395 protein-coding genes, 1 tRNA gene, 6 pseudogenes and 3 riboswitches (1 of these 405 running past the window's edge) are annotated in these 461,373 nt (G+C 49.8%); of the genes and pseudogenes, 97 read left to right on the forward strand and 305 right to left on the reverse strand.

What is annotated here, in order from left to right; genetic code table 11:
- From acnA to BN1247_RS10800, 3 genes are all read right to left on the reverse strand, one after another.
- On the reverse strand, positions 1 to 2,696 hold the 5' portion of the coding sequence (acnA, locus tag BN1247_RS10790; RefSeq protein WP_054951614.1) for an aconitate hydratase AcnA. The gene continues 16 nt to the left of window position 1, outside the view; only the first 2,696 of its 2,712 coding nucleotides appear in the window; its start codon is at positions 2,694 to 2,696; its stop codon lies off the left edge, out of view.
- Positions 2,697 to 2,743: 47 nt separating this feature from the next.
- Positions 2,744 to 4,384 carry an amino acid adenylation domain-containing protein gene (locus tag BN1247_RS10795; RefSeq protein WP_054950390.1) on the reverse strand — a complete coding sequence of 547 codons (1,641 nt, stop codon included), beginning with the start codon at positions 4,382 to 4,384 and terminating at the stop codon, positions 2,744 to 2,746.
- An 81-nt stretch (positions 4,385 to 4,465) separates the two neighbouring features.
- Positions 4,466 to 6,031: a citrate/2-methylcitrate synthase gene (locus tag BN1247_RS10800; protein ID WP_074011128.1), complete on the reverse strand. Its 1,566-nt coding sequence runs from the start codon at positions 6,029 to 6,031 to the stop codon at positions 4,466 to 4,468.
- A 633-nt stretch (positions 6,032 to 6,664) separates the two neighbouring features.
- On the opposite strand from BN1247_RS10800, the gene BN1247_RS10805 reads away from it, so the two are divergent.
- From BN1247_RS10805 to BN1247_RS10825, 5 genes are all read left to right on the forward strand, one after another.
- Entirely contained in the window at positions 6,665 to 8,641 is a 1,977-nt protein-coding gene (locus tag BN1247_RS10805; RefSeq protein ID WP_054950391.1) for a BglG family transcription antiterminator, read from the forward strand.
- Complete coding sequence (locus tag BN1247_RS10810) at positions 8,634 to 9,104, forward strand: PTS sugar transporter subunit IIA (protein WP_054950392.1); 471 nt, start codon at positions 8,634 to 8,636, stop codon at positions 9,102 to 9,104. The genes BN1247_RS10805 and BN1247_RS10810 overlap by 8 nt, the downstream gene beginning before the upstream one ends.
- Entirely contained in the window at positions 9,101 to 9,379 is a 279-nt protein-coding gene (locus BN1247_RS10815) for a PTS sugar transporter subunit IIB (RefSeq protein ID WP_054950393.1), read from the forward strand. The genes BN1247_RS10810 and BN1247_RS10815 overlap by 4 nt, the downstream gene beginning before the upstream one ends.
- A gap of 104 nt (positions 9,380 to 9,483) precedes the next feature.
- Complete coding sequence (locus BN1247_RS10820) at positions 9,484 to 10,728, forward strand: PTS ascorbate transporter subunit IIC (protein WP_054950394.1); 1,245 nt, start codon at positions 9,484 to 9,486, stop codon at positions 10,726 to 10,728.
- A gap of 44 nt (positions 10,729 to 10,772) precedes the next feature.
- Entirely contained in the window at positions 10,773 to 11,513 is a 741-nt protein-coding gene (locus BN1247_RS10825) for a sugar isomerase domain-containing protein (protein WP_054950395.1), read from the forward strand.
- Between the two features lie 229 nt (positions 11,514 to 11,742).
- On the opposite strand, the gene BN1247_RS10830 is transcribed toward BN1247_RS10825, so the two are convergent.
- The 15 genes from BN1247_RS10830 to BN1247_RS10900 all read right to left on the reverse strand — a co-directional run bounded on the left by BN1247_RS10830 (position 11,743) and on the right by BN1247_RS10900 (position 24,488).
- Positions 11,743 to 12,201: a DUF5085 family protein gene (locus BN1247_RS10830; RefSeq protein WP_054950396.1), complete on the reverse strand. Its 459-nt coding sequence runs from the start codon at positions 12,199 to 12,201 to the stop codon at positions 11,743 to 11,745.
- Positions 12,198 to 12,656: a DUF5085 family protein gene (locus BN1247_RS10835; protein WP_054950397.1), complete on the reverse strand. Its 459-nt coding sequence runs from the start codon at positions 12,654 to 12,656 to the stop codon at positions 12,198 to 12,200. Before BN1247_RS10835 ends, BN1247_RS10830 begins: the two co-directional genes overlap by 4 nt.
- 91 nt (positions 12,657 to 12,747) lie before the next feature.
- Complete coding sequence (locus tag BN1247_RS10840) at positions 12,748 to 13,047, reverse strand: TIGR04197 family type VII secretion effector (RefSeq protein ID WP_054950398.1); 300 nt, start codon at positions 13,045 to 13,047, stop codon at positions 12,748 to 12,750.
- A gap of 6 nt (positions 13,048 to 13,053) precedes the next feature.
- The gene (locus BN1247_RS10845; protein ID WP_054950399.1) at positions 13,054 to 13,473 is read right to left on the reverse strand and encodes a YwqH-like family protein; all 420 of its coding nucleotides are present in this window, start codon (positions 13,471 to 13,473) and stop codon (positions 13,054 to 13,056) included.
- Positions 13,474 to 13,669: 196 nt separating this feature from the next.
- Complete coding sequence (locus BN1247_RS10850) at positions 13,670 to 14,470, reverse strand: hypothetical protein (RefSeq protein ID WP_054950400.1); 801 nt, start codon at positions 14,468 to 14,470, stop codon at positions 13,670 to 13,672.
- Positions 14,471 to 14,494: 24 nt separating this feature from the next.
- Positions 14,495 to 15,973: a T7SS effector LXG polymorphic toxin gene (locus BN1247_RS17460; RefSeq protein WP_082415900.1), complete on the reverse strand. Its 1,479-nt coding sequence runs from the start codon at positions 15,971 to 15,973 to the stop codon at positions 14,495 to 14,497.
- A gap of 372 nt (positions 15,974 to 16,345) precedes the next feature.
- On the reverse strand, positions 16,346 to 16,621 hold the full coding sequence (locus BN1247_RS18000; RefSeq protein WP_054950401.1) for a hypothetical protein: 276 nt from the start codon (positions 16,619 to 16,621) through the stop codon (positions 16,346 to 16,348).
- 390 nt (positions 16,622 to 17,011) lie between these two features.
- The gene (locus BN1247_RS10865; RefSeq protein ID WP_054950402.1) at positions 17,012 to 17,278 is read right to left on the reverse strand and encodes a YwqH-like family protein; all 267 of its coding nucleotides are present in this window, start codon (positions 17,276 to 17,278) and stop codon (positions 17,012 to 17,014) included.
- Between the two features lie 115 nt (positions 17,279 to 17,393).
- Positions 17,394 to 17,654, reverse strand: coding sequence for a hypothetical protein (locus BN1247_RS18205; RefSeq protein ID WP_231633256.1), 261 nt, complete (start codon positions 17,652 to 17,654; stop codon positions 17,394 to 17,396).
- A gap of 1,069 nt (positions 17,655 to 18,723) precedes the next feature.
- Positions 18,724 to 21,288, reverse strand: a complete 2,565-nt coding sequence (gene pglZ, locus BN1247_RS10875) for a BREX-1 system phosphatase PglZ type A (protein WP_054950404.1) — start codon at positions 21,286 to 21,288, stop codon at positions 18,724 to 18,726.
- 91 nt (positions 21,289 to 21,379) lie between these two features.
- Positions 21,380 to 21,694 (reverse strand): hypothetical protein, encoded by a 315-nt coding sequence (locus tag BN1247_RS10880; protein ID WP_054950405.1) that lies wholly within the window; start codon positions 21,692 to 21,694, stop codon positions 21,380 to 21,382.
- A gap of 17 nt (positions 21,695 to 21,711) precedes the next feature.
- Entirely contained in the window at positions 21,712 to 22,569 is an 858-nt protein-coding gene (locus BN1247_RS10885; protein WP_054950406.1) for an alpha/beta fold hydrolase, read from the reverse strand.
- Positions 22,570 to 22,734: 165 nt separating this feature from the next.
- Positions 22,735 to 23,661 carry an IS3 family transposase gene (locus BN1247_RS10890; protein WP_054948914.1) on the reverse strand — a complete coding sequence of 309 codons (927 nt, stop codon included), beginning with the start codon at positions 23,659 to 23,661 and terminating at the stop codon, positions 22,735 to 22,737.
- The gene (locus tag BN1247_RS10895; RefSeq protein WP_054948915.1) at positions 23,652 to 23,963 is read right to left on the reverse strand and encodes a transposase; all 312 of its coding nucleotides are present in this window, start codon (positions 23,961 to 23,963) and stop codon (positions 23,652 to 23,654) included. The genes BN1247_RS10890 and BN1247_RS10895 overlap by 10 nt, the downstream gene beginning before the upstream one ends.
- A 21-nt stretch (positions 23,964 to 23,984) precedes the next feature.
- Positions 23,985 to 24,488, reverse strand: a complete 504-nt coding sequence (locus BN1247_RS10900) for a hypothetical protein (RefSeq protein WP_054950407.1) — start codon at positions 24,486 to 24,488, stop codon at positions 23,985 to 23,987.
- Positions 24,489 to 24,538: 50 nt separating this feature from the next.
- On the opposite strand from BN1247_RS10900, the gene BN1247_RS10905 reads away from it, so the two are divergent.
- On the forward strand, positions 24,539 to 24,877 hold the full coding sequence (locus tag BN1247_RS10905) for a DUF1433 domain-containing protein (RefSeq protein WP_054950408.1): 339 nt from the start codon (positions 24,539 to 24,541) through the stop codon (positions 24,875 to 24,877).
- Between the two features lie 38 nt (positions 24,878 to 24,915).
- Here the strand turns inward: BN1247_RS10905 and BN1247_RS10910 are convergent, their stop codons facing one another.
- From BN1247_RS10910 to BN1247_RS10960, 10 genes are all read right to left on the reverse strand, one after another.
- Positions 24,916 to 25,125 carry a hypothetical protein gene (locus tag BN1247_RS10910; RefSeq protein ID WP_054950409.1) on the reverse strand — a complete coding sequence of 70 codons (210 nt, stop codon included), beginning with the start codon at positions 25,123 to 25,125 and terminating at the stop codon, positions 24,916 to 24,918.
- A 253-nt stretch (positions 25,126 to 25,378) separates the two neighbouring features.
- On the reverse strand, positions 25,379 to 25,891 hold the full coding sequence (locus BN1247_RS10920) for a hypothetical protein (protein ID WP_231633257.1): 513 nt from the start codon (positions 25,889 to 25,891) through the stop codon (positions 25,379 to 25,381).
- A 1,585-nt stretch (positions 25,892 to 27,476) separates the two neighbouring features.
- Positions 27,477 to 28,757: a tetratricopeptide repeat protein gene (locus BN1247_RS10925; protein ID WP_054950412.1), complete on the reverse strand. Its 1,281-nt coding sequence runs from the start codon at positions 28,755 to 28,757 to the stop codon at positions 27,477 to 27,479.
- 334 nt (positions 28,758 to 29,091) lie between these two features.
- The gene (locus BN1247_RS10930) at positions 29,092 to 30,417 is read right to left on the reverse strand and encodes a helix-turn-helix domain-containing protein (RefSeq protein ID WP_054950413.1); all 1,326 of its coding nucleotides are present in this window, start codon (positions 30,415 to 30,417) and stop codon (positions 29,092 to 29,094) included.
- A 283-nt stretch (positions 30,418 to 30,700) separates the two neighbouring features.
- Complete coding sequence (gene pglX, locus BN1247_RS10935; protein WP_054950414.1) at positions 30,701 to 34,192, reverse strand: BREX-1 system adenine-specific DNA-methyltransferase PglX; 3,492 nt, start codon at positions 34,190 to 34,192, stop codon at positions 30,701 to 30,703.
- Between the two features lie 42 nt (positions 34,193 to 34,234).
- Positions 34,235 to 38,017 carry a BREX system P-loop protein BrxC gene (gene brxC / locus BN1247_RS10940; protein ID WP_147675231.1) on the reverse strand — a complete coding sequence of 1,261 codons (3,783 nt, stop codon included), beginning with the start codon at positions 38,015 to 38,017 and terminating at the stop codon, positions 34,235 to 34,237.
- A 22-nt stretch (positions 38,018 to 38,039) separates the two neighbouring features.
- A complete protein-coding gene (locus BN1247_RS10945) occupies positions 38,040 to 38,612 on the reverse strand; it encodes a DUF1788 domain-containing protein (RefSeq protein WP_054950415.1) in 573 nt (190 codons plus the stop codon).
- 9 nt (positions 38,613 to 38,621) lie between these two features.
- Positions 38,622 to 39,218 carry a DUF1819 family protein gene (locus tag BN1247_RS10950; RefSeq protein ID WP_054950416.1) on the reverse strand — a complete coding sequence of 199 codons (597 nt, stop codon included), beginning with the start codon at positions 39,216 to 39,218 and terminating at the stop codon, positions 38,622 to 38,624.
- 686 nt (positions 39,219 to 39,904) lie between these two features.
- Complete coding sequence (locus BN1247_RS10955) at positions 39,905 to 40,765, reverse strand: Rpn family recombination-promoting nuclease/putative transposase (protein WP_054950417.1); 861 nt, start codon at positions 40,763 to 40,765, stop codon at positions 39,905 to 39,907.
- A gap of 508 nt (positions 40,766 to 41,273) precedes the next feature.
- Positions 41,274 to 42,677 carry a YfcC family protein gene (locus tag BN1247_RS10960; protein WP_054950418.1) on the reverse strand — a complete coding sequence of 468 codons (1,404 nt, stop codon included), beginning with the start codon at positions 42,675 to 42,677 and terminating at the stop codon, positions 41,274 to 41,276.
- Between the two features lie 99 nt (positions 42,678 to 42,776).
- On the opposite strand from BN1247_RS10960, the gene BN1247_RS10965 reads away from it, so the two are divergent.
- From BN1247_RS10965 to menC, 3 genes are read left to right on the forward strand one after another with little or no spacing between them, the layout of a single operon-like run.
- Positions 42,777 to 43,592, forward strand: a complete 816-nt coding sequence (locus tag BN1247_RS10965; protein ID WP_054950419.1) for a MurR/RpiR family transcriptional regulator — start codon at positions 42,777 to 42,779, stop codon at positions 43,590 to 43,592.
- Positions 43,593 to 43,606: 14 nt separating this feature from the next.
- Complete coding sequence (locus tag BN1247_RS10970; RefSeq protein WP_054950420.1) at positions 43,607 to 44,887, forward strand: M20 peptidase aminoacylase family protein; 1,281 nt, start codon at positions 43,607 to 43,609, stop codon at positions 44,885 to 44,887.
- A 6-nt stretch (positions 44,888 to 44,893) separates the two neighbouring features.
- The gene (gene menC, locus BN1247_RS10975; RefSeq protein WP_074011130.1) at positions 44,894 to 46,060 is read left to right on the forward strand and encodes an o-succinylbenzoate synthase; all 1,167 of its coding nucleotides are present in this window, start codon (positions 44,894 to 44,896) and stop codon (positions 46,058 to 46,060) included.
- 127 nt (positions 46,061 to 46,187) lie between these two features.
- Here menC and BN1247_RS10980 read toward each other — a convergent pair whose 3' ends face one another.
- The 8 genes from BN1247_RS10980 to BN1247_RS11015 form a co-directional block, all read right to left on the reverse strand.
- Positions 46,188 to 47,357, reverse strand: a complete 1,170-nt coding sequence (locus BN1247_RS10980; protein ID WP_054950421.1) for a TraB/GumN family protein — start codon at positions 47,355 to 47,357, stop codon at positions 46,188 to 46,190.
- A 310-nt stretch (positions 47,358 to 47,667) separates the two neighbouring features.
- Positions 47,668 to 48,861, reverse strand: a complete 1,194-nt coding sequence (locus tag BN1247_RS10985; RefSeq protein WP_054950422.1) for a thiolase family protein — start codon at positions 48,859 to 48,861, stop codon at positions 47,668 to 47,670.
- Positions 48,858 to 49,985 carry a muconate cycloisomerase family protein gene (locus BN1247_RS10990; protein ID WP_054950423.1) on the reverse strand — a complete coding sequence of 376 codons (1,128 nt, stop codon included), beginning with the start codon at positions 49,983 to 49,985 and terminating at the stop codon, positions 48,858 to 48,860. The genes BN1247_RS10985 and BN1247_RS10990 overlap by 4 nt, the downstream gene beginning before the upstream one ends.
- Positions 49,986 to 50,010: 25 nt before the next feature.
- Positions 50,011 to 50,655, reverse strand: a complete 645-nt coding sequence (locus tag BN1247_RS10995) for a 3-oxoacid CoA-transferase subunit B (RefSeq protein ID WP_054950424.1) — start codon at positions 50,653 to 50,655, stop codon at positions 50,011 to 50,013.
- A complete protein-coding gene (locus tag BN1247_RS11000) occupies positions 50,652 to 51,335 on the reverse strand; it encodes a CoA transferase subunit A (protein WP_054950425.1) in 684 nt (227 codons plus the stop codon). Before BN1247_RS11000 ends, BN1247_RS10995 begins: the two co-directional genes overlap by 4 nt.
- 7 nt (positions 51,336 to 51,342) lie before the next feature.
- Positions 51,343 to 52,080: a carboxymuconolactone decarboxylase family protein gene (locus BN1247_RS11005; protein WP_054950426.1), complete on the reverse strand. Its 738-nt coding sequence runs from the start codon at positions 52,078 to 52,080 to the stop codon at positions 51,343 to 51,345.
- Positions 52,081 to 52,101: 21 nt separating this feature from the next.
- Positions 52,102 to 53,787 (reverse strand): SLC13 family permease, encoded by a 1,686-nt coding sequence (locus tag BN1247_RS11010; RefSeq protein WP_074011131.1) that lies wholly within the window; start codon positions 53,785 to 53,787, stop codon positions 52,102 to 52,104.
- A gap of 30 nt (positions 53,788 to 53,817) precedes the next feature.
- Positions 53,818 to 54,657, reverse strand: a complete 840-nt coding sequence (locus BN1247_RS11015) for an alpha/beta fold hydrolase (RefSeq protein WP_054950427.1) — start codon at positions 54,655 to 54,657, stop codon at positions 53,818 to 53,820.
- A gap of 348 nt (positions 54,658 to 55,005) precedes the next feature.
- Here BN1247_RS11015 and BN1247_RS11020 point away from each other — a divergent pair, with 348 nt between their 5' ends.
- The 3 genes and pseudogenes from BN1247_RS11020 (at position 55,006) to BN1247_RS11025 (ending at position 56,518) form a co-directional block, all read left to right on the forward strand.
- Positions 55,006 to 55,797, forward strand: a complete 792-nt coding sequence (locus BN1247_RS11020; protein ID WP_082415902.1) for an IclR family transcriptional regulator domain-containing protein — start codon at positions 55,006 to 55,008, stop codon at positions 55,795 to 55,797.
- Between the two features lie 24 nt (positions 55,798 to 55,821).
- Positions 55,822 to 55,956, forward strand: a pseudogene (locus BN1247_RS18215) (PadR family transcriptional regulator); the annotation flags it as partial.
- Positions 55,946 to 56,518, forward strand: a complete 573-nt coding sequence (locus tag BN1247_RS11025) for a hypothetical protein (RefSeq protein WP_054950428.1) — start codon at positions 55,946 to 55,948, stop codon at positions 56,516 to 56,518. The pseudogene BN1247_RS18215 and the gene BN1247_RS11025, both read left to right, overlap by 11 nt.
- 233 nt (positions 56,519 to 56,751) lie before the next feature.
- Here BN1247_RS11025 and BN1247_RS11030 read toward each other — a convergent pair whose 3' ends face one another.
- From BN1247_RS11030 to BN1247_RS11040, 3 genes are all read right to left on the reverse strand, one after another.
- Positions 56,752 to 57,015 carry a hypothetical protein gene (locus BN1247_RS11030; protein WP_054950429.1) on the reverse strand — a complete coding sequence of 88 codons (264 nt, stop codon included), beginning with the start codon at positions 57,013 to 57,015 and terminating at the stop codon, positions 56,752 to 56,754.
- Positions 57,016 to 57,092: 77 nt separating this feature from the next.
- Complete coding sequence (locus BN1247_RS11035; RefSeq protein WP_054950430.1) at positions 57,093 to 58,499, reverse strand: radical SAM protein; 1,407 nt, start codon at positions 58,497 to 58,499, stop codon at positions 57,093 to 57,095.
- Positions 58,492 to 59,277 carry a prolipoprotein diacylglyceryl transferase gene (locus tag BN1247_RS11040; RefSeq protein ID WP_054950431.1) on the reverse strand — a complete coding sequence of 262 codons (786 nt, stop codon included), beginning with the start codon at positions 59,275 to 59,277 and terminating at the stop codon, positions 58,492 to 58,494. Before BN1247_RS11040 ends, BN1247_RS11035 begins: the two co-directional genes overlap by 8 nt.
- A gap of 257 nt (positions 59,278 to 59,534) precedes the next feature.
- Here BN1247_RS11040 and BN1247_RS11045 point away from each other — a divergent pair, with 257 nt between their 5' ends.
- Together BN1247_RS11045 and BN1247_RS11050 are read left to right on the forward strand one after the other, a co-directional pair.
- Positions 59,535 to 60,362, forward strand: a complete 828-nt coding sequence (locus BN1247_RS11045) for a helix-turn-helix transcriptional regulator (RefSeq protein ID WP_147675232.1) — start codon at positions 59,535 to 59,537, stop codon at positions 60,360 to 60,362.
- Positions 60,363 to 60,387: 25 nt separating this feature from the next.
- Positions 60,388 to 61,509, forward strand: a complete 1,122-nt coding sequence (locus BN1247_RS11050) for an alpha/beta fold hydrolase (protein WP_054950433.1) — start codon at positions 60,388 to 60,390, stop codon at positions 61,507 to 61,509.
- A 254-nt stretch (positions 61,510 to 61,763) separates the two neighbouring features.
- Here the strand turns inward: BN1247_RS11050 and BN1247_RS11055 are convergent, their stop codons facing one another.
- Together BN1247_RS11055 and BN1247_RS11060 are read right to left on the reverse strand one after the other, a co-directional pair.
- A complete protein-coding gene (locus tag BN1247_RS11055; RefSeq protein ID WP_054950434.1) occupies positions 61,764 to 62,747 on the reverse strand; it encodes a Gfo/Idh/MocA family protein in 984 nt (327 codons plus the stop codon).
- A gap of 1 nt (position 62,748) precedes the next feature.
- Positions 62,749 to 63,771, reverse strand: coding sequence for a Gfo/Idh/MocA family protein (locus BN1247_RS11060; protein ID WP_054950435.1), 1,023 nt, complete (start codon positions 63,769 to 63,771; stop codon positions 62,749 to 62,751).
- A 512-nt stretch (positions 63,772 to 64,283) separates the two neighbouring features.
- Here BN1247_RS11060 and BN1247_RS11065 point away from each other — a divergent pair.
- Genes BN1247_RS11065 through BN1247_RS11075 form a run of 3 tightly spaced genes read left to right on the forward strand, consistent with a single transcriptional unit; the run spans position 64,284 to position 68,061 of the window.
- Entirely contained in the window at positions 64,284 to 65,378 is a 1,095-nt protein-coding gene (locus BN1247_RS11065; protein ID WP_054950436.1) for an endospore germination permease, read from the forward strand.
- The gene (locus BN1247_RS11070) at positions 65,369 to 66,916 is read left to right on the forward strand and encodes a spore germination protein (RefSeq protein ID WP_231633259.1); all 1,548 of its coding nucleotides are present in this window, start codon (positions 65,369 to 65,371) and stop codon (positions 66,914 to 66,916) included. The genes BN1247_RS11065 and BN1247_RS11070 overlap by 10 nt, the downstream gene beginning before the upstream one ends.
- A gap of 2 nt (positions 66,917 to 66,918) precedes the next feature.
- Positions 66,919 to 68,061 (forward strand): Ger(x)C family spore germination protein, encoded by a 1,143-nt coding sequence (locus BN1247_RS11075; RefSeq protein ID WP_054950437.1) that lies wholly within the window; start codon positions 66,919 to 66,921, stop codon positions 68,059 to 68,061.
- A gap of 144 nt (positions 68,062 to 68,205) precedes the next feature.
- Here the strand turns inward: BN1247_RS11075 and BN1247_RS11080 are convergent, their stop codons facing one another.
- From BN1247_RS11080 to BN1247_RS11095, 5 genes and pseudogenes are all read right to left on the reverse strand, one after another.
- The gene (locus tag BN1247_RS11080) at positions 68,206 to 69,663 is read right to left on the reverse strand and encodes a CoA-acylating methylmalonate-semialdehyde dehydrogenase (RefSeq protein WP_054950438.1); all 1,458 of its coding nucleotides are present in this window, start codon (positions 69,661 to 69,663) and stop codon (positions 68,206 to 68,208) included.
- Between the two features lie 78 nt (positions 69,664 to 69,741).
- Positions 69,742 to 71,202: a GntP family permease gene (locus BN1247_RS18220; protein WP_054950439.1), complete on the reverse strand. Its 1,461-nt coding sequence runs from the start codon at positions 71,200 to 71,202 to the stop codon at positions 69,742 to 69,744.
- A gap of 99 nt (positions 71,203 to 71,301) precedes the next feature.
- Positions 71,302 to 72,585: an iron-containing alcohol dehydrogenase gene (locus tag BN1247_RS11090; protein ID WP_054950440.1), complete on the reverse strand. Its 1,284-nt coding sequence runs from the start codon at positions 72,583 to 72,585 to the stop codon at positions 71,302 to 71,304.
- A 396-nt stretch (positions 72,586 to 72,981) separates the two neighbouring features.
- The gene (locus tag BN1247_RS18415; RefSeq protein WP_261796067.1) at positions 72,982 to 73,491 is read right to left on the reverse strand and encodes a helix-turn-helix domain-containing protein; all 510 of its coding nucleotides are present in this window, start codon (positions 73,489 to 73,491) and stop codon (positions 72,982 to 72,984) included.
- A pseudogene (locus tag BN1247_RS11095) lies at positions 73,471 to 74,585 on the reverse strand (sigma-54 interaction domain-containing protein); the annotation flags it as partial. The pseudogene BN1247_RS11095 and the gene BN1247_RS18415, both read right to left, overlap by 21 nt.
- Positions 74,586 to 74,620: 35 nt before the next feature.
- Here BN1247_RS11095 and BN1247_RS17765 point away from each other — a divergent pair.
- Complete coding sequence (locus BN1247_RS17765) at positions 74,621 to 74,893, forward strand: nitronate monooxygenase (protein WP_231633432.1); 273 nt, start codon at positions 74,621 to 74,623, stop codon at positions 74,891 to 74,893.
- A 156-nt stretch (positions 74,894 to 75,049) separates the two neighbouring features.
- On the opposite strand, the gene BN1247_RS11100 is transcribed toward BN1247_RS17765, so the two are convergent.
- The 7 genes from BN1247_RS11100 to BN1247_RS11130 all read right to left on the reverse strand — a co-directional run bounded on the left by BN1247_RS11100 (position 75,050) and on the right by BN1247_RS11130 (position 86,619).
- Positions 75,050 to 76,201, reverse strand: a complete 1,152-nt coding sequence (locus BN1247_RS11100; RefSeq protein ID WP_054950441.1) for an SAM-dependent methyltransferase — start codon at positions 76,199 to 76,201, stop codon at positions 75,050 to 75,052.
- A 232-nt stretch (positions 76,202 to 76,433) separates the two neighbouring features.
- On the reverse strand, positions 76,434 to 77,948 hold the full coding sequence (locus tag BN1247_RS11105) for a tryptophanase (RefSeq protein ID WP_054950442.1): 1,515 nt from the start codon (positions 77,946 to 77,948) through the stop codon (positions 76,434 to 76,436).
- A gap of 406 nt (positions 77,949 to 78,354) precedes the next feature.
- On the reverse strand, positions 78,355 to 79,938 hold the full coding sequence (locus tag BN1247_RS11110; RefSeq protein ID WP_054950443.1) for a type 2 periplasmic-binding domain-containing protein: 1,584 nt from the start codon (positions 79,936 to 79,938) through the stop codon (positions 78,355 to 78,357).
- 113 nt (positions 79,939 to 80,051) lie between these two features.
- Positions 80,052 to 80,963, reverse strand: a complete 912-nt coding sequence (locus BN1247_RS11115) for a carbohydrate ABC transporter permease (protein WP_082415906.1) — start codon at positions 80,961 to 80,963, stop codon at positions 80,052 to 80,054.
- A 238-nt stretch (positions 80,964 to 81,201) separates the two neighbouring features.
- Positions 81,202 to 82,122, reverse strand: coding sequence for an ABC transporter permease (locus tag BN1247_RS11120; protein WP_390622071.1), 921 nt, complete (start codon positions 82,120 to 82,122; stop codon positions 81,202 to 81,204).
- A 201-nt stretch (positions 82,123 to 82,323) separates the two neighbouring features.
- On the reverse strand, positions 82,324 to 84,612 hold the full coding sequence (locus BN1247_RS11125) for a helix-turn-helix domain-containing protein (protein ID WP_054950445.1): 2,289 nt from the start codon (positions 84,610 to 84,612) through the stop codon (positions 82,324 to 82,326).
- A gap of 501 nt (positions 84,613 to 85,113) precedes the next feature.
- Positions 85,114 to 86,619: a hypothetical protein gene (locus BN1247_RS11130; protein WP_187119771.1), complete on the reverse strand. Its 1,506-nt coding sequence runs from the start codon at positions 86,617 to 86,619 to the stop codon at positions 85,114 to 85,116.
- 82 nt (positions 86,620 to 86,701) lie between these two features.
- Here BN1247_RS11130 and BN1247_RS11135 point away from each other — a divergent pair, with 82 nt between their 5' ends.
- Together BN1247_RS11135 and BN1247_RS11140 are read left to right on the forward strand one after the other, a co-directional pair.
- Positions 86,702 to 87,100, forward strand: coding sequence for a PepSY domain-containing protein (locus BN1247_RS11135; protein ID WP_187119772.1), 399 nt, complete (start codon positions 86,702 to 86,704; stop codon positions 87,098 to 87,100).
- A 237-nt stretch (positions 87,101 to 87,337) separates the two neighbouring features.
- The gene (locus tag BN1247_RS11140) at positions 87,338 to 88,444 is read left to right on the forward strand and encodes an NAD(P)H-dependent flavin oxidoreductase (protein WP_074011133.1); all 1,107 of its coding nucleotides are present in this window, start codon (positions 87,338 to 87,340) and stop codon (positions 88,442 to 88,444) included.
- Between the two features lie 332 nt (positions 88,445 to 88,776).
- On the opposite strand, the gene BN1247_RS11145 is transcribed toward BN1247_RS11140, so the two are convergent.
- The 6 genes from BN1247_RS11145 to treP form a co-directional block, all read right to left on the reverse strand.
- Positions 88,777 to 92,592: an AAA family ATPase gene (locus BN1247_RS11145; RefSeq protein ID WP_054950448.1), complete on the reverse strand. Its 3,816-nt coding sequence runs from the start codon at positions 92,590 to 92,592 to the stop codon at positions 88,777 to 88,779.
- A gap of 25 nt (positions 92,593 to 92,617) precedes the next feature.
- On the reverse strand, positions 92,618 to 93,880 hold the full coding sequence (locus BN1247_RS11150; RefSeq protein WP_054950449.1) for a metallophosphoesterase family protein: 1,263 nt from the start codon (positions 93,878 to 93,880) through the stop codon (positions 92,618 to 92,620).
- A gap of 850 nt (positions 93,881 to 94,730) precedes the next feature.
- Complete coding sequence (locus BN1247_RS11155; RefSeq protein ID WP_054950450.1) at positions 94,731 to 98,336, reverse strand: phosphodiester glycosidase family protein; 3,606 nt, start codon at positions 98,334 to 98,336, stop codon at positions 94,731 to 94,733.
- A 131-nt stretch (positions 98,337 to 98,467) separates the two neighbouring features.
- Complete coding sequence (gene treR / locus BN1247_RS11160) at positions 98,468 to 99,196, reverse strand: trehalose operon repressor (RefSeq protein WP_054950451.1); 729 nt, start codon at positions 99,194 to 99,196, stop codon at positions 98,468 to 98,470.
- 23 nt (positions 99,197 to 99,219) lie between these two features.
- Positions 99,220 to 101,064 (reverse strand): alpha,alpha-phosphotrehalase, encoded by a 1,845-nt coding sequence (gene treC / locus BN1247_RS11165; protein ID WP_082416050.1) that lies wholly within the window; start codon positions 101,062 to 101,064, stop codon positions 99,220 to 99,222.
- 116 nt (positions 101,065 to 101,180) lie between these two features.
- A complete protein-coding gene (gene treP, locus BN1247_RS11170) occupies positions 101,181 to 102,578 on the reverse strand; it encodes a PTS system trehalose-specific EIIBC component (protein ID WP_054950452.1) in 1,398 nt (465 codons plus the stop codon).
- Positions 102,579 to 102,928: 350 nt separating this feature from the next.
- Here treP and BN1247_RS11175 point away from each other — a divergent pair, with 350 nt between their 5' ends.
- Complete coding sequence (locus BN1247_RS11175) at positions 102,929 to 103,342, forward strand: DUF309 domain-containing protein (protein WP_054950453.1); 414 nt, start codon at positions 102,929 to 102,931, stop codon at positions 103,340 to 103,342.
- A 92-nt stretch (positions 103,343 to 103,434) separates the two neighbouring features.
- Here BN1247_RS11175 and trpB read toward each other — a convergent pair whose 3' ends face one another.
- Positions 103,435 to 104,622: a tryptophan synthase subunit beta gene (trpB, locus tag BN1247_RS11180; protein WP_054950454.1), complete on the reverse strand. Its 1,188-nt coding sequence runs from the start codon at positions 104,620 to 104,622 to the stop codon at positions 103,435 to 103,437.
- 471 nt (positions 104,623 to 105,093) lie between these two features.
- Here trpB and BN1247_RS11185 point away from each other — a divergent pair, with 471 nt between their 5' ends.
- Positions 105,094 to 105,441 carry a helix-turn-helix domain-containing protein gene (locus tag BN1247_RS11185; protein WP_261796038.1) on the forward strand — a complete coding sequence of 116 codons (348 nt, stop codon included), beginning with the start codon at positions 105,094 to 105,096 and terminating at the stop codon, positions 105,439 to 105,441.
- A gap of 155 nt (positions 105,442 to 105,596) precedes the next feature.
- Here BN1247_RS11185 and BN1247_RS11190 read toward each other — a convergent pair whose 3' ends face one another.
- The 12 genes from BN1247_RS11190 to BN1247_RS11245 all read right to left on the reverse strand — a co-directional run bounded on the left by BN1247_RS11190 (position 105,597) and on the right by BN1247_RS11245 (position 120,508).
- Entirely contained in the window at positions 105,597 to 105,851 is a 255-nt protein-coding gene (locus BN1247_RS11190) for an SH3 domain-containing protein (RefSeq protein ID WP_187119773.1), read from the reverse strand.
- A gap of 440 nt (positions 105,852 to 106,291) precedes the next feature.
- Positions 106,292 to 106,834 (reverse strand): LytR/AlgR family response regulator transcription factor, encoded by a 543-nt coding sequence (locus BN1247_RS11195; protein ID WP_054950456.1) that lies wholly within the window; start codon positions 106,832 to 106,834, stop codon positions 106,292 to 106,294.
- Between the two features lie 728 nt (positions 106,835 to 107,562).
- Positions 107,563 to 107,724, reverse strand: coding sequence for a hypothetical protein (locus tag BN1247_RS18225; protein ID WP_222705240.1), 162 nt, complete (start codon positions 107,722 to 107,724; stop codon positions 107,563 to 107,565).
- A gap of 425 nt (positions 107,725 to 108,149) precedes the next feature.
- Positions 108,150 to 110,444, reverse strand: coding sequence for a glycoside hydrolase family 65 protein (locus BN1247_RS11205; protein ID WP_054950458.1), 2,295 nt, complete (start codon positions 110,442 to 110,444; stop codon positions 108,150 to 108,152).
- A 41-nt stretch (positions 110,445 to 110,485) separates the two neighbouring features.
- Complete coding sequence (locus BN1247_RS11210; protein WP_054950459.1) at positions 110,486 to 111,319, reverse strand: carbohydrate ABC transporter permease; 834 nt, start codon at positions 111,317 to 111,319, stop codon at positions 110,486 to 110,488.
- Between the two features lie 11 nt (positions 111,320 to 111,330).
- Entirely contained in the window at positions 111,331 to 112,236 is a 906-nt protein-coding gene (locus tag BN1247_RS11215) for a carbohydrate ABC transporter permease (protein ID WP_054950460.1), read from the reverse strand.
- Positions 112,237 to 112,408: 172 nt separating this feature from the next.
- Positions 112,409 to 113,683: an ABC transporter substrate-binding protein gene (locus BN1247_RS11220; protein ID WP_054950461.1), complete on the reverse strand. Its 1,275-nt coding sequence runs from the start codon at positions 113,681 to 113,683 to the stop codon at positions 112,409 to 112,411.
- A 121-nt stretch (positions 113,684 to 113,804) separates the two neighbouring features.
- Entirely contained in the window at positions 113,805 to 114,491 is a 687-nt protein-coding gene (gene pgmB, locus BN1247_RS11225; protein WP_054950462.1) for a beta-phosphoglucomutase, read from the reverse strand.
- Between the two features lie 114 nt (positions 114,492 to 114,605).
- The gene (locus BN1247_RS11230) at positions 114,606 to 116,969 is read right to left on the reverse strand and encodes a glycoside hydrolase family 65 protein (RefSeq protein ID WP_054950463.1); all 2,364 of its coding nucleotides are present in this window, start codon (positions 116,967 to 116,969) and stop codon (positions 114,606 to 114,608) included.
- A gap of 86 nt (positions 116,970 to 117,055) precedes the next feature.
- Complete coding sequence (locus BN1247_RS11235; RefSeq protein ID WP_054950464.1) at positions 117,056 to 118,081, reverse strand: LacI family DNA-binding transcriptional regulator; 1,026 nt, start codon at positions 118,079 to 118,081, stop codon at positions 117,056 to 117,058.
- 119 nt (positions 118,082 to 118,200) lie between these two features.
- Positions 118,201 to 119,313 (reverse strand): TIGR03943 family putative permease subunit, encoded by a 1,113-nt coding sequence (locus BN1247_RS11240; protein ID WP_054950465.1) that lies wholly within the window; start codon positions 119,311 to 119,313, stop codon positions 118,201 to 118,203.
- A gap of 238 nt (positions 119,314 to 119,551) precedes the next feature.
- On the reverse strand, positions 119,552 to 120,508 hold the full coding sequence (locus tag BN1247_RS11245) for a permease (RefSeq protein ID WP_082416052.1): 957 nt from the start codon (positions 120,506 to 120,508) through the stop codon (positions 119,552 to 119,554).
- Between the two features lie 511 nt (positions 120,509 to 121,019).
- On the opposite strand from BN1247_RS11245, the gene rpsD reads away from it, so the two are divergent.
- Positions 121,020 to 121,619: a 30S ribosomal protein S4 gene (gene rpsD / locus BN1247_RS11250; protein ID WP_054950467.1), complete on the forward strand. Its 600-nt coding sequence runs from the start codon at positions 121,020 to 121,022 to the stop codon at positions 121,617 to 121,619.
- A gap of 51 nt (positions 121,620 to 121,670) precedes the next feature.
- Here rpsD and tyrS read toward each other — a convergent pair whose 3' ends face one another.
- On the reverse strand, positions 121,671 to 122,870 hold the full coding sequence (gene tyrS, locus BN1247_RS11255) for a tyrosine--tRNA ligase (protein ID WP_231633434.1): 1,200 nt from the start codon (positions 122,868 to 122,870) through the stop codon (positions 121,671 to 121,673).
- A gap of 808 nt (positions 122,871 to 123,678) precedes the next feature.
- Here tyrS and BN1247_RS11260 point away from each other — a divergent pair.
- On the forward strand, positions 123,679 to 126,804 hold the full coding sequence (locus BN1247_RS11260) for a transglycosylase domain-containing protein (protein WP_054950469.1): 3,126 nt from the start codon (positions 123,679 to 123,681) through the stop codon (positions 126,802 to 126,804).
- A 157-nt stretch (positions 126,805 to 126,961) separates the two neighbouring features.
- On the opposite strand, the gene acsA is transcribed toward BN1247_RS11260, so the two are convergent.
- The gene (gene acsA, locus BN1247_RS11265) at positions 126,962 to 128,680 is read right to left on the reverse strand and encodes an acetate--CoA ligase (protein ID WP_082415911.1); all 1,719 of its coding nucleotides are present in this window, start codon (positions 128,678 to 128,680) and stop codon (positions 126,962 to 126,964) included.
- A 231-nt stretch (positions 128,681 to 128,911) separates the two neighbouring features.
- Here acsA and BN1247_RS11270 point away from each other — a divergent pair, with 231 nt between their 5' ends.
- The 3 genes from BN1247_RS11270 (at position 128,912) to BN1247_RS11280 (ending at position 131,524) form a co-directional block, all read left to right on the forward strand.
- Positions 128,912 to 129,553: a GNAT family N-acetyltransferase gene (locus BN1247_RS11270; RefSeq protein WP_054950470.1), complete on the forward strand. Its 642-nt coding sequence runs from the start codon at positions 128,912 to 128,914 to the stop codon at positions 129,551 to 129,553.
- Positions 129,554 to 129,728: 175 nt separating this feature from the next.
- Positions 129,729 to 130,373: a CBS and ACT domain-containing protein gene (locus BN1247_RS11275; protein ID WP_054950471.1), complete on the forward strand. Its 645-nt coding sequence runs from the start codon at positions 129,729 to 129,731 to the stop codon at positions 130,371 to 130,373.
- A complete protein-coding gene (locus tag BN1247_RS11280) occupies positions 130,370 to 131,524 on the forward strand; it encodes an acetoin utilization protein AcuC (protein WP_054950472.1) in 1,155 nt (384 codons plus the stop codon). Before BN1247_RS11275 ends, BN1247_RS11280 begins: the two co-directional genes overlap by 4 nt.
- 189 nt (positions 131,525 to 131,713) lie before the next feature.
- Here the strand turns inward: BN1247_RS11280 and cimA are convergent, their stop codons facing one another.
- Positions 131,714 to 133,339, reverse strand: a complete 1,626-nt coding sequence (gene cimA / locus BN1247_RS11285) for a citramalate synthase (RefSeq protein WP_054950473.1) — start codon at positions 133,337 to 133,339, stop codon at positions 131,714 to 131,716.
- A gap of 263 nt (positions 133,340 to 133,602) precedes the next feature.
- Here cimA and BN1247_RS11290 point away from each other — a divergent pair, with 263 nt between their 5' ends.
- Positions 133,603 to 134,706, forward strand: coding sequence for an NADH:flavin oxidoreductase/NADH oxidase (locus BN1247_RS11290; protein WP_231633265.1), 1,104 nt, complete (start codon positions 133,603 to 133,605; stop codon positions 134,704 to 134,706).
- Positions 134,707 to 134,800: 94 nt separating this feature from the next.
- On the forward strand, positions 134,801 to 135,010 hold the full coding sequence (locus tag BN1247_RS11295) for an alpha/beta-type small acid-soluble spore protein (protein ID WP_054950475.1): 210 nt from the start codon (positions 134,801 to 134,803) through the stop codon (positions 135,008 to 135,010).
- 224 nt (positions 135,011 to 135,234) lie between these two features.
- Here BN1247_RS11295 and BN1247_RS11300 read toward each other — a convergent pair whose 3' ends face one another.
- From BN1247_RS11300 to BN1247_RS11320, 5 genes are all read right to left on the reverse strand, one after another.
- Positions 135,235 to 135,753, reverse strand: coding sequence for a ribonuclease FAU-1 family protein (locus BN1247_RS11300; protein WP_054950476.1), 519 nt, complete (start codon positions 135,751 to 135,753; stop codon positions 135,235 to 135,237).
- 39 nt (positions 135,754 to 135,792) lie between these two features.
- Positions 135,793 to 136,749 carry a COX15/CtaA family protein gene (locus BN1247_RS11305; protein WP_054950477.1) on the reverse strand — a complete coding sequence of 319 codons (957 nt, stop codon included), beginning with the start codon at positions 136,747 to 136,749 and terminating at the stop codon, positions 135,793 to 135,795.
- Between the two features lie 92 nt (positions 136,750 to 136,841).
- Positions 136,842 to 138,761 carry a hypothetical protein gene (locus BN1247_RS11310; RefSeq protein ID WP_054950478.1) on the reverse strand — a complete coding sequence of 640 codons (1,920 nt, stop codon included), beginning with the start codon at positions 138,759 to 138,761 and terminating at the stop codon, positions 136,842 to 136,844.
- A complete protein-coding gene (locus BN1247_RS11315) occupies positions 138,745 to 140,925 on the reverse strand; it encodes an AAA family ATPase (protein ID WP_054950479.1) in 2,181 nt (726 codons plus the stop codon). The genes BN1247_RS11310 and BN1247_RS11315 overlap by 17 nt, the downstream gene beginning before the upstream one ends.
- 1 nt (position 140,926) lies before the next feature.
- The gene (locus BN1247_RS11320; RefSeq protein ID WP_054950480.1) at positions 140,927 to 142,381 is read right to left on the reverse strand and encodes a hypothetical protein; all 1,455 of its coding nucleotides are present in this window, start codon (positions 142,379 to 142,381) and stop codon (positions 140,927 to 140,929) included.
- A 314-nt stretch (positions 142,382 to 142,695) separates the two neighbouring features.
- Here BN1247_RS11320 and BN1247_RS11325 point away from each other — a divergent pair, with 314 nt between their 5' ends.
- Positions 142,696 to 143,118 carry a cell wall hydrolase gene (locus BN1247_RS11325; protein WP_054950481.1) on the forward strand — a complete coding sequence of 141 codons (423 nt, stop codon included), beginning with the start codon at positions 142,696 to 142,698 and terminating at the stop codon, positions 143,116 to 143,118.
- Between the two features lie 34 nt (positions 143,119 to 143,152).
- Positions 143,153 to 143,491 (forward strand): spore coat protein GerQ, encoded by a 339-nt coding sequence (gerQ, locus tag BN1247_RS11330; RefSeq protein WP_054950482.1) that lies wholly within the window; start codon positions 143,153 to 143,155, stop codon positions 143,489 to 143,491.
- Between the two features lie 297 nt (positions 143,492 to 143,788).
- Here gerQ and BN1247_RS11335 read toward each other — a convergent pair whose 3' ends face one another.
- The gene (locus BN1247_RS11335; RefSeq protein ID WP_054950483.1) at positions 143,789 to 145,288 is read right to left on the reverse strand and encodes an aldehyde dehydrogenase family protein; all 1,500 of its coding nucleotides are present in this window, start codon (positions 145,286 to 145,288) and stop codon (positions 143,789 to 143,791) included.
- Between the two features lie 283 nt (positions 145,289 to 145,571).
- Positions 145,572 to 146,852, reverse strand: a complete 1,281-nt coding sequence (locus tag BN1247_RS11340) for a M48 family metallopeptidase (protein WP_054950484.1) — start codon at positions 146,850 to 146,852, stop codon at positions 145,572 to 145,574.
- Between the two features lie 298 nt (positions 146,853 to 147,150).
- Between BN1247_RS11340 and BN1247_RS11345 the strand changes: the two genes are divergently transcribed.
- Positions 147,151 to 147,915, forward strand: a complete 765-nt coding sequence (locus BN1247_RS11345; protein ID WP_054950485.1) for an endonuclease/exonuclease/phosphatase family protein — start codon at positions 147,151 to 147,153, stop codon at positions 147,913 to 147,915.
- Positions 147,916 to 148,144: 229 nt separating this feature from the next.
- Here the strand turns inward: BN1247_RS11345 and BN1247_RS11350 are convergent, their stop codons facing one another.
- From BN1247_RS11350 to BN1247_RS11365, 4 genes are all read right to left on the reverse strand, one after another.
- Entirely contained in the window at positions 148,145 to 148,324 is a 180-nt protein-coding gene (locus tag BN1247_RS11350; protein WP_054950486.1) for a hypothetical protein, read from the reverse strand.
- Between the two features lie 150 nt (positions 148,325 to 148,474).
- Positions 148,475 to 149,083, reverse strand: a complete 609-nt coding sequence (gene leuD, locus BN1247_RS11355; RefSeq protein ID WP_054950487.1) for a 3-isopropylmalate dehydratase small subunit — start codon at positions 149,081 to 149,083, stop codon at positions 148,475 to 148,477.
- Entirely contained in the window at positions 149,070 to 150,509 is a 1,440-nt protein-coding gene (leuC, locus tag BN1247_RS11360; RefSeq protein ID WP_054950488.1) for a 3-isopropylmalate dehydratase large subunit, read from the reverse strand. The genes leuD and leuC overlap by 14 nt, the downstream gene beginning before the upstream one ends.
- Before the next feature lie 264 nt (positions 150,510 to 150,773).
- Positions 150,774 to 152,543, reverse strand: coding sequence for a M3 family oligoendopeptidase (locus tag BN1247_RS11365; protein ID WP_054950489.1), 1,770 nt, complete (start codon positions 152,541 to 152,543; stop codon positions 150,774 to 150,776).
- Positions 152,544 to 152,802: 259 nt separating this feature from the next.
- On the opposite strand from BN1247_RS11365, the gene BN1247_RS11370 reads away from it, so the two are divergent.
- On the forward strand, positions 152,803 to 153,384 hold the full coding sequence (locus BN1247_RS11370; protein WP_054950490.1) for a Uma2 family endonuclease: 582 nt from the start codon (positions 152,803 to 152,805) through the stop codon (positions 153,382 to 153,384).
- Here BN1247_RS11370 and BN1247_RS11375 read toward each other — a convergent pair.
- The 4 genes from BN1247_RS11375 to BN1247_RS11390 form a co-directional block, all read right to left on the reverse strand.
- The gene (locus BN1247_RS11375; RefSeq protein ID WP_054950491.1) at positions 153,381 to 153,914 is read right to left on the reverse strand and encodes a mismatch-specific DNA-glycosylase; all 534 of its coding nucleotides are present in this window, start codon (positions 153,912 to 153,914) and stop codon (positions 153,381 to 153,383) included. The genes BN1247_RS11370 and BN1247_RS11375 overlap by 4 nt on opposite strands.
- Positions 153,915 to 153,993: 79 nt before the next feature.
- Positions 153,994 to 154,788, reverse strand: a complete 795-nt coding sequence (locus BN1247_RS11380; protein ID WP_054950492.1) for an ABC transporter ATP-binding protein — start codon at positions 154,786 to 154,788, stop codon at positions 153,994 to 153,996.
- The gene (locus tag BN1247_RS11385; protein ID WP_054950493.1) at positions 154,788 to 155,693 is read right to left on the reverse strand and encodes an ABC transporter permease; all 906 of its coding nucleotides are present in this window, start codon (positions 155,691 to 155,693) and stop codon (positions 154,788 to 154,790) included. Before BN1247_RS11385 ends, BN1247_RS11380 begins: the two co-directional genes overlap by 1 nt.
- A gap of 59 nt (positions 155,694 to 155,752) precedes the next feature.
- Positions 155,753 to 156,802: an ABC transporter substrate-binding protein gene (locus BN1247_RS11390; protein WP_054950494.1), complete on the reverse strand. Its 1,050-nt coding sequence runs from the start codon at positions 156,800 to 156,802 to the stop codon at positions 155,753 to 155,755.
- Between the two features lie 485 nt (positions 156,803 to 157,287).
- Between BN1247_RS11390 and map the strand changes: the two genes are divergently transcribed.
- From map to BN1247_RS11405, 3 genes are all read left to right on the forward strand, one after another.
- Complete coding sequence (map, locus tag BN1247_RS11395; protein WP_054950495.1) at positions 157,288 to 158,037, forward strand: type I methionyl aminopeptidase; 750 nt, start codon at positions 157,288 to 157,290, stop codon at positions 158,035 to 158,037.
- A gap of 370 nt (positions 158,038 to 158,407) precedes the next feature.
- Positions 158,408 to 159,463 carry a M42 family metallopeptidase gene (locus BN1247_RS11400; protein ID WP_231633267.1) on the forward strand — a complete coding sequence of 352 codons (1,056 nt, stop codon included), beginning with the start codon at positions 158,408 to 158,410 and terminating at the stop codon, positions 159,461 to 159,463.
- Between the two features lie 111 nt (positions 159,464 to 159,574).
- The gene (locus BN1247_RS11405; RefSeq protein WP_054950496.1) at positions 159,575 to 159,757 is read left to right on the forward strand and encodes an FmdB family zinc ribbon protein; all 183 of its coding nucleotides are present in this window, start codon (positions 159,575 to 159,577) and stop codon (positions 159,755 to 159,757) included.
- A 149-nt stretch (positions 159,758 to 159,906) separates the two neighbouring features.
- Here the strand turns inward: BN1247_RS11405 and BN1247_RS11410 are convergent, their stop codons facing one another.
- A complete protein-coding gene (locus tag BN1247_RS11410) occupies positions 159,907 to 161,475 on the reverse strand; it encodes a glycine betaine uptake BCCT transporter (protein ID WP_054950497.1) in 1,569 nt (522 codons plus the stop codon).
- A gap of 491 nt (positions 161,476 to 161,966) precedes the next feature.
- Here BN1247_RS11410 and BN1247_RS17775 point away from each other — a divergent pair, with 491 nt between their 5' ends.
- The 3 genes from BN1247_RS17775 to BN1247_RS11420 all read left to right on the forward strand — a co-directional run bounded on the left by BN1247_RS17775 (position 161,967) and on the right by BN1247_RS11420 (position 164,606).
- Positions 161,967 to 162,137 (forward strand): hypothetical protein, encoded by a 171-nt coding sequence (locus BN1247_RS17775; protein ID WP_187119774.1) that lies wholly within the window; start codon positions 161,967 to 161,969, stop codon positions 162,135 to 162,137.
- A gap of 646 nt (positions 162,138 to 162,783) precedes the next feature.
- On the forward strand, positions 162,784 to 163,698 hold the full coding sequence (locus BN1247_RS11415; protein WP_054950498.1) for an ABC transporter ATP-binding protein: 915 nt from the start codon (positions 162,784 to 162,786) through the stop codon (positions 163,696 to 163,698).
- Positions 163,699 to 163,826: 128 nt separating this feature from the next.
- The gene (locus tag BN1247_RS11420) at positions 163,827 to 164,606 is read left to right on the forward strand and encodes a hypothetical protein (protein ID WP_187119775.1); all 780 of its coding nucleotides are present in this window, start codon (positions 163,827 to 163,829) and stop codon (positions 164,604 to 164,606) included.
- Between the two features lie 23 nt (positions 164,607 to 164,629).
- Here BN1247_RS11420 and BN1247_RS18010 read toward each other — a convergent pair whose 3' ends face one another.
- The 12 genes from BN1247_RS18010 to BN1247_RS11480 all read right to left on the reverse strand — a co-directional run bounded on the left by BN1247_RS18010 (position 164,630) and on the right by BN1247_RS11480 (position 178,218).
- Positions 164,630 to 164,971 carry a hypothetical protein gene (locus BN1247_RS18010; protein ID WP_187119776.1) on the reverse strand — a complete coding sequence of 114 codons (342 nt, stop codon included), beginning with the start codon at positions 164,969 to 164,971 and terminating at the stop codon, positions 164,630 to 164,632.
- Between the two features lie 237 nt (positions 164,972 to 165,208).
- On the reverse strand, positions 165,209 to 166,147 hold the full coding sequence (locus BN1247_RS11430) for an SDR family NAD(P)-dependent oxidoreductase (RefSeq protein WP_054950501.1): 939 nt from the start codon (positions 166,145 to 166,147) through the stop codon (positions 165,209 to 165,211).
- Between the two features lie 367 nt (positions 166,148 to 166,514).
- Positions 166,515 to 167,066, reverse strand: coding sequence for a biotin transporter BioY (locus BN1247_RS11435; protein ID WP_054950502.1), 552 nt, complete (start codon positions 167,064 to 167,066; stop codon positions 166,515 to 166,517).
- Between the two features lie 208 nt (positions 167,067 to 167,274).
- Positions 167,275 to 168,009: a Uma2 family endonuclease gene (locus BN1247_RS11440; RefSeq protein ID WP_082416054.1), complete on the reverse strand. Its 735-nt coding sequence runs from the start codon at positions 168,007 to 168,009 to the stop codon at positions 167,275 to 167,277.
- 85 nt (positions 168,010 to 168,094) lie between these two features.
- A complete protein-coding gene (locus BN1247_RS11445; protein WP_054950503.1) occupies positions 168,095 to 169,117 on the reverse strand; it encodes a C40 family peptidase in 1,023 nt (340 codons plus the stop codon).
- A gap of 363 nt (positions 169,118 to 169,480) precedes the next feature.
- On the reverse strand, positions 169,481 to 171,163 hold the full coding sequence (locus tag BN1247_RS11450; protein ID WP_054950504.1) for a peptide ABC transporter substrate-binding protein: 1,683 nt from the start codon (positions 171,161 to 171,163) through the stop codon (positions 169,481 to 169,483).
- A gap of 262 nt (positions 171,164 to 171,425) precedes the next feature.
- Positions 171,426 to 172,445: an ABC transporter ATP-binding protein gene (locus BN1247_RS11455; RefSeq protein WP_054950505.1), complete on the reverse strand. Its 1,020-nt coding sequence runs from the start codon at positions 172,443 to 172,445 to the stop codon at positions 171,426 to 171,428.
- 7 nt (positions 172,446 to 172,452) lie between these two features.
- Positions 172,453 to 173,424: an ABC transporter permease gene (locus BN1247_RS11460; RefSeq protein WP_054950506.1), complete on the reverse strand. Its 972-nt coding sequence runs from the start codon at positions 173,422 to 173,424 to the stop codon at positions 172,453 to 172,455.
- Position 173,425: 1 nt separating this feature from the next.
- Positions 173,426 to 174,352, reverse strand: a complete 927-nt coding sequence (locus tag BN1247_RS11465; protein ID WP_054950507.1) for an ABC transporter permease — start codon at positions 174,350 to 174,352, stop codon at positions 173,426 to 173,428.
- Positions 174,353 to 174,591: 239 nt separating this feature from the next.
- Entirely contained in the window at positions 174,592 to 175,947 is a 1,356-nt protein-coding gene (locus BN1247_RS11470; protein ID WP_054950508.1) for a glucose-6-phosphate isomerase, read from the reverse strand.
- 72 nt (positions 175,948 to 176,019) lie between these two features.
- Positions 176,020 to 177,108 carry a flavodoxin-dependent (E)-4-hydroxy-3-methylbut-2-enyl-diphosphate synthase gene (ispG, locus tag BN1247_RS11475; protein WP_054950509.1) on the reverse strand — a complete coding sequence of 363 codons (1,089 nt, stop codon included), beginning with the start codon at positions 177,106 to 177,108 and terminating at the stop codon, positions 176,020 to 176,022.
- 153 nt (positions 177,109 to 177,261) lie between these two features.
- Positions 177,262 to 178,218: a VOC family protein gene (locus tag BN1247_RS11480; RefSeq protein WP_054950510.1), complete on the reverse strand. Its 957-nt coding sequence runs from the start codon at positions 178,216 to 178,218 to the stop codon at positions 177,262 to 177,264.
- Between the two features lie 228 nt (positions 178,219 to 178,446).
- On the opposite strand from BN1247_RS11480, the gene BN1247_RS11485 reads away from it, so the two are divergent.
- Positions 178,447 to 179,673: a DUF819 family protein gene (locus tag BN1247_RS11485; RefSeq protein WP_054950511.1), complete on the forward strand. Its 1,227-nt coding sequence runs from the start codon at positions 178,447 to 178,449 to the stop codon at positions 179,671 to 179,673.
- Positions 179,674 to 179,693: 20 nt separating this feature from the next.
- On the opposite strand, the gene BN1247_RS11490 is transcribed toward BN1247_RS11485, so the two are convergent.
- From BN1247_RS11490 to BN1247_RS11510, 5 genes are all read right to left on the reverse strand, one after another.
- Positions 179,694 to 180,251 carry a GNAT family N-acetyltransferase gene (locus BN1247_RS11490; RefSeq protein WP_054950512.1) on the reverse strand — a complete coding sequence of 186 codons (558 nt, stop codon included), beginning with the start codon at positions 180,249 to 180,251 and terminating at the stop codon, positions 179,694 to 179,696.
- Positions 180,252 to 180,451: 200 nt separating this feature from the next.
- Positions 180,452 to 181,162 carry a tryptophan synthase subunit alpha gene (locus BN1247_RS11495; protein WP_187119777.1) on the reverse strand — a complete coding sequence of 237 codons (711 nt, stop codon included), beginning with the start codon at positions 181,160 to 181,162 and terminating at the stop codon, positions 180,452 to 180,454.
- 5 nt (positions 181,163 to 181,167) lie between these two features.
- Positions 181,168 to 182,427, reverse strand: a complete 1,260-nt coding sequence (locus BN1247_RS11500) for a PTS ascorbate transporter subunit IIC (RefSeq protein ID WP_082416055.1) — start codon at positions 182,425 to 182,427, stop codon at positions 181,168 to 181,170.
- 33 nt (positions 182,428 to 182,460) lie between these two features.
- Entirely contained in the window at positions 182,461 to 182,739 is a 279-nt protein-coding gene (locus BN1247_RS11505; protein WP_054950515.1) for a PTS sugar transporter subunit IIB, read from the reverse strand.
- An 85-nt stretch (positions 182,740 to 182,824) separates the two neighbouring features.
- Positions 182,825 to 184,834, reverse strand: coding sequence for a BglG family transcription antiterminator (locus tag BN1247_RS11510; protein ID WP_054950516.1), 2,010 nt, complete (start codon positions 184,832 to 184,834; stop codon positions 182,825 to 182,827).
- A 362-nt stretch (positions 184,835 to 185,196) separates the two neighbouring features.
- Between BN1247_RS11510 and BN1247_RS11515 the strand changes: the two genes are divergently transcribed.
- Positions 185,197 to 185,910 (forward strand): hypothetical protein, encoded by a 714-nt coding sequence (locus BN1247_RS11515; protein WP_054950517.1) that lies wholly within the window; start codon positions 185,197 to 185,199, stop codon positions 185,908 to 185,910.
- Here the strand turns inward: BN1247_RS11515 and BN1247_RS17215 are convergent.
- Complete coding sequence (locus BN1247_RS17215; RefSeq protein ID WP_082415913.1) at positions 185,821 to 186,132, reverse strand: SPOR domain-containing protein; 312 nt, start codon at positions 186,130 to 186,132, stop codon at positions 185,821 to 185,823. The genes BN1247_RS11515 and BN1247_RS17215 overlap by 90 nt on opposite strands.
- A 62-nt stretch (positions 186,133 to 186,194) precedes the next feature.
- Here BN1247_RS17215 and BN1247_RS18590 point away from each other — a divergent pair, with 62 nt between their 5' ends.
- The gene (locus BN1247_RS18590) at positions 186,195 to 186,335 is read left to right on the forward strand and encodes a putative holin-like toxin (protein ID WP_222705241.1); all 141 of its coding nucleotides are present in this window, start codon (positions 186,195 to 186,197) and stop codon (positions 186,333 to 186,335) included.
- 522 nt (positions 186,336 to 186,857) lie between these two features.
- Here the strand turns inward: BN1247_RS18590 and BN1247_RS11520 are convergent.
- Positions 186,858 to 187,058 carry a hypothetical protein gene (locus tag BN1247_RS11520; protein ID WP_187119778.1) on the reverse strand — a complete coding sequence of 67 codons (201 nt, stop codon included), beginning with the start codon at positions 187,056 to 187,058 and terminating at the stop codon, positions 186,858 to 186,860.
- A gap of 286 nt (positions 187,059 to 187,344) precedes the next feature.
- On the opposite strand from BN1247_RS11520, the gene BN1247_RS11525 reads away from it, so the two are divergent.
- Positions 187,345 to 187,539 (forward strand): hypothetical protein, encoded by a 195-nt coding sequence (locus BN1247_RS11525; protein WP_054950519.1) that lies wholly within the window; start codon positions 187,345 to 187,347, stop codon positions 187,537 to 187,539.
- On the opposite strand, the gene BN1247_RS11530 is transcribed toward BN1247_RS11525, so the two are convergent.
- From BN1247_RS11530 to BN1247_RS11580, 11 genes and pseudogenes are all read right to left on the reverse strand, one after another.
- Positions 187,528 to 187,740 carry a hypothetical protein gene (locus BN1247_RS11530; RefSeq protein WP_054950520.1) on the reverse strand — a complete coding sequence of 71 codons (213 nt, stop codon included), beginning with the start codon at positions 187,738 to 187,740 and terminating at the stop codon, positions 187,528 to 187,530. The genes BN1247_RS11525 and BN1247_RS11530 overlap by 12 nt on opposite strands.
- A gap of 308 nt (positions 187,741 to 188,048) precedes the next feature.
- On the reverse strand, positions 188,049 to 188,597 hold the full coding sequence (locus tag BN1247_RS11535; protein ID WP_054950521.1) for a hypothetical protein: 549 nt from the start codon (positions 188,595 to 188,597) through the stop codon (positions 188,049 to 188,051).
- A gap of 119 nt (positions 188,598 to 188,716) precedes the next feature.
- Entirely contained in the window at positions 188,717 to 189,085 is a 369-nt protein-coding gene (locus BN1247_RS11540) for a hypothetical protein (protein ID WP_054950522.1), read from the reverse strand.
- 357 nt (positions 189,086 to 189,442) lie between these two features.
- Positions 189,443 to 189,577: a hypothetical protein gene (locus BN1247_RS18420; RefSeq protein ID WP_261796039.1), complete on the reverse strand. Its 135-nt coding sequence runs from the start codon at positions 189,575 to 189,577 to the stop codon at positions 189,443 to 189,445.
- Positions 189,578 to 189,684: 107 nt separating this feature from the next.
- Positions 189,685 to 189,894, reverse strand: a complete 210-nt coding sequence (locus BN1247_RS11550; protein ID WP_054950524.1) for a hypothetical protein — start codon at positions 189,892 to 189,894, stop codon at positions 189,685 to 189,687.
- Between the two features lie 197 nt (positions 189,895 to 190,091).
- Positions 190,092 to 190,220, reverse strand: coding sequence for a hypothetical protein (locus BN1247_RS18425; protein WP_261796040.1), 129 nt, complete (start codon positions 190,218 to 190,220; stop codon positions 190,092 to 190,094).
- A 596-nt stretch (positions 190,221 to 190,816) separates the two neighbouring features.
- Positions 190,817 to 191,275: pseudogene (gene istB / locus BN1247_RS11560) on the reverse strand (IS21-like element helper ATPase IstB); the annotation flags it as partial.
- 412 nt (positions 191,276 to 191,687) lie between these two features.
- The gene (locus BN1247_RS11565; RefSeq protein WP_187119678.1) at positions 191,688 to 192,971 is read right to left on the reverse strand and encodes an IS110 family RNA-guided transposase; all 1,284 of its coding nucleotides are present in this window, start codon (positions 192,969 to 192,971) and stop codon (positions 191,688 to 191,690) included.
- Positions 192,972 to 193,083: 112 nt separating this feature from the next.
- On the reverse strand, positions 193,084 to 193,353 hold the full coding sequence (locus BN1247_RS11570) for a P-loop NTPase family protein (protein ID WP_054950525.1): 270 nt from the start codon (positions 193,351 to 193,353) through the stop codon (positions 193,084 to 193,086).
- Positions 193,350 to 194,843, reverse strand: a complete 1,494-nt coding sequence (gene istA / locus BN1247_RS11575) for an IS21 family transposase (RefSeq protein WP_231633401.1) — start codon at positions 194,841 to 194,843, stop codon at positions 193,350 to 193,352. Before istA ends, BN1247_RS11570 begins: the two co-directional genes overlap by 4 nt.
- Before the next feature lie 133 nt (positions 194,844 to 194,976).
- Entirely contained in the window at positions 194,977 to 195,264 is a 288-nt protein-coding gene (locus BN1247_RS11580; protein WP_054950526.1) for a pentapeptide repeat-containing protein, read from the reverse strand.
- Positions 195,265 to 195,587: 323 nt separating this feature from the next.
- Here BN1247_RS11580 and BN1247_RS11585 point away from each other — a divergent pair, with 323 nt between their 5' ends.
- A complete protein-coding gene (locus tag BN1247_RS11585; RefSeq protein ID WP_054950527.1) occupies positions 195,588 to 196,403 on the forward strand; it encodes an undecaprenyl-diphosphate phosphatase in 816 nt (271 codons plus the stop codon).
- On the opposite strand, the gene BN1247_RS11590 is transcribed toward BN1247_RS11585, so the two are convergent.
- The 22 genes from BN1247_RS11590 to BN1247_RS11690 form a co-directional block, all read right to left on the reverse strand.
- Entirely contained in the window at positions 196,389 to 197,444 is a 1,056-nt protein-coding gene (locus tag BN1247_RS11590) for an ABC transporter ATP-binding protein (protein ID WP_054950528.1), read from the reverse strand. The two genes, BN1247_RS11585 and BN1247_RS11590, sit on opposite strands and share 15 nt — an antisense overlap.
- The gene (locus BN1247_RS11595) at positions 197,416 to 199,044 is read right to left on the reverse strand and encodes an ABC transporter permease (protein ID WP_074011139.1); all 1,629 of its coding nucleotides are present in this window, start codon (positions 199,042 to 199,044) and stop codon (positions 197,416 to 197,418) included. Before BN1247_RS11595 ends, BN1247_RS11590 begins: the two co-directional genes overlap by 29 nt.
- Positions 199,044 to 200,135, reverse strand: a complete 1,092-nt coding sequence (locus BN1247_RS11600; RefSeq protein WP_054950529.1) for an iron ABC transporter substrate-binding protein — start codon at positions 200,133 to 200,135, stop codon at positions 199,044 to 199,046. Before BN1247_RS11600 ends, BN1247_RS11595 begins: the two co-directional genes overlap by 1 nt.
- A gap of 321 nt (positions 200,136 to 200,456) precedes the next feature.
- Positions 200,457 to 200,891: a peptidylprolyl isomerase gene (locus tag BN1247_RS11605; RefSeq protein WP_054950530.1), complete on the reverse strand. Its 435-nt coding sequence runs from the start codon at positions 200,889 to 200,891 to the stop codon at positions 200,457 to 200,459.
- A gap of 628 nt (positions 200,892 to 201,519) precedes the next feature.
- A complete protein-coding gene (locus tag BN1247_RS11610) occupies positions 201,520 to 201,852 on the reverse strand; it encodes a hypothetical protein (protein ID WP_054950531.1) in 333 nt (110 codons plus the stop codon).
- Positions 201,849 to 202,013 (reverse strand): hypothetical protein, encoded by a 165-nt coding sequence (locus BN1247_RS17780; RefSeq protein ID WP_157360864.1) that lies wholly within the window; start codon positions 202,011 to 202,013, stop codon positions 201,849 to 201,851. The genes BN1247_RS11610 and BN1247_RS17780 overlap by 4 nt, the downstream gene beginning before the upstream one ends.
- Complete coding sequence (locus BN1247_RS11615) at positions 202,010 to 203,494, reverse strand: DUF6792 domain-containing protein (RefSeq protein WP_315969689.1); 1,485 nt, start codon at positions 203,492 to 203,494, stop codon at positions 202,010 to 202,012. Before BN1247_RS11615 ends, BN1247_RS17780 begins: the two co-directional genes overlap by 4 nt.
- Before the next feature lie 21 nt (positions 203,495 to 203,515).
- Positions 203,516 to 204,127 carry a hypothetical protein gene (locus tag BN1247_RS11620; protein WP_147675238.1) on the reverse strand — a complete coding sequence of 204 codons (612 nt, stop codon included), beginning with the start codon at positions 204,125 to 204,127 and terminating at the stop codon, positions 203,516 to 203,518.
- Positions 204,128 to 204,366: 239 nt separating this feature from the next.
- Positions 204,367 to 205,548 carry a KamA family radical SAM protein gene (locus BN1247_RS11625; RefSeq protein WP_054950534.1) on the reverse strand — a complete coding sequence of 394 codons (1,182 nt, stop codon included), beginning with the start codon at positions 205,546 to 205,548 and terminating at the stop codon, positions 204,367 to 204,369.
- Between the two features lie 298 nt (positions 205,549 to 205,846).
- On the reverse strand, positions 205,847 to 206,077 hold the full coding sequence (locus BN1247_RS11630) for a hypothetical protein (protein WP_054950535.1): 231 nt from the start codon (positions 206,075 to 206,077) through the stop codon (positions 205,847 to 205,849).
- 255 nt (positions 206,078 to 206,332) lie between these two features.
- Positions 206,333 to 206,983, reverse strand: a complete 651-nt coding sequence (locus tag BN1247_RS11635) for a class II aldolase/adducin family protein (RefSeq protein WP_054950536.1) — start codon at positions 206,981 to 206,983, stop codon at positions 206,333 to 206,335.
- A gap of 172 nt (positions 206,984 to 207,155) precedes the next feature.
- The gene (locus BN1247_RS11640; RefSeq protein WP_054950537.1) at positions 207,156 to 208,511 is read right to left on the reverse strand and encodes a PTS galactitol transporter subunit IIC; all 1,356 of its coding nucleotides are present in this window, start codon (positions 208,509 to 208,511) and stop codon (positions 207,156 to 207,158) included.
- 66 nt (positions 208,512 to 208,577) lie between these two features.
- Positions 208,578 to 208,853 (reverse strand): PTS sugar transporter subunit IIB, encoded by a 276-nt coding sequence (locus tag BN1247_RS11645; protein ID WP_054950538.1) that lies wholly within the window; start codon positions 208,851 to 208,853, stop codon positions 208,578 to 208,580.
- A 22-nt stretch (positions 208,854 to 208,875) separates the two neighbouring features.
- The gene (locus tag BN1247_RS11650; RefSeq protein ID WP_054950539.1) at positions 208,876 to 209,343 is read right to left on the reverse strand and encodes a PTS sugar transporter subunit IIA; all 468 of its coding nucleotides are present in this window, start codon (positions 209,341 to 209,343) and stop codon (positions 208,876 to 208,878) included.
- Positions 209,344 to 209,356: 13 nt separating this feature from the next.
- Positions 209,357 to 210,007, reverse strand: a complete 651-nt coding sequence (locus BN1247_RS11655; RefSeq protein ID WP_054950540.1) for an L-fuculose-phosphate aldolase — start codon at positions 210,005 to 210,007, stop codon at positions 209,357 to 209,359.
- A 15-nt stretch (positions 210,008 to 210,022) separates the two neighbouring features.
- Positions 210,023 to 212,095 (reverse strand): BglG family transcription antiterminator, encoded by a 2,073-nt coding sequence (locus tag BN1247_RS11660; RefSeq protein WP_054950541.1) that lies wholly within the window; start codon positions 212,093 to 212,095, stop codon positions 210,023 to 210,025.
- Positions 212,096 to 212,646: 551 nt separating this feature from the next.
- A complete protein-coding gene (locus BN1247_RS11665) occupies positions 212,647 to 215,058 on the reverse strand; it encodes a heavy metal translocating P-type ATPase (RefSeq protein WP_261796041.1) in 2,412 nt (803 codons plus the stop codon).
- Between the two features lie 224 nt (positions 215,059 to 215,282).
- Positions 215,283 to 215,483 carry a copper chaperone CopZ gene (gene copZ / locus BN1247_RS11670; protein ID WP_054950542.1) on the reverse strand — a complete coding sequence of 67 codons (201 nt, stop codon included), beginning with the start codon at positions 215,481 to 215,483 and terminating at the stop codon, positions 215,283 to 215,285.
- A gap of 331 nt (positions 215,484 to 215,814) precedes the next feature.
- On the reverse strand, positions 215,815 to 217,164 hold the full coding sequence (locus tag BN1247_RS11675) for a HAMP domain-containing sensor histidine kinase (protein WP_054950543.1): 1,350 nt from the start codon (positions 217,162 to 217,164) through the stop codon (positions 215,815 to 215,817).
- Entirely contained in the window at positions 217,161 to 217,832 is a 672-nt protein-coding gene (locus BN1247_RS11680) for a response regulator transcription factor (protein ID WP_054950544.1), read from the reverse strand. Before BN1247_RS11680 ends, BN1247_RS11675 begins: the two co-directional genes overlap by 4 nt.
- A 248-nt stretch (positions 217,833 to 218,080) precedes the next feature.
- Positions 218,081 to 220,033, reverse strand: a complete 1,953-nt coding sequence (locus tag BN1247_RS11685; RefSeq protein ID WP_054950545.1) for an ABC transporter permease — start codon at positions 220,031 to 220,033, stop codon at positions 218,081 to 218,083.
- On the reverse strand, positions 220,008 to 220,730 hold the full coding sequence (locus BN1247_RS11690; protein ID WP_390622072.1) for an ABC transporter ATP-binding protein: 723 nt from the start codon (positions 220,728 to 220,730) through the stop codon (positions 220,008 to 220,010). The genes BN1247_RS11685 and BN1247_RS11690 overlap by 26 nt, the downstream gene beginning before the upstream one ends.
- Before the next feature lie 373 nt (positions 220,731 to 221,103).
- Here BN1247_RS11690 and BN1247_RS11695 point away from each other — a divergent pair, with 373 nt between their 5' ends.
- Together BN1247_RS11695 and BN1247_RS11700 are read left to right on the forward strand one after the other, a co-directional pair.
- Complete coding sequence (locus BN1247_RS11695; RefSeq protein ID WP_054950547.1) at positions 221,104 to 221,538, forward strand: MarR family winged helix-turn-helix transcriptional regulator; 435 nt, start codon at positions 221,104 to 221,106, stop codon at positions 221,536 to 221,538.
- Between the two features lie 42 nt (positions 221,539 to 221,580).
- Positions 221,581 to 223,248: an MDR family MFS transporter gene (locus BN1247_RS11700; protein ID WP_054950548.1), complete on the forward strand. Its 1,668-nt coding sequence runs from the start codon at positions 221,581 to 221,583 to the stop codon at positions 223,246 to 223,248.
- A gap of 136 nt (positions 223,249 to 223,384) precedes the next feature.
- On the opposite strand, the gene BN1247_RS11705 is transcribed toward BN1247_RS11700, so the two are convergent.
- The 6 genes from BN1247_RS11705 to BN1247_RS11725 form a co-directional block, all read right to left on the reverse strand.
- On the reverse strand, positions 223,385 to 224,941 hold the full coding sequence (locus tag BN1247_RS11705) for an acetate--CoA ligase (protein WP_054951629.1): 1,557 nt from the start codon (positions 224,939 to 224,941) through the stop codon (positions 223,385 to 223,387).
- Between the two features lie 147 nt (positions 224,942 to 225,088).
- On the reverse strand, positions 225,089 to 225,658 hold the full coding sequence (locus tag BN1247_RS11710; protein WP_054950549.1) for a YueI family protein: 570 nt from the start codon (positions 225,656 to 225,658) through the stop codon (positions 225,089 to 225,091).
- Positions 225,659 to 225,846: 188 nt separating this feature from the next.
- Positions 225,847 to 227,166, reverse strand: coding sequence for a TrkH family potassium uptake protein (locus tag BN1247_RS11715; RefSeq protein ID WP_054950550.1), 1,320 nt, complete (start codon positions 227,164 to 227,166; stop codon positions 225,847 to 225,849).
- 197 nt (positions 227,167 to 227,363) lie between these two features.
- Positions 227,364 to 228,452: an AI-2E family transporter gene (locus BN1247_RS11720; protein WP_054950551.1), complete on the reverse strand. Its 1,089-nt coding sequence runs from the start codon at positions 228,450 to 228,452 to the stop codon at positions 227,364 to 227,366.
- Positions 228,453 to 228,489: 37 nt separating this feature from the next.
- Positions 228,490 to 228,645, reverse strand: coding sequence for a hypothetical protein (locus BN1247_RS18015; protein WP_187119779.1), 156 nt, complete (start codon positions 228,643 to 228,645; stop codon positions 228,490 to 228,492).
- 32 nt (positions 228,646 to 228,677) lie between these two features.
- Positions 228,678 to 230,534: a type 2 periplasmic-binding domain-containing protein gene (locus tag BN1247_RS11725; protein WP_147675240.1), complete on the reverse strand. Its 1,857-nt coding sequence runs from the start codon at positions 230,532 to 230,534 to the stop codon at positions 228,678 to 228,680.
- A 212-nt stretch (positions 230,535 to 230,746) separates the two neighbouring features.
- Between BN1247_RS11725 and BN1247_RS17220 the strand changes: the two genes are divergently transcribed.
- Positions 230,747 to 231,916, forward strand: coding sequence for a superoxide dismutase (locus tag BN1247_RS17220; protein ID WP_074011141.1), 1,170 nt, complete (start codon positions 230,747 to 230,749; stop codon positions 231,914 to 231,916).
- A gap of 342 nt (positions 231,917 to 232,258) precedes the next feature.
- Here the strand turns inward: BN1247_RS17220 and BN1247_RS11735 are convergent, their stop codons facing one another.
- From BN1247_RS11735 to BN1247_RS11765, 7 genes are all read right to left on the reverse strand, one after another.
- The gene (locus BN1247_RS11735; RefSeq protein WP_054950553.1) at positions 232,259 to 233,968 is read right to left on the reverse strand and encodes a bifunctional metallophosphatase/5'-nucleotidase; all 1,710 of its coding nucleotides are present in this window, start codon (positions 233,966 to 233,968) and stop codon (positions 232,259 to 232,261) included.
- 159 nt (positions 233,969 to 234,127) lie between these two features.
- Positions 234,128 to 236,170, reverse strand: a complete 2,043-nt coding sequence (locus tag BN1247_RS11740; protein WP_082415918.1) for an ATP-dependent DNA helicase — start codon at positions 236,168 to 236,170, stop codon at positions 234,128 to 234,130.
- Between the two features lie 479 nt (positions 236,171 to 236,649).
- Positions 236,650 to 238,326: a PH domain-containing protein gene (locus tag BN1247_RS11745; RefSeq protein ID WP_054950555.1), complete on the reverse strand. Its 1,677-nt coding sequence runs from the start codon at positions 238,324 to 238,326 to the stop codon at positions 236,650 to 236,652.
- Positions 238,319 to 238,795: a PH domain-containing protein gene (locus BN1247_RS11750; RefSeq protein WP_054950556.1), complete on the reverse strand. Its 477-nt coding sequence runs from the start codon at positions 238,793 to 238,795 to the stop codon at positions 238,319 to 238,321. The genes BN1247_RS11745 and BN1247_RS11750 overlap by 8 nt, the downstream gene beginning before the upstream one ends.
- 269 nt (positions 238,796 to 239,064) lie before the next feature.
- Positions 239,065 to 239,619 (reverse strand): ECF transporter S component, encoded by a 555-nt coding sequence (locus BN1247_RS11755; RefSeq protein WP_331458302.1) that lies wholly within the window; start codon positions 239,617 to 239,619, stop codon positions 239,065 to 239,067.
- Between the two features lie 462 nt (positions 239,620 to 240,081).
- Positions 240,082 to 240,237, reverse strand: a riboswitch (FMN riboswitch).
- Between the two features lie 71 nt (positions 240,238 to 240,308).
- Positions 240,309 to 241,397, reverse strand: coding sequence for a M42 family metallopeptidase (locus BN1247_RS11760; protein WP_147675242.1), 1,089 nt, complete (start codon positions 241,395 to 241,397; stop codon positions 240,309 to 240,311).
- A 242-nt stretch (positions 241,398 to 241,639) separates the two neighbouring features.
- Complete coding sequence (locus BN1247_RS11765) at positions 241,640 to 242,356, reverse strand: SDR family oxidoreductase (RefSeq protein ID WP_054950559.1); 717 nt, start codon at positions 242,354 to 242,356, stop codon at positions 241,640 to 241,642.
- A gap of 247 nt (positions 242,357 to 242,603) precedes the next feature.
- Between BN1247_RS11765 and BN1247_RS11770 the strand changes: the two genes are divergently transcribed.
- The 3 genes from BN1247_RS11770 (at position 242,604) to BN1247_RS11780 (ending at position 246,428) form a co-directional block, all read left to right on the forward strand.
- The gene (locus BN1247_RS11770; protein ID WP_054950560.1) at positions 242,604 to 243,650 is read left to right on the forward strand and encodes an FUSC family protein; all 1,047 of its coding nucleotides are present in this window, start codon (positions 242,604 to 242,606) and stop codon (positions 243,648 to 243,650) included.
- 117 nt (positions 243,651 to 243,767) lie between these two features.
- Positions 243,768 to 243,871, forward strand: a riboswitch (TPP riboswitch).
- A gap of 102 nt (positions 243,872 to 243,973) precedes the next feature.
- Positions 243,974 to 245,599, forward strand: a complete 1,626-nt coding sequence (locus BN1247_RS11775) for an ABC transporter ATP-binding protein (RefSeq protein WP_054950561.1) — start codon at positions 243,974 to 243,976, stop codon at positions 245,597 to 245,599.
- Positions 245,600 to 245,648: 49 nt separating this feature from the next.
- Positions 245,649 to 246,428, forward strand: a complete 780-nt coding sequence (locus tag BN1247_RS11780; protein ID WP_054950562.1) for an energy-coupling factor transporter transmembrane component T family protein — start codon at positions 245,649 to 245,651, stop codon at positions 246,426 to 246,428.
- Between the two features lie 7 nt (positions 246,429 to 246,435).
- On the opposite strand, the gene BN1247_RS11785 is transcribed toward BN1247_RS11780, so the two are convergent.
- The 7 genes from BN1247_RS11785 to BN1247_RS11815 all read right to left on the reverse strand — a co-directional run bounded on the left by BN1247_RS11785 (position 246,436) and on the right by BN1247_RS11815 (position 254,377).
- A complete protein-coding gene (locus BN1247_RS11785) occupies positions 246,436 to 248,031 on the reverse strand; it encodes an anti sigma factor C-terminal domain-containing protein (RefSeq protein WP_082415920.1) in 1,596 nt (531 codons plus the stop codon).
- A gap of 256 nt (positions 248,032 to 248,287) precedes the next feature.
- The gene (codY, locus tag BN1247_RS11790; RefSeq protein WP_054950564.1) at positions 248,288 to 249,064 is read right to left on the reverse strand and encodes a GTP-sensing pleiotropic transcriptional regulator CodY; all 777 of its coding nucleotides are present in this window, start codon (positions 249,062 to 249,064) and stop codon (positions 248,288 to 248,290) included.
- Between the two features lie 317 nt (positions 249,065 to 249,381).
- Positions 249,382 to 249,993 (reverse strand): signal peptidase I, encoded by a 612-nt coding sequence (gene lepB, locus BN1247_RS11795; protein WP_054950565.1) that lies wholly within the window; start codon positions 249,991 to 249,993, stop codon positions 249,382 to 249,384.
- A 215-nt stretch (positions 249,994 to 250,208) separates the two neighbouring features.
- The gene (gene proC, locus BN1247_RS11800; protein WP_315969609.1) at positions 250,209 to 251,063 is read right to left on the reverse strand and encodes a pyrroline-5-carboxylate reductase; all 855 of its coding nucleotides are present in this window, start codon (positions 251,061 to 251,063) and stop codon (positions 250,209 to 250,211) included.
- Positions 251,057 to 252,328, reverse strand: a complete 1,272-nt coding sequence (locus BN1247_RS11805; protein ID WP_054950566.1) for a glutamate-5-semialdehyde dehydrogenase — start codon at positions 252,326 to 252,328, stop codon at positions 251,057 to 251,059. The genes proC and BN1247_RS11805 overlap by 7 nt, the downstream gene beginning before the upstream one ends.
- Positions 252,329 to 253,486, reverse strand: coding sequence for a glutamate 5-kinase (proB, locus tag BN1247_RS11810; RefSeq protein WP_054950567.1), 1,158 nt, complete (start codon positions 253,484 to 253,486; stop codon positions 252,329 to 252,331).
- Between the two features lie 441 nt (positions 253,487 to 253,927).
- Positions 253,928 to 254,377: a GNAT family N-acetyltransferase gene (locus BN1247_RS11815; protein ID WP_054950568.1), complete on the reverse strand. Its 450-nt coding sequence runs from the start codon at positions 254,375 to 254,377 to the stop codon at positions 253,928 to 253,930.
- Positions 254,378 to 254,532: 155 nt separating this feature from the next.
- Here BN1247_RS11815 and BN1247_RS11820 point away from each other — a divergent pair, with 155 nt between their 5' ends.
- Positions 254,533 to 255,897, forward strand: coding sequence for an MATE family efflux transporter (locus tag BN1247_RS11820; protein ID WP_054950569.1), 1,365 nt, complete (start codon positions 254,533 to 254,535; stop codon positions 255,895 to 255,897).
- A gap of 83 nt (positions 255,898 to 255,980) precedes the next feature.
- Here the strand turns inward: BN1247_RS11820 and BN1247_RS11825 are convergent, their stop codons facing one another.
- The 7 genes from BN1247_RS11825 to BN1247_RS11855 all read right to left on the reverse strand — a co-directional run bounded on the left by BN1247_RS11825 (position 255,981) and on the right by BN1247_RS11855 (position 266,410).
- Positions 255,981 to 257,426 (reverse strand): degradosome RNA helicase CshA, encoded by a 1,446-nt coding sequence (locus tag BN1247_RS11825; RefSeq protein ID WP_054950570.1) that lies wholly within the window; start codon positions 257,424 to 257,426, stop codon positions 255,981 to 255,983.
- A 242-nt stretch (positions 257,427 to 257,668) separates the two neighbouring features.
- Positions 257,669 to 258,775: a M24 family metallopeptidase gene (locus BN1247_RS11830; RefSeq protein WP_054950571.1), complete on the reverse strand. Its 1,107-nt coding sequence runs from the start codon at positions 258,773 to 258,775 to the stop codon at positions 257,669 to 257,671.
- A 152-nt stretch (positions 258,776 to 258,927) separates the two neighbouring features.
- Entirely contained in the window at positions 258,928 to 261,306 is a 2,379-nt protein-coding gene (locus BN1247_RS11835; protein WP_054950572.1) for an immune inhibitor A domain-containing protein, read from the reverse strand.
- A 389-nt stretch (positions 261,307 to 261,695) separates the two neighbouring features.
- On the reverse strand, positions 261,696 to 262,241 hold the full coding sequence (locus BN1247_RS11840; protein ID WP_054950573.1) for a phosphoribosyltransferase family protein: 546 nt from the start codon (positions 262,239 to 262,241) through the stop codon (positions 261,696 to 261,698).
- Between the two features lie 95 nt (positions 262,242 to 262,336).
- Positions 262,337 to 263,392 carry a hypothetical protein gene (locus BN1247_RS11845; RefSeq protein WP_054950574.1) on the reverse strand — a complete coding sequence of 352 codons (1,056 nt, stop codon included), beginning with the start codon at positions 263,390 to 263,392 and terminating at the stop codon, positions 262,337 to 262,339.
- A gap of 110 nt (positions 263,393 to 263,502) precedes the next feature.
- Positions 263,503 to 263,604: riboswitch (purine riboswitch) on the reverse strand.
- A 116-nt stretch (positions 263,605 to 263,720) separates the two neighbouring features.
- Positions 263,721 to 264,989, reverse strand: a complete 1,269-nt coding sequence (gene mutY, locus BN1247_RS11850; RefSeq protein ID WP_054950575.1) for an A/G-specific adenine glycosylase — start codon at positions 264,987 to 264,989, stop codon at positions 263,721 to 263,723.
- Positions 264,990 to 265,048: 59 nt separating this feature from the next.
- A complete protein-coding gene (locus BN1247_RS11855) occupies positions 265,049 to 266,410 on the reverse strand; it encodes a WD40 repeat domain-containing protein (RefSeq protein ID WP_054950576.1) in 1,362 nt (453 codons plus the stop codon).
- Positions 266,411 to 266,584: 174 nt separating this feature from the next.
- Between BN1247_RS11855 and BN1247_RS11860 the strand changes: the two genes are divergently transcribed.
- Positions 266,585 to 267,493 carry a mechanosensitive ion channel family protein gene (locus BN1247_RS11860; protein WP_054950577.1) on the forward strand — a complete coding sequence of 303 codons (909 nt, stop codon included), beginning with the start codon at positions 266,585 to 266,587 and terminating at the stop codon, positions 267,491 to 267,493.
- 213 nt (positions 267,494 to 267,706) lie between these two features.
- Here BN1247_RS11860 and BN1247_RS17785 read toward each other — a convergent pair whose 3' ends face one another.
- Positions 267,707 to 267,850 carry a hypothetical protein gene (locus BN1247_RS17785; protein WP_157360865.1) on the reverse strand — a complete coding sequence of 48 codons (144 nt, stop codon included), beginning with the start codon at positions 267,848 to 267,850 and terminating at the stop codon, positions 267,707 to 267,709.
- Positions 267,851 to 268,216: 366 nt separating this feature from the next.
- On the opposite strand from BN1247_RS17785, the gene BN1247_RS11865 reads away from it, so the two are divergent.
- From BN1247_RS11865 to hemG, 4 genes are all read left to right on the forward strand, one after another.
- Positions 268,217 to 268,438 (forward strand): hypothetical protein, encoded by a 222-nt coding sequence (locus BN1247_RS11865; RefSeq protein WP_054950578.1) that lies wholly within the window; start codon positions 268,217 to 268,219, stop codon positions 268,436 to 268,438.
- Positions 268,439 to 268,611: 173 nt separating this feature from the next.
- The gene (hemE, locus tag BN1247_RS11870) at positions 268,612 to 269,649 is read left to right on the forward strand and encodes a uroporphyrinogen decarboxylase (RefSeq protein WP_054950579.1); all 1,038 of its coding nucleotides are present in this window, start codon (positions 268,612 to 268,614) and stop codon (positions 269,647 to 269,649) included.
- A gap of 20 nt (positions 269,650 to 269,669) precedes the next feature.
- Positions 269,670 to 270,608, forward strand: coding sequence for a ferrochelatase (hemH, locus tag BN1247_RS11875; protein ID WP_054950580.1), 939 nt, complete (start codon positions 269,670 to 269,672; stop codon positions 270,606 to 270,608).
- Entirely contained in the window at positions 270,563 to 272,236 is a 1,674-nt protein-coding gene (gene hemG, locus BN1247_RS11880) for a protoporphyrinogen oxidase (protein ID WP_231633453.1), read from the forward strand. The genes hemH and hemG overlap by 46 nt, the downstream gene beginning before the upstream one ends.
- A gap of 244 nt (positions 272,237 to 272,480) precedes the next feature.
- Here the strand turns inward: hemG and BN1247_RS11885 are convergent, their stop codons facing one another.
- Positions 272,481 to 273,647 (reverse strand): sensor histidine kinase, encoded by a 1,167-nt coding sequence (locus BN1247_RS11885; RefSeq protein WP_054950582.1) that lies wholly within the window; start codon positions 273,645 to 273,647, stop codon positions 272,481 to 272,483.
- Complete coding sequence (locus BN1247_RS11890) at positions 273,637 to 274,335, reverse strand: response regulator transcription factor (RefSeq protein WP_054950583.1); 699 nt, start codon at positions 274,333 to 274,335, stop codon at positions 273,637 to 273,639. Before BN1247_RS11890 ends, BN1247_RS11885 begins: the two co-directional genes overlap by 11 nt.
- Positions 274,336 to 274,543: 208 nt before the next feature.
- Between BN1247_RS11890 and BN1247_RS11895 the strand changes: the two genes are divergently transcribed.
- Positions 274,544 to 275,740 (forward strand): DUF2515 family protein, encoded by a 1,197-nt coding sequence (locus tag BN1247_RS11895; protein ID WP_054950584.1) that lies wholly within the window; start codon positions 274,544 to 274,546, stop codon positions 275,738 to 275,740.
- Between the two features lie 18 nt (positions 275,741 to 275,758).
- Here the strand turns inward: BN1247_RS11895 and BN1247_RS18595 are convergent, their stop codons facing one another.
- From BN1247_RS18595 to BN1247_RS11925, 7 genes are all read right to left on the reverse strand, one after another.
- Positions 275,759 to 275,866, reverse strand: a complete 108-nt coding sequence (locus BN1247_RS18595) for a DUF1731 domain-containing protein (RefSeq protein WP_074011145.1) — start codon at positions 275,864 to 275,866, stop codon at positions 275,759 to 275,761.
- 5 nt (positions 275,867 to 275,871) lie between these two features.
- Complete coding sequence (gene fosB / locus BN1247_RS11900) at positions 275,872 to 276,303, reverse strand: metallothiol transferase FosB (protein WP_054950585.1); 432 nt, start codon at positions 276,301 to 276,303, stop codon at positions 275,872 to 275,874.
- A 96-nt stretch (positions 276,304 to 276,399) separates the two neighbouring features.
- The gene (locus BN1247_RS11905; protein WP_054950586.1) at positions 276,400 to 277,257 is read right to left on the reverse strand and encodes an amidohydrolase family protein; all 858 of its coding nucleotides are present in this window, start codon (positions 277,255 to 277,257) and stop codon (positions 276,400 to 276,402) included.
- A 108-nt stretch (positions 277,258 to 277,365) separates the two neighbouring features.
- Complete coding sequence (locus BN1247_RS11910) at positions 277,366 to 280,668, reverse strand: GNAT family N-acetyltransferase (RefSeq protein ID WP_054950587.1); 3,303 nt, start codon at positions 280,666 to 280,668, stop codon at positions 277,366 to 277,368.
- Positions 280,669 to 281,159: 491 nt separating this feature from the next.
- A complete protein-coding gene (locus BN1247_RS11915; RefSeq protein ID WP_054950588.1) occupies positions 281,160 to 281,645 on the reverse strand; it encodes a hypothetical protein in 486 nt (161 codons plus the stop codon).
- Complete coding sequence (locus BN1247_RS11920) at positions 281,639 to 281,845, reverse strand: helix-turn-helix transcriptional regulator (protein ID WP_054951631.1); 207 nt, start codon at positions 281,843 to 281,845, stop codon at positions 281,639 to 281,641. The genes BN1247_RS11915 and BN1247_RS11920 overlap by 7 nt, the downstream gene beginning before the upstream one ends.
- A 141-nt stretch (positions 281,846 to 281,986) precedes the next feature.
- A complete protein-coding gene (locus BN1247_RS11925) occupies positions 281,987 to 282,190 on the reverse strand; it encodes a hypothetical protein (protein ID WP_054950589.1) in 204 nt (67 codons plus the stop codon).
- Between the two features lie 206 nt (positions 282,191 to 282,396).
- Between BN1247_RS11925 and BN1247_RS11930 the strand changes: the two genes are divergently transcribed.
- Positions 282,397 to 284,580, forward strand: coding sequence for a HelD family protein (locus BN1247_RS11930; protein ID WP_054950590.1), 2,184 nt, complete (start codon positions 282,397 to 282,399; stop codon positions 284,578 to 284,580).
- A 9-nt stretch (positions 284,581 to 284,589) separates the two neighbouring features.
- Here the strand turns inward: BN1247_RS11930 and BN1247_RS11935 are convergent, their stop codons facing one another.
- From BN1247_RS11935 to BN1247_RS11970, 8 genes are all read right to left on the reverse strand, one after another.
- Positions 284,590 to 285,216 carry a Maf family protein gene (locus tag BN1247_RS11935; RefSeq protein ID WP_054950591.1) on the reverse strand — a complete coding sequence of 209 codons (627 nt, stop codon included), beginning with the start codon at positions 285,214 to 285,216 and terminating at the stop codon, positions 284,590 to 284,592.
- A gap of 132 nt (positions 285,217 to 285,348) precedes the next feature.
- Positions 285,349 to 286,671 (reverse strand): magnesium transporter, encoded by a 1,323-nt coding sequence (gene mgtE / locus BN1247_RS11940; RefSeq protein ID WP_054951632.1) that lies wholly within the window; start codon positions 286,669 to 286,671, stop codon positions 285,349 to 285,351.
- 410 nt (positions 286,672 to 287,081) lie between these two features.
- The gene (locus BN1247_RS11945) at positions 287,082 to 287,240 is read right to left on the reverse strand and encodes a hypothetical protein (RefSeq protein ID WP_157360866.1); all 159 of its coding nucleotides are present in this window, start codon (positions 287,238 to 287,240) and stop codon (positions 287,082 to 287,084) included.
- A gap of 395 nt (positions 287,241 to 287,635) precedes the next feature.
- On the reverse strand, positions 287,636 to 289,495 hold the full coding sequence (locus BN1247_RS11950) for a bifunctional chorismate-binding protein/class IV aminotransferase (RefSeq protein ID WP_074011146.1): 1,860 nt from the start codon (positions 289,493 to 289,495) through the stop codon (positions 287,636 to 287,638).
- Between the two features lie 191 nt (positions 289,496 to 289,686).
- Positions 289,687 to 290,283 (reverse strand): YidC/Oxa1 family membrane protein insertase, encoded by a 597-nt coding sequence (locus BN1247_RS11955; protein ID WP_082415923.1) that lies wholly within the window; start codon positions 290,281 to 290,283, stop codon positions 289,687 to 289,689.
- Between the two features lie 623 nt (positions 290,284 to 290,906).
- Positions 290,907 to 291,917 carry a FecCD family ABC transporter permease gene (locus tag BN1247_RS11960; RefSeq protein ID WP_054950594.1) on the reverse strand — a complete coding sequence of 337 codons (1,011 nt, stop codon included), beginning with the start codon at positions 291,915 to 291,917 and terminating at the stop codon, positions 290,907 to 290,909.
- Positions 291,914 to 292,927 (reverse strand): FecCD family ABC transporter permease, encoded by a 1,014-nt coding sequence (locus BN1247_RS11965; RefSeq protein WP_054950595.1) that lies wholly within the window; start codon positions 292,925 to 292,927, stop codon positions 291,914 to 291,916. The genes BN1247_RS11960 and BN1247_RS11965 overlap by 4 nt, the downstream gene beginning before the upstream one ends.
- Positions 292,928 to 292,930: 3 nt before the next feature.
- Complete coding sequence (locus BN1247_RS11970) at positions 292,931 to 293,857, reverse strand: iron-hydroxamate ABC transporter substrate-binding protein (protein WP_054950596.1); 927 nt, start codon at positions 293,855 to 293,857, stop codon at positions 292,931 to 292,933.
- Between the two features lie 278 nt (positions 293,858 to 294,135).
- Here BN1247_RS11970 and BN1247_RS11975 point away from each other — a divergent pair, with 278 nt between their 5' ends.
- Positions 294,136 to 295,185 (forward strand): NAD(P)/FAD-dependent oxidoreductase, encoded by a 1,050-nt coding sequence (locus tag BN1247_RS11975; protein WP_054950597.1) that lies wholly within the window; start codon positions 294,136 to 294,138, stop codon positions 295,183 to 295,185.
- A gap of 110 nt (positions 295,186 to 295,295) precedes the next feature.
- Here BN1247_RS11975 and BN1247_RS11980 read toward each other — a convergent pair whose 3' ends face one another.
- The 6 genes and pseudogenes from BN1247_RS11980 to BN1247_RS12005 all read right to left on the reverse strand — a co-directional run bounded on the left by BN1247_RS11980 (position 295,296) and on the right by BN1247_RS12005 (position 301,113).
- Positions 295,296 to 296,099, reverse strand: a complete 804-nt coding sequence (locus tag BN1247_RS11980; RefSeq protein ID WP_054950598.1) for an ABC transporter ATP-binding protein — start codon at positions 296,097 to 296,099, stop codon at positions 295,296 to 295,298.
- A gap of 847 nt (positions 296,100 to 296,946) precedes the next feature.
- The gene (locus tag BN1247_RS11985; protein ID WP_054950599.1) at positions 296,947 to 297,795 is read right to left on the reverse strand and encodes an ArsR/SmtB family transcription factor; all 849 of its coding nucleotides are present in this window, start codon (positions 297,793 to 297,795) and stop codon (positions 296,947 to 296,949) included.
- Positions 297,796 to 297,847: 52 nt separating this feature from the next.
- Complete coding sequence (locus tag BN1247_RS11990; protein ID WP_054950600.1) at positions 297,848 to 299,068, reverse strand: MFS transporter; 1,221 nt, start codon at positions 299,066 to 299,068, stop codon at positions 297,848 to 297,850.
- 171 nt (positions 299,069 to 299,239) lie between these two features.
- A complete protein-coding gene (locus BN1247_RS11995) occupies positions 299,240 to 300,448 on the reverse strand; it encodes an NAD(P)/FAD-dependent oxidoreductase (protein WP_054950601.1) in 1,209 nt (402 codons plus the stop codon).
- A 91-nt stretch (positions 300,449 to 300,539) separates the two neighbouring features.
- A pseudogene (locus BN1247_RS12000) lies at positions 300,540 to 300,848 on the reverse strand ((2Fe-2S)-binding protein); the annotation flags it as partial.
- Positions 300,838 to 301,113, reverse strand: a complete 276-nt coding sequence (locus BN1247_RS12005; RefSeq protein ID WP_054950602.1) for a (2Fe-2S)-binding protein — start codon at positions 301,111 to 301,113, stop codon at positions 300,838 to 300,840. The gene BN1247_RS12005 and the pseudogene BN1247_RS12000, both read right to left, overlap by 11 nt.
- Positions 301,114 to 301,389: 276 nt before the next feature.
- Here BN1247_RS12005 and BN1247_RS12010 point away from each other — a divergent pair, with 276 nt between their 5' ends.
- Positions 301,390 to 302,574, forward strand: coding sequence for an NAD(P)/FAD-dependent oxidoreductase (locus tag BN1247_RS12010; RefSeq protein WP_054950603.1), 1,185 nt, complete (start codon positions 301,390 to 301,392; stop codon positions 302,572 to 302,574).
- A 325-nt stretch (positions 302,575 to 302,899) separates the two neighbouring features.
- Here BN1247_RS12010 and BN1247_RS17230 read toward each other — a convergent pair whose 3' ends face one another.
- From BN1247_RS17230 to BN1247_RS12075, 14 genes are all read right to left on the reverse strand, one after another.
- Positions 302,900 to 303,067, reverse strand: a complete 168-nt coding sequence (locus BN1247_RS17230; RefSeq protein ID WP_074011149.1) for an SPW repeat protein — start codon at positions 303,065 to 303,067, stop codon at positions 302,900 to 302,902.
- Between the two features lie 276 nt (positions 303,068 to 303,343).
- Positions 303,344 to 304,927, reverse strand: coding sequence for an ABC-F family ATP-binding cassette domain-containing protein (locus BN1247_RS12015; RefSeq protein ID WP_054950604.1), 1,584 nt, complete (start codon positions 304,925 to 304,927; stop codon positions 303,344 to 303,346).
- Positions 304,928 to 305,562: 635 nt separating this feature from the next.
- Positions 305,563 to 306,666 (reverse strand): tRNA 2-thiouridine(34) synthase MnmA, encoded by a 1,104-nt coding sequence (mnmA, locus tag BN1247_RS12020; protein WP_054950605.1) that lies wholly within the window; start codon positions 306,664 to 306,666, stop codon positions 305,563 to 305,565.
- Between the two features lie 225 nt (positions 306,667 to 306,891).
- Positions 306,892 to 307,434, reverse strand: a complete 543-nt coding sequence (locus BN1247_RS12025) for a cysteine hydrolase family protein (RefSeq protein WP_054950606.1) — start codon at positions 307,432 to 307,434, stop codon at positions 306,892 to 306,894.
- Between the two features lie 38 nt (positions 307,435 to 307,472).
- On the reverse strand, positions 307,473 to 308,360 hold the full coding sequence (locus BN1247_RS12030; RefSeq protein ID WP_054950607.1) for a DNA-3-methyladenine glycosylase family protein: 888 nt from the start codon (positions 308,358 to 308,360) through the stop codon (positions 307,473 to 307,475).
- 277 nt (positions 308,361 to 308,637) lie between these two features.
- Entirely contained in the window at positions 308,638 to 309,543 is a 906-nt protein-coding gene (locus BN1247_RS12035) for a LysM peptidoglycan-binding domain-containing protein (RefSeq protein WP_082415925.1), read from the reverse strand.
- 49 nt (positions 309,544 to 309,592) lie between these two features.
- Positions 309,593 to 310,570, reverse strand: a complete 978-nt coding sequence (locus BN1247_RS12040) for an NAD(P)H-dependent flavin oxidoreductase (RefSeq protein WP_054950609.1) — start codon at positions 310,568 to 310,570, stop codon at positions 309,593 to 309,595.
- Positions 310,571 to 310,640: 70 nt separating this feature from the next.
- Entirely contained in the window at positions 310,641 to 311,759 is a 1,119-nt protein-coding gene (locus tag BN1247_RS12045; RefSeq protein WP_054950610.1) for a glycosyltransferase family 4 protein, read from the reverse strand.
- Positions 311,760 to 311,795: 36 nt separating this feature from the next.
- Positions 311,796 to 312,467, reverse strand: a complete 672-nt coding sequence (locus BN1247_RS12050; protein ID WP_054950611.1) for a YveK family protein — start codon at positions 312,465 to 312,467, stop codon at positions 311,796 to 311,798.
- A 180-nt stretch (positions 312,468 to 312,647) separates the two neighbouring features.
- The gene (locus BN1247_RS12055; protein ID WP_147675245.1) at positions 312,648 to 313,085 is read right to left on the reverse strand and encodes an LbetaH domain-containing protein; all 438 of its coding nucleotides are present in this window, start codon (positions 313,083 to 313,085) and stop codon (positions 312,648 to 312,650) included.
- A complete protein-coding gene (locus BN1247_RS12060) occupies positions 313,063 to 314,718 on the reverse strand; it encodes a right-handed parallel beta-helix repeat-containing protein (protein WP_054950613.1) in 1,656 nt (551 codons plus the stop codon). Before BN1247_RS12060 ends, BN1247_RS12055 begins: the two co-directional genes overlap by 23 nt.
- 18 nt (positions 314,719 to 314,736) lie before the next feature.
- A complete protein-coding gene (locus tag BN1247_RS12065) occupies positions 314,737 to 316,146 on the reverse strand; it encodes an O-antigen ligase family protein (protein ID WP_054950614.1) in 1,410 nt (469 codons plus the stop codon).
- 242 nt (positions 316,147 to 316,388) lie between these two features.
- Positions 316,389 to 318,194: an oligoendopeptidase F gene (pepF, locus tag BN1247_RS12070; protein WP_231633274.1), complete on the reverse strand. Its 1,806-nt coding sequence runs from the start codon at positions 318,192 to 318,194 to the stop codon at positions 316,389 to 316,391.
- 221 nt (positions 318,195 to 318,415) lie between these two features.
- A complete protein-coding gene (locus BN1247_RS12075; RefSeq protein WP_054950616.1) occupies positions 318,416 to 319,318 on the reverse strand; it encodes a glutamate biosynthesis transcriptional regulator GltC in 903 nt (300 codons plus the stop codon).
- A gap of 142 nt (positions 319,319 to 319,460) precedes the next feature.
- Here BN1247_RS12075 and BN1247_RS12080 point away from each other — a divergent pair, with 142 nt between their 5' ends.
- The 4 genes from BN1247_RS12080 to BN1247_RS12095 all read left to right on the forward strand — a co-directional run bounded on the left by BN1247_RS12080 (position 319,461) and on the right by BN1247_RS12095 (position 324,353).
- Positions 319,461 to 321,236 carry a 2-oxoacid:acceptor oxidoreductase subunit alpha gene (locus BN1247_RS12080; protein WP_054950617.1) on the forward strand — a complete coding sequence of 592 codons (1,776 nt, stop codon included), beginning with the start codon at positions 319,461 to 319,463 and terminating at the stop codon, positions 321,234 to 321,236.
- Entirely contained in the window at positions 321,196 to 322,059 is an 864-nt protein-coding gene (locus tag BN1247_RS12085) for a 2-oxoacid:ferredoxin oxidoreductase subunit beta (protein WP_054950618.1), read from the forward strand. The genes BN1247_RS12080 and BN1247_RS12085 overlap by 41 nt, the downstream gene beginning before the upstream one ends.
- A 219-nt stretch (positions 322,060 to 322,278) precedes the next feature.
- Complete coding sequence (locus BN1247_RS12090; protein ID WP_054950619.1) at positions 322,279 to 322,659, forward strand: globin domain-containing protein; 381 nt, start codon at positions 322,279 to 322,281, stop codon at positions 322,657 to 322,659.
- 143 nt (positions 322,660 to 322,802) lie between these two features.
- Entirely contained in the window at positions 322,803 to 324,353 is a 1,551-nt protein-coding gene (locus BN1247_RS12095) for a type II CAAX endopeptidase family protein (protein WP_054950620.1), read from the forward strand.
- A gap of 28 nt (positions 324,354 to 324,381) precedes the next feature.
- On the opposite strand, the gene BN1247_RS12100 is transcribed toward BN1247_RS12095, so the two are convergent.
- Entirely contained in the window at positions 324,382 to 325,155 is a 774-nt protein-coding gene (locus BN1247_RS12100; RefSeq protein ID WP_054950621.1) for an MBL fold metallo-hydrolase, read from the reverse strand.
- A gap of 242 nt (positions 325,156 to 325,397) precedes the next feature.
- Here BN1247_RS12100 and BN1247_RS12105 point away from each other — a divergent pair, with 242 nt between their 5' ends.
- Entirely contained in the window at positions 325,398 to 325,751 is a 354-nt protein-coding gene (locus BN1247_RS12105; protein WP_054950622.1) for a DUF5665 domain-containing protein, read from the forward strand.
- Between the two features lie 293 nt (positions 325,752 to 326,044).
- On the opposite strand, the gene pflA is transcribed toward BN1247_RS12105, so the two are convergent.
- Both pflA and pflB read right to left on the reverse strand, forming a co-directional pair.
- On the reverse strand, positions 326,045 to 326,779 hold the full coding sequence (pflA, locus tag BN1247_RS12110) for a pyruvate formate-lyase-activating protein (protein ID WP_054950623.1): 735 nt from the start codon (positions 326,777 to 326,779) through the stop codon (positions 326,045 to 326,047).
- A gap of 148 nt (positions 326,780 to 326,927) precedes the next feature.
- Positions 326,928 to 329,186, reverse strand: coding sequence for a formate C-acetyltransferase (gene pflB, locus BN1247_RS12115; protein ID WP_054950624.1), 2,259 nt, complete (start codon positions 329,184 to 329,186; stop codon positions 326,928 to 326,930).
- A gap of 585 nt (positions 329,187 to 329,771) precedes the next feature.
- Between pflB and BN1247_RS12120 the strand changes: the two genes are divergently transcribed.
- From BN1247_RS12120 to BN1247_RS12130, 3 genes are all read left to right on the forward strand, one after another.
- Positions 329,772 to 330,044: an acylphosphatase gene (locus tag BN1247_RS12120; RefSeq protein ID WP_054950625.1), complete on the forward strand. Its 273-nt coding sequence runs from the start codon at positions 329,772 to 329,774 to the stop codon at positions 330,042 to 330,044.
- Positions 330,045 to 330,685: 641 nt separating this feature from the next.
- Positions 330,686 to 332,053, forward strand: a complete 1,368-nt coding sequence (locus tag BN1247_RS12125) for a c-type cytochrome (protein WP_054950626.1) — start codon at positions 330,686 to 330,688, stop codon at positions 332,051 to 332,053.
- Between the two features lie 2 nt (positions 332,054 to 332,055).
- A complete protein-coding gene (locus BN1247_RS12130; protein ID WP_054950627.1) occupies positions 332,056 to 333,126 on the forward strand; it encodes a hypothetical protein in 1,071 nt (356 codons plus the stop codon).
- Here the strand turns inward: BN1247_RS12130 and BN1247_RS18430 are convergent.
- From BN1247_RS18430 to BN1247_RS12175, 11 genes are all read right to left on the reverse strand, one after another.
- The gene (locus tag BN1247_RS18430) at positions 333,123 to 333,245 is read right to left on the reverse strand and encodes a hypothetical protein (RefSeq protein ID WP_261796042.1); all 123 of its coding nucleotides are present in this window, start codon (positions 333,243 to 333,245) and stop codon (positions 333,123 to 333,125) included. The genes BN1247_RS12130 and BN1247_RS18430 overlap by 4 nt on opposite strands.
- Positions 333,246 to 333,443: 198 nt before the next feature.
- The gene (locus tag BN1247_RS12135) at positions 333,444 to 336,785 is read right to left on the reverse strand and encodes an alpha-mannosidase (RefSeq protein ID WP_054950628.1); all 3,342 of its coding nucleotides are present in this window, start codon (positions 336,783 to 336,785) and stop codon (positions 333,444 to 333,446) included.
- A gap of 121 nt (positions 336,786 to 336,906) precedes the next feature.
- Complete coding sequence (locus tag BN1247_RS12140) at positions 336,907 to 339,801, reverse strand: alpha-mannosidase (RefSeq protein WP_054950629.1); 2,895 nt, start codon at positions 339,799 to 339,801, stop codon at positions 336,907 to 336,909.
- Positions 339,802 to 339,848: 47 nt separating this feature from the next.
- Positions 339,849 to 341,225 (reverse strand): 23S rRNA (uracil(1939)-C(5))-methyltransferase RlmD, encoded by a 1,377-nt coding sequence (rlmD, locus tag BN1247_RS12145; protein WP_054950630.1) that lies wholly within the window; start codon positions 341,223 to 341,225, stop codon positions 339,849 to 339,851.
- Entirely contained in the window at positions 341,137 to 342,015 is an 879-nt protein-coding gene (locus tag BN1247_RS12150; RefSeq protein WP_315969615.1) for a diacylglycerol kinase, read from the reverse strand. The genes rlmD and BN1247_RS12150 overlap by 89 nt, the downstream gene beginning before the upstream one ends.
- On the reverse strand, positions 341,898 to 342,185 hold the full coding sequence (locus BN1247_RS18515; protein WP_315969617.1) for a diacylglycerol kinase family protein: 288 nt from the start codon (positions 342,183 to 342,185) through the stop codon (positions 341,898 to 341,900). Before BN1247_RS18515 ends, BN1247_RS12150 begins: the two co-directional genes overlap by 118 nt.
- Before the next feature lie 259 nt (positions 342,186 to 342,444).
- Positions 342,445 to 343,755, reverse strand: coding sequence for a glycoside hydrolase family 125 protein (locus BN1247_RS12155; RefSeq protein ID WP_147675246.1), 1,311 nt, complete (start codon positions 343,753 to 343,755; stop codon positions 342,445 to 342,447).
- Between the two features lie 93 nt (positions 343,756 to 343,848).
- Positions 343,849 to 345,075, reverse strand: coding sequence for a LacI family DNA-binding transcriptional regulator (locus BN1247_RS12160; RefSeq protein WP_054950631.1), 1,227 nt, complete (start codon positions 345,073 to 345,075; stop codon positions 343,849 to 343,851).
- A gap of 36 nt (positions 345,076 to 345,111) precedes the next feature.
- On the reverse strand, positions 345,112 to 348,207 hold the full coding sequence (locus tag BN1247_RS12165; protein WP_054951634.1) for a beta-galactosidase: 3,096 nt from the start codon (positions 348,205 to 348,207) through the stop codon (positions 345,112 to 345,114).
- Positions 348,208 to 348,508: 301 nt separating this feature from the next.
- A complete protein-coding gene (manA, locus tag BN1247_RS12170) occupies positions 348,509 to 349,489 on the reverse strand; it encodes a mannose-6-phosphate isomerase, class I (protein WP_054950632.1) in 981 nt (326 codons plus the stop codon).
- Between the two features lie 125 nt (positions 349,490 to 349,614).
- On the reverse strand, positions 349,615 to 350,583 hold the full coding sequence (locus BN1247_RS12175; protein ID WP_054950633.1) for an ROK family protein: 969 nt from the start codon (positions 350,581 to 350,583) through the stop codon (positions 349,615 to 349,617).
- A gap of 321 nt (positions 350,584 to 350,904) precedes the next feature.
- Between BN1247_RS12175 and BN1247_RS12180 the strand changes: the two genes are divergently transcribed.
- A complete protein-coding gene (locus BN1247_RS12180; protein ID WP_054950634.1) occupies positions 350,905 to 351,981 on the forward strand; it encodes a tartrate dehydrogenase in 1,077 nt (358 codons plus the stop codon).
- A 225-nt stretch (positions 351,982 to 352,206) separates the two neighbouring features.
- Here BN1247_RS12180 and BN1247_RS12190 read toward each other — a convergent pair whose 3' ends face one another.
- From BN1247_RS12190 to gatC, 5 genes are all read right to left on the reverse strand, one after another.
- Positions 352,207 to 352,500, reverse strand: a complete 294-nt coding sequence (locus BN1247_RS12190; protein WP_054950636.1) for a hypothetical protein — start codon at positions 352,498 to 352,500, stop codon at positions 352,207 to 352,209.
- Positions 352,501 to 352,682: 182 nt separating this feature from the next.
- Positions 352,683 to 356,741 (reverse strand): dynamin family protein, encoded by a 4,059-nt coding sequence (locus BN1247_RS12195; protein WP_187119781.1) that lies wholly within the window; start codon positions 356,739 to 356,741, stop codon positions 352,683 to 352,685.
- 238 nt (positions 356,742 to 356,979) lie between these two features.
- A complete protein-coding gene (gene gatB, locus BN1247_RS12200; RefSeq protein ID WP_054950638.1) occupies positions 356,980 to 358,413 on the reverse strand; it encodes an Asp-tRNA(Asn)/Glu-tRNA(Gln) amidotransferase subunit GatB in 1,434 nt (477 codons plus the stop codon).
- 14 nt (positions 358,414 to 358,427) lie between these two features.
- Complete coding sequence (gene gatA, locus BN1247_RS12205) at positions 358,428 to 359,894, reverse strand: Asp-tRNA(Asn)/Glu-tRNA(Gln) amidotransferase subunit GatA (RefSeq protein ID WP_054950639.1); 1,467 nt, start codon at positions 359,892 to 359,894, stop codon at positions 358,428 to 358,430.
- Positions 359,895 to 359,912: 18 nt separating this feature from the next.
- Positions 359,913 to 360,203 carry an Asp-tRNA(Asn)/Glu-tRNA(Gln) amidotransferase subunit GatC gene (gene gatC, locus BN1247_RS12210; RefSeq protein WP_390622048.1) on the reverse strand — a complete coding sequence of 97 codons (291 nt, stop codon included), beginning with the start codon at positions 360,201 to 360,203 and terminating at the stop codon, positions 359,913 to 359,915.
- Between the two features lie 287 nt (positions 360,204 to 360,490).
- Between gatC and BN1247_RS12215 the strand changes: the two genes are divergently transcribed.
- The 5 genes from BN1247_RS12215 (at position 360,491) to BN1247_RS12235 (ending at position 364,083) form a co-directional block, all read left to right on the forward strand.
- A complete protein-coding gene (locus BN1247_RS12215) occupies positions 360,491 to 360,925 on the forward strand; it encodes a YjdF family protein (protein WP_054950640.1) in 435 nt (144 codons plus the stop codon).
- A gap of 161 nt (positions 360,926 to 361,086) precedes the next feature.
- The gene (locus BN1247_RS12220) at positions 361,087 to 361,521 is read left to right on the forward strand and encodes a ferritin-like domain-containing protein (RefSeq protein WP_054950641.1); all 435 of its coding nucleotides are present in this window, start codon (positions 361,087 to 361,089) and stop codon (positions 361,519 to 361,521) included.
- Between the two features lie 494 nt (positions 361,522 to 362,015).
- Entirely contained in the window at positions 362,016 to 363,065 is a 1,050-nt protein-coding gene (locus BN1247_RS12225; RefSeq protein ID WP_187119782.1) for an amidase domain-containing protein, read from the forward strand.
- Positions 363,066 to 363,164: 99 nt separating this feature from the next.
- On the forward strand, positions 363,165 to 363,596 hold the full coding sequence (locus BN1247_RS12230) for a hypothetical protein (RefSeq protein ID WP_054950643.1): 432 nt from the start codon (positions 363,165 to 363,167) through the stop codon (positions 363,594 to 363,596).
- A 130-nt stretch (positions 363,597 to 363,726) separates the two neighbouring features.
- On the forward strand, positions 363,727 to 364,083 hold the full coding sequence (locus BN1247_RS12235) for a hypothetical protein (protein ID WP_054950644.1): 357 nt from the start codon (positions 363,727 to 363,729) through the stop codon (positions 364,081 to 364,083).
- Positions 364,084 to 364,314: 231 nt separating this feature from the next.
- On the opposite strand, the gene BN1247_RS12240 is transcribed toward BN1247_RS12235, so the two are convergent.
- Entirely contained in the window at positions 364,315 to 365,517 is a 1,203-nt protein-coding gene (locus BN1247_RS12240; RefSeq protein WP_054950645.1) for an MFS transporter, read from the reverse strand.
- Between the two features lie 139 nt (positions 365,518 to 365,656).
- Here BN1247_RS12240 and BN1247_RS12245 point away from each other — a divergent pair, with 139 nt between their 5' ends.
- Both BN1247_RS12245 and BN1247_RS12250 read left to right on the forward strand, forming a co-directional pair.
- Positions 365,657 to 366,574, forward strand: a complete 918-nt coding sequence (locus BN1247_RS12245; protein ID WP_054950646.1) for a LysR family transcriptional regulator — start codon at positions 365,657 to 365,659, stop codon at positions 366,572 to 366,574.
- 3 nt (positions 366,575 to 366,577) lie between these two features.
- Positions 366,578 to 367,018, forward strand: coding sequence for a YtoQ family protein (locus tag BN1247_RS12250; RefSeq protein WP_054950647.1), 441 nt, complete (start codon positions 366,578 to 366,580; stop codon positions 367,016 to 367,018).
- Positions 367,019 to 367,218: 200 nt separating this feature from the next.
- On the opposite strand, the gene BN1247_RS12255 is transcribed toward BN1247_RS12250, so the two are convergent.
- The 5 genes from BN1247_RS12255 to BN1247_RS12275 all read right to left on the reverse strand — a co-directional run bounded on the left by BN1247_RS12255 (position 367,219) and on the right by BN1247_RS12275 (position 373,205).
- Positions 367,219 to 367,848 carry a hypothetical protein gene (locus BN1247_RS12255; protein ID WP_054950648.1) on the reverse strand — a complete coding sequence of 210 codons (630 nt, stop codon included), beginning with the start codon at positions 367,846 to 367,848 and terminating at the stop codon, positions 367,219 to 367,221.
- Positions 367,829 to 368,197 carry a hypothetical protein gene (locus BN1247_RS12260; RefSeq protein WP_054950649.1) on the reverse strand — a complete coding sequence of 123 codons (369 nt, stop codon included), beginning with the start codon at positions 368,195 to 368,197 and terminating at the stop codon, positions 367,829 to 367,831. The genes BN1247_RS12255 and BN1247_RS12260 overlap by 20 nt, the downstream gene beginning before the upstream one ends.
- A 26-nt stretch (positions 368,198 to 368,223) precedes the next feature.
- The gene (locus BN1247_RS12265; protein ID WP_054950650.1) at positions 368,224 to 369,318 is read right to left on the reverse strand and encodes a hypothetical protein; all 1,095 of its coding nucleotides are present in this window, start codon (positions 369,316 to 369,318) and stop codon (positions 368,224 to 368,226) included.
- A gap of 117 nt (positions 369,319 to 369,435) precedes the next feature.
- A complete protein-coding gene (locus BN1247_RS12270) occupies positions 369,436 to 370,920 on the reverse strand; it encodes a ribonuclease H-like domain-containing protein (protein ID WP_054950651.1) in 1,485 nt (494 codons plus the stop codon).
- A complete protein-coding gene (locus BN1247_RS12275; protein ID WP_054951636.1) occupies positions 370,899 to 373,205 on the reverse strand; it encodes a DEAD/DEAH box helicase in 2,307 nt (768 codons plus the stop codon). Before BN1247_RS12275 ends, BN1247_RS12270 begins: the two co-directional genes overlap by 22 nt.
- A 203-nt stretch (positions 373,206 to 373,408) precedes the next feature.
- Here BN1247_RS12275 and BN1247_RS12280 point away from each other — a divergent pair, with 203 nt between their 5' ends.
- A complete protein-coding gene (locus tag BN1247_RS12280; RefSeq protein WP_054950652.1) occupies positions 373,409 to 373,855 on the forward strand; it encodes a DnaJ family domain-containing protein in 447 nt (148 codons plus the stop codon).
- A gap of 60 nt (positions 373,856 to 373,915) precedes the next feature.
- Here the strand turns inward: BN1247_RS12280 and BN1247_RS12285 are convergent, their stop codons facing one another.
- Positions 373,916 to 374,758 (reverse strand): DUF2935 domain-containing protein, encoded by an 843-nt coding sequence (locus tag BN1247_RS12285; protein WP_054950653.1) that lies wholly within the window; start codon positions 374,756 to 374,758, stop codon positions 373,916 to 373,918.
- Positions 374,759 to 374,960: 202 nt separating this feature from the next.
- On the opposite strand from BN1247_RS12285, the gene BN1247_RS17795 reads away from it, so the two are divergent.
- From BN1247_RS17795 to BN1247_RS12305, 6 genes are all read left to right on the forward strand, one after another.
- Positions 374,961 to 375,197 carry a hypothetical protein gene (locus BN1247_RS17795; RefSeq protein ID WP_147675247.1) on the forward strand — a complete coding sequence of 79 codons (237 nt, stop codon included), beginning with the start codon at positions 374,961 to 374,963 and terminating at the stop codon, positions 375,195 to 375,197.
- Positions 375,198 to 375,395: 198 nt separating this feature from the next.
- A complete protein-coding gene (locus tag BN1247_RS12290; RefSeq protein WP_054950654.1) occupies positions 375,396 to 375,992 on the forward strand; it encodes a TetR/AcrR family transcriptional regulator in 597 nt (198 codons plus the stop codon).
- Between the two features lie 45 nt (positions 375,993 to 376,037).
- On the forward strand, positions 376,038 to 377,186 hold the full coding sequence (gene ytvI / locus BN1247_RS12295) for a sporulation integral membrane protein YtvI (RefSeq protein ID WP_054950655.1): 1,149 nt from the start codon (positions 376,038 to 376,040) through the stop codon (positions 377,184 to 377,186).
- A gap of 249 nt (positions 377,187 to 377,435) precedes the next feature.
- Positions 377,436 to 377,609, forward strand: coding sequence for a hypothetical protein (locus BN1247_RS17800; RefSeq protein WP_157360867.1), 174 nt, complete (start codon positions 377,436 to 377,438; stop codon positions 377,607 to 377,609).
- A gap of 300 nt (positions 377,610 to 377,909) precedes the next feature.
- Complete coding sequence (locus tag BN1247_RS12300) at positions 377,910 to 378,647, forward strand: cyclase family protein (protein ID WP_054950656.1); 738 nt, start codon at positions 377,910 to 377,912, stop codon at positions 378,645 to 378,647.
- A gap of 137 nt (positions 378,648 to 378,784) precedes the next feature.
- Positions 378,785 to 380,173, forward strand: coding sequence for an alkaline phosphatase (locus tag BN1247_RS12305; RefSeq protein WP_147675248.1), 1,389 nt, complete (start codon positions 378,785 to 378,787; stop codon positions 380,171 to 380,173).
- Positions 380,174 to 380,478: 305 nt separating this feature from the next.
- Here BN1247_RS12305 and BN1247_RS12310 read toward each other — a convergent pair whose 3' ends face one another.
- Together BN1247_RS12310 and BN1247_RS12315 are read right to left on the reverse strand one after the other, a co-directional pair.
- Positions 380,479 to 380,808 (reverse strand): hypothetical protein, encoded by a 330-nt coding sequence (locus BN1247_RS12310; RefSeq protein WP_054950658.1) that lies wholly within the window; start codon positions 380,806 to 380,808, stop codon positions 380,479 to 380,481.
- 126 nt (positions 380,809 to 380,934) lie between these two features.
- Entirely contained in the window at positions 380,935 to 381,204 is a 270-nt protein-coding gene (locus BN1247_RS12315) for a hypothetical protein (RefSeq protein WP_054950659.1), read from the reverse strand.
- Positions 381,205 to 381,313: 109 nt separating this feature from the next.
- Here BN1247_RS12315 and BN1247_RS12320 point away from each other — a divergent pair, with 109 nt between their 5' ends.
- Together BN1247_RS12320 and BN1247_RS12325 are read left to right on the forward strand one after the other, a co-directional pair.
- Entirely contained in the window at positions 381,314 to 382,597 is a 1,284-nt protein-coding gene (locus BN1247_RS12320) for an alpha/beta fold hydrolase (protein WP_054950660.1), read from the forward strand.
- Positions 382,598 to 382,610: 13 nt separating this feature from the next.
- Positions 382,611 to 382,934, forward strand: coding sequence for a hypothetical protein (locus BN1247_RS12325; RefSeq protein ID WP_054950661.1), 324 nt, complete (start codon positions 382,611 to 382,613; stop codon positions 382,932 to 382,934).
- Between the two features lie 242 nt (positions 382,935 to 383,176).
- Here BN1247_RS12325 and pfkB read toward each other — a convergent pair whose 3' ends face one another.
- The 11 genes from pfkB to murB form a co-directional block, all read right to left on the reverse strand.
- A complete protein-coding gene (gene pfkB / locus BN1247_RS12330) occupies positions 383,177 to 384,118 on the reverse strand; it encodes a 1-phosphofructokinase (protein ID WP_054950662.1) in 942 nt (313 codons plus the stop codon).
- A 152-nt stretch (positions 384,119 to 384,270) separates the two neighbouring features.
- Positions 384,271 to 385,116 carry a class II fructose-bisphosphate aldolase gene (locus tag BN1247_RS12335; RefSeq protein ID WP_054950663.1) on the reverse strand — a complete coding sequence of 282 codons (846 nt, stop codon included), beginning with the start codon at positions 385,114 to 385,116 and terminating at the stop codon, positions 384,271 to 384,273.
- A gap of 2 nt (positions 385,117 to 385,118) precedes the next feature.
- Complete coding sequence (locus BN1247_RS12340) at positions 385,119 to 386,177, reverse strand: SIS domain-containing protein (RefSeq protein WP_054950664.1); 1,059 nt, start codon at positions 386,175 to 386,177, stop codon at positions 385,119 to 385,121.
- Positions 386,178 to 386,578: 401 nt separating this feature from the next.
- Positions 386,579 to 387,310: a GntR family transcriptional regulator gene (locus BN1247_RS12345; protein WP_054950665.1), complete on the reverse strand. Its 732-nt coding sequence runs from the start codon at positions 387,308 to 387,310 to the stop codon at positions 386,579 to 386,581.
- Between the two features lie 199 nt (positions 387,311 to 387,509).
- Entirely contained in the window at positions 387,510 to 388,661 is a 1,152-nt protein-coding gene (locus BN1247_RS12350; protein WP_054950666.1) for a thiolase family protein, read from the reverse strand.
- A 261-nt stretch (positions 388,662 to 388,922) separates the two neighbouring features.
- Entirely contained in the window at positions 388,923 to 389,906 is a 984-nt protein-coding gene (locus tag BN1247_RS12355) for an ROK family protein (protein ID WP_054950667.1), read from the reverse strand.
- Between the two features lie 298 nt (positions 389,907 to 390,204).
- The gene (locus BN1247_RS12360) at positions 390,205 to 391,191 is read right to left on the reverse strand and encodes a hypothetical protein (RefSeq protein WP_054950668.1); all 987 of its coding nucleotides are present in this window, start codon (positions 391,189 to 391,191) and stop codon (positions 390,205 to 390,207) included.
- 67 nt (positions 391,192 to 391,258) lie between these two features.
- Positions 391,259 to 391,963 (reverse strand): YiiX/YebB-like N1pC/P60 family cysteine hydrolase, encoded by a 705-nt coding sequence (locus tag BN1247_RS12365; protein WP_054950669.1) that lies wholly within the window; start codon positions 391,961 to 391,963, stop codon positions 391,259 to 391,261.
- A 536-nt stretch (positions 391,964 to 392,499) separates the two neighbouring features.
- The gene (locus BN1247_RS12370; protein ID WP_054950670.1) at positions 392,500 to 393,594 is read right to left on the reverse strand and encodes an aromatic acid exporter family protein; all 1,095 of its coding nucleotides are present in this window, start codon (positions 393,592 to 393,594) and stop codon (positions 392,500 to 392,502) included.
- 303 nt (positions 393,595 to 393,897) lie between these two features.
- On the reverse strand, positions 393,898 to 394,278 hold the full coding sequence (locus BN1247_RS12375; RefSeq protein WP_054950671.1) for an ABC transporter permease subunit: 381 nt from the start codon (positions 394,276 to 394,278) through the stop codon (positions 393,898 to 393,900).
- 184 nt (positions 394,279 to 394,462) lie between these two features.
- The gene (murB, locus tag BN1247_RS12380; RefSeq protein ID WP_054950672.1) at positions 394,463 to 395,395 is read right to left on the reverse strand and encodes a UDP-N-acetylmuramate dehydrogenase; all 933 of its coding nucleotides are present in this window, start codon (positions 395,393 to 395,395) and stop codon (positions 394,463 to 394,465) included.
- Positions 395,396 to 395,915: 520 nt separating this feature from the next.
- Here murB and BN1247_RS12385 point away from each other — a divergent pair.
- The gene (locus tag BN1247_RS12385) at positions 395,916 to 396,929 is read left to right on the forward strand and encodes a thermonuclease family protein (protein ID WP_054950673.1); all 1,014 of its coding nucleotides are present in this window, start codon (positions 395,916 to 395,918) and stop codon (positions 396,927 to 396,929) included.
- A gap of 3 nt (positions 396,930 to 396,932) precedes the next feature.
- Here BN1247_RS12385 and BN1247_RS17805 read toward each other — a convergent pair whose 3' ends face one another.
- The 4 genes from BN1247_RS17805 to BN1247_RS12400 all read right to left on the reverse strand — a co-directional run bounded on the left by BN1247_RS17805 (position 396,933) and on the right by BN1247_RS12400 (position 400,441).
- Positions 396,933 to 397,103 (reverse strand): hypothetical protein, encoded by a 171-nt coding sequence (locus BN1247_RS17805; protein ID WP_157360868.1) that lies wholly within the window; start codon positions 397,101 to 397,103, stop codon positions 396,933 to 396,935.
- 12 nt (positions 397,104 to 397,115) lie between these two features.
- Positions 397,116 to 397,898, reverse strand: a complete 783-nt coding sequence (locus BN1247_RS12390; RefSeq protein ID WP_054950674.1) for an ABC transporter ATP-binding protein — start codon at positions 397,896 to 397,898, stop codon at positions 397,116 to 397,118.
- A gap of 187 nt (positions 397,899 to 398,085) precedes the next feature.
- Positions 398,086 to 399,135: a FecCD family ABC transporter permease gene (locus BN1247_RS12395; protein ID WP_231633276.1), complete on the reverse strand. Its 1,050-nt coding sequence runs from the start codon at positions 399,133 to 399,135 to the stop codon at positions 398,086 to 398,088.
- 178 nt (positions 399,136 to 399,313) lie between these two features.
- Positions 399,314 to 400,441 (reverse strand): ABC transporter substrate-binding protein, encoded by a 1,128-nt coding sequence (locus tag BN1247_RS12400; RefSeq protein ID WP_054950675.1) that lies wholly within the window; start codon positions 400,439 to 400,441, stop codon positions 399,314 to 399,316.
- Positions 400,442 to 400,836: 395 nt separating this feature from the next.
- Here BN1247_RS12400 and bioB point away from each other — a divergent pair, with 395 nt between their 5' ends.
- On the forward strand, positions 400,837 to 401,835 hold the full coding sequence (gene bioB / locus BN1247_RS12405) for a biotin synthase BioB (protein ID WP_054950676.1): 999 nt from the start codon (positions 400,837 to 400,839) through the stop codon (positions 401,833 to 401,835).
- Positions 401,836 to 402,338: 503 nt separating this feature from the next.
- Here the strand turns inward: bioB and BN1247_RS12410 are convergent.
- The 3 genes from BN1247_RS12410 to BN1247_RS12420 form a co-directional block, all read right to left on the reverse strand.
- Positions 402,339 to 402,551, reverse strand: coding sequence for a hypothetical protein (locus BN1247_RS12410; protein ID WP_054950677.1), 213 nt, complete (start codon positions 402,549 to 402,551; stop codon positions 402,339 to 402,341).
- Positions 402,552 to 402,741: 190 nt separating this feature from the next.
- Positions 402,742 to 404,091: an ISLre2 family transposase gene (locus BN1247_RS12415; protein WP_187119684.1), complete on the reverse strand. Its 1,350-nt coding sequence runs from the start codon at positions 404,089 to 404,091 to the stop codon at positions 402,742 to 402,744.
- A gap of 197 nt (positions 404,092 to 404,288) precedes the next feature.
- Complete coding sequence (locus BN1247_RS12420; RefSeq protein WP_054950678.1) at positions 404,289 to 404,960, reverse strand: SOS response-associated peptidase; 672 nt, start codon at positions 404,958 to 404,960, stop codon at positions 404,289 to 404,291.
- 275 nt (positions 404,961 to 405,235) lie between these two features.
- On the opposite strand from BN1247_RS12420, the gene BN1247_RS12425 reads away from it, so the two are divergent.
- Together BN1247_RS12425 and BN1247_RS12430 are read left to right on the forward strand one after the other, a co-directional pair.
- Positions 405,236 to 405,457: a DUF3006 domain-containing protein gene (locus tag BN1247_RS12425; RefSeq protein ID WP_054950679.1), complete on the forward strand. Its 222-nt coding sequence runs from the start codon at positions 405,236 to 405,238 to the stop codon at positions 405,455 to 405,457.
- The gene (locus tag BN1247_RS12430) at positions 405,454 to 406,338 is read left to right on the forward strand and encodes a ComEC/Rec2 family competence protein (protein ID WP_054950680.1); all 885 of its coding nucleotides are present in this window, start codon (positions 405,454 to 405,456) and stop codon (positions 406,336 to 406,338) included. The genes BN1247_RS12425 and BN1247_RS12430 overlap by 4 nt, the downstream gene beginning before the upstream one ends.
- A 121-nt stretch (positions 406,339 to 406,459) precedes the next feature.
- Here BN1247_RS12430 and BN1247_RS12435 read toward each other — a convergent pair whose 3' ends face one another.
- The 6 genes from BN1247_RS12435 to BN1247_RS12455 form a co-directional block, all read right to left on the reverse strand.
- Positions 406,460 to 408,199, reverse strand: coding sequence for a serine hydrolase (locus BN1247_RS12435; RefSeq protein ID WP_054950681.1), 1,740 nt, complete (start codon positions 408,197 to 408,199; stop codon positions 406,460 to 406,462).
- Between the two features lie 385 nt (positions 408,200 to 408,584).
- Entirely contained in the window at positions 408,585 to 409,562 is a 978-nt protein-coding gene (locus BN1247_RS12440; RefSeq protein ID WP_054950682.1) for a type II TA system antitoxin MqsA family protein, read from the reverse strand.
- A 31-nt stretch (positions 409,563 to 409,593) separates the two neighbouring features.
- Positions 409,594 to 409,977: a type II toxin-antitoxin system MqsR family toxin gene (locus BN1247_RS12445; protein WP_054950683.1), complete on the reverse strand. Its 384-nt coding sequence runs from the start codon at positions 409,975 to 409,977 to the stop codon at positions 409,594 to 409,596.
- Positions 409,978 to 410,380: 403 nt separating this feature from the next.
- On the reverse strand, positions 410,381 to 410,545 hold the full coding sequence (locus BN1247_RS17810; protein ID WP_157360869.1) for a hypothetical protein: 165 nt from the start codon (positions 410,543 to 410,545) through the stop codon (positions 410,381 to 410,383).
- 221 nt (positions 410,546 to 410,766) lie between these two features.
- A complete protein-coding gene (locus BN1247_RS12450; protein ID WP_054948914.1) occupies positions 410,767 to 411,693 on the reverse strand; it encodes an IS3 family transposase in 927 nt (308 codons plus the stop codon).
- Complete coding sequence (locus BN1247_RS12455) at positions 411,684 to 411,995, reverse strand: transposase (protein WP_054948915.1); 312 nt, start codon at positions 411,993 to 411,995, stop codon at positions 411,684 to 411,686. The genes BN1247_RS12450 and BN1247_RS12455 overlap by 10 nt, the downstream gene beginning before the upstream one ends.
- A gap of 263 nt (positions 411,996 to 412,258) precedes the next feature.
- Here BN1247_RS12455 and BN1247_RS12460 point away from each other — a divergent pair.
- Positions 412,259 to 412,461 (forward strand): annotated as a pseudogene (locus tag BN1247_RS12460) (Arm DNA-binding domain-containing protein); the annotation flags it as partial.
- Positions 412,462 to 412,659: 198 nt separating this feature from the next.
- Here BN1247_RS12460 and BN1247_RS12465 read toward each other — a convergent pair.
- From BN1247_RS12465 to BN1247_RS12485, 5 genes are all read right to left on the reverse strand, one after another.
- A tRNA-Arg gene (locus BN1247_RS12465) sits at positions 412,660 to 412,735 on the reverse strand.
- A gap of 52 nt (positions 412,736 to 412,787) precedes the next feature.
- Positions 412,788 to 413,585: a TetR/AcrR family transcriptional regulator gene (locus BN1247_RS12470; protein WP_054950685.1), complete on the reverse strand. Its 798-nt coding sequence runs from the start codon at positions 413,583 to 413,585 to the stop codon at positions 412,788 to 412,790.
- The gene (locus BN1247_RS12475; RefSeq protein ID WP_231633278.1) at positions 413,585 to 414,328 is read right to left on the reverse strand and encodes an ABC transporter ATP-binding protein; all 744 of its coding nucleotides are present in this window, start codon (positions 414,326 to 414,328) and stop codon (positions 413,585 to 413,587) included. The genes BN1247_RS12470 and BN1247_RS12475 overlap by 1 nt, the downstream gene beginning before the upstream one ends.
- Positions 414,325 to 415,383 carry an ABC transporter ATP-binding protein gene (locus tag BN1247_RS12480; protein WP_147675249.1) on the reverse strand — a complete coding sequence of 353 codons (1,059 nt, stop codon included), beginning with the start codon at positions 415,381 to 415,383 and terminating at the stop codon, positions 414,325 to 414,327. Before BN1247_RS12480 ends, BN1247_RS12475 begins: the two co-directional genes overlap by 4 nt.
- Positions 415,384 to 415,460: 77 nt before the next feature.
- Positions 415,461 to 416,777 carry an ABC transporter permease gene (locus tag BN1247_RS12485; protein WP_187119783.1) on the reverse strand — a complete coding sequence of 439 codons (1,317 nt, stop codon included), beginning with the start codon at positions 416,775 to 416,777 and terminating at the stop codon, positions 415,461 to 415,463.
- A 415-nt stretch (positions 416,778 to 417,192) separates the two neighbouring features.
- Here BN1247_RS12485 and BN1247_RS12490 point away from each other — a divergent pair, with 415 nt between their 5' ends.
- On the forward strand, positions 417,193 to 417,696 hold the full coding sequence (locus BN1247_RS12490) for a DUF1648 domain-containing protein (protein ID WP_054950689.1): 504 nt from the start codon (positions 417,193 to 417,195) through the stop codon (positions 417,694 to 417,696).
- A gap of 128 nt (positions 417,697 to 417,824) precedes the next feature.
- Here BN1247_RS12490 and BN1247_RS12495 read toward each other — a convergent pair whose 3' ends face one another.
- The 8 genes from BN1247_RS12495 to BN1247_RS17815 all read right to left on the reverse strand — a co-directional run bounded on the left by BN1247_RS12495 (position 417,825) and on the right by BN1247_RS17815 (position 425,459).
- Entirely contained in the window at positions 417,825 to 419,549 is a 1,725-nt protein-coding gene (locus BN1247_RS12495; RefSeq protein WP_054950690.1) for a long-chain fatty acid--CoA ligase, read from the reverse strand.
- A gap of 39 nt (positions 419,550 to 419,588) precedes the next feature.
- Positions 419,589 to 419,717, reverse strand: a complete 129-nt coding sequence (locus tag BN1247_RS18435; protein WP_261796043.1) for a hypothetical protein — start codon at positions 419,715 to 419,717, stop codon at positions 419,589 to 419,591.
- A gap of 74 nt (positions 419,718 to 419,791) precedes the next feature.
- On the reverse strand, positions 419,792 to 420,847 hold the full coding sequence (locus tag BN1247_RS12500) for a phosphotransferase family protein (RefSeq protein ID WP_054951638.1): 1,056 nt from the start codon (positions 420,845 to 420,847) through the stop codon (positions 419,792 to 419,794).
- Positions 420,848 to 421,057: 210 nt separating this feature from the next.
- Entirely contained in the window at positions 421,058 to 421,663 is a 606-nt protein-coding gene (locus BN1247_RS12505) for a TetR/AcrR family transcriptional regulator (protein WP_054950691.1), read from the reverse strand.
- Positions 421,664 to 421,865: 202 nt separating this feature from the next.
- Positions 421,866 to 422,639 (reverse strand): SDR family oxidoreductase, encoded by a 774-nt coding sequence (locus tag BN1247_RS12510; protein ID WP_054950692.1) that lies wholly within the window; start codon positions 422,637 to 422,639, stop codon positions 421,866 to 421,868.
- A 270-nt stretch (positions 422,640 to 422,909) separates the two neighbouring features.
- Positions 422,910 to 424,118: an acyl-CoA dehydrogenase gene (locus tag BN1247_RS12515; RefSeq protein ID WP_054951639.1), complete on the reverse strand. Its 1,209-nt coding sequence runs from the start codon at positions 424,116 to 424,118 to the stop codon at positions 422,910 to 422,912.
- 588 nt (positions 424,119 to 424,706) lie between these two features.
- Positions 424,707 to 425,009 (reverse strand): hypothetical protein, encoded by a 303-nt coding sequence (locus tag BN1247_RS12520; RefSeq protein WP_054950693.1) that lies wholly within the window; start codon positions 425,007 to 425,009, stop codon positions 424,707 to 424,709.
- A gap of 264 nt (positions 425,010 to 425,273) precedes the next feature.
- Positions 425,274 to 425,459 carry a hypothetical protein gene (locus BN1247_RS17815; RefSeq protein ID WP_147675250.1) on the reverse strand — a complete coding sequence of 62 codons (186 nt, stop codon included), beginning with the start codon at positions 425,457 to 425,459 and terminating at the stop codon, positions 425,274 to 425,276.
- A 418-nt stretch (positions 425,460 to 425,877) separates the two neighbouring features.
- Here BN1247_RS17815 and BN1247_RS12530 point away from each other — a divergent pair, with 418 nt between their 5' ends.
- Positions 425,878 to 427,203, forward strand: a complete 1,326-nt coding sequence (locus BN1247_RS12530) for a tetratricopeptide repeat protein (protein ID WP_054950695.1) — start codon at positions 425,878 to 425,880, stop codon at positions 427,201 to 427,203.
- Positions 427,204 to 427,328: 125 nt separating this feature from the next.
- Here the strand turns inward: BN1247_RS12530 and BN1247_RS12535 are convergent, their stop codons facing one another.
- From BN1247_RS12535 to BN1247_RS12560, 6 genes are all read right to left on the reverse strand, one after another.
- Entirely contained in the window at positions 427,329 to 428,654 is a 1,326-nt protein-coding gene (locus BN1247_RS12535) for a 6-phospho-beta-glucosidase (RefSeq protein WP_054950696.1), read from the reverse strand.
- 42 nt (positions 428,655 to 428,696) lie between these two features.
- Positions 428,697 to 429,038, reverse strand: a complete 342-nt coding sequence (locus BN1247_RS12540) for a PTS sugar transporter subunit IIA (RefSeq protein WP_054950697.1) — start codon at positions 429,036 to 429,038, stop codon at positions 428,697 to 428,699.
- 34 nt (positions 429,039 to 429,072) lie between these two features.
- Positions 429,073 to 430,398 (reverse strand): PTS sugar transporter subunit IIC, encoded by a 1,326-nt coding sequence (locus tag BN1247_RS12545; RefSeq protein ID WP_054950698.1) that lies wholly within the window; start codon positions 430,396 to 430,398, stop codon positions 429,073 to 429,075.
- A 177-nt stretch (positions 430,399 to 430,575) separates the two neighbouring features.
- Entirely contained in the window at positions 430,576 to 430,881 is a 306-nt protein-coding gene (locus BN1247_RS12550; RefSeq protein ID WP_054950699.1) for a PTS sugar transporter subunit IIB, read from the reverse strand.
- Positions 430,882 to 431,138: 257 nt separating this feature from the next.
- A complete protein-coding gene (locus BN1247_RS12555) occupies positions 431,139 to 432,575 on the reverse strand; it encodes a glycoside hydrolase family 1 protein (protein WP_054950700.1) in 1,437 nt (478 codons plus the stop codon).
- A gap of 265 nt (positions 432,576 to 432,840) precedes the next feature.
- On the reverse strand, positions 432,841 to 433,569 hold the full coding sequence (locus BN1247_RS12560; protein ID WP_054950701.1) for a MurR/RpiR family transcriptional regulator: 729 nt from the start codon (positions 433,567 to 433,569) through the stop codon (positions 432,841 to 432,843).
- Positions 433,570 to 433,770: 201 nt separating this feature from the next.
- Here BN1247_RS12560 and BN1247_RS12565 point away from each other — a divergent pair, with 201 nt between their 5' ends.
- Complete coding sequence (locus BN1247_RS12565) at positions 433,771 to 434,613, forward strand: TIGR01457 family HAD-type hydrolase (protein WP_054950702.1); 843 nt, start codon at positions 433,771 to 433,773, stop codon at positions 434,611 to 434,613.
- A gap of 76 nt (positions 434,614 to 434,689) precedes the next feature.
- Here the strand turns inward: BN1247_RS12565 and BN1247_RS12570 are convergent, their stop codons facing one another.
- From BN1247_RS12570 to BN1247_RS12610, 9 genes are all read right to left on the reverse strand, one after another.
- Positions 434,690 to 435,400: a FadR/GntR family transcriptional regulator gene (locus BN1247_RS12570; protein ID WP_054950703.1), complete on the reverse strand. Its 711-nt coding sequence runs from the start codon at positions 435,398 to 435,400 to the stop codon at positions 434,690 to 434,692.
- A 235-nt stretch (positions 435,401 to 435,635) separates the two neighbouring features.
- Positions 435,636 to 435,815, reverse strand: a complete 180-nt coding sequence (locus BN1247_RS18230; RefSeq protein ID WP_054950704.1) for a hypothetical protein — start codon at positions 435,813 to 435,815, stop codon at positions 435,636 to 435,638.
- 14 nt (positions 435,816 to 435,829) lie between these two features.
- Positions 435,830 to 437,410, reverse strand: coding sequence for a DUF4127 family protein (locus BN1247_RS12580; protein WP_054950705.1), 1,581 nt, complete (start codon positions 437,408 to 437,410; stop codon positions 435,830 to 435,832).
- Between the two features lie 21 nt (positions 437,411 to 437,431).
- Positions 437,432 to 438,340, reverse strand: a complete 909-nt coding sequence (locus BN1247_RS12585) for a carbohydrate ABC transporter permease (protein ID WP_074011151.1) — start codon at positions 438,338 to 438,340, stop codon at positions 437,432 to 437,434.
- Positions 438,341 to 438,351: 11 nt separating this feature from the next.
- Positions 438,352 to 438,990, reverse strand: a complete 639-nt coding sequence (locus BN1247_RS12590; protein WP_187119784.1) for a carbohydrate ABC transporter permease — start codon at positions 438,988 to 438,990, stop codon at positions 438,352 to 438,354.
- Positions 438,991 to 439,393: 403 nt separating this feature from the next.
- The gene (locus tag BN1247_RS12595) at positions 439,394 to 440,695 is read right to left on the reverse strand and encodes an ABC transporter substrate-binding protein (protein ID WP_054950707.1); all 1,302 of its coding nucleotides are present in this window, start codon (positions 440,693 to 440,695) and stop codon (positions 439,394 to 439,396) included.
- Positions 440,696 to 440,728: 33 nt separating this feature from the next.
- The gene (locus tag BN1247_RS12600) at positions 440,729 to 441,901 is read right to left on the reverse strand and encodes an ROK family transcriptional regulator (RefSeq protein WP_054950708.1); all 1,173 of its coding nucleotides are present in this window, start codon (positions 441,899 to 441,901) and stop codon (positions 440,729 to 440,731) included.
- Between the two features lie 11 nt (positions 441,902 to 441,912).
- On the reverse strand, positions 441,913 to 443,277 hold the full coding sequence (locus tag BN1247_RS12605) for an FAD-dependent oxidoreductase (protein ID WP_054950709.1): 1,365 nt from the start codon (positions 443,275 to 443,277) through the stop codon (positions 441,913 to 441,915).
- Positions 443,271 to 443,987 (reverse strand): hypothetical protein, encoded by a 717-nt coding sequence (locus BN1247_RS12610; protein ID WP_054950710.1) that lies wholly within the window; start codon positions 443,985 to 443,987, stop codon positions 443,271 to 443,273. Before BN1247_RS12610 ends, BN1247_RS12605 begins: the two co-directional genes overlap by 7 nt.
- A gap of 253 nt (positions 443,988 to 444,240) precedes the next feature.
- Here BN1247_RS12610 and BN1247_RS12615 point away from each other — a divergent pair, with 253 nt between their 5' ends.
- The 3 genes from BN1247_RS12615 to BN1247_RS17235 all read left to right on the forward strand — a co-directional run bounded on the left by BN1247_RS12615 (position 444,241) and on the right by BN1247_RS17235 (position 446,658).
- Positions 444,241 to 445,545, forward strand: coding sequence for a hypothetical protein (locus tag BN1247_RS12615; RefSeq protein WP_054950711.1), 1,305 nt, complete (start codon positions 444,241 to 444,243; stop codon positions 445,543 to 445,545).
- A gap of 220 nt (positions 445,546 to 445,765) precedes the next feature.
- Entirely contained in the window at positions 445,766 to 446,284 is a 519-nt protein-coding gene (locus tag BN1247_RS12620) for a CocE/NonD family hydrolase (RefSeq protein WP_054950712.1), read from the forward strand.
- 23 nt (positions 446,285 to 446,307) lie between these two features.
- The gene (locus tag BN1247_RS17235; RefSeq protein ID WP_187119785.1) at positions 446,308 to 446,658 is read left to right on the forward strand and encodes a CocE/NonD family hydrolase C-terminal non-catalytic domain-containing protein; all 351 of its coding nucleotides are present in this window, start codon (positions 446,308 to 446,310) and stop codon (positions 446,656 to 446,658) included.
- Between the two features lie 207 nt (positions 446,659 to 446,865).
- Here the strand turns inward: BN1247_RS17235 and BN1247_RS18440 are convergent, their stop codons facing one another.
- From BN1247_RS18440 to BN1247_RS18020, 4 genes are all read right to left on the reverse strand, one after another.
- Positions 446,866 to 447,000 (reverse strand): hypothetical protein, encoded by a 135-nt coding sequence (locus BN1247_RS18440; protein WP_261796044.1) that lies wholly within the window; start codon positions 446,998 to 447,000, stop codon positions 446,866 to 446,868.
- A 47-nt stretch (positions 447,001 to 447,047) separates the two neighbouring features.
- Positions 447,048 to 447,482, reverse strand: coding sequence for a CDI toxin immunity protein (locus BN1247_RS12625; protein ID WP_054950713.1), 435 nt, complete (start codon positions 447,480 to 447,482; stop codon positions 447,048 to 447,050).
- 1,226 nt (positions 447,483 to 448,708) lie between these two features.
- On the reverse strand, positions 448,709 to 449,182 hold the full coding sequence (locus tag BN1247_RS12635; protein WP_054950715.1) for an SMI1/KNR4 family protein: 474 nt from the start codon (positions 449,180 to 449,182) through the stop codon (positions 448,709 to 448,711).
- Positions 449,183 to 449,353: 171 nt separating this feature from the next.
- Entirely contained in the window at positions 449,354 to 449,527 is a 174-nt protein-coding gene (locus BN1247_RS18020) for a pre-toxin TG domain-containing protein (RefSeq protein WP_187119786.1), read from the reverse strand.
- Between the two features lie 168 nt (positions 449,528 to 449,695).
- On the opposite strand from BN1247_RS18020, the pseudogene BN1247_RS12640 reads away from it, so the two are divergent.
- A pseudogene (locus tag BN1247_RS12640) lies at positions 449,696 to 450,911 on the forward strand (IS256 family transposase).
- A 351-nt stretch (positions 450,912 to 451,262) separates the two neighbouring features.
- Here the strand turns inward: BN1247_RS12640 and BN1247_RS12645 are convergent.
- The 13 genes from BN1247_RS12645 to BN1247_RS12710 all read right to left on the reverse strand — a co-directional run bounded on the left by BN1247_RS12645 (position 451,263) and on the right by BN1247_RS12710 (position 461,158).
- On the reverse strand, positions 451,263 to 451,607 hold the full coding sequence (locus BN1247_RS12645; protein WP_054950716.1) for a hypothetical protein: 345 nt from the start codon (positions 451,605 to 451,607) through the stop codon (positions 451,263 to 451,265).
- Positions 451,608 to 451,618: 11 nt separating this feature from the next.
- Positions 451,619 to 452,719 carry a pre-toxin TG domain-containing protein gene (locus BN1247_RS12650; RefSeq protein ID WP_054950717.1) on the reverse strand — a complete coding sequence of 367 codons (1,101 nt, stop codon included), beginning with the start codon at positions 452,717 to 452,719 and terminating at the stop codon, positions 451,619 to 451,621.
- A gap of 100 nt (positions 452,720 to 452,819) precedes the next feature.
- A complete protein-coding gene (locus BN1247_RS12655; RefSeq protein WP_074011155.1) occupies positions 452,820 to 453,287 on the reverse strand; it encodes an SMI1/KNR4 family protein in 468 nt (155 codons plus the stop codon).
- Positions 453,284 to 453,931 (reverse strand): hypothetical protein, encoded by a 648-nt coding sequence (locus tag BN1247_RS12660; RefSeq protein ID WP_054950718.1) that lies wholly within the window; start codon positions 453,929 to 453,931, stop codon positions 453,284 to 453,286. Before BN1247_RS12660 ends, BN1247_RS12655 begins: the two co-directional genes overlap by 4 nt.
- 86 nt (positions 453,932 to 454,017) lie before the next feature.
- Positions 454,018 to 454,443: a hypothetical protein gene (locus BN1247_RS12665; RefSeq protein ID WP_054950719.1), complete on the reverse strand. Its 426-nt coding sequence runs from the start codon at positions 454,441 to 454,443 to the stop codon at positions 454,018 to 454,020.
- Between the two features lie 4 nt (positions 454,444 to 454,447).
- Positions 454,448 to 455,611, reverse strand: coding sequence for a pre-toxin TG domain-containing protein (locus BN1247_RS12670; RefSeq protein WP_054950720.1), 1,164 nt, complete (start codon positions 455,609 to 455,611; stop codon positions 454,448 to 454,450).
- 29 nt (positions 455,612 to 455,640) lie between these two features.
- Positions 455,641 to 455,991, reverse strand: a complete 351-nt coding sequence (locus tag BN1247_RS12675) for a hypothetical protein (RefSeq protein WP_054950721.1) — start codon at positions 455,989 to 455,991, stop codon at positions 455,641 to 455,643.
- Positions 455,992 to 456,087: 96 nt separating this feature from the next.
- The gene (locus tag BN1247_RS12680) at positions 456,088 to 456,420 is read right to left on the reverse strand and encodes a WXG100 family type VII secretion target (RefSeq protein WP_054950722.1); all 333 of its coding nucleotides are present in this window, start codon (positions 456,418 to 456,420) and stop codon (positions 456,088 to 456,090) included.
- 116 nt (positions 456,421 to 456,536) lie between these two features.
- The gene (locus BN1247_RS12685) at positions 456,537 to 456,902 is read right to left on the reverse strand and encodes a hypothetical protein (protein WP_054950723.1); all 366 of its coding nucleotides are present in this window, start codon (positions 456,900 to 456,902) and stop codon (positions 456,537 to 456,539) included.
- Positions 456,892 to 457,245: a DUF4176 domain-containing protein gene (locus BN1247_RS12690; protein ID WP_054950724.1), complete on the reverse strand. Its 354-nt coding sequence runs from the start codon at positions 457,243 to 457,245 to the stop codon at positions 456,892 to 456,894. Before BN1247_RS12690 ends, BN1247_RS12685 begins: the two co-directional genes overlap by 11 nt.
- 454 nt (positions 457,246 to 457,699) lie before the next feature.
- Positions 457,700 to 458,674, reverse strand: a complete 975-nt coding sequence (locus tag BN1247_RS12695; protein ID WP_187119787.1) for an ornithine cyclodeaminase — start codon at positions 458,672 to 458,674, stop codon at positions 457,700 to 457,702.
- Between the two features lie 370 nt (positions 458,675 to 459,044).
- Positions 459,045 to 460,079 carry an ornithine cyclodeaminase gene (locus BN1247_RS12705; protein ID WP_054950727.1) on the reverse strand — a complete coding sequence of 345 codons (1,035 nt, stop codon included), beginning with the start codon at positions 460,077 to 460,079 and terminating at the stop codon, positions 459,045 to 459,047.
- Positions 460,080 to 460,384: 305 nt separating this feature from the next.
- The gene (locus BN1247_RS12710; protein ID WP_054950728.1) at positions 460,385 to 461,158 is read right to left on the reverse strand and encodes a sodium/glutamate symporter family protein; all 774 of its coding nucleotides are present in this window, start codon (positions 461,156 to 461,158) and stop codon (positions 460,385 to 460,387) included.
- Positions 461,159 to 461,373: the final 215 nt, after the last annotated feature.

Here is a 461,373-nt window from a genome sequence, read left to right on the forward strand (position 1 = left end):
CCCTGATCCAAAGTTTCGTCCCGATTTTTCTTTGCGGTCAACAATTTTCGAACAACGAGATGGAGCAACCCGCCATGCTGGTAATATGTCAGTTCGCTTTCTGTGTCAATGCGCGCACGAACAGCAAAACGAACGATCTCCCCGTGAGTCTTCCGCGCCTCCACAATCACTTCTTCCCCTGGCTTAAGTGTTTCAACACCATTTATTTCATATATTTCCGTTCCGTCCAACCCGAGTGAGCGCCAACTTTCTCCCGAACGAAACTGCAGAGGGAGAACACCCATACAAATCAAGTTAGAACGATGAATACGCTCGAAGCTATTGGCTATGACAACGCGAACGCCAAGTAGACGTGGGCCTTTAGCGGCCCAATCTCGCGATGAACCCGCGCCGTACTCTTTACCCGCAAGAATAATTAGTGGGATATCGTCAGTAGCATATTGCATAGCAGCTTCGTATATGGTCATCATCCGGCCGGAAGGATGATGAATCGTCATTCCTCCCTCGACTCCCGGTAACAGCATGTTTTTCAAACGTATATTAGCCAGTGTACCTCGCATCATCACCTCGTGATTTCCCCGTCTGGCTCCATACGTATTAAATGCAGTCGGTTTTACTCCGTACGCCGCCAGATAGTGACCAGCAGGACTAGTGGGGTCAATTGTTCCCCCTGGGGAAAGGTGATCAGTCGTTATACTATCGCCTAATAAAGCGAGTACGCGTCCCCCTGAAATTGACTTCGGCGACGAAGCCGAATGAGTCATCGAGTCAAAATAGGGAGGCCTCTTAATATACGTGCAGTCTTTCTCCCAACTGAACAAATCGCTCTCCGGCGCGGAAATAGTCTCCCACTGCTCGGTCGCCCGAGAATCTTGTCGGTAGCGGTCGCGAAACATACGTGGAGAAATGGATTTGTTCATCACAGAGGAAACCTCTTCGTCCGAAGGCCAGATATCGGAAAGGTATACCGGAACACCGTGCGTATCAGTGCCTAGCGGTTCGCGCGTGAGGTCGATCTTGACTGTACCCGCGATGGCGTATGCAATGACTAACGGCGGAGAGGCTAAATAATTCGCCCTAACTAGAGGGTGAATCCGCCCTTCGAAATTGCGGTTACCACTAAGGATAGACGTCGCCACCAGATTATTCTCTTTTATTGCGGTAGCCAGTCGTGGATCCAGCGGCCCACTACTACCGGAACAGGTCATACACCCGTAACCCGTCACATGGAATCCAAGTGTTTCCAGTGGCGAAATCAACCCTGCAGCCTTCAAATAATCGGTAACAACTTGTGATCCCGGAGAAAGACTAGTCTTTACATACGGCGGGACAGTCAGTCCCCGAGTCACAGCGCGACGCGCCAGCAGACCTGCCGCAATCATAACAGACGGGTTCGATGTATTCGTGCACGAAGTAATAGATGCAATTAAGATGGAGCCGTGGGTAAGAGTCACCGTACGGTCATCGAACGCCACATTCACCTTAATCGCACCGTCTCTATTCTCAGATGCTATTAAAGGTGCATAAGTTGTCGTAAGTGTGCGAGAAAATGACGTTTTCAGCTCTTGAACCGATACGCGTTGTTGAGGCTTGGCGGGACCGGAAACGCTCGGTACAACCTTAGTTAAATCGAACGTCACGAGCTTGTTGAAAATAGGGAGCGGTTCTTCGTTATGACAAAACAAGCCTTGAAACTTGTAGTAGCGGTCCACGAGCTGAACTAGCGACTCAGGGCGTCCAGTGGCGCGCAAGTAGCGCAACGTCTCTTCGTCTACTGGAAAATAAGCCGAAGTAGCTCCATATTCCGGAGCCATATTGGCAATTGTCGCTCGCTCAGCAAGACTTAATGCGCGTACTCCTTCGCCGCAGAACTCCACAAACTGATCGACAACGCCTTCCTGGCGGAGTCGTTCCGCTACGGACAACACCAGATCAGTAGTCGTAACCCCCGGCCTCAAGCGGCCAACTAGCTTTACACCGACCACAGGGGGACGCAGGAGCATGAACGGATGGCCCAGCATGGCGGCCTCTGCTTCAATACCGCCAACTCCCCACCCTAATACACCGAGACCGTTAATCATCGTTGTATGACTATCTGTGCCACAGACGCTGTCAGGAAATGCGGTCAATATACCGTCACGCTCTTGTACCCGTACGACCGTAGCGAGGTTCTCTAAATTTACCTGATGGACAATTCCTGTGCCAGGAGGAAAAACTCTCAGGCCTTGAAACGCTCGTTCCCCCCAACGCAATAACTTAAAGCGTTCTCGATTCTGTACAAATTCTTGCTCTGTGTTATACTGCAATGCTTTTGTACACGCGGCTACGTCCACCTGAATTGAATGGTCGACAACCACATCAGTTGGTAACACAGGGCTGACTAGTGCTGGGTCGCCCCCAAGCTTCTTCACCGCTTCACGCATTGCCGCTAAATCTACAATGACCGGAACGCCAGTATAGTCTTGTAAGAGCACACGGGCGGGCAAGTACGGCATAACGACTTGTTCTTCCCCTCCGGCAAGTGCACGAAGCGTCGCATCTGCCGTATCCACACTTGCAAATCTAGCCGTAACAGAACGCAAAAACGCCTCCATTAGCAGTCTGATCGAATAAGGCACTCGCGAGAGTTGCAGACCGAGTCGATTCTCTAAACGTTTGAGAGACCAAATGTTATACTGCTTTCCCGCAAATTCCATTGGAACACATACCCCGAGTGGATCTTTTACAATGTTTTTCAACGGTCTCACCCCTGAATCTCACCTGCTTCAAGGCGACGTAGTAGTTCTTTACGGTCCACTTTTCCGTTAGCATTCAACGGCATATCTTCAACAATATAGATACTCCGCGGTACCATATAGTTCGGCACCTTTTCCCGTGCTGCTTCAATAAGTGTTGTAGCGTTCACTTCGGGGCTAGCAATGACAAAAGCAACGATTCCTTTCGCTGTTCCATTTTCAACCGGCCAACTTAAAGCCACCGCCGAAAACACTCCGTGTTGTTGCGATAGCACACCTTCAATTTCACTCAACTCTATCCGATAACCTTGTATCTGTACTTGATGATCGATCCGCCCCATATACGCAAGATTACCGCTAGATAGATAGCGAACGCGATCGCCCGTTCGATAATACTCTTTTACCTCCCCGGACGCCTGTTTAATCCGGACGGTACGCTGTTTGGTTTGTTCCGGGTTGCGCCAGTAACCGGGGAAGGTCTGTGGTCCAGCCACACATAATTCCCCTTCGGAACCACGAGGCACAGGTTCAAGATTTTCATCGAGTAAGCACGCATCGAGTCCGGGATAAAGTTGACCGATAGGAACGATATCGTTGACACACTCTTTTGGGGACTCTATTGGATGCCAGCGGTACGCTGTGCAGGCAATCGTCAGCTCGGTAGGGCCGTAAAGGTTTTCAATGACTGAATGTGGTGCCGCTACTTGCCAGGCTTCCGCAGTCGCTCTCGGGAGTGCCTCTCCACAGAAAAGGCTCAAACGCAAACTCGAAAGACTATTCGGTTTTAAGAGGTTTTGCTTACGGAGCAATGCGGCAACAGACGGTACGGAAAACCACACAGTAATACCTTTGTCTCGTACGTAGCGAAACGGTGACAACAGTTCAATCGGTTGTATCACGCAAACGGCAGCCCCTCCTCCCCAGGCCATGAAAAGGTCAAACACGGAGAGATCGAACGTCTGGTCAAACGTTTGTGTCAAACGATCTTCAGGTGTGATCTGGTAACGCTGCTGATTGATCGAGATAAAGTGACTGACATTGGAATGGGTGATTGGCACACCTTTTGGCACGCCTGTACTACCCGAAGTGAATAACAGATAAGCCATTGCCTCTGAAGAAATAACGGGTAGCCCCTCGACGGGGACAGCATACTCTACATCTAGTCGATCCCGAATTTCAACTGCAACGTGGGGAAAATCCTCTTTGTGCGAATCTGGCAAGAGGATGCAATAAGGAAGCCGTCGCAAATCTTTGACGATCTCGTAAAACTGTGGCAGAGAAGCTTTATCTACAATTAACGCGTCGAGCTCTGCCTGCTCGATCATCGCACGCGTCCGCTGTGTAGGAAAAGTGCGATTTAGCGGAACGAATGCAGCACCGGAAAACAAGCTTGCCAATACCCCTATGTAAGACACCTCACTTCGATAAGCAAATATACCGATCCTTCTAGGTGCAGCATGCATACTATTGCGAATGACGAACGCCCAACGTCGAGCGATGTCATCGATTTCGGCGTATGTCCATTCACGGTTAGCGATCGTTAATGCCAAGGCATCGGGGTAACGTTCAACGCTAGAAAGAAAACCAGCATGAAGTAAGGTACTTGAAGTACGTATTGCTAAAGGACGACTGGATCGAATATGTGCCATAACAGCCCCTCCTTAATTGAAAACACCCATAAGAAAAATATTTAAGCGCTGTCAATGATAGTGAAACACGTCACCCAACCGTTAGCTGGACTTGCGGCCTCTAGTGTCCCGTTGATCAATCGGCAGATAAGGGGAATCTGTCTCCCCTACATACTGAAGAAGCGGTCTAATGAGAATGTTATTCTCGAACTGTTCTTTTACCTGAGAGATCCAGCCAGGCATCCGACCAATCGCGAATGCTGCGACAAAAAGATCTTGTGGAATCCCAAGTAGATGGTAGATAATACTTGCATAAAAATCGACATTGACGTCGACACCTTTTTTTACGTACGATCGCATCGCATTAACTACCGCTTCTAATATGTCGTACCACTTCTTTTCTCCCAACTGTACACTTAACTCGTAAGCCGCCTGCCGCAAATGCCGAGCCCGTGGATCCTCCGTCTGATATACCCGGTGACCAAAGCCCATGATCGGCTCGTTCTTAGATTGAAGACGTGCGACATACTCAGCGGCACGATCTGGTTCGCCAATTTCCTGAACCATGGTGAGAACATTCTCGATGGCTCCCCCGTGAAGCGAACCGGCAAAAGCAGCAATAGCAGCTGTTAGCGTGGCGTACAGATCGGAGCGTGTACCCGCTACGACCCGAGCAGCGAATGCCGAAGCATTCGATCCGTGATCAGCATGTAGGATAAGGATTTTGTCTATGGTTTGGACCGCTCGCTCGTTAGGAATCTCACCGTGAATCATATACAAGAAGTTGGCTGCATGGGAAAGTGTAGGGCTAGGTAGTAGAGGCTGTTTACCACGGCGAATGGCTTGGTGAGCAGCCACCAATGTCGGTATTTGGGCAATGAGGCGAATAGCCTTTTGCTGTAGCGATTTGGCCGAGTTATCACCCCGATGGACATCAAAGGTTGCTAAGGCAGAAACTGCCGTTCGAAGGACTTCCATTGGATGAGCATGTTGCACCATACGGATAACTTCAAGGATTGGGGCCGGTACCGACCGGGCTGCCTTTAATTCGCTATCGAAGCCGTTAAGCTCCTCGCGATTAGGTAACGCGCCATAAAGAAGAAGGTATGCTGTTTCTTCAAAAGTTGAATGGGCTACTAAGTCGTGGATGGAGTACCCTCTGTAAAGGAGTTTACCCTGCCGATCGACTAATGTCGTACGCGTTCGATCAAAAATGACTCCAGCAAGCCCACGACAAATAGTCGTTGCATCATGGGTTCCCGTGAATACCTCTTTCACTGCAATACGATTCCCCGTCGACTCAAGCTGAGGGGAGGACTCCGCCTCGCTATTCATTGATGCAACGTTCGCTATCCCCACATATTCACGCCCTTCATTGCCCCGATCATAACTTTCTTCCCGATGAGAGACATGTTGTTGCACAAAGGCGCGAATAGCTGCTACACTATTAAGTTCAACGATTGTGTCAGCGTCTAGTGGAACACCGTATTCCTTCTCGAGGGCTATCATAAGATTGACATGCGCCAAGGAATCCCATGCCATAATTGATCGATACGCCAAGTCATCGGTAATTTGATCCTCCGGAACTTGGAGTACGTGTGCAATTAACGTCTCAACCCCCCTTATTTTTCTACTTTGCCCCTCTTTACAAATTTCCCCTCTTTTCATATAACCACGTCACTCCCACGTTTTTTTATTAAGTGCCATTTTCTGTCCGATTTCTTCAAAAAAGCTGACCCACCGTTCGCAAGATAAGGAAGACATTTCTTCCAAATAGTAAAACAATAATGCACAAGCTATAGCTATTTTGACAACCCCTGCAGCATGTCGAAGTAAGAACCTTGTATTAATCGTCTCCGGCTGCATCGTTTGTCTCATAAGCTAATTCGACAACAAATCGCAAATTCCTGCCCATTTCATGAATTTTTTTATCTCGTTTGAGTTTGTAACCTTGATGACGATAGTAGTATTGTAGAATGACTAAATATAGCTCTTTTAAAAGAATTACCTCATTAGGAAAATACCCTCTATGTTTGGGCTAATTCCTTTTACAATAAATTTGCAGTGGTTCGAACCGGACAATCAACGCATCGATCACCCTTAATCACCCTTTTGCTTCTCTTGGGTTGTTCTGGACCAATTTGGATGGTTGCCTTTTTGAAGTGATGACTGTTGAGTCATTATTGGGATGTGTTCAGCCTTCTTTCCTTTATTTTGGAAGGGCTTTGTTCTAGGCAAATATATCACCCCCTTCTATAATTAATTATAGGGTAGAAAATTTACAAATAGGAGGTGAACACTTTGAAAAACAGACGAATCAACCAAATTATTAACGAATTAATCACGTGCGGCAAACTGAACGACAACGATTATTGCGCCGAGTATTTCCGCGTCTCTACACGGACCATTCAAAATGACTTAAATGCCATTTCCGAAATGCTGGCGGATCATTATCAACTTTGCTTAACTAAGGATGCTAATCAAAATTGGACTCTTCAAGGTAGCGAGGAGCAAATACAGCTTTTCCACGACGATTACAGGACGGAAGAAAAGCAATTTTTATCTCCAACTGAACAGCGTCAACTTGCTATTATGAATAAATTGCTCATCAATGGGGAGACTGTCTCCTATCAAGCGCTATCGGAGGAATTCTTTGTCAGTCGGAGTTCAATTGCCGCTGATATGAAAACGATCAAAAAATTTTTCTTATTAGATCGAAATTATTTGGAAACGAACAATAGTGGCACTTTCTTCGTCGGAGATGAGTATCAACGACAAAACATATTGCTACAATTTATTCTCTCTATGGATCAGCACCATACAGGGGATGCAAACAGTCTTAAGCCACTGTACAGGAGCTTATTCGGTGACGCGATGGTAAGCACACTCTCTCTCATTCTCGATGAATTTTTCGGTAAACTGAAGCACCGTGTAAACAATCAGTCGATGAAGGTTATCCAAACATCGCTTGTCATTATGGTGGGGCGAATTTTACAAGGGCATCGTATTGAGCTGGTCGAAGAGGATCCTTTTAATTTCGAGCAACTTCACGATATGACCACATATTTTTTGACCCTTGAATTAAGTGATCTTATGGAAAGTGCCTTTGAAATCAAACTGACAGATGCCGAGCTGCGGTCAATTAATAAACTGTTTATTGCTAGTGGTATTGAACCGATAAAAAACGACGTAGAAGTAACCGAGAAATACATCGATTTAATTGATGCAGCCATTAAAAAGATGGCCTATTCAACGGAAGTGCCTTTAGAAAACGACCGATTACTGCGGGAAGGTTTAATTACCCATATCATTCCCATGATATACCGCCTACAGAACGATATTAACATTACGAATCCCTTGTTAGACGTTATTAAGGAAAAATATAGCGTGATGTACGGGTTGACTTGGTTTGTCATGATGGATATTGAAAAAGAGTTAAATCTTAACTTAACCGAAGATGAAGTCGCCTTTATCATGGTCCATTTCCAAGCTGCCATCGAACGACATCGCCAATCGATCCGCGTGCTCTTTGTCTGTCCCAACGGCTATGGCACTTCTTCCTTAATTGCCAGCCAAGTAAAACAACTGTTGCCGAATATCGATAGTTATGAAACGTTGTCGCTCTCCAAGATTGGTTCAAAAGACTTGTCCCAATTTGACTTTATTATTTCGACCGTTCCTTTGGAGGCGCAAGAACAGACAGAAGAACAGACCATAATCAAAATATCACCGATTCTCACACGCCAAGATGTAAAAATAATTTTGGAGCACTACGGCGAGTGGTTTATACAGCGTAGCGCCATAACAAATAGGAACATGGCCACAAATTCGCTCCTTTCGGAAGTTTTACGTCCGAAAGATATTTATCTGAATCATTCACTGAATGAAAAGGAGGAGGTTATCGGTTTTCTCTGTGACGAACTAGTGGCAGAAGGATGTGTCACTAATGAATTTAAGGAATCTGTCTACGGCCGAGAATCGTTGGCACCGACTCATATGAGTAACGGCGTGGCAATGCCTCACGGTAATCCACACTTCGTCACAAAATCAAAAATTAAAATTTTTGTCAATCCTCAGCAAACGATCTGGGATGACGAAAAGATTGATGTCGTCATTTTATTAGCTATTCACAAAGAAGATGTGGAACATGTAGAGCCGATCCTACAGACCCTCTTCAACATTATTTTCGATCGGCAAATGATTGAGGCCATTTTCTTCCAAGAGGAAGGGCAATATATTTATGACAACATTGTTAAAGGAGTCGTCAATTATGGCTGAAACTGAAAATAAATTGAAGCAATTACTGACGAAGGAACGTATGCTACATCTTCAAGCGGTGTCCTCATGGGAGCAGGCGGTCGACCTTGCGTGTGAACCGCTTTTAAATGAAGGATCGATTAGTGACCTATATGTAACGAACATCAAAAAAAACGTAAAAGAAAATGGCCCCTATATGGTTCTCGCCGATTACTTCGCCTTGATGCATGCTAAAGCTGGTGAAGGCGTCAACGAACTGTCCATGTCACTGTTAATTGTGGACGAAGAGGTAGATCTCGTAGGGGTTCCTGTGAAGCTCTTTCTCATCTTGGCCGCCGAGGACAGCCGCACTCATATCGATGCATTAGCAGATATTACTACCTTATTAATGGATCAGGCATCATTTAATACATTTCTAAACGGAGACATTGAACAAATTTCGCGATTAATTGAAACCAATGTGAAGGGAGGTGATCAATCGTGAAGTTTTTAGCAGTGTGTGGTTTTGGGGTCGGTTCCTCCATGGTCTTAAAAATGACGTTAGAGCGTGTGGCACGGGAGTTAGGGATTGAAGCTGACGTAGAAAACACCGATCTCAGTAGTGCAAAGGGCACAGCTTGCGATGCCATCTTTACTAGCCACGAGCTCCTCGGGGAATTAGAGAGTTCTGTCAATTGTCCGATCTATCCGATTAAAAAGTACATGGACACGAACGAAGTAAAAGGGGCGCTGCAATCATTTTTAGAAACGAAGGCTTAGCGTGCAAGTAGCAGGATGATGTCAAGCCCTTCTTTTAACGTATCGTCGCTTTTGATGGATGTGTTAAAAAGGGCTTGAACACAATATACAAGGAGGCGTTTGAATTGGATTTTATAGCCAACCAAATTCTTAAAAATCCCCCTGTTCTACTTGGTCTAATAGCGGCCATCGGATTAATTGTGCAGAGGAAAAGCTTTTCTGATATTGTCAAGGGTTCTCTTGCAGCAGCCTTCGGGATGGTGCTCCTAAGTAAAGGCGTGGAAATGTTAGTCGGGACGATCGCTCCGATCAATACCGCTTTCCAAGGTGCCTTAGCTGGAGGTGAAGTTGCCGACGGATTGAACGATGCCACCTTCACCGCTTCATACGGTGGCGATGTAGGGATGGCTATGTTTTTGGGCTTAATCATTCACTTATTGATTGCCCGATTGACGCCTGTTAAGACGATTTTCTTAACTGGTCACATGTTGTGGTGGTTCCCCTTCGTCTTTATCGCTGCTGGCGTGGAAGCCGGTATGAAAGGTACGACGCTCATTGTCTTCGGGGCCATCTGTTCTGCACTCTATTGGTCCTTCATGCCTTGGATTATGCGTAAATACGTTTGGGATGCAACGGGTGACAATTCTTTCCTAATCGGGCACCCCACAGGATTCCTCAGCTTGATCTCAGGTTTTGTCGCCAAACGAGTCGGCAACAAAGAAAAATCAACGGAAGACATAAAGGTGCCAAAGAGCTTGTCCTTCTTCCGCGAAATTTCCGTCACAGGCGGCATTGTCATTGCCATTATGTACGTAGTCGTCGGCTTATTGATCCCATCTTTAATTGAAGATGGCGAGTATTTATCAATGACTGCCGTCAACAACGGTCTTAGCTTTGGTGCTGGTTTACTCCTCATGCTATTCGGTGTAAGAATGTTGATTAACCAAATCATTCCCGCTTTCCAAGGTATTTCGGAAAAGCTCATTCCAAATGCAGTTCCGGCTTTTGATGCACCCATTATTTTTAACTATCGACCGAACGCCGTCATTATCGGCTTCGTTGTCGCCATGATCACGTCTACCGTAATGATTGTAATTGCCAATACGACGAATATGTTCGGTGTGTTGCTCGTACCGTTGGTCATCACCAGCTTCTTCGAATGCGGTGCCGCGGCCGTGATTGGCGAAGGTCAAGGGGGCTTACGGGGAAGTATTATCGGGAGTGCCGTCGCTGGTGTTGTGATGGTCTTGGTGATGGGTGTCTCGGTGACGATGTTCGACAGCACCATTCAAAACTGGCTCTTAATCTTCGGCGGTAACGACTTCTCTATTTTCGGACCAATTGCGAAGTTAATTGCAAGCATCTTTTAATGTCAGCATCTTATAATGTCAGCATCTTTTAATGGGGTGTGATCATGACCTTTCAATATTTCAACAAAATGGCGGAACTACTTGCTACGGTAGAAAAAGAGGAAAAGGACGCTATGCTAAAGGCCCGAGATATCTTAGTGGAGGCTACAGAGAAGAAGCGTTCGATCTATATTTTTGGTGCGAGCCACGCCGGTATTTTGGCGCAAGAGATGTACTATCGCGCCGGCGGTTTAATGACCATCAATCCGATCTTCGGCAGAGAGCTGATGTTAGACAATGAACCAATCACGCTCACTAGCCAGATGGAACGCTTAGTCGGCTACGGGACAGTGTTAGCTAAAAAAGTAAATTTTAAAGCAGACGATGTCTTAATCTTACACTCGGTCTCCGGCCGCAACCCTGTGACGATTGAGATGGGAATGGTCGCCCAAGAAAAAGGAGTTAACGTCATTTCCTTAACGAATATGACTTACTCTAAAGGCACCACTTCCCGCCATCCGTCTGGCAAAAAATTGTACGATGTGAGCGATGTCGTCATCGATAACCACGGTGCCATTGGCGACGCTACCTGTACCATCGAAGGCATCGATCAAAAAGTCGCCCCTTCTTCTACGGTTGTAGGGGCAACGATCTTGAATGCCATCGTCGTTGAAGTGTGTCAAAAGTTAGTGGATCGCGGGATGAAGTACCCGCCGATTTTTTACAGTGCCAACTTAGACGGTGGCGATGCATTGAATCAAGCACTGTACGAGAAATACAAGGATAGTATTCACTATCGTTTCTAAACGATTGCCTAGCTGCCAGTGAAAAAGGAATTGGCAACAGTATGGGTTAACACCTCCCCCCTCACTGCGCCAATTCCTTTGCGTGCTTTTCAATGTGCCGACCGCGACTGTATGCCGATCGCGACTGCATGCCGGCCACGACTGCATGCCGGCCACGACTGCATGCCGGCCATGACTGTATACCGATCGCGACTATATGTCGGCCACGACTCTCGGGCACACGTGTACGTTATGCAACCTCGACCCCGACTCCGACACTCATCTCCACATAAGGTTCCCCGGCGTTGCTTCTTTTGTAGACCACGAAAATCGGCGTCCTCTGACTCATGTCGTGCTTGTTTATATAATCGATCAGCGCCCAGTACTGCACTTGTGATTGTTCGTTAAAATCGGCGGTGATCCGCGTCATGAGCATTTGGTCGACGAAGAAATAGCTGTGGAATTGAATCTCTTCTTCCGGATCCACGTCAAAATCGTCTTCCTCGATCGCGAGAAATAGTTCCGCAGTCATAATTTCCGCGGTCGGATCACTCATGATGGTAAAGAATAAAGTGCCGTTCGTATGATAGCCATGTTCACGCAAGATCGTGTCAAAATCAGTCATGGCCAGATCGATCTCCTCCGGCACAAACCGGTACAGCTTGGACGCGACGTTCCGGTGGGCGATGACATGGTTCTCCACAATCATGACTGATCACCTCGCTCCCGGATGGGGACGTATAAGTCAATAATGATGTCGTCGAACACTTTCAACAACACACAGTAATACGTGTCCTCCAGCTCGATCTGTTGTTCACTGGCATACTGCTTCACTCGATCGTAAGCATCATAAAAGTCAACGGCTTCGTCCGCCTGTCGCAAGACGAGGGCGTCATCGATGCGGAACTGCTCTTCAAAGCGAAAATGCGTCTCGTCACTTAAGCTTATAGGGACATTGATCGGTAAGTAGTACGTAAAGTGGACAAATTCGGCTTTACCGTCCTCCGGTGACACAGAGAAAAACACGGGACCGTTTTGATAAATATCCCGCGTTAACGGAAAATCTTCCAGAATAAAAATACCTTCCTGCCAGTCTTTCTTTAACTGCCGTGTTTCATAAACAATGACGTTGTCAAAAATGAGGGGGCGCTGCTCGATCTTCATCGTTAACAATCCTCTCCTGTATGTTCGCTCTTCTCGATGACATCTGTGACTCTTACGACTTGACATAGACTCTGACTGCGTGACATTGCAATTATATAGCAGCTTGTGGACCGGAAACTTTGTTGCTAGCTCGGGCTAACGCTTCATCCTGCTTTTGGATGGATTCACCAACCTTCACCAGTGTCTGAATGTCGGCCTCGAGGATCTCCTTGTACCTTGCAAACAGTTTGGTCGCCTCGATAAACATTTCCAAGTCGTCCGTGAACGGCTTAATATTCGTTCGATTAAATGAGGCATAGCAACCAAAGGTCGTTAAGCCAGACTGGGAGTTTTTAATTTGCCCGACTTTGTCACGGTATTCTCCGATATTAATGCTTACTTGCTTCGACACTGTACATCACTTCCTTCGCTCTCGTTCAATTTGGTTGCTAATACTCGTTATTTGTGAAGAGATGGTAGACAACTCGGACTGATACATACCTTGCAGGCTTTCTGCCCGCGCAATTTCCTCGTCCACCTGTTCTTTGATTCCCTCTGTTTTGGCCACGAAGTTTTTGACGCTCTCTTTGTACGCATTGTACCGATCGTCAAATTTCTGCTTATGCTCACCTTTCCACTGGCCTTCGTCAACTGTTAAACTGTCTACTCGTTGTTGATGGCCTTTCAAAGTAGTGATCTGAGTAGACAATTCCGTTGCAGCTGTCCGCAAACGGCTGATTTTTTCGTTCACTGTCGTAAGTTGGCCTTGAAGATTGTCTTTTGCGCCAATGAGTCTCGCTTGCTGTCCATATAACATCTCGATGGCAGCCCGGTTCATAGGATCACGTCCTTTCGGTTCACTTGAGATGGAATGTCACTAACGGCCTAGATGTCCAGTTTTAGTAGGTGCTCGATTTAGAATAACTTGTCGGTGAGTCATAGGTACCGTCCCTCGTGTTCATTCGTAGCTGCTTTTCTATAACTTTAGGGACACACACGACCACACTTAACCTGCTACGGACACTTAACGCACGTCATAGGCTAGCACCTTCCCCCGTCTCTTCGTCTTCCATATGGTCTTCCGTCAGCAAGTTACCGTCCATGTCAAAATTGAAGCTTTTAAAGCGGAACTTGCAATATAGAATGACGAGTTGCTCTGGGAGAACGAATAACATCGCATAAAAGAGTAAAATACCAAGAACCAAAATTAATATTATTTCTACATCCGAAAAACCAATCGTTCGAAATAAATACTGCAGTACAAATACTAAACCAGTGCTGGCAATGATAATCATCGGTAAATAGGATTTAATATTTCCTTCAATGCTTCCCCTAAGTTGATCCTTTTTGGAGCCCTTCCGGTAATGACCTTTGTGCAACAAGATAAAAAAGCGAATGCATGTTGCAATAAAGATCAATGCGCCAAAGGATAACGTGACATAAGTAAAGGTGAGGGACGATGCTTCATCCATTCCCGTCCGCGAAGAAAAAATAAAAAACAAAGCCATGATATAGAATGAAACACCCGCATTTTGCGTTACGATAGTCACTAGTAAATATTGTACTTTCTGGCTTCGTTTATAGACAGCAGGAATGGCATAGAACAAGGAAGCAACAGCAACAATTAATGTGATCCAAAAATGAACTGAAAACATTTTTTCCTTATTCGGGTAATAAGTGCTATCTGCCGCAACGACATAGGACAAGAAAAACAGAAGCGCTTGTAAAAATATAAATAAAAATAGAGCGCGCCCTAAAATCTCCGGACTTTGCCTTCCTGACTCAAAGGGTCCTCTTAATACCGCAAAATCTTCTTCAGATAATTTCTTTAACACTTGTAAATACACCTCCGTTTTAACTTAATGAAACCAGCCTTTAATCCGATCCATCACCGACTTTTTGCTCTTACCGAACTTTATATTCAAAGCTGAATTGATGAGTATTCCTGCACCAACCCCTATCGCCGTACCAACACCCGGTATTGGTATTGTCGCTGTAAAAGTAGCTACAGTTGCCGCCTGCACTGCTCCGCCAACCGCGGTATCAATCGCCGTATCGACAGTCGCTCTGGCTGTGGCGTCAATCCCCCTTAGTCCAGCATCTTTTGCCTCTTGATAGTTGCTGTAAAAGCTTAATCCCGCTCCTACCGGCGCGAGCGCTTTACCGGTCCCTTTGACAAACCCGCTTTTGGCGATTCCCTTAAAATCGCCAATGTCTTTAAAGGATGTCACGGTTCCTTTCCAGGCCGCCTTTCCGATAACTTTCGTTCTTTCACTAAGGCTAGCCCCATCCGTCATGTAACCGATTTCCGGATATTTCTTAAGCGCCTCTTTACCCGTGGCGGACCAATTTGCATCCCCCTTATTGTTGACGTACCTCAACTTCAACCTGCTTGCTTTGTATGTTTCCCAATGTTTTCTTTCCCATTGACTTTTATCCTTTGGAAGTCTATTATACCTTTTTGGATCACTTATACTTTTATCCAAGTCTACTTTATTCGGTTTAATGCCTAGACGATTAAGTGCTTCCTCAGAGGCAACAACTTCATAATACTTTTTCCCATCTTTACCGTTTATCACCCTTGTTTCTAATCCGGCATCTTTAGCTGCTTGATACATCTTATAGCCCGTAATAACCCCCTTTACTGCCGTTCTTCCCTTCCTAGCATAGCCGACGATATCCTTCATCGTCTTAATCGCAGCAATACCAGAACCGTCCTTAAGCTCCTTAAATCGCGCTTCGCCACTTATATTGCCGGTTTTCGCCATCACCGTGTGAACGGCCTGCAAGATCGTTTCTAGACTCGAGCTGTGGTCTAAGGGATCGTCTATAGGAACCGCCGTAAATTTATGTAGGTTCCGATCAAGGCGTTCGATATATTTCGTCACCTCTGACTGATCGCGATGGAGGGAATAAGTTCCCGGTTTTACGAGATGACTAATGTCAGCGATATTACGAATCGTTTGTTTGACCTCATTTACTGTATCGTTCAAGGCATCGTATTCGCTCGTAATCGTGTCCTGATGATCTCGCAAGTAATCACTGACAATTATTGCGGAATCGTCCTTATCAACATCCGCTCGAAATTTGGCGATATGATATTTAAATTGCTGCCCCAGTACAGAAAACAATTCATCAAACGCCAAGATTAACGTCCGATGGATCGTGTCTAAGTACCCCTTCGCTGCATCAGCCGATGCCCCTCTAAAGGTGTCCATCTTCTCGAAATCGTAAATAGAGGTTAAGAGAGAATCCAGACCAGTGCGTACATCCTCGACCTTTGAAGTTACTTCTTTTGACAAACTAAGCACTTCGCTCATATCCACTTGGTGACCCATGTGCCTCGTCCTCCTTCACTAAATTATCGCTTGACTGACCATTGCATATCCGTTACTTCATGACGATTCTTACTTTTCGTCCCCTGACTTTGCTTCAGTTACTACCTTCCTTTTGATCCGATTTTCGTTCGTGTTATCGTTTTCTTTTTTCGCTCTTCCCGATGCTGTATTTTCCTGTTGTGAAGTTTCAGTAGGCATGTTTTCTAGCCATTCCGCTACCACTACCAGTGGCGATTGTTCGTTTAAAGAGCCGATATGTTAGATCAGCCCCTGTGGTTACCCACCATTTTTTTGTATTGCGTTCAAAAGAGGTGTTACAACGCTAAAAAATACTATGGTAAACATGTTATTAAGCATTATAATATTTTGGAGTTATTGTGTAAAGAGAAATTCAAAGATTGACTCCAACAGTCTAACAGACACTTCAACCGATATCGGTATAATTTCTTTGTAGCGTTTACAATTATTGACGTTGTCCCGATAGGAAACGCTTTCGCACGCTACGTTACGTTCGTATGATGACGCCAATTTCGCAATCGTGTCCCCGACGGTCATGTTGCCGATGGCGACAGTGCTTCCTTGTACCGGTTTGTCCTGAGCGTCGGAACAGAACCCGATTAGCTCAGCGATCGCCAACTGTTCCGTCAAGTGATCCTTGCAAATCGCTAATGTGCATCAAGTAGTACGGGACTATTTTGATAAATATCCCGCGTTATCAGAAAATCTACCAGAATAAAAATGCCTTCCTGCCAGTCTTTCTTTAACTGCCGTGTGTCATAAACAATGACGTTGTCGCTTGACAAGGGATCGAGAATAGTAGTACGAGCCCTAAATGACTTGGACTTTGCCTCCCGGACTCCAAAGGGCCCTCAATACTGCAAAATCTTCTTCAGAACACTTTTAAATACACCTCCGTTTTAACTTAATGAAACCAGCCTTTAATCCGATCCATCACCGACTTTTTGCTCTTACCGAACTTTTGATTGATTACCCAGTTCACCCCTATACAAATGCGCCTACCGCTGTATCAATGCCGTATCAACAGTCGCTCTCTTTATACGCATTGTACCGATCGTCAAATTTCTGCTTATGCTCACCTTTCCACTGGCCTTCGTCAACTGTTAAACTGTCTACTCGTTGTTGATGGCCTTTCAAAGTAGTGATCTGAGTAGACAATTCCGTTGCAGCTGTCCGCAAACGGCTGATTTTTTCGTTCAATGTCGTAAGTTGGCCTTGAAGATTGTCTTTTGCGCCAATGAGTCTCGCTTGCTGTCCATATAACATATCGATGGCAGCCCGGTTCATAGGATCACGTCCTTTCGGTTCATTTGAGATGGAATGTCACTATTTGTAGCTGCTTTTCTATAACTTTAGGGACACACACGACCACACTTAACCTGCTACGGACACTTAACGCACGTCATAGGCTAGCACCTTCTCCCGTCTCTTCGTCTTCCATATGGTCTTCCGTCAGCAAGTTACCGTCCATGTCAAAATTGAAGCTTTTAAAGCGGAACTTGCAATATAGAATGACGAGTTGCTCGGGAAGAACGAATAACATCGTAAAAAAAATCAACATAAACATACCCATCATAATTATCGTATCTAGTTCAGCAAAACCGCTCGATCGAATTAAATATTGCAGTACAAATACTAAACCGGTGCTGGCAACAATAATCATCGGTAAATAGGATTTAATATTTCCTTCAATGCTTCCCCTAAGTTGATCCTTTTTGCAACCCTTCCGGTAATGACCTTTGTGCAATAAGATGTAAAAACGAATGCACGTCACGATAAAGATCAATGCGCCAAAGGATAACGTGACATAGGTGAAAGTTAATGCCGATGCCCCATCCATCCCTATTCTCGGGGAAAATATAAAAAACAAGGCCATTATATAAAAGCTCACACCAAATAAATTTTGTGATAACAAAATAGTAACTAAGTATTGCATCTTTTGACCCCTGTTGTAAACAGCTGGGATGGCATAGATCAAGGAAAAAACAACTATAATTAACGTGATCCAAAAATGAACTGAAAACATTTCTTCCCTATTCGGGTAATAAGTGCTATCTGCCGCAACGACATACGTCAAGAAAAATACAAGTGCATGAAAAGGGATCGATAATAGTAGTATGGACCCTAAATGACTTGGACTTTGCCTCTCGGACTCCAGAGGGCCCCTCAATACCGCAAAATCCCTTTCGGATAATTTCCCTAACACTTACGCTTGCACCTCCGTTCAATAATTAATGAAACCAGCCTTTGATCCGATCCATCAACGATTTTTTTACTTTTACCTATCTTTTTATTTGTAATGGTATTTGCAACTGTTCCGACGCCGACGCCTACACCTACCGCTTTACCAACACCCGGAATTGGTATAGCCGCCGTAAAAGCTGCTACGGCCCCCGCCTGCACTGCTCCGCCAACCGCAGTATCGACTGCTGTATCGACAGTCGCTCTTACTGTAGCGCGCCCCCGCTCAGTCCCGCATCTTTCGCCTCTTGATAATTGCTGTAAAAGCTCAGTCCCGCTCCGATGGGATCCAGCGCCCTGATGACCCCTTTGCCGACTCCGCTTTTTGCGATACCATTGAAGTCGACAGCGGCGTTAAAAGGCGCCTTCTACCCCTTTTAACGCCGCTTTACCCGTGATAAGGGACGCACATTGGCGATTTTTTTCACCCGCGCAACGCCATCCTCGATACTGTCTTCGTCATCCGTCGCTGCAAACATGCCGCGTACACACTAAAAATCAAAGTCGCTCACGATCCCCAAGTTAATCGTAAACGGGATTTTTTCTACAATGACGCCCGTTTCCGTATCTTTCACGATGAAGTAGTACGCCTTCTGCTTATCGTAAGCGAGTTGCTTCAACACGAACTGCCGCTTAAAGGTGCGATCGCTTGGGTCGTCAGAATGACGATCGCCGATGATCGTCTCTTCGTTCGACAGCACCGTTCCCGCTTCGTCGACGAAATAACAGACGACCGTACGCGGCAACACTTTGTCCCCGGCATTTTCCGTTTGGAAAAAATCTAAGTGGAACAACCGATTCGTGATTTTTCGCGTCACACTCGTCAAGCGGATGTCCACCTTCTCTACCGCCCGCACCCCTTTTTGTCCGACGCGCTTGTTTTTGAAAGAGAGGAGCGGGACGACGATCTCTTGCAAACTCGCGCCGCCGTGTACAAAATTAGCACCCGCCCCTTGCCGTTTAAAGCGAATCGCCGCCTTCGGCACGTACGCCTTAAGCCCTTGCTCATTGGCGACAACGGCCGACAAATCGATCTTTAGTAGCCCCGGCACCTCTCTCTGTTCGGGCGAGAGCACATAGCGCCGCTTCGCCTCGATCGCCGCCATCTGTTCATTCCCGATCTTGTCACTTTCCGCGAGAGCCCCGCGCTCGTATAAAAAACCGTGGTCGGCCGTGATGTACACATTCGTGCCGCCCAAATCGTCGCCGATCATTTTTACGAGTGCGTACAGTTCGTCCACCGCTTTTTCTACCGCGTCAAACGTATATATTTCCGTCGCCGCTTTGTCCCCCATCGCATCAATCGTGTCGTGGTAAAGATAGATCAGTTTCTTGCCTTTAAATGTTTCGCGGCGCGCTGCTTTGTTCATCGTCAGCATATCGCTCGCGTGCCTCACGATGCTGTCTTTCGCCTTCGTCTCCACGATCTGTTTGCGGTTTTCCAGTCCCGCTGTATCCTTCCCGTCCACGAGGACGCGTCCGTCGGCGGCAAAATCGAGCGTGCGGTGCGGCAGTAAGGCGGCCATGCCAAGCTTCGTTACCGACGGCACGACCCCGAGCAACGGTGTCACTTCACATTCACCGACCGTCTCCGCGTTTAACCGATTGCTTAATTCCACCCCCGCCTCATAACGAAAGGCATCGGACACGATCACGAACACGCGCGCCCCTTCTTGCAGCTTCGGAGACACACACTCACGGTAAAAGTTCTGCTGCTTCTCAGCGCCGGGCAGTGCCCACTCGTCCTGCATGTCCGCTGCAACCGCCTGCGACCAGTGCGTGCTCAATTCGCCCATGTACCAGTCGGTGTACAAATGCTCCACCATTTTTTGCAGCTTTTTCATGAGCTCGTGCGTACTTTCCCGGTCATAGGCGACGTAAAACTTGCGGTAATACGTATCCATCACATAGTAATCGTCCACATACGAACGGTATAAATCACCCGCTCGCCCTTGCGGAATGCGGCCGCCTAGGCGTTTATGGAAAGCGTGCATCTCGACCGTGTAGTAAAGCGCGTCGTACAGTGCCGCATACTGCGGGTAGTAATGTTTCGTGCGCCGCAGGCGAATGAGTGCTTTGTAAGCCTCGTAGTCTTCTAACCGCGCGTGCAAACCGTTAACGATGTACATAAGAATTGCCCGATCGACGTAAGGAAAAATATCTGCTTCTTGAAAAGCTTCCAGCGGCATTTGCTTTATGAGGCGTGCCAACTGCAGCTCTTGTTCCGCCATTGCAGCATATGTGTTAAAGACGGCGTCGTCCACCTTATGATGCATCCAGTGGTCAATAAACACGAGCGCATTCGCCCGGTTACGCGTCGCGATAAAATCCTCGACATCTTGCAAATATTTCTCGTCGACGGCATGACTGAAGGCGGTCACCGTTAAATGCATAAACAGTGTCTTTAGCGATCGTTGTTCGCGCTCGCGCTCATAGCCGTAAGTGTTCGCCACGTACGTCCAAAACACATCCACATCAAAAAACTTGGCAAACTGCGTTAAATATTTGTTTTCCGCATCGTCGAGCGTGTCCATTAACACAGTTTTCAACACCGCTTCAACGTTCGGTGTCTTCACGTTGCACAACACACTCATAATAGCGGTCTCGATCAGTGGCTCCGTATACGCCTCGATCTCGAACGCTTGAAACTTACGAAAGCGCTGCTTATTGTTGAAAAACCGCTCGTACTTTTTCACGACCGCGCGCAGCGACGGATCCATACCCAATTCGCTCAAAATGAGCGACACGCGATCGGCGTAAAACGTCTGCGCATACAACACCGTATCCATCAGCCAATTGTCTTCCGTCGCCAGTTCCAACTGTGTGTATATGAGAAAAGCGGAGGTCGGGTCGTCTTCCTCCAGTAAGTATTTCGTGTAAAACTGATTGTGCGTCGTTAACGTATGTACCTTGACGTCTTCCAGCGACAGCCGTGCGACGTCTTCTGCAAACTCGCCGTCCCGGTCGACCCAGAACACAATTTTGCGCTGCTCCCCGTCTGTTAGCGGCTGCGCAAAAATGTCCGCGAGTGCTGATTCGATTTGCCCGATATTCACCGCATTCACCTCTCTATCCTTTATTATAAAGCAAGGATACACCAGCCGAAACCGGTGTATCCTTTTTGGGGTGGGTGAAGCCACTGAATGACTAACGCGTTCTTATTTTGGAGTGGAATGATGTGTAACACATGTCTAGGGTGCTAAGTTTCGCACGGTTTTCATCCATACGGCCGAAAAGCGCTTCTATTGCTTCTCCATCAAACGTATGGTAAATCCGACTGAATAGCTCGTTTTGCTTTTCTACAACGTAAGGTACAACGTTGCTGTGGGTAATATATGCTTGGAGGAAGTTTATTTCCGCCTCCATATCGTCCTTTATATTTTTCCTCAAATTGCTCCTCTGCTCTACTTCTTTCATTAAATCCTTGTTCTCGTAATACTTCGGATTAAAGTCGTGGGGCACAGCATATCCCTCCTTCGCTATTTCTGCTTAATCGTTTGTGCCAGTCGTTGATCGGTCTCTGCAAACTTTTCCGCTATTTGCTCTATGTGATAAGCGATTTCAGCAGTGCCGTTTACCGTCTCGCCTAGCAGTTGAAAGGTGTAGTCAAATAGCGATGCGTCGTAAAATAGGGGAACCGTTTTGTCAAATGACTGCGCGATTCGTTTGAAGGCTTCGTCCACGTCAGCAGCCGTCATTTTGTCGTATGCACCAGTACCAACTAGACGGTAATATTTACTTTTTACAGCATTAACTGCATCATCGTTGCGACTGGGGAACTCTCTAAATTGTTTTAAGCTATTAGAAAGTAGTTCTTGGGTCGCTCGCAACTCTTCCCCATATGCCCGCATGATTTCGGTCTGTAGAAAAATAGCAACGTTTCCTTGTCCGCTGTACTTCAGCGCTAACGGCGATTGCGGAACGCGACCGTATGTGAGTTCATCGTATAACACGTCGGCACGGAGGTAACCGTCTTCATCGTACAACTTAGCATTTGTAAAGTTAGCAATACCGTGTTTAAAAAACCAAGCACCATCCGTCAGCGGATCACCGACGTAGTAGACAGAGCCGATTGACTGGGAATGCATCGTTCCCGCAAAGTCGAGTGGGTATGTATAAGAAATGATCTTGTCCCGATAGGCGCCTTCCCGCACTTTCTTCTTCTCCGCATCTGTTAGCAACTTGTAGGCGTCGGCTGCAGCGAAAGTAATGGCATGTGCGTTATGTTTGACCGCATAATATAATGCGAGTGCTCCACCCAGTGAGTGCCCGACAAAAGTGACGTTATCGGCGCCGTACTTTTTGATGTACCGGATAAACCCCTTAAAACTGGACATACATAACTACAAGCTCACGTTATCTCTGGTTCTCGCTTCCTTTCGTCAATAGAAGTGTAGTCGCTTCAGACCTTCCGTCAAGGGTAAAGGCTACGCCCTCGCTTTCGCTCGCCCTTGACGTCACGTCTTACAGCGGCTGTTGGCTTGGAAGACGAAAGGGAAGGATCAGAGTCGAACGGCTTTCGTGCGCAACGAAGATGTTTGATGCGCATGGAAAAACTGCGCGGGGCTCATGTCCCCAATACTACCGTGTATGCGGCGGTTGTTATAAAAGTCCATAAAGCCTATGACGGTACGATATGCTTCCTCGTACGTCTCAAAGGAATACTTGTTGAAGCATTCGTCCTCAACGATCCGATGAAACGCCTCAATATGGGCATTTTTATTCGGTGTGTTCGGCGGAATACGTTCGTGCTCACAACCGTAGTGTTCACAAGCTTCTTCGAATACTTTAGATACGAACTGTGGACCATTGTCCGTCCGGATGATCGGCTTTTCTTGTGCCTCCTGAAGCCCGCGTGTCGAAAGCGCTCGTTGTAGCACCTGAACAGCGTCTTGACCTTCGCAAGCTAATCCAACATGATAGTCAATAATCGAACGGTCATAAACGTCAATGTAGGAAAGCAGGAAGAAAAAGCGGTTTTCTCCGGCAATGTACCCATACTTGATGTCTGTTTCCCACAGCTCATTCGATCGCTCAACGAGGCGGTTACGTGCAAGGCGCCTAGGGTGGCGGATTCGCTTCCGTCGCTGCGGCAGTAAGATGCCTAACCGTTTGCAGAGACGGTACACTTTTTTCTTATTAATGACTAAATCGTACGTCGAACGGAGCGCCACCGTTAATTTTCGGTACCCATACGCGTAGCCATCACCCGAGACGAGCTCCATAAGCCATTCTTTAATTTGTTCGTCGGACACTTTTTGCCCGCTGTTTGTGAAGGAGTAACCTGGTGCCGGTCTCCCCCCACTTACTTTCTTCTCCTTCACCCGATAGTGTTTCTGATAGTAATAGGTGGAACGCGGTACGTGGACAATCCGTAAAACGGTTTGGATCGGGTATCCCTTAGAAATCCACTTGTCCGCTACTTCAATCTTTTCAGCAAGTGAGGGTGCTGCTTTTTTACAAGATCACGCAAAATGGCAATTTCTAAATCCTTTTCGCCCAACAACCGTTTTAGCTGATCATTTTCCTGAGCAAGATCACTGAATTCGCGTGGTTGGGCGGATTCGATCGGGACGTCCCCGTAGTGCCCGTCCTTATATTCGCGAACCCATCGGTTAAGCAAGTTAGAACCGAGATCATAGCGGCGAGCAACTAGCGCTTGGTTACCAACCTCCATGGCTTCCTTTGCGACTTGGATTTTAAATTCCTTGGTGAACTGACGGCGTTTCATTTGATTCTGCCCCTTTCATCACTAGTATAACTTAAAGTGTTTAGTGATGTCCAAGTTACTATAGGGGCTTAATAGGTACTTATTGACAATGTCTTCCGACGCCGTGAATTGGTTTTTGTTCTTAATGTAAAAATCGCCGTCTTTGACATAAGCCCTGTCACTTGCGAGTAGAGCATCTTGTGAAGGTGAACCCCGATATTTTCCACTACGGTATTCCTTTTTAACGTGATTCGGAGTCCCAGTAACGGTGCCGTTTATATCCTCTTCTATGTCTTTAACTGTTTGTTCCACCGCAGAGAGTTTATCGGGTGGTCTTGTTCCTTCAAAACTAATGACGACTTCCTTCGTTTTAGGGTTCTGGATGACGTACATATGTAGGCCTGTTTCTTTGTCCCTAATTTCGTCGATGACTTTCCAGATGGTCTTAGTACCGTTTTTCATTTTTACTTTAATAGTAGTTTTCGAGTACTTATACGACTCCTTAGCGATTTCGGCCGCTGCCTGATCTCTAATCGTTATACCCATAGTCATCCATCCCTTTTTTTAGTATGATGAATATAAGGAGTGTTGTAACCTTGAAAAAATTAACTGTGGTGGTCATCTTGATAGCCATTATAATATTGGGGGGATATTTTGTGAAGAGCAATGTGATGATTGACAAAAAAGTTGCCAACAAGGCGAAGATAAAGGTAGAAGATTACATTCGTAAAAACTATGAAGGAATAGAAACAGTCGAATTTACGGATGTATCTAGAAGCCCACTAGGGGGACTTATGGTTGACGGGATCGTAAATGGAAAGGCTGGTTTTTCGGCAAGCGTCGACGATTCAAGTGATTATTACATTGGAAGCATTGGTGAGGAAGAAGGCTTTCCACCAGAAAAGGAAGAGTGTGTTGAAAAAGTTTGTGAATGAACTGCTACCTATACCCAGCAGGGGCGGTAGGTAACGGATCAATGCCCAATTCGCTCAAAATGATCGAACACGCGATCGGCGTGAAACGTCTGCGCATACAACACCGTATCCATCAGCCAATTGCCTGCCGTCACCAATTCCAACTGTGTGTCGTCCAGCGACAGCCGTGCGACGTCTTCCGCGAACTCGCCGTCCCGGTCGACCCAGAAACAATTTTGTGCTGCTCCCCGTCTGTTAGCGGCGCGCAAAAATGTCCGCGAGCGCCGATTAGATTTGCCCGATATTCACCGCACTCACCTCTCTATCCTTTATTATAATGTGAAAGGGAACGATTTGTGCGTGCTGCCTTGCACTTGCATGATGATCCGAGGGAGAGGGAAGCTTTTTGTCTGGGTAAAACAGCCAATATACCCACTTAACGACGAAGTTTATGCCGTAATAGACAGAAGCAGCAACGACTAGTGCCGAGTAAAAGGAAGCCCGCCCGGCGCTCAACACTTGTCACAGGCTAGCATTTTCTCCTGTCTGGTCGTCATCCTCCGTCAGCAGGTTCTCATCCATGTCGAAATTGAAGCTTTGAAAGCGGAACTTGCAATATAGAATGACGAGTTGCTCGGGAAGAACGAATAACATCGTATAGAAAACAATAAAAGCGATGACCACAAAAATGATCGTATCTGGTTCAGCAAAACCGCTCGATCGAATTAAAAATTGCAGTACAAATACTAAACCGGTGCTGGCAACAATGATCATCGGTAAATAGGAATTTATATTTCCTTCAACGCTTCCCCTGAGTTGATCCTTTTTGGAACCTTTCCGGTAGTGCAATAAGATGTAAAAACGAATGCACGTCACGATAAAGATTAATGCGCCAAAAGATAACGTAACATAAGTGAAAGTTAGAGCCGATTCCCCATCGATCCCCGTCTCCGGGGAAAATATTAAAAACAAAGCCGCTATATAAAAGCTCACAACAAATATTTGGGATACTAAGATGACTAGTAAATATTGCATCTTTTGACTTCTATTGTAAATAGCTGGGATGGCATAGATCAAGGAAAAAACAACTATAATTAAAGTGATCCAAAAATGAACTGAAAACATTTCTTCCCTATTCGGGTAATAAGTGTTATCAGCCGCAACGACATACGTCAAGAAAAATAGAAGTGCATGAAAAGGGATCCATAATAGTAGTATGAACCCTAAATGACTTGGACTTTGCCTCCCGGACTCCAAAGGGCCCCTCAATACCGCAAAATCTTCTTCAGATAATTTCTTTAACACTTGTAGATACACCTCCGTAACTTAATGAAACCAACCTTTAATCCGATCCATCACCGACTTATTGCTTTTTACCGAACTTATAATTCAAAGCCATATTCGCAAGTATTCCTGCACCGGCTCCTATCGCCGTACCAACACAGGAATCGGAATAAATGCCGTCCCTGCCGTAGTTAATGCTGTCTGCACTAATGCTTCGTAGCCCTTTTATCTGGTTTAATACCAAGCCGATCGAGCGCTTCGCGGGAAGCTAAAACTGCATAATATATTTCCCATCCGTCCCATTTATCACTTTTGTATCCAAACCAGCATTCTTCCCAGCCTGATACATCTTATAGTGTGATGAACACTTCTCCTTCCGCCGCAAAACAAAGGATATCATTTATCGTTTCGGTAGTTACTACCTTATTTTTGATCCGATTTTCGTTCGTGTTATCGTTTTCTTTTTTCGCTCTTCCAGATGGCTGTATTTTCCTGTTGTGAAGTTTTAGTAGGCGAGTTTTCTAGCCATTCCGCTACCACTACCAGTGGTGATTATTCGTTTAAAGAGCCAATATGTTAGATCAACCTCTATTGACCCACCATTTTTTTTGTATTGCGTTCAAAAGAGGTGTTACAACGCTAAAAAAAACTATAGCGAACATGTTATTAACCATTATAATATTTTGGAGTTGTTGTGTAAAGGGAAATTCAAAAATTTACTCCAACAGTCTAACGGACACTTCAACAGCCAATTTATTCGCATGACGACGAAGGTGATGACGGAAATTGATGGCGTATAAATAGATGCAACGACCGCTGGTGCGGACAATCAGAGGAAGTCCGCACCGTCGCTTCAAAAAGCACCGTCGTTGTCCATCCTGCGATCGACCAAAGGTCTAAGGAGATAGGCTAAATTGCCGCTTCTATTTTAACATGGCTGTTTATCGGTTGGAGTGTAATACCCCTTGCTTATTAACGCTTCTAAATCTCGATCGACCGAACTTGTCGGGAAAAGCGTAATAAAATCCTTAAAGGCGAGGCGATAAAGGATAGGACGACGACACAGAAAAATAACGAAAAGGACAGCTGTCCGGCTGTCCTCATCATTTGAAGTGCAACAGAAGCATGATTTTATTTGCCCTGTGAATTCTCTACATGTATTTTCCCAACAGGCCCTTTATCACCTTGTGTTTTATAAGGACCTGGGCAACTACCACCCGCAAACACGGTAATAGGCATGACCAATAGTGCAACGACGATGGCTGAAGTGACAAATTTTTTCAGCGATACCTACCTTTTACGTATTAAGTGCCTCTGCATATAACATATTTTTCGCTTATTGCAGAGATACCTCGCTATTGACATTCTGTTCGTAATAATTCGCCAACACACAGTAGAAGTCCTTCTTTTTGTTGTGCAAATTACTCTGTTCGGCTAGGCGCAGCCCCTCATCACAGATTGCCTTCACTTCGTCGGCGTTTTTACCTAAGCTAATTCTGGCTTTCAGCAGCAATAACTGTAAATACTCCGAGGAAAGGTCAAATTTCTGCGCTAGTTCGGCGGCCTTGTTTACATATTCAGTAGCTTTCGCAAACTGATTGGTCTCGTAGTAAACTTCTCCGTACGAAAAGTAAAGCGTAGCGAGTATGTCCTGATCATTTGCTTTGTTGCACAGCTTATACGAAATGTCGTAATAACGGAGTGCCTGATCGTACATTTTTTTGTGATAGTGAGCATCACCTAAATTGAGATACAACACGCTACCTATCCACGGGTCAACGTAATTCTTGCGCGTGAGGTCAATCGCCTGTTGAAACACTGCAATTGCCTGGTCGTACAGATATTGACGCTTCAACGCGGTCGCTTCTAAATTGTAGGTCAATAAGAGATGCTTGATGTCGTAGCCCTTCTCACAAGCCCCCCGTGCCTCCATCGCATACCTAAACGCCTCCCCGTATTGCTCAAGATGGAAGTGGCAATTAGCCTTATTATACAAAATACGACCTTTGAGCTCCGTTTCCTCTCCATCGTCGCGGAATGCTTCAAGGGCTTTATCCGTGTAGGCGATCCCTTGCACGTAATCTTGATCGCCGAGGACGAAAGCGATCGACAAGTTGAAATAAGCCTCGGCAGCTAGGTTGGTCGCATCGTCCAGATCCTCTTCTTGCAATAACCGCAGCACTTGGTTCAGTGCCTTCTTAGCCCGCTCCCACTGGCCTTGTTTCCGTAACACAATCCCTTTAAGGAGCTGAGCCGTCGTCGCATAAAGCGGAAAATCGTTCAGTCTCTCATCCTTCTCAAGTGCGCTCACTTCTTTGCGTGCCTCATCGTACAGCTCTAATTCGGTCAAGTGGCGGATGAATGAAAGCTGACGGGCGAAACGCTCCTGCTCGACTTCCGTCTTTTGCATCATTTGTTCCACCATCTCGTCCGTTAAACCCAGTTTCTCGCGAATGTAAGCGACCTTATCGCTAACGACGTTACCAGTGATGCCGCGTTCGATGTTGCTAATCGTCGGCACCGAAATGTTTTCGTTAGCCAAGTCGTTCAAGGTCAGACCGAGCGCCTTGCGGCGTTGCCGAATGAGTGACCCGAGTGAAATAGGATCGAGTGTCATGACTTTTCCCCTCCCTCTTTTTGGTTTGTTGTTTCTGCCGTCGTCTAAGATGTTATGGGTATTATTCTACGGGACTAGCCGAATTCCTGCTTAGTGGGCGAAATTTTTTGTTATTTATTTGGGATGGTGCCGAAACAAAATGACCCGATACATAAAAAAGTAAAAGGACAGCTATGTGGCTGTCCTTAATAATGATGTGCTACAAAAAATATTATTTATCCTGCGAATTATAGGCATTCATATCAACAGGATTCTTATCAGCGGCAAACGCGGTAATGGGCATGATCAAAAGTACACCGACGATGACTGAAGCGATGAGTTTTTTCAACGATACCTACCTCCTACGTATTTGAGCCTCTGCAAAATACATATTTTCCGCTTCTTGCCGAAATACTTCACGATTGCCGGTTTGTTCGTAATAACTCGCTAACACGAAGTGGAAATCCCTCTTTTTATTGTACAACTTACTCTGTTCAGCTAGACGTAACCCTTCCTCACAGATTGCCTTCACTTCGTTGGAGTTTTGGTCTGAGCAAATTTTCGCTTTTAGCAGCAAAAACCGTAAATAGTCCGGAGTCAGGTTGAACTTTTGTGCTAGCTCGGCAGCTTTGTTGACATATTCAGTTGCCTTCGCGAACTGTTTGGTCTCGTAGTAAATTTCTGCATATGAAAAATACAGAATGGCAAGCGTGTCCTGATCAGTCGTTTTCCGACACAAATTATACGATATGTCGTAATAGCGCAATGCCTGATCGTACATTTTTTTGTGATAGTGGGCATCCCCTAAGTTGAGATACAACACACTACCCATCCGCACTTCGGGGTGCCACTTGCTCGCAAGGTCAATCGCTTGTTGAAACACTGTAATCGCCCGATCATACAAGTGTTGGCGCTTCAACACATTTGCCTCTAAGTTGTACGTCAACAGGAGATTTTTGATGTCGTGGCTCGACTCGCAAACATCTCGTGCCTCCATCACATACCGAAACGCTTCGCCGTATCGCTCCAGATGGAGGTAGTAAGCTCCCTTTTGATACAAAATACGACCTTTGAGCTCTATTCCCTCCCCATCCTCGCAGAATGCTTCAAGGGCTTTATCCGTATAGGCGATCCCTTGCTCGTAGTCTTGATCACCAAGGACTACAGCGATCGACAAGTTGAAATAAGCCTCGGCAGCAAGGTTGGTCGCATCGTCCAGATCCTCTTCTTGCAATAACCGCAGCACTTGGTTCAATGCCTTCTTAGCCCGCTCCCACTGGCCTTGTTTCCGTAACACAATCCCTTTAAGGAGCTGAGCCGTCGTCGCATAAAGCGGAAAATCGTTCAGTCTCTCATCCTTCTCAAGTGCGCTCACTTCTTTGCGTGCCTCATCGTACAGCTCTAATTCGGTCAAGTGGCGGATGAATGAAAGCTGACGGGCGAAACGCTCCTGCTCGACTTCCGTCTTTTGCATCATTTGTTCCACCATCTCGTCCGTTAAACCCAGTTTCTCGCGAATGTAAGCGACCTTATCGCTAACGACGTTACCAGTGATGCCGCGTTCGATGTTGCTAATCGTCGGCACCGAAATGTTTTCGTTAGCCAAGTCGTTCAAGGTCAGACCGAGCGCCTTGCGGCGTTGCCGAATGAGTGACCCGAGTGAAATAGGATCGAGTGTCATGACTTTTCCCCTCCCTCTTTTTGGTTTATTGTTTCTGCCGTCGTCTAAGATGTTATAGGGATTATTCTACGGAACTAGCCGAATTCCTGCTTAGTGGGCGAAATTTTTTTATGATTTATTTACGGCGATGTCCTCGTAATCCCGTGCTTGTGATGACGCTATTCGCGTTGATTTACAATAAGGGTAAAAAAAGACATAACAATTGTTCAGGTGTGTTCGTTTACTCGTAAAATAAAGAACGAAAGGGTACACAACTGATGCCGTGTACCCTTTTGTCCTTTGACTATATTTTGGCGACTAAGCCTTTAAACTTGGCGTAATTCACCTTCACCCCGTCGTCGAGGTCAATCTCGATCTGCTGGTCGGCCATGTTGTGTAATAACTCATCATATGCCTTCAGCTCATCGATTTTCTTCTCGAGCGACTTTAACTCTTTCTTGGCCTTGCTGATTTCGCGCGCTGTCGACTCTCCTTCGATCGTGTCCAGCAAGTCCTGTTTCTCCGCATCGAGGCGCACTTGGTATTCGTGCAAGTAATCGGTACGGATGCGGGAGAGGGTCGACTTGTCGTAACGGTGCATGTAAATAAGGCAGTTGAACGCCTTCTCCTTGCCTGACGTAAACAGCCAGTAAATCGGGCGCTTCTTGTACGTCTGCGCGTGGTCTTTGAAGAAATCGTTCATGAAATAGCGCCGAATCGTCTCCCGCGCCGTCTCCCCTTTCCGTCGCTTCAACGCATCGGCAATGAAGTCAAGATTCTCCTCCAACGTCTCCTCGCCAAAGGTCACTTGCACGAATTCAACGAACCTAGACACGATGTCGTCCTCGAAGTACGCCCCCGGTAAAATCGGCAGGATGTTGTCTTCGTCGGCGCGGAAGGTTTTGTAGCGAGACGGATCGAATTCACCGCCCGCGTAGATGAGACCTTCTTCGTCGAGTGAGTACCTGCCGAAGGCACAGCCAATGGCGTAGGAGAGGAAGGATTTTATTTGTTCTAATTGAGTAGGTATAGTAACAGGTACATCACTCTCCTTAATTTTAGGATTGAGTACATCCTCAAACTGATATAATTCAATGAAGAATTCATTTATTGTTTCTTCATTATTCTTTAACCTCATGAATTGGTTATTCACATTTTTTATCCATTCCTCGCTCATATCTTTTATTGTACGACTAGAGTCACTATAAATCATAAATGGATGTGTCAAAAAATCTATTGAGGTCTCAACGCTATCCCAATCCTGTTTTGCGATTCTAATATTCTCATCTGCATATTTTTCTAACTCAGATACACATACTTCATCCTCAGGAAAAATAACCGGGATGTTCTTGACGTCTTGTACGTTCGCATGATACGTTGGATTGAATATATTTAGAAATTCATTGGCAACTTTAGAGTTTAGAAATGCAATAAAATAATGTAGTTTACTAACCCTTGTTATTCCGGGACCTGCAATTGAGAAAATACACCCCTCTGGCATATATCTACAATTAAACCCTCGCATGGTTAATTCTGTATAAGTAATACCTTCGAGATACCAATATTTGCGATCAAGAAGGTTAGAAGTAGGATTTTCTGAATAGAAGTTCCTTGCCGCCTCAGACCAATCTACTACGTATTGTAAATTCCCATACCACTTCCGGAATTCCCCACCCTTTACAAATAAAACCCATCTTTTTCCCCTTCCAACTTCTCTATTATTTATCTCCCAATGATATCTCAAATATTTTTCATTATTGGCCGTTTTATGTTGGGCTCCTGTATAGTCACTATAATCATCTATACTCTTAGACTGATCAAATTTTTCTATAATCTTCTCATTTACCCAATAAGCGATACGGAATCCAGGAATATTAACCGATTTGTTTTGATCAAAAGAAAAACGATGAGAAACTGATGAATATTGTACAGCTTCTAATGTTTTCTCTTTCTTTTCTCTTGGTGATTTTACATCAGTCAACCGCACATAAGAACCTTTCATTTCTGTAATGTGATAATTCCTTAATACAAACGCTGTAGTTTGTACTACTTCACCACTAATTTCATCAAACGCCCTAGGTCCTAAGTGCAACATAGAATCAATTAATTTATCTCTTACTACACTCTCTCTTAACTTCGCGAAGCTCGACAAAAACATCCATGAATGCTGATTGATGATTGAAAAGAGAGAACCATTCCCCAAATAATGATCCAGCTCCATAAACGAAGCAAACAAATCACTTTTTGAGTCAGGATAATTCTTCTTTAGAAAACCCGACAAAACGGCGTTCATACTTCTCGAACCCATATACGGCGGGTTCGTCACAAGCACATCGTATCGACCACTCATGATAGAAGCCTGCTTCATTAATTGCGAAAGTAACGGTAACGTTCTTTCTCTCCTCGCCGTCGCAAACAAGTCTGTTACTTGATCCGTTTTAATGCTATCCATTCGCTCTTTCAAAAACTCACGCGGAAAGTGTTCTACTTTAATCAACGAACCGATCGTTTTTCCATCGCGGAATTGATCAATAAACGCTTTTGTTTGCTCGAAGTTTGTTCCCTGGTCTTCCCCAGCGATGTAGGCAATGTCTTCGTCTGTCAATACATTCGTTTCCTGTATAGAAGCTAAATTCAAAGTCAGACCGTGTCTGGCAATGCTACGCAAGAAGCGCTTATTGTATGCCATCGCCTTCATGACGACGGAAAAACACGCCAGTTGATAGGCACGATCATCAATATCGAGCCCGTACAGGTTATTTTCAATAATCAGCCTCGGGATTTCCCGCTCCATGTAGCCACATTTGCTGTATATTTCATACAGTACGTCAAACATGTACACTAAAATATGCCCGCTCCCCATTGCCGGATCGAAGCATTTAATGTCTTCCACGTTTAACTGTTTATTAATGTAAGGCGCTAGTTTCTCCTCGAGCTCGGCATCCCGTTCCGGATGTTGCATGTAGAACTCCCAGTTTTCCAGCAAGTCTCGATGTTCGGGATGCGCTTCGACCCAGTAGCGCCCTAACGAATTTTGTACCATGTAACGGACGATCCAGTCAGGGGTAAAAAGCTGTGTCGCATAAGGAATTTCTTCCGCTTTATACTTTTTCTTCGCTTTAAACACCCGGTCCTTTTCTTCGGCAATATAAAATTGGTACAGCCAGCCGATCACTTCGATTTTCCGCCAATCGTCCTCCGGAATGACATCCGTATCCGTCATCTCACGGACAAAAGAATCCGTTGCTAGCAAGCCATCCGGAAAGAGAATCTCCGTATAGTCGTCGATCGTTTCAAACATAAACGGCATATAACGGTTTAAATCGTTACAATGTTTAATGACGAGGTACTTGAATAGCTCCTCTGTGTCGTTGTCCATCTTCAACTTGTACACGTGTTCCTTATCCAAGTCCAAGTCGAGCGATAACGCTTCTTTAATCATTTCCGGCTCAGCACTGTCTACATCTGCGGCAGACAAGACGCGTACACGCGTCGGAAGGTAGTCGTTTACTTCCATGAAACGTAACGCGGTTAAGCGGTTGAACCAGGTGTAAGCGACTTCTTCCTTTACACGGTCGAAGCCAATTTCTTTTATGCGATCGATAAGCTTGTCCCGTTGCACTTTTTGGGCGTGATCAAGCGGTTCGCCATCTAGGATGATGGCGTCCGAGCTTTCGATTTCCGCTTTTTTGATCGCATCGGCAGTAATGCCGAGTTTAAAGGCACGCGTTTCTACTTTTTCCAGCAACTCTTTCCGTGCGCTCGTGGCGAAGTTTTTCAACGCTGTTTTGTTCATTCGTCACTCACCTGCTTAGTCGTTAATGTTAGTTGCGATGTCTCAGTCGATAAATTCGATCCGTTTATTCGTGCGAATGATTTGCTTTAATTTATGGGACAAGGTGTGGATGTACTGATCGACAGCCTCTTCACTGTCCAACCTTTTTACCCCGACGAGTTTGGTCACATTGACCGACTCGACAGGTTTTGCAGCGGCGATGCGTGTCCGTGTCGTTGTGCTCCCAGTCGAGTCTTGCTCCACGCGGTCATTGGCCGCAAGATCTATGTTTACAGCCTCGGCCTTAGCTCTCGCGTTTTCACCTGCTGCATCGCCAGTAGCTGTGGTTGCAACAACAGATCCAGTTCCCGAACTGTTAGCAGTCGTTTCATCCGTTGCACCCGTCGCACCCGTTCCCGTTCTACTCTCATTCGGATCGGCAATCGCCGCATCTTGCCGTTTTTTTTGCTCTTCCGCTTGCCGCTCTTCCCACGCCGCAATTTCCCGTTGAATGCGAGGCACCATTTTCTCGACGTAATTCGCACTTTGCGTAATGAACGCATCGATTTTAAAAAGGTCGGTAGACGTATCGATGCTCGCGGACAACGCGTCGTAGAAATCGTCGACCTCTTTCTTTGTCGCGTCAGAAACGCCGTATTGCGTGACCAATAATGACAGGTGCTCGTAATTAGGTGTTACCTTCTCGCGGGCGTGGGCACGTTTTTCCGTCAACACCGCTTCGATCTGTTTGTCCAGCGCGTCTAACAGTTCCGGGATGTGTTTAATCTTGCGGTACGGTATCGGGTCTTCCAAGATCGCCCGCAGCGATTGCACGACTTCCTCGATCTCCCCGCCACTCAAATACATCCGGTCTTCTTCGTACCGCTCGATCGCCGCTAAGCCGCGGTCAAAAATTTTCTGCTGGTCAGTATGAAAGAAGCCTTCGATGTACGTCATATCTTCGATCCAGTCGAACAAGTTGTCTTCTAACTCTTTCAGTTTCGTGAAGAAGGAGACGTTGTCTAGCCCTTTATGAAATGCCCCGAAGTATTCCAGCCCTTTATCGAGCAGGCTCATCCCCGGATACTTGCGATTGACATAACGGGCTTTATACGCCTCTATTTCCGCGACTTTCTCTGCAATGAGCGCGTTGATGTCTTCCACTAAGCCGTCTTCGTCGTCCTTTAAGTCCGTCTTGTTGAAGACATCCCGACAGATGCTGCGCGCCGTGCGCAACAACTTCTCGTCCACTTTTTCCCGCTTGGACACGATCGCGATGTCTGCCTCTGCCGTCTTCGTGAAGACAGTGACGAGGGTGTCGGCATCTGTAGCGGGCTCCAAATATTCGCCCTTATAGCGCATGCGAATGTCTTGCGCTTTTAATAGCTGGGCGATGATCGCTGCTGTATCGAGCATTTTCCAGCCATACGGTTTATCGTGAAAGCGGTCGAGTAACATTTTTACCCGTACTTGTTTGTTTAGTTCATCTTGCAAATTAATAAAACTTCTAATCTCGCCTTTGGCCAGTTTGTTTGCCTCAACTGCCAACTGTCCGTCGAAGGAGACTTGGTTGTCATTCAAGAGTAACAATGCCCGTAATTCGCGCGCGTCGCCAATGTGTTCCTTCATATAGCCTAACTTCGTGTACACGTTGTCGACGAGTAAGGCGAAGGCAGCGTTAATTTTATCTTTTACCGTGGCACCTTTAATGTCCGGTTTGCTGCCGTTGACGAAGAAGGCGCCGTCCTTAATCGCTTCTTCCATTAACTCGCGCACGCGGCGACGTCTTTCGCGCGCTTCGACCCGCTTGTTGTTCAAGATGTTTTGAATGTTTTCCGGTAGTTGCGAGACGTTCTTTTTCTTCAAGTACTCTTCGATCTTGAGCGCTTCTTCCATTTCCTCCACATACGACTCGTTGCCGCCGAGTTTTAGTAGTAACTCGCCACTGTCCGACGTCATGATCATTAGTTCGTTGTCGATTTTTTGATAGTGGTCGGACAGCGGGGAAATGACAGTGAGCCCGATCGTCGCCGTTTGGTTGCCGTAGTTCTTCTCGTCCATCTTCTGGTTGTACGGGAAATCGTATGCCTTCGAGTACCGATACTTGTTCACGTCGTACAAGTCGTGAAACACGTAGTCCGCCAGCTCCCGCTTCAAGATGTCTTCGTCGACGGTCACGGCCTTAATCTCGCGGTTAACGTCTTGCTCGTCATCGGTGAGGAAGATGAAGTGCTCCCCGTTTTTTTGCACGAGCGTCTGGGCGATTAGCTTGCGCAAGGACACTTTAATTTTCTCTTTTAGCTTCAATTTATCTTCATCGATGTGCGTCACCATTAAGGTGGCGATGTTGTCGATGTTAGCCGGCAGTTCTTTAATGTACTTAATCATGAACAGCACTTTCAGCAAGTCCATGTTGAAGGCGTCGTCTTGCAGTGCCGGGTTTTCATACGCCCCGTCAATTACCCGGGAAATAGACGGGTTCAAAAACTCTTTGATCGTGTCGTAAAAGGCGTAAAACGGCACGAGTGAGCCTTCTTCCGCGTCTTTGTAGCGGAGTCCGGCTTCCTTAAACGCCGACAGCATGGAACGTTCCCCTTCGGACAAGTGTTTGCCCGAGGAACCGTGCTTGCGCACTTCTTCAAACACGTTTTGCAACAGCTTGAATTGGTACGGGATAAACGGGTACACGTCGGCAAATTCTTGCGCATGGTCGTAGCCGCGTAAGTCGGCCGTGCTCTCGCGGAAGCTGATCAAGTTTTTTAAGACCGCGCGCTTCTCCGGAAACAATAACTTCAGCTTGTCGCTCGCGACATCTGTCTTTAGCAAAATGCGCTTCTTGATCACTTCGTCGACAGAAATGGACGACAGTGAGAGGCGCGTGTCGAAACGCCCTTGAATGCGCGAGAAGTCATCGCCTTTCACTTTAACGATGCTGTCGATGCTTTCTTGGGACGTGACCATAATCCACACGTTCCCCTGACAGTAGGTGCCGAGGTCTTCGGCGACGGTCTGCAAGTTCAACATTAAGCTGCGGCTGTCGCCGATGTATTGCCCGATCTCGTCGACCAAAAACACGAGGTGGAAGTTGTCCCCTTTTTTCGCCACGTACTCTTGCACGTCTTTGGCGAATTTTTCAATGCTTATTTCAAAATTATTGACACCGTTATCGAACCAGTTGCGCGCCGTTTCTTCTGTCATGTCCGTCACTTTGGTCAAGGCGCCGATGACGTAGTCCGCGTCAAAGTAAAACGTGTGGCGTCGTTCGCGCCACTCTTCTCCGGCCAGCGCCTTGAATTCGCGTTGAAACGCGTCGTAAAGGCCTTGCTCGTCCAAATACTTCTCCATCTCTGCCACGCCGGGAATGTCGCCGTAATAGCCGCGGTGTTCGTAAAACACTTTCATAAACACACGCAAAATCGCGTCTTCTTTCGACTTGTTGTCGAGGGCGCTTTTGGAGTCGATGTTGAACAAGATCACTTCTGTATCGACATCTGCTGTGCGCTGCATGTTGGCGTACAACGACGGGTCGGCGATTTTATCGGCAAAAAAGTCGACGGCGCGCTTCCCTTTCACTTGCTTGTTCTCGAGTAAATAGGCTAATATTTTTAAAAAGTGCGATTTCCCCGAGCCGAAAAAACCGGAAATCCAGACGCCCATTTTGTCGGTGGCGCTGTCGATCCCTTTTTGGTAGTTGTCGTAAAACTTGGAGAGGTGCTTGTTTAATTCTCGGGTGACGACGTACTCGTCCAGTTCTTGGTAAATATTATCTTCATCTGTTTGTGCGACCTTAATGACGCCGCGAATGTCGCGGGTAATATCTTTTTGGAACATATCTTTAATGATCATCGGAATCCCCCGCTTCCTTTGTTTAATCGACTAAGCGAAACGCGCGGTAGTAGTTGTCGTCTTTGAACTTGCCGAACAGCTGCAGCGACTGGCCGTCATACGTGCCCGGGAAGAACATGATGACCGGCGTTTTGTCTAGCACTTCCTGCAAATTGTTCAATATGTTGTGCGAGCGCACGAACGGGTACACTTTCCCCACCCCGGTCAGGAACACGACATCGTATTGGACGCGATCCATCTGCTCGTTAATTTTTTGTAAAAAGATGTCTGGTTTGGCGAAAGTCGTCATCGCGCGAAACAGCGCCGCCTGCCCTTGCCGCTTTTCCATTTGAAAAATGCGGTCGAAAATGTGGCGTTCCTGGGCGATCTCCAGCATCATTTTGTAAAGGTCAAACTCGATAATGCGCCGATTCGAGCCTTCGTAGTTGAACGTCCTTTTGATGTGGGCGATGTAGTCCCGCACGAGGAGCTCGTGCTCCGGTTCATAATCGAACACGTAGAAGCTGATTTCGTTGCCGAGCCCGCGGCCGTCGACAAATTTTGCTTCTTTAATTTTAGGGATAATCTGATCGAGTCTCCCGTTTAAGCTGGCCATGATGTGTCCTCATTCCCCCATTGCTTGCACGTAGCGCTGATCGCCGATCCGCCGCAGATGGTCTTTAACGTCCGCATCGAGCAGGAGGCGATTCAACTCACCCGATGCCTTGTCCTTTAAAATGCCGGTTTCGAGTAAAATTTTTAGATATACTTCTTTTAGCTTGTTGACTGTTTGCGCGCTCCACGCGGCGACTTTCTCCTCTTGCTCGGCTTTTGTGGTAAAATATGTATTCAGTTCCTTCTTTTCCAAGTTGTAGTCGTCGGTCGCCCATTTCTCTTGAATCACTTCGTCCATAAACTCGCGGAATAGGCGATCGGTCTTCATGATGGCGTACAGGTTGAGCCCTTTGACCGTTTCGTGCGAGCCTTCTAAGGCGTATCGCCTAAGGGTGTCGTCTAGCGCGTTCACTCGCCTAAGTAAGGAAGTGATTGCGCGCTTCGCACTGGAAATTTTCTCATATTGAAACACGTTGTCGCTGACGACTTTTTCGCGGATCTCGCGATCGGACAGCCCTTGTGCCTTCAATTGAACCACTTGCTTGAATTCGTATAGTAAAAATGCTGCACCTGTGAGCACAGCGGCGTATGTCTGTTCCGTATGCATTCCATCAGCCGGCCTTTCGCATTGGACGGTGTGTAATTATCGCGCGACGATGTGACAATCGGACGCGTTTGCACGTTTGTGCGTTTGCACGTTTGCGCTCCTTATCTGCCTAACGATCTGTTCACGTGATGATTTCGCTCGCCCGATGCTTCTTTCCTTTAATTTTACCCTTCTTATGCGGTTCGGACAAGGGAACGGCAGAATAAGGGAGTGCCTGGGACGGATGGTGTTGTTATGAGTACGCCTATGAGTACGCCCCTGTACCTGCCACGGAACGGTGTGCTGTGCGTTATGTGTCGTGACATGAGGCAATGGGCCTCATGTTTAATGTGCCACAATGGGGCAATGAGCCTCATGTTTAATGTGCAAGACACGGGACGGAATACGCTAGTTGTCGCGCACGAAACAAAATTTGCTATTCTCTGCGCTGCTAAACTGTATACGCCACGGGTGATGCTCTATGTTAGTTATACCATAGGGATGGTGTCAAATTCGGTCAGCGAACAGGCGTTTTGTATCGCGGGGAGAGCACAGGGAGATCGTAGGGAGGAGGGGGAAGAGAGGACGTTGGATGTTAGCGAAATGCAAAAAAACCACTCTTGGAGTGGTAGGCGGTTAATTCGAGTGGATCGAAGAAATGGGCTGGACCTCGTTGGTTGTGGAGACAGTCCGTTAATCCATGAAAATTACATTTCGTCCCCCAGACCTTCTTGTAATCTCTTGACTTCGTCTTCGGTTAATCCGGTCACTTCGGATACAAGACTTACGGAAGAGCCCTTTAGCAGAAGTTTTTTTGCAACTTCCTTTCTTTCTTTCTCCCTTCCTTGTTCCCACCCCTTTTCTTCAGCAGAAGCTATAGCGGATCGTTGGTCGAGAAGGGCTTTCTTCCGCATGTCATACATTAAGCGCGCTTCTTTATCCTGACTCAGAAAATCGAGTGTCGTCATCGCTTTTTCCAATTCCGGTTCACCCCTTGCGAGTTTTTCCCAATTTGATTTGTCTACTCCTTTTAAGAAAAGCAGCCACTTTACTAACCCGTCCTGAAGACTGTGCCCACCTTCCTGTAGTTTTTGCAGTTCCATGATGTGAATTTCGATGTCGTCGGTAAGGACTATGCGCGATGTATTTTCCCGTAAGTGAAAAATGCTGTGGTATTGATTGTTGTTTAGAAATTTGAAGTCCAATATGTTGATGGTGATCGTTTTCTTCAGTTCGTGGTAACGTTGACCTTCCTGCAATTGTTCCGTATACAGTTTCGCCCAATAGTACAACGTGCGTTTGTTCATATCGTACTGATTGGCCAGTTGGATTTCAATGTTAACTTGCTTCCCGTCCTCCGTGACCGCACGAATGTCCAGAACGGACTGTTTGTCATTAAGCATATTCTTATCGAGAAACGGATTTACAATCGTTAGATCGGTGATCGGTTCGGGTTCCGTCGTCTTCAGCGCTTCGTTCAGAAAGGCACGTAGCACATCTTTGTTTTCTTCGCTGCCGAAGATGCGTTTAAAAACAAAGTCGATTTTCGGATCGAGTAGGTCGTCCATATGCCGTCACCACCTTAAGCCTTATCACGAAACTTTCTTTATATTTATTATACCACACAACAGTGGTCTGTACACGGCCAACTTCATATAACCGCATTTGTTGGGAAAACGCCAATAATAGTTCCTCACGGTCATACATTTTGTATTTTTCCTTGTTATACTGTTTGATTAAAAAAACACCTGAATCCGTCGTATTTTTCCACTTAAGATTTAACCATCCACGTTTTATCGGGGGTAGCTTCACGTACGTTAAATCCTAATGGCCACTGTAAAGCCGATAGACTCCCTCAATCTATCGGCCTACACGAACCTCTTCTTTTGGACGTATCCTCTTACGCATTCCTTTACAGAGAATGCACTTGATTATACTCGATTTCTCTCCTGCTGAACAACACTCTACTATACTTGATTTCTCTCCTGCTAGAACAGCACTCGACTACTCGATTTCTCTCCTGCTAGAACAACTCTTTAAAAATCTCCTACCACTCCTCTTAATACTCCCCGTCCCTTAAAACGGCCCCCAATTCATCAACACGCCGCCCACGAGGAACGCAATTCCCAACGCGGTCCAAATGAGGAGCAGCGGAAACACGAACCGCACCCACTTTGTCCACGGTACACCGGCAATGGCGAGGGTCGCCATCAAGATCCCCGACGTCGGCGTAATGACGTTCGTAAAGCCGTCGCCTAGTTTGTACGCCTGCACCGCCACTTGGCGCGGGATTTCCATCAAGTCGGCCAGCGGGGTCATAATCGGCATGACGATGACGGCTTGTCCACTGCCTGACGACACTAAAATGTTGAACAGCTCGTTCGCAATGAACATGACGACCGCACCACTGACACTCGTAAACGGCGTCATCACGGTAGCCATTCCTTGCACGATCGTATCCAAGATTTTTCCATTTTCCAAAATGACGACGACCGACCGCGCCATCCCGATAATCATTGCACCGTAGACGAGACCTTTAGCGCCGTTGAAAAACTCATTCACGAGGCGGTTGGGCGATATTTTAGCAATAATCGCTGTACCTACCGCAATGATTAAGAACATCGCAGCCATTTGATTCAACGACCATTCGAAGCGGAACACGCCAAACACATAAATGCCAATACCGACCGCTAACCAGAGCAGGACAATTTTGTGCAAACCGGTGAACGGCACTTCCTTACTTAGCTCTTCTTTTTCCTCCATTTTCGGGAAGGGCGTGTCGCCTAACACACTTTTAGTCGAATCCTTCTTAATTTTTTTCACATAATACGCAACGTACAAAATAGTCGCTAACAGTACCGCCAAGTAAATAACGATCCGATAACCAATCCCCGAGAACAGAGGGAGCTGCGCGATTTGTTGTGCCGTCCCCGTCGTGAGGGGATCGAGGAACGCCGTGTTAAAACCGGCATAGGCACCGAGATAAATCATCGCCACCCCGACGACGGCGTCAAGTTTCATCGAGCGCGCTAAAATGATGCCAATCGGTATAAAGGCAATGACGGCATTGACGATAATGCCGAGCGCACCAAAGATGGAGAACAAAATAGCGACGACGGTCATCAAGAGTATTTCTTTGTTCTTCGTCTTTTCGATCGTTTTTAAAATGAGCGCGTCGATCGCCCCTGTCGATTCAATGACGGCAAAGGAGCCACCGATGACGAGGACGAGGAAAATGAGTGGCGCCGAGTCGATCATCCCTTGTTGAATGGCGAGGAATACGTCCATTAAACTCGCAGGCGACGATTCGATTTGCTTGTAACTGTCGGGCACAACCATGGAAATACCTTTGACTTCTTCGCGGGCAAATTCCCCAGCCGGTATGATGTACGTCAAGAGGGCAATTAACACGAGGATGCCGAATAGTATGACATATGCGTCTGGGATACTCCACTTCTTTTTGTCTTTCGCTTTATTCATTTGGCTACCTCCAGTAAATTCTTAGTTGACTAACGCTATAATAAATCATACAATTTATTTTAACAACTATAAAGCAAAAACTTTTTTTGGGAGCTGACGATGACGTACCGCAAAAAGACGCAACAGCATTACGACAATTTGACGAAAGGGTTGAAAAAAGTTGGCGAGGCGCTCCTTGCTGATCCGGCGCTCTTCGCGACCCACCCGGCCAAAACGGTAGCACGGGCTATCGATGTGAGTGAAACGATGGTGATCCGCTTTTGTCAGGCGATCGGCTTTAACGGTTACAGCGACTTGCAGAAAGACGTGCAGCGCGCCCTGCTCACCGTCAACCCGCCCGATCCCGATGCCGATGCCAATCGTGCAAACGAAACGCAAGCCACGAATCCATTCGCAGCAGTGATGGCAACCGATGAACAAACGATTGAGCTAGCGGCCCGAACGATCGAGTGGTCGGTGGCGGAGGACATCGTGGAACAGCTCGTCGCTGCCAGCGCGGTCAGTGTCGTCGGCTACTACCATTCATTCGCGTTTGCACACTGGTTTTCTTTCCTGCTCGGGCACTTGTTGGACAATGTCACGTTATACCGACCGGAAACAGACATCGGCATCACGAAAAAAGGCACGAACGACTGTGTCGCCTTGTTTTCGTATTACCGCTACGCTTTAGCGACGATTCGGCTTGCAGAGGAGGCAAAAGCGAACGGCCTTCAAGTCATCGTCATTACCGACACGCGGTTGTCGCCGATTGCCGACTACGCGGACTACATCTTGACGATCCAAACGTCCAAAAAATCCGTGCTAGAAAAAGGACCTGTCACATTTTCCGTGCTGAATGCGCTGCTGCTACACATTGCGCAAAAAGTGGGCAAACTCGAGTTCGTCAATCCGACGAACAAATATTTTATTCAGTGAGAGGTGCTACTGAAGTGGCGTTAACGAACGAGAAAAGAATTTATGACACATTCGACTACTTACACACCCACGCGGAGTTGAGCTGGGAAGAGAAACATACGACTGTTTATATTAAAAATTTGTTGGAGCAAGCAGGATGTCGCGTGCGCACCTTCGACGATTGCACCGGGGTAATCGGTGACATCGGTAACATCGGCAACATGGCAAAGGGTGGAGGCGCCAGCACCAACAGCAGCACCACCTATAGCAGCACCGCCAATAGCAGCGCCACCAATAACAGCACCAGCGGCAGCGCCAGTAATGGTGGTGCTAGCCCCGAGAGCGTAGGCACTGCGGCGAACGCCACGTCTCAAGCGCCGCTGATCGCTATTCGCGCCGACATAGACGCGCTGTGGCAAGAAGTGGACGGCAACATGCAAGCGAACCACTCGTGCGGCCACGACGCCCATATGACGATGGTGCTCGGCACGCTGTGGAAGTTACAACAAGAACCCGAAGTGCTAAACAAAGTCGGCGTGCGCTTCATTTTTCAACCGGCGGAAGAAGTCGGCACCGGCGCCTTAAAGCTCGCAGAAAAAGGTGTCGTCGACGATGTCGATTTTTTGTACGGCATTCACTTGCGGCCAGTGCAAGAAACGGCTAACGGTTTTGCTTCTCCGGCAATCGTCCACGGCGCCACCCATTCGCTCGAGTTTGAGATTCGCGGCGACGATGCGCACGGTGCCCGTCCACACTTGACGCACAATGCGATCGAAGTCGGGCATCACATTCTTAACGCGCTACAGACGATTCACTTAGACCCGCGCGTCCCGCACTCGATCAAAGTGACACGGTTCATAGCCGGTGGAAAAAACACGAACATCATCCCCGGAAAAGCGTCGCTCGCCATTGATATGCGCGCGCAGACGAACGAGCTAATGACGCAGTTGAAACAGCGCGCCAAGGACATTTTACGGCAGACGGAAGCACTGTTTGACACGGAAATCGTCGTTACCGAGGATTATGGCATTGCCGCCGCAGAAGTGCACGAAGAGGCGCAAGCGATGGCGCAGCAAGCAATCGCCAATGCGCTCGGCGAGGAAAAGGTGATCGCCCCGATCATTACCCCGGGCGGCGACGATTTCCACTTTTACACCTTGAAAAAGCCACATTTAAAAGCGACGATGGTCGGTCTAGGCTGTGATCTCAAACCGGGCTTGCACCATCCGTACATGCACTTTGACCGCAAAGCGCTCTTCAACGGTATCGACGTTTTAACAGAAATCGTGAAATTACACGCACAGGAGGAGAAATAAGCTAAGATGCAACCGACCGAGCAAGCAAGCCAGCAACCGATCCACATTAGGGAAGTGATTTTGCACACCGTAAACGTTTCGTTGCAGACCCCGTTCACGACAAGCTTTGGCACGATGCGGACGAAAGATGTCTGTCTCGTAGAGGTCGTCGACTCATCCGGCATCTCCGGCTGGGGTGAAACGGTGACGAGTGACGAACCTTACTACAACGAGGAGACGACGTACACCGCCACCTACATCTTAAAAGACTTCCTCATTCCGAAAGTGATCGGACGCGACATCGCCCACCCGCGCGACGTGCACAACATGCTTACCTTCGTCAGGCGCAACAACATTGCGAAGGCGGCGTTGGAGACAGCGATCTGGGACGTTTTTGCCAAAAAAAATGGGCAACCGCTGCACGCGCTCCTCGGCGGGGAAAAAGAGAAAATTGCCGTTGGTAAGAGCATTGGCATTCAAGCCTCGCCGGAAAAGTTAGTGGAAAAAGTGGGGCAGTACGTCGCGGAAGGCTTTAAAAAGATCAAAGTAAAGATCGCCCCGGGAACCGACATCGCGTTTATTGACGCTGTCAGAAAACAATACCCGGACATCCCGCTCATGGCGGATGCGAACTCGGCGTACACGTTAGACGACATTGCCCATCTGAAGCGATTGGATGAGTACAACTTAATGATGATCGAACAGCCGCTCGCCCACGACGACATTATCGACCACGCCACCTTGCAAAAAGAACTGCAAACGCCGATCTGCTTAGACGAAAGTATTCACAGCTACGAAGATGCGCGCAAAGCGATCGAACTGGGCAGTTGCCGCATCATTAACATTAAGATCGGCCGTGTCGGCGGACTCGGGGAATCAGTCCGCATCCACGACTTGTGTAAAGCACACGACATCGCGGTGTGGTGTGGCGGTATGCTGGAGACAGGCGTCGGGCGTGCCCACAACATCCACATGACGGCTTTGTCCAACTTTACGTTGCCGGGCGATACCGCTCCGTCCTCTCATTACTGGGAAGAAGACATCGTCACGCCGGAAATTACGATGAAGGATGGTTACATCGACGTACCGAACGGTCCGGGAATAAGCTATGAAGTGGACAGAGCAAAGCTAGAAAAAGTGCTCCTCCATTCTGAACGCATCGATTCGGCGCACTCGCCGCACCCGATTCCTTAATAACGAACAAGGCCGGTCAAGCATGTCAAAAGGACGTGCTTGACCACCGTTTATTAGTATCGTAAAAAAGGTTGCCGCCTCGCTGTTTGCTATTGCTAGTTACACTGGAAACACTAGGGATCCATTTTCATCCCATATTTTCCAAAAAAAGCCGAATCACGTCCGCTCCGCCAACAAACGTACCGATGGAACTTCCCAGGTTGGCCAGCACAACGACAAGCAAAACTCGTGTTACCTTATTATGCCAGAATCCTTTTAAGCTGAAAACGTCCACTGACAGATTCTCAAAATCCCTCACGTGAGGCCTCCTCATATATGCTTGGACGGCGCCAGCAAACCATCCCGCCGCAAGCAGCGGATTCAGTGAGGTGATAGGTGCTGCGATGAATGCCGTGAAAATGGCCAATGGATGACCAAAAGCAATTGCAGTTCCGATGGCTGATAAAGAACCGTTCCATAAGATCCAACTGATGGCCTGCTGCAAGCCTGCGGAAGGATTGGCATAAAGAGTATAGGCTATGATCGCTAAAATCAATGCGGGAATCGACCAGCCAATAATTTTTGGAACATTTGACTTCGGCGGGCGTTCAGAGAGACGCTTTAAGTCGTGTTCCTTGCTGATTTCCTCCGTAATTCCCGGTACGTGAGCGGCACCCAAAACCGCCACAACTTTTTTCCCAGGGGCTTCTTTGATTTTTTGCGCCAAATACTGATCACGCTCATCAATCAACGGAACCTTCAGTCTTGGGAAGCCTTCAGTGAATTCCTTTAAAATGGCGTTGATCGTATCCTGATTTTTCATTTTTTCCAGTTCATCTTCTGAAATTTGCTTATTGTTGAAAATACTGAAGAACACCTGTGAAAGCAGCTGTGCCTTCCCCCAAAAGCCGACGTTGTTCCAAATGCGAGCAAATGTGATTTGAATATTCCGGTCAGCCAAAACAAGGTCGGCACCTATTTCCTTCGCGGATTCGATTCCTTGGATCATTTCCTGTCCGGCCTTTATCCCAAACTGATCGGCCATTCGTTTCTGGAAGGATGAAATCGCTAGGTTCATCAAAAGCAAAGTGGCTTTCTTTTCCTTGATCACCTTAAAGATATCCATGTCTTTCCATTTACTTTTATTCTGGATCGATTCATACCTTTGTTCATCGAGCTCCACACACACAGAGTCCGGCCGTTCGGCTTCGATGACCTCTTTTACCTGCTCCGCACTTTGCTTGGAAACATGAGCTGTTCCAATCAATATGAATTCCTTGCCATTTAATTCAATTCTCGTAGTATTATCTTCTGCCATAAGTACCTCCCTCTGAAAAAACGGCATTTTCAACTCTTAAAAGCTTTCCAGATACAGATCTAACTTATCATTCAAGATCTAGCTTATCATTCAATTCGTCTATGACCAATCGAAAGCTTCCGCGTTTTTATTTCTGTTCCTTATTATTGTAGTGGAATGACATTCCTTATTATTGTAATGGAATGACAAAGGGGACTCAACGCTAAAAAACTGTACAACTTACAAAAACCGCCGCTCACGCTGAGCAGCGGTTCCTCTATCCGCATCACATCACACCACATTACGTCACATCACGTCGCATCACACTACATCACACCCTCAAATTTTCCACAATGGTCGCAATGCCCATGCCGCCGGCGATGCAGAGCGTCACTAATCCGTACCGGCTGCCCGTTCGCTCGAGCTGATGGAGTAGCTTCGTCATGAGGATGGCGCCGGTTGCGCCGATTGGATGCCCCAACGCGATGGCGCCGCCGTTCGGGTTGACCTTCTCAATGTCGAGACCTAGCTCCCGGATGCAGGCGATGGCCTGCGAGGCGAATGCCTCATTCAATTCAATGACGTCGAGATCGTTCACTGTCAAACCAACTTGTCGCAACGCCTTTTGTGTCGCGCCGACCGGGCCCATGCCCATCGTTTCTGGGTCGCAACCAGATGCGGCCTGTGCAATGATTCGTGCCTTTGGCGACAAACCGTAGCGGTCGGCCGCTTGTTCGTTCATGACTAACAGTGCCGCGGCGCCATCGTTCCGGCCGCTCGCGTTGCCAGCGGTCACCGTACCGCCGGACTTGAAGACGGGCTTCAGATTCGCCAACTTCTCTAGGCTTGTCTCCCGCGGATGCTCGTCGACCTTGAAGTCGACCGTCTGTTTCCGATCCTGCACAGCGTACGGGGTGATCTCGTCCCCGAAGCGGCCTTCTCGAATGGCCGCGTGTGCCCGCTCCTGACTAAGCAAGGCAAATTCATCTTGCTCCTCGCGGGAAATCCCGTATTTCTCCGCGACATTTTCTGCGGTGATCCCCATCTGTAGGTGACCGTACTGTTCGACGGGCTGAGAGCCTGGCTGGCTTTCAGTGTTAGGGTCCTTTAGTATCGCGTTACCCGCTTTCACGCCAAACCGGACGCCACTTACATAGTACGGGGCTGTGCTCATCGATTCTGCGCCTCCCGCGATGATGACCTCACTTAGACCGATACCAATCTGCTGAGCGGCGTTGTTAACTGCCTGTACGCCGGAGCCACACTGACGGTGGACGGTATACGCCGGAATGCCGACGGGGAGACCTGCCCGCAACTGCGCGACGCGGGCGAGGTTTGACTCATCTGCACTCTGTTTCGCCTGGCCGAAGATGACTTCCTCAACGATGTTTTTCTCAATTCCTGTGCGGGCGATTAGTGCCTCAATGACGTGAGCCGCGAGGTAGTTCGCCTCGACGTTCGCTAACGCGCCGCCGAGCTTGCCGATCGCCGTTCGGACCGAGTCAACAATCACGGCGTTGTTCATGTGAGATCCCCTTTCTCCCTCGAGTAATGCTTCACTTTTTCACGGTCGATCTCCAAGCCGAAACCGGATCCATCCGGGATGACGACTTCAAAGTTCTCAAACCGAATGCCATCCACCGCGATCGAATCCTTGAATAGTAACGGTCCGAATAGTTCCGTGCCGAACTTGAATTCCGGAATAGTCGCGTACACAGAAGCGCACACGGCCGTGCCGAGGTCTGATTCGATCATCGTGCCTCCGTACAGGCCGAGCCCTGCGCCTTCTGCGATGGCGGCAGTCTGTTTCGTCGCCGTTAGGCCGCCCGCCTTGCATACTTTCAGTGCGATCGAATTGCCGGCTCGGTGCTTCGCAATGTGAAACACTTCCTGGATGGATGTCGCCCCTTCATCCGCCAAGATCGGTACGCGGTATCGTGCAGCAAGCCGAGCCATCCCTTCGTGGTTCCAAGCTGGGAGCGGCTGCTCGATCATCGAAATACCGCCTTCCTCAAGAGCCGGGATGCACGCATTCGCCGTATCTTCGTCCCACGCCTGGTTGATGTCGACCGTCAGCCGAGCCTTGTCGCCAACCGCTTGCTTGATCGCAAGCACATGCGCGACATTTTTCTTCGGATCCCCTATTCCGATCTTCAGTTTGAAGATGTTGTGCCGCTTCTGACGGAGGAATTCTTTCGCTTCTTCGATATCCTTGCCGGTATCACCGCTGGCGAGGGTCCACGCGACGGGAAGCGAATCGTGGATCTTCCCGCCGAACAGTTCGTATGCCGGAATCGAGCGCTGCCTTGCGGCGAGGTCGACAACCGCTGACTCCACCAGCGCTTTAGCGAAGTGGTTGCCGCGCACTTGCTTCGCCACGTCGTTCATGATTTTGCCGAACCGGATCGGGTTCCGCCCGATGACGAGAGGTGCGATGTACCGGTCGATGTTCACCTTAATTGCTTCCGGCGTCGATTCCCCGTACGACGCCCCGCCAATTGTGGCGACTTCCGCCCATCCTTCGACGCCGTCCTCATCGCGGACGCAGGCGACTACGATCGTCTGCTCAGTGATTGTATGCATCGCGAGCTGGTGCGGCCGAACGGTCGGAAGATCCAATATATAAACGTCAACCGAATGGATGTTCAATTCATCTATCCCCTTTTGTCCCTTTTTATTCAATGAATGCCGCTGCCGTCTTCTTGCGGATTTCCTCGATCGTCGCGCCCGGCATGGGCTCGACGAGACGGAGCTGCCTATCTTCCGTCACTTCAAACACAGCGAGCTCCGTAAAGATCAGGTCGACACTGCGGGTGGAGGTGATCGGATACGTACATTCTTTAAGAAGCTTCGGCAATCCGTCCTTCGAAGTGTGGCTCATCGTCACAAATACCTTTTTCGCCCCGACGAGCAAATCCATCGCACCGCCGACGCCCATAATATTCTTCCCAGGAACTGCCCAGTTCGCGATGACGCCGCGCGCGTCGACCTGTAGCGCTCCGAGAATGGCGACATCGACGTGGCCGCCGCGGATGATGGCAAACGACTCAGAACTGTTGAAGTAGGCGGCACCGACTGCCTCGCCGACCGGGAGCTTGCCCGCATTCACCAAGTTCGGGTCGATGTCCTCCTCTTTGACGTCGGTTACACCGAGCAGGCCATTTTCCGTATGCAAGTAGATGCTGTCATCATCTAAATACTGCGCAACGAGAGTCGGAATGCCAATTCCAAGGTTGACGGTAAGCGGGCCTTTCAGTTCTTTCGCCACCCGCTTCGCAATCATATGCTGCCCATCGCTTTTCGACAGGGACGCCTTCATACGCTTACCACTCCTTCCTTCGTTAGCACCTGCTTCGCCTCAATGATCGTATCGACGAATAAATGCGGTGTGACGATTTCTTCCGGATCTAGTTCACCGGGATCGACGATCTCATCGACTTCGACGATGACCGTCTTTCCGGCCGTCGCCATGAGTGGATTGAAGTTCCGTGCCGTTTTGTAATAGACGAGGTTGCCGAGTGTATCCGCCTTATGTGCTCGGATGAGTGCCACATCACCTCTTATGGCCTTCTCGAAGACGTACCGGACACCGTCAATCTCCCGCTCTTCCTTTCCTTCCGCTAGATCCGTTCCCACACCAGTCGTCGTGTAGTAACCGCCTAAGCCAGCACCGCCCGCTCGAATCGATTCTGCAAGCGTTCCCTGTGGCAGAAGCTCTAGCTCAATCTCGCCGCGCTGGTACTTGTCACCGACATCCCGGTTGCTCGTGAAATACGAGCCGATACCTTTTTTGATTTTGTTCTGGTTCAATAAAATTCCAAGCCCCTTGCCCGATTCACCGAGGTTGTTGCTAACGATCGTCAGCCCGTCGACGTCCATCCTAGTTAGTTCATCAATCAAGGTGAGCGGCGCGCCGATCAGCCCAAAGCCGCCGACTAAAATTGTATCTCCAGATTTTACACAGGCAAGCGCTTCTGCTGCACTCTCTTTTCGTTTCATCTTCCGATCAGCCCCCGTTCTTCTGATCCACGGCAGCTAGTAGCGAATCACTTAGTTCAAACCATGTCGGGATGCCGGCAGTTAAGATGCAGATATAGCCGACATCCGCGAGGTCAGCTTCACTTGCTCCGGCTTCCCGGGCACGCTCGATCCACGGGATAGCCCCTTTCCCGTCTAGCTCGACAACATGGTTCCCGACCATGTTTAGGAGCTTTAGGCGAGTCGGGACGAGACCATCCGATAACACTTTCTCTTCGATGGCCTGTGAATCGCCGTTCTCCATAAGGTGAAGGACCTCTTTTAAATAGGAGGTGTCCTCGCCGTCGAGCCAAGTGATGACCTGGCGAAATAGTTCCACCGCGTTAGCTCCGCTATCAGCCAGTTCCGGAACAGTCTTCCCATTTAACTCAAGCGCATAGCGGATGGCTTCCGTAGCCGTCTGCAGCGCACGGTTCCCTTTATAGAGGAAGGCTGTCAGGAAGAACTCCACGATTTCCGGCGCGGAGTAGCCGAAGTCGATCGCGCCTTTCGTATGGTACACCATACTACGGGCATATAGCCGCGCAGCGTTCATGCTCGCGATGAGGACATCCTTCTCCTTTCGAGACAGTGCCCCATCCTGCATAATCTCCCCACGGATTCCGGTGTACGTGTCTAGCACCGCCGGACTGTAGTCGTGCATCTTTTGCACCCAGCCCGGAACCACATCGTAGACTTTCCTAAAATATGTCAATGCGTCGCTCATCATTTCCACTCCTCACCAGTTTTATTTAAGTGCATCCGGGTATTCGTACTGATTGATGCCGAATACGAACGGAAGAATGAAGTAAACGAAGGCCAAAATTAGGACGAACGAAAGGATCGTTAGCCATGTTCCTTTTTTTAGCATGTCGATCATCGTGATCTTTCCAGTTGCGAAGACAATGGCGTTGGACGGCGTTCCGATCGGCAACATGAATGCAAACCCCGCGCTCATTGCAATAGCCGTCATAACTGGCAGCGGGTGAACGTCGATAGCAAGCGCAAGAGACGCTCCAATCGGAAGTAAAATCGTGACGGTCGCCGTGTTCGGTGCTAGTTGGGTCATGGCGATGGCCAGCAATGCCGGAATCGCGAGAATCATTACATACGAAGCACCGTCAAGCAGCAGAAGCTGATTGCCAATCCAGCTCGCAAGGTCTGTTCCGTTGAAACCCGCAGCAAGCGCCAAGCCGCCGCCGACGAGAAGCAGGACACCCCACGGCATATTCTTCAGTGAATCTGCTCCGAGGATACGGCCGCTGTTTTCCTTCGAAGCCGGAATAGCATGCAGTAGGACGATACTCACCATCGCGATCATCGTATCGCTAAGCCCCGGGATGAGATCAGTCCAGATAAATGTCCGCGTCAGCCACATGAAAGCTGTAAATAGAAAGACTGAGAGAACCACTTTCTCTTCATACGACATTTTGCCGAGCTCTTTCTTGCGCTCAATCACGAACTCGCGGCCATTGGCAATCTTCTTGACCTTCATCGGATAAGCGATTTTGGTAATATAGACCACTCCAAACAGCATGAGCAGCACTATAAGGGGAAAGGCGAATGCAAAAAAGGTGGCAAACGAGATGTCGATGCCGAGCAACTCTTTCGACAGCCCAGCGAGCACTAGGTTCGTCGGCGTCCCGATCAACGTGGCACTGCCACCGATCGTTGCACCAAATCCAATGGCGAAGATGATCGCTTTTGTGAACTTCGTCTCTTCCTCTTCGGAATGAACGCCATCTTCCTTCATTAATGTAACGACCTTCGCAATGATGGCCGTCCCAATCGGTAGTATGAGCATGACCGTCGCCATATTTGAGACCCACATTGAGATAAAGCCTGTCGCAAGCATGAATCCCAGCACTAGACCAGATGTACTCGTTCCGACCGCTCCAATGATGGAGAGGGCGATCCGTTCATGCAGATTCCACTTTTCCAGTGCAAGGGCGATTGCAAATCCTCCGATAAATAGGAAGATGAGCGAGTCCCCGTAGGCGGATGCTGCCGTTCCGCCGTCAACTGCTCCCATCATCGGCAGCAGGATTAGCGGCATCAGCGATGTAATACCGAGCGGAATCGCTTCCGTGATCCACCAGACTGCAATCCAGGCAGTAATCGCTAGGACGGCCCGTCCCTCATCACTGAGTCCGGGGAGCGTCAAGAAGGACAAGATGCCGAAGAACAGCAGCGGACCTAAGATAAGGCCCACGATCTGGGTTAGACTGTACGCATCTCGCTGATCATTATCCCGGCTGTTCCCCGTCTTTTCTTCCCCCATTTTCCCATAAAATGCCTTGTCCTTCGGTAGCTCTGCTGTCGCTTGTCCTGCAGCGTTAAATTCACTACGAAGGGTGGCAAATGTTACGACATCTTTCGTATGTTGGTGCGAGTTCCACATTTTCCGGCTAAGTGCGCGTAACGGATTTCCCATAAGATATTTCCCCCCGTTCTCTTCATTCGTTTAATTTTCGATTTCCCCCAAAAACTCCTCGATCGCCTCTGCCACTTCTGTCCGCTCTTCAAAAACAAGCGTGTAGTGATTAGCGTCCGTTTCGATCACCTTAAGGTTGCGGATGACGGCTTTCGTCTTGTCGTAGTGCGCCATGAGGAACAGTGGTGGCATTGGTCCGATCGCACCGGACGCGTAAACGAGGAGCACCGGACAATCAATCTTCGTGCCCACCTCTTCTGGCTGGAATGAACGGAAGCTGTCGAAATCAGCACGGATCCCGGCTTCGTCGGATTTATGCACCCAAAGCCCGTTCTTTTCTTCGACTTCGTAGGCCGCCGTTTCAGCCAGCTCATCGGACCAGGTGATGCCCAAGTTCTCATAGATTTTCTGGATTTCCGATACGTACTTTTCCTTGGATTCGTAAGTACGGCTGATCCGCCCTAGTGAAGGTTCTACAATGGCACGCTGGTGGTCGGACGTTTCGGCAGCCCCGTCGAGAAGCACTACCCCCTTTACGAAATTCAGGCGGCTTGCCACAATCGCTGAGATAAATGCCCCCATCGAATAGCCGACGAGAATCGGGCTATCGATCTTCAGTTCCTTAATCAGACCGATGATGTCATCTGCATGCTTGAAGATTGATGGCTCGGGATCGAGCGCACTGCTGTTGCCGCGCCCGCGGAGGTCGACGGCAATGATGCGGTAATCGCCCTTGAACCGCTCGATTAGGTAGTGCAAATTCCGGTAATTGCCCGTCAGTCCGTGGATGACAATGATCGCTTCCTTCACACCTGGATAATCCGCTACTTGAATGTCGTTTCCGTCCACAGTCACTTTATAAAATTCCATCTTTTTACCCTCCTCTACGGTACATAAATCGTACAATCATACGCTATGCGTACAACAAGATCATAAGAAAAAAGTGGACATCCGATTTAATGTCCTTTCTGGACTTAAATGTCCTCTCATAAAGAAGAAGTCAAACGAAACGGCCTCATAGTCACCGACTTGTTCCGATTCGGTTTCGTCAGAAGCTCAATTTTGAACTGTTCATACCACCCCTTTCGTGAAACGTTATGTCTGCAGCGACTGGATACAATAAAAGCGTTGACAGAAACCGCTTTAATATTGTACGATATACGTACAAAACATCTTATAGCGTACACCTTGTTTTAAGTATAGGAAGGAGCATCTAGATTGTCAATAAATAAATTCAGGAAATCGGGTGACTTTATCCAATCCCTTGAACGCGGCCTCATCGTCATTCAAGCCTTTTCGCAGGAAACCCCTCAGCTAACGGTCAGCCAGGCCGCCGCGAAGACAGGACTGTCGCGTCCGGCCGTCCGCCGCATTTTGCTTACACTTGAGGCGTTGGGTTTCGCTGAATCGTCAAACGGCATCTATTCACTTACCGCGCGGACACTTACACTGGGATACGCCTATCTTTCCTCGAAGAGCATCTGGAACCTCGCCGTCCCGATTATGCGGAAGTTCGCAGAGAAGACTGGTGAATCGTGCTCGATTTCAATCTTGGACGGAACCCATATCATCTACGTCGCTCGTGTTCCCGCTAACCGGATCATGAGCATTAACCTCGACGTCGGCTCTCGTCTCCCGGCCTATGCCACTTCAATGGGTCACATCCTCCTTGCCCACCTGTCGGAGGATAGACAAGATGCCACCCTCAATGAAATTCCGTTCAAGTCGTTCACGGCGAACACGATCACCGACAAAGCAACGATGAAGGCGGAACTCCGGGAAGTTCGGGAACGCGGCTGGGCATGCGTCGACCAACAGCTCGAGGAAGGCCTTCGTTCCATCGCTGTCCCGATCGCAGCAAACGGCCGCGTTATCGCGGCGATTAACTGTTCAGCGCATGCCGGTCGGGTATCCAAAAAGATTTTATTGGAGGAATTTCTACCACTTCTTCGGCAGACGGCGGATTCAATCAATACGGCGATTGCAGCTTCAGGGGCGGTGTTCGTATGAGCTAATTTAAAAACCTTCAGAAATGGGCCCCCTAGGAAGTTTTACACGCTCAACGAAAAGGGGATTGAAGAATTGGCGTCTTTTTGGGAAAGATGGGATTTTCTAAGTGGGCGTATTCAAATGTTGAGAAATCATGGAGGTGAAGACAATGAGCTTTAGTCCTAAAATTAAGGAGAAAATGAACCAATTTGCCAAAGAGCAGTCACGGCACTATTTAGAAGAAGCCGAGATGACCTACTTGGAGAAGCTCAGGCGGAAAACTGGTCAGGCCAAGAACAAGTTTATGGCGAAACTCGCAAAGTTTAAGAGCCGCTCTGAGACCTCACTCGAAGCGCAAAACGATATGGTGCTTTACATGAGCGACTACATGAACGATTTGATCGCAGAAGGACTTTCCGAGCAAGAAGCGTTTGCACGCGCCCAAGAGGAGCTCACGTTTCGCAGTGAATCCGCAAAGTCTGCCGACTTGCAGGAGCGGTTTGCCGAGTACTATAAAAACCGCGACCCTGCAGATTACGAAGCGATCGGTCTGTTTTACGCAGGATTCATGTTCTTTGGGCTCTCAACCGGCGCACTCATTGGATTTCTCGGTAGCGGTGGGCGGGAGATGTTCCTCGCTGGCGGGTGGATCGATACGCTAATTGGCGCTATCGTTGGCGTAACTACCGGAATGGGATTAGGGCTGATTAGCAACGCCATGATCGTATTGAAAAATAAATAATTCAGAGGACAAACGAATGTTTATAGAAAAGCCCCCTCGCAAATGCAGTAGTCATTGGGCCTACATCGTTTAGCTTAAGTAGGCCCAATTTTACATTCAATTTGAAGTAGTCATCTGTTGCTCATCGCCTTCTCCATGGCATACAATAACTGCACACAGTCCATCGAAGAGAAGTCAATTTTCCGGTTAAAGCGTTCACCTAGACAGCCTATGCACTTGACACTTTTTCCGGTCTAAAGCATACCGTAGCAAAGTGATTGTAGGAGAAAGACCACACCTGCCCCAATCGCCATACCCTTAACGAGATCGGTCTTTCCCTTAAGTTTAGCCACGATTATGAGCGGGATGATATAAATTAATTGGATCACCCCTATAAGCAGGATGAATTGTATAAAATATCCCAAACCTATAGATAGAGTAAGAGCCAAAAAATTGCACCCAAATACAATGGCACAACCAGACCAACCGTCACCTGTTTCACGGTTTTCTTCCTCCATAACACCACTCCCCACATAATCTATTTTGCGCCACGCTCATTTCGCTAACATTCATAGCGCTAATGTTGTATCGCTACCTACGTCATCGGCACCATTTCTTCGCGCAACTGCTGAAGCAACGTCTCGCGCCCGTCGCGGTAAAACATGTTGTACGTATCGAACGGGATAATGCGTCCGTCGGGATGCACGATATGCACACACGATTTTTTCACCGAGCGGACGTCAAAATTGTACGGATCGAGAAACTGCATAATGATAACGCGAAACACATTGTCATACGCAATCGACTCCGGTACTTGCACCGGCGGCAAACAACACAACAGATTTTTTAGAGACAGCGCGGACGATTCCGGCGAATGACTCGTGGAAAAGAGTGAAAAAATGTGTTCCTTTAACGTCTCGTCCTGCTCGTACACGATTGTATTTCCCGAGCCCGCTAATAACACATCGGGATCGATCAGCCCAGTTAACGGCACCACTTGTTCTCCTACCTTAAGCGCATACCCCATGGCCAAACAGTCGGGATGACACGGCACGGGAATGATATCTTCTTGGCGGAATACACCCGATTGCGCAATAATGTGTTCCCTTACTTCACTCAACGTGAGGCGATCAACTGCCGGGTCAAACTGTTCCAGCCTCCCCGCCGCTTGAATCGGCTGAAAGGTAACGCCACGTACCGCGCGCTGCTTTAACCCATACTGAATCATACGCCCAATCTCATTGTCGTTTAACCCTTTTTTCAAAGTGACAACTAATGTTGTGGAAATATTAAACTCGTTCAAGTGTTGCATTGCTTGCTCGCGTATGTTGCGGAGGTCGGCACCGCGAAGCTCTTTGAGCGCTTCCGCTTCGAAGCTGTCAAACTGCAAATAAATTTCAAACCCCGGCATGTACGAAGCTAGCCTGCGCACAAAATCCCGATCCTTAGCGATACGCAATCCGTTCGTGTTTACCATGATGTGCTTAATCGGTCGCGCTTTCGCCGCGTCGAGAATAGCAAAAAAGTCCGGGTGGATGGTCGGTTCGCCACCGGAAATTTGGACGATGTCCGGCTCGCCTTCGTTGCGGACGACCGCGTCGAGCATCGCCTCAATGTGCGCCAAGCTGCGAAACGTCTGCCGCTGAGGAGAGGATTCCGCATAGCAAATCGGACACTTCAAATTGCACGCTTCCGTCACTTCGACGAGCGCAAGACAACTATGCTGCTCGTGATCCGGACACAAGCCGCAGTCGTACGGACACCCGTAGCGGATCGGTATATTGAAGTGGCGGGGCATCGAGGACGGTTTTAAGTAGGCGCGGCACATTTTGTAATATGCGGCATCACTCGCGATTAGCACCCGTTCCGCCCCGTGCTGCGGACAACGCTTGATCATGTACATTTTACCGTCCTGTTCGACAATTTTCCCTTCGACCTTACGGTAGCAAGTGGAGCAAATGCTGTTCGTTAATTCATAAAAAATGTATGGCCGTTCAGACATGTCCAGTCAATCTCCTCTCGCTTGTCATTTTTTTAAGTAACCGGATGAGGCGCGGCAAGTGGCGGGTGTAATATAGGATCCCTAGCACACAAGCGACTTGAATCGCCCCCAACCCGATATACGGACGCGGGTACGGTTTAATAAAGTCAACGCCTAACCGGAAGGCGAAATACGTAACCATAAACAGCTTAAAAATGTCCCCTTCTCGATGCAGGACTCGTTTGATAAACGAGAGCATAATTCCTAACGCGAGTAAAAACAGTAGCTCATACAACTGTGTCGGATGCCGCAATACACCGTCCCCGAAGTCGATCCCCCAAGGCAAAGCGGTAGCAATGCCGTACGTGTTGTCCTCCAACCCGGTCAAAAAACAACCGATCCTCCCCACAGCCATCCCGAATATAAGCGGTAACGTTAAATCGTCGCCTGTTGAAGCGGTGTGCCCGACCATTTTCTTCGCCAGCTCCACCCCGATTAAACCGCCGAGTAATCCTCCGACAATACTCTTCCCTTCCATCCAAAATATCGGCTCGTCAAGTGGCTTAGCAATATGTGCCCATAAGACAGACGGGTCGTACAGCCATGCGAGTATTTTTGACCCAAACGCCGCCCCCACGATTGCGCCGGCGATGACCGACCATTGAACGGTGCGCGACAACCTCTCTGGTCGACGGAACCATAGGTACAAACGAAAACCGAGAAAATAAGCAAGCGCCTCCATCACAAAATGAGGATGGAGCCTTACCGGACCGAGCTCGATCCATACCGGAAACTGCATCACTAACCTCCTTCCAATCGTCGTCACGTGTCGTTTCACGTGTCGTTTTACGTGTCGTTTCTTATTGCGAAGCTATTCACACCACACACAGATCACCCGTGATCAATAAGTATTCGCCACGATTTAAGTATTCGACAATATTTTACCAAGTCCTTCTTTATCTATGTAGAAGGACCTTCCCAACTTTGAGTCAACATTTATAAAGGCAAAATTTATTGACGATCCCGCGCAGTTATCATACACTCGATGCAAATCTATTGATCCGGAACTACTTGCAAACGAAAGGGAAGGAAATGAAGGTTATCGGTATTGCAGAACAATTTTTCGTCTTGTTCGGTAACGAGCAAAACGAACGTCCACACCGTCATTACGGGATTCAACTACTTATACCGACGAATACGTTGGCGATTAATCGGTATCAAACAGATGCATCCGCCATAATAGACAGCCATGTTGAACACGTCGTCTATGGCGACGGGAACATTTTATCCCTACTGTTCAATCCAGAAACGACGATCGGACGACGGATTAGTAACCACCATTTTCAAAATAAAAAAAGTGCTTATGAAGGTATCGTTTATTTCCACAACCCTCACCTAACCACAAACGCCAAAGCGATGACGCGGACGATTGACGGCAGCGCGCCGAATAACGCAGCCATCAATGAGTTAATCTACTCGACCGTCGAACAGTTGTTGCGAGGAGTCCCCCCATTGCGACAGCTAGACGACAGAGTCTCTGACGTTATTCAATATATTGAGTCAAGCGATTTCACTCACTTACGTTATGAAGATGCCGTAAATAGTGTTTTTTTGTCTAAATCGCGAGTGACTCATTTGTTCACTGAAGAAATGGGCATCTCGCTTATGAAGTATATGACGTGGAAAAGACTGCTTCACGCCTCTAAGGAAATAGCCCTCTCCGGAAAATCGATCACAGAGGCGGCCCATCTATACGGGTTTGCCGATGCGGCACACTTTTCACGCGTGTTTAAGGAAAACTTCGGCGTTAGTCCGAGTGGCGTCTTCCAGAAGCAACAAAAAAATGACCGTCTCATTCATGTGTTTACACGCGATTTTTCGTAAACTGACCGTGAAGGAGATGATCGATGTGGCATTCGAAGCAATTTTCGACGATGTTAATTTCAATTTTCAAGTAAACCGGGTACTGTCCTTCGGCGATGTGGCCTGCAACCGCGAAGAAGTGTATGCTGCCGCGGCCAACATACATAATTTCGAGACATGGTATGTGGAATGGCGACGTATGGCGGAAATCGCTGAAGGGGAAGGTAGATACGTCCACAGCATGTATTACTACCGCATGGCAGAATTCATGCTAATGGACGACGATCCCGCAAAAAATGTTATGTATCACAAAATGGCGGAAATGTTTCAGAAAGCAGTCCCTTCCGCCGTGAGGTATCAGGTGCCGTTTAAGGGTGGTCACTTGCCTTGCCTATTCATCGAAGCGGACGCACCTGCCGACACATCTCAGACGGTCCTCGTACACGGAGGATACGACTCTTTCATTGAAGAATTTTACCTCATCTGCGAGCGGTTCGCGCGCGCCGGATACAACGTTCTCTTATTTGAAGGGGAAGGACAAGGCGCCACACTGCGGCAAGGCATGACGTTCAACGAGAAATGGGAACAGTCGGTAGGCGCCATTTTGGATTATTTCCAGCTCGACCAAGTGGCCTTAGTCGGAATCTCTTGGGGCGGGTATTTTGCTCTAAGGGCGGCGGCGATGGAGAAGCGGATCGCCCACGTCGTCTGTTACGATGTGTGCTATGACGGGCTCGATGTGCTGTTTCACTTATTGCCGCAGCCTGCGAGAACGTTACTGCAACAACTGTATAAGTTCAGCTGCAAGCGAATCATCAATGCCCTCGTACGCAAAAAAATGCAGCAGGACACGCTCGCCAATTGGGGCATCACCCACGGCATGTATATTACTGGCACGCGTTCGCCGTTCGATTTTTATCGCGCGATTGAAAAACATACGTTGAAAGGGCTGCTGAACCGCATCGAGCAACGTGTGCTGCTGCTCGCAGGCGAAAAGGACCACTATATTCCGCAGTGGCACTTCGATTATTTACGGAATCATTTGCCCCGTGCCCGGGTCACGAGCAGGCTTTTCACTACAGCGGAGGGTGGGGAGCAGCACTGTCGGGTCGGGAATTACGACTTAGCGATCGGTTACATTTTGTCGTGGTTGCACGATAAAAACTAACATACCTCGCTTTTCCACGATGACAATTCCGCTCGCGACACACCGCTGTGCAGGAGAACAACCGGCTTTCTGCTATAAGTGGTCGCTATGCGTGTGGGATACATGCCGAGAATATCCGATAGACATTTCTTAAAAGCGAGTGGCTCGATCGAGTTCGCAAACGATGCGTAAACACGTCGAGGCGTTCCGCCCTTCTCCGTTTGCGAAACGCCTCTTAATACGTCCAAGTAAATCTCTAATAGTCGACTTCCATTTTAACTGCGGTTAAGCGTCACAACTTGCTTCGTCCGGCTCGATTCGTACGCCGCCTTCACGACTTCGAGCGTCCTAAGCCCGTCTTCACCCGTAATTGAAGGCTCGCCCTCCTGCTTTACACACTGTACGAAGTCGCCGATTAAGCGTTTGTCCATATCTTCTGCCCACGGAAGCGACTGCGTCTTTCCTTCGCGGTCGTTGTAATAATGCAGCGCCTGCTTAAACGCATCGACTGACAGTGTCCCCTTCGTACCGACAATTTCCATCGTCACATCGCCCCACGTCGGGAACGTTTTTGGCCGTGACCAGCTCGGGTCGATCGTCACGATGACGCCCGATTCGAGTTCTAAACTGACCATGCCGCAGTCTTCGACAGCGATGTCGTAAAAGCGCGTGTCTAATTCCGCGTACACGTTTTTCACTTCATCTTGCAGCATCCAGCGGATCAAGTCCATCACGTGTACGATATGGTCTGTCGCCGAGCCGCCCCCAGACAGCTCTTCTTCAATAAACCAGCCACCCGGCATCTGACCGTGGTTCGTGCCTTTAATCGCCAAAATCTCCCCTAACTGCCCCGACTGGACGATGTCGCGCACGCGCTGGACTACCGGCGCAAAACGTACAGGGTAGGCGATTTGTAAAATGACTCCCGCGTCCTTACACGCGGCAAGCATCGCTTCGGCGTCAGCGACTGTCGTTGCAATCGGCTTTTCACACAAAATGTGCTTACCCGCTTGCGCGGCTTGGACGACGTGTGCGCGGTGCTTGTTATTTTCAGAACATACGACGACCGCATCGAGATCTGTAGCGAGTAAGTCTGCCAAATCTTCGTAGAACGTCCCGCCGAACTGCTCGGCCGCCGCTGTACCGCGCGCGGGATCATCGTCCCAAATCGCGGCTAACTCGACGTCCGGATGGGCGTGTAAATGGGCGGCATAACTGTAGGCGTGCATGTGCGCAAAACTTATCATTCCGATCTTCACGTCAGTTCACCTCTTCCGCTTCCGCTTTCAGTGTAACCACTTCGCCTGTTTCCGCTGACTTTAGCGCCGCTTGCGCGATTTCGACCGCCTTTAACGCGTCGTACGCAGTGACGATCGGTTCACTGCCGGTTAACAGACACTGGGTGAAGTGCCTCAGTTCACGCTCGTACGGTCCTTCTGCCAGCGGACTTTCCGGGACAGCTACCCCTTGCGCTGCCGCTACTTTTGTCCCGCGCTGACTCACTGTAAGCGGCGTACTCGTGCGGCTGTCGTGTTCGAGCATACCGTCCGCACCCGCAATTTCAAACGTGGTGCGGAACGTCGCGTGTGCCCACGAGCCTTCGACGTGTGCGATCGTACCGTCCGCCATCCGCAACGTGACGAGCGCATACTCGAGCGGATCGTCGCCAGTGAGGCGCGACTGACAGCGAGCCATTACGCGGCAGACGTCGCCGAACGTCCACCGCAACCAATCAAAGTCGTGGATAATCATATCGAGAATTAGGCCACCGCTCTTTTCCTTATCCGCGTACCAATTTTTCCAGCCGCGCGGAAAGTGACCGCCGCGCGTCATATTGACGACACCGGACTTGCCGACGGCACCGTTTTTCACCTGTTCGTGCGCTTGAACGTATTCCGGGAAAAAGCGGACGACGTGCGCCACGTACAGTTGGACGCCGTGCTGCTTACATGTATCGATAATTTCAGTAGCTTCTTGGACGTTCAATCCTAACGGCTTTTCACTAATGACGTGCTTGCCTGCCCGAGCCGCTTGCTCGATCAACGGCTTATGCAAATATGTCGGGAGACAGACGTCGACAACGTCGACATCGGGCGCCGCGAGTATGTCGTCAACCGAATCGTACGCTTGTGCGCCGTACCGATCCGCTAACCGCTGCGTCTCCTCGCGGTCGAGTGACGTCATGCCAACTAACTGCGCTCCGGCGATGCGCGACCATGCATCCGCGTGTACTTTTCCCATCGTGCCTGTCCCAAGCACGGCGACTTTTAACGGTTTGTTCATTCCTCTCACCCCACCAAATCGTTCGCCTTTGCTCATTCTAGCTGCCTGTTTTCATTCCACGTCCTACAGTTACTCTCTCCACTAACCGGATACATGTTTATCCGTTCTACTGAGACGTTCGTTTGAGACGTTCGTTTTTTTACCGATTCCTACACGCTTACATTTCTCCTTCGGACTATACAAAGCCTGCTTGATTTGCGATTTTCACGTTACCGCTTTCAACAGCAGTGAATAGTTAACCCTATGACCCATTGACTACAATCATGATAAGCATACCACGCGCCGGATATTTCCGCCACTATTTAGTGAGAAATGAATAAACCCTTAACAAATATGTAACACGGGGCAACGATACATAAAAATAGTGCAAAATGGAAAAACCAACAACTGTGTGTCCTAAAGTTAGTCGTGTTAATTTTTCCCGGTATGGCGAGATGGCTAGGTGCGCTGATTCGTTTATATTGTGCACATAAATATACAGCTTGTAACATACATCGAAAGAAGTGATTTACATGACACCTAGCTCGCATAAAATTAGCGTTTTTCTTTCCTTTATGGTCATCGTCTTAGCGACCGGGTTGATGAATCACGTAACCATCTTACCCCCTTTAATCGGTACAGCGAAACGGGACGCCTGGTTGAGCGTCGTCCTTACGATTGTCCCTATGCTGTTATGGATCGGGCTGCTTAGTTACATCATAAAGAATATCCATCCAGAACCGCTTTTCTCTTGGTTAAAAGCCCACTTTGGAATAGGCGTGACGTTAGCCGTCAAGATGTTCATGTTTATTTATTTAACGAGCATCGTACTTCTTACGTTAAAAGATACGACAGGATGGACGAAAGTATTTTACCTACCGCAAACACCGGTCATCGTGATCGCTGCGTCCTTTACAGCTGTCTGTCTGTTCGCCGCCATCTCCGGTATGCGTACGATCGGCATAACTGCAGGGATTTTATTACCTGTTGTCATCATTTTCGGTGATTTTGTCATGTCAGCCAACCTCCCGGAAAAAAACTACACATTGCTTTTACCCCTCTTCGAGCACGGTTGGAATCCGGTGCTAAGTGGTCTCGTCTACGTCGGAGGAGGCATCGCAGAACTGATTATCATTCTTCAGCTACAGCAATACGTGCGGAGGAGGATTCGTTTTATCCCCTTACTGTTACTCGGTCTTTTTTTACTACTACTCATTTTCGGTACGTTGACTGGAGCGATCGCTGCCTTCGGACCCGATGAAGTTGCCAAGCAACGATACCCCGCGTATGAACAATGGCGCTTGGTGACGATCGGGAAATACATCCGCCACGTTGACTTTTTGTCTATCTATCAATGGCTCTCCGGGGCGCTTATTCGCATTGCAGCAGCCATGTTTTTACTCGCTGACTGCCTGAGTCTCACGAAGCGCTACCGGACCATCTTTCTTTTGTCTTTCAGTATCGCGATCGTTTTCTTCGTCCAATTGCCGATCGGCGATGCCAGTATGCTCAATTTTCTTAACCGCTTTTACTTCCCGCTTTCCCTCGCTTCCGTCGCTGTACTCACGCTTGCATTATTTTTGCTTGTGCTTATGGCTAAAAGGAGGAAAAAAGGATCGTGCGCATAACCCCCTTTCGTTACTTACAAAATTTTTTCCGTCAACTAACAGCGACCGAACAACCTGATCAGACGATTGAGGAAGGGGCGGGAACAGAAAAAATTACCGAGCAACATTTACGGGAGACATTTGCCGATAGCGCAGATGTACACGTACAAAAATATCGGTTCGGGAGTGAAAAAAATGAACAGCCTATTTTACTTTTGTTCTGCGAAGGTATGACTGATACGAAACAAATTAACGAGATCGTCCTCCCGCGACTGGAACAAATGATCGCACGTGGTTTTCTCCCAAGTGGTGACAAACCGCCGGAGGAAAAAACGTTGGCACTAGAAAAGATGGAAGACAAACCGCTATTAACTAAAGTGATTACAACGGTGTATGCAGGAGAGCTCGTTATTTTCTTCCCGAATGATAGTGATCTGTACTCTGTCGATATCGCCGATCCACCGCGCCGCACGCCGAGTGAATCGAATACGGAATTATCCATCAAAGGTCCCCGCGACGCCTTTACAGAAGAACTGACGACGAATGTCGCCTTAATCCGCAAACGCCTGGCGACAAATTCTCTTTGCCACGAGCAATTCACGGTCGGGAGGAGAAGTCAAACAAAAGTATCCCTTCTGTATATACGCGACATCATTAACCCGGAAATTGTCGAGGAAGCACGTACAAGAATAAACAAAGTTGACATTGACGCCTTACACGGAAGCCCACAGCTAGAAGAAATAATCGCCGACTCGACATACTCCCTATTCCCGTTGTTAGATTACATTGGACGGCCTGATTTCGTCGTCCACTCTTTAGTGAGCGGTCGTTTTGCCATTTTAGTCAACGGTTCACCGATGGCTGTCATTGCACCTGCAAATTTTACGTTACTGCTCAAGTCGCCCGAAGACTTGTATAAGCCTTTTTACTTCGTTTCACTTGAGCGGTTCCTTCGCTTGATCGGTTTTTTAGTAGCAATATTTTTACCCGGATTTTGGGTCGCTTTGACGACCTTCAATGTAGATCAACTTCCTTTTCCCTTACTAGCTACAGTTACTTTGTCGCGAATCGGCATACCGGTATCTGTTCCCCTCGAGGCCTTTTTGCTACTTGGACTGTTCGAATTGTTCCGTGAAGCAGGGGAACGGTTACCCAAAGCAGTCGGAGGAATCGTCGCTGTTGTCGGTGGTTTAATTGTAGGCGAAATGCTCGTTCGCGCTGGCCTCGCCTCTTCGACTCACCTCGTCATGGCTGCGCAGACAGCTGTCGCTACGTTTGCGTTAGTCAACCACTCGTTAAGTGGGACGGTAAGTGTCTTGCGCATCTTCGTCTTAATCTGCGCAACCTTTCTAGGTATGTTCGGCTTTTTTATCGCCTCCTTTGCGATCGTCATTCATATGGCCCGGCTCGAGTCGTTTAAAGTCCCTTATTTAGCAACGCTCGCCCCCCTTCAGTTCAAAGAGCTGTTTGCCTCCTTGTTTAAATTGCCTTGGAAAGACATGACACATCGCCCTAAAAGCTTATCGATTCAAGATAACACACGACGGAAGGACGAATGACCATGAGAAAGTGGGTAAAAACGACATTGTTGTTCTTACCGACCCTCCTGTTGTTATCCGCTTGCTGGGATGCCACGAATATTCAAGATGTGAACTACTTAGCCGCTCTCGGCGTCGATTACGACAATGGGAAGTACACCGTCTACGTGCAGTTGTTGGATCACTCGAGCGTCGCTAAGGAGGAGGCCGACAAACCGACGCAACCTGTGCCGGTATGGGTGGGCAAAGCAAGTGGCGACACACCGAGCACAGCAGTCAACAACTTGTATAATACAGCCCAGCAAAAAATTTCCTTTAGCCATATATCGAGCTTACTCGTCTCGGTGAGAGCGCTGCAACACGATCTTGAGCCCATTCTCGATTCCCTCGGTCGCTTTCGGGAGATTCGTTACACACCTTGGCTATTTGCTACGAAGGAAAAAATCGAAGACGTTTTTGCGAAGCTTCCTTTTTTCTATTTGTCGCCACTCATCTCCGTTATGCACCAACCGCAAGAAACGTATGGCCAGCTTTCGATTACGCCGCCTCTTAGATATCACCGCTTTATTTCAGAATACCGGGAGCCGGGTTCAACGGTTTTACTTCCGTTGCTGTCGCTAAACCGTTCCCAATGGCGAGAGAGTATGGAGCGCAAAGCACTCATCGGTGTTGGCGGTGTCGCCGCCTTACACGATCGAAAATATAAAGGCACGTTCTCTGAAAAACAATTGCGTGGCACACGCTGGATAACGGGCAAAACGGTACGGAGCCCGCTTACTTTTCGTGCGGATGGAAAAGGGCAGGCGACGGTCTCTTTGGGAGATCCATCGGTGACAGTTAAGTCGCACATTAAAGATGGCATTCCTCGCTTCCACGTAACGATTACCCTTGACGGAAATCTCGTCGAGTCTTTTGATAGCACGCCTGTTCATTTGATCCGGCGACACGCAGAACAAGAAGTCGCGCGACAGGTAAGACAAACGTACTTGCACGGTTTAAAAAGGGAAACAGACTTGTTACAGTTAGAGGAATACTTGTACCGGTATCACAACAAACAATGGAAACAACTCGACGCAAAAAAGTTCCCGCTCACCCCAGAATCTTTAGCCTCGGTTCACGTGAAGGTCAACCTCATACACACAGGGAAATATAAGGAGAAGAATTAAATAATGACACACTATATACAGTCAAATAAATGATATTTTATATATTTCCAAATTGTCAGCAACATATTCTAACACAGCTAATAACAACCCCCCCAACGCCGATGCGCTGGGGATTTGAAGTCAGCCTTTCTGTGTATGCTTTCACTAATAGCGTGCCGTTAACATCTTCCGCCGCGTGTAAAACTCGACGCCGTCCGGCCCGTTAGCGTGTAAGTCACCGTAAAACGAGTTTTTCCATCCCGAGAAGGGGAAGAACGCCATCGGTGCCGGTACACCGATGTTGACGCCTAACATGCCCACCTCGATACTTTCCCGGAAATACCGAATGTTTGAGGCGTTGCTCGTAAAAAGGCAAGCGCCGTTGCCGAAGTCGGAGGCGTTCGTTATCTCGATCGCCGTTTGCAAGCTGTCGGCCCGCACGATCGATAGCACCGGAGCAAAAATTTCTTCTTGCCAAATACGCATCGTCGGTCGCACGTTGTCAAAAATCGTCGGCCCCATAAAGTACCCTTGTTCCTCGTAGCACGCGTCGTTGCGTCCGTCGCGCACGAGTGTGGCCCCTTCTTGTTCGCCGAGGGCGATGTAACTGGCGGTCCGCTCTTTATGGTCTTGGCGAATGACTGGACCTAAAAACACGTCTGCTTCAAGGCCGTTGCCGATTTTAATCTCGTCGGCGCGCTGCTGTAACTTGGCGAGAAATGGTTCTGCCACATCGCCAACCGATACGACGACGGAACAAGCCATACACCGCTCACCGGCCGAACCGAATGCGGCGTTAATAATTTCTTTCGCCGCTATGTCTAAGTCAGCATCCGGCATAACGATCGAGTGGTTTTTCGCACCGGCTAGCGCCTGTACACGTTTCCCGTTGGCAGCTGCCGTCGTGTAGACGTATTTAGCTACTGGTTCCGAACCGACGAAGGAAATCGCCGGGACGTCCTTGTGCGCGAGCAAGCCGTTGACGACGTCGCGAGCCCCGTGCACGACGTTTAACACGCCATCCGGAAGTCCAGCTTCTTGCATCAATTCGGCAAGGCGGTTGGCGAGGAGAGGTGTCCGTTCCGACGGTTTAAGCACGAATGTGTTCCCGAGAGCGATCGCCAAAGGAAACATCCAACACGGCACCATCATCGGGAAGTTAAAGGGGGTAATTCCGCCGACGACACCTACCGGATAGCGGTACATACCCGATTCGATGTTAGTCGCAATATCGGGCAACTGTTTCCCCATCATTAAAGTAGGTGCCCCTGCAGCAAATTCGACACACTCGATGCCGCGCTGTACTTCCCCGTACGCTTCTTTATAGCTTTTTCCGTTTTCTAATGTGATGAGCTCTGCTAGCTCGCCCCAATGGTCTACTAACAGTTGCTGATATTTAAACATGAGGCGAGCCCGTCTCGGAACGGGTGTAGCACGCCACGAGACAAATGCTTCCTTCGCTACCGCTACCGCGCGGTCGACATCTTCTTGCGTCGATAACGGCACTTCGGCCAACGTTTCACCCGTGGCTGGATTGGGTACAGTGGCGTATATCTCCGTGTGGGCGTCCACCCACTCGCCGCCGATGAAGTTTTTCAACACTTGTCCATTTGTTGTCGTCATTTCAATAATCCCCTCCCAAAAATGAATGTCGAAATTACTAGACTAGACTTGCGAGTGCGCTAGAATAACAGCTACGGCCTAGAAAAGCGAGTATAGGATGACAGCGATGCCCAAAGCAACGGTTGGGAGTAGCACACTGAGCATAAAGATCGGTTTATACGCCCGCTGGTGCGTCTCCCCGCAAATGGAGCGAATCGTCGTGACGACGTACCCGTTGTGCGGTAGCGAGTCCAAACCGCCCGACGCGAGCGCCGAAATACGGTGCATCGCCCCCGGATCTAATCCTTGCGCCATATAGAGCGGCGCCAAAATCGGCAAGGCGATGCCGAGCCCTCCCGAAGCAGAACCGGTAATGCCGCAAATGAGTGTCACCGCGATCGCCAGTCCTAACATTGGTGGACCGGGGATGTTAACTAGCGTGTCGACGACTCGATCAAACGCTGGCACGTGCGCAGCGACACTGCCAAAGCCGACGACGGCACACGTATTTGCTGCAGCTACGAGCGCGTCTTGCGCCCCTTTAGCTAACGAACCCCAATATTCGCTAACTTGCTTATGCATGAGTAGCCAGGCAAGGGTGATACCACTCGTTAACGAGATGAGCGCCGCACCGGTCGACGACATATAGTTGGCCAAAATGTTCAAAATTGCTATGACCGCCACTAACGGAAGCACCGCGCACACGATGTTGGGAAGCGTGTTTTCAGCCACCCCGCCTGCCGCGTGTACAGTCGCTCCTGTCTCCGCTGCCGCAGCACTTTCTTCTTCACGATCTGGCGCCGTACGTTTGCTTGCTACTATTCCCATTGTCGCGTTCCCCGCTACGGCGTGTTTCGTTGCTGGATTGTCTGTTGTCCCACTTTCCGCCCCCTCGTGCGTAAGGCGGCGGTTCCCGTGCGGTAAGGCAAACTCTTCTCCGTTTTGTACCGCTTTCTTTACGACCCGACCGAGGTATAAGCCGCCGATCACCATAATTAGAACGCCGATGACGACGCCGATGAAACCGCCAGCTGTCGGAGTCGTGCCGAAATACTTCGTCGGTATTAAGTTTTGAATCTCAGGCGATCCCGGTGAGGTCATCGTGAACGAAATCGACCCGAACACGAGAGCCGCTGGAATAAAGCGGTGCGGGTAATTTGCTACTTTGAATAACGAGACTGCGATTGGGTAAACGGAAAAACCTACGACGAACAAACTGACTCCGCCGTATGTCATCAGTGCTGCCGCGGCGACGACGGCAAACACGGCGCGCGATGGTCCGACTGTGTTTTTTACCCAGTTAGCGATACTGTCTGCCGCTCGCGTATCTTGCATCACCTTGCCAAAAATCGCTCCGAGTAAAAAAATCAAAAACCACGTCGCAAAGTAACCGGTGAAGCCTTCCATGTAATGTTTCGTTAAAGCCGTCTCTAAATTTAAGCCACCCGTCACTGCTACGAGGACGGAACTGATTAACGCAGCGATAATGATGTTTATGCCCCGCATCGTCAAATACATCAACAGCGCCAATGAAGCCAGTAATCCTATAAGCCCGAACATCGTCTTCACCCCTCTCGCTAACGATTTGCCGTTAGCTGTCGTCTGTTTTGATTGCGCATTTGCGCGTTTGCTTTTTTGTACCGTTTACATTGCTACTGCTTACTCGGCTACTCCAACGCTCGCGCACGAATAGTCGTAGTCGTAACAGACGCGGTAAAGAGCCACAATCTCATCTTTCGTCGGCACCCTCGGATTGTTGGCCGGACTGCCGCTCGCCAGTGCATCTTCCGCCATTTTTTCAATGGCGTCGTTAAACGTTTGTTCATCGATGCCCCACTCCCGCACGTTCAGAATCTGCAAGTCGATGCAGAGCTGATTCACCTCGCGCACGGCAACGTCTGCTGCCTCTCGGTCTGACAACCGAGTGGCTTCTTTAGAAAATTTAGTAGCTTGCTTGGGTTGATCTGCCGCCGCTTCAGTTGGTTGCGAGCCACGATCACACGATTCCGCCCCCTGGGATAAAAATATGCGTCCCAAATCGGCGAGTCGCTCAATGCAAGCGTCCTTACTAAATTGTAAAACCGCGGGCAAAAGCATCGCATTGGAGACGCCGTGAGGGACGTGGAATAACGCGCCGATCGGGCGAGACATGCCGTGTACTAAACATACGGAGGCATTCGTAAAGGCCATCCCCGCTTGTAGCGATCCGAGTGACATCGCTTCCCGCGCGGCGACATCGTCGCCCTCCCGATACGCTTGCCGAATGTTGCGCGTAATTAAACGCATCGCCGACAACGCTAGCGTATCGGTCATCGGCTGAGCCCGCTTCGATAAATACGCTTCAATCGCGTGACTGAGTGCGTCGATACCAGTCGCCGCTGTCACGCGACCCGGCGACGACTGGGTTAACACGGGATCGACGAGAGCGACAGACGGCATGAAAGCTGGTTGTTTGATCATCATCTTTACGTCGTCGGCCGTGTTCGTAATAACGGTCACATCCGTTGCCTCAGACCCGGTTCCCGCTGTCGTCGGGATCGCCATGTGGGGCATTGGCTGACGGGTAACCTTTTTTTGGTCGTCCATGTAGTCGCCGATATACCCGCCATTTGTCGCTAAAACGGCAACCGCCTTCACCGTATCGATGCAACTCCCGCCGCCAATCGAGATGACGAGGTCGCACCGTTCCTTTTTTTGCAAGGCTAACGCCTCCGCGACATATTCGTCGGTCGGTTCACTATTTACTCCTGTGTACACGACACTTTGGATACCTTCGCTTCGCAAATAACGCTGACACTCGCGCACGTACCCCAGCTTTTCGATGATGTTGTCACTGACGATTAGCGCTTTCTTCCCATAGGCCGACGCTTCCGCCCCAACTTGTTGAAAACTGTCATTGCCGTAAACGATTGTTTGCGGCGTGCGGAATACGAAAAACGACACACAGCACTCCTCCTTAACTGTTTTGACACATTTGTATCGCTAAAATATAACAATATGCGTATAAAGTAAAAGCAATAAGTGTGCCAAGTGGCGTCGCAAAAAAGGTGAATATATATAAAAAAAGCGACCGAGATGTGTACATCGACAGTCACTTAACGGCTCATCCATACCGTTTATTAACTTTTTATCTATAACAGTCGCTCGCTAGTTGAGAACGTGTGCGGCCGACGGACTCAAAATATGTAACGCGTTTCCCATACTGGAAGAACAGTTGTGTAGTTATAATGTAGTGTTTTCACTATAACTGTAGTTATTTCACTACATACTATCTACACTGTGCGATAATAAAATATTTCGCGGACACGGCACCATTTTTTTTGCCTGTATCGCTTTCAATCAACTGATGCCGTGCTTTTTCAGTTTTTGATACAACGTCGTGCGGTGAATGCCTAACATTTTCGCCGCTGCTGTTTTATTGCCCCGCACCATCCGCAAAATGTGTGTCAGCATCTTTCGCTCCTGCTCCCGACCTTGCACTTTTATTTGCGCAATAAAGTTGTGAGGGGAAGCGCTCTCGCCACCAACCGCCTGCTGCTCTGTAGCTGTGCCGTTCGTTGTGCCGTTTGATATATCGCCAGCTGTGCCGTTCGTTGTGCCGTTTGGTGTATCGCCAGCTGTGCCGTTAGATAGGACGCCAGCCGTGCCGTCCGCGCGGTACGCACTGTCAGCGGAGTAAACGTCGTCCTTGCCGTACGTATCTCCCTTTCGGAGCGTGTAATCTCCGTAGTACGTATAATTTCCACAGTTATCGTCATCGGCGAGTTTCCCTTTAGCGGAAAGCCGGTTCACCTGAAGGTGCTCGAGGCCGATCCACTCTTTTTCGACTAAAGTGACCAATCTTTCCACAATATTGACCATCTCTCTAATGTTGCCCGGCCAGTGATAACGAATGAGTGCGGCTACCGCCTCAGAGGTCAATCGCTTTTCCGGGATGCGGTAGTTTTTGCAAATTTCCGTTAAATAGTGGGACAACAAAATCGGAATATCGCTCTTTCGTTCGCGCAGTGACGGGACGTGTAGGCGAATAATGTTTAACCGATAATATAAATCTTCGCGACCATTTCTTCGAGATTCCGGTTCGTGGCAGCAACGATGCGCGCGTTAAAGTCGTATTTGGTAATGCCGCCGACTCGCTCGGCCTCTTTTTCCTGTAGGGCTCGCAAAAGTTTCGTTTGCATTGGGAGTGGCATTTCCCCAATCTCGTCCAAAAAAAGCGTCCCGTTGTTGGCTAGTTCAACTTTGCCCGGCTTACCGCCTTTGCGTGCCCCGGTGAAGGCGCCTTCTTCGTACCCGAACAACTCGGATTCAATGAGGTTTTCCGGAATCGCACCGCAATTGACGGTAATGAGCGGACCGTCGGCGAACGGACTTAAATAGTGAATACTTTTCGCAAAAAGCTCTTTGCCCGTGCCGCTTTCACCTGTTATGAGAACCGTCGCAGACGTGCGCGCCGCCCGCCGCGCCAACCTTTTTACTTCGGACATGCGTGCGCTCTCGCCAATTATTTGCGCAATCGTGACGCGCTTCTCGCCGTTGTTGGTGCTGGTGCGTTTTGCACTCGAACGCGCCCACTCCGCCTGCTGGTGAAGCGCATGGTTTTGTAGTTTCTCGTATATGTGATACAGTTCGGAAACGCCTTCAAAAATAAGCATGCCGATTGCCCCCGCGACTTTTCCGTCCTTCCAAATCGGGATGCGGTGGACGACCATCGGGTTGCCTTGGATCGTCTGCAGTACACCGCGCTCGGGAATCCCCGTCTTTACTGTGTTGTGCAAATTCGTATTGTCGATTACTTCGGTAACGTGGCGCCCGAGAGCGTCCTCTTTTTTAATCCCGGTAAAACGACTGTACGCATCGCTAAATTGTACGACGATGCCTTGGGCGTCGACGACGGCAATTCCTTCATACGCGCTTTCCAAAATGACGTTCAAGGTGTCGGCGTCAGTCGTATTATTCCCAGTGTAAAAATCGGTTGTTGCTGTTTCCATCGTTCACCCTCCCATCATTTTGCCTATGGGGTATTCGCAACGCATTCATCGAAGCAGCTAAATCGTCTGGCGTTGCACCGCTTCCCTTTCCTTCGCAAAATACGATAACCTTGGATATTCGTCGTGCCGCTGCCGCCCAAAACGTGGTGCAATATATGTCGCTTTGGGCTGGACAGGCGACACAACTGTTCAATGACGGCTTAAGTGCCGAGGAAGTGATCCACCGCATCGTCGACGAAGCGACGCCAATGCTTCGTTAGCGCTATGCGACTTCTCAGGCGATATGCTGTTGTTTACTAGGATCACATTGACCCGTGCCCATCGGTGCTTCGACTATTTAAACGCAAACCTCCGAGTATGATCCAGGTGTAATTCCGGGTTTAATTCCGGGTTTAATTCCGAATGTTCTGTTGGCATTACTTTTTTTGCATATAGACAGTCACTTCGGAGCGATTGTGGAACAATTGCCTGACACCGCAAATATTGTACCAGCGCTCGAGCTTCGCCACCGCTTGCGTGACTGTTTTTTGCGAGTGCCTTTTTGGCAACTTTAAGGTCACGACGGCGAAGCCGCCCTCTTTTAACCGTTCGGCGGCCTCGCCCATTAACGCGACCGACTCTTTCGTATCAAGGCGCATATCATTGACGATCAGGGCAAACGTCCGGGCGTTGTCGCGCTTAAAGTAGAGCTGTGCCGTCTCTCTGAAGTGGTGGACGCTACCATCTCGTACAAGGGAGCGGTCGAGTTTCGCCGGGTCGACCGCGACGACATTTATATTGTGCTTTCGCAACACGCGCGTCCAACCACCTGGCGCAGCCCCTAAGTCGAGTGCCCATCCCCCACTCGGCATCGAGATGCCAAAAACTTCTATTGCTTCGAGCAACTTAAATTCGGCACGTGAGATTTGCCCTTTTTCTTGCGCAAAGCGGCGTTTGCCTCCCGCCCAATCGCTCAAGTTACAAGCCGCTAGCGACACGCCGACAAACGCACACCCTTCCGTCACCACGACAGAAACGATCTGCTCTGGCTTCTTTACGTCTAGTTTGAGGCCGGTTTTCTGGGCGACATTTGTGGCGATGGCCTCGTTCACCGTAAACCTTTTGTACGGTGGTTTAAATCGTTCGCTCATCCGTGTTTGTACGGAAAACGACAGGCGATCCTGTAACAAATTGTGCATATGTTGGACGTGCTGCACGATATTCGGCACATCGTCTACGCGGTTTGCTAAGCTTACTGTTAGATGCACCGGACACATGTGCTGTACGAAAATCGGCGGATGCTCCCGCCATTCGCTCGCGAGATTATCGAACCCTTTTGGCAGCTGGATCACTGCGAGCCCGTCGTCGAGCCACTGTTCTAGTTTTGCATCTGGTGCCACTTGGTGCAGCTCGTTTAACCCCGCTTCCGTCTCGTCCGGTTTAATCGTCACAATTGCTTTTGTTGCATCAGTGCGGCAAGGATCAAAGTGATTGTCGGTACAACATACATTCGATTGATCGCCGTTGCGCGATTCCGCTGGATTCATGTCGGTGTGATCGATCTTCTGATGGTCGTTGTTACTTTCCATGTATCCCCCTACTTCATATCGCCAAGCTCATTGCCTTTTTACAAACTCCTTCGGCCGGCTCGGTGTCGCTTTTTATCACTCTCTCCACAATAACACGAATGCCATCCCGCGACAAAACGATCGATCCCATACGTTTAACACACGCGTACCCCACATACTACATGCGTGCCACACGCGTAACGCTACCCTCACACATACTTTGACCTGCGCACCCAACTCATCGCTTCACCCGCTAATCGACCAGTTTAAAGCGAGCGGTAAAGTGGCGCAACAGCGAAGGCTCATAAGTAAAGGCCACGCCTTGAATCTCCTCTCGCTTTGCAAGCAAGCGAGTGAGCGCGTCGGCAATATAGCGCATATGGTTGTCCGTGTACGTGCGACGCGGAATCGTGAGCCTGAGCAGTTCAAGGGGCGCTACTCCGTCGGCGCCACTCGCCACATCGCGCCCGTACAATAACGAGCCGACCTCAACAGCGCGCACGCCGCTTTCCCGATACAATGCGACGGCGAGGGCATGCGCCGGAAATTGCGCTTTCGGTATGTGGGGCAAAAACTTCCCTGCATCGACAAACACAGCGTGACCACCAACCGGCTGCTGAATCGGCACCCCGCCACGCTGCAGGAGCTCACCGAGTAATTCCACTTGACCGATGCGGTGCTGTAAATACGCCTGGTCGACGACTTCGCGCAGTCCGATTGCGAGCGCTTCCATATCGCGCCCAGCAAGCCCGCCATACGTCGGGAACCCCTCGAACGGAACGATCATCGCCCGGCAGCGTTCGTACAAGTCGCGGCAGCTATCGCGGCTAGCACCGTCTTCAGCACCGTGGCCTTCATCGCTGTCAGCACCGTGACCTTCATCGCAGTTAGCACCGTGACCTTCATCGCGGTTAGCACCGTGGTCGGTTCCGCCGTCGACACCGCGATCACCTCGCAGAGCGATCATCCCGCCGATGTTGACGAGCCCGTCTTTTTTCGCACTCATCGTCAACCCGTCACCGTAAGAAAACATTTCTCGTACGATGTGGGCGATCGGCTTCTCCGCGTACCCTTCCTCGCGCTGTTGTATAAAATACGCATTTTCCGCGAAGCGTGCCGCATCGAAAAAGACGGGGATGTTATGCTGCCGAGCAATGCGCGACACTTCTCGAATGTTTTCCATCGACACCGGTTGTCCGCCGGCACTGTTACACGTCACGGTAATGAGAATGAAAGCGACAGCCTCCGCCCCGTGTGTGGCGATGTACGTCCGCAGTTGCTCGAGGTCAACGTTTCCTTTGAACGGATGTTGCACCGACGTGTCGTGCGCCTCCTCGATCACGAGGTTCACCGCTTCTGCCTTGTTAAGTTCAATGTGTGCTTTTGTCGTATCGAAGTGCATGTTACCCAGAACGGCCTGTCTTTCGCGCCGAATAAGTTGCGGGAACAGCACTTGCTCCGCCCCGCGCCCTTGGTGCGTCGGCAGCACATACTCGTAACCAGTCAGCTGTTGCACCGTTCCCTGTAGCCGATAAAAACTACGGCTCCCTGCATACGATTCGTCCCCATGCATCATCCCGGCCCACTGGGCATCACTCATCGCACCCGTCCCACTGTCAGTTAGTAGATCGATGTATACATCCTCACTCCGCAGCAGGAAAGGGTTATACCCTGCCGCCGCGATGCGCGCTTCTCGTACCTCCCGCGGCTGTAAGGTAATCGGTTCGACCATCTTGATCTTGTAAGGTTCTGGAATGAAACGCGTCATTTCTTCCCCTCCAATTTGTCATGTGTTTTTTTCAGTGATAGATCGCTAGTTCTATATTGTGTAGTGAAAATAATTCCCCATATTCATTATAATAGCGTATAAAAGTACATAATGTAAGCGGCTGACCTAGCGGCGTTTCCCTTTGTTCTTACAAGATTAAGGACACTATCAACTCCGGCACGGTAGCCCCGGTTGCCGTTTAATGTGAGACAAGCTTCCCACGGCAACGGCTTACCGTCTGCAGGTTCGGGACAATATTGGTTCTAGTGTGCAAAAAAAACACCATACACTTCCGGATGGTGTGATCGAATATTGTTATGTCCTTGGGCGTTTAGATCACCTGCACACGAATAGCTTCTGACCCCCTTAAGCGTACAGGGGGTCAGATGTCGGCTATTTCGAACCGTTATTTTTTCTCGTAACGTTTGTAGGCATCACTATAAATTTTGACTAACTGATTGGCGTCCATCTTCTCGATCGTCTTCACGTAGTCGTCCCATTTGCTCAGTGGTTGTTGCCCCGTAATGAACTTAGCCTCCATTTGTTGCACGTACGTATCCAAATCGGAGCGGATCCGACTGACTTCATTCGACTCCTCTTTTGTCAAGTAGACGTGCGGCATGGGGACGTGCCCGACGGGAAGTAACTTTTTCTCCGTTTCCTCTACTGTAAAGTCATTAAAGTGGTCATCTTCCCATACAATCGCATCTTTACGTTCCCATTTCGGCACAGGAATACCGTAGTCCGGAGTCAACGTGCCGCGGTAATCTTCCATACTTTTAAACCCTTCGGGCTGATCGACGTGTGCGCGAATGTTTTTCGCTTTGTCTTTCCACTTCCACGTCTTTCCTTCCGCTCCGAGGTTTAAGTAAACAGCGCCTTCTTCAGAATAAGAATCGTCAATCCAACGCATCGTCGCTTCCGGGTGTTTGTTTTCACTCGTAATCGCGAATTGGCCCACACTGAGACCGTCGGTAATCGGCAGGACCGGTTTGTCCACATCCGGGCCTTTCACCGGCCGCATCATCGGATTGTCCGTACTGTCATCTGGCCCGCCGAGCGTAAAATGCGGGAACCAATCGGCAAATAATCCGACGCGATTGTCGTGCCCTTTCGCTTTTTTCTGGTCATCTGTTTGCGAGAACGTCTCATGGTCTAATAACTTTTCGTCCCACAATTTGTTCATGTAGGTCAAGTATTGTTTGTACCCCGGTTGGATGGCTCCATACTTTACTTCGCCGTCGAGCACGTACACACCCGGATCGAGTACGCCAAATGCACCGAGGAACCATTGGCGGATGTCCTCGATTTTAAACCCAGTTAATGGAATTTCATCGGCTTTGCCGTTGCCGTTCGGATCGTCCGTTTTAAAGCGCTTGAGTAACTCGTACAGCTCGTCCGTCGTTTCCGGCAATTTTTTTACACCAAGCTTTTTTAGCCACTCCCCGTTGTACCACATCGGTCCGCGCGCCCACGCCAGCCCTTCGTTAAAGTTCGGCAAGGCGTAAATGTGACCGTCATCAGTCGTAATCGATTTTTTCACGTGCGGGTTATCGTCCAACATTTTTTGCACATTAGGTGCATACTGTTTGATCAAGTCTTCTAGTGGGATGAGCAACCCTTGATTGCCGTATTTCACTTGTTCCTCTTTCGTCAACGATGACGCGTAAAATATGTCCGGTAAATCGCCGCTCGCAAACGTCAAGTTCTTTTTCGTATCTAAACTGTCCACTGGCGGTGTGTTAAATTTAAACTTAATGTTCGTCTTTTTCTCCATTTCCTTAAAGTAATCCATATCTTCCCACTCGTTCGAACCGACGTTAGGTGCGAACATGGTCAGCGTAATCGATTCATCGACGATCGGGTACCCCGTTTTATTCACCTTCCCCGCACTTTCCGGCTTGTCCGCTTTCTCCTCACTACCAGAGCAAGCGACGAGTAAGCCGACTAGTAACACAACCGACAATAAAACTGCTGTAAATTTCTTCATTGACTGACGACCTCCTCCATAATTGTTCGTGTAAATAACGGGCTCTCGTCCATGCCCATGCCGCACAACATGTGATTCTTAGACTCTTCGTTCAGTTGAAACGCCCTTTTTCATCACCCTTTGATCGAGCCAATCATCACTCCTTTGACAAAATAACGTTGCAAGAACGGATAGACGATAATGACCGGCAAGGTGGAGACAATCATCACTGCATATTTAATAATCGCGGCGATTTCCGCTTTGTTTGCCATCGCCGTGGCGACGGCTCCCACTGCCCCACCTGTCGTCTCCGCGTCCATTTGCTGCAAGACGAGAATTTGCCGTAGCACTAATTGCAGTGGGTACAAGTTTTGATCCGACAAATAAATTAACGCGTTAAAATAACTGTTCCAATGGCCGACACCGTAAAACAGTGCCATGACGACGATGATCGGCTTGGACAGCGGTAAGATGATTTTTAGAAACATCTTCACCGTCGAACAGCCGTCAATGGTCGCCGCTTCCTCTAATTCGCGGGGGATGGTCGATTGGAAAAATGTGCGACAAATAATGATATTCCATACCGCCGCCGCGTTAGGTAATACCATCGCCCAAATCGTGTTCACCATCCCCATGTTTTTCACGAGCAAGTACGTCGGAATGAGCCCGCCACTGAAAAACATCGTGAAGACGAACATCCCCATAATCCAGTTCCGGCCGACGAGATCCCGTCGCGATAAGGCGTACGCGGCAGGAATGGTCACTAGTAAGTTGATCGTCGTACCGAGCAGCGTGTAAAAAATCGTGTTGCGGTACCCAATCCATATTTGTTTGTTTTCAAACACGCGTACGTAACCTTCCCACATAATATCTTTCGGGAAGAGCCACATTTGTCCCGAGTTGACGAACGCCGGATTGCTAATCGACGCACTGACAACGTAAATCAACGGGTACAGCACGATGGCGAGCACGACCGTCAGAAACGTGTAGTTGGCAATTTTAAACAGTCGGTCAGACCTACTCTCCCGAACCGCTTCCATGCTCATCCTCCTCTCTTACAGTTGTTCAAACCCCTTTTTCCCTTTAACGCCAGATACTGTTTCCACTGACTACAAATTCGCTAACTAAGGATTCACTTGCTAGACTCGCATACTAGATTCACTTGCTAGACTCGCTAACTAACGATTCACTTACTAGATTCACGTACTAGAGTCATTCTAGATTCACATTCTAGAGTCACATACTAGATTTCTCATTCTGAAGGTCGGATTTCTAAAGATCCGCTTACCAAAGGCTTGTCTCACTCTTTTTCCGCGCGATGTAGTTGACCATGACGAGCAAGATGGCGTTAATGACGGCGTTGAACAACCCGACAGCAGCAGCGAAGCTGTACTGTGCTTCTAATAACCCGCTGCGGTAGACGAACGTCGAAATGACGTCAGACGACTCCATGTTTAACGGGTTTTGTAAGAGTAAGATTTTCTCAAAACCGACCGCCAACAAGCTGCCCGTGTTCAAAATGAGTAAAATGACCATCGTCGGAATGAGTGTCGGAATGTTGATATACCATATCCTTTGCCACCGAGTCGCCCCGTCGACGATCGCCGCCTCGTGCTGTTGCGGATCGACGCCGGCCAGTGCGGCCAAATAAATAATCGTCCCCCACCCGGTGTTTTGCCACACATCCGACAGCACGTAAACGGTCTTAAACCACTTCGGATCGCTCATAAACGGAATCGGTTCAATCCCGAGTGCACCGAGTGCCAAGTTAATAATTCCCGTCGTCGGAGACAAGAAGGCGATGATCATCCCAGCCATGACGACGACTGAAATAAAGTGTGGCGCATAAGTAATCGTCTGTACGCCCCGTTTAAATAAGCCGTCTTTCACTTCGTTAATGGCGAGTGCCAAAATAATCGGGAGCGGGAAACCGACGAGTAGCGCGTACACACTGATGCCGAGTGTGTTTTTAATGAGATCCCAAAAATAGTACGACTCGAAAAACCGCTGAAAATGTTCGAAACCAACCCACGGGCTACCCCAAATGCCGAGTGACGGGTTGAATTCTTTGAACGCAATTTGTACGCCGTACATCGGAATGTAGTGGAAGACAAAGAAATACACGACGGCCGGTAACAAAAATAAGTAGAGTTGCCAATTTTGTAGAACTTTACGCCACTTCGTACGGCGCCTTTTTTGTTTTATTCCTTCTCGAGTTCCAATGGCTAACGCATCCGCTTGCCTTTCTGTTGCCGTTTCCAAAATGAGTTCGCCTCCCCTCTATGCTAGCTTCCGTTTCCGCTTTCAGCATAATGCAACTGGAGAAGGCGTGACAATATGTGAGATTTTTGTACGCCGCCCAAGGGATAGGACAAATTCGACATACCCTATTTAAAGGACTACCCATTAAGGCATGTCTAGGGACAACTTTTCTTCACTCTCATTTTGCTGCAGATCCCTGTGGTGTGCTTTACGGTATTGCCCCGGAGTTATTCCCTCCTCTTTCTTAAACTTGCGCGTAAAGTTTGGCACATCGACGTAGCCGACGGCTTGTACAATCGTTTTAATCGGCTGATCGGTCGTCACTAAGAGCACTTTTACTTTTTCGGAGCGCAAGCGCCATAAGTGCTTCGTAAACGTCTCGCCGGTTACTTCTTTAATAAAGCGACTTAAATATGATGTCGATAAGTTAAAATGATCGGCCATGCGCTCTAAACTGAATTGGTCACTTGTAAAGTGCGCATTCATGTAGCGAATCATTTCATTGTGTAATCGTTTGTGGTCTAGCTCTTTATTTTTGTTTGCGATCGCACACAGTTGACGAATGACTGCCGTTATTTTTTGTTCAAGATCACCGACTGACGTAAAATCGACCAAGTCTTTAATCGTCCTGTTATCTCCGTACTGTAACTCGCGGGCCGTTCGCAACACCGCGTTAATTAAATCGAAACTGTAACATTTTAAAAGATGGATCGGTAAGTGCTGTTCGCTCAATCGGTGAAACACGTCTTTCGTCGCGGCGAGGGCAACTTTCTCGTTCCCTTGTTTCAACGCTTGGACGAGTTTTATTTGCGCATCGCTCGCAGTCCAATCTAGGACTTCAGGGCGTGTCGCTAACTCGTGAAAGTAGATGACACTTATGCGATCACTGGCCATCCAATAGGCCACCGCACCGGATGCCTCAATGAACGACTGGTGAATGTGCTGTAACCCGCGGTAGACGTTGCCGACGCCGAGTGCAACGTGAACGTCTGTCGCTAGCTGCACTTGCTCGCGCAACTGTTGATTAATCGCGTCAATGTCAGCGATTGTTTCGCCGTTTGTGTTGACAATAACGGCGATCGCATTATCGTGAATAAGTTCCACTTCGTAAGTGACGGCTCGCGCCAATGTCGATGATTTCAATGCACTGAGGACGGCGCCTTTTGATTTCGCATTACTGGCTTTATCATCGAATGTAACGAAAGTCACGAAATTATTGCGATAAGGAAAGGTCACGCCAATCGTGACTAACAGTTGCTGTAAATGAGCGATGTCGTGCCAATCGCCTTTGAGCAAGCGCAGTAAACACTGATCGCGTACAAACGGCTCCTGTGCACTCACTCGTTCTTGCAAGGAATCGTGATCCTCCATTAAAGACGTCACGATATGTTGCACGGAGTGCTCACCGCTTGTTCCTGCACGCTGTTTTGTTGTACCGCTTCGGTTTTGAGTAAAGTCGATCAGTGTACGGATCGGCTTGAACTGCTGTACGGCAAAAATGAGCGCGAGTAGCACGCCACCGAGTACGACGGAACCGAAAAACACGGCCAGCACGAGCTGAATTTGACTGACGCTCCCGAAAAATTGCGCTGTCGGCATCGCTGTCACGAACGTCCAACCGGACACGTCCGATTGCACCGATACGAGTGAGTAATTGTTGCCCCTTATTTTTGCCGTGTGGATTCCTAAAGGTGTCGTCTCCGTCGGGCGCAAGTCGTCCACTGTTAAATCGCCGCCGTTACTCGCTGTCGCTATCAACCGATTTTTACTGTCAAATATACCGACGTCTCCTTTAAAATCGCCTAACGTATGTTCGATTAAATGGCGAAACACACTTTCCTTCACATAAAACATAACTACCCCGTTTTTATACGCCCACCCTTGCGGAATCGGATACAAAAAGCTTATAATGCTCGACGTCTTCTGGTTGTTCTTCACGACGATATCTGCCGGGAGAATCGTCGGTTGGTCGATCGTTTGCAGTGTATTGATAAAGGCGTCTTTTGGTCGCGATTTAATAATGTACGCCTTGTTGAGCAGTGTATCGAGAGAATATAGCCCTTGGTCCGAGTAAATCTCATCGGAGTTCCGGAAGTACAAAAACAGTTGATCGACGATCGAACTGCTAGCCTTGTACAACGCGAGCTGGTTGATCGCTTCCATTTGGGTGATCGGGTTGTTCACCATGTACCGTGTAAGATGAGGGTCATAAGCAATGCGGATCGCAATATTTTGCATTTCTTGCATCCGGTTTTCCGTTTCCTTACGCACCTGCTTCAACTTATTAATGTTTGAGTGCTCGATTTCTGTTTTTAAATTCGTGACCGAATGGTGGTAAATAAACACGCTCATAATCGCAAACGGAATAAAGAAAACGACTAAATAAGACAAAATGTACTTGCGAAACACTCTCGATTTAAGTAATCGCCACACGATGAACACCCCTTATTCACTTGATTGACCAGCTTCCTTTTGGCAAAGAGGAACATCAGTCAACAATCGTCGCCGCGCGTTAACATATACAAGACACGATGAGCTTTATGTATGTGCTTTAATTGCTGCTGCATTCGCTTTCAACAGGAACGACATAGTTACTTCTGTATGTTTCCTTTTTTATCCATTTTATTTTTATCTCATACAGTGTATATTTTACTATGTATGTACGATCGATTTCTTGTCAATATGTCGTTTTTGCGCTTTGTGTCGTTTTTGTTCCTTTAATTGTTACTACCACTACATAACGTCCAGCAATTGACGGTGTCTGCTGTCCAGAATTAGACAGTAGACGTGTCCCCAAATGGTAAAGAGAAAGGGAGAATCAATACAATTCTCCCTGAATGATCTCATCAAATGCGTTCTTGATTTGACTCGTTTTAAAAAAATATAGCGCAGCCAACAATACAAGCAAGATAAGTGCAACCTTCCACCGCATGCTCATCGGTAATCACCCATTTCATTTTTCCCGTCCTTTAGACTCCGGTAAAAGTTATACGTGTCGGGTGCTATTTTACGGACCTCTTCCATCGTATCAACCTTCAACTTTGTCAAAATAGCCTTCTTAACTTCTTCCAAGCTCTTGATCTTTCGAAACATTTCAGCCCGCGTATATTTCGCATCGAGGTCACGGTAATATTGATTACTGGCCTCGATGTAAGATATTTTTTTCGTTTTCATCACGTGGTGAATGTTCACCGCGTCTAAATCCGCTTTGTAATCGTCCGGCCCCATGCTGAGTGGGCCATCTTTATCATTAGTGGCATCGCCTAACCAACCAGCATTATCATCGGTTTCTCCTAGGGTAACAATATCTGCCAAGAAAGGTAGGGGATTTTCATGTGTTAATGTCGCAACGATGATCATTTGGTGAGCAAAATCGCCGCAGTGTTTCATTGCGTCATACTGCTCCTTCCATTTTTTCTCGAACTCTTCCATATTTAACTTGCGACCCGTCGCCTTCTCGAAGTTTTCCTTTATTAAATTGAATTTCTTACTTTCTTTGATTTGATCCCAACTATAATCGATTGGTCTACCGACTATGAAGTTCTGAATCCGCACCTTATACCTCAACAATTTATACTCTTCTTCCGGTATACCTAATACCTTAGTAAAGTAGAATTCTTCCGTTAAGGGAACAAGTTGCCCATCCAGTGTGAGGTATTCTACATCGACATATGGGTTTCCTGCCGTCGACTCCCAAGCAATATTATTCCCTAAGTCTTTCAAGAAGTTACTTCCTTCGGGATTGCCATAAACAAACCCTCCCAACAGTCGCGAGAAATACCAGTCAAGCTTTTCTGGCGGGAGCTTCGGGTATCTTTCTTGTATTTTCTTCCGTAGTTTCTCCATAATCTCTATTTCGTCGTCGGAAAAACCGTATTGTTCCTTCATCTGGTCAATAAATCGTTCTCGTTCTGTTTTCCGAGAGAAATCCCAGTCCTTCTGCAATATACGGCTCCACGATAGGTCCTTTAGCTGATGGGTATAACGATTCGTTTTCGCATCCCAAGTGCTGTAATAATTGACCGCCCTTAAACCCGCTTGAATCTGTTCCATTAAAAATTTTGCTGAGTCGTATATATCTGCGCTACTGCAGTTAAATTGGCGCAGAGCGGCAATCGTTTGTGCCAACTGTTCAATGTTAAGCTTATCGTTGATGAGATTCTCAAAGTTACCGTTCAATTTATCCATTAATTTTCTCTTCCAATTATTTAGCTCGTCAATTTGTCGTCTTAATTGGTCTTCGTCGATGATGGCACTTGTTAATAAAGTTGTCCAAAATGGGTAAGGTATACAAATATCCCATTTAGAAAGGAATGTGCACATGAAGCGTAACCGAAGCAGGATTTTAATAAACTTGGCAGTTGTCGCGACAACGATCTTCTCCTTAGTTGGGTGCTCAACCGCAACGACACCACAACCGCAAAGTACGCAAAACAACAATGCAATCGAATCAGCCGAAAGGAGCCAAGGCGCTACTCGAGAAAAGGATCGTCGTGGCAACTTGCAGAAGCCGGAAATTTCAATGGAACAAGCCATTGAAACTGCAGTAAAAAAACAACCCGGTCGCGTGACGGCGATTGAACTGGAACAAAACCACGCGTTACAATACGAGGTCGAAGTGCTTGCGGAGCAGACTACTTACGATCTGCGCATTGACGCCACGACTGGCGAGGTGACAAAAGTTACAGATGACGGTGACGACCCAGAGGACCGCAAAAAATCACAAGCAGCGAAAACAAATATCGTCGATGCGATTACAACAGCACGTAAAGAAAAAGACGGCCTGCCCGTCTCCGCCGAACTCGATTACAAAAAAGGCCAGCTCGTATATGAAGTTGAAATCCGAATGGGCAAAAACGACAAATATGAAGTACTAGTTGATGCGGGCAGTGGCAAAGTACTTCATGTTGTAGCCGACTAACTACTCAGTATACGAAATGAAGTAAGTGATTGTGTATACAAAAAAGCAGCGTATCGCTACTCATGTCGCGGAGCTGCTTTTTTTACTGCGAAAAAACGTGTGGACACACGACAAGTCTATGAGACACAATGTCAAAAGCTAAATGTGTGTTATATTATAATAAGCGTGATTACGCGCACACTATTTCACAATTTCACGCCTAAATTGCAAAAATGGCTGGGGAAAGGAGCCCTTTCGTTGACACTACGTATACATACACCACTATGTGAGAGATTACAAATTCACTATCCGATCGTGCAAGCGGGAATGGCGGGCGGCGTTACGTCGGTCGACATGGTCGCCGGTGTCGCCGAGGCTGGCGGCTTAGGGACGCTCGGCGCGGCCTACATGGCGCCAGAAGCGATTCGACAAGCGATTCGCAACATTCGCGCGAAAACGGAGCGACCATTTGCGGTCAATTTATTTGCTACTTCGCTGCAGGACGACTTTTCTCGCGTAGAGGAAGTGGCGACCGTCCTACAACCGATTCGAGAGAAGCTCGGAATTATTTCTGCCGAAGCAGACAGGACGGCAGAGGTGGCGGCTAAGGTATCTTCCCTGCAAACCCCGGATCGGTTTACCGAACAATTCGAAGTGCTGCTTAGCGAACAAGTCCCGGTAATCAGTACAGCCTTCGGCGTCTTACCGGAAGATGCGATGCGGGAGGCACACGCTGCGGGATGTACGGTTATTGCGATGGTAACGACCGTACAGGAAGCGCAGCTCGCCGAGGAAAAGGGTGCGCACGTCATCGTCGCCCAAGGAAGTGATGCGGGCGGGCACCGCGGTACTTTCGACGTCGCGAAACATCCGCATGGCGCGAATGTCGGTACGTTTTCCCTCGTACCGCAAATCGTCGACAGCGTACGCATACCCGTCATTGCTGCAGGCGGTATTATGGACGGACGCGGGCTCGTCGCGGCACTGGCACTCGGCGCACAAGGGGTGCAAATGGGGACGCAGTTCCTAACGACTCGCGAGTCGAGTGCCCACCCTGCTTACAAACAGGCACTATGGGAAAGTACCGAGGAGAGCACGACGATTACGAATGCGTTTTCGGGACGTCCGGCACGCGGCCTTCGCAACGCATTCATCGAAGCAGTCGAATCGTCTGGCGTGGCGCCGCTTCCCTTTCCTTCGCAAAATACGATAACCTCGGATATTCGTCGTGCCGCTGCCGCCCAAAACGAGGCGCAATATATGTCGCTTTGGGCTGGACAGGCGACGCGACTGCTCAATGACGGCGTAAGTGCCGAGGAAGTGATCCACCGTATCGTCGACGAAGCGACGCGAATCCTTCGTTAGCGCTATGCGACTTCCCAGGCGATATCCTGTTGTTTACTAGGACCACATTGACCCGTTCCCATTGGCGAAAAAGGAAATGGCAGTCGCCGAAAGGTAAAAACGACAACCAGATCGCACGAGAAAACACCCGATAAGATCGCCCGAGTACCCCTAACGACAGTCAAGCCATGCATACGTCTTGCTCCGCTGTAAAAAGAGGGGGATCTTGCAGCCGCGGTTTGCATTACGTGTACGTCCTGCGGCTGTAGATTAGTCGGTCACGTCGTCGATTGGCCATTCTCCCTTCAATCGCCAAGGGGACTTAAATGTTCGTGAACGAATTTCCACTCGCCTTAGCGCGCCACCGTGCGAAGCGTTTCCCCGCGAATGGGATTGTCCAAGTGCAGCTGTTCGTACGAAACAGCCTCTTGTTTAAACATCTCACTGACGTGCCGATGACAAGTGAAAAAGAGAATTTGTCGCTTCTCCGCAAGGTCAGCCAACGTCCGAATGGCCGCCCGTGTCCGCGGCGGATCAAAATTGACAAAAATGTCGTCCAAAACCATCGGTAGACACGCTTGTTCCCGGTAAGCCTCAACTAAAGCGAAACGAATCGCTAAGTAAAGCTGTTCGACAGTGCCACGGCTCAAAAAGGCAGGTTCGCGGCGCTGTCCGTCATAAGTTTCTACCTCAATTGTCTTCTTACCGAAGGGTGCTAACACTTTCACATACCGCCCTTCAGTTAACGTGTGAAAATAGTGTGAGGCATACTTTAGTACCTCTGGTTGTTTCTCGCGTTCGTACACGTTGATCGCCTGCTCGATAAAGTACCTACTCAACGCGACCGCAGCCCACTGCTGTGCGTCGCGCTCTAATTCAGTTACGAGTTGAAAATAGCGGTGTTGTTGCTCAGAAAGGTCAGTTCCCGCAGTCAAGTGCTCAATCGTCGCCCGCACGTCGGCCCACTCGTCCCGCAACTGTTTTGTACGCTCGCGTACCGCCGCTAACTCCTCTTGTGCAGCGTGCAACTTGTCTTCGAGTTCCAACACACTCACCTGTGACCACGCATGTAGCAAGTTCGCGACTGCCTCTTCTTGCGGATGGCGACCGACAGTCGCGGATTCGGAAGCCGCAGCCACTTCGGACACGTCAACCGTTTCATCCGCTATATCACATTGGCCGTCTTCAACCACTGTAGCGACCTCATCTTTGGCGACAATTTTATCCGTTTCATCTGCTGCAACCACTTCCGTAACCTTAGCCGCAGCGGTCAAAATCTGTTGTCCCCCAGTAAGCTCGGCGAGTCTAACAAATGATCGGTACAGCGTGTCACGCTCTTTCTGCAACTCTTCCCTTTCTCGATACTGAGCCGCACGTTCGCGGAATGTCTCCTGATCCGTTGCACCGCCCCGCTGCAGTAGGGCTGCCACTTCCGCACGTTCACCCCTTAACCGCTCGGTGACGCGTTCACGTTCTTCCGTCACCTCTTTCAGACGGGTAGACAACTCCTGTTGTAGCTGCCGTTCCCGCTTCGCTTTTTCCAGTAAAAAGGTTAATTCCCGCACTTGCGTATCCGGACTCCCCGCCGTTAAGGAAACATTACAGCGGGCGATGACCGTTTGAACCCGTTGGATAAACGTGTTGACGGCGTCTTCGCGTTGATCTCGCTCGGCTTGTAAATCTTCCATGCGACGGATCGTTTCTTTTGCTTGCTCCACGTCGCGCGTCATTTCTAACGCAAGTTCCGGAGACAAAAGCTGCTGCACCTCCTCTTGCACTTGCCGCCTCCATTCTGGAGGATTCGCTTCTGTTCCCCGCCTTGACTCCGACGTTAACCGGTTGCCGTCAGTCGTTACGATAAAGCCTTGTTCCTTCAACCAATTGCGCCATTCGTTCCACTTCTGCCGATACGCCTCAACGTGTTGCCTTAACGTGTGCGCTTTAAAAGCGAGCTCACTCTGCACCTGCTCAACTTGTCGTTCCAGTTCTCCCCATTTTTCTTGCCATCCATCTGCCACACGCAAGTGTTCCCGCTTTTCCGCTAGCTGCTCTTCCCATGTAAAAAGGTCGCTCATCCGCTGCCCGAACTGGCGACAGACGTCATGTGCCGTCCGCTCCATCCGTTCATACTCTGCCTGGATCGCCTGACACTGCTTGTCCGCCTCTTCCTTTTTTTGTGTTACATCGTGCAACATGTGGTCATAAAAATCATCTTCGGTTTGCGCCGGTTGTTGCTTTCTAAACTCATTCGCCGTCACAATCGCCAAGACGGCAAATACCGCCACGGCAGTCAGCGGCTCGGACATCGCAAAAAAAACCGTCGGCAATACTGCCGTGAGTACTGCGAAGAGCCACTTCAAAGTAAGCCGCTGTTTTTTTGCGTTTTTCACGTTTTTCGCGGTCGACTGCATCCGTTGCCGCAGTGACGCCTCGGAGTCGCTGTAATCGCGCAACCGCTCCTCCGCGGTCAATAGACGCTCCTCTAAAGCTAACAGCTGTAGTTTGAGTTGCTTTACTTGCTCTAACGCACGCTGCTCGCGTTCAAGCCCTCGCTTCACTTTCCCTTGCCGCAGCGCACGCTGCCCAGCGTCTAAACCTACACCTAGCTTAGCCCTTCGACTAGAACCCACATCCGGATTAGCACCCAGACTCGGACCCGCATCTGGATTAAGACCCAAACCCTGCTCCACATCTGGATTAAGCTCCGCGTTCGTACCCATCATCGCGCCCTGGTCGCGGACATCCTCATCGGTACCCACCGTCGCACCCCGATCGTAGGTACCATCATCCGTAACTGCCATCGTTCCTCTATCGCGGACACCCTCATCCCCGCTCACAGTCGCACCTTTGTCACGAACACCCTCATCCGCTTTCCGAAGCAGATCTCCCCAAGCAACCCGTGGTTTGCGGGCGAGCCACGCGGTTCGTTGTTGTTCACACACCTCTACCGCCCGCTTGGCCGTTTCCTGTTCTTTCTGTGCGAGCGCCGTATCCGTCTTTAACTCGTTCAGCGAAAATGCAAAGTCACGCACCGCTTGTTTAACGGCAAGTGACGTGTCGAACGCGGCGACTCGCTCGGCCGTCCAGCCGTCCCCGAGCCGCTGCAAAATTTCCGTCAACCGCTCCTGTTCGCGGTAGCTTTTTTGCATAATGAGCGTTATTTGCTCTTTATTTTCTTGAAAAGTCGGTACGTGATCGCGTAGCGCTTCAATTTGAGCCTGCTCCTTGAGCAGCGGTAAGTGTACATCGAGATGCGCTAACTGCTGCTCGATATCGAGGCACTTATCCTCTAGCTCCGCTTGCTGTGCTTCGCTGTCTCTAATTTGCCGTTCCAACGCTTCTAGTCGCGGCACTCCGTCTGTAGGGAACCGTTCAATGGCAGGCAACACCGCTAACCGATCAACGACCGTTACGTAGCGGTTGTAATCGTCGAAATGAGCCAACATCTGCTCTAACTGCCCCATGTCGCGACGGAGCACTTCTGCCCGTTCCTCTTCACGCTCAATCTCGCGTGCGAGATTGTCCCTCTGCCCGGTGAGCTGCCCGTACTGGCGGTTGTTTTGTTTTAGTTGGGCAAGGGTACGCTGCACGTCGCGAATGGCCCGCAAGTTGGCGTTAATGCGCGCTTTGCTACTGCTCGGGCGGTACAGCGCTTGCTCCCGCTCTTGCAACTCTTTTTGCACGCGCAAAATCGCATTGCCGTCCCCTGTCCCGACTGTATAAATAAAGCGGTTAATCTCATCCTCGCGAATCGTATCCATTTCTTGTAATTCACGTAGCCCAAAGGCAAAAATGTTTTTGAACACTTTTTCGTTCATTTGTTTTACGAGTTGGCTTAACACCGCTTCACCGGCTTGCCCTCCGTCGGGAAGGTGCACGGTGACGTCACCCGCGACGCGTTGGCGGTAAATGCGTTCCACGCGAAAAGTCCTACCGTCTTCGTCTACGACGGTGAGCGCTCCGCCAAAGGTACCCCCCTCCCGCGGTTCATAGCGAAGCTCCGGGTTACGCCGGCTTTCAAATCCAAACAACACCGCACGAACGAACGCCATCAGCGTCGATTTCCCTGCTTCGTTTAAACCGAGGGCGACGTTTAGCCCGTCACCGAGCTGCCACGACACGTCGCGCAACCCGCCAAACCCGTAAACGTGAATCTCTTTAATCCACACAGTACACGCTCCTTTCTAGAAGACGTCACTTTAAAAACAACTGCAGCGTCAAATCTTTCGCTTCTTGCAATAGCCGTTTCGTCTCATCTTCCGTTAGTTGCTCTAAATGTTTGCGCGCCTCTCGATGCATAAACACGTCATTTAGCACGTCTTTTTTTAACGACTCTAGCTGTTCCGCGCTACTTTCCGCCTGCTCGACGAGCCTCAGAAAGTCCCCTAAAAAACTGTCTTCACTAAGCAATGTTTCCCGGGAAATTACCGGCTGTGTGCGGACGACGACGGACTCCACGCAAAGCCAGTCTTCCTGTAACATGAAGTCTTCTAAGTACGGGTCGAGTAACTCTAATAAGGAGTCCGCCGGCTTTAACGCGCTATGTAAATCGGTTCTACCCGTCAAATACAGTCGGACGACGGCTGCACGCCCTTCGGCGCAGCGCGCACTTTTTTGCAAGGACTCTAAGATGAGGTCAATCCCTTGCTGCATGTCGTTAACGTCCGTTAAGTCGACTTCCGGCGAAAACATGCGCACGTCGTCCGTTGCGCAAAACGCGACGCGGTCAATGTGGCCGTCGCTTACGTCGACGAGCGTACACCCTTTCGCCCCGCTTTCTTTCACGCTCCGTCCCTGCGTATTGCCCGCGTACACGATGTAGGGATCGCCGGCGTGCACAACGGCCCGCTTGTGAATATGTCCGAGCGCCCAATAGTCGAAACCTTGGGCGAACAGTTCATGTCTCGTACTCGGTGCATAATTGTCGTGCGCTTGATCACCGTCCAAGTTCGTGTGCAGGACCCCGATCGCAAAAGGGACATCCGGCTCACGAACGTAGTCTTGTACGATCCGTTCCGTAAACTTGGCTGTCGGATAGCTACGGCCATACACCCGTGCCACCTCGCGCCCACCTTTAATGAAGGGCACCGCCTCGACTTCCTCCGTTGAAAAAAAGTGCACATTGTCCGGCCAAGTGAGCGGAATTTGCCCTCCGTCAGCCGGGTCGTGATTGCCGTGACAGACGTACACGTGAATACCGTGCGCCGCTAACTCACGCATCTTTTTCTGAAAAAAGGTTTGTGCCCGCAAGCTGCGGTCAGCGAGATCGTACACGTCCCCCGCGATACACAAAAAGTCGACCCGCTCTTCGATGCAAAGCTGCACCAACCGTTCGCAAGCAGTAAACGTCGCCTCTTGCAACCGCCGCCGCGCCATCTCCGGCAGTCGCTGACCGATCCCTTTGCACGGGCTGTCTAAATGCAAGTCGGCCGCATGTATAAAGCGAAAAGATGTCACTCGTACGCTCCTCCCGAACAGTTTTATTGTCCACCATTATACCAAACATTCGTTCGCTTTTGCAAGCTAAGTTAGATGAAGAAAGGAATTCATTAAGCGTAGTTGAAAGTTGTTGAAAGGTATTTAATCGTGCTCACCCTTGGGCATTTTGTTCACAATGATATAATTATATAATATTATTTGATAAACCTATGCTTCATCAAGATATATTTTGTCCTCCTTTCTTAATAACCCACAAACTACCTTATATACACACTTTTTTAAGACGCTGTAGCGCAAGTCTATACGATTGTAAGAGATTTGAATATACTATTTAGCAAACATAGTCTTCTGATGGAAGATTGTGTTTAACTACCACTCTCAGAGGTGATCTTATTTGGCTAAACGAGGAAAAACGTACACCGTCCAGGTTATTACCTTACGACCTGGAGAAGTATTCCAGTACAGTCCCCCTCTCGCTGCAAACGAAACGATCACAAGCGCTAATGTTACTGGGTCAGTCGGTGTGTTTGAAATCGTACAGGTTACGACGACAACTGTCACTCTTCGGGGAACAATGGCCGGCACTTCTTCGATGCGGGTAAGGACGAACTTGCGTACCATCGATGTCGCTGTTTCAGTAACGGCACCGACGACACCGCCAACACCACCTAGAGAGCCCAGAAGACGCAGAAGACGCCGCCGTCGTTAATAAATATTTACTAAAAAGAAAGGGCCATTCAAAATAATCGCCGCTAATCGCGTGCAAAACCCCAGAAGATGGGATATAAACAAGTCCATTTCCTGGGGTTTTTCTTCAGAAGAACGCTAATCGGTACTAAAAGACCCTACGAGACACGCTTATTTCCCGCTACTTTTTCCCTTTCAACACGAACGTCTTCGCAAAGTCACCCGTTTTCACCGTTAACTTCACCGTTCCTGCCCGGTAAAAAATAATCGTTTGCTTCTCGGGATCAAAGGTCGCGATCGCCTTTTTCTTGGCGGTTTGGTTGGGCGTTGTCGGTTGTCCTTTGATCAGTAATTTGTCGGAGGCTACATACTGCAGTGTCGCCGGATACTTCAGTGGGAAATGCCATCCTTCCGCTTGAATCCCGGTCATCGCTACCTGTTCTTTGGCTTTCACTTTGAACGTTCGTTTGCTCAGCGTGACGTCTAGCAAAACAGGGCGGACATCGACGAGCATCCACGGTTTCCAGTTACCCTCTAGATTTCCTTGCACTGTAGCTCGTCCAACGTGTGAACTTCCTGTAGTTTGTTGTTTAGTTTGTTGCAAAGAACCTTTTTCGCCATCTGAACGTACCTCTGATTGCTGCACCGAACCGTGTGCGCCGTACGCGTTCACGTCTTGTGGCGACTCCGCATCAGTCTCCGACGCAACCGATGCCGCTGGGTCCTCCGCCGATGCAAGTGGTTTCGCTTTCGCTCGCGGATCGATGCCATAAATGCCGTAACTGTAAAACCCGCCATCGTCCCGCGAACCGTATGTCCCTTTGCCGAGGGGCCCGTTCACCAAGTAAGGGATGCCGTCCCGCTGATCAATATTAACGACGTGCGCGTGCCCGGAAACCATCATCGCCGGTTTACCGCTCGTCTCTCGAAACTGCGTTAACAGCGATTCGAGCAAGTCCGCTTCTTTCTGGTCGTCCACCGTGTGGCCCCCATCCGGCAGTGGGTCTTTTAACGGGTGGTGCGCCATGACGATGACATTTTTCACACGACGGTTTCGCGCCGCGTCTTTTAAGCCGTTCCGGAGCATCGACCATTGAGCCGCATTGCTAACGCGAAACCCGGCAAACGTCGAGTTCAACAAAATAAAGCGCGTCCCTTTATGGTCAAACGTTTGGTAGTCCGGGCCGAAGTACTTCTTGAAGTTGTCTAAGTTTCCTGAACCGTACGCTTCGTGGTTGCCGGGGATGACGTAGTAAGGTCGTTTAAGGTTGTCGTCGATTAGCTTTTTGGCAAATTCGTATTGCTCTGTCGTGTCGAAGTCGACGATGTCGCCGTTTAAGATGACAAAGTCGACATCCGTTTCATTCACCGCTTGCATGGCAGCGATCGAGTTACTCACTTCTTTACTGTCCGGATTACTATGGACGAGTTGCAAATCGTTGAGGACCGCGAACTTCCACATGCGGTCTGGTAACTCGCCGTGTTTTAGCACAATCGGCGCCTCTAGTTTTTTTACTTGAGGCAGCTCCAATTGTTGCGCTGTTTTGATCGTAACGTCGTCGAGCAGAATGTATCCGGTGTCTTGCTTGTTCATATCGGGTTCCACCAGATAGATGCGATCCAACGTAATCGGGTACTGCACCCCGGGCGGGATGTCCGCTTCGACGTATTTCCAGCCTCGCCAGTCGACGGTCAAGGCGAGATCGAGCGTGTGGTACACGTCGGCTCCGTCCAAAATGCGCGCCCGCAGCCAGTGGTCGTTCCCTTCGTCACCGTACACGCGTACGCCGATTTTTTTCACATCTCCCGGTAAATCGAGTAATCCACCCGGAGGAAACGCATACACTGCCCGCGTCCGCGTCGACGTCGTAAAGTCGTAACTCAACTTAATCGCTTGTCCGTCACCTTCTGGTGTGTCGACATATTCCAAACTACCTTCAACCTCGTCCGGCACTTTAAAAAACGTCCACGGATCGGACGCATCCTCAAAACCTTCGACGCGCGCCGTCTCTAACCCGACAGTAATTCCGAGAGGCGTACTCAGTTTTCCGACCGTTGCCGTCACGACTGTCGCGCCCCGTTCAACGCGCGGGGTAACTGTAAAAGAACCATCCGCGTTCGCCTGAATGTCGACGATATCGCGGTCGTACGTCAAGTCGATGTCCCGCGGTTCGATAAACGTGCTGTACCCTTCCTCGTCTTTTCCCGTTACGAGAAACGTCTCCGTTTCACCTTTTTCGAGTCCGATCTGCTTCGGCTTTATTTCTAGCGCAATCGGTTTTCCTAACACTCGAACCTGTTGTTTTGTCGAAACGTTGCCGTAACGCGCCCGCACGTTCCCGACCCCGGCGCGCTTTGCCCGAAACGCGTTCTCCTTAAATTTCCCTAACGCCCCCGGCTTGGCATCCCACTTAATCTTTTTCGCATCGAGCTCTAGCGGTGCGTACGCCGTATCGTACGGGTGTGCGCGGAACGTCCGACTAAGCCCTGCAAACACGCGCTCTGCCGGTGCCTCAATGCGAAACCCTTTTAACTTCCCTGTTTTAGCTTCGCTCCAAAGGCCGATGCCGTTTGGAACCGGACGTTCCGTTCCATCGGATGGGCTGTTCACGACGGCGATCCTCTCCTCACCGAGCGGTCGCGACACCATCGTCGTCGATCCCCCGCCGTCGAGGTTGATAGCGGTCCAAGCCCCTTCGTCCCGTAGCAAGGTGGCTAACTCTAAATACGTCATACCGCGGCTGTCTTGTTGCCGACCGTCAACAGTGACGAGGAACATCTTTTTCCCGTCACGGCTAAAACCGACGGCCGTCCGCGGGTGGGCTGCCCCGTCGTCGGTCGTATCGATTTTCCCCTCTTTCACCAGCTGCACATTACCGGCAACCGAAAAAAGCATCTCCGTATACTGTGGGTCCGTCGCATAATCGATTTGTACCGCATCGCTGACCGTAAGCCCTTCCAAGAAAGCAGCCGCTTTACCTTTACCGCTGAGAAGCGATTGCTCCTCTGTGAGCGGCTTGTCGTACACATCGCCCCGGATCACCTTGGCGACCTTCCCTTTTTGTAAAAGCACCTCTACATACGCCCCTGTTCCCGCTTTCATATGCTTGCGGGAAGCATCGCCCCACTGCGGGGTAAACATCACAAGTTCGTCGGCAGCGACATTCGCGTGGTTAATACCGCTCAGTGGATGACTCGCCTCTCCCGCGCGCACGGTGCCTTGCAGCACCATGCGGCCGATCGCCCCGAGCTTGTCCTTCGTCACGGCGGCTTGTAACCACTGCTTCGAGCCGCTCTTCAACAGTTCTCCCGACTGCACCTCGCCCCCGAGCGCGGCATTCGTATTGCCAATGTCAAAAAAATCGCCGTTCACGCCGACGATCGCCCCGGATTTTTTCACCTGTTCTCTCGTCGGCGTCGCCTTGGCCACTTTTCCTGCCGTTAGTAGATCCGTTTTCACCGTCCCGTCTTGCAAGTCGACCGTCATAATGCCGCCGCGCAACCATCCGCGCGTGTCAAAGCGGACAAATTGCGTCAGTGCAATCCCTTGGGCAACGGCTTCTTCTGTGCGTTCTTCGTGAATAATCGCAACGTCAGATGTAATTTCTGTACTCCCGTTCGCGGTCGGTCCATTCGCGTGACGATCGTGTTGACCTTGTTCCCTACCCGTCTCTCCTATGAGCCATTCGTCCGACGTCTGTGACGGCGGTTCTTGCGCAAAAGCGTAAACCGGTAACAACAGGGCGACAATAAGTAACCAGCAGAAACCTTTTTTAAAATAGCTCATCCTCTTAACCCTCCTGTATTTTTAGAATGTTACTCCTATATTATTATAGCAAATGTGGGACAAGCCCGGGAAGGTTTTATGTAAATATCCTAATGCTTACTTCTATGATCCTAATATCTCCGACTCGTAACTTACGCTTGATGAAAGTGCCCACGGCGCGCAAAGTCGACGAAGCGGAATTTGTCGGGGCGGTGCCGCGACTCGTTGTATTGAAACATACTCGCATCGTTTAAATAGACGTGACTCTTTACGACGACGATGCTCGAAAACCGTTCCAAGTCAAGTAGGTGCTCGTCTTGGGTCGTCGCCTCCTCCACCACGATTTCCTTTTTGGCAAAACTTATCTGCAAGCCACAGTCTCGCTCCAAATGTTCGTAAATCGAGTCTTCACATACGTCTTTCGTCAACGTAGGTACGAAGCTGCGGTTAAAGTAGTCCTTATCTAAAATGACGCGCTCCCCACCTACTTCCCGTACGCGAACGACTTTCCACACCTCATCCCGTTTTGCCAATTTTAACTGCTTTTGTAAAAAGGGATCAGCCTTAACAAGTGTCAGCTCATGCACTAACGTCCGCACCGACAGTCCAGTTTGCGCCGTAAGTTCTTTAAAGCTGACCAACCCGGAAACGGGCAAATTCCATTTTTTTATATCTAACACGACCGATCCTTTGCCCCGTACTTTTTGAATGTACCCTTCTTGCGCCAACAAGTTGAGCGCTTTGCGAATCGTCTCTCGCGAGGCGCCATACGTTTCGGCGAGTTGATTTTCCGAAGGTAGGGTCGTATGCGGTTGAAAGTGGCCGATCTCAATCTGATCGGCCAATTCTGCGAAAATTGCTAAATACTTATTACGTTTCATTGCAAATCACCACGAACTTTTTTCTAGCTAAGGTAATACACAATCGACTCGTACGGCCGGAGCGCGATTTTTCGAAAGTCTCCCACGGAATTAGGGTAGTTAGCGATCAACACGCGACTCCCATTCGCGCGACGCGCCACGTCGCCTGGCATGCCATCACTTTCACTATTAGTGCCACCACCAACCGTCCCACTGTCTTCGCAACCTACGCCGTCTACCCCAACCGCTCGCGCAAACGCTGGAATCCCCAGCAACTCGTCGGGTAACACAAACGTCGCCGGCTGTTCATAAAAGTTACTCACTACGAGTAGCGCCTCGTCTAGGTACGTGCGCACATAAGCAAAGATGTGTGGATCGTCTGGTAGCAGCAAACGATAGTCTCCATATGTGATAATATCATATTTTTTCCTTAAGCGGATCAGCTGCTGGTAATGGTAAAACGGTGAATCGTGGTCTTCCAACGCCTCCTCCGCGTTGATTTCCCGGTAGTTCGGCGCGACGGGGATCCACGGCACACCCGTCGTAAAACCAGCGGCAGGACTCGCATCCCATTGCATCGGCGTACGCGCATTGTCCCGCGACCGCTGCTGGATCACAGTGAGGGTGTCCTTCTCGGACATGCCACCGTCTCGCAGTGCACCGTACGCATTTAACGATTCCACGTCGCGGTAGTCGTCAATGCGGGCAAAGTTCGGGTTCGTCATGCCCAGCTCTTCCCCTTGGTAAATGTACGGCGTCCCTTGCATCATGTGCAGTGTCGTCGCCAACATTTTTGCCGATTCCTTCCGGTAGCGCCCCTCGTCGCCAAAGCGAGAGACGATGCGTGGCTGATCGTGGTTACACCAGAAAAGCGCATTCCAGCCACCGCCTTCGTGCAACTTCACTTGCCACATCGACAAAATCTGCTTGAGTTGATGGAAGTCGGCGTCCGCTAAGGCCCATTTTTCTCCGTCCGGGTAATCCACTTTCAAATGGTGGAATTGGAATACCATGTCCAGTTCGTGGCGTGCCGGTTGCGTGTAGCGCAAGCCGTGCTCAACCGTCGTCGAAGACATCTCGCCGACAGTCATCATGTCGTACTTACGAAACACTTCGCGGTTCATTTCTTGTAAATACTGATGAATCTTCGGGCCATCGGTATAAAATTTCCGACCGTCCCCTGGCGGTACTGAACCGTCGTCATCGGGGAAGCGCGCGTCTTTCGACAGCAAATTGATCACATCAAGGCGGAAACCGTCGATCCCTTTTTGCAGCCAAAAGTGCATAATTTCATAGACACTTTGGCGCAGTTGTTCGTTTTCCCAGTTTAAATCGGCCTGAGTCACATCGTACAAGTGCAGATAGTACTGATCGGTCTGTTCATCGTATGCCCAGGCCGGGCCACCGAACTTCGACTGCCAGTTGTTTGGCAAGTCGCTGTTCTTGCCATCTTTCCAAATATAGTAAGATCGAAACGGGTTCGTGCGCGATTGTTTTGCCTCCTGAAACCATTCGTGATCCGTCGACGTATGGTTGACGACCATGTCCATAATCACTTTAATGTCGCGGCGATGCGCCTTTTCGAGTAACTGCTCAAAATCAGCCATCGTTCCGTAGGCGGGGTCAATGCGATAATAGTCGCTAATATCGTAGCCGTTGTCGTGTTGCGGCGATTCATAAATCGGCGTCAACCAGATGACGTCTACCCCTAACGTCTGTAAATAATCGAGCTTAGCGATAATGCCTTGTAAGTCCCCCGTACCACTCCCGGTCGTATCGTAAAAGCTTTTCGGGTAAATCTGGTAGACGACAGCCTTCCGCCACCATTGGTCGTCGTGCCCAGTCCCGTTATGCCTGTTTACGGTACGCTTTTCCCCAATGTCCAACATTTTCCCGATTTCTTTTTTAAAGTTGCTCATCTGTAATCACCATTTCTACTTTTCAACAATCGCGGGTTATCGTGAATGACTGATGGTATCCGATCTATTGCGAGTAGCGTCCCCTGTTATTGCTTCCGCGCTTTTCCGATGACAAACGTAAGAACAAACGGTACGACGATGGCAACGGCCATACCGATGAAGAACGGTAGCCACTTTTCTGGAACGATCGACAAGAAGGCGGGCAAACCACCGACGCCGATCGACGGTGCCAGTACTTTGTTGAGCGTAATCCATACGGCTGCTGTCGCCGAACCGATCATCGCCGAAATGAACGGATAGCGGAAGCGCAAGTTAACTCCAAACATCGCCGGTTCCGTGATGCCGAGATAGGCGGAAATCGCTGAAGTGAGCGACAGTCCTTTTACTTTCTCATCTCTCGATACGAGCATCATCGCCAGTGCGGCTGACCCTTGCGAAATGTTGGACAAGGCAACAATCGGCCACAAAAAAGTGCCACCCATATCCCCGATGAGCTGCAAGTCGACAGCCAAAAAGGTGTGATGCATCCCAGTGATAACGAGCGGCGCATATAGCGCACCGTAAACTAAACCACCTAAGATCGCAAATTTATCGAAAATCGTTGTAAAAAATAACGTAATCGCGTTCCCTAAGCCGAACGTCACCGGTCCAATGACGATAAAGGACAAAAAGCCTGTCACGAGTAGGGCGATCGGCGCGACGAGTAACAACTGAAACGCGTCGGGAATGCGCTTCTTAAGGAAGATCTCCAGTTTAGCCAGTGCATATGAGGCGAACAATACCGGTAACACTTGCCCTTGGTAACCGACTTTTTCGATCGTTAGTCCGAATAAGTTCCAGACGGGAACTTCCTTTGCTTCCCCGTATCCCCACGCATTTAATAAGTCGGGGTGAACGAGCATGAGTCCGAGCACGATCCCAAGTAGTGGGTTACCGCCAAAGCGCTTCACCGCTGACCATCCGATTAGGGCAGGCAAAAACGTAAACGCCGTATTGGCGATTAGGTTAATAATATCAGCAAAATCTTTCCATGCCGTGTGTACGTCGACGACCGACTTACCGGCGTAAAAAATACCTTTACCCGCTAAAATGTTATTAATCCCCATCAACAACCCAGCGGTGACGATCGCCGGCAGGATCGGAATAAAGATGTCTGCGAGCATCTTTACCCCGCGCTGCAACCAATTGAGTTTCTTTTCCGCTTCATCTTTTACGTCTTGCTTCGATGACTCCTCGATTCCAGCCAAATCCGTCAATTCGACATACACTTTGTCGACGAGCCCTTGTCCAATGACGACTTGGAACTGCCCGTTCGCGGAAAACGATCCCTTCACCGCGTCAATTTGTTCGAGCGCTTTTTGGTCGACCTTCCCCTCGTCGACGAGTGCAAACCGCAACCGCGTCACACAGTGACTCGCCTTGGCAATGTTGTCTTTACCGCCGATAGATGCAATGATGTCTGCCGCCGTCTGCCGAATATCCATTGTATCCTCCCCCGTGAACGTTTTCAAAACGTCTCCAAAAAGAATTTGTCTCACACAAAAAGATTGCTTTTGCCCGAGCATTTGATAGAGAATGCATGCAGGACATGTATATACATGTTACAGTTTAATCTTAACTTGTATATACATGTATGTCAACGAACAAAAAAGTAGAACTAAGTCTAAACGGTGAATTCGTTTCTGCAAACCGCATCAGACGCGCTCATCTCCGGTATTCATTTTTTGCATTCAGCTTCGATGTAAGAACATGTTCACCGTTTTTTCAGACATTGTTTGCTAAAATAGGGGAAGGTTGCACTTATGCCTGACATATTAGGAGGAAGCTAAGCATAATGAACGTGCAGGAAACGATCTCACACGACTACCCTCGCCGATACATCGAATTTTTATACCATTTCAGTACGACGCGGGATTTTTTGCAATGCCACGAATTGCTGGAGGAGTTGTGGGTAGCAGAAGGACGGCAGCATCTGTTTTATCAAGGGTTACTACAAATCGCGACCGCGCTGCATCATTTTAAGAAAGGGAATCTTAAAGGCGCGCGAAAATTGTTTCGCGTTGGGGCGGAAAAAACAGGGCAGTTCCCCGACGAACATCTCGGCATTGATGTCCAGCAATTAACGAAGGATGCGAAAGAATACTACGCAAAAATAACGGTGTACGAGAAGGAGCCGTTTGACTTTTACGTCTTTGACATCGTGATCCGCGACCGCGAACTCGAGGCGCTAGTAGCAGCGGTCAAATAAGGACAAATAAGTATACAGATGAAAAAACCCCCTCCAATCAACTGAGGGGGCAAAACGAACCTTTCATTTATCGTATATTCTCACCCATGTAATTACCGCTGCACAAGATCAAACACTTGTTGCACATCTTTATCGCCACGGCCGGACAAGTTGACGATGACAATTTGCTCGCGATCCATTTGCGGCGCCACTTTCATCGCGTAAGCGACGGCGTGTGCGCTTTCCAACGCGGGAATAATGCCTTCCGCTTTCGAAAGTACTTGGAACGCGTTTAGCGCCTCTTCGTCTGTCACGGTCACATAGTCCGCGCGGCCGCTCGCTTTGTAGTAACTGTGTTCCGGGCCTACACCGGGATAGTCGAGCCCGGCGGCAATGGAGTGGGTCGGTTGAATTGCCCCGTCATCGTCTTTCATCACGTAACATTTGAAACCGTGGATTTCACCCGGACCACCGTACGTGATTGGCGCGGCGTGTTCACCGCGTGCACTGCCTCTTCCACCTGGTTCTACACCGACGATTTTGACTGTTTCGTCCTGCACAAACGGGGAAAATAACCCGATGGCGTTACTGCCGCCGCCGACGCACGCGGTGATGAGGTCCGGTAAACGCCCTTCCTGCTCCAACAGTTGTGTCCGCGCTTCCCGCCCAATTATCGATTGGAAGTGGCGGACAATCGTCGGGTAAGGGTGGGGCCCGACGGCCGAACCGAGCAGGTAGAACGTGTTCTCGTAATTCGCCATCAAGTCACCGAGCGCCGCGTCGACAGCGTCCTTCAATGTGCGTGTCCCTGTAGTAACCGGGACGACTTTCGCGCCGAGAAGTTCCATGCGGAACACGTTCAACGCCTGCCGCTTTGTGTCCTCTTCACCCATGTAAATGACACAGTCAATGCCGAACATGGCGCATCCCGTCGCCGTCGCGACGCCGTGCTGTCCCGCACCTGTCTCAGCGATGATCCGCTTGGCGCCCATCCGTTTGGCCAACAACACTTGCCCCATCACATTGTTTATTTTGTGTGAGCCAGTATGATTTAACTCTTCCCGTTTCAAATAAATTTTTGCGCCGCCCAACGCATCTGTTAGGCGCTCGGCGAAATATAACGGGCTCGGTCTCCCGACGAACTCGCGCAAATAGTGGTCTAACTCCTGCCGAAAGTCAGGATCGTCCTTGTACGTTTGAAACGCCTCGTCTAACCGATCGAGGACTCCCTGCAGTTGTTCCGGGACAAAACTTCCACCAAAATCACCAAAAAAACCTACTTTAGTCTGTGCCAAGCTCATCTCAGCTCACTCTCCTCAGCTCGTATAAATTGTACGCTTGCTAGTATATCCTATATATTAGTACAACCGCGTGACGATTGCTACCTTATTTTTTCGTGTGAATATGCTTCACACTAATTCGTAAAAACATAATACGTAAAACCGGAATACGTACAATGACGAATTACTTTTTCTTCCATGTTGCAAACAAGCAAGCAATGTAAAACATCGCCACGGGTACGGGTACATAACTGGCAGGAACTTTGACAACAACTATAAATGGATATCACCTTAAACCCTCGATGTTTAGAAAATGTATAGTTACACATTGTAAAATGGATTTAAGTAACCTCTTGGTAGTAAATATATAGTTTGTAATAACACTTTTAAGTTCACTATAGTGTACAACTTCATATGAAAAGATCGACATGATGCGTGGTGAAGAGCAGATACCGTCACATATCACAAAATACTAATAGGTGGGATCATATTGTGACACAATCTGTCGGTCAACAAGTAAGAAAACTCCGCGAGCAAAAAAGAATGTCCCTAACCGAGCTATCCGAACGCGCAAATGTCGCCAAATCGTATATCAGTTCTTTGGAGCGGGATTTGCAGTCAAACCCATCCATTCAGCTTCTCAAAAAAATTGCGGACGTCCTAAACGTATCGGTCGAGACATTGGTCTATGGAGATGACGATGGTGGACACTCGCATAGCTCCAGTGAAATTCCAGACGAGTGGAAATATCTTGTCAAGCCCGCAGTCGACTTACAAGTAAGTCCTACTCAATTTCTAAGGTTTTTAGAAAAGGAACAGCGGGACGAAGAGCATGAGTAGACGGCCTAAGACTTGAACAAGAGAACGGCTCGAACGTATGAACAACGATTGATCGGAAAAAGAAACAAGGGAAAGAAATGATCTAGGTAGAGGTCGTATTAAAAGGTCGACGAGCAGCACCGCTCATCGACTTTTTTAGATGAAACGCTTTCTTTTCACTCTTTTGTTACAGGCTTAATGAAGGCACAGTTTGCATAAGCTGTTTTCCCATTAAACTTAAAACGATACCAGCCGTTGCTCGTCTTCCCTGTCACTTTAATCTTCTTCCCGTAGGTTAGCGTGCCTAGTTCTTCATAAGTTGTGTCAGCACCTGATCGCACCTTAAGAACACCTACCGCCACCGTATACTCGCCACTCACTTTCCTTGTAGTAACGTTGTTTTCCTCAGATGCTACTTGTACCGACTGCATCGGTAAAGGAATAGTTGCGAGCGACCCTAGTTCGCCACCAATAAGGAAAAGGGACGATAGCAATACGACCATACCTTTCGGTTTCACAGTAACACCCCTATAATTTCGGTTTCATGTTTAAATGGGTACGACTACTATGTAAACTATTTCATACACTATTATCTACTAATCACCCCTACAGTTCTACATAAAACGGAAAAAGTTGAAATTCTGCCACGAAAACGATCTACCTTTGCTACTTGCAGTATTCTTCCTTAATGGATGACCATATAAAAAGGCCGTCCCCTAGAATATCATACATCTTGGAAACTGGCCTCACTCGTAATCATTCGTTTACTTTTTCTCTGCACATGAATAATCTGGCAAAAGGGCTAGCAGACCTGCAATCTGGAATTGGTGACTTACTCGCGAAAACAGCCTTGCCTTGGAATGTCTATGTTTTACCTCTTCTTCCATTGCTTATACCATTTAGTTATACAATCACTTGGCGGAAACAGCTCCTGTGCCCTTGCCGTTCGCCAACGGATCATTTCTGCGAGTTCATTTTCCGCTTGTACCGTTAACTGTCTACATACGTTGACGCGAATCGGTTCATCTTGCGGACGTTGTCTGTTCTTTTTTGTGCGCAGATGTTCTTCAATACGTGCAATTGTTTTTCGCAAACGGTCACTGCGGACTGGTTTTACTAAGTAGTCTAACGCGTTGACTTCAAAAGCGTGTACCGCATACTCATCGCACGCCGTAACAAAGACGACCGTGACATCTGGCTTTCTTGCCAAAATCTGCTCTGCTAGTTGAAGACCATTCATTTTCGGTAAATTAATATCTAAAAAAACAACATCTACCGCTTTCTCGATAGTTTTTTCTTTCCCGACAAACGGGTCAATATATTTCCCGACAACTTCTATGTTACTGATCTTTGCGAGATGACGTTCTAGGTAATCCAAGGCGTGTGGTTCATCGTCTACCAGGATCGCATTCATTGCCATCGCCCCTAAATAGAAATTTCTCTCTTCTCTGATACTAATTCTGAAACATGTGTGTCCATTAGTTCACACTCAAGGTGTTATAAAAAAGTTCAAGCCAAAGGAAAGACTCACTACCTTCAGCCGGGATGGACGTTTAGCTCAGGAGAATAAACGACATCAACATTTTTTACTATTCGAAACCCGAATGGGGCGATAATTGTGTTTATGTTATTGATCCACAAGGTACGCATAAGCGTTACGGATAATACCAAGTAGCTACACGGGTAACACGTCGACAACGTTAACACTTCTCCCCCACCGACGATCTCCGCCTCACGCATTTCGTATTTAAATTTTGGCTCATTGCCCCTGGGATACACGGTCGAAGAATAATGTTCCACACCTTTCTCCAACATTTTCTCTTCCGTTCCTTCGACAATCGGTAACGTTGACGTCCTGTTCGCCCGGCTTTTTTTGCCCCGAGTTGTTCTGCTTGTGCCAAATATGTTTGATATAGCCTTCTGTCGTATTTTCAATCCGAAAGTGGTCATGAAATTGCCGCAACGTTTTTCTTATGTGATAAATCGTCTGCGACGCCCATGCTGGGCGTTACCACAAAAAGGAGCTACGACAGAAAGTTAATAAAAGCTGACGTTCTGCCGCAGCCCCTGTTCGAATTCTGTATAGGGGTTTAATTCGCCGTTTTTCGTAAGTGCATAAACAAACGTTGTGCTATTCGTCTATTATTCACCAAGTAATGTCAGTAAGTAGTCCTTCATGTCGACGAGGCGATTGTGCCGCGGTTTAACCGTTGTACCGCCGACGATGAGCGGAACGACCATCTCTTGCTCCCCCGCGGCTACCGCCCCCGACGTGCGTCGGCGCTGATTGGTATTTAAATACAAACCCCGGTTTAGCCGTGATGGCGAGGACGGGAATTTGCTGTGCATGGACAGCACCGTAAAGTTGCCGAAACACATCGACATATTCCCCGAATACCCACTGCCCGCCTTGTTGCTTCAGATCGAGCAAGTCGGGGTCACCCGTCAGCTCCCAGAATGCAAGATTAAATGCAACAAGCCTGCAGAAAAGAAGACTTCTTTTTTCCTGCAGGCTTGAGATAGGTCTTGTATCTCGTCCCATATTAAAAGAGTACGTACGGTATACTTGCCGCGTACGTTGCATTAATTTAACTTCGGGTTACTGTATGCTACCTATCTTAGAAGTACCCCTCAATTCATCGAGTGAAGAGCATCTCCGTACCAAACAGTTTAGGTACGCCTCCTCCTCCCACTAATTAGTCTAAGAGCGTCTACTAACCTATTTGCTACTATTGCCTAATGAGTGGCACCTTGACCCCTGCAGCCCGGTTCACCTTATACACGCGACCGTCGATCGCTACGTTAAGCCGCTCCCCCTCCACGAGTTGAATGGACATCTCTTTCTCCGTCACGGTTACGCGCAACAAATTCCCTTCGTACATCAGATTAAAGGCATACGACTGCCATTCGCGCGGTAGCATTGGTGCAAAAGAAATTCCCGTCTCTTTCAGGCGGAGACCAGCGAAACCGAAGACGATCGCCAACCACGTCCCGCCCATGTTCGCCATGTGCAGGCCGTCTTTCGTATTGCCGTGCAAATTATCCAAATCGAGGCGTGCCGTTTCCGTAAAGTAACGATACGCTTTCTCCTCGTAACCGACTTTCGCCGCCATCATGCTGTACACGCACGAGGAGAGGGAGGAATCGTGCGTCGTAATTTGCTCGTAGTAATCGTACGAGTTTTTGATGACAGCAAAGGGTTGTTCATCTTCCAACAGGAAGTGAGCGAGCACTGTGTCCGCTTGCTTACATACTTGATGGCGGTAAAGCGTCAACGGATGGTAGTGTAGGAGTAGCGGATAGTTCTCCTTAGGCGTATTGGCAAAATCCCATACCGCCTTTTGCAAAAAGGTATCGTCTTGCGGATTGATGCCTCGCTCGGGGTCGTACGGTAAATACATCCGTTCTGCCGCCTGCTGCCAGGTGGACACTTCGGCGGGCGTAAGCTTGATCCGCCGAGCCAAGGCGCGTAACGGCTCCTCCGCCTTTTCTTGCAAAAGGGCATACACTTTCGCCGCCCACGTCAAATTGTACTTCGCCATTGCATTCGTGTAGTAGTTGTTGTTCACGATACACGTGTATTCGTCCGGTCCGGTTACAGCATCAATTTTGAACGCGCCGTCCTGCTCGTGGCCGACGTCGAGCCAGAGGCGCGCCGTCTCAAACAGTACTTCCGCCCCGTATTTTACTAAAAAATCGACGTCTTTCGTCGCCAAATAATATTGCACATAACTGTAGGCGACATCTCCACTAATGTGGTACTGCGCGCTGCCAGCCGGATAGTAGGCGGAACATTCGCTGCCGGCGATCGTGCGCCACGGGTAAAGGGCGCCTTGCTTATGCCCCATTTCTCGTGCTCGCGCCCGCGCTGCCTTGAGAATCGTATGTCGGTATAGGAGCAAATGCTTCGCTAATTCGGGGTTCGTGAGCGAAAAAACGGGTAACATATATATTTCCGTGTCCCAAAAATAATGTCCTTCGTACCCTTCGCCGGAGAGGCCTTTAGCCGCGATGTTCGCGTGTCGGTCGCGTCCGACCGCCTGCAGCAAGTGATACAAATTAAAGCGAATTGCTTCCTGCAACTTGGCCTCGCCGTTAATTTGTACGTCAGTCGTCTGCCAGAAGCGACGCAAGTAAGCTGCCTGCGCCTCAGCCGCCTCTTTAAACGTGTACGCCTTCAGCCCGTCCACAAGTTCGCCTGCTCTGGCTAGCGGCTGCTCCCCGTGTCGCAACGTATCAGTGAACACATTTTTTTTCGTAAAAATGACGGTTTGCGTAAGGTCACACGTAAACACCGCTTGCACGGCAGTGTCCGTCACGGCATCCTCTCGCTCAAAAGGAACACTCAGGTCGCAAGCGACGGCACACGCCGTCTGCAGTTTCGACCGCTCTGTCACTGCTTCCGCGAACATCGTTCCATTCCTATGTCCCGCGCGCGTCACAGTCAGCCGCTTCGCGTCGCCAGTCGCGACACGCGGGTCGTTTTTTGCTGTATAATTTTCTACATCGCCGTTAACTTCTACGGTCAATTGCAAGGTGCCGTAAAAATTGACCGGTTCAACTGTCACTTCTTGCAGGAACAGCTCCCGCTTCGTAAACGAAACGAGCCGTTTAAACGTTAGCTTCACTTCTTTACCGCGCGGCGAACGCCAATGCAGGCGTCGTTCGCTCACCCCTTGGTCCAAGCGCAGCACCCGTTCATACGCGAGCACCTCTCCCGCGAACAGTGACACTTCCTCTGCGCTCTCTTCTTCAACGAGGGCAATCGTAATCGTTTGCGCATCGATGACGTTGAGTAGTTTTTGCTGTGTCACGGGGTAACCGACAAACTTTTCCCCGTAGGCAATGTCGACGGTGTCGTAAAAGGCGTTAATGTATGTGCCGCGAATCGACGCCATGCCGTCGCCGTAACCTTCTTCAAAATTTCCGCGCACCCCGAGGTAGCCGTTCGCGAGGGAAAACAAACTTTCTTCGTTCAGCAGCGCTTGTGGGGATAAGTCGCGCGAATTAACGGTCCAAGACATTCAAGCCACTCCTTCGATCCAGAGCCACTCCCAGTTGGCTCTTATTTTCCGCCCGTAAAGGAAATCCCTTTTACAAAGTACTTGTTAAAGAAGGTGTACAGGAGCAGGACGGGCAACGTAAACACCATCGATGCGGCCATAATGTAGTTCCAATAACTGACGAACTGCCCTTTAAACGTGTTGAGTCCGAGTGGCAACGTGAACATAGACGGATCGGACATGACGATTAGCGGGCGCATAAAATCGTTCCAAAAACCCATAAACACGAAGATCGTTTGCGCTGCTAACGCCGAGCGAGCCAGGGGCAAGACGACGCGGAAAAACGTGCCGATTCTGCTGAGTCCGTCAATCTCCGCCGCTTCTTCTAGTTCTTTCGGAAAATTAATAAAGAACTGCCGCATCATAAAAATAAAGGTGGCGTTAATCATTCCCGGTACGATAATCCCTTGGTACGTGTTCAGCCACCCGAACAGTTTTAAAATTAAGTAGTTCGGGATCATCGTCACTTGCATCGGAATCATTAGCACCGCTAAAATGACGATAAAAAGCGATTTCTTCCCAGGAAAACTGAGCCGAGCCAAGGCATAACCCGCCATCGAATTGAACAGTAAATTGAGCCCTGTCCCCACGACGGCAATAATCGTACTGTTCAACAACCAGCGGGGGAACATCCCCTCTTGCAGGAAGATCTGCATATAGTTCTCAAATGTAAATTGCTTCGGGATAAAGGAGATGGAGCCACTCACAATTTCCTCTAACGTTTTAAAGGAGGACGACAAGGCCCACAAAAACGGTACGCAAGTGACGACTGCATATAAACCGAGGATCACGTATAAAATTATTTTTCCAATGGAAATTTTTTTCTTCTTCTTCACGACGATCCCCCCTAGTAAAGCGATTCCTCTTTAGATAGTTTCCGCTGAAGCAATGTCGCGATTAAAATGACGATCGCCAGCAGCAGTGCAAGTGCAGCCGCGTACCCCATCGTGCCAAGCGATTTAAACGCATATTGGTAAATTAAAAGGACGACGGTTAACGTGGCGTTGTTCGGACCCCCCGACCCGCCGGAAAAAATATACGACTGGTCAAACAATTGGAACGTGCCGATCAACCCCATAATGACGACAAACGACGTAATCGGCCGCAAATTTGGGACAGTAATGTGCCAAAACTTTTGGATGACATTCGCTCCGTCCAAGTCAGCTGCTTCATAGATCGAATCGGGTATTTCTTGCAACGCCGCTAAATAAATGACCATAAAGTAAGGGGCGGTCGACCAAATGTTCATGATCATAATCGACGTTAGCGCGACGTTCGGATCGCCAATCCAGTTGTACGTCGGTAAACCGACGAGGTCTAGCACGTGGTTGATCAAACCGTTTTTGTTATACATCCACATGAAAATTAACGCTAAAACCGCAGAGGAAGTAAGTGTCGGTAAAAAGTAAACGATGCGGAAAAATTTTTGTGCCTTTAAACCGGCATTTAAGATCGCTGCCAACACGAGAGCCAATAACGTCTGTATCGGGACGACGATGACGACGTATTTGAACGTGTTCCAAAGGGCGATAAGTGCGCGCTGATCGTCGGCAATACGCAAAAAGTTGTCCAACCCGACGAACTTGTAACTCGTCGTCCCTAACAATTGTACTTTGTGAAACGATAGAAAGACAGCGTATAGCAACGGGCCGATAATGAACATCGCGAGGACAAAAACCGTCGGACTCATAAAGACGTAGCCTTGTGTCGCCTCCCGCAACGCCTTCCGCGAATATTTCTTCTTGCGCTTCATTACTTTCATCTCCTATGGCAAGAGAAAATCAGAATTCGTGTCAATCAACTAAGGCAGAAAGTAACAACACAATGAAGGGCGGAGGACGAATATAGAAACCCTATTCATTCGTCCTCACTGCCTCGTGCGAATCGATCGCATTAGTCGGTATGCTGACCGGTTGCGTTAGTCGTTAATTCGATTCGATTTCACTGTTCGCTTGTTTTTGTGCTTCTTTTAGCGCCTTTTCCAAAGATTGCTTGCCGAGGAAGGCGTTAACAAACTGGTTGTTAAAGTTATTCGTGATGGTCGGCAAGTTTGTCCCTTCCGCCCAAACGGTCGCATAGGGCGCGCCAGCAACGAGAGCACCGCGCAATTCATCTTTGTCGTAGCCGAGCTTTTCTGCTACACTTTTGCGCGTCGGTAAAGCATAACCTTTGCTCGTCCACGTTTCCATGCCTTCTTTACCCGTTAAATACTCAATCAGTTTCCAAGACGCTTCTTTTTTCTCCGAAGAGGCGTTCATGACATAAGCGACAGTGTAAGCCATCGTCCCTTTTTTTCCGTCGATCGTCGGCACTTCAGCTGTTCCGTAGTCGACATCGGGGAACGTATCTTCCAGAAACGGGATGACCCAGTTCCCTTCGATGACCATTGCCGCCTTTTGTTGTCCGAACATCTCGCCGCCCCAATCAGCTCCGACTTCGGAAGGTTGGATCGACGTTTTGTCGATGTTGTGTTGGTCAATGATCGGTTGAAGCGATTCTACGACTTCTTTTGCAGCAAAGTTTGCCTTGTTGTCTTTGACGACTTTTCCACCTTTCGCTTCAGCGATGTAGTACATGCGCGCCAGTTCCGGAGCGACGCCAAAGCCGTACACATCGTCTTTCGTCAATTTTTTCGACGCTTCGCGTAGCTCGTCCCACGTTTTCGGCACGTCGACACCAGCGTCTTTTAACATGTTCTTGTTATAAAACAACGCTAACGTGGAATAGTCTTTCGGGAACCCGTACGTGGTACCATCTACCTGAAAAGCTTCTAAAAGCGGTTTTTCAAAATCGGCGACATCAAATGCGTCCGTCACATACTCGTCCAGCGGCTCGAGTACGCCTGTTTCGATGAGGGCAGGCGCCTCAAACGCATCGAGATAAAAGACGTCTGGACCTTCTCCTCCGATGAGCCGCGTTTTAATGACATCCATGTACTGGTCAGCAATCACTTCGTGTTTCACTTTAATGTTCGGGTTTTTCTTTTCAAAGTCGGCGATTGTCTGCTTCAACAGCTTCGTCTCACTCGGATTGCCGCCCCACCCCGCTAACTTCACCGTTACTTTCTCCGCCTGCTTTTTCTCTGCTTTATCCTCCGCGGGCGAACCGTTATCGTTCCCGCTGCAACCTGTCATTACAACGCCCATTAACAAAGAGAAAATAGTGAGCATGATAAGCCATTTTTTTGCCTTCGTTTTCATGGACCTCAATCCTTTGTGTTAGTTTGTTTTTATAGTAAGGGGCTAACCCCTATAAAAACCACAGTTATTAAATGCGAAGCGGTTTAACTTGCCGGCTGTTTCTATGCCAGGCAGCTATTCCTTAGCTAGCACCGCTAAGCCACGTGCTTTTTTTATCCACTAAAGCCTTCAGCGTCAGTTCATCCGTGCTTTCGACGACGTAATGGGCGTGAGCGAGTGTCTCCCGGTCGCCGACGCCGACAGCAAACATACCTGCCGCGCGGATCGCGGTCACCCCGGCTGCCGCGTCTTCAATGCCGATACAGCGGTCGTAAGGAACGCCTAGTGCATCAGCAGCGGCCACGAATATTTCCGGATCGGGTTTACCTTTAGCAATCGTACGCACATCGACGATGTGATCGAAATGATGGTCGAGCTCCAGCCTTTCGACAATGGCGCGGGCATTTTTACTGGCAGAGGCCAAGGCGGCTTTAATTTTGTTGTCGGCGAGCTCTTGCAACAACGCACGGATGCCAGGCAACACGCCCTGTGGCGTTATTTTTTGAATGAGTTGTGTGTAATGGGCGTTTTTTTGCTCTGCCAGCGCCGTTTTTTCCGCGGCGGTATAGGCGGACGCCTGCCCGCCGCGTGCCAATATTTTTTCCAGCGAATCCATGCGACTAATCCCTTTTAGCTGTTCGTTAAACGGCCGATCAATCGCAATACCTAATTGTTCCGCGAGTGTCCGCCATGCAACGTAGTGGTATTCCGCCGTATCGGTAACGACACCGTCGAGGTCGAAAATAACTGCTGCCAGTCTTTCATTCATAAGCAATTAGTCCTTTCGCAATTGATGTTGTCAGGAGCGATTTCGGCGGTATTGGATCGAGCCGCGGTCAGCGTACAGACTGACTCCATATTGAAAACTTGCTACCTTAATCGGTCAATCTCCTTTAAGGTCAATCCTCAACTGACGCTCGAGTTCGTATGTGTTGCCTGCGACCTCGAGCGATATAACTTCTCGACTGCTCGCCGCTTCACCGTTCGTCACTCTTTCGATCTGCAGTGTCGTTTTATCGATCGCGACGACGAGACGTTCACCTTGCCAATAGAGCGGGAACGTTAAGCGCGACCACTGTCGCGGCAGTTTCGGATTGAGCCGCAGTTTTCCGTCGAACAGTCGGACACCGCCGAATCCGTTCACGACGCATTGCCACATGCCGCCGATTGACGCGGCGTGGATCCCGTGATCGGAGGAATGCATATTTGGCCCCAAGTCGATCCGCGCCGCTCGCGAGAACAAGCTGTACGCCAATTCCGGGTCGTCCATATCGGATGCGAGCACCGAGTGGGTCGATAAGCTGAGTGAGGAATCGTGCAACGTTTTTGGCTCGTAATATTCCCAGTTTGCGCGCTTTACGTCTGGAGAAAATTTGTGCTCCAGCAAGTAGAACAAGATCATAATGTCCGCCTGTTTCGACACTTGCATCTCGTTCACTTGTTCGAGATTGTAATCTTTAAACAAGCTCCCCACTTGCTCCTGGTTTTTGTACTTACTGAGGTCAATCACTTTTTTCGTTAAGTACGTGTCGTCTTGCGGAATGACCAAATCCGCTTCTCGCGGCTGCGGCAAATAAATGAGTGTGAGCTTCTCGCTCCATTCGCGCTCAGCCTCTGTTAAATCCAGTTTGTCGTTCAGCGATGCCCACAGTTCGGGACGGGCTTCTTTCAACTCGCGGCTACAGCGGAGTGCCGTGTCAATATTCCAATGCGCCATGTAGTTCGTAAAGGCATTGTTATTCACGTGTTCTTTGTATTCGTCCGGTCCGATGACGTCGTTAATGTGGTACTGCTGCTGCGCCTCGTTCCACTCCAAGCGGCTCGCCCAAAAAGTTGCCGTATCAAACAAAATTTCATACCCATAAGCGTCCATGAACGATTGGTCGCCGGTAATGGAGTAGTACTGCCACACGGCGTACGCCACGTCACTCGTTATGTGTTGCTCGATAAAGCCGGACCAAATTTTCGTCGCTTTGCCGGTCACGATGTCGACCGCCCCCCACACTGGGGTCGTTTCATCCCCAGTAAAGGCCGATTCCCAAGCGTACATCGCCCCGCGATAGCCGTTCCCCCGCGCTTTGCGCCGTGCGCCGGGCAGCGTGTTGTAGCGGTATTCGAGTAGTTGGCGCGCCACTTCCGGGAACGTGTAAATGAAGAACGGGAGAATGAAAATTTCGGTATCCCAAAAGGCATGTCCTTTATACCCTTCGCCGGAAAGACCTTTCGCCCCGATGTTAAAGCGATTGTCGTGGCTAGGGGTCATCGCGAGCAAGTGGTATTGGGCAAAGCGCAGCGCTAATTGGTCATACGATTGCTCACTGTCGATCGTAATCGCCATCTCGTCCCACTTTGCTTGCCACGCAGCGACACTCTCGGCAAACAAACGCGCATACCCTTTTGCTGCTTCTTCTTTTAAGTTGGCGAGCGCCGCGTCGCGCAACGTTTGCAAGTTATATTGCTCGTTGTCATACGCTTTGTCCCTACTCGTAAACACGTTCGAAATTTTTTCGATGGACAATGTCTGCCCTTTTTCTAGCGTAACGTCGTACGCGACAGATACTTGGCGGCGACCGATCGCCATTTCCGGCTGTATGGCGACGGGTGTACCGTCAATCGCTAAGCGATGCGTCGTATTTAAGACAAAATCGATGTTTGACTCAGTCGTCTGTTGCAGTAATTGGATAAACGTTTTATCAAAAATGCGCTTCTCGCCTTCCCTAAAGTGTTGCGTCCCCGAATTCGTCATTTGGGCGTTAATCCCAGAACTTAACTTAAGGTGGACCGTTGAATTTAACGGTTCGATGTCAACTTTCGCAGCGAGTAAGTGCAAATTGTGCATCGACACAAAGCGGCGAAAGACGAAGCGATACTGCTCGCCAGCCTCGTTTTCCCACTCGACGCGCCGCACGAGTTCCCCCGTACGCACGTTTAAGTCGCGGCGGTAAGCGATAATCTTACCTTTTTCCAATGAAAAGTAGTCATCGTTCAACAGGATATTCATTTCGATTAAGTCAGCGGCGTTCGGTAGTTCTGTCACTTCGTTGTCGGCAAACTGGTTGAACGTCCCGGCGACGAACATGTTTCTCGTCTGCCGGTAGTACGGCTCCTCCATCGTGGCACGGATTCCCATATAACCGTTACCGAGCGACATAATCGCTTCGCATTTCCCTAACTGCTGTGGATGAAAGGCCGTTTCCGAGACGAGCCAGTTTTTGTTTTCACCGGTTCCTAAATCGTAGCGCAACAATGCGATCGCTCCTTGCATCACATGAATTAAATCATCATCCAAAACGTTTTGGATAGTGAAGAAAAAAATAAGCGGTTTAAACCAGCTTATTTTCCTCTTTTTCGCGGTTCACTCGTCGATTCGCGTACAATCAGTTCTGTGTCGATTGAAATGACGTGGGACTCGTCGGTCCCTTCTAACATGCGGATCAACAAGTTAGCCGCTTGGTAACCCATCTCAACCTTGTTTTGCGCAATCGTCGTCAGCTTCGGAGTCGCATATGAAGCGAGTAAAATATCGTCATAACCGACGACTGACAAATCATCGGGAATGTGGCGCCCGAGCTTTTTCGCTGCTGCTATTACCCCTAAGGCCATTAAGTCACTCGCGCAAAAAATCGCAGTAATGTCGGGGGTTGCCGTTAACAGCGCCGTTGCGACCGTTTCCGCCTGTTTCTCTTCAAACGCACCGTTCACGATCCAGTCCCAGTTGACTGACAGGTTCGCCTCTTTCAGCGCTTCCATGTAGCCTTGCAAGCGCTTCTGACTGACGAACGCTAAGTTGTGGCCGTTCATCATAGCGATGTTCGTATGCCCTTGTTCGACTAAGTGCGCCACCGCTTTTTTCGCGCCGAGTACGTTGTCTGTCGTCACGTAGCCGACAGTCGACGACTCGATGGGAATGTCGATCAGGACGCACGGAATGTCACTTTCGACAACTTCCCTGAGGTACGGATCGTCCGTTTTGATGCCTTGAAGGATGACCCCGTCTACCTTGCGCTCGCGACACAACTGCGAATACGTCTTCTCGCGCTGCTTTGTCGAATCGGCGTTGAATAAAATGAGGTCATAGTCCGTTTGCGCGACGTATTTGTTTATACCTGCCAGCACTTCGACCATAAAGTTATCTTTAACCATTCCAGTGCTGAAATCGGATACGAGCAAGCCGATCGTCTGTGAGCGGTTCATCACTAAACTGCGCGCGAGTGTATTCGGACTGTAATCGAGCTCCGCGGCGATCTTCTCTACCTTTCTTCGCGTCTTTTCACTAACGTCCGCGTAACCGTTTAATGCTCTGGAAACAGTCGTCACGGAAACACCAGCGACTTTCGCGATGTCTTTAATCGTCGTCATTTACTTCCTCCAAAACGTTTTGGATCGTTTATACTTTTACTGTATCTTTGAACGATACACCTGTCAAGAAGCTACGGACAAAAAAAAGGCGAACTTATGAAAACGCCTCGTCCGCCGTCTCAAAACGGATATACATAAGGTGTTTCGGGCGCTTCGACCTCCCGCCACTCGGTAACATGTACATATGGAAGTTCCACGTCGTCCACAAACGTCGTCTCAAGGCTGCCTTCGATCTCGAGCCACGTATCGGCAGCAATCTCTTGGGCTTCAGGAATTTGAGATAAGAAACCGAGGACACTGGAGTCGGCGATACAGCACGTAACGGCAAAGCGACCGACGACTAGTTCGTCTGCTGCCATCCCCTCTTCTTTGTAGACGAAGCCAGTCAGTTTGATCTTTTTCCCCACGAATTCATCCGGGTAGATCGACATTACGCTGTAATGTTGCACGAAATCTTCTTCAGTGAATACGATGACGTCTTGTTTTTTCAATTCGTCTCGCATCTTTCCGTAATACTCGTCCGGTCCGTCGTCAACGATGATCTCGTCTCCGGGCGCTTCCTCGTCGTCGTATGCATCGATGGCGTTATTTGTGTACAAATCGTCAGTTGCTTCCGCTGCGGTTGTCCCACCTGCTTCCTCGCTCGCTGCTCCGCCGCCTTCCTCGGTTGTGCCGTTTTCGCCAGGGCGATCACCTTCCTCTTGTGTACCTACTCCATTACCCTGGTCAGCGCTTTGCCCTTGTGCCGCGAATGGCATCATCCCTTTTTTCGTAGCGATTTCCGCGTTAAGCGTTTGGATCGGCAGCAAAAAACCAGTCAGTAGCGGAATGGCGATAATCACATACGATAGAAACTGTTTCAGCGACCACTTGCCGCTAAACCCGTGATCAGCGTCGCAACAGGCCTCTTGTTCCATCGCATTATTTACCGCCTGATGAGGATCACAGCGCACGTGATGGCTGCAGTCTTCGCTACGCACGGCACCGTGATCGGTCACACCGCACGCACCCGTCGTTTGGCGCTGCCTACCTTCCTCCCGTTGCCCGCTAAAGAGACGTTGCAGTTGAATGACGAACAAAAACACTAACAGAAGTGCTGCGAGTTGACTAAGCGTCACGAACTGTGAATTAATGTACTTACTAATCTCACCTGTATAAGACAGCTTGAACAAAAACCCGGCAAAAGACAGCAAAATGAGCGCTTTTAACAACTGCTGAAAGAAATTTCCCACCTTATCTTTCCCCCTAACACTCAATCGACACTCATCGACCTTCATGCCCTCTACATCCCATCCATACAAAAACACTCAACCTGGATTTAGCCTCCACACCATCTATATCCAATCTAGGTTCACCCTTCAACGCCATCCACATCCAATCTAGGTTCACCTTCAATGCTATCCACATCCCACCTTGGTTCATCATGCCACCTGCACCCCACCTCCATGACTTTTCTCATCCAACTTCCGTTCACCCGATCCAAACTTGTGCGAGCATGATGCCGCCAAAGACAGTCACTGTCGTCACGATGGCAAATACGAGCACAAATTTCGTCCGGAACACGCCTAACATCATGATCGTATTTTTCAAATCGAGCATCGGTCCGTAAATTAAAAAGGCGAGTAGTGCACTTGTTGGAAACACATGTTGGAACGAAGCAGCGACAAACGCATCCGCTTCGGAACATAGCGACAGTAGGTAGGCCAGTCCCATCATGACGAGCGACGAACTCGCTGAACCTGAAGCGAGCGACGTCAACGTACTAGAAGCGACGTACGTTTGCACGATTGCCGCTAAAAAAGCGCCCATAATCAAAAATTTACTGACGTAAAAAAACTCGTCAATCGCGTGTACTAACATGTGTTCCACGCGTTCACGCAACGGGGGGCGGGTAGGAGTAGTTATAACGGTCCCTAGTGACGGGTCACGTTTTAATTGCGAGCCTTTAAATAGGAGGCTGATGACGCACGCGATCGCAACTGCAACAAAGAAGCCGACGACAGCGCGCAACGTCGTCATGCGCCAATCGTGTCCGAAGGCCATGTACGTCGAAAAGACAACAATCGGGTTGATGAGCGGTCCAGTCAACAAAAAAGCAATGGCGGCGTAAATCGGCACACCTTTCGCCACTAGGCGACGCGTGATCGGGACAATCCCGCATTCACACGCCGGAAACAGCGCGCCTAACAGGGCACTCATGCCGACCGCCAGTATTTTGTTGTTTGGAATCAAGCGACGCATGTGATCTTCGGTGACGAACACTTGAATCCCTCCTGCAATCAGCACGCCGAGTAGTACAAACGGTAACGCCTCGATTAAAATACTGAGGAAGATCGTATTCAGTGTAAGGAATGACGAAGGTACGGTCACCCACTGACTCGTCCAAGTTGTCAGATCGGTAAAAACGAGAAATGTTACGAATAACATGATCGCAATACCGACAATGTTAACAGTGGAAGACTGAATCCATTTGGCCGTTCTCACAGCTATTATCAACTCCATTTGATAACTTTACGTATGTAAAACCGACGTGTTTAAGCGGCAATCCATATGACGATAAACGTAATTATTACGTTTTATTAGCCCATTTTACACGAACGTTTTCTCCAGCGCAACATTTTTTTGTGTTTTGTTTAAAGTTGCTTGCAAGCGTACCGTGCAGACGTAAGGCTAAAACACGCAGCAAAACGCGGCAATCGTTGACATGACTACAGCAGTAAGATATAATTCGTTTGTGCAACACGGGTTGTACGAGTTGGATCGAGGATAGCAAACGTATGGTGATGTGATCACCCTCACTGATTAGGTTCGTTACCGCGGCATTTATGGGCGAGCCGCTTCACAGACCTGTGCTATCCAGGCTGTGTGAGAAATCAGGCACATCCCATCATTTGTTGCTCCTAATCAAACAAATGATGTGAAGGAGATTGATGACCAAATGGCACGTTACACTGGACCAAAGTGGAAATTAAGCCGCCGTTTAGGCATTTCGTTAAGCGGCACGGGTAAAGAACTGAAGCGGCCGTACCCGCCGGGACAACACGGCGCGAACCAACGCCGCAAAATGAGTGACTACGGCGTACAGCTACAAGAAAAACAAAAACTGCGCCACATGTACGGCATGAACGAAAAGCAATTCCGCAGCTTGTTTGACAAAGCGGGCAAAATGCAAGGGATTCACGGGGAAACCTTCATGATCCTGTTGGAATCGCGGTTGGATAACCTCGTCTATCGCCTCGGCTTAGGCCGTACGCGGGCACAAGCTCGGCAACTCGTCACGCACGGTCACATTACCGTTAACGGTAAAAAAGTTGACCGCCCGTCTTACCAAGTAAAACCTGGCGATACGATCAGCTTGAAAGAAAAAAGCCTCAACTTGAACATCGTCAAAGATGCGCTCGAGACGAGAAACTTCTTGCCGGAATACTTGACGTTCGACGATAACACAAAAGTTGGCACGTACACGCGGTTACCGGAACGGGCCGAGCTTCCGTCGGAAATTGACGAAACACTCATCGTTGAATTTTACTCCCGTTAATAGTGAAAAAACGGCAAAAACAAAGCACCCCTTCAGCGGGGTGCTTTTTTGTTACTTTTCTAATTTGACGCGGGCAAATTTGCGTTTGCCGACTTGGGCGACGAGTCCGTCTGTCACCGCGACATCGACGTCGGCCGCAGGCATTTTTTGCTCATTCAGTTTGACCGCCCCTTGTTGGATCATCCGCCGCGCCTCTCCGTTCGAGGCAACGAGCCCGAGATGGGTGAGCAGTTTCACGATCCACATTTTCCCATCATCTAAGTCCACTGCGCGCACAGATACTTCCGCAATGTCTTCCGGGAGTGCCTGCTGCTGGAACACTGTCTTAAAGCGTTCTTCTGCCTCGGCGGCCGCTTCCTCTCCGTGGTACATGCGGACGAAGGTGTGCGCGAGTAACATTTTTGCATCGCGCGGGTGCATCGTGCCTTCCGTTAATTGCTGCTTTAACGTCTCGAACTGTTCCAGCGACAAGTCGGTTGCCAGTTCGAAGTACTTTAGCATCAACGCGTCAGGGACGGACATCGCTTTACCGTACATGTCGCCCGGCTCGTCGTCGATGCCGATGTAGTTACCGAGACTCTTGCTCATTTTCTTTTCCCCGTCTAGGCCTTCGAGGAGCGGTAGTGTCATTGCCACTTGCTCTTTTTTCCCGAATTCGCGCTGTAACTGCCGGCCCATAAGGACGTTGAACGTTTGGTCCGTCCCGCCTAGCTCGACATCACTTTCGAGCGCGACCGAGTCGTACCCTTGCATGAGCGGATAAAAAAATTCGTGCACGCCGATGGGGTGATTCGCTTTGTACCGCTTCTCAAAATCGTCGCGCTCCAACATGCGAGCGACGGTCATTTGCGACGCTAACGACAATACTTCGGAAAACGAAAGCTTGGCCAACCATTCACTGTTAAAGTGGATTTCCGTCAGTTTCGGATCCAAAATTTTAAACACTTGCTCCTGGTACGTCCGTGCATTAGCTAGCACTTGTTCTTCGGAGAGCGGTTTACGCGTTTCCGACCGCCCGCTCGGGTCGCCGATCCGTCCCGTAAAGTCGCCGATTAACAGTTGCACTTTGTGCCCCAGCTGTTGAAACTGCCGCAGCTTGTGGATGACGACCGTATGTCCGATATGAATGTCAGGTGCGGACGGGTCTATGCCTAATTTTACGTTAAGCGGTCGTTTCTCCTTGATCGATTCCCGCACTTTTTCCGCCAATGCGGCTTCCGGGACGACGTCCACGACACCGCGGCGCAAAATTTTTAGCTGCCGCGCAACTTCTCGTTCTAATTGTTCATTTACCTGATCGGTCTGTTCCTCGTTTACCTGATCTGTTTGTTCCTCATTTAATGGTTTGTGCTCTAATTTTTGCTGCTGTACACCTTTTTGTCCGTTTGCGTCTGTCACTTTCTTTAGATCTCCTTTCAGCTAGTTCAGCCTGTGTATCTCATACGGCTGTATACACATTTGTTTTGACAAATAAAAAAACTGTTCCAGCAAGGGGCGGATGTTTCACATCCACGGTACCACCCTTGTGAAGAACAGTTGTCACTTCGCTTCGTTACGGTTAACGGCGTCACCCGGTGTCAAGCACAAGCTCCTAAGTTGTAATTCGTCTCCAGCGAATTCATCGGTTTGCACCAACCACCGACTCTCTGGCGAGACTTGCGCCTCTCGAAGGGTCGCTTGGACTACTAGCACTTATTCAACGCTATGGCGTATGGTTTTTTAGTTACCCTCATATATACCATGCTGCTACGACCATTGTCAATGCAATGCCACTCCAATTTGCTATACATCGCGCTCCAGACGCAACCTATTAGGACCGTTCTGCCCATTTTTACGCCATACAGATCCCGCCCGCATAATTGCCACAAAAAAAAACGGCATAGCGCCTCGCTCTCTTCATATGAATATAAACGAAAAAGATCTCGCTTGCCGCAACTTTTTATGCACATTATACGTCTATATCAATGTAGGATCATACCTCGCAGCGTGACCGGAAAAATTTGTATGGTAGACTTGCTTTACTATGGTATAATGTTAGCTGAAATAAGGAGGGGCGAATATGGCAGAAACACCGGACAAAGCACCTGAAACACCGCATACGCCTAAACCGCGTTACCGGAAAAAGCCTTTATGGTTTCGTTTATGTAAATATTTCATGGTGTTCGTCTTAACAATTGTTATAGTAGGGCTTTTGGCTGGTTTTATTGGCTTCGGGACGGTTGCCGGACTGGTCGCATCTCTCGTGAAAGACCAGCCCATTCCGAGTAAAGAAGAAATGGCTGCCGACATAATGGAATCGTGGCAAACGAGTTACATATACGATCGCAACGGAAAACCAATCGGCTCTGGGGAGCTCCGCACCGCGAACGATCGCGTACTCGTCGAACTTAAAAACGTATCGCCATACATTATTGACGCATTTATATCCACCGAAGACAAAGAGTTTTACGAACACGATGGCATTGTGCCACGCTCGCTCATGCGCGCTGCCGCCCAAGACCTCGCGGGAAGCGCGGTGTCGACCGGCGGAAGTACGATTACACAGCAACTCGTGAAACTCGCTGTTTTGAAAGACACCGATCAAACATACTCGCGTAAAGCAAAAGAAATTTTCCTCGCCTTGCGACTAGACCGCCTGTTCGAGAAAGAGGACATTCTTAAATCGTATTTAAACCAGATTTATTTCGGGCAAGGAGCGAGCAAGGAACATATGTACGGCATCGAAGCAGCCGCAAAAGGAATTTTTGGCGTCAGTGCGAAAGACGTCAACATTGCGCAAGCGGCTTACTTAGCCGGGATGCCGCAGCAGCCGAACGGTTACAACCCGTTTAAAGAAGATACGTTAAAAGAAGGCCTGAAGCGGCAACGAACCGTGCTCGACCGCATGCTCGCCAACGGCAAACTTACGGCAAAACAATACGAAGAAGCGAAAGCGTTCAATATTAAGAAGTCGCTTACGAAAGCTAAACCGTACGTTTACGAGCAGTACCCTTACCTTTATGAGGCAATTCAACTGCGCGTAGCGGAGAAGCTGATGGAGCTGGACGGTTACAAGCTTAAAGAGCTGGAACCGGAGAAGTACAATGAGCTGCTGGAGCAATACAAAACGCGTGCTGCCGAAGGCGGGTACCGCGTGCATACGACGGTCGATCTGAAGCTGCACGACGCGATCAATAAGTCTGTGGAAACGTACGAACACTACAAACCCGAAATGAAGGTATCTGTGCCAGGAATTAAAGGAAAACTATCGGCAAAAGAGCAAATCGGCTCTGTCGTCGTCGAGAATAAATCGGGTGCCATTCTCGCCTTCGTCGGCGGCCGGGACAAGAAAAACATTCAAAACCGCGCCCTCGACTCGCGCAAGCAACCCGGTTCGACGATGAAGCCGCTGCTTGCCTATGCACCGGCACTCGACGCTGGTGTGCTGCAGCCGGGCTCGGTCTTAGAAGACAACGCGAAAGCCGCTCAAGTAACATCGGGGTATAGGGTGAACAACTTCGATTACAGTTTTTCCGCAGGGGGACGCACGACAGTCCGGAGAGCTTTAGAGTGGTCGCTTAACATACCAGCTGTCGACGCGTTTTACCGCAAACTCGGGGTGGAGAACGGCTATAAGTTTCTGGCCAAGCTGAACATGCCCGTGCCACCAGAAGAACAAGTCATCTCCGGCGTACTAGGTTCAAACGTCTTTACACCAGAGCAAATGGCTGGGGCGTACGCCACGTTCGGCAACAACGGCAAATTTCATAAGACGTTCCTCATCTCGCGCATCGAAAATGCGGAAGGAAAAGTGATTTACGAGCATACAGTTAAAGGGGAGCAAGTGATGTCTCCGTCGGCTTCTTATATGCTCACCGACATGTTGCGCGGTGTCGTACGCAAAGGTACAGCTTCTGGCACGGTCGGTCCAAACGTTAGTGGCTCTTTCGACGTCGCCGGGAAAACGGGGACAGCCGAATATGAAAAAGATGTGTATTTCGTCGGTTACACGCCCGAAATCACGATTAGCGTCTGGGCTGGTTATGATTATGAGAAGTCAGATCCTTTCTTAAAACCTGACCAAAATTTAGCGATGATTATGTGGACGCGGTTCTTCCACGCGATTCAAAAAACGCAGCCAAAATTGTCTCCACCCGGTTCGCGTTTTGTGCACCCGCGCGATCTCGTCAGTGTCGAGATTTGTAAAATTTCCGGTAAACGGGCCACCGCCGCTTGCCGCTCGCACAAAGCAACAATGACTGAACTGTTCCAGGTGGGGCAAGTGCCTAAGGAAGAATGTGACTACCACAATAAGAAGGAAAAGGGGCGCACCGTTAAATTCAAGGGCAGTACGTACATTGCCAACGACAAAACACCGGATGACATGGTCATTCGCGGCGACGTGAGCGATCCCGACATAAAAGAAGATCCGCGCACGAGTGAAGGTACGCCACGAGCGCCGCGCATAAGTGGAAGTGGCGGCTCGGTCAGCTGGGGACACACAGGGCAAGAGAGCGTCGTCGGCTACCGCGTATACCGTTCGACCGACGGACAAAAATTTTCCAAAGTGGCCAGCATCCGCCTCGATCAATCGACCGGTTATTCTGGTGATGCTAATGCGAAATACCTCGTTAAAGCGGTCGACGTCGTGGGGATCGAATCGGCACCTTCTAACGTCGTCGGGAATATCTCACAAAAGCCACCTAAAGAAGAGAAGCCGGACAAGCCAGACAAGCCGGGAAAACCGGATAAGCCGAATAAACCCGCCAAACCGTCGGCACCTATTGGGCTGAGCGGCCAATTTACTGGCAACAGTGTCAACTTGCGGTGGCAACCATCGGGTAGCGGTAGCGTCAACCAATACCTTATCTTTATGAACGACGGCAGCGGCTTTAAGCAAATTGCCGCCGTCGGCGGTACGGGTTATACGCACGCCGGCAGCTTTACCGGAACACGCTCCTATTATGTCGTCGCAGCCAATGATACGGGGCGATCCGGGCAGTCGAATACGATCCAAGTGACGGGCAAGCAACAACAAGCACCGCCACCGCCAGACAAAGACAATAAAGACAAGAAGGACGGTGCACCGCCTAAAAAGGATAAGGACGGTGCATCCAGCGATAAAGATAAACAGGCTAGCAGTAACACTGCGTACTTGAATTTTCCGCGGGAATTGTTCCTGATCGCGTTACTGCTACAGCTTTAAGTCACATTAAAAGCCTTGCAATGGGGGATTTCCCTTGCAAGGCTTTTTTTACGGTGCATGCACGATATGCGAATAACGTTCTGCGCGACAAACTAACGAGGGGCTAGCTAGGCCCGCTAATTTCCCCACACTAGTTACGTGACACTAGTTCTGTGGCCTAGTCTTCTAACGTGGACAAGTCGCCCGCCGGCAAATCCAGCTCCCACGCCTTCAGCACGCGGCGCATAATTTTCCCGCTGCGCGTCTTCGGCAGCTTGTCTTTAAACTCGATTTCACGCGGCGCAGCGTGAGCAGCCAAGCCTTTTTTCACGAACGTGCGGATTTCTTCCTTCAGTTCATCTGTCTGCTCGTAGTCGCTGCGCAAAGCGATAAACGCCTTAATGATTTCCCCACGTACCGGGTCAGGTTTCCCGATGACCCCGGCTTCGGCTACTGCCGGATGTTCGACGAGTTTACTTTCCACTTCGAAGGGCCCGACGCGCTCGCCAGACGTAATAATGACATCGTCCACGCGGCCTTGGAACCAGAAATACCCGTCCTCGTCCATGTGTGCCGTATCACCGGAAATATACCAGCCATCCGCTTGGAAGTAACTTTTAAACTTTGGCTCGTTGTTCCAAACGGCGCGCATCATCGCTGGCCATCCCGCCTTAATCGCTAAGTTGCCCATCCTGTTCGGAGGGAGAACATTGCCCGCGTCGTCGACAATCGCCGCTTCAATCCCGGGAAACGGCTTGCCCATCGAACCAGGCTTAATGTCCATACACGGATAGTTAGAAATAATGATTGCCCCCGTCTCCGTCATCCACCAGTTATCGTGAATGCGCTTCCCATAAGCTTTTTCACCCCAGCGGACGACTTCGGGGTTTAGCGGCTCCCCGACACTGAGAATGTGACGCACTGAGGAAAGGTCGTATTTTCGCACCACTTCTTCGCCCGCCCCCATTAACATACGGAAGGCGGTCGGCGCGCTGTACCAAACGGTGACGCGGTACTTCTCTAACGTCGCATACCAATCGTCGGGACTAAAACGGCCGCCGCGGACGACGCTCGTCACGCCATTCAACCACGGCCCCCAAATACCGTACGACGTTCCCGTCACCCAGCCCGGGTCAGCCGTACACCAATAAACATCGTCTTCCTGAAAATCGAGAATCCACTTCGCCGTCTGGTACTGCTGGATCATCGCGTTGTGGACGTGGTACACGCCCTTCGGCTTCCCCGTCGAACCTGACGTATAGTGGAGAATCATCCCGTCTTCGCGATCGACCCATTCGATGTCTAACTCCTTGGAAGCGTTCTCCATCACGTCCGCATAACGGTAATACCCTTCCGGCAAGTCACCCTCCCCACCGACGAGAATGACGTGTTTGAGCGCTGGCAAATCGTCCGTCGGTACCCGGTCAAGTAGCTCTGGCGTCGTTACGATAGCGCACGCTTCACTATTTTCTAAACGGTCGCGGACAGCTCCTTCCATAAACGCTTCAAAAAGCGGGCCGGCGATTGCCCCTATTTTTACAATGCCCAATAAACTAAAATATAACTCCGGCGAACGGGGCATGAAAATAAAGACGCGATCTCCTTTCCCGATCCCGATGTTGCGGAGCGCGTTGCCAAACTGGTTCGAGCGTTCCTTAAGATCGGTGAACGTATATTGTTCCTCGCGTTTGGCATCGCTAAAGTAAAGGGCGATTTTGTCGCGGCGCTCGCCTTCGGCGTGTCGGTCGATGGCCTCGTAGGCAATGTTCACCTTACCCGTCTCATACCAGGAAAATGCTTTTTCAACCTCTTTCCAATCAAAATTGCGGTAGGCTTCTTCGTAATTGGTCAAGTTATGCTTCTCCGGATCTACTGTACGGATGACTTCCGTTTGCACAAGCAAACCTCCTCTTAATAAATGTGTAAGCGGTTAAACAAACCTCTACTCTTTGGATACTTTATATACTTTCTTGTTCTTTATTATAGCATAGTGTTAATAATGCGCAATGTCGATTTAGGAGATGGCAACCATTAACAACTCAACAATTTCGCCATACAATTAATTCAAAAAAGGAGTGAAACTCGTGTATAATAGGGGAAAACGCCTTAAGACAATAAGGGGACAGCGATGGAACACATTAAAACGGTGTACGAACAAAAAGTTGATGCAGGAGCGCAGGGGGGGCGGGTGCTCACTGTTAGGGGACCCGTAACTGGAGAAGAAGTATTGCAACTACCGTTTCACCCCGGGTTAGTCGCCTTCCGGCCGCCCGCCGAACAACAGCGCGCCATTGCCGAAATTGCCGATTTACCAGAAGGACGCATTATTCAAGCGACCGATGGCAAAAACGTCGTCGCCTACGTGACGTTTTTGTATCCCGATCCACTCGAACGCTGGTCGGAAGGAAAGCAGGTCGATTTGCTAGAATTAGGGGCAATTGAAGTCGCACCGCCTTTCCGTGCCCTCGGTCTCGGAAAAAGGCTGCTGCAAACCGCCTACATGGACGATTACATGGAAAACTACATCGTCTTGACGACCGAGTACTACTGGCACTGGGATCTTAAAGGCACGGGACTCTCCGTCTGGGAGTACCGCAAAGTGATGGAAAAAGTGATGGGCAGCATCGGCATGGAAGTTTACGCGACGGACGATCCGGAAATAACTGCTCATCCGGCCAACTGTTTAATGGTGCGCATCGGAAAAAACGTACCACAGGAGTCGATCGAGCAGTTCAACGAAATCCGCTTTCAGCGTCGCTACATGTACTAAGGAGGCGCTCGTCTATTAGGGGATGCGTTGGATGCGTTGCTATTGGAAGGCACGCTGCGCCGCGCCTTCTCCTTCGTCGCTGCATCTAAATGGCACTTGTTATTGACGTTCACAACGCTGCTATTCGCACTCATGCATCGTATAAACTACTCTGTAATGTTAGAAGGGATGCGTAATGTTAGTAGAGAGAATCATGAAGACAGACGTCAAAACGGTCCATCCGACTGACGCGATCCGTACGGCGGTACAAATCATTGAAAAATACAACATTCGCCATTTGCCTGTCGTCGAACAAGACAGTCTCGTCGGCGTCGTCACTGATCGCGATTTGCGCGCGGCGCTCCCGTCCACTCTGGAACGCCAGGACGATACGCGCATTTTGGCGCAGCCGGTCTCATCGATCATGACTAAGGAAGTCATTACGGCGCACCCACGCGATTTTATTGAAGACGCCGCACTGCTTTTGTACGAAAACAGAGTCGGTTGTCTACCGGTCGTGCGGCTTAACAAAGTCGTCGGTATGATTACAAAAAAAGATATTCTCCGCACGTTAATCGAACTGATGGGCGTCAATATTCCGAGCCAGCGGGTTGAAATCGCCCTACCCGATCGTCCGGGATTACTAGCAGATGTGGCGGTCGTTTTAAAGGCGTTTAAAATTAACGTGACGAGTGTGCTCATCTTTCCAAGACAAACGGAAGGCGTCAAGCATTTGGTGATGCGCGTGCAGACGATCGATACGCGCAAACTCGTCGACCGTTTGCAAGAGAAAGGATTCAATGTCTTGTGGCCGTCGAAGGAGCCGGACGATTGGTTATGAAAAAACGCGAGTCGCGCTTCGTCTACTCCGACGCCTTTACCCGCTACCACTTTCACGACGACCACCCGTTCAATCAACAGCGAGTCCAGCTTACGTACAGCTTAATGCGGGCATTGGATATTATCGCAGACGAGCAATTGCTCGCACCTCGGCGCGCAACCGACGACGAATTGGCGCTCGTACATAACCGCTCGTACATCGACCTCATCAAAAAATGCTCTGGCAACGATTATGCGGAAGATGATCTAGCTGAAGCGGGGTTAGATACGGAAGATACGCCTGTCTTCCCCGGCGTTCACGAAGCGACAGCGCGAATCGTCGGCGGCACGTTAGCCGCGATCGACGAAGTTGTAAGCGGTGACAGCTCCCATGCACTCAATTTGGCGGGTGGCCTGCACCACGCGATGAGCGGCAAGGCGTCGGGCTTTTGCATTTACAACGACGCTTCCGTCGGCATTGCCTATTTGCAGCAGCGCTTTCCGGACATGCGCGTTTTGTACATCGATACAGACGCCCATCACGGCGATGGGGTGCAGTGGTCGTTTTACGACGATCCCTTAGTGTGTACGTTCTCGATCCACGAAACGGGGCGCTACTTGTTTCCTGGCACGGGAGATGTGACCGAGCGGGGCGCTGGCAAAGGGTATGGCTTAAAAATTAACGTGCCGCTAGATGCGTTTACCGAGGACGATTCTTACTTAGTAACGCTCGAGGCCGTATTGCCCAAACTCGTCGCTGGATTCCGGCCCGACTTCATTATCTCCCAACACGGCTGCGACGCCCACCGCTATGACCCGCTCACCCACCTCGCGGCGAGTATGCGCATTTACCGGGAAATCCCGCGTCTCGTCCACGAGCTGGCCCATGCGTACTGTGACGGACGTTGGGTCGCCTTAGGCGGTGGCGGTTACGACCGCTGGCGCGTCGTGCCACGTGCGTGGACACTGTTGTGGGCGGAAATGAATGACCGCCATGTAGGCAACGTCGCCTTGCCAGAAGCGTGGGTAAACGAGTGGCAGCCGAAGAGCCCCGTTAAGCTCCCACCGTCAATGTTTGACCCCGTAGAATTGTGGCAACCGATTCCGCGCCGTGCTGAAATAACGGAGAAAAACGAGCGCACCGTGGCGCGCGTGCTCTCTTTCCTACCGTAAGCGAGGACATCCACGGGTGTCCCCGTCCTCGGATGGGTCGTGCGACGCCCCACTTGAACGGGTTTCGATTGGTTTCTATCGCAGTTGCCGCAGTTACGGCAGTTACCCTTAATCGACAAGCAGCCATTCCTGCCGGATCGCGGCGGAATGGCTGCTGTATCGTTGGGCGAATGAAAGACAATAGGCCCCTTAGTGGTTAAGCACGCCGATCCGCTCTTCTCGCGCCTGGCGAGAGACGAGTTCGATCTCGTCTTCGCGCTTCGATAAAAAGTAGCGGAAGCTGTCGAACAGCGCGTACCAGCTCGCCTCAATGACGTTTGCGGACACACCGATCGTGCTCCACTGCTCTTTTCCGTCGGACGAGACGATCAACACGCGGACGGTGGACGCCGTCGCATCCGTCTCGTCCAACACGCGCACTTTGTAGTCGGCGAGATACATCTCTTTAATGAGCGGAAAGTACGATTCGAGCGCTTTGCGCAGCGCATTGTCAAGCGCGTTAACCGGCCCGTTCCCCTCGGCGACCGTGTGCACGACTTCCCCGTTAATGCGCAACTTCACGACCGCCTCTGTGAGCAACCGTTCCGCATCGTCCCGTTCCATAAAAATTTTGAACTGCTCCAGCTGGAAAAAGTGTTTGACTGTACCAAGCCCTTCGCGCACCATTAACTCGAACGACGCTTCGGCTGCTTCATACTGGTATCCAGCGTGCTCTTTTTCCTTTATTTTTTCAATAATTTTTCGCGACTGCGGATTTTTCTTGTTTAAGTCGATGTCCCACTCTTGCGCCTTAAACAGTAAATTGCTCTGCCCCGACAGTTCAGACACTAACACGCGACGCGCGTTGCCGATCGACTCCGGCGCGATATGTTCATACGTTTCCGGATGCTTTAATATCGCACTTACGTGCATGCCACCTTTGTGGGCGAAAGCGCTACGCCCGACGAAGGGCTGATTGTTCGGCGGAACTTGATTCGCCACTTCGTGAACGTATTTTGCCACCGAGGCGAGCGACGGTAAGGCACTGTCAGCGACGCACTTTAGGCCAAGCTTCATCTGTAAATTAGGGATGACAGAGACGAGGTTTGCATTGCCACACCGCTCACCGTAACCGTTAATCGTCCCCTGCACGTGCTGTGCACCGGCCTGCACGGCAGCGAGCGAATTGGCAACGGCTAACTCACAATCGTTGTGACAGTGAATCCCGACTGGGATCGACAACTCGCGCACGACATCCTTAACGATGGCCGATACTTCGTGCGGCAGCGTCCCCCCGTTCGTATCGCACAAGACGACGCAGTCCGCACCTGCTGCTTCCGCTTTTTTTACCGCTGCAAACGCATAGTCCCGATTGCTTTTAAAACCGTCAAAAAAATGCTCGGCATCAAATATAACTTCCAATCCGGCCTGTTTTAAAAACTTTACGGAGTCAAAAATCATGTGTAAGTTTTCTTCCAGCGTCGTCTTTAATGCTTCCGTGGCGTGAAAGTCCCATGTCTTCCCAAAAATCGCGACCGCCTTCACGCCACTTTCTAAAATTCGCTGCAAATTCTCATCGGCAGCCGCTGGAGTTCCGGCGCGCCGCGTACTGCCGAACGCCGTAATCGTCGCCTGTTTCAATGACAATTGTTGGGCTTGCAGGAAAAATTCCATGTCTTTCGGGTTACTGCCTGGCCATCCACCCTCAATGTAATGGATCCCAAGTTCATCCAGCTTCTTCGCGATTTTTAATTTGTCATCGACGGACAAACTGATCCCCTCACCTTGTGTCCCGTCTCTAAGAGTTGTGTCGTACAGTAACACCTGTTGTTTCAACGTAACATACCTCCCACTAAAGAAAAAACAATAATTTCGATAATTATTACGAGTATAGCACACATCCGTTAACGAATTAAAGCGTTAATTTGTGACAAGGTCGCCGTTGGCCTCGCCTCTGTCACATATTCGTCATATTTACATAAACCTGTGTCACTTCATATGACAATCATTAGTTATTTTTGCTACTGTATATGTAAGGGCGTCAACTGTCAAGTACCATTTATTTAAATTAAGAAAGAACAATGGAGGGAGCAGTTACTGTGACCAAAACGAATACTTCAACTCAAACGCGCTTACTCTTTGAACCGACGAAAATAAAAGACGTGACCTTTAAAAATCGCATTGCCGTTTCACCGATGTGTCAATATTCGTCCGTCGACGGGTTGGCGAACGACTGGCACCTCGTGCACCTCGGCAACCGTGCAGTCGGCGGTGCGGGTCTCATCATTGCAGAGGCGACCGCTGTCGAAGCGCGCGGCCGCATTTCCCCCGCCGATGTCGGACTATGGCGTGATGACCAAGTCACACCGTGGAAAAAAATTACCCGCTTTCTCAAAGAACAAGGGACTGTACCAGGTATTCAGCTCGCGCACGCCGGACGCAAAGCGAGCACGTACGCACCGCACGAAGGCCGCGGCTTCCTTAGTGAAGCAGACGGGGGATGGCAAGTCGTCTCCGCGAGTGCCCAGCCGTACAACGACAGTGCCCCAGTGCCACAAGCACTTACCCAAGAACAAATAGCTGATGTCGTCCGCCACTTTCGCGACGCCGCAGCGCGGGCTCTAGCGGCCGGATTTGAACTCATTGAAATCCACGCAGCACACGGTTACTTGCTGCACCAGTTTTTGTCCCCACACAGTAACCGCCGCGACGACGCATACGGTGGGACGTTGAATAACCGTAGCCGCATGCTCATGCAAGTCATCGCCGCTGTAAAATCGGTTTGGCCTGAAAAATACCCGCTCTGGGTTCGCATTTCGGCTACCGATTGGTTGGAACACACTAATGAACCTTCGTGGACGTTGGCACAATCGGTTGCCTTAGCCAAGGCGCTTAGGACGGCTGGCGTCGACGTGATCGACGTTTCTTCCGGTGGCCTTTCTCCCGCCCAAGAAATCACCGTCAGTCCCGGTTACCAAGTACCCGCTGCGGCGACAATTAAAAATGAAGCCAACATCCAAACGGCTGCTGTCGGTTTAATTACTGAACCGGAACAAGCGGAAGAAATATTGCAGAAAGGCCGCGCTGATTTCATCGCGTTAGGTCGGGAGCTTCTTCGCAACCCTTACTGGCCGCTGCATGCAGCAAAAGCGCTCGGTGTCACAACGCCTTGGCCAGTACAGTACGCGCGCGCGGTAAAATAATGGTCGCTTTTTCCAGTATTTACACGTGAGCATGAATACATGATTGCCACCAATTGGTACACATTATAGGGTACAAAGTGGAGGTGAGCATAACATGCCAGATAGTCGTACTACGAATCAACTTCTAGCACCTCAAGCACGTCAAGCGCTTGATCAAATGAAATTCGAAATCGCCCAGGAATTTGGCGTGCACCTCGGCCCGGACACGACCTCGCGCGCAAACGGTTCTGTCGGAGGAGAAATAACGAAACGCCTAGTGGCGATGGCAGAACAACAACTGAGCGGTGGTTTTCCGCAAGTGTAAGCGCGTATACTTAAGTTAAGAAAAGCCTGCTGGTACACTTTGCAAGCCAAGGGGCACCTGCTTTCATGCGCAGTGTGCCCCTTTTGTTATACTATGCAAATATACTATGCGTTCAACTGCACAATGCAGTTTTGTGCTATGTTATGCGGATGTGCTATGGTATGCAGATGTGTATGCGATGCAGTTGTGCTATGTTATGCAGATGTGCTATGCGATGCACATATTCAACGAGCAGGCGTGTCGACCCCGGTGATTTTCCCCTCGCCAATTAATCGGTTCGTCTCCACTGTTACGTAAGAAATGACATCCGCCAACTGCAGAAGTAACTGCTGTAAGTCGCGATTCACACGTCCGTCTTCAAATGTATCTAGCGGCAGCGGCAGCTCATCCAAGTCGAGCACGTGAGACGTACCGTCTGGAAATACGAGCACGTCGACTATGAGGTCCGTGTAAGAGACACATTCTTCCGCAATGACCGTATCCCGCACGATATTGACGTACGATCCTAAATACTCTCCTTGCGGGGAACGCCAGTGGTAGACGTTGTACGGGCGGTCTTCCCAATAAAATGCAATCGTATATGTCAAAGCTGGAATGTGCATCGTCCGATCGTCCACACAGACGTCGAACGGTTCCGGAATCTCGTATTGTAGGACAAGTTCGTCGCCTTGTCTCCGTACAAACAAACAGTCGTAAGACACGACCGTCCGGTCGTAACGCGTTTTCTTCTCTGTTATTTTCATACTGCCCACCTTTTACACCCTGTTTATTATCACCCGCTGCTATACAGATGCTTTGTTCACTTTTACTGGCGGGATCGTTTGTCCACGAAGCTCATGCGACGGTTGCCACACTTGCACTGACAAATAACTGAGGGCGCCGAACACGAACGTCGCAAACGTCGTGTGCGTTAAGGAGGTCATTAACGTAATTTTCATCCAGACGGACAGTGCGCCACTAACTATTTGTAAGATGATGAGCGCGAACGAAAGGATACTCGCCCAGTAGACGTCTTTCCGTTCCTTGTAATCGCGCACCGCAATATAAGCGATAACGGCAATCAATAGAAACGCGAGCGTCGCAGCCGCGCGGTGCATAAACTGTACCCCAGCCGCGCCGGTCAGCGGCGGAATGAGCTGCCCATTGCAGAGCGGGAAATCTGCGCAACCCAAGCCCGACTTCGTATGGCGCACATAGGCGCCAGTGTAGACGACTGCGTACGTGTAAATCGTCGTCCCCCACACTAAATTGCGGAATCCGGACGACACTTGTCGCGTCCGTTTATAAGCGAGAGGCGCGCGACCCGCTTTAAACACTTGCGCGGTCAATAGCAACACCGAACTGAAACAGAGCATGGCAAAACCGAAGTGAAGCGCTAACACGGCGTCCGATTGTCCCCACACGACTGCCATCGCCCCGAGCGCTCCTTGTAAAACGATAAAAAACACGCTGAGGGAAGCAAACGAGCGAACAGCCCGCGTGCGCAGAGCGACAACTGCCCAAACCGCAAAAGCGACGACAATAACGCCGACAATTCCGGAGACGATGCGGTGACTGTATTCGATAAACGTTTCGATACTTACTGAATCCGGCAAAAGCACGCCGTGACACAACGGCCACGATTTCCCACAACCTTCACCCGAACCGGTCACAGTTACGAGTGCCCCCATGATTAAAATGACATAAGCGCCGAATGTCGCAAGAAGACCTAATGCCTTAAGCTTTCCTAATTTGCGCATATAATAACACCTACACTTATTCATATTCAATGTGTGTCTATTTTAATATACCACACGGAGGCACAGCAATTATTGCGAAATGGTGACAAACCTTAAGCATCGAGCCACGCCTCCAGCTCGGCAATCAACTCCTTGCGACCGACAATGTCGCCTTCCGCGCCGCGGTCTGTCGCGGGATAGAGCTGTAACATAAACCCGTAAGAAAACGGGAATACGATGTCCTTCTGCTCGGCCCCCGGGTAAACACAGATGATCTTTTTGATCGGATGGTGGTTATAGTTGCCAGCCCTACTAATGTAATTAATAGAAGTATAACCAGCCAGTTGCTCCATCGCCGCCGTTTCCCCTTTTCCCGGGGGATTCCAAATGTTATACAGCGGACTATATTTAACTTCAAAAATGATGGAGGAGCTGTACACCCATTCCGCCCCCACCTGGCAATACTGATCGACTCGAATGTCAGGCTCCCGGTGCTCACTCATGCTGTAAAAGTATGAATCCTTTTCTAGCGCGAGCTTTTCGTTCGGCTGAATATACTCGTTGTATACGACGTCAATGCGTTTATTTTCTTTTATCAATGTCACCTTGGTACCTTCTTCTAACCGTCCGCGACTGTAGAAGCTACTCAGCTGCTCTGACAAGTTGCCCCCAGGCGGTGTAAACCCAACCTCACTGAACGCTTCGATTAGTACAAAAAAGACGTAGTACTCATACAACAAATACGTCGGTTTAAACACTGGAAAGGGCATCGCTTGCATGTCGTTCACTTCGTTAAAAAGCCGCTCAGATTGCTCCCACAACCGGTTGAACAACTCGTATCCGGATCCGGCGCTCGCTCTAGTCCAACCGACACTTGCGCTCGTATCGTTTTTTGCGGGAACAGCGGCGACCGCACCCCAAAAAGGGGTGCTGATCGTCGCCACTAAACTCTTTTTATACGTACTAATTTGTTCCGCCAGCTGCTTCAAGCTGTCAATCGTTTCCTCGACCTTCTCTAATTTCTTTTCTTTGCCGAGCAATGCGTGTCGCAACCGCATCAATGAGCTTTCCGTCGTGTTCTTTTGATTTCGAATCACTGTCATGTCGTTCTGTAGATCATCGTGGTCGGCTAGTAAATGATCGCGTTCCTCTTGGTGGTTTGTCATAACTTCCCTTAAAAAAACTGTTGCCGATGTCATGTACCGCACTATTTTGTTGACGCGATATTTAACTAGGCGGTTCGCCGCCGTATCCCAGTCTTCGTCTAGGCGCCGATTTATAAACCTTACATCCTGGTAAATACCCCCTTTAAACGAATGCTGCAGCCGCACACTGTGACGGTCGATCCGGCGCGGCTCTTTTTGCACGACATACGTCCTTTTCCGTTGTATCCTGCTGTGCTGTTCGATAAGGTTAAGTGCTTGGAGTATGAGCCGCTCCTGCTGCGCGTACCATTGAAAGTAACGCCAATAGCTGTACCGATCGGCGTCGCCAAGTGTCGCAACTGTTTTTTTGTAACTAAGGTCATCTTCTGTCAGGCCCAATACGTACGAATTAATGTACTCGCGAATGTGCTCTAGCTGCGCCGTAGTGACGTTTTTCGGAACGATGGTAAACCCGCCAAAGTAACTCCTCCCGTCGTAAACGACTTCGAAGTGATACGAGCCGCAGCGCCAGGGATAACTGTTATCGTCCTGATTTGCACCATTTTCATACAACGTTACCAACGACTTGTCGCTACTTAGGTGATAGACTTGATTTCCCTCGCTGCGCCCGTAAACATACACCTTATTCCAAATGAGCGCGACGTCGACGCGTACACCTTCTTTCCCGACCAGCTCGATTTTTAAGTCTTTTAATTCCGTGATCGTGTACATATATTGTTTTAGCTTATAGGTGAACTCTGTCAGGCGATCGATCGTCACGCTATCGATTTGTCTCCCTTTGCCGACGATTAAACGCAGACAGAAGGGTAATTCGTATGTATCGTCGACGCGGATCCCCTCTGTCGCAAGGCTAGCGAACAAAGCCATTAGCGATCAACTCTTTTCTCTTCCGCTCCAGAAGCGCTAGCGATTTATGAAATGGGGACACTTGCTGCACCTCGGAGCTTTGTAAATACGTTACGAGAGATCCTTCGTCGTGTGCATTGCCGACGAGTGGCGCTAAAACAGTTTCTGTACCTTGTATTTTCGTTATAATTCTTTGAGCGACTTGCAAGTCGAACGCTACAGCGCGCGATAGTAGCGGTTCTCCCATGTCACACAGCGGAATGTTCGCCATAAACTTGGCCATCGCTCGTGCCACGCGAAAGGAGACCCCTTTTTTTTGGTCTGCCTCGTGCAAGTATTCGTGCAATCTGTCGAGGATGGCAATTTCCTCCGGACTAAAGAACGTTAGCCCATCTTGTCCCGTCGCCCAGTCACAGCGATACGTTTCAGTCGTTATGTCGCTCCAGGCACCGGCAACTAGCTTGTCCTCTCTCTCTTCACCCTCTAGATCGCCGAACTGTTTACCGCTTTGGATACTTAGTTGCAGTGCCTCTGCAAACGACATCTTACCTGGGATAATCACGTTCGTACGGTCGAGTAAGCGATCGGAAAATCGCGTCGACGTCTCATCAAAATTGACGGTTCCAACAAAAATAATGTTACTGCCTATTTTGATCGTCGCTTTGTACGGTTGATTCAAGCAGTGGTTGTTTTTGCTAAATAACGTTAAGTACCGTTCGTCTTCATCCACTTCGAGTAAAGAAATAAACGGACTAAACCAGTGTTCCACTTGCGATAAATTCATTTCGTCAAACAGACACATATACATTTTTTCCGGATTGCTTTCCGCTGCGAGCAGTAAACTGACTAACTCGGTCTCGCTTTCGTAATAAATGCCTGTCGTCGGATTTAAGTACCCTAGTAAATCGTGCGGCTCTTGGTAGGACGGCGACATCGGGACCATGAGGAAATCCTTGCCTTTCGTAAGCCCCATCGTTTCGGCGTACAGTTGCACCAAATGCGATTTACCCGTTCCGGACATGCCTCCGACAATCGTAATTAAGTTCGTCTTCGCACTGACGTGGAACGATACGAGATCTTCTTCAGCGTAATAAAGGCCTCTTCGGGCCGCTTGTACCTTAAGTCGCTCGATAAACTGCCACTCGCTCGCGTGAACGTGTGGAAGCTCGCCAGGCGACGGCGACGTTTGAGTGGACATCGTCGATCGTACGGCCAGCGTACCGGTAGCTGCAGTTCCCGACGAGGCATCGCACCCTGCTGTGTTTGTCGTCGAGGCGGTCGATGCAACGGCTGTTGAAGACGATGCAGCGGACACTCTGCTTGGAGCTGAGGCTGGCGCTGGTGCGTGGGGTGCCGCCTCGCTCGTGTACGCCGCCGCAGCCTCACTTTCCGCCTGCACGCACTCGTTGTGCGCATGTAAGCTAACACCTTTTTTTTGCATGTCGTCCCTAATCATTTCTAATTTGTCGTTCGGGATGAAATACAAGTGATCGTCGATCCGCGCATCGACCCATTCACTAAACCGATCGGCAACGTCCCGCGCGACGATTTCCCCCCGGTCTTCTTGGACATACTGTGTATGTCCTCCGGCAGAAGTTAAAGAAACGCTATATAACTTCCCGTCGTAATGGACAAATTCGGGCGGAGCGAAAAGGTTCGGATATTTTGGCAAGGTAAACCGCCTCGTGGAGCTAATAAGTTTCTTTTCAAAGTCATCCCGTTTTTCATGCAGCCCTAACTGTGGGCTCGGTATAATGCCGTAACCTCCCGAAAAAGGGTAAACGTTTTCAACTTTATGAATTTCCACATACACATACGATGGGGTCGGATTGAGAGAAAAAACGATAAGTTTATTCGCTAGCAGCTGTTCAATCTGTTCTTTTTTTTCGTGGTGTGCGAGACGCTCGTAATTTATGAGTTCGTTGAATTTCCTTACGTTGTTGTAACTCCTTGTTCCCCCAATTAAGATTTGATTCGAATAGGCGAAGTTATCCGCGATCGCTGGCGGAATGGGGGATAAACATCTAATCATAAAACGAATATCCACACTGAATTCGTCGTGGAAATATACCGGCTCTTGAAAGGGCGTTTCTCGTAAATCTTCCTCTGTCACTAACCGGCCGACGAAGACGGTATCCTCCAGTTTACGCCGCGTGATCGGATCAAAGCCTTCTTTTAATCTCATATTATGCATCTCCTTCCAAACAATAATTGATCGTGTTAACGATGCGCGCCGCACCACCACTCACAAATTGATACGACCTGTTCAGCCCCTCCTCTAACGCGAACATATCTTTCGTCGATAGGCTGTCGGTGTCAATAAATAAAAACCTGCTATCACCTTTTTCTTCTAGTGTATTGATAAAGTTCTGCATCCCTACTAAATCTTCTAACGAAATATACTGCTCTTCGGTAAATAACAACCGATACAAAGGGTCGTCACGACAGCTGAGAAAGTAAAATTGCCTGTCTGCAAACAGTGCCATTTGCTGCAGCTGTTTGGGGTCCACCTGCATACGGTCCCTTTCCCCGAGCTGTTTGTCGCGTTCACGCTGTAGCTGTTCTTCCTGCTGTGCAACGACTTGCTCTAGCGCCGCTAGTTTCTGCTCCAATTGTTCATTCGTTCGCACAACGCCGTCATTCGCCAATTGCAGCTCCTCTTTTTTACACTTTAGCATGTCGTTCGCTCGTTGTAACTCCTCGTTTGCTTCCGTTAGTTCCCTATTTGCACGCGTTAGCTGTTCATTCGCCAGCTCCTGTTTTTTTACTAGCTCGTTCGCTTTCGTCTCTTGTTGCCTCACCCGCTTCTGTCGTTGTAAGTAGTTGTCCTTTTCCTTCTGTAGGGCGCGGTTGAGCGTTTCGGTCTCTCGCTTAAGGTCGTCTTGCAACTTGCTCATCCGTTCTAAGTGATCGCAGGCCGCTTTATACAGCGCGAGTGCATCCAGCAATGCCAATTTCACGAGGGGCAGTTGATCCCCCGCCTCCCACTCCGTCCAGTCATCTCTGTACATACAGACGAGGTGAATGTACGCGCCTGTCAGTGGATCCGGCAATTGGTCGGCAAGTCGATCCGTTAAAGCGCGCTGTGCATCCGCTTGTTGAACCGTGTCCGTTACAGGTGGTAGCGGATATTTGTTGGCGATTCCCGCCATTAGCTCGTCGGCAATTTCTTCGTGTAGGTCTAATAATGTCGTTAGTTTCACAGCGAGCGGCGGTGTCTCGGACAACAGTCCAGTAAACGGATCCATCTCTTCCGCGATGTTTTTAGTAATGGCCTCCCTGTGCTGCTCATAAAAGTCGGGGTATTTCAAGACTAACATACTTAGCCGACGCGCTGGTGAAAGTGCGGAGTCGAGCCCGGCCTGAAGCAAAAACTGCTCAACTGTTAAACGGTCATACTGATCTAAATGACCCGCTGTAGCCAACTGCTCGATGATGAACGTCGGCGGCTTGCGCTTAAGTTTTTGCTTCATAAATTTCTTTAGTAGACTTGGCGGCGCTTTGCTAATGTTTTTGGCGGAAAAACCGTGTACGTTCACTTGCAACAGTTTGACGAATAAGATGCACTCCCTTTTGTCTAGCAACTCGATGACATCGTTTACAGCTTCTAGTTGCGTGTCATAATCTAAGTTAATTGCCAATGGCGCATCCCCCCTTCATCACGACGCGTCCCAGCCGTGTACAGCAGGATAGTTTAAAACCGTTTATATATTCCTATTGTACATTAGACCGTGTTTTTTTTCACCGTTTGCATAGTTGTACGAATGTTTAGGTTGTATCCTGCCCCTTATGCATGAACTGTTTGACAACATCTTGTCGGCGAACGTAAATTGTTACGACATGTTTCCCCTCATTTTCGACGGATTTTTTTCGACGTTCTTTTCGTCTTACTGTCACACCCGCGCCATTCGCCCATATATTATGAAGAGAACGCCACGGATCGCGAGGTGATGCTATGGCACGAATTAGTGCTAGACAGCAAGACGTACGCTTGTTAGCACAGTTAATGCGGGCCGAAGCCGAAGGCGATTTAGATCAAGGCATGCTTATGGTCGGTAACGTCGGTGTGAATCGCGTCGTCGCAGACTGTCTCGACTTCGTTGACATTCGCACAATCGAACAGATGATTTACCAGACGCCTGGCGGTTTTGAGGCGGTGCAAAAATCGTACTTTTACCAGTCCCCGCGTAGCCAAGATATCAGGCTGGCAGAGCGTGTCATTCGCGGTGAGCGCTTGTATCCCGCGACGAACGCATTGTGGTTTTACCGACCTGTCGGCGCGTGTCCAGCTACTTGGTACGGACAGCAAAACAGCGGGCGCTTTAAAAGCCACTGTTTTTTCGTTCCGACGACACAAGAGTGCCCCGAAGTATATTAACAGCGACCAATCCCATCAAAAAGGAGGCGACAGCATGTACGATTATTACGGTGCGTATCCAACCCCGTACTTTGGATACTTAGCGGCTAATACGAATGCAAAACTTAATCAACGGCAGGAAGAATCGTATATCGAAAACATTTTGCGCATGAACATCGGAAAAGTAATGACCATTTACTTGACGTATGAAAACAATCGCGAGTGGAATGCGAAAGTCGTTACTGGCACACTTCGAGCAGTTGGGCGCGACTACTTGCTCTTACGCGATCGCGAGTCGGGTAAAGACTACTTATTCCGTATGATTAACGTCGACTACTTCGTGTTCGAAGAAATCGCCTTCTCTCCGCCCAATCAGCGGGAGACGCGACGGTAACAGAGACAGATAACCGCCCCACTATTTCGCCTTCAATGTTCCCCATCTGATACACTTGCGAATACGCTTTGGTGGTGAAGGCAATGTCGGTGCTCAGCGCGGCGCGCGCCGTCGATACACATACGCTACGCCGATCTCCTTTCGTAGATCGACTGTAGAAATTCATCGACGGCGTGCTCTAGTTTAAAATTTTTTCGATAATGGCGACAAAAAAACCCCGCAAGATGCGAGGGGCGTTCCACTGTGGGAAATTCCCAAGTGGAAGCTAGTGGAAGCAGGTTGTATTTTCTCTTTTGGTCACTTCATATTTATCCACACACTCTTCACTTCCGTGTACATGTCGAGCGCATAGCTACCCATTTCCCGCCCGATGCCGCTTTCCTTGTAACCGCCGAACGGGGAAGCGGCGTCGAATACGTTGTAGCAGTTCACCCACACAGTACCTGCCTTTAAGCCGTGTGCGACGCGGTGAGCGATGCCGATGTCGCGCGTCCACACGCCAGCGGCTAATCCGTAATTCGTATCGTTGGCCCGCGCAATAATGTCGTCGATGTCGTCAAAGGGCATGGCGGAGACGACCGGCCCAAAAATTTCTTCACGCGCAATCGTCATTTCGTCTTGCACATCGGCGAAGACGGTCGGTTGCACGAAATAGCCGTTAGCTAGTTCCCCTTCGCCCCTTTTGCCGCCGACAGCGACTTTCGCCCCTTCGTCGATCCCTTTTTCAATATAGGAAGTGACACGGCCGAACTGTTCGTCGGAGACGAGCGGGCCGATTTCCGTATCGGGCGCCAATCCGGGACCTTGCTTCAGCTCCGAAGCGTAAGACACCATGTCGCTAAGGACGTTATCGTACGATTTTTTATGGATGTACAGCCGCGAGCCGGCGCAGCACACTTGCCCTTGGTTGAAGAAAATACCGCTCACTGCCCCCGGAATGGCACGGGAAAAGTCGGCGTCCGGGAAGATGATATTCGGTGACTTGCCGCCGAGTTCGAGCGACACTTTCTTAATGTTACTCGCCGCACCGCGCATAATCGCCCGCCCGACTTCCGTAGACCCCGTAAAGGCGATTTTGTCGACGCCGGGGTGGTTGACGAGCGGCGCACCGGCGGTTTCCCCGAATCCAGGGAGGATGTTCACGACGCCTTCCGGAAAGCCAGCTTCCATAATGAGTTCACCGAGGCGGAGCGCACTGAGTGGCGTCTGTTCCGCCGGTTTCAGCACGACTGTGTTGCCGGTGGCGAGCGCGGCCCCTAACTTCCACGCCGCCATCAACAGCGGGAAGTTCCACGGAATAATTTGCCCGACGACCCCGATCGGCTCGTGCCGCGTGTAGTTAAAGTGTCCGGGTACGGAAACGGGGATGGTCTGCCCGTAAATTTTCGTCGCCCAGCCCGCGTAATAGCGAAAATGCTCGGCCGTTAGCGGTACGTCGCCGCGACTCGTTTCACGGATCGGCTTCCCGTTGTCTAACGTTTCTAGCTCGGCGAGTTCCTCCGCGTTCGCTTCAATGAGATCCGCCAGCTTGTTCAGTAGCTTGCCACGGTTCGCGGGTGTGATTTTGCTCCACGGACCTTCGAACGCTTTGCGGGCCGCTTGCACAGCTTTATCTACATCTGGTTCGGTTGCTTCGGCAACTTCGCACAACACTTCGCCATTCGCCGGGTTGACGGTGGCAAACGTCTTTCCTTCCGTCGCCTCAACCCACTCACCTTTAATTAACAATTGCTTCGGCTTGGCGAGAAAATCTCTTACCTTATCCGAGATTTGATATTCCTGTACAGAATGCGACATGAACAGACCCTCCTCAAGTAGTGTCAGTTATTAATAAGCGACATAAGTAACAATTATGACTCTGAGTTACTTTTCCAAGACAAACCGCCTATTAAACGTATAATAAACTATATTCCCCTCAATTGCAACCGCTTGCAATTAGTAGATGATATAATTTATTGGATATGGTGCCATATTTATACTACATTCTCTTGCGTTTTATCCATACCTGTACGTCTCGATCTATATCCCAATCTTTACTTCCTATGCCCGTACCCCGCACCGTTTGCTAGTTAACACTTCCCTACGGTTTATGCGGCGAGAGCGCACTCGCTTCGACAAAACGGTGCAACCGTTCCGCGAGCGGCGGGTGCGTGTAGCGCCACCATTTTATAAATGCCGGTGGATACGTTTCTGAGCGCCCCGTACGAGCGAGCTCTTGAAAACCGCTCACCCCGGCCTGTGGCTGCTCGACGATATGTAGCGCATACTCGTCAGCCGCGCTTTCCATGATGCGCGAAATGCCCGAAACGAATGGTGTGCTCACAAAACTCGTTACCGATAGAATCGCGATGAGGAGTGGCAAAGCCAACAACCGTGCGGGCGATTCAAACCCCCACATCCACCCAAAGTAGCGAATCGCCCACTTGGAGACAACAAACATAATAAACAGCGTGACAAACGCCCCCGCGATCGCAAGCCAGGTCCCCCACCAGACGTGTTTCATTTTGTAATGACCCATTTCGTGCGCCATCGTAAACAGTATTTCGTCTTTTGACATTTGGTTTAACATCGTATCCCACAACACGATGCGCGTGTTTGTACCGATCCCGGTCACATAAGCGTTCAGTGCATTCGTGCGCCGCGACATGTTCACCTCGTACACCCGGTCCGCGGGAATGTCCGCCTTTGCCGCTAAGGCGAGAATATCGCGTTTCAGTTCGGATTCCTTAAGCAGCTCGTAGTCGTTAAACAGCGGGTCCAACAAGACTGGCTGAATGAACGTCGAAAACAAAATGAGCGGGACGACTAATAGGCCTGCCCACAGCCACCACCGTTTGGCACTGTTGCGAATGAGTAAAAAAAGTACAAGCAAAACCGGTAACGTAATCGCCGTCGACACGAAAAATGACTTCAAATGGTCGGTGAGCCAAAACGACACGTTCATGTTTGAAATCCCGTAAGCCCGTGATAACGCATAACTAGCGACTGAAAAAGGGAGTTCGACGAGTTCCAAAAACGCGAGCAGCAGCGCGACAAACGCTACGCCGGACAACAAGCGCCACTTCAAACGGCGGTCGAGCCACCTTTTCCAATAAAAAAACCAACCGCGAAACAAGCCGATAAACAGGAGCAACCACTCGAAGGGCGCTTCCAAAAAGTAAAGAAAATCGCGTAAGCGAGCGTAAAATGCATTGTCCTGGAGCTCAGCCGCAGACATAAACGTCGCTGGATCAGCAGGTGTACCAATCCAGGACCCCGGAACGGGGATTGGGCGCGGAAGATTAAACAAGTAAAGCGCGACGACGATTGTATACAAAACGAATATTAGCGACAACAGGCGGACTGGTTTATTGAACGGCACGGCATTTCCTCTCCTTAATGAGACGATGTGACGACTAGGCAAGGTGGTTGAACGAAGGATCTATCCATCCTTATCGTATGCTTGGCTTCGCTTATCATACACGCGATGTGTTTGTTGTACCTATAGAAGACAACTCACATATACTCGCGCAAAGCGTATACCATATTAGGGATTAGTCGCTTAGAAGAGCCATGCAGATCGGGAAAAAGTCGGGAACAATATCACAATAGTGGAGCTAGATCAGCGGTCCTAAGCCTTAGACGACACATGCGTGAGGACCGCGAGGAGGAGATGTCGTTTGCAATTAAAAACAATGACGTTCAACATTCACCACGGCCGCGGCACCGACGGTGTACTCGATTTAAATCGCATCGCCGCAGTCATCGAAGCGAGCGGAGCCGATCTCGTCGCCCTCAACGAAGTCGATCGCCATTACGCGCGACGCAGTCAATACGTCGATCAAGCGTCTTGGCTAGCGGAAACGTTGCACATGCACGTCGCTTACGGTGCCGCCATCTCCCTCGCTTCGCCCGCGTCTCCGCAACAGCGGCAGTACGGTAATGCGCTATTATCCCGCTATCCAATTGTCGCCAAAGAAAACTACTGTTTTCGCTTTAGTTACGTGGAAAACCGCTCCTTGTTGGAAGTGATGCTGGCTCATAAGGACACGCCATTTAAAACGTACGTCACCCACCTTAGTTTAGAACCTTTTACGCATAAAAAGCAGACAAATTTTATTATCGATAAAATACAACAGGAGCAATACCCTGTCCTCCTGTTAGGGGACTGGAATATGAAGCCGGGCGCGTCTGCGTGGAAAAAGCTTGGACGGTATATGCAGGACGCTTGGGCCGTCTGTGGGGAGGGACGTGGTTGTACATATCCGTCACACGTACCAAAATCCCGTATCGACTACATCTTTGCGAGCCACCACTTCCGCATCCTCAGCACAGAAGTGTACAGCGACGTCCCAGCTGCCTCCGACCACTTGCCGTTAGTGGCAACCGTGGAACTCGAAGGGGAAGAGGGGACAGATTCAAGGCATGATTCGCCGGAAAAATAGTAACAAAGACGTACCGTGTGACGCCAAAAGCACACAAAAGTGAAAAAGTGCTGCATGTTTTGCAAAAATGTGCGCAGTGGAACCAAAAGAAGGGGACACGTACTGCATCTGCATACGCGTCCCCCTTTCCATCGCCGCTAATCTTCCTCCTCCTTCGAAACAGCCGTCGTCGTTGCTGTCTTTGGTGCAGACCGTTGTTCTTCCGAGGGATCCTCATTGCTTCTGTACGTCACGATGCGTACAGCAGCGCCCACGTCACAGCGGCTATCCCTAAGGTAAGGTTGCCCCACAAGTAACTGCCTCCTCCCGAGCCGAGCCCGATGACGATGACGACCCCGAACGTCGCCGCAAGGACGGAAAGCACTTTTTTCAGCGTGAGACTCTCGTGTAACAACCAGAAGGCAAACACTAGCGTCAGCGCCGGAGAGGCGGACGTTTATAAGGGCGCCATATGCGCGTTGGACAGCGCCCCCCCTGAACTGTGCCCCGACGGACACGAAATAGCCAGCAGGCTACATTACCAGGCTACGTTACTTTGTGGCTATGCGGTCCGGCAACGTTACTTTGCTGCGATACGATAATAACTCGGGTACTTCGCCTCGTACGCCTTAATTCTATCTTCGTGAGCGAGCGTGACGCCGATGTCGTCCAACCCGCGCAACAAACATTCGCGGCGGTATGGATCGACATTGAATGCGACGCGGAACTCGTCACCGTCGGACAACATACACGCTTCGAGGTCGACGACTAATTCATAGACTGCCTCTTCCGCCTTTTGGAACAACTCGTCAACCGTCTCCTCCGGTAACTTCAACGGCAAAATGCCGTTTTTAAAGCAGTTGTTATAAAAAATATCGGCAAAGGACGGGGCGATAATCACTTTGAACCCGTAATCTAACAGTGCCCACGGTGCGTGTTCGCGCGAAGAGCCGCAACCGAAGTTGCTGCGGGCGAGTAAAATGCTCGCCCCTTTATATTGAGGCTCATTCAACTTAAACGACGCGTTTTCCTTTCCCGCTTCGTCAAAGCGCCAATCGTAAAACAAAAACTGTCCAAAGCCAGTACGCTCAATGCGCTTCAAAAACTGTTTCGGAATGATCGCATCTGTGTCGACATTGGCCCGATCTAACGGAGCGACTATGCCGGTGTGTCGTTTAAACGGCTCCATGTCCCGCCACCTCTTCCTCTGTGAATTCCCACTCCCGCACATCGACGAATCTACCGGCAATCGCTGCCGCGGCAGCCATCATCGGACTGACGAGATGCGTGCGCCCGCCGCGCCCTTGCCGTCCCTCGAAGTTGCGGTTCGACGTCGACGCACACCGTTCGCCCGGGTCAAGGATGTCCGGGTTCATCCCGAGACACATACTACAACCCGATTCGCGCCACTCAAATCCGGCCGCCTTAAACACTTCATCTAGTCCTTCTCTTTCAGCCTGTAATTTCACTTGCTGTGACCCTGGAACGACCATCGCGCGCACAGTCGGCGCTACTTGCCGACCCCGCACCACTTTCGCCGCGTTGCGCAAATCTTCGATGCGTCCGTTCGTGCACGAACCGATAAACACGCGGTCGACAGCGATGTCAGTCAGCGGCGTCCCCGGGTTAAGTCCCATGTACTCAAGCGCCAATTCAGTCGTGCGGCGCTCCGTTTCATCTCTGGCGTCTTTAGGATTGGGAACGACGCCGTTAATGTCAGTCCCCATCCCCGGACTCGTCCCCCACGTCACTTGCGGCGCAACTTCTGCCGCATCGATTTCCACGCGGGCGTCGAACACGGCCCCTTCGTCGGTACAGAGCTTCTGCCACTCAGCGACTGCGTGCTCAAACGCCTCGCCTTGTGGGGCGTGTTCACGTCCTTTTATATAGGCGAATGTCGTTTCGTCTGGGGCGATCATGCCAGCGCGGGCGCCCGCCTCGATCGACATATTACAAATCGTCATCCGCTCTTCCATAGACATTTTTTTCAGCGCATCACCGGTATACTCGATCACGTAACCGGTGGCAAAGTCGGTCCCATACTTCGCGATTATCGCTAAAATTAAGTCTTTTGCTTGGACGCCTGGTTTTAAATCCCCTTTAATGTGCACTTCTAACGTCTTCGGCTTCGACTGCTGCAAACATTGTGTCGCCAGCACGTGCTCCACTTCACTCGTGCCAATCCCAAAGGCGAGAGCGCCGAAGGCACCGTGCGTCGACGTGTGACTGTCGCCGCAGACGATCGTCTTTCCGGGCAGTGTCAACCCGAGTTCCGGCCCGATCACATGTACAATTCCTCGCCGCGCACTTTGAAAGTCTGCGAGCGGTACGCCAAACTCCGCGCAGTTCTCCGATAGAGTCTCCATCTGCTTAGCAGAAATTTTGTCGGCGACGCCTAAGCTCGGGTCTGTCGTCGGTACATTGTGATCCATCGTTGCGAATGTCAAATCTGGCCGCCGCACCTTGCGTCCCGCGAGGCGCAGTCCTTCGAACGCCTGCGGTGACGTTACCTCGTGCACAAGATGCAAATCGATGTACAGGACACTCGGTTTGTCTGTCTCCTCGTAAATGACGTGATTGTCCCAAATTTTTTCAAACATTGTCCTCGGTTTCATCTGTTCTCATCCCACCTATCTATTCTCAGCAATGTTCCCTTAAAATAATTAACATCCATCTTATCAATTTTCCGGCAAAAATAAAAGTACTTTTTTTGTAGGGATTTTTATCCACCGCACGATATACGGCTGTAGGGGCAAACGATTAACGTATGCCCCGACAAGTCTTCGCTAGAAAAGGCAGGCGCCGGACAGCGCCTGTTGCCAGTAAGCTGCCAGTCTTTATGCTAGCGGCGCTCAACTGCTGATGAATCTACTAGCCCTTTACTCCGTCAGCTGCAAAAACTGCTCTGCATCGCGCACGGACAAATCGACTGCCTGCTGCCAGAAGTCCGGCTTCGTCAAGTCGACGCCGAGGTGGCGCTGCGCTAGGTTTTCCACGGTCATGCTCCCCGTATCGCGCAACAAATGCACGTATTTCTGCGCAAACCCTTTACCTTCCGCTTGTGCCCGCGCGTACACGCCGGAGCTGAAGAGGAAGCCAAACGTGTACGGGAAGTTGTAGAAAGGCTGTCCCGTAATGTAAAAGTGCAATTTCGAGGCCCAAAAATGCGGGTGGTATGACCCGAGACTGTCGGCAAAGGCCTCTTTTTGCGCTTCAACCATCAATTCGTTTAACGCCTCGACACTAACCGGACCTTGTTTGCGCACGTCGTAAAACCGCGTTTCAAACAAAAAGCGCGCGTGAATGTTCATGAAAAAGGCGATCGCCCGTTTCGCTTTATCGTCGAGCAACGCTAAGCGTTCGTCTTTTGTCTCCGCTTGTGTGAGCGAAGCGTCGGCGACGATCATTTCCGCGAAAGTAGATGCCGTCTCGGCTACGTTCATCGCATAATCCCGCGCAAACATCGGCAAGTCGTTCATCACGTGGGAATGGTAGGCGTGCCCGAGTTCGTGTGCCAACGTGGCGACGTTGTCGAGCGACCCTTCAAACGTCATAAAAATACGCGATTCGTTGTGAGCAGCAAAGGAGGTACAAAAGCCACCCGGGCGCTTCCCGGGCCGATCTTCTGCTTCAATCCAACGGTTTTCAAAAGCGTGCTGTGCAAAGTCGGCCATATCCGGGCTAAAGCTGCGGAAATGTTCGACGATAAACTGTGCCGCCTCGTCGTACGTCATCGTTTTCGTTACGTTGCCGAGCGGGGCGTCGACGTCGTGCCAAGCGAGTGCGTCGACACCGAGCACTTTTGCTTTTCGCTGCAAATAGCGTTTGAAAATGTCCTTATTGCGCGATACAGCGTCCCACATCGCTTCTAACGTCTCCCGCTGCATGCGGTTCTCCGCCAGCGGTTCTTTGAGTATGTCATCCCAGCCGCGCTGCCGGTACAAGTTAATCCGGTACCCCGCCAGGTGGTTGAGCGCCGTCGCACACAAATCTGCTTCTCCTTGCCACGCCTGTTCCCATTTGCCCATCATTTCTTCGCGCACCGCACGGTCCTCACTGTACAACTTGTTGTGCGCTTGCCCGACGGACAAGTCAGCCGTCTCGCCTTTCTCGGTAAACGGGATTTTCATCCGCCCGACAACTGTGTCGTACAACTCTTCCCAGGCGTGGTAACCGTCGACAGACAAGTCGTTGACGAGGACTTCTTGCTCCGGAGGTAACATCTCTTTTGCCTGCTGGCGCCGTTCTTCTAAGTAAAAGGAAACTGCTTGTAACTCGTCGTTTTGTAACAGCCGCTGCCATTCATCGTCAGCAATGCTCGAGAGCAACGCGTTAAAGCGCGTCAACGCTGATTGGGTTGTAGCGATCAACTGCAACATTTGCCCGTTGAGTAACTTCGCCTTTTCATCGGTCACATCTTGTGCGGTCAAACAGCCGATAAAAGCGTAAGCACTTATTAACCGCTGTTCAAATTGCTGGATACCGTTAACGATCGCTGGCAACTCGCCGCTGTCGCCACGGACGATCGCCTCGTTTAGCTCCTCGAGAAGACCTTTAAGCGCCTCAATTTCTTTACGGTGCGTGTCCGAGCTACTCCCCCCCGGAAAAAACACGTCTAAATCCCACGTCGGGTTTAATTTTTGGGACATGCTGTCAACTCCTTAAGAAGATTATGTAATTGCTATAAAAAAGATTCTATTCCTCACGCATATCCTCGCGTTTGAACGGCCGTAAGTAAAGTATGACATACCGGCAAAAAAAGAAAAAGACCCACCGCAATGATACAGGGTACATGCCGGAATTCCCCAGCGCAAAAACTGTGTATTCACTGCCGCCATAGTTGGAACGGCACCAGATTTATCGTATAATTGAAATATATCGCGATAACCCCGTGAGGAGAGGAGTCCTTTGTCGTCCCATAAAGCAAACAAAAAGGAACCGTCACGCATAAAGGAACAGCAGCAACCGTACGAGTCCGAGCCGTACGAACGGTACGAAATTATTAACAACGTGCGCTTTGACTTAAAACCGGCACCGACGGTTAACCACCAACACCTCGTGGTCAACTTAGCATTTTTTATGAAATTGAGTTGCCGTGAAAATGGTATCATCCTCGTCTCGCCGCTCGATGTGTACCTCGACGAAGCGAACCAGTTCCAACCAGACCTCGTGTTCATTTTGCACGAGCACCAGGAGATTGTTAAACCTGCTCGCATAGAAGGGGCGCCCGACCTCGTGGCAGAAGTCCTTTCACCGAGCACGGGCAAAAACGACAAAATTTCCAAAAAGGTGCAGTACGAACGATTCGGCGTACAAGAGTATTGGCTCGTCGACCCGGTGCATTGGATTGTTGAACAATTTATCTTACGGCAAGAGAAATTTGACCTATACGCCACGTATGCCGCGGAAGGCACGCTAACATCACCGCTTTTTTCGTGTATCGCGATCGATCTACAAAAACTGTTTGCACCGCTCCAGCCTCACGCCTAACGATCGGTTGCACCACTTTTCGTCTGTTCTGTCAAAAACCGGGCCAACTCCGCATAAATGGCCACTTGTTCGGCTAGCTTCATTCGCACGAGGCCGCTACTCGACGGTCCGACGAAATCGCGTACACCTGCAACGACACCTTCACGTTGAAACCCCCACAGTACATCGCTGCCCCTTTTGCGCGCAAACTGCGTATACACCCCTTTTCCGACGAAACAGGCGACAGTCGGCTGAAACTGTTCTAGCTTTTCGCACAACAACCGCCGCCCAACGTCGTATTCTTCCGGCCTAATGTCTGCTGCTCGCTTCGTCGGACGGGAAACGATGTTCGTAAACCCGTAACCGACATCAATCAAATGCGGACTTTCTTCCGGACGGTACAAGCGATCTGTTAACCCCGTCTCATACAAAATGCGATAAAAGCGGTTGTTACGCCCAGCGTAATTGTAGCCGCGCGCATACGACGTGAGCGACGGATTGAACCCGATAAAAATAACTTTAAGCCCTGGCTGTAACCTTTCTGTAATCACAACGGCACCTCATAGATAACAATTACTTTGACGACAATTATTTCATAAGCAATCGAGGACCAAGTAGCGGACCTTATCCCTACTGCAACACGTACCGATCCTCGGCAAACGCTTCTCCCCGTACATCTTCAAACGCATGTAGCAAATCGGCGACATCCATCTTGCACTTCTTTTCCTCCGACAGATCGAGCACGATCCGTCCTTCGTGCATCATGATGAGACGGTTCCCTAACTGTAGCGCCTGTTCCATGTTATGTGTCACCATAAGTGTCGTTAACTGGGCGTTTTTCACAATTTCTTCGGTCAGCTTCGTAATTGAAGCGACGCGTTTCGGGTCAAGAGCTGCGGTGTGCTCATCTAAGAGCAAAATGTTCGGCTCAGTAAATGTCGCCATGAGCAGGGATAACGCTTGGCGTTGCCCCCCTGAGAGCAAACCGACCTTCATTTTCAGCCGATCCTCAAGTCCGAGGTCGAGCACAGCGAGCTGTTCGCGGAAAAAACGGCGCCGCTCTCCTGTGACCCCGATGGATAAGCCGCGGCGTTTCCCCCGTCTGTAGGCGAGAGCTAAATTTTCTTCAATCGTCATACTCGGCGACGTGCCGGCGAGCGGGTCTTGAAAAACGCGTCCGACATAACGCGCCCGCTGATGCTCGCGTAACCGCGTCACGTCGTCGCCGGCAATCGATACCGAACCGACATCCGGCTTTAATCGTCCAGCCACAATGTTGAGCAGTGTCGATTTGCCGGCCCCGTTGCTGCCAATCACCGTGACGAAGTCGCCCGGCTTAAGACGTAAGTCGATACCCGTGAGCGCAACTTTTTCATTCACTGTACCAGCAAAAAACGTTTTGTGTACCCCTTGCACGCGTAACATTACTGCTCACCTCCTCCTGACCGCACCGCGGCGCCGCCATTTACGCGTGGCTGGCGGCGAAAGACGGACCACTGCGGCACAATTAATGCAATAATGACGAGAACAGCTGAGACGAGCTTCATATCCGACGGGTCAAACCATTCGATGTCGAGGGCAAACTTAATGACGATGCGGTAAAGAACTGCACCGACGATGACGGCAAAAGTGGCAATAACGATCTTGTTGCTGCGGAAAATCGCTTGCCCAATAATGACCGACGCGAGCCCGACGAGAATGAGACCGATCCCCATACCGATATCGGCGTACCCTTGGTATTGGGCAATCATCGCTCCGCTCAAACCGACGAGCCCGTTTGAAATGCTTAAGCCCCAAATTTTCGTATGGTCCGTATTGACCCCGAGGCTTCTGATCATCTCTTGGTTGTCTCCTGTCGCTTGAATACTCAAGCCAATTTCCGTATGCAAAAACCAATCGATAACGAGTTTGACGACAATCGCGACCGCGGCCAACAGTAAGATCGACTGCGTCGTGCCCAACAGTCCGGACGATTGCATCGTAGAAAAAAGCGTCTCTTCCCGCAGCAACGGCAAATTCGCTTTTTCCATGATGCGCAAGTTAATCGAGTACAGGGCGATCATCGTTAAAATCCCAGCCAACAACCCGTTAATATTACCTTTCGTGTGCAACAGGCCGGTAATAAAACCGGCCAGCGCACCGGCGACGATTGCCGCACCCGTCGCCAAAAGCGGGGAGTAGCCGCTAACGATTAGTTTCGTAGCGACCGCTGCCCCTGTCGTAAAACTCCCGTCGACCGTCAAGTCGGGCAGATCGAGTATCCTGAAGGTTAAGAATACACCAAGTGCGGTAATGGCATAGATTAAGCCTAAATCAATGGCCGTACCCATAGTTATCCACCTCAAATGTTGTCACGACTAATGCTGTAATTAGTTTCCGCTCCCTCCATTTAATCAAAGACTTGATCGGCTTTCTTTAACAGCTCTTCGGGTAATTTGACTCCCATGCGCTCAGCAGCGCCTTTGTTAATTTTCAGCTCAATCGCCTCTAGCGTTTCGACTGGCATTTTCGCCGGGTCTTCGCCTTTCAGAATTTTAAGCGCCATTTCACCCGTTTGGTATCCGAGCTTCTCATAATCGATCCCCCACGTCGCGAGGCCACCCCTTTTCACACTGTCGCCTTCGCCGACGATGAGCGGCAGTTTCTCCTTCTCGGCAATTTGAATCATCGATTCTAGCGCATCGACGACAGCATTGTCTGTCGGTACGTATAACGCGTCCACTTTTCCGACGAGGGACTGCGCCGCTTGCAACACTTCGTTTTTATTCGTCACTGTTTTCAACTCGAGTTTAAGTCCAAGCTCTTCCGCAGCTTCCTTCGCGATCTTTACTTGCGCTTCCGAATTAATCTCCCCTGAATTGTACACAATGCCGACCGTTTTTGCTTTTGGTGCAACTTCCGGGACGAGACCGAGTTGTTCCTTCACCGGGTTTAAGTCGCTCGTTCCCGTCACATTACTGCCCGGTGCTTCCCAGCTGTCGACGAGTCCAGCCTCAGCCGGTTCGGTCACCGCCGTAAACAGCACGGGAATATCCGTTAAAGCTTGCGCCGTCGCCTGCGCCGACGGTGTGGCAATCGCCAGCACTAAATCGACTTTACTCGCAAACTTACTGGCGATCGATGTCGCTGTCGCTTGTTCGCCTTGCGCATTTTGAATATCGAACGTGACGTTTTCGCCTTCTTTATAGCCGTTGTCAGCGAACGCCTGCAAAAACCCTTCGCGTGCGGCGTCGAGTGACGGGTGTTCCACAAGCTGGTTAATGCCGATCGTCACTTTCTTTTGATCGCCGTCCTTAGCCTTGTCCCCGCCTTTCGACTCGTTTTTCGCCCCTGAGTTGCTACTATCTCCCTGTTTGGCTCCGTCTTGCTGTCCACAAGCGGCGATAATGAGAACACACGCTAACAAAACAAGTGAAAAATAAGACCACTTTTTCTGCATCTGTCAATAACACCCTTTCCATTTCGCATTAACGCGAATGCGCTGTAATGCGTTAAAGTGTACTAGCTTTATCCTTATCCTAACACAACATAGAACCGTTCGTCACTAAAGTACTACGAGACTTTGACGCCAAAATCACTCGCTTCTACGGCAACATCCCTCTACCATTCGCATGCACATAACGACTGACGCCCGGCGATGCGCTCTGCTCCAACCGGCTTGCAGCACATCCTTTATTAAGCCCCATTTTTGCTGTGCGACGCATGCCTTAGACAGCGTTCAATACCCCTTGATATAAAAAGTTTCCTACGGGCAAAATATCTATAGACAGAGATAGCCGTTAATGTGCTAAACTTTAGGAAGGACCTTTTTTAGTACGACGTCTTATACTGTAGCGACGGCGATTAGTTAAACGGTATGTGCAAAATAGAACTGCCATTCCTCGCACATACTTACGTGAAGATAAGAAAGGGAGATATGTCCGCATGATTATCTTAAAGACAAAAAAAGACATCGAACATATGGCTAAGGCCGGCAAGCTATTAGCGTCCTGCCACCGCGAAATTGCTAAACGCATTCGCCCTGGGGTCACGACGTGGGAGATCGACCAATTCGTGGAACGATACTTAGAAAAACACGGTGCCACACCAGAACAAAAAGGGTACCATGGCTTTCCGTTTGCCACGTGTGCTTCCGTCAACGACGTCATCTGCCACGGTTTTCCAAACAAACAGCCTTTAAAATCAGGCGACATCGTCACGATCGACATGGTCGTCAATTTGAACGGTGGTTTAGCCGATTCCGCGTGGTCGTACGCCGTCGGCAATGTCTCCCCTACCGCCGAGCGCCTCCTCAAGGTGACGAAGGAATCGCTTTATAAAGGGATTGAACAGGCCGTCGTCGGCAATCGTATCGGCGATATTTCCCACGCCGTGCAAACACATGCCGAAGCACACGGCTTCTCCGTCGTAAGACAATTTATCGGGCACGGCATTGGTAAAAATATGCACGAGGCGCCCGATGTCCCGCACTTCGGCCCTCCCGGACGCGGACCGCGCCTGCGAGAAGGAATGGTCATTACGATTGAACCGATGCTCAACGTCGGCTCATTCCACGCCAAAGTCGACGACGACAACTGGACGGCGCGCACCGTAGACGGCAGTTTGTCCGCCCAGTACGAGCACACGCTCGCGATCACGAAAGACGGTCCGCGCATTCTTACGGAACAATCGTAACCGCACCGACGAATATAATCGAAACGGTACAACCGAGTAATGATCGTCACCTGCCTCCCCTTTTGCTGGTGGGGGCTTTTTTTAAAACTCCGTTTTCTCTTTCATTTAATCATATATTAACAAATGACCGTCTATTTAGGCAAGGGAAAGATCGCATGAAGGAGTCATTGGCATCGTGAGCGCGACACGGTGAGCGCGACTCCGTGATGGCAGCCCCGCGTAGCGGCTCACTGGCTCGCCGATGATGTTCACGTCTTGTTGCGCAACCCTAGAGGTCATACCTTATAATAGAAAAGATAATCGCTACTACTTAACAGGCGTTTCTTAATAGCGGTTCTTAATAGCAGTTCCAAATAGGAGAGGATTTACCGTGAAAACGACACCTACCGACGCCATCGTCGACACGCTACTCGCACTCGTGAACATACCGAGCCCGACGGGAAGGACTCACCGTGCCATCCAATACATCGTGGCGCGCATGAACGATTTGGGTGGCGAAAACATGACGGTACAACGGACGAACAAAGGTGGCCTTAACGTCACCGTTCCCGGGCGCGACAGGGCGACACAGCGCGTGTTGACAGCTCACGTCGATACGTTAGGCGCCATGGTAAAAGAAATAAAAGAAGACGGACGCTTGAAACTGTCGCAGCTCGGCGGTTACTCTTGGCATTCGGTCGACGGCGAATACTGCACCGTCGAGACGGGGAACGGACAAACGATTAGTGGGACGATTTTGGCAACCCATACGTCCGTTCACGTATACGCCGATGCGCGCGAACAAGCACGCACAGAAGAAAATATGGAAGTACGCCTCGACGCACCCGTAAAAAGTGAGGCCGACGTGCACGCCCTGGGCATTAACGTCGGTGACTTTGTCTCGTTCGATGCCCGCGCAGAAAAGACGGCGCACGGTTTTGTAAAAAGCCGTCACTTGGACGACAAAGCGAGTACTGCCATCTTAGTGGAACTCATTCGATACCTAGTGAAAACGAACACTGAACTGCCGTATACGACTCACTTTATGTTCAGCACGTTCGAAGAAGTCGGCTTCGGCGCTAATTCCGGCATCCCGGAGGGCGTCCGCGAATATTTGGCCGTCGATATGGGCGCCATAGGCGAAGGTCAAGCGACCGACGAGTACTGCGTCTCGATTTGTGCGAAAGATAGCAGCGGTCCGTACAACTATGACTTGCGGCAAAAACTGGTCGCCTTAGCGGAGCAGCACGACATTTATTATCAAGTGGACATTTACCCGTTTTACGGTTCTGACGCCAGCGCAGCGGTAGAGGCGGGAGCCGATCTCATACACGGATTAGTCGGTCCGGGCATCGATGCCTCCCACGCGTACGAGCGCACGCACGAGGACGCACTGTCTAACACGTTCCGCTTGTTATACCACTACGTGCTGTCCCCTTCGCTGTAAAAAAGCGGCAACATCCATTCACTGACCTCCGTATACCCCTTACCGTATTTTGCGGTTTGTAGTACAATGGTGTTGAACGCCGTATAGGAAATATAAAGGAGGGAGCCTTCCATGCCACTGTACGACTTCCGCTGCTTATCGTGCGGGAAAGAATACGAAGAGATCACTTCATACGACAGTATCGATCGCGTGCAATGCCCGGCGTGTAACGACACGAAAAAAGAACGTATTTTTAAAGTGACGGTGAAAGGTCCAGTCGCCGGATGCGGCCCGGCGAACTCCGGCTTTACCTGAGGATAATGTTTATACGATGCGGAAACCGGGCGTTTCCGCCACACAAATCGGGCTGACGCAAACGTAACGCGTCAGCCATCCTTTTCTATCGCCATTTCGCACCGTCCGGTTTTCCGGTTTTATCGAAAAACTTACACGTCTTAGTGTCCTTAATTGTTGTCTTCTAAACTTTTCTCCACTAACTCCTCTAACTTTTTTAGTCGCAACTTTTCCCGTCGCCGCTCCTTAATGAGTTCACCTTTTAACGTCCGGTTGAGCCCGATCATCATCAGTAACATAACAAAGGCAAACGGGAGAGCCGCCATAAAGGAAGCCGTTTGTAGTCCCTTTAAGCCACCGCTCAACAGTAACACGGCCGCGATGCCCGAAATGAGTACGCCCCAAATGACTTTGATGTACGTTTTCGGGTTTAATGAACCACCTTTGGACGTTAACGTGCCGAGGACAAACGTCGCCGAATCAGCAGACGTGACAAAAAAAGTGACAATTAACAACGTCGCCAGTACGGTTAGCACGGAACTGAACGGAAACTGCTTAAGGAGCATAAAAAGTGCCGATTCGACATTCTCATCCACTACTTTCGTCAGTTGCATACCATATTCCGTTTCAAAAAAGAGTCCTGATCCGCCGAAGGCTGCAAACCAGAGACATCCGAGCAGCGTCGGCAAAACTAACACGGTCAACACGAACTCGCGAATCGTCCGCCCTTTCGACACACGGGCAATAAACGTGCCGACAAACGGAGCCCAAGCGATCCACCACGCCCAATACAGTAACGTCCAATTGCCGATCCACTCTCCTGTCCCAAACGGGGTGAGGCGGAAGCTCATCGGAATGATTTTCCCGACGTAATTGCCGAAAGTCGTCGTAAACGTTTCGAGGAGAAAAATGGTTGGGCCCGCGAACAGGACGAAAGCGAGCAACAACGTAGCCAAACCGAGGTTGACGTTGCTCAATATTTTAATCCCTTTATCTAAGCCGGAGATCGCCGACATCATAAAGAGCACCGTGACGACAGCAATAATCGTCAACTGTGACCACGCGTTGTTCGGCATGTTTAACATGTCTGACAAGCCACCGTTAATTTGCATCGCACCGAGTCCGAGCGACGTCGCAACGCCGGCCGCAGTCGCAATCGCCGCTAAAACGTCAATCGTTTTCCCGATCGGTCCGCGCACGCGGTCTCCTAATAGTGGGCGAAAGGTGGAACTAATGAGTCCAGGTTCGTCTTTGCGATATTGGAAATAAGCGAGTGACATGCCGACAACGGCGTAAATCGCCCACGGATGGAGCCCCCAGTGGAAAAAAGAGTAGCGCAGCGACGCCTCTGCTGCCGCTACCGTCTCCGGCTTAATCCCTTCCGGCGGGTCGACATAATGCATGAGCGGTTCGGCGACTCCCCAAAACATCAACCCGATCCCCATCCCGGCAGAAAACAGCATGGCTAGCCACGAAACGAAAGAATACTCCGGTTCATCGTCCGGTTTCCCCAATTTAATTCTGCCGTACGGGCCAAATGCGGCATACAGTGAAAAGGCCAAAAACATAAACGTCACAATTAAATAAACCCAGCCAAACGATTGCGTAATATAATTAAATGCATGATTAGTGAAGCTCTCTAAATGGTACGGAAAAAATACCCCCCAGAGGACGAATAAAGCGACAATGGCGACAGATATGTAGAAGACGACACCGACTTTACCTGAGCGTTTTCGCAAAAACAACTTCCTTTCTCATATATGATAAAACGTCTATGAAAACCGTACAAACGCACAATTTAGAATGGTAACATTACCGCATGACTAATTTCAAGATAACCGATGAAGATTGACATAAATTCGTGAAGCGGTTAAGAAAAAACAGTGACAATTCCTCACGATGTAGTTTGCGCTTATTGCATTTATTTAAACCTGATCGCACGGGTAACGTTTCGCTAATTGTAACAGTGTTAACGGTAATTCGTCATGTAAGGGATTAACATAAATAAAAAAACGGCGTTAGCACAGTCAACGTCTGTCTAGCACCGTCGTTTTAATGGCAGCGTATCATATAACAATTTCAAAATTTGTCCGTGTATCCTGCTACGCATGCGAACCGTACGGACTGGAACCATAAGGACCGGAAGCGTAAGGACTGGAAGCGTAAGGACTGGAAGCGTAAGGACTGTGCGTACGCTGGGCATCCGTGGAGTTTTTGATTCAACCGCTCAATGGGGGGTGGGAATATGTGGTTGTACGGCTTTTTACTGCCTTTTTTAATTGGGCCAGCCATTACGATCTGCGTCTTCGTCATTATTATTTTGTTCTTTTTATTTTTCGGCTTCTTTTTCTTCCGTTGGGTTGCTGTTCCACTGGGCCGTTTTAAAAAGGGGAAACATTAATGATCCGCCTCTTCTCGGAGTATTCGGCCTCGGGAAAACAGGCGTATTTGTGATGGTATACTTCAGACAATGCGTCTTCGCCCATCTGCGCGTAAATTTCCTTTAACAGTCGATAAAAACTGCCTCTGTAATAGAAAATGTCGTGTTTCTTTAGTTCCCAATACGAAAAATGAAGTTGCAAATTAACCGCCATTTTTTCGCCAGCGCTTGTTACTCACTATTCATATATATCTTTACAAAAATTATATTATAGCAACATATGCATAAATAATTGTTTACGTTTACAATTTGTTGTTATAGTATTAAGTTACCAAAAGTTGATTTGCGACAACAAGGAGCATAAAGGTATTGTACCAAGAAAGGGGTCTTATATGGAAGGATATTAAATATTGATGTTATCTCGCATAATCGTATCGGTGGACATGGCCTCCTAACTTTAAAAGCGGCGCAAGCGCTAAATGGGATTGGTATACTTCGGGTAAAGGAGGAACAGGCCGATCCAACCTGATGGTGAAATTCACCTTTGGCGTTCCTACTCCTTGGGGGCCTATCGGATCTAACTATTCTAGTCGTGTACTTACCGTTGTTAAGTCTAACGGCTCTCACTACGCTAACTGACCTTTGTTCATAAAAGGGGATTAGATAAATGGAACAGAAAAATGTTATCGAGTGCCGTCACCTCGTGCAAACATACGGCACGAATGAAATCCTCAAAGGGCTTAGTTTCAAAGCTCAGCCCTTTGAGATCACTTTTTTAGCCGGTAAAAACGGGGCCGGTAAGACGACCTTCTTTCGCATTGCGACAGGGCTACAAAAGCCGACAAGCGGTTCGGTCACTTTTGCGGGGAAAAGCAGTGGCGAGATTAGAGATCAACTGGCTGTCGTCTTCGATCATGCACCTTTCTACCCGTCGCTCAACGGATATAGTAATATAAAAATCTTGTCAGGGATACATAAAGTAGATAAAGAGTGGCAATCCTTCGTTTTCCACACGTTACATTTGAACGACACGTTACTCAAACAGAAGACCAAAAAATTGTCATTCGGACAGCGACACCGCCTAGCTGTAGCCATTGCTCTGTTGAGGAAGCCAAACTTTTTACTGTTGGACGAGCCTTCAATCGGACTCGATCCCTCTTCGTGGCAAGCTGTTAAAAATAGCCTCCACCACTGTACGAAACTAGGTGCAGCAATTATTATCACCGGACAAAATTTTTCTGACGTTGAAGGATTTGCTAATCGAATGGTCGTGATTAATGACGGTACTGCCGTTTTTTCCGGTTCACCCCGGGAACTGATCAAACGTCAACCGCATACTGTCGTCATAAAATCGCAAGAAACAAAAAAAATCACAGCTCTGTATCCTCAAGCTGTAAGAGATGACAGTGGTCAATGGATAGAAATCGCCTGTGCCACTCTTGAAGAGGCAGAAACAGTCATCCATCGTATACAGTCCAGTCGCATTCGTTTTCGTGAAATATTTATTCGTAAAGCTAGTCTCGAACAAGCCTTTCAAACGATGATGCATCATCGGACGTTACCAAATCGTAAAATAGGGTGATTATTATGAGGATTATTCACTGCCTGTTCCGAGAAAATCATGTCATGTTACGAAGTCGGTTAGTGCAATGTACGTTGATCCTGCTACTTGCAGTTCTTCTGCTTGGCTTTGTCGCTTCTTTCTCGCAAGTGCAGACAGCGGAACAACACCTAAACCGTGTCAGCAAAGATCTATCTGCTACAACAAGTGATGAATACAGCGAAACGGTAACAATTGATATGAAAGAGAGTATAGAATTAGTGCAATCACTATATGAAAGCTTGCATCCAGACGTTGCGCCAAATTATACGTTGCTCATCATCGCTTATCTTGGAGTTATATTAGTAACGATTATTGGTGCGCATCTTACCGGTCAAGAGTTTTCTCATCGGACGGCAGCGATTCGTGCCGCGCACGACGGATGGAGCAAAATATTGGCCACGAAGCTCGTTCTTCTCGTCGCAATATGTGTATTCCTGAGCGTTGTTGGATTTGTGATTGGACGGCTAGGTGGTTATATCTCTTGGCCGATTGCCCAAGAACAATCACCACTCGCACAGGCGCTTAAAGGTTTTCCTACAACCATTTCTTATTGGCAACAAATTTTGTTCGTCAGTTTAGGTCTGTCATTTTACGGATTACTAGGGATGCTCATTGCGTTAATTACACGTAGCCGCCTAGCCGGTATGCTAATCGGCATCGCAATACCGTATGTCGAGATGTTTATACCAACGTGGTGGATCCCCTACACGTCGTATGCCAATCTACTCACTCAGTTATTTAGGTATAATGGCGCTAGCATTGTTGGCGAACCGAATCAAGTCGTCGTTACGATTTCTGCTAATTTGGCTTGGCTCATGTTAAGTATGTGGTTTGCCGTCCTAGCCGCAACTTTACTTTTAGTTGCGAAACGACAAACTGTTAGGTAGTCGTACAGTTTTATAAAGCAGGCTCAATCGGATTTGTTAATGGCTACGGCTCCGTCGGTCTCAAGGCATCCCCTCGGGACGTCTAAATGAGAGAGAACGCTACGTTCGATGCCACCACCACCAGCGTCAATAGTGTCTCCCTCCAGGATAATTCCATACCCCGGAACATTAACGCCACGCCGATTCTTGTCCATGACAGGCGTCGTGCCCTTAGGCCAGATCGGTGTGGAAAAACCGGGGGCATCCGCATGGGTGCTTTTGAGGTGAAGGCACTTACTATCCTTGTCGTATTCTACTGTGCCGAGGATCTGCATATCCATGCCACCCTCGAGATCGTGAATGAGGATAACTGGGTCTTCCCCCATAAAATAGTATGGCCTATGTTGTATCGATGTACTTTGACAGCCGATCAGTACCGATACGCATAACATAACGACGAGCCAGCTCACTTTCCTCCGCATGCCGCTTCCCCCAAGATCAATTCCCTTCCTATGCGTTCAACCTAGCAAATTAATATGTGACATTCAATAGGCATTGACGATCGTTCACACGTGGTTTCCTACAACTTTTACCTAATCGCCATTCCTCCCTCTTAATTAACCCTAGCTGCCTGTTAGTTCAACACTCAGCTTCCATATGCGGTCTACATTCTCGGGATTGGCGGCATAACTAGGATAAGTTCCCGAACCGAAAATATTTTTAAATTGTGCAAAGCCTTCTTCATTAGCCGCTATCTGTACAACCTCTCTCTTATGATTGATTAACTGTCCAGTAACATGCTTGAATTCATGCGAGGTGCATATATGAAAATAGTTTTCTGCCATGCCTGAAGGCGGGGGATTGATCACATTTTGAGCCCGTGCTAATATTCTCCAGTAGGAACGCATTTTTTGAATGGTCTCTTTCGACAACTTTACTCGGTTAACTTGCAAAGCATTAATCTTGATTCCCCGTTCTTTATATTCTTCTGCCATTTTGAAGCTCAGCATCAACAATGCCATTTTTGAGTCGCCATACATTTTGTAGACACTGTAAGGCCGTGAATCACGGAATTCACCGCGCAAATTGTCAAATTCGATTGTCCTTCTCGGATCGAAAAAATGTTTGATATTTGTCGTGCACACATTTAGGATTCTCGGATCCGGCGATTTTTCGAGATGGTCTGCTAATAGACGTGTCAATAAAAATGGACCGAAAGTATTCGTCGCAAACGTCAATTCGATATGATCGGGGCTGAGTTTATATTCGTCTTCCCCGTGATTCAAGTAGGCGGCATTATGAATCAAAATGTCCAGCCGCGGATACTTGGTTTTTAATGACGCGCAAAATGTACGGATCGACCCGAAAGAAGAGACATCCAGTTTCATTAAATCGACGTTGTCATTGTTGGCTGTTGCCGCAATTTCGCGCTGTACGCGTTGGCTGATCTCCATATTACGGCAAGCCATGATCACATGATACCCTTCTATCGCAAACTTGAGTGCCGCCGCTTTGCCAATTCCAGAATTTGCTCCCGTAATGACCACGAATTTATCCTTCATTAGCTCCTTCCCCTTTCCGGTACGAACTATTTATGACCCTAATAATTAGAAATTATATGTGTTTCACTCGGCAACTATAAGAGTCCAGAGGATGATTTTATATAGGACGAAAGGCGGAGAACAAACAATCGCTTCCATCAACGGTTATCCAGTCTTTCACCTAACAGCCTTCGACCTATGGAATATAATAGAAAAGAAAAAAAGCCCTTAGTGCAAGGGCTTATGTGTACCAAGGACACTTGGCGTGTCCATCAGGCCTCCCCAGGTAAGAACGCAGTCTTCCCCTCCACCTATCCGCCTCATTTACTTGGTATGGCCTTTGGCAGAAAGGACTTTGTATGGAGTCAGCGAACAGCGAGCACTTCCTTCACTTCGTCAGCCCCAACCGCGACAAGCGACGATGCAAGACGACCCCGATCGATGCGGCGAGGAACGATTTAACAACGGCACCGAGAATAAACGGCACAAACCCGCCAAAAAATGCCTGCTGCCACGAAAACCCGGAAACGAACTTTAACTGTACAGTTCCCGCTATCAAAATAATGACCGTACCGAGGACGTTAGCGACAAACGCCCACAGGATTCCCGGTTGCTCGCGCCGTTCCATTAACCACCCGATCAAAAATGCGGCGAATGCAAAGGCTATAATATAGCCACCTGTCGGACCGACGATGACGTGCATCCCGCCACTAAGTCCGGCAAAGACGCGCATCCCGACGGCCCCGAGTAACACGTAAATCGCCGCAGACAGGGCACCGTACCTCGAACCGAGAAGGATTGCCGCTAGTCCGAGACCGACCGTTTGCCCCGTCTCCGGCACAGGAGTAAACGGAAGAGGAATATGTATTTGCGCACATATCGCGGTAAAACCAGCGAACAGTGCGGCCATTAGCTGCATGCGTAAACGTTCAGAGCGCATCCGATGACCTTCTTTCATTTCATGATCGTTACTATACTTCTCATACCATTACTCATTGTAATGATAACTTAAGAAAAAAGTCCAGTATGATCGCAAAAAAAAATACACACCCACGCAGCGGGGTGGCAAAAGTGGTGAGAATGGTGGTATCACGTCGTAATGGTATCACGTCGTAGTGCGCTCATTTACGCTCAGTTATTCCTCACACTTACGCATTAGGTAGTTCCGGAATAGCTCCCATAATATGTTGCACGGAGAATTGAACACACGGGATGTGCGTCGAACGGACAGGTTGTTCGCCGGTGTAAATATCGTGTAAGGTGTATCCCTGTTCATTATCTTGCGCCATATCTTCTTTGGCATCTTGCTCGGCATTTTGCACGGCATCTTGCTCGGGTAGCACGTATTGTTCGAGCAGTTCGTTCTGCGGATCGATAATCCAGTATTCGGGAATAGCAAAAGAAGCGTAGGACTTCAATTTATCGTGCTTATCCCGTTTGGCTGTCGCTGGAGATAAAATCTCGACCACTAGATCAGGGGACCCTTCGATTCCGCGCTTCGTCACGATATGGAGCCTGTCGCGCCGAATCATTACTAAGTCCGGTTGCCGCACCTCGTGAGGGGAAAGGATCACATCCAAAGGCGCGTGAAGCACCACATAGTTTGCTTCGCACGTTTGCAACATTTTATGTAACAAATGGACACTAACAAACTGATGTTTCGGTGAGGGGGAAGGTCCTAGCTCCTCCAGCGTCCCCGCGACAAGTTCATATCGCATAGCGTCGTCTGGTAACGTTGCGTAATCGTCGTAAGTTAACTGCCCCTCTTTAACGGTCAGCCGATCGTCTTTCACATCGTATCCTTTCGCGCTACTCGTACGATCTTTTTTGTTCCTAAAGTCATCGGGCTCCCTAGTCCAATTGGAACGATTTTTCTTATACACCTTGCTCACCTCTAAACTCACGCTGTTTTCTCGTAAAGCTACCTCGCTTCTTAGCCCGTACGCTTTAGCCACACACAATCAATTCTTACCCTTCCTCCCAATAACGGCGTGCACCGCAAAATTCGTGAATGTTTTTATACGTAGAAAAAGGAATGAGCTCCACACAGTTACCCGTGTCTGGCGAATGAATCATGTGATCGTCCCCTGCATACATCCCGACGTGGTGAACGGCCCCTTTACCACTCTCATACGCAAAAAAGACGAGGTCACCCGGCTGTAGTGCCTCCCGCGCGATTGCTGTTCCGCCCGTGCTCTGATCGTCTGCATCACGGGGGATCGTCACTCCGATCGCGCGGTGCATCGCGTAGACGAAACCGGAGCAGTCGTAGCCAAAGGCAGACATACCGCCCCACAAATACGGCAACCCAAGAAACGCCTTCCCCGCGTTTAGCACGTCGGCACCGGTTGTACCCGGTAGCTGTCTGACACCAGAGGCGATGAAAACGTCATGCTGCCGTAAAAACTGTACCCCATGCGGCGTGGCGACCTGCACCCACTCCTCGCCAGCCTCAATGAGCGGCAACCGCGTTTGGAAGCTAATTTCTAATGATTCACCTATCTTGTGCTCTCCTGCGGCCACTTCCTCCGACTTCGTTGCAACGCCCCGCTCAGGGTCTCCGTCGTCACCTCGCTTTTCCTTGTATAAAAACGCCGTCGGCTCGGTAACGACGACTGTCTCCCGTTCTACACGCCCGCTGTCCACCGGAAACAGTTCCGCGCGCAACGCTTCCGTCAGTGGCCGCAGTTGGCGTTGCGGGATCCAACCCGGGTAACCGCGCCCGTCTTTTTTCGACGCTTGTTCCGGGATGACGACTTCGAGCCACTCGCCCTGCTCACCGATTGCCGTCACCTGCTGGCCATATAGCACTTGCGTCTGCACCCGATTGCTGTTACACAAGTCGAGTCGTTCCTCAACAGTCATCCGTTCGAGCCAACCTTTTATGTCTACCGGATTCGTCAACGCCTGTTCATCGATCGCCCGCGGCGATGTCGGTGCCGTCCACACAGTTGCCACCGCGACGTCGACAACCCAATCTATCTGTTTCATCGTGTTCGCTCCCCATCAAAGTATTGCTTGCCATAGCGATTATCAAAGTAGCCATTTTCAAAGTAGTGTTCGTCACGGCGATTTTTAAAACAAGGTGTTCGACCATCTAAGGCCGAACACCCACTCTACATTTGCATAGCTATAAATTGACGCAGTCACGCGGTAAAACCTATCTTCCTTGCTTCCAAGATTGCTCACTGCAGCTCTGCCAGTCGCTTCCCTCGAGTCGCTCCCTTGAGTCGCTCCCTTGAGTCGCTTCCCTTGGGTCACTGCCCTTGGGTGGCTTCCCTTAGGGGACTTTTGGAAGATACTATCGGATTCACCGCTACATGGCCCCTAGGTCGTTTACCGCTACAGTACCCATTACTGCTCGATGTCGGCCCACTTCAGTTCCATGTAACCGACTGGGTGTCTAACGATGTCCTTCACTTTCTCGTTTTGTAAGTAAACGCGGCTGTAGAAGTATAACGGCGTAATAACCGCATCGTCGAACAAAATTTGTTCCGCCTCGTGCATAAGCTCAAACCGTTTCTTCTCGTCCGCTTCCTGCTTCGCCTTTTTGATCAGTTCGTCAAACGTTTTGTTGCTCCAACCCGTCCGGTTCATCGTGCTACCTGTGACGAAGCTTTCCAAGTAGTTAATCGGGTCAGCGAAGTCAGCGAGGAACGACGAACGGGAAAACTGCAACTTGAGGGCGGATTGGTCGTCCGACAACACTTGCCACTCTACATTGACGAGCTTCACATCGACGCCGAGCGTCTCCTTAAACATTTGCTGCAACGCTTCGGCGTTCTTTTTATGTTTATCGTGTGTGTTGTACGTCAGCGTAATTTCGGGCAGTTTGTCGTATCCTTCTTCTTTCATCCCTTTTTCCAGTAGCTTTTTCGCTTCATCGGGGTCAAACTTGACGTAATCGCCGCCAACTTCGCGGAAGTCACCGCCCGCTGCATCTTGGAAGCCGTAAGAGACGAACGCAGCGGCTGGCTTCTCGCCCGTTTTCAACACGTAGTCGGTCAAGTTTTGCCGGTCGATCGCTAGGCTAAACGCTTTGCGGATGTTTTTGTTGTCGAAGGGCTTCATCGTCGTATTGAAGCGGTAAAATTCCGTTCCCGCTTCGGGCTCAACGTTTACTTTTCCTTCTGCATACAGTTGTTCACTCATGTCTGGCGGGAGTTCCGACGTGTGCAGCTCACCCGTGTTGTACAGTTCGTATTCTGTCGCCACTTCATCGATCATTTTCCAGACGACGCGATCCAGCTTCACCGTATCCGCATCCCAGTAATTTTCGTTCTTCTCCATCACAAGCTCGCTGTCGTGTTTCCACTCCGTCAGCTTGAAGGGACCGTTACCGACAAACGTCTTCGCCTCGCGGTGCCACTTTGCATTTTCTTCCGCGACCTTTTGGTTGATCGGGAAGAACGGCGGGTTCGTTATGACGTGCAAAAAGTACCCTTGCGGCGCTGCCAACGTCACTTCCAACGTTTTGTCGTCTTTCGCCGTCACCTTCATGTCGTCGGCTTTGCCTTTTCCGGAGTTAAACGCCTCGGCACCTTCGATGTAGTAGCTCAAGAAAGCAGCCTCAGAGGCAGTTTTCGGGTCGGCGAGTCGCTTCCACGCATATTCAAAGTCGTGTGCCGTCACCGGGTCGCCGTTCGACCATTTGGCGTTGTCGCGGAGCGTAAATGTGTACACTTTGCCGTCGTCAGACACGTCGATCTTCTCAGCCATCGCCTCCTTCGGTTCGTTGTCTTTGTCCAAGCGGACGAGCCCTTCCATAATGTTGTTCAACGCGTTGTACGAAACGGCGTCAAAGGCGACCGGCGGGTCAAACGATTTAGGCTCTTGCCCGTTGTTCAAAAGCAGTACTTTTTCCTTACCGGCGCCTTTTTCCTCCGCTTTTTCCCCTGTTTTCTGCCCTTCGCCTGCTTTTTCCGCGTTCTTTCCCCCATCTGGCGCATCCGTGCCAGTCGTCGTACAACCTGCTAACAGTGCTAAGACAAGGACACTAATGAGTAAATACGACAACAGTTGCTTTCTTTTTCTCAACGTTCATTCACCCTTTTCTATCATTTTTTTACTGCGAAATGACTTAGTACAATATATGGTTATGACGCCCTCATTTACTACCATGAACAGAATCGCTTCATGACAAGATCGCATGAATGGGAAAATCGTCTGTACAACCCGTTGCACGCAATCTGCAGACGATCCCGCGATAGTATGCTAGGAACGTCAAAAACACCGATAGTAGCTTTTGCGAAACGTTTTTACGCCGCCTGTTTTACGCCGCCTATTGTTCGCATCGACCTTAACGCATCGCTGGTTGCCCCTCTCGAACTGCCTCGCGCACCGCTTTGGCGCGATCGTCTTGCAGCCAACAATTGACTGCGTGACCGTTACTGATGGGCGTCGCCGGGGGTGCAAAACGGTCGCACACTTCCATTGCGTACTTGCACCGCGCCACGAACGGGCACCCTTGTGGCGGGGCGAACAGATCGGGTGGCGTGCCGGCAATCGGGATCAGCGGTCGGTTGCGGTCGCCGTCTAAGCGGGGAACCGACTGTAGCAGCCCTTTCGTGTACGGGTGCTGCGCCCGATAAAAGATGTCGCTAAGCGTCCCTGTCTCAACAACTTGTCCAGCGTACATAATGTTAATGCGATCGGCGATTTGCGCCACGACTCCGAGGTCGTGCGTGATCATAATAATCGAGACACCGGTTTTCCGCTGTATTTCTTTAAACAAATCGATAATTTGCGCTTGGATGGTCGGGTCTAAAGCGGTCGTCGGTTCATCGGCGATGAGGACGGACGGCCCGCAGACGAGAGCGACCGCAATCATGATCCGTTGCCGCATCCCGCCGCTAAACTGGTGCGGGTACTGTTTCAACCGTTCCGCCGGATTCGGAATGCCCACTTGGGCGAGCACCTCAAGCGCCTGCTCGCGCGCCTCTGCTCGGGAAACTTGTTTATGTTCGCGCACAGCTTCCATGATCAGTTCACCGATCGTAATCGTCGGGTTGAGTGAGGTCATCGGATCCTGGAAGATCATCGCTATTTCTGCACCGCGCAGCTTGCGAATGTCCCGCTCCGTCATCCGCGTGATTTCTTTTCCTTTAAACAAAATGCTACCCGCGGTGATTTTTCCAGGCGGATCGGGAATGAGACGCATCAAGCTTTGCGCCGTCACACTTTTTCCACAGCCGGACTCGCCGACGATCGCCAGCGTCTCCCCTTCGCGCAAAGAAAAGTTAACCCCGCGCACCGCTTTCACTTCGCCGCCGTACGTCTTAAACGACACGTGAAGGTCTTTCACTTCTAATAATGACATCCGCTTTTCACTTCCTTAATTTAGGATCGAGTGCATCTTGTAAACCGTCTCCCAACACGTTAAACGCAAACATTGTCAAGGAGATGAAGAACGCGGGGAAAAACAGCCGCCACCAATAACCAGACGTAATCGTCGGCAAAGCGTCGTTCGCCATCGTCCCCCAACTCGCAAACGGCGATTGCACGCCTAATCCTAAAAAGCTTAAAAACGCTTCCGCAAAAATAGCAGACGGAACGGTCAACGTCATCTGCACGATAATCGGTCCCATCGCGTTCGGAATCAAATGTTTGCGGATGATGCGGGCAGAACTCGCGCCGAGCGAGCGGGCGGCCAACACGTATTCATAGTTTTTGAGTTGCAGCACTTGTCCGCGCACGATGCGCGCCATCCCAACCCAACCGGTGACCGTCAACGCGACGATAATCGTCACCAAGCCCGGCCCCATCACGACCATAATCAAGATGACAGTCAACAAATACGGTAACCCGTAAAGAATTTCCACGATGCGCATCATCATGTGATCGGTGCGTCCACCTTTGTAGCCGGAAACGCCACCGTAGATAACCCCGATGAGCACGTCGATGACTGCGGCGGCAAAGCCGACGAACAAAGACACGCGGGCACCGTACCACGTGCGCACGAAGACGTCTCGGCCTAACTCGTCCGTGCCAAACCAGTGCTTCGCCGAAGGCTTCTTGTTTTGGTCTTGCAATACTTGGTCCCCTGGGCCGTACGGCGTCAGCATCGGACCGACAGCAGCCATCGCCATTAATAGTATGAGTACAATGAGGCCAAATACGGCTAGTTTGTTTTTAAATAGGCGCCGCCTCACATCGGCCCAATACGAAAGTTGCGGCCTGAGAACTGCTTCTCGCTCGCGTGCATCCGTCTCTTTTAATACGAATAAGTCTTTATGCACCTCGTTTTTCCCGCTGCGATTAGATACTTGGTGGCGACTCCTTGCTTGTGAAGATTCCATACTACCGCTCCTTCTCGTAGAGCTTAATCCGCGGGTCTACTAATCCGTATGCTAAATCGACGAGAAACAGCATTAAGATGAGAAAGCCGCCGTAGAACACCGTCGTCCCCATAATGACGGGATAATCGCGGTTGCCGATGCTATCGACGAAATACTTTCCCATACCCGGGATGGCAAATATTTTTTCAATGACGAAACTACCTGTTAGTACCGATGCAACTAATCCGCCGAGTAACGTAATGACTGGTAGTAGCGCGTTGCGCAGCGCGTGCTTTAGGACGACCTTCGTCCGGGACAACCCTTTGGCGACAGCGGCGCGCATGTAGTCTTGCGTCAGTACGTCTAACATACTCGAACGCGTCAAGCGAGCGATGATCGCCATCGGGCTGAGCGCTAGCGCAATCGACGGCAAAATCATATGTTTCCAACTCGCCCACGTCGCGACTGGCAGTAAGCCCCAATTGACGGCCACCCACCGGATTAAAAGCGTTGCCATAACGAAGCTCGGAACGGAAATGCCGATGACGGCGAAAGCCATCGCAAAGTAATCCATGAACCCGTTATGTCTAATAGCAGCGATAACGCCGAGGGCAATTCCGAACACGACGGCAATCGTTAACGCGACGACACCAAGTTCAAACGACACGGGAAAACCGCGTGCCAACAACTCATTGACAGATGCGTCTTTTTTAATCGACGGGCCAAAGTCAAATTTGAGCAATGACTGCAAGTAGAGGACGTACTGCACAGCGAGCGGCTTGTCCAAATTGTAGTGTGCCTCTAAATTTTTTTGTACCGCTTCACTCGTCATATGGTCGCTGTTAAACGGCGAACCAGGTACCGCGTGCATGAGAAAAAATGTTAACGTAATGATGACCCACAGCGTAATGACGGCTGCGACGAGTCTTTTTCCGATGTACTTCAGCATCGCAACTCCTACTTTCCGAATAGTAAGATAACGTCTGTTCTTAAGAGTCAATTATAGTAGACGCCAGTTGTCACCCATAAGTTATTAGGTTTATTTTAGTCTGTATTTACAATTTAATCAAGCGGTAGAATGCGCTTGCAAAAAGGTTGAACAGGGAGCGGTTCCCATGCCGTTTACGGCACTTAGGCACCTACGGCACGGGGAACCGGATCAGTTTCACGCCGCACTATTTTTGCAGCCTATTTTTGCAGACGCTTTTCCAACTCCGCTTTTTCTCGCTCAAAGCCCGGTTTACCGAGAAGGGCGAACATGTTCTTTTTGTACGCTTCGACTCCCGGCTGATCAAACGGGTTGACGCCGAGGAGATAACCGCTAATCGCACACGCTTTTTCAAAGAAGTAGACGAGCTGTCCAAACACGTGCGGCGTAATGGCCGACACTTCGAGGACGAGGTTCGGCACGCCGCCGTCCGTATGGGCGAGTAGCGTCCCTTCAAACGCTTTGCGGTTGACGAATTCGACCGTTTGCCCGGCTAAATAGTTTAACTTGTCCAAGTCGTCTTCGTCCGTTTCAATGGTGCGCGATGCAGGGACGTCGTTCACGACGAGAACTGTCTCAAACAAGTGGCGCATCCCCTCTTGTATGTACTGTCCCATCGAGTGCAAATCGGTGGAAAACTCGACAGCCGCCGGAAAGATTCCTTTGCCGTCTTTCCCTTCGCTCTCGCCGTACAGCTGCTTCCACCATTCGGAAAAGTAGTGCAGCGCCGGTTCGTAGTGGACGAACAATTCTGTCGTCTTCCCTTTGCGGTATAACGCGTTACGCACCGCCGCATACGCGTAACAATCGTTGTCCACGATCGTCGGCGTCCGGTAGCGCTCTGCTGCCGCCGCGGCACCGGCCATAATCGCATCGATATCAATGCCGGCAACGGCAATCGGCAACAGCCCGACCGCAGTGAGGACGGAATAGCGTCCACCGACGTCGTCGGGAATCGTAAACGTCGCATATCCTTCTTCGTCAGCTAACTGCTTCAGTGCCCCTTTTGCTCGATCCGTCGTGGCAAAAATGCGCCGCCGCGCTTCTTCGACGCCGTATTTGTCTTCCATATATTTACGCAAAATGCGGAAGGCGATCGCCGGCTCAGTCGTCGTCCCCGATTTGGAAATAATGTTAAGCGAGACATCTTTTCCTTCTAGCACTTCAAGCAAGTGCGTCAAATAGGTGGAGCTAATGTTGTGCCCGGCAAATAACACTTGCGGCGTACCCCGCTTTTCCCGCGGCAACTCATTGTAAAAAGAATGGTTCAACATTTGAATGGCGGCGCGCGCCCCGAGGTAAGAGCCGCCGATCCCGATGACGACAAGGACGTCGGAATGCTGCTGAATTTGCGCCGCTGCCTCTTTAATGCGGGCGAATTCTTCGCGGTCGTATTGCGTCGGCAAGTCAACCCAGCCGAGGAAGTCGGCACCTGCCCCCCGCTTGTCATGTAACTGCTCGTGGGCTAAGCGAATCGCCGGTTCAAGGTTCGTCATCTCGTGTTCGGCAACAAATGGTGCCGCTGTTTTGTAATTAAAGCGTAGCGAATCGGTCACTTGTACATTCCTCCAATGGTAGTAAAACATGATGATGTCAAAGATGCGTTCGTAGCGACCCTGTCCAAGCACCTATGCCTTTTGCTGCTGCTTTGCCATGTATTCTGCTGCGAGTTTGTCAATTTCTTTTTTCAACTCTTCGACCATCGTCGCTTCCGGTACTTTGCGAATAATTTCCCCGTGGCGGAACAATAGCCCTTCGCCGCGACCGCCGGCAATGCCGATGTCCGCCTCGCGCGCTTCGCCCGGACCGTTCACCGCACAGCCCAACACGGACACTTTCAACGGGACTTGTAAGTTGGCGATGTATGCTTCGACCTCGTTAGCGACTTTAATGAGGTCGATCTCGATTCGCCCACACGTCGGACACGACACGAGTGTAGCCGCGTTCGCGATGAGTCCGAAGCTCTTCAGCAATTCGCGCGCAACTTTTACTTCTTCGACCGGGTCAGCGCTCAAGGAAATGCGAATCGTCGAGCCGATCCCGCGCGACAAAATCGCTCCCAAACCGGCTGCGCTCTTCACAGTTCCGGCGAACAGCGTACCCGATTCGGTAATCCCGAGGTGCAGCGGGTAGTTGAACTTCTCTGCTGCCTTTTCATACGCCTCGATCGCCAGTGGCACGTGGGACGCCTTAAGCGAGACGATAATGTCGTGAAAGTCCAGCTCCTCTAAAATCCCAATGTGGTACAACGCGCTCTCCACCATGCCGTCCGCCGTCGGATACCCGTATTTTTCCAAAATACGTTTTTCCAGTGATCCGGCGTTGACACCGATGCGAATCGGGATGCCGCGCTCTTTCGCCGCTTTGACGACGGCCTCTACCCGTTCGCGCTTCCCGATATTGCCCGGGTTGATGCGAATTTTATCTATCCCGCCTTCAATCGCCTTCAGCGCTAAGCGGTAGTCAAAATGTATATCCGCCACAAGCGGAATGTTAATTTGTTTCTTAATATCGGCAATCGCTTCAGCCGCCCGCATATTTGGGCAAGCGACGCGCACAATTTGACAGCCGGCTTCTTCTAAGCGGTGAATTTCTTTAACCGTAGCTGCGACGTCCTCCGTTTTCGTCGTCGTCATACTTTGGATAATCACTTGGTCAGTACCGCCGATCGTCAAATCGCCAACTTTAACTGGACGAGTATCTTTGCGATGAAACATCGTTAACGCCCCTTTTTGTTAGTCCGTATCTCTATACTATCGTATGCAGTCACCTTGTGTCTGAACGATGTTGGTAAAAAACTTACGTCTCCCCCATTATATCACTTATTCGAGGCGTGCCAACACGTCTGATGATAGGCCGGAGGCGGCTTTCTACGGCTCTAGGTGGTACACACTCCCGCGAAACTGCACCTCCGCGCGGCGCTTGGCACCGGTAAGCGTCAGGGTAAACGGGCGCTCTCCCCGCTCGAGCAACGTTTGGCCGACGATGTCGCCCGCTTCTGACCGGTCTAAATGTCCCGAACGGCTTGATCGATTCGACTGACTCCGCCGATCCATGTGATGTGCGCGATCCTGATGAAGCACGTGATCCGACTGCTGCGCTCGTTCCGAATGATGTGGGCGCTGTAAGCGTTCCGGCCGACAAAACACGATGTCGACATCACCTAGCCGCAGGCGATGGCAGTGCGCACCGAGCTCGGCATTAAACGCTTCGCCACCGCTAGGAAGTCCGAAGAGTCGTTGCCAGTGAGCAGCCGTCTGCCCCGGATCGTGTGCAGCGTAAAACACTTCTTTTAAACGCAAGTTTCCAGCGCTATGTGGGGCAATGGTGCCATTCATTTGTAAATCAGTCCGCCGTTCCTCATCACTCTGTCCCCATTGGATAAAGAAAGGCAGCGGGAGCGCCTCAAACGGACCGTCGACGAACAGCATGCGCCAAGCGAGTGTTTTTCCGTCAGCACGGGTGCGGCTGCCGTCAGTGAGTGTCACGCGGGTCCCGGTACGTTCTATGTGAGCGGCTAACCTTTCGATATCGCCCGTGCGGATCGCGAGTTGTCCCAAGCCTTCCCCGCGCGGCAAATCGTGCAACAGTTGCCCGACGAGCGGGTTGTCTATGACGCGCCCAGCGATCTCTATACGCTCGACTGCTAACCATTCGATATACGATAAATCAAAGTAGCTGAGTACATTGTAAGTGCCCCAGTTAACGTGTTGGCCCCCCGCAACCGCGTGAAACCCGTTTTGCGCGAGTTCCGCTAACAGTTCTGTCGATCTTGTGGGATTAATAAAATGTACCACGTGATCGAGGACGAGCGTCCCCTTTTCCATCAGTACCAGTCCTTTCTTTTACTTTGATTGGCTAATGTCTATTATTCCATACAGCGCAACCGCAACCTATTGATTGTGTCCAGTTTTTTGTCTAGAATCTATTATGGGTACAAGTGAGAGTCAACTTGCAATCTAAAGAGACACTCTTAGAGGCGCTGTTTACATAATATTCAAAACTGGGACACCTACCATTTACCTTTACAAACAGAAACAGGAGGCCAACTAAGTATGGAGACGTTGATTAAACCGGACGACACGTGGTTATTGTGGGCTTTTTTAGCCGTATGGGCGGGGGTAAGCATTTATTTAGAACAGACGTTTCAATGGGCAGCAAAAGTATCGGGGGCGATTATCGCACTCATCGGGGCGATGGTGCTCGCCAACCTTCACGTCATTCCAACGGATTCACCCGTGTATGACGCCGTATGGGCATACATCGTACCCCTCGCGATCCCGCTATTGTTGTTTCAAACCGACTTGCGCAAAATATGGCACGAAAGCGGTCGTATGCTCGCGATGTTTTTATTGAGTGCGATCGGTACCGTCGCTGGAGCGATCGTTGCCTTTATGACGCTAAAAGACGTCATTCCCGGAGCAGAAAAAGTTGCCGCGATGATGAGTGGCTCATACATCGGCGGTACGGTTAACTTTGCGGCGATGGCCAGTAAATTTGAGGCGCCAAGTGAACTTATCTCCTCGACTGTTGTCGCCGATAACCTCATGATGGCTCTCTACTTTTTCGTGCTCATCGCCATTCCGGCGCTCGCTTTCTTCCGTAAACGGTACAACGCGCCCCACGTTGCTGCGGTCGAAGCGCAGACGGCTGATGGGGAGGCAAAAACAACGGCCGCCGCTTACTGGGGCCGCAAAGAAATCTCTCTAAAAGACATTGCGCTCACTGTCGGTGCTGCTTTTGCGCTAGTCGCGCTCTCGTTCACGTTAGCCAGTACATTTGCTGAAAAGATTCCTTTCGGGGAAGACGTGCACATACTACTTAACGTTGCCCACAGCATTTTCGGAGACAAATATTTAATGTTGACGACGATCACGCTAATTGCCGTCACTTGTTTTCCGCGCTTCTTCGCCAACATTCGCGGCGCACAAGAAATTGGGACGTATTTGATTTACTTTTTCTTTGTCGTCGTCGGGGTACCGGCGTCCATCAGCGTCATCGTGCAAAATGCACCGCTCTTGTTCGTTTTCGTCTTCATTATGGTGGCCTTGAACATGTTGTTCTCGTTCGTTTTCGGGAAGTTGTTCAAATTTGACCTCGAAGAAATCATTTTAGCGAGTAACGCCAACATCGGCGGACCGACGACGGCAGCGGCGATGGCGATCGCCAAAGGGTGGACGAAACTGATCGTCCCGACACTGCTCGTCGGTACGCTCGGCTACGTCATCGGTAACTATATCGGCTCGGCTGTCGGCTTTTGGGTACAAAGCATGATGCCGTAAGGAGGCTCTTGTCATTGAGATCAACTGCTTATCTCCCGATTGCGCCACGCTTCGCGCAACATCGCGTACACGTGGTGGTCGACAAAGCGGTCGTACAGCCACTCTGTTTCTTTGAGTACCCCTTCGTGGGTAAACCCTAGTCTTAGCGGGACTTTGCAGCTGCGTTCGTTACCTGTCGCACAGCGAATTTCGACTCGATTCAGTTGCAGCTCACCAAGCGCGTAATCCGTCAGCGCCCGCACCGCCGCCGTCATTAGTCCGCGCCCGCGAAAATCGGCTCCTAACCAGTACCCGATACTTGTGCGGCGGTTGCGCCAATCCCAAAAATGATAACTGACGACCCCTGCGATCTCCCCGCGAAACCAAATACCGCAGTGAAACCCATCGTTATTCGCGAACTGCTTTAATCCCGCGCGAATAAATTGCAGCGTGTCGATGGCGTCGAGCGTTTGGTCTATCCATGGCAACCATTCGCGCAGCGACGCTCTGTTGGCGTCCGTAAGCGCAAATAACGCCTTAGCGTGTCGCTCTTCTAACAGGCGCAGCTCTGCCCCTTCAGTAAGTGGATAGTAAAACATCGTCTCACCTCAACATGTTTTATCTCATAAGTTTCTTAGTATCTATTGTACATATTATCGGGCGTTTGTAGAATACATGCCGTGTCAAACGATAACTAAAACGGTTCCTAAGTTAAATACGTACGAGCCCACCCTCCCACTATAAATTCCAAAAAAAAAGACCATCAGTCTACCTGATGATCCTTAACTGTTCAGTATTCCTATACTATAGTCCCTTTAAGTGCACGCGCATTTTCTCGTAGCCAGCTTATGCGCGACGCTGTATCTTCCGTGACCCGTTTAATCAGCTCGGTGCCGATCACGACGCCATCTGCACCGGTTTGTAACACCCGTTGAATGTGCTGTGCATTTTTTATGCCGAAACCGACGTACAATGGGAGGCCGGTCACGCGGCGCAACGCCTGTAAGGTCGAGGCGAAGCCGGAACCGATCCCCTTGCCCGTGCCTTCCTTGCTCGAGCCGATGTACACGAACCCTGACGGCTGTCGCACTGTCTGCCAATCGTCTGCCGCAGTCACAAAAGGAATGTGCGCTGTGCCTTCCATCAACAGTGGCCGTTCCGGGCATAAAATCGCGTCGAACAACGCCGTGTGCTGGCGCAAAAACGGTTGATTAAAACTTTCGTCATAACCCATTAACACGATCGGCAGTTGCGGATGGCGAGCGCGTACTTTCGCAAGTAGTGGGATTAAGTCGTCATCCGTATAACCGTTCCGCATCACTTGTGCGTGCGCGCCTGCAATGATTTCCCCGTCCATAAACGGATCTACCGCAGGCAGTCCGAGTTCCAGCGCAGCCATCCCGTGAGCCACCAACTCGTCAATCGTACGCAAACACGCCTCGTGGGACGGATAATTGGCCAGTAAATAATAGGTAATTCCCTTCTGGCCACTCTGCTTGAGTTGTTGCAAACGACTTAAAACCATGACAAGATCGCCCCAATGATCGGTCCGTAAAACGTGTAGTCCGTCTCACTCAACACGCGCATGACCGCCTCGTACTCACCGACGTAAGGTAGCAACAACGCTTGTCCAAAGATCAAGATGAGCCCATTTATAAAGGAACCGATGACCGCTCCGCGCCTTCCCCCGGTCGCGTTACCGAAAATGGCCGTCACCGCACCAGTGAAAAACGTCGGGATTAATGCCGGAAAGACGATGACCGGGTATTTGATCCAACCGAGGATGACCATGCCGATCAAGCCTGCGGTTAAACTGGACAAGAAGCCGACAATAACCGACGTCGGATGGTTCGGGAACAACAGCGGCACGTCGAGACCAGGCGTCGAATTCGGCACCAGTTTTTCCGAAATGCCGTGGAAAGCTGGGATGATTTCTGCCAACATCATCCGCACCCCGGTTATAATAACCGTAATCCACACCCCGAACTGAATCCCTTGTAAGATGGCAAAGGCAATAAAGTCTTTGCCGCCACTCACATTTTGTTCGACGAACCCTTTGCCTGCCGCCAGTGTGACGACTAAGAAAAACAACACCATAATGACACTGAGGGCAATCGTCGTTTCGCGCAAGAAGTTCAGTTTTGCCGGCAGTTTAATGTCTTCCAAATTACGTTTTTTGTTGCCGACGACTTTTCCGAGATGACCAGAAATAAAGCAGCCGACGGAACTAGAGTGACCGATCGTAAACCCTTCGCCGCCGGGAACGTACTTCATGAGCGGCGCCACCATCGCCGGTGTTAGCGTCAAATAGATTCCTAACATGAGCGAACCGATCCACACGATATTAATTGTACTCAAGTTCGTACCGACCGTCAGTAAAGCGGCAATTAAACCGGCGTAAAAGAATGACACGTGAGCCGATAAGTGGATATACTTAAAGCGAGTAAACCTCGCCAAAAGCACGTTGATCAAAAAACCGAGTGTAAAAATTAACGTTGCCGATGCGCCGTACGCAGCCATGCCGGCGCCCATCGCTTTGTCGATCGACACAATTTCCGCTTCCATGCCGAACAAGTGTTGCAGCATCGGTTGTAACGGCAACAGTGTCATACCCATACTTTGCGCACCAGTTAAGATCAATAGAAACCCGACGATACTTTTGACCGTCCCGGATACAACTTGGTCAAACGACTTCTTTTGCAACAATAACCCGACTAAGACGACAAGGCCTACTAGAAAAGACGGTTCACTCAGAAAATTACTGCTAAAATACACGATGAATGAGCTGAGCGTGTCCAACGTTTACACCTACTCTGCGTGGATTATTTGTAAGAGCTCTTTTTTCAGCGTTTCTCGGTCCATCAAGTTAGGTAGTGCGATCACTTTCGCCTGCACGTTTTGCAGCAATTGTGCGAGTTCCGGTGTCGTGATGATCACGTCGGCATCTTGCCCGCCGCTAACTGATCCGATATCAACGGCGTTGACGGTACCTTCAACACCTTCCTCTTTTAAAATCTTCTCTGTAAATACTTTGAGCATCATACTGCTCCCGACCCCTGCACCGCAAACCGTTAACACTTTCAACATAATCGTTCATCCTTTCACAATTGGTATGTTCCTACTACGAAGCGAATTTTAATAGCCGAGTTTACAAACTAACTTTCCGACACTGTTATTTTTGTGAATACTTAGCGATAACCCGCAAAATTTCTTCAAGGTCTGTCGCTTCCTGCAGCACTTGTAATGCCTCGGGATTATCTAACAGTGTGACGAGCTGTGACAACACTTGGAGGTGGGATTCGTGGTCCACCCCTCCCAAAGCAAACACTAATTTAACCGGATCATTCGTCGGGTTACCGAAATTCACAGGCTTGTCTAGCCTTACCATGCTTAAGCAGACGCGCTTGACCCCTTCTTCCGGGCGAGCGTGTGGCATGGCTACCCCGGGTGTAATGACGATATAGGGGCCTAAGTTTTCTACATTGCGTATCATTCCTTGGATGTACCGCGGCTCCACGGCATCCGTTTCCACTAACAGATTGCCCGCGATCGTAATCGCTTCTTTCCAATCTTCAGCGTGTTGATCCAAGCGGATCGTCGATGTATCGAGCACATCTTGTAACACGGGCAGTTCTCCTCTCCGCTTAAACATTTCGGCCGTCTCGGTCACGATCTCCATACTGTTCACTTGCTTTTCAATCGCTTTGAGCTCATCCGGCGTTAAAATTGGCGATACTTTCAACGTCGGAATATTCATTCCGGATAATGGAATCGTCGTAATGATTAAATCTACCTGCTCTTTTTGTATAATGTGTACTTGCGACGACGTATATACACCGGAAATGTTCAGGCCGGGAATATTCGTTTTTAACGTTTCTACTAACAATTGCGCTGTACCGATGCCGCTGCCGCAAACGATCGCCACTTTTTTCGGCAGCGCTTGTTGCTGTTTCTTTCGCTCTAATGCCGCTCCGATATGCATCGCCAAAAAGCCAACTTCTTCTTCCGGGATGCGTTTTTTAATTAGGTGCTCGACGTACTCACTCGCTTTTTTCGTCATGTTGTAAATGTGTGCGTACCGTTGTCTCACTTGAGCTAGCAGCGGATTACGCAAAATCATGTCGTACTGAATGCGATAAATCGCCGACTTCAAATGGAGCACGAGTGCCGACAGTAGTTCTTCGTCGTCGAGATCGGTGCCGAGCCAAACTTCGATATAGCGAATGAACTCGGTGGCAATCTGTACTGCGTATTGCCAATCTTCACCTTTGCCGATGCTGTACGGGCCAGATTCGCGGCTAAACTTAGCCCCGAGGACGTGAATCGTCAGCACCGTCATTTCCGCCTCCGTTAGCTCGACAGCAAACGTCGCCTCTAAATAGTCCTTCAGTTGCCCGAGCGCGCGATACAGCGCATGATTTTTAATCGGCTTCAATTCGTCAGGCGTCACGGTCAACATGTGCCCGTCGCGGTGCCGTTTGAGCATGATGGCAATGTGGATGAGCACATTATTGAGCGCACTGTCGTACAAATGGAAGCCTTGTTTTTGGCCAATTTCCGCCATAAGCATAGATATAGACGCAATACTCTGTATAAAACGCGCGTCAAACTCATCGTAAATCATATGGTACTGTCCGTAATGACCCGGCTGTAACAACTGCAGTAAAGCCCCGGCGGCGTGAGCTAGCTGTGACCAGATGTCAGCCGCTGCGCGGCGCCGCTTCAGCTCCTCGCCTTCGATCCAGTACCCTAAACCGCGCTTCGAACACAACCGCAAGCCGTAGCGCGCAATGTCTGTATCCAAGGAACGCATATCTTCGAACAGCGCTGACGGACTGATACTTAGTTTTTCTGCTAACTGTTTAATGGTGATTGCTTCATCTTTAATCAATAGCAACAAGACGAGGATTTTTTTTCGCTCTTCCGGTGAGAACACGTATTCACCGTTGAAAAGACAGACGTTCTCTCTGTGGGGTGCTACGGTTTCCAGCCAAATCCCCACACTCGGTTTTTTCACGAGTCGATAGCCTTCCCTCATGAACTCGTCTTCGAGGCAATCGAGGTCGTAGCGGACGACTCGTTCGTTAACACCTAATCGGGACGCCAATTGCAAGGCAGTGATCGGTTGCACTTGGTTAAGCAATAGTTCCTTCAGCTGAATTCTTCGCTGGGTGATGGCCATCGAGATCCCCCTTTGCTGCCCTCCTCGCTTGTCCTACTTATATCGTAATCGCTTCATCACGGTCCTACAATAACAATTAATGTCACATTGTCGTTGTTAGATTGGGGTTAGTGCGCCTCTAACGTTTAAAAATGCTGATATATCAATGATTTTATTTTTTTTACATTTAAAGTCAGTTACGTTTAAAAAACGATACGTCGTGAAACTTTTTTACACATATTTTACACAGGGCAGCCCTCCTGCAATGCGTTGATAGGGCTGTTTTTCACTTGGCACTCCCCCAATATTGAAAGGTTTGAGTTTCTGAACGAGAACGTGATAAAATTTAAGATGTGTTAACTTGAAAGAAAGAGGGATTATTAATGGCTGGTTTCCTAGTGTTCGTCAGTCTAATTTTCTTTTTCGTATTTGTCGCGTCCCTTATTGGTCTAATAAAAGGGAGCCTAAAGATGCTTAGAATTAACAATCGCCGAACAGCTGCTGTCGTGATGGTTGTAGCCCTCGTGCTGAGTTTTGCAAGCTGCTCCACCGGCAAAGCGATTGACGATGAGTATGTAGAGAACGATGAATACGACGACGATGATGAATTTGAAACTGACAATGATACTGACGCGTATGAGGACGCAACAGATGATGTTGACGATGATGAAGACGAGTCATCAGACGATGATGATGAAGATGAGTCATCAAAAGAAGATACTACTGAAAAAGCCAAAAGTGAGCCTAAGAGCACGTCCGGATCCCAGGGAGCAAAAAAACATTACGACCGCTTAAACGAACTATACAGCGATCTGCAACAAGAATATGAAGTACATAAAAACGGTATGGATGAGGTTGCTTGGGGAGAGTTTGCGAGAAGCTGGAAAGATAGTGTCGAGGAAGTTAGCGAGGAAATAGAAGCTGCTGATTATGACAGAGGATTAAAATTTTCCCTAGGCGCGGCAGCCGGCTACCTACAGCAAACGTTCAACGGTTACGTTCAGGATTTACAAGGACGGGGTGACGCAAGCATCACCAAAGACATGGAAACAATGTTCCAAGACAACATGAAGGATGCTGAAAATGATTTGAACTAGTAAACCCCTCCCGTTATTTCGGGAGGGAACTTTTTTTATATGTATTTTTGTGAGCGGCAAAAAACGGCCTTCTATTTTCGATTCTAAGCGGAACTTGGCCTTCTTTGCCTTTGTCGCTAGCGCTTCGGCGTTTTTTCGCTCCTCGAACGCACCAAGTTGCACGCGGTACAGCTTACCGGACGGCTGTGGTATCGGCTTTGGGAACGGCAATCTGCCTTCCACTTGTTCGCTTCATTCGTTATTGTGGTGAGCGGCACAGTTTTGTCCGTGGTACGAGACATTTTATGACAGTATTCGAAGCGTTATCGTTAATGATCGCTTTTGGCGTTTTAGTTGCCATACTGTCTGGAGATAATTTAATAAAAAGTACCGCCCTCGAGCAAAGGACGCGGTCTATCCGTGGTACCTTGGGCCACCACCCTTGAAGGGTAAGCCTATTGTACGTGACCGTAGGTGTGACAGCACCTGCGGTCTTTCTTATCATACACCAAATATGGAAAAGATATTCGCGATTCTTCGCGTCTCTCTTCGTCGAAATCGCGTCGGATTGCGTCATACCTTCGTCTACCTCGATAATACCATAAACATAAAATATAATAAACACTTGGACTCACATCACTCTGTTGCTATCTTACGGTATTGTAAACCGTTGACCAAGATAGATCCAAGTTGAGTCCGTATAATTGTGTAAAAAGGGTTTTCAAAAAATAAAAGGAGCCAGTTTCAAAAATCCTCGGTTAGAATGAACATTGAGAGACCACATTCTAGAGAGGAGAAATTTGAAATGGCTCAATACCAGATTACCGCCGTAGCAAGCGGGATTTCGTCGACCCGCATTTCACCGGCAACATTGCCGAATAGTTGCATAAGCTTTTTTTCACGGTCTCACCTCTTTTCGAGACATACGAAAAGGGCACTCAGTTGAGTACCCGGTTTTACTTATCTTTTTATGCTATTGTTCCGTCTGGGACATCTGGCGCAATCGGAACATTACCTGTAGCCTCAAGTATTTCATCAAACACATAATTTTTCATCAAAAAAAGGGAGGACAGCGGGTCGTTAAGATAATCATTATCTTTATAAGGACCGCAAACCGGTCCAATTGGTTCACGTGCTTTGCTTAGGTGGCTAGCATGAATACGGATCATGTTTATGATCGTAGCGGGACCAGACAAATTACCGCTATCCCAAGTTACAACTACTGTTTTACCTCCTATGTTCCCTCGTATCGTAAAACTCATAGCCCAGCCAGCACCCCCAATACAAACTCCTCATAGTCAGTATCACGTACCAAATCATAAGACAGAGCAAACATCCAAGTTGAGTCCGTATAATTGTATAAAAAGGGTTTTCAGAAAATAAAGGGAGCCAGTTTCAAAATCCTCGGTTAGAATGAAAGTTGAGAGACCACATTCTAGGGAGGAGAAATTTGAAATGGCTCAATACCAGATTACCGTAGATCAGGAATTATTGCACCAACTTTTTTCAGGGAATTCTCGAGATGCCGGTGTCGCTAAGTTGCTCGAATCGGTGGTTAACGATATCCCGCAGCGATTCGCCGGTGTAGTTCCAGCCGCGTTTGCTTCTACTGGCAGGGATCTCGATGACGGGTGCCCTTTACTCTTCTAACTCTTTTTTAGCAATGTTTATCGCTTTTTTTGCTTCTGCTATTTCCATATCCGAGAGTTCATCACGATACTCACTCAACAACAACTTCATTTTATTAATACTTTCTTCTTTCATCAAAATCTGATAGTCTTCAAAAGCCATTCCTGTCTTTATCATTTCTGGCCACTCAGGCAGTTTCTTATGGCCTTCTTCCCTTAGCATTACTTCACCTTCTTATAAATCAAATTGTAATGCTTGGCAATTTCCTTTGTTACCTCATCTAAAAACTGATCCCATACAACGAAAATACCCTTTCCGTCGTCTAGTCGGGGATATTTTTTTCTATTTTTCTGTGTACTTTAGTGTACTTACGAAAGAAATCCAATTCCTTCAAATAAGATGCTTTGTAACTTGTTGAGTCTATTACATATCTAGACCCATCTAGACACTCTAACGTGAGTAAGGCGATGGATTCGTATCCAATAATCTTATGGATGTCAGCCTCTGAAAAAGTTGATGTCGATGGATGATTATGTGGGAATCAGGCTTTTCAGATCGCTTGTCTTTAAAAAACGTTTCAGCTCTTTACCAAGCCATACTTTATCGACGACACCATCCAATTCATATTCTATTTTACCCGTTTTCTTGTTAAGTATCACTAACTTTTCCCTTTTGTGTTCAAACATAAACTCATTTAATTGCGCATGAATTTCATTCAGTTTCCCTGCGACGGTTTCGGAAACATCTATATGCTTTTTCCAATCGATCGGTTCCTTGTTTATCTTAAAATTATGATCGTCACTAATATCGATGTGGTTTGATCTGAATGAATCTGCGGCGAATCCCCTTCGGTACCACCCCTCCAAGTCCGGCTGCGCCGATGGATCGCGATTCCATTCAATGAAAAGCTCTACAAAATCGCTGCTATCCTCGTTAAATGGAGCCAGTATCGCGTTGTGCTGCCTTTTCATCCCATACATAAGAAAAACGCTCGCGTAATAAATTCTCACAACCGCGATGCGTAAAATTCCGTTTTTCCGATATGAAGCGCTGAACGGTTCGAATCCCGTCCAGAACACTGTTATTTGCCTCTGTAGCCGTTAACACGCCCTTTTCTCGTATTAAAGTAATAAAGGACGCCGCAACCGAGTAAATAATAACTTTATCCGTAAACCCCTTGCAGAACGTCTCCAGATCGTCAGTATTGATTATCTGTTTTCTGTCCGTCGTAGTAGTACTCCTTCAAGTTGTAATACGTTGCTTCCCCGTTCCGATCGTATTTAATGCCTTGCAGGATAAACGCCGTTGGGTTCTTTATCCTATAGTCCACGGCCACTTGATAAATCTCCTCATAGTTACGCAGCTCGGCGATTGCTCGGGACTGGGCCTGAAGGAATGTTGCTTGCTTGTCCCAGGCGTGCTGTAACTCCCATTTCTTCTCATAGTCAGATTCCATGTCACTGTGACGTTTAAGGACTTTGGTCATATCTTCTCGATCCTGCACGAACATGATCCTCTGTGCACGAGCAATATCGATGGACTGTATGACGATGTTTTCCCAGAGCATGACATGGGTGCTACAAATCTCTATCCGCCATTGTTTGCAACTCTTTCCCACTGATTACCTTCTGCAACTCCAAATATTTTACATTGAACCACCACGTACATTCAACAAACCACAAATAAAAATGTGATTTGTATTGGAGGTCTCTGCTCTTTGAGAGATGCTTTAAATATTCCTCGTTTAGATGGAGCGCGTGAAAGTCCTCAGCCACTTTGTTGTAATCCAACATGTAATATTTTTTAAAATGCTCTTCATCCTTAAGGCTAGATATTTCAAAAACTTTCACACCTGGTTTAACCGAAAACAAATACCCTTTATGAGCATTAGCCCATGGAACTTTTTTTGGAGCCAGTGACATCCTTACCATCGGTTATACGTTGAAGTCCAAAAACCACCATTCCTATCTCCACTTACATCCGGCTCTTCATAATGATGGACTATTTTACTAAAATCAAGATAGTCATCACCGTTTCTTATATGTAATTGATCTTTCATTTAATAACCTCCCTTTGTCTACATTGTTCGACAAGGGGTGGTTTTTTCCTGCATCTCCGCACCAAACACTTAGTGTGACCGGCGGTTTAGAAGATCGTTGGCCTATATTAGGTGCTTTGTTTTAACTTTTTTATTCCATTGTATATCGCTGTGAATTGATCCCGACCACTAGCAAATGCTTTTTTACCCGGTTCTGATTGAAGTTGTTCGACAATAGCTCGATACTCTTTTTTTGTTTCATAAACATCAGCTATATATTGCCCGTCATCTTCATTGTAAATAAGTCTTTCTACATGAGCCAAATCGATTTTCCTCACTTCACTCACCTCCCCCTGTATATTACTATCTATACAGAGATAGGACGAGAATTTCTCATTTTTTATCTTTCCCAATATAATAGACGTCCATTAAGTATTAGGGGCGGTAGGAATCAAACCTACTGCCTGCTGTTTACAAGACAGCAGTCGTACCATTAGACCATGCCAGCATAATAAAAACACCCTGCTAAGGGTGCTTACTTATCTTCCTCTTTCTCCGCCTTTTTCCGTCTCTCTAGTTCCCTTTCTAAATCCTCCGTAGTAAACTTTTCAAGCTCTTTTTTCTTATAGTGCTCAAGAATCGCACTCGTAAAATTTTTGGCCATCTCACATTACCTCTTTCTAAGTATTAGGTGGCAGTCGTAAGACGAATTCCGTCGTCCTCACTTTGCCAGGACAGACAAAACAAACCTTCCCCCGCCCGACGGGCTATTTTTCTTTCGGCACGTTCTATCGTCGTTTGAACCGTACCCTTACTTACTACCACTAAGATACTAGCAATCTCCCCGAATAACAACAAAGATTAATAATTAATTATTTTAATCCCATTCGAATTATCGCTAGATCAATTAGTGTATTAGAAGTCTCCCTCTCATTTGCGAACATTTTTGATGCCAGTGAGAATACTTTTGAGGAGCGGGGTATTTCACCCCCCTCTATCAACCTCTTTCTCTTCCTAACTGGTTGCTCCGAGCTTGCCAACACCTTCCAATGCCGTCACCTGATAGATCGAGTATATTTTACTAATTTTGGTAAATAATGTCGCGATTTGATGGTCGTAGATGAACTGCTAGACCGTTCGCTTCGATATTCCATTTAAACCAAAACGTTTCAATCCGTAATATGGATCCCGAACGTGTATTATGCAAGTAGAAAATCCAGCAAAGTGCAATTAAAATTTCCAGCACCCCGGTTTCCAAATCTACCAATTCATGTAAGAATGCTTCAGTCGGTAACTCGTGCCACTAAATGTGATCAAGTAACTGTAATGCACAAGGCGATCGATGATCGCGTTCGTGAGTCGTTCATCGTGAAAGACACTGTTCCACTTACTAAATTCCAAGTTAGTCGTGAGGATGACGCTTCGCTTCTCATAGCATCCGGCAATGACTTGAAACAATAACTGCGCGCCTTCCCCGTTAAGGGGGATGTACCCCCATTCGTCGCAGATGAGCAAGTCCACCTTCTCCAACTGCTGTATAAATCGTTGCAATTGCCCCTTTTGGTTAGCGTCAATCAATGCATTCACGAGCGCCGCTGTGCGGTAAAACTTTACGCGCTGCCCTTGGTTGCAGGCTGCCACACCGATGGCTGTGGCAAGATGCGTCTTCCCTGTGCCGACTGGGCCGTAAAGAATTAGGTTTTCTTTACGCGCAACAAAAGATACCTCCCACTATAAATTAGTTTTATCTCGTGTTTCCTCACTCATTCACCGTATTTCAGCCCTTGACATTTGAGTGTGATGGATAATAAGTGCATAACTGTGTTTTTATGGGATCGGGGTTTGGTGCGGGAACAGAGAAATAACACTAAATTCCATATTCCCCCAGTCATTATGCGATGATCGCACCCTGGATCTCCACTTTCACCCTTGCGGTTTACCCTCCCATGTCACACGGGGTCTATTGCCCTTACATTCCTTCGTTCTACCTCTCAAGGGGTGGAGGCCGCTTCTTGCTCCCTTACTGGGTCGTTGCCCTTATGGAAATTGTACTGCGGCTACTCCGTGCTTCAGTTGTCTTTGCCTTCCCTACGGAAAAACTTAAGGTCACACGACGATTGGCTAATTCGTTTTAAGCAGCCATCTGTAACTGTTGCTGGCGCACTGGACCCAGAACATCCTTCGCATCATACGCAATCTGCCTCGTACCGAGCGTATGCAGAACTTTGATCAGTTTGCAGCATAGGGCAATAAGCGATTGCTTCTTTTTCAGGGGATTGTGACGACGTGTCGTGTAGTAACGATGCATCGCTTTAAACTCGGCATTTTTAGCGACCATCGGGAGGACACATCGGAATAGCAGGGCACGTAACCTTGCACGTCCTCGTTTACTAATACTCGCTTTCCCCTTCTTCTTGCCTGAGCTATTCTCTTTGAGATTCAACCCCGCCAAGCGGATGATTTGTTGCCCGTGGTCGTAGTCATTTAAATCACCCACTTCTGCTAGAAAACCAGCGAGTGTGACAATGCCCACACCGGGAATGGTCATCATTGCTTCGGTACCGGGGATTTTCTCAAGCAGTTGCTCCACTTGCCGCATGATCTCTTCTAGTTGGTCAGCTAACAAGGTGTACTGATCTAGCAGCATCGAACATTCAATCTTCGCGGCATACATGCCTTCTGTAAGCCCGATAGAAGTTGTCGCTACTTTCACCAACTTCTCGGCGCGCTTTATCCCGACAGCCCGCTTCACTTCCGATTTCCAATGCTTGAGAATGGCTTCGGCGCCTAAAGCGACAATCTCATTGGGCATTGGAAATTCACGCAAGGTCATTAGCGATGCTTTGCCTTCCCAGTCTTTAAACACTTGATGGTACTCAGGGAAGAAGCGGTCTAGCCAGTTCTGAATACGCAGTTTTGCTTGATTAAAGTTCACCATTACTTTTTCTCGCAGGTTCATGATGATCCGTAAATCGGCATAAACCTGTGTCGGGAACTTCGGTTCAGCGTAGTGACCGTTGCGGATAAGATCCGCGATCACTTTGGCATCTTTGTAGTCGTTTTTCGTCGGTGAGTTGTCTTCCAACTCTTTACTTCGGTTGACATGATGTGGGTTAACCACAACGACTTTGATGCCTTCTTCTTTTAAAAATGCCGCTAAAGGAAACCAATAGTGTCCAGTTGGTTCAACGCCAAACAGCACATCTGTTTTGTTGTGAACCTGTTTTAAGTCCTTCATCCACTTCACCAGTTTGGTTAGCCCTTGGTGCGTATTCTCGAACACGCAGTCTTTTCCGAGTTCGATCCCCCGAAAGTCGATCGCACGAGCGACGTGTGTCTGCTTGGCAATGTCTGCCCCAACGATTAAGGTTTTTTCGGTCATGCGTAAAATGCGTTGATTTTTCTTCTGTTTCATCTTATACTTCATGTGAGTGTCTCCTTTTGCCTTGGGATGAATGAGTGTAGCGCTACATTCTAACCCAAGCTTACTGGAGGCACTTTTTTTGTGCAAACCTCAAATTAATTCATTACAGGAATGGCTCCTTTAATGTATCGATACTGAGGGGGCGGGGGAGCTCGATCCCTTCGAACACATACCCCTCAAACGTTTTGATCCTATCAAAATTCGCTTGCTTGAGTAACCGGTTTTTACGGTTCACCTCCCGCTGTGCCACTTCACTAGCGAGTAATTGTGCAAGGAACTGTTCATGTGTCTCTGCCTGAATAGTCGGATAAACATCGACGATGTGACTGCCGAGTTTTAGCGCCTTGCAGTGGGCGGCAATCATGTCTTTCATCGCCCATCACCTTTTCTTATTCTTAGCAAGTGATCGTAAGATCCAAGATCCGTCTTGTAAATAGCATGTGACGGCACGTCGTGTGAGACAGCAAGTGTAGAGCACTCATTCGCACGCCCGGTGAGACGGTACCAAGTGGCAAGTAAGCTATCCGCGTCATCCACGCCTTGGGCGAGTGTTTCTTCCAATGCCGTCGTCGCAAGTTGCATGTCTCCTTGGCTTAGAAATTCCGCAAGTAATCGCAACCCCTTCGGTCGTCGCTCCTTGACCGTTAGGTACTCGCGCCACGGGTCGGGCAGTTGTCTGTAAAACGCCGTATACTTCATCGCATTGGGCCGTTTCGCCATGAGTGACAAATACGGTGTCCATTTCATCGCTTCTTTCCCTTCTCCGTAGATACGGGAGTGCGTGACGATGGTGCGATAGGACTCATCTTGTACAATGACGCGATCGCAGGTCACTTTGAGCCATACTTCCTGACGTGCTAACCCCGGTGATGTCGAGTAACGGTTTTTCTGAAAGCATACTTTTCCGTACTTATCAGTTTTCGCTTTGACCATGCGGTGGACGTCAAAGGCTGTGCGCGGCAGTGGCTTGAACTGTGCAGCATCTGCTTGAAACCGTTCGGCGATCTGCTCCTGATGCTTATAGTGCGTACGCTGCATATCCCGTTCGCATCGCTGTAGTAGATCAGCGTTATAAGCATCCAGATCCTCAAATTTAGGGATCGGGACGAAGAAGTTTCGCCGGTGGTAGCCGACCTTATTTTCGACATGCCCTTTTTCGTTCCCGCTATTCGGGTTGCAAAAGGTAGGCTCGAAGCCGTGGTGATAGGCAAACCGGGCAAACGAATCGACGAGTTGGCGCTCACCGTTTTTACAAATCGTCGCTACAGCCGCAGATAAGTTGTCAAACCATAGACGCGTAGGGACGCCACCGACATGCGCAAAGATTCGTTTGAGTCCTTCCAGTAAACACTCGGTATTTTGTGCGCGGAAGACTTGGACGTAGGCCGCATTGCTGTATGGGAACGACACGTTTAAATAATAGCCTTTAAAGGCTTGTCCCTTTTCTTCAAACGTAGCCTCTCCGAAGTCGACCTGTGCCTCCCCCGGCGTATGTTCGAGCGGGATGTAACCGCGCGTCTTCTCCTTAAGTGCTGTCTTCTTCTTGGCAACGTAGTACTGAACGGTCCTTAGCGATACATTGAAGGCCTCACCGTGCATTTCCTTAAGGCGTTCATAGACGCGTCGCGCAGTATGCTTCTGTTTACGCGGAGCTTTTAAGTCGCCCTCTAGCCAATCGTCGATCGTCTCCTTGTAGGGATCCAGTTTGGATCGACGCGGTTTCCGCTTCGGAGTTTCATTCCAATCCTCCATGTCGATGTACTTTTTAATCGTTTTGAAGTCGTGTGTTGTTCGCCGCTGAATTTCTCGTAAAGATAGCCCTTCCCTTTCGTATAAAGACTTGATATAGTGAACGTGAACCATTGTCAACACCTCGTGTTTTCCTCCTCTAACTGATTGCCGTCAATTAGAGGGTAGTAATTAATTGGGGTGCTGGCAATGGTCTTTTCGTTTTCCAGCTCAATGCGGGATTTTTAAGTTGCGTTTTGCTCCATTTCTATTTTGCACTAAACACGAACGGCTCAAGTAACGTCAGCGCTTGTCTCTTACTCATAACCGCCCCTTTCAAATTGACGTGCCGCAGATCCATTCCCGCTAGCGTGGCACCGCGCAAATCAGCGTTTAAGAGGTCCGCGCCTTCCCACTGGACGTGGCCGAGATTCGCCCCTTCAAATGTCGTTTCTTGCGCATTAGCAAAGCGCAAATCCGCTTCCGTAAAATCTTCACCTTCGAGCACGACGCGCTGATCCTCGTCTTCACGGGGGATATGGGGTTGTCCCAGCATGCCGTTCTCCTCCTACCTGTTGCTTCTCTTGGCTGATCCTTTCCTTACCGGCTAATACTGCAAACTAATCCTTACCATCCTCTACTCAAAATCGCACAGAAACAGAACATCCGTGCGCCCTTTTATTATATAAATCCGATGTCATCATGTCCACAACGCACTTTTCAAGCAATGTGCGCTTTTTTTCATGAACCGACACCTTCGTACATATACGTTAGAGACAGGATGTCCACATTTAAAAAAACGTTAGCTAGCTAATGACTTCATTAGCTGGCAGTTAACATCCGTTGGTAGGGGATACGAAAGACGTCAGGGGGATTGGTATGGAGGAAAATATCATTGTTCTTCTAAAATATTTGCTGCTGGGCTTGCTGCAAGGAGTGACCGAGCCGATTCCGGTTTCTTCGAGCGGTCACCTCGTCGTCTTGCAGGCACTCATAGGGGTAGAAATTGAAGGCTTAAGCTTCGAAGTGTTCGTCCATTTTGCGTCGCTGTTAGCGATCCTCTACGTGTACCGCGAGGACCTGCGCCGTATCGTCACAAACTGCGCCACTTACGTCGCTAAGCGCGAACCACGCGCGAAAACGGAGTACTTATTTACACTATATATCCTCATCGGCACGATTCCAGCGGCTCTGCTCGGCTTTCTCTTCGACGACGTCATCTCCGAGACGTTGACGGGAGTGTCGATCGTCGGTGTCACCTTGCTCCTCACGGGTGTCGCCCTGTGGCTTATCCGCAAACTGCGCGGCCACAAAGGAGAAAAAAACATGTCCGTGAAAGACGCACTCCTCGTCGGCGGTGCACAGGCGGTAGCACTCATCCCTGGCATTAGCCGCTCCGGGGCGACGCTCGTCAGTGCAATGGCCCTCGGGATCGACCGCCCGACGGCTTTGCGCTACTCCTTCATGCTCTATATCCCGATTAGCTTGGGCGGGACGATACTGAAAGTGCCGGACATGTGGCGCGATCCGCTCATCCAACAGCTGACAATTCCGTACATCGTCGCCTTTTTAGCCGCTTTCCTCGCCACGTACGTCTCGCTAAAAATTTTTATCGACGTGATGCGGCGCGGTAAATTGGTCTACTTCGCTTTTTACTGTTGGATTGCTGGGACGTTAATTTTAACTTTTTTGTAGCTGCTTTTCCGGGTAGGCCATGACAGCACCGTTAATTTTAAGCCCGACGCGCTCCCCCGGCTGGTAACTTTCCATACCTGACGTGCGCACGTTCACGGCGAAGCCGCCAAAGTGTTCGTCCAGCCGCAAGCGAACGAGAGCATCGTGACCGTAAAATGTCGTCTCGACGACACGCGCGCTAATCCCGTCAGCAAGTTCGCCAATCGTAAACTGTTCGGGCCGGATCATTACCGTCGCCCGTTCACACTGCTGGGGGCAGCACGGGGCGACGTCTAAACGGCCGAGGGGGCAATCGATCGCACCGTCACACACTTTGGCCCGTAGCATCGTCGCTTCCCCGATAAAGGTCGCGACAGCGGGGTCGGCGGGAAATTTGTACAGTGAAACGGGATCCGTCGTTTGCACAACATGCCCTTGCCGCATGACGGCGATGACGTCGGCCATCGACAGCGCCTCCTCTTGGTCGTGCGTCACCATCACCGCCGTTGCGCCAGCTTCTTTGAGTGCGTGACGTACATCTTCGCGCAGCGACGCGCGAAGGCCAGCATCGAGTGCACTGAACGGCTCGTCGAGCAAAACGAGTTTAGGAGATGGGGCGAGCGCCCGCGCGAGTGCGATCCGTTGCTGCTGCCCGCCGGATAATTCGTGCGGCATTCGCTTCGCAAAACCAGCCATACCGACGAGTGCCAGCATTTCCATTACCCGTCCCGAGCGTTTCAGTTGCCGCGACAACCCGAAAGCGACATTTTTTTCTACCGTCAAGTGCGGGAACAAGGCGCCTTCCTGTGGCACGTAACCGATGCGGCGCACTTCCGGTTTAAGGTACACGCCTTCCCCGTAAACGCGTTTTCCCCCGACTTCAATTTCGCCACGCTCCGGAAGTTCGAAGCCGGCGATACACCGCAGTAACGTCGTTTTTCCACAACCGGACGGCCCGAGGACGGCGAGCATCTGTCCCGCCTCTACTTCTAAAGAGACATCCTTTAAAACTTTTACACTGTCAAAAGACTTATTAAGCCCGACGATCCGCAGTGCTTTCATGTGTGAATCCCTCTTTTCCACCTTTTCCACTCGCTTTTCCACTTGTAAAAGAACGCATCGTCAATACATACACCGGCAACCCGGAAACGAGGATGAGGATGGCCGCATAAGGTGCCGCCGCAGCAAATTCGGCGTTCGTCGTATGTTCCCATATTTGCACAGCCAACGTCTCCACCCCTGTCGGCCGCAGCAACAGTGTCGCAGTAAGTTCCTTCATCACTTGCAAAAACACGAGCGCCGCTCCAGCGCCGATGCCGGGAAAGACAAGCGGCAACGTCACGGTAAAAAAAGCGCCTAACGGGCGTTTACCTAACGTGCGCGCCATTTCTTCTAACCGCTCTGGAGCCTGTTCAGCCGCGCCGCGAATCGACGATTGGGCGAGCGGTAAAAACAGCATCGCATAGCCGATAAGTAACAGCGGAGTCGTTTGGTACAGTGGATTGACATAGTTGACGGCAAAAAAGACGAGCGTCAACCCGACGACGAGCCCCGGCAAACAGTGAATAAAATACGGTAAGCGATCAGCTAACGTTGCGAATGGCCCCCGGTAGCGAATGGACAACATAACGAGTGGCAACGCTAACACGATCGTGAGCAACGCCCCGCCAAGGCCGAGGGAAAGCGTCGTCGTTAGCGCCGTGAGTACTTCCCGCGCCGAAAAGGCAGCTGATGTGCCTGTCATTAGCCAGTATATGAGCCTTCCAAGCGGCACTGCGACAGCGAGCAAGGCCAGTACACAAAAGCCGAGAAAGACGAAGGGCCCGCGCCAAGCGAGCTGAAACCGCCTTTGACTTCTCGCGACTCCCGTCCCCACTCGCGCATAGCGCGTGCGTCCGCGTAGGAGCAGTTCCAATCCTAAAATCGCCACGCACAACGCAAGGAGCACCGTTGTGAGCATCGCCGCCGACGTACTGTCGAATACGACCGTATACTGGTCGAAAATTGCCGTCGTAAACGTATCAAAGCGCAATAGTGACAGCGCACCGAACTCCGCTAACATGTGTAACGCGATCAGTAGTGCCCCGCCGAACAGCGCAGGGCGAAGCTGCGGTAACGTGACACGCCAAAACGTCTGCCACGCACTGTATCCGAGTGAACGCGCCGATTCCTCTAAAGCAGGATCCATGCCCCGTAAAGCAGCAGCAACAGGCAAGTGGATGAGCGGGTAATTCGATAACGTTAAGATGAGCACCGCCCCAACAAACCCTTCAAAAGAAGGACTAATCGACACCCAGCTGTAACTACTGACGAATGCGGGTACAGCAAAGGGCAACGTCACGACGACGTTCCACAGTTTGCGGCCCCACAAATTGGTTCGTTCGATAAACCACGCCGTCGCCACGCCGATCGCCATGCTGGCAGCCGTCACCGAGGCAGAAAGCATTAGCGTATTTTGCAGCAACTCGTACACGCGCGGCCGGAAAATTAACTTTAGCGCCGTCTCCCAGCCCGCTTCGTAGGCCCGTAGGGCGACGTACAAAACCGGTAGCGCGGCGAGGACAATTAAAATAAATACAGGCAAAAGGAGCCACGCCGGAGGACGTTGCCGCCGCGGCCCCTTCATACGTCTGATTCGATTGGTCGGTGAGGCGAGTAGCATTAAAGCAAGCCCACCTCTTGCAATAGTTCGAGTGCTTTTTGCCCATCACTCAGGTCGCCGAGGTCGAGCGTTTCTTCTGGCGGCGAAAGCTCGGAGAACGGTTTAATACCTTCTGTCGTCACCTTCGCATTTAACGGGTATTCGGCACTCACGTCCGTTAAAATTTTCTGACCTTCCTCGCTCGTGGCGAATTCGAGAAATTGTTGCGCCGCTTCCTTATTTTTACTCGACTTTAATACAGCGGCTCCGGAAACGGTAATCATGTCGCCGATGTCCTTATTGCCAAAGAAGTACAGTTTCGACTTCATCTTGTCGGCACCTTTTTCTTTCGCTTCAAGGTCCCAATAGTAGTTGTTAATGAGCGCGACTTCGATTTCCCCGCGTTCGACCGCTTCGAGTGCCATCTTATTGTTTTTATAAACTTTCCCGTTCGCTTTCAAGCCTTCCAGCCACGCTTTTGCTTTGTCTTCGCCGTGCAACTTAATCATTGCCGACACTTGCTTTTGAAAAGCGCCACTCGTCGGAACGTAAGCCACTTTATCTTTCCACTCGTCTTTCGCAAAATCGCGCACTGTTTTCGGCAGGTCACTTTCTTTAATAAGCTCCGGGTGGTAACAGACGACGCGCGACCGGGCTGTAATCCCTACCCACTGGTCGTCGGGATCGGTATACTGCTCTTGAATGTGTTCCCTTGCTTTCGCATCAACTTTTTCTAAAAGCCCTTTATCCGCCAGCATAATGAGCGGTGTCGTCTCTTCTGTGTAGATGAGATCGGCGGGCGATTTATCCCCTTCTTCGGCTATTTGGTGCGCCAATTCGTTACTCGATCCTTTGCGCGCTTCTACTTTAATACCGGTTTTTTCCTCGAATGCTTTAATGAGTGCGAGTGTCGCATCTTTATGCTGACCGTTGTACAGCGTCAGCGTCGGTTGTTTGGAGTCGGAGGAGTTGGAAGACTTGTCGGCCGCTTTCTCCTGATCCCCCCCTGTCGACTGGCTCTCCCCGGCGCCACAGGCCGTGAGGGAGACTACTAGCAACAGGGAAAAAAAACCTATTAAAAGCCGTGATTGAAAATGTCTATTCCGAATCATGCGAGTATCTCCTTTATACAACTTATTGATTATCATTATCACTTAAGTTCAGTATAAGCAATTTATTCGGTAGGTGTCAATCATTGTATGTGTATCATCGTTGAACGTCTACACTCGCGCGATGCGGTTTTCCATTGGTTCTTTTGTTAAAATAGTTTGTTAAAGGATGCGAGAAAAGGGCACATTAAAACAATTCGTGTAACCACACGGTTTCCCGCGAATGAAAACAAGCCTGGAAACCGAGCGATCGGTTCCAGGCCTGACACATTAAGCATTTCCTATCTTATTCGTCTCTTATTCGTCCCGCTTCGCCACACCGTTTTATTCGTCCCACACCGTCACTTCTTTCATCACGTCGCCTTGACGGATGTTTAGCACAGCCTCCATCCCTTCGATCACTTGGCCAAATACGGTATGCACCCCGTCCAAATGTGGCTGTGGCTCATGGACGATGAAAAACTGGCAACTTCCCGTGTCTTTACCTGCGTGAGCCATCGAAAGGGATCCGGCGACGTGTTTGTGCGGGTTGCCCGCCGTTTCACACTTAATCGTATAGCCCGCGCCACCCGTACCGGTGCCGTGTGGACAACCTCCCTGAGCGACAAACCCGGGAATGACGCGGTGAAACGTCAAGCCGTCATAAAACTTGTCCTTAGCCAATTTTTCAAAGTTAGCGACCGTATTCGGCGCCGCCTCCGGATAAAACTCAATCGTAATCTTCTCGCCGTTCTCCAATAAAATAGAACCTTTTTTCATTTGTAAGCCCCCTGTTCGTTTCCGTATCATTTGATCGATCGTGTCGCCTGCTCACAGCACCGTTGCAAAGGAGCTATTGGCTCATACATCGCGAGCCACGAGTCATGCAAAGGATGCGTTGTTGGAAATCACTACTTGTTCATTGTACAGACACAACAACCTCCATACTACACGATCCGCAAGGACAGTTCCACACCTTATGCCTCGAACGGTGCAGGCAGTGCTACACGTCGTTGCGCGCCCACGGAAACAGCCTTCTCGTTAGATACAGTTAGGGCGTTTACATACGGTAGTGCGATGAGTTTCTCTTACGATTACTCAGCTGCAAAAAAACGGTCAATTAACCTAGCGATGCAGTGTGTTTTCGGAAGTACTTAGTTCGCAGGCAACTTGTGCAAGTAAACAATTGACGGTTTCTACTAAACGTAGGGCGTGTCTCATGACATAATTGGGTGAGCGGCCTAATCGTACGACCCGATCGCGTAAAGGGGAATCGGCACCAATCGTACGCGCCTTCGATACGTCGTGGATCGCAGCGTTAGCCTTTGGCCGCGTAATGACTAGAATCCATCCTATCGAACTTACGGTAGTCGACGTATTCCCTGCTGTTAAGGGAAGTGCTTCTTCATCATGAACCGGTAGATACGAGTTCCGTTTCGTACTCATAATCGACGAAGGAAATGCTAGACAACAACTGCTCGTATTGATTACCCACCTTGGTTATCTCCTCTTTATTGTGAGCATCTAATTGACGGACCTTTTCCTTCTCTTTGTCCACTCGATCGTTAAAAGCATCAGAGAAGGCGCCTTTAAACCAATACTCATTGTTTTTTAGCTTGCTAATAAGTTCACTATTGATTCCATTAATTTCGGATAGCGCCTTCCGCAACGTGTTCCTCGCATTCTCTACTGATGCTTCAATGTTTTCTCCCGTAATCACCTGGGTGGCACCTTTCGTCACTTCCCATTACTCCTTTCAAGGTATGTATCAAACAATAGGGCAATCCGCTGATCCTCCGCAGCTAACGTCTTAATCCCTTCCTTATACCGATCAATTAAGTCTTCTTGACGCTGACACTCGTCGCGCAAATTGCCGAGCATTCCGTCGACGATTTCCTTCATACCGTCGGGGACTGTCGTCGGAATGTCCTCGGTAAAGCGGAAATACTTATATTTGATATGGTACTTCGCGTCAGGCGTATACCGATCCCCTTCCGATAGAAACGCATGCGTAGAAACGCATGCGGATCTGCTTCTATCTCATCCATCTTGCTCTGTACGCTGTGAAGGTGGTCATCGTAGTCATCGAGGACGTATTGTTGAAACGCCTTCTCAACGTCCGGTAATTTATCCTTTTTCTTGGACAGTAAACTCTGTCCATCCTTATACATCGTGTAGGCGGTTTCAATATTGAGCCAAATAGTCCTCCCGCCGTGCGGGCTCTTCACCGTAATAATTTCCTCGTTATCGATGATGGTCCGCCCGAAGTTTTTTGCCAAGGCTCCTACGAGAACATCTTGCATATGACCTTCAAAATCTAGTTCTTCCATTTCTTTGAGAAGATCAGCTAGTTCTCGTTCAAGCGAAATCTGCATAAATCGCGGCAAATACTGCGCGTTTAATCCTATACTCAAAAATATGAACATCTCAGCGTAAGATAGCCCTTTTCCCTTATCTGCCTGATGGAGAATACCCATAAGCGTCCGCGTAGTCAGCGGATATTTACTCACTAAGTCGTCTGGGCGCCCTTTCTCCGGATTCGAATCGAGCATGACGACGTTCTTGTCGTTCGTCAACCGATAAGCGAAAGGTAAATTTAAACTTGTTAACAAATCCTGCACGTTCCAGTAGTACGTGATTTTGTCACTGTATTTGCCCAGTTCTTCGTCGATGATAGGGATTAGGTCCTCTGGGGGGATTTTTTTAAGCTCTTTAGGATCATTGACATCAACATTAAATTTACGTTTGACTCTTTTCTTAATCCCGTCGTGAATAACAACGATGTTGTAAACATTCATTGGCGCATCGTTGTAGACGTGGGCATTTTTTATTTTCCCCCCCATCGTCGCGAGGATCATTTGCACTTCTGCTCCAGCCAGTGAGTGACCGTCAAGGTAGTAATCCGCATTACTCGGTGCATTCTTTTCGTTCACTTTTTGTATGACACGATCAATAAAGTCTTGTGCATCTTCAGTCTGTGATTGGTCTTCTCCCATCAATACACTATACGCATCGTAGTGCATGTCTTCATTCCCCGGAAAAACGATTTCCTTCAGTTTTTCCGGGTTTTTCTTATACTTTATTAAGGTGCTAAGCCATTCCTTCCACGACTTAGAAAATTGTTCAGGATCGGCTTCAGTCCCCCGCTCAAAGATGTACACTTCGTTCACATCTTTGTCGTAGAAGTGAATGGCCGTTGCATGAAAACCTGATAGATTGCCGATGCCTAGGTTACTCGAATCGATAATTTCAAATTTCGGCGGTAATTCTCCGTACTCGAGGATGTACAGCTTTTCCACATCGTCTTTCGTTATGCCGTCGTATTCGACACTCGTTAAACGCGCCCGAATGAGGTCATTTAACAGGTCTTGCTTCTTCTCCATATCGATCACCTCGCTTGCTCCTTATTGAAACTCCACGCTTTTCATCATTTGCAACGCCATCTTTTTTTCTTTTTCAAAATCGATCGGACACCTATTATGGCTGTCAAAACATGTATGTTCAAGGTTAAAATACAGCGCCTGTTTCGAAACATTATGTACAATAAACCCATAGAAGTAAAACGTTTTATCAGTACTGGCATCCCCCTCCTTATACTCGTCGACGTTTTCCGCGCAATATACCGTCTTGTTGTTGTCTTTGAACGTTTTTACTTCGGTATCAGCTGGAGCGTTGATCTTTCTGAGCATCGATCTTATTCGAGTATCGACGATGACATTCCCATCCGGTTTTAAAAACAGCTTTATCCCCTTGATTAATTTATTCTCTTTCGGTGACACGCCGTCTTGGTGCATGTAGACATTCTCTGTATCGGGATGTTCCGTGGAACTTACTCCTCGTTTCCGATAATACGATTCTTCAACTAGCACATAGTTTTCCGGAAAAAGGATTGTGTAGTACCCCGTCCCAGACCGAAATAAATGGAAGCCTTCCGGCGTCTCTGCATCTTTATCCAAAAACTCGCGCGTAAACGCATCATTAAACGCTGGTGTATCCGGTGTTTGCCACTGTTTCATTAGAAAAACTCCTCCCGTTAATAGCGCGAAAGCGATTACGATAACAAACGCGAGCTTCGTTTTCGTCCATCGAAGGCGCATACCCTCACTCCCGTAGCTTAGATTACTACTTACTCTGTCATATTACTCTCTCATATTACTCTCTCATAAAATAATCCCCCTTCCGCTGCTGTATTAAACGGGTGGGGGATTATCTCTCTCATTCAACCGTCACCTGTTGAATGAAGCTGTTATATAAATTAAGCCCTTTGTAGAGTTTTCCTCTTCTTCTCTGGCATGTCACTCATCTCGTTAACGGATACGACGTCGTCAACTTTTTTCTCCGGCTCGTGCCAGTATGCTTCGTTACCCGGTAAGTCGTCGAACCAAGAGGCGTCTGACGGGCAGTCAAGTACCATAAACTTCCCGTACTCGCCATCACGCGACTGGTGGTATTTCAAGTAAGCTTTTCCATCTTCGATTGCCAAAATTTCAATTTTCCCAGACGTATGACTCATGGAGAGGCGCACGCGCTTCCCAAGTCCGGAGGTTTTTGCTTTCGCTTGTTCGACGATATTGTACACTTCTTCCAACGTGAGAACGAAATCGTTATTGCCGCGCACGGGGCGGTTGACGAAGAAGTAATACGGCGTGACCCCCGCCCAAGACAGCTTGTCCAGCAATTCGCCCAACACGTTCGGATCGTCGTTGATCCCTTTCAACACCGGCGTCTGGTTGACGACGATCGCTCCGGCATCGTGTAACGCTTGGAAGCCTTTTCGCGCTTGTTCTGTGATTTCTCGCGGATGGTTCACGTGTGCCATAATGTAAATGCGCTTTTCCGGCGTCGAGTGTTTGCTAATGACGTCAAGCAACTCTTCGTCCTCGTAAATGCGCATCGGGTTAAACACAGGTAGCTTTGAGCCGATTCGGATAATTTTAACGTGGTCGATTGCGCGCAGCCGCTCAAGAATCATGTTAATTTTTTTCGTCGCCAAAATGAGTGGATCCCCACCAGTTAGCAACACGTTGTTAATCTCCGGATGTTCGCTAATGTACTGCAAGCCCGGCTCGACGTCGGACATCGCTTCTTTAACGTCGTGGCGGAACAAGCGCTTGCGAAAACAGTAGCGACAATACGCCCCACACACTTCGGAGCAAACTAACAGTGCCGTCGTCTTATATTTGTGCTGACAACCGGGCACGACGTAGTTCGTATCTTCGTCGGAAGCGTCCCAGCGTCCGTACTCCGACAATTCACCAGTGTTCGGAATGACGAGTTTGCGGATCGGGTCTTGCGGGTCGTCCCAATCGATTAAACTTAAATAGTAGTCGTTGACCCGAAAAACAAACTTATCCGTGATTGGTTTGAGCTTCTCCCGCTCCTCTTCCGGAATCTGCGTAATCCTATCAATGTTAGTAATGTACTTTGGTTGCGCCATAGGTAGGATCCCTTCTTTCCTTTTTATGTTATCGCACGAATATTCTTCCTCTATACCATAACATAAAAACACCCACAACGTCTAATTTAGCATCGTTTTGCGGGATTTCGCCGGTTTTTATCGAAGATATATATATTTCGTAATTTATTATATTAAAATAAAGTTAAATAAGGTTTTTATCTAAATCGAGCAATAGAATAGAATGGATGTTTAATAATAAAATATTTACGGAGGCTACAGGAGGAAAAAAAGCCACATTGGCTCGCAGATGCCAATGCATGCAGGCATTTACAGTAAATCACTCCTCCTCTTTCTCCGCTTCGCGAATTACTTTGTTCTGCTGCGCCGAATACACGTTATTAGTCCGAACATACTTTGGTAGCGGAATGCGGTGGTAATCTTTTTTTAACAATAGCGCTAAGGCGAACGCGGCGATTGCCAGCCACGGATTTTTATAAGCAAAACTAAACAGCAGGAAATTCAAGGCCACTAACACTAACCCGTACCAGATCCACTTGTTCCGTATCACGTAAGATCTCCCTCCGCTTTTCGATATTGGCCACAACCTACAGTCAGACACTTTTGCCAGTGACTTTATGACCAGTTTCACTGGTCGGCCACCTATCTTCTCCTATTTTCTTCTGCTACCGACCGATTTTCGCCGCTTACTCATTTTCGCCGTTGGGCGGCGCAATAAGCACTCGATTACTTAATCTCACAGGCTCGTAACACTTATCGCACCACCTCAACAGCTATTGGGTTAAATGCAATCTTGCGTACCGCCCTACTCTTCCAAGTTGTAGTTAAACGCCTCTTCCTTCTTGCCCGGTTGATAGTCCCCCGTCAGTTGGAACAATTTCGCTTGCATGTTTACGTAGGCGTTGTACTCGATCCGTTCCAGCATGTCATACCCTTTGCGCAACGTTTTGTCGACGACGAGAATGCCGTGCTCGCGAAGCAGTGTAGCGATCGGCAAGTCGTCTTTGCGCGTTTGTAAATATTGTTTCACGTTGTGCGCCAACTCTTTACTCGTCGCCGGCGCAAATGGCAAGGTGATAATCTCACCTAATTTTCGCGTCGCTTCACATAGGTGTGGCATCTCTAAGCCGAGCGAGGCAAACACCATCGATTCTTTCGCGTGAGCGTGGAGAACGGAGCCCGCCTCAGGCAACGCATCATATGCGGCGACGTGCATATTAAACTCGCGCGTCACTTTACCGTTTCCTTCGATTACGCGACCTTCCCGATCGATGACGATAATCTCTTCCGGTTCTAAGCGGCCAAACTTCATTTGTGACATAAGCGTCGGGGTCATAATAAAGTGTTCGTCGTTCATTTTGACGCTAATGTTACCGCCGGCGGCATTCGTAATAAACCTGTCGAACATCATCTTGGTGACTTTACATAAATCTGCGCGTTCTTCAAGGTACATCATTGGCAGTAGCTCCCCCGTTACTTCGATTGTCACATCGTGCACCGATTGTTATATCGCGCGCCAATCGGTGCACGAAGTCTAAACGAAAAACTTAACTGGCTGTTGCATTGCCTTTCAGGTACCGACCGATGTCGCAAAGGTAAACATGTGCGGCACCGATCAGCGAACTGTATCAGGCGGCGTCCATTTCTTTCGCGATTTGTTCTGAGCGCTTCTTCATCCAACGGTAGTACCAGACGAACATCGCTACCCAAGCGATTGCCAGTATGGCGCCGATCGCTTCAAAGTTAGACGCGTGTGCAAAACTGTAGCGGAACACAGGCGATTCAACTGAGAACCACGAGAGCATTTGCCCTTTCGGCACATCGACGACACCGGTCGTTTTCGCCAGATCAGTAATCGTCGGCGCGAAGAACGTTGAAGCGTACAAGAAGACTGGCGTCGTCAGTAAGCTTAAAATAATCATGCGGAGCAAGTTGCCCCCAGTGACGACTAGCGCCGGGACGACGACAGACAAGTTAATGATCCCGGCGAACGGCAACATGTTGTTACCGGGTAAAACGATGGCTAATAGCAAGATCACCGGTACGACGATGATCGCCGACACCCATACTTCGTTCCGCCCCGCCATGAATGGCCAGTCTAACCCGATGTAAAACTCCCGGCCTTCAAAGCGCTTCTTCATAAACTCGGACACGGCGTCGGACAGCGGCGCCAAAGCTTGCATAAACAGTTTTGCCACCATCGGGAACAACGTGAGCGCAGCGGCCGCCTGTACACCGAGTGTCAGCGTGTCGGAGAATGAATAGCGGGCGGCGACGGCGATCAAAATCCCGATAATGAAGCCCATCACGTGGTTTTCAGCGAAGATTCCGATCTTATCTTTCAAGTAGTCAGCGTCGACTTTTTTATTCATGCCCGGAATGAAATCGAGCATGCGGTTGAGCGGGTGTAGCACCGCCGAAAACATCATCATCCCGTGCGTACACGTAACCCCAGGAATTTGCGTCAACTGTTCAATTTGTTTTTGGTTGACGTCGGCCAGCTTCAATTCGAGAATGACTTGGATCGAAGCGACTAAAAACGCGAGGGTCACGTTACCGGAAACGCCAATCACTAATACGGCGGTGAAAATTTTCCCCCATACGTTCCACAAGTCGACGTTCAGCGTATCTGTTTGCTTGAACGCTAACATGATTAAGTTAAGCACAATTTGAATCGGAAACATGAAAAATGCGTACGGCCAAGCCCAAGCGAGGGTGGACATCGGCGGCCAACCGCCGTCGATTGCGGTCAGTTGTACGCCTGTGTTTTCCACGAGTTTTTGCGCTGCCGGACCGACGGCGTCCATCATAAACCCGACGACGACGTTCATCCCGACAAAGGCGAGACCGAGCGTTAAACCGGCAGAAAACGCATCTCTAAATTTCATTCCGGCGATGAGACCGACGATGATCATAATGAGCGGCACAAACACGGGTGCCCCCATCCCTAATATAAAGTTAACAACCGACTCTAGAGCAGCCATTTTTTCGTTACTCCCTTCTCGATTGTGATGCTATGGTGTGAAGCGATTGGGTGGTTAACGCACCGCTTAGCGCAGCGCGTTAATCACTTTTTCTAATTCTTGTTCCATACCCATGCCGGTCAAAAAGGCGATCCCGTTAATAACTGGTACCGGGTACTCTTTTTTCGGCTTCGTAATCGCGATGTAACACGCACAGCTTTTAATGTGCGTATCGAGCGACTTGATGTCGACCGCTTCGACATCAGCGTTAATGCCGCGATCTTTCAATAAACTCTTTACCTTAGACGCGACCGTTTGCGACGTTGCGACTCCAGAACCACAGGCGACAATAACTCGTTTCATCTTTCATTCCTCCATTACGGAATTATTTTATATTCTTCTTTAAAAAAGCAAGGATATTCACCGGATCGTTTTCGTTCATCAAGAAGTTCATCGCCTCTTCTTGCATGAACATGTCAATGAGCTTTTGCAGTAGAGCCGTTTGTTTCTCGGACCGTTGCAAGCCGAGCATAAAGACGAGTTCTGCTTGCACATATTGGTCGTCCGTTCCCATCTCCATGAACTGTATCTGTTGCAAAGGCCGAATGAACACGATAAAAGGCTTGTTAATGTGTTCTGGATCAGTGTGTGGGATCGCTACGTGGAACGGCGCTGTCCTGAGGCCCGTCGGATAGTTCCCTTCCCGCGTCTTGATCGCTTCCTTAAACGTCTCTTTCACGTAACCTTTTTCCTGTAAAAAAGTGACAACTTTATCGAATAACTCTTCTCGATCGCCGTAATTGCCGTCTAAGATGATTAAATCTCGTTGAAACATTTCACTGAAGGTATCCATTTTATTTCGCCTCTTACTTTCTAATTTGCCCGTATCCCTCAAAGCGCTTCACCATCATTTTCATTTCTTCGTCTGGTAAAATGACAGGTTCGCCAATCGCTTTCGCTTGCCAGTACAAGCGCGCACAAAACTCGATCTGTTCGGCAACAGCAAACGCTTCGTGTAAATCTTTGCCGACGACGTTGAAGCCGTGGTTAGCGAGGAGCACAGCCTGCGACGAGCCTAGCGCCTTTAACGCGTTTTCTGCTAACTGTTTCGTGCCGTACGTCGCATATTCCGCACAGCGCACTTCTTTGTCTCCGGAATGGGCGACGAGGTAATCGATCGCCGGTAGCGGCTGGCGAAGACAGGAAATCGTCGTGCTGTAGAATGGATGCGCGTGAACCATGCCCGTCACATCGTCGCGGTTGCGGTACACGATCGCATGCATCTCGAACTCACTCGACGGTTTCAACTTCCCGTCGACAATGTTCCCTTGCAAGTCGGCGACGACGACATCTTCCGGTACCATTTCTAAATAATCGATGCCGGAAGGCGTAATTGCCATGAAACCTTGCGCCGGATCATAGTAACTCAAGTTGCCACCAGTCCCTACCGTCAAGCCACTCGAAAGCAATTTTTTACCGTAGTGAACGATCGTCTCTCGTTGTTCTTGCATTAACACGTTGTCCTCACCTCGTTAAAGTAGTTGGGCAAATTGTTCTGTTGAGTAATGTTCGATCATAGAAGCAATTTCACTGTCGTCCTTCGCGCGAATCAGTCGTTCCACGTTACGCGGTTCGGCGATCATGTTGTTGAACTGCATGAGCGCCTTTAAATGGGACTGTCGATCAGGTGACGCGAGACAGACGATCAGTTGGACGGAGTATGCGCCGAGCTTCACGCTTTGTGCCAAGCGGAGCATACTCATCGCCAGCCTATTTACACCGTCTTCCGGCCCAGCGTGCGGGATCGCTACCAACGGCGCAATGACGATGTACGGTTCCGCTTCGTCAACCATGGCAATCGACTTCTCCACGTAGCTCGGTTCAATATCGCCTCGCTTTAGTAACGGCTTCGCTGCGAGGCGCACACCGTCTTGCCAGGAAGCGACGCGGTCGCGACGCACGATGTTGTTAATCGGCAGTACTTCTGACAACGGCGGTTTGCGGCTGTGTTCCCCAACCGTATACGCATTGGCGTCCAATTGGGAAAAATAGTCGTCTAACGCCCGAACTAGCGGCCCCCGCTGAACGTCGCGCGCATGGGCGGCGACGATGTCGACGATTCGCGCAATGTCAATCCGAGTTTTACTAAAGCCGAATAGCTCTTTTTCCACCATATTTTTAAACGCTTGTTGTTCCTTTTCCGTAAAGAACGGCTTGACGAGAAATAGCTTTTTGTCAGTTTCCAACAACGTTGTCGAAAAAACGACGTCGAAGTCTAACGGACAATCGTAAAATTCCCGCACCGAAACGTTGTCGAGAAACAGCAAATCGGGAAACAAACTTTTTAATCGCGAATAAAGCAGTTTGGAGACAGACACTCCGTTCGGACAGACGACGATGGCCCTTTTCCTCTTTTGCAACTGATCGCCTTGCCGTGACAGCCAACCGCCAATTAACATCGTCAAGTACGCCAATTCCCCGTTCGGGATGCGCTGTCCGACTAACTCGGCGAGTGGCTCGGAGGCACGTGTCACCAAGTGGTGCAACTCACCGTATTCGTTTTCAATCATTTCAGTTAGCGGGTTGTCCAATTGTAAGTTGTACTTCATCCGGTAATACGCCGGCTTGACGTGCAACAGTAACTTATCGATCAACTGCTCTTTGTCTTTTAGCTGCACGCAAGCCATGCTTTCAAACGCGTACAACATGCGATGCAGTGCATTCACCAAGTTCGGAATGTCGTCGTCGGTCAGCAACACTGACGACGACACATTCGTCGCAAGTAGTTGTAGCGTTATAAATAAGCGCTCCTGCTCCGGCAAACTTTCTTCGTCGGAAAACAACTCCTCGGCGATTTGATACTCTCTAGTATTGGAGAGATCGCGATAATTTATGTGGAAGTCCTCCACAATTTTCCCCATCTTAATACGGCGAAAAGTCGCACTGAGCAAATACGGTAATTCATTCAGCCGTTCATCGGTGAAGCGTCGTTGCAAGTACGCTTCCACTTTTTCAAACTTGTCGCGTAAGGCGAAAAGGCTTTCTCTAGAGATGTCCGCGACTCGCTCGACCCACTCCCCGCCACCCGGCATGGCGAGGGTAGCTCTTACGCTGTCAATGAGTAAGCGGCGCTTGTCAAACTCGCATCCATCGATGAAGTAACCTTTACTCCGCATATAAAGAAGCGTTGTCCCGTAAGTTTCCGCCGTCTTCTCGGCGATCTTAATATCTTGCAACACAGTGTTTTTACTGACGTCTAATGCAGACGTAAAGTGAATAAGCGCCACTTCTTCTTGCCGCGTAAGCAAGATGAGGGTAATGAGGTTCGCCCGCTCCTCCTTAGATGGCACATACGTCTGCATCGATGTTGTATCGCGGTAGTCGGGAAATTTCTCATACAAGTACGGATCGATGACGAAATGCCCACTTCGCGTCCTCTCAATATTCGGCAGACCGTTAAACTGTAACCAGTTGTTAATTTTTTGAAGACTATATGCAACTTGGCGCCGCGTCAAGTTAAACTTCTTTTCAAGCTCAGAGCTTTTCATAGTTGGTGTGAGTAAAATCTGTTTTAACAAGGTGTCACAGCGATTGTCTAGATGCATCTTAATCACTTCCTTGTACTTCTATGTTAAACCACCGTAATTGTAATTTCTATACTAATTGGTTTTAATTAATGTAATTACAATTGTACATCACAGTGATGGACAAACGAACAGCAGTATTGTTGTCCATCATTGGGATGAGTTAGTTTGTGGCCGATCCGTTTAACATATACGTTTGGAATATGATTGGAATGTGATTGGAATACATTGAGTATCCTTATAAAATATGAGGTGTAAAGAAAATGCGGCTGCCGGGAGCAGGACATTCGGAAAGGCAGTAAACGCGGAAAGTGGATGATACACTCGGTTAGCCGCGGTATAAGATACACGAAATGTATTACATATAATTTATATTTATATGTATATTATTTTATCGTTGGTTAGGGGAAGACATCGCCTATTATACACCAAAAAAAATGATGGAGGCAAACCTGGAAATCAATAATAATAAAAAACACTTACTACGGGATGTCGCTCGAAGTAAGTGTTATGCCGTCAGCCACGCCGACAGCAATTAATTCCGCCTTTCATCTACGTCTCTTATATTTGTCTTAAAGCTTCACCTTTTGCAATCGCAACGCGTTGAGCACGACCGATACCGAGCTTAACGCCATCGCTGCCCCTGCGACCCACGGTGCGAGCAAGCCGATTGCGGCGATCGGAATACCGACACTGTTGTAGCCGAACGCCCAAAATAAGTTTTGCTTGATGTTGCGCATCGTCTTATGACTCATTTCGATCGCGTCAGCAATGCTGTGTAAATCGCCGCGCATGAGCGTAATGTCAGCTGCTTCCATCGCTACATCGGTGCCGGTACCGATCGCCATTCCAATATCGGCAGTAGCGAGTGCCGGCGCGTCGTTAATGCCGTCTCCGACCATAGCCACTTTCTTCCCGCTGTGCTGCAGGTTTTGCACTTCTTGCGCCTTGCCCTCCGGCAACACTTCCGCCAATACGTGCGCGATGCCGACTTCGGCCGCAATCGCTTCTGCGGTACGCACATTGTCGCCCGTAATCATGACGACCTCTAAGCCGAGCTGTTTTAACCTGGCGATTGCCGCGCGCGATGTGTCTTTCACCGTGTCAGCGACAGCGATGAGACCGGCGTACGTACCGTCAACCGCGACTAACATGGCCGTCTTCCCTTTTTCTTCAAGGTCGTGCATCGACTCTTGTACGTGTGCCACTTTGACACCGTGTTTCTCCATCAATCGGCGCGTGCCGATGAGCACGTCTTTCCCGCCAACTGTCGCCCATACACCGTACCCAGGTATTGCTTCGAACTGTTCCGTGTCCGGAATGGCAATATCCCGCGCGCGAATGCCAGTCACGATCGCTTGGGCGAGCGGGTGCTCGGAACCTTCCTCAGCTCCACCGACCAACTGGAGCAACTCTTTCTCCGCAAAACCGTCAGCTGGGTACACATCAGTCAGTTGTGGTTTACCTTCGGTAATCGTGCCCGTTTTGTCGAGGACGACCGTCTCAATATGTCCCGTCGTTTCCAAGTGCTCGCCGCCTTTGAACAATACACCCATTTCCGCCGCGCGACCTGACCCGGCCATAATCGACGTCGGTGTAGCCAACCCTAACGCACACGGACAGGCGATGACGAGGACGGCAATCCCCTTCTCCAGCGCCTCCGCAAACTGCCCCGGGGCGACGGCCAAGTACCAAATGAAAAAGGTGACGACCGCGATGCCGACGACAATCGGTACGAAAATACCGGAAATGCGGTCGGCGATACGTTGAATCGGTGCCTTTGAACCTTGTGCTTCTTCCACAACTTTAATAATTTGTGCGAGCGCCGTCTCTTTTCCTACTTTCGTCGCCTGAATCGTCAAGCGACCGTGTTTGTTGATCGTCGCGCCGACGACGGCGTCCCCGACACCTTTCTCCACAGGGATACTTTCCCCGGTCAGCATCGATTCGTCAATAGCGGAACTGCCAGCGATAACCTCTCCGTCGACTGGAACTTTCTCTCCCGGCTTGACGATGACCGTATCACCAGTGACGACTTCGGCGACTGGAACGTTCTTCTCTTCCCCGTTGCGGACGACGAGCGCCGTCTTCGCGCCGAGACTCATTAACGTTTTAATCGCTTCCGAGGAACGCCCTTTCGCCCGCGCTTCGAACAGTTTTCCCAGTAAGATGAGCGTAATGAGGATGGCACTCGTCTCGTAATATAAGTCAATATGTGCTGTCGTTCCCTCGGCGAGTGCGACAAGCGTCAAATACAAACTGTAAAAATATGCCGCAGACGTGCCTAGGGCCACGAGGACGTCCATGTTGGCACTTTTGTTGCGCAACGCTTTATACGCACCGACATAAAACTGCCTGCCGACAATAAACTGCACCGGCGTCGCGAGGGCGAGCTGGAACCACGGATTCATAAACAGATCTGGTAACCAAATAAAGGAGGTCCACGAGAAGTGGCCGACCATCGTCCACAAGAGCGGGAACGACAAAATGGCAGCGACGATAAATTTGCGCTGCTGTCTTTGGATGTCCAGCTCCCGGTGGTCTGTCGCTTCCCCGGCATCGCCTTTCACTTCCGCCTCATAACCGAGCGCAGCTACTTTCTTCGTCAGCTCACCGACAGTCACTTCGGCGGGGTTATATTCAACGCGGGCCGTCTCCAGGGCAAAATTGACCGTGGCATGGGCAACGCCAGGCAGTCGGTTGAGCCCTTTTTCAATGCGGTTTGCACAGGCCGCACACGTCATCCCGTGCAATTGCAACTCCGCGGCGTCTTTGACCGTCCCGTAACCGAGGTTGGAAATTTTGTCTTCCAGTTGCTGCACACTCATTTTATCGCTATCGAAGGACACGGACGCGCGCTCCAACGCCAAATTCACCGTCGCCTCGTTTACACCTTCGAGTTTGTTCAACCCTTTTTCGATGCGATTGGCGCAAGCGGCACACGTCATGCCCGTAATTTGAATCGTCGTCTGTTTGGCTGCCACTAGAAACGCCCCCCTTCGCTATACGTACGTTGCAAGCCTGCACATCCCCACTTGGCCGCTCGCGGGGCTTTTACTTCCCAAGCTCAAGCTCACTCCAGCAAGCTCACTCCAGCGCCCGCTCTTTACTGTGTGCACGTTACAAACAGTCGGACGTCGTTTCCAGGGCGTACAGGCTCAGCGCGTACACGTACGACGTCATGATAAGCGCATGGCACTGTTACGCGTTAAACGACATCGTACCCTTGTTCTTCAATCGCTTCTTTAATTTGCGCCAGTGTCACACTGTTTTCATCGTACGACACGGCGACTGTCTTTTGCGCCAGATCGACCTTTGCTCGTACGTCGATTGCCTTGAGTGCGCCTTCCACCGCTTTCACACAGTGGTTACAAGACATCCCTTCGACACGTAATGTATCGTTCGTCATCGTCACGTCCCACCTCACATTTTTTGTCCATCAATTATAAAAAAAATGTCCTTAACAGCAACTCCAACTCAATAATACAATACCCCCCTATAGTATGTAAAGGGGTATACACATTTATTTTAATACGTTCTGGGACGGGATCGCAATATTCCCCGCACCACTGGCACCAGATTGTCACTACCTATATTGCTACTGACCTTTCGCACCAGTTTTACAGGCGCGATCCCACCTCTTGATAGCCTTCGATCATCGCGACCTGTACTATGAGGGCGTCGCGAGTCCCCTTATGTGGTACCGCCGCATCGTGACGAGCTCACCGTGCATGTTACTGTTACTGTACCCTTTTGCACAAAAGACATCGCGTACCTGTTTCGCTGCTTTCGATGTGCCAATCAATGGCCATCTCCTGCGTCATTAACGTCACGATCGAGAGACCGATGCCCGCCCCTTTCGACGCACTGCCTCGCTTGATCCCCGGTCCGCGATCTTCGAGCAACAGACACGTTTCTCGCTCGTTCGCATGCAAGGAAATTCCGACGTATTTCCCTTTTTGTGCATAGCGAACGACGTTTTGCAACAAGTTGTTCCAAATGCGCTCGAACCATTGCGGGTCAACTTCCCACGTAAGTGACTCGTCCGGGAGCTGCACGTCGACTTCGAAACCGTCCTCTTCGAGGACCGGATACCACGAGGCGACAATTTTCCGTAGTAAAGCAATGACGTCGGTCGGCTGCGGGTGATACGGAAATTTTCCTGCCGTCAGTAGCGACAACGACAGCAAGTTGTCGATCAGTTGTCCGAGGTAGTCGATCTTATCGTCGATCACGACGAGCGAATGCTTTCCCTCCTCCGACAGCTGTTCCTGTTTAAGTGCATAGGCGTGACCGCGCAGCACGGTGAGCGGTGTACGTAAATCGTGGGACAAATTGGCAATCAATTCACGGCGCAACTGTTCTTCCTGCTGTTCCCGCACTTTACTCTCCTCTAATTCGACCGCCATGCGGTTGAACGAATACTCCAACTCGGCAATTTCGTCTTTCCCCGACACCGCGACGGTCATAAAAGCGCCTGTCTGCTCCGCGGTGTGCATCGCCGCTTGCAACTTGAGCAACCGCCTCCGTAAGCGAAAGAAAAAGAGCCACGACAAAAATAAGAACAAACCGATGACGACGCCGAAATTAAGAAAAAAGAGCCAAGCGAACGAAAAGGTGGTATTACCGTCATACTTCACCTCGGTATACGTGCGCGGCATTTGGATCGCAATAAAGCCGTCCGCTCCTGTTTCACCGAGCAAGGCGACAACCGTGAAAGGGTCAGCGTCATAACTTTTTTTCATAAATTCAACTGTTGCCGATGTATTCCACGTTTTGCGCACGGAAGCATCTTCCGGCAACTGGAAGCGCGTCTTTCCTCGGGCGTCGACCCAAAAAAGAGTCGCCTCAGGGTACTGGCGCTTCAGCTTAGTTAACAACTGTATTTTTTGTTTAGAGGATAAAGGGGCCATTTTTTTCGCAGTCGCGTGCCACTGTTCCTCGATCTCATCGGTCGTATATTTGGCTGCCTGCCATTCGTCCTGCGGGTAATAGGCGATGTTAACGAGTAAGAGCGCGATTGGGACGAGAACGAAGTAAAGACCCACAATTCCTAAATACTTGACCAGTAGCGAGTAGCGAAACTTCATCGTTTGATCCGGTAACCGAGGCCGCGAATCGTCTGGATTACTGTCGGCTGACTCGGATTGCGCTCAATTTTTTTGCGCAAGTGGCGGATGTGCACCATGATCGTATTGTCCCCACCAACGAACGGTTCGTCCCACACCGCTTCATACAGCTGTTCTTTCGTCAATATTTGGTTGATGTGACGGAGAAAATAGCTGAGTAACTTGTATTCTTTTCCCGTCAGCGTCACTTCTTCTCCTGTTTCGCGGTCGACGACGCGGTTTTCGCGCAAATAAATGTCCAAATGCTGTAACTGTACCGGCTGGTCACCCGCCTCCCCGAAGCGGCGCAACAGCACGTCGACTCGTGCCGCCAGTTCGTCCGGATGAAACGGCTTCGTCAAATAGTCGTCCGCAAACGACAGCCCTTCTAATTTATCTTCTACCGCCGTGCGCGCAGACAGCATTAAAATCGGCACGTCGGCAACTTGCTGCTTCAGTCGTTGTCCGACGGTAAAGCCGTCCAACCCCGGCAACATGACGTCTAAAATGACGAGGTCTACCCCGTCCATGTAGCGGTGTGCCTCATCGCCCCGCGTCAACCACTTCACGTCGTAACCGCGTTGGCTTAAATCGCGATGCACCCACTCGCCAATCTCCAGTTCGTCTTCGATATATAAAATGCGCTTCATGTCACTTCCCTCGCGATCCTTGTGTATTGTAACCGCCATTCGCTCTACAATCGACAGCGTATACCACAAAAAAAGGCAGGCGGCACCGTGTCGCGAATGTTGATCCGGTTTCCCGCCTGCCGTCATTTTTTATTGTATGGTATGTGTCCGGTAGAGGCAAACCGCCTGTATAACCACTTGGCATGCTATGGCAGTCGCTTTTGTCTAGCTCGCTACCGGCGGCGACTCGTTGCCACGTTGCCAACATGTTAATAACCTTTCGTCATCTGTCGCAAATAGCCGCTGCGGCTCAACAAGAAGTAAAAGCACTGTAACACGAAATAAACACCGACGACGACCGCTGCATACCCCCACACCATGTCACCTAATAAGTCACGCAATATTTTCATGGCGAAGCCGGCGTGCACGACCCCGACGAGAAACGGGAGGAAGAAGATGAGCCCGACTTGTGTCGTCGCAATTTTACGCACTTCTCGCTTCGTGAGGCCAATCCGCCGGAGCGCCTTAAACTGCGCTTGGTCCTCCTGTAATTCGGTAAACAGTTTAAAGTACAACATACTGCCTGCAGCAATGAAAAAGAGCACACTGACAAAGGCACCGATGAAGAAAGTCAGCGAAAAGATTTGTTTCGCCATCACATAAGGTTCAATGCGCGATTGAAAAAACTCCTGTTGTTTCTCCGGAATGCGCTGCTCGATTTTTTCCACGGCTACTCCTGCCTGTTGCCAATTTTGCAACTCGTAACCGTAAAACGCGATGTGTCGTTTCTGCGGCGCGCCTTGCGCAAGCTGATCGTAGTCGGCATCGCTCACGACGAGCATATTTGTGGTGCGCCCATCGACGTTGAGAACCGCCTTGTCTCGCACGTCGTCCACCTTAAGCTGCAACGGTCGCCTGCCTACTTGCACCTCATAAGCACCTAGCAAATCGTCCTGACTTACACCCATTTGCCCTTGCCCTACATACGGATTAATCCATACCGCATGTCCGGATGCAATTTGTAGCTTGTCTTCCTTAATGTGCGCCACCAATTTATTGTACGTGCGGTTCGGGATGACCATCGCGAAGGACGGCTCCACGTCCCCTTCACTTTTAGCACTCTGTTCTACGACGTCCCCCGCGAGACCGGTGACTTGCACGTGTTCTGTCACGGTCACCTCGTGGTCGCGCAATATTTTTTCGACTTCTTGCGGTGCGATGACTTTATGTTTCGCCCCATCTTTCGTCACGCCGCGTTCCGTAAAACCGATCGTGTACGGCGTATTTTGTTTAATGCCCGCCATACTCCCTTCGTAAAACGAGTAGAGGACACCCGTCGCCGTCAACACGACTGCTGACAAAATCGCCACCGTAAATAACACGCGGGCGTTATCTTTCAATTTAAACACGAGTTGCGACACGCTAAGCATATGTGTACCTCTGTAATAGTAGCGGCGACTTTTTTGGATAGCACGCAAAATCGCCACGCTGCCTTGGGTAAACAAAAAGTACGTCCCGATCACGGTCAAGATGAGGATGGGGAACATCGTGAACACGATCATCGATCCCGACACCCATGCCAAGCCGTAGCCAGCAGCGAGGCAAAGGACGGCGACGACAACGAGCCATTTCGATGTCAGCGGCGGCTTCTTCGGACGCCGTGCCGCTTTGATCATATCGATAATTTGACTGCGACCGACGTGAAGTAAGGCGAACGCTGTAAGTAACGTAAACAGCACGAGAAAGCCGACAACGGTAATCCAGATCGCTTTTGACGCGATGACGAACGGCAGCGGATCGACTAAATCAAGCGATGACTCGATTAGTTCAAAAAAGCCTTTCGTCACTAACAACCCCGCCCCGATGCCTGATCCGATCGCCAGCAGGGAAATAATGGCCGTCTCGTAAAAAACGAGTTTGTACAGCTGTCCTTGCGTCATGCCCATTAACGTGAACAGGCCGAAGGACTTTTGCCGCGTCTTTAGAAAGGCCGAAACGGAGTAAAGCGTAAAGAAGAAAGCGAAAATGACGATAATGACTTCACACACGATCAGCCCGTTGCGCAACGCGGGGTGATATTTTCCGTCTACGACGTCTGGGTGAAAAATAAAGGCGGCATACACGAAAAAAATTAAGACGGTAAAGGCACTACTTAAATAGTAGGCGGCATACTTGTGCCAGTCACCGCGTACGTTTTTAAAGGCGAGCTGCGGAAACGTCATCGCTAGTCCCCCCTAATCGCGACAAGGCGTCTAATATATGTTGTAAAAAGACGTTTCGGTCTGAACGTCTCCGCAACTCTTCGGTGTACTGGCCGTCTTTAATAAAGACGATCCGCTCGCAAAAGCTCGCGGCAAACGGGTCGTGTGTCACCATCATAATCGTCGACCCTTTTTGTTCGTTTAACTGCGCGAGCGACTGCATTAAGTTGTTCGCCGCTTTCGAATCGAGGTTACCGGTCGGCTCGTCAGCGAGCAAAATAGCCGGGTCGTGAATGAGGGCGCGCGCCGCCGCGGCCCGCTGTTGCTGCCCACCCGATACTTCGTACGTACGCTTGTCGAGTAAGTGTTCAATATTGAGGAGCGAAGCAATGTCGTGCACGCGCGCCTCAATCGCCTTCGCGCCCGCTTTGTCGAGCACGAGGGGCAAAATGATGTTTTCTTTTAACGTCAACGTGTCGAGTAAGTTAAAGTCTTGGAAAATAAACCCTAGCTGTCGCCGCCGGAACAAGGCGAGGTCGCGGTTTTTCAAATCGTTCGGATTGACACCGTTTATGTGTAGTTCTCCCGACGTCGGTTGGTCGATCGTCGCTAATATGTTGAGAAGCGTCGTTTTCCCGCTGCCGGAAGGCCCCATCACCCCGACGAATTCCCCTTCGTCAATCGCCAGCGAAAACTTGTCTAATGCTTTGTAAGTCATACCGCCCTCTTTAAGGCCGTAAATTTTGGTAATATCTTTCGCTCGTAACACTGTCTTCATCGTCTCTACTCCCCTGTTTTGTTCTTCCCTTCCGCCGCCTACGACCGATGATGACATTCGTCAGACCGCGGTTCAGCTGTGCGTTTTCCTTCCTGTAGAATTACTTTCATTCTAAGCGCCTATCCTTAATACGCCTTAAATCACACCTTAAGTTAACCTTAAGTTGTTTGGCACGCTTTTGACGCACCATTCGCGTGTTCAGAAGTTTCTCCTTGACATATTCCCTTCACGAAATATATACTACTTAAAGGTTTAGTGCTAAAGTACTTTGGCAAGCGAATGTAACGGTACATTATTTAAGAGGAGGAGCACCTTGAATCGCAACGACGATTTATTACAGTTGGAAGATGTGTTCAAACAGGTCAGTAAGAAATTATCGATGCTGTGGCACAGAACGGGTATTAAAATATCGGGGTCACACGCGCGCATTTTGGCGCAACTCGACCGAGAAGGACCTCAAAAAACGTCAGACCTAGCAAAAATGCTCGGGATGACGGCGGGCGGTGTCACCGGTCTCGCCGATAAATTAATAGCGGAAGGTTTGGCCACGAGGCGACGCGCCGAAAACGATCGACGCATCGTCTACTTAGAGATTACAGACAAAGGGAAAGATATGTTGACCCACGTTCGCGAGCAGCGGGAAAAGATGAAAGCAGCAATTATCGACGGGCTGACAGATAAAGAGTTACATCACATGTTGCTCGTGTACAAAAAAATCCTCCAAAACATTGAGGATGCACTAAAATAAGCCTCATTGAAAACATGGATTAAAGGAAGCAGAGGTGTATGTATGGGAGAATTAGACCAAAGAAAAAAAGTAACCGTCATGATCGCCATTATGGCGACGATGTTGTTCGCTTCGATTAACCAGACGATCGTCGGCACGGCGTTGCCGCGCATTATTTCCAAACTCGGCGGGATGGATTATTACACGTGGGTGTTTACGATTTACATGCTCACCTCGAGCATTACCGCGATTTTGGTCGGGAAACTGTCGGATATGTTTGGGCGCAAACCGTTTATCATCGCGGGTATCCTCATTTTTAGTTTGGGCTCCTTTTTATCAGGATTATCTAGCACAATTGTACATTTGATCGTTTTCCGCGGCATTCAAGGGTTTGGTGGCGGAATGATTATGTCGACCGCTTTTACGGCGATCGGCGACTTGTACGCCCCGCGCGAACGGGCGCGTTGGCAAGGGTATATGACCGCTTTGTTCGGGCTGTCCAGTGCGTTCGGACCGACGCTCGGCGGGTACATTGTCGACCATCTCGAATGGCATTGGGTGTTTTGGATCTTCCTACCTTTCGGTCTCGTCGCTCTTGCACTGATTTGGCTGTTGTTTCCATCAGTCGAACAAGAAAATCGCAACCCGATCGATTACTTCGGCTCGCTGTTCTTAACACTAACGGTCGTGCCGCTTTTACTCGCCTTTTCGTGGGCGGGAAAAGAATACGCGTGGACATCGCCACAAATTAGCGGATTGTTTGCCAGTGCTGTTCTTGCACTCACCGCGTTCATCCTCATTGAAAGCAAAGTAAAAAACCCTGTCATTCCGCTCACCCTGTTTAAAAACAGTGTGTTTGTCATTTCCAACCTCGCCAGCTTAACGATGGGAGCGGGCATGTTTGGCGCGATTATGTTCATGCCTTTCTTCGTGCAAGGCGTACTCGGAACGTCGGCGACGAGTTCCGGCCTCGTGACGATGCCGATGACGTTTAGCTTAATGATCGGCAGTGCACTGAGTGGTCAACTGATCGCGCGCACTGGCAAGTACAAAAAACTTGCCCTCGGCGGACTGTTCGTCATCGTCGTCGGCATGGTGGCGATGTCGTTCATGAGTGCGAATGCGTCGATCCCGTTTGCTATTGTCACAATCGTCGTCGTCGGGTTCGGCATCGGGATCGGGATGCCCGTGTTTACCCTCACGATTCAAAACGCCGTCGACCACAGCGTCTTAGGGACAGCGACCGCCTCGTCACAACTGTTCCGCTCGTTAGGCGGCACGATCGGCGTTTCCGTCATGGGAACGGTGCTCACGCAGCGGATGGCGACAGAAATGAGTGCTGTCGCTGGCAAGGTGGGCGAAGCAATCCCTACCGGCGGCACGGTACCGCCAGCCGGTGATGCCGGTAACGCCGGTGGCACCGCACCGCTGGATTCAGAACCGCAAGTGATGGACCAGTTGCAGGCATTGCAAGATCCGCAAACACTGTTGGATCCCGATAAATTGACAGAAATTGAACACGCGCTGCCGCCACCGTTACAAGACGCGTTCGCGAGCATTGTTACCGTCGTCCGCGAGGCGCTCGGGTCCGCTCTGTCCAGCGTATTTTTAACTGGGGCGCTCATCGTCGCCGTCGCCTTCGTCGTCACGCTGTTTCTAAAAGAAATCCCGCTCAAGTCTGCGCAAAAAAGAAACACCGCACAGACGTCAAAAGTCAATCAACCGTCTTAACATGCGACACAGCATGCTGATCGCATCCACGGGAAGGGATTCGATCGTACACATTAAGTGTCGGCAGAATCCCTCTTTTTATCGATTAAGTACTTTTGAACCCGTATGACGATAGACACTTTGTGAGCTTGGATGGCTACTTAGCTGTCTTTTGTTCCCGCTCCTGCATCCGTAAGGCGATGCGGCGAATTTTGCCACTCGTCGTTTTCGGCAAATCGGCGACGAACTCGATTTCCCGCGGGTATTTGTACGGAGCAGTCACCCGTTTGACGTGATCTTGTAACTCGCGCACTAACTCGTCACTAGCGGTTTCCGGCTGCTTCAACACGACGAACGCCTTCACAATTGTACCGCGCACTTCGTCCGGACTAGCGACGACGGCGCACTCTCGCACGGCCGAGTGGCGCACGAGGGCGTCTTCGACTTCAAACGGCCCAATCGTATAACCGGAACTAATAATGATGTCGTCCGCGCGCCCTTCAAACCAATAGTACCCTTCCTCGTCGGCGCGCGCCTGATCACCTGTTATATACCAATCGCCGCGAAACGCGTATTCCGTGCGTTTGGCGTCATCGTAGTAACCTTTAAATAAAGTCGGCGCCTCGCGGTGCACCGCAATGTCGCCGACCACGCCTTGCGGCACGACTCGTCCGTCTTCGTCGACGATTGCCACGCGGTTGCCAGGCGTCGGCTTGCCCATCGACCCAGGCTTAATCGTCATGCCGACAAGCGTACCGACGAGCAGCGAATTTTCCGTCTGCCCGTAGCCGTCGCGCACGTCGACGTCAAAATAGCGCCGAAACGTGTCGATCACTTCGCGGTTGAGTGGCTCGCCCGCACTGACCGCTTGTTTAAGCGCTTGCAAATCGTATCGTTCGAGTCCTTCTACTTTCGCCATCATCCGATACTCGGTCGGTGTACAGCAGAGTACGTTAACGGCATGCTTTTGCATCAGTGACAAATACGTTTCCGCAGCGAACTTACCACTGTATACGAACGCTGTCGCTCCGAGACTGAGCGTGGCGATAAACGGACTCCACACCCACTTCGCCCACCCCGGTCCCGCCGTCGCCCACACGACGTCGCCGTCCGCTATGCCGAGCCACTTTTCACCGACGACTTGCCGATGCGGAATCGCCCACTGGTGGTGATGAATAACTCCTTTCGGGCCACCCGTCGTACCCGATGTATATGAAATGAAGGCGATGTCATCACAGTTCGTCTGTGGCAACGGTTGTCCAGACTGCTCTTTGCCCAACTGTTGCACCGATGCAAGGTCGACCCAACCGTGGGCGTTGCCGCCAAAGGAGATAAAGCGCTTTAAGTGCGGGCATTGCTCGCGCACTGCATCGACGCGGGGGGCGAGTGGTGCGTACACGATCGCCCCGCTCGCTTGCGCGTGCTGCACCCGGTAGGCGATATCACCGCTCTGCAACATTTCCGAACCGGGCATGACGATGCATCCCGCCTTCAACGCGGCTAAATAGACGACATATGTATCCACGCTGCGCGGTAATATAATAAGTATCTTACTACCTTGTCCTAGGCCGGTCGCCCGCAACCCGCGCGCCAATTCGTCCGATTGCCGTTTTAGGTCGGCATACGTCAATGTAGCGACGTTTCCTTGTGCGTCTTCACAGACGACCGCCACTTTTTGTGGATCAGCTGCGTGGCGGTCAATATCGTCCGCCATGTTGTACTTTTCTGGAATATTTAAATAAAATGCCACAACTTTCCCTCCTATCTTTTTGCATACGGTGACTCATTCTCGATCGGAGGGAAAAGTTCCTGCAAGAAAACGCATGTTTCACTGTGGAAAATTTTTCGCCAAAATCATCGCTTACATCCGCCGCCCCGTCGCGTCGCACGCCGCACACCGCTTGCCAACGATGCGCTCTAAAACGTTTAGATCGCCGTACCGCCGTAAAATTTCCGGCGCCTTTTCACTAACTATGGCACGACAGTCGTCGCACAAGTCTTCGCCTGCCGCGTCGATAATCGCTTCCGGCACGCCGCGGGCGAGTAACTGTTCTCGCTCCGTTTTTAAAACAATATCTGCCTTGTCGACTGCGTGATCGCTCGCCAAAACGATTGCGTACTCGCGCTTATACTCCGCGTCGTTGACCGTCGTGTAAGCAACCTTGTACCGTTCCGCCAGCGTCACGTAATCTTTCATCTGTTCATACAGCACGTCGTGATGAAATTTCATCACTTTCACACCGTACATTTGCAACTGCTCTTCCACTTGCTCTTTTATAAAATTGTCACTCAACTGTTTAAAGCGAATGGCGGCGATGACGCGTTCCCGAAATTCACCTAAATAAAGGCGTTTCTCTTCCGGTTTTAGTTCCGGCGTCCCGTATATACCTTCCTGTAACGTACGTTGCAACTCATCTTCGCGGCGGGTCATCGCACACACTCCTAAATAGAAATGTTCAGCTACCTCGTTCATAACTTTTCGATTCACATTTGCAACTAACCCCGACCCCCATCCTTACTACGCATGTTCTTTGACACTCTCTCTTAAAGTATAGCACGACGACTATGTCACAATCTGTGGCTAAAACAGCACTTTCTACGTCTCTCCTCGCTCCGGTATCAACCGATAATAATCCGCTCTTTCGGGTAGTGGAACAACACTTTTTTATTGTTCCCGCTCATGACGAGTAATATCGTACCGAAGCCGATCCGCCCCGTGAGCATCAACACGATTAACACCGTTTTTCCGAGATGAGTCAGTTGCTCAGACAACCCGACGGAAAGTCCACACGTGCCGAACGCCGAAGATATTTCAAACAACAGCAGTTCCAAAGAGAACGGCTCAGTAATCGACAATATGAGCGTTGCAAAAATGACGAGGGAAACGCCGAAGACCATGACGACAAACGCTTTGCGCACATCGAACGGATCGAGCTCGCGCCCGAACACGGACACTTCCTTCGTCCCTTTGGCATAACTTTTTACAGCGAGATACACTGTCGCCAGCGTCGTCGTCCGCACGCCGCCCCCGCAACTCGAAGGCGAAGCGCCGATAAACATATTGAACGACATGAACAGTAACGTCGGTAACTGCAACGTGGTCACGTCGAGCGTAGATAGGCCGGTACTGCGCGTCGTGATCGATTGGAACAAGGAAATGAGTATTTTTTCGTGCCACGCATCACTTTGCAAACTGTAATTGTATTCCACCGCGAAAAAAAATAGCGTCCCAATCGCCCACAGCAACAAGTAGATCGTGAGGGACACTTTACTGTGCAGCGAAAGTTTTCGCTCGCGCGGGTAATTGATGAGCTCGATCAGCACCGGAAAGCCGACCGCTCCGCAAAAGATGAGCGCGATCACGGTCAAATTCACCACGTAGTCGTAGCGAAACGACAATAAACTGTTCCCGAACAAGTCAAATCCTGCATGCGTAAAAGCGGTCACTGCGTGGAACAACCCCATATAGAGCGCTTCGTACCACACATACTCGCGCAAGAAATAGACGCCGAGAATGACGGCGCCAATCGCTTCGATGACGAGAACAATCGCAAAAATGTTGCGGATCAACTTGACGAGTCCGGCCAAAGTCGTCTGGTTTTGGTCCAATTGGATCAACAGCCGGCCGCGGAGGCCAACTTTTTTTCCGAGAAACACCCAGATCATCGTGCCTAAGGTCATCACCCCGACACCGCCGAGCTGGATCGTCACTAACAAAATGATTTGCCCTGCTAAATTTAATGTTTCCGATACGTTTACCGTCGTCAATCCCGTCACGCTAATCGCACTTGCGGAGACGAACAAGGCGTCGATAAAGGCCAGGGATTGCCCAGGTTGGTGAGAAAAAGGCATGAATAACAATAAGGCCGAAACGACGGTAAGCAAGGCATAACCGCCAGCAATTGCTTGAATAGGCCGCAACCTTCGCGCAAAATTCATCGCGTCTACCTCCATGACCTATATCATACCAAATCTCACTTTATCACAAAACGACAAAATAAAAAAAACGCCCATACGTGCTGTTACAGACGTAAGGGCGTTGAGCGTTTCTTCCGGATGAAACTCCGACTGAACGCATTGATGTCCCAACTGCTGGCGATATGCCCAACCTCCTTGGGGAATTTTTCCCGTGCGCCTTACACTTCTCCATTCGCCTTCTCCGCGCGGCGAATGGCTAGTAAGCGGGAACTGTGCTTGGCAATTACTTTCAAAACCGCGTAGGAGGGGACAATTAAAATCATCCCTAAAATGCCAGCGATTTTTCCCCCGACGAGGATGAGCAAAATAATCATCAACGGATGGATGTTCAACTTGTGCCCGATCACTTGTGGCGAGATCAAGTTGCTTTCCGTTTGCTGGGCGACCGTCATCGCGATGAGCGCCCACACGACCATCATCGGGTCTTGGAAAAAAGCGACGATGACAGCCGGTACGCCCGCGAGAAACGGTCCCAAAAACGGAATGACGTTAAGCACCATCCCGATTAAAGCTAACAACAAGGCGTAATCCAGACCGATGATCATATAGCCGATGAACAACAGCACGCCGACACACATCGAAACGAACAGTTGACCTTGAATGTAACTGCCCAAAGCGTTGTCCATGTCACTAAGTACGTCGCGAATTTCTTTTTCCTTGCTCGAGGGAAACAACCGCACGACTTGTGGCACGAACTTTTCGCTGTCTTTTAACAAATAAAAAAGAATAAAGGGTACGACGATTATCGCGAACATTAATTCAAACAAACCACTTAAAAAGTTCCCCACGAAGGCTCCGGTCTGCTTGAAAATCGATTCTAGTTGTCCCCCGATATAGTTTACCGTCTCCTGTACATACGGCGGCACGGTGTCCATTTTTTCCTCCAATAACGTGAGCCCGCCTTGGATCGCCTTAATCATGCCGGGAATATTGTCGTACAAGTTGACGAATTGTTGCTGCACGATTGGGCCGATCTTTAGTACGATGAAGGTCAACAGCGAAATAATGAGCAAGAAGATAAGCAAAATCGCAGCCGTACGCGGCACACGCCACGATTCTAGTACTTGTATTAACGGGCGACACAAGTAAAAGAGAATGCCCGAAATTAAAAACGGCAAAAACAACGTTTGAATAAACAAGACGATCGGCGTAAAAATAAATTGTACTTGTGCAAGCAGCCACACGATGACGAGAAATAAGATGACGCCAACGGAGGCTCGAAACCAGCGCTCTTTAGTTAGTTCCATCCACACCCTACCTTTCACCGACGATTAGCTAGTCTTACTACTGGTAGATGACGACGAAGCGTCTCGCGACCGCGTCACACACCATGCTGTAGGTGGCGTGCCGCGCCTTAGTTTCTGCAACCGTGCGGCACGCCGCAAAACCGTCGTTGATACTTTCCCCATTATACCTATATTGGAATAAAAAATCATACATGCAGCGGAAAGAAGACATCTTTCTACTACAACCTATTTTATCCGTTTTTGCGCCTCCCGGTACAATTCGTTGTATGCGTCGGCGAGGCGCTCTCGCTCGTGTTCAGCAGACTCATCGAGCAGTTCTTGCCATCTCTTTTCGAACTGTTTCTCACTTTCGGCGGTAATTAACTGCTCCGCATAAGTGATATGTAATTGTACCATTTTTTCCTCTAGCTTGCCTAGTTTACTACTAGGATCGACGGCGATCGCCATTGCGATGTCCACGGGTGCGGTCACGCCGTTTTTGTCCCACCAATCGCGTGCGTGCTTCCACCGCAACGCTTTAAAAACTTCCTTTTCCCTCTTACTGGAAAGAAGCAGGGTGCTATCCTTTCCCTCGTGTATGAACGTATACGGCTCTTTTTCTTGCAGTGAAACCGAGTTGTCGATCCCTAAAAAATTGAACAAACCGAACCCTTGTGTCTCCAGATAATGCGGATTGCTTGCTACACTCTTGACGAACGCCTTCGTCGGTACCCTCTTCGCGGCGCTTTCGCGGGCCTTTTTATTCTTTTTACCTGTTACTCCATCTTTTGCTGCATAATGTGTTCCTTCAATTCCAGCCTGTAAGAGCAATTGTCCCTCTTCCGAAGCGGCCCAATCGAGCAATTGCGCAAGACGCACCACGTTGCGCGCTTTATTCGTCACGATGACCGAGCGGTCTGGCTGTGTCGCCTGTACTTTGACAAGCTGTTTTTCGCCGCGTTTAACTTGTGTTTTCGTCTGAATCGGCAGTCGCACGTACGTGAACTGCGTACGTTCGTCTTGCATCAACTGCCTGTTAGCACGGCTAATTGTCTCACTGTCAGCAAGAAGACTGAGCGCTTGCCCATTCGCTACTTTTTTGTACACGTCTTGCGCCGTATCGTGCCAACTGCTTCCGTCCAAAATACCTGCGCGGTTTAAGCGGTTAAAGAACTGGAACGACTCTTTGGTGTACGCGTGCGGTAACGCGTCTTCGAAACGATCAGCCTGGACATTAAACATCACAGCACCGTTGCCAACTAACGTATACGCCTCCCCGCGTTCCAACAGACTTAAGCTGAGGTGCGTGCCCGCGAAAGGTGTGGCAAAGGGCACGGCCATGCCGATCGTCGGTTTGCCGTTCGTCTCTGGGTGCCTGCTTAATGCTTTTTCAAGAAAGTTAATATAGTCATCACTACTGAGTAATTTGGGCCACCCCTGCTCTTGCAAAATGTCGCTCCGCACCGCTAGTTCGGGACAACTGCACCCGCGCCGTCCGTCTTGTGGCACGCCGAACTCCCATTTATACAGGTTGTCGTCGTCCGCGGCAAGGCGCCACAGCGGTATGGCATCTCTGTACCGCTCTCGAAAATGCGGCATTCTTTTCAGCAAGTCGTCTAACGGTAGTGCCGCTTCGGCAGCGATGTACTCTTTCACCAAATCTTGTCCAGTGACGATTAGTATTTCCGGATAATCACCTGTGCGGAGCATTTCCTTTAACGCGTCGCGATAGTTACCGTTAACGGGTATATATTCAAAAGTGATATTAAACTTCTGTTTGATTGCTTTGCCAATCACTGTTTGCTCGCTGTTCGTTAGCTTATCATATCGATTTGATGTCAGTATTTTTATTTTGTACAGCGAATGGTCGTCGACGACATCGTTCGGGTCGACCCCGAGCGGCGGTGCCGCCTTATTTCCCGGAAAATTTCCCGAAAAAAAAGTACAAGCAGTTGTGAGCGCAAGTGCAACTGACACTGACACTGAAGCGATACGCTTCAGCATGATCCGTTTTTGCACAATCCGTTTCTGTACGCCGCGTCTCGGTACGACGCGTTGCAACAATAATGCAGACTTCCGCCATAGCACCAGCCATCTTTGCACCAATTTTTGATCCCCCTCACCCACAATTCGGTACTCTAACATGCATTTTATTCCTTAAAATTAAAACGATTACTACTTCAAAATAACTTTTCTGCGGGTTACCGTACTGTGCCGCGCGGGTTACCGTCCCAAATGCTGTCCCTACTGCATACGTACTCATTGCTACCGCGTTCCGACATAAATATATGGTAAACATGAGGAGGGTGGCATTTTTGGACGATCTGGCAGTAGTAGGAAGGCAACTGGAGCAATTGATCACCTGGTGTTACCGCAAGCAAGCGATGCTCACCTATTTTGAGCGGGGAGCCCCGATCGCGCAAGGAGACACTCCTTTGCACGAGCAAAAAATTAGCGACTGGCAGCGGGACGTCGAACACCTGTTGCAGCGCGCCGTTTACTTGCGACACGCCCTATCGCGCGAAGGGGCTACTGATCGCATCGTTCACATGAACGCGCAATTATTGTCACGAGCGAAACTGCTACGGGATAGCCTTAAAGATTTTTTACGGACTAAAAGACCGCTTACGGATAAGAGGACGCAGCCGAAACTGCCCGACAGCCAGCAACTCGGGGAGCAGAAGGAGGTTGCGAGAGGTGTAGCGTCTTCCGATATTGAGCGCACGAGGGGCGTAGCGTCGGTAGATACAGGCGGCATTAGGGAGTCTTTATCCACCGAGACTGACGCTGGCGGAGCAGCATCGACAAGAGACGTGAGCAAAGGCGATGCATCTAACGCCGACGGGACAGCCCTTCGCCCGGTTCCTCTCGGAAAACACGTGCTGCCTCCCCTTCCGTACGCGTACAACGCGCTAGAGCCTTACATCGATGAGGAGACGATGCATTTACACCACGACAAACACCACCAATCGTATGTGAACGGTCTGAATAAGGCGGAGATCGAAATGGCGCGCGCCCGCAAAAACGGCGATTTTTCACTTATAAAACATTGGGAACGCGAGGCGGCATTTAATGGCGCCGGACATTATTTACACACAATCTTCTGGAATAATATGAGCCCGGCTGGTGGCAGGAAGCCGGCGGGAGCCATTGCAGCGGAAATTGCGCGCACCTTTGGCGGTTTTCAACCGTTTAAAAAACACTTTTCCGCTTCCGCCGAAAAGGTGGAAGGGTCGGGCTGGACACTGCTCGTATGGGTGCCGCGCGCACAGCATTGCGAAATATTACAGGCAGAAAAACACCAAAACTTGTCGCAGCAGGACGTCGTTCCTTTACTCGTATTAGATGTATGGGAACACGCGTACTACCTAAAGTACAAAAGCGACCGAGCCGCTTATATCAAAGCGTGGTGGAACATCGTCAACTGGGAAAACGTCGACGACCGCTTCGAGACGGCGCGGCGCCTCAGGTGGCAACCTTTTTAACGGACCCTGTTTTTTTAGGTACACCTTGAGGCACACCGATTGTATAAACCGACAGCTTATACCAACACAAGTTGTTTACTACAGTATTCTTTGTTCCCGAACGACGAATAGGAGCGTCCCGATTGGCGACGTCGTTCAGCTAGGCTGAAGACACGCGTTGTGGAACGCTCCTTAGTTGAGCAAATTAAGTGATGCCCGTTGAGTTACACCAATTAAGATAAAGTTATGCCTGTTGAGTGACGCCCATTGAGCTATGCCTGTTGAGCTATGTCTATTGGGCTATGCCAAACTGTTCCTCTGCCTAATAGCTAGAATAGGCGTACGTGCCACACGTCATGTCACTTAGCTCGCTTTTTCGACGGCGGAAACGTCGATGATGCGGCCTTCGACTTGCGGGTTCACTTCACCGACTTCTTTTAAGTACTCCATAAACACTTCATAGTCGACGAAGTACAGTTCTTTCAGTTTGCCGTCGTCTTTCGCCTTTTTCAGCATGTCGTAACCGTCACCCCCGTCTGCCAAGAACGAGTTCGTCACGACGTCATATGTCGCTTTCGGATCGATCGGCGCGTAAGTTTTCCCTTTTTTCACTTCGACCTTCAACAATCGTTCGCCAGCCGGTTGACTCGAATCGAATTCGTAGCGCATTCCGGAAACTTGCGGGAATCCGCCGTGCCCTTCTTCCACTTCCGAGACGCCGTGCTCTAACGCATCCATCACTTGTTGCCCGGTTAATTCAACCGTTACTAGCATATTTTCAAACGGTTGTACTGTGCGAATGTCGCCTAATGTAATGTCGCCCTTCGAGATGGAGGCACGCACATTACCGCCGTTGTGAATGGCGAGGGTCGCACCGTGGTCTTTCGCCTTCCACAAGATACTGTCCGCGATTAAGTTGGCAAGGTTCGTCTCTTGCGTACGGACGTGATCCCGTTCGCCGTCGAGGTCGACTTTGGTTCTACCGACGACTTGCTTCGTCATCTTTTCCAGTTCTTTCGTGTATTCGTCGAGCGCTGCCTGGGCTTCCTCATCATCGGCAATCACGAACTTCTCGTCTTTATCTTGCTCGTTAATGTCGATCAGTTTCCCGTTCCACTTCGTCAGCTTGCCGTCTTTATCAAATGTCACATCGAGCCGACCAAGGAAATTCCCCCACTCGTCCGCTTGCACGACGACCGTCGGACCGTTGTCCTTTTCTACGACAACCGGTTCGTCAACTTTCGTATGCGAGTGGCCGCCGACGATCACGTCGATGCCGTCGACCGCATCCGCTAGCGCGAGGTCTTCGGTATGTCCGAGGTGAGTAAGGGCGATAATTTTATGTACACCCTGTTCTTCCAGCTTCGCAACCGCTTGTTGCGCGGCCTCTACGACACTGTTAAACTTAAGCTTTTTCCCGGGGCTTGCGAGAGTGACTGTTTCTTCGGTCGTCAAACCGAGGACGCCGACTTTCTCCCCGTTTACATCTAACACGACCGCCGGGTAAATTTTCCCGCCGTAACCGTCTTTTTGTGCGGCAATTTCATCGACGAACAGGTCTTTCAGCGTCGGTTCGGCGCTGTAATCGATGTTCGCGCTCACGAGCGGAAAACCGGCTTGGTCGACAAACTCAGCAAATTTCTTCGGTCCTTTATCAAATTCGTGATTACCGGGCACCATCGCATCGTAGCCGAGCTTTTCCATGAAGTCACGGTCAGCTAACCCGAAAAACTTCGTAAAATAAAGCGTTCCGGAGAACACGTCGCCCGCGTCCACGAGAATAGCGTTTTCAACTTCCTTTCTAATCTCTTTCACTGCGGTAAAGCGACGCGGCACGTTTTCTAAATGCCCGTGTGTGTCGTTCGTATGAAGAACTGTCAGTTGCCATTCGCCGTCACTTTTCTCGTCTTTCGCTTTTTCATCCGCTTTTTTATCCTTCGCTTCCTTACCGCTGTCGGCATTTTGTTCCGTGTTTGCAGGCTCTTTGTCGTCGGAAGCTTGCCCGCTGTCGGCGGCACAACCGACGGCGAATAAGAGGACGCATACTAAAAGCAAGCTAACAAACTTCTTCATTCCCATCTCCCTTTTCCTAAAAAATATGATGTAAAGTAGGAGTTTTTCATATCTCCAACCCTTATTCAAGCAACATTGGAAAGCGTTGTCAACAAGAATGAGTAAAGTTAACATAATAGAAACATAGGCTGAACGTTTTTTTAGCGAAGGCGGCCAATACTAGGAATCGGCCGCCCGTTTCTGTCTTGCTCGCGCCCTCGCAATTTCTTCGTAAAATGCGGCAATTTCCGCGGTCGAGGACACGATCTTAACCCCTTCAGCCGCGAACAAGCGCCCGAAGGCCGGATGGCGGCGGTAGCGCTGATCCAAAATGGCAAAGGTGCCGTAATCGTCCATTCGCCGCATGAGGCGGCCATACGCCTGCTCGAAGCGCAGCACCGCTTCCCATTCCGAGTAGTTGCCGTTCCGGTTTAAGATGCGCTGGATCGGATGACGAAAGTAGGCGTACGGCAGTCGCGTCAGAATGACTTGCGTCAAACTGTCCCCGCGTAAGTCGACTCCTTCAAAAAACGACAGTGAGCCGAAGAGGACACTTTTTTCTTCCCGGTTAGCGAACGAGGCAATCACTTCTTCTTTGTTGTACCTGTCTTGTAGCCAGACGCGAATCGGTAACTCGGACGGCAACGCTTCGATGTCACGCCGTAGCCGCTCGTACTGGTCGTGCATCAGTTGAATGGAAGAAAAGAGGACGAACGTCTTTAATTCTCCTGCTCGCAACAACCCCATAATTTCTGCCGCTAAGTCTTCCCGGTACGTCGGCGCTTTCGGATGTACGCGCGAAGAGACGTATACACGTGTGCGCTCCGCTAACGGAAAGGGCGTCGGCAACACCTCGTCCCGGTCGAGGGGCACGCGCAGTGCTTCGGCAAACGCTTGACACGAACCGTCTTGTCCTAATGTGCCCGACGTAAAACTGACCCCTTCCACGAACAGTGGCTCGGTAAAATAACTCATACTTTGCGGACTCACGTGGAAGAGGAGCGTTTGCTGCCCCGTTTGCTCCGCCCACAGCAAGCTCGCTGGATGATTCAATAAGCCTTGAAATTCCTTTAGTTCCAGCAGTTGCAACACCCAGCTATCCTTTTCTTTCGCCAACCGCTCGGTTTCAGCGTCTTCATATGTGCCGTTTTTTTTCCGTCCGTCGTCTTTCTCTAGATCTTCCCGCGACTCGGGCAGCGTATCTTTCGTTAAACTATGGTACATATTTTTTTGCCACTCACTTAAATTTCCCACTGCTTCACGGAATCCGGACGACTTGAAGATGAGCGTCTGTTCGCGCATGCGCGCTTGAATGCTCCCTTCACCGCGCTTGAAACGCAGCACCGCCTCGTGCGTGAGAAAACGCTGTTCCCACTCTTCTGCCTCGCGCCCATCGTAACCGTGCATTCGCGCCAGCCGACCACCTTGTTGTACCCAGCGCACGATGCGGTCGTACGACAAGGAATACGTCGCCGCCTCGATCAACACTTTTGGCAAGTGGTGCGCCTCGTCAAATACAGAAAAATCGGCTTCCCACGGTTCTACATACAACTGGTACGTGAAGTACAGCGCGTGGTTCAAAATGAGCAGGTCCCATTTGTCGCTCACGTAATGCTGGTAGTACGTACAGCCACGGCGCAACTGGCAGTCCTGCTTGTCGCAATGTTCGACGTTAACCCTTTGCCACACGCGGTCCGCAATCGGAAAGCCAACATGTTGTCGATCTAACTTTTCCCCAGCTGCACGCAGCTCCCCCATCCGCTCCCACAAGCGCGTAAACTGAGCCTTCTCTTTCGCTTCCGTCACGAAGGGCGCCACCTGATCGGCCCGCGCCTCACAGTAGTAGTTCGCCTTTCCTTTCCATGTGACGACGCTTAGCGTTCGCTGCTCACTTCTTGACGGTTGCAGCAATGCATACAATTTTTGCATCAGGGCGATTTCCTTTTTTAGCTGTTCTTGTAAGTGAATCGTATACGTACTAACCGTCATTTTAAAATTAGGCCGCTGCAATTTCACTGCGACGTACGGGATGAGGTATCCCAAACTTTTACCGACGCCAGTCGGGGCGTGGATCGCACACTTCTCCTGCCCGATCATCGCTTTGTACATCGTCTCCATCATGCGCCGCTGTGCCTCGCGCACTTCAAAACCGGGATAGATGTCCTGTAGTTTTCGTATGACTTGTTCCAGTCGTTTCACGCCATCACCGTTTTTCCATATCATCTAGTAGTAGTACTAACGATCGTATCACGATACGCACTGTTTCACAATTTAGGCCGTGCCTGTACAGTCTCAACAGCTGCCTCATCATATGATATAGAAACGGTGATTGGGGGACAGCACACATGGCACGAAAAAGGAAGCCACCGAAACGAATGCCACGCCAACGGTTGTCGAAAGAAGAAGATCAACTAATTACTTCATTTATCTAATCCTAACAGGGGCAACTTTTTTTGTTGTCGGTTCGTTTTTCTTCTTCTTCATCGCGACGAAACAGTACGGTGAAGCTGTGCACAATTACCGCCGAGCTAAACGGCGACCAGGCGTAAGACCGCCACAACAGCCTATAGAGGAACCCCCCGGCATTTAACCGAAGCGACGATTACCGCCCCCTTATTAGCCCAAAGTCAGTACCTGTCATAACAAAAAGAACCGCCATTTCCCCTAGATTTCGGGTGGGGATTGGCGGCTCTTTTTATCGCCTAGCCTCCTAAGCTATGGTCGGCTTGACTGTTAACGTCGTGGGCGCAATCACTTTCACGGTCGTCACGCGCTTGCCTACGTTCATGACTAGCCCAGTCGAGTAAGATGGCACCTTCGTCGGCTTCAATGTCCGCAATGCTAAATGTTTTCTTGCCGATCCCGGAGGCGACATCGACTTCAAAGGTGGCCAGGTACTTCCGCCGTTGGAAGTACGATTGTCTTATTTGCGCCGATTGCACGCGGCGGTGTGTGACAATGGCCATTGTGCGCGCGACCCGCCGCGTGCAGAGGACAAGCCGTTCCTCGCAATAGACCCAACTAGCGTCGCGAAACACCGCCCATCCGTACAACAACGCGAATGGGATGATGATGAGCGAGAGCGCACCCCACGGGAAAAGAAAGTACGTCATAACACCTGCGGGCAGCACAGAGACGAATAACCATCTTCTGAGCTGACGCATCAAGGCGCGGCGCGGCAGACGGTGCCGTGCATGTTGTTCATAAAAGCCGTCGACTGCGAATTCAGGGGTAACCTCGCGTAAAAACGCTGCGACCTCATCTCGTTTCAACAACGGGAATAATATCGTCGATTCACTGTCGTCCGAACCGTAGCCAGCACTCTCAATATGAACAGTCGCATAGCCAAACGGTTGACGTAATACGCCTTCGACGACGCGAACCGCTTGGATGCGCTTATGCGGAATTGTCAAGCGGCGCCGCTCAAGCAACCCGCGTTCGATAACGAGACCTTCTCCTGTACTCTGTAGACGGAATTGACCGTATCTTATGGCCATAGTAACGATCGCGACACCCCAAGCGATGAGAAGCGCAGCGGGGATCGCGATAAACAAAACCGTGATAGAGTCACCAAATACCTTAAACATGCCGAAAAAGCGGTCATATACGTTGACGTTCGGCAAAATGTCATCGATTTTAGAAAGTAGCCCGCCGATCAAAGAAAAAATGACGCCGATACTTCCCGAGGTCGCCCCGAGCAGGAACAGTTCCCGTCGCGTTATTTGGCGTTCATACGTAGGTGTGCTTTCTATTGAACGGACGTCTGTGACACTCCCACTCGTTATACTTTTATATGCATCGTCGCGCGCGACACCATTCACGCCACCCGCGTGACCTTCGTTACCCTCGCCACCTTCGCCACGCTCGGTAGCTTCGATACCTTCGCCGTCTTCGCTGCCTACCTCTGCAACCGCCGCACGATGTCTACGCCGTTTAGCCGTTAACGCTTGCCGCAGGAGATCGGCCTCCGCGCGTGAAATGGCGGCAATTTCCGCTTCAGGACCAGCCCCCCCTGCCGTCTCCACCCGTATTTTTACAACTCTAAGAAGCCGATGCACAACCCCTTGGATAGAATCGACGGATTGAATGCGTTGCAGCGGAATCGAACTGCGCGTGCGGAACAACACACCTTGCACGAGTCGCAGTTCGCCGCCCTCAATGCGATACGTATACCGTCGCCAAGCGAGATACCCGTAGACAACCGCGAGCAAGACTAAAAAGGTACCGATCGCGGTTAACCACCACAAACTAACACCCCAATTGACCAACCGCTTCCCGAGCCACGATAAGGCAAAGATCGCTGGAATGAACCATAAGCGAATTTGCTCGATTATGAGAATGACGATACCAGCTGGATGCAGACGGCGCGGCTCACACATCGTCAGCCACTCCCGCAAGTTCAGCTATTTGATCGCGCAAGGCGTCTGCCGCTTCCACCGTCAATGCCGGAATTTCGTGCTCGCCAGCCGCTGTAGAAACGGACACAGTAGCCAATCCATAACGTCGCATAAGCGGTCCTTGCGACGTATCGACGTGCTGCACGCGTACCATCGGTATGAGCGTCCGCTTAATAAAAAAGACGCCGTGTCGCAAATCAATTTCCCGTTCTGTAATTTCATAGCGCCATCGCCGCCAGCGAATCGTCGGGGCGATTACAACCCCAATAAGCGTATAAATAATAGCTAATACACCGGCAGCGGCAGAAAAAATCCACCACCAACCGTGGAAAGACGCCATATACACTAAAATGAGGGCGCCCAGCACGAGGATGGAGGAAACGATCCCACCCGCAATACGCCATACTTTCACGGCGCGGGGGTCGATGCGCTCGCTCGGTTCAGGACGCATAAGCAGCTCCCCTTCTTACCCCTTTGGAAACAAGATTAGCGTTCAACTGTCTATCGATGGCACTATTTTCCCTAGATGCCAAGGCCATTCCTTTTCCTCCTTCAAATCCATCGTCACTATAGTATAACACGCACGCCCATCGCACCAGTCATTTAATAATTTCTTTATGTTGGCGTATCGACCACCCAAACAGAAAAAAAGCCGGACATATGCCGGCCTCGGAAAGAATAACGCCTTAAAAGTTACTTAACCTTTAACCATTTATTCGATTAACCCATTATGCGACGTTGGAGCCGCGGTTGTAACCTCATATAAATAGGAACGAACACTAAGGCGATCAGCAGCCCTTTAATCACGTTAAACGGGGTAATCCCGTACAAAACAATCCCAACTAATTTATCCGCTTCGAAAGGCATATTGAGTAAATAGGCGTAAGCGGGGAAGAGCACGTAGTAGTTCATAACCGCGAGTAGCGCCGCCATGACCAGCGTACCTACGACGAAACCGGCGACGACACCTTTGATGCCGTTCATACGCCGTGCCGTCAAGACGACAGAGACGACGAACACACTGCCGGCGATAAAGTTAGAAATATTACCGATTGGAATACCTGTCTCGCTACCGGAAAAAAGGAAGTGCAACGTATTTTTCAAGAACTCGACGAGCACACCGATCCACGGCCCGAACATAAACCCGGCGAATAGCGCGGGTACGTCGCTAAAGTCCACCTTGAGGTAAGGTGGAAACGGCGGTAGCGGGAAATCTAAATACTGCATAATAAACGCAATGGAAGACAACAGTGAAATGAGGACTAACTTCACCAAACGCGAAGAGGATTGCACCATCAGATCAACACACTCCTTAGTTAATTGGCTGTTCTACACTTTGAACAACCTCGAAGATGATGTATCTGATGACAACCGTACAAATCTAAAATGCCCGAAAAAAGTGGTCTCCCACTTCCTTCGGGCAATAGATAACGAGAGTAGTTGTGTAGGCGTTGCGGCAGCCACAGCAAACTAAAGGCAGCTTAAGCTCAGCAAGTTAGTAAGCTTGACGAGCGCCTCCGCGTCGGTGTACACTTCGTGTCACGCACTGTAGCACTGTCGCACTGTTGCACTATACAACCGTTTACTTGCCGCGCATGTAACGCAGATAGAATCACGGTAACAACAGTGCGTTTAAGACTTCGTACACATTGCGAATTCATAGGCAAACTCGCCTAAACGCAGTTCGCACGCATGCACATGCCTACGTTCGTCAAACTACTCGTTGACGTACGCGTTATCATCCTTCTCCCATCCAGACTATACTGTCGGCCCCGGAGTTTCACCGAGTCCACCGCTTGCGCGGGTCACGGGCTAAGGTACGCATCGTGCACGGTACGTGCACAGCATACCATCACCGCCGGTCGGGAATTGCACCCAGCCCCGAAGGATCAAAACGTTATTCATTTCCTGCCCTCATTATAGGGGATAACAATAAAAGTTGCAATGCGTCGGTTAACTGCTTGTTAAACAGTGACGCGGTTGTCTAATATCGCTTTTAGCATCTCATCGTCTAACCGCTGCAAAAACGCCTGCACGAGTTTAATACCGTTGTCGAGATCGTCGCGGTGTACGACTGAGCCGTGACTATGAATGTATCTTGCTGGGACGCCGATGACGAGCGAAGGCACGCCCTCACCGTATAGGTGGAATTTACCCGCATCGGTACCGCCGCCACCCATCAATTCTACTTGATACGGAATGTGCTCTTTTTTGGCGATGCGCACGATCGTGTCGCGCAGTGCCCGGTGCGGCACCATCGTCGCGTCGTAAAACGCAATCAACGGGCCTTTTCCTAATTCAATTTTCTCCTCCGATTCCATACCCGGCGTATCTTCGGCGACGCCGACGTCGAGCGCGAGGGCGATGTCCGGTTTGATTGTCTGCACGAGTGTCGTCGCCCCCCGCAGTCCGACTTCTTCTTGTACCGTCGCCCCGGAGTAAATTTGATTGGGGAGCTCGAGCTCCTTGCACCGTTTAAGCAGCTCCAGCGCCATGTAACAACCGGTACGGTTGTCCATCGCCTTTCCTAGTAAAAACTTCGGATTAGCCATTTGCGTAAAGGGACAGATCGGGATGACCGGGTCGCCGACTTCGACCCCCGCTGCTTCTGCTTCGGCTCTACTACTTACCCCGATGTCGATAAACATATGTTCCTTTTTGACAACACTTTTGCGTTCGTCTGGGGGTAAGACGTGAGGCGGTTTAGAACCGATGACGCCGATAATGTCTCGCTCGCGGCCTTTAATTTTTACCCGCTGTGACAACATGACGTGCTCCCACCAGCCCCCGAGCGGCTGCAGGCGCAAGTAGCCTTTGTCGGTAATTTTTGCTACCATAAATGCGACTTCGTCCAGATGGCCGGCCAACATCACCTTCGGCCCGCGGTTGCCGATTTTCCCGACGATGCTGCCGAGGTGGTCGGTGTAAATGTCGTGCGTGACACCTTCGATGTGCTGCTTCACAATCGCGCGAACGTCATCCTCGAAACCGGGTGCGCCGTCCGCCTCCGTAAGTTGTTTCAGAACTTCTAAATCTTTGTCCACACTGCACACTACCTTTCCTTAGTTGTCTCTCCCCTGTAGCATGCGGCATGGGCAGATACTTTATGCTGGACGGTAATGCAACGCGCATATGCCTCCGCAAAGTAAAAAAGCTATAGCCCTTCACTACCCCCGCAGTAAAAGAACTATAGCCGAACGGCTGATCAGTAGATTGAACTTTAAATGAACTTTAGATGAACTGAGCTTTAGATGAACCTTGAACAGACACACTAAAAAAAGCTCTGACGCTACCCCTAATATTCTTGAATAATCGGATGAATTTCCAATTCATCGATGAGCGCGTGACGCGGTCTGCTGGCCATAAAAACGACAGCTTCCGCGATATCTTCGGCGAGTAACCAGCCTTTTTTTTCCGGATCGCCTTGCTCGCTCTCATTAAAATATGTATCGGTCATCCCCGGACTGATCACGCCGACTTTAATGCCGAGCTTACGCACTTCTTTTGCCAGTGCACCACTAAAGGCATGGATGCCGAATTTGCTCGCACAGTAAGCGGCCCCTTTCGGTATCGTCCGTTTGCCTACGTCCGAGGAAATGTTGATAATTTGCCCTTGTCCCCGTTCAACCATCGTCGGCAGTACCTCACGTGAAAACAGAAAAGGCGCCGTCAAGTTAGTGGCGAGCACGCAATTCCACTCGTCGAGCGCAGTATCTTGTACCGGTTTAAAAAGACCGATGCCGGCGTTATTCACTAAAATGTCAATTTTTCCGTAATGATCGAGCGTCCTGCGGACAGCGCCACAAATTTCGTCCTCATTTCTTACATCTGTCGGGATAACGAGGCAATCGCGGCCCTTTTCACGTATGTCTGCCGAAACTTGTTGTAGCTCCGACTCGTTTCTGGCAATGAGCGCTAAATCGACCCCTTCACGGGCGAAAGCTTTAGCGACTGCTTCGCCGATCCCGCGACTAGCTCCGGTGACGATTGCCACCTTGTTCTGCAATGTCATGTCGTCACTCCCTATACAAATCCCTCTCGGTTTACTTTAGCATATTATTTGAATCAATCGCAAACAAAAGCGTTAATTTCATTGAAAAATTGCGCTTTCCACTTTTAGCCAGAAATTGTCCCACGCGACACTCATATTCGATGCCACACGTTCATATATATGGCGTTGGATTGCCGCTTTTTCCTTTGCCTTTTGAGGCAAAACACGTTAGACTGTTCAATGAAATAATGGCGAAAAGGTGTTGTCGGTGAAAATAGGAGCTCGCATTCTCAAGACAGGGATCGCTGTCGGACTAGCTCTGTACATTAGTCATTTTTTAGGTTTGCAGCCGATTACGTTAGCAGGGATAGCCGCCTGCGTGACCGTACAGCCGTCACTTTACCGTTCTTGGCAAAACAGTTTACAACAGATTCAGGCAAACATTGTCGGTGCCGTCATCGGTGTTGCCTTGGCCATGCTGCTAGGGACACAGCCGTACGTCATTGCGCTCGGCGTCGTCATCGCCATCGGTATTAACATCCAATTAAAGTTCCATAAAAGTATACCTTTAGCGATGGTGACGGTACTCGCCATTATGGGCAGCCCGTCAGAGGCGTTTTGGGAAGTCGCAGCGGACCGTTTTCTCCTTCTGTTTATCGGCGTTATTTCGTCGATACTCATCAACGTTTTTTTTCCGCCACGTCACGAAAAACGTCTCATGAAAGAGCTCGGTGCACTGCAAGAACAAATCGTGCTCCATTTGCGCTTACTGACTGAAACAGAACGGGCCGGACGTCAAGTACACGAAGACATCAAAAAAATGGCGGAGCGTTTCGAAGAACTAGAGCAATTGTACGCGTTGTTCTGGGAGGAAAACCGTTACCGAAGGCAAGTCTTTTCCCGGCGGACGCGGAAGCTATTAGTGATGCGGCAAATGGTAACGACATGTAAAGAAGGCATCGACACACTACAATACGTCGAAAAACATCAACGCGAATGGGAGCAGCACGACGTTGCACGGTTTCTAATCAACGAGGAGCTACAAAAGTTAGCCGCGTATCTCGAAAAAGTTTTTTTAAAGTACGAAGGTAGAATTCGTACCCACGGCGATCATCAGCAAGAGATTGAGGAAGCGGAAGATGTGCTGACACTCGCCGACGTACTGGACACGATCGAAAGCCGCCAGTTACTCCTACGCGTATTGCCGGTCGTCGTGCATCTCGAAGATTATTGGCAACAACTCGAACGGTTGGACCGTACGATCGAATATTACGTGCGTTCACAACAGGAAGAGTTGTCACAGCCTAAGGCCTAGGGACGCTAAGGCACAAGGCCTCTGTTTACACTCGCTCCAAAAACGGCTATAATAAAGGATGTTCAATAAACGTCTAATCATGCGTGAATCGCCCTAAACGATAAAAAACTTTACATTTAATGTTGCTAGGGGTGCCTAAGCGGCTGAGAAACACGTGACGTGTTAACCCTTGGAACTCGATTCTGGGTAATACCAGCGGGAGGAAGTAACGACTTATACATCTCTGTGCCTTCCAACACAGATTGTTTGCTGTTCGCGGTAAAAGAAGTGCCTTCCGTTCCATGCGGAAGGCTTTTTTATTATGTAAAAAGGTGGGTTTAATCGTGAGTACGCCTTTTCTCGGTTGTAAAAACTTACACGTCCAGTTTTACGGGCGGGACGAGGTCACCCTAAACGGGGTCACTTTGTCCATTGACGAAGGAGAAACGGTGCTCTTCCTCGGCCCGAGCGGTTGCGGAAAGAGCACACTCCTTCACGCGTTAGCAGGCATTATCCCCCGCTCGATCGATGCGTTCACTAAAGGAGACGTCTGGCATCCCGAGCGCGTCGGTACGCTGTTCCAAGATCCGGAAAGCCAGTTTTGCATGTTGCAAATCGGCGACGAAATCGCCTTTAGTCTCGAAAACCGCCGGATCGCGCCCGCGGAAATGCCCGCTCGCATCGAAAGGGCAAAGCGATCCGTTCACTTAGATGACTATCCAAACGATACGCTGCTGCAATCGCTGTCCGGCGGGCTAAAACAGCGGTTAGCCCTCGCTTGCGTGCTCGCATTGGAGCCGGAAGTACTCTTTCTCGACGAACCGACGGCACAACTCGATCCGTCTGCGACGAAACAAGTGCTCTCGTGTATCCGCGAACTAAAAAATGAACACACGATCGTCCTTATCGAACATAAACTGGACGGGGTCATGGATTGGGTCGACCGCACCGTCCTCTTTTCTCCGGAAGGGCACATGATCGACGACGGCACGCCCCAGGCCGTTTTACAGCGAAACGAAGCGAAAATAAAGCAATACGGTATTTGGACCCCGCGCCTTTGGCCCCTTAAGTGGGAAGCGGTAACGAGTGGCCAACACCCTGAGCAAGTCGCCGCTTGGCGCCCGCTGCGGCAACGTAAACGGACTTCTGAGGCCGTTTCTGAAACCTCGTTAGGAACTGAGCAGCAAACCCGCTCCCCGCTTGTAAAAGTGACGGATGCGACACTGCGTTACGGCAAAAAGCGACCGCCAGTGTGGCGAGATGTCAACCTAACCGTTGCGCGCGGAGACTGGGTGGCCATACTCGGGGCGAACGGCTCCGGGAAAAGTACGTTTTTGAAGGTACTAATGGGCCTCCTTCCACTTTCCAGCGGCAATGTTTCCTACCGGTTCCCCGAGCCGCTGAAAAGTAAAAAGACAGAGTCGCTGTCGCAACAGATCGGCTTCGTCTTTCAAAATCCGGAACACCAATTCATCACCGACCGCGTCTACGATGAAATTGCCTACATCGGCACAGTCGAGAACTGGCCGGCACGGGAGTTGCACGCTAAGACGGAGCAGCTGTTAGACGACTTCCACTTAAGTACGTGGCAAGAGGTGAATCCGTATACGCTATCCGTCGGGCAAAAGCGACGGCTAAGTGTCGCCAGTATGCTGCTCAAACAATATCCACTACTTCTGCTCGATGAGCCGACATTCGGCCAAGACGCTGCGACGACAGCGGAACTGCTCGTGCGGCTACAACAATTGCACGCGCAGGGTACGACGATCGCCATGGCGACGCACGATGTGGAACTCGCCTACCGCTATGCGACCCGAGCTGTCGTTTTCGGTCGCGGAAAGCTCCTTTTTGACGGGACTCCGGACGATTTATTTCACGACCGCCAACTGTTGACTGAAGCAAAATTAGATGAACCGATGTATGTGCAATATTTGCGCCGCCGGGCACAAGTTAGGGTGGGAGTAATATGAGGAGAAGTAATATGAGGAGAAGAAAATCACATACGAGGGGGAAGCGGCATTGAATGACAAAGGCGTCCTCGGGCAATTGAATCCGGCGTTAAAACTGTCGGTTCACTTCGTCTTCATGTTACTGTTGTCTGTTATTAAGGATCCGCAAACGTCCTTTATGTTAATGTTGATTCCACTGTTCGCCGTTTTTACTTTTGTCGACGTCCCGCGTAGCAAATTACTGCTGTACTGCCTACCGCTGTTCCCCCTCTTTTTTCTCAGTGTGTGGAGCTTAGCCGCTTTCGGGCGCGGTGAAACCGTATGGTTTTCGTGGGCGTGGTTTAATTTTACGAAAGAAGGGTTTTTGAACGGGTTAACGATCGGCTTCCGCATGCTCGGCTTTGTGTTTTACGGGCTGTTATTCACCTTGACGACAGACTTTACGTCGTTCGTCATTAGCCTCATGCAACAATTCCGCTTGCGCCCAAAATGGGCATACGCACTGCTCGCCGGCGTACGGTTCGTCCCACTATTTTGGAGCGAATACGAGCAAATTCGCGCCGCGCATCGCGTACGCGGCGTGCACCGCGCAAAAGGGGTGCGCGAGCGCGTACAGGCCGCCTTCCGCTACACAGTGCCATTGCTCGCACAAGGGATTCGCAAGGCGGAGCGCGTCGCAATCGCTCTAGAAGCGCGCGGTTTTGACGGCTCTTGGAATCGTACGTTTTACCGGGCGGTCGGCTGGGGGAAGCGGGATATATATTATTTTTTGGTGCTCGCCGTTTTACACGGACTCCTCATCGCCTTCTCGTCGGCGCTCGGCTATGTGCGCTGGGGGATGATGTTTTGACACTCTTTTAATCGATACTGACGATCGTCGGTGCCCGCAGCTCTAATACTTCTTGTAACTGGAGGAGTGCTTGCGGCGTCCCCTGCACGGTGGCGCCGTAAGTCTTAATGCCGTGCGCACTAATATAGCTCTTGCGGCGATTCCAAAGCGCCTGTTCGCCCGTCCGCAACGGGTGCGCGGTAACTGTCTCGAGATGTTCGCGCAATCGCGCCTCGCTGTTCGCGAGAGAGACGACTCCCGATGAGTCCTGCCATAACATGAGCCCGAGTGGATACGCTTGCGTGGCCTCAGCCGCTTTTTCACCGCTGTAAACGGGGATCCAAAGTAACTTCAGGTCGTACGGTGCTAACATTTTTCTGAGCGCCTGCGGCGTCACATAACTGTTGGTCGAAAAATTCAACTGCACAGTCGCTGCAGGTGGTAGTTGTGTGAGGACGTTCCAAGTATCCTCAGCGTTATTATTCACTTTTTCTTCTGTCGGCAACTTAAACGATGACCGCAATAACGTGTCGGTTTGATCCAAGCGGACATCGACTTCTTGCCACCACAACTGCTGCTTCAGTGTAACGGTTCCAATGCGCCGCCTCTCCGCAGCGACACCCGCGTGCAGCGGATAACTAATTTCCCGCCCATACAACGGGAACCAACGCGTCCAGTCACTCTCTTTGTGACCGATTTTTCCTAGTGGAAAGCTTAGTTCGGCCCATGCGTATAACCGTTCCTCCGTACTTCCGAAAGTTAATAAACCATAGCCGAAACACGTTAACGAAACGGCATACAGCGTCAGAACGAGCCACACGCCCCATTTAATAACGACCCACCCCCGCGGCGGTTGCGCATCAACCGTTTGCTGCCTCCGGATGTATGGAAGTGGAAGATCATCTCCTACAGCGGAATGACCTGTACGGCCGAAGGAAGGGTACGGTGCAACTTCTGCAGGTGGAAGGGGTGCATCGTCTACATACGACGGCACGTTACCCTGCACAGACGACACGTTCCCCTGCGTAAACCGCACGTCTCCTTGCATATACCGCATGTCATCCTGTATAGACGACACGTCGTCCTGCATATTCGGCGCCCCGCCTTCTAGTCCAAACGTTTCGTGCACCGCATCTGGTTTACGCGAGTATACATAGCTGGCGAGTGGGTCAGTGGACGGCGCATAACGATCTTCCCCGTATGCCGACGAGTGAGTGGTGTACGGTTCTTCGAGATCCGTATCTGACGGTGTGTCGGCAGCGTTTGTCTCGCATTGATTTACGCGAAATACTGACCGCGACGGATCCGTTGTATGTGACGGTTCGAGATCGTACACGCGACTGTCGTACGGCGTTTCAGCGTAAGTAACAAAATTATCCGTGGCATACAGACTCGAAGGCGTACGTCCAACGTACTTCTCTTCCTCAGCCATGCGCAAACAATCGTCGCATTGGCGCAAATGAGCGATGACTTGTCGCCGCTGGGAACTCTTTAAATTTCCTTGTAAGAAATGCGGGATATACACCCGACACGCGAAACAAGATAACTGTGCCGCCATTGCTGTCGCTCCCTTAACAATCCCCGTTTCATTTCGTACAGCCACGTACAGCCTTACCGTAAACATCTATCTACATCTATATGAAAGCTCGTTCGCACGGTATGCACGTCGCATAAAAAAAACCATTTTTCCCGTATGGGAAAAATGGCGCGTATAAGCAAAAGGTTCCGCCTCTTTGCGTCGATGGCAAAGGGCGGAACCTTAGTCATTTACCGTATGTGCAGTGTCAGTGATCGCATGACTGCCTTCGTACGAAGGCAGTGTGAAGTTAGTGTACGGCAAATGTTGTATTCGCGTTAGATGTTTGCGTTAGATGTTGCCATTACATGCGAGATTTGCGCAGCGCAGGTACGAGGTTCGGGTTCAAGATCTTAATGTACGTCCCCTTCATACCGAGCGAACGCGATTCGATGACGCCCGCACTTTCTAATTTGCGCAGTGCATTAACGATGACGGAGCGGGTAATCCCAACGCGGTCAGCAATTTTACTTGCCACGAGCAACCCTTCTAAGCCGTCTAACTCGTCAAAGATGTGGTCAACAGCTTCTGATTCACTGAAGGACAGTGAGTTAATCGCCATTTGTACCACTGCCTTACTGCGGGCTTCTTCTTCAATTTTGCCTGAGCGCTCGCGTAACATTTCCAACCCGACGACCGTAGAACCGTACTCGGCGAGAATGAGGTCTTCGTCGACAAATTTCTCTTCCAAGCGAGAGAGTAAAAGCGTTCCTAAATGGTCGCCGCCGCCGAGGATCGGCACTAATGTCGTGTAGCCTTCTTTAAACATATCGCCTAACTCCGTCGGGTAAGCGGTGAGCGGGTCGTCGACACTAATGTTCGGGGATGTCCGTTCAACTTCCATCAACCGCTCGACGTATTCCGCTGGGAACTGCTTTTCACTCAAATATTCTTGCATGCGTTCGCTAGCAATTTCGTGATCGATGGCGACACCGAGCAGTTTACCTTCCGGACCGACAACGTAAACGTTCGCCCCGATGACATCCTTCAGTACCCCGGCAATGTCGTCAAAGTTCACTTGATAGCTGACGTTTTTTTGTAATAGCTTATTGATGCGACGTGTTTTCTCCAACAGAGTCATTTGTTGTTCCTTCCTCCTACAATGTTCGACAATTTGTGACTTCTCTCTTATTATAACAGAAAGTTTGTCCATTTGTTACCCAATCTTTGAACACTTATCAACTTTATTGACACTCGCTCATCCTTTTAAACCTTAACGCGAGAAACTGTGACTGTTCGCGCTTAACAGGGCGAAAATGAGCTTACGCCAACGTTCTAATTGGGTATTAATGCGACTACTGACCTGCAAGTGCGTTTTCGACAACTAATTATAGCATAATTAGAAGTCTAAGTCTAAACTTTCCCAAAAGAAAACTCCGTGACGATTTCGTGACATTTTTATAGATGCGCCATTAGCGATGGTCGCCACAAAATCCACTCCACTTTCCCTTCCAATAAGTGAAAGGGTACGAGGCCGACGCTATCGTAACGGCTGTCGCGACTGGCGGACTTGTGCCGGTTGTCGCCCATTACGAACACTGTTTTTTCCTTAACGGCGACTGGACCGTAATTCCCGTCTTCGATCGGTACATCGATGTACGCCTCCTTAACGCTTTTGCCGTTGACGTACAGCGTAGCGCCTCGTATTTCCACGACATCTCCCGAAATGCCGACGACTCGCTTCACTAAATATCTCCCCTGGCGATGGGGATCGGCAAACGTAATGACGTCCCCTCTCTTTGGCTCGGTCACGACAAAATAAAATTTGTTGATGAACAACGTGTCACCGTCCTGCAACGTCGGAGCCATCGACGTCCCATTGACGACAGATAGTGAAAAACCGTAATGGTGTACGGTGAACGTTAAGAGGACGACCGCAGCACAGGCGGCCGTCCAGCGCCGTAGCTTCACCTCCGATAACCACTTCAGTGCGCGTTTCCGCCCCGGCTCGACGGGCGTACGATTAGTTAACGTGTCCAGTTCGGGTAGCTCTTGATTGACTTTAGTCACCTGATTCACTCCATTGTTGTAATGTGCAGTTATCTTCAATTTTTTCCAACTGACGAGATTTTATAATCTTTGCTCGCGAGGTTTAAAAAAAAATCCCAACTGCTACTAAAACAATGGAAAACAAATAAAAAGGTACTTACCCCACCAGCGCAAGACATGCTGTAGAGTAAGTACCTGTCGTTCAGTCACTGTTTTTAGTTGCTGCTACTGTAACACTACTTGTGCAGGATGCCACCCACAGGGGCGAGTTGTTCCCCTAGTTGTTTTGCCCGGTCGCGTGCCGACAGGACTGCCGCATGTACGGCGTGGGAAAAATCGTGTGCCCGCAACACTTCCAACCCGGCAAAAGTCGTGCCGCCCGGCGACGTAATTTTTTCGCGCAATAGCGCTGGCTCCTCGTTTGTCCGCGCCAACATTTCGGCAGCGCCGATCAACGTTTGTACGGTTAGCTGGCGCGCCGTTTCCGGCCGCAGTCCGGCGTCGATGCCAGCTTGTTCCATCGCCTCGACGAGATAGTACACGTAAGCCGGACCACTCCCGGACAATCCGGTGACAGCGTCCAATTGCTCCTCGTCTAACGTGACGACAGTGCCGACCGACTGAAACAGCTGCTCAGCGAGTTTGACATGTGCGGGCCTAGCCCACCGGCCTGCCGCGAGCCCGGTCGCGGAACGGCCGACCGTGCACGACGTGTTCGGCATCGCGCGAACGATTGGAATTTCTGCTCGGACAAATCCTTCTAAATGGTGGGTGGATACACCGGCGACGACGGAGAGCAACACGTGTTGTCCAGAGCGCAAGCTGCTCCCCCACGCCGTCATCGCTTCCGCGACGTCTTTTGGTTTCACTGCGAGCACGACGATTTGCGCGCCGCGGAGCGCATCTGCTTTACGCTCGGGCTCGGGACAGACGATGCCATAGCGCTGCTTTAATGTTTTAAGCCGCATATCATCCGCCTTGTTGAGGACAAAAATGCTATCTGGCCGCGTCAACTTTTTTTCTAACAGTCCGCCGATGATCGCTTCCGCCATCGCCCCCGCACCGATAAAGCAAATCGATTCACTTAACACGATGTCACACCTCCTCCGCGTATTTGTCCCGTGCCGCGCAACACGTACTTGTACGATGTCAACTCCTTCAGCCCCATCGGACCGCGCGCGTGTAGTTTTTGCGTGCTAATCCCCATCTCGGCGCCGAAACCGAACTGAAAGCCGTCGGTAAAGCGCGTCGACGCATTGTGGTACACGCATGCGGCGTCGACTCGCCGCAAGAACGATTCCGCCGTCTCTATATCGTCAGTGACAATACACTCCGAATGCTTCGTGCCGTGTTTGTCAATGTGACTAATCGCTTCGTCGAGGTCCGCTACAATTTTCACTGCAAGGATGTGATCTAAGTACTCGCGATCCCAATCTGCCGCCTCAGCTGCTGACACGTTCGGGGCGAAGGCGCGGGTGCGCGCACACCCCCTTACGATGACGCCACGGCTCGCGAGGGTAGACAACAATGTCGTTAAGCGATCGTCGACCTCTGCCCACCCCTCGTGTACGAGCAGCGTCTCCAGCGCATTGCAGACGCCTGGGCGGTCCGTTTTTGCGTTGAGGACGATCTGTTCCGCCATCGCCGCGTCCGCCGCGCGGTCGATGTACGTGTGGCAGACACCTGCCCCCGTTTCCAGCACTGGGACACGCGATTCAGCGATCACGCGCTGAATAAACGCCGCACTGCCACGGGGAACGATCACATCGATTAACTCGCTAAGCGTCAGCATTTCCGCCACCGCTTCGCGCGCCGTATCTTCCACGAGTTGGATGCATTCCTCCGCCAGATCCGCTCGCCGTAAGCCGGTGTGAATAGCGGCGAGTAGCGCTTTGTTCGACTGTATCGCGGATGAACTGCCGCGCAGTAGCATCGCGTTTCCCGTTTTTAGTCCTAACCCGAAAGCGTCAATCGTCACATTCGGGCGGGCCTCGTAAATCATGCCGATCACCCCGAGCGGTACGCGCACTTTTTCCACGCGCAAGCCGTTCTCCAGCTGCCAGCCGTCGATTGCTGCGCCGATGGGATCTGGCAGTTCGCGCAAAGACATGAGCCCGGCGGCCATCTCGTTTAGGCGCGCCTCGGTGAGCGTCAGTCGATCGAGCAACGCAGCGGACACCCCACCTGCGCGCCCCTCTTGCACATCTTCCTCGTTTGCCGCGAGTATGTGTCCTTTTTGCTCCTCTAGCGCGCCCGCCACTTGCTTGAGCGCCTCGTTTTTTTGCTCCTCTGGAACGGCCGCCAAATAAGTTGTTTGCTGTTTACACAAGGTGGCCTTCGTTCGTACATCGCTCATCTACACTCTCTCCTTTGCTGGGCGCATTTTTAGCACGTGTACCCAATTGTCGCGGTGAATGACTTCGGCTGCTTGTTCTGGCAAACGCCGAACGATTTCTTGCGTCTGAAGACCTTTTACTTGACGGAGGACGGATGCCGCATAATTGACGACACCCCTCCCGAACGGCTCGCCGCATTCCCCCGCCACTTCGACGACGTCGCCCGCACGAAACTCACCTTCGACGCGCACGACGCCACACGGCAACAAACTGGCGTGACCACGTTTCAAGACGTACGCTGCTCCCGCATCGACGACGAGACGCCCTTTTACTTGCGAGAGGTAGGCAATCCACTGCCGTTTTCGCCCGGGAGTCGGCGCGTGCGAGCTTTCGTCCGGGTCGATGTCCGCACCGACGTACGTTCCCGTCCCGTCCCCGGCGACGACATCCGCTAACCACGTTTCCGCTGCACCTGCGCGCCCAATGTACACCTTGACCCCGAGCGAGGATGCATACCGCGCCGCCTGAAGCTTCGAGCGCATCCCCCCCGTGCCGTACTTACTGCGCGTCGACCCTAAGCTGGCCAACAGCGAATCGCTCACTGTGTCTAAATAAGGGATCGGCTTCGCTTCCGCATCGCGTACCGGATCTTTCGTGTACAACCCGTCCGCCGTCGTCGCGAGTATTAACCAGCACGCCTGCAAAAAACCGGCCGTTTGCGCCGCCAAAAAATCGTTATCTCCCCAACGGATTTCCGCTGTCGACACCGAATCGTTCTCATTAATAATTGGGACGATGCCGCGCGTAAGCAATAAGTTGATCGTATGAAAGGCATTCCCACACCGCTCGCGGTCGGAAAAGTCGCTGCGCGTCAACAGCACTTGCGCCACTTCGACTCCGTAGTCGTTGAACGACTGTCGGTAGTGCTCGATTAAAATGCCTTGCCCGACCGCGGCCGCCGCTTGTTTTTCTTTCACCGACTGCGGACGAGTATTCAAACCGAGCAGGCGGTAACCGCAGGCGACTGCACCGGAAGAGATGACGACGACCCGCATCCCGCGGCGTCGCATGTAAGCAATTTGTCGCACGATGCGTCGCATTTTAGGCAGCGATAATTCACCGTCAGCTGTCGCAAGCGATGAACTTCCAATTTTTACAACCGCAATCCCTTCGTCCACAACCAATCCCCCCTAAGGAAACAAGCGAAAAACAGCACTATTCAGTCATCCATCTATATAACAAAAAAACTCCTTCGATCCTCTAAAGGACGAAAGAGTTACTTCCGCGGTACCACCTTTATAAACAGCGACAGCTGTTCACTTTAACCGCCAGCGCTTGTCGCGCGACGTCCGCTTGCTAACAGGGACGGCACCCTGGACAAGTTAAATCCTTGCCAGCATCCGGGATGGGTTCGAAAAATGACTTCTGACCAACTCTTTCAGCCGCCGAAGTTGGCTCTCTGACAGGGTCATTTTTCTACTAGTCCCTTCATCGCTCTCGTTCGTTTAATGATTGCCATCCATTATGCCTTGAATAAGTATCGTTGTCAAGTGTTTTTTTCGTGTAAAAAGTTTCCGTGGTTCATTTTCGGTGATTAAATACACACGATATACACACGATTAGTTAGACAATACTGGTGGGTCCGCTTCATAGTGAAAATACACTTCTTTCTCCAAGGCGCTTGAGCAGGTACATTGAAAACCGAGATTGTGGTAAAATTCCATTAACTTCTTTGTACCGTCGTCAACCATGATGAGTAGCTTTTTGGCACCCTTTTGGTAAAACCGTGCCTCGAGTGCCGCGACGAGCTGGCGTCCGATCCCTTGGTTCTGGTAGGCGGGATTAACCGCTAAACAGTAAAAAAAGCCACGGCTGCCGTCTTTCGTCCCCATAATCGCTCCTACCACTTCGCTATTGTGCTCAGCGACGAGGACTAAATCGCGGTCGTGGGCGAGTTGGTTGGCCAACGTATTTAATGTCTGGGCCTCTCTTTCCTCTGTGGCGGTTTGGGACCAAATCTCAATGACATCCCGATAATCAGAAAGTTTAAAAGAACGAATGTTTACCATCGCGATTCCCTCCTCATTCCCGTATATGTTAGTTTACAGGACGCGCGGTGTTATGACAATTTTCTTTTTTATCCTCGCCCCTACTTGAAAGCGCAATCCATTTGTTATAATAAGGCCGATATCGATTGAAACTTTTTTTTGGAAGGAACCGTTCTGTGGCTCTTATATCAGCTAAAACACCGCAAACAAAAAAAGATATTCGCCGCGAAATCGCCTGGCTCGCCTTTCCTGCGATCGGGGAAATGATGCTGCAAATGATCGTCAGTATGACCGACGTCGCCTTCGTCGGTCGGTTAGGTGCTAACGAGCTCGCAGCGATCGGCATCGCGACAAACATATTTTTTACCCTCTTGTTTATTTTTGCCGCTATCGGCGTCGGCGCTACCGCGATTATCGCGCGTGCATTCGGGGCAGGTGACGCCAAACAGGCGAACTATGTCGCCGGACAGGCGTTTACACTCGGGCTCGGCATCGCTGCCGTCGCCTCATTACTCGGTTTTTTTTACGCCGAGTCGTTGATGGGCTTTTTCTCACGGGATCCGGAAGTGATCGCACACGGTGTGGCATACCTCGAAGTGGTCGCCCTTCCGTCCGTTTTTATGCTCGTCTATTTCGTCATGCGCGGGGTCGTCATCGGGTCGGGGAACACGAAACTCCCTTTGTTGCTCGCCGTGCTCATCTCGATCATTAACATTACGGGCAACTACGTGTTAATTTACGGGAAATGGGGTTTTCCACGGCTTGGAGTCGCCGGTGCCGCTTGGTCGACGTCACTTTCGCTATCGGTCGCCAGCCTCATTCTCATTGCGGTCATGTTCAGCGGCAAAATACGTGTGCACTTACAGTTTCGCGATGTCATACGCCCGCACTGGCAGACGATGAAGCGCATTTTGCGCTTAAGTATTCCCGCCCAGTTGGAAGAGCTGATGCGCGGCGGCGGGAACTTACTCGTCACCTTAATCATCAGCCTCAGTATGGGCGCACTCGCATACGCGGCACACACAGTCGCAATTTCCGTCGAATCGCTATCGTTCATGCCAGGAATCGGCTTTGCCATCGCTTCGACTGCCTTAGTCGGGCAGGCGCTCGGGGCTAAACTTCACGAGCGAGCCGAACGCATCGGCTGGGAAGCGACGAAAATGACGGTCGCCGTCATGAGTGTGTTCGGACTCACTTTTTTAGTGTTATCCGAACCGATCGTCCGCCTGTTTACAAACGACGCCACCGTCATTCCAATCGCTGCGTTATTAATCAAAATCTCTGCCCTCGAACAGCCGCTCATGGCGTTAGAATTTGTACTCGCTGGCGCGCTACGCGGCGCAGGTGACACGCGCTGGGCACTGTACATTACGCTAATCGGCAACTGGTGCATTCGCATCCCCGGTTTGCTCTTGGTCGTATTCGTCTTCGGAGGGGGCATTTACGCGATTTGGGTCGTTTTCGTCATCGATTGGCTCATCCGCGCGTCGATCGCTGTATGGCGTTTCCGCTCTGGTAAGTGGAAAACGATCGATGTATAACTGACACTGCGCGGAATCTATATGGTGAGCCTGTTCAATGTTTGTTGCTGCTTCCTTTTACCGCCGTACCTACTCTGCGGCACTTAACGGGCCCGTTTCCCTTTCCCCTTGCGGGGAACAAACGCACCGCCTCCCCGTTTGCGATTGCGCCCGTCTTGGCGGCCGCTGTGCGGCCATTTTCCTTTTCCCTTTCCTTTAAACGGCTTTTCCCACAGCGGTTTTTCGGCTGTTAACTGAACGGGACTCGTATCCGGTTCTTTCGTAATCATTTTTAGAGCAGCGGAAAGGAGGGTCACCGAGTCGTGGTCTCCTAACAAATTGGTCGCCAACTGTTTGTACGCCGCCGTATCGCCTGCATCGACAACGGCAAGCAGTTTCTCCATCGCGACCCGCTGCTGACCTTCGAACGCCTCAGCTAACGTCGGAATCGGCTTGCGCACCATTTTGCGCTTACTCACTTGCTCGATTTTTTTAAGCAGCCCAACTTCGCGCGGCGTGACGAACGTCGTGGCGATCCCTGCCTTGCCCGCGCGCCCCGTTCGCCCGACTCGGTGGACATAACTCTCCGGGTCTTGCGGGATATCGAAGTTGTACACATGGGTGACCCCGCTAATGTCGAGGCCGCGTGCGGCCACGTCCGTTGCGACTAACACGTCGATATCACCTGTTTTAAACTGTCGCAACACTCTCGACCGTTTCAGCTGGCTCAAATCGCCGTGAATGCCCTCAACGGAGTAACCGCGCTTGTTCAAAGACTCATATAGCTCATCTACCCGCCGTTTGGTCCGCCCAAAGACGATCGCCAGTTCGGGTAATTGAATGTCCAGCAAGCGACAGAGTACATCAAATTTCTCCCTTTCGCGCACTTCGATCACGTGTTGCTCGATGTTGGGGACGGTCATTTCCTTTGCTTTGATTCTTATAAGTTCGGGGTCTTTCATAAATTTCTCCGCTAAGTGCTGAATCGTTTTCGGCATCGTCGCGGAAAACAGCAACGTTTGTCGTTCGTTCGGGATTTCCTGCAAAATTGTTTCAATATCCTCAATGAAACCCATGTTAAGCATTTCATCCGCTTCGTCCAACACGACGCACGTCGTATCGTCAAACCGAATGGTGCGCCGCCGCATGTGATCGATCAATCGACCGGGCGTTCCGACGATTACCTGCGGCCGTTTCTTTAGTGCTCTTATTTGTCGGTCAATTTGTTGCCCACCATAAATCGGCAAAGCGCGAACCTGTTTAAACTGGCCAATCTTATTTAGTTCTTCCGCAACTTGTATAGCCAATTCCCTCGTCGGCGTAATCACGACCGCCTGAATTTTGTGCACGTCTGCGTCTACTAGCTCGATCAGCGGGATTCCGAAAGCGGCTGTTTTCCCTGTTCCCGTCTGCGCCTGACCGATAATATCCACCCCTTGCAACGCCTTCGGGATCGTCTCCAGTTGGATCGGCGTCGCTTCTTCAAAGCCCATATTGCCAATGGCGCGGGTTATGGGAAAACTCAATCCTAACTCATAAAAAGTTGTCACTAAACGTTCTTCTCCTTAAGTACTCGAAGTACTCGATTTATTACTCTACCTTCACCAACTTCGTTTACCAATAAACATCGCAAGTAGCTGAGAGCAACTGTACAAGTATATCCCGCCACTTAACGATTGGCAAACAGGATCCATACAAACCTTTCACGACTATACGTGGTAACTAACACATTCCCACAACAAAAAAACGGGGCCTTTACGCCCCTATTTGCTTTACCTTAAAAAGAAAGTGTTTACCCTAACCGTTGCAGATTTTTCGGAAAAGTCGTTAACACTTCCACTTCTCCGTCAGCGCCCAGGTACACGTCGTCTTCGATGCGGACGCCGCCGAGGCCCGGTACGTAAATACCCGGCTCGATTGTGAACAGCAGCCCCGGCATCATCGCCAATTCATTCTCGCCGTGAATCGAGGGCGCTTCGTGTACTTCCAGTCCAAGCCCGTGGCCAACGCGGTGATTAAAATACTTGCCGTAACCACACTCTTCAATGTATTCCCGGGCGGCACGGTCGAGCGAACCGATCGGTTGGCCGACTTGCACAGCGGCAATCGCCCGCTCGTTCGCTGCGCGCACCGTCTCGTATATTTCTTCCTGCCGAGCTGTCCCTTCTCCGACGATAAACGTACGCGAAATATCGGAACAGTAGCCGTCCTTAAACACGCCCATATCGAACAAGAGGAAGTCCCCGGACTGAATGCGGCGCTGCCCGGGACTACCGTGCGGTAAAGCGGAGTTTTCGCCGGACAACACTGTCGTCGCAAACGCTGGACCGTCGGCACCGAGCACCTTCATTTGGTACTCGAACTCTGCTGTCAGTTCTAACTCGCTCATCCCCACGGTGAATCTTTCTAGTCCTCGCAGGAGTACTTGCTCGATCGTCGCGACGGCTTCCCGCACGAAGGCAATCTCCTGCGGCGCTTTTTTCAACCGCTGCTGGGCAATAAATGGTGCGATATCGACATAGCTCGCCGCGGAAAAAACGCCAGACAGCGCTTCGTACTGTGCGAGGCTGACGATATCTTTTTCCACGCCGTACAGTCGCACGTCACCCGCTACCGCGGCTCTCAGTTTATCGTACGGATCGTCCGTATCCGCCACGGGAATAATTCCGTCTACTCGAGCTGCTTGCTCAGCAGCGGCCACGTCGAGCGCCGGGACGAATAGGGTGACGCGCTCACGCTTGTTGTCGACAGCGAGTGCCATAAACCGTTCATGTGGATCGGAATAAAAACCAGTATAATAGCAAATGTTCGTCGGTGAGGTGACGAACGCAACGTCAATCGCTTCGTTGTGTAAAAACTTGCGGAAGCGATTTAAGCGCGTTTCAAAAATGTGGGCCATAAAACACACACCCCTTTACTAGTTGAAAAATGATGTAGCAGCATCCTCATTGTATAAAGCAACCCCGGCCACTGACAATACCGGGGTTGTGTGCTCGCTCTCTTGAGTGGAACGATGAGGGAGCCGCTGCAACTTGTTCGCTTATTCGCGCACTACTTGCGGTCGCGGGAAAGTTTAATTTTCACGACACCGCGCTCTTTATCTTTACTTGTCTCTAACACGCGCACGTTTAGGCCGTATTTCGGAATGTTGCGTCCTGCATCGGGAATTAACTTGCTGCTGTAGCTCTTGCGGTCGCTAAACTCTTTGTACGCCTTCACGTGATTGTCTTTTAACGTGACGCCTAGCTGTTCGCGCATGTCGAGATACATTTTTTTCCCTTTGTTGATGTTGAACGCGGCGTCGTGAATTTGGTACCTCGTTCCCGCTACTGATTTATCACTCCACTTTAGAACTTTTTGATCCGCATCCACAACTCCGAGAAAACCGTCGCCCGGGTGAATCCCGACCCAATTGTACTCGTAGTTGTCGTCGACGTACCAGACGACGAGACCCGGATCGTACGACATGAAGTTATCGCCGACAGCGATGCGCGAAAGTCCAGCGTCCGCCCCAGTATGAGTACGCCACTCAAGTAAATAGTAGTGATCCGTGTAGCGCTTTCCGTTGTCGCGCGTAAACCCGTCTAACACGAAGGCCGAATCGCCTTCCGCGTTGTCAAACAACAGTTCTTTCCCGTCTGCTGTCACGCGAATGTCATCAAGGTAAATACCTGCCTCCACCACGTAGCGGTCTGTCCAGTAATTAAAACGCAACTCGATTTTTTTCCCCGCATAGGCGGACAGATCAAAGGCGGCATCGACCCAACCGTCGGAAAATCCGGTAATGCCGTCACCGGGGTTTTGCCCGTTCGGATTGTCCTTAGTCGTTATATTTCCCGAGACAGTCACCCATTGATCCGCACCCGCTTCTTTCACTTGCACGGTCGCGTAATCCCAATGTTCCTCGATTTCGTACCACGTTTTGAAAGTGAGCGACGCCTGATTTGCTCCAGTTAAATCGAGTGCCGTCGTCATCGACGTGTCCGCACTGAGGTCTCGTCCACCGAAATAGACGTACTTCCCGCTGTACGGCTTTGTGATGACTGTTTCTTTTTTCGGCAAGTCAACGCGCACGGCGTCGTTGTTCTGCCCTTTCGTACTCGCTTGGTCGAGTAACACCTCGGTTCCTTTTTTGTCGAGCGAGTCAATGTACACGGTCGTACCGCTCAACCAGTTACCGCCAACCGTCGCTTGCAGCCGCTCTTTCGCCCACGCACTGTAGCCAGACGGCTCCGTTCCCGCGATTTTTCCCGTCCAACTACCGCTGGCCATGATCGACCAGTACGACACTGGCTCACCGCGACCCGTATACTGGGTGTCGTATTCGTCCGGAAGTCCTAAGTCGTGGGAGTACTCGTGAGCTAAAATTCCAGCTGCACTGTCTTCCGCGACCACCGTGTAATCGTACGCCGCCATTTGCCCATCCCAGTAGTCCACTTCAGCTTCTGTGCCCGGGATCGGAGTAACCTGACCGAGGTTCCAACGGTGAGACCAAATCGCATCGGGACCGAGCGCGCCACCGCCTGCTTCCTCACCGATACCGGCGTGGACGATCATGACGTGGTCGACGATGCCGTCCGGTTCGCGGTAATTGCCGGTGCCACTCAAGTCGTAACGATCTTCTTGGTCAAACTGACTCAAGTCGACTGCGGGATCTTCCGCGGCTTTGGACAGAGCCTCGACGACGAGTTCTCGCGGCCGCGCATCGTTCCCATTCTCGTCGGGCACATTCCCGCCGTAGTACGCGGCCTGGTGATCTGCCGTGTACCAACCGGCCACAGCACCTTCAATCGTATAGCTGCCGCCCGATTGCTCTTCCAAATACTGTTTGACCGATTGCAACCGCTTTCCATTTGGTCCGACGTAACCGTTTTCGCCGAACAGCATCTCTTCGTAATGCTTGCGGTCGAAGTTCTTATAATACATGTCCGTTTCGCCCGGTGCGATGTTATTGTGTTTGAAGTCGGGGTAATCGATTAAGACGACGAGCACTTTATCTTTGCGCACTTCGCCGTTCCACTGCTGCGGGGCGACCGGATCGACCCCTTTTTTCTTTTTCTCTTTGTGCTTATGATGTTTGTGCAAACCGATTTTGTCGTGCGCTTTCGCCACGCGCTCGCGCACTTTGCGCGCTTCTTTCGCGAGCTCCCCATCATCGCTGCGGGTATTCGCTTCCTTTTTTTCCAAATAATGTTGCAACGCTTCTTCTGCTTCTTCTGGCGTTGCATCTTCATCCAACGTGCCGATATTTTTTAACATGTCGATCAATTTCTCTTCGTTAGCGATCGCTAGATCGACTGGTGCCCCGCCAGAACTTGCACCGACCGCCTCTGCTTGCGCCATCGCCTGTGGCAAAGCAGCTCCCGCCGTCAAAGTGCTAATTCCTAAAATGAGTGCAATAAAAATAGGTAGAAATTTCTGTTTGAACAAAGCGAACCCTCCCAAGATGTTTTTTTAACTTCTTATGTGTCATGCACAAGCATTTCACAAAACGAATAACTCAAAATTGCTCACCATAAATTGAAAATGACAAAAACTATGTAGCTACTTATCTATCAAAAATAGTTTCACCTCTCCGCGATACCCATCTTTACCTCACCCCTCATGCAGGCGTAAGTATAGTCGGTCACTATAAATCTACTAACGAGCCGATTCTCGTAACGCTAGGGTAACTATATTCTACAGTAACACAAATACGTTTAATTGTCTGTCTTCACTTTAAAAAAGCTGCGCGGTCGGATCTGCGCAGCAAATTAAGTATTTAAATAAAAAAATTATACTATAACAAAATAAAAGTTTACGTATAACATCGATGTGTATTATGCCGGAAATAACGGCAATTCCTCTAAAAATAAAATATCCTCGCGCTGCGCTGCCTCGCCTTCGGCCAAAATCGCCACCTTAGCTGCGACGTGGCCACCCGCTCGCTCGACGAGGGCGGCGATTGCTTGAATCGACTCACCGGTACTAATGACGTCGTCGACGATGGCGACGCGTTTACCGCGCAACGCGGCAGCGTCCACGCCGTCCAAACATAACAGCTGTTTCTTCTGCGTCGTAATCGAGACGACTTCGTCGACGAAAGGCGCCTCCATGTACGGTTTGATACTTTTACGCGCGACAATGTATTTATCCATGTGTAGCAGGCGCGACATTTCAAACGCGAGCGGGATGCCCTTCGCTTCCGCTGTCACTAAAACGTCTACTGGAGGAAGTTGTTTCACGAGTTGTCCTGCCGCTGCACAAACGAGTTCTGTGTCACCTAAAATAACGAAGCTTGCGATCGCGAGGCGTTCATTAATGGCCACGATCGGCAGTTCCCGCGTCACCCCAGCGACTTGTAACGTATAATACTGCTTGCCCACTTGCGGTGGCCCCTTTCATTTCTGTGAATTTTGCATGCCATCTCACTGTTTCACATTTAATAGCAAAGTAATGGCCATAACGGATGTCCCCTTACTTATACGAGGTGCGTCACCCACTGAACGACTAACCCGGTAATCATCCCGATAAAAGGATCGGTAATCGCCGTGACTGTCATCGTCACAGCGCCGACGACACTTCCGCCCGCGTCCGCACCGCCGAGTGCCTCTGCCGCGTTGCCGGGTACGGTGACGATCGCCCCGAGGACGAACAAAAAGCCCGCAATCGACTCACTCGGAATAAAGCGCCCAATCTTCGGCAACCACCCTGCCCACAATATAACGACAAACATGAGCATCATGAGGATGCCGGACCAAACGGGGTGCGGGGCACTCGCGGTCGCGGAAATAATCGCTTCGACCGGTCCACCGCCGAACAGCGAAGACGCCATGTCGGCGAGGCCGCTAATGACCGACAAGTGATCGACGTTAACGCCTTGCTTAGCGAGGTCGCCGGTGATGCCTCCGAAAGCGATGTTGGCTCCAATATTGAGCGTAACCATCGCCAGCGCTCCGCGTATAACCGTCGCATTGACGAGGGGCTTATGCAACACAAACTTCTCCTTAACGACCGGACGTGCCGCGCGCTCCTTTTTTTGCAATAGATATATCCCACTCGACAAAAAGACGGAAAAAGTTATAGCGTACACGAGATCTTTCGTCGCCATGTACGTCACAAAACTGATCGCGATCGAACTAAATCCGACCAGTTTATTGTTCTTAGCCATATCGAGCGATACTTTCGCCAAAATAATCCCAACGCCGGCCATCATCCCACTCGTAATGACCGAGCCAATCCCCTCGATAATTTTTTGCAAAAGCCCGAACATCCCGATGACGACCATCATGAGAGCCCCGAAAAAAATCATCGACAGCCGTTCCCGAATGTTTTTACCCATCGTCCCAGCTAACGTAATCGTCTCCGCCTGGAACGAAATCGGCACGACCGAGCCGGCGAAGGCGTTGCCGACCGCTCCCGTTAAAAAGGCGAGTGCCGTCGGTACCGAAGCAAAGCCGAAAGCTAAAGCGAGTAAGCCTTGCGGCAGTCCGTTTAATACCCCGCTCAAAGCTGCAAGTATGTCTTTGATGTCCATCTGTCTCTCTCCTCGCTGTCTGTCAGCTTATGTTTATAGGCATAAAAAAGAATAAAAAATGCACAAAGCCCGGCAATCTCCACGGGAGACTACCAGATTTTGTGCATACAAAACCTGCGCGATCTCGCCATAGGAGGATAATTTCCGGTTATCCTGTAGAAACTCCCGAACCGTATTTCCGGGATTATACAGCGAACATTCAATGATAGATTAACATATTTAGCGGTTCATAGCAAGCAAAAGGCGAACATTACTCCTTAAAAAACAAAGGAAGATTCGCCTTAGTAGCGTATCGCTCTATACATCTACTTTGTGCGGAAGTGTAGGGTTAGATCTCGCACAACTCGCGCACCTTGTGAAACACCTTCGGAAACGCGTAATCGTCTAGCGCATCGAGGGCAACAAAGCGGTACTCTGGTGGCAGGATCCTTTCAGCAGTACCGTCACTATGCGAAGCATCATGAACCGCATCGTCACAGCTGCTCCGATCCGTCGTGCCAGCATCACCAACATCACCAACATAGCTAACATAGTCGGCACCACCAGTATCACTTGCACCAATCACATCATCGGCAACACCTGCATCACTCGCATCAATTACATCACTTGCCCCGCCTTCACCACCGCGTTTATGCGCCGTGCCTGATCGCACCGAGCCTGTTACGACCGTCACTTCCCATTTCACGTGGCTAAACACGTGTGTCACCTGTCCACGCGGCCCATTCCAATCAATGTCGTATCCGGGGACGGACAGCGAACGTTCCGTACTGTCCCAAGTCGGAAATTCCCACATCCCCGCTAGGAGCCCGTTCTGAGGCCGCCTACGTAACAGCACGCGCTCCCCATCACTTAAAACTGCACAAAAAAGGGCGATGCTCTCGACTTTGCCCCGCTTCTTTTTTCGCGGTAACTGTTCGTGTACACCGCGTAGACGCGCGCGGCACTGCTCGCGCAGCGGACAGTGCAAACAAGCGGGGTTACGCGGTGTACAGACGAGCGCACCCAACTCGATCAGCCCTTCGTTGAAGTTCGCGGCATCGTCTACCGGAATGAGGTGGCGGACGAGTGCCGCAAATTTTGTGCGCGTCGCCGCGCGCGCAATGTCGTCCGGCAAACAAAACAGCCGCGCGATGACGCGCAGCACATTTCCGTCCACCGCGGGCTCCGCCTTCCCGTAGGCAAAACTTAAAATCGCCCCCGCCGTGTACGGGCCAACTCCCTTTAGTCGCGATATGCCCTCTACGTCGTCGGGAACGTTCCCCCCGTATTCGGCGACGACTTCTTTTACGGCACTATGTAAATTGCGGGCGCGGGAATAGTAGCCGAGACCTTCCCACGCCTTGATCACCTCTTCTTCCGCTGCCGCAGCTAAAGCGTGCGCCGTCGGGAACTTTTCCATAAAGTTGTTAAAGTAAGGAATGACACTGTCCACTTGCGTCTGTTGCAACATAATTTCCGACACCCATACTTTGTACGGATTGCGATCGCGGCGCCACGGTAAATCGCGGCCATTCTCGGCAAACCACGTGAGTAAGTTGTCCTGAATCTCGCGCACGAGACGCTCGTCTAACCGATCGCCAGGCTGTCTAGACTGCATACATCTTCTCCTTCTGTTTAAACACTCTCGCTACAGGTGAACACTACGCGTACGCCCGCTTACGGATAATTCGGCGCCTCGTCGGTTCCCTCTTTTTTCTCCTTCTCGGAAATCGGCACGAGTTTTAAATGGTATTCGTCACCGTTGCGTTTGACGACAATCATTTTGTCTGCCTTGTTTGAAACAAAAAAGCTCATCAACTCGTCCTCAGATTCATACACAATTTTTTCTTCTAAGCCAGCACTTAGGCGCCGCACGTCGCGACTACCGAGTACCCAGGTGCTGCCGCCGCTGAAGGAAATAAAAGGATTCCCCTCTGTTCGCGCGTACGTGTACACATCGAACACTTTCGTTTTCTGCGTCGAAATGTCGAGCACCTTTAACAAACCGTTAGCCGTGTAAGCAAAAAACTGCCGCCCCGGGCTAAAGACCATGTCCGCGATACTCGATGGCCGCAAATTTTGTTCGTTTTCGATGTGGTGAAATCCCCCGCCCGGGTCCATAATGTGCACTTTCTCATAGTAGACACTGTCGCTGTTCACAACGCCAGTTAGGAAAGCAAAATAACGTCCACTTTGGTCCCATACGACGTCGTCAAAAATAACAGTGTTCTCCTTGTCCTGTTTCTGATCCTCCGCCGCTTGCACCGCTTCCTCGGGATACAAACTTTCTTTCTCGTCAACTGTCAAATCGTACGCCACGAGTGAATGACCGTACGTCTGTTTTATATTTTTAGGTAGCGGTTTGGCTTGTTGATCTTTTAAAATGGCGACGAGTTCATCGCGCGCCGGAGACCAATAGCCTCTCCCGCCTTTAAAATCTAACACTTTCTTTTTACTCGAAAGCTGATATACGTCCGACCCGCGCACCATGACATAATGTCCGCTCGGCGACCACGCGACATCCTCGAGCGGCATCTCCCCAGAAAAACTCGCCAGCACGAGCTGTTCCTGCCGCTGTAAGTCGTAAATGTACAATTCGCCGTGCGCACCATTCCCAGCCCAATACGCGAGCCACTGCTTATTCGGCGAGACAGAGAACTGCAACGAGTGGGCGCTAGGCAAGGAAAACAGCTGCTTCGTCTGTCCATCGCCGTCGGTCAAAACGAGGCGGTCGTTCGTTTCGTCCGTCTCAACTGCAACCGTTCCGTAACCTTCAATATATTCGCGTCGCTCGTCGTCCTCCCACTTGCGTGAAAGAGGGTAACGCCTTAATGTTTCCTTGTTAATGTCATAAATATAAAGGGATTCCTTTTTCCTTTTTTTCCCTTCAAAAATGAGGCGATTGTCCGTAAAACTGAGCACATTTATTTCAGAAAAGTCCGCTTCCGTCGTCAGTTGTTCATCGCTTCCGCCGCCAAAGAGCGCACACCCGCTCAACAACAGCGCTAATAAAACTAACGTAACGCTTTTATATCTCATTTACGACACCCTTTACACTCACTTAACGGAATTACAAAAACGGGTGATACGCCCTGCTACTAGTGTAGCAGATGGAGGGAAAATATGAACAGAGAGAACAGAGAAAAAATGTTGCTAACGCCCGCCGTTCATTTATAATAAAAAAACGACAACCTAGTTGGAGTGACGCGTTTTATGGAAGAATTTGTTACATCGTTACAAAAATATTTCATGGAAAATGAGATCGTCGTCAAATACGTCCTTCCCGCGATTGCGCCCGCTGTTAAAATCGCTCTTATCATCGTCGGCTCGTTCCTCATTTTGCGCTACAGCGGTGCATTCGTCGACCGGTTATTTAAACTGCGCAGCATTGACGAGAAAAAGTCGGAAACGTTGGCCAAACTCCTACGATCCGTCATTTATTACGCGGTCTACTTCGTAGCTGCCTTGACGATCTTAATCAATCTTGGAATCGACCTCATGCCGCTGTTAGCTGGCGCTGGCATCGTCGGCCTCGCTGTCGGCTTTGGCGCCCAAAACTTAGTACGCGACATCATAACCGGTTTTTTTCTCATCTTTGAAGGGCAACTACACGTCGGAGACTTCGTCGAAGTGAATGGGACAATTAGCGGCACCGTCGAGGAGATCGGCTTGCGCATTACGAAAATACGCGAATGGAACCAACGGTTACACTATATTTCCAACGGAGAAATCTCGCGCATCACGAACTATAACCGCGAGCAAATGCGTCCAATCGTCACTGTCGCCGTCCCGTTCGAAGCCGACCAAGAAAAAGTCGAACGCGTCTTAGAGCAAACTTGCCGCAGTGTCTACGATGCACACACGCCGTTCTTCCTCGAAGAGCCATCGATTTACGGTGTGACCGAGCTCGCGACGGACGGTGTGCATTACACGATTATCGCCTTAACGGTGCCGGAACAATTTTGGTTTATCGAGCGCGAATTGCGTAAGACGATCATCGATAAATTTCAAACAGCAGGTATAGAAATTTCGTATCCACGCCGAGTCGTTTATACACCGCGGACGGAAAACGGCACGACGGACGAGGACGCGCATTATTCAGCGTTCACAGAACGGCAGTAGGCGCATGCGCAATGCGCGAACGCCCGTCGTCAATTGCAAGACCCGTTGCCTGCGCCGTCAAGTCGCACGACAACGCCCCAATACGTTCCACGGCCAAAAGGACCTCGCACCGGGGGCTTTTTGGCCTCTCGCCGAGAGTATTGTTCTCATCGCGAAATGACTTCACGACACATACTTATTATGTTGAGACAGCGCGACACAACACACCGGTCGTCACACGACTGCTTCGATCACGACTGCCACAACGACGACGATGCCGGTCGAGAGGACGCTCCACAGGCCGATCCTCTTCATATCGGTCATAAGCGTCTTGTTCTCATCCGGTTGATATTTTTCTCTCCGTTTTTGTTTAGCCACCGCATTCACCCCGCTTTACCGCTCAACAGCCAGCTATTGCATATTGCACCTACACCCATTATAGCGGAAATTGCAGCATATCCCAAAAAAAATGTCCGCTAAAGCCTAACAATTGCCGAGCTCGGCGTAAATACATTATTAAAAAAGGGTACCGGCAACTTCACACGAACAGCTGCCTTTTTCGTACACTGTTAGTGTACCCGTTATGATACTCTTTGTGATTTACACGTGGAAACGCTGCTCTCCACTCATCCTCTCCATTGCAAACCTATCCATTGCAAACCTATCCATCGCAAAAAAGAAGCGACGTTCATATCGGTACGCCAGCAATCGTTAAAGCACTCTCACGAAGGGTGGAATCATCGCGTGTTGTTTAAGCGGACGGTCTTACTTCATCGGTCTTACGGTACGCCGCGCGTCGTCTATCGGTTGCAAAAAGAGCTAGAGTACCATAATATTCGCTCGTCAGTGAAGCTAACGAAGCAGAAGAAAATGACGTATTACGAACTGCGCGTTCACCGCCATCACGCTGCCAAAGCGCGACACGTCCTGCAGAACTTTAAAGTCCGCCTCGAAAAAGGTGTGTAGGACGTGTGAGACGCACGCCAATAGCGTCGATTTTATGACACTTGTTCATTCCCACTATATATTTCACTTCAATAAGGATATGGTATAAAGTATGTCATATAACGTTTACCAACGGCCTTTTTACAAGTATATATTTTCGTATGATAAGTTGTTGAGAAAGGTGTGTCAGCTACATGAGTAGGCAATCGTTTAACGATACATTTTTGCGGGCGTGCCGCAAAGAACCGACAGACTACGTACCGGTGTGGTACATGCGGCAAGCTGGCCGCTACCAGCCAGAGTACCGCAAGATTCGCGAGCAATACTCTTTTTTTGAACTTAACGCCAATCCGGAAGTGTGCGCGGAAGTGACGCGGTTGCCCGTCGAACAATTAGGTGTCGATGCGGCCATTTTGTTCGCAGACATTATGACACCGCTTCAACCGATCGGCGTTGACGTCGACATCGAATCCGGCATCGGCCCCGTCATCGCCAACCCGGTGCGCAGCATCGGCGATGTCGAACGCCTCGGTGAACTCGACCCAGAAACGCACGTCCCGTACATTATGGAATCGATAAAAATATTACGCGAACAACTGAGTGTACCGCTCATCGGCTTTGCCGGCGCACCGTTTACGTTAGCGAGTTACTTAATCGAAGGCGGGCCGTCGAAAAACTATCATCGCACGAAAGCGTTCATGTACGCCGAGCCGAAAGCGTGGCAAGCGTTAATGGACAAGCTGGCGCGCCTTACGGTGACGTATTTGAACGCGCAAATTGACGCTGGAGCACAGGCGATCCAAGTGTTCGACTCGTGGGTAGGGGCGCTTAACGCGCAAGACTACCGCACGTACATCGCACCAGTTATGCAGCGTATTTTTACCGCACTTAAGCCGTCGGGCGTGCCGTTAATATATTTCGGGGTCGCTGCAGGCCACTTGTTGGAAGAGTGGAACGAACTGCCAGTCGACGTCGTCGGTCTCGATTGGCGCACGACAATTAGCGACGCGCGGGCGCGCGAAGTAGACAAAGTCATTCAAGGAAACTTCGATCCGTCCCTATTACTTGCGCCGTGGGAAATGATCGAGGCGCGGGCCAAAGCGATCCTCGACGAAGGGATGGCGCAGCCGGGGTACATTTTCAATCTCGGACACGGCTTGTTTCCTGAGGTCGACGTGAAAACTGTCCAAAAACTAACCTCTTTTGTACATAATTATACGAAGAAAGCGTAAACGCGAGGTGGAAGGAAACGATGGCAACAGAAACAATCGGACTTCTCGTGATGGCTTACGGAACCCCGCGCCGTCCGGAAGATATTGAACCGTACTATACACATATTCGGCGCGGCAAACGGCCACCGGAAGAGCAACTGCAAGATTTAAAAAACCGCTACGAAGCGATCGGCGGTATCTCCCCGCTCGCCCGCATTACGGAACAACAAGCGAGTGCTTTAGAACAGGCGCTCAACGATCGTTTTCCGGACAAAACGTTTAAGAGCTACTTGGGGCTGAAGCATATCGACCCATTTATCGAAGATGCGGTGAGCGACATGCACCGCGACGGCATCGAAAAAGCAGTGAGCCTTGTCCTCGCGCCGCACTATTCGACGTTTAGCGTCAAATCGTACAACGGGCGCGCCCACGATATCGCCCAAAAACTTGGCGGACCGACGATCGCCTCTGTGGAAAGTTGGTATGCCGAACCAAAATTTATCGCTTACTGGGCGGACCAGTTGCGAGAGACGTTTTCTGTGATCCCTAAGGCTGAACAGGAAAAAACAGTCGTCATTTTCTCCGCCCACAGCTTGCCGGAAAAAATATTGCAAGTAGGCGACCCGTACGCCGAGCAACTTGAGGAAACAGCGCGCCTCATCGCCGAAGCTGCCGGAATTAAACAGTATGCGATCGGCTGGCAAAGCGAAGGCAATACACCTGAAAAATGGCTCGGACCAGATGTGCAAGATTTAACGCGGGAGCTACACGTGCAAAAAGGTTATACGTCGTTCGTGTACTGCCCCGTCGGTTTTGTCGCCGACCACTTAGAAGTGTTGTACGACAACGATGTCGAATGTCGCGCGGTGACAGACGAACTAGGCGCCACCTATTATCGGCCGGCGATGCCGAACGCAAGCGCCGCTTTTATCGACTGCCTCGCCGATGTCGTGGCGAAAAAGCTACCGCTGTTAGAGTAGTAAGGTATTGGACCGATAAAGCCGAATACACAGAGGACTCGCGTAAAGTGATAACAAGTAAGGGGATAGCGATGAGCGAAAGAGATGGCGTAACTAGGATGGGCGAACAGGGGAAACACATAGTCGTCGTCGGCGGCGGGATCAGCGGCTTGTCCGCCGCCTTTTACTTACATCAGGCGATTCGCGAAAACGATCTGCCGCATAAAGTGACGTTAGTCGAAGCGAGTGACCGCCTCGGCGGAGTCATCCGGTCGGAAGTGAGAGACGGCTTCGTCATGGAGCGCGGACCCGATTCGTTTCTGGAACGGAAAAAAAGCGGTGTAGAACTCGTCCGTGCACTCGGACTGCAAGACGAGTTAGTGCGTAATGCCACTGGCCAATCATACTTGTTACACAGTGACCGCCTACTGCCCATTCCGGAAGGGGCGGTCATGGGAGTACCGACAAAGCTCGCTCCGTTCGTCACGACGCCGCTCGTCTCCCCGCTCGGGAAACTGCGCGCCGCAGGGGACTTGCTGTTACCGCGCACACCGCTGCAAGGCGACCAATCGGTCGGGGCGTTTTTTCGGCGCCGTCTCGGCAACGAAGTCGTCGACCGCATCATTGCGCCGCTGTTGTCCGGCGTGTATTCGACGGACATCGATCACCTTAGCTTGCAGGCGACGTTTCCACAGTTCCAACAGATGGAGAAAAAATATCGCAGCCTCATTGTGGGGATGAAAAACAGCCGCAAACGTGGGATAACGGGAAGTGTACGAAGTGTACAGTCGAACGTACGGGGCGACCAAGTACATCCTGACAAGGCGCAGACGCGAAACGGTCGTGGGCAGGCGGCAAGTGAGCAGCAACCGACACCGCGCGACCGTCATCGTAAGCCGCAAGGTGCCTTCCTCACGCTAAGAGGCGGGTTGCAGTCACTCGTCACAGCCTTGGAAGAGGCTTTACCCACAACGACTGTCGAAAAAAACCGGCAACTGGAACGGATCGAAAAGGTAGGGCAGCGGTACTTCCTCTCTTTTCGCGACGGTCAAAAAGTAACGGCCGATGCGATCGTCATGTCTGTGCCGCACCATGTCACATATAAAGCGCTCGGCAACACGAGCTTTTTACAGCCCCTCCCTGGCACTAATCCGGCGAGTGCCGCCAACGTCGTAGTCGCTTACCGTGCCGACCGCGTGCGCATTGCACAGGAAGGAACCGGCTTTATCGTGCCACGTACCGAAACGGCCTACACGATTACGGCTAGTACGTGGGTACACAAAAAATGGCCGCACATGGCTCCGCCGGGTTACGCCTTGCTGCGCTGTTTCCTCGGCCGCGCGGAAGATGCGACGATCGTCGATGCCGCCGACGATGACATCGTGCAAACGGCACTCGGCGACTTACGACGCGTCATAACGCTCAACGGCGAGCCAGAGTTTTCTGTCGTCACCCGCTGGAAAAACGCGCGGCCGCAGTACGCCGTCGGCCATCCGGCATGGCTGGCACGCCTCAAAAGCGACATGCGGCAACACTTTCCGGGTGTGGAGCTAGCCGGTGCCTCGTACGACGGCAGTGGCCTGCCCGACTGTATCGCCCAAGGAAAGCGGGCGGCGGAGACAGCACTACAGTTTGTGGGAAGTCGGTAGTATGTCGATAATGTCGACATTGCGTTCACTGTAAGACACAGAGCGGACGAACATAGGGGTATGGGTCGTTCATAAGCAGACACTTTGTGGGCTTTAAGCGCTATGTGAGACTGGAAAAAGCTAGGGGCAGCGGATCTGGGCATTAAACATTCATGCTAATGCTGCCCCTCTCCATTGCTCAGTCTTTTAAATTGCTAAGAGGACCATTTCCTCACCTTCGCTAAGAGGGTCATTTCCTCACCTTTCAACCTACTGATCCCTCTGCCTTGGGCAGCTTAACGGTAAAAATCGTCTTCTCCTCATCACTGTACGCGTCGATTGTTCCGCTGTGCAGTTCGACGATACTTTTCGCAATCGCTAACCCTAAACCGGAACCTCCTCTCTCTTCCGCCCGCGATTTTTCCACACGGTAAAATCGCTCAAAAATATACGGCAAGTCTATGCTAGAAATCGCTTCGCCGTAACTGACCACGTCTACCACAACCATCCCGTTTTCCGCAAACGCATGAATATCAACATATTTCCCTTCCCTACCGTACTTAATCGCATTTGAGATTAAATTTTCAAACACCCTTGCTAATTTTTCACCGTCACCAAGTACTGTCAACAGCTCGTCCGCTATTTTTTCGCGACACACCATGCCCACTTCGGCCAGTTGCAATCGGTACTGTACGGTCAACTGCCCTAACATTTCCGCCATGTTCAGCGGCACTTTCTGCAGTTTGACACCTTTGTTTTGATATCGCGTATACTCAAACAGATCGTCGACTAAATCGTTTAAGCGCAGCGCTTTTTCATAAGCGACTTGCGTGTAGTAGCGCAACTCGATCTCATCGCGGTAATTGTCCTGTTCTATGAGTGTCAAATAGCCGACGATGGAAGTGAGCGGCGTGCGCAAGTCGTGGGATACGTTCGTGATCAAATCGTTTTTCGCCTGCTCGGTACGCCGCTCTTCCGCCATAGCCATTTTTAACTTCGCCACGATGTCGTTCACATTTTTGGCCAAGCGTCCGAACTCATCGTTTTTCCGTACCGCAATCTGGTGGTCGAAGTTTCCTTCGGCGATGTAACCCACTTCCTCGGCGATGTCTGCAGCCATTTTTTTGTATTGTCGTTGCTTTTCCCGACGATAAAAAACGTAACTATAGCTCCCGAAAATGCTAACAACGAATCCAAAATACAATACTGAAGCGACTCCTGAATCCGTCAAACGCTGGATATTCCCGTAACCGACGCTCTCGATGAACGAATAGTAAACGGCTTCCAACGTCACCGAGTTTTCAATAACTAATGGGACAAAGCGCTGGATCACATACACCGTTACAAAGGTCAAGCAAGCTGACGCAGCTAACGCAAACACGACTCTCCCTTTAGGTGCACCCTTAATCACGCTATAAACATTACTTTTCAACTTTATAACCGACACCCCATACCGTATGAATGATCTTTTCGCCGCGCGTCGCTCGTTCCAGTTTGTCGCGCAAATTGCTAATGTGTACCATCACTGTTTTACTCGATCCGTAGCTACTCTCATTCCATACGCGCTCATAAATTTCTTCCGAGCTAAACACGCGGCCGGGATGGCTGGCGAGCAAATACAAAATCGCAAATTCGCGCGCCGTCAAATTCACAGGTTGACCGTCCACTTCTACCGTATGTTTGCTATGATTAATGACGAGCGAATGTAAGCGTATGTCGCCTGACGCCTCGCCACTGGCACCTGACGCATACGGCATCGCGGCGCGTCGCAGCAACGCTTTCACCCGCGCCACTAACTCTAGCGGGTTAAACGGTTTGACCATATAGTCGTCGGCGCCCGTCATGAGGCCGAGGATTTTGTCCATATCTTCCACTTTTGCACTCAGCATGAGAATGGGCAAGTTTCTCTCCTTGCGCACCTGCCTGCAAACTTCCAACCCATCGACTTTAGGCATCATCACATCGAGAATCATCAAGTCGATGCGCTCGGCCTCGAGTGTCGCTAACGCGTCTGCGCCATCGAAGCTTTTGTGAACGTTGTACCCTTCGTTTCGCAAATATACTTCAAGCAACTCGGCAATTTTACGATCGTCGTCGACGACTAAAATGTGCTTACTCATCCGCTGTCCTCTTCCTTCTCTACTTTACCTTGCTTGTTCCTTTGCTTACATTCTACCAAAATGGGGAAGCACTTTGGAACCATTGACAATTTCTCTGGTCCGTGATGGAAAAAACCGTACAGTGCAATACTAGGAGGGACGCAAGTCATTCAGACTGCGGTATTTAATCGTACGTAAGTGCCGCAAGGGATGTCGGGGGTACCGAACAATGAACTGGCCGCTCTGGCGGGAACAACGTGACGAACAACTCATTAAGCAACTGAAACGCATCTTGCAGACGTATCAGATAGCTGCAAGTGACGACCATCGGAGTAGGAACAGCTGCGCGTCCAAGGCTGTCGATCCCCCAGCAGCAAAATTACTACTGGGCAAGGATGAAGCCCTCTCGGCGGTCGTCGCGGAAATCCGCGCACAGACAGCCGTCCGCAACCGCAACAACTTGACGCGCACGAACGCTTACTTCGCTTACTACGAAAAATTCCCCGAAGTGCACTGGGCACTACTCGCCCATCTCGTCTCGCGCAACGGCGGTTGGAATATGACCGATTTGCGCGGGTCGTTATTGCGTCCGCTCCTTTCCGAACGGATGGCACGAGCGCTGTTCGCTATGTTTGAACGGTCGAACTGGCTCATTTTTCACGACGCGTACCCGCAGTTGTTGCTGTATGCCCATTCCGTGCGCGCACAAAAACCGCTGTTCCACTTGTTGCCGCTGTTCGGCGTCTCGCGATTCGCTATTCCCGTCTGGCAGTACTTTTGGCATAAACGGGACTCCGCTTTGCTTACAGCAGCCTTAATCGTCAACGAGCAACAGTACATTGAACAGCGGGTGATCCGTCACCCGCAGTACCGTCCGGTGCTGCAATCGGTAATGTTCAAACTTTTCACCGCCTGTGACCTGAACCAAATCGTCTTGTCGCTAGGAGAGGACGAACCGACGGCGACGCCACTAGTCGGACGAACGATGCACAACTTTACGAACGTCGCTCACCGCATTAAAACGGGGCGGATGCTCTACCAAACGTTATTTCATCCCGCGCTATATCCGCACATATACGCATGGGCGAGTCGCTACGCACACACCGGATCGCGCGCCGACTACTTTCCACATCGCTATACGTCTTCGCCCCACCAACGAACATCAGCGCCAAAAAACAAACCGCCCAAAATCGTCAGCCCACGCTTAACTGACACATGGGCAGACGTGACGCATCGCCCTGCTGAAGCGGGCGACTGGTACGAAGGTCCACGGAGTCTATCTGTCCTCGTAAAAACGCCGCAGCCGTCGCCAAAAATAAAAACGTATCTCATTAGCGACGCCTACGACCGTTCCTACCGCCGGTTGCGCATCGCCGCCAGCTTAGCGCAAGTCATACGATGCATCGTCCGAACCTGGCGCAAATAGTGGCGGACAAGTTCCTGGTTACTTTCTAACTAACTCTGTTAGCGCCTGTCCTAATTCGGGATACTTAAACGAATATCCCGTTTCCTGCAGCCGCCGCGGCACGACGTGACATCCACCGAGTAACAAAGTTTCTACCGTTCGATAAAAAACGTATAGTTTTTCCCTTCGCCTTTATAACATTCGATGCGCTGCTGCAAGTTTCCTGTATGAAACTCAAACTTGTGCCCGTCGGGATCGGTAAAATAGAGCGACTTTCCTTCCCGCGCCTCATCCCGAACCCGTCCAAACATCGGTACGTTTAACGCCTCCAGTTTTTCGCGCAGACGGTCGATGTCCTCCTCCTCTACCGTAAAAGCGACATGCGTATAAGACTCGTGTATTTCCCGGCGGGGGATGTCTTCCTGCACATTTAAAGCTAGCCACAGTCCGCCTAGATCAAAGTAGGCCATGCGCTCCCCTTTAACTAACAATTTCGCACCGAAAACGGCTTTATAAAAGGTGATCGACCGCTCGAGGTTCGACACCGAGAACGTCAAGTGGTTAATACTTTTTATCGGTTGCATGTTACGCCACCTCTCCCTTATAACGTACGTATTGTGATTGCACGAAAGGGCATGATCATTACTTGCTAGCAACTGCCCACCCACTAGTCCGCCCACTTACTTCAAAAACGACCTAATCTTCGGAAACACGCGCAAGGCGTTATTGTAAAATACGTCGTCGTGGCGGGTAAGCGGAATGAGGCGCGAAATTAAGTTGACGTACGGTTGCACTTGCACGAGCGGCCAGTCCGTGCCGAATAAAAACTTCGTATAGTCGTCGGCGTACGCTAACGCGTGTCGCAAATGGTGTAAAAACAGCGGCGATTGCTCGTGCCTAAGCACTTCGCGCGTATCGCCGACGATAATGCCGGATAAATCGGCGAAGACGTTACGATTTTTGTAGACGATTTCTACCGCGTCCAACACCCACGGGTCGCCGAGATGGGCAATCATAAACGTCACGTCACGGTGCTTAACCGCCACTTCATCGATCGTTAGCGGGTGGGAATACTTGAGCAATCCGCGCTCGGCATACGTATCGCCTGCGTGAAAGACGACCGGCACGCCGTACTTAGCCGCAAGTTCGTAAATCGGCTCGTACACCTCGTCATACGCATAAAAAGGATAGTAACCGAGGTAGATTTTTAAACCGACGACGTGCGGCTTTTGCAGGTCTTTCTCAACTTGTTGTAAATGTTCGCCCGTCAGTTGATGCGGGTTTATGCCGAGGCAATACACGATGTTAGCCGGTAGCCCCTGCTCCAAGTCGAGTCCCATCGGCGTAGGCGCAGACGGGTCGGGGAAGGCCCCAGTCTCACTTTCCGTCACGCCCATGCCGATCCCGAGCACGATCCCCGCCTCCGCGTATTCTTGCGCTAACCCTTTGCCGCTGTAGTTTAAAAACGACAGATCGCGCGCCGTCTGCTTAAAGCTGTCAATATTCGAAAAGTGCATGTGTGCGTCAATGATTTTCACTTGCGCCCCACCTTCCGCATAGATTTGTCTATCTTACTCGTGTAACCTTTTCACGGTTCAATGACCAATCTCCTCTTAGCCTGATCATTTTCCGCACCGACCAAACCTTTATTCATCAAAGCGAAGACGCTTCAGATCGTGCAACTCTTCCTCATTAAACACGCGGTCAGACAGCAGCAAAAAACTCGGCTGCAACCTCTGCACGGAACCGTCGGCCGCACGCACACGACGCATAAAAGTCATTTCACACACCTCTTCGTGCAAATAGACGCGGTTGTGCGGAGTCACCCTCGGATCAATGAGATGGAGGACATCTGTGTGTGTATTTGCAGAAATTAAGATATGTGATCGGTCGAGTAGCACACGACTTCCGTTGAGATAATATGCCGTGCTGTCATCGCGATCGGACGTCGCGATGCGCATCGCCGCATAGTCGTCGCTACTTTTAATGCTGAGCAACGTATGCACATCGCTCGACAAAAATGTCCCCGTTCGCTGCTCAAATTCGACCCACATCGCCACGAGGGGGATCCCCGGCAACAGCATAGCGTACTGTGCATACGTCAATCCTTTATAACGCTTGTGTGCGCTTAGCTGAACCGTCAATTTAATTCCTTGCCACGCATTGCCGAACGAATCTTCCCGCGTCACAAATTCAGCTTGCCGCTCTTCTTTTAACTGTGAATGCGGCGTCAACTGTTTCAGCGCCGTACGCAAACCGCCCATCCACGGGTTCCACCAATGTTTCGGTCGCAACGTCGGATAGGTGTGATCGAACCATTCGCGACCGTTATAGCAAAGTGAGTAGACAGATGGATAAAAGGCAGGTGCCGCCTTCAACGCGATCACGCCGTTGTCGACGCAGTAATTTTCATAGCCGTCTGCCTCAAAGCGCTCGACGCGAATCGGTTCCTTTCCTTGCCGGAACAACACGCGCCGCAATGTCTCTTTTTTTGCCGCAAAATCAGTCGTTACGGCTAACCGTGCACACGTCTCTGGGGCAGGAAGCGTAAAGTGAGCCGCCCGGCACTCATCGGCTTCACGAAAGGACTGCACGAGCTGCTCATCGCCATCTCCAACCATCCGCTCCTTGTCAGCTGTCCACTCGCCACAATCGACCTTTCTGCCAATATTCTCCTCCTCGGTACAGGCGATCCTCTCGTCACAGTTCACCTGCTCTACCGCAATCGTTCCCTGGAAAAACTCGCGTTTCTCCCCGCCAACATTAAGCTCGTAGTCCGTTTGCGCCGCGCGCAAAAACGGATTGCCCGCATTGGCGGACAACGCTAACGGTTCGACCGGCTGAATGCTCGTGTGAACGTGTTCGTCAGCAGTCGCGTACTCGCTACCGCTAAGGAACGGGGCGCTACGATGTGCATCGCCGTGAAAATCATCGTCACTACGAAAGGCTGTGTCACCATTCCCTACTTGCTGCACAGCGAACGCGCGAAACGCTTCCCACGTCGGAAACGCAGCGATTGAAATCGTCACGGGAGGCGTCGTTACTGTCTCTTTCGCACCGATTTTGCCGACGTACGAATCAAGTGCTAAAAACCAGTCTTGTATGAGGACGCGCGACGACGCTGGCCAACACACTCCGCACGGTCTTCCTGTTTTTTGTGCAAACAGCCAGTTTTCACTCAACTTGTCGAAATTCCAGTAATCCGCATCATCCCCGTCGTTTGCGTTAATGACGACAATGTTGCCGTCGTAAGGAATGACGCCGTCATACAAGTCGTGATAAAACGGATCGCGTACATAAACCGCTTCGCGCCTTTCTTCATCGCCGTCGTTATAAAGTTCAACGTAACGTTCCACCAGTCCCTCAGCGAATAACGTGACGACAGCGGTAAGGTGCAATCCCGTAAAGCGCTTCGAGTGATACGTCGCACGCATGACAGCCGCCGTGCCGTTTTCGGAAAAAGTTACCGCAACCGGCCGTTGTTTTTCGATCTCGTCTGAGTACGGTTTCCCCAGTTTTGGCGGTAAGAAAAACGTCGATACATCGTGTGACTCGCCATGTGCCGGAAAAGTAAAACCGTCGTCTTTATTCATCGTCACCCGGTACGGCCCGTTATACAAATAGTAATACTCCTCGTCTTCATACAAAAAGCGTGCGCCAAACCCAGGAAACGGCACTGCGATTTTTTTCTCGAACACGTATGCCTCATTGTCAGAAGGACTCACTTGCACCTCGATCTTTTGTTCGTAAACGCCGAACCCCGTTAACGCGAAGGACACAGGCAGTGACAGTTTTTCCTGCCCAGCTAACGTCACGCTAAAGTCCGTCTGCGCAAACTGAATAAACGAACGGTGCGGAAGTGTAAAGTGGAACGCCGTCTCTTCCAGAGCGTTGTTTTCGAGGTCGAGGTAAAAGACTCCTTCCCCTTTGTGACAGAGCGACAGCGGCTGTTGTCCCTTCATTTGTAGCGGAAATTTCGGGGCAATTCCAAGCTTAAACAACACTTTTTTTCCGTTAATGCACAGTTCGGTGACGACGGCCGGATGCGTCTTCCACTGGTGCGGTTCTTCTTCAACCGCTCCGACGTGAAACGTGCCGCATACCGTGATGTCATCCGTTACATCGACCGTTTCAGAAAACGAATAAGTAATATTTTTATTATTGCATCCAGACAGAGCCACTTGTAACGGTTGCCCCGTCTTGTTCACGATCCGATACGCAATCTCATAGTCGCGCCCGAAGACGAGCGCGTTGTTTTCAACTGTCGCTTCGATTAAATAGTCATCCGTTTCAATGAGCCTTAGGCCCCGTCCACTACGTTCAAACTCCATGCGTAAGGAACGTCCGTCTTTTTCCCAGCGATATTCAAAAAAGTCGAAGCCATTTTGTTTCCGTCCGTCCGGCTTCACTTCAATCGGTCGTACGCTGTCGTCGTACCAATCGGCAGTGGCGAAAAAGGGCTGTACCGCCTCAGTCTGCACAACCGTCGGAATGAAATTCATCAAATGAGTCGTATCGTCCCGCTCTTCCCAAAAGAAACCACACTTTTTGTATAGTGGCACTGCTTTTGTATTACCTGGCCACGTATGTAAGTCGAGTCGCGGCCACCCGAGCTGAATCGTCCGCTCCACTGCCTTTAAGACGAGCGCCTTGCCGATTTTACGATTGTGGTAATCGGTGCGCACGTTGAGTAGCGATATGTAGAGCGATCCTTCGTCCTCGAAATTCTCTTTCAAACCGCAATAACCGACGACTTCGTCGCCGACTAACGCAATAAAAGTATGCAAGTTTTCTGAGTTCTCTTGTTCCCGTAAGACGTCTTCCGCTTCCATCACGGCCGAATCGCCACCCCAACCGTCGCGACTTTCATTCCACATTTTCGCGATTTTAGCGGCCAATTCTGGTCGATATTCGACAATCGTTATTTTTTCTTTTTGCAATGTCGGCATAGTTCCACTCCCTAAATATGTTTATTCCAGCCGTTCTTCATTAATCGCCAGACATACTAATCTGAGTGTGTGATTCATTAACCCTTCTTTGCGCATGTTAACCACCCCCTTAAAAACTCTCGATCTACGGCCTTGACAAACGCCAAAAAACCGTAGGCGCACAACCTACGGCTCGTTTCCGGACAACTTGACACAGTTTCCCACCGTCGACACTGCGAAGGTACAAAGACGATGCGATACTTATGTCATTCTAATAAAAAACGAAACAAAGGTTGTGTGTTTGTTACCTGCTACGTATTTGCAATTGGACATCACACATCACCCCTTTGTTTTACTTGGATGGGATTGGAGGCCTTACAATGCGCCTGCCCGCCCCTACCAACGTTAGTATTCTTTAACAGTATAAAACGGCGTTGTTGAAAAAGTCAACAAAAATTTGTATATAGTCATGTTACCGAGGATGACTGCACCGGGTGACTGCACCGTTCCCCTTACCGGTACTTGCGCGCCGTCCAGTGATACGCCGTAATTGGTACTATAAGGACGAACAAGATCGCAAACACGGGCAAATAAGGGATCGCTTCTTGCATGAGCGGATAAAAGGTCATCACACCCGCTACGGCCGGAGCGGTAAAAAACATGGCAATGTAAGCAGAGCGACACGACTTGGCCGTAATCATTTGCTCCCGTTCATCGTTCTCCATAAACTCTGACGGTAAGAAAATAATTTTCATCCACGATTTTTTTTCTGCTCGCTCGCCGACAAAGAAGAACAAGGTAAAGATGGTTCCTAAGACAATTAGAATGAACGGTGCGATTAAGAGCCGCAAATCAAGAGTGACCTCAAAAGGCGTTCCCGGATTTTTTAGCGCTACAGCAAACTGTTCCGAGATTAAAAAGAGCGGAACTAACGATAGTGCGAACAACACGATCGTAAACAACGTAAACGAATAACTGCGAACAATCTTTTTCAACATAGCTCCTCCTCCTTCAATGAAAACACTGCTTCCATCGGCAAGCCGTAGGCAGCGCATATTTTTAACGCCAACAGCAGCGACGGCACATATTCCCCTTTTTCCACCGCAGCAATCGTTTGCCTCGTCACGCCAACTTCTTGCGCCAATTTTTCCTGCGTATAATTGAAACGGGCGCGCAATTCCTTTACGCGGTTGTACAGTTTGACTGACACGACGCATATACCTCCTCCGTGCCGTTGTGTCATCTTTCCTCATCAATGTTTGTCCCTGTTTGTCTAAGATCGATATCATTGTAAGGTAAAGCTGACATTATGTCAAGTTTACCTTACATATTGTTATCCTTAACTAACATTCAATGCAAAAAAAGAACCGTAACGCCTCCCCCGTCTCGGTTCCGTTGTATATTTTGCAACGTTTAAGTTGGACACCGTCGTTTGCACCGTTACCGATGTCATCCGTATCGCGATGTCATCCATATAATCTTTGAGACAGTCATACCTCCGATCCTCTTTGTAGATGAATAAGTCGACGCCAATCATCCTCAATTGTTTAACTCCTCGCCAGAGCAAAAAAACTGCTTTCCTTGTTTAGAAACATATGATAAAATGGAAAATCTCACTTTAAATCCCAGAAAGGGATAATGAAACAGACATCCGGATGGGTCCAATCGGTGAAGGGAAATACACGGACGATCGCTCTGAAGGATACCGGTAGGTTAGAAAAGAAAACTAATGAACAGGGAGGACAAACAATGCGTACGAAAGACGAGCACGAAGAACCTGACAGTCGCCCACAGCACCCCGCATTCTGCGAAGAACGCAAGCACCTGCAACAGACAACGGCGAATATTGACGAACAGGCCGCTTATTTGCGCCGCACCATCGCCCCGACGGCAGACTATAGTGAACAACGCATCATGGAAGCACGGGCCTTGCGTTTAAGCCGCTTAGAGCGAGTTCGCAACAACCCTTACTTTGGCCGCATCCGCTTTGACGGCGACGACGGACAGACGGAAGACCGATATATCGGCAAACACGGCGTTTACAATGAAGAAACGCTAGAACCGATCGTCATTGACTGGCGCGCGCCACTGGCAAGTTTGTTCTACAATAGTAGCGGCAATGAATCGTCCTACGCTGTCAATGGAGGAAACGTAACGGGAAATGTAACGTTAAAGCGAAGCTTCAAAATTGACAGCGGTCAGTTGACACACATTTTCGATCACGAAAGCGATCTCGTCGCCGATGAATTCCTCCTCCACACACTCGCTGAAAAACGCGACGTCAAAATGACCGACATCGTAGCGACAATCCAGCGCGAGCAAAACAGCGTCATTCGCACGAGCCCGGACAAGGTTGTCGTCGTACAAGGAGTTGCCGGGAGCGGAAAAACGAGTGTCGCCTTGCACCGACTTGCCTTTTTACTTTACGAATACGAGGAGCGAATCAGGCCAAATAACGTAGCGATCATTGCGCCTAACCGCATGTTTATCGACTACATTTCCGACGTCTTGCCTGACCTCGGCGTCGAAAGGGTCAAACAGTTTACACTGAATGAACTGTTCCAGGACCTACTTGGAAAAAGTGTCTCGGTGAAAGCTGACAACGCAAAAAGAGAGACGTGGATCTACCGCAGCAAACAGTCACTCGCCTACCGCCTGCTACTCGAAGCGTGGATCGATGCGTTCGAAGACCGCCTGCTAGCATCGTTCGCCGACACCCGTTTTGCCCGCAAATATAAGCTGCGTGGCCGTATCGTAAAAGTTGCCGTCCCGCTCACTAGAGACGAGCTGCGCCAGTTGTACGAAGGCCGCTTCCAAACGTTACCCGTCATTCCGCGACTGAAGGCAATCCGCCAGTACGTCGCCAACCAGTTGCTGCGCACGGCTGTTAAAACGTTACGCGAGCACCACATCGACGTTAACCGCCGCGAACTAGAAAAAATAACAGCTGACACGACGACGTTTGCCGAAAAGCACGTGCCATTGCCCACCATCGACCTTTATGCGGCCTACCGCGCCGCTTTAGCTGACGAAGAGACGATGCGGGGCGCCTTTGACGGGCAAACGGGACGGGAGGCTTGGCCCGGGGAGCTTTCGCGGCAGCAGATTACTACCTTGTGCACATACAACGAAAAACTGTGCGCCGCCAAACAGTTTGAACCGGCTGATCTACCCGCGTTAATTATCTTGCGGCAGCGCGTCTTTGAACAGGATATCCAAAAAAATTTTGCCCACCTCGTCGTAGATGAAGCACAAGATATCGGTCCGTTTGCCTTTTCTCTATTAAAACAAATGACGAGAAAGCAATCGCTTACTATTTTAGGAGATTTGGCGCAATCGATTTACCCAGACCGCGGCATTACGAGCTGGGATGAACTGCTCGGCTCCGTGTTTAAACCGGAAGAGAGCCAATTTTTCCAGCTAAAACAAAGCTACCGCTCGACGATCCCGATTATGGAGTTGGCCAATACCGTCCTGAGCCACTTCCCACAATTTAAACGAGCTGTCCCGATCGTGCGCTGCGGAAAAAAGCCGCTCCTACGCGCGTTCAGCAGTCCAGAGGAGGTTGCCCAGCAGATCGCAGCGGCGATCAAAGCTACCGCAGCTTCCGCATATCAAATGACAGCGATCGTCGTACACTCAGAAAAAGCGAGTGCGCACTGGTACGAACGGCTGTTACACGCAGGGCTCACCGACATTCACTTGGTGAAACGAGAAACAGACGCACTGCCAAGTGGGCTGTTACTGCTGCCCGTGACTCTAGCCAAAGGGCTCGAATTTGACATGGTCATCGTCCCCGACGCCTCAGAAAAGGTTTACGAAGTCGCTGAAGGCGATGCCAAGCAGTTGTACGTAGCCATCACCCGTGCCTTACACGAACTGCATGTGTACAGTATCGGCCCGTTGTCGCCGCTATTAAACGAAAAACAGTAGTTGCCACCGTTAAAAAAGGCGATAACCCGCTCGGCGCAAAAGCTTAGCTAGTAGTGTTAGCGGCAACCCGACGACAGTAAAGTAATCGCCGACGATTTTATCGACGAAAGTGGCCCCAAACCCTTGAATCGCGTATGCGCCCGCTTTGTCCAAAGGTTCTTCCGTCGCCACGTAGCGATCGATCTCTGCCTCGCTCAATTGCCGCATATAAACTTCTGTACAGCGATGGCCGACATAACTTTTTTCTTCGACAACTTTTCCGTCCGTGCAGGTGGTAATGAGTGCCAATCCGGTATATACGCGGTGGCCGCGCCCCTGTAGCCGGGCTAACATTTGCTGTGCCTCGCGGGCGTCGGCTGGTTGTCCTAGCACGTCCCCATCGAGGACGACGACCGTATCTGAACCGATCACTAACGCGTCGCCTGGTGCTTGATCCGCCTGTAGCGTACGGGCAACCGCAAGCGCCTTTCTCCGAGATAAGTCTTCTACAATTTCTGGCGGCGAAAGCGCACGCACATAATCTTCAGTGACCTGCGGTGGCTGGACATCGAACGAAACGCCGAGCGATTGCAGTAACTCCTGCCGCCGCGGTGACGAAGATGCTAAAATAACTCGTATATTCGGTACGATTGCCATGCGTATCCCCTCGCTTCACTTCTACTTCAACCTGATCCTCATCAGTTTACCCGTTACCTCAGGAAATAATATCCACTACAATACCCTGGGAAGCAATACTCACCTAAAGAACGATTATTTCTTAGCCGCATCTTACAAATTCAAAAGTAAGCGGGCGATCGTAAAGTAAATCACTAACCCCGTACCGTCGACGATCGTCGTAATGAATGGCGCCGACACGACAGCGGGATCCACCTTGAGCCGGTGCAAAATGAGTGGCAACACGGCAGCGACCATCGATGCCCAAAGAACGATTGCAAAGCAAGTTAAGGCCACAACGAGACCAAGTGCGACTTCAACGCCGAGAAAGTGTGCCCGCACAAAGGCGATACACGCAAGAGCCGTCCCTAATAGAAAACCAGTCAACACCTCTCGCACGAGCACCCGAAACATATCCTTAAACGTCACTTCACCGACGGCAAGGGCACGCACGAGCGTACTGACTGTTTGTGACCCGGTGTTTCCGCCCGTACCGATTAACAGCGGAATAAAAAAGGATAACGCGACCATCTGCGATATAACGTCCTCGTAGTGCCGCAGGACGGAACCAGTATACGCCTCGGCCACAAACAGTAACACGAGCCAGACAATCCGCTTCTTAAATAAACGCCATATCGACGTTTTGAAGTACGGCTCGTTGAGCGGTTGACTACCGCCCAGTTTTTGCATATCTTCCGTCGCCTCTTCGTGAATGACGTCGATCAAGTCGTCGACAGTGACGATCCCGATTAGTCGGTTTTGCGCGTTAACGACAGGAAGGGCGACAAAGTCGTAGCGCGACAAAATGTCCGCCGCCTCCTCTTGGGGGCAGTCCGCTTTCACCGAAATGACGTCACTCGTAATCATCGCCTTAAGTTGCGTCCCCGGATTCGCGAGGATGATCTCCCGCAAAGAAACGATCCCGACCAGCTCCCCGAGAACGTTAACGACGAATATGTATGAAATAAGTTCTGCTTGGTCACCAACTTTGCGAATGTGTTGCAACGTCTGTTCGACCGTCCAATTCACACGGGCGGAAATGTAATCGACTGTCGCTAAGCTTCCCGCCGTATCTTCGGGGAAAGTCATCAACGTGTCAATTTTTTTGCGGTAGTCAGCCGGCAACAAGTCTAATAAGCGATTTTTTTGCAGTGGGTGAATGGCTAACAACATATCGACGACCGTGTCACTCGACATTTGCCGTAACAACTGTGTCGTTAGTATGACATCCAAATGGTGTAGGATGCGATATTGCGTTTCCGGTTCGGAGTACTCTAACGTTTCGGCGGCTAATGATAACGGAAGCAGCTCAATAAAGGTAAGTTGCTCCTGTAAGTTTAACTGCCTTAGGATCTCATCTACGTCGTATGGCTGCATGGAATCGACTAATTCGATAATCGCTGTTTCATTATCCGCTCTTTGAAGTAATTCGCGCAATTCATCGCCAACCGCCGTAATATCCACCCTGGCCCCCCCTTTTTTTGAATGATATATAGAACGTGTAACGAATATCCACACTTTTAAACTGGTTGTTAACTCATACTATGCAAAATGAAAAAAGCCCACTCGACGAGAGAGGGGGTTTTACTAATAATTTACTAACAATCATAGCTTGCGTCAACCGTCTTGCACACAGTTGTTGTTAATTCGCCAACCTTCCGTTGGATGGCGACGTCTGGAACACCGCGGTCGGTAGGCACAGATCCGTCGCCTAGCGCTCTTACATAACAGCGGTCAGCGATCTATATCCATATCTATAGCAGAACGGTCTGCAGTACTGCGCGCTATGACACGGCGATTGACGGCAATTCCGACCGCACACATGTATCGCGCAGCGTGAATCTTTTTCATTTTTCACCGCTAGAGGGAGCCCCGCTCGCCGCACATTCCTCCCCTAATTCTCCCAGCATTATTATCGTGACCTTTCCCGCTGTACCGAGCGACCTCACCTCAGCCGCCTGGCGCAGTGGCAGCAACAAAAAGTCCGCCGCGCACCTTATTTTCATCTCGCCCCTCATCTTGTACATGACTGCTTACTCTATCAGATACAGACAAAAAACTCATAATCTCCCCCTGGATTCCTTGACCTCCTTAGCCATAAAAACTAACCTGTTTACTTCTTGAAAACCATTTTTCTCATAAAAACTTTTTGCCGATACTTTTCGTTTTCTTCGCTTCCCCCTCACGGAATGGGTATGTATACTGTACCGAAGATCCTTAAATTTACCATCCACTCCATGGATACGTTTTTAAAAGCCGACCTCTACCAATTTCATAGGGGCGCAGAAAGGAGCGCTACCCGCGGGAACCTGCTCCCCCCGCTTAAACGATCCACGTCCCCCATATGACACGCAATATTCCTTAACAATATTTTACATTAATTGTTCTATAAACTCGCCCGTTACTCAATTGTCATACAAATATGCTCGTTACTCCTGCAATATAGGTCGAACATTTTTCGATTAGCGCCGTTCGTTTTAAGGAGTTTTTCCAGTGCTGCTTCCAGCTTTACTGGCACCCAACCGCGTACACTGTTCACGAGCCACATGGCCTCACATGACTTTAAATCTCTCACCGTAAGTACTCGCTCTCTCACGATACCTTCTTCGAGTAACTGCTCGCGAAAGGTGCCAGCGAGGAGTCCACTCGTTATCGGAGGCGTGTACTTCTTCCCCGCTAACTCCAGTACAAGATTGCCAATCGTAAACTCGGTTAATTCCCCCGCTTCATTCCACAACAACACGTCGAAGGCAGACGGAGCCATCTTACGGTGGCGTTCGTACACTTCCCGCCGCGTCGTTTTATGGTAAAGGAATCGATCCGCTGAGTCGATCGGTGTGTGCGCCAAGGCAACGGTGTATGGAGCGCTAGCGTCATTTGTCGTCAGGGCGAGTGGTGTACTGTTCACCTCCACACCCCCTTGTTCCGACAGTAGCAAGCGTACGCGGTGAGTCCCACCGTTCACTTGCCGCGCCTTTTCTGCAAGCATTCTCCTTACTTTCTGTTCGTCGTAAATATATTGAAAATAGCCCGCCGAACGTTGCAATCTATGTAAATGGCGCTCGAGTAAAGCATACACGCTGCCTTCCAACCGCATCGTTTCTAGCAACTGAAACGGTTTAGGAGACTCCTTTAGAAATGACGCCTTGGCCACGAGCTCGTCGTACTCCCCCGCGGCCGTCGAAGCACGCGTAATTCCGCCGCCAACACCGTACGTCGCCTTGTTCGTCTCCGTATCGATGACGACGGTGCGAATCGGAACATTAAACACCGTTTCTCCGCCCGGTTCGATATAACCGATCGCCCCACAGTACACTTCGCGCGGTGCATTTTCTAACTGTTGAATGAGGGTCATTGTCGCTCGTTTCGGAGAGCCGGTGATCGATCCGGAAGGAAATAACGCCCGAAACAGCTCGACCAACGTCACATCCTGACGGGTACGGGCGACGACAGTCGACGTCATTTGCAATACCGTCGGATACGTCTCTACCTCAAACAAACGCGTCACATCGACTGCGCCGTCTTGCGCGATTTGTCTTAACTCACGGCGAAACAGATCGACAACGATGCGATTTTCTGTCCGGTCTTTATTCGATTGCTGCAGCTTCTTTTTGTTCTGTTCATCTTCCGCTAACGTCACACCGCGGCGGATCGTCCCTTTCATCGGACGGGTAACGAGCTGTTCACCATCCCAGCGAAAAAACATTTCCGGGGAAATGGAGAGTACGCGGTAGCGCCCTAAGTTTAAATAGGCACTATATGCCGCCTTTTGTGCAACGCAGAGCTGCCGATAATAGGCCACCTCATCGCCTGTAAACGTCGCATGCAAACGAGTTGTATAGTTAACTTGTTCCGTAATACGTGCCGCTATTTTTCGTTGAATATGCCTAATGCTAGCGTCGTATTGCTGCCGCTCCGTATCCACCAGCCAATCGGAAACGCAAAAAGAGCCGCCGAAACAAGGCAACTCCGTCGCTTCCGGTCGTTCAAACAACCCAAACCAGGCAAGGGGCATCCGTTCCCCGTCCTTAACGACGAATTGCGGATCGAACGCCGGTGCTGCTTCGTACGACATGTATCCCGCGGCATAATACCCGTTTGCAGTCGCCGTAGCCACTTGTTGCAACACGGGTATTACGTCGCCGACAGTTTCTGCCACTAACTGTTTGACAGGGTGTTGAAAAAGGAGTGGCCGCCGCTTCCCTGCCTTGTCGGCAAATTCAAAAAACAGAGTGGGACTCATTGTATGCGTGTGCTTCATAACTTTCACCTTTATCATTGAAATATATAAACCGCCTATGAGCTACGATCGCAGTCACAGGCGGTCGGTAAATTCAATTTATGGACGATCGCAATCGACGACTCATTCCCTAGCAGTAAATTATCAAAAACCTCCATAAGCGCATGGTTCCTCGCAAATAAAAGACTACTACGCTTATGTTACGCCCAGTCTTAGGGCAAATGAACCTCAGGTATTCCCCGCTGCAAAAGCCTTTTCCCCCACTGCGTCCGGTAAAACATTTTCTCCGCTAACGCTAGCAGCGCATTCGTCACCCAATATAGTACTAAAGCGACCGGGAAACGCCACATCACCGTCATCAATATCGCCGTGAATACAACAGCTAGAGCCATCTGCAGCGGAAGTGATTGCGTAACCGCCATGTCATTCGTTAACGGGATGAGAAACGATACGAACGTAAGCACGGCATAGACAATCGGTACAATGTGTAGCGGATCGCTCTCACTCAGTGTGGCCATCCACGGAATAACGATCGATGTCATCGTTGCTCCATACTTTGCAAACAACCCGTACATCGACATAAATACTGGCGCCTGCACGAGGCCGATCATCATGGTGCGAAACGGCTTAATGCCGTATGTTTGGTTTAGCTTCAGCGTTTCCCGCAAAAGCTTCTCCTGATTATTTTTGTGCGTTACCTGTATCTGATCGAGCAATGGCTTAATTTTTTTCTGAACGATTTGCTGTCTCGCAATGCGCAAATTCAAGCCGAACAGCGCGACGCGAATAAATAGCGCGAGTAATACAATCGAAAAACCTCAGTCATTCACAAACGCAAAACAAATCGCGAGAATGTGGTAGAGAATGTCTGAAAGCCAACCCATCGATGTTCCTCCTCATGCTTTCGTTTAGCCGTACGTCGGTATACGTCCAACGAAAGGAAGGATGCGGTTCATCCTCACCACTTCTATTATGCCTACTACGACGAGGTACTTTGCGGCGGTTCCAATGCATGCAGGGCCTGACCGCAGGGGAAAGTGACACATAACTGCTCCCGAACGCTTTTACCGTATGAGTCACTACGGAAAAAGCGCGGACGACCGTTATACCAAGTAAAGCCCCCAAATAAAAGTATGTCATCCCAACCGCTACGAGAAGAACGGAAAAACCGATTGAAAAATCCATTTATAAACCCCGCTTATTTGTCTAAAGCACTTGACCTGATACCGATTCAGTTATGTATCGAAAATGGACGGTAGAAGTTCACTCGATTAAACGCGTATCACTATATGTAATTATACCATAAAAAATGTTCAGTTTGCCAGAAATCTTGGCGTAAGAGGGGCGCTTGTGAACAGTTTCAACGGTTTATATGCAATTGCACTTAGCGAGATGGGCTGCTGGCGCTTATAAAGTGTGCGTAAGCGATCCTTTACGACTTTTTCCGCAGCAAATATATGACATACGGTGCGCCAATTAAGGCGACGAGAATCCCTGCCGGAATCCCGTCGGGTTCGGCGATCTGGCGCCCGATTGCATCTGCGATGAGTAACAGCCAACCGCCAATGAGAATAGCGAGTGGGATCGACAATTGATTTCGAGGACCGACCAACACTTTGGCGATGTGGGGAGCCATAAGGCCGATAAAGGCAATTCCTCCCGTAACAGATACGGCCGATGCTGCTAGTGCAACAGCTGTAAGCAGTAAGGAGAAGCGTTCTTTTTCGATTGATACGCCAACTCCGACGGCGATAGAATAGTCCAGTGCGAGTATGTTCATTCTATTCGCTTTGTACAGTGTCATCGGGATCAGCACAGCTAACCACGGAATGAAGGCATAAACAAACGGCCAATCTGCACCCCAAATACTGCCTGCCAACCATTTGGCAATAAAATCAACCTTGGAACGTTCGGCAGAAGACACAAGTACAATCATCACTCCAGAAAGCGCCATGGAAAATCCGACACCAATCAGTACTAACCTTACGGGGTGAAAACCTACACGTCGGCTATATGAAAACAGATAGATGAGACAGGCGGTAACGAAAGCGCCTATAAAAGCGACAAATGGAAGCAAGTAAACAAATGCTCCTGCTTTTACTGGAAAAAACAAAAAGAATAGAGCAATCGCTACGCCTGCTCCGGAATTGATACCGACGATTCCTGGATCAGCTAAATCGTTCCGCGTAATGGTTTGCAATATCGCACCGGATAGCGCTAACGCCATCCCAGCCAGCAAAGTGATGACGATTCGCGGCAAGCGAATCGAAAATAAAATAAATTCCTCCTTAATCGTGCCTTGACCAAAAAGGGTCAACAAGAGTCTATCATAAGATAAAGAAGAAAAGCCCATTCCCATATCGATAGTAGCAGTAATCACAATTAGTATTAAGAAAACCCCTAGCAGCACGCGCTGTTTGATTACTTTCGTCCACTGATTCATGAAAATGCCTTACCCCCTCTATGCACGACCAATAAGAAGAAAGGTAAGCCGAGCATGGCTACAATAGCGGCAACCGGTGTTTCGTATGGCGCGTTAATCGTACGTCCAAGCGTATCGGCGAATAACATAAAGGCTGCTCCCGTAACAGCAGACAGCGGTATGACGTAGCGGTAATCCGTTCCGGCAACCGTACGAACGATATGCGGGATCATTAAACCGACGAACGTCATATTTCCGACAAGTGCAACCGAAGCGCCCGCAAGCATGATCACGACGATAAAGAGAATGACTTTTACGGCTGCTGTTTTTTGACCTAAGCCGACAGCCACCTCTTCGCTCAAGCTAAGAATCGTTAGATGTTTAGAAAACAGGTAGGAAAGGAGGATACCAGTTACTATAACTGGAACGATCAACACCAACTTACTCCAGGACGTGCCGACCAATCCTCCCGCGGTCCACATCGATATGTCTTTCGATATTTTAAAAACAATGCCGATTCCTTCTGCAATGGCGGTTAAAAATGCTGAAACCGCTGCACCAGCGAGTACGATGCGAAAGGGAGACATTCTGCCCTTCTTAGTAGCCCCTATACTGAACACAAGTAATAATGATCCGACCGTTGCCCCGAGAAAGCAAGCGATCATAATATAAAAATCGTTCGCCGAAGGTAATAAGGCAATTGTTAACGCAAGCGCTGCATTGGCACCTGCCGTCAGTCCGAGTAAACCCGGGTCTGCTAGTGGATTTCTTGTCATTCCTTGCATAATAGCGCCGGAGACGGCTAATGCCGCTCCGACGAATAAGGCACCTACTTCACGCGGTAAGCGAATTTCGCGGATTAACAAAACGGATTCACTAGATTCACTAGTAGTGAGTGCCAACCATACGTCCTTAAGTGTTGTATTTGCCGCTCCAAAAACGATAGAGACAACAAACATCGCAACGAGAAGCACGACTCCCGCAACTATTTTATATTTAAAGGATATCTTGTTCTGTGTCGATCTCATCATATACTATTTCCCCAGAAAACTTTTCTCAAAGAAGTCTAACTGAAACTCCAACGTCAAAGGATCATTTAAAAAAAACTCCTTAAAATCGACTTCAAAGACCCGCTTGTTTTTTACAGCCGGAATATTTTTATATGTATCGGTTTGCTGAAATGAATTGTCGGCATCGCTATTTTTGCTCAGGATGAGGTAATCCCCAGCAAACTGCGAAAGCACCTCTTCCGATACCGCATAATAGCCAGTCTTAAGAGCTTTTTCTTCAACTTTCTTCGGCATTTTTAATCCCATTTCCTGAAATAAAATTTCCGTCCCGCGCCCCCAATTATTGCCGAATACATAAATCTGTTTGTCGTATTTCTCAATGACGGACACTGTTGTGTTTTCTCCTATTTTTTTCTTAATATCTTTTCCGGCCTTTTGCGCTTTTTTCTTGAATTGATCAACCCACTCCCGCGCTTCCTTCTCCTTGTTCAGCAGCTTCCCGATCTCAATATGTTGCGTTAAGTAATCGACTTTACCGTAAGTGTAAGTGACAGTTGGCGCGATCTGCTTTAACTTCTCAACATTTTTGACAGTAGATAACCCGATGATAAGATCAGGGTTTAATTCTATTATTTTCTCCAAATTTTCATCAGATACCTCCGTGACATCTTTTAATTTTTCACTGAAGCGCGGGTTCATCTTCGCCCACGAATCGACTCCTACGAGATTGACGTCTAAAGCCATGACATTGCCAGCGAAGCTTGCCAAGACGACGACGCGCTGCGGATCGGCCGGAACTTCGACAGGACCGTTTTCCGATTGGTAGGTTACCGTGTCAGTTTTGGATGCCTTCGAGTCGTGGGAATCAGTGTTCACGCCGGTTTCCGTACTACTGCAACCACTTAACACGAGAATGCAAAATAGGATCAAAAGAGCAGGGATTTTTTTCATCTTGATTCTCCTTTACCGACAAAAAATATATGTAACAGTTAATTGATAATGATTATCAATATTATTTTATCGTATCATACTATGCTAAATAGCTATTGTCAACTTCTTTATTGTGTGCACTTCTTACAGGCAAAGCTTGAACAGACACACTGATTTCCCTCTTTTGCCTAAAAATGATGCATACGGCGATCGATCCCCATTGATCTATAAACGGAAACAGTGTATATTCTTATTGATAATGATAATCAATATTATATGAACCTAAGGTGGGGACGAAAATGGATACAGATCAATTATTCGACGTAACAATCGTCGGCGGAGGACCAGCCGGCCTTTACTCCGCTTTCTATAGTGGGCTGCGGGAAATGAAAACAAAGATTATCGAATATCAATCATTTTTAGGCGGAAAGGTACACGTCTATCCGCAAAAAATGATTTGGGATGTTGGTGGGCTTACGCCCATTCTAGGAACCAAGTTAATCGAACAGCTCGTAAAGCAAGGATTGACGTTTCACCCAGAGGTCGTATTAAATGAAAAAGTACAAGCGATCGCCCGTAACGAAGAAGGTATCTTTGTGCTACGAACTTCCTCGGGGCAACAACACTATTCAAAAACAGTCATTATCGCTGTCGGAGGCGGCATACTGAAGCCAAAAAAACTCGCGCTGGAAGGTGCGGAGAGATTCGAGGGTTCAAATTTACATTACACTGTGAAATCTATAGGTCATTTTCGAGATAAAACGGTGCTTCTTTCGGGAGGCGGAAACTCGGCGATCGACTGGGCCAATGAATTAGAACCTGTCGCTAAACAGGTTTATTTGGTCTACCGTAAGGATTCTTTGACCGGTCACGAAGCACAAGTTAAACAGTTGCTTGACAGTTCAGCCGTTTGCTTCTTTCACACCTCTATCACAAAACTGATTGCCTCCAAAGGTTCTAAAAGGTTCGAATGTGTCGAGCTGACTAACCACGAAACGGGAAAAGTTTCATATTTAACGGTGGACGAAGCGGTGATTAATCACGGATATGAACGGGATACCTCGCTATTAGAAAATAGCAGTTTGGATATTGAAAAGATAGACGATTACTTCATTGCAGGTACCGCCCACGGTGAATCTTCGGTCCCTGGGCTGTATGCCGCCGGAGATATATTGACATACGACGGGAAATTGCATTTAATTGCCGGTGCTTTTCAAGATGCTGCTAACGCCGTCAACAAAGCCAAACAATATACCCAACCTAATGCCGATCAACGTGCAATGGTGTCTTCCCACAACGAAATATTTAAGCAACGCAATCGAGAGCTGGTCAAACAAATGCTACAATAACAGCTACGATCGTTAATTTTACATACATTCGGTCAGCACATCGCTGACCGAACCCCTTATCCTGGTTAAATTTTGTTACCTGTTCATCCGTCGTCAGTTGCACTGTTTCACTAACATGATGAACCAGCCCCGTCGCACAAACTGAATGGCAAACAGAGTGGAGTCCCAGTACGTGGATCGGGAATGATGTCCGCATTGATGCCAAATACGTCGCGCAGCATCTCCCGATGAACAACCTCAGCCGGGCTACCCTCGTATGCCACATCGCCTCGCTTGATACAAACCATATGATGGCTGTACCGTGTCGCATGATTCAAATCGTGAACGACCATGACAATGGTTCGTCCTTCCCTGCGATTTAAGTACTCGAGCAACTCCAGTACTTCAAGTTGATGGGTCATGTCGAGATACGTTGTCGGTTCATCGAGAAACAATATTTCCGTCCCCTGCGCGAGCGCCATGGCAATCCATGCCCGCTGACGCTGACCACCCGACATTTGCTCGATCGGACGTGCAGAAAAGTCAGTCATACCTGTTACCTCTAACGCCCAAGCTACCATTTCCTTGTCCTCTTTACCTAGCGAACCAAACCCTTGCTGATGGGGAAATCGGCCGTAGGAAACGAGTTCTCCTACCGTAAGCCCTTCTGGGACGACCGGGCTTTGTGGCAGGATGGCAAGTTGTTTCGCTACATCCTTTGTCTGCGTTTGGTGAATCGATTTTCCGTCTAAATAGACCTCACCTTTTTGCGGTTTCATGATGCGGGCCACCGTCTTCAATATCGTCGACTTTCCTGAGCCATTCGCCCCTACCAGTGCAGTGATTTTCCCGTCCGGAATCGTAAGATTCAGCTGATTAACAATCACCTCTTCACCATAAGTGATCCGAAGATTTTCGGTAACCAAACGCGCCAAGTTGACCACTCCTTCCTAGAATATAGCGACGATGCTGTGATTCTCTCTCGCCCTATTTTGCAGCATCAGCTTGTGCCGATCACATATTCGATAGTAACGATAATCATTATCGGCGAAGAAAAAAAAGAGCCGCCGTCTACCCTTTTTTATGAATACATTTATAGGCTCGCATAGGCTCATACTTAGATGATAATGTTTCTCAATTATAACTTTTTCTGCGGACTACGTCAATTACCCTTATTGACACTAAGTTTACAATCTCACCCTAGCAGAGATCATTACAGACGATGTCAGCACCGTACCGACGCGGCGGTTGTAACACGCCGAGCGAACTCGAGTCGACTCCGACGACGCACAGTGCGCCCGTACGGTGGGCAATATCGGCGATTTCACAGCCTTTTTCCTCGATAAATCTTAAGAATGACAGGTTTTCAAAGTAGACGACAGCCGGTTTTGCAGAGATTTTCGCTTCTCAATCGCGCAAGTCTAGTTGCCCCGCCGACCAGATCCGGTGTTAATAATGCCCCCGCCGCCACCTTGCACCATTGAGGGGATGACATGCTTCCATAACAAGTACACCCCTTTAAGTGACACATCGACGACAAAACCCGTTCACATTCCGCCCGTGCATTCTTCTCACTTCACTCCTCCATAATGTTGGCTCCGATACCACTTCACGCTAATTTTTTCTTACGTTCCGTCTGCCATCATCGATGCTATACCAAAAAAATAAAAACGTACCAAATAACGAGCGGAGGGTAGCCAACACTCCAAGCGGCTGCCGGCTTAACTTGGCGATTCTACATATTCCGGCCCGCTCTGCCCTGCCGCTCTTCTTCGTCACCTGCTACCGTTGATTTCGTTTCCGCCCGTTTTTTGGGGACGGGTTGTGGGCCGTTTCAACAGCGTGCTCGATTCCCACGCCTTCATCCAATTGGCTAGGCAGTTTTTCGGGTAAAAAGCATCCTAACTCCTCGGCGGCACCGATGCGGTAACTTAAGACAATTTGGACGTAACGTTCTTTCTTTTCTTCTTCCGCTGCACCATTTTTTTCCGATGTATCGACCGCGGCATCAGGACTGTCCCTTTCACTGGTGCGATCGGTAGCGACCTCGTCTACAGCGTCAGTGGTAGTCGTGCCTTGGCGATCGGTGCCGGCGGCTTGTGTCGCGGCTTGTGTCGCCGCATGCGTCGACGGAGCGGCTGTTTTCGTATGAGCACTTTCACCTTTTGCCTCAACCACGTCCATCAACTGCTGACAATGTTCTTTCCATTCCTGTTTTGTGCACTCCCGTAGCATGATACTATAATCGACATCGTCGCTTTCCGTCTCGCCCTTTTTAAAACTTTCCCCCAACAATTTTAACCCCGGCTCGATTAGGCGGACTGTATCGACGAGCAGCTGCTCTGAAAACTGCGGAAGTAAGCTTTCATCGAGCGTAAATTGACCGCGCACCGCTTTATAATATTTTTCGACCAAATTTCCGTGTTGACGCGTTTCCACTACTTTGAGCACGCCCGCCTCTTCCAACTTGCGCACGTGGTAGTACAACCGCGAAGGCTTCTCCTCTAACTTTGCGGCCATCTGCGTAACCGTTAGCGCCTCATCTTTGACGAGGTCGATGATCGTTAAGCGACGTGGGTCGAGTAACATTTTAGCGACTTCCATATCTTTAATCTTAACTGGGCCAGGCAACGGGAATCACTCCATCTTTATACTATGTCGTCACTTCGGCACTTTGACGCGACTACTTTGTCCCGTGTAGTGCACGATACCCTTGTAACTGCGGAAAAATGACGACCGTTATCATTAACATCATACCAGCAATTGCACTGCTGAGTAAAACGCCAAAAAACTGTGCGAGCCACCCCCCTAATAATATGCCCGCTAATTGCCCCCATTCGACCGTCGACTGCATGAGCGCTGAACCTCTTCCGCGGAAACTGTCGGGAGTCGCCGTTAAAAATAGGCTACCGATCGGTACATTAACACAAGTGCCAATCATACCGCTAACGGCGTTCCAAATAAAAATTGGCGCAATGCCAAACAGACGTTGCACATAGTCGAGAGGCCAAATTAACACTAACCAAAAACCGAACAGAGCCGTCGCAACCGTCAGTAATTGCCCCGGGGGAAAGCGCCGCAACAATACGGGGCCGAGCAAAGCCCCGATGACCGCCCCGACTCCGAAGACAGATCTCAAATACCCAAAGTACATTTCCGGAACTTTAAAGTGGAGCAAAAACGTCGCCGCAAGATTGGCGTTGAGGATACCGATTATGATCGAAATCGGCACGAGCAAGATGAGTAAAAAACGCAACGCCGTGATTCCCGTCACCTCTCGAATACCTTCCTTTAACAACTGCCAGTGTGACTCCCGCTCATCGCTCGCAACCTGTTCACCCTCCCCTAAGGAGCTTATCGTCGACAACAACATCGCCGACACAGCGAAGGTAACCGCACCAATAGTAAAAATGAGGGAGCTATTAACGAAGACAACTAAAATTCCCCCAATAGCTGGCGCAATGACGAGCATGGCAGAAAACGTTCCTTGCGATAGGCTAACGGCTTCTGAAATCCGCTCTTCGCCAACTACTTTCGGAATCGACGAACTGCGCGCCGGTTCAAACAGCGCGGTGCCGATCCCGTGTAAAAAAATGAGCACCAATAACGCATAAATATTATCTTGCGCCAAAATCATCCCCAACAAGATCAAACCGCGGTAAACGTCGGAAACAACCATGATTACACGTTTCGAATAACGATCGGCAAAAGGCCCTAAGAGAACGGAAAACATCGCGACCGGCAATAACTGAACAAAAATAACCGCGCTTAAGTAGATCGGACTGTCTGACAGACGCGCCACCGATAAAACGACGACTATACTCGTAATGCCATCCCCTAATTCAGCCACGACTTGAGCTAACCATAAACGTAAGTACTGACCATTTTTTAGTAACGAAATCATACCTTTCCCTCACTCCCTCATCCACTAAGTAACGCTTTATCGTTATTCATGTATTTTCCGTTAAAATATATTTTAACGGAAAATACATTTTACATAGGGAGCTAAAGGATGTCAAGAAAAAAACGGGTAAGCACCAATCGGCTTACCCGTTTCTGTTTAGGATGTATATGATTACTTGTTTGCACTTGCGAAGAGCGCTTTCATTTTGGCACGCCCTTCATTGATGCGTGGGTGGAATTGAAGCGTGGCTTCATCGCGAATCGTCTGTACGGCTGCCTTCGCGGCGTCAAGTTGTGGCGCGATGTCTCCCGCACCGTTCGCATTCCGGTTAGCGATGGAAAGTCCCGCTACCGTCCCTTGCGCCCGTGCCACTTTTGCACTTTCGATGCCAGTTATATTGCCGGCGACGTACAAGCCTGCGAGCGGCGTTTCCATTTGCTCGTTATGAACGGGGACGTGACCGCCGAGCTCTTCGACGTATTTAAATGGGCAACCGATGACAGCTGCCAGTTCGGCGAGCGGATAAAGTCCGCCAGCGATACACACAAAATCGACGTCGACCACTTCCTCTGTCCCCGGAACGCGTTCGCCATTAGGGGTGATGTGACATATTGTCACCGATTCCACCTTGTCTTTGCCGTTTATTCCAATGGCTGCTTTACGCAGATGGACCGGTATGCCCCACATTTTTACGCCGCCTTTTGGATAGAAGTTTACCGCCAAGTTTTGCACCCAGGCTGCTTTGGCGAACTTGCTTCCAAAGCGGATCAACGCCGAAGGAGCCAAGTGGGCGATGCGCGCCAATTCTCCCATCACTTTTCGCGGGTGGCCGTGTTTGTCGGTAATCGAGTTACGCGCAGGTAACACCATGCTGTGCAGCTCGATGCCTGCCAGTTGCAGTTCACGTGCAATAGCCGCTGATAGGACGTTGGCACCGACGACGATTCCTTTTTCCCCGACACGCACGCGGTGTACGTTTGTCATCACTTGCGCCGCACCAATGGACATGACACCCGGAAGTGTCCAGCCCGGAATGGGAGCGGGAGATTCCGCAGCACCGGTTGCGATTAGCAAGTTTTCGGCATGAAAAATTCCGTCATTTGTATGAATATCGAATCCTTCATCCGTTTTTTTCACATGGTGGGCAGAGATTCCGCAGCGGATCGTTGTATCCAATTGGTTCGCTTTATTTAACAACGCTTTCGTTTCTTCGATGCCGTTCCACCATTCACCGTCAGGTCCTTGGTAAAGCTGACCGAGCAACCGTCCGCCCGGTTTCGGAAATTCGTCGATGACAAGCACGTTCAAGTTCCATTCGCGACAAGCAATTGCTGCCGACAATCCAGCGGGACCGGCACCGATGATGACAACGTCATACATGAGAACCTTCCCCCTTACGGCCTTCGTATTTTTTAGCGAATTCAGCATAAGTGCGCGGCAGATTCTCTGCATTGTCCGTTGATTTTAACGGGGACGGCTGTACTTTTCCACTTTCAATGACCATATTCGTTCTCAGTTCCGTCAAACACGCGCGAACCCCTTGTTTTTGATTGACCGTGACACGGCATTCGAAGCAATGGCCAATGTTACAATAAATGCCACGGGGAGTTCCGCTTTCCTCGTGCACGCGCAATTTGCGAACGCCACTCGCGAGCAGTGCCGACGCGATCGTATCCCCTTCATATCCTGTGTATTTTTTTCCATCAAACGTAAAGGGGATGGCCTTTTTCTGTTCTAAATCCCCCAGGACGGGATGATCCACAATTCGATTACGATTCATCGTCTGCTTGACCCCCTAATGCAGATAAAGGAATTGGCCGCACAGGCGGTTGGACTTTTAGCGGAATCTCATGCCCCGGCTTTCCTCCCAGCACCTGTTCCAACACCGCATCGACGGCGGGCCTGCACGTGCGTCCGCCACAGTAACCCATTCCTGCGCGTGTACGCAGCTTTAATTCGCGGGCGGAGCATTTATAGTTACTTGCCGTTTCTTGAATGTCCTGTAATGTGACTTCTTCACATCGACAAAGGATTACTTTATCCATACGCTCACCTTCCTCTTTGTAACTATCCTTAGGAATGAATACGGCATATAATAGAATGAAAAATGTGGTGCCGCTAAAAATATGAAAAAACAGGTGCTAAGAAGCCCAACTTTTGATAGGATCGTAGTAAGCGCTTCCCACAATGTAGGGGAACACCTATGACAAGTGTATGGGATTAAACGGTGGATTTCAATCATATTAATTTGGATGTTGTAACCATATATTTTTTTATAAATAAGTAATTTCACACGGATTTTACAATGGGAGAGATGGCGTATGACAAACGGAAATCATGCGGAAGTCGCTGTGATTGGCGGTGGGATCGTCGGCTGTGCGATCGCCTATTACGTTTCAAAAGCTGGTGTCGATTGCATGTTAATCGAAAAAAACGACGTCGCGAGCGGTACGTCGTCTCGTTGCGATGGAAACATAACGATCGTCGACAAAGATCCGGGGTATGATAGCAAGATGTCCCTCGTGAGCCAACAATTAACGGTTGAACTGGCGAAAGAATTAGACATCCCGTTCGAATATCGTGTCCTAGGCAGTATCCTCGTCTGTGACAACGATGATGAATTGGAAGCGGCTGCAGAATGGGTAAACATACAAAATAACGCCGGATTGACATTCAAGTTACTCGATCGGTCAGATATTCGGCAGGAATCGCCATATTTTGCCGACGACATTCCAGGTGGGTTGGAGTGTGAAACGGACTCACTCATTAACCCGTATTTATTTTGTTATTCACTGATCGATAAAGCAAAACAATACGGATTGAGACTCCACACCTTCGCCGAGGTGACATCGCTAACAAAAAAAGACGACTTCGCAATCGAAACGACGAAAGGCACCTTCACTGCTAAAAAAGTCGTTAACGCATCCGGCGTGTGGGCACCATATATCGGTAAGATGCTCGGGCTCGACATTCCGATCGTTCCGAGGAAGGGACACATCATGGTCGGATCGCGACAGAAACCGGTCATGATGCGGAATGTGATGGAATTCGGTTACTTAATGAATAAATTTCAACGTGAACGGATCGCTGATCCCGAAACGTTAGCCCACGGTGTCGCCTTAGTCCTCGAACCGACGGAAAGTCAAAATTTCTTGATCGGCAGCAGCCGCCAATTTGTCGGCTACGATCGCCGTGTCGATATTGACGTTGTGAGAACCATGGCAAAGAGAGCCTTACGCTTCTTCCCAAAAATGGACGACTTCAATATTATTCGGACGTATACCGGGTTTAGACCTTGGACGAAAGACCATCTGCCAATCGTTTCTGCAGTTGAACAGGTCCCCGGATTTTACATTGCCGCGGGGCATGAAGGTGACGGCATTAGCTTGGCAACCGTCACTGGAAAGTTAATTGAGGCGTTAATTTGTGAAAAAGAGCCGATTATTCCACCAGATCCGTTACGATACGGACGGTTTGCACAAGTCGAGGAACCAGCTCATTCTTAATTCGGTATCCCTACTTAATTCGGTGTTCCTACTTGTACTAGCACACGAACTCGTGTGAAACTCGCCATCGACTTTCGGCGAAGGAAATGGGACGAAGGAAATGGGGTGAAGGAAACGGGATGAAGGAAATGAGACGAGGGAAATGGGGCGAAGGAAACGGGATGAAGGAAATGGGGCGAGGGAAATGACGATAGGTTAGGGTAAGTCTATGGAATGACACGCGACCGCAGGTGCGCCAACACCTGCGGCCTTTTCATCTACCTCGATCATAGCATAAAAAAACAATGGAAATAAACGCACTTGCCACCGTCTGCGGGTATCTTCGCTACGATTTTCCCTTCGTACAACTCCCGCTCCAGATGGCTAATATTAACACAATCGCCCCAAAAATAACGTTGTTCCACATCCCCCCAGTTTTACTGGAAAAGTCGTAAATCCACGGCGAAATCATCAACCAAATGCCGATCAATCCGGTTAGCCACAACTGCCACACGCCCACTCACCCCCTTCCGATACACGCTTTTCAGGCACGTCCTTAATTTTAGACGCAATATGAAAAAGAAAGGATTATATTTTCATCATTATGAGTTCGATCTGTCCGTTATGAGAATTTATTTAAAAAAACCACGCCCCTTGTGGCAGCACGGTGCGCATGCTCAACCAAGAAACGTGGTTTGTTCAAAAATGATTTTTTCGACAAACGAAGCAAATTTATTGCTAAACGATACAAAACGGGATTCCGCGAATCGTCGTCGCCCGATCCGCTTCCTTACCTTCTCCTGTTCCTAGCTGCCTGGCGCTGTTTTTTCACGCGCCACGCTTCGACGTCCCACACGTCAGTCACCCAGTCGGCATAAAATTCGCGTTCGTGCGACACGAGCAAAATCGTACCTGTGTAGGCGATGAGCGCTTCTTTGAGCGCCTCTTTCGCCCGTACATCGAGGTGGTTCGTCGGTTCGTCGAGCACGAGCCAGTTGCCACCTTTAAGCATTAATTTACAGAGGCGTACTTTAGACTGTTCGCCGCCACTCAACGCTTTTAGCGGTTGAAAAATGTGTTCGCTCCGCAGTCCGGAACGGGCCAACGCTTGCCGCACCTCTTTTTGCGTCATCTTCGGAAAAGCGTTCCACACTTCGTCTAACGCCGTGTGGTCATCGGTCGATTGCACTTCCTGGGCAAAGTACGCCGGGCGCACGCGCTCGCCGAATTGGACGGAGCCGCCGAGTGTCGGAAGCTCGCCGAGAATCGTCCGCAGACACGTCGTTTTTCCGATGCCGTTATGACCGATGAGCGCCACTTTCGCCCCCCGCTTCAACTTAAGGTTCATCGGTGGAAGTAAGGCGCGGTCGTAGCCGACGACTAACTGTTCCGCTTCCATGACGACACTCGTCGGTTCGACCGTCACGTTAAATTTAAAATACGCTTTCGGCGGCGCTTTCGGCTTTTCGATGCGCTCGATCTTTTGCAACTGTTTCTCGCGGCTCTTCGCCCGCTTAGCAGTCGATGCGCGCGCCTTGTTTTTTTGCACGAACGTCTCCAGTTTGTTAATTTCTTGCTGTTGCCGTTCGTAGGCGAGTAGCGTTTGATCTTTGCGCAGCTCGTATGCCGCCAAAAACTGGGTGTAGTTGCCGACGTAGCGCGTCAACGTTTGGTGCTCGAGATGGTAAATGACCCCGACGATGTCGTTCATAAACGCCGTATCGTGGGAAATTAAAATGAAGGCGTGCCTGTAATCTTTCAAATAACCGGCCAGCCACTCGATGTGCGCCGTGTCCAAATAGTTGGATGGCTCGTCGAGCAATAGGACAGTCGGCTCTTGCAACAACAGTTTGGCTAGCATCACTTTCGTGCGTTGTCCACCGCTGAGCGCACCGATCGGTGTGTCCAAACCGAGAGCAGTGAGCCCTAATCCGCCCGAAATCGTCTCCACTTTCGCGTCGACGGCATAAAAGTCTTTTTCCTCTAATTCGTTTTGTAGCGTCCCGAACCGCTTGAGTAAACGTTCCATTTCTTTTTCACTACAGGACGCCATCTTTTCCGTCAGTTGCAGCATTTCCGTTTCTAGCGCGTAAAGACTGGCAAACGCTTCCCGCAAGCAGTCGCGAATTGTCAGCTGATCGTCCAACGCGACGTGTTGCTCTAAATACCCTTTGCGGACGTTGGGCATCCATTCGACTTTCCCTTTGTCCGGAATGATCTCGCCGGTTAAGATGCGAAGTAGCGTCGATTTTCCGGCACCGTTTGCCCCGACCAACCCGACGTGTTCACCCGGCAACAGCCGAAAGGAAACGTTGGACAGCACTGTTTTATCGCCAAAAGTATGCGTGAGTTGTTCTACATTGACAATGCTCATTGCTAAGTCCTCCTTCAAAATGCACGAAACGCACGTACAAAATGGATAGAATGATCCCTTAGAGACCGGTTGCCTCCATTTGTACACGCTCCTTCAAGTGTGCCAACCGACAAGAAGCTGCGAGGACGTAAAAAAGGGTAGAGCGCAAAGTCGCCCTACCCGTATCTCCTTGCCCGATGATCCACGCGTGTTCACGTACGCTTGCCGCGTCCACGCGAACCCGATGTTTCGGATGCATACACGTCACTTTCGTTCGTCAGTCAGCTGTCACACGACGTTTCCGGTGTCGTTCGTCGGCCTAGCGTCTGCAGTCGCACCACTAACTCTCACGGTGACGAGTAACGGTCGTAATCGACTGTAACAGGTCGCGCGTGACCACAAAACGTGGCCGAACAATCTAACGAAAGGGTGTATTTGTTAACGGTGTAAGAGGTGTCTCTCCGCTTCTTGCGATTGGCTTGAATAGATGAAAATGGGCACACTTCACCTGTGTCACGCCAAGACGATTGCAAGTACAGCGGATAAAAACATGTGTTCCTCTCACTCCTCCGAATAAATTCCTTGTTATTATAAACGAAGAGCCATAAAAAAGCAATACGCTGTTGCAAAGGGCTAGCTTACCCCTAGCACAACGACTATTCTTCTACTTTATACGTCGCATCGATCGTTCCCCCGCCTAAGCAGATGTCGCCATCGTAAAAGACGACTGCCTGACCCGGGGTAACTGCTCTTTGCGGTTTCGCGAAGGCGACTTGGCACGTGCCCTCTGCCGTAACGTACACCGTTACCTTCTGATCCCGCTGCCGATAGCGAAACTTCGCCGTGCACGGAAGTGTCGTCCCCGGTGCCTCGCCGCTGATCCAATGTACATCGCTCGCGTATAGACCGTGCGAGTACAGTGCCGGGTGGTCGCCGCCTTGGGCGACGTACAACGTATTGTCTTTGAGGTTTTTACCGACGACAAACCACGGTTCGCCGCTGCCAGAACCGCCGATCCCTAGCCCGTGCCGCTGTCCTAACGTGTAGTGCATTAACCCGTCGTGCTCGCCTTTGTATTCCCCGGATAATGTTCGCATCTCTCCCGGTTGGGCGGGCAAATATTCGCTTAGGAAATCTTTAATGTTGCGCTCGCCGATAAAGCAAATGCCCGTACTGTCCTTTTTCTTCGCCGTGGACAACCCTGCGTCTAGAGCGAGCTGGCGCACCTCTCGCTTCTCTAAATCGCCGAGTGGAAACATCGTGCGCGACAATTGGTACTGGTTGAGTTGGCAAAGAAAATACGACTGATCTTTATTCGAGTCGACGCCCTTGAGCAGTTCAAACACGCCATCCTTTTCCCGGATGCGGGCGTAATGTCCAGTCGCCATATAGTCAGCGCCAAGTGCGAGTGCGCGTTCGAGAAACGCTTTAAATTTTATTTCCTTATTACAAAGGACGTCTGGGTTAGGGGTACGTCCTTTTTTGTATTCGTCAAGAAAATAACTAAACACCTTGTCTTGATACTCTTGTTCAAAGTTGACCGTGTAGTACGGAATGCCGATTTGGTCGCATACGCGGCGCACATCTTCAAAATCGACATCGGCGGTACAAACGCCGAATTCATCCGTGTCGTCCCAGTTTTTCATAAAAACGCCGATAACGTCGTATCCCTGCTGCTTTAAGCGTAGCGCTGCGACAGATGAATCGACGCCACCGGACATGCCAACGACGACGCGCGTATCTTCCGGTTTTTTTTGCATCGTTAATCTACTCCTTAAGACATATGTCCGGTGCGGTGGTACGAATGACAGATCGGCTCGCAGCGAACAAACGGCCCTTCTGCCAAGGCATTCTGCGCGTACCGTGTCACGCATACCGCGCTGGACAGTCTTCTGTTATGTTACCGGATTTGGCCCCTGTTGACAAACTTCGCCGCCGTTAAGCTAACAAACATCTCATCGTCGTTCAAGTGTTAATCGCCGCGATCAATCGACGATGTCCGCCTTGCAAATTGCCGCCATATGTTCGAGGAACATGTCGTGTTTTTGCTGATCGAAATCGGCCACACAGGAACGTCGCACCGTGACGGGGTAGCCGCGGTACGAAGCAGCCAGTACTGTCGCATTCACGCAAATCGAGGTACAGACGCCAGCAACTTCGACGCGATCCGTGCCCGCCGCTTCCAGTTTTTCCGCGAGAGGCGTCCGGAAAAACGCATCGTACTTCGTCTTGTTTATTTTTTCGATGCGGCCAGTTGCCACAAGCTCGCGATACGCCTCGTCAATGGGCGCCACCCAGGCGGCACCGGGAGTCCCTTTCACGGCGTGTTTAGGCCACATAGCAAATTCCGGATCGTCTGGCTCATGGTGATCGCCCAACAAAAACACGTGACCTCCCTCCTCCACTGCCCTGTATATTTCCCGGACAATATTGCCGACAATCTTTTGTCCCGGTAGTCCGCAGGTCAAAGTGCCGTCATCGGCGACAAAATCGTGAATCATATCAACGACAATTAGTGCTTTACTCATTCGTTGCCTCTCCTCCGTATTAGAAACTAAAGCTTCTGTTACTCAAGGCTCTCCCATAAGTAAAATGTAACATAACTTGACCACGGCGACCATGGGGCACCGATTTCCCGCACTTCCGCTTCCGTCGGCTGGTGGTCGAGTCCGTAAGCGCGACGCACCGCGTTCCGCAACCCAATATCGGCTGCCGGCAATAAATTAGGGCGTCCCATACCGAACAGGAGCAAGCATTCCACTGTCCACCGCCCGACTCCGCGCAGCCGCGTTAACTCGCTCATCACCTCTTCGTCGGACAAGTGCCACAAACGTTCCAACTGTAATTCTCCGTTCACGATGAGGCGGGCGAGATCGATGACGTATTCTGCCTTGCGCTGACTAAATTGGAGCGCGCGCAAGTCGTCGTAGGTCAGGTTCGCCACTTGTTCCGGTGTGGGAAACACCGGCCACTGTTCACCGTCAATGGCGAGAGGGTCTCCCGCCCGTTCAATGAGGCGAGTCGTCAACGTTCCGGCGAAAGCCATGTTCACCTGTTGACTAATAATCGTCTTAGCAAAGCTTTCAAACAGATCCGGTTCCCGAACCATGCGCAATCCGGTTAAACGATGGATGATCGGCTGTAAGTGCGCATCGTCTGCAACGTGTTGATAAAAACCGGACAAGTCGACGTCGGTAGAAAACATGTGCCGCAGGAGTCGTTCTCCTTCATCCTTCACAGCCGCGGTCACTTCACCACAAATTTCGACTGACAGGCACTCACGACTAGCGTCAGCGACACGAATTTTTAACAAACGCGGTTTACCAGCGAGGCGCACTGTGCGCAGCAAACACTTTCCGTCCGATCGATACATCGACTTTTCCAACGCGAGTAACCGCGCGGCCATCTTCGGAAAATCGTACGGCGCGGTCGTCTGTATTGTAAAGGCTGTCATCTCCATCACCTATGCTCGATTGTATCACACGTTCATATGCGATATGACAAGCAGACGCATACCAACTATTAAATCATTGCACACATCCGAAACAAACCCACCGCTAGGTAGCAAAACCTTACGCGGTGGGTTACTATCATCCTACTCTTTCTAGGTCTCTTTCCCGGTATCTTTCTCGGTCTCTTTCTCAGTATCTTCCTTAGTATCTCGACTTTCATTCTCACAGTACCTCGGTTTGACTAGTTTCGGTTCAACGCCCAATTGGGAGATCGGTTTACTATTTGAGGAGATAAACTTTAACGCCCGACTTTACTCCGAACTGTTGTGCCGTACCGAGGTCGGGAATATACACGTCGATCCGGTTTCCTTTGATCGCCCCGCCGACGTCTTGCACGACGCGCCTACCAATCCCCTCAATATAAACGACACTTCCCATCGGGATCACCGACGGATCTGCGGCAATCGTTACCCCTTCCTGCACTCTCGCCCCGCTTGCCGTAATGCCGTAATCTGGATCGCCCGGACTTTTCCCCGTCGATTCGGGACCGGCCGTATAAGCAGTCAATGTGAATACACCGACGTAGGCACCGCCAGAAGGTGCGCCCGCCGCCACTTGCGCGGCTCGCTTGCGCGGTGCCTTTGCCTCGCGCGCACTGTCGCGGGAAGCTAACTGCACCGAAGACTGCTGCTTGTGCGGCCAATGCTGCGGATCTTTCAGGAAAAGTTGTTTTCCCGCCTTTAGCGGTCGTTCTTCTAAAGTCGGGGACATCTCCTTAATCGTCGCTACCGGCACGCCGTACGCCTCAGAGATTGACTTTAGCGTATCCCCTTTCTTCACAATGTAGAAAAAGCCTGTCGCTTGCGGGATGCGCAACTTTGAGCCGACATGAATGACACTCGGGTCGCTAATGTCGTTTGCCAAGGCAATCGTATCCACGTCTGTGCCGTATTTTTGAGCGATATTGTACAACGTATCGCCGTGCCGCACAGTTACGTTGTAGACGAACGTCTTTTCTAGCTGCTTAAACTCTTCCAGTTCTTTGTTTACACTTTTATAGAGTACCTCCGTCTGCGCGAACGCGTTATGGAACAAACCTAAACATAACGCGACACACAGCAAGCCTATTACCCAACGTTTATAGGCCACATTGTTCACCCCTTTTTCATAGGTTGCTAACAACATGGCCTAATATTTACAATTTTATACGTTGCATTGTATTATTCACATTGTATTATTCCGAAGTGAACACGTGTTGCACCCGATGCAACGACGCAGTAATCGCGGCTGCATCGCGGGCAATTTGGCGTACGACGTCGGAGGCACTTTCAATTGAATCGATCAGTCCGACAGATTGGCCACAATTCATCCAACCGTCGTCAACGTCCCCTTCAATCGCCGCGATACGGTTCTGTTTTCCCCGCACGAGCGGCAAAAATTGCTCCAACGTCGGATGTGTCTTTTCAAATTCGAGAACTTTTTGTGCATACGGCGAATTGAGCACGCGCAAACGAAAGTTTAGGTTACGGCCGAGCACAACCGTGGCGTCGTCGCCCGCTTCTACGAGCAACTGTTTGTAATTGTCGTGTGCTTCGCATTCTAGCGTCGCCACGAATCGGGTCCCCATTTGCACCCCATCCGCCCCTAAAGCCATCGCCGCGACGACACCGTGCCCGTCGGCCATGCCACCGGCGGCGACGACCGGTAGATCGACCGCTTGGACGACTTGTGGGATGAGCGCGAACAAACCGAGGTCGAGCGGACTGTCGTGACCGCCAGCTTCAATCCCTTCGCACACGATAAGGTCTGCCCCGAGCTCTTGCGCCTTCACCGCGTGTTTAACGGACGCCGTGACCGCCATTACTGTTAGCCCTGCCTCCTTAAACAGTGGAATGTACGGCTTAGGATTTCCCGCCGCGACACTGACTGCCATGATCTGCTCCTTATGTCGTAAGATGACGTCGACGTACGGTTTGTTATCTTTATGACTACTAATCGGAAAGTTAACGCCGAACGGCTTGTCTGTCTGTGCACTTGCCACAGCAATCTGGCGGGCAACGTCTTCCGGAGAACGTCCGCCGCAGCCGACTTGGCCGAAGCCGCCGCCGTTCGACACTGCCGCCGCCAGTGCGCCGTTACCGACATAAGCGAGCCCGCCTTGAATAATGGGAAACTCGATGCCGAGTAAGGTACATACGCGATTGTCACGCATCGTGCCATCTCCTCCTATAACTGCCATACCGTGTTCATCTTAACAAACAGTGCAAGCTTATCCAACCCTGTCAACGCACTGCACGTCCTCTTAGCACATCGTCGTACAACGCGATAAATTGTTTGACGACAGATGACCACGAATAACGTTCCGCAGTTCGGATGGCGTTACCGATTAGCCCCTCTTTGTGCGGCATGCGCAAAACGTCAGTAACGGTCCGCTGCACCTCATCTATCTGCTCAAAATCCAATATAAAGCCGTTCCGCCCATCGTCAATCATTTTTTGGAACGACGGAATGTTACTGAGGAACGGAATTCTACCCGCAGCCATCGCTTCCAATGCCGACAATCCGAAGCCTTCATATTCGGAAGCAGAAATAAAGTACTGTGAATCGGCCAGCTCGGTGAGCAGCGCTTCCTGGGACAGCGACTCGCGGATCGTGACGTTATCCTCGATGCCGTATTCACGGCTCAATCGGTCATACGTCCCCCGTAAATTGTCAAAATCACGGCCCGCGATTTTTAAACGGAGGTCGGGAAAATCTGGCTTTAATCGCTTCATTAACAACAGCAACCGGTCGACGCGTTTGTTTTGCGAAAAGCGCCCGACAAACATTAAGTTGTTCTTGTGACACCGCTTTGCACTGATCGTGCTAAATTCGGAAAAGTTAATGCCATTCTCGATTAGGTGTAAGTGGTCTGGCATAATCGCGCGAAACGTCTCGTAATCGTTCTCACTGCAAGCGACGACCGCATCGACATTTTTTAACGTCGCTCGCGTAATCGTGTTAAAGTACATCTTTTTTAATGTCTGTTGCTTTTTCGTATGAAAAAAGCCGCCATGAGTAGACAAGACGACCGGTTTTTTATAACGATATTTAAAAAGCGACAAGTAATCGATAAAAAAGTCAACAGCGTGCACGTGGATCAAGTCATAGTCGTGCACATACTGCAAGACGGAAGTCGCTAGCGGATACCGCTTCGACCCTTTATACGGGATCCGTGTAACTGTGATGCCGTCCTCGACCGAATGGGCGGGTAACTTCTCCCCACTCACAAAGTCTTCATCGATCGTCAGTACGTCGGAGGTGACACCATTCTGTTTTAAGTGCGTCGCCAACTCATAAACGAAGTTTTCTAATCCGCCGATACACGGACGATACTGCCTGACAATCTGTAAAACTTTCATGAAGACTGTCCTCTCTCTATCAAAATTTTAACTCTGCTACTTCTCCCGGGCATCGATGACATCGACCGAACCGAGTACAGGTACTTGCAAAACCCTCTCGACATCTTGTTCACTAGTAATCGTACCGTGCCAATACTGTTGGAAAAAGACAAACCCGATCGCGGCTATTAAACCGACGACAAAGGCAATTGCGACGTGAAACACGAATTTAGACGACTTACTCACGCTTGCTTCCGTCAGGACATCGACGTTATCCAGCTTCATAATTTTCACAACTTCTTTGGAAAAAACCTCGGCGATCGTATTCGCAATCGCTTCCGCCGTTTTTTCGTCGCCGTCTTTCACCGTAATATCGATCACTTGCGACTCGTGTTCACTCGTGACCGATAGTTGTTTTTGCAAGTCAGCTGCTGTCCGCTCCAGCTTTAATTCTCCGATGACCGTGTTCAAAATACGCGGACTCTGTAGTAACGTGTGATATGAACTGACGAGTTTGACGTTCGTCTGCACGTGATCAAAAGTGGCTCCCGTCTTTTTTTCGCTCGGTTGATTGACGAGCAGTTGCGCCTTCGCTTCGTATATTGGTGGTACTAAACTGTAAGATAGAGCCGCACTCGTCGCCATAGCAAGAAGCGGAATGAGCACAACGATCCAGAGACGCCTTTTTATCACTTGCCACACATGTTTCAAATGAATGTTCTCCCCCATAGCACCCTCCAAACTCCTTGTTCCTAATTAAGAACCGGGCAAATTAATTATATCAATTCCTATTAGAAAATTAAACCTCGTTTTTTGACCGCTTTATTACGGCTGGCACGCCGACCGCCGTGCGATTAGGCGGTACGTCGGTTAATACGACGGCATTAGCGCCAATCTTGCTTCCTGCACCTACTGACACACTGACACGTTACCGAGCACTTTTGCTCCCGTCCCGATCGTCACGGAGCTTCCGATCGTCGGCACCTCTCCTGACGTCTTCGCTTCGCCGATCGTCACTTGGTGAAAGAGTACGACATCGTCCCCGATGACTGCTTCGCCGTGAATAATAATACCGTTAGCACCGTGCGGCAATTTTAGACGTCTACCGATTTTGCACCGCGCCGGGAACTCTGATGAGCAAACGAGTTTCACCCACAAGTTGTCGAGGATGACATATAAGACGAGGAGTAGTTGACGGAGGAGCGGTACTTTAAACTTGTAATACACGAAGTGACCGTAGCGATAAATCCACATCGTCACAATACCCGATGGCTTGTTCTCACGGTAAGTTTGCCAAATCCGCTCCTTCAGCGAAAGGTGTTTATTATGATTTACGGCCCTTGCCATCATACTCTTTCGTTCCTCCCTTTAACTCGTTACGGTCAACTTTAATTTTGCCCATTTCATTTTCCACACGCACAGCGAAGGCTTGCGTGACGCGTTCTTGATCGTCGACAAACATATTTTCCACAACCTCCCCCTCGCCAGCGTGGAAAATAGTTACTGCTGCCTTGCCCCGCTTCGTCGCTACGGATTGGTTGTTGTTGGCGATCGTATTCCCGCGGACATAAAAATCTTTTTGGTTGTATATTTCGATGCCACTCTCACCGTTGCCACTAACTTCGTTATTGGCGACGGACAATCCGTCACTCTGTTCAATGTTAGCTACCTGAATGCCGTGAGCGTCATTTCCTTTCACGACGTTCCCTTCGATGGCGATCTGTTTTGCATGACACCCTTGGACGTGAATGCCTTGCACGGCGTTGTCGTTAAAGGTGTTGTCAATAATGCGAATGTTGTTGAACATTCGCCGCCCGTCGGGGAAGTCGCGGGTCTTTTCACCTAAGTACGACGCTTCGACAAACAACCCTTTGCCCCCGCTGCCTTCTACTGTATTTCCCTCGACTAGAGCCCCATCGATTCCCGTGACGTAAATCGCGTTGCCGCCGCCAGCCAGCTCATTTTGTTTTACTTCGTTTTTCACTACTTGTACATTAGTCGCTACGTTGTAACCACCTTCGACGAATATACCGTCACCGCCGTACCCGCCTGTTTGCCCGTAACCGACTACCGTGTTGTTCTCGATGACACCGTCACTAACCGTACGAAAGGCAATCCCGGCGTTACGGGAATTGATAACCTCGTTATTGCGAACGACGATGTTCTTGTGCGGCTCGTCCCCCGGGGCGACAATGTGCCCGACTTCGATGCCAAAGTCAGCCGCATCGACGACTTTATTTCTTTCAATCGTTATGTTGGACGTCGACTTGCCTTCTTGATAGGAAAAGAAGATTCCGTTTTGCTCATCCGTTCCCTCAATGACGTTGTCGACCACTTTGACATCCCTCGTGCGCTGCAAGCCGAGTATGCCGTTAGAACCGCTATTTTTTATATGCGATTTCTTGATGACCCCGTTTTTGCTATTAAAAAGGACGAGGGATCCCGACGCCGAATTGACGACGTGAACGTTAGTGATTGCAAAACCGTCGACGTGGTCGAGGACGACAGTGTGGGCATGAGGATCGTCAATTTTATCGCGTCGCCGCTGTTTATCCCCGTCAAAGGTCATATCGCTTATTTTTACGTTTTTGGCACCTTGCTCTGTTTTTAAGGCGTTATGTTTCATTGATTTTCCTGCATCGTCTTTCGCCTTAATCCGGAGAACGGTCTTGTCCGTGCCCGCTCCTTTTAAATGAACTCCCGATTTTAAGACGAGTGGCTGCTCAAGCGTTAACACGCAACCCTTCAGCTGTACTTCTCCCCCACCTTGCGCACTTGCTTCGTCAATCTGCCGCTGAATCTCTTTTATTTCTTTAGCGCCACACACCCGTTCACCTGGCTGCGCTCCCTTTTTCGTTACGCTTTGCTGCTGCTTAGGCTGCGGGCTACTTTGGAAGGCCCCGTCTCGTACAACAAAAACGATAACAACCGCCAAGGCGATTAATACAAAAAAAAGCGGAAAAACTATTTTCTTTCTCATCCTTCGACTCCTTACGTATTACTGTGACACTTGTCGCTCCGATCGTTTCATAAGCAAGTAGTAAGCAGCGACTAGAGCTAAGTGGAACCACACAAAGCCCATACGAAAGCCGTTGTTAAAATTGAAATCGACGAGCAGTAATATACTCGCACACGCTAAACCTAACGCGACATCGTCGCGCCTAGAAAAGACGGCTTTATGTAAATGTACAATTCTCATCAAAATTAGAATAAAAATGAACGTGCCGATCATGCCCGTATCGAACATAAAGGTGAGAAAAATGTTGGCATTCCCTTTACCTTCGTTCATTTCCCCACCGTATATGTACTTCGCCCGCAGCTCCTCGGACTGCGTCAGCATCGCCATGCCGCCACTCCCGTTGCCGACGTAGGGATGAAGTGGGATGTAGTCGAGCATTAATTGAATCGACGCCATGCGACTGTCCGTCGCCCCAGAATCGGTCGACGTCGACGTACTCGGATTGAGGCGTTCCAATATGTTTTCCGCGATCGACGGATTGACGACAAACAAAGACGCCACTAAAAGGACGAAAGCGAGTATCGTTATTGCTATTAGCTTGATAATTTTTTTATCCCTCGTCACGATGTACAAAAACAAAATCGCGACAGCGAGCGATACCATGCTCGCCCTAGCCATACTAATAAAAACACCTAAAAAACAAGCCGCCAATCCGAACAGCACGAACCTCTGCGAAAAGAAGCGATTGTCTTTCCGCAAGTACCACACGAAAAACCATATGCCGCCGTAGGCACAAAACAAGCCGTACCAGTCCGGTTCGTGGGCGAAGGACGACGGGCGCGGAATACCGATCGATTCATAATGACCGATGCCGATGTCTACGCCAAAAATAAAAAAGCTAATCCACTCGAGAATACCGTATGCGGCGACGATCAAACTAGAGAGCACGGTAAACCTTAGTACTTTATCGTAAAAGGAAGCACCCTTTGTCGCTAACGTTTGTACAATGACGTAATAAAAGAAGTTGAGAAATACCTGTCCAATCACGAGCACCCAAAAGTCTTTCGGACTCAGTAAATGGGGGTAAGCGAGAAAAAAACTTAACACCCACACGTTCAACAGCACAATTAATGGCATACGCCGCAACTTCACGTTATGGAAACTGCATTCGATAACAAATTTGATCGTCGTAAGCAAAAACAGCAATTGATAAATCCTAATGTACGAACCTTGAAAGGTGATGAACGATTTATCAAAAAAAATGAATAAGGCAATTAACAGTATGTACTTTTCTAAAGGAACGGCTAACAAAAACGGTAAAAACATCAGGCCGATAAAAATAGCCATTACATTAAGCGGCAACACCGAAACAAAACCGATGGCGAGTGACATCAAAATGGCACACAACAGCGGTAGATTGATCTTTTTTTTCCTGATGTAAGTTTCCATCCCGTCACCTACCCACACGTTACAATATCAACCGGGTCGTTCGCGTTAAAGAACGGCATAGGACGATTATACATTGAATCGATCCCTTCTGTCGATACGCTGAAAAGGAAGCACCTTTTTTTGAATAAGGTTCATCCCTCACCAAAAAAGGTGCTTCGCAGCTTGAGATCACACAATACATGCTGTTTCTGTCATGTTTAGGGACACACTGTCATGGGCATGTACGTCGCATAACGCACGCGTTAAGCTAACTTCTCCATCTCATCGAGCAGGTGCGCAAATACGCCGAGTGCCGCGTTGACCGGTTGTGGCGAAGTCATATCGACACCAGCCTGTTTCAAAAGGTCGATCGAGTAGTCGGAGCATCCGCCTTTCAAGAATTGCAAGTACCGTTCGACAGCCGGCGCGCCTTCGGTTAAAATTTGTTGCGATAACGCGGTCGCGGCTGAAAACCCTGTCGCGTACTTGTACACGTAAAAATTGTAGTAAAAATGCGGGATGCGCGCCCACTCGATCGCTGTATCGTCGTCGATGACGATATCTGTACCGTAATATTTCACGTTCAACTTACGATACGTGTCGTTCAAAAATGCCGGTGTCAACGCTTCGCCCGCTTCGACCGTTTCGTGAGTCAACTTTTCGAACTCGGCAAACATCGTCTGCCGGAAAAACGTCGTGCGGAACTGTTCCATGTAATGGTTAAGCAAGAACATTTTTTCTTCCTGCGACTCAGTACGGTCGAGCAAATAGCGCATTAACAGTGCTTCGTTCAACGTCGACGCCACTTCTGCCAAGAAGATCGTATACTGGGAGTACACGTACGGCTGGTTGCTGTTCGAGTAAAAGCTGTGCATCGCATGTCCCATCTCGTGCGCCAGCGTGAACATGTGATCCAACGTGTCGTGGTGGTTCAAGAGCACGTACGGGTGCGTGCCATACGGTCCAAAGCAATAGGCGCCGCTCCGCTTCCCTTTGTTTTCGAGCACGTCGATCCAGCCGCCGTTAAGCCCAGCGTCTAAGTCAGCCAAATACGTGTCCCCGAGCGGTTTTAACGCCTTTAAGATCGTTTCTTTCGCTTCTTCAAACGTAATCGTCTTCGCGACGTCTTTCACCATCGGCGTGTACAAATCGTACATGCAAATGTCGTCTAGGCCGAGTAATTTTTTGCGCAAGGCGACGTAACGGTGCAGCAGGTGCGTATGGTCGTGCGCCGACTTTAGCAAGTTGTCGTACACGCTGAGCGGAATGTTGTCTTCGTCGAGCGCCGCTTGGCGCGCCGACTCGTATTTGCGCGTGCGCGCGTAAAAAACATCCTTCTTAATGCTCGCTGAGAGCGTCGCCGCGAGCGTGTTTTCTTGCTTTTTGTACGTGCGGTGCATCGCTTCGAAGGCGTTCTTGCGGACGGTACGGTCCGGGCTTTCGATCAACTGTCGGTACAGCCCCTTCGTCAATTGCACCTCGCTACCGTCCTCGTCTTTGACCGTCGGGAATTGGATGTCGGCGTCGTTAATCATGCTGAAAATCGCCGACGGCGCCTGCGCCAACTCGCCGACACGTGCGAGCAACTGTTCTTCTTCCAGCGAAAGGACGTGCGCTTTTTGCCGCAAAATGTCTTGCAAATGGTGGCGGTACACGCCTAAGCTTTCGTTTTCGGCGAGGAATTGCTCGATTGTTTCCTCCGGAATTGTCAACAGTTCCGGTATGATGAAGGACATGCTTTCTTGTACGTCAATCAGCAAGCTTTTGACTTTGCTTTGCAGTGCTTGCGATTGTGCATTGGCCGTGTTTTCGTCAAAGCGCAATTTGGCGTAAGCGTAAAGTAAAATCGCCTTCTGTTCGATGTCGTCGTGCAGCTGTAGCGCCTTAACTAGCGACTCCGCACTCCCACCGAGTTTTCCCTTTAGTGCGGCGATGTCGGACAACTGCTCTTTTACCTCGGCAAAATCGCGTTGCCAGTCCACCTCAGAAACATACAGATGGTCCAGTTTCCACTGATATTTTTCAGGCACTTCGCTGCGTTCGAGCAGCACCTGTTTTCCATTTCCCACGATGAGTTCACTCCTTGAGATGGTTAACATATGTAGACCTATTTATTTTACCACTGTTGCCCGCGTTCAACAAAGTAGGCGAGCGTTTGCCAGTCTACTCCACTGAGAGGGGTGGGAGGATGAGGAGGGGATAAAGGGGGGAATGGAATTAGGGGAGAATTATGTGGTATTTCCCGAAACAAACTCCTGAAACAAACTCCTTACTAAACGAACACATAGTGTCAATCTTTATCAATTTCCTTAAAATTTTTGAGGAGAAAGTCTTGGAACAGTTTTGCCGCGGGCGGCAACTCGCGCTGTCGCAACGAAATGATGCAAAACTCGCGCGTAATTTTCGGTTCGAAGACGCGTACGGGCACGGGCTGCAAAGAAGGTCCACTGTCGATAAGGGCAATTTCCGGTAACAAACTGACCCCGAGTCCCGCAGCCACTAAGCCGCGAATCGAATCTGTCTCTTCACCTTGAAACGCTATTTTCGGGGTAAACCCCGCTTTGCGGCACGCCTCCCACGTAATGGCGCGCAACGTGTACCCTGACTGGAACATAATAAACGTCTCATCGGCAAGCTCGCGTAAGTGAATCGACTTTTTTTTGGCTAGGCGGTGTTCGGCTGGAACGATCGCTAGTAGCTCTTCCGTAAACAGCTTGCGGGTAAGGAGCGAAGGCACGCTTTGCGGCGTCGGCGAAACGAGTGCGAGATCGAGGTCGCCGCGCTCGACACATTCGATCATATCCACCGCCGGCCCTTGGCGCAGTTCAAAGCGCGTTCGCGGGTGCGTACGGCGGAACTTGGCGATGAGCTTCGGGATAAGGCGAATTGCCAAACTGTGGGGGAAACCGACGCGCACTTCACCCAATTCCGGATCGAGGTAGGCGCGAATGTCGCGTTTGCCGTGCTCTAACTCGGCGAACACATTTTCTACGCGCTTCAGAAACAGTTTGCCGACGCGGGTTAAACGGACGTTGCGCCCATCCCGCTCGAACAGCGCGGCGCCGAGTTCTTTTTCTAACTGGGCAATTTGCCGACTTAACGCTGACTGTGCAACGAACAGCTCTTTTGCCGTTTGCGTAAAATGTTGCCGCTTGGCGACTTCCAGAAAATACTGAAGCTGCCTCAGTTCCATTTCTCACGTCTCCCTCAACTCATCTCAAAAGACGATTGATATCATCTACTTATTATATTTGATGAAAAAAGCGTTGTCATGTAGAATGGAAATATAGCGTTTTCAAAACGCCCTAACGAACTCTCCGAGGAGTGTTAAACGCATGTTACAGCAACTGTCTTGGATGGTTGGCGGGCAGCAGGGGGAAGGTATAGATCCAACCGGTTCGATCCTTGCGAAAGCTCTCAACCGACAAGGCTACTACATTTACGGATACCGTCACTTCTCTTCGCGCATTAAAGGCGGGCACAGCAATTACAAGGTAAGAATTAGTACGGCCCCACTGTTAGCGAATGCGGACGCACTGGACATGATCGTCGCCTTTGACCAAGAGACGATCGATTTGAACGCCCACGAACTAAGGCCGGGCGGTCTCGTGATCGGTGACAGTAAGTTTAAGCCGTCTGTCACGAGGGACGACGTACAACTGATCGATATCCCCCTAACGAAAATCGCCGAGGAACTAGGCACTCGCATCATGAAGAACATGGTCGCGATCGGTGCCACTACGGCGATTATTGGCGTTGATCCCGATATCTTCACTGAGATGATCACCGCACAATTTGCCCGCAAAGGCGACAAAATCGTCAGTGCCAATTTGGAAGCGATTAAACGAGGAAGAGAACTGGCGCTCGAACAGTTGAACCCAGAGCTAAACATGGCGCTCGCGCCTGCCGACGGTACATCGCGCCTCTTAATGATGGGGAACGACGCCGTTTCGCTCGGGGCACTCGCCGCCGGCTGCCGCGTGATGCCCGCGTACCCAATTACACCCGCCTCCGATATTATGGAACACTTAGTGAAGCAACTGCCCGACCACGGCGGTGTCGTCCTCCAAACAGAAGACGAAATTGCTGCCGCCATTACGGCGATCGGTGCTTCGTACGCCGGTGCCCGCGCGATGACGGCGACTTCCGGCCCTGGTCTGTCACTTATGATGGAGGCGATCGGCCTTTCCGGCATGACCGAAACGCCACTCGTCATTATCGATACGCAACGCGGTGGTCCGAGTACTGGATTGCCGACGAAAAATGAACAAAGCGACGTCAATGCCGCACTTTACGGGACGCACGGTGAAATTCCGCGCATCGTACTTGCACCGAGCACGGCAGAAGAATGCTTCTACGATACGGTTCGCGCTTTTAACTACGCGGACGAATACCAAGTCCCGGTTATTTTACTCACTGATCTCGCGCTTTCACTGGCGCTACAAACAGTCGAACAACTTGATTACTGTAAAGTGACGATTGAACGAGGAAAGTTGCTCTCTGACGAAGAAGTGGCTCAGCTGACAGACGACAACGGTTACTTCCACCGCTACGCCGACACGGAAGACGGCATTTCGCCACGCGCGATCCCCGGGCAAAAAGGCGGCACGCACTACGTCACTGGCGTGGAACACAACGACATCGGACGTCCTGTCGAGAGCGCTGACAACCGACAAAAAATGATGAACAAGCGGATGCGTAAATTAGAAGGCGTCGAACTTCCCGACAGTGTCGTTGTAGAGGAAACGGATGACGCCGATTGGCTCATCGTCGGTTTCGGTTCGACGATGGGAACGATAGCCGAAGCGCGGGCGCAACTGTCGGCAGCTGGCATTCAAGCGAGCCAAGCGCAAATTCGCGTGCTCTCGCCGTTCCCGACGGTTCCAGTTAAAGAGCTAGTTGAACGCTACAAACGCGTGCTCGTCGTCGAAAGTAACGCGACTGGCCAATTAGCGGCACAAATTAAACAGCGAGTCGGCGCAACCGATCACATCTTCAGTCTCGTCAAATACGATGGCGTCCCGTTCTTCCCGTTAGAAATTAGCGAACACGTGAAGGAGTTGAATGCAAGTGGCAACAGTGAAAGACTTTCGTACCTCCGTGAAGCCTAATTGGTGCCCTGGCTGCGGCGACTTCTCGGTTCTTGCAGCGCTACAGCGTGCGGCAGCAAACCTCGGGTTGGAACCAGAACAGATGGCGATCGTTTCCGGCATCGGCTGTTCAGGGAGAATATCCGGTTACATGAAAGCGTACGGCTTCCACGGCGTACACGGGCGCTCCCTGCTCGCAGCACAGGGGATTAAGTTAGCGAACCGCGATCTGACCGTGATCGCCGCCGGCGGCGACGGCGACGGCTTTGCAATCGGCATGAGCCACACGATTCACGCGATACGCCGCAACGTCAATATCACGTACATCGTCATGGACAACCAAATTTACGGTTTGACCAAAGGACAAACATCACCGCGTAGCGCACAAGGCTTTCAAACGAAAAGCACGCCAGCAGGTTCTTTGGAGGCGGAAATCGAGCCCCTACAGTTGGCCTTATCGTCTGGTGTTACCTTTTTAGCGCAAGCGTTTTCCGGCCATACGAAAGAACTGACGGAAATTATCGCTAATGGTATCGAGCACAACGGCTTTTCGATGATCAACGTGTTTAGTCCGTGTGTCACGTACAACAAAATTAACACGTACGACTATTTCCGGGAAAACATCGTCCGTTTATCAGAAGATGACGCGTACGATCCGACGGACAAAGCGGCCGCGATGCAAAAAGTGCTGGCGACGAACGGACTGTGCACAGGTATTATTTATCAGGAGGAGCGGCCGTCGTACACCGATCTGCTCCCAAATGCAACGGAAGCGCCGATCGCCGAGCAAGACCTAACGCTTGGCGAAGACACGTTTAACGACCTGCTCGCCGAATACGCGTAACGACGCACAGCCGCCGCATTGTCGGTTAGGGCGGAAGCGCCAAGCAACGGTTTGCCGCTGATGTCGCCGCCAGTTTTCAGGAAGGTTATTAACGAAAAGCCCTTACTAAATGAACAATCGGTAGTTTTTATTGCGGTTTCCCGGGGGAGACCGTCTTTTTTTTTGCCCGCATCCGTACGCGCGTTATGTTATGATAGGAAATGGAAAGGGGAGAATGCCATGAGTGAACAATCCGCGTCCGTGTACGAACTCATCGGGGGTGCAAAGACGCTCGAGGCTTTAGTCAACGGCCTTTACGACCGCATCGCCAAACATCCGGATCTCATCCCAATATTCCCGGAAGACTTGACCGAAACGCGTAAAAAACAGTACATGTTTCTCACACAGTTTTTTGGCGGTCCGCGGCTGTACGCAGAAACGTACGGACCCCCGATGATGCGCGCACGCCACCTAAAGTTCCCGATCACTCCGAAAAGAGCGGCCGCATGGCTTTCTTGCATGTCTGGGGCGATGGATGACGTCGGTTTGAGCGGCGACATACGTGCCTTCATGTATGCGCGCTTGACGCAAGTCGCTGGGCACATGGTTAACACAGACTAAAAGCGGTAGCTTTTAGCATTGTGACTTGTAGCTACGTAGCTTTTAGCAGCGGCAGCCTATAGCGGCATTATATCGGTAGCTTATATTGGTAGCCGCTTTCATATACAAAACACAAATAAAAAGATGGCGCGAGGAGGAAGCGAATGTTTGAGAGAAATAAAAGTTTACTGTTAGTATCTGCCTGTACGTTACTCTTCTTTCTCCTTTACAGCGGGTTCGTCGACAACTCCTATTTCTCTATCGGCCATTCGAAATTTCCGGCGGTAAGTGAAGAGGAAGCGATCGAGCGCGTCATCGATTTTTCTGCGGACAACCTCGACCTCGGTCTCGACAAAGACTATTTGTCCGCGGAGTTATTTATCAATCATGAATCCGAGCATTTTCTTGCGGCGAACGACGACGCAAAAATGAACGATGAACATTTTGATTTGCCGCCGATTTCGATGTGGAAGGTGTCCTACAGCACGTATGTCGGTGACAGCGAAGACGACAAAAAAATTATGACTGCCGATTACTTTGTCGATCTCGACACGGGGAAAATCATTGGCTTCTTTAACCCTGACCTGGTGACAGACGCTCATGATTTCGGCCTTTCCGGGTTAGACACGGCTGAGGCATGGCTCGCCGATCAAGGATTGACAGAGAGGCTATCGTATGTGCGCGACGAGCAAACGGACAAAGGAATCGCGATTCACCATTTCCTTTCCAACGAGCCGCTCGTCGGCGACAGGGCGCTGCTTTATAAGGTTTTTACTTATAACGGCAATTTTACTGGCTATTATCCAAAACTCGACGTCCCTGAACCGTACACTGTTTCGCTAACGGAAAAAAACTTGACGTTTTTGCTTAACGCAGGCTCTACGCTGCTGTATATGACGCTTATTTTCGTATTAGGACTCATTATGCTTGTCCTTAAGGCTACGGAACAACGGTTGTCATTTACCTTTCCACTGCTCATCGGCTTAAGTGTCGTCGTGCTCAGCATCTTGTTTATGACGAACTTGATCGGGGTGATCGAAGGACTTTTGAGTGGCGCCATCGTCTTCTTCGCGTTGGTCACTGTATACGAAAAACGCGACCGGTTGTGGAATCGCATCCCGGCACGCATCAACCGTATACGGGAACAAGTATTGCAAGGGTACCTCCTCGCCATTGTCTTATTTTTGCCCTCGTTCATTTTTTATACGGTCGGCAATCACCTATTTGACATTTGGAGCAGTAGCGAAGACACCTTTTTAATGCTGAAAGATGCGAAGTGGCTGTGGCTGACACCGTTTCTCATCGGCATTACGGCAGCTATTTCGGAAGAGATTATGTACCGTAAATTCGGCGAGTTCGTCGTGCGCCGCGTGTGGAATAACCAACTGTTTATCGCCTTGACCACGTCGTTCATTTGGGCGATCGCCCATTTAGGGTACAACGTGCACCCGTGGTACTTGCGCGTTATTGAATTAACGTTTTTTGTCGGACCGGTTTTGTACTTTGTGTACAAAAAGTACGGCTTACTCGTGTCGATGATCGCGCACTATTTGTTCAACTGTTTGATCGGTAGTCTCACGTTAATGTCGTTTTCGCGAGACTACGCGTCCACGTTATTGTTGTTACTCGTGCCGTTGTTACTATGCTTCATTCCTGCTAAGCGGGACACCCCCGCTGCTTACCCGGCGACACCACTGGACGGCGGAAGTATTTAACCGTAAGGACACCGTGTGCCATCCACCGTTAGACGCGCACGATGGTGCCGTCGGCGGCGAAGTGTACGCCGTCGGGTAATTGGCTCTGCCTGTAGACGACATCAATGCCGTGCGATAAGTGTGTGAGCCACACCTTCCTCGGACTGACTGCCTCAATTAGGGATAGCGCTTCTTGCACGTCGTAAATGGAGCGCTTGTGTACGTCGGCTTGTTCGTGCCAGAAGCTCGTCCCGAGCACGAGCAAGTCGACACCTTTCATCGGCTGCCATTGCGCTTCGCTCATATGGATCGAATCGGGGCAATACACCCAGCTGCGACCATCTCGTTCAAAGCGGTACGCCGTCGACTCTCCGTTACGCCCGTGATCGACTGTCCACCCTTTGATACGCCAGCCAGCAACGACAAGGTACTCATCGAACGGAATGTAACGCAAGCTTTTACTCGTCCACGGATACTGTCGCCGAACGACTTTTAACACCCACTCCGGCGCGTAGACGTCGATTTTGCGCTCCGTCCATCGCGCCACATCAGCCAAGTCGGGGAGGCCTCCGATATGATCGTGATGCGGATGTGTGAGTAACGTCCGAGAAATGATCCGCTCACTAAACCGTTCCATTTGCGCGCGCCAGTCCGGCCCGCAGTCGATGAGGAGCCGCTCGCCTTCCTCCGTTTGCAACATGACCGAACTACGTAAACGCGCGTTTTTGCACGTCGACCGCGCCTCCTGGCACACGTCGCAGTCACAGTAAGTACGCGGTACCCCCATAGAATCTCCCGTCCCTAAAAAAATGAGCCAGTCCATCGTCCACTACCCTTTCTCTGCAGTTCACGTCGTTTTTTTCCAATAAGAATACTTTCATTATAAGCAACTGCAACTTAGGCTGCAAAATATGCTCTCTCTCTAAACCACTCTCCCTCATAATTTTCTGTACAACTCACAACTGACGGCCAAAAAGCTCGTCTCGTAAACTTCTCCGCATATTCACTGTCCACCTTTCTTATACTGTGGTACGGGTTCTATACGTAAAAGAGGAGGGTGTGGGAGTGAATCAACTAAAGAAAGCGCCACGAGAAAAACCCCACTTAACAGTAATCACACGCGATGTGAAGACTGAGCTCGAAGATGTGGGGGCACAGCTATCCCGCCTCGAAAAACTTATTCACGCCTACAATTTACGCGATATCCTCATGTCGGTAACGAATACGCGCCGTTTGCTGTGGCGAAATTTCATCGCCGGTGTAGCGCGCGGTTTAGGGCTCACCGTCGGCACGACCGTCGTTTTAGCACTCTTTTTTTTAATTCTTAGGGAGTTCATTTCCCTCCCCGTAATAGGCGATTACATTCGCGGTTTCATGGAAATGATCCGCTCGTTCGGCGGCAACAGGTATGGATATTGAGTGGGTGAGAGTCCCTTTTGGGGTTTCAAACTCAAACTCTAAAACCGAGGCAGATTCACGGTTACAAGCAAATAGGCGATCCAAATAAGGCAACAACGATTCTAAAAAATGGTCAGACTTGCAAGAGGGGATAAAAACACCCCTCCCTCGTCTGACACGCCATTCATCTCACCGCTTGTAGAAGCGGGAGACTTCTTGCGCAAGTATGTTAATCGATCTAAGCCACCCCGCAGCGTTGCAGTTGCAGCTCTAGCTTCTTCAGCTTCTTCGGTTTCTTCAGCTTCTTAGTGTTATTACGATGCGGTCGATGTTTCGGTTAGGTGAGCCGTTAGCAATTCGTACGCGCGAGCGACCTGTTCTTCCGAAGGTGGCATCGTGTCGACCAATACGTTCTCTAGGCCGAGTTCCTTCCACTTGTACTCACCCATTTTGTGATAAGGAAGTACCTCGACCTTCTGCACGTTACTCAAGCTCCCGATGAACTCACCCAGCCGGGCAAGATCGGCCTCATCAGTCGTATAATCCGGCACGAGCACGTGTCTGATCCATACCGGGACTCCTAATTCGTCCAGCTGCCGCGCGAAAGCGAGTGTATGGCGATTCGTCTGCGCGGTTAGTTCGCGATGCTTCGCCTCGTCGATGTGCTTAATGTCGAGCAAGACGAGGTCGGTCACCTGCAAAATGTCAGCAATGTTTTTCGGCTGGGCAAACCCGTTCGTATCGAGCGCGGTGTGCACGCCGAGCTGCTTACAGCGACGGAAGAAGTCCAATACGAAATCGGGCTGTAAGAGCGGTTCGCCCCCGCTCAACGTCACACCGCCGCTCGACGCCTTCATGTACGGCAAATAACCTTCCATTTCTTTAATGAGTTCTCCTGCATCAACGACGTGGCCGCCACGTACGTTCCACGTGTCCGGGTTGTGGCAGTAATGACAGCGCAACGAACACCCTTGTAAAAAGATAACGAAACGAATGCCGGGGCCATCTACTGTCCCACACGATTCAACGGAATGAATTCTTGCCTTCACGTTGTACACCACCTTCGGAAAATATCTCGCGATCCCATGCTCGCTCTGCTTTATACTTGTCTAATTTATACTTGTCTAAAATGAGGGCTGGGGGCAAACGAACCCCCAGCCTGCCCTGACTCAGGAGAGTCACACGAAACGCGACGTGTTACATGCTTTCGTGGAAGGTGCGGTTGAGCACTTCTATTTGTTGTTCGCGCGTCAGTTTAATAAAGTTCACCGCATAACCGGACACGCGAATCGTCAATTGCGGATACTCTTCCGGATGTTCCATCGCGTCGAGCAGCGTTTCGCGGTTAAAGACGTTCACGTTTAGGTGGTGCGCCTTTTGTACAAAGTAACCGTCCAGCATAGCGACGAGATTATCGACGCGAGACTCGTCTTCTCGCCCAAGTGCATTCGGCACGATCGAGAACGTATTGGAAATACCGTCTTGGCAGTCGCAGTACGGGATTTTTGCCACCGAGTTCAGCGAAGCGAGCGCCCCTTTTTGGTCGCGGCCGTGCATCGGGTTTGCCCCCGGCGCGAATGGTTCGCCCGCTTTGCGCCCGTCGGGCGTACTACCGGTTTTCTTACCGTACACGACGTTCGACGTGATCGTCAATACGGATTGCGTCGGCCATGCGTTGCGATATGCCGGATGTTTGCGCAATTTATTCATGAACGTCTTCACGAGCCAGACAGCGATACTGTCGACCCGGTCGTCGTTATTCCCGTATTTCGGATAATCGCCTTCGATTTCAAAGTCAGTCGCGATCCCATCTTCGTCGCGAAGCACTTTTACCTTCGCATATTTAATCGCACTTAGCGAGTCCGCGACGACAGACAGGCCGGCGATGCCGCATGCCATCGTACGCAAAATTTCGCGGTCGTGCAGCGCCATTTCCAGTCGCTCATAGCAATACTTATCGTGCATGTAATGAATGACGTTCAACGTATTCATGTACAGCTTTGCGAGCCAGTCGAGCATCTTGTCATACTTTTCCATGACCTCGTCGTAATCGAGAACATCGGCAGTAATCGGCCGATACGCCGGTCCAACTTGCTTCTTCGACTTTTCGTCGACACCGCCGTTAATGGCGTAAATAAGTGCCTTCGCCAAGTTCGCGCGCGCTCCGAAAAACTGCATTTGTTTCCCGATGCGCATGACTGATACACAGCAAGCGATCCCGTAGTCGTCGCCGTAATCGACGCGCATGAGGTCGTCACTTTCATACTGAATCGAACTCGTCTTAATCGACATGTTCGCACAGTAACGTTTAAAGTTTTCCGGCAGGCGCGTCGACCAGAGGACCGTCAAGTTCGGTTCTGGCGCTGGGCCGAGGTTGTCGAGGGTGTGCAGGAAGCGGAACGAGTTCTTCGTAACGAGCGTCCGTCCGTCGAGAGACATGCCGCCGATCGACTCCGTCACCCACGTCGGGTCGCCAGTGAACAATTCGTCGTATTCCGGTGTACGTAAAAACTTCACCAACCGTAGTTTCATCACAAAGTGGTCAATGAGCTCTTGCGCTTCAGCTTCGGTCATGCGGCCTGCAGCTAAATCTCTTTCGATGTAAATGTCAAGGAAAGTCGACGTGCGTCCGAGACTCATCGCTGCCCCATTTTGCTCTTTAATCGCACCGAGGTAGGCGAAATAGAGCCATTGCACCGCTTCGCGCGCATTTGCCGCCGGCTTAGAAATATCGAACCCGTAAGAAGCGGCCATCTGCTTCAATTCGTTCAGTGCTTTAATTTGCTCTGCAATCTCTTCGCGGTCGCGAATGACATCTTCGCTTATGACGTCTGTTTCTAAAACTTTCAAATCGGCTTGTTTCTGCTCGATCAAAAAGTCGATACCGTATAGTGCGACGCGGCGGTAGTCGCCAATGATTCTGCCCCTACCGTAGCCGTCAGGTAGCCCGGTAATAATTCCCGCTGAACGCGCCTTTCTCATTTCCGGCGTATACGCGTCAAACACACCGTCGTTGTGCGTTTTTCGATATTCAGTAAAAATTTTCTCTACTTCCGGATCGAGCTCATAACCGTAAGCTTCGGCCGAATTTTTGACGATACGGATGCCGCCAAACGGCATGATTGCCCGTTTAAGTGGTGCATCTGTTTGTAAACCGACGATTTTTTCACGGTCTTTCTCAATATATCCGGGAGCGTGGGATGTAATCGTCGATACCGTCTTCGTATCGGCATCGAGCACTCCGCCGTTTTCGCGTTCCTGTTTCATCAGTTCCATAACTTTTTCCCATAGCTTGTTCGTGTTTTCCGTTGCCGGAGCGAGGAATTGTTCGTCACCCGTGTACGGTGTCACGTTCTGCTGGATAAAATCGCGAACGTCGATCGATTCTGTCCATTCCCCTAGTTTAAATCCTTCCCATGCGGTCTTAAGCGACCGTTCGGCCAATTTGTTGCCCATGTTCCATTCCTCCTCGCATAGTCATCGCGATGTGCACCGTGCAGCCCTATTCCCACTATAACCTTCTTTTCTATCTTCATATGTGATTTACTTCACAAAATGATTAACATGTCACAGCAACGTTTGATGTGTGAGCGAAAATATGGCTGACAAGTAAAAATGGTGTCTTAGGGACATTTATTATATCCACATATATTGTATCATCTAATGTATGTAAGCGACATGACAGTTATGTGAAGATGATCACATAGTCTACATTTGATACAAAAAAATAAACCTACCACGAGGCAGGTCGGACAAATCTGACTGTCCAAAAGAGGATTATTAGGTAGGAAATTAATCCGGGATTAACCGGATGAGGCTCGAGCGGGTTTCCACCGCCCACGTGAGGTTATACTTGTCTGTTCCCTTTTGGTGTATTTTTTAAACACTAATATTAAATAACTCGACTTTTTCCTGTAACTCCTCTCTGTTTGCGTATATTTGGAGTACCCTTCCCTCCCCACTTTATTAGCGTGATCGCTTTGAACACACCCGTTTTCATATATAATGATACTGGTATAATGATATTGGGGGTGTGTTCACATGATCCGTTCGCACTTGCTCGTTCACGGACACGTCCAAGGTGTCGGCTTCCGTTACTTCACGTTGCAACAAGCCCAGTCCCTGGAGATTACCGGTTGGGTTAAAAACAATGTCGACGGCACGGTTGAAATCGAAGCGCAAGGAGAGTCAGAACAGTTAAAGCGCTTTATTGAGCGTGTGAAAAAAGGCAGCCCTTTTTCCAAAGTGCAGCACGTCCAAGTCCGTACGACAGATCAGCTCAAAAACTACCGGTCCTTTCGCCTCAAATATTGACGGTTCCCTCCATTGCCACTAAAAACGTTTTGGCTTTCGTACGGGGCTAGCGTGCAGCGGATGACGTCGCCTTCGTGAGATTCACCTTAGGGTGTTCCATGGCACATTTATCACGATTGATCTGCGATTTGCTCATCATCTCTACATTACTTTGCCGTAGCCCCGAGCAATTGTGCACGCAGTCCTTTCGTGGAAATCCGAGCACATTAAGCCACTTCTTGTTTTTTCAAAATTTGTATCACTAACTTTTTGCGAAGACGAATTTCTTCTTAATCTCCCCCAATTACCCTCATTTAAAAACCTAGAATCGTCCACTAATAATTGATTTCTATAACTATTCTAGTGTGTTCCCACATTCAAAGTCAATGACAACTGAAACACTGATGTAGTTCCATAACCCCTTGTTTCTGATTTTACCACCCACCACAATAAGCGGCGACAGCGGTCTAATATCGTCACCATTTTGTAAAATCTTAAACCTACCCGGTAACCACAATTGCTGCTACACTAATCTTGTTAGTATGTAACAAATTAAATCATATTGTATCAAAACCTATCAGAGAGGAAGGGAGAGCTGATGAGAGCTTTTATTACCATGCCATCGAGCATCCCAATTACTGGAACACAAGGAGGAAACGACCATGAACTTTCCAGTCGTTGAATTTCCATGGCTTGGAAATGGTACCGTTATTGCAATCGTTGCCATCATCCATGTCATCATTAGTCACGGCGTGGCCATCGGCGCGACGACGCTGATGGTGTCGCTGGAGTATGTAGGAATAAAGAAAAATAACGACGGCCTCTTAGCAGTTGCACGAAAGTTTAGTAAGTGGATACTCATTTTGACGACAACAGTAGGAGCGGTGACGGGGGTGGGGATTTGGTTTACCACGACCGTCATTCAGCCCGACTCCATAGGGTCGTTACTACGTATTTTCTTTTGGGCTTGGTTTGTAGAATGGATTGTCTTCGTCACAGAAGTCGTCCTACTTATCATCTATTATTACACATGGGATAAGTGGCAAGGGGCGAAGCGGGTCATTCATAACCGCATCGGAATCGCACTGGCCATTTTCTCTTGGATTACAGCAGCAATTATTACGGGAATTTTATCGGCAAAATTAACTCCGGGGAAATGGACCGATACCCTTTCGTTCTGGAACGCTTTCTTTAACCCTACATACCTTCCTTCGTTAGCGTTTCGCACGTTTATCGCCATCGTCTTGGCAACGGCGCTCATTGGCTTGCCGCTTAAATTGTTTATGAAAAATAAACCGCTACAAAAAGACATCTTTAAAGTGTTTGGGCTTTGGAATGCAATCGCTTTACCGGGTATTTTACTTACTGGGGTGTGGTATTTGTCCCGCATTCCAAAAGAAGCGTACGATTTGATCGTCTGGTCGACCGGAATGAGCAAAAGTATGTTTAGTTGGGTCAATTTGCTCGGATTGGCGACATTCATCGTGTTTACTGTTTGGATGGCACGAAGGCCAAAGAAGGTTCCGCTTATTTTATCACTTGCCGTTTTCGGAGCTTCGATCGGTTTTATTGCCGAATTTGAGGCGGTACGCGAATCCGTGCGCAAGCCATTTATCATTTATGACTACATGTATGCCAACGGCGTGCTTGCGAAAGATGTCGAACGTTATCAAAAAGAAGGATATCTAGCGAATTCTACGTTTGCACCAGTCAAGGAAGTGACCGCAGATAACAGGTACGAAGCCGGTGAAGCGCTGTATGTAGGCCAATGTATCGCCTGTCATACGGTGGACGGCTGGCGGGAAAGAAGAGCCTTTTCCAACCGACTCGCGGGCTGGTCTGAAGAAGTAATCGACAACTATATTGGTTCACTTCATGAAGCTAGACCGTTCATGCCGCCGTTCGCCGGAACGGAAGAGGAGCGCGCCGCTTTGGCTCACTTTTTGCAAACGGTCTCTAATGGCGACCAACAGAAAAAAGACAAATCAACTGATGCTAACAAATCAACTGAAGCTAAAGGGGGCGAATGACGATGTTTCTGGAAAGTTCCCTCATCCCTAACGATATTGAATTAGCCATCCCCGGAAATGTCGGTTTTTTTGAAGTGCTTATTGTGGTCAGTTTTTTACTGCATATTTTGTTTGTCAATATTACGATCGGTTCGTCAGCTATGGCCGTGTTTCAAGAAATCAAGGGGATGATTACGAAAAAGCAAGAACACGATGCACTCGCCGCCCAATTGGCCCATCACACCTCTGTGTTAAAAAGTATTGCTGTCGTGCTCGGTGTGGCGCCATTACTTCTGATCAGTGTCATATACACCCAGTTTTTCTACCCTTCAACTATTTTAGTTGGTAAGGCGTGGTTATCTCTCATTATTTTGTTAATCTCCGCCTTTCTCATCTTGTATGCCTATAAATTTTCGTGGCGAAAAATGCAGGCGGGCGGGAAAAAAATGGCTCACGTATTGATTGGTGGAGTTGGCAGTTTACTCCTCTTGTTCGTCCCGCTCATTTTTATTGTCAATGTCGTGTCTATGCTCTATCCAGACATGTGGGAAGGCTCCAAAGGATTTTTCCACGGGCTGGTGTATTATCCGCAAATATGGCAACGCTATGTTCACTTTATTTTAGCCAGTTTTGCCGTCGCTGGAATCTATCTGTATTTTTGGAATAACCGCTCGCAAAAAAAAGCTGATGCAACGAATGGCGACGATATAGTGAAGGCCTTGGTCCACCGTCAAGGAAAAAAACTCGGCTTGCAAGTAATGATCTGGACGACCGCCATGCAACTCGTCGCAGGGACGTGGCTCTTCATGAGCTTTGACCGCGAGATTCGGCTCCTGTATATGGGAGACGATCCTCTGCTTACCGGTTTGTTCATAGGTTCGATCTTAGTGACACTGTTACTCATCTTTTTCTTAGCATTACTGATGAAGAATGATAAGAAGCCATATTTGGCCTTGTCACTCGCCGCGTTTATTTTAGTACTCGGCCTGATGGGTTGGATGCGACATGAATTGCGTGAAGCTTATTTAGACCCATATCAGAAAGAGACACCCCGCACCACCTCAGTGGTAACGAGCGAATCTTTACTTAACTAACATGAATGAATCACACCGCTGACGGCTTGACATAGAGCTTCTACGGGCATGATTTCTAGCGCTTGCGCTGGGGCGATGCACCACATGTCGCCCCAGCCGATCGCGCCCCAGCCGATCATGCCCGCCCCTCCATGTCAAGCCTACGCGATGTGAGTGACTTTGGTGGCAGGCTCTTTTGTCCTACGCCACTCAAAGTACTCGATCATATCAGGATACCTTCCACCACTCTCCAAGCGTGCCGTTCACCCGCCAACCTAAGTCAAACGCAGCGAAGAATTAGTAGCACGGAATTAATGGAACGCACCTCGCCAAAGAAACTACTGCCGCCGGACGTCCACTAAAAATGTTTTGATTTCGTACGGAGTTAACGTGCAGTGAATGACGTCGCCTTCGTGCCGTTCGCCTTGCGGCTGTTCCATTAAATCGCACGCCTGCCACGAGCGAATACGTAAGTCACTCGTTATCTCCACTTTACCGCGGCTCCCGGAAAAATCGTGCACGCGCAACACAATTTGTTCGCGATCCTCTGCTTTTTTTACTGCGTCGACCATGACGTACGGCGAAGATACGCGGAACAAAGACAGCTCAGGCGCAGTCGAATGTCCAGTCACAACCGTTAAAGGGTTATTTAAGCACCACGCTTCGTACACCGTGTTTCCTTCCAGCCAATCGCCTTTGTGCGGCAGTAGCGCATACGTGAATACGTGTTCTCCTTGATCCGCCTCTGTATCCGGATGAATCGCCGACTTCAACAGCGAGAGGCGCAACACGTTGTCTTTAATGTCATACCCGTACTTACAGTCGTTGAGCAAGCTGACACCGTATCCGCGTTCGGACAAATCCGCCCACTGGTGCCCTACCGACTCAAAGCGGGCGTAATCCCAGCTCGTATTCCAGTGAGTCGGACGTTTCACGTTGCCGAATTGAATGTCGTACGTCGCCTCCGTCGCGCGGATGTCGACGGGAAAAGCGACTTTGAGTAAACGTTGCCGCTCCTGCCAATCAATGTTGGTGGCAAAGTCGATGCGGCGGCTGTCAGCGTACAATATCATGTCCTGCGCGATGGAGGAGTCGCCATACACCCACTCGAAGCGAACGACCGCCCGCAATTGGCCGTTTTCCACGACGCGGCGCGCACGGAGGTCGACGACTTCGTTCATTTTTTGCTGATAAAAAATATCGATATCCCACGCGTCGAAGGCGAGCGGTTTGTCTTCAAACACTTGCAACACGTTACCGCGCGCTCCCACAGGCAAGACGTCTCGCGCACTCTCGCGGTCATAAAGTTTCACGAGTTGCCCCTGATCGTTCCACTCGATGGCATAGTACGGCGTATCGATCCCGTTCTCCCAGACAACGAACGGCGTCGTTGTCCCTTCTACCGCTCGCTTACCGCCGACTTCCTCTGCACACTTGCCGTCAGCTTCTGCTACTCGCTTGCCATCGGCTTCTGCTTCCCCGCGGCCACCAGCTTCTATCGCTACTACTGGTTTGCCTCTGCCAGCGGCGCTCGACTCGCTATCCCGTCGCGCGATTGACTCGCCCGACGTGCTATCAGCTACCGCGACACTTACAGCCGATTTAAACGTCAGCGTCGAATACCCCATCGGCGGCAATTCACCCGTGCGCACGAGCCAGTAGTCGTCACAGTAGTCGGCTACAAGCGGTTTGCCGGCGGCGTCAAACCAGCTGCCGGCGCGATCCATCTCCGCGGAAGCCGGAATTTTTACAATATGTTGTCGCGGCCACGGCGCGGAGTTAAATACCGTTACTCGAGAAGTTTCCGGTTCAGTCTCCCCTTCGGCCATCAGTAACTGTGCCGCTTCTTGCCACGCGGTGCGGCCGAGGCGTTCTGCTTCCGCATACTCCACAACACTGTCTTCGTACACTTCGCGAATCGACGAGCCGGGGATAATGTCGTGAAACTGGTTGCGGAGAATGATTTTCCAGCCGTCGTTCAGCTCGCCTTGCCGGTACGATGTCCAGTCCGAACGGAGCACGCTCGCTAGTACGCCCAGCCATTCGCTCTCGCGGTAAAGCAGTTCTAGCTTCCGGTTCATCCGCTTGTTGTACGCTTGGCTCGTATACGTACCGCGGTGGTATTCCAGGTAAAGCTCACCGTCCCACGTATGGACATAGCTCGACGTGTTCGCCACCCGCTCGTGCAAACGAGCGAAAAATTCCCCCGCCGTCCCGGTCTTCGTGTGCGGTAAGCCCGGCAACTCGTCCATGCGCCGCCGCATTTCCAACATGTCGCGGTTGACGCCCCCGCCGCCGTCACCGTAACCGTAGGAAAGTAAAAGCTCTTGGTTCACTTCTTTGTCGCGATACGCCTCCCAAATGCCTTGCACCGTTTTCGGCGTCACTTTTCCGTTGTAAGTATAAAACCACGATCCTGGCTCTGACCACGGTTCAGGCGTCGTAATGAAGTGAGTGAGTACTTCAGACCCGTCAATGCCGCGCCACTTAAACGTGTCGTGTGGCATGCGGTTGTATTGGTTCCAACTAATTTTCGTCGTCATGAATGTGTCGATACCCGATTTACGCAAAATTTGCGGTAGCGCCCAGCTGTAGCCGAACACGTCGGGCAGCCATAAATAGCGGCACTCCGAACCAAACTCTTCGCGGAAAAAACGCGTGCCAAACAGCAATTGCCGGACGAGTGATTCGCCGGACGGCAAGTTGCAGTCCGCTTCCACCCACATACCACCTGCCGCTTCCCAGCGCCCTTCCCGCACCCGCTCTTTAATTTCCGCGTACAGTTCCGGGTAATCTGTTTTTAAGTAGTCGTACAACTGTGGTTGCGTTTGTAAAAAGACGTACTCGGGATAGCGTTCCATCAACCGCATGACCGTCGAAAACGACCGCGCCGACTTTTCCCGCGTATGCTTGAGTCGCCACAGCCAAGCGACATCGATGTGCGTATGGCCGATGCAGTGCACCGTAACCGGATGATGTTTTTCGATTTTCCTTAATTCGCTCCTAAGCACATGCCGTGCCTCTTGGACACTCTCATAAAATGTTTCTGAGCCCGGCCGCGACCAGTCGAGGCAATGGAACGCCTTGTTTAATGCACTGAGCATCAAGGCGCGCTCGGCCATTTGCTCCGGCAACTCTTTTACCGCTTCAGAGACGGCGCGCGCCGTGTAAAATAAATCATCGGCGACCGGATCTAACCACGCGAGCGCAGCGCGTTTAATTTCGTGGGTTTGTTCTTTCCGTTCACCACCGCCTTCGAGCCCCGACCACAAGCGGAAGGCGAGTGCGACCGATTCGCCAGTTGCGCTTGTAGGAAAAAACACTTCTTGGTGGTTCGAGTCGACCCCTTGATACGGTTTACCGTTCAAAAACAGCAGCGATTCAAACCCTGAATTATTGCCCGCACCCGTTAACCCAAAATCGAACAACCCGACGACCTGTTTCCCCGACCAAGCAGCGGGAAGATGGACGTCAGCAGTCAACCAAACGTATTTGTCGCGTCCTTTCCACTGCTCGCCGACAGCCATTGTCCCCCACTCCGCTGTTTGGGGCGGGTAACTGTCAATCGCCTGTGTCCCGTCTTCCGTACAGCGAAACGCCGGGATCTCGATCATTTCTCGGTAACGGTACGGTGACAACTCGTTAATGCGCGCCGCCAGTTTATTTTCCGTTAAAAACATGTTCGCCCTCCTAACGAATATATGCGCTCCTCGTCACTATGACTTCTCCCAAGTGGATCTCAATCGACAACCCGTCATTCTTTCTGTGTCTCTCTCGTTTACGAGTACCTTGTCAACTTTATCAGCCCCGCCGACTCACACTTAATGTCACAATTTCATGGCCACCCACAACCGTCCGTACCGTGTGTTCCGCTTGTTCTGCGTGTTCCGCCAAGGAGAGCTCTTCCAGCCGCTGTTCGAGAATGTTACTTTTGTACCACTTATGCACGGCAAACGGCACGCAGACGTCGAGCTGCTGCTTTGCCTGTCCCATGTTAAACCAGCGCAAAATGACGTCCCCCGTCTCTTCCGCCACTTTTAGAGTCGAGTGGGCTACTGTCGTCACCCCTTCGTTAGTCGTATCCCCTTCGTTAATCGTATCCGCTTCGTTAGTCGTCACTCCTCCGCTCGCACCGTCCCACGCCACAAACGCGTGAACGGATGGCAACGAGCCGCCCTGTAATTTGAGCTGCTCACTGCTCCACGGTATCTGGAATTGGTAGGCGTCCACATACGCGCCAGAAGTTAGCCCGTCACCTTGGTGGGGGATCATTTGCACTTCCACCGTATGTTCACCTAAGCATTGCGCCTCTGGCGTCGGGAATACGCCCCAGTCGCCCATCTCTCCGACACTGCGCAGTAGCGTTACCGCTATCGTGTTTCGCCCATCGCGCAATATTTCATATTCATTCAAGCCTTTATTCGCAATTGTTAAGCCGGCTGCTCCGTCATTGATACTGACGAATGCTTGCTGGTGCTGGCAGTTGCTCGGGTTTTTCCATCCTGGCGCCGGCGTGTTGTCACGGCGTGCCACTTCGAAAATCGAATCAGCCTCGTGTTGGTCCGCCACTAAATCGGTCGGGAAAAGCATGCGCAGGCGATGGTCTTTCGCCTTGTTGTCAAAAGAAGCCTGCACGGTGACACCGCGCCCGCTTTTCTCCAAACTGACGCGTGTAACTATCGTTAGCGGCACCGTCTCCTCGGCTCGCTGTGCTTTCCGCTCAGTAAACCAGACGTATGCTTCTTGCTCCCGCCGCAACTCCTCATTAGCACTCACCGGAATGTCTAGCTGATGGCGGATTTCCACTGTGGCGCGGTATGGCTTGTCTTCGACGACGCATATGTCCGCTGGCAGGCCTTTCGTCGTTAGCGCTACGTCGCCGTCTGGCTGTTTAAACATATACTCGTTGCCGATGTCGCCAACATCTTCGTACACACACAAGTCGCGAAATGTATGACCACCCGCTTTTTCCGTCACCGCAAGCGAGCCATCTGCGGCAATGTCGACGCGTACGTACGCATTTTCCAGCCTGCGCTCATTCTTGAGTAGCGTTTGTGCTTGTGCCGCGGTGAGTTCGTCTTCCTGCTGCTGTAACACAACCGTCGCTGCCCCGTTCACGACTGCCGAATCCGTGTCGCTCGTAGACTTCCGTCCTCGTACCCACGTGTACACAGCATAGCCGAATGCCGGGATCTCTGTCGCACCGAAAGTGAGTCGGACGCGGCGCGCCATGTACGGCTGGCGAAACTTGTCGTCCGGTAAATCGTAACCGAACTGCACGCCTAAATCGTCGACAGTGCACGCGACAGTACGCCCTTGCACATCGATCAGCTGCCACTCCGCTAAACTGAGCGCTTGCAGCCGCCGCTGCATCTCATCCGTGGCATATCCTTCGCTAAAGTAAATGCGCTTCACGTCGAGTTGCACTGTCACCGTCCCGCTCTTTTGCCACGCACTCGTATTGAACACGGCGAATGGTAAGACGTCTTCGCCCCTCGTAGCGAAGCTACGCGTGTCGATCTTGCCGCCGATCTTTCGCAAACTGTCGGCAACGATCGCTTCGCCGACGTGCCTACTTTTATCGAAACGCGTCACCATTTCCCGGTGCACTTCGTCGACGCTACAGCCACAAATACTGTCGTGCGGATGATTTTGCATGAGCGTCTTCCACGCATACGCGAATAAGTGGTGCGGATACGTTTCCCCGGTAACGTAAGCGCACGCGGCGAGCGGTTCCGCCACTTTTTCTAAGAGCGTCTGTCCGCGTTGGTTCAGCTGTTTCAAATAAATGCGCGACGATGCCGTGTTCACTAACGTCGACCAGCCGTCTGTGCGCTGGCTCCGCAATTCTCCTTGGACGACCTTTAAATCTTGCGGCAGCTCTCGCTTCACTTCCCGGACGTAGTCGGCGAAATTGGAGTGGATAAAAGTGACGTCTGGGGCGACCTTTTGCGCCACGCGGATCGCCGTCGACAAATCCGTCTGCACCGGTTGATGGTCACAGCCGTTCATAAATAACAGCTGGTTCGTCGCCGCATACTTGCGTGCGTCAGCTAATTTTTGCGTCCAAAAAGCGTGCGCCTCCTCCTCGTCAACCGGTACTTCGTTGCCGTTAGAATACCAGTTGGCAAACAAAATTCCTAACACCGACGAGCCATCCGGCGACTGCCACACCATCTCGGAAAAAGGTGACTCGTAACTGTCGCTGTCAGTGACAGTGTTGTTAAAGCCAGTCGGCTTCACCCCGCGACCAAAGACGGCAGTGTCGATACCAGCCTGCTGTAGCAGTTGCGCTGCCTGTCCCATGTTCCCGAACGAATCGGGAAAGTAACCGAGTTTAGAAATAGCGCCGTACGACTTCGCGTCGCGGTGCCCGTAGAGCAAGTTGCGTACGTTCGCCTCACTACTCGTGAGAAACTCGTCTTGCAACACGTACCACGGCCCGATATGAATCCTGCCCGCGCGGATGAACGCAGCGAGTGTTTCTCGCATTTCTGGACGAACTTGTAAGTAGTCTTCCAACATAATCGTCTGGCCGTCGAGGTGAAAGCTCCTATATTCCGGATCTGCCGCGAGTGTCTCTAGTAAACGATCCATGAGTGCCACGAGGCGTACGTGATGTTTTTCATACGGCAAATACCACTCGCGATCCCAATGCGTGTGTGAAATAATGTGTGCAATCGTCTGTTGTGACATGGAATAATAACCTCATTTCTGTTGGAATAGATCGAGTGGAAGAAGGATTAAGAGGTGCCTTCGAGAGTTGCGACCGTCTCAATGTGAGCCGTCTGCGGGAACATGTCGACTGGTTGCACCTCTTGCACGGTATACCCGCGGTCAGCGAGAAAGCGCAAATCGCGTGCGAGCGTACTCGGCTGGCACGACACATAAATGACGCGCGCTGGCCCCATGTCCGCTATTGCCGTCAGTAACCGCTCGTCACACCCTTTGCGCGGGGGGTCGACGACGACAACTTCCGGTCGTACGCCTTGTGCGTACCACCGCGGCATCAGTTCTTCTGCCTTCCCGACGGCGAACTGTACGTTCGCAATGCCGTTTAAGCGCGCGTTGCGCTTCGCATCGGCAATCGCCGCGTCGACGATATCCATCGCCAGCACTTGCCGCGCGTGTTGCGCTAAAAATAAGCTGATCGTGCCGATGCCGCAGTAGGCGTCGACAACGGTTTCCTTGCCCGTCAAGGCAGCGGCGCGCAACACTTCGCGGTACAACACTTCTGTTTGCTGTGAATTAACTTGGAAAAAAGAGTGCGGCGAAATTGAAAAGCGTATCCCGCCGATCGTGTCAGTAATCGTCTCGCGCCCCCACAACGTGCGGTTTTCCGTCCCTAACACGACACTCGTCCGCTTGCTGTTCACATTTTGCACGAGTGAGACGAGCTGGGGGAACTGTTCCCGCAAGGCGTGTATGAATAGTTTTTTCCGTGGTAACTGGGATCCCTTCGTCACGAGGACGATCATTAGCTCCCCCGTATGAACGCCAACTTTCGTGACGACGTGGCGCAACACGCCGCGGTGCTGCCGCTTATCGTAACCAGAAATCCCTAAATCGCGCGCGATGCGCTTGACCGTTTGCACGACTTCGTCACTCGTCTCGTGTTGCAGCAAACAGGCGTCCATGTCAACCATGCGGTGTGTCCCGCGAGCGTAAAAACCAGCTACGAGGCCGCCGTCCTGCTCGCCGAACGGAATTTGCGCCCTGTTGCGATAGCGCCACGGCTCGCGCATCCCGATCGTCGGGCGCACATCGATACCGTTAAATTTGCCGATCCGCTCGAGGCTGTCGTGGACGCGCGCCGTTTTGAGCTGAAGTTGCGCCTTGTACGAGAGGTGTTGCAGTTGACACCCACCGCACGCCTCGTAAACAGGGCACGGCGGGCGCACCCGCGCCGCGCTCGCAGTGACAACTTCTACTAACTCTGCCCGTGCGAATGCGCGTTTCACTTCTATCACCCGAGCGACAACCGTCTCACCTTCGATTCCCCCGGAAACGAAGACGGTAAACCCGTCCGTTTTACCGACGGCGTCGCCGCTTGACCCGTGGTCTGTTAGCTCGATTTCGATCGTTTGGCCTACTCGTAAAGGCTGTTTTCGCTCGGTCATGAATAACTTCCTTTGGCACAATTAATTGAAAGTGATGGGACAGCACTTCGAATTCACACGGCAATTCGGAGCCTTGTTCACCGTCCAAGTTGATTAACACTTCATCTGGAGAAGTAATGCGTAATCGATTTGTTTTAAAATATCGCACCTGCGGATGATTGACGTGTTCCCCGCGCAACGTCATCCCCGCAATGCGTATAAATTCCGGTAAATTCACCTTTTTGACGACGATGACGTCGAATAGACCGTCACTCAAATCTGCCTCTGGCGCTAGTTTTTCAAAGCCGCCGACGGAACTGCTATTAGCGATAAGAAACAGCATAATCGTCTCTTCTATCGTCTCGTCATTCGTCTCGATCGTCACGCGAATCGGGTGAATGGTAGGGATCTTTTCTAATCCTTTCGCGTAATAGGCGAGCTGGCCGATCACCGCCTTTAATTTACTCGGGACGTCGTATGTGACATCGGTCAGCCAACCGCCCCCAGCGATGTTAATAAAATACCTTTCGTTCATCCGACCAATATCGATCGGTAGCGTATACCCGTCCCCGATCACGCGACACGCTTCCCTCATATTGCGCGGAATGCCGATTGCCCGCGCGAAATCGTTCGTCGTCCCAGCTGGAATAATGCCGAGTTGCGGGCGTGTCGACATGCCGGCTAAGCCGTTGATCACTTCGTGAATCGTTCCGTCGCCCCCCGCCGCGATGACGACGTCGTACGCGCTGGCCGCCCGCGCCGCCGCGATCGCGTCACCTTCCCGTTTTGTCGCGTGACAGGACGTTTCCAACCCGCGACTTTCCAATCGATCGAGAATGCGATCGCGTCACCTTCCCGTTTTGTCGCGTGACAGGACGTTTCCAACCCGCGACTTTCCAATCGATCGAGAATGTCTGCTAGGTTGCGCCGCACATCTTCTTTCCCTGCTGTCGGATTATAAATTAGCCGTGCTCGTTTCATATAGTAATCACCTGTCGTCGTTATTATATCCGTACCTTCCGGATATGGACGCCCTAAGCAAGGACTTCTATCCCCTAATAATAACAATGTTATTAGTAAAACGACAGGCGATATTGGCTAGCGACACTGGCAATAGCGCAGTGCATACCCCCTACCGATTAGGTTCGCAGACAGACTGCTAGGAGCTGCCTCTCCTTTCGCAGACAGACGTAGAGTTGCGACACGCCTCAAGATACAACGCGCCAAGCAACGATGTCGTCTACTTGTAAAATCGCGCAAGTGGGCTGCCTTTCACGTAGTAGCCGTGCATACTTAACACAAATTCGCTAAACATCGCGTTCGCCCAAGCAAACCATTCGCGTGTGAAGTGAGTCGGGTCATCGACGTGAAAGCCTTCGTGCATTAAATGTGTCCCTGCATCTGTCCGCTGAAACGTCGCCAAAATGTCCTCGCGTTCGGCCTCGTCTGTCGCTGTCATCCCTTGCACGGCGAGGGCGATATGCCAAATGTAGTGCGGCGGCGTATGCGGACTGCCGATGCCTCGCGCCACGTCTCCCGCGTAATAAAACGGGTTTTCCACACTTAGCAAAAAGCGGCGGGTGTTTAAGTAAATGGGATCGTCCGGTGTGACATAGCCGACATACGGCATGGCGAGCAAACTGGGGACGTTCGCATCGTCCATTAAATTGTAATTGCCGCGCCCGTCCGTCTCGTACGCGTAAATCGTGCCGAACTGCGGATGTTCCACCGTACCGTACCGTTTAATCCCCGCATCAATTTCCGCCGCTAACTGCCGCGCCTCTTCTGCTAGTACCGCATCGTGCCAAACGGTGTCAGCAATTTCTGCTGCATACGCGAGCGCGACGACAGCAAACATGTTGGCCGGAATTAAATAGCCGTACGTACACGCATCGTCGCTCGGACGAAACGCCGACCACGTCATCCCCGTTTTAGCGACGAGCGGCCCTTTGCCGTCACGCGTCAGCGTATCGGAAGGACGAACGTTTTTTCGCTCGAAACGGTACGGCGACGACGCTTCGTGATCTTGCTCTGTCCGCCACAGCGCCACAATTTTGTGTACCGCGGCGCGGCACACGGCGTCTAAGTGAGCTGTCTGTCCTGTCGTTTGCCACAGTAAGTACGCCAGTTGAATCGGGTAACAGAGCGAGTCGATCTCGTACTTGCGCTCCCACACGAGTGGCGTCATAGCAGTCACATCGTCCTGAAACCCTTTGCCGTTAGCCGTCTCGTTAAAGGCGTTCGCATACGGGTCGTGTACGACGTACGCCATTTGTCGCCTGACGACTCCGGCGACGAGCGCCGCGATTTGTTCGTCTTGTGCGGCGAGGAGTAAGTAAGGACGCACTTGCGCCGCCGAATCTCGTAACCACATCGCCGGAATATCGCCCGTAATGACGAACGTCGTCCCGTCTTGTTGTGGTTGTAACGTCGTACGGTACGTATTCGTAAAACAGGCGGCAAACATTTTTGCCAGTTTCGTATCAGGTCCTACCTTTGCCGCAATGTCGTCGATGAGTGCCTGCATCACTGCGGGAATTTGTGTCGCCAAAAATTATACCTCCCGTTTGTTTTTTTGTTTTTTTTATATAGATATCGACTACAATTTGTGGCTGCCACGCGACGGCTCCACCGTCGGCTCCGCTTATGACTGCAATTCTCCTGTCGAATCGCGCACGATAAGCTCACCCGCGACGAGCACTTTTTCCGTCGGTGCATCTGGCCGACTTAGTCGCCACAGCAACAACTCTACCGCGCGCTCACCCAACCGTTCATTAGCGACCCGCACCGTCGTTAAGCGCGGTTCAGAAGGAACGTTCGCCTCAATATCGTCAAAACCGGTGACGGCACACGTTTCCGGAACGCGAATGTCCATAGCCGAAAGCACTTCTAGCAAATGGATCGCCGTCGCATCATTCGCACAGACGAAAGCGGGCGGCATCTCATCTTGCGCGGCATCCGTGCCCAGCGCCAACTGTCGACAAGCGCCCGCAAGCGATTGGCGCATAGGATCCACCATACTTGTCGCTATGCGCATCAGTTGCTCGTTTTGCCGCAAAGCAATCCCGTGAGCTTCTACACACGTACGAAAGCCAAGCCAACGGTTAAAAAAACTCTCTGCTCCGTGAATATCTCCGACGAATTGCAGTGACCGGTAGCCTAACCCAATGAGATAGTGTGTCAGTCGATACATACTGTCGAAGTTGTTCGCAAACACTGTATCACACGCCACAAGGGGGTCTTCGTGATCGACTAGCACGAACGGTATATGCGCCTTGCTCGCCTCTAGCAACAATTCTGTCGGTAAGCTGCCGACACCGATCATCCCGAGCGTCCCTTGCGGGTTTACAATTTGTGCAAAATGGTGCGGTGTCACCTCTGACACGACGATGATCCCTAACTGGCGCTCGCGCAGTGCCTCGGATATACCGGTCAAAATCCGCCCCCAGAAGAACGCGCCGTCCTCACTGTCGTGCAAACCGGGAATGACGACCGTCACGAATTGTTGCCCTGCCTTCGCAGCCGTCGGATCCTGCTCCCCCCTCGAATCTAGCCCGCTAGTCGCTGCACCCGCAGCTGTTTCTCTGGCTTCCGTTCCTACACCGTCCGCAACTTTGTCGCCATCCGCTGTGTCAGCACCTTCCGCCGCCACTTTCGTACCTTTCGCTGCTGTTTCCCCGACCTGTACCGCTCCTCCGCCCTTCGTCAAAAAGACGGGATCGACGCGGTAGCCGAGCCGTACAGCTGCCGCGATCACCCGCGCCCGCGTCGCCTCACTGACTCCTTCCTTCCCCGCCAGTGCCCGGGACACGGCATATTTGGAAACGCCAACGTCGTCGGCAATATGTTGCATCGTCACCTTTTTGCCCATTTTCCACCGCTCACCTTCCTCCGGTTAGGTCGATCGTTACGAGCTAGTCATTGATACGTCGATGGTCACATCGCGGTGTACGGCGCGTAATTGCCCGTCCTTCCGCGTCGCAAACAACAACGACCGTTCCGCCTCAAGTGAAAAAGCATACGCCACCCCTGTCGCCTGATCGATAACTTCTAATCGAGCATCACGCGCGTACTCGGAGACGAATACGAACAGTGCCCCGTCGCGAAACGACAATTTGCGGCCGAAAATACCTGGTAAATCGCCACTCCGCCACTCCAGTTCGCGTGCGACTCCCGCTTGCGCCAACGCGTAGCGGTACATCGCAGCGAGCGGTTCCGGACGCGTATTTAATTCGAGTGGCAGCGCACACCAGATAAGCCGTCCTTTCCCTAACGGGACATCCTGAACAGTGGCGTCGGGCTGATCCAGCAACGCTTCTTTCGTCACCTCAGCGATCCGCCGCTCCCCGAACGACACCGGATACAGCTGGCCGTTCAGTTCGAGCACTTCTTCGCGCCGCACGTTGCGAAGCGCTGTCTCCCCGAGGACATCCGCGAGCCGCCCCGTATGCCGCCAGTAACTATCAATACTAATCGGTCCTGTGAACAACAGCGTCGCGCCGTGTTCCCGTACAACGTGCAACAGCTTTTCCAGCGCCTCATCGGAAAAGTGATGCGCGCTCGGCACGACGATTAGTTTCGGCGGGTGCTGCGACAAGTCGTCGAGGTGATACTCCCCTAACGCGCGAAACGGCACCTTCAACTCGTAGGCGAGCGTCCGCGTCAGCGCTGTCGTCGCGTCAAAGGCGAGCGGGCGGTTAGAAAAATCATTCGTGTACGGGAAGATGGCCACGATGTCCTCCAGCTCCCGCGTGACGAATAAGTCGCGAATCGACGACATGAACGCCCCGAAATCGTAAGAGACGTCAGCTTCCGGCTTTTCCGAACCGTCGGCGCGGCAGGCGCCAATCATCGACTCGTTCGCGTTGTTCATGTAGTAGTTTGTGTTCCAAATCCACTGTACCGCTCCGGCCCCTCCAGCCGCAAACGCGTAGGCGTACTTGCGCTCCAAAATGCTCCGCAACTCAGCCTCCGATCGCTTCGCCTTCCCGTCCGGCTGTTCCACATACATAATGCCCGTCTCTTGAACGAGATTCGGTTTCGTCGGATCTTTAGTAAAAATCCCGTCCCACAGCAGCTGATCCATTAACCACCACGAATGAACCGTCGTATAATCGACCGCCTCCGCGTAAAAGAACGGCGACGGACGCTGTGCGCCGAGTGCCTCGTCTTGCCCAACTGTCACCAACTGCCCAGGGTTCGTCTCGCGAATCGAATCTGCCAGCGACTTCGCCCACTGATTGTGCATCGCCATCGTGAACAGCGTATAGTCCAACCAGACGAGACCGTTCTTCCCTGTAAGCATATCTTGCACATCAAAATTAATTTCAGTGGGTTCAGGCAAAGACACTTCGGAAAACGACGGGAGCTCTACCTCACTCATCTGCCAGCGCTCGCGCAACGCTTCCACCGTCCCGTGCCGCTGCTCTAACCAGCGGATGAACGCCGCCTTTTCGTACGGGTCGTGCAGCGAACGCGGGCCTGCGAACGTCCGTGCCGGGTCAAACAGCGACGGCTCGTTAATTAAGTCCCACTGCACGTTCGTCGTCTCACGGTGCCTAGAGGCGATTGACGTGATAAACCGTTTTTGCGCTTCGACACTGCGCGGGTCCAAATACGGGTTCGTCCCTTCCCACATCTCTGGCGTAAACGAGAAAAACGTAAACGTCACTTCTATTCCGTGCCGCTTCGCCGTCAGGACAAACGCGTCAATCGCACGCAAAATGTCTTCGCGCATGTGGCCGTCAGCTAACATCATATGGCGCCACGCTGTCCAAATGCCCGTGCGGACGAGATTGATGCCGGCGCGTTTCATTTGCGCAAAATCGCGATCCCACACGTGCGGATTCGGCAAAAACAAAAAGTAGCGCGCCACGTCAGACGTCATGTACGTCATCCCGACGACCGGAAACGGCTTGCCGTCTTTCCAAAAGTAATCCCGGTCACAGCGAAGTGGTTCGCCGGCAGACAACAGCTCGCGGTCCATCCCCCAAAAACCTTGCCGCAACAGCCGTACATCTCCCGCGTCAGACGTCGCTTTCGCCGTCACGCGGTAGAAGCCGGGGGCTATGTCGACCGGCAGCGTCACTCGTTCCATTTGCAGCACCCGCGAGGCCGCAACTGTGAGCGTTTTTGTAAAAACAGTTTCCCTGTCATTATCGCGCTGCACGTCCAATTCAACCGTCCACTGTGCCGAATCGTCGAGCGCCCCTAGCGCTTGCTGTTGCCAAAGGAGCGTCGGCCGCTCCCCGACTTCGTATGTCGCGTACGTCGTCTTTAACCACATCTCCGTCACGCCGCGCCCAGCAAAGGCAGCCCACTTTAACAGTTCCTCCACGCCGCCTCCGTCCCAAAAAGGCGCCCGCACGACTTGATTGAGGAACACCCAACGGCCGCCGGCAAACGCGCCCTTCGTATATTCCAATAGTACGGCGGGGGAAGCGACGAAGCGCCCGTCGCGCGACATCCCTTTCACCAGCGGGTAAATGCGGGCATCCATCGGACCGCTCGACCCCATCTCCTCCTCCGTGTGACTCGCCTTCGACACGTGTAAGACGAAATTGGACGTCGGTTCAACTGAGAGCAACGGCATCGCTTCCGCAAACAACGGGATATCGTCTGCCCATTCGAAGTGGTCAATCGGTTCCGGATCGACGGGCAGCACTTCGTGAATGTTCAGTTGGCGGTGGTACGTGACGTGTTCCCGCCCTTGTCGCCACACCCCGTTCTCCCAGTGACACGGTATGCGAAACGGCATACCGCCTACGTGTACCAACCCTTTTCCTTGCCGAACATGCGTTAATATAGCCGGCCACGCATCGGCGGGAAAATACGGTCCGTGCAAGAAAATCGCGCACGTCACATCCCCTTGCGTTAACGCATCTGCCAACTGCCGCGCACCGACAACTGTCACCTGCTCGCCTACTCGCTGGTCGAACGTCTCCGGGGGACGCTCCCCGTCATACGGAAAAGCCGGATCGTAAAACAGAACGACTCGATTCACGCCATACGCCTCCCTAAAAATGGATACGAGCACCTTTTTTTCCTGGATGATACGAATGCAACATAACATCCACACATAAATGACAACTCTTTTGTTAGGTTAAATAACGTTTTGTTATTATATAATTAACCATCAACCTAACTATACGTACATGACTGCAACATTGTCAATACAGTTCGCCACACGTTCAAAAAGAAATCAAAATGAGTAGCCGTTTTTTTTCCACAAAAAAAGACGAGCTAACACCACGCCGTTAAGTCGCGGTCTGCTCGTCCTCTACACGTCAATCGTCTGATCAGTTTTACTCGCGAGAAACGATTGCCTCCAACTGCCCACTCACTGTAAACGCCCCGAAGCCGTGCGGCAAAATCAAATGGTCGCCGCGCTGTAGTGGATACATTCCCGAGTCACACGTCAACTGCCCCTTACCGTCGATGACGCTCACTAACATATACGGTTCATCTTGCGTTAACGGCAACTCGCCAGTGACTGTCCACTTTTGCACCGTAAAAAAGCGGTTTTCCACAAACGTCGTCACCGTCCCCCCCGAAAAGGGCATCTCCGAACGCGCGTCCGTGCCATCGACGTGCGGCACCGTCGTCACGTCGATCGCTTTTTGCAAATGCAATTCCCGTTTGTTGCCTTCTTTGTCGACGCGGTCGTAATCGTACACGCGGTACGTCGTATCCGAGCTTTGCTGTGTCTCGAGAATGAGTGTACCGGCGCAGAGCGCGTGAATCGTCCCACTCGGCACGTACAAAAAGTCACCGGGCGCAATTTTCACCTTACAAAGCAGCTCTTCCCACTCGCCGCGGGCGATCATTTCCGCTAACTGCTCGCGCGTTTGTGCCGTATGTCCGTACACGACGTGGGCATCTGGGGCGCAGTCGATGACGTACCAACATTCCGTTTTCCCTAGCTCGCCGTTCTCGTGTGCGTGTGCATATGTGTCGTCGGGGTGCACTTGCACCGACAAATCGGCATTCGCATCGATAATTTTTGTGAGCAACGGGAACGGGCGATCGACGGCACCACTTGCACGGCAATCCGCACCTTGCTTTCGTCCGAACAGCTCGCCGTGCTGCTCCCACAACGTTCCGAGCGCCATCCCTTTATACGTTCCGGCGGCTACTGTACTCTGGCCGTGTGGATGCGCTGAAATAGCCCAACACTCACCCGTCTGTAGAGAAGGGATCTCATAGTCGAAACGGTCAGCTAGCGCCGTACCGCCCCAAATACGTTCCTTAAACACTGGCGTTAAAAAAATCGGTTCTACTCCCAACAGTTACACTCCTTACCATATCGAGTGGGCGGCGCTATGCCCGGCATACGGACCACTGCCGCCAACTCGATCATCTCCCACTAATCGTGCAAACGAATACTGATTCGAAGTTTCGCTCCTACCACCTATTTTTTGCCTAAAAACAACGCAGCTGCACCGATAAAGCCGACATCGTTGCCCAGGCTGGCCGGCACGATCTCGTACGTGCCGCGGTACGGCGCCATGACGGTTTGCGCCGTTTTTTCGCGCAAGGCGTTGAACAAAAAGTCGCCGACGTTGCTGACGCCTCCTCCGACGACGATCCGCTCAGGGTTGTACGAGTGAATAATGTTTGTAAATCCGATCGCTAAGTAATGAATCGCCTTTTCAAAAATTTCCGTAGCCACTGCGTCGCCCTGTTCTGCTGCGATAAACACGTGCTTCGCGCTGACCGGAACTTCTTCCTCAGCAGCGAGCGTCGCTATGAGCGACTCTTTTTCTTGAATCGCCGCTGCCGCATACTTGCCGATCGCCGTACCGGAAGCACACGCCTCCCAACAGCCAACAGCACCGCAACCGCACTGCGGACCGTTCGGGTCGACAATCGTATGCCCAAGCTCCCCGCCGTATGAGTCGCTACCTTCGAACAACTTCCCGTTTAGTATGAGACCGGCACCAATCCCCGTGCTGACGGTGACGTACACCATGTTTGTCGTCCCGCGTCCGGCGCCGAAGACGTACTCTCCCCACGCCGCGGCATTCGCGTCGTTCGCCACTAACACTTTTGTGCCCAGACGCGCTTCCATTTTATCTTTTAAGGGGATATTCTCCCATCCAGGTAAGTTAGGTCCGTATAAAATAACCCCTGTTTTACTGTTGAGCGGCCCGGGTGAACCTACCCCGACACCGATAATTTCCCGATCGAGTTGCACCTCGCGTACTGTTTGGGCCATCCGTTCAATGACGACGTCCGGCCCCTCATGCACAGGCGTTTCCATGCGCGTCTTTGCGACAACTTGCCCTTCCGTCGTCAGCAAAGCGGTCGCAATTTTTGTCCCTCCCAAGTCAACACCGACGATGTAACCGGGCTGTTCACGCGAGCTAACTTCTCCCATGACAACTTCTCCCCTTCAAAAAAATAATCGTGATCATCCCCACTATTCTATCATGTATACAAGCTAGTATTAGTCAATAATTGTCGAACATTTATTTCTGAACGCCTTTTTCGTGACAATGTACACCTCCTTTCTACTGTTCACGAGCAAAATTGGCTTCGCCCTCGAGGATCATCTGGCGACTCGTCCTACGTATCTGCACACGTAGCGCCGCAGTCATCGCGCAGCTCCCCGTTCATCGTGCTGTTCATCGTGTACATGTAATCGTTTTCTATGTATCATATACTTGTAAACTATATTCTACCGTTGAAAGGAGTACGTATGAACAACTACCATCTTGCACTCATTCCCGGCGACGGGATCGGCGTCGAAGTCATTCGCGAAGGGCAAAAAGCGCTAAACACACTTGCCGAGGTACACGGCGGCTTTTCCGTGGAATACCGGGATTTTCCTTGGAGCTGCGAATATTACTTAAAGCACGGGGCGATGATGCCGGAAGACGGACTGGAGCAACTAAAGCCGTTCGACGCCATTTATTTGGGCGCAGTCGGGTTCCCTGGCGTGGCAGACCATGTGTCTCTGTGGGGATTGCTACTGCCGATTAGGCGCGCCTTTCAGCAATACATTAATTTGCGCCCAGTGAAATTGTTGCGCGGCCTCACGAGCGTACTGCGTGACCGGGACGCACGAGATATCGACTTTCTTGTCGTACGCGAAAATAACGAAGGGGAGTACTCGAATATCGGGGGGCGCATTTACGAAGGGACACCGCAAGAAACAGTCGTCCAAAATGCCGTCTTCACGCGTTTTGGCGTCGAGCGCGTCCTAAGCTACGCCTATGAACTCGCGCGCAAAAGTCCCGGGAAACGCCTCACGGCTGCGACAAAGTCCAACGGCATTACGTATACAATGCCGTTTTGGGACGAAGTCGTCCAATCGTACGCAGAACAGTACCCGGACGTCACGACATCCGTGACGCACATCGACGCCTTGGCCGCGTTTTTCGTAAGTTCTCCACAACAGTTCGACGTCGTCGTCGCCTCTAACTTGTTCGGGGACATTTTAACCGACTTAGGCGCGGCAATTGCCGGAGGTCTCGGCGTCGCGCCGTCAGCCAACCTCAACCCGGAAAAACAGTTCCCGTCCATGTTTGAACCGGTGCACGGATCGGCACCAGACATCGCCGGCCGCGGCATCGCCAACCCGATTGCAGCCCTGTGGACCGCGAGTATGATGCTCGACCACTTAGGAGAAACGGAGTCGGCCGCGTTACTGTTAGCGAGTATCGAAGACGTTATCGAGGCGAAACGAGTGCTCACTCCCGACCTCGGCGGCACCGCGACGACGAGCGACTTCGGCGACGCCGTCTGCGAACAGATTAAACAGCGTGCGCGCTAGCTCAAGAGGAGCATAATACCCATCACAGCAGCTTTTACAGCGAAAACGACGGCATTAGCTGCGAAGACCGGTTGACAAAGGACAGTTAAGTAGTACAAAAAAATAGCACAAAAAGTGGGAAATTGGCACAATACACGCGTTGTTAACAGTACAAACGCGTTGCGCAAACGTACAAAAGGCAACAGAGTCCACCTCTTGTTGCCTTCGTCTGTCCTTGGAACAATTCTACGTCGAACGGAGATCGATCAAAATGCGAAACGCGAGAAACGAAAAGATGAGACTAAACACACCGTTCCAAATATTCTCAAAGTAAAACTGTAACCCGGAATTGGCCAAAAAACAAAGGGCGATGAACAAGTACATTCCTTTCGAGAACGGTTTCCCCTTGAGCGCCCAGAAAAATAGCAGAAAGAAGAGGGCAATCAAAAAATCGTAAATTGCCCCTGCGGGATCCGAATTTAAACGGACGATCCCTAGCGTGACGAATAAAATGACAACAAAACCGTAAAGGTTGAACATTTAAACACCTCTCACCTAACCACCTGCCACAAGTATACCTTCGCGCAGCAGTTGCACACAACCTCGCTTCATCTGTGCGAGTAACTACCGCCACTCGCGACTTTGATCGCGGGCTATACGTAACCCTGCACGTATTAACCGCGAAGCTACCGACAGCAGAAACTGAGCATTAGCGTACCCGATTAGCGTGTCTCGTGCAACATCGTAGCTAACTTTCGCGCCAACGCGGCCCATCTTTCGCCCGTCTCCGTCTGTGTCAATACAGCGATTTGCCCGTCGTAATGTTGGGTCACTTGCTCTTTTATTCGCTGCTGTAACTGTACGACGTTCTTGTCCAGCTGCTCGCTGTAGTACTTCGAAAACTTCGATGCGTACTGTACCGTAAAGTCGCCCATCACAACGGTAAACTGTCTCTCGAATGCCTCGTACAAACGCTTCTTTCCTTCTCCCTCAAAAAAGTCCTTCGCATTTTTAAAATGTTTTAGCGCTGGTGCAAAATCAGCCGTCGGCACCGTGAAGGGCTCGCGCAGCCAAGCAGGCTCCGCAGTCGCCGGAAAATCGTAAGATACTAACCAGTCGGCCTCCTGATCCTCACCGATCCCTTGCGCAAGTTGACGAAATAAATGCTGCCCACTTCTTGCGAGTGCTTTGTCAACACGGAGTGACGTCGCCAATAGTTCTTGCAGTATCGCTTTCTCGATCGCGGTAAGTAAGTCCCGTAAACATTCCGCGAGATGCCCTTTATGGTTACGCCCATCTCTAAAAACGGCGGGGTTAAACGTTTCATTGATTCTCTCTGGCAACTGGTAAAAAAAGCGCTGCTTTACGTAGTATAACAGTTCTTGCACGTCTTGGGTCAACCTTAGCCGCTCAGCCTGCCAATCGAGTTGCTCGACAACGGCGAGCGCGCGTTGTCGCTCCATGTTTATGGCAGAAATTTGGCGTTCTCGCTCCGCTTTGTCTTGGTTCGCCGCTTGCGCATACCCGTCGATGACGCGCTTGGTGCGTGCGACCTCACTTTTTGCTCCCGTTAGCGCCAACTCGGCTAACTCCACAATCGCGGTCCGCATAAAATCGGTAAAGAAGGAGGTGAATCCCGTGCGACGTAGCCCTGCTGCTTCGTCGACCGATTGCACCGGCGATAAACCGAGGCGCCGCCGCATTTCCTTTTCTGCCGCCGCAGGCAACTTTCCGCGAACGGCTTGCTTCACCCAGAGCGCCGTTTGGCTCGATAGCGCGTATAGCCGCGGCTCAGAAATGCCGCATGCTGTCAGCTCTCTCGCGACGTAATCCCGTACGCCGTCCAACTCCGCCGCCGTTCGCGCCAAATCGGCCGCATTAATGATGAACCACATTTTGTCTAGTTCGAAGGCGCTCTTCACGCGTCCGAGTTGTTCCAAAAAGGCGCGGTCCGCTTGGGCAAACGCATGGTTGTAATACGTCACAAACACGATAGCGTCGGCATTTTTAATGTAATCAAAAGCCACCCCCGTATGCCGTGCGTTCACTGAATCGGCGCCGGGCGTATCGACGAGTTGCACCCCGGCACGCGTGAGCGGGCAGTCGACGTACACGTCGATCGACTCGACAAAGCACGCTTGCTCCTCGTTCGCGACGTATCCCGCATACGCCGCCCAATCGACGAGCCGCTCGCGTCCGAGGTAAGGGGCACTCTCCTCCCAACCGGCAACGACTGCACGCAAAAAGGCCAAATGCGGTTTCGCACTCGCCCGCGTCGACTTTTTGTACAGCCGTTCGACGCGCCGCCGCAATTTGTTTATGTGGATCCCCGTCTCCGCCTCACTTTGCAATCGTGCGTCGACCTTTTGTTCACCGTCGCGAGATTTTGTGTCGTCGGAGTAAAATAGGTCGGTACAATCTGTCTCGCCAAAAACGGCAAGCGAGGCGGCAATATCTTCACTTAGGTTGCGCACTGATTTAAACGTAATGCGCGCCGTTCCGTGGGGATGCGTTTCACGCGGCGGCACGATGCGGTTAACCGCCGCTGTCGTCGGGTTCGGGGAGACAGGTAACACAGCTTGTCCGATCATTGCATTGGCGAAGGACGACTTGCCCGCACTGAAAGCGCCAAACAAGGCAACGGTCATTTCTTTCTGTCGCAACCGTTCGGCCCGCTCCCGCAGCGCCTTTTCCATCGCCTGTAGCCCAACCTTACCGCTAATAAGCTCAGCGGTCTGCTCTAGTAGTCTCCCGGCCTGCTGTAGCGGCGCCGTCGTTCCACTTGTCACATCGCACGCGTCGTTAGCCCCGACTGCTTCGATAGCTTCAGTAATACCTTCAGTAATACCTTCAGTAACAACTTCAGTAATTGCTTCTCGAGCCGCAGCGGTTTTTTCCTCTCCCGCTGCACCACATCCTTCACTGCCTGTCGCGTCATCCCCGCTTGTTTCATCGCCGTCAGCTCCGCCTGTGCCAGCCGCAGCGGCGGAAGAAGTCCCGGCCGTAGAGGGTACAGCGGCACTTTGGTTGGTCCTATTGGGGAGGGCCGCCGTCGCAAGTGCATGCGCCTCTCCCGAATGCGCCCCCGTTAACTGTGCCAACCAGTCGCGAAAGTCGCGTGCAGGCGATTTTTCCGTCCCCTCTTCACCGCGGTCGCCGTATACCTTACTCGACCAAAGCGTGTGCAACGTTGTGATCGCCTCGTCTACCGCCTCGTCGAGGCGCGATAGCTGTTCCTGTGCCCCGACGACGTTAGCGAAGTGCGCAAGCTCCGTACGTAGCGTTTTTTCGACCTTAAGCATTTGTTTCGTTTTGGCCTCAACGGCTTGCTCAATAATTGTCTCGGCCGCTAACTTGTAACGGCGCTTTACCGCTGAAGCAAGCTGCTCCATATACGTGAGCACGTACGTGTCTGACGTCGTACCGCCTTGCACTTGCTCGGCGAGCCAGCTCTCATCCAGGGGCACTTCTAGCGCATAAACGACTTCCTCAAATGCGGCATCAGCGATCTCTGCCTCGCGCGCGAGGCGAATGAGCATCTCTTTGACGTGCCAGTCGATATGTGCCTGCACTTTTTGCCTAAAACTGTCGACAAAGGTGGTCAAACGCCGTTCCCGCTCTTGTTCCGTCTTCTTACCGGCAAACAGCCAGCCCGCTCTAAACCCAGGCTGTCGGCTCTCTAAGTAATGTTTCGCCAACTCCCGCGTCTCGTACGGCGTAATCGGCGCATTTTGCAACAGTTTTGCTACGTCGTCTTTCATCTGTGCCTCGAGCTCGTCTGGCGCTTGACGCACGTGTTCCAGTTGCTGTCGGGTGTGCGCGACTTTCCCGAGTTCGCCTTCGCCAGCAGCGACGACAGCTGCATATGTATCGCGCTCCCCACGCTGGCGATCCCCCAGCCAGCGGCGGTGTTGTGCGATTAACTCTCGTACCGCACGGTCAGTCGCTTGTTGCAACCAGTCGGCACGACTCAAGACTAGCTCCTGGAGCAATTCCTTAAACGACGTAAACTGATTCAAGTCGTGATCCGGAGCGACGAGCGACGTAAAGTAGACAGCAGCGGGTGCCGCCCCCCAATCGCGAAACGACGCATCGATGCGTGCACAGTACTCACTGAACGGAATTTCCCACTCCTGATGTTTGTCAATTTGATTCACGACCCATAGGACTGCTTTACCACGTTCTTGCAACATGCGCGTAAACTGAAAATTCACTTCCGACTGCACGTGGTTGTAATCGGTCACGTACACGATGATGTCCGCAAGGTGTAAGGCAGCTTCAGTGGCGGCGCGGTGCGCCTCGTCCGTCGAATCGACTCCGGGCGTATCGAGTATAGCCACCCCTTCAGGCCAATCGGTTAGCGGCAGCGTTACTTGTACCGCTTCCACTTGCTCGCCGTCGCGCAAATAGCCGTCGAGGGTAGACACATCAGTGAGCGGAACCGTCCGCTCCACGCCGTCCTTTAAGCAAACTGTCACTTTCTCCTCGCCCTTACGCACATAGACGATGTTCGCACTCGTCGGGATCGGTCCAGACGATAACACTTCCTTGCCAATTAACGTATTTATAAACGTCGATTTACCAGCCGAAAAATGCCCGCAAAACGCAATATACAGCTCATCTAGCGCCGCTTTCTCCGCTAACTGAGCAAACTGGTGGGCAGTGACGTCGTCACCAGCATTTTCTATTTCTTGCGCTAACACCTGTAACGCCTCGCCTATGACACCGTTATTACTATTTGTCGTATCTTCTACCTTCAGCGCAATCTGCACAGCTATCACCAAATCTTACATGATATTGTTTTGCCACAAGGCTATAAACGGTACGAATGAGTACATACATCACGCGCAACGACTAACGTTAACGAAATGGACACACATTAGGATACATTATATAACTTTAAATGCACGATGTCCTCCTTTACCACACAAAAGAACTCCTTTGCGCCCCGAAGAGCGTCAAAGGAGTTCTTATGACTTACTTTCATGACTTACTTCGCCCTATATGTCCTGTATGTCCTTAACGATCGAGCGCTTCCCGCAACAGTTTGTTCACCATTTGCGGGTTGGCTTGTCCTTTCGTCGCCTTCATCACTTGGCCGACGAGGAAACCGAGTGCGCGGCCTTTGCCGTTTTTGTAGTCCTCCACCGATTGCGGGTTGGCTGCGACCACATCGGAAACAATTTCTTTCAACTTTCCTTCGTCACTAATTTGGACGAGCCCTTTTTCCTTGACGATTTGCTCCGGATCGCCGCCGTGGGCAACCATTTCTTTGAACACTTTTTTAGCGATCTTCGAACTAATCGTCCCTTTGTCGATAAGAGCAATCATTTTACCCAAACCGGCGGCCGTGAGCGGCACGTCTTCCACTTCTAAGTCGTTGGCGTTCAAGTGGGCGGACAGTTCACCCATAATCCAGTTAGCGACCGCTTTCGCATCGTCTGTCTCCGTCAAGCACTCGTCAAAAAAGTCGGCGAGTGATTTGGAGGCAGTGATGACACCCGCGTCGTAAGACGACAACCCGTACTGCTCCGTGTACCGCTTTTGCCGCGCGTCGGGTAGCTCGGGAATCGACTCGCGTACGCGTTCTTTCCACTCATCGTCCACGTACAGCGTGACGAGATCCGGTTCAGGAAAGTAACGGTAGTCGTGTGCTTCCTCTTTCGAGCGCATCGAAATCGTTTTGTTGCTCGCTTCATCGTAGCGGCGCGTCTCTTGAACGACTGTGCCCCCTTCGTTAAGCACGTGGGCTTGCCGTTTTTCTTCGTACTCTAGCCCCCGTTGCACCGCGCGGAACGAGTTCATGTTTTTAATTTCTGCCTTCGTACCGAACGCTTCCGTCCCCCGCTCGCGCAAACTAATGTTGGCGTCACAGCGTAAGGAGCCTTCTTCCATCTTCACGTCAGAAACACCGGTGTACTGCATAATCGCCTTCAGTTTTTCCAAGTAGGCACGCGCTTCTTCCGGCGAGCGCATGTCCGGTTCCGACACAATTTCGATCAGCGGCATCCCCGCGCGGTCGATGTCGACGAGCGACGCCGCCTCGCCGTCGGCGTGAATGAGCTTTCCCGCATCTTCTTCCATGTGCACGCGATTAATGCGAATTTTTTTTCGCTCGCCGTTTACCTCAATTTCGATCCAACCGTTTTGGCCAATCGGCTGTGCAAACTGCGAGATTTGGTAAGCTTTCGGATTATCCGGGTAAAAGTAGTTTTTGCGGTCAAACGTACTTTCTGTCGCAATGTCGCAGTTGAGCGCCATCGCCGCCTTTATCGCGAGCTCCACCGCCTGCCGGTTCAGCACTGGCAGCGTCCCCGGGTGTGCCAGACAGATCGGGCACGTGTGCGTGTTTGGGGGGGCGCCGAACTCGGTGGAACAACCACAAAAAATTTTCGATTGAGTTGCCAGTTCAACGTGTACTTCAAGTCCTACGACTGTTTCAAACTGTTTCATTAGGCAACGCCTCCCTACAACGCCGGCCGTTGCCGGTGGTAATCAGTATGTTGTTCATATGCATGCGCGACACGCAAGACCGTTGCGTCGTCAAACGCCTTCCCGATAATTTGCAACCCGACAGGCAAACCGTCTGCCAAACCACACGGCACGCTAATCGCGGGCAGACCTGCTAAGTTGGCAGGAATTGTACAGTAATCGGCTAAATAGGCATTTACCGGATCCATTTTTTCGCCAATACCGTAAGCCGGGGTCGGTGCTGTCGGCCCGACGATGCAATCGTATGTTGCGAACAGTTCCTCGAACTCGCGCCGGATGAGCGTGCGCACTTTTTGCGCTTTTAAGTAGTAGGCATCGTAATAGTCAGAGCTGAGTGCGTATGTCCCGAGGATAATGCGCTGCTTTACTTCGCTGCCGAAACCTTCGCTACGCGTCTGCTTGTACATGTCTAGCAAGTCATTTGCCTCGGTCGCCCGCATCCCGTAGCGCACGCCGTCAAAGCGCGCCAAGTTCGACGATGCTTCCGCCGAGCCGAGCAACATGTACACAGCAACAGCGTGCTCGGAATGTGGTAAAGATACTTCTTCCCACTGTGCACCGAGCCCCTCAAGCGCGCTGAGCGCCTCTTGCACGCGCGCTTTCACTTGCGGGTCGATCCCGTCGCCGAGCAATTCTTTCGGAACGGCAATTTTTAGCCCTTTAATGTCGCCCGTCAACTGCCGGGCGTAGTTCGGAATGTCTACCTTCGCCGACGTCGAGTCGCGCTCATCGTGTCCAGCAATCGCTTGTAGTACGTAGGCTGCGTCTTCCACGTTTTTCGTAATCGGCCCAATTTGGTCTAACGAGGAAGCGAAGGCAACCAACCCGAAGCGAGAAACGAGCCCATACGTCGGCTTTAAACCGACGACGCCGCAAAAAGCGGCCGGTTGGCGAATCGACCCGCCCGTATCGGAGCCTAGGCTAAAGGTCACTTCGCCCGCTGCAACGGCCGCCGCAGACCCACCACTCGAGCCACCTGGCACCCGCTCGACGTTCCACGGGTTGCGCGTCTTATGGAATGCCGACGTTTCCGTACCCGTCCCCATCGCAAATTCGTCCATGTTCAATTTACCGATCGTTACCGTTCCAGCGGCGTTCAGCTTTTCCACGACCGTCGCGTCGTAAACGGGCGTAAAATTCTCGAGCATTTTACTTGCACACGTCATCTTCATGCCTGCCGTACTTAAGTTGTCTTTCAACCCGACAGGAAGACCGGCGAGCGGTGCGCGTTCGTCCCCGCTTTTGCGCTGTGCGTCGAGCTGTGCGTCGACCTCTTTTGCCCGCACACGCGCCCCTTCTTCGTCGACAAGCAAAAACGCTTGGACGTCTGGCTCAACTTCTTTAATGCGAGCGAGAGAAGCGTCGACTAAGTCCGTCGCCGTAAGTTCCCCGCCGTCCATCCGTTTATGTAACTCCCGCAAAGGTAAGTTTAAAAGTGACATGTTTTACGACTCCTCCTTCTACTCCTCGAATACAGACGGCACTTTGAACTGTCCGTCCTGTGCGTCGGGCGCGTTCGCTAACGCCGTTTCCCGAGGCAACGACGGCTTAACCTCATCTTCGCGCAACGCATTTTTTAACGCCAGTACGTGTGTCGTCGGCGGTACGCCTTCCGTATCCACTTCATTTAGTTTTTCCGCAAAATGTAAAATCTCGTTTAGCTGTTCTTGAAACTGCGCGCATTCCGCGTCGCTCAATGTCAAACGGGCCAACTCGGCCACGCGCCTAACTTCTTCTTTGGAAATGCTCACTCTCTCCACCTCCAAGTAGGTACTTACCCATCTAAAAATTATAAACGATTGTCCGCTTTGATGCTAGTTCGGAAGGATGGAGCGATGTGAGAAGGAACTGGATGTGAGAAGGAACTGGGGAAGGTAGTTTGTTGTCGTTGCCACATCGAGGCGATATAATAAACGACAGGAACGTAAAAACACGGTTCGGTTGGTAGTCCGAGCGCATGAGGTCATCCTTCATGTCAGTAACCTTCCTCCCTTGGGGTCGTCCGTCGTTCCGGTAACAACACAAGGGGGATTTAATAGTGAAACTGTCTGTATTTTTCGATGGTCATTTTTGGGTTGGCGTCATTGAAGACGCGCAAACCGCGACAACGACATCTAAACATTGCGCGTCACTGCGCGCTTGGAAACACATTTTCGGCTCCGAGCCGCGCAACACGGAAGTTTTACAGTTCGTACAGCAGGAACTTGCGGCGTTGATCAGCCAACCGTCTGTAGCAGTTAGCATCGAGGTGCACGAGAGACAGCGGATCAACCCGAAACGCTTGGCACGTCAAGTCGCGAAAGAAATGACACGCGAGCCCGTCTCCACGTATGCGCAAACGGCGATGCAATTAGAAATGGAAAAACGCGCGCGAAAGCGAAAAAAAGACCACCGCGAGCATAAGGAGGCGAAAGCTGCCCGCACGCGAGACATTCGCCGCCAAAAAGCAAAGGCGAAACATCGCGGGAGGTAAGGCGCGCCGCGCACCGTTAGTCCTTACACGTCGCACGATCTGATTTAGTTAGCAATACTGTTGTTAGAGATCCCCAGCTAGCGATTCCAATAAAATGATAAAAACGACTCCTTTCGGATAACCTAACACCATCAAGCGGATAAAAAGGAGTCAAGCCAAGCATGGATGCTAACGTCAAAGCGTTAATCGATGGACTAAACGAAGATTTAGCGAATGAATTTGCCGCCACGATCATGTATACGTACAACGCCGCTACCGTCACTGGACTCGACCGCCTCACCCTTAAACCGTTTTTTGAAGGCGAAATCACAGACGAAGCGGGACACGCCCTCTACCTCGCCGATAAAATTCGCATCCTCGGCGGTACACCGACGACAGAAGCTGTTCGCGTCGAGCCGCTCACAGACACGAAAGCGATGCTCGAAGCGGCGTTAAAAGCGGAAGAAGAGACGATCAAGCGCTACACAGAGCGACGGGAACAAGCGGAAAAAATCGGCGACATCGCACTCGTTATGAAGCTGGAAGACATGATCGCCGACGAGACCGGCCACAAGGAAGAATTACAACGGCTGCTGCAAGACCCGCGCTTTAAGTAGATGGCCGAAGGAAAGTCGAAGCGCTGCGACCCCGATCACTAGAGGGAAATCGCGGCGCTTGTTTTTTTCTCTCCAAACACACATCCCGTTAAGGTGCGACCTAACCAATGATCGCTTTCACTTATTATTATCAAATTTAAGGGAACCGCTTACGTGTTTGCTACGTCTACTGTATAGATTAGAAAACATAACTTGCAGGTGGCTCCAAATTAAATACGCATAAAGCGAAAAGGATTCTACACCAAGGGCAACATTTCTTTATAAAATTACCCATTATAGGGAACGCTTTCACATCCTAGGATCGTCTATATTAGTAGGATAAACCGTCCCGAACTAAATAACACATAATTACGTACCACAAATTAAATTTACTATAATTAAAATAAATACTAGTGTATCTCGTGACTACTTAATATTTATTTCAATTTTTCCCTTGACTATGGATAAACGAATACTTTAATATATGACTAGAACTACCTATCAAACTATTCAAAGTGAGTTGTTTACAAGTGCTGTCATCTGCCAATCTTAAAACCGCCATCAAAGTATTTTTGTCATTTGTTCTTGTTGTTGTTCTACTGACTGGACCCAATGTTGCATTTTCTGAACAAGTTACCAAGACCGAAAACGATTACACAATTGGTGAAGTCGAAAGGATCCTCTTCAATTATTTTACAGAGAAAGGGTATGACTTTACAGTCGGCTCGGACGAACTAGCGGACTACCTCCTATCGCAGCTCATTGAAGACGCTGATGCTGATCTCGCCAAACATCCGCAATACGATTTAATTTTGTTTTATGCTACGGAATACATCCACGAACTCGAGAACTACCAGGTCGCTCAATCTTTGAAAGGAGAGCTGAACCAATCTAACGCTGACACCTTTAATTTAGAAGGTATCAAGAGCAAAACAATTGGCCAAATCAAAAAGGAAACAGCTGAAGAAGAAGCTCAAGTTGAGAAGGAAATCACTGAGTTTAAAGAGAAGAACCCCAATGTCGTGTCGCCATTTGCCGCCTACAGTGGCACTAAAGCGCGGGACTATGCCTATAAGTGGTGGAACAAAAGGAATTCCAACTACAAAAGTTTTAAATATGACTGTACAAATTTCACTTCACAAGTAGTAAAAGCTGGCGGCAAGGGAATGAAGAAACCTAAGAACGTACCAGATTGGATTAATGAAACGAAATCATACTGGTATAGTACAAAGGGGTGGGTTTGCCGAGGTAATCACTGTCACCCATCATATAGCGTTACTACTTCTTGGATCCGTGTCACAGATTTTTATTCTTATTGGAGCAAAAGACTGAAATCGACTACGTCCAAGAGCAAGAAAACCATTTACAAAAATGCAAAGGTAGGAGACATCGTCCAAATCAAAAGGAAAAGTGACCAAAAATGGTACCATTCAATGGTGGTAACCAAAAAAGACAAAAAAGGGAACCTTTGGTTCACGTATCATTCTAATGATAATAAGAACAAAAAGTTTTCCTCGATAGAAGGAGCGAGCTTTAGAGTCATAAAGTTTGTAGGCTCTAAATAAAGTCCTAACTAGGGGTAATGGTGCCTATACATGGTCGTTACCCCTTCTTCCCCACCTCCCAAAAACTACAAATTATAATTAAAGTGCAGGTGACTAAAGGTGAAAAAAATCTTCATTAGTGTAACCATCATCCTTTCAATCGTCATCGTCTGGTACATTTATTCCACTTACCAATCGCCAATATGGGTCGGTGAAACTGCTAACGGTAAATGGAAAGCGGTCTACGACGAGGAAATGGCGACTAAAGATACGTGGCAGGGGCATCTCTACTGGCAAGGAGAAGGAGAAGTGACGTTAACCTTTATCCAATATATCATTAACGGTCGTGTTGGTGCGGGTTTGGAGGAAGGTGAAACGATGAACGAGCACATAACGGATAAATATAATTTTGCATCCGTTTCTCAGCCCCGATTAGACAGCGACATCGCAGAACTAAAATTTCGTTGGCGTGAAAACGACGAAGAACATGAAGAAGTGATCCGCTTAAAGCCGCAAAAACGGTTATTTGTTCTCCCTAAATGGATGCGTTAACGTTCTTTGATAACATGCGAGATTAATTGATTGTGGACGAAGGCTAGGTCGCTCGCTCGCTAGTTTTATTACTCTTCACCCTTTTCATACAACTAACTGGAAAGCCGATCGACAGAAAGGATGAAAAAACATGCGACAGCGCCTCTATTTTTCGATTGTTTGCATTACCGTCGTTGCCCTCCTCGTCTCCTGTTCACAATCGTCGATCGATCTCACCTCGTTTCGTGGGTCCGAATTCGATGACGAATTTCCCGTTCCAAAAAGCGCCCTCATCGCGAAAAAGAGAAACTCGCATATCGAATACAAATTAAATGGGTTAACAGAAGAAAACGGTCTACCGGACAGATACTTTAAGGAAATTAAAAAATGGGGTTGGGAAGAACAAAAGGAAGAGCAAATGGGGGCCCTACAAGTGTTTACGAAGGATGGAAAAACAATTGAGATTATCACACTAACCGATCACTTCATTCTTTTAAAAGGTGACTAACGGAAATGCAAAGGGGTAAGGACATTTATACCCCTCCTTTTTCCGCTCAACCTCATCAACTCAGGCTTTTCAACCATTCGAGCTACAGGCTCGAACCTTTCACCTTATGCCTATTCAGTTCTTTAAGTTGGGCTTTTCTCCTGCCGATCCCTAGCTACATCCAATACGTACGTCCCCCTCCCCCCCCTACTTCCCGACCACTTCCCTCTGTCTCCCCAACACCTTTTCCCACTACGTACCCTCATCTGCCACATGCCCCACATGCCGCACCAGCACCCACACCGCGCCACACGCGACGAGCAGCAAGCCGCCGATCAACGCAATGACACCGCCCCACGCATAACGGCTCCAAAACAGCCCGCCCACCGTGCCGACGATACTCGAGCCGAGGTAATAAAACAGCAAATACAGTGCCGACGCTTGCGCCTTATGTGCCTTCGCCCGCAAGCCGACCCAGCCGCTCGCGACCGAATGCGCACCGAAGAAGCCGAACGTGAACACCGCCACCCCGCTTACTTTCCATACTAAAGAAGGATGCAGCGTCAACAGCCCGCCCGCGAGCATCGCAGCAATCCCGCTCACCAACACTTTTCCCCGTCCGTGGCGGTCCGCCAGTTTCCCCATCCACGCCGCACTGAACGATCCTAACAAATAGACGACAAAAATCCAACCGATCGCCGTTTGACTAAGCCGGTACGGCGGATCCAACAACAAATAACCGATATAGTTGAACAGCGTGACAAAGCTGCCCATTAACAAAAACGCGAGCACAAACAAAACGAGCAATCCCGGCTCGCGCAAATGTGCGGCAAACGCAAGCCGCGACTGCTTTAGCGACAACTGGCCCGCTTTAAAGTGCCGCGACTCCGGCAAACTGATCCAAAACCAAACCGCACACGCTAAACTGAGCAAGCCGATCGCTATGAGTGCCATTTGCCACGAAAAAAAGTCACTTAACGTGCCGACCGCGATGCGGCCAAACATGCCGCCGAAGGCCGTCCCGCTAACGTACAACCCCATTGTCGCTCCTAAGCTGTTCGGGTGGAATTCCTCCGCGATATACGCCATCGCAATCGCCGGCAATCCGGCCAACACGACGCCCAACAAGGTACGTAACGCGACGAGCACGATAAAGTTCGGGCTACACGCCGTCACGAGCGCAAGGAGTGCCGAAGCAAACAAAGCAAGCGTCATCAACCGCTTCCGTCCCCACGCTTCCGACAACACCGCCGCCACTAACAGACACACCGCTAACATCGCCGTCGTCACCGACAACGACAAACTCGCCACCGCCGGCGCCACGTGAAAGTGCTGCGTAAACTCCGGCAACAGCGGCTGTACACTATACAAAATGGCAAACGTCACAAAGCCTCCAGCGAAAAAGGCACTATTCGCGCGCCAAAACGTCCGCGTGCCATACTCGATATACTGCAATAGAAATCACCGATCCCCTCCTCTTCATCATATCAATTGACAATCTATGACGTCTAATTTATCATTTGCATTAATTCAATGCATATTAGTTATGAATGAAAGAAAATATGAGTAGCGCAGAAAAGGAGGAGGATCTCCCGTGGAGTGGTACCAACTCGAGTACTTCCAAACAGTCGCCAAACTGCAGCACTTCACGCGAGCCGCGGACGTGCTGTCGATCTCCCAACCGGCGCTCAGCCGCTCCATCGCCAAACTGGAAAACGAGCTCGGCGTGCCGCTGTTTACGCGGCAAGGACGATCCGTGCAACTGAACCGCTACGGCAAGCTCTTCCTGACACGCGTCGACCGCGCCATGCAAAATATTGCCGAAGGAAAAGAAGCGATTCGCGGGGAAATCGACCCCGAATCCGGTAGCGTGGCGATCTCCTTTTTACACACACTCGGCTCCCACGTCATTCCAGAACTAATCGGCGCGTTCCGGCAGCAGTACCCAGCCGTCGACTTCCAACTGTTCCAAAACGCCTCCGAACTGTTGTACGATCAACTAGAAGCGGGAGACGTCGACTTATGCCTCTCCTCGCCGCCATTCGAGCGCCCGCACGTGACATGGGAACACCTCATCTCGGAAGAGCTCTACGTCATCGTACCGCCCGGACACACGCTCGCCCAACAGCGGCGACCGGCGATCCACCTCAAAGACATTGCAGCCGAACCTTTTATTAATTTAAAAAAAGGTTACGGCCTACGCGCCATTGCCGATCGCTTGTGCCGCGAAGCCGGTTTTACGCCGCAAGTGACGTTTGAAGGGGAAGAAGCGACGACAATCGTCGGACTCGTGGCCGCTGGTCTCGGTGTTTCCTTAATGCCGGACATTAGCGACGCCAATAAAACAAAAGTGTATTGGCTACGCGTCAGCGAACCGCGCTGCCGCCGCATGGTCGGGATCGCTTGGGCAAAACAGGCGTACCTCTCACCAGCCGCGACGCGCTTTCGGCAGTTCGTCATCGATTATTTTCGCGAAATACAGTACAATGAAAGGGATAAAGGAGCTGATTAGTCGATGCAATTGACAGTTTACTTAGCAGGGCAAATTCACGACGATTGGCGCGCCCAATTGCGTCGGTTAGCCGAGGAGCGCGGGTTGCCGCTTACATTTGTCGGTCCGCAAGAAAATCACGATTTATCCGACGACATTGGCGAAAAAATTAAAGGCCCACAGCCTAGCAACATTTTCAAAGATGAAGCCGCTTCCGAGTTTAACAACTTGCGCACGACGATTTTGCTGCAAAAAGCAGACGTCGTCATCGCCTTGTTCGGCGACAAGTACCGACAGTGGAACACGGCGATGGATGCCGCGACGGCCCTGGCGACCGGCAAACCGCTCATTCTCGTCCGCGATCCAAAACTACACCACGCTCTAAAAGAATTGGCACAAAAAGCGGACGTCGTCGTCGACAACGTCGAACAAGCCCTCGACGCGCTCGCTTACGTCTTACGTTAGCAACAGCATTGGTACGCGTACCGAATAAGACGACTGATAGGATTCCGTAAGGGCATATCCTTTCAATTTAGGGTTTGTCCGGAACAGAAGCAAACGACAATCCCTAACTGCGGGGCGAGGAATCGCTTCCCCAACCCTCACTTCCTTTCCATGCGAAGTGAGGGGGTTTTTTGCCCTGTTTCGAAAAGAAACCGAAAAGACTATAACCACCCAAACGCTTTGCCGATGCTAACGACAGACGACGTATCGCGCAACAGTGGCCTCAGCCAGGCAAAAAACTTTTTCCCCTCAGACTCTTGTCCACTTGCGACAGCCCTTTTGAGCGCTTCGGCAAAATGCAACGCTTGTTCTCGCACCCGTCCGTCCGTAAGCTCCTCAATGTCCTGCAACAACTCCGAGTAAGCACGCTCAAAAAACGCCGTAGACGCCGTTTGCGTCTGCTGGACATCGTCCCCCTGCACGTTAACGTTATCCCCAAATTGGGCATGATTAAACGACTGCTCAATCCGCCGTAAATCGTTGCGTACGTGCTTTGCCACGATCACATCACGCTCGCTTCCGGTTATAATGAGCTGTTCGACACAAATCTGTACAGATACACCTTCGCGCCTAAGTTGCACAAGTGACAACGGTTCGCCGACCGAATACGCGATCTGTCTAATCTCAGTTTCATCGGTTAGTTCCTCGTCGCTTTGGGTCTTAAAGCCCTCGTGAGAACCCGCGCTGCCCTGCACCTTCACTTCATCAGCGTTTCGCTTCGCACGTTCGTCGGTCGGATCACCTGCCTGCCGATCCTCCGCCCGCCGTGTCTTAGACCGGAACGATGTCACGCTTGTTTTTTTTTATGTAGTCTTTATACTCCGGGCAAATTTCGAACACGGGAAAAACGACGTCTGGGGCCACGTCAAATTCTTCGCCACACACGTGGCAAGTAACGATTTTTCCTAACAGCTGTGCGGCGTCTGCCACGACCTGCACGGTACGCGCACATTCGTAACGCGGACACCTTATTTCCCACAACAAGCGCAGTTTATTCGTTTCAACTAACTGCATGAGTACCGTAAATGCGTCTTGCAGTGAAATTTCCGTCTCTTTCGCTACCGCTGTCGGATAAAACCGTGCAACTGGCCCCAGAGACTGCTCATTTACCCATTGTTCGACTTCCCACACTGCCGACAAATTGTTCCACCCCCGAAAAAGAGGTCCTATTTTAGCCTTTGCGAGGACGTTTTCATAAAAATACGTTCTCTGACGTATTTTATGACACTTTCCGTCGCATGAGTGACAAAATAGATGCTATTGGTTGGAAGGCCTATGCGGATCGTGTAAGGCACCCCACCTACTTTAAATTGTATATAACCGCCTTGGTGTTGTAAATGAGGTTTTAAAAAATCGTACATCGGAATGCCGCGTAGGTCCCTTCCTGACACGCCCATTCCCACCTTTTCCAACCCTCCTAAGATTAAACCAGTAAACGGGATGCTAAAAAACTCGTTATCGAACGCTTCTTTCGCCTGTGTTAGCGTTTCTTGTAATTTGTCAAAATGACCTTCGTCAAAATATACATCCAAAGCTGACAGCACACTCACGACTGCCTTCGCCTGTTGCGACGTAATGTTGGCGAGTAGTAGTTCCGGCCGCGCGACTGCATCGACAAGCTCCCCGCTAAGGGCGTCAGCAACTTTTTCCACATCGTGCGCGAACGGTGCCAACAACTCCTGTTGGTCGAAAACGAGTGACCGCTCAGTTAAATCGGCGAAGCTAGCTGCAATACGCGCCGCATAGCGCGCCTCGGAACGGATCTCGACACACCCACTATTTTCGTCGACATAAACCGTTCCCGTACTGCAGCGCGGGTGCGCCACCATCTCCGAGCCGTAAAAGTAACTCGTGACTCCCGTTTTAAACATAAAGCGCAAATAGTATGCGCCGTCCGTTCCCGCTGCGCCAATTAACGTTGGCGTCTCTGTTAGTTGATCTTGCGGATGGGGAATTTCAATTCTCTCGAACGGATTAAACGGGTGCTGCCGAATGAGCGACTCTTTCATCCCACTAAGCCTTTCGTCCGCTGCTAGATACCACGTCACTGCCGTCCTTCCGGCTAAAATTTTATCTTGGTGCAATGCAAACACTTCATTTTGCAATTCCCTGTCATCTTTCACCTTTTTCCATACACGCAACGCTAAATCGTGCACGTGACCGATTGACGGGACGTCCATCGCGTGACAAATTTGTCGTAACACATCTTTGGACAACCGGGTAAGGTCATTTAACATAATAAGATTTTTAACCGTTAACATTAGAAACTCCCCCCTTTCCCCTCTTTATTTAATAACATTCGCGACACAAGCATATTATTCCTGCAATGGTTTTATTAATTTCGTACCAACAGTTAACCTGCCACACCCGCTTTGTCGTCAAAAAAGTGACGGCTGGCTGCACTTACTTTCTAACCGCGCGATCCGCTTCTTAAACGCCTTCCGTTCCTGTTCCCGCCTCCGCTCGCCTCCCCGCAACAAGCGGCCGGATTCCCGCCAGATCTCATATGCCTTCTCCGCATAATACAGCGCTTCGTCAAACTGCTTGTACTGATGTTCGTACGCCTTCGCTAGTTCAATGTAAGGCTCGTCGTCGAGCTTCGGCCCATTCTGACAACAGTCTTGCCACAGCGCCACCGCCTCCGTCCACTGCCCCTTCTTTTTATATAAGTTCGCCGCCGCCTTTTTCGCGCGATACGTCACCGCCTTTTCTGTCTGTACCGCACGGCGACATGCGTAGCGGTAACTAGTGAGCGCGCGTTCGTGCTCTCCGACAGCTTCATACCAGCGGCCGACCTCGTAATGTTCTTCCGCCGCTAACGATTCGTCTGCCAGCCCGAGAAGTAACGTCGACACGTGCGTATACAAACTAATGAGCGACAACACATCGGCCTCGTTATGCCGGAACACGGTCAAAATATCGGTCGGATCGTTGTGCCGCAAATAGTCAAAGTAGAGCAAAGGGGCTAAACTACCAGGAGTGTCATCCCTGCGGACGATGCCGAGCTTCTCCCGCTCCACGATCGACAGCCTAAGCGACGGCAGCTGATGCTTCCACAGGCGACGCGCCGCGTGGAGCAAGTCGTAGTGAGGGAGCGACGGTAACGACGGCGACACATCCCGCACGAAGGTGTGGCGCGTTTTGACTTGCGGCCAGTCAAACGCTTTTCCGTTATACGTCACTAACCGCTGGTCCTCATGCATGTCGATTAAAAAATAGTAATACAAAGCCGCTTCCGCCTGAGGTTCCGGTAAAAAATACTGCTTCACCCGCACGCCGTCCGGTAACAATTGCGCCGTCCCGAGTAAAAACACCGTATTACCCGCCCCGCCACTGAGCCCCGTCGTCTCCGTATCAAAAAAAAGCAAGTCTTCACATTGAGCACCTTGAGTTGACAACGGGTGCGTATAACCGTAGTCGTGCCACTTGGCAACGATTGCCGCCAAGTCTCCGAACGCATAACGCCCCCACCGCGCGTCGCGCGCATAAACCCGCTCCCGCACGAGACACGGCTGCCCTTGGAACGTCTCCCGCCGCACCTCTGCCGTCGCCCACTTGTCCCAATGAGTGAGGGCCGTCCCTTCCTCAGTAGAAGCTGCCTGTTGCGGCTCGTTACCGGTAGCACGCGATTCCTGTACCCGTGCCCGCGCCTCGTCAACGTTAGTATGCGACTTCTGCACCTGTTCCAAGGCAGCGGCAGTTTGCGACTTCTGTTCCATGGCAGCGGTAGATCCCGACTCCTGCAACTGTCGATCGGTTGAGGTAGATTGCGAGTCTACCATTTGTCCTTCTGCCGCTCCCTTACGCTCTTCCTCTATCACAATATGCTTTTTCAACCGGTTTAACTTGCGCCGGAGGGACATGTCGTCATCTCCTTCGTCTGTTGCAGAAGATCCAGCGCCAACTGCTTACCGTTCCCTTCCCCATCCGAAATGCCGATACAGGACGGACAGCCACTGCTACACGGACACTGCGCGATCAATTCGTACGCTTCCGCCAAAATGACGTCGAAATCGCGGTATACTTGTTCACTTAGCCCGATACCCCCTGGATAGCGGTCGTACAAAAAAATTGTCGGCTTTTCCGAGTGCACCGCCTTCACTTGCGGCACGACATGTAAATCGTGCGCCTCACACATGACGAACAGCGGCGCCACGTGACGCAATACGTGCGCCACTCCCGCCAGCCCTTGCTCTACCGCCTCCGGCGACATACTGGCTACGACAGGTTCGTTAAAACTGAGCCACGTCGCTGTCGTGTGCAACTCTTCTTCCGGCAAGTGAATCGGACCGGAACCGATATTTTCGTGTGTCGCAAATTTAATCTTTTTAAAAATCGTCGCCATCGCATTGACGGTTACATCGCCGAACGCGCGATCACAAGCCAGACGCTCTTCGTGACGGTCCACTTCGAGCACTTTCAGTGAAATCGCTAAGTTGGCATCGGTGTAATAATCGACGTCCACTTCGCGGACGAACGCTTTTTTCTCCTCGTAGTCTAGTTTTTCCACCTGATACTGTTTGCCTTGGTGCAAGTAAATCGCCTCTTCGTGCAACAACGTCATCGCACTGAAACGGTCCATCTCCCCGATCACTTGCACGGCGGCGACATCCGTCTGATCGACGATGACGATGTTTTCTTGCGAAGCGGAACGCAAACTAATGTTGTGCGCCGGAAACGATTGGTTCATCCAAAACCACTGATCGCCTTGTCTGTGCAACACTTGCTCCTCCGTCAAAAAATCGAGCACATCTTCCACTTCCGTCGCTGTCACCGTCCCAAAGGACTCGCCCGCTTTGAACGGCAACTCAAACGCCGCACATTTTAGATGGTCGACGAGAATAATTAAGTTGTCCGGGTTAATACGCGCCGCTTCCGGTGAGCGCCGAAAGAAATAGTCCGGATGCTGAATGACATACTGATCTAACGGCGACGAGCTCGCCACTAATACGACGACGGCTTCCCCTTGCCGCCGCCCGGCGCGTCCTGCCTGCTGCCACGTACTGGCAATCGACCCCGGGTAGCCGGTCAACACACACGCCTGCAGTTGGCCGATGTCGACCCCAAGCTCTAACGCGTTCGTACTGACGACGCCGATCACGTCGCCACGGCGCAATCCCTGTTCAATTTCCCGCCGCTCACGCGGTAAATAACCGCCGCGGTAACCGCGAATCGCTTTTGGCTCGAGCTGTTTTTTTACGAGTTCTTGCAAATATTTGAGGACGATTTCCACCCTCACGCGGCTACGCGCAAACACGATCGTCTGGATGCGTTCGCGCAAAAATAGGCTAGCGATGGCGCGTGCCTCTAGTGTTGCACTGCGCCGAATATTGAGTGGCTGATTCACAACCGGCGGATTGTAAAACAAAAAGTGTTTCCGTCCGACCGGCGCCCCGTTGTTGGCGACGAGTCGCACTTTTTCTCCCGTCAACGCCTCGGCAAGCTCCACCGGGTTGGCAATTGTCGCCGATGTACAAATAAATATGGGCCGGCTGCCGTAATACGCACAGATTCGCTTTAAGCGGCGCAATACATTGGCGACGTGACTGCCAAATACGCCGCGATACGTATGCAGCTCATCGATAACGACGTACTTTAAGTTTTCAAACAGCGAAATCCACTTTGTATGGTGGGGCAAAATCGCCGTATGTAGCATGTCCGGATTCGTCATGACGATCTGTCCCGCCTTGCGGATCACTTGGCGAATGTTCCCCGGCGTGTCACCGTCGTACGTATACCCTTTTATATCTAAACCGATCGCAGCAACTAGTTCACTCAGTTCGCTTTTTTGATCTTGCGCCAACGCCTTCGTCGGAAACAAGTACAGCGCACGACTCGCCCCATCATTTGCAATCGCCTGTAGCACCGGTAAGTTGTAACAGAGCGTCTTGCCGGAAGCCGTCGGCGTCACCGCGACGAAGTGCTCGCCTTCTACCGCCGCGTCGTACGCGGTGCGCTGGTGCGTGTACAAGCGCGCAATCCCTCGCTTGGTCAGTGCCTCACGTAGCTTCGGGTGCAGGTCGCCCGGAAACGGCACCGTCTGTGCTGCTTTTTCCTCCGTCGTCCGCCAGTGGACGATTTGTTCCTTAAGGCGCACATCCTCGCGCAACGTCTGTAACACGTCTGGCAGTCGTTTGCGTCCGATCACATCGATCACCTCATCCGTTCTCCCCCTATTGTATCGAATAGACGTTCGCAAGGGAACTAGTTAGTTTTTGATGTCGAAATAAATAAATGGTACGCAACACAGTCGCAGTCAGCTATAATAAGTAAAATCAGCAACATACATGCTTACGGCATAACTTTTTGTTTTTGGTTGACACGGCATTCTAACGGCAAAGGAGGACGATCATGAGCGACGATCTGCGTGACGATAAGCAGCAACCCGAGCAACAGCAAACCGCAAACGAGCAGCGACGCCCGGGACCGCAACGCGCATCCCTACATTGGCTCGACGAAATCTTTAAGGAACACGAACAGAAAGGTGACTTTGACGACTTGCCGGGCAAAGGGAAACCGATTGCGAAGGAATCACTACAAGGCGATACGTTTAATAACGTGTTAAAAAACGCCAACTTCTTACCTCCGTGGCTTGAACTGCAGCACGATATACGCGACGCGATCGGCACGTTACTCGAGCGAATCAAACGGGACGATCCCGCGCTGAATGTAAACGCCGAGATCAAAGCTATTAATAAGAAAATAAAGAAGTACAACTTTGACTGCCCGACACCCGTCCTGCAAAAAGCCCCCATTACCGCCGACAACATTCAGCGGCAATACGAATACTGGAAATGAGCACTGGCCTTTTCGGGGTAAGGACGCCCTTACCCCCTACACACGAGACATGCTGTTACTTTACTCTTCTACTAATAACAAGTCCTCTTCGTCCAAGGCAAGCGGATTTTGGGGCGTACGTTTGGAAAGGTCATTTAAGATCGAAAGGAATTTGTTCGCTTCGCGCGTGACGTGGTCCGCTAAGAGTGGGTTAATGATACTTAAAGATTGACACTGTCGAATTAAGTCGCGCGCGTCCTTTTTAAAGTTGCGTAAATCGGTCGTCGCCATTTGCACGTCTGTTGTAAAGCGCGTCAGTGTGTTAAAAAATGACGGCTCCGTTTGCTTGACCATCGACTCTAAATCCCGCGCTTGAGCTAACAGTTGATCAAACTCATCGGAAAACGTATTCGCGACCGTCACCAGCTTCCGCTCAGATTGGTCGAGTAAAGAAGCGATAAATTTACTGTGATCAGCCATAATACGTAGCCAAAAAACATTTTCGTCTACGATGCGGTCAGCTAGCGGTTCCGACATTCCACGGTTCAAGTTCCGCAATGTTTCTACGAAATAACCGGCTTCTCGCGCTATGTGATCAATCAACAGCGGGAAATTAAACCCGTTTATTTTGCACTGGATGATGAGCAGGAGCACGTTCGATTTAAACTCGCGAAACCGTCGCGCGAGCATAATAGTGCCTTCATTAAATCGCCGTACCACATCCGGATCCCGACGTAGCGCTCTCACGTCGGTCAGTCGTCGATCGAACATGACGAAGAACTGATCCGCTTCGCGAATCAACTTCTTATCGCTGCGATCAAATCCTTCGGACATAAATAACGCATGTTCCTTCATAATTCGCAACCAAAATAAACTTTCGTTAATCGACTGTTGTACAAACTCCGCTTCACTGATGGTAGCCATACGCACGCTTCCTCTCCCTCATAACCATTTTGGCTGATTTTGGCTATCGTACAAATGCCTATACATATTTGCATCGTACGATTTTTACGGGCTATTGTGCTAAGGAAAACGCCTATTTTTGTAGGCCATCTACCGCAGGTCACACCGTCCGGCGCATAGGCGTACGATACAAATAAAATACACGTAAAAGGAGCTAAACAACGTGAGTCAAAAATTCCCCCTGTTTTGTTACACCGCCAGTCGTACATGTCCCGAACCGGATACGACGATTACGCTATCCGATCTGATCGATAGTCCCCCAGACATTACCGCTCTAGAAAACGAGCTCGGACGAAAGATACGGCAGGAGCTACGTCGTCTCGGCCCAGCACCCTTGCGCCGCATTCCACGATCGAAAAAACGCCCCTCGATCGAATGCCGTATTTTAAACTTTAAATAAGACGTTTTTCACGGCTTGCAGGCATGCGGTACGTACACCGTATGCCTTGATCCTCTTTATCCCACCAAACTTTATCCCACCAAACCTTATCCCACCAAAAAACATCTCCCCTAGAACGATATCTTTGATATTTCCCTTGCATTCAAAACTATCTTGCACTAAAATTAAACCGAACAGTCAGTTTAGGGAGCGTGGAAGATGACGCCATCCAAATCCAAAAGCGAGCAAAAACGCGCGTACATTTTGGATCGCGCTCAGGAAGTATTTATTCGTAGAGGGTACGCAGCGACGTCAATGGAAGATTTGGTGCGACATTGCGAGGTAAGTAAAGGCAGTATTTATTACCATTTCACTAGCAAAGAAACACTTTTCTTGGCGTTGATCGAGCGGTATTTAAACGCGTGGGTTGCGGAATGGAAGCAGAAGGAAGCGCGTTACCCGACCGTCACAGAAAAACTGTACGGCATTGCCGAACATTACGTACTCGATACGCAACACCCACTGCTCAAGGTAGCGGAAGATTTTTACATGAGTCAACCGGCACAAAAAGTGCGCGTTAAGAGGCAAGTGTTAGACATCGTCCTGACACCGCGCCAGCTCTATAACGCCATTTTCCAAGAGGCGGAACACGTCGGGCTCATTGCTCCTGGTAGTGCCAAGAACGTCGCCATTGTTTTTGCCAGTTTGATTGACGGATTGAACACGATTTACTACGAACGCACGCAAGAAGAAAAGAAACAGATGTATCAACAGGCAGTGAGCTATTTGTTGCACGGCGTTCTACACAAGCAGTAACGATTGGCGCCAACGCGACTTGCCGTATCAGAAAGGAAGAACGCCATGCCGATATTTAACGTGACACTCGTCCACCGCATTTTTCGCGCCGTGTGGGTCGCGATCGTGACCGTGACCGTGTGCGCACTGCTTTATTACAGTTTTCCGATCATCTATCCGTTTCTGCTCGCGTGGGTACTCGCTTACGCGATGAACCCACTCGTCCGCTTTTTCGAGCGCAAATGCCGCTTCCCGCGCTGGATCGCGGTCACGGCGACATTACTTTTGTTTGCAGCGGTTCTCTCGTTAATCGTTTTCGTGTTTACAACAAAAATCATCGCCGAATCATCCCACATTTTATCGTTACTGCAAGAACAACTGACACAGTTGCTCGAATGGCTGGACGACTATTTTCAATCCGCCGACTTCCAACACCTGCTGTCAGAAGTCACTACGATGATGAATATGACAGACGTACAGTCACTCTTGTCCGACATGACAAGTACGATTAGCAACGTCGGTACGACGGTCATCACCTACTTGTTCACTTTCCTCAAATCGACCGTCCTCTTTCTACCTAAGTTCGTCGTCATCACCGTCATCGTCATGGTTGCCACGTTTCTCATCAGTAAGCAGTGGGACTCACTAGCGGAAAAAAGCGCCTCCCTCATCCCGAAGCGCGTCCGCAGTTCTATCAGCGCCTTGACTCACGACTTACAAAAAGCGCTCTTTGGCTACATTAAAGGCCATCTCATCCTCTCCAGCATCACGGCGTTTGTCTTTTATATCGGCCTGCTCATTCTTGGGGCACCAAACGCCTTCACAATTGCCATTATCGGGGGGATAATCGACTTGATCCCACTCGTGGGCATCCCGGCAATCATCGTCCCTTGGTCAATTTTCGCCTTTTTTGACGGCAATGTTTTCTTAGGTACAGGCTTACTTGTCTTGTGGCCGATTATCCTTGCGACGCGACATTCGTTCGAGCCTAAAGTGTACGGCGCCAGCATCGGCCTCAACCCGCTCCTGTTGCTCGTCTTTATTTTCGCTGGCTTGAAGTTATTCGGCGTGCTCGGCATATTCATCGGCATTCTCGCCCTCGTCGCCCTTACGACGTTCCAGAAGGCGAATGTGTTCCGCGATTTGTGGCGCTACATTATGACCGGGAAAATGACTGATCCTGCGGTTGACCTCAAGGATGGGACAAAAGCCTAAAAGATGGACAACCCTTTATCGGAATGAATTGGGCGTCATTCGCATGTTACACGATGTATAGTGTTCGAAACACCAACAAGGGGACGCCCTCCGTTCCCCCTTGTTTTTTGATAAAAAAGGAAGACTCTGATTCATAAACGATACCCTGACTAAAAAGACGGGGTTTTATTTTTTTTCCTTGCAAACACTACGAAATAGTCGGGAGCAAAAGCGAGTAACCGAAATAGTGCTGACGGGAGTGATTAAAAGGTGAAAAAAGACCGTAACGAGTGGAAGAAATCGGATACACTAACACTAAGCAAGGCTCAGTCGGCTCGTCCCTTAGAGAAAAAAACGGGAACCGCGCAGCAAACCGAGGCGGCACAGACGGCGGCAAAATCCGACGACTTACGTTACCCGAATGCCGACGAAATTTACGACTAATATAACGCTGCCGGATCGGCCAGTCAAACTAGGGAGAGTGCTCGATTCTCCCTAGCTACTTTACTTCTGCCTTCTAAAGCAAACCAGTCAAATAAAATGCAACAGCGCTTGCCACCGCACATGCAACAACGCCTGCCACCGCAAGCAAACTATTAAACAAGCATTCGATCAGTTCGCGATATCAGACAACCCCTTGACACCCTAATATAAAAACATATAAAATCAAACAACAATTAGACGACATGCCCCCTTTTTCTTAAATTGATCATTTTTCTACACAAAACGGGATGAGGTGAGTATATGTCCAACGAACTGATCCAGGCAATAACGTTTCTGAAAGAAAAAGAGTGGGTCGACTTGACGCATACGTTCGGTCCACAATCTCCGCATTTCGCGGCCTTTGATGCCGCCGAATTCAACACGTTATTCACGCACGACGACGGTTTTTTCGCGCAAAGTTTTAAATTTGTCGGGCAGTACGGCACACATATCGACGCGCCGATCCACTTCGTGCGCAACACACGGTATTTACACCAATTAGGGCTAAAAGAACTCGTGTTACCGCTCATCGTCATCGACAAATCGCAAGAGGCTGCGGAAAACAACGACTACACGTTGACGGTTGACGATATTTTGCGTTTTGAAGACGCCCACGGGAAAATTCCACAAGGCACATTTGTCGCCTTGCGCACCGACTGGAGTAAACGTTGGCCCGATGTCGAAGCGTTCAACAACAAAGACGCGAACGGCAACAACCGCGTGCCTGGCTGGTCATTGGAGTCGCTGAAATTTCTTTTTGAAGAACGAAAGATTAAAGCGATCGGCCACGAAACCTTCGATACGGACTCGAGTCGCGATTTTCAAAAAAACGGTGCCCTCGTCGGTGAATATTACGTACTCGAACAAGACACGTATCAAGTGGAACTGCTCACGAACTTGGACCAAGTGCCAGCGACGGGCGCAGTCATTTACAACATCGTGCCTAAACCAGAAAACGCCTCCGGCTTTCCGGTGCGCGCCTTCGCCATCTTGCCGTAGCGACCGCAACTGCATACAGCGCGGATGCCAATTTCCGTGTTTACAAAGCCTTAACAGCGTAAATACACCCTCTTAACACTCCTTTGCTTTAATAGCTTTAAAAGCTAGCATCCCTTAAGGAGTGAAGTGCACTGAAATTGAAAAAAAGCGTGTGGAAATTGTCGATCGTCACCCTCGTCGCTTCCGTCCTGTTTACCGTGTTGCCGACCGCAGCGGCTACAAACGCAAAGGTCGGTAATGTTGGTAACGTCGACACTGGCAAATTGGCCAAAGGCAAAATTAAAAATGTCATCTTACTCATCGGCGATGGAATGGGCCCCAATTATACGACCGCATACCGCTATTACAAAAACGATTTCTTCGCGAAAGAGATGACACCGACTGCTTTTGATCCGTACCTCGTCGGTATGCAAACGACATATCCGGACGACCAGAGAGAGAACATCACTGACTCAGCTGCAGCCGCCACGGCGATGGCAACAGGGCAAAAAACGTATAACAACGCCATTGCCGTCGATGAGAAAAACCGCCCCTTGGAAACCGTCCTCGAACGGGCGAAGCACGTCGGAAAATCGACCGGTCTCGTCGCCACTTCGGAAATTAACCACGCGACACCGGCCGCCTTCGCTGCACACAACGAGTCCCGTAAAAACTACGCCGCCATCGCCGACGACTATTACGACGAATTGATCGATGGACAACATACCGTCGACGTGTTACTCGGCGGCGGCAAAAAATACTTTAAGCGGAAGGACCGCAACTTGGTCAAACAATTTCGCAACGACGGTTACAATTTCGTAACGAACCGCGAGCAGCTACTGAATAGCTCTAGCAATAAAGTGCTCGGTCTCTTTGCTGACGAAGGGTTGCCAAAAGCGATTGACCGCGGGAAAAAAATTCCCTCCCTCGAGGAAATGACAAACGCCGCACTAAAGCAACTGAACAAAAACGAGAACGGCTTTTTCCTCATGGTCGAAGGCAGTCAAATTGATTGGGCCGGACACAGCAACGACGTCGTCGGCGTCATGAGTGAAATGAAAGATTTTGAACAGGCCTTTCAAGCGGCAATCGATTTTGCCAAAAAGGACAAGCATACACTCGTCATTGCGACGGCCGACCACGAAACGGGCGGACTCAGTATCGGTAGTGACGGCGCCTACGTGTGGAATCCCGAACCGATTAAGCAAGTAAAACGCACCCCGGAGTTTATGGCTCAAAAAATAATGAGCGGCGAAGATGTTGCCGCCGTGTTAACGAAACATATCCGTTTCCGCTTGTCCGATGAAGAAATACAAGCTGTACAAAAAGCAGCGGATGGCGGGAAAGAAGCGGCAGTGGCTAAAACAATTTCGGAAATGATTGACAGCCGCACCTACACCGGATGGACAACCGGTGGCCATACAGGGGTCGATGTCCCCGTTTACGCCTACGGTCCGGGTAGCGAACGGTTTGCCGGCCTCATCGACAATACGGACATTGGTAAGGAGATTTTTAGTGTGATTGATAAAAATGGTCGGAGGAAGTAGCGTTTGGTGTATGCTGTGTATATGATCCATCCCGTGTATGACGATTAATAATATTTACGGTCGAGGGTAGTCATGGAACGACCCTCGACCGAACAGAAAGGTACCACCTATTTAGCATCAATGATCCAAACCTTCTCGATACGCGAGAGAAGGTTATGCAAATACTTAAAAGGGAAACTTGTAGCGCCCTCCTTGTCCGAGACCGAATATGACCGGAGTAAATATGTACAAATATGGAAAAGGGCAGCATGTATACGACCCATGCACCGCCCCTACTATAAACGGCTAACGTTGCGCATCATTTATTAGCGGGACTTCTCCTCATACTCCTTCTTTAATGGTGGGAACCCCTCTTCAGAAGCGATACCTCCCACCCGATAGTTATTATTGACACTCGCCGAAAATCCTCCTTTACCGTTTACAATTCCATCAACCATTAGTCCCGACACTGGACTCCTACTAACATCGGTGAACTCGATCGTTTCTACCCCCTCGTATTTTTTTCGAATATGTTTCTCCACACTCTCCTTAGCTTTCCGGGCGACTTCTTCATCAACTGAATTAATGCTCGTCACAAAATAGCCGCCAAGGATTATTAGTGCAATTAGAGAAACCGCTGTCATCACTCTTCCCATGAATACCCTCCTTGTCCGACACCTAATATATCCGGCGTGGAAAATATATACAAATATAGAAAAGTGCAGCATGTATACCGCCCATGCACCGCCCCTACTGTAAACGGCTAAAATTCCGCATCATTTTTAGCGGGACTTCTCCTCATACTCTTTCTTTAATGGTGGGAACCCCTCTTCAGAGCCGATACTTCCTACTCGATAGTTATTATTGACACTCGCCGAAAATCCCCCTTTACCGTTTACAATTCCACGAACCATTAGTCCCGACACTGGACTCTTGGTAACATCTGTGAACTCGATCGTTTCTACCCCTTCATATTCTTCTCTAATAACCTTCTCCACACTTTCCTTAGCCTTCCGGGCGACTTCTTCATCAACTGAATTAATGCTCTTCACAAAATAACCCCCTAGTATTATAATAGATACTAATAGTGACGTTACAGCTATTTTTCGCAAGGTTCCAACCCCCTTTTCCCAATCATACCAAAAAGGAGGATGGGTGACTATGGGTACAACGATTAAAGAGCAAGAGGCAGTTGAGATTGCTAAGGAGTCATACGAGGACAATAAAACAAAATTCGAGGTAAAAATGAATGACGGTTCAAGTACCATCTGGAAAGTCATCGAAGAAGTCAAAGACCTGGAAACAGGTCTTCACATGTACGTCATCCAGAACCCTAAAACGAAAGAAGTCGTCATTAGCTTTGAAGGAACAGAACTAAAAAAAGGCATTAGACAAGCCGCTAACGACTTAAGGGAAGATGTAAACGGCATCTTTCTCGGCCAACCCGCATACACCGAAAAAGAGATTAACATAGGTAAGGATGGGGATCTTGAACACAACAAACGCCTCAAAGAGCTATTAAAAGATCCTAGGGTAAAATTGAAAGACGGGCAACTTATTTATGAAAACAAAAACCAATTCACGGCGTTTGAAGACGTTGTCAATAAGTACATCAAAAAGTACGGCGCTGATAATGTCACCTTTGTTGGGCATTCGTTAGGCGGAGCCTTGGCACAGATTTACGCCGTTAAACACCATGCAAATGCCATCGTTTTTGCCTCGGCTGACGCATACCAATTGTTGACAGATGAAGAGAAAAAGAAAGTGAGGGACGGTGTTTATCGCGATAAAATCATTGCGTATACATACCCTGATGACGCGATAGGTAATTCTTTCTCAAAAGCGATCGGCTCCGTCTACTATATGGCTGATCCGCGCGAGTTCAAATGGAAATGGATTTCTAGTCACTTTATTTCCAATTACGACGATGACGGTCTGTACGATGACGAAGGGTATTTTCTTCCCAAAGTCTTGTTTGACGGGGTTACAGGAGGAGCAATATCGAAGTCCCCATTAGCGCTTAAAAACAGTGGACAAAGCAACTTTGCGATCCTTTTGCAAACCGAAATTATGCGGAAGTATGCGGAAGCAATGAACGAAAGCTTGCAACAAGTGACAAACAGTTGGGAAGGGTTCAAGCGTTTCCCAAGTGTCCACGATGATGCAGTTAAGTCGATAAGAAGCAAGTATAACAGCTTAGTAGGAACGGGTGATTTTGATAAGTTGACCTCAGCTGACGTCGACAAGGCCCTCAAGTGGCTTTCGCTTTCTTCCGACGGGAAAGATCAGTTGTTTTACTACCAATTTCTGTACGACGACGTCTTGAAACAGCTGAACGACTTAGTCAATGACACTGCTGAAATTTCTTACCACATGACAGAAATAGCGGACAAATTCGAGGAAATCGACCGCATACTAGCAGAATGGTTCAATTTGAAACAATGAAGGAGGGGACAAGTTGGCACCGAGTTTTTACGAGCAAGAGTACGAGAATTACTTGAAGAGTGATAAAGGAAAGAGGGAGCTTCAACAGCTGCAACTAAAAGACCTCATGCGCAAGGATATAGAGGCAGAGATTGAGTTTCTTCAAGCGTACATTACCCACAACAATCTAACGTCATACCTGTTGGAAAAGCACAGAGAGGCCTTTAAAGGAATTCGATTCAGATTAGATGGGGAAGCACTTCTTGCCCTTACAGAGCGTTTAGTCGAACACATAGAAGCACTTGAACTCCTCGAACATCGTTTTGAAGAATTCCATTCAAAAATAAAAACGAGCTAACGAAAATAGCTAGGTCTTATTGGCTAACCGATTAGCGAAAAATATAAAGGACCGGTGCAACTTTATTCCCGACGAACTTCTCAGCACCGCTAACACCAGTCCTTCCATTTCCTTCCCGCATGGCCACGCCTTTGCAAATCCATTCCATCATCCTGCGGTCGTTTAACCCTACACACAATTGCCGGACGCGCAGTCTGACTTACAAACGTTTAAAGCGAACCTATTTTAACAACCCTCACACGTCACCCGTTCACAATTTCTACCTTCACCCGCTTCTGCAAATCGGCCAATTTCTCGACTGCGACACATCCCGCTTGCCTTTCCTCCGCATTGGCTGCAGCGGCAGCCGTCGCGAGTACGATCGTGTCCTCACTCGATAAACCGCGCGCCAAACCTGCGGCCATGCCCGCGACAAACGTATCACCGCACCCGACCGGATTAACTAATTCAACCTTCGGCGGCGTCACCTTGTAACACGTCCCTTCGTAAGAAACGAGCGACCCTTCGCTACCGAGAGAAACGGCGACGAGCGGAATGCCTGTGGCATGCCAGCGGTGCATCGCGTCGCGGATCTCCTCGATCCCAAGCGTATGCGCCTCCTTCCCGAGAAGGACAGCCAATTCACTTTCGTTCGGTTTTACCATAAACGGTTTTGCCGCCAACACTTTTGCCAACGGTTCGCCACTCGTGTCGACGATCGCCTTCGCGCCCCGCTGTTGTACGACTTGCACGAGTTCCGCGTATGCCCCACTGTCCACACCGGCGGGCAAACTACCGGAAAAGACGACGTACTCACTATCGCCCGCCAGTTGTGCCACCGTTTCTTTCAAACGTTCCCAGTCGGCGGCACCGATCGACGGCCCAGCTTCTAGCACTTCCGTCTGTATGCCCGCTGTCTCGTCGATCAAATTGAGACAGAGCCGCGATTCCCCAGCTACAGTCACGAATTGGTGGCGAATGCCGCGCGCTTCTAACAACGCGAGTATATGCTCTCCGCTGTGCCCGCCGACAAAACCGGTCGCCACCGATTCTAACCCGAGTCGATGCAACACTTTGGCCACATTAATCCCTTTACCGCCAGGTTCACTGATCATTTTTTGCACGCGGTGCACACCGCTAAGTGCGAAGTCGTTCAAAAAGTACGTTTTGTCGATGGCCGCATTTAACGTAACGGTTGTAATCAACGTGATGTCTACCCCCCTAAAATAATCGCGTTGCCCCCATGGCGCGCTTTTCCAAAAGCAGTTAAATCTATGTTCTCATAAAACAGACAGCACTATTATAACAAGCGAAGCCAGCTAACTGATGAAACCTTTATAAACATATTAATAAAAATCTAGTCGGGATGCACCATCTGAATTTTTTGCTTGACGATGGCTTTGACTGCTTCCCGCGCGGGCACAGAGTATTTGCGCGGATCGGTCGCATCCGGATGCGCGATCAAGTAGCGGCGCAACTCTGACGCAAAGGGCGCTCTGAGCTCCGTCGAAATGTTAATTTTGCTAATCCCGTACGACAGGGAGCGACGGACACTTTCCTCTGACACGCCGGATGCCCCGTGCATGACGAGCGGAATGCTGACGCGCTCCGAGATTGCCTTTAATCGTGCGACATCGAGTTTTGGTTCCTCTTTGTACGTCCCGTGTGCCGTTCCGAATGCTGGCGCCAAAAAATCGATGCCCGTCTCGGCGACGAATGTTTCGGCAGCTTCCGGGTCGGTGTACGTTGCGTCTGCCTCTTCCACGAACAGGTCGTCTTCGACCCCGCCGATCATGCCTAGCTCAGCTTCGACCGGTACCCCAACGGCGTGTGCCAGTTCCACCACTTTTTGCACGAGGGCGACATTGTCGGCAAAAGGCAAGTGTGACCCGTCAATCATAACCGACGTATAGCCGGCGCGTATGCACTGGGCGACGATCTCGTAACTGTCGCCGTGGTCTAAGTGTAACGCAATCGGTACGTTTGCTTTTTCGGCAGCGGCGCGGGCCATCGCCACCATGTACTCCAAGCCGATATAGCGGATTGTACTCGGCGTCGTTTGGAAAATAATCGGTGCCCCTAATTCCTCCGCCCCTTCGACGACTGCCTGCATTATCTCCAAATTATGAGTGGCAAAAGCGGCCACGGCATACCCGTTTTTATAGGCGTCGGTGAGCATCTCTTGCGAAGAAACGAGAGCCATAACTAGTTTCCCCCCTCGTCTTTTAGCACGACAACTTGATTCAGGTTGCGGGGGCGATCTGGATTCAAACCCATTTGCTCAGTGCGGTAATAGGCGGTCAGTTGCAATAGCGGAAGATATAGCACGCTACGGCTCGGGTCCGTTAGGCCGCTCGCGAGGTCAAACACTTCGTCGGCGGAAAAATCGCTAACCGCGTCACCGATCGCCACGACGTTGGCGCCATATTTGCGTACGTCGCTAACGACATCCCGTTCCAAGTCGCTCATCGTACGGTTGCTAAGGACAAACGCGCGGCACCGTTCGTTCAACACGGAGATCGGCCCGTGCCGGAACTCTAACGGGTTGAACGCCTCGGCAAACAGTTGCGTCATCTCTTTCATTTTTAGCATTGCTTCGCACGCCAAGCCAAAAGCGGCACCGAGCCCTAAATAAATGTAATGGTCGTACGAATCTTCGCGGCCGAGTTTTTGCGCTAACGCCTCCGCTTGCGGCATTGTCTGTTCGCCGAGTTGCGGCAGTTGCTGTAGTTCCGCCAAGTAGTCTTCATCGTCAGCGACGATACTGGCAATTAACTGTGAAGCTAATAGTAAATTCGTAAACGAGCTCGTCATGACGACGCTTTTTTCTTGTACGTGTGGCAAAACGACCGAATGCGGCGTTTGTTTCGCCATGTCACTGTCCGGGTTGGCCGTCACTGACAGCCCTTGCGCCAATTGATGCCCGGCGGCGAAGCGCAGCGCGCGTACGACTTCCGACGTGTTCCCGGAACGGGAGGAACCGACGATTACGGTGCGTCTGTTTTTGGCAAAAACAGCGTCTGGCTTCAAGAAAACTTCCGAAGCGGGGGCCGCTTTTGCTGCAATTCCCGTCTGTTCGGTGAATGTCATGGCTGCAGCGATTGATATATAGTACGATGTGCCACACCCGGTAAAAATAACCTCGTCCGGTCGATGATCTTGAAAAAACTGTCGCAACTTGTCACGTTGCTCTAACACGGTATCAATCGTTTTTTGCCACGTCATCGGTTGGCGTTTTATTTCCGTATACGTATGATTAGTCATCGTGATGATCCTCCTCGTAGGATGAATGGTGCACTCATGAAAATTTGTTTATTTGTTTAACGGATAGAGAAAAGTGTTCACAAGTAAGCGCACTTTATTTATAACATTATCGGGTTGTTGGGTCAACCCGTATGCAAGCGAGTTAAAAAAACCATATCCATGCGTGTGTATTGGGTCAACCTTTGCCCACGATCGCTAGGTCAACCCGTTCACATGTTATAACTTCGTATGGCAGAGGCACAATTTTAACTTCGTATGGCAGAAGCACAATATCGTGACGTCATAATGTCGTTACGTACATATTCAATTGTTATGCAAAAATACAATCGCGTACGCGTTGACATCTCGTCCGCCAGCCATCGCGTCTACGATTCCTACCACCTTCTTAGCAACCCACACCGTTACAGCAACTCCGTGTAAAAACGGCAGCGGTCCCCGCGGACAATCGAACGGCAAAACTCGACAGGGCGACCACTTGCATCGTAGGCGATGCGATCGAGCAGTAACGCAGGATAGCCTTCCGCAACTTGTAAATAGGTGCTTTCGTAGTCGCGCACTAACACCGGTTCAAATATTTCTTTCGCCTTCGTCACCGTAATCTCGTACTTTTGCTCCAATAAGTCGTACAAAGAGGTCTTTTCTAGTTCCTCTTGGGAGATGTTTGGCGCGAGTTGTTGTGGGATATAGGATGTTTCCAGTATAATCGGTTCCTCGTCCGCACAGCGGAGCCGCCTAAGTGCGATCACCGCTGTTTGTTCCGGGATTTGTAAGTGTTTGGCCACACTCCGTTTGGCTGCGAGTTGCTCGACACTTATAATGATATCTTTCGGGGTCAACCCTTGGGCGCGAATGACTTTGCTAAAGCTGTAAAAGCCGGACAGCGACTGCTCTAACTTCGGAGTCGACACGAACGTCCCTTTTCCTTGCACCCGTTTGAGTAGCCCTTCGGTTACTAAATCGTCCAGCGCCTTTTTGACCGTATTGCGGCTAATGTTGTAATGTTTTAACAGCTGATTTTCCGAAGGGATCATCTCCCCCGGCTTCCAGACGCCCGATTCGATATTCTCTCGTAAAATATCTTTCAATTGATGATAAAGCGGTATGACGCTATCGTAATCTAACTGCTTTTGCAACGCGGGATCCTCCTTGTACTACGTATACATATTCCTTCGTTCCGTCGTTCCTTCGTTCATTTTAAGAAAGTTGATTTAAGAAAACGTGTATTATTGGCACCGTTGTTGTTTACTGATGTTGCCCACCATTGTTGGCTTAATGGGTTCATTTCATGCGCCGAGGGAAGCCACCCCCAGCTGTGCGCTTCTCGATCCCTAGTTAAGCGAGACGCTCAATAATCGTCGCATTGGCCATTCCATACCCTTCGCACATCGTTTGCAAGCCGTAACGTCCGCCCGTCCGTTCCAGTTCGTGCATTAACGTCGCCATGAGTCGGGCCCCGCTCGCGCCGAGTGGATGGCCTAACGCAATCGCGCCCCCGTTCGGATTCACTTTACGGACATCCGCACCTGTCTCCGCAAGCCACGCCAAAACGACAGAAGCAAAAGCTTCGTTCACTTCAAACAGGTCAATATCCTCGAGGCGTAGCCCCGCTTTTTTTAACACGTGAGCGGTAGCAGGAATCGGACCGGTCAGCATGAGCGTTGGATCGGAACCGACAACTGTCCGCGCTAATACGCGAAAGCGCGGTTTTAAGCCGAGTGCTCCTGCTTTTTCTCGCGACATTAGCAACAACGCGGCTGCCCCGTCGCTAATTTGGCTCGCGTTCCCAGCGTGAACCGTGCCGTCTGCTTGGAACACCGGCTGTAGGTTAGCGAGTTTTTCCAAGGTTGTATCTGGTCGCGGCCCTTCATCAGTCGCGACGACCGTTTTTTCTCCATCCGGCTGTCCCACTTCTAGGGGCATCACTTCTCGTTCGAAGCGACCGTCCTTTTGGGCGGCAACTGCCTTTTCATGGCTGTGAAGCGACCATTCGTCCAACTGCTGGCGGTTAAAACCCCATTTTTCTGCGATTCGTTCGGCCGATACCCCTTGGTGGACGATTTCATACTGTGACGTGAGCGATTCGCTAAACGCGATCCCTTCCCGATTCGAGCCGATCGGCACGCGGGACATACTTTCCACGCCGCCAGCAACGACCACGTCCATGTCGCCACTTAAAATTGCCTGTGCTGCAAAATGGACCGCTTGCTGACTTGAACCGCACTGGCGGTCAATCGTCGTCCCTGGAACATTTACCGGGAAACCTGCGATCAGCGCCGCCATGCGCGCAATATTAAACGACTGTTCTCCGACTTGTGACACGCAACCGAATATGACATCGTCGATCATTTCCGGGGAAATGCCTGTTCGCTGTACGAGCTCTCGCAGCGGCGCGGCTGCCAGATCTTCTGCCCGCACTCCGGACAACGCCCCGTTTCGCCTGCCCACTGGTGTCCGCACGGCCTCAACAATGACAACTTCACGCATCGCCCTCTCCCTTTCCCCCTATAAATAGTCCTATCCCTTACGGTAACATCCTAATAGTCCCTTCATCGTACGTTATTGTCCCTTAATCGTACTTACTTTTTAGCGGTGCGATGTCTTTCCTCATGCGACTCCTCTCACGCTTAATTTTACCATATTCGCACGAGCAGTGCCGCCTTTCAAAGTAGCGGCACAAGTAGTACTCCTGCGAGTTCGTTATTAGCTTACGTTCGCTTATTGTCCCGAGCCTCGTGCTACTAAATGTTATCGTTGTAGTTGCGCACGTCTCTGTTTGGCAAAAAGGGCACTTCCGACAACCCCTGCAACGCCCTGTAGCTGGGCGACGCGAATGGACAAATTATCCCAGTAAACAGGCAATACATACGCCTTTAGTGTTTCGCGCACTGGTTGCAGTAACCGTTCGCCAGCAGCTGCCAATCCGCCGCCGATGACGATGACGTCGGGACTGAACAGCATAACCGCATAAGACAGTGCTCTCCCTAACTGTGTCCCAGCGTGCACAAACACTTGCTTAGCCAGTTCGTCCCCACGGTCATACGCAACGGACACGTCACGAGCCGTCAACCTTTCGGGCGCTTCGGCAAACGATTGCTGTAATAGACTCGATTGTCCACTCCCTAGCCCACTTGTCAACCTTTCCCGGGCTAGACGCACAATGCCTGTCGCCGAAGCGACTGTTTCTAAGCAGCCGTGCAGCCCGCAGTTGCAAGGTGCCGTTTCCCCTTCCATGCGAATGTGCCCCAACTCTCCAGCCATGAAACGGTTGCCGTAATACAGCTGTCCCCCGCTTACGACGGCAGCCGCAATGCCAGTTCCTAACGTCAGCCCGAGGACGTGAGCGCCGCCTTGCCCCGCCCCGTGCATCGCTTCACCGTACACGTACATACGCACATCGTTATCGATAAAGACAGGGATCCCCAGCTGGCGCTGCACCTTCTCCGCGACAGGTTCATCGCGCCAATGCAAATTGGCGGAAAATTGGCAGATGCCTCGTTGTGGGTCGACAAACCCGGGAACGCCGATCCCGACCGCCTGTACATCGTTTACGTGAAGAGCGTTTTCCTGCAACAATTGCCGCACCGCGTCCGCTATTTTGCTAATGATCGATTCACTGCCGCGCTCCGCCTCGGTCGACTGCTTTTTTTTGTCTAGTAGCTGTCCCGCGTCGTCGAGCAATCCGACCACGATATTCGTTCCCCCAACGTCTACCCCGACGAAATAACGCATGTTTGCTCCCCTTTGACATCCTTCATTTAACGCAAGTCGAAAGATAAAGTCGGAATAGTCACCATTTGGCCACCTGCACGCAGCGATTGCGTCGCCGCACATCCGGCAGCAACACTCATTCGCCCTGCCGGCGGCTTCAGTATAATGAAGGTGACTTCATTTTTGACATCCCAATATATGTATACCATTATTGGGTTGTTAGGCCAATAGACTGTAGTAATTAATTGACGTTTAAATAAAACAGCCTTAACGTGGAAAATAATCAATTTTCTTCGTCAACCATTATTCTCTTTTATTGTTACTTAAGGAGGATAAAGTCTTGAACAAGGCGTTCCTTGCGTGCTGGAAGTTCAATTTCCCCCTTTTTATCCCAAGAACGTGTGTCGTAAACGCAAATAATCCCACCCAGTTCGTCACTGTGCAACTGGGTTATTGTATAGAAGTATTCGTCTTTAATGTGCGCTTTATGAATTGGATGTGCAACCTCTTTCGTATCGATAACCTTGAACGTACGTTTATCTAATATGGTGACTTTATCGAGACTAGCATAAGTAAGATATAGGTAGTCATCATCCTGTTTAATGAATTCTGGACATTCGTATGGTAACTTTATATAATTCACCTCCCAATTCCGTCGATCAACGACAGTAATTGCTTTAGTCCCATCTTGAACAGAAGTGAGAAGTATTTTGTCATTAACGATTTGTATGTCGTACGTATTATAATAATCTAAATATATTTCTTTCACGACTTTCCGACGCTTACGTTCTATAACGTACATGACGGGAGGAGTTCTATCAGCGAAAGCGTAAACATATTTTTCGTCCAGATTTGCTGATCCTAAAATACCATCCAATTCAATATCAGTGACTCGCTCACCTTCTGTAATTCTCAATGTGCCACTTTCAAGTTCGGTATTGTACAAAGTAATGAGTACGCCGTCTTTTTCCTTGACGTATAATGGATAGTCTAATGAATCAACCTTAGTAATTTTCCCTTTATCATTAATAACAGCAAGCTTATCCCCAAACTGGATAGGGAGAATTAACTCCCCCTTATTGTTTTTCTCGATATGGAAAATACTCGCATCATTAATGACTGACGAAGAAGTCATTGCCCCGTCCGCTCCGAATACGATAAACTCGCTATGATTATTTAACGCATCGGTATAAACAACTCCGTATTCTCCATTTTTCAAATCTAGATCTTGAAACTGACAAGAGGTGGTCATAACTGAAAAGAAAATCAGGAAAGCTATAGTAATAACATTTTGAAAGTTCATCATAGGACTCGCTCCTCTGTGGAAAAATAAGGACGGCGGAGATGCTAGTCCCCGCCAACTGAATAGTTTATTAACCTTGAGAGTAATAAGCCGCTGTTAACGGCGATTTAATGAGGTCGACGGGCCAGACAGCACCACCGTTGTAGTTAAGGTCAAACCCTCTATTATAATAAGCTCTCCACACGAGCTGTGAACAGTAAAAGCTATTAACTGTTTTCACATTCCAAAAATTATAATTGTAGGGTTTTCCAATTTTCCCCCTAGCATATGACGCCGCGTACGTCACATCTCCTCCAGTCGATTTCCTAACTCCTAAGGCTTTAACCTTCTTATATCTATTCTTCCAATTATTAGGCCAATGCCTAACACCATTGTTGCTCTTTCCCTTATTTCCAAACGACTCGACTACCTTCCCGGGTACTTCCGAAACAATACCAGCATGCCCACCAACCCAAGCGGAGGAGCCCGAGCTACTACCTGAAAGGGTTACGAGAATATCTCCCTTAGAGCCGATCGAGCCAGAACCTTGAGGAGAAACCATGTCAAGATTGAAAGAACGCCCTTGAGCGTCAAACATCTTTTTCACTTCTTCGACGTCGATAGTGTTATTCCAATGATCCAACATTTCCTTCGTATCCTGCTTGCCACGTTCAACTTCTTGTTCTTGCTTTGCGGTTAAAGCTAGTTCGTGGTCTGCTGCGAAACCAACCATACTTCCAGAAAAGATCAAAACGACCAGGATCAACAAAACGGTAGACTTCCTCAAAACCGCCATGAAAACGCCTCCTTTAATCTTGAAGATAGTAATATATATATATTACATATGCTCGTCAAGGAGTCAACAACATTTTAAAAAGAATTTGTAGTTTAATTTACTCTTGATTTACTCTAGTCAACTGCAAACCTTTATATTACTAATGGATCCGTAAACACCGATGGCCGCGATGTCACTGCCATGACGTGCCACAACATCCGTCGCTGCAATTTCCCGGCAAGCTGCAACTGATCCTCTCTAGAAGTCGCGCACGGATATGCTCATACTGTTATTTTTAACACCTACTCTGTATGTCATGACTAGTTTCACCTATTATAACAGACAGACTTATGTTGTTATAGTCACGTAGTGACAGCCCCCACTGTAATAGCCACGTTGTAACAGCCACGTTCTAATAGCTTCGTGCACCCGTATACCTTAAGCTTCAAATACAAAAGTGGCAGTTACGCCGTTAACGTGACGCAAACTGCCAACAACATACTCGCGGTTCGCGGTTGCAATCGGGAGAGTGGCAAGATTGGGCAGTGTCAAACGCCTCAAGCACCCTCCCCTGTTTCACCTAGCAAATGTTCCCACCGCAAATAGTGCGAAGTGACGCGCAGCAAGTGAAACAACGAGGAGCGGAGTTCAAACTCCTCCCGCGTCACTGGGAGCTCGCCTTGACGAAAGTGGTCGTATAAATCGGCGAATGCCTCCATTAACTCGCCGCATGGCGCCGATAACTCCTCGTCTTTCGTCGGTGACTTTCCCTTTGAAGTCAATCGCTCCTCATCTGCTGCCGACGACTCCGCACCTCGCACCGATCGCCCGCCATCTGCTGCCGCCTCCGCCCTTGCGGCTACTTTATCTATAAACGCGGCAACTAACTCACTGTTAGGCACGCTATCATGAATCGTCTGCAAAATATTAACCATCCGCTCCAACTCATAAAACTGCTGGCGACGAATGTCCAAATAGTCACAGTAATCTTCTTGGCAATTCCGTTTGCGCAGGAAAAAATCGTTCTCCTTATCCAACTGTGCCACCCGTTTCGCATCGCGCAGCAGTTCGCGTGCACTCTCCAATTCCGCTGTCAAATCGTTAGCATCGCCCTCTCCTCGATTTCCCGTACGCACGCGGTCAGCAACTTGACGTAAAATCGCAGCGTACATCGCTTCGATCTTCTGTTGATAGCCTTGCAGCTTGCCGCTCATGTCGGGCATAAACACGTTAAACGTAAGCGCCACAAAACAACCGACGATCACGAGCAGCATTTCATTGACAAAAATTTCCCACGTCAATTGTTCATAAGTGAACACATGTAAAATGAGCACAGCGGCAATAACGAGCCCTTCGCCCAACTTTAGCCATACAGAAAGAGGGATAAAAAACAAAAAGAACAAAATGAGCGCCGGTATATGATAACCGATTACCGTAAACAACAACCCGCTCCCGACGACGGCAATAAAACCTAAAAATACGCGGGCAACCGCACCAGAAATCGACCGCTTCAACGTCGGTTGAATTCCTAACATTGTAATAATTCCCGCGAGCGTATACGAATCGAGCTCTAATGCCCGCGCAAGCCACACTGCAACACCTGTACCAACCGCCGTTTTAATCGTTCGGTAGCCGATCCTCACCTTAAACATCGTTCCCTTCCCATATATACAAGAAAATAGTTCCCTTTTTTATCTTAAAAATAAAAATATTCCCCCAATAACTTTCAAGTCGTTTCCCATCGTCGTCCTTGCAGAGTCCCCGGATATGTTACTCTTATATCAATTATAATGGATGTAACCGAGCATGATCGAAAAAAACAGTGAACGTCGATAAAACTTCACTCTTTATACTTCGTAATGACACTATTTCCGTCCCACACGTGCCCTAAACGTAGAAAAAGTGACAGAGGTATTAAAGAAAAGTTGGCAAATCGAAGGAGCAGGGGAAAAGGGTTAAAGGTTAACAGGAACAATGGAAATGGGAGTATGATTAGCTGTCCACAAAGTACTTTTGTAACGAGACGAACAAAAAGTAATCGGCGCTAGTGCAATCACTGACCCTGTAGCGATCAACCGCGTATTGGACGTAAACGTCCCTTCCAATTTGTACAACCCTAACGTTAACGGGTACATACTCGAATCGTCCAACACTAACAACGGCCACAAGAAGTTGTTCCAAGCGCCGACAAAGCTGCCGATGGCCAGCGTCACTAACGTCGGCTTCACCATCGGCAACAAAATGTGCATCACGTTCGCACTATCAATAAAAGCGGACTCCTCAATTTCCCGGGGAATTTCCGACAAGCAAACTAACGTTACACTAGCGTTAAGCACTAACGTTCCTCCACCATTCAGACTACGCTTCGGTCGATCAACAGCTCGGAGCCGGACAGCTTAACACAATCACTACACGAAATGACCGAAACAGCAGCGAACGAAACCGCCAATTGAACCTGTGGTGCACACCTATGGCCACACCTGTGGCACGTTAACAACCAGAGACGGTCGCTACGATCGACTAACGTTCAGCGGGAATAGGGTCCTCCCCTACAATTTTCACTTCCGTTTCCAATTCGACGCCGAACGTCTCCTTTACCGTTCGCTGGACAATCTTAATGAGCGATATGTAATCCGTTGCCGTGGCGCCGTCTTTATTAACGATGAATCCCGCGTGCTTGCGCGAAACTTCCGCGCCGCCGACGCGCGTCCCCTGCAGTCCGCTATCTTGGATTAACTTCCCGGCAAAATACCCTGGTGGACGCTTAAACACACTGCCGCATGACGGGTATTCGAGTGGCTGCTTTTCCTCCCTGCGCTGCGTCAAATCGTCCATGACACTTTTTATGGAGTCGTAATCGCCTTTTTGTAATTGAAACGTCGCTTGTAGCACCGTATACTTTTTCTTCGGAATTACACTCGTGCGATACCCTAACTGTAAATCGTCTTTAAGTAACGTGACCAGTTCGCCCTCTTCACTAACGACGACGACACTGTCGATGACGTCTTTTATTTCACCGCCGTACGCGCCAGCGTTCATGACGAGTGCCCCGCCGATGGAACCTGGAATACCACAGGCAAATTCCAACCCTGTCAAGCAGTTCTGTAATGCAGCTTTGGAAGCGTCGCGAATGTCGATGCCACTTTGCACAGTCATTCTGTCTCCCTCGACCGTCAGTTCGTTGAGCTTCTTCAAACTCATGACGATACCGCGGATGCCACCGTCTTTAACGATAACGTTTGAACCGTTTCCGAGCGACATGAGCGGTATGCGCTCTTCGGCAGCAAACGCGACGAGCTGCTGGGCGGCGGCGATCGTCGTCGGGGTGACGAAATAGTCAGCGACACCCCCGAGCCGCGTCATCGTATAGTTGTGTAGCGGCTCATCCGTCAATACATTCTCTTCTGCGACGATTTCTTGCAATTTATTTAAAATTATGTTTCTATCAGTCATTGAACTCACTCTTCTTCATACGTTTTTTTTGGAGAACTGTACTACGGGATTGTTCTATGACATAGTATATATGTTCCTGCTACAATCGTCCACGCGTGCACGCGATGACGGAATGAGCAACTTACGTTTTATGAGCGTTTCGTGAACGTCTATCCCATGGCATCCGAGTCGACCACAGCTACGATCACTGTTTAGCTGCAATCCACGCTGGCAAAACGGTAGCGATCGGTGGTGAAGTGACTACCTATCCCGCCAAAAAAAGTTCCGATCTTCGGTCGAATAAACTGTCTGAATCGCCGGGAGTCGTCGGCAAACGAAAAAAGGCCGGCGTTGGTAGCCGACCTTTTGCATGCACATGAGCGATCATTGCGTAGTCTCCCGCAAAAAAGTCGGCATCCCCGCGAATTTATGTATTATAACACGCGTTGATTTTACTGCTTTACAACCATATACTTAAATGCGAGACTTCGAAGCGGTATGTGCCTATTTTCACTATGGGATCTTTGTAGGAGGTCATCTTTTGAAACGATCGGTCTTACTTACGTGGTGCACCGTACTCGTCCTCGCGTTCTGTTCGGGATGCAACGCGTCGCCTGCAGACACTGCAGGAAAGCCCGTTCAGACACATAAAACGGAGACGGATAAAACGGAGACGGATAAAGCGCATAAAGCGCAAGGAACAGAAGGAGCAACTGCCGACAAACAACGCACAACAGAAAGGCAACCAGAAAAACGAGGCTCACAGGCTACACACGACACCCAAACTCGGCCATCATCTATTCCTAAGGAAGGCGACTTCATCGCGGCTCCAGTGACGCGCGTCGTCGACGGCGATACGATCAAAGTCGATTTAGATGGTCGGGTGGAAACGGTCAGATTCGTTCTCATCGATACGCCGGAGACGGTTCACCCGTCCAAACCAGTCGAACCGTTCGGTCCGGAGGCATCGGACTTTACGAAAAAAATGCTAGAAGGACAAACGGTCGAACTCGAATTAGACGCACAAGAACGCGACCGATATGGCCGGCTGCTTGCTTACATATGGCTCGGCGATCAACTGTTTAACGAGACGCTACTCGAGAAAGGCTTGGCGCGCGTCGCCGTGTTCCCGCCAAACGTCAAATACGTCGACGAGTTCCGCGCCGTACAAAAAAAGGCACAGCGAGAAGGTGTCGGCATTTGGTCGCTGGAGGACTACGCCGCGGAGGAAAGCAACCCTTCAGGCGGAACGACGGGAGCGCCACAGTCGAAGCATTCCAAGCATTCCACGCACGCGCACGCCAAGCAGGACCAGTCGCATCGTCAAACTGGTGAACGGACTGAGCATCATCACTCACACTCCCAGCGGCAACAAGCTGCATCGAAAGACAGTACGGGCTGTGCCGATCCGCAAGTGAAAGGAAATATTAACAGTCGCGGTGAAAAAATATACCACGTACCCGGAGGGGCGTATTACGATCGCACCATTCCGGAAGATTGGTTCTGTACAGAAGCAGACGCCGAAGCAGCAGGGTTTAGACCTTCGATGCGCTAAGTACTAACAGAAGAAACCCCCTGCAAAAAAGACAGAGTCCATCGCTGCGAGCGTCATCGCCGTTTTTATGAGTACGATATCGGCGCGGTGGCTGTCGATCCCCACCTGTCGCGGCTCGATACCGGGCCGTCGCAAAAGATTCGCGTGTTGCTTTTCTGTACACATCTGCTTCATTCGCTCACATTCCTAAGTAAGATGTCCTTTTATATAAAGGCGCAATTTCCCGCTCTCGGGGTCAGTGTCAATGTCTGCTTCGACACGAAACACGTCGTTCAACATCGTTTGTGTGATGACGCTTTCTGGCGCGCCTTGCGCATAAATTCGCCCATCGTACAAGACGATGATTTCATCGGCATAAGCAGCGGCGTGATTCAAGTCGTGCAACACCATGAGCACCGTGACCCCGCGCTCCTGATTGAGCTTGGCGACAACGTCCAGCACTTCCAACTGATGCGCCACGTCCAAATATGTCGTCGGCTCATCGAGACATAACAGTTGCGGCTGTTGCGCGAGCGCCATCGCTAGCCACGCCCTCTGCTGCTCGCCCCCGGACAAAACAGCCACCCGGCGATCGGCCAAATGGCTAATGCGCGTCTCGGCCATCGCCCACTGAACGATGTGGTGATCGTCATCGTCCAACCGCTGCCACATCCGTTTGTGCGGCATACGGCCGTATGCGACTAATTGCCACACCGTCACCTCGGCCCGCTCCGTCTGCTGCGCTAACACCCCCATCGTTTGTGCCACTTTTTTAACGGGTATGCGGTAAACGTCCTCCCCGGCTAGGGTCACCTCTCCGCGCCTAGGCGCAAGCTGTCGCATTAAAATACTCAGCAACGTACTTTTTCCGCTGCCGTTCGGGCCGATCAGTGCGTATACTTTCCCTTCTTCGATCCGTACATCTACCTCTTCAAGCACCGTTTTATCGTAAAACGAGTGATGTACCCGTTCCGCCTGTAGCAAACTCATGCGATCACCTCTCTAACTAACAGTGCCCCACGCTGCTCGCTTCCTCAGTCATACCGGCAACGCAGCCAATCGCGTCGGTCGTAGGCGAAACCGGCCTCCACGATCAATGGCAGACGTAACGCCGCTCGCGCCGACGATCAATTGTCGAAGCACGTGACTCGTCTTCTCGGTTAATTAGCTGGCCGATTTATATGGATCGCCTCCTCAGTAAATAGAGAAAGAACGGCGCCCCGAGCGCTCCCATTATCACGCCGACGGGCATTTCCACTGGCGCGAACATAAGGCGTGCCAACGTATCACACCCCGTCACCACAGCGCTTCCGAGCAGCGCCGATGCGGGGAGTAGCGTCCGATAATCATTTCCGACGAGGAGCCGCGCCATGTGCGGGACGATCAGGCCGACGAATCCGAGCAAGCCTACCACACTTACCGCACTAGCGGCGAGTAACGTCGCTGTCGCCGTCATCGAGAGACGCGTCAGCTCCACGCGCGTTCCTAAACTTTTCGCTGTTCGGTCGCCGAGCACTAGCAGATTCATTTTTCGCGCGCCGAGAAGCGCCACCGTCAGCCCGAAGAGTGTATAAGGTAAAATCGTCGTGACTTGCGGCCAGCTACGCGCCGCCAATCCGCCGACCAAAAAATCAATCGTGCCGTGTAACCGATCGCTGTAAAACACCATTAACGTCGAAATACCTGCGCCGAAAAAGGCAGAAACAGCGACACCAGCTAAAATGATGCGCGCTGGCACAATACCGTTTTTCCACGCCAAACCATATATAATGGCAGCGGCTGTCGTCGCCCCGACGAAAGCGACGGGAGTCAACAAATGCGGCAAATGGGGGAACAAAATGAGGACGATCATCCCAAACAGCCCCGCACCGCTAGAGACGCCAATAATGTACGGATCGGCCAACGGATTGCGCATCACGCCTTGTAACAAAGCGCCCGCAACAGCTAAATTCGTCCCCACTAAAGCCGCGACGAGCGTACGCGGCAGACGGATATTCCAAATAATGTCGCGCATCTCCCCCGCCTGTTCCAAACCGAGAATATAGCGCCACGTCTCCGGCCACGGAACGTTCACCGCGCCACTGTGCACGCTAAAAGCGACCGCCGCCACAGCAGCAACGGCAAGCGCAAGCAGCACCGCCACTTGCCAACTGAGGCGCTCTTGCAGCGCCTTTACTTTGAACAGCCGGTCTAACATGTGCCGCCCACTTACTTTTGCAGTCTGCATCATGACCTCCCCATAGTTCTCGTCTCGATCCGTACCTCTTCCTTCACAATTTCCCCATCCGTATCTTTACACCGTTACCCTTACAATTTAAACCATCCATACCTCTAGATGCTTTTTAAATCACCCGTTTCGCAATCTACCTCCGACGGCAACTCCCTAACCGCTCAGCCACATCTCTTTAACGTTTTTCCTTCCTAAAAATGTGTGGATAAACAATCCGCGCCATATACGCCATCGACTCGTCGTAGGCAAAACCCGGGTTCGTTAAAAATTTGTCGGACGGGATGACGACAGCCCGCTTGTTCTGCACCGCTTTTAACGAGGCCCACGCCGGATTACCTTCCAACTCTTCTTTTACTTTCTTCATCCCGACTTCCGCCGCGCCGTGTACCGTAATAAAAATGAAGTCCGGCTGCGCTTCCACGAGCTTTTCCATACTGTACGGCGCCGAAGTCTGACTGTCCGGGCTCGGGTCCATCTGTTTCGCCACATTGTCCATCTGTAACAAGTCGCCTATTTCGAGGGCTGTCGTATTAGCCCGCTGAATTGAGACGTTTTTTGGACTGACATTTAGGACGACGAACGAAGGTCGTTCCCCTTTAGTCAATTTCCCGGCAAGTTCCTGCATGCCTTTTTCCGTCCGCGCGACCTCCTCTACCGCCTTTGCTTCATTACCGACGATTTTCCCTAAAAGCTCTGCCTTCTCCTTCACATCGTCGAAAGCGCGCATTTGTAACAGTGCGAACGGAATGTCGTTACTTGCCATAACATCAGACAACTTCGTGTGGAAGGAAGGCGCGCCGATGACGAGGTCGGGTTTTAGTGCCGTTAACTGTTCGACGTTAATTTGATTGATCGTTCCTAGCTGCTGCACGTGCTCAGCTTCCGGCGGCACTTGGATCGAACTCGTCGTCATGCGTCCGACAGCCTCCCCGCCGAGCGCGTAGAGCATCTTTAAAAATTCCGGTGTAATGACGACAATCCGCTTCGGTTGCCGCACGAGAGTCACCGTCTTCTTCGCATCATCCGTAAACGTTAAAAACGGCTCCTCTCCTTTCTTCTTATTTACCGTTGCGACTGTCTCCCCTTTTTCCTGCTGCTCATATGTATCCGACGTACCGCAAGCTACCACTAGGATCGTGCACAAAAGCAAAAGCACTACCGTAAGACAGCGTCGATTCATCCAGTATTTTTCACAATGTATGACACGATCGCCCCCAGACTGTTTCCTGCGGCGTGTGACACGATCGTCCCCGAAAAGTTTGCCGCGATGTATGACAGGTTCTTTCCACTGTTTTTCGCTCACGTTTTACCCCCCCTTTTTTTAAATCGTAATTGTTACTATTTAAATCGTAGCCCATTTCCTTGTATAAGTCAATAATCATTCTCAAACAAGTATGTAAAACCACGTTAAACACTTAATAATACGTAAATTAATGACCGAAATATGTATATATATCCGCCTGTCCCTTACGCTAAAGAAAACTAGTAAATAGTAACTAATACTATTTATATAAACAAACGACACCTTAAAGAACGTGAACCGAACAATAACAAAAACTTGATTTTCATTGTAAACTAAAATAATGTTTAGGTTGACAATTAGTCTGAGTAAAAATTATGCTGTTGATTAAGCTGTTGGAGGAGTGACATTCGCAACCGCATTGACCGAAAAATGTTAACTGAAGGAGAAGATCGTTAATGAACCAATTGGCAACGTCTGTCAACTGGACGGACTTCGCAAACAAAGCATTGGCCGGGGACGTACTATCTCCCGAAGAAGCGCTCACCGTGTTACAGGCGGACGACGACGAGATCTTGCCGCTCTTAAACGCCGCCTACTGCGTGCGCAAACAGTACTACGGGAAAAAAGTAAAGCTGAACATGATCATCAACGCGAAAAGCGGGCTATGTCCGGAAGATTGCGGCTACTGTTCACAGTCGATCGTCTCGAATGCGCCAATCGAGAAGTACACGATGCTAGACAAAGACACTCTGCTAGCAGGGGCAAAAGAAGCACTAAACCGCAAAGCTGGCACGTACTGCATCGTCGCTTCGGGACGTGGCCCAACCTGCCGCGAACTAGAGCAAGTGATCGATGCTGTAAAAGAGATTCGCGCGACGATGCCGCTAAAAATATGTGCCTGTCTCGGCCTATTAAACGAAGAACAAGCGTCGCGGTTAGCGGAAGCGGGCGTTCACCGTTACAACCACAATGTGAACACGAGCCGTTCGCATTACAGTCATATTACAACGACCCACTCGTACGACCAACGCGTGGAAACAGTAAACGCAGTTAAACGAGCAGGGATGTCTCCTTGCTCCGGGGTGATTGTCGGGATGGGGGAAAGTGACGCAGAAGTTGTGGAGATGGCATACGCCCTACGCGAATTAGACGCCGATTCCGTCCCGATCAATTTTCTAAACGCGATCCCAGGGACACCGCTAGAAGACTACGGCCGTACACCCGCCTTACGCGGACTGAAAGTGCTCTCGCTATTCCGGTTTATTTGTCCGACGAAGGAAATTCGCATCGCTGGCGGACGCGAGGTGAACTTGCGCACATTGCAGCCACTCGCGTTGTACGCCGCCAACTCTATTTTCGTCGGCGATTATTTGACGACACCCGGACAGGAAATGACAGGCGATTATCGAATGATTGAAGATCTCGGATTTGAAATCGAACGTTGTGCCTTGTAGAAGCTCCTTACAGGGGTGAACGATTGACGGCAAATAAAAAAACGCCCTGGACGGACGCAGAACTAAAAACTACTCTCTTTCAAACTGTCAGTGGTACCCCCGGCGGGAGTCGAACCCGCACTCCTTTCGTAAGCGTAGGCTAGGGGAAACGCGCTTCCCTACGGAATTTCACCGACAGGAATTTCACCTGTCTCAGCTGTTTTTGCTTTTCGGTGCTTCTGCAACCCTCGCCTTGCGACCCGGTACCCAACGTTTTCCGGCGCTCTTCCCTTCTAGAGCTACGGGGGCATAATGTATGTTAAATCAACGTTCGCTAAAGCTATAATTCCAACGTTCCCTAAAGCTATGATCCTTGACTAGCCCCCGCCTAGCTAGTCAAGAAATGGCGGACGACTAAAAAAGACGACCAGCACACGACTGGTCGTCCTCCGGTAAACTTACTTAACGCCAGCGTCACGATCGACATCGTTTGCCAACACGGCAGTCGCGAGCGAATCCGCTACTCACTCTCCCGCGTGACTAAAGTGCATTTTAAGAATTTCGACCGAATCGCCGTCAATAAAAAACTTCGCGTTCGACGCGGTAAATTGAATCACCCGTTGGTCGGTGTCAAACGTCGTATCCCCCGTGTGCAATTCAAACGACTGACCTGAAGACGTTTGAATGATGATCTCTCCCCATTCATCTAATGCCTGCTTGACAAATTCCATTTTCATTGAAGAGCACCCTCCTTGGGATTATACAACAATTTTTAGTATATCAGGCATGTATAGGTGGTGTCAAAGCTTGTCACCTTTAAGTATGTGTCAAGCTTTACTCGACGACCTTACAGGATCAAGGATTTAAAGACCTAAATATGTCATTCCCTAACGTTCACTTGTTGTCCGCCCTTGAGGAGTTAACTCTTCAAGGACGGCGATTAACCACCTTATCCAAATACCCAATAGCACTTGAAGCTGATGCGGCACCTACTTGGATCCTGCCAACTTGAACCCCAATGTGATCCGACTTACCTATTCGCCTCGCATGGCGTTTTAGTTTTTGTGTCACTTGGCGGTTGGGCCAGACAGTTAATAATGCCTGTCTCAACGTCCCATTGGTAACGCCTTGTTGTACTTTGGCGATGGCTTGAGCCCCTTCTTCACTCCAGTACATGCCACGACGTTTCATGCGGTATGCCAGACGTCTCTGGTTCGATTCCATGCATCCCATCCTACGAGCATTTTTTGGCACGTCTGGACTAACCTCACGCCAGTCGCAGAGGATCTCCCAGTGCCCTTCAAGATACTTCTGCATGTTCTCGATACGCTTTTCCTCTCGCTCCGTCTCTGCATTTCCCTGTGCCGTATCAATCACCGCTTTAAACCTATCCTTATTTTTTTCGGATATTGCCTTTTCAATTTGAGGAATGAGCCTTGGCTGGCGGCTCAACCCGCGACGAATACTCCTCTTTACGTGAAAAGGATCCAATTGGCGGACAACCGATGTCGCTTCAGAAAAGGTATTTTGAACGCGTTCCTCAGAGATCCATGAAGCCGCATCCGCATTAGTCGCCACATGTGTATGTGAGAGATCCCAACGATGTCGAATCGCTGCATAACCTATTTCCCAAAAGTCATCCACCGATTCAACGGTAGAAAAGACGTGACGATCTGTTAACGAGACACGCTGTCCGTTTTGCTCCCACCCGGTATAGGCAAGCATATTTTTGATCTCTATTCCTTTGCCTCTCCCTTTGACGTATAAGCCATCTGCTTCGCAATATAAGTGCTTAACGGACGGAGAGTTAGGAATTACCGTATCCTCAAAAATTCGATCCCTTTTTTCAGCATCCATGACAGCTTGAGCTTCACCTGCTTCTTTTACTAAGCGCTGAAACGTCGTATGGCTGATCGTTATACCGGCAAGTTTTTGCGTGACCTCTGAGGCGAGGCGGTAGGTCATTCCCGGCGCTGCAGCTAACTCTGCTCCGAGCATCATAAGGTCTGGGCTGTATCTTTTACGGCGTTTTAAACCGATTGCCTCATCGACAGGGTAATGTGCGTTTCCGTTTCGGTCGTACATCAAGTGGCGTTTATAGGACACTGTCCCAAAAAAACTGGTGAACTCCCGGCTGTCCAATCGCTCACTTTTCCAACCGTATTTTTCCTTGTAATGCGTCGTCATCATCTGATCGAGCTGCTCCAAAAATTCTCCGAACAGATCAGCCATCACTTCCATCAGGCGAATACGTAAGCTTTCCCAAAACGACAACATATCTGTAGACTGTTCCAAGATAGTAGCGATTTCTGGTATAATGGTTTTCAAGGAAGACCTCTCCTTTCGTGGTGGTTAGGAGTACTATTTAGGTCTTCCTTTTCTATATTCTCCCTCCAAATTCCTGCTAAAACCCTTCGAGAGAAATGTTACACATACCACCTTTAAGTCAAAAACGCACACTTCGAGGGCACGGGTTACACCCGTTCAATACATTCGGGCGTATCATTGCGCGGTGAATTGACGAATGGCGAGACTTCGTAAGCTTCCATTTGTTCGGCCGGATACGGTTGTAACAGTTGTTTCAGATCGTCCGATTCATCGTACCCTCGATCCAGCCACACCTCTTCATCCTCCCGCTGCAAAATGACAGGCATGCGCCCATGAATGTCTGTCATGAGTGCATTCGCGCTGGTCGTCACAATCGTACACGAATAAACGGCCTCACCTTCCGGGGACACCCACCTGTCCCACAGGCCGGCAAAGGCGAACAACTCGCCCGACTTCAAACGGATCCTGAACGGCATTTTCTTCCCGTCACCTTGTTTCCACTCGTAAAAACTGTCAGCAAGAATCAGACAGCGGCGCCGCGCGAACGAACGGCGGAAGCTCGCTTTTTCATCGACCGTTTCTGCGCGCGCATTGATCAGCTTATTGCCGATGCGCGTATCTTTTGCCCATGAAGGGATCAAACCCCAGCGCAGTTGCCCCAGGCGGTTTTTCTCCCCGTCGTTAACGACTGCCAACACTTGCTGGGAAGGAGCGATGTTGTACCTCGGCAGTAACTGAAGCCCGTCACTCAAGTAGGCAATCTTAAAACGGTGCACAATTAAGTCCATATCCGCGATTAATGTAAACCGTCCACACATCGCCTGCCACCGTCCTCTTCAGTAAACAGTGATCTCATCTTCATCCGGCACACCCACCTGATTCCATCCCGTCTACTTAGTTCTATTATTGTTACTTACTGGCTATTCATTCGTGATATAATAGTAATTGTTACCATTCGTGAGCTATATATCCATACCCCCACGGATACGACAACGGCATAACGTGCAAAACGGCAGCGCGGTTTTACGTATGTCACTGTGTCTAGCAAAAAAACGCAAACGAAAAAGCAAGCGCCGCCAAAGGAGGTGATTCATTGCGCAAAGGAGTGATCGATCGTTTCGAAGGAAATTTCGCTGTCGTCGAATGGCTAGACAATGCAGACACCGTAGACGTACATAAAAGCGAGCTACCCGCCTACACAGACAGCGGCGATGTCGTCTTCCGAAAAAACGGCAATTGGCACGTCGACAAAGATGAAACAGCTAAACGAGAAAAAGCAATCGAAAAACTGATGGAGGAGATGTGGGAAGATTGAAACACACATTTAAAAAGTTCTTATCTATTTCGTTAGTCCTCGCTCTCGTCTTTACTTTTACAATCAGCACCTTTACTGCTAGCGACGTCTACGCCGCGAAGCAGAAAAAAATGCACGTCCACTTCATTGATGTCGGGCAAGGTGACTCCACCCTCATCAAATTTCCGTCGGGGAAAACGATGTTAATCGACGGTGGCTCAAAAGGGAAAGGCAAAATAGTCCTTAGCAAGTTAAAAAAGTTTAAAGTAAAGCAAATCGATATACTTGTCGCCACACACCCAGACGCACAACATATCGGTGGCTTAATACCCGTGTTGCAGTCGAAGACGAAAGTTAAAAAAGTTTATGCTCCAAAAGTCTCCCATACGACGAAAACGTACAAAGACTTCTTGCGGGCAGTAAAGAAGAAAAAACTAAAAATCGCGACGGCCAAAGCCGGCGTTAAACTGAACGTCGGAAAAGGTGCTACCGCGACAATCGTCGCCCCAGTTAAATCGTACAGTAAAAAAGACCTCAACAACTGGGGTACCGTTATCCGCGTCAAACACGGCAAAAATACGTTTCTCTTCACCGGAGATGCCGAGACTAAATCGGAAAAAGACATGGTAAAAAGCGTGAAAAAACGGCCGATTTCCGCAACAGTCCTGAAGGTGGCGCACCACGGATCCAAATACTCGACGAGTACCGCCTTCCTCAAAAAGGTGAAACCAAAATACGCCGTCATTAGTGTCGCAAAAAAGAACGCCTATAAACACCCGACGAAAGAAACGCTTAGTCGACTTAAAAAGGCAAAAGTGAAAAAGATATACCGGACCGATCAACATCGGACGATCACTGCCACGAGCAACGGAAAAACCGTCTCTTTCAAAACAAAACAGTAACGTCCCGCGCTTCGCATCGCATACGGTTGTATCTTGCAACTTAAAGCCACCGCCATAGAAAACGACCACCCGAGAGATTACTTCTCAGGGTGGTCGCCTCAGGATCGGTGATTGCAACGAACTAGTTTTTCCGCTCGGCAACGAATTCGCCGTTCGGTTGATTCAGTCGAATCCCTGTGACTTTTCCCGCGGAATCTTCCTCGAAGCGAACGCTGAATCCTGACAGGTTTTTGATATTGAAAGACCTGTTCGCATGAGGGACGAGTTCGTATTCCGGTTGTCCTGGAATGGACATGTGTAGTGTTTTTTCTCCTTTTACGGAAACTGTGATAAGCTGCTTCCCTTCCAAATCGTACTGTCCAGCGAAGGTAGCCAGTCGCGCGGAATCAGACAGCATCTCATCTGGCAACTTCGCAAATTTAATTTCCGCCGCTCCCGGTTCGAGCGCCAACGGGATGGTATAGTGCGCAATATAACCGTGGACGTCGGTATGAAACGAAGTCAAAAACTTCGCCTCGACCGGCTCAAAATCGAGCACAAACGTATCGTAATGGTAATGAGTCAATGGCAAGGCAAAGGAATTAAAAAATACTTGGAGTTTGCCTTTGACGAGTTCCACTTTTAGCTCCCCGTAGCCCGGGTGTGCGTACTTACCTGTATAATCTTCGAGCGGATGGGAAGGCGTCGTCCCTTCGATTGGGTCCGACTTCGGCGCCCCCTTTAACCCAGTTTGCATTTCTTTCATTTTCTTCTGTTCTTCCTTCATACGTCCGTTCCAATCGATCGCTTCGTTCCCGAGTAGCTGGTCATAAATGTAGAAATTAAGGGCGTATGGCAGCGGACTAGCATCCATGTTTGTAAGAATGACGAGACCAATATTTTCATACGGCATAAACGAAACGAGAGCTGAAAACCCGTCAATATTTCCCCCGTGATGAAGCATATGGTAACCGCGGTAAGGATCGATAAACCAGCCGAGCCCGTAATTAGACATGGGTAATTCTTTTGAGGGCAGGCAGATTGTACAAGGCATGTGTGGTGTGTGCATCGTAGCCATCGTCGCTTCACTTATGAGCGATTTACCGGAGAATGTCCCTTTATTTATCTGGAACTTTACCCAGTTGGCCATTTCCAACACGTTGGAATTGATCGAACCGGCAGGGCCGATCGCATCGATGTTATGGAACGGAATTTGTTTTAGGACGTTATCTTTTAATTTGTAGGGTAGGGCGTAATTCGGTAGCCGCTGCATCTCTTCCACCGAAAAATTGCTCTCATGCATTTCTAGAGGTGTCAGTAACCGCTCGCGCACAAAACCCTCCCAAGAATCTCCAGCAAGTTTACCCGCCATATAACCGGCCGTCGTGTACATTAAATTTTGATACTGCCATTTCTCGCGAAAATCGACGTTCGGCTCTAAGTAACGTAGGCGTTCGATCAGTTCCTCGCGCGTAATAGCAGCGTTGTGGTACCATACGAACTCATGCCGTGGAAGCCCGCTGCGGTGGCATGCCAAATCGCGCGGCGTCAACCGTTCTGTCGCCACAGGGTCGTGCAGTTTGAAACCTGGCAAGTAATCCCTTACAGGCTCGTCCCAGTCTAACTTTCCCTCGTCAACCAATACACCCATCGCGGCAGTCGTAAACGACTTCGTCACCGAACCGATCGCAAAGACCGTTTCCGGCGTTACTTCGAGCCGCTGATCGACATCGCGGTACCCGAAGCCTTCGGCCATCACCACCTCATCATCCTTGACGACGGCAACCGCCGCGCCCGGCACGTTCCATTCCTCTAGCTTCTCTGCAACTAATTTCGAAAGCCCTTTCAATTGTAATTGCTTCGTTCCTCGCGTCGTCTCCATGCAAAATCCCCTCTCTTATTTCATTCTCACCCTATATAACGGACAGTAGAGCGGTTTCGTTCATTTTTATTTCAAGGACAACCGCCGGAACCAGATCGATTCGTCTGATTCTGGCTATTTTGCGGAGCGTCACATCAACATTTTCTATGGCGCGCCCGGAAGGATTCGAAGTCTGGTTTTTTTGGTTTTTTAGGCGTTTATGCTTGTTCGGTAACAACTTTCAAACATTGAGTTATAAATGGTTTTGAACATGCCCGTTTCGTGCATGTTCATTTTTTTATGTACCGATGGTTTGCAAATATGTTTGCAGTTTGTTTGCTGCTGGTGGGCTGTCTCCACGTGAACGTATGTTTGTCTGGAAGGGAGGAAAAAGACCATCCCTTTTTTACACATTAGGATGGTCTGGGTGTTGTCGATAAAAAGAAATCATGTCCTCTTCGCTTATTGGGGCAGAGCTGTTTTCCCCGGGTGGAAGATTGCCTCTTGCGTTTTTCCAAGGAGCATCTTCATGGGTGAGGTCTCTCAAATGCTCGGCAGAGAACTTCCCGTACCCCTCCCATATTAGATCTAAAAAATGCCTTTCTTCATCCGTTAGATAACTCGGATCGTAGTCGTCTGGATATTCGATGTCCCTCTTACCATTGTATTGTCCCCAAAGATCAGAATTAACCGGCCCATATCGCCAAGCCCTAAAAGTTCCCTTAAACAACCTCGTCTCCTTAGATGCAAGACACCACGCTTGTGCATAGTAACAGATTTTTTGAAGCTTAAGCGGAGTGATGCCGTATCCATCTCCCCTGTCGGGTTTAGTAAGAAAGTACTTAGCAACAGTGAACACATCCAAAACCCTTTTTGGAACGAAGTTCAATGCCCTAATCCTTGTTAAAAAATCCTGTTTAACACCGACATTCCCTATTTTAGAACCAATGGTCTCGCGATCTACATCACTTAAACCTATATTGTTATCAACCAACTTCTTTAAATTGCACGGATCCTTAATTAGCTCAAGTTGGTTATTGTGACTTACACTTTGAATATCACCACTTTCGTAGCGCGAAAGCGTAGCATGACTCCAACCTAAAATTTTTGCCAACTGGCGTTGGCTGAGCCCATACTTGTTACGGATTTCAACAATTTCTTCTGGCTGCAATAAGCCTTTCCTATTCCTGTACTCCTTATAGGCTTTACTGTAATTCTCCCTAGAGAGCCCCTTATCGGGCACATACTCTCCACATTCTTGGCATGTTAAATACTTCGCCTCGATAATGATGTTTTCATCTTTTTTAACTGTAAACGTCTTTTTTTCGGTTACTAGATCGCATTTTGTGTAATCCAAGCATTCCGGGCAGAATTTTTCACGCATTTTTTATCCCTCCTACTAGGTTATTTGAGCTTTAACGAAGAGGATATTGCAGTGGGTACCTAGCTTCATGAAAAGATACACAAATGCATTTCGTAAACTTTTTGGTTTGAGTTAAAGAAAATTTAATATAAATTTCTATATCGCAAACCATTTTACCGAATACCCATATCTTAGAGTTGTTCTTACCATTCCTGCTTTTATTTTCTTCCGGCCCTTTGCTGTAATTTTCAATTGTTAATTCGAGAACTTCCTCTTCAACGCGTTCCGGCATAATACCCAATTTAGTCAAAGTTTCTTGGGTTTCGTCTCTATCCGCTACCTCGAAGTCCCCGTTATCGTCCTTTATTAAGCGCTTAACTTCCCTTAGAAAGCGCTTTACCTGATCAACGCTGGCAACAGACAATGCTTTTACCACTCCCTCTTGTCCTCATTGTCTGTTTCTATCTTAGAACTATTTGCCAGCACGGTCAACGATTCATACATGTGTTATCGTTTGATAACACCCTTTATATTATTATAATACCCTTTTTCCATTTTGTTAACCCTTTTTCCAAAACGTAAAGGTTTCCCCGTGTACTTGGTACGCTTTCCATCAGTTCTTGGTTATACATCATTTCTCCTCCTTTAAGCCCAAGCGCAAAGGCGATTTCGCCTTTCGACAACTTTCCAAAAGCTCTTTTATTTTGTCCATCATTATCCTCCTACGTTTTTAACGGGTGCGGCCCGTGGAGTTTCGCCGCTTTGTTCTCTAACGTCTTCAAACAGCAAAAAAAGACGAAAATAAAAAGCCTCGTATCTTCTGGATACAAGACCTTTTTCTAGGCACCTTCAATCAATTTTTTAATTTTTTCAGGAAGCAAACCATAAGTGCTACCAGGTTCGTCAATATACTCAATTGCATATCCTGGCGGACTTTTGTAAACATCGACTATTATGGCTTCCCGATCATCTTTTGTTAAGATGCGGGAAAACTGTTTATACAACTCTATCACCTTCCTTATTTTACGTATAGGCGGATAAACCCCTTAAAACTGGACATACATAACTACAAGCTCACGTTATCTCTGGTTCTCGCTTCCTTTCGTCAATAGAAGTGTAGTCGCTTCAGACCTTCCGTCAAGGGTAAAGGCTACGCCCTCGCTTTCGCTCGCCCTTGACGTCACGTCTTACAGCGGCTGTTGGCTTGGAAGACGAAAGGGAAGGATCAGAGTCGAACGGCTTTCGTGCGCAACGAAGATGTTTGATGCGCATGGAAAAACTGCGCGGGGCTCATGTCCCCAATACTACCGTGTATGCGGCGGTTGTTATAAAAGTCCATAAAGCCTATGACGGTACGATATGCTTCCTCGTACGTCTCAAAGGAATACTTGTTGAAGCATTCGTCCTCAACGATCCGATGAAACGCCTCAATATGGGCATTTTTATTCGGTGTGTTCGGCGGAATACGTTCGTGCTCACAACCGTAGTGTTCACAAGCTTCTTCGAATACTTTAGATACGAACTGTGGACCATTGTCCGTCCGGATGATCGGCTTTTCTTGTGCCTCCTGAAGCCCGCGTGTCGAAAGCGCTCGTTGTAGCACCTGAACAGCGTCTTGACCTTCGCAAGCTAATCCAACATGATAGTCAATAATCGAACGGTCATAAACGTCAATGTAGGAAAGCAGGAAGAAAAAGCGGTTTTCTCCGGCAATGTACCCATACTTGATGTCTGTTTCCCACAGCTCATTCGATCGCTCAACGAGGCGGTTACGTGCAAGGCGCCTAGGGTGGCGGATTCGCTTCCGTCGCTGCGGCAGTAAGATGCCTAACCGTTTGCAGAGACGGTACACTTTTTTCTTATTAATGACTAAATCGTACGTCGAACGGAGCGCCACCGTTAATTTTCGGTACCCATACGCGTAGCCATCACCCGAGACGAGCTCCATAAGCCATTCTTTAATTTGTTCGTCGGACACTTTTTGCCCGCTGTTTGTGAAGGAGTAACCTGGTGCCGGTCTCCCCCCACTTACTTTCTTCTCCTTCACCCGATAGTGTTTCTGATAGTAATAGGTGGAACGCGGTACGTGGACAATCCGTAAAACGGTTTGGATCGGGTATCCCTTAGAAATCCACTTGTCCGCTACTTCAATCTTTTCAGCAAGTGAGGGTGCTGCTTTTTTACAAGATCACGCAAAATGGCAATTTCTAAATCCTTTTCGCCCAACAACCGTTTTAGCTGATCATTTTCCTGAGCAAGATCACTGAATTCGCGTGGTTGGGCGGATTCGATCGGGACGTCCCCGTAGTGCCCGTCCTTATATTCGCGAACCCATCGGTTAAGCAAGTTAGAACCGAGATCATAGCGGCGAGCAACTAGCGCTTGGTTACCAACCTCCATGGCTTCCTTTGCGACTTGGATTTTAAATTCCTTGGTGAACTGACGGCGTTTCATTTGATTCTGCCCCTTTCATCACTAGTATAACTTAAAGTGTTTAGTGATGTCCAAGTTACTATAGGGGCTTAATAGTAGGCTTGTCAATTTGACGTTGCCTTCACGATCTTTAATCCATGCTGTAAGAACAGTCGCTTTAACGCACAAAAAAAGATAATCCATCAATATACCACTTGACAAAATCAAATTCAACATTCTTTCGCCCATTGGGGCATTTATTTTACGGCAAAATAAGAACATACGTACCCACAGGACGTAATAACATGAAAGGACACATCAGAAAACGTGGATCTAAATGGTGCTTCGTACTCGATCTCGGACGCGACGAAGAAGGGAAGCGCCGGCAAAAATGGTTCAGTGGCTATCGGACGAAAAAAGAGGCTGAACGTGCTATGGCTGAAACGATCAGCGAGATTAACAGCGGGACGTTTGTTGAACTACTAAAATAACCTTCGGTGATTACCTAACAGACACGTCATCAGTGGCTTACAGGATACAGCAGTAGAGATCTTTCATGAGGGAATGGACAAAGCAAAAAGACAGCATAACAATTAATAACGCTTTACCCCGATAAAGGTTAGCAATATGTTTGCAAATGAGCCTCAGACAAAAACGACGCGGTTTCGCGCACAGACGAAAAACCGCGTCATATCAACGTTTTACATGGCGCGCCCGGTAGGATTCGAACCTACGGCACCCAGATTCGAAGTCTGGTGCTCTATCCCCTGAGCTACGGGCGCATACAGAGTAGGTAACCTACATCCTACCGCTTCGTAATTATATCGTTTCGTTTCAAACAGTTGGAGGCGCAGCTACCCCGTGTAGCAAAATATCGATAACATCGCGCAGATCTTCCTGCTCCTCGCGCTGACCACCACTATCCGGCAAAAACTGGCTTACAAAAACGTAACCCCACACACTGGAAAGAATAGCGCGTCCAATCGCAAAGGGCGATAAGTCTGAGCGGAATTGCCCCGCTTCCTGCTTTTCTTGAATCACGCGCTCTATTATGGCGATCACCTTAGTTCCTAGATGTTCTTCAATGACCAGTTTCAATTCGGGGTGGTACATCGATTCTTGCATAACAACCTTGACGAGCGACCAATTTTTTTCTAGCAACTCAATGCGGTCGACCAGCAACGCAAACATCTCATCTTCAAACGACTGCTCGCCCGCTCCCAAAAATGACTCCAACGTCTGCTTGAACAGTGGCGTTGTCGCCCTTGCCAGAACCGGATACACAATACTGAGCAGCAACCCTTTTTTCGTCTTAAAATGTTTAAAAATGGTCGCTTCTGCCACGTTAGCCTTCTTGGCAATTTCGCTCGTCGAAACACCATTGTAACCTTTTTCGGCAAACAATTCAATGGCCGTTTCCAAGATGCGCCGCTGCTTTTCCGTCATTCTGCTTTGTTTTTGGATGTCGGAAAACAACTGATCGATGCGCGTAGACGACCCGGATTGCCGCTCGTTTAGTTCATTCGTTTTTTCCGCCATTTGCTTACTTTCATTTCGCGAAGGTTGTTCGCGTCGTGCCATCCCTTGAGCAAGCTGCTCACGTTTCCTTTGTTCCCGGTCTTGTGTTGCCATTACGTGACACGCTCCCTCCTACAGGCGCGGACGAAAACATCCTCCAACGACGGAAGCGCCTGACCGTCCGAGTCCGCATCTGCGAATTGCTGGCGCAACGCGCTGACCGTTCCTTCCGCTACGATTTCCCCGGCATTCATGAACGCCACGCGGTCGCAGTGTTCCGCCTCGTCCATATAGTGGGTCGTCACGACAATCGTCATCCCCGACGCGGCGAGTTCGTACAACCAGTCCCACATCACCCGTCTTGCGATCGGGTCGACGCCGCTCGTCGGTTCATCTAAAAACAACAGCTGCGGCTCATGCACGATGGCGCAAGCAAACGCGACCCGCTGCCGAATCCCACTGCTAAGTGAGTATACCACTTTTTCCTGAACATGGCTAATGTCGAACTGCCTTAGCAACGTTGCAATGCGTTCTTCCCTGTTCGCCACGTTGTACAGCTGACTGTAAAACGATAAATTTTCCCGCACCGTTAGATCGTCGTACAGCGAAAACTTTTGCGACATGTAACCGATGCGCTGTTTAATGTACGCTCTCCCGGACACGAGATCGCGCCCTAACACTTCGCCGTGGCCGGACGTCGGGACGAGGAGACCGCAGAGCATTTTTATGAGCGTCGTTTTGCCCGCCCCATTCGCCCCTAACAGCCCGTAAACCGTCCCTTTCCCCACTGCTAAGTCGACATTTTTTACAGCCGTAAATTTACCGAACCGTTTAGTGATCCCACGTAAAACAATCAACAGCGATCCCCTCCTTTTGTACCGCCTTCTTTATCATGTTTTAGGCTGCCACCTTTAGCTACCTCTTTATCCACTTTTTCACCTGAATATCCAGCCGCTTTCACCGCAGCGATAAACACGTCCTCCATGCGCGGCGCCCGTTCCTCCCATGCGAAATCAAAATCGTGCCCGTGCGCTTGTTGCTCTCGGTGCTCTCGTTGCTGACGTTGCCACTGCTGCAGAACCTGTGCTGCCGCCCGTTCATCGTCGACGATCAACACCGTATCACTGCCGCGGGAATACGTATTGGCGATTCCATCCTGACCTCTTAGCCCATTCGCCAAGGCTCGCCGCAAGTGACCGCTCTCCGGGACAACCCACACGCGGAACGGGTACCGAGCGTAAAGCTCCCGCGGGCTCCCGTATTGCACCGTTTGTCCCTCGTGCAACAGTAACACGCGATCACAGCGCTCCGCTTCGTCTAAATACTGAGTCGCGTAAAGGACAGAAACGCCGTCTTTGGCTACTTTTTGAATGAGCTTTAGCAACTCGCGCCGCGCGAGCGGATCGACACCGTTCGTTAGCTCATCGAGCACGAGCAAGCTCGGTCGATGCAACAAACTAACAGCGATACTCAATTTCTGTTTCATCCCTCCCGATAACGCCTGCGCCAGCCGATCGCGAAACGGCGCCAACCCCGTCCACTCTAGCAGTTCATCACCGCGCTGTTTGAGCTCCTGCTTGGTCAGTCCGTAGAGTGCCCCGAAGAAGGAAATGTTTTCTTGTATACTCATATCGCCGTACAAACTGAACGGCTGCGACACATAACCGAGACGTACGTCTTTGTCCAATACCACTTCCCCTGCCGCTGGCTTCACGAGACCGACAACCGCGCGCAAAAGACTCGTCTTTCCCGCCCCGTCGGCACCGATCACCCCGAGGATCTCCCCTCGCTTTAGCGTAAACGTGACGTCATCTATCGCGCGGTTCCCCCGATAGGCAACGCATAAATCGTCCACGCGTAAAGGCGTGTCAGTAGACGCGTTAGACATATGCGTTAAAGCCGGATCGTTCACCACCTAAACCACCCCTGTCTGAAAATATTACCCGCTTGTCGCGGTATACTTGTTGCGGTACAGCGTGCCTCACTTTGTTAGCGAACCCCACGGCGAAAGCGCACCACCGCAAAGAGCAAGATCAACAACGCGTACACTGCCAGAATGAGCGCCGGTTGGGCATATGTAGCGATCTCGGCACCTTTTAGAAACTCACCGCGACTGATTGGGACGTAATACGTGAGCGGCAATAAATACGCGACCCAGCGAATTCCCCACGGCATCGCCTCCAGCGGAAAAATGAACCCCGATAAAATAATTTGCGGCACGAGTGTCAACACCGCAAGTTGCATCGCTTGCTGTTGGTTCACCGACACGGTCGAGACGAGCAACCCGATACCTAAACTACACACTAAAAAGACGAGTGAGACGAGGAAATACGGGAAAAAGCTTCCTTTAAACGGGACGTCATACAAATAGACGCCGAGCAAAAAGACGAGCAGGAAGTCGACGGTTGCAATGAGCACGTACGGCAGCACTTTTCCGAGCATCAACTCGAGTGAAGAGAGTGGTGAGACGACGAGTTGTTCCAGCGTACCCCGTTCTTTTTCCTTCACAATGCCTAATGCGGTCATTAACGTCGTAATAAAAATGAGCACAAGTCCAACTAATCCGGGAATCATCACTTGCACCGTCTTCATGTCCTCGTTGTACAACACGTCAACGTCTGGCTGTGCCTCTGCTAGGTCGGGAATTTTCCCCAACGCCTCATCGGCGCGCTGTTCGATCTGCCCAGCGAGCTTCTCTTTTAATTGTTGCTGCATTCCTTGCATCCCTTGCCCAATCCCCTCGCGCAGCGCCGCAAACTGTTCCGGGGGCAACATCTGTGAAAGTTCTGCAACTTGCGGTAACTCCGTCACGTCCACGTCTAATTCGATATCCGCGTGCGTCATCGATGCGCGTATCTCCTCTTTTAGCTCCGCTACGCGCTCTTGCTGTAAGTCACTCCAAAACTCCTGAAAATGCCGACTAAAGGCTTGCGCAGAAAACAGTTGCGACCCGTCGACGAAAATATGCGGTTTATCTTTCGTCGATAGCCACTCATACCCGCGCGGGATCACGATTGCTGCATCGATCTGCCCTTCCTTTAACGCTTGCTTAGCCTCCGCTCGGTTCCAATCGTTTCCAGTTAGTTGAAAATGGTCATCCTTTCGCAACTGCTTGGCGATTTCTGTACTGACCTCGTTGTGTGCCTCGTCGACATAGGCGACGTCGAGTTGTTCGATGTCAAAATTGACCGCATAGCCAAAAGCAACCAACCAGAGTACCGGTAACATAATGAGCATCGCTAACGTGCGCCGATCGCGCTTTAACTGCACGAATTCCTTGCGAACTAAAGCCAGTAAACGTCGCATCATTTTCCTCTACACCCCATTCATAAAATATAGTGGACGACTGACGCAGGTTGCACCCGTCATGGACGACAGACACAGGTTGCACCCGTCATCGTGGAACAAAGTTCCTCTCTCCACAGGTCACATTTTATAGTGAGTACTCACTTTAATGTTAACAGTATATACCCGAGACTATGTCGTTGTCAATCGTTTTTATAGTGAGTACTCACTTAATGATCGTTCACTCTTAATCCCCTCATGAAATGCTTCGCTTTTAAAACACTTCCCTTTTCGCAATGTCAATGATCTATAATAATCTATGGTGCGTATAACGCGTGTAAGATGCTTGTATGATGGATAATGGATGAGTGTTTCACAGTGTGACATAAGTGTCAATCGTTAATAGGAAACCTAATTTATAGTGGGAGGTACAAGAGTGAGTGCTGAACAACGCCCTACCGTAACTATTCCGCAGACGCCGTTAGAGAAGACCTTAAATATCATTTCCTTAATTTTCTTTCTCGCAATTCTCGTTTACCTAATCGCCAGATGGTCAGCGATCCCTGACAAAATACCGACTCACTTTAACTTTAAGGGAGAAGCGGATCGCTGGGGGAATAAGGGGTCTATTTGGCTCCTTCCGATTGTCGGAGTGTTCCCTTGGGTCATTATGACGTTTTTCGAGAAAGTCCCGCACATGCTTAACTTCCCTACGAAAATAACGGAAGAAAACGCGGAACGACAATATAAAAACTGTCGGCTTATGATCAACGTCTTAAAAAATGAAATACTGCTCTTATTCGTGTACCTTATCTATACCACTGAACGAGTCGCCTGCGGCCATCGCGAAACGATAGGCACTTGGACGATACCAATAATACTAATCGTTACTTTAGGGTCACTAGCCTTCTTTACTGTCCGCTCGATTCGCCTAAAATAGCTTGCAAACACGGCAGAATCTCCCCCAGCAACTTAACTGAGCCTTCCCCAGCAGCATGACAGCAGGGAAGGCTCAAGTCCATCTCTATCGATCAAAGTTTCGGCGATGTTCCCGCCCGCTACGACCGATTAATTCTCCGCCTTCTCCGCAGCGCGTTCACGTTCAGCGGTTTGGAGCTCACGCCACAAAATTTTCCCGCTGCTCGTCATCGGAAGCGACTCCCTAAACTCAATGACGCGCGGATATTTGTAAGCCGCCATCTGCTCCTTCGCCCAAGCGATGATTTCCTCTTCCGTCACCTTCCCTTTAGATTCGTCGTTTAAAATGACGAACGCCTTCACCGTTTCTCCTCGCCGCGGGTCAGGTACGCCGACGACACACGCTTGTTGCACCGCGGGATGCTTGTATAAAAGAGACTCCACCTCGGTCGGCCATACTTTATATCCAGAGGCGTTAATCATGCGCTTCACCCGGTCGACGATAAAAAAGTAGCCCTCCTCGTCCATCGTGACGATATCGCCCGTGCGGAAATACCGTTTATGCCCAATCTCGATAAAAGACTGCTCATTTTCTTCCGGCCGGTTATAGTAGCCTCTAAACAGTTGCGGCCCGTTGACGACGAGTTCCCCCGCTTCACCGACACCGAGTTCGCGACCGGTTAACGGATCGATCACCCGCGCCTCGACATCGAACGAAGGGATTCCGAGACATTGCAGTTTCGGTCGATCCGGTGGGTTAAAGTGCGTATGGGACATCGACTCGGAAAGCCCGTACCCTTCGACAAAGCGAAGCCCCGTCACCTGGTACAGCTTTTCCCCGACTGCGGCTGGCAACGGTGCGCCTCCGCCCGCAATCACCTGCAAGGACGATATATCGTAATCGCCTAAACGCGGGTTCGCCAAAAAGTCGATGAGCATCGTACTAATGTTGACCCAGTGCGTACAGCCGAACGCTTTGATCGCCTTCGCGGCGTAATCGCGATCCCAGCGGGTTAAGATGACCATGGCACTCCCCGCATAAAGCGGCGTATGCATACTGTGGAGCATCCCCGTCACGTGAAAGAGCGGCAGCGACACTAAAGAAACGGCATCGGCAGTCGTGTTCACCCAATGGTACGCGCCGACCGTATTCGCCTGTACGGAAGCGTTCGTGTGCACACATCCTTTTGGCAGACCAGTCGTGCCCGACGTATAAGGCATAACCGCGACATCGTCACAGTGTCCCTCATACGGAGATGGTCTCCCGCCAGCTGCGAGGGCGTCAACCCATAACATGTCATCGGGAAACGGATGGCGGGGCGCCCGCACTTCCGCCGGCAAACTGGATAAAGCGCTTTCCTTATTTGCATCACCTAGTGCCACCAGAGCCCGAGCCGTACCCTCGACATCGGCATAATCCGCATAAGCGGCGACAATCATGTTCTCCAGCGTCGTCGACTGCTTCAACGGTGCGACGCGGTCGTACAACTCCTGACCGACGAGCGCGTGCCTAATGCCGCAGTCTTGCACATAAAAAGCGAGTTCTTCCGCTTTATTCATCGGGTTGATCGGTACGACGACGGCGCGAATCCGCAAAATCGCATAATAGCTAATAACAAACTGGGGCGAGTTTTGCATGAACAACAGCACGTGTTCGCCTTTTCTCACCTGCAGCGTTTTTTCCAAATACCCGGCAAGTGCCTCCACCTCGCGGTGGAGCTCAGCGTACGTGTACGAGCGACCGTAATAATAAATCGCCGTTTTTTGCGGGTATTTTTTCGTCGACATGGCCAAGTTGTCGTACAGCGTCGTCTCCGGAACAGTTAACGTTTTCGTTACACGCTTCGGCCAAAATTGGAAGTGTGCATTGTGCATAGCTCTCACCTCTAACTGTTTTAATGTATCGGTAAGCGTTTACAACTCGTGTGTATGCGGTTTACCGACTTGCATCGTTCGTACAGCAGGACGTACGACGCACATCGCACGTACTGCCTCCCACAAAAAGATTACCGCGTGCATGCCCTTATTATTCGCTACGGGCATGTACTCTTCCTCCTGCTAATCCTCCTGTGCTAATCCTCCTGCTAATCCTCCTGCTAACGGCCAATCTATTTTTCTTAACCACCCCCTGCCGTGACCAACGCATGCTGAATGAGACGCCGGACAAATTCGTTAAAGCGGGCAAAGCGCGGATCGTCTGTCTGCCCCTTTTTATAGCGGTAATATATTTGCTGACAAATGACGGCAAGTTTAAAGTAGGCAAACGTCACATAAAAATGAATGTGTGACACATCGCGTCCACTTTTCTGCGCATACCGTTCAATAAACTGTTTCCGCGTGAAAAAGCCGCCCAACACCGTGACCGGGGGCTTCCCTAGTCCATTTCGCAACAACTCGGGGTCGTCGACTTCGAACCAATAACTCATCGCCGCTCCGACATCCGCTAACGGATCGCCGACTGTCGCCATCTCCCAATCAAACAGGCCGGTCATACGAGAAAAATCAGGTGAAAACATCGCATTGTTCAACTTGTAGTCGTAGTGAATGACTGTCGCTTCTCGAGAAGGCGGCAAATGCGTCACCATCCAGCGCGCAAGCTCCTCAACCTCTTGGATCTCATCCGTTTTTGCCCGCTCATAACGACCGATCCACCCGTGTACTTGGCGCTCCATAAAACCTTCCGGTTTACTCATCGCCGTTAGTCCCGTCTTTGTATAGTCGATGCGGTGCAAAGCAACTAACGTATCGACCATTTGTTCCGAGATTTGTCGCCCAAGCTGTTTCGTATCGGCGATCCCAGCGGGGAATTCACTGTCGAGCACAATCCCTTTCCGCCGTTCCATCACAAAAAACGGACTGCCGACGATGCGCGTATCGTTGGAAAAGAGGTACGGCTTAGGTGCCGCTGGAAAAACGGGGTTTAGGTACGAAAGGATCTTGTATTCCCGTTCCATGTCGTGTGCCTTCGGCGCGACCGGACCGAGTGGCGGACGTCGTAACACCGCCTCCCACCCCCCGATGCGCAGTAAATACGTCAAATTCGAATGCCCCGCCCCAAATTGTTCAATCTCTAAGTCACCGTCAGGTACGTCCGGCAATTCCGCACGCAAAAAGCGCGCAACGACTGCCGCGTCCAACTCCTCGCCCTTTCTTACCGCGATTGTGTCCTTCATCTGCGTCATATTTCCTCTCCTTTCATTTCTCCTTTCGTATGAACGATGATTAATCTCGTATCTCAAATGATGCGTCGCTTCTACCTCCAGTGTATATTCCCTACCTCCAGTGTACATACCGCTTTCCCCGTTCACCGCTTACTCATCGTCCGACGTGACTTTCACCCGTGACCCCCGCCTGCATAACGATCCGATGTACCCTACACCTACTTAACAGTCCGGCGTGATCTCAGCTCCTTCGGCAACCTCAGCGAATGGGGTGATCCCCTGTAAAATCATCGTCATAAAAATATGCGTCAGCTCTTCTGCCGTAACGCCCCCGTGTGGGTCGAACCACTGGTAACTCCAGTTCGTCATCCCGAGAATTGCGAAGGCGACCATTTGTGCCTGTAGATTTTCGCGAAACTCTCCCCTACGAATCCCCTCGGAAACGATCTGCTCAATATTTTTACGGAACGTCGTCCGTTTTTCGCGAATGTCGGCGGCGTTTTCCGGCGACAAATGGCGCATCTCGCGAAAAAACACGCGCCCGCTCGGCCCTTTCTCTTGAATATCCCCGATCAACAGATAGACGTTCTGGTGCAACTTTTCCTTGAAGGTCGTCGATCGTTCGGCCATAATAGCCGCCTGCCTACGCAGCAGATCGTCGATGTACGCTAGGTGAATCTCCATCAGCAGCTGTTCTTTACTCGAAAAATAGTAATAAAATGTGCCCTTGGTCACCTTCAGCGCATCGACAATGTCTTGAATGGATGTCTGGCTAAACCCTTTTTGCTCAAACAGCCGGATACTTTGCGCAACAATTTTGTCTCTCATGGTGTCTTCGTTCCTCCGTTAGGCTGTGTCCTCATGTTGGTTCACTCATTCACGTTTCACTTAGTCACGTTTCACTTAATCATGTGCATCCATGTTCATATTTCACTTATTCACGTTTCACTTAATCATGCGCATCCATGTGCATGTTTCACTTATACACTGTAACGTTTTTACAGCACATCTTCCACCAATGTTGTCCCCGTTATAAGGCGTGAACCCCTCCATCCACCGCGATCACCTCACCAGTGACGTAATCAGAAGCGCGCGACGCGAGAAACAGAGCTGCCCCCTTCAAATCGGACTCGCCACCGAGGCGCCCAAGCGGCGTTTCCTCGAGTATTTGTTCCTTTCCCATCTCGATGAGCACGTGAGACATTTTCGTCGGAAAAAAGCCCGGTGCAATCGCATTCACCTGAATGTTGTACCGCCCCCACTTCACTGCCAAGTCTTTCGTAAACGTCATCACCGCGCCTTTGCTCGTGTTGTAACCGATCGTATCCATTAACCGCGGATCCGTTCCCCCGAAACCAGCGATGGAGGCGATGTTAATAATTTTTCCGCTTTTCCGTTCGATCATCGCCTTGCCCACTGTTTGGCTCATTAAAAAAGTGCCCGTCACGTTCACATCGATCACTTTTTGCCAAGCAGCGAGCGGCATGTCGACGACCGGCGCCCCCCACGTCGCCCCGCTGTTGTTGACCAAAATATCGATGGCTCCGAAATGATGCACTGTTTGTGCCACAACGCGCGCTACGTCTTCAGGCTTAGTGACATCGCAGGCAAACGCTAAAGACTGCACCCCTTGATCCCGCAGTTGCGCACTTACCTGTTCACAGACGTCTCGTTTTCGCGAACAGAGGACGACGTTGGCGCCCGCTTCGGCTAGCGCTTCTGCGATTTGTGCCCCGAGTCCACGCCCACCACCGGTAACGAGCGCTGTCTTCCCGTTTAATTTAAACATATCAAACACATGCATCGCGTAACCCCCTAAATTCCTAAAATTCGTTAATATGACTCTAAATCGAGGTACACTAGTTTACGAGGATGCGCTTATGTTTCCTAAGCTCGATTGAACACACATTCAGACACTCATTCTCCTACATATCGTTAAAAATGCCTCGCATGCTGTCACACATCGCCCACATGCCATAACACCTTCCACTCATGCCGCCACACTTCCCCTGTTGGCTGTAACATTTTCCCTGTTGGCTGCCACACCTTCCCAATATACCGTTTAATCCTCTACTCACGAATACTTCCGCAGTTCCAACTTCGCCAGTTGCGCTATGTGCACTTCATCGGGACCGTCGGCAAGCCTAAGTGTACGCGCATTAGCCCAGTGTGCAGCCAACGGGAAATCGTCACTTACGCCTGCACCACCGAACGCCTGAATCGCCCGGTCGATCACGCGCAGCGCCATATTCGGCGCCACCACTTTTATCATCGCAATTTCCGCCTTGGCCGCTTTATTGCCGACCGTGTCCATCATGTAAGCTGCCTTTAACGTGAGTAGCCGGGCTTGTTCAATCTCTATGCGCGACTGCGCGATCCATTCGCAAACGACGCCTTGTTCCGCTAACTTTTTGCCAAAGGCGACCCGCCCCTGTACACGCTTACACATTTCCTCTAACGCGCGTTCCGCTGCCCCAATGAGCCGCATGCAATGGTGAATGCGTCCCGGTCCGAGCCTTCCTTGGGCAATGGCAAACCCTTTTCCTTCGCCCCACAACATATTTGCCGCAGGGACGCGCACGTTGTCGTATGTTATTTCCGCATGGCCATGCGGCGCGTGATCGTAGCCGAACACAGGTAACATGCGCTCAACGGTCACACCCGGCGTATCGAGTGGCACGAGAATCATCGATTGCTGTTCGTGTCTGGCGGCGGTAGGATCCGTTTTACCCATGACGATTGCCAACTTACAGCGCGGATCACCGGCGCCAGAGGACCACCATTTCCGACCGTTAATCACATAGTGATCGCCGTCTCTGACGATACTCGCTTCAATATTCGTCGCGTCACTGGAAGCGACATCCGGTTCAGTCATGGAAAAACAGGAGCGAATGTCCCCTCGAAGCAGTGGCTGTAACCATTCTTCTTTGTGCGCCTCGGATCCGTACTGGACGAGCACTTCCATGTTTCCCGTGTCGGGGGCGTTGCAATTGAACACTTCCGGCCCGATTAACGACCGCCCCATAATTTCACACAACGGCGCGTACTCAAGGTTCGTCAGGCCGGCACCGTATTCCCGATCCGGGAGGAACAAATTCCACAGCCCCTGCTCCCGCGCCTTTTGCTTCAATTCCTCCATAATCGGCGGTACGTCCGACCAGCGACTCGCCTGCGCGTTCAGTTGTTGTTCGTACAGGTGTTCATTCGGATATACGTACGTTTCCATAAACTCGGTTAACTGCTGTTGTAAAGCGGTGACTTTGCTTGAATAGGAAAAATTCATTATGTACCCTCCTTTCAATTTTATACTAACCGGTTGGTATGTTATTGTCAATAAAAAATAGCACCTTAAATAGGTGACTGGGGATCGTGTAGAGATTTGATGGTCGTAAACGAACTGCTGGATACGGCTCACGGCTTCTTCGTAAGGTTCGATCGGCTTGGTGGCAATCGGCAGCTGGTGGAGTTGGGGGAAGATGTCGTCGATGTAGTGGGCTGCCTTCTTTTCTAGGGTGCTTATTTCATAGTCTACCACGTCTAAATCTTCTGGAGCAAGAACTTTTCGCGCGCGCTTTAAGATCGTTAAGTACTCTGCAGGAATATCTCCTTGCCGCGAGTATTTATTATACCCTTCCCGCAAATAGTCCCCAATTGGCGCGGTGCGAACGACAAGTCGACTCATAGGATCACCTCTTTACATAGTTACCTGATTCTTAATGACAGGTTTCACTCGCTTCTTCTCCGTCGGTTCATCCTGTTGGCTGTTTCTGGGTGTCCTGTTGAGTCTTAATGCTGTCGATTTTAAGCGAGCAATTACTTTCTCGTTTCTGTTGACGACACATTCAGTCAATTCGCTCCACCACGCTAATCGCTACCCGTCACGACAAGGAACCATCGCCAGGTCTTCATCGGTCGCGCGAAAGGTTTCGCTAATTTGCGTAGCGTTTTCCCCTAGTAGCTGTAAACTGTCGGACAAGAGCTCCATCATACTAATGAGTGCGTCGCAATAGTTGTATGTCGACACAAGGCTGCTTTCACTGATGCCTTGGACGTCGAGTAGCCCTTTGTAGTCGACGAGCCCATCGATCATTTCTTGCACATCCGTCGTTCCCCGTTCAATTGCCGTATGCAGTTCTTTCATCCGTGCCGGACTGATTAGGATTTGTTCCCCCACGCGAATCCCCCTCCCCACTGTCAGTCTTTCAGACCACTGTAAGCTTCCCCAACCAGTAACCCCCCAAAAATAAAGGGCCTACATCCATTATTGTGCCCCTACCCCTTTTAACTTTTGTTCAAATCCTACAAGTATCGCAACTGTCCCTAAGAAAGATGCCGTTTTCTAGAGGGGCGGTGCCAATTTTATAGAGAGATGCGATTCATCATGTGTTGACTTTCCTGTTCGGACTGGCTCAGCTGGTCATCGACTAAATACATCAGATCAATAAAAACCTGCAAGTATTCTTCCGCCATTTGTGCGGTTTGGATGTAATCCTGGGCGGTACTTTTGAACGCTTGGGTCGTCTTTTGAATCGGCAGGGGAAAGGTCGACAGCCTCAACTTTTGGGGCATGTGTCAGCTCGGCAATCACTTGTTGTAGACGATTGATACGTGAATCATAACTCATCGGCGTTCACCTCTTTCGGCATCGATGTATCTCGTGGACAACGATTATTTTCGGTAATTACCTTGCTTCGGTAATTTCTTTGTTTACGATTGCTTTCTAGTAATGACCTTTAGCAATTAATCCCAGCGGTTATCCCTAGTGATTACTCACTACTTTCAACTGTTGGATAAGCAATTAAACATGGTAAATATTGCACGCCATAATCCGGTCAACCTCATTTATTTTGGTAGTTTTTTTACGTACAAGACACGATTCATCTTGTGGCATATAAATCAAGGTAACGGTAAAATACCCCATAAAGGTTAATATTACCCATAAAAAATCCCACCTACTTTGCAGGATTTCCGCAACAACTGTCGAAGTAAGTAAATAGCCTATTACTAAACTAACCACGAAGACAGAATGGAGGCTATGACGTATGGGGCTTGACCCACTTACACTCGGATCTCTCATTCGACAACGTCGCAAAGAACTTGGACTAACATTAAACGACTTGTCGACCGACACTATTTCCATTCCGACGATTAGCAATATCGAGCGCGGAATTACTGGCAGCCTGACGAACGAAAAGGTTGCCTATATTCGTGAACAACTCGGTTTGACGGATAAAATGGTGGAACAAATGATGCAAAAAACAGAAGCGGCAAACGACCGTTTCGAGTGCCGCCTTTCCACAATTAGACACCTCGCCGAATTGAAACTGTACGATGACGCGCAAAAAGTCGTGCAGGAGTTAGAAAGTGACCCACAATTAGTGGAATACCCGCTTTACGCGACAACGATGCACCTGTTGAAAGGTATCGTGTTGCGCAAGCAAAAACAGTGGGCACGTGCCACCGAAGTGTTTGAACAAGTGTTGCAGCAAATTGAGGAAAGTGACCTAGACCCGAGTGCTAACCTCGCTGCGGAAGCGTACTATAACTTGTCAATCGCCACATTTTACGGTGAGCAAAACTTTGATAAAGCGATTGAATGCGCCGATTTGGCGATCGATACGTATTCCGAAGGAGGTAAACACCCCCAACTAAGAGGCCGCATCTTATACCATAAGGCTGTCTGCTTCTTCCACATGGAACAGTACGGTCAAGCGTATCGGTATACGATGGCAGCACGCAAAGCGAATAAGCCGACCGCGGACATGCGAACGTTGTTACTGACGTACAATTTAGAAGGGATCCTTCATAAACAGCAACAGCTACTCGATCAATCGCTTAAAGTGTTTCGAAAGGCAATCGAACTCTCGCATATGTACTATAATGACCCGTGGCTCAGTAGCGTGCTCTATCACAATTTAAGCCAAACTTACAAACACGACAAAGCGTACGGTCGCGCGCTACAAAGCCTCGACATAGCTTACAAACTGTGCCGACAAACGGATGATGAACACCAACGCGCCCTCCTTTATTTTTCATACGCCCAAGTGTATTACGAAAAAGGGGAACTGGAGCAAGCGACTGCGTATACCGATCGAGCGACTGAGTTAGCGCAAAAAGTAAAGCTTACGTCCGACTATTTAGAGATTCTTTTACTCAAAGCACAAATTGCGTTAGACAATAAGTCCGATGACGTACAGACCATTTGCGAAGAAGGCATTCAGTTAGCGGAGAAAAGCAAGTTGTTTAAAAAGCAAAAGCAATTCCATCTCATCTTAGCAACTTACTATAACCGGACAAGCAATCGCGATGCCTTCCAACAAGAAACGAAACGCATATTTAACGTCGAATCATTAATCCGCTCGTCATAAAGGCGGCATAAACAGACAGCATAAACATCCCGGACTGACCACTTCTATCTTTATGCCCCCTGTAGGTAGACAGACTGTCTACTTGACAGGGGGCACTTCGAACAGCACAGCTTCATTTCGTCTTATTAACACTTCAAAGTAAAAAACTGCGGTAAGTGCTCCTTATGTGCTTCTAACATTTCATCAAAAATTTGCTTCGCGAGTGTATCCGACGGGACGAGCGGATTAATCGTCATCGCTAGGAGAGCAGTATGATAATCCCCCGTTACAGCGGCCTCTGCTGCTACCCGCTCAAAAGACTTAATTTGTTGCACAAGTCCTCTTACGGAAACGGGAAGGTCACCTACTGCAAGAGGTTTCGGACCGTCTTTCGTGATGACGCAGTTCACTTCCACTGCGGAATCGCGTGGGATGCTGGCGATGGCGCCGTTATTTAACGTATTTACTGGCTGGATGTCGCCTTTATCATTGTAAATCGAATGGATCAAACTGCAAGCCGCGTCACTGTAATACGCCCCGCCGCGTTTTTCAAGTTGAGTTGGTTTAACTGCTAAATTCGTGTCTCTGTATAACTCGAACAATTCTACTTCTAACTGTTTCACGACTTCTGCTCGCGTACCGACTGTCCGTGCCGCTTCCGCCTCTTCTTGCAACATCTCATCAGTCTTATAGTAGTAACGGTGGTAGGGGCAAGGAATAACTCCTAAACCTTTTAGAAAATCAGCCTCCCATGCGATTCCAGAAATGTTTTTCATCGTTAGTGCATCATTCGGGTCGCTCATTTTAGCTATGACGTCGTCGAGAACACTGACACCGTCTAATAACACATCTAGTCCGTATACCATATGGTTCAATCCGGCAAATGGGACGAACACGCGACTCGGATCAACCTTTAGAATTTCGGCGATCCCCATATGCATTCCGGTAGGAACATTGCACAGGCCGACAACTTTATTGCGCTTGCTATAACGTAAAACAGCTTCCGTTACCATACCCGCCGGATTCGTAAAGTTCACTAGCCAAGCATCGGGGCAGAGCTCATCCATATCTTTACAAATATCGAGAATGACGGGAATGGTTCGCAACCCTTTAAACAGACCACCAGGGCCATTCGTTTCCTGGCCAATCACACCGTATTTTAGCGGAATCCGCTCATCTTTAGCACGTGCCTCTAACAGCCCGACGCGAAATTGCGTCGTGACAAAATCGGCATCTTTCAACGCTTCTCTGCGATCCAACGTCAAATGAATATCCATCGGCACGCCGGCTTTGGCAACCATGCGCTTCGCTAGATTTCCGACTATTTCTAGTTTCTCCTTTCCTTCCTCAATGTCTACTAGCCATAGCTCTCTAACTGGTAGTTCATCGTACCGCTTGATAAAGCCCTCAATCAGCTCTGGCGTATAACTTGACCCGCCGCCGATCGTTGCAATTTTAAGGCCGCTTTGCATGATCAAATCCCCCTGTCGTTATCGTTTTGATCAAGCATGATCTCATGAAATTTGGCTGTTCACCATGCTTTTGACTGTCGCCAGCTCTTTGTGCATGTAAATCATTTCCTTCACGAGATCAGTCATCGTCTCCACACTCATCATCTGATCTTCAGCATGCATCATCAGCAAAGATAGCGAAAGCTGTTCGCCAGCCGCCTCTTTTTGAATTAAATCAAAATGTGCGTGATGTCCTAACGATAAATAGTCCTTCGATTCCTTTAACTTTGCTTCTGCCTCGGAAAACTTTCCGTCGCGAGCAGCATAGAGCGCTTCCATAACGAGGCTTTTTGCTGTACCTACATGACTAATAATATTGAAGGCGACGAGCTCCATTCCTTCCATCAAAAAACACCCTTTACTTGTGAACTTAAGACGTTTACTCGTTATCTGTTGCCGTAATCTCTGCCGCTTTGTTTGCAGCCATTACAAACGGCAAGTAAATGATAGTGGAAACGGCCAAACAGAGAAAACCGATCAGTAGGGCGATCCAGTTGCCACCCGTTCCGAAAAAGGCAATCAACGGTCCTGGCGTCGTCCACGGTACTTGATAAGCAACCGGTGGAATTAACCCTGTCGCAATCGCCGTATAACCAATGAGAATGTTCACGGCAGGTACGAGAATGAACGGTAAGATCAAAATTGGATTCAATACAACTGGGAGACCAAATATGACCGGTTCATTAATGTTAAATAACCCTGGTGCTATGGAAAGTTTACTTATATCACGATATTCCTTCCGCTTCGACACAATAAAAATCGCGATGATTAGCCCTAGCGTCATCCCCGAACCGCCGTAGTTGGCAAATGCGTCGTTGATCGCCCACGTCACCGGGTATGGTGCCCCCCAAGCTGACCCGTGAGCTGCGACATAATTTAAGTTTTCCAAAGTCGGTTCGGCAAACATCGCTTCCCGAATGGCCGCAACGGTGTTCGGACCGTGAATGCCGAATACCCATAGTAGGTTAGAGACGACCGCTAAAACAACGAGAGACACAATATTCGTACCAAGGTTTTTCAACGGAGTTTGCAGGACGGCGTAAATGAACTCATGCATGCCTTTCGGATATAGTGCGACAATAATCGCATTCGCGATGGAAAATCCTACAGTAATTATGATGATCGGAATTAGCACTTTAAAGGTGCGGGCAACGGCTGGCGGCACTGCCGGCGGCATACTAATTTGTAACTTACTCGATTTCGATAAACGGCTAAATATTTCCCCTACAATCAGGCCAACAATGATCGCCACGAACAGTCCTTGTGCACCTAACCATTGCGTCGTTAAAAAATTGACCCCATCAACTGCTTTATACGGCGGGTAGACGATAAAAAACGTCGATAAAGCTGTCAAGCCACAGAGCAATTCATCCGCTTTCAAAGAGACCGCTAAATTTCGCGCCACGAGAAAGACGATAAACATTGCCATCACGTTCGTTGAACCGTTTAAAACAGGTGTAAAAACGTCCTGATAATCAGCTAGATTAGGAAACAACTTGTTCAAGAACAATAACTCGGAAATAAACCCGTCAGGAGACAAAATAGCAAAGTTGATCAACACGATTAACGAACCGGCTAAAGTAATCGGGAACGCAAGAATAAAAGCATCCCGAATTGCTACAATATGCCGCTGCGCGTTAAGCTTCGTCGCAATCGGTACGAGCGCTTTTTCCATGAATTTTTCAAATGTCCCCATGAACCCCATCATCGTTACCTCCGTCTCAAATTAGGTTGTGTCTCCCTTTACGTTAAAGCGGTATCATCGGCTGCCAAACGTCTAGTCATTGCGTTTGTAGCAAACACGCGATCATTTGCTGTATCACATGCAATACGCAACTGTGACTAACATTTGGCAGACCGACGGTTAACGTGCACACGACAACTACTGTTCAATGAGTGCTAACGCATTCTCTAATACCGCTTTACCATTCATTCTTCCGTAGTCTTTCATATCGATGACCGTAACAGGGACTCTTCCGGCGATCATTTCATCGACTTGAGCTTTCTGGTAACGAACTTGTGGCCCTAATAGTACAATGTCTACCTCATCGGCGACAGATGCACATTCGGACACAGGCAATGCAAAAATTTCAATTTCCACCCCTTTTTCTTTAGCCGCTTCTTCCATTTTATTGACTAACAAACTAGTAGACATTCCGGCAGCACAGACTAACAAAATCTTTTTCATTTCAACTATCCCCTTATCCCCTTTTTAACAGTTTGTGACGCCAATCCATCTTGTTTCCCTTCGCAATCCGCTGTGCCTCGACTGCCTTCAATAGAGCGCTTCTTCTCGCTTGTGCGTACGTTTAAACTGAGCCGGATCGGGATTGAGCCTCGTTAGCTGTCGTTACTCTCGTTAGCTGTCGTTACTTATGATGCGGCAAAGACGAGTGGCGTTGCAGTGCCAATGGGCAGACGGATCCAGATCCACCCACTTTAGCCCTACAACGTTTCACCATTTGTAGCAATAACTCGCTTGTACCAGTCAAAACTCTTCTTTTTCGTTCGGCTAAGGTCTTTTTCATCTAACTCGTCACGATTGACGTAAACAAATCCGTAGCGCTTCTGGTACCCGTTTAACCAGCTTAAAATATCGGTAAACGACCACGTGCAATACCCGAGTAAATCGACTCCGTCGCTGATCGCTTGTCGACACGCTTCGATGTGCGCCCGTAAGTACTCGATGCGATAATCGTCGTGAATCGTTCCGTCTTCCCTCACTTCGTCAAACTCACCTAAACCGTTTTCAGTAATTAGAATCGGCAGCGCATAACGGCTCGTTATTTTTCTGAGACCGATGCGTAAACCGGTAGGATCAATTTCCCAATCCCAGTTCGTCGCCTCTAAATGCGGATTGCGCTTTGTTTTAAAAAGTCCGGGGACTCCGCTCTCGGTAGACGTTCCTTTCTTCCCAGTCGTGTTCATCGTTCCTTCGCCGACACCATCCAAAGGATTCCTTTCTACCGTAGTGGTTCGGTAGTAGTTAATACCAATGAAATCCGGCCTTCCATACGTCAATAAGGCCATGTCACCTTCCAGCACAGTAGGTGTTAAGTTCCTTTTTTCAAGGTAGTTCCAAACGGCAGCAGGATACCTTCCCCAACAATACACATCTAACCACCAATGGCTGCTATAATCTTCCGCGTTTTCTGCAGCCAACACATCGTCTGGATGGCAAGAGAATGGATAATTGGGCGAGTAAGCAAAACTCGGCCCGATTTTTCCGTTAGGCACATACCTGCGAAACGACTGGATCGCTTTCGCATTGGCGAGGCTAGCGACGTGGTTCGCTTCATACATGCGCTTTAAGTCTTTCACCCCTGGCGGGTGGATACCTAGTCGATATCCTAAGCCGATAAACACATTTTGTTCATTCAAGGTAACCCAATACTTGACGCGGTCACCAAACCGCTTGAATAGCGCAATACAATAATCGTTGAAATCATCAATGATTTGCCGCGACTCCCAGCCACCATATGCATCCATTAATGCTTGTGGCACATCCCAGTGGTAAATGGTAATAATTGGCTCAATGTCGTACTTGAGCAGTTCGTTAATTAAATCGTCGTAAAACCGTAAGCCACGTTCGTTTATTTCCCCCCTCCCCTCAGGAAAAATACGGCTCCAGGCAATAGAAAAACGATATGCTTTTAAACCCATTTCCGCCATTAAGGCGACATCTTCTTTGTACCGATGGTAGTGGTCCACAGCGACATCCCCATTTGTGCCTTTATACGTCGTCCCGGGGATCTTCGAATAAACGTCCCACACACTCGGCCCTTTCCCATCTTCATTCCACGCGCCTTCTACTTGATAGGCCGCTGAGGCCGACCCCCACAAAAATTTTTTTGGAAAACGCTCTAGCTGTTCATGAATCATAGTTTCTTTCCTCCCCTACTTTAAACATAGCGCCTTGACGTAACGGAGTAAATATGAGACGGGTATCTTGTACCTTGTAACATCGTTTTGTCATCTGTTTCATACATGTTACAAGGTGTTTCAACCTCTATGGGAGGAAAAAAACGTATCGGTGCATGTTCGTCGATATTGTATTTTAAGGGATATTTTTAAAAAATGGAGATTGTTATAAAATGTGGATTGCTATCGAATGTGGATTGTTATAGAAGGGGGATTGTCGAAAAACTCAATTGCGTTTTACCTTGTATAACTCGCGCGCAATTGATTCCAAAATGTAAACGACTGGTATTTGGGTTGTAATATTGGAAGATTCGATATACTCCTCTGTGACGTAGTACGATATATTTAAATCCGACAATTTAGCGATCGTACAGTCTTTATTATTCGTTATACTAACAATCGTGCTTCCCTCTTTCTTGAGATCCTTGATGAGATTAATGATTTCAGCAGTTTCTCCAGACACCGACATGGCAATCGTAACACTACGGTGTAAGTTGTGGCTGCGAATAGGAAAGAACGGATCTTTTATATGCAAGGAAAACGTTCCCAGACTCGAGAAGTGCCTAGCGCCGTATTCGGCCATAATCCCCGAACTTCCGATCCCTAAAAATATGACTTGGTCACATTTAGAAACGATACTTGCCGTCTCTTGAATGTACGATTCAAACACACCTTTCAACGTGCGTTCTACAAACTCCGTCAAGGTATTCTGGGTGCTTTTTAAGCGAAGTCTCTCTTGTTGGTCTAAATGGAGCTTTAACTTTATCTTAAACTCAGAAAAACCTTCGCAACCTAGTTTTTTGCAAAACCGTACGATCGTCGCTGTCGACACGTGGGTCTCAGCAGCTAACTCACGGATACGCATGTAGGTAACCTTTTCCGTGTTTTGGATAATATAATCAAAAATGAAATAGTCCAGTTCATTAAACGATTTTATCGCTCGATCGGTAAACATTAAACGCATACACTCCAATCAAGGCTTCCATTAAATTCATTTTACATGTAACCTGTTGAAATGAAAAGCAATGTGTGCAACGCCCGGTTGTTTAACGTTACCGCTCCTGTCACATTTCTATCGTTTGTATTGAATTTTTTGGATGACTATAATGGAAGGAGGTCCTTATAATCGCCGTAAGATAAGTAGGAGGTTGCTTCGTTGAACGATCACTCGTTAAATTACAAAGCGTATTTAATCGACCTAGACGGGACGGTTTACCACGGTAGTCAACCGATCCCGGAGGCTGTTCAGTTTGTCCGTTATTTGCGGGAGCGAGACGTTCCGTATCTTTTTTTAACAAACAACTCGACGCGCCAGCCGGAAGAGGTGGCGTCGCAACTGCAACAGATGGGGGTTCCTGCAACAGCTGACAACGTGCTGACGTCAGCGCAAGTCGCAGCCCACTATGTGGCGAACCGCTTCGCCTCCCCACACGTCTTCGTCATCGGCGAAGACGGACTAAAGCACACGTTGTTGCAGGCGGGATGCCACCTTGTCGAAAATTGGCCGAACGCCGCCGCCGAAGATGACTGTAAAGATGCGGATACTAGGTACGATTGTCACGCTGTCATCGTCGGCCTCGATCGCCAGTTTTCTTACGATAAACTGACGCTCGCAGTCCGCGCCATTCGGAAGGGGGCACTCTTTATCGGGACGAACGGCGATCGGCTGCTGCCGACAGACGACGGCTGGCTTCCCGGCAACGGGTCGCTCTGCGCCGCCGTGCGCGAAGCGACGCAAGTTGAACCCATCTATATGGGCAAACCGGAGCGGGCGATCACCGATATGGCGCTACAATTGCTCGGTTTGCCGCGGGAGCAAGTCATTATGGTCGGGGACAACCTAGAGACCGACATTTTGGCCGGTGTCAACGCGGAAATCGACACGTTATTCGTTCTGTCCGGCGTCTCCGCCGCGGACGATATCGAGACGCTCGGCATCCGCCCTACCCATACGGTGAAAAACTTGCAAGAATGGCAAGGACGGGTAAGTAACTGTTAAGCTACTGATCAAACTCATGGGCTACTGGCCAGATTAACGACTAATGTGATGAGCAACAGTACGTATTCCATTACCGTCACTTGGCCAGTTCGTCCACCATCTGATCCACTTTGTCCAAGTGGCGAAACATTGTCTCCTCAGCGCGCACCCTGTCGCCGTCGGCAATCGCTTGGTAAATATTACGGTGATCCTGCAGCAATTGTTGCGCTGAGGAGGCGTCCGAAAACAGCCACAGCTGCCGCGTATCGCGAATCGTCGCCGCCATCGCCCCCGCGATGACTTGCATCAGTTCCGACAACATGTTATTACCACTCGTTTTCGCGATCGCCAAGTGAAAGTCGACGTCGGCCTGTTCGCTAATCGCCTGATCGTGAATGTTTTCCGCCATCGTATCCAAATGTTCCTTCATCGATGTGAGCCCTGCCGCGGTACGCCTCAGCGCAGCTAACCCCGCTGCCCCTACTTCGAGCGACTTGCGCACCTCGAGCAACTCTTGTATTTGTTGTTTATTCATGAGCGTCGCTGTGGCGATCGCCTGGCTGAGGAGCTTATCGTTATATTCACACACGAACGTCCCTTCCCCTTGCCGCATTTCGACGAACCCTTTTGCCCTAAGCGCACTCAACGCTTCGCGCACCGCCGAACGCCCCACAGAAAAATTTTCGGCCAGACTTTGCACCGACGGCAGCTTTTCCCCAGGCATTATTTTTTTATCGATAATCATTTGCTCAATTCGGTCGGCGACGACCTCATATATTTTTTGCGTACGCACTTTTTCAAAAGTCATTGCTACCCTCACCTCAAAGTGTATATCTCATTTTGTTAATAATTACAGCAAAAAAGTTGTCCATTTGTACATTATATCACTCGTGCCTTGCTGTTGTTAGTATTTTACCAGATGAAGGAAGCTGGTGACCGATTTACAATGGCTCGGGAGGGGTTTCATCGCGAGACCGCCAATATGTATAAAGTAGAAAAATTAATGTGCGGAAGGTAGACTCTAAGTAAAAGAATTAATCGCTTCATTTATCGTATCGTTGCTGCACTTTTAATCCTCCAATTACAACGTTTGCCGGTAACAGAGGAGCCGCTCGTGAGGCGGCTCCTTTGTCGATACTTCGATACGTAAAACGTGTCACATCCATCACGGGATCCTTAACCTCGTCGTTAGCGACGAGCACTTCTTTTTGGAACGAAAACATATGTCACGCATTCGTTACCCTAACGTTTCCAATTCACAAGAAACCGAAACATCCACTTCAAACGTACGGTTCCACGGTAAGGCAACATGTGTACACTCGACGCGCGTCATCGCATAAGTAGAGTCGTTTACTTTAAACACACTGCCGATCAACACATCCTTCACTTCTTCGAAGTAACGCTTCAACCCTTGCCTTACCTTCTTATCGACACGTTCGTAATCATCCCCCAAGTAACTTGGGCTTATTTGTAACGTCTGTTCAAGCCAATGATTCACTTCTGTCCTCACGTTCGCTTGATACGCCCACTCGTCCAGCAAACGTTCGATTAGAAATTGTAGATGGGCTTGTAGGGCAGTACTTTCTACCGACTCTCCCGTTTGCCATAAAACACTCATTACACCATGACTAATACATGTCCCTAATGAATTTCCGGACGTATTCCATCCAGCATAGCCAGCCAGCTTCATATACGTCCCGTTCTGTAGCAACAGTTGTATCAGCTCTAGGTCAGCAGCGTTCGGAAAAGCCAAGTCAGCCACAACGACTGGATAACCTTTAGACATATAATGTTTCATAGAAGCAATAAAATCCCAATATTGATGCCTCGAATGAAAGTAAGCCTTTTTCCCGAACCCTTTAAATCCATCCACTGACTGATCGTCCAACGGTGTATTAATGTACAACAATAAATCTGCTTCTTCTATGCTCTCCACGCATAACGCGCCTGCTGCCGCAATGTGTGCCCTTACGGCTTCTTCAAGTGGGCGATCTTCAAATTTCGGCACAACCGCTCGTCCGGCAAGCGATAAATATTTAGGATAAATCTTTACCTGAGCTTGCCTAAAATAATGTACCATGCGCGCAAGTAACGTTTGTGTCGCTTCATCGGCACCTGGATAAAGCATCACCCGCTCCTGCACTTTTTTCTCAAAAATATGTTCCATTAAAACCCGCTGTTCCGATAAGTGGAGACCGACGTCACTCGCGTCCTCTTGTGTAATAATGAGAAAGTCCAGCACATCGTCCGCTACCCAATCAATCATCTGTTTATTAATGAAGTGATTACGTTTACGTGCTAATAAGTACTCCTCTAACACAGAGCTAGGGATCTTTCGTTCTATTTGATTCAGCTCTTCCTTGTACTCTTCTTTCCCTAAACGGTGTACATAATCATATAGGCGAGAGTATTGGAAGACGTCCCGCCAATAGTTATTATACTCCGCATTCTTAGAAGTAATCGATAGACGCATGAGTACACTCGCAGCATAAATAGGCAGCTGCGGATACTTCGTTTTTATTTTTTTCAACACATTGACATAAGCTAAACTAACCTCTAACGTACGATCCATCGTCCGCGAAGCGACCAATCCGCCATAGGCTAATTGATCGATTGCAATAACGAGTCCATCGACATGAGGTGCCGTCGTTTCTAGCCATTCATTTAGGCTGTCCCCACACCCTGGTTCGGTAAACTTACCTAATATTTCTTTAGGCGGTTGAACGACTTCCACTGCACCAATTTGCCCTAATCTCTCAGTAAACGAATAACAACACGGCCGATCATCTAGGGGTACTATCGCAATTTTACGTGCCATCTCGTTTCTCCCCCTCCCAACTTATTTATCCGCTGATCCTAAATGCATGTTCATAAAGTACTTTTGAGCAAGCAAAAATACGATAATTATCGGTAATGTCACCCATACAGTAGCCGCCATTAAGGGTCCCCAGTCCGTCGTATGTTGGGATGTTTGGAAACTTTGCAAACCAAGTTGAACAGGCATCAAGTTTTGATCGTTAATGACGATTAGCGGCCAGAAAAAATCGTCCCAAATCATCGTAAACACAAATACGACCAGTGTTGCTGAGGCGGGTTTAATGAGGGGAAACATGATGCGCCAAAATATCCCAAATTCGCTACACCCGTCGATCCGCGCCGCATCTTCTAGGTTTCTCGGTAGGGTCATAAAAAACTGGCGCATTAAAAACACCCCAAACGGAAACAGTAACCGCGGTAAAATAAGGGCGCTATACGAGTTGAGCAACCCTGTTCCGCCCCCCCAAATGCCGTTTCCCCCGGCAAAAGGAAATTTAACAATAATTAAATAGAGCGGGATCAAAATGACCTCGAACGGAATCATCATTGACGCAAGCAAGATGAGAAACAATAGATTTTTCCCCGGGAACGTCATACGCGCAAATGCATAACCCGTTAGCGCAGACAAAAAAAGTGAGCTAATCGTAATGACAACAGCTACGAAAATAGTGTTGAAGAAAAACTTTTCCCAAGGGGCCGCTTCCCAAGCAGCTACATAATGTTCAAACGTGATTGTTTGAGGAATAATGGTCGGTGGATAGGCGAACATTTCTGTATTCGGTTTTAATGAAGTGACCGCCATCCAAAAAAATGGACCGACCATAACGATGGCAATGGCCGTAAGTAACACATATAAAATTATTTTCTTCGTCCATTTACGTGCCGTTTTGTTTGCCGATGGTGGTGTATTACTGATCGTCGTTTGAGCCATAACACAGCCTCCTAAAGGTCATAATTCACCGTACGCTGGCCAATGAGCATGTTAAGTAACGTCAGTACAAAAATTATGGCAAATAACACGAAGGCAATCGCTGACGCATAGCCCATTTCATAACGCTCAAACCCGTAAACGAATATGAGATAAACAATTGTCGTTGTCGACCCGGTGGGACCGCCTTGTGTCATTGCATATATTTCCCCGAATGTTTGAAACGTGCTCAGTGTAGCCATGACAAAAACGAAAAATGTTGTCGGTGTTAAGAGAGGCCAAGTGACACGCCAGAAAGACTTCCAGCGATTCGCGCCTTCTATAGCGGCTGCTTCATACAACGTCTTCGGGATCGCTTGCAAACCAGCTAAAAAGATAACCATGTTCCACCCGACACCTTTCCATACCCTCATAGCTACGAGTGCCTGTAGGGCAATATCGGGATCGTTGAGCCACAGTTGCGGTTTAAAGCCTAGGGAGGTGACGATATAGTTTATTAACCCGTTGTTCGGATCGTACAGCCACATCCAAATCATTGAAGCCGCAATGATCGATGTAACGACCGGGATGTAATAGGCAGCTCTAAAGATCGTAATACCGCGTAACGCCCGATTAACTAATAGAGCTAGTCCGAGTGAAATAGCGATATTCAAAGGAATGACTTGTACGGAAAAAATCGTCGTATTCCAAAGCGCATTTCGAAACTCACTATCAGAAATCAGCTTTGTATAATTGTCTAACCCAACCCAATCACCGGGTGAAAAAAGCGTGTAATTCGTAAAACTTAAATAGAAAGCCCATAAAACCGGCACGAATAAAAATATGGTAAATAATAAATAAGCTGGTGATATAAACGCATAAGCGACTAGCGCCTGTCTACGATTCTGTCTATTCTTCCAAAAATCAAGCTGTTTTTTGAAAAGTCCCCGTTTTTTTCTAACAGGATTTGTCTTCAATTCATTCGGCAAAGCGTTCCCATTAGACATCAATATCCCCCCTGTTAAGGCTCGTCATTTGCAAGAATGGGAGCCAATCCCCCCATTCTTGCGAAAAACGTTATTTCTTGTTTTTCTGTATTTCCTCATTGATCGCTTTATGAGCCTGTTTTAAAGCTTCTTCTGCTGGTACCTGCCCATAAATTGCTTTCTCTACGTGACTGGCGATGATGTCGCGCATCGTTGTCCAGCCGGGAACATTCGGGTTAGACATCCCGTTTGTCGTCGCTGACAGTTCCACAAATTTGGCAAACAACTTGTCTTCCTTAATGAAATCTGCTTGCGCCGTCGACTCTCTTACAGGTAAAAACTTAAGCTCGCGTGAAATCTTTTCAACATTTTCTTTGGAACCGAGGAAGGCCATTAGTTTCCATGCCGCATCTTTATGCTTTGAATTCGCATTCATGAAGAAACCCGATGAACCGACATGTGTCGTCGTCTCACCTTTGCCCCGCGGCGGTACGGCAACATCAATCAAATCATACGCATCTGGCGTATAATTCTGAACTTGTTCGATGACCCAAACGCCGTCAAAAGTAAACGCCACCTCACCTGTTCCTAAGGGGTGTTGATCCCCTTGACCGCTCATACCTGAAATGGGTGTTAGTCCGTCATCGAAAAATTTCTTATAATACTCCAAAGCTTCCACTGCCTCAGGGCGATTTAAAACCGATTCAGTACCCTCTTCGTTTAAGAAGTCGCCGTTGTTAGACCATAAGAACATACTCCATACTTGCTGTAAATCATTGCCCTCTCGCGGCAATTCAGTAGCAGCCTGCTTAAAGCGATCCCCGTCTTTTTTCACGAGCTTTTTACTAATTTTCAATAATTCGTCCCACGTTTCCGGCACTTCTACTCCTGCTTCTTCGAAAATGTCCTTACGATAATACATCATGCGATTTGCCCCTTGAATCGGTACGATATAGGGCTCATCGTTTACTTTTCCAGACTCGACATAAGCTTCTACAAAATCGTCCTTGTCATCCCAAGAGTCGTAGTACTTTTTCAACGATTCTATTTGGTTTTCATTAGCGAGGCTCGCGGCAGCGGCAGCTCCATGCATAAACACATCGGGGCCAACCCCACCGACTAACGATGTAGTTAACTTTTGATCCAACTCAGACCACGGTTCAAATTGTACTTTGGCACGAATATTTTCTGCCTCGTACTCCTTATTGAACGCATCGACAACTTCTTTGAATGTCTTTTGAATTTCCTTAGAGTTTCCCGCAACCCAAAGCGTTAACTCTGCAGGCTCTGCCCCTTTCTTCTCCTTTGCTCCGTCTGTCCCCTCACTGTTACACCCCACTGCTAAAAGGCTAACCAACAAGACGATCCATACAATAATCGCTTTCCTTTTCACCAACTTAAACCTCCCATAAAAAGTGTTGTTGCTTTATTGAATCATTTGCTCCAGCGCCTCTTTTCTCGCGATCTCAATGCTGCCAATTAACCCAACTTCGTCCCGCAAAGTCGAAACTTCTATCTCGATCGGAAAAGGGTACACCTCTTTAACCTTTTCTATAATTGTTGGGAGGAAGTACTCACTCAACAGCATAAGCTCCCCGCCGATTACCACTTTTTGTGGATTTAACACCGCGGCCACATGGCTCACAATCATCGCCATATGATCCGCCATTTCTTTTATAAGTGCTGACATCTCGTTGTCTTCTTGTTGCAATAGTTTAGCCGTTTCACGAAGGACTCGGTCATCATCATCTGTAGGTTGCATGAGTACTCGCTTTTTAATTAAACATTGCTTGATGACCTCTGTTGAGACGAACGACTCCGCGAATTGCTCGCCGCCATCGCCCTTACTAGTCAACCTCATAAAAGCTAATTCACCCGCACCCCCGGACGAGCCTTTAAACAATTGCTGATTAATAATTATGCCTGCACCAAGTCCTCGCCCGACACTAACGAAAACGAAGCTATTTAATGCCTCTTTTTTACTTAGAGTCCCGTACTCACCGATTGTCGCCATGTTAATATCGTTTTCAATAATAACTTTCGTTTTCAGGCGACGACTTAAAATGTCTTGAACAGGAAACAAACCCCAGTTCAATTTTTGCGGGTCAATACGCACGTGCTCCCTCTCTGTCAAGATACCTGGAGACGCCACGCCAACGGCCATTACTTGCTTCAAATCTACCTTCGTTTCCAGCAAAAAATCGTGCAAGCTTTGTTCGACAAAATTGATTAAATCCATCCCCACACGCGTGCCTGTATAAGCCCCTTCTTTTTTGTACACAATTGTTCCGGTCAAATTTCCGAGAGCCGTCGTGACGCGCCCTTTACTCAAATCCATCCCGATGACATATCCGTAATCCGCATTAAACTCTAGGATGATCGGCTTTCTCCCCGTCGTGGCATGTTCGCGCCTCGTTTCAATAAGAATATTTTGCGCAATCAGGGGTTCGACGTTGGCAGACACACTGGGTGCGCTTAGCTTAATCGCTTTTGCTAAATCTGCTCGTGATGCACCACCGCGCGCAATGATTTCATTCAAAATCAACTTTTGGTTATTAATGCGGATATTTGATTGATTTTCCGCCTTTTTTTCTAACATCTACCCCGCTCCTATTGACAAATAACACCAAGGTTTCCTTTTTGTTCGCATATTAATGCTTGTAATTGTTTAACATCGACGTCGTGTGGACTACATTGCTCGTTCACTGCTAGCGCTGCCGCTATACCAACTGCCTGTCCGACCACCATTGCCGTCGGAGTCACCCTAGCTGAAGCTAAGGCCTCATGAGTTGCTGAAAGACACCGTCCGGCAACTAACAAATTGTGCACACTGTCATTAATGACACAACGGTAAGGAATATCGTACGAAGTTCCTCGTTCCATTTGAATAACATCCAAGTCCCCACCGTCGGGTGAATGAATATCTATCGGGTAAGATCCCCTTGCAATCACGTCATCGAACTTGCGACCTTGGACGACGTCTTCCCCACTTAAGATGTACTTGCCTACTATACGCCGCGACTCCCGTACACCAATCTGTGTCCCGCAGTTAATGAGTTCAGCGTTTTCAAACCCTGGAATGTCTGATTTTAGAAATTCGACCACTTCCATTACTTGCCGTCGACCTAAAACTTCCGCGCTGGATAGTGCTTGTCCATCCGTTGCATCGTGCCTGATCACTCGGGTCATATTTACCGTCACTTCCCCTTTTGCAGGAAGTTCAAATAACAACACCCGATCCCGTTCAATTGTTAAGCGTTTTTCTCGTTTGGCCTGATTGACGAGGGAGAAAAAACCAGAGATACCTACCATCGGAAAGCTCTCCCAATCGTCAGCTAAAACGAACTCCTCCGGATGGGCCTTAACGTAAGAACGGACACTGTCAAAATTAACCCCGCCCATGCGAAACATCATCGTCATCGGCTGTGCCAGCCCGTCACTCTTCCTCCCTTTTTCATAAGGCACGCCAGCCATCGCCACAACATCCCCATCACCGGTGCAATCAATAAAAACGGATGCCTTCACCCTCAAATGACCGCTTTTATTGTATAGGTGAAGCTCTTTTAATTCTCCCGATTTGTCGACGTCCGCACCTGTAACGACGGTATGCAACTGTAAAAAAACGTCGCTCTCTTCCGCCATCTCCTGGAGCACGTATTTCATTTTTTCGACATCTACCGGTGTGACAGTCGGCACAAAACCTACCATATCTGGCACGTGTCCCGGCGTCCCCCCGATCGCTTGTAACCGATCAATCATTTCTTGTGCTAACCCTACAGCCACTTGTTCATCACCAGCGTGAAAACTTTGCAACGGACCCACCAGAGCATTCGTAGCCATGCCACCTAGAAACCCATAGCGCTCTATGAGCATCGTTCGCGCACCGTTACGCGCTGCTGCAATCGCAGCCATGACACCCGAGGGTCCCCCACCCGCAACAACCACATCGAACGCATCGTGCACACTGTTCAACATTCGTTCGTCCCACCCCCTATCACACGGTCAATCTCAGTTCGAAAAGCACGCGTTGCCTTATACAGACTATCGACTTCTTTCCCCGTAACGATTGCCCCAATCATAAGCCCTTTAACACCGGCTGCAACTAAACTGCTAACGTCTTTTGTCGTCACTTTGCGCTGGGTGGGAACGACTACTGGTCGTTCACATAACCGAACGATCCGCTCATACAAAAAAATGTCTCGTAAAGTCAGCGGTGACCCGTATTCTTCTCCGGGAATAACCGACGCTTCTAAGGCATCAATTTGTAAACTTTTGTAACCCTTTCCATAATCAATAGGGTCTTCGGAAGAAATCGCTATCATTTTATCGACGCGATTTTGAAGCAACCAGGGCGGGGTGTCGTGAGCGTACAAGGAGATAAAGCCTATCCCTATTTCTTTTAACCGTTCAATATCAGATTCAGTCACTTTATGTACGCCATCACCTACGACAATACCCGTTAAACGCTTACTTGCCTTTGCTACTAATTGAGATAGGAAGTCTTCGTTTTCCCGCAATGTGCCGAATGAATTACCACTTGCGCGGTGATCGACATTTATGTGAACTTTTACGATGTCGGCACCACCTTCGAAAGCCGCCTGTGCAAGATCTAAATCGTTTCGGGGCAAAGATACCATTAACGAAAATGGCTGTTCGGTTAACGTTTTGTATAGACCCAATCTCATCACCTTTCCTCCTTAATAAACTTTACTAACTATCTTCGCCACAAGGCTACCCCATATTTTTAAAAAAGTCAACCCCGTGATTCAAATATCGATCCATCCCTGTTAGTCAAGGATTTGTTGAGGAATATAACTTATAAAGCGCTTAATGGTCATATAGTTTTAACAAAACTGTATTGACAATCTCCAATTTGATTAGTAAACTTTACTTAGTAAATTGGGGAAAAATAAACTTTCAAAAATGGAGGCGTTTACTTTGTACAAAAAAGTTGGATTAGTCACCCTACTATGCGTTCTTTTATTGAGCAGTGCCGCCTATGCCAAAAGTAACTTTATTCGTTCCGCCATACCGGAAGAAGTGTTAGAAGAGAATGATCCCGACTTGACCCTGCAATATTCGATACAGATCGAGAACATTGAAGGCGGTTCCATTAGTAAAATCGAGCCAAACGGTGAAACGACACACCTTGGTGACGTCGTCGTCCCCGCAGAAGGTACATACCAAGCTTCCGACGGGTTTTGGGCTGCACAATATGCCAAAGCCATCGACGATACGTTCGGAAATGTCGTTGCGACAGGTGTTAACGCGATGCACCTACGCGTCGCGCCCATGGAGCATTATGATCCCAAAATGGCACAACAAGGCCGCGATGCCGTGTGGAAACCGCGTCTCATTTCCTTACTTCCCGATCGCGAGTACTATAAATCCGGGCCCGGACCACACCCCGGACGCATTGCTACAAATATTCCCGGAGGAGAAAAATTGTTTGGCGGGGATGCTTCGGCATACGTGAGCTCGCCCGTACAGTACAAGAACAGCGAAGGCGAATGGCAGTCGATCGATCACTATTACAGTAACCATTCTTACGATGACGCACCTAAACATTTACGAATCAACGTGTATCAGCCGAAAACTAAACACGGAAAAATAAAAGCGATGGTTTTTGAAAATAAAGTTGGCGGCGACGTCACGATTGAATATGACCGTGGATATAAGAAGCCGATCGCCACAGTCCTACAACGGGTCGAAGGTACGGGACGCTTTGGCGGCTCGGAATACGCGGATGTCGGGCGAGTAAGAGCGAACCACGGGGGCGTTTTAGACTTATCGACTTCTCCTAAAGTCGGCTTTACGTGGGACGAGGAGTTGCGTGGCGGTTTTCAGATTGTCCCCGCCAACCACGTCGTTTATTCCCGCTATTTTCTCGATCTTAATTACTTGGACCGCCCACAATATATGATTGTAGGGCACCTCGGATCTACGCCTGACCATCTATACAATCCTGTTTACTTTGATGAGACATTAGCCTATGACCCTCATTTCGAAGCGGTTGCACCCATTTTCAGTAGCTATATTAAACCGAAACAAATCACAACGGAGGTTCATGTCCCTGAACACGCCGCAACTAAAGTGCAAGAGAAACCAATCAAAGGACAGTCGACACACTTCGTCGTGTCTAAAGACGGAGGGAAAACGTGGCAAGATCCGGAGTCGATTCAGGGATCGCATAACGATTCTTTAATCGATGTGACGCATATTAAGGTCATTTTAAACTACTAGAAATAGCCTCTCGGAGATTTGAACCCGATCGCCACCATCGCCAAGGGCTCACAAAGAAGGGATCCGGAAAAAATTAAGATCCCTTCTCATTCCGGTAGGAGATCGTCATTCTCCGAGGTCGCACCCCGTTCCCACAGATGGAACAACCAGGTATAGACCAGATTCACCACGGCTGGGTGCGGCCTCAAGTTTCTATTACTTTTCGAAGGAGGAACATCTATTGAAAAGAAAATCAACATTATTGACATTATTGACGTTATTGACGTTTATGATCGTTTTCTCGATTATCATAGGCTGTGATTTTTTGTACGGTTCTGCGGAAGCACTTGAGAAAGTACAAGTGGACAGTTCAAAAGGAAAGGGAACAGAAAACAGGAACTGGGTCACAGAGGCCAAAACACCACCGACATCGGACGAGCGTTATCCCGTAACCGTATATGAGGACGTGACAATTCCGATGCGTGACGGTGTAAAGTTGAAAGGACGTCTATTTCTTCCAGACCTTCCAGAAGGATCGATTCCCAGCATCCTTCTTCCGAACGGCTATGGACACGGAGAGCCGGGTTCGGGAGGGAATTATTTACCCAATTATCTAGCCGAGCGCGGTTATGCTGTTTTACACCTGAGCATGCGTGGTTCTGGAACTTCAGAAGGGGAAGCGAATCTCTACCACAAGTATGGACAAGACGGTTATGACGTTGTGGAATGGATGGCAGACCAAGGAGAGATCCCCTGTTAGATTCAACGGAAGTAACGGGAACGATGGCTCTAAACCTATGGGCCGAGACAAATGCGGCGGACATCGATTTCGTTGTCCAAGTGTCAGATGTTGCTCCCGACGGCACATCGACTGCGGTGACCGCAGGATACTTGAATGCTCAGCGATCAAAATCGCGTTCCACTCCCGAGCCGATTACTCCAGGGAAAATTGAACCGTACCAAATCGACATATTGCCGACTTCCTACGTCTTTAAAAAAGGTCACCGCATTCGCCTAAGCATTGCGGGTGGAACCAAGGCACACCAAGGACAAGGGAGTCCCCAAGGACCCTATCATCTCAAGCGCTACATTTCGTGCCTGTTCAGTACAGTCGTTAGTATAGAACGACCGTAGTAAATCACTTTTTCTCGAGGTGATCCTCAATCGGGCCAAAATTGCAACATACGACAATTAATTCACAACTGCTGGCTGTTAAAAATATCCCCATTGATTGACTTAGTAATTCGGGATCAACCGGGTGAACATGGATATGACTCGCCTCCTCGAAGGTGTGAGCTAGTCTGATTAATTCGGTTCCAAGCCCGATCAGGCCATCTTTGCTTAGCGTAGCATGACTCGAGAGTTAGACGAAATATCCTTCCCGTTCTTGTACACACTTACCTCACCGACGTTCTCACCTTTTTCCTCAAACTTTTCTACATGCTTAGGGGTTAAATCGACAGTATACTTTTCCATATAATCACTCCTCCTTAAACAGGTAGCAACGGGGAAGACGCGGTTGGCTAATCTCGATCGTTTTGATCAAACGATTCCTTTATTTTACTATTGGGTAAACCTATGGTAACTTCTCCTTCATGGTAAAATTCTATCACATAGCCGACTGATGGAGACAACATAAAAGTATCCCACGATACAGCAGTAATATCATCAATTACCTTTACGGCAGAAACTATATCTGTTTTCACGGCTGGATCGTCAGTATAGTTCCACAATAAAACAACTTCCATGTCGCTAATTCCCAATTCATCCAACCAAGTTGGTATATCACCGTAATACTCTATCTTCCTTTTCACTTTTACCTTTTCCCAATCAATTCTTTGGTAAAAGGTAATAGGAAATAGATCCACTAATTGACTAAAGTATTGTTTGGTACGCTCGTCAGATAAAACGTCGGCATTTTCACCTAATGCAATAATGCATTCGTCAAAAAGGTTCAATTTACCGTACCTCCTACTTATTCAAATTTTTTAATAAAGATTTATACAATTCTTCCGTTCCTTCAAATGGGATACAAATCTTTCTTCCCTTCCCTTTTTTCCCTTTGCGGTAATCTTCAATATTTATATGCGGCCCCTTTATAAGATCATGGTCTAGACGCCACCTAACTTTCCTATCCGTTGACCGTCTCCCGATAACCTTTTCAAAACCGGGGCTCTTTTCTAATCTCCCTATATCCTTTTCCGTCTAAGGGCCTAATTCTCCAATAATTTCAAACGCAAGATTGAATGCATAAAATCACTTGTTCCAACAGGATACCACAAATAATCAACACTAAAACCCGTTGTCACTATGCTCACCTCATTTAGTAATGAAATTCACCCTGATGTCTTCGTTAGTTTTTTCCCTAATCCTTTTCCGTATATCTTTAAGCGTTTTTTTCGAAACATCTTGTTCCCTTACGTCAATCTCAATAATTTGACGTGTATTAGGCGGTAAATCATTCTTGCGTTTATTAATTTGCTTTGAAACATTATTTACCAGTCGACTTATTCCCCTAGGGTTGGTCACATTATAATTCTTCACCTCGACAGCTGAGCCGCGCCGATGACGGCTTGACATGGAGCCTCTGCGGGCATGATTTCCGATCGCGTAAAGGGGAATCTGTATCAATCGTAAGCTCTTTCAGTACTTCGTGGATCGCGCGTTGGACTTTAGCCGCGTAACAAATCGAATGCCGTCCTATCGCACTTACGGTAGTCGACGTATCCCCTGTCGAAGACGTTGTGCATCCGGTTCCGTGACAACAAGTTCATCCATCTGTGCCCGATCAGCAGGTCGTGCTGGCGTAAGAACCGCTTTGTCGGGATAGACACGTCCATCGAAAAACACGACACGCACATGGGCTTTTACACCAGCTTTCGTTTGCCTAAACTCTGCCCAACGATACTGTGACAGGCACATAGAAATCGTTGACGAGTCGATCAAATGAATCGGCCCCAAGGTTTCAATGGTTCGTTTCTTACCGTACTGCCTCGTGTAAAAGCGTTTACAAAAATGAATAAGGTTATTAAAATACCCGCCACTTAGCTTTGGACAGTTTCTTCCCATAACGTAGGCCAATGCTATACGCAATATAAACCGTTAACGTCGCTTTTTTTACTACGGCGTTCGCGGCAGGAGATCGTGCCGAAAATTTACCTTTTTTTCACAAATGTCCCCAAAATCAAACTGATAATTTATCCTCGATTAGTTCCAATAAAAAATCTCCGAAGTCATTTGCTATAACTTCATTGATTTGCTGGTTTTGGTCTATCCCTGGTACATAAGAAATAACACTAGGTTCTCCCTTATCAGCACTATTAAAATCAAGACAATAAAGCTCTCCCCATCCTGTATCGTATATCACAAGAAGATTATTTGGAAGGTTTATTTCCCTTCGTTCCGTTAACGTGAACCAAATTGCATCTGGAACAGAAGAATTTTCAAAGTCTCCGTTAATTATTCCGTATATCTCTTCAGATCCAAAGTTACCCGCTCCAAAGGTTAATAAGAAATCCAAGTACGAACCACTAAACATTAACCCTAACACTTCCTCCGCTTTAGAGATCAAATCACGAGACCGTGGGCCAAAAAAATCAGACCTCTCTTTGTCAGACAAAATAATTTGTTTGGCCTTCTGATAAGTTTCGCTGCTCATAAACATTCCTCCTTATTTACTCGAAAATTTTTTCGCCCGCATTTTCCAGTACGCCTTTTTCCAATTTTTAAATTCCTCTGACCCTTAGATAAGCGTTTCGCGTATTTCTTTATGGACTCATTCACCTTGCGCTTCGGCATTGTACCTTTCTTCTTTAGGTGATCGCCCATCTTAGAAATTCGCTAAAAGCGACATGCCGACGGATTCCCACCACTCAGCTTCGGGCAGTTTTTCGCCTGTACGCGGATCCTTACCTTCAAATGCGCGATAAAAGTCGTTGACGCCACTTATTTCCCCTGCCGCGTTGATGACGTCTTCTACAGTTAGTCCGTCGGTTCCTGCCACTTCCGTTCTGACATTAATCGGATGGATCTCTTGGATTTGTCGGATGAAAGGGGGTTGAGTCCGTATAATTGTGTAAAAAGGGTTTTCAGAAAATAAAGGGAGCCAGTTTAAAAATCCTCGGTTAGAATGAAAGTTGTGAGACCACATTCTAGAGAGGAGAAATTTGAAATGGCTCAATACCAGATTACCGTAATCAGGAATTATTGCACCAACTTTTTTAGGGAATTCCCAAGATGACGGTGTCGCTGAGTTGCTCGAATCGGTATTAAACCAAGCACTTCAAGCCCAAGTGACGGAACAAATAGCCGCTGAACCTTACGAGCGAACCGAAGATCGTCGCGCCTATCGTAACGGGTCATACCCCCACCAGTTGACGACGCGTGTGGGCACGCTGACCTTACACGTCCCACGGCTCCGAAACGGTCAATTCTCCACCGAGCTGTTCACGCGTCACTAGAGGAATCAACAAGCCTTAATGCTTGCCATGATGGAGAGGGTCGTGAACTGTGTCTCCACACGCAAGGTCTCTCAGGTAACAGATGAACTGTGGGAGAAGTCTTTCCAAGTCTACCGTGTCGGATTTGTGTAAGCGACTGGATCCGATCGTGGCGGCATGGAATGATCGTCCGCTTTCGGACAACGCATTTCCTTTTGTCCTCGTCGATGCGTTGTATCTCAAGGTGCGAGAAGACGGCAGAGTTGGCTCACGCGGCGTTATGGTCGGCATCGGCGTGAACGCTGACGGCTACCGCGAAATACTTGGGCTCATGGTCGGCGACACCAGTCCGAAGCCAGTTGGGGTGCGTTCTTCAGTTGGCTAAAACAACGCGGACTAAAAGGTGTCGACTTGATCACCTCTGATGATCACGGTGGCTTAGTGAAGGCCATTCGTCAGCACTTTCAAGGGGTGACCTGGCAAAGGTGTCAAACGCATGTCATGCGTAATATACTTGATGTCACGCCTAAATCCCTTCAGAAAGAGGTACGCCGTCACGTGCGTGCCATCTTGGATGCTCCAAACATGGAGACGGCGAGACAACTTCTGTCTCAAACCTTAGAAGCCTATGAAGAAAAGGTACCAAACGCCATGAATGTCTTAGAATCCGGCTTTAATGATGCAACAGCTGTACTCGTTTTTCCGGAAAAATACCGCAAGCGGCTGCGTACAACAAACAGCGTCGAAAGGCTCAACGAGGAAATTCGTCGACGTGAACGGGTCATTCGCATCTTCCTGAATCGCCAATCAGTCGTACGCTTAATCGGCGCGTTGCTCATGGAAAAAGATGAGCAGTGGGAGAGCGGTAGAAGGTATCTTGATATGACCGAGTACGTTGAGTGGCGAAGAACAAAAGAGTCTGCCACCACCGTCACTCACATCGCGTAGGCTTTACATGGAGGGGCGGGCATGATAGGCTGGGTCGCCAGGCGGTGCGTCATTTCACATCGCCAAAGCACAAGAAATCATGCCCGTAGAGGCTCCATGTCAAGCCGTCATCGACGCTCATTCTAGCCGAGGTTATTTTTACACACAAATTAGGACTTGATCTTCATTCACTGTTACCTGTATGTTGCCTTCATCGAAAACTTTATAATTCATTAGCAACATCCCCTTTAGTGACTTTCCTTTAAAAGAGAAAGTAGTACAGTCGTTAGTGTAGAATTACAGTACTACTTCCTAGTATTTAATAATTCAAAGGGATAGGATTAACAACAGGGAAGCCGATATAGGAAGTAATCACTTTTTTTCGATGTGCTTGTCAATTGAGCCGAAATCATGACAAACGAGAATTAATTCGCAGCTGTTAGCCGTTAAAAATATTCCCATTGATTGACTGACTAAATCGGGATCCACCGGGTATATATGGGAATGTCGCCCGTTTTTGAAAGAGTGACCTAGCCTGATTAGTTCAGTTCCTAGTCCGATAAGTCCATCTTTGCTTAGCTGAACTAAAACTCGACAGTCAGATGAGATATTCTTCCCGTTTTTATACACCCTTACCTCACCGACGTTCTCATTTTCCAACTCAAAATCTTCCTCGTCTGTATCTGATGGATTTAAATCGACAATATACTTGTCCATATGATCACTCCTCACTCAATAATATCTTTCACGTTTCCTTTTTCGTCAACTATAATGTGATAATTCTTTCTTCTGCTGTATCCACCTTTTTTCTTGGGCACATGGATTTCAACATTATAGTGATCTACAGGATAAATGTAATGTTTTACTGGATGAGCCTTTTCACCAAAATCCTTACGGAATACAACCTTACTTCCATCTTCAAGAACTGTTTCAAGTCTGTCTCCTTTCCTCTCAGCCCTTCTTAATACATCTTTTAATTTCTTTAAGGCTTCTTGATTACCAACCTTGGGAATTCTTCCATTATCCCTTAACCAAGTATCCCCGCTCTCAATAATCCCTAACCGCTGCCCATCTTGCCTGCTCGGGCTATCTACAGAGGTCGGTCGATTCTGCCACGCCTGCTTAAGAACGGAAGATAAGCGTTTCGCGTATTTCTTTATGGACTCATTCACTTTGCGCTTCGGCATTGTGCCTTTCTTCTTTAGGTGATCGCCCATCTTAGAAATTCGGGATAAAGTTTTCTTTACCTTTTTAAGTCCTTGAGCTGTTTTTAGAAGCTTAACGCTACCAGCGGCACCGCGGCCCGCCTTGCCAAACTTGGCAAGCTTTAACCATTTCACTGGGGGTATTACCGCTAAAAGCGACATGCCGACGGATTCCCACCACTCAGCTTCGGACAGTTTTTCGCCTGTACGCGGATCCTTACCTTCAAATGCGCGATAAAAATCGTTGACGCCAGTTATTTCCCCTGCCGCGTTGATGACGTCTTCTACAGTTAGTCCGTCGGTTCCTGCCACTTCCGTCGTGACATTAATCGGGGGGATCTTTCGGATTTGTCGGATGAAAGGGGTAACCTCTTGATCGTATAAATACTGGTTAATTGTCAATACCGCATTTTGATACGGCTCGAGTGGCCGGGCGCTTGGTAACATGTCATGGATCGGCGGCATCTTTTCGTTGACATACTGTTTACCAAGTTGCTCCACGCGCGTTAACGCATAGTCTACCGCCGAAAGATCCTCGGGAGCTAGCGTCGCTTTCGCTTGGTCTACAATGCGTAAATGCTCACGAACCGTTTCTTCTTGGTCGGATAAATGACGATTGAACAAAATCCCGCAAAATATATGTTTTTTTTGCGGGATTAGCAGCAGATGTTTGTTTGGAACGTATGTTTGGCGTACTCGGTTAAGGGATTTAGACTTAATGCAACTAATCTACCAGATCATAGAAGTAGTCGCCCTCTTGGTCAAGCTTTCTTAAAAATTCCTCTAAAGAATTTGCTATGACTGTATCCAAATTATAAATCTTACTCTGTTCATTATCACTGATTGCAATTGATAAGTAGTATCCCTCTATTGCTTCGAAAAATATCAACTTACTCAGGTCGTCATACATCTCTAGATCAGGATCAAATTCATAAATATCCTCTCTCAACCTTATGTCAGCAACAGTTTCCGGATCAATTAGTCGATTGATGCCAACCCCTTCCGGCTCCATATTCAAGAACCCATACCCTATATTGAGGTAAAAGTCACGTAGCTCCTTCGGAAACTTTATCCCCATTCTTTTCTCGGCGTTTAGTACCTCTTCTTCATTCAAGGAATACAGGTTATGTTTAGCGTCAACTTCGTCCTCCTCATCAATAACATATTTGGACAAAAATTCAAATTTACTCATCGTTTTTTCCTCCTTGGAAATAATCCTCTGGATGCAGAATCTTGAGAATGGATCCCGCGCTGATGTTGATCAGGGAATCTAGCCGGGTGAATATTCCACCATTCATGAGGCCCTTCATAACCGTTTTCAATTATGTGGTGTACATCATAAGGACGTCCCTTTCTTCTAGAAATACGCCCGGTTTTTGCGTAAACATTTTCTTCATACCTTGGCCAAGTCTGACCTGTCTTCTTTTCCCATTTCTTAATCAACTTGTCCTTCGCAGTTCGGCTTAACTTGCTCCGGTGCTTCCTCGTTTCAGCAGGAATAAGTTTAATATACTCTTTTTTTCTCAACGCATCCTTCAACAACCGTATTTGTTCCGGGTGTACTTTAATACCCGTTATTGACTCGATTTCCCTTATATAATCCCTGGTCAACTTTGGTTTAAGTTTCCTATTCCTCCACCAAGTATCCCCGCTCTCAATAATCCCTAACCGCTGCCCATCTTGCCTGCTCGGGCTATCTACAGAGGTCGGTCGATTCTGCCACGCCTGCTTAAGAACGGAAGATAAGCGTTTCGCGTATTTCTTTATGGACTCATTCACTTTGCGCTTCGGCATTGTGCCTTTTGTATTAGTCGTCTTGACGATTGTGGACAGCAATCATTGACTGCTGTCCACAAAGTGTCGAATGGAATCTCCCAATCTTGTTAGAAGAATGGACTACTTATGCCATGATTCACAAGCATCTATAATTTTTCAATCGAAAAAACCAACTTATCAAAGTCAGTATCGAAACCGTAATCATTACAACTATAAATCAACTCATTACCCTTTATCTCAAGTAACATTCCTGAAGAATATGATTGTGAACTCCTACCGTACTCTCCCTCCCATATATTGTAAAAACTAAGAAGTCCATTCTTAGTATAACATTTTATCACTGATTCCTTTGGTGCCGTATCTTCCCAAAGACTAATGGACTTATAAAGATTGCCCATTACCTCAATGCCTTGATCTGTCCTTAACCATATCCCTTGTCGACGGGGAGAATTTTTGCATATAAACCTTACTTTCACCTCTTGGCCATTTGATACCGGTTGAGCTTCCCATAGAATGACATTATTTCTCCCCCTTTCGAGAAATGCGTCATTTAAAATTCGTTCATAGTACATTTTTCTATTCTCCTTCCGGTCGCGGTCCTTTATAATGTCTGTGAGGGTCAATTTCAGCGTGTTCCCAAGGCCAAACCTCTTGTAGGTTCTTGCTATTATGCGGATTAGGAATTTTTCTCCCCTCTTTGTGGTGTAGTTCCTTTGGTACTTTATATTTGGGGTGTATGGGCGGTTTTCCTTTCTTAATTCTCTCCAAGTCCTCGGGACTAAATTCATCCTCGGAGAGGGATCTATTTTTCCAGTGACGCTTTTTGGCAGTTTCCCAAGATGGATAATTCCCATTTCTCGTTGGGGCATCATTAGGATCACCGGGTTTCCAACGATACCATACACTCCCACCTTTTTTAATGGAATATATCATCTTTTGTGAATGTGCATCATTTGGAAATCCTAAATTGGTAGAAGGGAACTTCCTGAGAATACCCGATAAGCGTTTCGTGTATTTCTTTATGGATTCATTCACCTTGCGCTTCGGCATCGTACCATTCTTCTTTAGGTGATCGCCCATCTTAGAAATGCGGGATAAAGTTTTCTTTACCTTTTTAAGTCCTTTAGCTGTTTTTAGAAGCTTAACGCTACCAGCGGCACCGCGGCCCGCCTTGCCCAACTTGGCAAGCTTTAACCATTTCGCTGGGGGTATTACCGCTAAAAGCGACATGCCGACGGATTCCCACCACTCAGCTTCAGACAGTTTTTCGCCTGTACGCGGATCCTTACCTTCAAATGCGCGATAAAAATCGTTGACGCCAGTTATTTCCCCTGCCGCGTTGATGACGTCTTCTACAGTTAGTCCGTCGGTTCCTGCCACTTCCGTCGTGACATTAATCGGGTGGATCTCTCGAATTTGTCGGATGAAAGGGGTAACCTCATGATCAGACATAAACTGATTAATTGTCAATACCGCATTTTGATACGGCTCGAGCGGCCGGGCGCTTGGTAACATGTCATGGAGCGGCGGCATCTTTTCGTTGACATACTGTTTGCCAAGTTGCTCCACGCGCGTTAACGCATAGTCTACCGCCGAAAGATCCTCAGAAGCCAGTGTCGCTTTCGCTTGGCCCACAATGCGTAAATGCTCGCGAACCGTTTCTTCTTGGTCAGATAAATGACGATGAATATCCTTTAAGTGGGCAGTTATTTCATGTGTGTTGACGACGAGTTTTCCCACATCTTCAACCCCTTTAATCGCGTACAGGCTTAATCAATATGGCCGTACTTATCCATGTATCGATCCACCACGTAGCTATCATAGTTTTTAACGGCTTTACCGATCAGCTGATCCGTCTCCACAAAGGTTTTTGCAATGTTCGACGCGTTTTCTTGTAGAAGGACCATTCCATTTGCAAGCTCTTCCATTAAGCTAATTAACGCATCGGCGTAAGCCACTGCTTGTGACAAGCTACTGTCGGCAAAACCTTGTGCCTCTAAGTTCCTCTTGAATGCGGCTAGCATTCGGATCATCTTATCTGTTTGTATTTCCCCTTTGTAGAGTGTCTCGTACAATTGATCCATCTGCCCATGGTCAATTTTAATCGTTTCCGTAGACACGTACGTGCTTTCTCCTTTCATTTGCCCTTCTTTTAGTAGTTATATTGCTTCAACTTTGTGTCTTGGGCTGTTTTAAATACCTTAGCGAAAAGAAACCTAGATAATACTCCGGAACATTTGACCGCTATGTTGATCAGCACCCGTAACCTGCTGATCGACAATTTTCATCAACTCAACAAAAGTCGTCATGTATTGCACGGCAAATTCAACAGCCTGCATGTATTCTTCAATCGTCTCTTCGTACGCGTTGATCGATTTACCCGATAGGCCACTTAAAGTCTGTTTACTTTGCGAATGTATGCGATCAATCGCTTGCGTAAAGTGATCGAGTTCGTCCTTCATTTGCTGCACGCCATTCATCGTTTGTGCCGCATCGTATGTAATGCGTGCACCGAAACCCCCACCACCATCCGCCGTATGCGTATACATCCGTCGCCACCTCCTCGCTAATTAAACGGATATCCCCGTTCCCCCTTACTCATCATGGTGTCATTCTTTATTCAAGGTTGTTATCCTCGATCCAAGAGTCACTACCTGTTAGCTAATCAAGCAAAATGCTGCAGCATCTTCCGCACGCTCGGATCCATCACCGCGTCGCTCATATACTTTTTCCGCTCTTCGGGAGTCATCGGCTGCAGGATAGAATGATAGTGCGTATACTCCTCTTGCTTACGTGTAAAGACTGCTTCTTGCTGTTGTCGCAAGGCACTGATCAGTTGCGCCACCAATTGGTCATAACTCTCAAGGTGCTGTTCCCTTGAGGCAACGAGTGCTTCGTTTGCCTTGCGCGACTGGCTATTTTGCCACGCACTTGAACCGATGTCTTTCGGCCCATCTTTTTTTATCGATGTCGCATGCGTGAAGGCACGAATAATCTCACCCAACTGCTTCATCCGTGCATCATAGTCCATCGGTACCACCTGTTTCCACGGATTCTTCCGGCGCTTCCGTCGACGCACTTCCTGTAGACGCTTTTCCTTTAGCAAGCGGGGTCAGTTGCTCCCACTCTTCCATCAAGCGGACGACTTCTTCCTCTTCTTCATTCACGTACCCGCGAAAAACAACTTCCTTGATGTCTTCTTCGTTGAAAAAGAGGACATCATCGTCGACGACCCCCTCCGGGTAAAGACAGCCCATGTAGTCAAAATAGACGTTCTCAGTCATGTGGTCGTTGCCAACGACGGTTTTGCGACCGACGACCATAATTGGAACAGTCCCTTCGTGCAGGTATAGGACAGATCCGATCGGTAACATCGTTTTCAACTCCTTATGGCTGGTTGCTAATGTTGACCAGCTAAATGAACATTGAACAAATGGTTTTTTTCACACAACAACCGAGGGTGCTTTGTTGTACCAATGCACCACTTGCTTTCTCGTGCCTGATCGTGTGGCAAGCCCAATTGATATCGCTATCAAACGGATCACGGGTTCACTAGTCCGCGCTATGTATATGGCTTATCGCATTAAATAACTGGTTAGTGTTTGTTTTCTTGGTAGTCTCTCGATGATGCTGTACATTTTACTATAGTTATAAAACGTTTACAAGGGGAAATTGGAAAATGCTTATTAAATTTATGCGTTGCCATTTTCCATCCCTTTTAAAAAATCCGTTAGGCGGAGCATAACAACAGCCCGCCTAACGGATCCCTCAATTGACTGTCTCTAGTGCCTCGCAACGGCGGTTGACATTAACCACCACCACCCACTGTTACACAAACATCGGCTCATGCCACAGCGGCAACATCGTGCCGATTCCCTTCCGCTTCGCATGATCGTAAATGCGCTTCGCAACTGCCAAATCTTCCATCGCCATCCCGACCGCGTTGAAGTATATAAACTCCCGCGCCGTCGTTCGCCCCTGCTTCTTGTCGACGACGATGTCCCCTAGCTCGGCATCAATCGCGCCATCGCCAATTTCTCCTGCTGCATACATAAGCGCCAGCGTTTGCACGCCTCGCTTTTTTATCCCTTCCCAATGGTTGACAACGATTTTGTCTGCCCGATGAATCACGGAAAATTCCGCTTCGTGACCGCCGACGTGCGAGTAAAAACATCCTTCCGCGAACCATTCCGCTTCAACGACGGGCGCCTTTGCCGTCGTCGCCGTGACGACGATCTCTGCGTCTCTAACCGCCTCTTCCGCACTTGCGACCGGCTGAATCGCCACATCTAGCACAGAACCCATCTCTTGCGCAAAGGTCTGTGCCCGCGTAGCAGTCAAACTGTACACCTTGACCGTCGTCACTTGCGGTAGAGCCGTCTTTAACGCCAAAAGCTGCGTCTTACTTTGCACGCCAGCACCGACGATGCCAACCGTCGTACTGTTAGCTCGCGCCAAATATTTTGCGGCTAATCCAGTTACCGCACCCGTTCGCATTGCGCTAATCAACGTCCCGTCCATGACAGCGAGCGGTAACATCGTTTGTGGATCGTTTAACACGATGAGCGCCGACGCCCGCGGCAAGCCGTACCGCGACGTCATCGCGCGCGGGGCACTGCCAATCCACTTCATCCCAGCAATGTCAATCGAACCACCGACGTAACCGAGCATCGCATTAATTCTTCCCCGCGATAACTCGCTTTCCTTATCCCCCCACCTAAGAACGGTCTTCGGTGGAAGCACGACGTCTTTACGATCATATAACGCAAAAACCGTCTTTAAGTCATCAATCACCTCTGACATGTTCGACCCACCACAAGCAACGACATCCCGCTGCGACAAATAGCGAAAATCCAATGGAATCGAGACCCCCTATAGGCATCATCTACTCATTCTCTACAAACTTTTTTAGTAAAATAAGAGAGAGGATGCGTTTTCAGAGACTTACCGGTAAAATATGTGCGCTAGTAAACTAGCAAAAGGCAAATCTCTTAACAAAAGAGTATATCTGTCGAATGGCAAGGAAGGTATCGGCTCATTGATCATTTTTGTGCGGAAAAGAAAAAATGGGGAGGCGCTGTTCGTTGCAACGCTCCCCGTTAAGGTTTCGGATGGCTCAGCAAATATTTATGAGCCAATCGCTAGGGAATGATCCGTCCCTTCTGTACACCACTTACACAAACGCCGGCTCTTCCCACAAACGAACCGACGTCCCAACCCCACGCGTCTTCGCGGTGTCATACACCCGCTTAGCAACGACCAAGTCGTCGAGAGCCATCCCGACCGCATTAAAATAAATGAACGTATCCTCGTCCGTACGTCCACACTTGTCGCCAGTGACGATCTCCCCCAGCTCCGCATCAATACGGTCGTCGGAAAAACGTCCCTCGCGGTACATCAAGGCGAGCGTCTGGGCGCCGCGGTGCTTAATCCCTTCCCAATGGTCGACGACGATCTGATCGGCACGTTCCACTACCTCGTATTCCGCTTCAAACCCGCCGACGTGTGCATAAAAGCAGCCTGCCCCGAACCACGGCGCCTCTACGACCGGTCGTTTCGCCGTCGTAGCGGTCACGACGACATCAGCGCCGCGCACCGCTTCTTCCCCGCTCGTCACCGGTATGACGTCAAGAGCTAATTGTGCACTAACCGCTTCCGCAAACGCCGCCGCCCGTTCCGCTGACAAATCGTACACGCGCACCGTCGCAAGTTGCGGTAACGCCGTTTTGAGCGCCATCAGTTGGGTGCGGTTTTGCGTCCCGGCGCCGATAATCCCGGCGAGCGTCGCATCGGGGCGCGCCAAGTACCTCGCCGCCACACCCGTCACCCCGCCCGTGCGCATCGCGCTAATGACCGTCCCGTCCATGACCGCAAGCGGTAACATCGTCTCTGGATCGTTCAACACGATGAGCGCCGACGCGCGTGGCAACCCGTATTTAGCCGGGTTGTGGGGCGCACTGCCGACCCACTTCATGCCAGCGATGTTGACGCTACCGCCGACATACCCGGGCATGCCGTTAATACGTCCTCGCTCCCCTTCACTGTCCAAATCTCCCCAACGAAGCACCACCTTCGGCGGAAGCACGTAATCCCCCGCCGCATGCAGTGCCAACACGTGTGCCAAATCAGCCATTACCGCACGCATCGACATACCGCCACAGCGGATGACGTCGCTTTGCGATAAGTACAATAACTCATGGGCAAACATTGATCTTCCTCCTCGTATGAACCTTATAATTCTGGTGACGAACGACTCTCTACTCCCGGATCAACAACTCTCCTGACGAACGTCGACTATATTTAGGGTATACTTAGGGAATCTTTCGAAATATGGGCGGCTGCTTAACCCTAATTAGTCCACCAACTGTGTGTTGCATGTATGCGTCACATGTATGCACCGCAACACCTGTCGATGACATAGCAACTGATGCGCCACAACAACTTTCGACTGCATGACGTCCGTTATAATCGGGCTACCGTTGCCGACAGCCAAAACTCACCCAGTACCTTCGTTCAGTTAGCGACTGTACGACTCACCTTCCGTACGACCGGACTCACCCAATACCCTGTCAGCCGCGCCAACACACATAACCCGATCCCCACCGCCAAAAACACGAGGCCAACCGGCAACGCCCCGTACGTGAACGCCAGTGACGGTAGCATCGACGTGACCAATCCGCCTCCAATAAACGGGCTAATGAAGGGCGAACGAAGCGCATACCCCGGTCCTGCCTCCGTTTCCATCTCCGGATCCACCGTGCGCAGCAGCATCAACCCGACCGCCGCCACGCCCGTCAATGACCCGTAATTGACGATGGCGCTTTCAAACCAGTGGCGGGAAAACAAGCGCGGCCCTGCCCAAAACACGTACCAAACCATTAGCGCGGCCGTCACGACCATCAAGACGAGTAGCGGCACCGCATAGGCGACGACGACGGGTACTTTAATCGAAGCGATCGCCCCGACGATGAGAAATTCAAGCGCCAACCCTTGAATGCGCTGAAACGTCGCTCGATCGACGGCCTCTGCCCAGCGCGTCTTGCCGATCAACAGCTGCACGACTAAGCCACCGACCATCGCCAGCGGGAACAACGGCATCCCCGCAATCCACTGGCCGATCACAACTTGCATCCCCCAACCGATCAAAATCGCTAGCGAGATTAGTGCCGCATGAAACGCAAATGACTCAATGGCATCTTTATTGAGCGTCACCTTCGCCCCGACAGACTGCTTGTCCCGCGGCAGAAGGTCCTTTTTTCCGATGGAAACACGAAAGATTCCTCCCAATAAGTGATGATGTTTTCTTAAAATGAGCGCGCCAACTGAACGTCCACACCTCTCTGTTTATAGACCCCTTTATAGATCGTGGTTTTGTTGGCGATCCTTGAACGTTGCAGCCTTTGCTTGCACGCTGTTTTGAACCCCGTTACCAAACTCAATAAACCGTTAACCCGTTGATAGGTTGACCTGCACTATGCAACGAACGCTTTGCCTTTCTGACC

Origin of the sequence: Numidum massiliense (genome assembly GCF_001375555.1) — a bacterium.
GTDB lineage: Bacteria > Bacillota > Bacilli > Thermoactinomycetales > Novibacillaceae > Numidum > Numidum massiliense.

What these genes read in the sequence shown, in the direction of transcription:
- BN1247_RS11640 (WP_054950537.1), bottom strand. Translation starts at nt 208,511, where the DNA reads ATGGCTGCTCTAGAGTCGGTTGTTAACTTTATATTAGGGATGGGGGCA.
- BN1247_RS10920 (WP_231633257.1), bottom strand. Translation starts at nt 25,891, where the DNA reads ATGCAATATTTACTAGTCATCTTAGTATCCCAAATATTTGTTGTGAGC.
- BN1247_RS10895 (WP_054948915.1), bottom strand. Translation starts at nt 23,963, where the DNA reads ATGAAACGCCGTCAGTTCACCAAGGAATTTAAAATCCAAGTCGCAAAG.
- BN1247_RS11060 (WP_054950435.1), bottom strand. Translation starts at nt 63,771, where the DNA reads ATGAACAAACCGTTAAAAGTCGCCGTGCTTGGGACAGGCACGATGGGA.
- istA (WP_231633401.1), bottom strand. Translation starts at nt 194,843, where the DNA reads ATGGTTCACGTTCACTATATCAAGTCTTTATACGAAAGGGAAGGGCTA.
- BN1247_RS12415 (WP_187119684.1), bottom strand. Translation starts at nt 404,091, where the DNA reads ATGTTGTCGTTTTGGGAAAGCTTACGTATTCGCCTGATGGAAGTGATG.
- leuC (WP_054950488.1), bottom strand. Translation starts at nt 150,509, where the DNA reads ATGAAACCGAGGACAATGTTTGAAAAAATTTGGGACAATCACGTCATT.
- BN1247_RS12645 (WP_054950716.1), bottom strand. Translation starts at nt 451,607, where the DNA reads ATGGACAAGTATATTGTCGATTTAAATCCATCAGATACAGACGAGGAA.
- BN1247_RS11385 (WP_054950493.1), bottom strand. Translation starts at nt 155,693, where the DNA reads ATGGGTACGGCCATTGATTTAGGCTTAATCTATGCCATTACCGCACTT.
- BN1247_RS11110 (WP_054950443.1), bottom strand. Translation starts at nt 79,938, where the DNA reads ATGAAGAAATTTACAGCAGTTTTATTGTCGGTTGTGTTACTAGTCGGC.
- BN1247_RS11315 (WP_054950479.1), bottom strand. Translation starts at nt 140,925, where the DNA reads ATGAGATTAAAAGAAGGCTTTGATCCGATCACGCGGCGTAAACTGGAG.
- bioB (WP_054950676.1), top strand. Translation starts at nt 400,837, where the DNA reads ATGAACCAATTGGCAACGTCTGTCAACTGGACGGACTTCGCAAACAAA.
- BN1247_RS11390 (WP_054950494.1), bottom strand. Translation starts at nt 156,802, where the DNA reads ATGCAGAAAAAGTGGTCTTATTTTTCACTTGTTTTGTTAGCGTGTGTT.
- BN1247_RS11570 (WP_054950525.1), bottom strand. Translation starts at nt 193,353, where the DNA reads ATGAAAGACATGATTGCCGCCCACTGCAAGGCGCTAAAACTCGGCAGT.
- BN1247_RS12435 (WP_054950681.1), bottom strand. Translation starts at nt 408,199, where the DNA reads ATGGAGACGACGCGAGGAACGAAGCAATTACAATTGAAAGGGCTTTCG.
- BN1247_RS11660 (WP_054950541.1), bottom strand. Translation starts at nt 212,095, where the DNA reads ATGCATCTAGACAATCGCTGTGACACCTTGTTAAAACAGATTTTACTC.
- BN1247_RS11705 (WP_054951629.1), bottom strand. Translation starts at nt 224,941, where the DNA reads ATGGCGGACGATATTGACCGCCACGCAGCTGATCCACAAAAAGTGGCG.
- BN1247_RS11525 (WP_054950519.1), top strand. Translation starts at nt 187,345, where the DNA reads ATGGCTCAATACCAGATTACCGTAGATCAGGAATTATTGCACCAACTT.
- BN1247_RS11540 (WP_054950522.1), bottom strand. Translation starts at nt 189,085, where the DNA reads ATGCTCTGGGAAAACATCGTCATACAGTCCATCGATATTGCTCGTGCA.
- BN1247_RS12130 (WP_054950627.1), top strand. Translation starts at nt 332,056, where the DNA reads ATGTTTCTGGAAAGTTCCCTCATCCCTAACGATATTGAATTAGCCATC.
- BN1247_RS11690 (WP_390622072.1), bottom strand. Translation starts at nt 220,730, where the DNA reads ATGACTTACAAAGCATTAGACAAGTTTTCGCTGGCGATTGACGAAGGG.
- BN1247_RS12540 (WP_054950697.1), bottom strand. Translation starts at nt 429,038, where the DNA reads ATGGAAGGAATGGAGCTCGTCGCCTTCAATATTATTAGTCATGTAGGT.
- BN1247_RS18440 (WP_261796044.1), bottom strand. Translation starts at nt 447,000, where the DNA reads ATGGAAAAGTATACTGTCGATTTAACCCCTAAGCATGTAGAAAAGTTT.
- BN1247_RS12530 (WP_054950695.1), top strand. Translation starts at nt 425,878, where the DNA reads ATGGGGCTTGACCCACTTACACTCGGATCTCTCATTCGACAACGTCGC.
- BN1247_RS12005 (WP_054950602.1), bottom strand. Translation starts at nt 301,113, where the DNA reads ATGGATAAAGTAATCCTTTGTCGATGTGAAGAAGTCACATTACAGGAC.
- BN1247_RS12030 (WP_054950607.1), bottom strand. Translation starts at nt 308,360, where the DNA reads ATGACAGCCTTTACAATACAGACGACCGCGCCGTACGATTTTCCGAAG.
- BN1247_RS11310 (WP_054950478.1), bottom strand. Translation starts at nt 138,761, where the DNA reads ATGGCTTTGTTCGCTAGCCTTGCGACAGAGGGGATCCGCGTCGACGAT.
- BN1247_RS10900 (WP_054950407.1), bottom strand. Translation starts at nt 24,488, where the DNA reads ATGGGTATAACGATTAGAGATCAGGCAGCGGCCGAAATCGCTAAGGAG.
- gatA (WP_054950639.1), bottom strand. Translation starts at nt 359,894, where the DNA reads ATGTCACTTTTAAACTTACCTTTGCGGGAGTTACATAAACGGATGGAC.
- BN1247_RS11260 (WP_054950469.1), top strand. Translation starts at nt 123,679, where the DNA reads ATGGCAGAAACACCGGACAAAGCACCTGAAACACCGCATACGCCTAAA.
- ytvI (WP_054950655.1), top strand. Translation starts at nt 376,038, where the DNA reads ATGCCGATATTTAACGTGACACTCGTCCACCGCATTTTTCGCGCCGTG.
- BN1247_RS12220 (WP_054950641.1), top strand. Translation starts at nt 361,087, where the DNA reads ATGGATGCTAACGTCAAAGCGTTAATCGATGGACTAAACGAAGATTTA.
- rlmD (WP_054950630.1), bottom strand. Translation starts at nt 341,225, where the DNA reads ATGACCGAGCGAAAACAGCCTTTACGAGTAGGCCAAACGATCGAAATC.
- BN1247_RS11490 (WP_054950512.1), bottom strand. Translation starts at nt 180,251, where the DNA reads ATGTTTTACTATCCACTTACTGAAGGGGCAGAGCTGCGCCTGTTAGAA.
- BN1247_RS12190 (WP_054950636.1), bottom strand. Translation starts at nt 352,500, where the DNA reads ATGTTCAACCTTTACGGTTTTGTTGTCATTTTATTCGTCACGCTAGGG.
- BN1247_RS11675 (WP_054950543.1), bottom strand. Translation starts at nt 217,164, where the DNA reads ATGAAGTTTCGCTACTCGCTACTGGTCAAGTATTTAGGAATTGTGGGT.
- BN1247_RS12065 (WP_054950614.1), bottom strand. Translation starts at nt 316,146, where the DNA reads ATGGAAACTTACATCAGGAAAAAAAAGATCAATCTACCGCTGTTGTGT.
- BN1247_RS12235 (WP_054950644.1), top strand. Translation starts at nt 363,727, where the DNA reads ATGCGACAGCGCCTCTATTTTTCGATTGTTTGCATTACCGTCGTTGCC.
- BN1247_RS12175 (WP_054950633.1), bottom strand. Translation starts at nt 350,583, where the DNA reads ATGGGAGAAGTTAGCTCGCGTGAACAGCCCGGTTACATCGTCGGTGTT.
- BN1247_RS11035 (WP_054950430.1), bottom strand. Translation starts at nt 58,499, where the DNA reads ATGTCTGAACGGCCATACATTTTTTATGAATTAACGAACAGCATTTGC.
- BN1247_RS12300 (WP_054950656.1), top strand. Translation starts at nt 377,910, where the DNA reads ATGTCCAACGAACTGATCCAGGCAATAACGTTTCTGAAAGAAAAAGAG.
- BN1247_RS12265 (WP_054950650.1), bottom strand. Translation starts at nt 369,318, where the DNA reads ATGTTAACGGTTAAAAATCTTATTATGTTAAATGACCTTACCCGGTTG.
- BN1247_RS10960 (WP_054950418.1), bottom strand. Translation starts at nt 42,677, where the DNA reads ATGAATAAAGCGAAAGACAAAAAGAAGTGGAGTATCCCAGACGCATAT.
- map (WP_054950495.1), top strand. Translation starts at nt 157,288, where the DNA reads ATGATTATCTTAAAGACAAAAAAAGACATCGAACATATGGCTAAGGCC.
- gerQ (WP_054950482.1), top strand. Translation starts at nt 143,153, where the DNA reads ATGTACGATTATTACGGTGCGTATCCAACCCCGTACTTTGGATACTTA.
- BN1247_RS12365 (WP_054950669.1), bottom strand. Translation starts at nt 391,963, where the DNA reads ATGGCGGTTTTGAGGAAGTCTACCGTTTTGTTGATCCTGGTCGTTTTG.
- BN1247_RS11135 (WP_187119772.1), top strand. Translation starts at nt 86,702, where the DNA reads ATGGAACAAGCCATTGAAACTGCAGTAAAAAAACAACCCGGTCGCGTG.
- BN1247_RS11515 (WP_054950517.1), top strand. Translation starts at nt 185,197, where the DNA reads ATGGCTGGTTTCCTAGTGTTCGTCAGTCTAATTTTCTTTTTCGTATTT.
- BN1247_RS10955 (WP_054950417.1), bottom strand. Translation starts at nt 40,765, where the DNA reads ATGGACGACCTACTCGATCCGAAAATCGACTTTGTTTTTAAACGCATC.
- BN1247_RS12060 (WP_054950613.1), bottom strand. Translation starts at nt 314,718, where the DNA reads ATGAGAAAGAAAATAGTTTTTCCGCTTTTTTTTGTATTAATCGCCTTG.
- BN1247_RS11845 (WP_054950574.1), bottom strand. Translation starts at nt 263,392, where the DNA reads ATGGACATCAAAGACATACTTGCAGCTTTGAGCGGGGTATTAAACGGA.
- BN1247_RS12080 (WP_054950617.1), top strand. Translation starts at nt 319,461, where the DNA reads ATGTTACAGCAACTGTCTTGGATGGTTGGCGGGCAGCAGGGGGAAGGT.
- BN1247_RS12355 (WP_054950667.1), bottom strand. Translation starts at nt 389,906, where the DNA reads ATGCGTTATTTCGTCGGGGTAGACGTTGGGGGAACGAATATCGTGGTC.
- BN1247_RS11650 (WP_054950539.1), bottom strand. Translation starts at nt 209,343, where the DNA reads ATGGATACCTTCAGTGAAATGTTTCAACGAGATTTAATCATCTTAGAC.
- BN1247_RS10845 (WP_054950399.1), bottom strand. Translation starts at nt 13,473, where the DNA reads ATGAACCGGGCTGCCATCGAGATGTTATATGGACAGCAAGCGAGACTC.
- menC (WP_074011130.1), top strand. Translation starts at nt 44,894, where the DNA reads ATGCAACCGACCGAGCAAGCAAGCCAGCAACCGATCCACATTAGGGAA.
- brxC (WP_147675231.1), bottom strand. Translation starts at nt 38,017, where the DNA reads ATGATCATTAAAGATATGTTCCAAAAAGATATTACCCGCGACATTCGC.
- BN1247_RS12360 (WP_054950668.1), bottom strand. Translation starts at nt 391,191, where the DNA reads ATGATGAACTTTCAAAATGTTATTACTATAGCTTTCCTGATTTTCTTT.
- BN1247_RS11785 (WP_082415920.1), bottom strand. Translation starts at nt 248,031, where the DNA reads ATGTTTACGGTAAGGCTGTACGTGGCTGTACGAAATGAAACGGGGATT.
- BN1247_RS18015 (WP_187119779.1), bottom strand. Translation starts at nt 228,645, where the DNA reads ATGTATGATTTTTTATTCCAATATAGGTATAATGGGGAAAGTATCAAC.
- BN1247_RS11595 (WP_074011139.1), bottom strand. Translation starts at nt 199,044, where the DNA reads ATGCTACTCGCCTCACCGACCAATCGAATCAGACGTATGAAGGGGCCG.
- BN1247_RS10825 (WP_054950395.1), top strand. Translation starts at nt 10,773, where the DNA reads ATGACCTTTCAATATTTCAACAAAATGGCGGAACTACTTGCTACGGTA.
- BN1247_RS12340 (WP_054950664.1), bottom strand. Translation starts at nt 386,177, where the DNA reads ATGACTAATCATACGTATACGGAAATAAAACGCCAACCGATGACGTGG.
- BN1247_RS12605 (WP_054950709.1), bottom strand. Translation starts at nt 443,277, where the DNA reads ATGTTGAACAGTGTGCACGATGCGTTCGATGTGGTTGTTGCGGGTGGG.
- BN1247_RS12550 (WP_054950699.1), bottom strand. Translation starts at nt 430,881, where the DNA reads ATGAAAAAGATTTTGTTAGTCTGTGCTGCCGGAATGTCTACTAGTTTG.
- BN1247_RS12055 (WP_147675245.1), bottom strand. Translation starts at nt 313,085, where the DNA reads ATGGCAAGGGCCGTAAATCATAATAAACACCTTTCGCTGAAGGAGCGG.
- BN1247_RS11710 (WP_054950549.1), bottom strand. Translation starts at nt 225,658, where the DNA reads ATGACCCGCCGCGAAGATGAGTTGCAACGTACGTTACAGGAAGGTATA.
- pflB (WP_054950624.1), bottom strand. Translation starts at nt 329,186, where the DNA reads ATGGGCAACAAATTGGCCGAACGGTCGCTTAAGACCGCATGGGAAGGA.
- BN1247_RS12180 (WP_054950634.1), top strand. Translation starts at nt 350,905, where the DNA reads ATGAACAACTACCATCTTGCACTCATTCCCGGCGACGGGATCGGCGTC.
- BN1247_RS17805 (WP_157360868.1), bottom strand. Translation starts at nt 397,103, where the DNA reads ATGAAGCAGATGTGTACAGAAAAGCAACACGCGAATCTTTTGCGACGG.
- BN1247_RS10885 (WP_054950406.1), bottom strand. Translation starts at nt 22,569, where the DNA reads ATGTCCAGTTTTAAGGGGTTTATCCGGTACATCAAAAAGTACGGCGCC.
- pglX (WP_054950414.1), bottom strand. Translation starts at nt 34,192, where the DNA reads ATGAACAAAACAGCGTTGAAAAACTTCGCCACGAGCGCACGGAAAGAG.
- BN1247_RS11615 (WP_315969689.1), bottom strand. Translation starts at nt 203,494, where the DNA reads ATGGAGAAGAAGCAAGACCTGTTAAATGACCTCATTCGGGCGCGTTTA.
- BN1247_RS11585 (WP_054950527.1), top strand. Translation starts at nt 195,588, where the DNA reads ATGGAGGAAAATATCATTGTTCTTCTAAAATATTTGCTGCTGGGCTTG.
- BN1247_RS12290 (WP_054950654.1), top strand. Translation starts at nt 375,396, where the DNA reads ATGACGCCATCCAAATCCAAAAGCGAGCAAAAACGCGCGTACATTTTG.
- BN1247_RS12585 (WP_074011151.1), bottom strand. Translation starts at nt 438,340, where the DNA reads ATGGCTCAAACGACGATCAGTAATACACCACCATCGGCAAACAAAACG.
- BN1247_RS11625 (WP_054950534.1), bottom strand. Translation starts at nt 205,548, where the DNA reads ATGGCGCAACCAAAGTACATTACTAACATTGATAGGATTACGCAGATT.
- BN1247_RS11485 (WP_054950511.1), top strand. Translation starts at nt 178,447, where the DNA reads ATGGAGACGTTGATTAAACCGGACGACACGTGGTTATTGTGGGCTTTT.
- BN1247_RS12580 (WP_054950705.1), bottom strand. Translation starts at nt 437,410, where the DNA reads ATGGCACGTAAAATTGCGATAGTACCCCTAGATGATCGGCCGTGTTGT.
- BN1247_RS12545 (WP_054950698.1), bottom strand. Translation starts at nt 430,398, where the DNA reads ATGGGGTTCATGGGGACATTTGAAAAATTCATGGAAAAAGCGCTCGTA.
- BN1247_RS11565 (WP_187119678.1), bottom strand. Translation starts at nt 192,971, where the DNA reads ATGAAACAGAAGAAAAATCAACGCATTTTACGCATGACCGAAAAAACC.
- BN1247_RS11600 (WP_054950529.1), bottom strand. Translation starts at nt 200,135, where the DNA reads ATGATTCGGAATAGACATTTTCAATCACGGCTTTTAATAGGTTTTTTT.
- BN1247_RS18230 (WP_054950704.1), bottom strand. Translation starts at nt 435,815, where the DNA reads ATGTTTTCGTTCCAAAAAGAAGTGCTCGTCGCTAACGACGAGGTTAAG.
- BN1247_RS11995 (WP_054950601.1), bottom strand. Translation starts at nt 300,448, where the DNA reads ATGTATGACGTTGTCATCATCGGTGCCGGTCCCGCTGGATTGTCGGCA.
- BN1247_RS11895 (WP_054950584.1), top strand. Translation starts at nt 274,544, where the DNA reads ATGAACTGGCCGCTCTGGCGGGAACAACGTGACGAACAACTCATTAAG.
- BN1247_RS11635 (WP_054950536.1), bottom strand. Translation starts at nt 206,983, where the DNA reads ATGATGTACCTTGAAGAACGCGCAGATTTATGTAAAGTCACCAAGATG.
- BN1247_RS11950 (WP_074011146.1), bottom strand. Translation starts at nt 289,495, where the DNA reads ATGAAGCACACGCATACAATGAGTCCCACTCTGTTTTTTGAATTTGCC.
- BN1247_RS18425 (WP_261796040.1), bottom strand. Translation starts at nt 190,220, where the DNA reads ATGGCCAAAAATTTTACGAGTGCGATTCTTGAGCACTATAAGAAAAAA.
- BN1247_RS11910 (WP_054950587.1), bottom strand. Translation starts at nt 280,668, where the DNA reads ATGCCGACATTGCAAAAAGAAAAAATAACGATTGTCGAATATCGACCA.
- BN1247_RS12270 (WP_054950651.1), bottom strand. Translation starts at nt 370,920, where the DNA reads ATGTCCCTCCGGCGCAAGTTAAACCGGTTGAAAAAGCATATTGTGATA.
- BN1247_RS18420 (WP_261796039.1), bottom strand. Translation starts at nt 189,577, where the DNA reads ATGAAAGATCAATTACATATAAGAAACGGTGATGACTATCTTGATTTT.
- BN1247_RS12090 (WP_054950619.1), top strand. Translation starts at nt 322,279, where the DNA reads ATGAGTGAACAATCCGCGTCCGTGTACGAACTCATCGGGGGTGCAAAG.
- BN1247_RS11460 (WP_054950506.1), bottom strand. Translation starts at nt 173,424, where the DNA reads ATGGAATCTTCACAAGCAAGGAGTCGCCACCAAGTATCTAATCGCAGC.
- gatB (WP_054950638.1), bottom strand. Translation starts at nt 358,413, where the DNA reads ATGAAACAGTTTGAAACAGTCGTAGGACTTGAAGTACACGTTGAACTG.
- BN1247_RS12665 (WP_054950719.1), bottom strand. Translation starts at nt 454,443, where the DNA reads ATGTACTATGAACGAATTTTAAATGACGCATTTCTCGAAAGGGGGAGA.
- BN1247_RS11445 (WP_054950503.1), bottom strand. Translation starts at nt 169,117, where the DNA reads ATGAAACAGATAGATTGGGTTGTCGACGTCGCGGTGGCAACTGTGTGG.
- BN1247_RS11590 (WP_054950528.1), bottom strand. Translation starts at nt 197,444, where the DNA reads ATGAAAGCACTGCGGATCGTCGGGCTTAATAAGTCTTTTGACAGTGTA.
- trpB (WP_054950454.1), bottom strand. Translation starts at nt 104,622, where the DNA reads ATGAGCTTGGCACAGACTAAAGTAGGTTTTTTTGGTGATTTTGGTGGA.
- BN1247_RS11435 (WP_054950502.1), bottom strand. Translation starts at nt 167,066, where the DNA reads ATGCGCTCTGAACGTTTACGCATGCAGCTAATGGCCGCACTGTTCGCT.
- BN1247_RS12555 (WP_054950700.1), bottom strand. Translation starts at nt 432,575, where the DNA reads ATGATTCATGAACAGCTAGAGCGTTTTCCAAAAAAATTTTTGTGGGGG.
- murB (WP_054950672.1), bottom strand. Translation starts at nt 395,395, where the DNA reads ATGACTGATAGAAACATAATTTTAAATAAATTGCAAGAAATCGTCGCA.
- BN1247_RS11750 (WP_054950556.1), bottom strand. Translation starts at nt 238,795, where the DNA reads ATGCGTCCTGAACCGAGCGAGCGCATCGACCCCCGCGCCGTGAAAGTA.
- BN1247_RS11235 (WP_054950464.1), bottom strand. Translation starts at nt 118,081, where the DNA reads ATGACGACGATTAAAGACATCGCGAAAGTCGCTGGTGTTTCCGTGACG.
- BN1247_RS11745 (WP_054950555.1), bottom strand. Translation starts at nt 238,326, where the DNA reads ATGTGTGAGCCGCGCCGTCTGCATCCAGCTGGTATCGTCATTCTCATA.
- BN1247_RS11520 (WP_187119778.1), bottom strand. Translation starts at nt 187,058, where the DNA reads ATGATCCGTATTCATGCTAGCCACCTAAGCAAAGCACGTGAACCAATT.
- BN1247_RS11215 (WP_054950460.1), bottom strand. Translation starts at nt 112,236, where the DNA reads ATGAAGCGCAAGAAGAAATATTCGCGGAAGGCGTTGCGGGAGGCGACA.
- BN1247_RS12420 (WP_054950678.1), bottom strand. Translation starts at nt 404,960, where the DNA reads ATGTGTGGACGGTTTACATTAATCGCGGATATGGACTTAATTGTGCAC.
- copZ (WP_054950542.1), bottom strand. Translation starts at nt 215,483, where the DNA reads ATGACGAACGATACATTACGTGTCGAAGGGATGTCTTGTAACCACTGT.
- BN1247_RS12635 (WP_054950715.1), bottom strand. Translation starts at nt 449,182, where the DNA reads ATGAGCAGCGAAACTTATCAGAAGGCCAAACAAATTATTTTGTCTGAC.
- BN1247_RS12655 (WP_074011155.1), bottom strand. Translation starts at nt 453,287, where the DNA reads ATGAGTAAATTTGAATTTTTGTCCAAATATGTTATTGATGAGGAGGAC.
- BN1247_RS11505 (WP_054950515.1), bottom strand. Translation starts at nt 182,739, where the DNA reads ATGTTGAAAGTGTTAACGGTTTGCGGTGCAGGGGTCGGGAGCAGTATG.
- BN1247_RS12505 (WP_054950691.1), bottom strand. Translation starts at nt 421,663, where the DNA reads ATGAGAGACAAAATTGTTGCGCAAAGTATCCGGCTGTTTGAGCAAAAA.
- BN1247_RS18435 (WP_261796043.1), bottom strand. Translation starts at nt 419,717, where the DNA reads ATGCCCGTAGCGAATAATAAGGGCATGCACGCGGTAATCTTTTTGTGG.
- BN1247_RS11620 (WP_147675238.1), bottom strand. Translation starts at nt 204,127, where the DNA reads ATGAAACAGTGGCAAACACCGGATACACCAGCGTTTAATGATGCGTTT.
- treR (WP_054950451.1), bottom strand. Translation starts at nt 99,196, where the DNA reads ATGAAACGTAATAAGTATTTAGCAATTTTCGCAGAATTGGCCGATCAG.
- BN1247_RS12310 (WP_054950658.1), bottom strand. Translation starts at nt 380,808, where the DNA reads ATGGGAAGAGTGATGACAGCGGTTTCTCTAATTGCACTAATAATCCTT.
- mutY (WP_054950575.1), bottom strand. Translation starts at nt 264,989, where the DNA reads ATGCAGTCTAGACAGCCTGGCGATCGGTTAGACGAGCGTCTCGTGCGC.
- BN1247_RS11960 (WP_054950594.1), bottom strand. Translation starts at nt 291,917, where the DNA reads ATGAATCAGTGGACGAAAGTAATCAAACAGCGCGTGCTGCTAGGGGTT.
- BN1247_RS11975 (WP_054950597.1), top strand. Translation starts at nt 294,136, where the DNA reads ATGGATACAGATCAATTATTCGACGTAACAATCGTCGGCGGAGGACCA.
- BN1247_RS10830 (WP_054950396.1), bottom strand. Translation starts at nt 12,201, where the DNA reads ATGATTGTGGAGAACCATGTCATCGCCCACCGGAACGTCGCGTCCAAG.
- BN1247_RS12335 (WP_054950663.1), bottom strand. Translation starts at nt 385,116, where the DNA reads ATGGCTCTCGTTTCTTCGCAAGAGATGCTCACCGACGCCTATAAAAAC.
- BN1247_RS11935 (WP_054950591.1), bottom strand. Translation starts at nt 285,216, where the DNA reads ATGGCAATCGTACCGAATATACGAGTTATTTTAGCATCTTCGTCACCG.
- BN1247_RS10985 (WP_054950422.1), bottom strand. Translation starts at nt 48,861, where the DNA reads ATGAACAACGCCGTGATTGTTGACTCGGTCCGAACGGCGATCGGCAAG.
- codY (WP_054950564.1), bottom strand. Translation starts at nt 249,064, where the DNA reads ATGACTCTGTTGGAGAAAACACGTCGCATCAATAAGCTATTACAAAAA.
- BN1247_RS11915 (WP_054950588.1), bottom strand. Translation starts at nt 281,645, where the DNA reads ATGTTGAAAAAGATTGTTCGCAGTTATTCGTTTACGTTGTTTACGATC.
- BN1247_RS18010 (WP_187119776.1), bottom strand. Translation starts at nt 164,971, where the DNA reads ATGGGGGAAGACCCAGTTATCCTCATTCACGATCTCGAGGGTGGCATG.
- BN1247_RS12570 (WP_054950703.1), bottom strand. Translation starts at nt 435,400, where the DNA reads ATGACTTTTGAAAAAGTGCGTACGCAAAAAATATATGAGGTCGTCGCC.
- BN1247_RS11075 (WP_054950437.1), top strand. Translation starts at nt 66,919, where the DNA reads ATGAGAAAGTGGGTAAAAACGACATTGTTGTTCTTACCGACCCTCCTG.
- BN1247_RS11010 (WP_074011131.1), bottom strand. Translation starts at nt 53,787, where the DNA reads ATGGGAAATCCGTTACGCGCACTTAGCCGGAAAATGTGGAACTCGCAC.
- BN1247_RS11830 (WP_054950571.1), bottom strand. Translation starts at nt 258,775, where the DNA reads ATGGCCCACATTTTTGAAACGCGCTTAAATCGCTTCCGCAAGTTTTTA.
- BN1247_RS11115 (WP_082415906.1), bottom strand. Translation starts at nt 80,963, where the DNA reads ATGAGCATGGAAGCGGTTCGGGAGAGTAGGTCTGACCGACTGTTTAAA.
- BN1247_RS12015 (WP_054950604.1), bottom strand. Translation starts at nt 304,927, where the DNA reads ATGAGCATTGTCAATGTAGAACAACTCACGCATACTTTTGGCGATAAA.
- BN1247_RS11245 (WP_082416052.1), bottom strand. Translation starts at nt 120,508, where the DNA reads ATGTTATTCGTAACATTTCTCGTTTTTACCGATCTGACAACTTGGACG.
- pgmB (WP_054950462.1), bottom strand. Translation starts at nt 114,491, where the DNA reads ATGAATGAAAGACTGGCAGCAGTTATTTTCGACCTCGACGGTGTCGTT.
- BN1247_RS11765 (WP_054950559.1), bottom strand. Translation starts at nt 242,356, where the DNA reads ATGACATTGCAGAACAAGGTGGCAATCGTCACCGGAGCTAGTCGCGGG.
- BN1247_RS11280 (WP_054950472.1), top strand. Translation starts at nt 130,370, where the DNA reads ATGAAAAAACGCGAGTCGCGCTTCGTCTACTCCGACGCCTTTACCCGC.
- BN1247_RS11685 (WP_054950545.1), bottom strand. Translation starts at nt 220,033, where the DNA reads ATGACGTTTCCGCAGCTCGCCTTTAAAAACGTACGCGGTGACTGGCAC.
- BN1247_RS12075 (WP_054950616.1), bottom strand. Translation starts at nt 319,318, where the DNA reads ATGGAACTGAGGCAGCTTCAGTATTTTCTGGAAGTCGCCAAGCGGCAA.
- BN1247_RS11945 (WP_157360866.1), bottom strand. Translation starts at nt 287,240, where the DNA reads ATGAAAATAAGGTGCGCGGCGGACTTTTTGTTGCTGCCACTGCGCCAG.
- BN1247_RS18430 (WP_261796042.1), bottom strand. Translation starts at nt 333,245, where the DNA reads ATGATCGGCTGGGGCGCGATCGGCTGGGGCGACATGTGGTGCATCGCC.
- BN1247_RS10995 (WP_054950424.1), bottom strand. Translation starts at nt 50,655, where the DNA reads ATGAAGGCGTCCCTGTCGAAAAGCGATGGGCAGCATATGATTGCGAAG.
- BN1247_RS11335 (WP_054950483.1), bottom strand. Translation starts at nt 145,288, where the DNA reads ATGTCGCATTCTGTACAGGAATATCAAATCTCGGATAAGGTAAGAGAT.
- BN1247_RS17780 (WP_157360864.1), bottom strand. Translation starts at nt 202,013, where the DNA reads ATGAAGGAAATCGTCGACGGAATGCTCGGCAATTTGCGCGACGAGTGT.
- BN1247_RS17460 (WP_082415900.1), bottom strand. Translation starts at nt 15,973, where the DNA reads ATGGGTCACCAAGTGGATATGAGCGAAGTGCTTAGTTTGTCAAAAGAA.
- BN1247_RS12035 (WP_082415925.1), bottom strand. Translation starts at nt 309,543, where the DNA reads ATGTTGTTAGCAACCTATGAAAAAGGGGTGAACAATGTGGCCTATAAA.
- BN1247_RS10800 (WP_074011128.1), bottom strand. Translation starts at nt 6,031, where the DNA reads ATGAAAAGAGGGGAAATTTGTAAAGAGGGGCAAAGTAGAAAAATAAGG.
- BN1247_RS18590 (WP_222705241.1), top strand. Translation starts at nt 186,195, where the DNA reads ATGACAGTATTCGAAGCGTTATCGTTAATGATCGCTTTTGGCGTTTTA.
- rpsD (WP_054950467.1), top strand. Translation starts at nt 121,020, where the DNA reads ATGGCACGTTACACTGGACCAAAGTGGAAATTAAGCCGCCGTTTAGGC.
- BN1247_RS10925 (WP_054950412.1), bottom strand. Translation starts at nt 28,757, where the DNA reads ATGACACTCGATCCTATTTCACTCGGGTCACTCATTCGGCAACGCCGC.
- BN1247_RS12050 (WP_054950611.1), bottom strand. Translation starts at nt 312,467, where the DNA reads ATGGGGGAGAACATTCATTTGAAACATGTGTGGCAAGTGATAAAAAGG.
- BN1247_RS12690 (WP_054950724.1), bottom strand. Translation starts at nt 457,245, where the DNA reads ATGTTACCGATCGGATCTGTCCTATACCTGCACGAAGGGACTGTTCCA.
- BN1247_RS12485 (WP_187119783.1), bottom strand. Translation starts at nt 416,777, where the DNA reads ATGCGACGTTTACTGGCTTTAGTTCGCAAGGAATTCGTGCAGTTAAAG.
- BN1247_RS11065 (WP_054950436.1), top strand. Translation starts at nt 64,284, where the DNA reads ATGACACCTAGCTCGCATAAAATTAGCGTTTTTCTTTCCTTTATGGTC.
- BN1247_RS11275 (WP_054950471.1), top strand. Translation starts at nt 129,729, where the DNA reads ATGTTAGTAGAGAGAATCATGAAGACAGACGTCAAAACGGTCCATCCG.
- BN1247_RS10980 (WP_054950421.1), bottom strand. Translation starts at nt 47,357, where the DNA reads ATGGCAGAAGATAATACTACGAGAATTGAATTAAATGGCAAGGAATTC.
- BN1247_RS11325 (WP_054950481.1), top strand. Translation starts at nt 142,696, where the DNA reads ATGGCACGAATTAGTGCTAGACAGCAAGACGTACGCTTGTTAGCACAG.
- BN1247_RS11295 (WP_054950475.1), top strand. Translation starts at nt 134,801, where the DNA reads ATGCCAGATAGTCGTACTACGAATCAACTTCTAGCACCTCAAGCACGT.
- BN1247_RS18220 (WP_054950439.1), bottom strand. Translation starts at nt 71,202, where the DNA reads ATGTTCGGGCTTATAGGATTACTGGCTTCATTGGCGCTGTTGATGTAT.
- leuD (WP_054950487.1), bottom strand. Translation starts at nt 149,083, where the DNA reads ATGGAGCCGTTTAAACGACACACCGGCATAGTCGCTCCGTTAGATCGG.
- BN1247_RS12470 (WP_054950685.1), bottom strand. Translation starts at nt 413,585, where the DNA reads ATGGCAACACAAGACCGGGAACAAAGGAAACGTGAGCAGCTTGCTCAA.
- BN1247_RS12040 (WP_054950609.1), bottom strand. Translation starts at nt 310,570, where the DNA reads ATGCGTGACAATCGCGTATGTACCTTACTCGGCATCGAGTTTCCCATT.
- BN1247_RS12280 (WP_054950652.1), top strand. Translation starts at nt 373,409, where the DNA reads ATGAGCGACGATCTGCGTGACGATAAGCAGCAACCCGAGCAACAGCAA.
- hemE (WP_054950579.1), top strand. Translation starts at nt 268,612, where the DNA reads ATGAGTAGGCAATCGTTTAACGATACATTTTTGCGGGCGTGCCGCAAA.
- BN1247_RS11480 (WP_054950510.1), bottom strand. Translation starts at nt 178,218, where the DNA reads ATGGAAAAGGGGACGCTCGTCCTCGATCACGTGGTACATTTTATTAAT.
- BN1247_RS11605 (WP_054950530.1), bottom strand. Translation starts at nt 200,891, where the DNA reads ATGAAAAAAGGTTCTATTTTATTGGAGAACGGCGAGAAGATTACGATT.
- BN1247_RS12500 (WP_054951638.1), bottom strand. Translation starts at nt 420,847, where the DNA reads ATGAAGGACACAATCGCGGTAAGAAAGGGCGAGGAGTTGGACGCGGCA.
- BN1247_RS11270 (WP_054950470.1), top strand. Translation starts at nt 128,912, where the DNA reads ATGGAACACATTAAAACGGTGTACGAACAAAAAGTTGATGCAGGAGCG.
- BN1247_RS11970 (WP_054950596.1), bottom strand. Translation starts at nt 293,857, where the DNA reads ATGAAAAAAATCCCTGCTCTTTTGATCCTATTTTGCATTCTCGTGTTA.
- BN1247_RS11645 (WP_054950538.1), bottom strand. Translation starts at nt 208,853, where the DNA reads ATGAAACGAGTTATTGTCGCCTGTGGTTCTGGAGTCGCAACGTCGCAA.
- BN1247_RS12285 (WP_054950653.1), bottom strand. Translation starts at nt 374,758, where the DNA reads ATGGCTACCATCAGTGAAGCGGAGTTTGTACAACAGTCGATTAACGAA.
- BN1247_RS12350 (WP_054950666.1), bottom strand. Translation starts at nt 388,661, where the DNA reads ATGCGTGAAGTTGTCATTGTTGAGGCCGTGCGGACACCAGTGGGCAGG.
- BN1247_RS11155 (WP_054950450.1), bottom strand. Translation starts at nt 98,336, where the DNA reads ATGAGCTATTTTAAAAAAGGTTTCTGCTGGTTACTTATTGTCGCCCTG.
- BN1247_RS12025 (WP_054950606.1), bottom strand. Translation starts at nt 307,434, where the DNA reads ATGAGTAAAGCACTAATTGTCGTTGATATGATTCACGATTTTGTCGCC.
- BN1247_RS17235 (WP_187119785.1), top strand. Translation starts at nt 446,308, where the DNA reads ATGGCTCTAAACCTATGGGCCGAGACAAATGCGGCGGACATCGATTTC.
- BN1247_RS10865 (WP_054950402.1), bottom strand. Translation starts at nt 17,278, where the DNA reads ATGAACCGGGCTGCCATCGATATGTTATATGGACAGCAAGCGAGACTC.
- BN1247_RS12600 (WP_054950708.1), bottom strand. Translation starts at nt 441,901, where the DNA reads ATGTTAGAAAAAAAGGCGGAAAATCAATCAAATATCCGCATTAATAAC.
- BN1247_RS17775 (WP_187119774.1), top strand. Translation starts at nt 161,967, where the DNA reads ATGGGGGGTGGGAATATGTGGTTGTACGGCTTTTTACTGCCTTTTTTA.
- BN1247_RS11715 (WP_054950550.1), bottom strand. Translation starts at nt 227,166, where the DNA reads ATGAATTTTGCGCGAAGGTTGCGGCCTATTCAAGCAATTGCTGGCGGT.
- BN1247_RS11890 (WP_054950583.1), bottom strand. Translation starts at nt 274,335, where the DNA reads ATGAGTAAGCACATTTTAGTCGTCGACGACGATCGTAAAATTGCCGAG.
- BN1247_RS12390 (WP_054950674.1), bottom strand. Translation starts at nt 397,898, where the DNA reads ATGAGTTTGCTACAGGCGGAACGGGTACATCACTCGTTTTACGATAAA.
- BN1247_RS10930 (WP_054950413.1), bottom strand. Translation starts at nt 30,417, where the DNA reads ATGACACTCGATCCTATTTCACTCGGGTCACTCATTCGGCAACGCCGC.
- BN1247_RS11015 (WP_054950427.1), bottom strand. Translation starts at nt 54,657, where the DNA reads ATGGAATTTTATAAAGTGACTGTGGACGGAAACGACATTCAAGTAGCG.
- BN1247_RS17815 (WP_147675250.1), bottom strand. Translation starts at nt 425,459, where the DNA reads ATGAGTTATGATTCACGTATCAATCGTCTACAACAAGTGATTGCCGAG.
- BN1247_RS11860 (WP_054950577.1), top strand. Translation starts at nt 266,585, where the DNA reads ATGGAAGAATTTGTTACATCGTTACAAAAATATTTCATGGAAAATGAG.
- treP (WP_054950452.1), bottom strand. Translation starts at nt 102,578, where the DNA reads ATGGATATTCGGCAGACGGCGGCAGACATCATTGCATCTATCGGCGGT.
- hemH (WP_054950580.1), top strand. Translation starts at nt 269,670, where the DNA reads ATGGCAACAGAAACAATCGGACTTCTCGTGATGGCTTACGGAACCCCG.
- BN1247_RS12045 (WP_054950610.1), bottom strand. Translation starts at nt 311,759, where the DNA reads ATGAAAGTTTTACAGATTGTCAGGCAGTATCGTCCGTGTATCGGCGGA.
- BN1247_RS11735 (WP_054950553.1), bottom strand. Translation starts at nt 233,968, where the DNA reads ATGAAGAAGTTTGTTAGCTTGCTTTTAGTATGCGTCCTCTTATTCGCC.
- ispG (WP_054950509.1), bottom strand. Translation starts at nt 177,108, where the DNA reads ATGTTTCATCGCAAAGATACTCGTCCAGTTAAAGTTGGCGATTTGACG.
- BN1247_RS11930 (WP_054950590.1), top strand. Translation starts at nt 282,397, where the DNA reads ATGCGTACGAAAGACGAGCACGAAGAACCTGACAGTCGCCCACAGCAC.
- BN1247_RS12320 (WP_054950660.1), top strand. Translation starts at nt 381,314, where the DNA reads ATGGGTACAACGATTAAAGAGCAAGAGGCAGTTGAGATTGCTAAGGAG.
- BN1247_RS11000 (WP_054950425.1), bottom strand. Translation starts at nt 51,335, where the DNA reads ATGAAACGAAAAGAGAGTGCAGCAGAAGCGCTTGCCTGTGTAAAATCT.
- BN1247_RS11300 (WP_054950476.1), bottom strand. Translation starts at nt 135,753, where the DNA reads ATGAAAATAACAGAGAAGAAAACGCGTTACGACCGGACGGTCGTGTCT.
- BN1247_RS12695 (WP_187119787.1), bottom strand. Translation starts at nt 458,674, where the DNA reads ATGTCAGAGGTGATTGATGACTTAAAGACGGTTTTTGCGTTATATGAT.
- BN1247_RS12560 (WP_054950701.1), bottom strand. Translation starts at nt 433,569, where the DNA reads ATGTTTACCGATCGAGCGATAAAATCGTTTAATGAACTGGACTATTTC.
- BN1247_RS11415 (WP_054950498.1), top strand. Translation starts at nt 162,784, where the DNA reads ATGGAACAGAAAAATGTTATCGAGTGCCGTCACCTCGTGCAAACATAC.
- mnmA (WP_054950605.1), bottom strand. Translation starts at nt 306,666, where the DNA reads ATGCAAAAAAAACCGGAAGATACGCGCGTCGTCGTTGGCATGTCCGGT.
- BN1247_RS12250 (WP_054950647.1), top strand. Translation starts at nt 366,578, where the DNA reads ATGCAATTGACAGTTTACTTAGCAGGGCAAATTCACGACGATTGGCGC.
- BN1247_RS12685 (WP_054950723.1), bottom strand. Translation starts at nt 456,902, where the DNA reads ATGGACTATGATGCACGGATGAAGCAGTTGGGTGAGATTATTCGTGCC.
- BN1247_RS11720 (WP_054950551.1), bottom strand. Translation starts at nt 228,452, where the DNA reads ATGGAACTAACTAAAGAGCGCTGGTTTCGAGCCTCCGTTGGCGTCATC.
- BN1247_RS11855 (WP_054950576.1), bottom strand. Translation starts at nt 266,410, where the DNA reads ATGAGATATAAAAGCGTTACGTTAGTTTTATTAGCGCTGTTGTTGAGC.
- BN1247_RS12535 (WP_054950696.1), bottom strand. Translation starts at nt 428,654, where the DNA reads ATGCAAAGCGGCCTTAAAATTGCAACGATCGGCGGCGGGTCAAGTTAT.
- BN1247_RS11025 (WP_054950428.1), top strand. Translation starts at nt 55,946, where the DNA reads ATGAGCTTTAGTCCTAAAATTAAGGAGAAAATGAACCAATTTGCCAAA.
- BN1247_RS12705 (WP_054950727.1), bottom strand. Translation starts at nt 460,079, where the DNA reads ATGTTTGCCCATGAGTTATTGTACTTATCGCAAAGCGACGTCATCCGC.
- BN1247_RS11080 (WP_054950438.1), bottom strand. Translation starts at nt 69,663, where the DNA reads ATGACGACAACAAATGGACAAGTGTTGAAAAACTTCATCGGCGGCGAG.
- treC (WP_082416050.1), bottom strand. Translation starts at nt 101,064, where the DNA reads ATGTTGGACATTGGGGAAAAGCGTACCGTAAACAGGCATAACGGGACT.
- BN1247_RS12095 (WP_054950620.1), top strand. Translation starts at nt 322,803, where the DNA reads ATGTTTGAGAGAAATAAAAGTTTACTGTTAGTATCTGCCTGTACGTTA.
- BN1247_RS10795 (WP_054950390.1), bottom strand. Translation starts at nt 4,384, where the DNA reads ATGGCACATATTCGATCCAGTCGTCCTTTAGCAATACGTACTTCAAGT.
- BN1247_RS12610 (WP_054950710.1), bottom strand. Translation starts at nt 443,987, where the DNA reads ATGAGATTGGGTCTATACAAAACGTTAACCGAACAGCCATTTTCGTTA.
- BN1247_RS10810 (WP_054950392.1), top strand. Translation starts at nt 8,634, where the DNA reads ATGGCTGAAACTGAAAATAAATTGAAGCAATTACTGACGAAGGAACGT.
- BN1247_RS11405 (WP_054950496.1), top strand. Translation starts at nt 159,575, where the DNA reads ATGCCACTGTACGACTTCCGCTGCTTATCGTGCGGGAAAGAATACGAA.
- BN1247_RS12120 (WP_054950625.1), top strand. Translation starts at nt 329,772, where the DNA reads ATGATCCGTTCGCACTTGCTCGTTCACGGACACGTCCAAGGTGTCGGC.
- BN1247_RS11805 (WP_054950566.1), bottom strand. Translation starts at nt 252,328, where the DNA reads ATGAGCGATGTACGAACGAAGGCCACCTTGTGTAAACAGCAAACAACT.
- BN1247_RS11990 (WP_054950600.1), bottom strand. Translation starts at nt 299,068, where the DNA reads ATGATTTCGTTACTAAAAAATGGTCAGTACTTACGTTTATGGTTAGCT.
- BN1247_RS12135 (WP_054950628.1), bottom strand. Translation starts at nt 336,785, where the DNA reads ATGTTTTTAACGGAAAATAAACTGGCGGCGCGCATTAACGAGTTGTCA.
- BN1247_RS11455 (WP_054950505.1), bottom strand. Translation starts at nt 172,445, where the DNA reads ATGTCATTATTAGAAGTGAAAGACCTTCACGTGTCGTTTAAGACGTAC.
- BN1247_RS11510 (WP_054950516.1), bottom strand. Translation starts at nt 184,834, where the DNA reads ATGGCCATCACCCAGCGAAGAATTCAGCTGAAGGAACTATTGCTTAAC.
- BN1247_RS11680 (WP_054950544.1), bottom strand. Translation starts at nt 217,832, where the DNA reads ATGAAGCGCATTTTATATATCGAAGACGAACTGGAGATTGGCGAGTGG.
- BN1247_RS11040 (WP_054950431.1), bottom strand. Translation starts at nt 59,277, where the DNA reads ATGCAGTTTCCGGTATGGATCGAGCTCGGTCCGGTAAGGCTCCATCCT.
- BN1247_RS11465 (WP_054950507.1), bottom strand. Translation starts at nt 174,352, where the DNA reads ATGCTGAAGTACATCGGAAAAAGACTCGTCGCAGCCGTCATTACGCTG.
- BN1247_RS11195 (WP_054950456.1), bottom strand. Translation starts at nt 106,834, where the DNA reads ATGAATGCGATCCTGGTAGACGATGAACCACACGCCTTGGATTACCTA.
- BN1247_RS12495 (WP_054950690.1), bottom strand. Translation starts at nt 419,549, where the DNA reads ATGCACAATGCACACTTCCAATTTTGGCCGAAGCGTGTAACGAAAACG.
- BN1247_RS12410 (WP_054950677.1), bottom strand. Translation starts at nt 402,551, where the DNA reads ATGAAAATGGAATTTGTCAAGCAGGCATTAGATGAATGGGGAGAGATC.
- BN1247_RS11030 (WP_054950429.1), bottom strand. Translation starts at nt 57,015, where the DNA reads ATGGAGGAAGAAAACCGTGAAACAGGTGACGGTTGGTCTGGTTGTGCC.
- BN1247_RS11175 (WP_054950453.1), top strand. Translation starts at nt 102,929, where the DNA reads ATGAACGTGCAGGAAACGATCTCACACGACTACCCTCGCCGATACATC.
- BN1247_RS11740 (WP_082415918.1), bottom strand. Translation starts at nt 236,170, where the DNA reads ATGATATGGAAAAACGGTGATGGCGTGAAACGACTGGAACAAGTCATA.
- BN1247_RS12140 (WP_054950629.1), bottom strand. Translation starts at nt 339,801, where the DNA reads ATGTCACAACAGACGATTGCACACATTATTTCACACACGCATTGGGAT.
- BN1247_RS11305 (WP_054950477.1), bottom strand. Translation starts at nt 136,749, where the DNA reads ATGCGCAAATTAGGAAAGCTTAAGGCATTAGGTCTTCTTGCGACATTC.
- BN1247_RS11700 (WP_054950548.1), top strand. Translation starts at nt 221,581, where the DNA reads ATGGGAGAATTAGACCAAAGAAAAAAAGTAACCGTCATGATCGCCATT.
- BN1247_RS10945 (WP_054950415.1), bottom strand. Translation starts at nt 38,612, where the DNA reads ATGGCCAGCTTAAACGGGAGACTCGATCAGATTATCCCTAAAATTAAA.
- BN1247_RS12395 (WP_231633276.1), bottom strand. Translation starts at nt 399,135, where the DNA reads ATGCAGACTGCAAAAGTAAGTGGGCGGCACATGTTAGACCGGCTGTTC.
- BN1247_RS10835 (WP_054950397.1), bottom strand. Translation starts at nt 12,656, where the DNA reads ATGAAGATCGAGCAGCGCCCCCTCATTTTTGACAACGTCATTGTTTAT.
- BN1247_RS11365 (WP_054950489.1), bottom strand. Translation starts at nt 152,543, where the DNA reads ATGTCCCAAAAATTAAACCCGACGTGGGATTTAGACGTGTTTTTTCCG.
- BN1247_RS11205 (WP_054950458.1), bottom strand. Translation starts at nt 110,444, where the DNA reads ATGTCTTGGACCGTTAATTCGCGCGACTTATCCCCACAAGCGCTGCTG.
- BN1247_RS11380 (WP_054950492.1), bottom strand. Translation starts at nt 154,788, where the DNA reads ATGTTACGCGTGCAAGGGGTACACAAAACGTTTTTTGCTGGTACAGTG.
- BN1247_RS12440 (WP_054950682.1), bottom strand. Translation starts at nt 409,562, where the DNA reads ATGCGTGAAAAATTCTGCCCGGAATGCTTGGATTACACAAAATGCGAT.
- BN1247_RS10950 (WP_054950416.1), bottom strand. Translation starts at nt 39,218, where the DNA reads ATGCATACGGAACAGACATACGCCGCTGTGCTCACAGGTGCAGCATTT.
- BN1247_RS11530 (WP_054950520.1), bottom strand. Translation starts at nt 187,740, where the DNA reads ATGCTAAGGGAAGAAGGCCATAAGAAACTGCCTGAGTGGCCAGAAATG.
- BN1247_RS11190 (WP_187119773.1), bottom strand. Translation starts at nt 105,851, where the DNA reads ATGCAGTCGGTACAAGTAGCATCTGAGGAAAACAACGTTACTACAAGG.
- BN1247_RS12010 (WP_054950603.1), top strand. Translation starts at nt 301,390, where the DNA reads ATGACAAACGGAAATCATGCGGAAGTCGCTGTGATTGGCGGTGGGATC.
- BN1247_RS10965 (WP_054950419.1), top strand. Translation starts at nt 42,777, where the DNA reads ATGACGTACCGCAAAAAGACGCAACAGCATTACGACAATTTGACGAAA.
- BN1247_RS12100 (WP_054950621.1), bottom strand. Translation starts at nt 325,155, where the DNA reads ATGGACTGGCTCATTTTTTTAGGGACGGGAGATTCTATGGGGGTACCG.
- BN1247_RS18205 (WP_231633256.1), bottom strand. Translation starts at nt 17,654, where the DNA reads ATGATTATTGTTGCCAGCACCGGTTTAGTATTTGTACTGCAATATTTA.
- BN1247_RS11005 (WP_054950426.1), bottom strand. Translation starts at nt 52,080, where the DNA reads ATGAGCGACGCATTGACATATTTTAGGAAAGTCTACGATGTGGTTCCG.
- BN1247_RS12160 (WP_054950631.1), bottom strand. Translation starts at nt 345,075, where the DNA reads ATGGGCAAAAAGGTGACGATGCAACATATTGCCGACGACGTTGGCGTT.
- BN1247_RS12125 (WP_054950626.1), top strand. Translation starts at nt 330,686, where the DNA reads ATGAACTTTCCAGTCGTTGAATTTCCATGGCTTGGAAATGGTACCGTT.
- BN1247_RS12370 (WP_054950670.1), bottom strand. Translation starts at nt 393,594, where the DNA reads ATGTTTAAGGTGAGGATCGGCTACCGAACGATTAAAACGGCGGTTGGT.
- BN1247_RS12455 (WP_054948915.1), bottom strand. Translation starts at nt 411,995, where the DNA reads ATGAAACGCCGTCAGTTCACCAAGGAATTTAAAATCCAAGTCGCAAAG.
- BN1247_RS11965 (WP_054950595.1), bottom strand. Translation starts at nt 292,927, where the DNA reads ATGATGAGATCGACACAGAACAAGATATCCTTTAAATATAAAATAGTT.
- BN1247_RS11220 (WP_054950461.1), bottom strand. Translation starts at nt 113,683, where the DNA reads ATGAAAACGAAGGCAAAAAAATGGCTTATCATGCTCACTATTTTCTCT.
- BN1247_RS12515 (WP_054951639.1), bottom strand. Translation starts at nt 424,118, where the DNA reads ATGAATTTTTCCTATTCAAGCAAAGTCACCGCTTTACAACAGCAGTTA.
- BN1247_RS11430 (WP_054950501.1), bottom strand. Translation starts at nt 166,147, where the DNA reads ATGAAGGATAAATTCGTGGTCATTACGGGAGCAAATTCTGGAATTGGC.
- BN1247_RS12680 (WP_054950722.1), bottom strand. Translation starts at nt 456,420, where the DNA reads ATGTATACGCATACGGCGGATGGTGGTGGGGGTTTCGGTGCACGCATT.
- BN1247_RS11580 (WP_054950526.1), bottom strand. Translation starts at nt 195,264, where the DNA reads ATGCTGGGACAACCCCATATCCCCCGTGAAGACGAGGATCAGCGCGTC.
- BN1247_RS18515 (WP_315969617.1), bottom strand. Translation starts at nt 342,185, where the DNA reads ATGAAACGAGCACGGCTAATTTATAATCCGACAGCAGGGAAAGAAGAT.
- fosB (WP_054950585.1), bottom strand. Translation starts at nt 276,303, where the DNA reads ATGCAACCGATAAAAAGTATTAACCACTTGACGTTCTCGGTGTCGAAC.
- BN1247_RS12510 (WP_054950692.1), bottom strand. Translation starts at nt 422,639, where the DNA reads ATGCATGTGTTTGATATGTTTAAATTAAACGGGAAGACAGCGCTCGTT.
- BN1247_RS11815 (WP_054950568.1), bottom strand. Translation starts at nt 254,377, where the DNA reads ATGGTAAACATTCGTTCTTTTAAACTTTCTGATTATCGGGATGTCATT.
- BN1247_RS11105 (WP_054950442.1), bottom strand. Translation starts at nt 77,948, where the DNA reads ATGACGCGTTTCATTCCAGAACCTTACAAGATCAAGATGGTCGAACCG.
- BN1247_RS11100 (WP_054950441.1), bottom strand. Translation starts at nt 76,201, where the DNA reads ATGGAAAGTAACAACGACCATCAGAAGATCGATCACACCGACATGAAT.